The 461,373-nt window shown below is 72.4% G+C and carries 351 protein-coding genes, 1 tRNA gene, 12 pseudogenes and 3 riboswitches (2 of these 367 running past the window's edge); of the genes and pseudogenes, 175 read left to right on the top strand and 189 right to left on the bottom strand.

Annotated elements, in window-relative coordinates; all coding sequences use genetic code 11:
* From Sm713_RS35730 to Sm713_RS35720, 3 genes are all read left to right on the top strand, one after another.
* A protein-coding gene (locus Sm713_RS35730; protein ID WP_374196141.1) for an NHLP bacteriocin export ABC transporter permease/ATPase subunit crosses the window boundary here: on the top strand, positions 1–1,439 show its end. Its footprint begins 1,561 nt before the window's first position; only the last 1,439 of its 3,000 coding nucleotides appear in the window; its start codon lies off the left edge, out of view; the stop codon is at positions 1,437–1,439.
* A 542-nt stretch (positions 1,440–1,981) separates the two neighbouring features.
* Positions 1,982–3,013 (top strand): LacI family DNA-binding transcriptional regulator, encoded by a 1,032-nt coding sequence (locus tag Sm713_RS35725; RefSeq protein ID WP_249416908.1) that lies wholly within the window; start codon positions 1,982–1,984, stop codon positions 3,011–3,013.
* A gap of 332 nt (positions 3,014–3,345) precedes the next feature.
* Positions 3,346–3,921, top strand: a complete 576-nt coding sequence (locus Sm713_RS35720) for a cellulose binding domain-containing protein (RefSeq protein ID WP_249416907.1) — start codon at positions 3,346–3,348, stop codon at positions 3,919–3,921.
* Between the two features lie 175 nt (positions 3,922–4,096).
* On the opposite strand, the gene Sm713_RS35715 is transcribed toward Sm713_RS35720, so the two are convergent.
* The 4 genes from Sm713_RS35715 to Sm713_RS35700 form a co-directional block, all read right to left on the bottom strand.
* Positions 4,097–4,909 (bottom strand): hydrolase, encoded by an 813-nt coding sequence (locus Sm713_RS35715; RefSeq protein ID WP_212914092.1) that lies wholly within the window; start codon positions 4,907–4,909, stop codon positions 4,097–4,099.
* A 280-nt stretch (positions 4,910–5,189) separates the two neighbouring features.
* Positions 5,190–6,443, bottom strand: coding sequence for a glycoside hydrolase family 5 protein (locus tag Sm713_RS35710; RefSeq protein WP_212914091.1), 1,254 nt, complete (start codon positions 6,441–6,443; stop codon positions 5,190–5,192).
* Between the two features lie 31 nt (positions 6,444–6,474).
* Positions 6,475–9,096 (bottom strand): glycoside hydrolase family 48 protein, encoded by a 2,622-nt coding sequence (locus Sm713_RS35705; protein ID WP_249416906.1) that lies wholly within the window; start codon positions 9,094–9,096, stop codon positions 6,475–6,477.
* Positions 9,097–10,725: 1,629 nt separating this feature from the next.
* Positions 10,726–11,382, bottom strand: coding sequence for a TetR family transcriptional regulator (locus Sm713_RS35700; RefSeq protein WP_212914089.1), 657 nt, complete (start codon positions 11,380–11,382; stop codon positions 10,726–10,728).
* Positions 11,383–11,516: 134 nt separating this feature from the next.
* Between Sm713_RS35700 and Sm713_RS35695 the strand changes: the two genes are divergently transcribed.
* The 3 genes from Sm713_RS35695 (at position 11,517) to Sm713_RS35685 (ending at position 14,666) form a co-directional block, all read left to right on the top strand.
* On the top strand, positions 11,517–12,401 hold the full coding sequence (locus Sm713_RS35695) for an SDR family NAD(P)-dependent oxidoreductase (protein WP_212914088.1): 885 nt from the start codon (positions 11,517–11,519) through the stop codon (positions 12,399–12,401).
* A 153-nt stretch (positions 12,402–12,554) separates the two neighbouring features.
* Positions 12,555–12,869 carry an NIPSNAP family protein gene (locus Sm713_RS35690; RefSeq protein ID WP_212914087.1) on the top strand — a complete coding sequence of 105 codons (315 nt, stop codon included), beginning with the start codon at positions 12,555–12,557 and terminating at the stop codon, positions 12,867–12,869.
* A 426-nt stretch (positions 12,870–13,295) separates the two neighbouring features.
* Positions 13,296–14,666, top strand: a complete 1,371-nt coding sequence (locus Sm713_RS35685) for a glycoside hydrolase family 6 protein (protein ID WP_249416905.1) — start codon at positions 13,296–13,298, stop codon at positions 14,664–14,666.
* An 895-nt stretch (positions 14,667–15,561) separates the two neighbouring features.
* On the opposite strand, the gene Sm713_RS35680 is transcribed toward Sm713_RS35685, so the two are convergent.
* Positions 15,562–16,050, bottom strand: coding sequence for an ATP-binding protein (locus Sm713_RS35680; protein WP_249416904.1), 489 nt, complete (start codon positions 16,048–16,050; stop codon positions 15,562–15,564).
* 448 nt (positions 16,051–16,498) lie between these two features.
* Between Sm713_RS35680 and Sm713_RS35675 the strand changes: the two genes are divergently transcribed.
* The 3 genes from Sm713_RS35675 to Sm713_RS35665 all read left to right on the top strand — a co-directional run bounded on the left by Sm713_RS35675 (position 16,499) and on the right by Sm713_RS35665 (position 20,570).
* Positions 16,499–18,352 carry a glycoside hydrolase family 44 protein gene (locus tag Sm713_RS35675; protein WP_212914085.1) on the top strand — a complete coding sequence of 618 codons (1,854 nt, stop codon included), beginning with the start codon at positions 16,499–16,501 and terminating at the stop codon, positions 18,350–18,352.
* A 503-nt stretch (positions 18,353–18,855) separates the two neighbouring features.
* Positions 18,856–19,866, top strand: a complete 1,011-nt coding sequence (locus Sm713_RS35670) for a glycoside hydrolase family 6 protein (RefSeq protein WP_212914084.1) — start codon at positions 18,856–18,858, stop codon at positions 19,864–19,866.
* A gap of 266 nt (positions 19,867–20,132) precedes the next feature.
* Entirely contained in the window at positions 20,133–20,570 is a 438-nt protein-coding gene (locus Sm713_RS35665) for a DoxX family protein (RefSeq protein WP_212914083.1), read from the top strand.
* A gap of 79 nt (positions 20,571–20,649) precedes the next feature.
* Here Sm713_RS35665 and thrS read toward each other — a convergent pair whose 3' ends face one another.
* From thrS to Sm713_RS35650, 3 genes and pseudogenes are all read right to left on the bottom strand, one after another.
* Positions 20,650–21,906: a threonine--tRNA ligase gene (thrS, locus tag Sm713_RS35660; protein WP_308293210.1), complete on the bottom strand. Its 1,257-nt coding sequence runs from the start codon at positions 21,904–21,906 to the stop codon at positions 20,650–20,652.
* Between the two features lie 321 nt (positions 21,907–22,227).
* Positions 22,228–22,950: pseudogene (locus Sm713_RS35655) on the bottom strand (lytic polysaccharide monooxygenase); the annotation flags it as partial.
* A 384-nt stretch (positions 22,951–23,334) separates the two neighbouring features.
* Positions 23,335–24,381: a hypothetical protein gene (locus Sm713_RS35650; protein ID WP_212914080.1), complete on the bottom strand. Its 1,047-nt coding sequence runs from the start codon at positions 24,379–24,381 to the stop codon at positions 23,335–23,337.
* A 503-nt stretch (positions 24,382–24,884) separates the two neighbouring features.
* On the opposite strand from Sm713_RS35650, the gene Sm713_RS35645 reads away from it, so the two are divergent.
* Complete coding sequence (locus tag Sm713_RS35645; protein ID WP_212914079.1) at positions 24,885–26,033, top strand: glycoside hydrolase family 5 protein; 1,149 nt, start codon at positions 24,885–24,887, stop codon at positions 26,031–26,033.
* A 104-nt stretch (positions 26,034–26,137) separates the two neighbouring features.
* Here Sm713_RS35645 and Sm713_RS35640 read toward each other — a convergent pair whose 3' ends face one another.
* Both Sm713_RS35640 and Sm713_RS35635 read right to left on the bottom strand, forming a co-directional pair.
* Positions 26,138–27,976, bottom strand: a complete 1,839-nt coding sequence (locus Sm713_RS35640) for an IlvD/Edd family dehydratase (RefSeq protein WP_212914078.1) — start codon at positions 27,974–27,976, stop codon at positions 26,138–26,140.
* Positions 27,977–28,160: 184 nt separating this feature from the next.
* Positions 28,161–30,080 carry a serine/threonine-protein kinase gene (locus tag Sm713_RS35635; RefSeq protein ID WP_212914077.1) on the bottom strand — a complete coding sequence of 640 codons (1,920 nt, stop codon included), beginning with the start codon at positions 30,078–30,080 and terminating at the stop codon, positions 28,161–28,163.
* Positions 30,081–30,458: 378 nt separating this feature from the next.
* On the opposite strand from Sm713_RS35635, the pseudogene crcB (Sm713_RS35630) reads away from it, so the two are divergent.
* The 4 genes and pseudogenes from crcB (Sm713_RS35630) to Sm713_RS35615 form a co-directional block, all read left to right on the top strand.
* A pseudogene (gene crcB, locus Sm713_RS35630) lies at positions 30,459–30,926 on the top strand (fluoride efflux transporter CrcB); the annotation flags it as partial.
* A 137-nt stretch (positions 30,927–31,063) separates the two neighbouring features.
* Entirely contained in the window at positions 31,064–31,438 is a 375-nt protein-coding gene (gene crcB / locus Sm713_RS35625) for a fluoride efflux transporter CrcB (RefSeq protein ID WP_212914075.1), read from the top strand.
* Between the two features lie 251 nt (positions 31,439–31,689).
* Positions 31,690–32,541 (top strand): class I SAM-dependent methyltransferase, encoded by an 852-nt coding sequence (locus tag Sm713_RS35620; RefSeq protein ID WP_212914074.1) that lies wholly within the window; start codon positions 31,690–31,692, stop codon positions 32,539–32,541.
* A gap of 144 nt (positions 32,542–32,685) precedes the next feature.
* The gene (locus Sm713_RS35615) at positions 32,686–34,173 is read left to right on the top strand and encodes an MFS transporter (protein ID WP_212914073.1); all 1,488 of its coding nucleotides are present in this window, start codon (positions 32,686–32,688) and stop codon (positions 34,171–34,173) included.
* Positions 34,174–34,247: 74 nt separating this feature from the next.
* Here Sm713_RS35615 and Sm713_RS35610 read toward each other — a convergent pair whose 3' ends face one another.
* Entirely contained in the window at positions 34,248–35,102 is an 855-nt protein-coding gene (locus tag Sm713_RS35610; RefSeq protein ID WP_212914072.1) for an NAD(P)H-binding protein, read from the bottom strand.
* A 90-nt stretch (positions 35,103–35,192) separates the two neighbouring features.
* Here Sm713_RS35610 and Sm713_RS35605 point away from each other — a divergent pair, with 90 nt between their 5' ends.
* Both Sm713_RS35605 and Sm713_RS35600 read left to right on the top strand, forming a co-directional pair.
* Positions 35,193–35,621 (top strand): helix-turn-helix domain-containing protein, encoded by a 429-nt coding sequence (locus Sm713_RS35605; RefSeq protein WP_212914071.1) that lies wholly within the window; start codon positions 35,193–35,195, stop codon positions 35,619–35,621.
* A 95-nt stretch (positions 35,622–35,716) separates the two neighbouring features.
* Complete coding sequence (locus tag Sm713_RS35600; protein WP_212914070.1) at positions 35,717–35,890, top strand: hypothetical protein; 174 nt, start codon at positions 35,717–35,719, stop codon at positions 35,888–35,890.
* 195 nt (positions 35,891–36,085) lie between these two features.
* Here the strand turns inward: Sm713_RS35600 and Sm713_RS35595 are convergent, their stop codons facing one another.
* Positions 36,086–38,818, bottom strand: coding sequence for a glycoside hydrolase family 3 C-terminal domain-containing protein (locus Sm713_RS35595; protein ID WP_212914069.1), 2,733 nt, complete (start codon positions 38,816–38,818; stop codon positions 36,086–36,088).
* Between the two features lie 394 nt (positions 38,819–39,212).
* On the opposite strand from Sm713_RS35595, the gene Sm713_RS35590 reads away from it, so the two are divergent.
* From Sm713_RS35590 to Sm713_RS35580, 3 genes are all read left to right on the top strand, one after another.
* Positions 39,213–39,905: an SH3-like domain-containing protein gene (locus Sm713_RS35590; protein ID WP_212914068.1), complete on the top strand. Its 693-nt coding sequence runs from the start codon at positions 39,213–39,215 to the stop codon at positions 39,903–39,905.
* Entirely contained in the window at positions 39,902–40,510 is a 609-nt protein-coding gene (locus tag Sm713_RS35585; protein ID WP_212914067.1) for a nitrile hydratase subunit alpha, read from the top strand. The genes Sm713_RS35590 and Sm713_RS35585 overlap by 4 nt, the downstream gene beginning before the upstream one ends.
* A 329-nt stretch (positions 40,511–40,839) precedes the next feature.
* A complete protein-coding gene (locus tag Sm713_RS35580; RefSeq protein ID WP_212914066.1) occupies positions 40,840–41,214 on the top strand; it encodes a VOC family protein in 375 nt (124 codons plus the stop codon).
* A 59-nt stretch (positions 41,215–41,273) separates the two neighbouring features.
* On the opposite strand, the gene Sm713_RS35575 is transcribed toward Sm713_RS35580, so the two are convergent.
* Positions 41,274–42,869 (bottom strand): FAD-dependent oxidoreductase, encoded by a 1,596-nt coding sequence (locus tag Sm713_RS35575; protein ID WP_212914065.1) that lies wholly within the window; start codon positions 42,867–42,869, stop codon positions 41,274–41,276.
* A gap of 290 nt (positions 42,870–43,159) precedes the next feature.
* On the bottom strand, positions 43,160–44,179 hold the full coding sequence (locus tag Sm713_RS35570) for a LacI family DNA-binding transcriptional regulator (RefSeq protein ID WP_212914064.1): 1,020 nt from the start codon (positions 44,177–44,179) through the stop codon (positions 43,160–43,162).
* Between the two features lie 207 nt (positions 44,180–44,386).
* Between Sm713_RS35570 and Sm713_RS35565 the strand changes: the two genes are divergently transcribed.
* Both Sm713_RS35565 and Sm713_RS35560 read left to right on the top strand, forming a co-directional pair.
* A complete protein-coding gene (locus Sm713_RS35565) occupies positions 44,387–46,966 on the top strand; it encodes a PA14 domain-containing protein (protein ID WP_212915064.1) in 2,580 nt (859 codons plus the stop codon).
* Positions 46,967–47,355: 389 nt separating this feature from the next.
* The gene (locus Sm713_RS35560) at positions 47,356–48,555 is read left to right on the top strand and encodes a PP2C family protein-serine/threonine phosphatase (RefSeq protein ID WP_249416903.1); all 1,200 of its coding nucleotides are present in this window, start codon (positions 47,356–47,358) and stop codon (positions 48,553–48,555) included.
* Positions 48,556–48,917: 362 nt separating this feature from the next.
* On the opposite strand, the gene Sm713_RS35555 is transcribed toward Sm713_RS35560, so the two are convergent.
* From Sm713_RS35555 to Sm713_RS35545, 4 genes and pseudogenes are all read right to left on the bottom strand, one after another.
* On the bottom strand, positions 48,918–49,718 hold the full coding sequence (locus Sm713_RS35555) for a DUF427 domain-containing protein (RefSeq protein WP_212914063.1): 801 nt from the start codon (positions 49,716–49,718) through the stop codon (positions 48,918–48,920).
* Positions 49,719–49,961: 243 nt separating this feature from the next.
* Complete coding sequence (locus Sm713_RS41875) at positions 49,962–50,606, bottom strand: FG-GAP-like repeat-containing protein (protein WP_374196140.1); 645 nt, start codon at positions 50,604–50,606, stop codon at positions 49,962–49,964.
* Between the two features lie 1,109 nt (positions 50,607–51,715).
* Positions 51,716–52,612 (bottom strand): annotated as a pseudogene (locus tag Sm713_RS41870) (glycoside hydrolase family 172 protein); the annotation flags it as partial.
* 834 nt (positions 52,613–53,446) lie between these two features.
* Positions 53,447–55,177: a hypothetical protein gene (locus Sm713_RS35545; RefSeq protein ID WP_212914061.1), complete on the bottom strand. Its 1,731-nt coding sequence runs from the start codon at positions 55,175–55,177 to the stop codon at positions 53,447–53,449.
* A 481-nt stretch (positions 55,178–55,658) separates the two neighbouring features.
* On the opposite strand from Sm713_RS35545, the gene Sm713_RS35540 reads away from it, so the two are divergent.
* Together Sm713_RS35540 and Sm713_RS35535 are read left to right on the top strand one after the other, a co-directional pair.
* Positions 55,659–56,792 (top strand): glycoside hydrolase family 3 N-terminal domain-containing protein, encoded by a 1,134-nt coding sequence (locus tag Sm713_RS35540; RefSeq protein WP_212914060.1) that lies wholly within the window; start codon positions 55,659–55,661, stop codon positions 56,790–56,792.
* A gap of 153 nt (positions 56,793–56,945) precedes the next feature.
* Positions 56,946–58,724 carry a serine hydrolase domain-containing protein gene (locus Sm713_RS35535; RefSeq protein WP_212914059.1) on the top strand — a complete coding sequence of 593 codons (1,779 nt, stop codon included), beginning with the start codon at positions 56,946–56,948 and terminating at the stop codon, positions 58,722–58,724.
* Between the two features lie 84 nt (positions 58,725–58,808).
* Here the strand turns inward: Sm713_RS35535 and Sm713_RS35530 are convergent, their stop codons facing one another.
* Positions 58,809–59,735, bottom strand: a complete 927-nt coding sequence (locus Sm713_RS35530; protein WP_212914058.1) for a helix-turn-helix domain-containing protein — start codon at positions 59,733–59,735, stop codon at positions 58,809–58,811.
* Between the two features lie 569 nt (positions 59,736–60,304).
* Here Sm713_RS35530 and Sm713_RS35525 point away from each other — a divergent pair.
* A complete protein-coding gene (locus Sm713_RS35525) occupies positions 60,305–63,625 on the top strand; it encodes a lectin (protein WP_249416902.1) in 3,321 nt (1,106 codons plus the stop codon).
* Between the two features lie 110 nt (positions 63,626–63,735).
* On the opposite strand, the gene Sm713_RS35520 is transcribed toward Sm713_RS35525, so the two are convergent.
* Positions 63,736–64,137 (bottom strand): RidA family protein, encoded by a 402-nt coding sequence (locus Sm713_RS35520; RefSeq protein WP_212914056.1) that lies wholly within the window; start codon positions 64,135–64,137, stop codon positions 63,736–63,738.
* A gap of 257 nt (positions 64,138–64,394) precedes the next feature.
* Between Sm713_RS35520 and Sm713_RS35515 the strand changes: the two genes are divergently transcribed.
* On the top strand, positions 64,395–64,787 hold the full coding sequence (locus tag Sm713_RS35515; protein ID WP_212914055.1) for a DUF2255 family protein: 393 nt from the start codon (positions 64,395–64,397) through the stop codon (positions 64,785–64,787).
* 107 nt (positions 64,788–64,894) lie between these two features.
* On the opposite strand, the gene Sm713_RS35510 is transcribed toward Sm713_RS35515, so the two are convergent.
* Positions 64,895–65,278 carry a VOC family protein gene (locus tag Sm713_RS35510; RefSeq protein ID WP_212914054.1) on the bottom strand — a complete coding sequence of 128 codons (384 nt, stop codon included), beginning with the start codon at positions 65,276–65,278 and terminating at the stop codon, positions 64,895–64,897.
* 504 nt (positions 65,279–65,782) lie between these two features.
* Between Sm713_RS35510 and Sm713_RS35505 the strand changes: the two genes are divergently transcribed.
* Complete coding sequence (locus Sm713_RS35505) at positions 65,783–66,583, top strand: trypsin-like serine protease (protein WP_212914053.1); 801 nt, start codon at positions 65,783–65,785, stop codon at positions 66,581–66,583.
* A 223-nt stretch (positions 66,584–66,806) separates the two neighbouring features.
* Here Sm713_RS35505 and Sm713_RS35500 read toward each other — a convergent pair whose 3' ends face one another.
* The 3 genes from Sm713_RS35500 to Sm713_RS35490 all read right to left on the bottom strand — a co-directional run bounded on the left by Sm713_RS35500 (position 66,807) and on the right by Sm713_RS35490 (position 69,398).
* Entirely contained in the window at positions 66,807–67,565 is a 759-nt protein-coding gene (locus Sm713_RS35500) for an SDR family oxidoreductase (RefSeq protein ID WP_212914052.1), read from the bottom strand.
* A gap of 161 nt (positions 67,566–67,726) precedes the next feature.
* On the bottom strand, positions 67,727–68,368 hold the full coding sequence (locus Sm713_RS35495) for a DsbA family protein (protein ID WP_212914051.1): 642 nt from the start codon (positions 68,366–68,368) through the stop codon (positions 67,727–67,729).
* 115 nt (positions 68,369–68,483) lie between these two features.
* The gene (locus Sm713_RS35490; RefSeq protein WP_212914050.1) at positions 68,484–69,398 is read right to left on the bottom strand and encodes an alpha/beta hydrolase; all 915 of its coding nucleotides are present in this window, start codon (positions 69,396–69,398) and stop codon (positions 68,484–68,486) included.
* Positions 69,399–69,649: 251 nt separating this feature from the next.
* Here Sm713_RS35490 and Sm713_RS35485 point away from each other — a divergent pair, with 251 nt between their 5' ends.
* Entirely contained in the window at positions 69,650–70,330 is a 681-nt protein-coding gene (locus tag Sm713_RS35485) for a TetR/AcrR family transcriptional regulator (protein ID WP_212914049.1), read from the top strand.
* 57 nt (positions 70,331–70,387) lie between these two features.
* On the opposite strand, the gene Sm713_RS35480 is transcribed toward Sm713_RS35485, so the two are convergent.
* Positions 70,388–70,924, bottom strand: a complete 537-nt coding sequence (locus Sm713_RS35480; protein ID WP_212914048.1) for a cupin domain-containing protein — start codon at positions 70,922–70,924, stop codon at positions 70,388–70,390.
* Between the two features lie 435 nt (positions 70,925–71,359).
* Between Sm713_RS35480 and Sm713_RS35475 the strand changes: the two genes are divergently transcribed.
* Together Sm713_RS35475 and Sm713_RS35470 are read left to right on the top strand one after the other, a co-directional pair.
* Entirely contained in the window at positions 71,360–71,980 is a 621-nt protein-coding gene (locus Sm713_RS35475; RefSeq protein ID WP_212914047.1) for a GPP34 family phosphoprotein, read from the top strand.
* 338 nt (positions 71,981–72,318) lie between these two features.
* Entirely contained in the window at positions 72,319–74,844 is a 2,526-nt protein-coding gene (locus Sm713_RS35470; protein WP_212914046.1) for a CehA/McbA family metallohydrolase, read from the top strand.
* Between the two features lie 135 nt (positions 74,845–74,979).
* Here the strand turns inward: Sm713_RS35470 and Sm713_RS41040 are convergent, their stop codons facing one another.
* The 3 genes and pseudogenes from Sm713_RS41040 to Sm713_RS35460 all read right to left on the bottom strand — a co-directional run bounded on the left by Sm713_RS41040 (position 74,980) and on the right by Sm713_RS35460 (position 76,907).
* Positions 74,980–75,537 (bottom strand): hypothetical protein, encoded by a 558-nt coding sequence (locus Sm713_RS41040; protein ID WP_249416901.1) that lies wholly within the window; start codon positions 75,535–75,537, stop codon positions 74,980–74,982.
* A gap of 73 nt (positions 75,538–75,610) precedes the next feature.
* Positions 75,611–76,444, bottom strand: a pseudogene (locus tag Sm713_RS41035) (MFS transporter); the annotation flags it as partial.
* Complete coding sequence (locus tag Sm713_RS35460; protein ID WP_212914045.1) at positions 76,425–76,907, bottom strand: MarR family winged helix-turn-helix transcriptional regulator; 483 nt, start codon at positions 76,905–76,907, stop codon at positions 76,425–76,427. The gene Sm713_RS35460 and the pseudogene Sm713_RS41035, both read right to left, overlap by 20 nt.
* Positions 76,908–77,054: 147 nt before the next feature.
* On the opposite strand from Sm713_RS35460, the gene Sm713_RS35455 reads away from it, so the two are divergent.
* The 5 genes from Sm713_RS35455 (at position 77,055) to Sm713_RS35435 (ending at position 81,461) form a co-directional block, all read left to right on the top strand.
* Positions 77,055–78,086, top strand: coding sequence for an LLM class flavin-dependent oxidoreductase (locus Sm713_RS35455; RefSeq protein WP_212914044.1), 1,032 nt, complete (start codon positions 77,055–77,057; stop codon positions 78,084–78,086).
* Positions 78,087–78,090: 4 nt separating this feature from the next.
* Positions 78,091–78,975, top strand: coding sequence for an NADPH-dependent F420 reductase (locus tag Sm713_RS35450; RefSeq protein ID WP_249416900.1), 885 nt, complete (start codon positions 78,091–78,093; stop codon positions 78,973–78,975).
* 131 nt (positions 78,976–79,106) lie between these two features.
* Positions 79,107–80,108 carry a DUF1996 domain-containing protein gene (locus Sm713_RS35445; protein ID WP_249416899.1) on the top strand — a complete coding sequence of 334 codons (1,002 nt, stop codon included), beginning with the start codon at positions 79,107–79,109 and terminating at the stop codon, positions 80,106–80,108.
* Positions 80,109–80,175: 67 nt separating this feature from the next.
* Positions 80,176–80,736, top strand: a complete 561-nt coding sequence (locus Sm713_RS35440) for a sigma-70 family RNA polymerase sigma factor (protein ID WP_212914043.1) — start codon at positions 80,176–80,178, stop codon at positions 80,734–80,736.
* Positions 80,733–81,461, top strand: a complete 729-nt coding sequence (locus Sm713_RS35435; protein ID WP_212914042.1) for a zf-HC2 domain-containing protein — start codon at positions 80,733–80,735, stop codon at positions 81,459–81,461. The genes Sm713_RS35440 and Sm713_RS35435 overlap by 4 nt, the downstream gene beginning before the upstream one ends.
* A 171-nt stretch (positions 81,462–81,632) precedes the next feature.
* Here the strand turns inward: Sm713_RS35435 and Sm713_RS35430 are convergent, their stop codons facing one another.
* On the bottom strand, positions 81,633–82,376 hold the full coding sequence (locus tag Sm713_RS35430) for an N-acetylmuramoyl-L-alanine amidase (protein ID WP_212914041.1): 744 nt from the start codon (positions 82,374–82,376) through the stop codon (positions 81,633–81,635).
* Positions 82,377–83,156: 780 nt separating this feature from the next.
* Here Sm713_RS35430 and Sm713_RS35425 point away from each other — a divergent pair.
* The 11 genes from Sm713_RS35425 to Sm713_RS35375 all read left to right on the top strand — a co-directional run bounded on the left by Sm713_RS35425 (position 83,157) and on the right by Sm713_RS35375 (position 94,858).
* Positions 83,157–83,585 carry an organic hydroperoxide resistance protein gene (locus Sm713_RS35425; protein WP_212914040.1) on the top strand — a complete coding sequence of 143 codons (429 nt, stop codon included), beginning with the start codon at positions 83,157–83,159 and terminating at the stop codon, positions 83,583–83,585.
* A gap of 530 nt (positions 83,586–84,115) precedes the next feature.
* The gene (locus Sm713_RS35420; RefSeq protein WP_212914039.1) at positions 84,116–84,955 is read left to right on the top strand and encodes an ABC transporter ATP-binding protein; all 840 of its coding nucleotides are present in this window, start codon (positions 84,116–84,118) and stop codon (positions 84,953–84,955) included.
* The gene (locus Sm713_RS35415) at positions 84,927–85,760 is read left to right on the top strand and encodes an ABC transporter permease (protein WP_212914038.1); all 834 of its coding nucleotides are present in this window, start codon (positions 84,927–84,929) and stop codon (positions 85,758–85,760) included. Before Sm713_RS35420 ends, Sm713_RS35415 begins: the two co-directional genes overlap by 29 nt.
* 17 nt (positions 85,761–85,777) lie before the next feature.
* Complete coding sequence (locus Sm713_RS35410; RefSeq protein ID WP_212914037.1) at positions 85,778–86,788, top strand: ABC transporter substrate-binding protein; 1,011 nt, start codon at positions 85,778–85,780, stop codon at positions 86,786–86,788.
* Positions 86,789–86,902: 114 nt separating this feature from the next.
* Positions 86,903–88,360, top strand: a complete 1,458-nt coding sequence (locus Sm713_RS35405) for a UbiD family decarboxylase (protein WP_212914036.1) — start codon at positions 86,903–86,905, stop codon at positions 88,358–88,360.
* Positions 88,354–89,130 carry a GntR family transcriptional regulator gene (locus Sm713_RS35400; RefSeq protein ID WP_212914035.1) on the top strand — a complete coding sequence of 259 codons (777 nt, stop codon included), beginning with the start codon at positions 88,354–88,356 and terminating at the stop codon, positions 89,128–89,130. The genes Sm713_RS35405 and Sm713_RS35400 overlap by 7 nt, the downstream gene beginning before the upstream one ends.
* A gap of 5 nt (positions 89,131–89,135) precedes the next feature.
* A complete protein-coding gene (locus tag Sm713_RS35395) occupies positions 89,136–89,693 on the top strand; it encodes a (2Fe-2S)-binding protein (protein WP_212914034.1) in 558 nt (185 codons plus the stop codon).
* Positions 89,693–92,092 (top strand): xanthine dehydrogenase family protein molybdopterin-binding subunit, encoded by a 2,400-nt coding sequence (locus Sm713_RS35390; RefSeq protein WP_212914033.1) that lies wholly within the window; start codon positions 89,693–89,695, stop codon positions 92,090–92,092. The genes Sm713_RS35395 and Sm713_RS35390 overlap by 1 nt, the downstream gene beginning before the upstream one ends.
* Positions 92,089–93,009 (top strand): xanthine dehydrogenase family protein subunit M, encoded by a 921-nt coding sequence (locus Sm713_RS35385; RefSeq protein WP_212914032.1) that lies wholly within the window; start codon positions 92,089–92,091, stop codon positions 93,007–93,009. The genes Sm713_RS35390 and Sm713_RS35385 overlap by 4 nt, the downstream gene beginning before the upstream one ends.
* Positions 93,006–93,851: an alpha/beta fold hydrolase gene (locus Sm713_RS35380; RefSeq protein WP_212914031.1), complete on the top strand. Its 846-nt coding sequence runs from the start codon at positions 93,006–93,008 to the stop codon at positions 93,849–93,851. Before Sm713_RS35385 ends, Sm713_RS35380 begins: the two co-directional genes overlap by 4 nt.
* A complete protein-coding gene (locus tag Sm713_RS35375; protein WP_212914030.1) occupies positions 93,848–94,858 on the top strand; it encodes an amidohydrolase family protein in 1,011 nt (336 codons plus the stop codon). The genes Sm713_RS35380 and Sm713_RS35375 overlap by 4 nt, the downstream gene beginning before the upstream one ends.
* On the opposite strand, the gene Sm713_RS35370 is transcribed toward Sm713_RS35375, so the two are convergent.
* Complete coding sequence (locus Sm713_RS35370; RefSeq protein ID WP_212914029.1) at positions 94,848–95,597, bottom strand: GntR family transcriptional regulator; 750 nt, start codon at positions 95,595–95,597, stop codon at positions 94,848–94,850. The genes Sm713_RS35375 and Sm713_RS35370 overlap by 11 nt on opposite strands.
* 41 nt (positions 95,598–95,638) lie before the next feature.
* Between Sm713_RS35370 and Sm713_RS35365 the strand changes: the two genes are divergently transcribed.
* Complete coding sequence (locus tag Sm713_RS35365) at positions 95,639–96,316, top strand: UbiX family flavin prenyltransferase (protein ID WP_212914028.1); 678 nt, start codon at positions 95,639–95,641, stop codon at positions 96,314–96,316.
* A 128-nt stretch (positions 96,317–96,444) separates the two neighbouring features.
* Here Sm713_RS35365 and Sm713_RS35360 read toward each other — a convergent pair whose 3' ends face one another.
* From Sm713_RS35360 to Sm713_RS41535, 7 genes are all read right to left on the bottom strand, one after another.
* A complete protein-coding gene (locus tag Sm713_RS35360; protein ID WP_212914027.1) occupies positions 96,445–98,988 on the bottom strand; it encodes an ATP-binding protein in 2,544 nt (847 codons plus the stop codon).
* A gap of 2 nt (positions 98,989–98,990) precedes the next feature.
* Positions 98,991–99,674: a response regulator gene (locus Sm713_RS35355; RefSeq protein WP_212914026.1), complete on the bottom strand. Its 684-nt coding sequence runs from the start codon at positions 99,672–99,674 to the stop codon at positions 98,991–98,993.
* A gap of 127 nt (positions 99,675–99,801) precedes the next feature.
* Positions 99,802–100,509, bottom strand: a complete 708-nt coding sequence (locus tag Sm713_RS35350) for a potassium-transporting ATPase subunit C (protein ID WP_212914025.1) — start codon at positions 100,507–100,509, stop codon at positions 99,802–99,804.
* Positions 100,510–100,514: 5 nt separating this feature from the next.
* Positions 100,515–102,617 carry a potassium-transporting ATPase subunit KdpB gene (gene kdpB / locus Sm713_RS35345; RefSeq protein WP_212914024.1) on the bottom strand — a complete coding sequence of 701 codons (2,103 nt, stop codon included), beginning with the start codon at positions 102,615–102,617 and terminating at the stop codon, positions 100,515–100,517.
* 32 nt (positions 102,618–102,649) lie between these two features.
* Positions 102,650–104,314: a potassium-transporting ATPase subunit KdpA gene (kdpA, locus tag Sm713_RS35340; protein WP_212914023.1), complete on the bottom strand. Its 1,665-nt coding sequence runs from the start codon at positions 104,312–104,314 to the stop codon at positions 102,650–102,652.
* A 7-nt stretch (positions 104,315–104,321) separates the two neighbouring features.
* Positions 104,322–104,411, bottom strand: a complete 90-nt coding sequence (gene kdpF, locus Sm713_RS35335) for a K(+)-transporting ATPase subunit F (protein ID WP_212914022.1) — start codon at positions 104,409–104,411, stop codon at positions 104,322–104,324.
* A 167-nt stretch (positions 104,412–104,578) separates the two neighbouring features.
* Positions 104,579–104,797 (bottom strand): hypothetical protein, encoded by a 219-nt coding sequence (locus Sm713_RS41535; protein ID WP_212914021.1) that lies wholly within the window; start codon positions 104,795–104,797, stop codon positions 104,579–104,581.
* Between the two features lie 594 nt (positions 104,798–105,391).
* Here Sm713_RS41535 and Sm713_RS41025 point away from each other — a divergent pair.
* From Sm713_RS41025 to Sm713_RS35310, 3 genes are all read left to right on the top strand, one after another.
* Positions 105,392–106,036, top strand: a complete 645-nt coding sequence (locus Sm713_RS41025; RefSeq protein ID WP_249416898.1) for an SDR family NAD(P)-dependent oxidoreductase — start codon at positions 105,392–105,394, stop codon at positions 106,034–106,036.
* Between the two features lie 148 nt (positions 106,037–106,184).
* Positions 106,185–109,523 carry a GH92 family glycosyl hydrolase gene (locus tag Sm713_RS35315; RefSeq protein ID WP_212915059.1) on the top strand — a complete coding sequence of 1,113 codons (3,339 nt, stop codon included), beginning with the start codon at positions 106,185–106,187 and terminating at the stop codon, positions 109,521–109,523.
* Positions 109,524–109,748: 225 nt separating this feature from the next.
* Entirely contained in the window at positions 109,749–110,732 is a 984-nt protein-coding gene (locus Sm713_RS35310; RefSeq protein WP_212914020.1) for an LLM class flavin-dependent oxidoreductase, read from the top strand.
* Positions 110,733–110,893: 161 nt separating this feature from the next.
* On the opposite strand, the gene Sm713_RS35305 is transcribed toward Sm713_RS35310, so the two are convergent.
* Positions 110,894–112,156 carry an O-antigen ligase gene (locus tag Sm713_RS35305; RefSeq protein ID WP_212914019.1) on the bottom strand — a complete coding sequence of 421 codons (1,263 nt, stop codon included), beginning with the start codon at positions 112,154–112,156 and terminating at the stop codon, positions 110,894–110,896.
* Positions 112,157–112,486: 330 nt separating this feature from the next.
* Between Sm713_RS35305 and Sm713_RS35300 the strand changes: the two genes are divergently transcribed.
* Positions 112,487–113,131 carry an alpha/beta hydrolase gene (locus Sm713_RS35300; RefSeq protein ID WP_212914018.1) on the top strand — a complete coding sequence of 215 codons (645 nt, stop codon included), beginning with the start codon at positions 112,487–112,489 and terminating at the stop codon, positions 113,129–113,131.
* Positions 113,132–113,171: 40 nt separating this feature from the next.
* Here Sm713_RS35300 and Sm713_RS35295 read toward each other — a convergent pair whose 3' ends face one another.
* The 4 genes from Sm713_RS35295 to Sm713_RS35280 form a co-directional block, all read right to left on the bottom strand.
* Positions 113,172–114,332 carry a diaminopropionate ammonia-lyase gene (locus Sm713_RS35295; protein ID WP_249416897.1) on the bottom strand — a complete coding sequence of 387 codons (1,161 nt, stop codon included), beginning with the start codon at positions 114,330–114,332 and terminating at the stop codon, positions 113,172–113,174.
* 108 nt (positions 114,333–114,440) lie between these two features.
* Positions 114,441–115,391, bottom strand: a complete 951-nt coding sequence (locus Sm713_RS35290) for a hypothetical protein (protein WP_212914016.1) — start codon at positions 115,389–115,391, stop codon at positions 114,441–114,443.
* Between the two features lie 102 nt (positions 115,392–115,493).
* Positions 115,494–115,967: a hypothetical protein gene (locus Sm713_RS35285; protein ID WP_212914015.1), complete on the bottom strand. Its 474-nt coding sequence runs from the start codon at positions 115,965–115,967 to the stop codon at positions 115,494–115,496.
* A gap of 137 nt (positions 115,968–116,104) precedes the next feature.
* Positions 116,105–117,388: a glycoside hydrolase family 5 protein gene (locus tag Sm713_RS35280; RefSeq protein WP_212914014.1), complete on the bottom strand. Its 1,284-nt coding sequence runs from the start codon at positions 117,386–117,388 to the stop codon at positions 116,105–116,107.
* Positions 117,389–117,770: 382 nt separating this feature from the next.
* Here Sm713_RS35280 and Sm713_RS35275 point away from each other — a divergent pair, with 382 nt between their 5' ends.
* The 10 genes from Sm713_RS35275 (at position 117,771) to Sm713_RS35230 (ending at position 128,611) form a co-directional block, all read left to right on the top strand.
* Entirely contained in the window at positions 117,771–118,874 is a 1,104-nt protein-coding gene (locus Sm713_RS35275; protein ID WP_212914013.1) for a LacI family DNA-binding transcriptional regulator, read from the top strand.
* Between the two features lie 248 nt (positions 118,875–119,122).
* Positions 119,123–119,938, top strand: coding sequence for a GntR family transcriptional regulator (locus Sm713_RS35270; RefSeq protein ID WP_212914012.1), 816 nt, complete (start codon positions 119,123–119,125; stop codon positions 119,936–119,938).
* Positions 119,939–120,007: 69 nt separating this feature from the next.
* Positions 120,008–120,787 (top strand): sulfite exporter TauE/SafE family protein, encoded by a 780-nt coding sequence (locus tag Sm713_RS35265; RefSeq protein WP_212914011.1) that lies wholly within the window; start codon positions 120,008–120,010, stop codon positions 120,785–120,787.
* 241 nt (positions 120,788–121,028) lie between these two features.
* Positions 121,029–121,958: an MFS transporter gene (locus tag Sm713_RS35260; RefSeq protein WP_212915058.1), complete on the top strand. Its 930-nt coding sequence runs from the start codon at positions 121,029–121,031 to the stop codon at positions 121,956–121,958.
* A gap of 347 nt (positions 121,959–122,305) precedes the next feature.
* Complete coding sequence (locus Sm713_RS35255; RefSeq protein ID WP_212914010.1) at positions 122,306–123,397, top strand: substrate-binding domain-containing protein; 1,092 nt, start codon at positions 122,306–122,308, stop codon at positions 123,395–123,397.
* A 37-nt stretch (positions 123,398–123,434) separates the two neighbouring features.
* Complete coding sequence (locus Sm713_RS35250) at positions 123,435–124,523, top strand: mandelate racemase/muconate lactonizing enzyme family protein (protein WP_212914009.1); 1,089 nt, start codon at positions 123,435–123,437, stop codon at positions 124,521–124,523.
* An 86-nt stretch (positions 124,524–124,609) separates the two neighbouring features.
* Positions 124,610–125,614 (top strand): ABC transporter permease, encoded by a 1,005-nt coding sequence (locus Sm713_RS35245; protein ID WP_212915057.1) that lies wholly within the window; start codon positions 124,610–124,612, stop codon positions 125,612–125,614.
* Positions 125,611–126,678, top strand: a complete 1,068-nt coding sequence (locus Sm713_RS35240) for an ABC transporter permease (RefSeq protein WP_212914008.1) — start codon at positions 125,611–125,613, stop codon at positions 126,676–126,678. Before Sm713_RS35245 ends, Sm713_RS35240 begins: the two co-directional genes overlap by 4 nt.
* Positions 126,675–128,291, top strand: coding sequence for a sugar ABC transporter ATP-binding protein (locus tag Sm713_RS35235; RefSeq protein ID WP_212914007.1), 1,617 nt, complete (start codon positions 126,675–126,677; stop codon positions 128,289–128,291). The genes Sm713_RS35240 and Sm713_RS35235 overlap by 4 nt, the downstream gene beginning before the upstream one ends.
* Positions 128,288–128,611, top strand: coding sequence for an L-rhamnose mutarotase (locus Sm713_RS35230; RefSeq protein ID WP_212914006.1), 324 nt, complete (start codon positions 128,288–128,290; stop codon positions 128,609–128,611). The genes Sm713_RS35235 and Sm713_RS35230 overlap by 4 nt, the downstream gene beginning before the upstream one ends.
* 51 nt (positions 128,612–128,662) lie before the next feature.
* Here Sm713_RS35230 and Sm713_RS35225 read toward each other — a convergent pair whose 3' ends face one another.
* From Sm713_RS35225 to Sm713_RS35215, 3 genes are all read right to left on the bottom strand, one after another.
* Complete coding sequence (locus Sm713_RS35225) at positions 128,663–129,391, bottom strand: GntR family transcriptional regulator (protein WP_212914005.1); 729 nt, start codon at positions 129,389–129,391, stop codon at positions 128,663–128,665.
* Between the two features lie 119 nt (positions 129,392–129,510).
* A complete protein-coding gene (locus Sm713_RS35220; protein WP_212914004.1) occupies positions 129,511–130,173 on the bottom strand; it encodes a TetR/AcrR family transcriptional regulator in 663 nt (220 codons plus the stop codon).
* Between the two features lie 46 nt (positions 130,174–130,219).
* Positions 130,220–131,647, bottom strand: a complete 1,428-nt coding sequence (locus Sm713_RS35215) for an MmgE/PrpD family protein (protein ID WP_212914003.1) — start codon at positions 131,645–131,647, stop codon at positions 130,220–130,222.
* Positions 131,648–131,881: 234 nt separating this feature from the next.
* Between Sm713_RS35215 and Sm713_RS35210 the strand changes: the two genes are divergently transcribed.
* Both Sm713_RS35210 and Sm713_RS35205 read left to right on the top strand, forming a co-directional pair.
* Positions 131,882–132,271: a helix-turn-helix domain-containing protein gene (locus Sm713_RS35210; protein ID WP_212914002.1), complete on the top strand. Its 390-nt coding sequence runs from the start codon at positions 131,882–131,884 to the stop codon at positions 132,269–132,271.
* Between the two features lie 286 nt (positions 132,272–132,557).
* Positions 132,558–133,442 carry an SDR family oxidoreductase gene (locus tag Sm713_RS35205; RefSeq protein ID WP_212914001.1) on the top strand — a complete coding sequence of 295 codons (885 nt, stop codon included), beginning with the start codon at positions 132,558–132,560 and terminating at the stop codon, positions 133,440–133,442.
* A 16-nt stretch (positions 133,443–133,458) separates the two neighbouring features.
* Here the strand turns inward: Sm713_RS35205 and Sm713_RS35200 are convergent, their stop codons facing one another.
* A complete protein-coding gene (locus Sm713_RS35200) occupies positions 133,459–133,968 on the bottom strand; it encodes a nuclear transport factor 2 family protein (RefSeq protein ID WP_212914000.1) in 510 nt (169 codons plus the stop codon).
* Positions 133,969–134,204: 236 nt separating this feature from the next.
* Positions 134,205–134,633 (bottom strand): HIT family protein, encoded by a 429-nt coding sequence (locus tag Sm713_RS35195; RefSeq protein ID WP_212913999.1) that lies wholly within the window; start codon positions 134,631–134,633, stop codon positions 134,205–134,207.
* A 313-nt stretch (positions 134,634–134,946) separates the two neighbouring features.
* Here Sm713_RS35195 and Sm713_RS35190 point away from each other — a divergent pair, with 313 nt between their 5' ends.
* Complete coding sequence (locus Sm713_RS35190; RefSeq protein WP_212913998.1) at positions 134,947–137,271, top strand: WD40 repeat domain-containing serine/threonine protein kinase; 2,325 nt, start codon at positions 134,947–134,949, stop codon at positions 137,269–137,271.
* Positions 137,272–137,408: 137 nt separating this feature from the next.
* On the opposite strand, the gene Sm713_RS35185 is transcribed toward Sm713_RS35190, so the two are convergent.
* The 4 genes from Sm713_RS35185 to Sm713_RS41325 all read right to left on the bottom strand — a co-directional run bounded on the left by Sm713_RS35185 (position 137,409) and on the right by Sm713_RS41325 (position 140,286).
* Positions 137,409–138,320 carry an alpha/beta fold hydrolase gene (locus Sm713_RS35185; RefSeq protein ID WP_249416896.1) on the bottom strand — a complete coding sequence of 304 codons (912 nt, stop codon included), beginning with the start codon at positions 138,318–138,320 and terminating at the stop codon, positions 137,409–137,411.
* An 85-nt stretch (positions 138,321–138,405) separates the two neighbouring features.
* Positions 138,406–139,374, bottom strand: a complete 969-nt coding sequence (locus Sm713_RS35180; RefSeq protein WP_212913996.1) for an RNA polymerase sigma factor — start codon at positions 139,372–139,374, stop codon at positions 138,406–138,408.
* A gap of 166 nt (positions 139,375–139,540) precedes the next feature.
* Entirely contained in the window at positions 139,541–139,981 is a 441-nt protein-coding gene (locus Sm713_RS41330; RefSeq protein WP_212913995.1) for an SDR family NAD(P)-dependent oxidoreductase, read from the bottom strand.
* A complete protein-coding gene (locus Sm713_RS41325) occupies positions 139,918–140,286 on the bottom strand; it encodes an SDR family NAD(P)-dependent oxidoreductase (protein ID WP_212913994.1) in 369 nt (122 codons plus the stop codon). The genes Sm713_RS41330 and Sm713_RS41325 overlap by 64 nt, the downstream gene beginning before the upstream one ends.
* A gap of 260 nt (positions 140,287–140,546) precedes the next feature.
* On the opposite strand from Sm713_RS41325, the gene Sm713_RS35165 reads away from it, so the two are divergent.
* Entirely contained in the window at positions 140,547–141,356 is an 810-nt protein-coding gene (locus Sm713_RS35165; protein ID WP_249416895.1) for a GNAT family N-acetyltransferase, read from the top strand.
* Between the two features lie 40 nt (positions 141,357–141,396).
* On the opposite strand, the gene Sm713_RS41015 is transcribed toward Sm713_RS35165, so the two are convergent.
* A complete protein-coding gene (locus Sm713_RS41015) occupies positions 141,397–141,606 on the bottom strand; it encodes a helix-turn-helix domain-containing protein (protein WP_249417110.1) in 210 nt (69 codons plus the stop codon).
* Here Sm713_RS41015 and Sm713_RS41010 point away from each other — a divergent pair.
* Both Sm713_RS41010 and Sm713_RS35155 read left to right on the top strand, forming a co-directional pair.
* The gene (locus tag Sm713_RS41010; protein ID WP_249417109.1) at positions 141,512–141,760 is read left to right on the top strand and encodes a TetR-like C-terminal domain-containing protein; all 249 of its coding nucleotides are present in this window, start codon (positions 141,512–141,514) and stop codon (positions 141,758–141,760) included. The two genes, Sm713_RS41015 and Sm713_RS41010, sit on opposite strands and share 95 nt — an antisense overlap.
* A gap of 262 nt (positions 141,761–142,022) precedes the next feature.
* A complete protein-coding gene (locus Sm713_RS35155) occupies positions 142,023–142,553 on the top strand; it encodes a hypothetical protein (protein ID WP_212913991.1) in 531 nt (176 codons plus the stop codon).
* Positions 142,554–142,575: 22 nt separating this feature from the next.
* Here the strand turns inward: Sm713_RS35155 and Sm713_RS35150 are convergent, their stop codons facing one another.
* From Sm713_RS35150 to Sm713_RS35130, 5 genes are all read right to left on the bottom strand, one after another.
* A complete protein-coding gene (locus tag Sm713_RS35150) occupies positions 142,576–143,640 on the bottom strand; it encodes a Gfo/Idh/MocA family protein (RefSeq protein WP_212913990.1) in 1,065 nt (354 codons plus the stop codon).
* 80 nt (positions 143,641–143,720) lie between these two features.
* Positions 143,721–144,749: a Gfo/Idh/MocA family protein gene (locus Sm713_RS35145; RefSeq protein WP_212913989.1), complete on the bottom strand. Its 1,029-nt coding sequence runs from the start codon at positions 144,747–144,749 to the stop codon at positions 143,721–143,723.
* A 67-nt stretch (positions 144,750–144,816) separates the two neighbouring features.
* Positions 144,817–145,014, bottom strand: coding sequence for a hypothetical protein (locus tag Sm713_RS35140; RefSeq protein WP_212913988.1), 198 nt, complete (start codon positions 145,012–145,014; stop codon positions 144,817–144,819).
* 240 nt (positions 145,015–145,254) lie between these two features.
* Complete coding sequence (locus Sm713_RS35135) at positions 145,255–145,560, bottom strand: hypothetical protein (protein ID WP_212913987.1); 306 nt, start codon at positions 145,558–145,560, stop codon at positions 145,255–145,257.
* Positions 145,561–145,592: 32 nt separating this feature from the next.
* Positions 145,593–146,420 carry a phytanoyl-CoA dioxygenase family protein gene (locus Sm713_RS35130; RefSeq protein ID WP_212913986.1) on the bottom strand — a complete coding sequence of 276 codons (828 nt, stop codon included), beginning with the start codon at positions 146,418–146,420 and terminating at the stop codon, positions 145,593–145,595.
* A 94-nt stretch (positions 146,421–146,514) separates the two neighbouring features.
* Here Sm713_RS35130 and Sm713_RS35125 point away from each other — a divergent pair, with 94 nt between their 5' ends.
* The 3 genes from Sm713_RS35125 (at position 146,515) to Sm713_RS35115 (ending at position 152,817) form a co-directional block, all read left to right on the top strand.
* On the top strand, positions 146,515–147,309 hold the full coding sequence (locus Sm713_RS35125) for an AraC family transcriptional regulator (protein WP_212913985.1): 795 nt from the start codon (positions 146,515–146,517) through the stop codon (positions 147,307–147,309).
* A 322-nt stretch (positions 147,310–147,631) separates the two neighbouring features.
* Positions 147,632–150,955: a S8 family serine peptidase gene (locus Sm713_RS35120; protein WP_212913984.1), complete on the top strand. Its 3,324-nt coding sequence runs from the start codon at positions 147,632–147,634 to the stop codon at positions 150,953–150,955.
* A gap of 239 nt (positions 150,956–151,194) precedes the next feature.
* On the top strand, positions 151,195–152,817 hold the full coding sequence (locus Sm713_RS35115; RefSeq protein ID WP_212913983.1) for a substrate-binding domain-containing protein: 1,623 nt from the start codon (positions 151,195–151,197) through the stop codon (positions 152,815–152,817).
* Positions 152,818–152,949: 132 nt separating this feature from the next.
* Here the strand turns inward: Sm713_RS35115 and Sm713_RS35110 are convergent, their stop codons facing one another.
* From Sm713_RS35110 to Sm713_RS35100, 3 genes are all read right to left on the bottom strand, one after another.
* On the bottom strand, positions 152,950–153,429 hold the full coding sequence (locus Sm713_RS35110; protein ID WP_212913982.1) for a (2Fe-2S)-binding protein: 480 nt from the start codon (positions 153,427–153,429) through the stop codon (positions 152,950–152,952).
* 51 nt (positions 153,430–153,480) lie between these two features.
* The gene (locus tag Sm713_RS35105; protein ID WP_212913981.1) at positions 153,481–155,835 is read right to left on the bottom strand and encodes a xanthine dehydrogenase family protein molybdopterin-binding subunit; all 2,355 of its coding nucleotides are present in this window, start codon (positions 155,833–155,835) and stop codon (positions 153,481–153,483) included.
* A gap of 223 nt (positions 155,836–156,058) precedes the next feature.
* Positions 156,059–156,325 (bottom strand): peptidase inhibitor family I36 protein, encoded by a 267-nt coding sequence (locus tag Sm713_RS35100; RefSeq protein ID WP_249417108.1) that lies wholly within the window; start codon positions 156,323–156,325, stop codon positions 156,059–156,061.
* 39 nt (positions 156,326–156,364) lie between these two features.
* Here Sm713_RS35100 and Sm713_RS35095 point away from each other — a divergent pair.
* From Sm713_RS35095 to Sm713_RS35085, 4 genes and pseudogenes are all read left to right on the top strand, one after another.
* Positions 156,365–156,850: pseudogene (locus tag Sm713_RS35095) on the top strand (methyltransferase domain-containing protein); the annotation flags it as partial.
* A 155-nt stretch (positions 156,851–157,005) separates the two neighbouring features.
* Positions 157,006–157,137: a hypothetical protein gene (locus tag Sm713_RS41320; protein WP_283249842.1), complete on the top strand. Its 132-nt coding sequence runs from the start codon at positions 157,006–157,008 to the stop codon at positions 157,135–157,137.
* 96 nt (positions 157,138–157,233) lie between these two features.
* On the top strand, positions 157,234–158,370 hold the full coding sequence (locus Sm713_RS35090; RefSeq protein ID WP_249416894.1) for a DUF4185 domain-containing protein: 1,137 nt from the start codon (positions 157,234–157,236) through the stop codon (positions 158,368–158,370).
* Positions 158,371–158,527: 157 nt separating this feature from the next.
* The gene (locus tag Sm713_RS35085; protein ID WP_212913979.1) at positions 158,528–159,070 is read left to right on the top strand and encodes a hypothetical protein; all 543 of its coding nucleotides are present in this window, start codon (positions 158,528–158,530) and stop codon (positions 159,068–159,070) included.
* 120 nt (positions 159,071–159,190) lie between these two features.
* Here the strand turns inward: Sm713_RS35085 and Sm713_RS35080 are convergent, their stop codons facing one another.
* Positions 159,191–160,018 carry a hypothetical protein gene (locus Sm713_RS35080; protein ID WP_212913978.1) on the bottom strand — a complete coding sequence of 276 codons (828 nt, stop codon included), beginning with the start codon at positions 160,016–160,018 and terminating at the stop codon, positions 159,191–159,193.
* Between the two features lie 267 nt (positions 160,019–160,285).
* On the opposite strand from Sm713_RS35080, the gene Sm713_RS35075 reads away from it, so the two are divergent.
* From Sm713_RS35075 to Sm713_RS35065, 3 genes are all read left to right on the top strand, one after another.
* Complete coding sequence (locus Sm713_RS35075; RefSeq protein WP_212913977.1) at positions 160,286–162,484, top strand: S8 family peptidase; 2,199 nt, start codon at positions 160,286–160,288, stop codon at positions 162,482–162,484.
* 91 nt (positions 162,485–162,575) lie between these two features.
* A complete protein-coding gene (locus Sm713_RS35070; protein WP_212913976.1) occupies positions 162,576–163,247 on the top strand; it encodes a class I SAM-dependent methyltransferase in 672 nt (223 codons plus the stop codon).
* A gap of 18 nt (positions 163,248–163,265) precedes the next feature.
* Positions 163,266–163,472 carry a dihydrofolate reductase family protein gene (locus Sm713_RS35065; protein WP_308293222.1) on the top strand — a complete coding sequence of 69 codons (207 nt, stop codon included), beginning with the start codon at positions 163,266–163,268 and terminating at the stop codon, positions 163,470–163,472.
* A gap of 57 nt (positions 163,473–163,529) precedes the next feature.
* Here Sm713_RS35065 and Sm713_RS35060 read toward each other — a convergent pair whose 3' ends face one another.
* Positions 163,530–165,935, bottom strand: a complete 2,406-nt coding sequence (locus Sm713_RS35060; protein ID WP_212913975.1) for a GH92 family glycosyl hydrolase — start codon at positions 165,933–165,935, stop codon at positions 163,530–163,532.
* A 463-nt stretch (positions 165,936–166,398) separates the two neighbouring features.
* Here Sm713_RS35060 and Sm713_RS35055 point away from each other — a divergent pair, with 463 nt between their 5' ends.
* Entirely contained in the window at positions 166,399–166,635 is a 237-nt protein-coding gene (locus Sm713_RS35055; RefSeq protein WP_212913974.1) for a hypothetical protein, read from the top strand.
* 130 nt (positions 166,636–166,765) lie between these two features.
* On the opposite strand, the gene Sm713_RS35050 is transcribed toward Sm713_RS35055, so the two are convergent.
* On the bottom strand, positions 166,766–167,659 hold the full coding sequence (locus Sm713_RS35050) for a DUF6461 domain-containing protein (RefSeq protein WP_249416892.1): 894 nt from the start codon (positions 167,657–167,659) through the stop codon (positions 166,766–166,768).
* A 146-nt stretch (positions 167,660–167,805) separates the two neighbouring features.
* The gene (locus Sm713_RS35045; protein WP_212913973.1) at positions 167,806–168,789 is read right to left on the bottom strand and encodes a phosphotransferase family protein; all 984 of its coding nucleotides are present in this window, start codon (positions 168,787–168,789) and stop codon (positions 167,806–167,808) included.
* A gap of 260 nt (positions 168,790–169,049) precedes the next feature.
* Here Sm713_RS35045 and Sm713_RS35040 point away from each other — a divergent pair, with 260 nt between their 5' ends.
* Both Sm713_RS35040 and Sm713_RS35035 read left to right on the top strand, forming a co-directional pair.
* Positions 169,050–171,086 (top strand): ABC transporter ATP-binding protein, encoded by a 2,037-nt coding sequence (locus Sm713_RS35040; protein WP_249416891.1) that lies wholly within the window; start codon positions 169,050–169,052, stop codon positions 171,084–171,086.
* Positions 171,083–173,197 (top strand): ABC transporter ATP-binding protein, encoded by a 2,115-nt coding sequence (locus Sm713_RS35035; protein ID WP_212913972.1) that lies wholly within the window; start codon positions 171,083–171,085, stop codon positions 173,195–173,197. Before Sm713_RS35040 ends, Sm713_RS35035 begins: the two co-directional genes overlap by 4 nt.
* A gap of 61 nt (positions 173,198–173,258) precedes the next feature.
* Here Sm713_RS35035 and Sm713_RS35030 read toward each other — a convergent pair whose 3' ends face one another.
* Together Sm713_RS35030 and Sm713_RS35025 are read right to left on the bottom strand one after the other, a co-directional pair.
* Positions 173,259–173,864 (bottom strand): bifunctional 2-polyprenyl-6-hydroxyphenol methylase/3-demethylubiquinol 3-O-methyltransferase UbiG, encoded by a 606-nt coding sequence (locus Sm713_RS35030; protein WP_212913971.1) that lies wholly within the window; start codon positions 173,862–173,864, stop codon positions 173,259–173,261.
* A 41-nt stretch (positions 173,865–173,905) separates the two neighbouring features.
* The gene (locus Sm713_RS35025; protein ID WP_212913970.1) at positions 173,906–174,895 is read right to left on the bottom strand and encodes an NAD(P)-dependent oxidoreductase; all 990 of its coding nucleotides are present in this window, start codon (positions 174,893–174,895) and stop codon (positions 173,906–173,908) included.
* A gap of 126 nt (positions 174,896–175,021) precedes the next feature.
* Between Sm713_RS35025 and Sm713_RS35020 the strand changes: the two genes are divergently transcribed.
* From Sm713_RS35020 to Sm713_RS35005, 4 genes are all read left to right on the top strand, one after another.
* On the top strand, positions 175,022–175,777 hold the full coding sequence (locus Sm713_RS35020; protein ID WP_212913969.1) for a GntR family transcriptional regulator: 756 nt from the start codon (positions 175,022–175,024) through the stop codon (positions 175,775–175,777).
* Positions 175,774–177,066, top strand: a complete 1,293-nt coding sequence (locus Sm713_RS35015; RefSeq protein WP_212913968.1) for an MFS transporter — start codon at positions 175,774–175,776, stop codon at positions 177,064–177,066. Before Sm713_RS35020 ends, Sm713_RS35015 begins: the two co-directional genes overlap by 4 nt.
* A gap of 233 nt (positions 177,067–177,299) precedes the next feature.
* A complete protein-coding gene (locus Sm713_RS35010) occupies positions 177,300–177,797 on the top strand; it encodes a MarR family winged helix-turn-helix transcriptional regulator (RefSeq protein WP_212913967.1) in 498 nt (165 codons plus the stop codon).
* Positions 177,794–180,511: an FUSC family protein gene (locus Sm713_RS35005; RefSeq protein ID WP_249416890.1), complete on the top strand. Its 2,718-nt coding sequence runs from the start codon at positions 177,794–177,796 to the stop codon at positions 180,509–180,511. Before Sm713_RS35010 ends, Sm713_RS35005 begins: the two co-directional genes overlap by 4 nt.
* A 68-nt stretch (positions 180,512–180,579) precedes the next feature.
* On the opposite strand, the gene Sm713_RS35000 is transcribed toward Sm713_RS35005, so the two are convergent.
* The 4 genes from Sm713_RS35000 to Sm713_RS34985 all read right to left on the bottom strand — a co-directional run bounded on the left by Sm713_RS35000 (position 180,580) and on the right by Sm713_RS34985 (position 184,700).
* The gene (locus tag Sm713_RS35000) at positions 180,580–181,956 is read right to left on the bottom strand and encodes a chloride channel protein (RefSeq protein ID WP_212913966.1); all 1,377 of its coding nucleotides are present in this window, start codon (positions 181,954–181,956) and stop codon (positions 180,580–180,582) included.
* 360 nt (positions 181,957–182,316) lie between these two features.
* Positions 182,317–183,411: an esterase-like activity of phytase family protein gene (locus Sm713_RS34995; protein WP_212913965.1), complete on the bottom strand. Its 1,095-nt coding sequence runs from the start codon at positions 183,409–183,411 to the stop codon at positions 182,317–182,319.
* A 189-nt stretch (positions 183,412–183,600) separates the two neighbouring features.
* Positions 183,601–183,852, bottom strand: coding sequence for a phosphopantetheine-binding protein (locus tag Sm713_RS34990; RefSeq protein ID WP_212913964.1), 252 nt, complete (start codon positions 183,850–183,852; stop codon positions 183,601–183,603).
* Between the two features lie 74 nt (positions 183,853–183,926).
* Positions 183,927–184,700 carry a thioesterase II family protein gene (locus tag Sm713_RS34985; protein ID WP_212913963.1) on the bottom strand — a complete coding sequence of 258 codons (774 nt, stop codon included), beginning with the start codon at positions 184,698–184,700 and terminating at the stop codon, positions 183,927–183,929.
* 144 nt (positions 184,701–184,844) lie between these two features.
* Here Sm713_RS34985 and Sm713_RS34980 point away from each other — a divergent pair, with 144 nt between their 5' ends.
* Positions 184,845–190,670, top strand: coding sequence for a non-ribosomal peptide synthetase (locus Sm713_RS34980; protein ID WP_212913962.1), 5,826 nt, complete (start codon positions 184,845–184,847; stop codon positions 190,668–190,670).
* A 425-nt stretch (positions 190,671–191,095) separates the two neighbouring features.
* Here the strand turns inward: Sm713_RS34980 and Sm713_RS34975 are convergent, their stop codons facing one another.
* Positions 191,096–195,064, bottom strand: a complete 3,969-nt coding sequence (locus tag Sm713_RS34975; RefSeq protein WP_212913961.1) for an SDR family NAD(P)-dependent oxidoreductase — start codon at positions 195,062–195,064, stop codon at positions 191,096–191,098.
* On the bottom strand, positions 195,061–196,308 hold the full coding sequence (locus Sm713_RS34970) for an MFS transporter (protein WP_212913960.1): 1,248 nt from the start codon (positions 196,306–196,308) through the stop codon (positions 195,061–195,063). Before Sm713_RS34970 ends, Sm713_RS34975 begins: the two co-directional genes overlap by 4 nt.
* A gap of 60 nt (positions 196,309–196,368) precedes the next feature.
* Here Sm713_RS34970 and Sm713_RS34965 point away from each other — a divergent pair, with 60 nt between their 5' ends.
* Entirely contained in the window at positions 196,369–197,838 is a 1,470-nt protein-coding gene (locus Sm713_RS34965) for a class I adenylate-forming enzyme family protein (protein WP_212913959.1), read from the top strand.
* Positions 197,839–197,945: 107 nt separating this feature from the next.
* On the opposite strand, the gene Sm713_RS34960 is transcribed toward Sm713_RS34965, so the two are convergent.
* Positions 197,946–200,717, bottom strand: coding sequence for an L-tyrosine/L-tryptophan isonitrile synthase family protein (locus tag Sm713_RS34960; protein WP_212913958.1), 2,772 nt, complete (start codon positions 200,715–200,717; stop codon positions 197,946–197,948).
* A 574-nt stretch (positions 200,718–201,291) separates the two neighbouring features.
* The gene (locus Sm713_RS34955; RefSeq protein ID WP_212913957.1) at positions 201,292–202,806 is read right to left on the bottom strand and encodes a GMC family oxidoreductase; all 1,515 of its coding nucleotides are present in this window, start codon (positions 202,804–202,806) and stop codon (positions 201,292–201,294) included.
* Between the two features lie 255 nt (positions 202,807–203,061).
* Between Sm713_RS34955 and Sm713_RS34950 the strand changes: the two genes are divergently transcribed.
* From Sm713_RS34950 to Sm713_RS34940, 4 genes and pseudogenes are all read left to right on the top strand, one after another.
* A complete protein-coding gene (locus Sm713_RS34950) occupies positions 203,062–203,523 on the top strand; it encodes an Lrp/AsnC family transcriptional regulator (RefSeq protein WP_212913956.1) in 462 nt (153 codons plus the stop codon).
* A 30-nt stretch (positions 203,524–203,553) separates the two neighbouring features.
* Positions 203,554–203,787, top strand: a pseudogene (locus tag Sm713_RS41865) (alpha/beta fold hydrolase); the annotation flags it as partial.
* A 91-nt stretch (positions 203,788–203,878) separates the two neighbouring features.
* Entirely contained in the window at positions 203,879–204,313 is a 435-nt protein-coding gene (locus tag Sm713_RS41005) for an alpha/beta fold hydrolase (protein WP_249416889.1), read from the top strand.
* Positions 204,314–204,584: 271 nt separating this feature from the next.
* A complete protein-coding gene (locus Sm713_RS34940) occupies positions 204,585–205,094 on the top strand; it encodes a DUF2000 domain-containing protein (protein ID WP_212913954.1) in 510 nt (169 codons plus the stop codon).
* 42 nt (positions 205,095–205,136) lie between these two features.
* On the opposite strand, the gene Sm713_RS34935 is transcribed toward Sm713_RS34940, so the two are convergent.
* Positions 205,137–206,066: a dihydrodipicolinate synthase family protein gene (locus Sm713_RS34935; protein ID WP_212913953.1), complete on the bottom strand. Its 930-nt coding sequence runs from the start codon at positions 206,064–206,066 to the stop codon at positions 205,137–205,139.
* 150 nt (positions 206,067–206,216) lie between these two features.
* Between Sm713_RS34935 and Sm713_RS34930 the strand changes: the two genes are divergently transcribed.
* The 4 genes from Sm713_RS34930 (at position 206,217) to Sm713_RS34915 (ending at position 210,121) form a co-directional block, all read left to right on the top strand.
* Entirely contained in the window at positions 206,217–206,915 is a 699-nt protein-coding gene (locus Sm713_RS34930; protein WP_212913952.1) for a FadR/GntR family transcriptional regulator, read from the top strand.
* Positions 206,912–207,892, top strand: a complete 981-nt coding sequence (locus Sm713_RS34925; protein ID WP_212913951.1) for a formylglycine-generating enzyme family protein — start codon at positions 206,912–206,914, stop codon at positions 207,890–207,892. Before Sm713_RS34930 ends, Sm713_RS34925 begins: the two co-directional genes overlap by 4 nt.
* 416 nt (positions 207,893–208,308) lie before the next feature.
* Positions 208,309–209,631, top strand: a complete 1,323-nt coding sequence (locus Sm713_RS34920) for a PP2C family protein-serine/threonine phosphatase (RefSeq protein ID WP_212913950.1) — start codon at positions 208,309–208,311, stop codon at positions 209,629–209,631.
* Positions 209,632–209,794: 163 nt separating this feature from the next.
* Positions 209,795–210,121 carry a hypothetical protein gene (locus Sm713_RS34915; protein ID WP_212913949.1) on the top strand — a complete coding sequence of 109 codons (327 nt, stop codon included), beginning with the start codon at positions 209,795–209,797 and terminating at the stop codon, positions 210,119–210,121.
* 135 nt (positions 210,122–210,256) lie between these two features.
* On the opposite strand, the gene Sm713_RS34910 is transcribed toward Sm713_RS34915, so the two are convergent.
* Entirely contained in the window at positions 210,257–210,745 is a 489-nt protein-coding gene (locus Sm713_RS34910) for a nuclear transport factor 2 family protein (RefSeq protein ID WP_212913948.1), read from the bottom strand.
* Between the two features lie 162 nt (positions 210,746–210,907).
* Here Sm713_RS34910 and Sm713_RS34905 point away from each other — a divergent pair, with 162 nt between their 5' ends.
* Positions 210,908–211,735, top strand: a complete 828-nt coding sequence (locus tag Sm713_RS34905) for a LysR family transcriptional regulator (protein WP_212913947.1) — start codon at positions 210,908–210,910, stop codon at positions 211,733–211,735.
* Here the strand turns inward: Sm713_RS34905 and Sm713_RS34900 are convergent.
* Positions 211,715–212,437: a GNAT family N-acetyltransferase gene (locus tag Sm713_RS34900; protein ID WP_212913946.1), complete on the bottom strand. Its 723-nt coding sequence runs from the start codon at positions 212,435–212,437 to the stop codon at positions 211,715–211,717. The two genes, Sm713_RS34905 and Sm713_RS34900, sit on opposite strands and share 21 nt — an antisense overlap.
* Before the next feature lie 125 nt (positions 212,438–212,562).
* On the bottom strand, positions 212,563–213,117 hold the full coding sequence (locus tag Sm713_RS34895; RefSeq protein ID WP_212913945.1) for a winged helix-turn-helix transcriptional regulator: 555 nt from the start codon (positions 213,115–213,117) through the stop codon (positions 212,563–212,565).
* 240 nt (positions 213,118–213,357) lie between these two features.
* Between Sm713_RS34895 and Sm713_RS34890 the strand changes: the two genes are divergently transcribed.
* Complete coding sequence (locus tag Sm713_RS34890; protein WP_212913944.1) at positions 213,358–214,275, top strand: NmrA family NAD(P)-binding protein; 918 nt, start codon at positions 213,358–213,360, stop codon at positions 214,273–214,275.
* 85 nt (positions 214,276–214,360) lie between these two features.
* Here the strand turns inward: Sm713_RS34890 and Sm713_RS34885 are convergent, their stop codons facing one another.
* On the bottom strand, positions 214,361–215,248 hold the full coding sequence (locus Sm713_RS34885) for a helix-turn-helix transcriptional regulator (protein ID WP_212913943.1): 888 nt from the start codon (positions 215,246–215,248) through the stop codon (positions 214,361–214,363).
* A gap of 191 nt (positions 215,249–215,439) precedes the next feature.
* On the opposite strand from Sm713_RS34885, the gene Sm713_RS34880 reads away from it, so the two are divergent.
* Together Sm713_RS34880 and Sm713_RS34875 are read left to right on the top strand one after the other, a co-directional pair.
* Positions 215,440–216,267, top strand: a complete 828-nt coding sequence (locus Sm713_RS34880) for an SDR family NAD(P)-dependent oxidoreductase (RefSeq protein WP_212913942.1) — start codon at positions 215,440–215,442, stop codon at positions 216,265–216,267.
* Positions 216,268–216,322: 55 nt separating this feature from the next.
* Positions 216,323–217,006 carry an NAD(P)-dependent oxidoreductase gene (locus tag Sm713_RS34875; RefSeq protein ID WP_212913941.1) on the top strand — a complete coding sequence of 228 codons (684 nt, stop codon included), beginning with the start codon at positions 216,323–216,325 and terminating at the stop codon, positions 217,004–217,006.
* Between the two features lie 13 nt (positions 217,007–217,019).
* Here Sm713_RS34875 and Sm713_RS34870 read toward each other — a convergent pair whose 3' ends face one another.
* The 6 genes from Sm713_RS34870 to Sm713_RS34845 all read right to left on the bottom strand — a co-directional run bounded on the left by Sm713_RS34870 (position 217,020) and on the right by Sm713_RS34845 (position 223,956).
* Positions 217,020–217,433, bottom strand: coding sequence for a carboxymuconolactone decarboxylase family protein (locus Sm713_RS34870; RefSeq protein WP_212913940.1), 414 nt, complete (start codon positions 217,431–217,433; stop codon positions 217,020–217,022).
* A 132-nt stretch (positions 217,434–217,565) separates the two neighbouring features.
* On the bottom strand, positions 217,566–219,644 hold the full coding sequence (locus tag Sm713_RS34865; protein WP_212913939.1) for an alkaline phosphatase family protein: 2,079 nt from the start codon (positions 219,642–219,644) through the stop codon (positions 217,566–217,568).
* Between the two features lie 273 nt (positions 219,645–219,917).
* Positions 219,918–220,784: an EamA family transporter gene (locus tag Sm713_RS34860; RefSeq protein ID WP_212913938.1), complete on the bottom strand. Its 867-nt coding sequence runs from the start codon at positions 220,782–220,784 to the stop codon at positions 219,918–219,920.
* On the bottom strand, positions 220,774–221,508 hold the full coding sequence (locus Sm713_RS34855) for a MarR family winged helix-turn-helix transcriptional regulator (protein ID WP_212913937.1): 735 nt from the start codon (positions 221,506–221,508) through the stop codon (positions 220,774–220,776). Before Sm713_RS34855 ends, Sm713_RS34860 begins: the two co-directional genes overlap by 11 nt.
* Before the next feature lie 276 nt (positions 221,509–221,784).
* The gene (locus Sm713_RS34850) at positions 221,785–222,654 is read right to left on the bottom strand and encodes a class I SAM-dependent methyltransferase (RefSeq protein WP_212913936.1); all 870 of its coding nucleotides are present in this window, start codon (positions 222,652–222,654) and stop codon (positions 221,785–221,787) included.
* 114 nt (positions 222,655–222,768) lie between these two features.
* On the bottom strand, positions 222,769–223,956 hold the full coding sequence (locus tag Sm713_RS34845; RefSeq protein ID WP_249416888.1) for an arginine deiminase family protein: 1,188 nt from the start codon (positions 223,954–223,956) through the stop codon (positions 222,769–222,771).
* A 907-nt stretch (positions 223,957–224,863) separates the two neighbouring features.
* Between Sm713_RS34845 and Sm713_RS34840 the strand changes: the two genes are divergently transcribed.
* The 6 genes from Sm713_RS34840 (at position 224,864) to Sm713_RS34815 (ending at position 235,197) form a co-directional block, all read left to right on the top strand.
* Positions 224,864–226,258 carry an acyl-CoA dehydrogenase family protein gene (locus Sm713_RS34840; protein WP_212913934.1) on the top strand — a complete coding sequence of 465 codons (1,395 nt, stop codon included), beginning with the start codon at positions 224,864–224,866 and terminating at the stop codon, positions 226,256–226,258.
* 1 nt (position 226,259) lies between these two features.
* Complete coding sequence (locus Sm713_RS34835; protein ID WP_212913933.1) at positions 226,260–229,859, top strand: non-ribosomal peptide synthetase; 3,600 nt, start codon at positions 226,260–226,262, stop codon at positions 229,857–229,859.
* Entirely contained in the window at positions 229,856–230,653 is a 798-nt protein-coding gene (locus Sm713_RS34830) for a thioesterase II family protein (RefSeq protein WP_212913932.1), read from the top strand. Before Sm713_RS34835 ends, Sm713_RS34830 begins: the two co-directional genes overlap by 4 nt.
* A 70-nt stretch (positions 230,654–230,723) precedes the next feature.
* The gene (locus tag Sm713_RS34825) at positions 230,724–232,733 is read left to right on the top strand and encodes a primary-amine oxidase (RefSeq protein ID WP_212913931.1); all 2,010 of its coding nucleotides are present in this window, start codon (positions 230,724–230,726) and stop codon (positions 232,731–232,733) included.
* A 107-nt stretch (positions 232,734–232,840) separates the two neighbouring features.
* Positions 232,841–233,755, top strand: a complete 915-nt coding sequence (gene thpD, locus Sm713_RS34820) for an ectoine hydroxylase (protein ID WP_212913930.1) — start codon at positions 232,841–232,843, stop codon at positions 233,753–233,755.
* Positions 233,752–235,197, top strand: a complete 1,446-nt coding sequence (locus Sm713_RS34815) for a gamma-aminobutyraldehyde dehydrogenase (protein ID WP_212913929.1) — start codon at positions 233,752–233,754, stop codon at positions 235,195–235,197. The genes thpD and Sm713_RS34815 overlap by 4 nt, the downstream gene beginning before the upstream one ends.
* 91 nt (positions 235,198–235,288) lie before the next feature.
* Here Sm713_RS34815 and Sm713_RS34810 read toward each other — a convergent pair whose 3' ends face one another.
* Together Sm713_RS34810 and Sm713_RS34805 are read right to left on the bottom strand one after the other, a co-directional pair.
* Positions 235,289–235,747 carry a hypothetical protein gene (locus tag Sm713_RS34810; protein ID WP_212913928.1) on the bottom strand — a complete coding sequence of 153 codons (459 nt, stop codon included), beginning with the start codon at positions 235,745–235,747 and terminating at the stop codon, positions 235,289–235,291.
* Positions 235,748–235,821: 74 nt separating this feature from the next.
* Positions 235,822–236,658 carry a hypothetical protein gene (locus Sm713_RS34805; RefSeq protein ID WP_212913927.1) on the bottom strand — a complete coding sequence of 279 codons (837 nt, stop codon included), beginning with the start codon at positions 236,656–236,658 and terminating at the stop codon, positions 235,822–235,824.
* A 340-nt stretch (positions 236,659–236,998) separates the two neighbouring features.
* Between Sm713_RS34805 and Sm713_RS34800 the strand changes: the two genes are divergently transcribed.
* Entirely contained in the window at positions 236,999–237,994 is a 996-nt protein-coding gene (locus Sm713_RS34800) for a helix-turn-helix domain-containing protein (RefSeq protein ID WP_212913926.1), read from the top strand.
* Positions 237,995–238,134: 140 nt separating this feature from the next.
* The gene (gene paaI, locus Sm713_RS34795; RefSeq protein WP_249417106.1) at positions 238,135–238,524 is read left to right on the top strand and encodes a hydroxyphenylacetyl-CoA thioesterase PaaI; all 390 of its coding nucleotides are present in this window, start codon (positions 238,135–238,137) and stop codon (positions 238,522–238,524) included.
* A 69-nt stretch (positions 238,525–238,593) separates the two neighbouring features.
* Here the strand turns inward: paaI and Sm713_RS34790 are convergent, their stop codons facing one another.
* Positions 238,594–239,118: a gamma carbonic anhydrase family protein gene (locus Sm713_RS34790; protein WP_212913924.1), complete on the bottom strand. Its 525-nt coding sequence runs from the start codon at positions 239,116–239,118 to the stop codon at positions 238,594–238,596.
* 171 nt (positions 239,119–239,289) lie between these two features.
* Between Sm713_RS34790 and Sm713_RS34785 the strand changes: the two genes are divergently transcribed.
* On the top strand, positions 239,290–240,210 hold the full coding sequence (locus Sm713_RS34785) for a PaaX family transcriptional regulator C-terminal domain-containing protein (RefSeq protein WP_212913923.1): 921 nt from the start codon (positions 239,290–239,292) through the stop codon (positions 240,208–240,210).
* Positions 240,211–240,303: 93 nt separating this feature from the next.
* Here the strand turns inward: Sm713_RS34785 and Sm713_RS34780 are convergent, their stop codons facing one another.
* From Sm713_RS34780 to Sm713_RS34750, 7 genes are all read right to left on the bottom strand, one after another.
* Positions 240,304–241,161 (bottom strand): amidohydrolase family protein, encoded by an 858-nt coding sequence (locus Sm713_RS34780; protein WP_212913922.1) that lies wholly within the window; start codon positions 241,159–241,161, stop codon positions 240,304–240,306.
* Positions 241,158–242,771, bottom strand: coding sequence for a benzoate-CoA ligase family protein (locus Sm713_RS34775; RefSeq protein ID WP_212913921.1), 1,614 nt, complete (start codon positions 242,769–242,771; stop codon positions 241,158–241,160). The genes Sm713_RS34780 and Sm713_RS34775 overlap by 4 nt, the downstream gene beginning before the upstream one ends.
* 10 nt (positions 242,772–242,781) lie before the next feature.
* Complete coding sequence (gene boxB / locus Sm713_RS34770; protein WP_212913920.1) at positions 242,782–244,203, bottom strand: benzoyl-CoA 2,3-epoxidase subunit BoxB; 1,422 nt, start codon at positions 244,201–244,203, stop codon at positions 242,782–242,784.
* Between the two features lie 5 nt (positions 244,204–244,208).
* On the bottom strand, positions 244,209–245,960 hold the full coding sequence (boxC, locus tag Sm713_RS34765; protein ID WP_212913919.1) for a 2,3-epoxybenzoyl-CoA dihydrolase: 1,752 nt from the start codon (positions 245,958–245,960) through the stop codon (positions 244,209–244,211).
* 235 nt (positions 245,961–246,195) lie between these two features.
* Positions 246,196–248,394 carry a SpoIIE family protein phosphatase gene (locus Sm713_RS34760; protein ID WP_212913918.1) on the bottom strand — a complete coding sequence of 733 codons (2,199 nt, stop codon included), beginning with the start codon at positions 248,392–248,394 and terminating at the stop codon, positions 246,196–246,198.
* Between the two features lie 267 nt (positions 248,395–248,661).
* Entirely contained in the window at positions 248,662–249,960 is a 1,299-nt protein-coding gene (locus Sm713_RS34755; RefSeq protein ID WP_212913917.1) for an alpha-glucosidase/alpha-galactosidase, read from the bottom strand.
* A gap of 112 nt (positions 249,961–250,072) precedes the next feature.
* Positions 250,073–250,831 carry a DeoR/GlpR family DNA-binding transcription regulator gene (locus Sm713_RS34750; RefSeq protein WP_212913916.1) on the bottom strand — a complete coding sequence of 253 codons (759 nt, stop codon included), beginning with the start codon at positions 250,829–250,831 and terminating at the stop codon, positions 250,073–250,075.
* Positions 250,832–251,348: 517 nt separating this feature from the next.
* Here Sm713_RS34750 and Sm713_RS34745 point away from each other — a divergent pair.
* Genes Sm713_RS34745 through Sm713_RS34735 form a run of 3 tightly spaced genes read left to right on the top strand, consistent with a single transcriptional unit; the run spans position 251,349 to position 254,507 of the window.
* Complete coding sequence (locus tag Sm713_RS34745; RefSeq protein ID WP_212913915.1) at positions 251,349–252,677, top strand: ABC transporter substrate-binding protein; 1,329 nt, start codon at positions 251,349–251,351, stop codon at positions 252,675–252,677.
* A gap of 31 nt (positions 252,678–252,708) precedes the next feature.
* A complete protein-coding gene (locus tag Sm713_RS34740; protein ID WP_212913914.1) occupies positions 252,709–253,662 on the top strand; it encodes a carbohydrate ABC transporter permease in 954 nt (317 codons plus the stop codon).
* On the top strand, positions 253,662–254,507 hold the full coding sequence (locus Sm713_RS34735; RefSeq protein ID WP_212913913.1) for a carbohydrate ABC transporter permease: 846 nt from the start codon (positions 253,662–253,664) through the stop codon (positions 254,505–254,507). The genes Sm713_RS34740 and Sm713_RS34735 overlap by 1 nt, the downstream gene beginning before the upstream one ends.
* 34 nt (positions 254,508–254,541) lie before the next feature.
* Here the strand turns inward: Sm713_RS34735 and Sm713_RS34730 are convergent, their stop codons facing one another.
* Positions 254,542–255,342, bottom strand: a complete 801-nt coding sequence (locus tag Sm713_RS34730) for an SDR family NAD(P)-dependent oxidoreductase (protein WP_212913912.1) — start codon at positions 255,340–255,342, stop codon at positions 254,542–254,544.
* A gap of 440 nt (positions 255,343–255,782) precedes the next feature.
* Here Sm713_RS34730 and Sm713_RS34725 point away from each other — a divergent pair, with 440 nt between their 5' ends.
* The 3 genes from Sm713_RS34725 (at position 255,783) to Sm713_RS34715 (ending at position 259,577) form a co-directional block, all read left to right on the top strand.
* Complete coding sequence (locus Sm713_RS34725; protein ID WP_212915053.1) at positions 255,783–257,435, top strand: threonine/serine exporter ThrE family protein; 1,653 nt, start codon at positions 255,783–255,785, stop codon at positions 257,433–257,435.
* Positions 257,436–257,668: 233 nt separating this feature from the next.
* Positions 257,669–258,487, top strand: coding sequence for an enoyl-CoA hydratase/isomerase family protein (locus tag Sm713_RS34720; protein WP_249416887.1), 819 nt, complete (start codon positions 257,669–257,671; stop codon positions 258,485–258,487).
* A gap of 97 nt (positions 258,488–258,584) precedes the next feature.
* Positions 258,585–259,577, top strand: a complete 993-nt coding sequence (locus Sm713_RS34715; protein ID WP_212913910.1) for an LLM class flavin-dependent oxidoreductase — start codon at positions 258,585–258,587, stop codon at positions 259,575–259,577.
* Positions 259,578–259,696: 119 nt separating this feature from the next.
* Here Sm713_RS34715 and Sm713_RS34710 read toward each other — a convergent pair whose 3' ends face one another.
* The 17 genes from Sm713_RS34710 to Sm713_RS34630 all read right to left on the bottom strand — a co-directional run bounded on the left by Sm713_RS34710 (position 259,697) and on the right by Sm713_RS34630 (position 284,393).
* On the bottom strand, positions 259,697–260,440 hold the full coding sequence (locus tag Sm713_RS34710) for an FkbM family methyltransferase (RefSeq protein WP_212913909.1): 744 nt from the start codon (positions 260,438–260,440) through the stop codon (positions 259,697–259,699).
* Between the two features lie 140 nt (positions 260,441–260,580).
* Positions 260,581–261,978, bottom strand: a complete 1,398-nt coding sequence (locus Sm713_RS34705; RefSeq protein ID WP_212913908.1) for an MATE family efflux transporter — start codon at positions 261,976–261,978, stop codon at positions 260,581–260,583.
* 1 nt (position 261,979) lies between these two features.
* On the bottom strand, positions 261,980–265,663 hold the full coding sequence (locus Sm713_RS34700) for a type I polyketide synthase (RefSeq protein WP_212913907.1): 3,684 nt from the start codon (positions 265,661–265,663) through the stop codon (positions 261,980–261,982).
* Complete coding sequence (locus tag Sm713_RS34695; protein WP_212913906.1) at positions 265,660–266,514, bottom strand: ACP S-malonyltransferase; 855 nt, start codon at positions 266,512–266,514, stop codon at positions 265,660–265,662. The genes Sm713_RS34700 and Sm713_RS34695 overlap by 4 nt, the downstream gene beginning before the upstream one ends.
* Before the next feature lie 276 nt (positions 266,515–266,790).
* Positions 266,791–267,825, bottom strand: coding sequence for an ACP S-malonyltransferase (locus Sm713_RS34690; RefSeq protein ID WP_212913905.1), 1,035 nt, complete (start codon positions 267,823–267,825; stop codon positions 266,791–266,793).
* Between the two features lie 19 nt (positions 267,826–267,844).
* Positions 267,845–268,855: a hypothetical protein gene (locus tag Sm713_RS34685; protein WP_212913904.1), complete on the bottom strand. Its 1,011-nt coding sequence runs from the start codon at positions 268,853–268,855 to the stop codon at positions 267,845–267,847.
* 1,418 nt (positions 268,856–270,273) lie between these two features.
* The gene (locus Sm713_RS34680; protein WP_212913903.1) at positions 270,274–270,957 is read right to left on the bottom strand and encodes an SDR family NAD(P)-dependent oxidoreductase; all 684 of its coding nucleotides are present in this window, start codon (positions 270,955–270,957) and stop codon (positions 270,274–270,276) included.
* Positions 270,954–272,318: an MmgE/PrpD family protein gene (locus Sm713_RS34675; RefSeq protein ID WP_212913902.1), complete on the bottom strand. Its 1,365-nt coding sequence runs from the start codon at positions 272,316–272,318 to the stop codon at positions 270,954–270,956. The genes Sm713_RS34680 and Sm713_RS34675 overlap by 4 nt, the downstream gene beginning before the upstream one ends.
* Complete coding sequence (locus tag Sm713_RS34670) at positions 272,315–273,307, bottom strand: tripartite tricarboxylate transporter substrate binding protein (protein ID WP_212913901.1); 993 nt, start codon at positions 273,305–273,307, stop codon at positions 272,315–272,317. Before Sm713_RS34670 ends, Sm713_RS34675 begins: the two co-directional genes overlap by 4 nt.
* A 17-nt stretch (positions 273,308–273,324) precedes the next feature.
* Positions 273,325–274,866, bottom strand: a complete 1,542-nt coding sequence (locus Sm713_RS34665; RefSeq protein ID WP_212913900.1) for a tripartite tricarboxylate transporter permease — start codon at positions 274,864–274,866, stop codon at positions 273,325–273,327.
* Positions 274,867–274,948: 82 nt separating this feature from the next.
* Positions 274,949–275,431 (bottom strand): tripartite tricarboxylate transporter TctB family protein, encoded by a 483-nt coding sequence (locus Sm713_RS34660; RefSeq protein ID WP_212913899.1) that lies wholly within the window; start codon positions 275,429–275,431, stop codon positions 274,949–274,951.
* 85 nt (positions 275,432–275,516) lie between these two features.
* On the bottom strand, positions 275,517–276,218 hold the full coding sequence (locus Sm713_RS34655) for an MmgE/PrpD family protein (RefSeq protein ID WP_212913898.1): 702 nt from the start codon (positions 276,216–276,218) through the stop codon (positions 275,517–275,519).
* Entirely contained in the window at positions 276,215–277,645 is a 1,431-nt protein-coding gene (locus tag Sm713_RS34650; RefSeq protein ID WP_212913897.1) for an MmgE/PrpD family protein, read from the bottom strand. Before Sm713_RS34650 ends, Sm713_RS34655 begins: the two co-directional genes overlap by 4 nt.
* Positions 277,646–277,720: 75 nt before the next feature.
* Entirely contained in the window at positions 277,721–278,635 is a 915-nt protein-coding gene (locus Sm713_RS34645) for a LysR substrate-binding domain-containing protein (protein ID WP_212913896.1), read from the bottom strand.
* Between the two features lie 79 nt (positions 278,636–278,714).
* Positions 278,715–279,317 carry a sigma-70 family RNA polymerase sigma factor gene (locus Sm713_RS34640; protein ID WP_212913895.1) on the bottom strand — a complete coding sequence of 201 codons (603 nt, stop codon included), beginning with the start codon at positions 279,315–279,317 and terminating at the stop codon, positions 278,715–278,717.
* 326 nt (positions 279,318–279,643) lie between these two features.
* Complete coding sequence (locus Sm713_RS34635; RefSeq protein WP_249416886.1) at positions 279,644–282,553, bottom strand: BTAD domain-containing putative transcriptional regulator; 2,910 nt, start codon at positions 282,551–282,553, stop codon at positions 279,644–279,646.
* A 388-nt stretch (positions 282,554–282,941) separates the two neighbouring features.
* Positions 282,942–284,393 (bottom strand): aromatic amino acid ammonia-lyase, encoded by a 1,452-nt coding sequence (locus Sm713_RS34630; protein WP_212913893.1) that lies wholly within the window; start codon positions 284,391–284,393, stop codon positions 282,942–282,944.
* A gap of 316 nt (positions 284,394–284,709) precedes the next feature.
* Between Sm713_RS34630 and Sm713_RS34625 the strand changes: the two genes are divergently transcribed.
* A complete protein-coding gene (locus tag Sm713_RS34625) occupies positions 284,710–286,188 on the top strand; it encodes an MFS transporter (protein ID WP_212913892.1) in 1,479 nt (492 codons plus the stop codon).
* Between the two features lie 24 nt (positions 286,189–286,212).
* Here Sm713_RS34625 and Sm713_RS34620 read toward each other — a convergent pair whose 3' ends face one another.
* Entirely contained in the window at positions 286,213–286,926 is a 714-nt protein-coding gene (locus Sm713_RS34620; RefSeq protein ID WP_212913891.1) for an SDR family NAD(P)-dependent oxidoreductase, read from the bottom strand.
* Positions 286,927–287,118: 192 nt separating this feature from the next.
* Here Sm713_RS34620 and Sm713_RS34615 point away from each other — a divergent pair, with 192 nt between their 5' ends.
* Positions 287,119–287,727 (top strand): TetR/AcrR family transcriptional regulator, encoded by a 609-nt coding sequence (locus tag Sm713_RS34615; RefSeq protein WP_212913890.1) that lies wholly within the window; start codon positions 287,119–287,121, stop codon positions 287,725–287,727.
* Positions 287,728–287,916: 189 nt separating this feature from the next.
* On the top strand, positions 287,917–288,237 hold the full coding sequence (locus Sm713_RS34610; RefSeq protein WP_212913889.1) for an L-rhamnose mutarotase: 321 nt from the start codon (positions 287,917–287,919) through the stop codon (positions 288,235–288,237).
* A gap of 99 nt (positions 288,238–288,336) precedes the next feature.
* On the opposite strand, the gene Sm713_RS34605 is transcribed toward Sm713_RS34610, so the two are convergent.
* The 6 genes from Sm713_RS34605 to Sm713_RS34580 form a co-directional block, all read right to left on the bottom strand.
* A complete protein-coding gene (locus tag Sm713_RS34605) occupies positions 288,337–289,038 on the bottom strand; it encodes a DUF624 domain-containing protein (protein WP_212913888.1) in 702 nt (233 codons plus the stop codon).
* A gap of 7 nt (positions 289,039–289,045) precedes the next feature.
* The gene (locus Sm713_RS34600) at positions 289,046–289,939 is read right to left on the bottom strand and encodes a carbohydrate ABC transporter permease (RefSeq protein WP_212913887.1); all 894 of its coding nucleotides are present in this window, start codon (positions 289,937–289,939) and stop codon (positions 289,046–289,048) included.
* A complete protein-coding gene (locus Sm713_RS34595; RefSeq protein WP_249416885.1) occupies positions 289,936–290,907 on the bottom strand; it encodes a carbohydrate ABC transporter permease in 972 nt (323 codons plus the stop codon). Before Sm713_RS34595 ends, Sm713_RS34600 begins: the two co-directional genes overlap by 4 nt.
* Before the next feature lie 79 nt (positions 290,908–290,986).
* Positions 290,987–292,240, bottom strand: a complete 1,254-nt coding sequence (locus Sm713_RS34590; protein WP_212913886.1) for an ABC transporter substrate-binding protein — start codon at positions 292,238–292,240, stop codon at positions 290,987–290,989.
* Positions 292,241–292,486: 246 nt separating this feature from the next.
* A complete protein-coding gene (locus tag Sm713_RS34585) occupies positions 292,487–294,952 on the bottom strand; it encodes a polysaccharide lyase family protein (RefSeq protein ID WP_212913885.1) in 2,466 nt (821 codons plus the stop codon).
* A 346-nt stretch (positions 294,953–295,298) separates the two neighbouring features.
* A complete protein-coding gene (locus tag Sm713_RS34580; RefSeq protein ID WP_212913884.1) occupies positions 295,299–296,462 on the bottom strand; it encodes an enolase C-terminal domain-like protein in 1,164 nt (387 codons plus the stop codon).
* A 1,104-nt stretch (positions 296,463–297,566) separates the two neighbouring features.
* Between Sm713_RS34580 and Sm713_RS41315 the strand changes: the two genes are divergently transcribed.
* Positions 297,567–299,984: a polysaccharide lyase family protein gene (locus Sm713_RS41315; RefSeq protein ID WP_283249841.1), complete on the top strand. Its 2,418-nt coding sequence runs from the start codon at positions 297,567–297,569 to the stop codon at positions 299,982–299,984.
* A gap of 188 nt (positions 299,985–300,172) precedes the next feature.
* Here Sm713_RS41315 and Sm713_RS34570 read toward each other — a convergent pair whose 3' ends face one another.
* Both Sm713_RS34570 and Sm713_RS34565 read right to left on the bottom strand, forming a co-directional pair.
* A complete protein-coding gene (locus Sm713_RS34570; protein WP_212913883.1) occupies positions 300,173–301,939 on the bottom strand; it encodes an ABC transporter ATP-binding protein in 1,767 nt (588 codons plus the stop codon).
* Positions 301,936–302,691: pseudogene (locus Sm713_RS34565) on the bottom strand (ATP-binding cassette domain-containing protein); the annotation flags it as partial. The gene Sm713_RS34570 and the pseudogene Sm713_RS34565, both read right to left, overlap by 4 nt.
* A 294-nt stretch (positions 302,692–302,985) precedes the next feature.
* On the opposite strand from Sm713_RS34565, the gene Sm713_RS34560 reads away from it, so the two are divergent.
* Positions 302,986–306,378, top strand: coding sequence for a tetratricopeptide repeat protein (locus Sm713_RS34560; RefSeq protein ID WP_212913881.1), 3,393 nt, complete (start codon positions 302,986–302,988; stop codon positions 306,376–306,378).
* A 37-nt stretch (positions 306,379–306,415) separates the two neighbouring features.
* On the opposite strand, the gene Sm713_RS40995 is transcribed toward Sm713_RS34560, so the two are convergent.
* Both Sm713_RS40995 and Sm713_RS41860 read right to left on the bottom strand, forming a co-directional pair.
* Positions 306,416–306,835, bottom strand: coding sequence for a hypothetical protein (locus Sm713_RS40995; RefSeq protein ID WP_249416883.1), 420 nt, complete (start codon positions 306,833–306,835; stop codon positions 306,416–306,418).
* 133 nt (positions 306,836–306,968) lie between these two features.
* A pseudogene (locus tag Sm713_RS41860) lies at positions 306,969–307,415 on the bottom strand (enolase C-terminal domain-like protein); the annotation flags it as partial.
* 406 nt (positions 307,416–307,821) lie between these two features.
* Between Sm713_RS41860 and Sm713_RS34545 the strand changes: the two are divergent.
* Positions 307,822–310,725: a glycosyl hydrolase gene (locus tag Sm713_RS34545; RefSeq protein WP_212913878.1), complete on the top strand. Its 2,904-nt coding sequence runs from the start codon at positions 307,822–307,824 to the stop codon at positions 310,723–310,725.
* Between the two features lie 112 nt (positions 310,726–310,837).
* On the opposite strand, the gene Sm713_RS34540 is transcribed toward Sm713_RS34545, so the two are convergent.
* The gene (locus tag Sm713_RS34540) at positions 310,838–311,677 is read right to left on the bottom strand and encodes an alpha/beta fold hydrolase (protein WP_212913877.1); all 840 of its coding nucleotides are present in this window, start codon (positions 311,675–311,677) and stop codon (positions 310,838–310,840) included.
* Positions 311,678–312,175: 498 nt separating this feature from the next.
* On the opposite strand from Sm713_RS34540, the gene Sm713_RS34535 reads away from it, so the two are divergent.
* On the top strand, positions 312,176–313,390 hold the full coding sequence (locus tag Sm713_RS34535) for an ROK family transcriptional regulator (RefSeq protein ID WP_212913876.1): 1,215 nt from the start codon (positions 312,176–312,178) through the stop codon (positions 313,388–313,390).
* Between the two features lie 494 nt (positions 313,391–313,884).
* Positions 313,885–314,931: a methyltransferase gene (locus tag Sm713_RS34530; protein ID WP_212913875.1), complete on the top strand. Its 1,047-nt coding sequence runs from the start codon at positions 313,885–313,887 to the stop codon at positions 314,929–314,931.
* Positions 314,932–315,068: 137 nt separating this feature from the next.
* Here the strand turns inward: Sm713_RS34530 and Sm713_RS34525 are convergent, their stop codons facing one another.
* Positions 315,069–315,716 carry a Sua5/YciO/YrdC/YwlC family protein gene (locus Sm713_RS34525; protein WP_212913874.1) on the bottom strand — a complete coding sequence of 216 codons (648 nt, stop codon included), beginning with the start codon at positions 315,714–315,716 and terminating at the stop codon, positions 315,069–315,071.
* 387 nt (positions 315,717–316,103) lie between these two features.
* Here Sm713_RS34525 and Sm713_RS34520 point away from each other — a divergent pair.
* A pseudogene (locus tag Sm713_RS34520) lies at positions 316,104–316,721 on the top strand (trimeric intracellular cation channel family protein); the annotation flags it as partial.
* 302 nt (positions 316,722–317,023) lie between these two features.
* Here the strand turns inward: Sm713_RS34520 and Sm713_RS34515 are convergent.
* Positions 317,024–318,130: a hypothetical protein gene (locus tag Sm713_RS34515; protein WP_212913872.1), complete on the bottom strand. Its 1,107-nt coding sequence runs from the start codon at positions 318,128–318,130 to the stop codon at positions 317,024–317,026.
* Between the two features lie 240 nt (positions 318,131–318,370).
* On the opposite strand from Sm713_RS34515, the gene Sm713_RS34510 reads away from it, so the two are divergent.
* The gene (locus Sm713_RS34510) at positions 318,371–318,538 is read left to right on the top strand and encodes a hypothetical protein (RefSeq protein WP_212913871.1); all 168 of its coding nucleotides are present in this window, start codon (positions 318,371–318,373) and stop codon (positions 318,536–318,538) included.
* Here Sm713_RS34510 and Sm713_RS34505 read toward each other — a convergent pair.
* On the bottom strand, positions 318,522–320,096 hold the full coding sequence (locus tag Sm713_RS34505) for a serine/threonine-protein kinase (protein ID WP_212913870.1): 1,575 nt from the start codon (positions 320,094–320,096) through the stop codon (positions 318,522–318,524). The genes Sm713_RS34510 and Sm713_RS34505 overlap by 17 nt on opposite strands.
* A 466-nt stretch (positions 320,097–320,562) precedes the next feature.
* Positions 320,563–321,498, bottom strand: a complete 936-nt coding sequence (locus Sm713_RS34500; protein ID WP_212913869.1) for an aldo/keto reductase family oxidoreductase — start codon at positions 321,496–321,498, stop codon at positions 320,563–320,565.
* Positions 321,499–321,876: 378 nt separating this feature from the next.
* Here Sm713_RS34500 and Sm713_RS34495 point away from each other — a divergent pair, with 378 nt between their 5' ends.
* Both Sm713_RS34495 and Sm713_RS34485 read left to right on the top strand, forming a co-directional pair.
* Positions 321,877–322,428: a GNAT family N-acetyltransferase gene (locus tag Sm713_RS34495; protein WP_249416881.1), complete on the top strand. Its 552-nt coding sequence runs from the start codon at positions 321,877–321,879 to the stop codon at positions 322,426–322,428.
* A gap of 409 nt (positions 322,429–322,837) precedes the next feature.
* Positions 322,838–323,689, top strand: a complete 852-nt coding sequence (locus Sm713_RS34485; protein ID WP_212913868.1) for an AraC family transcriptional regulator — start codon at positions 322,838–322,840, stop codon at positions 323,687–323,689.
* Positions 323,690–323,719: 30 nt separating this feature from the next.
* Here the strand turns inward: Sm713_RS34485 and Sm713_RS34480 are convergent, their stop codons facing one another.
* The 5 genes from Sm713_RS34480 to Sm713_RS34460 form a co-directional block, all read right to left on the bottom strand.
* On the bottom strand, positions 323,720–325,753 hold the full coding sequence (locus Sm713_RS34480) for an ABC transporter ATP-binding protein (protein WP_212913867.1): 2,034 nt from the start codon (positions 325,751–325,753) through the stop codon (positions 323,720–323,722).
* 32 nt (positions 325,754–325,785) lie between these two features.
* Positions 325,786–326,655 (bottom strand): ABC transporter permease, encoded by an 870-nt coding sequence (locus Sm713_RS34475; RefSeq protein WP_212913866.1) that lies wholly within the window; start codon positions 326,653–326,655, stop codon positions 325,786–325,788.
* Positions 326,652–327,602: an ABC transporter permease gene (locus Sm713_RS34470; RefSeq protein ID WP_212913865.1), complete on the bottom strand. Its 951-nt coding sequence runs from the start codon at positions 327,600–327,602 to the stop codon at positions 326,652–326,654. Before Sm713_RS34470 ends, Sm713_RS34475 begins: the two co-directional genes overlap by 4 nt.
* 12 nt (positions 327,603–327,614) lie before the next feature.
* Complete coding sequence (locus Sm713_RS34465; protein ID WP_212913864.1) at positions 327,615–329,180, bottom strand: ABC transporter substrate-binding protein; 1,566 nt, start codon at positions 329,178–329,180, stop codon at positions 327,615–327,617.
* Positions 329,181–329,369: 189 nt separating this feature from the next.
* Entirely contained in the window at positions 329,370–330,635 is a 1,266-nt protein-coding gene (locus tag Sm713_RS34460; protein ID WP_212913863.1) for an ROK family protein, read from the bottom strand.
* 137 nt (positions 330,636–330,772) lie between these two features.
* Between Sm713_RS34460 and Sm713_RS34455 the strand changes: the two genes are divergently transcribed.
* Positions 330,773–332,119 (top strand): sulfatase-like hydrolase/transferase, encoded by a 1,347-nt coding sequence (locus Sm713_RS34455; RefSeq protein ID WP_249417104.1) that lies wholly within the window; start codon positions 330,773–330,775, stop codon positions 332,117–332,119.
* A gap of 77 nt (positions 332,120–332,196) precedes the next feature.
* On the opposite strand, the gene Sm713_RS34450 is transcribed toward Sm713_RS34455, so the two are convergent.
* From Sm713_RS34450 to Sm713_RS34440, 3 genes are read right to left on the bottom strand one after another with little or no spacing between them, the layout of a single operon-like run.
* Positions 332,197–336,243: an amino acid adenylation domain-containing protein gene (locus tag Sm713_RS34450; protein ID WP_212913861.1), complete on the bottom strand. Its 4,047-nt coding sequence runs from the start codon at positions 336,241–336,243 to the stop codon at positions 332,197–332,199.
* A gap of 33 nt (positions 336,244–336,276) precedes the next feature.
* Complete coding sequence (locus tag Sm713_RS34445; protein WP_212913860.1) at positions 336,277–337,101, bottom strand: SDR family NAD(P)-dependent oxidoreductase; 825 nt, start codon at positions 337,099–337,101, stop codon at positions 336,277–336,279.
* Positions 337,088–337,840, bottom strand: a complete 753-nt coding sequence (locus tag Sm713_RS34440) for a thioesterase II family protein (protein WP_212913859.1) — start codon at positions 337,838–337,840, stop codon at positions 337,088–337,090. The genes Sm713_RS34445 and Sm713_RS34440 overlap by 14 nt, the downstream gene beginning before the upstream one ends.
* Before the next feature lie 257 nt (positions 337,841–338,097).
* Here Sm713_RS34440 and Sm713_RS34435 point away from each other — a divergent pair, with 257 nt between their 5' ends.
* Positions 338,098–339,561, top strand: coding sequence for an MFS transporter (locus Sm713_RS34435; RefSeq protein ID WP_212913858.1), 1,464 nt, complete (start codon positions 338,098–338,100; stop codon positions 339,559–339,561).
* Positions 339,562–339,691: 130 nt separating this feature from the next.
* On the opposite strand, the gene Sm713_RS34430 is transcribed toward Sm713_RS34435, so the two are convergent.
* The gene (locus Sm713_RS34430) at positions 339,692–340,378 is read right to left on the bottom strand and encodes a cysteine hydrolase family protein (RefSeq protein ID WP_212913857.1); all 687 of its coding nucleotides are present in this window, start codon (positions 340,376–340,378) and stop codon (positions 339,692–339,694) included.
* A 372-nt stretch (positions 340,379–340,750) separates the two neighbouring features.
* Here Sm713_RS34430 and Sm713_RS34425 point away from each other — a divergent pair, with 372 nt between their 5' ends.
* The 6 genes from Sm713_RS34425 (at position 340,751) to Sm713_RS34400 (ending at position 345,749) form a co-directional block, all read left to right on the top strand.
* The gene (locus Sm713_RS34425; protein WP_212913856.1) at positions 340,751–341,626 is read left to right on the top strand and encodes an AraC family transcriptional regulator; all 876 of its coding nucleotides are present in this window, start codon (positions 340,751–340,753) and stop codon (positions 341,624–341,626) included.
* A 96-nt stretch (positions 341,627–341,722) separates the two neighbouring features.
* Positions 341,723–342,421, top strand: a complete 699-nt coding sequence (locus Sm713_RS34420) for a hemerythrin domain-containing protein (RefSeq protein ID WP_212913855.1) — start codon at positions 341,723–341,725, stop codon at positions 342,419–342,421.
* Positions 342,418–343,290, top strand: coding sequence for an LLM class flavin-dependent oxidoreductase (locus tag Sm713_RS34415; protein ID WP_212913854.1), 873 nt, complete (start codon positions 342,418–342,420; stop codon positions 343,288–343,290). Before Sm713_RS34420 ends, Sm713_RS34415 begins: the two co-directional genes overlap by 4 nt.
* A 114-nt stretch (positions 343,291–343,404) precedes the next feature.
* Positions 343,405–343,617 carry a hypothetical protein gene (locus Sm713_RS34410; RefSeq protein ID WP_212913853.1) on the top strand — a complete coding sequence of 71 codons (213 nt, stop codon included), beginning with the start codon at positions 343,405–343,407 and terminating at the stop codon, positions 343,615–343,617.
* Complete coding sequence (locus tag Sm713_RS34405) at positions 343,611–344,243, top strand: amidohydrolase family protein (protein ID WP_212913852.1); 633 nt, start codon at positions 343,611–343,613, stop codon at positions 344,241–344,243. The genes Sm713_RS34410 and Sm713_RS34405 overlap by 7 nt, the downstream gene beginning before the upstream one ends.
* Before the next feature lie 75 nt (positions 344,244–344,318).
* Positions 344,319–345,749 (top strand): amidase, encoded by a 1,431-nt coding sequence (locus tag Sm713_RS34400; RefSeq protein ID WP_308293221.1) that lies wholly within the window; start codon positions 344,319–344,321, stop codon positions 345,747–345,749.
* A gap of 59 nt (positions 345,750–345,808) precedes the next feature.
* Here Sm713_RS34400 and Sm713_RS34395 read toward each other — a convergent pair whose 3' ends face one another.
* Together Sm713_RS34395 and Sm713_RS34390 are read right to left on the bottom strand one after the other, a co-directional pair.
* On the bottom strand, positions 345,809–346,813 hold the full coding sequence (locus tag Sm713_RS34395) for a 1-aminocyclopropane-1-carboxylate deaminase (RefSeq protein WP_212913850.1): 1,005 nt from the start codon (positions 346,811–346,813) through the stop codon (positions 345,809–345,811).
* Between the two features lie 75 nt (positions 346,814–346,888).
* Entirely contained in the window at positions 346,889–347,560 is a 672-nt protein-coding gene (locus tag Sm713_RS34390) for a GntR family transcriptional regulator (RefSeq protein WP_212913849.1), read from the bottom strand.
* Between the two features lie 152 nt (positions 347,561–347,712).
* Here Sm713_RS34390 and Sm713_RS34385 point away from each other — a divergent pair, with 152 nt between their 5' ends.
* Positions 347,713–348,246 (top strand): hypothetical protein, encoded by a 534-nt coding sequence (locus Sm713_RS34385; protein WP_212913848.1) that lies wholly within the window; start codon positions 347,713–347,715, stop codon positions 348,244–348,246.
* A 215-nt stretch (positions 348,247–348,461) separates the two neighbouring features.
* Here the strand turns inward: Sm713_RS34385 and Sm713_RS34380 are convergent, their stop codons facing one another.
* Positions 348,462–348,995 carry a MarR family winged helix-turn-helix transcriptional regulator gene (locus tag Sm713_RS34380; protein WP_212915051.1) on the bottom strand — a complete coding sequence of 178 codons (534 nt, stop codon included), beginning with the start codon at positions 348,993–348,995 and terminating at the stop codon, positions 348,462–348,464.
* A 165-nt stretch (positions 348,996–349,160) separates the two neighbouring features.
* A pseudogene (locus tag Sm713_RS34375) lies at positions 349,161–350,841 on the bottom strand (chloride channel protein); the annotation flags it as partial.
* A gap of 512 nt (positions 350,842–351,353) precedes the next feature.
* A riboswitch (cobalamin riboswitch) is annotated at positions 351,354–351,431 on the top strand.
* A gap of 142 nt (positions 351,432–351,573) precedes the next feature.
* Between Sm713_RS34375 and Sm713_RS34370 the strand changes: the two are divergent.
* Together Sm713_RS34370 and Sm713_RS34365 are read left to right on the top strand one after the other, a co-directional pair.
* Entirely contained in the window at positions 351,574–353,967 is a 2,394-nt protein-coding gene (locus tag Sm713_RS34370; protein WP_212913847.1) for a ribonucleoside-diphosphate reductase subunit alpha, read from the top strand.
* The gene (locus Sm713_RS34365; RefSeq protein WP_212913846.1) at positions 353,958–354,980 is read left to right on the top strand and encodes a ribonucleotide-diphosphate reductase subunit beta; all 1,023 of its coding nucleotides are present in this window, start codon (positions 353,958–353,960) and stop codon (positions 354,978–354,980) included. Before Sm713_RS34370 ends, Sm713_RS34365 begins: the two co-directional genes overlap by 10 nt.
* A gap of 556 nt (positions 354,981–355,536) precedes the next feature.
* Here Sm713_RS34365 and Sm713_RS34360 read toward each other — a convergent pair.
* From Sm713_RS34360 to Sm713_RS34350, 3 genes are read right to left on the bottom strand one after another with little or no spacing between them, the layout of a single operon-like run.
* A complete protein-coding gene (locus Sm713_RS34360) occupies positions 355,537–356,268 on the bottom strand; it encodes a (2Fe-2S)-binding protein (protein ID WP_212913845.1) in 732 nt (243 codons plus the stop codon).
* A complete protein-coding gene (locus tag Sm713_RS34355) occupies positions 356,265–357,131 on the bottom strand; it encodes a CbtA family protein (protein ID WP_212913844.1) in 867 nt (288 codons plus the stop codon). The genes Sm713_RS34360 and Sm713_RS34355 overlap by 4 nt, the downstream gene beginning before the upstream one ends.
* A gap of 33 nt (positions 357,132–357,164) precedes the next feature.
* On the bottom strand, positions 357,165–357,380 hold the full coding sequence (locus Sm713_RS34350; RefSeq protein WP_249416880.1) for a CbtB-domain containing protein: 216 nt from the start codon (positions 357,378–357,380) through the stop codon (positions 357,165–357,167).
* Between the two features lie 58 nt (positions 357,381–357,438).
* A riboswitch (cobalamin riboswitch) is annotated at positions 357,439–357,512 on the bottom strand.
* Positions 357,513–357,732: 220 nt separating this feature from the next.
* Positions 357,733–357,920, top strand: a riboswitch (cobalamin riboswitch).
* A gap of 175 nt (positions 357,921–358,095) precedes the next feature.
* Here Sm713_RS34350 and metE point away from each other — a divergent pair.
* Together metE and Sm713_RS34340 are read left to right on the top strand one after the other, a co-directional pair.
* Positions 358,096–360,414 carry a 5-methyltetrahydropteroyltriglutamate--homocysteine S-methyltransferase gene (gene metE / locus Sm713_RS34345; protein WP_212913843.1) on the top strand — a complete coding sequence of 773 codons (2,319 nt, stop codon included), beginning with the start codon at positions 358,096–358,098 and terminating at the stop codon, positions 360,412–360,414.
* A 9-nt stretch (positions 360,415–360,423) separates the two neighbouring features.
* On the top strand, positions 360,424–360,588 hold the full coding sequence (locus tag Sm713_RS34340) for a hypothetical protein (protein ID WP_374196110.1): 165 nt from the start codon (positions 360,424–360,426) through the stop codon (positions 360,586–360,588).
* A gap of 178 nt (positions 360,589–360,766) precedes the next feature.
* Here Sm713_RS34340 and Sm713_RS34335 read toward each other — a convergent pair whose 3' ends face one another.
* The 3 genes from Sm713_RS34335 to Sm713_RS34325 all read right to left on the bottom strand — a co-directional run bounded on the left by Sm713_RS34335 (position 360,767) and on the right by Sm713_RS34325 (position 362,653).
* Positions 360,767–361,276 (bottom strand): GNAT family N-acetyltransferase, encoded by a 510-nt coding sequence (locus Sm713_RS34335; RefSeq protein ID WP_249416879.1) that lies wholly within the window; start codon positions 361,274–361,276, stop codon positions 360,767–360,769.
* A 425-nt stretch (positions 361,277–361,701) separates the two neighbouring features.
* On the bottom strand, positions 361,702–362,343 hold the full coding sequence (locus Sm713_RS34330; RefSeq protein ID WP_212915048.1) for a superoxide dismutase: 642 nt from the start codon (positions 362,341–362,343) through the stop codon (positions 361,702–361,704).
* 91 nt (positions 362,344–362,434) lie between these two features.
* Positions 362,435–362,653, bottom strand: coding sequence for a hypothetical protein (locus tag Sm713_RS34325; protein ID WP_212913842.1), 219 nt, complete (start codon positions 362,651–362,653; stop codon positions 362,435–362,437).
* Between the two features lie 340 nt (positions 362,654–362,993).
* Between Sm713_RS34325 and Sm713_RS34320 the strand changes: the two are divergent.
* The 11 genes and pseudogenes from Sm713_RS34320 to Sm713_RS34270 all read left to right on the top strand — a co-directional run bounded on the left by Sm713_RS34320 (position 362,994) and on the right by Sm713_RS34270 (position 376,970).
* Positions 362,994–364,080: pseudogene (locus Sm713_RS34320) on the top strand (IS110 family transposase).
* Positions 364,081–364,158: 78 nt separating this feature from the next.
* A complete protein-coding gene (locus tag Sm713_RS34315; protein ID WP_212913841.1) occupies positions 364,159–364,932 on the top strand; it encodes a class II aldolase/adducin family protein in 774 nt (257 codons plus the stop codon).
* Positions 364,933–365,130: 198 nt separating this feature from the next.
* Positions 365,131–365,757 (top strand): cupin domain-containing protein, encoded by a 627-nt coding sequence (locus tag Sm713_RS34310; RefSeq protein ID WP_212913840.1) that lies wholly within the window; start codon positions 365,131–365,133, stop codon positions 365,755–365,757.
* A 2-nt stretch (positions 365,758–365,759) separates the two neighbouring features.
* Positions 365,760–366,371: a cupin domain-containing protein gene (locus Sm713_RS34305; protein ID WP_212913839.1), complete on the top strand. Its 612-nt coding sequence runs from the start codon at positions 365,760–365,762 to the stop codon at positions 366,369–366,371.
* Between the two features lie 64 nt (positions 366,372–366,435).
* Positions 366,436–367,776 (top strand): MFS transporter, encoded by a 1,341-nt coding sequence (locus Sm713_RS34300; protein ID WP_212913838.1) that lies wholly within the window; start codon positions 366,436–366,438, stop codon positions 367,774–367,776.
* A 496-nt stretch (positions 367,777–368,272) separates the two neighbouring features.
* On the top strand, positions 368,273–369,112 hold the full coding sequence (locus Sm713_RS34295) for a FadR/GntR family transcriptional regulator (RefSeq protein ID WP_212913837.1): 840 nt from the start codon (positions 368,273–368,275) through the stop codon (positions 369,110–369,112).
* A gap of 380 nt (positions 369,113–369,492) precedes the next feature.
* Positions 369,493–370,590 carry an enolase C-terminal domain-like protein gene (locus tag Sm713_RS34290; protein WP_212913836.1) on the top strand — a complete coding sequence of 366 codons (1,098 nt, stop codon included), beginning with the start codon at positions 369,493–369,495 and terminating at the stop codon, positions 370,588–370,590.
* 88 nt (positions 370,591–370,678) lie between these two features.
* Positions 370,679–372,082: an ABC transporter substrate-binding protein gene (locus tag Sm713_RS34285; RefSeq protein ID WP_212913835.1), complete on the top strand. Its 1,404-nt coding sequence runs from the start codon at positions 370,679–370,681 to the stop codon at positions 372,080–372,082.
* Complete coding sequence (locus Sm713_RS34280; RefSeq protein WP_212913834.1) at positions 372,079–373,011, top strand: carbohydrate ABC transporter permease; 933 nt, start codon at positions 372,079–372,081, stop codon at positions 373,009–373,011. Before Sm713_RS34285 ends, Sm713_RS34280 begins: the two co-directional genes overlap by 4 nt.
* On the top strand, positions 373,008–373,919 hold the full coding sequence (locus Sm713_RS34275) for a carbohydrate ABC transporter permease (RefSeq protein WP_212913833.1): 912 nt from the start codon (positions 373,008–373,010) through the stop codon (positions 373,917–373,919). The genes Sm713_RS34280 and Sm713_RS34275 overlap by 4 nt, the downstream gene beginning before the upstream one ends.
* A 258-nt stretch (positions 373,920–374,177) precedes the next feature.
* Entirely contained in the window at positions 374,178–376,970 is a 2,793-nt protein-coding gene (locus tag Sm713_RS34270) for a discoidin domain-containing protein (protein WP_212913832.1), read from the top strand.
* 142 nt (positions 376,971–377,112) lie between these two features.
* On the opposite strand, the gene Sm713_RS34265 is transcribed toward Sm713_RS34270, so the two are convergent.
* Complete coding sequence (locus Sm713_RS34265; protein WP_212913831.1) at positions 377,113–378,318, bottom strand: acyl-CoA dehydrogenase family protein; 1,206 nt, start codon at positions 378,316–378,318, stop codon at positions 377,113–377,115.
* Between the two features lie 188 nt (positions 378,319–378,506).
* Positions 378,507–378,965 (bottom strand): nuclear transport factor 2 family protein, encoded by a 459-nt coding sequence (locus Sm713_RS34260; protein ID WP_212913830.1) that lies wholly within the window; start codon positions 378,963–378,965, stop codon positions 378,507–378,509.
* Between the two features lie 72 nt (positions 378,966–379,037).
* On the opposite strand from Sm713_RS34260, the gene Sm713_RS34255 reads away from it, so the two are divergent.
* Positions 379,038–379,658: a TetR/AcrR family transcriptional regulator gene (locus Sm713_RS34255; RefSeq protein ID WP_212913829.1), complete on the top strand. Its 621-nt coding sequence runs from the start codon at positions 379,038–379,040 to the stop codon at positions 379,656–379,658.
* 258 nt (positions 379,659–379,916) lie between these two features.
* Here the strand turns inward: Sm713_RS34255 and Sm713_RS34250 are convergent.
* The 4 genes from Sm713_RS34250 to sucC all read right to left on the bottom strand — a co-directional run bounded on the left by Sm713_RS34250 (position 379,917) and on the right by sucC (position 383,948).
* Positions 379,917–380,004 (bottom strand) — tRNA-Leu (locus Sm713_RS34250).
* Positions 380,005–380,179: 175 nt separating this feature from the next.
* Complete coding sequence (locus Sm713_RS34245) at positions 380,180–381,721, bottom strand: aldehyde dehydrogenase family protein (RefSeq protein WP_212913828.1); 1,542 nt, start codon at positions 381,719–381,721, stop codon at positions 380,180–380,182.
* Positions 381,722–381,884: 163 nt separating this feature from the next.
* Entirely contained in the window at positions 381,885–382,796 is a 912-nt protein-coding gene (gene sucD / locus Sm713_RS34240) for a succinate--CoA ligase subunit alpha (protein ID WP_212913827.1), read from the bottom strand.
* Between the two features lie 12 nt (positions 382,797–382,808).
* Positions 382,809–383,948: an ADP-forming succinate--CoA ligase subunit beta gene (sucC, locus tag Sm713_RS34235; RefSeq protein WP_212913826.1), complete on the bottom strand. Its 1,140-nt coding sequence runs from the start codon at positions 383,946–383,948 to the stop codon at positions 382,809–382,811.
* A gap of 246 nt (positions 383,949–384,194) precedes the next feature.
* Here sucC and Sm713_RS34230 point away from each other — a divergent pair, with 246 nt between their 5' ends.
* The 4 genes from Sm713_RS34230 (at position 384,195) to Sm713_RS34215 (ending at position 390,763) form a co-directional block, all read left to right on the top strand.
* On the top strand, positions 384,195–385,889 hold the full coding sequence (locus tag Sm713_RS34230; RefSeq protein WP_212913825.1) for a thiamine pyrophosphate-binding protein: 1,695 nt from the start codon (positions 384,195–384,197) through the stop codon (positions 385,887–385,889).
* A gap of 12 nt (positions 385,890–385,901) precedes the next feature.
* Positions 385,902–387,143 (top strand): formyl-CoA transferase, encoded by a 1,242-nt coding sequence (gene frc / locus Sm713_RS34225; RefSeq protein WP_212913824.1) that lies wholly within the window; start codon positions 385,902–385,904, stop codon positions 387,141–387,143.
* A gap of 3 nt (positions 387,144–387,146) precedes the next feature.
* Positions 387,147–389,294: an acetate--CoA ligase family protein gene (locus Sm713_RS34220; RefSeq protein WP_212913823.1), complete on the top strand. Its 2,148-nt coding sequence runs from the start codon at positions 387,147–387,149 to the stop codon at positions 389,292–389,294.
* Between the two features lie 68 nt (positions 389,295–389,362).
* The gene (locus Sm713_RS34215; protein WP_212913822.1) at positions 389,363–390,763 is read left to right on the top strand and encodes an OFA family MFS transporter; all 1,401 of its coding nucleotides are present in this window, start codon (positions 389,363–389,365) and stop codon (positions 390,761–390,763) included.
* A 22-nt stretch (positions 390,764–390,785) separates the two neighbouring features.
* On the opposite strand, the gene Sm713_RS34210 is transcribed toward Sm713_RS34215, so the two are convergent.
* From Sm713_RS34210 to Sm713_RS34140, 15 genes are all read right to left on the bottom strand, one after another.
* On the bottom strand, positions 390,786–391,850 hold the full coding sequence (locus tag Sm713_RS34210; RefSeq protein ID WP_212913821.1) for a sugar phosphate isomerase/epimerase: 1,065 nt from the start codon (positions 391,848–391,850) through the stop codon (positions 390,786–390,788).
* Between the two features lie 153 nt (positions 391,851–392,003).
* On the bottom strand, positions 392,004–393,467 hold the full coding sequence (locus Sm713_RS34205; protein ID WP_212913820.1) for a nucleotide pyrophosphatase/phosphodiesterase family protein: 1,464 nt from the start codon (positions 393,465–393,467) through the stop codon (positions 392,004–392,006).
* The gene (gene eboE / locus Sm713_RS34200) at positions 393,464–394,633 is read right to left on the bottom strand and encodes a metabolite traffic protein EboE (RefSeq protein ID WP_212913819.1); all 1,170 of its coding nucleotides are present in this window, start codon (positions 394,631–394,633) and stop codon (positions 393,464–393,466) included. The genes Sm713_RS34205 and eboE overlap by 4 nt, the downstream gene beginning before the upstream one ends.
* A 3-nt stretch (positions 394,634–394,636) precedes the next feature.
* Entirely contained in the window at positions 394,637–395,557 is a 921-nt protein-coding gene (locus Sm713_RS34195; protein ID WP_212913818.1) for a TatD family hydrolase, read from the bottom strand.
* Positions 395,557–396,438 carry an EboA domain-containing protein gene (locus tag Sm713_RS34190; protein ID WP_212913817.1) on the bottom strand — a complete coding sequence of 294 codons (882 nt, stop codon included), beginning with the start codon at positions 396,436–396,438 and terminating at the stop codon, positions 395,557–395,559. The genes Sm713_RS34195 and Sm713_RS34190 overlap by 1 nt, the downstream gene beginning before the upstream one ends.
* Positions 396,435–397,394 (bottom strand): sugar phosphate isomerase/epimerase, encoded by a 960-nt coding sequence (locus tag Sm713_RS34185; protein WP_212913816.1) that lies wholly within the window; start codon positions 397,392–397,394, stop codon positions 396,435–396,437. Before Sm713_RS34185 ends, Sm713_RS34190 begins: the two co-directional genes overlap by 4 nt.
* Entirely contained in the window at positions 397,391–398,473 is a 1,083-nt protein-coding gene (locus Sm713_RS34180) for an SCO3242 family prenyltransferase (RefSeq protein WP_374196109.1), read from the bottom strand. Before Sm713_RS34180 ends, Sm713_RS34185 begins: the two co-directional genes overlap by 4 nt.
* A gap of 722 nt (positions 398,474–399,195) precedes the next feature.
* Positions 399,196–400,395, bottom strand: a complete 1,200-nt coding sequence (locus Sm713_RS34175; protein WP_212913815.1) for an inositol-3-phosphate synthase — start codon at positions 400,393–400,395, stop codon at positions 399,196–399,198.
* 228 nt (positions 400,396–400,623) lie between these two features.
* Positions 400,624–404,334, bottom strand: coding sequence for a ThuA domain-containing protein (locus Sm713_RS34170; protein ID WP_212913814.1), 3,711 nt, complete (start codon positions 404,332–404,334; stop codon positions 400,624–400,626).
* Between the two features lie 491 nt (positions 404,335–404,825).
* On the bottom strand, positions 404,826–405,830 hold the full coding sequence (locus tag Sm713_RS34165) for a sugar phosphate isomerase/epimerase (RefSeq protein WP_212913813.1): 1,005 nt from the start codon (positions 405,828–405,830) through the stop codon (positions 404,826–404,828).
* A gap of 272 nt (positions 405,831–406,102) precedes the next feature.
* A complete protein-coding gene (locus Sm713_RS34160) occupies positions 406,103–407,329 on the bottom strand; it encodes a Gfo/Idh/MocA family protein (RefSeq protein ID WP_212913812.1) in 1,227 nt (408 codons plus the stop codon).
* A gap of 174 nt (positions 407,330–407,503) precedes the next feature.
* Entirely contained in the window at positions 407,504–408,547 is a 1,044-nt protein-coding gene (locus Sm713_RS34155) for a substrate-binding domain-containing protein (RefSeq protein ID WP_212913811.1), read from the bottom strand.
* Positions 408,548–408,590: 43 nt separating this feature from the next.
* A complete protein-coding gene (locus tag Sm713_RS34150; RefSeq protein ID WP_212913810.1) occupies positions 408,591–409,646 on the bottom strand; it encodes an ABC transporter permease in 1,056 nt (351 codons plus the stop codon).
* Positions 409,643–411,214: a sugar ABC transporter ATP-binding protein gene (locus Sm713_RS34145; RefSeq protein ID WP_212913809.1), complete on the bottom strand. Its 1,572-nt coding sequence runs from the start codon at positions 411,212–411,214 to the stop codon at positions 409,643–409,645. The genes Sm713_RS34150 and Sm713_RS34145 overlap by 4 nt, the downstream gene beginning before the upstream one ends.
* A 426-nt stretch (positions 411,215–411,640) precedes the next feature.
* Positions 411,641–412,822, bottom strand: coding sequence for an ROK family transcriptional regulator (locus tag Sm713_RS34140; RefSeq protein WP_212915046.1), 1,182 nt, complete (start codon positions 412,820–412,822; stop codon positions 411,641–411,643).
* 267 nt (positions 412,823–413,089) lie between these two features.
* Here Sm713_RS34140 and Sm713_RS34135 point away from each other — a divergent pair, with 267 nt between their 5' ends.
* Entirely contained in the window at positions 413,090–414,742 is a 1,653-nt protein-coding gene (locus Sm713_RS34135; RefSeq protein ID WP_212913808.1) for a PH domain-containing protein, read from the top strand.
* A gap of 82 nt (positions 414,743–414,824) precedes the next feature.
* On the opposite strand, the gene Sm713_RS34130 is transcribed toward Sm713_RS34135, so the two are convergent.
* From Sm713_RS34130 to Sm713_RS34120, 3 genes are all read right to left on the bottom strand, one after another.
* Complete coding sequence (locus Sm713_RS34130) at positions 414,825–415,505, bottom strand: GntR family transcriptional regulator (protein WP_212913807.1); 681 nt, start codon at positions 415,503–415,505, stop codon at positions 414,825–414,827.
* 194 nt (positions 415,506–415,699) lie between these two features.
* The gene (locus Sm713_RS34125; RefSeq protein WP_212915161.1) at positions 415,700–415,876 is read right to left on the bottom strand and encodes a hypothetical protein; all 177 of its coding nucleotides are present in this window, start codon (positions 415,874–415,876) and stop codon (positions 415,700–415,702) included.
* The gene (locus Sm713_RS34120; protein ID WP_212913806.1) at positions 415,857–417,287 is read right to left on the bottom strand and encodes an OFA family MFS transporter; all 1,431 of its coding nucleotides are present in this window, start codon (positions 417,285–417,287) and stop codon (positions 415,857–415,859) included. The genes Sm713_RS34125 and Sm713_RS34120 overlap by 20 nt, the downstream gene beginning before the upstream one ends.
* 254 nt (positions 417,288–417,541) lie before the next feature.
* On the opposite strand from Sm713_RS34120, the gene Sm713_RS34115 reads away from it, so the two are divergent.
* The 6 genes from Sm713_RS34115 to Sm713_RS34090 all read left to right on the top strand — a co-directional run bounded on the left by Sm713_RS34115 (position 417,542) and on the right by Sm713_RS34090 (position 426,596).
* A complete protein-coding gene (locus tag Sm713_RS34115; protein ID WP_212913805.1) occupies positions 417,542–418,519 on the top strand; it encodes a 2-dehydropantoate 2-reductase in 978 nt (325 codons plus the stop codon).
* The gene (locus Sm713_RS34110; RefSeq protein ID WP_212913804.1) at positions 418,516–420,477 is read left to right on the top strand and encodes a molybdopterin oxidoreductase family protein; all 1,962 of its coding nucleotides are present in this window, start codon (positions 418,516–418,518) and stop codon (positions 420,475–420,477) included. The genes Sm713_RS34115 and Sm713_RS34110 overlap by 4 nt, the downstream gene beginning before the upstream one ends.
* 19 nt (positions 420,478–420,496) lie before the next feature.
* Positions 420,497–422,335 (top strand): NAD(P)H-dependent oxidoreductase subunit E, encoded by a 1,839-nt coding sequence (locus Sm713_RS34105; protein ID WP_212913803.1) that lies wholly within the window; start codon positions 420,497–420,499, stop codon positions 422,333–422,335.
* Entirely contained in the window at positions 422,332–423,243 is a 912-nt protein-coding gene (locus Sm713_RS34100; RefSeq protein WP_249416878.1) for a 2Fe-2S iron-sulfur cluster-binding protein, read from the top strand. Before Sm713_RS34105 ends, Sm713_RS34100 begins: the two co-directional genes overlap by 4 nt.
* Before the next feature lie 7 nt (positions 423,244–423,250).
* Positions 423,251–424,111, top strand: coding sequence for a formate dehydrogenase accessory sulfurtransferase FdhD (gene fdhD / locus Sm713_RS34095; protein WP_212913802.1), 861 nt, complete (start codon positions 423,251–423,253; stop codon positions 424,109–424,111).
* Between the two features lie 514 nt (positions 424,112–424,625).
* On the top strand, positions 424,626–426,596 hold the full coding sequence (locus tag Sm713_RS34090) for an exo-alpha-sialidase (RefSeq protein ID WP_212913801.1): 1,971 nt from the start codon (positions 424,626–424,628) through the stop codon (positions 426,594–426,596).
* Here Sm713_RS34090 and Sm713_RS34085 read toward each other — a convergent pair.
* A complete protein-coding gene (locus Sm713_RS34085; protein WP_249416877.1) occupies positions 426,580–427,698 on the bottom strand; it encodes a bile acid:sodium symporter family protein in 1,119 nt (372 codons plus the stop codon). The genes Sm713_RS34090 and Sm713_RS34085 overlap by 17 nt on opposite strands.
* 289 nt (positions 427,699–427,987) lie before the next feature.
* On the opposite strand from Sm713_RS34085, the gene Sm713_RS34080 reads away from it, so the two are divergent.
* The 4 genes from Sm713_RS34080 (at position 427,988) to Sm713_RS34065 (ending at position 433,026) form a co-directional block, all read left to right on the top strand.
* On the top strand, positions 427,988–428,857 hold the full coding sequence (locus Sm713_RS34080; RefSeq protein ID WP_212913800.1) for a LysR substrate-binding domain-containing protein: 870 nt from the start codon (positions 427,988–427,990) through the stop codon (positions 428,855–428,857).
* A gap of 367 nt (positions 428,858–429,224) precedes the next feature.
* Positions 429,225–431,063, top strand: a complete 1,839-nt coding sequence (locus tag Sm713_RS34075; protein WP_212913799.1) for a long-chain fatty acid--CoA ligase — start codon at positions 429,225–429,227, stop codon at positions 431,061–431,063.
* A 229-nt stretch (positions 431,064–431,292) separates the two neighbouring features.
* Entirely contained in the window at positions 431,293–432,081 is a 789-nt protein-coding gene (locus tag Sm713_RS34070) for an aldo/keto reductase (protein WP_249417102.1), read from the top strand.
* Positions 432,082–432,312: 231 nt separating this feature from the next.
* A complete protein-coding gene (locus Sm713_RS34065) occupies positions 432,313–433,026 on the top strand; it encodes a glycoside hydrolase family 75 protein (protein WP_212913797.1) in 714 nt (237 codons plus the stop codon).
* 262 nt (positions 433,027–433,288) lie between these two features.
* Here the strand turns inward: Sm713_RS34065 and Sm713_RS34060 are convergent, their stop codons facing one another.
* Positions 433,289–433,594 (bottom strand): 4a-hydroxytetrahydrobiopterin dehydratase, encoded by a 306-nt coding sequence (locus tag Sm713_RS34060; RefSeq protein ID WP_212913796.1) that lies wholly within the window; start codon positions 433,592–433,594, stop codon positions 433,289–433,291.
* A 104-nt stretch (positions 433,595–433,698) separates the two neighbouring features.
* On the opposite strand from Sm713_RS34060, the gene Sm713_RS34055 reads away from it, so the two are divergent.
* The gene (locus Sm713_RS34055) at positions 433,699–434,538 is read left to right on the top strand and encodes a helix-turn-helix domain-containing protein (protein WP_212913795.1); all 840 of its coding nucleotides are present in this window, start codon (positions 433,699–433,701) and stop codon (positions 434,536–434,538) included.
* A 63-nt stretch (positions 434,539–434,601) separates the two neighbouring features.
* On the opposite strand, the gene dnaK is transcribed toward Sm713_RS34055, so the two are convergent.
* The 5 genes from dnaK to Sm713_RS34030 form a co-directional block, all read right to left on the bottom strand.
* A complete protein-coding gene (gene dnaK, locus Sm713_RS34050; protein ID WP_212913794.1) occupies positions 434,602–436,530 on the bottom strand; it encodes a molecular chaperone DnaK in 1,929 nt (642 codons plus the stop codon).
* 486 nt (positions 436,531–437,016) lie between these two features.
* Positions 437,017–437,442 carry an OsmC family peroxiredoxin gene (locus Sm713_RS34045; protein ID WP_212913793.1) on the bottom strand — a complete coding sequence of 142 codons (426 nt, stop codon included), beginning with the start codon at positions 437,440–437,442 and terminating at the stop codon, positions 437,017–437,019.
* 150 nt (positions 437,443–437,592) lie between these two features.
* Positions 437,593–439,773, bottom strand: coding sequence for a phage holin family protein (locus Sm713_RS34040; protein WP_212913792.1), 2,181 nt, complete (start codon positions 439,771–439,773; stop codon positions 437,593–437,595).
* A gap of 300 nt (positions 439,774–440,073) precedes the next feature.
* Positions 440,074–441,408 carry a hypothetical protein gene (locus tag Sm713_RS34035; RefSeq protein ID WP_212913791.1) on the bottom strand — a complete coding sequence of 445 codons (1,335 nt, stop codon included), beginning with the start codon at positions 441,406–441,408 and terminating at the stop codon, positions 440,074–440,076.
* 128 nt (positions 441,409–441,536) lie between these two features.
* Positions 441,537–441,971, bottom strand: coding sequence for a hypothetical protein (locus tag Sm713_RS34030; RefSeq protein WP_374196139.1), 435 nt, complete (start codon positions 441,969–441,971; stop codon positions 441,537–441,539).
* A 181-nt stretch (positions 441,972–442,152) separates the two neighbouring features.
* Here Sm713_RS34030 and Sm713_RS34025 point away from each other — a divergent pair, with 181 nt between their 5' ends.
* Together Sm713_RS34025 and Sm713_RS34020 are read left to right on the top strand one after the other, a co-directional pair.
* Complete coding sequence (locus Sm713_RS34025) at positions 442,153–442,926, top strand: MBL fold metallo-hydrolase (protein ID WP_212913790.1); 774 nt, start codon at positions 442,153–442,155, stop codon at positions 442,924–442,926.
* Positions 442,926–443,537 (top strand): DedA family protein, encoded by a 612-nt coding sequence (locus Sm713_RS34020; protein WP_212913789.1) that lies wholly within the window; start codon positions 442,926–442,928, stop codon positions 443,535–443,537. The genes Sm713_RS34025 and Sm713_RS34020 overlap by 1 nt, the downstream gene beginning before the upstream one ends.
* Before the next feature lie 51 nt (positions 443,538–443,588).
* Here Sm713_RS34020 and Sm713_RS34015 read toward each other — a convergent pair whose 3' ends face one another.
* Positions 443,589–445,013 carry an aminotransferase class I/II-fold pyridoxal phosphate-dependent enzyme gene (locus tag Sm713_RS34015; RefSeq protein WP_212913788.1) on the bottom strand — a complete coding sequence of 475 codons (1,425 nt, stop codon included), beginning with the start codon at positions 445,011–445,013 and terminating at the stop codon, positions 443,589–443,591.
* Between the two features lie 131 nt (positions 445,014–445,144).
* Positions 445,145–445,867, bottom strand: coding sequence for an ANTAR domain-containing response regulator (locus Sm713_RS34010; protein ID WP_212913787.1), 723 nt, complete (start codon positions 445,865–445,867; stop codon positions 445,145–445,147).
* A gap of 81 nt (positions 445,868–445,948) precedes the next feature.
* On the opposite strand from Sm713_RS34010, the gene Sm713_RS34005 reads away from it, so the two are divergent.
* Complete coding sequence (locus Sm713_RS34005; RefSeq protein ID WP_212913786.1) at positions 445,949–447,121, top strand: GAF domain-containing protein; 1,173 nt, start codon at positions 445,949–445,951, stop codon at positions 447,119–447,121.
* 194 nt (positions 447,122–447,315) lie between these two features.
* Here Sm713_RS34005 and Sm713_RS34000 read toward each other — a convergent pair whose 3' ends face one another.
* On the bottom strand, positions 447,316–448,125 hold the full coding sequence (locus Sm713_RS34000; RefSeq protein ID WP_212913785.1) for an RNA polymerase sigma factor SigF: 810 nt from the start codon (positions 448,123–448,125) through the stop codon (positions 447,316–447,318).
* A gap of 179 nt (positions 448,126–448,304) precedes the next feature.
* A complete protein-coding gene (locus tag Sm713_RS33995) occupies positions 448,305–448,493 on the bottom strand; it encodes a hypothetical protein (protein ID WP_212915160.1) in 189 nt (62 codons plus the stop codon).
* Positions 448,494–448,667: 174 nt separating this feature from the next.
* On the opposite strand from Sm713_RS33995, the gene Sm713_RS33990 reads away from it, so the two are divergent.
* From Sm713_RS33990 to Sm713_RS33980, 3 genes are all read left to right on the top strand, one after another.
* Complete coding sequence (locus tag Sm713_RS33990; RefSeq protein WP_212913784.1) at positions 448,668–449,054, top strand: DUF2795 domain-containing protein; 387 nt, start codon at positions 448,668–448,670, stop codon at positions 449,052–449,054.
* 83 nt (positions 449,055–449,137) lie between these two features.
* Complete coding sequence (locus Sm713_RS33985) at positions 449,138–449,620, top strand: CBS domain-containing protein (protein ID WP_212913783.1); 483 nt, start codon at positions 449,138–449,140, stop codon at positions 449,618–449,620.
* Between the two features lie 204 nt (positions 449,621–449,824).
* Complete coding sequence (locus Sm713_RS33980) at positions 449,825–450,367, top strand: type 1 glutamine amidotransferase domain-containing protein (RefSeq protein ID WP_212913782.1); 543 nt, start codon at positions 449,825–449,827, stop codon at positions 450,365–450,367.
* Positions 450,368–450,645: 278 nt separating this feature from the next.
* On the opposite strand, the gene Sm713_RS33975 is transcribed toward Sm713_RS33980, so the two are convergent.
* On the bottom strand, positions 450,646–450,903 hold the full coding sequence (locus Sm713_RS33975) for a DUF6158 family protein (RefSeq protein ID WP_212913781.1): 258 nt from the start codon (positions 450,901–450,903) through the stop codon (positions 450,646–450,648).
* A gap of 142 nt (positions 450,904–451,045) precedes the next feature.
* Between Sm713_RS33975 and Sm713_RS33970 the strand changes: the two genes are divergently transcribed.
* Positions 451,046–452,164: a Vms1/Ankzf1 family peptidyl-tRNA hydrolase gene (locus Sm713_RS33970; RefSeq protein WP_212913780.1), complete on the top strand. Its 1,119-nt coding sequence runs from the start codon at positions 451,046–451,048 to the stop codon at positions 452,162–452,164.
* Positions 452,165–452,256: 92 nt separating this feature from the next.
* Here Sm713_RS33970 and Sm713_RS33965 read toward each other — a convergent pair whose 3' ends face one another.
* Positions 452,257–453,876, bottom strand: coding sequence for an ABC-F family ATP-binding cassette domain-containing protein (locus Sm713_RS33965; protein ID WP_212913779.1), 1,620 nt, complete (start codon positions 453,874–453,876; stop codon positions 452,257–452,259).
* Between the two features lie 199 nt (positions 453,877–454,075).
* On the opposite strand from Sm713_RS33965, the pseudogene Sm713_RS33960 reads away from it, so the two are divergent.
* Together Sm713_RS33960 and Sm713_RS33955 are read left to right on the top strand one after the other, a co-directional pair.
* A pseudogene (locus tag Sm713_RS33960) lies at positions 454,076–454,574 on the top strand (phosphatase PAP2 family protein); the annotation flags it as partial.
* Between the two features lie 312 nt (positions 454,575–454,886).
* Positions 454,887–455,696: a methyltransferase domain-containing protein gene (locus Sm713_RS33955; protein ID WP_212913778.1), complete on the top strand. Its 810-nt coding sequence runs from the start codon at positions 454,887–454,889 to the stop codon at positions 455,694–455,696.
* 411 nt (positions 455,697–456,107) lie between these two features.
* Here Sm713_RS33955 and Sm713_RS33950 read toward each other — a convergent pair whose 3' ends face one another.
* The 4 genes from Sm713_RS33950 to Sm713_RS33935 all read right to left on the bottom strand — a co-directional run bounded on the left by Sm713_RS33950 (position 456,108) and on the right by Sm713_RS33935 (position 461,182).
* Positions 456,108–456,842, bottom strand: coding sequence for a GvpL/GvpF family gas vesicle protein (locus tag Sm713_RS33950; RefSeq protein WP_308293209.1), 735 nt, complete (start codon positions 456,840–456,842; stop codon positions 456,108–456,110).
* Between the two features lie 123 nt (positions 456,843–456,965).
* Positions 456,966–457,880 (bottom strand): non-homologous end-joining DNA ligase, encoded by a 915-nt coding sequence (gene ligD / locus Sm713_RS33945; protein WP_212913777.1) that lies wholly within the window; start codon positions 457,878–457,880, stop codon positions 456,966–456,968.
* Positions 457,881–457,976: 96 nt separating this feature from the next.
* Positions 457,977–459,821: a transketolase gene (locus Sm713_RS33940; RefSeq protein ID WP_212915041.1), complete on the bottom strand. Its 1,845-nt coding sequence runs from the start codon at positions 459,819–459,821 to the stop codon at positions 457,977–457,979.
* 29 nt (positions 459,822–459,850) lie between these two features.
* Positions 459,851–461,182, bottom strand: a complete 1,332-nt coding sequence (locus Sm713_RS33935; RefSeq protein ID WP_212913776.1) for an NAD(P)/FAD-dependent oxidoreductase — start codon at positions 461,180–461,182, stop codon at positions 459,851–459,853.
* A gap of 174 nt (positions 461,183–461,356) precedes the next feature.
* Between Sm713_RS33935 and Sm713_RS33930 the strand changes: the two genes are divergently transcribed.
* Positions 461,357–461,373, top strand: partial view of a VOC family protein gene (locus Sm713_RS33930; protein WP_212913775.1) — the beginning only. The gene runs 337 nt beyond the window's last position; the window shows 17 of its 354 coding nt (coding positions 1–17); it begins with the start codon at positions 461,357–461,359; the stop codon falls past the right edge of the window.

The raw sequence follows: 461,373 nt of genomic DNA, 5'->3' as shown, positions 1-461,373 counted from the left end.
AGGGCACGCTCCAGCCGGCCGTGTGGGACCGGCTGCTCAGGCTGCCCACCCGGTTCTTCACCCAGCGCTCGACGGGCGAGCTGGCCAGCGCGGCGATGGGCATCAGCGCCATCCGGCGGATGCTGGCGGGCGTCGCGCCGGTCGCGGTGCAGTCCACCACCATCGGCGCGATGAACTTCGTCCTGCTGCTCTGCTACAGCGTCCCGATGGCGCTGGCGGCGATCGGGATGCTGATACTGATCGCGGCGGTCTTCCTGGCCCTCGGGCTCTGGCAGGTGCGCTGGCAGCGCCGTCTCGTGGTGCTCACCAACAAGCTCAACAACCGCGCGTTCCAGACGCTGCGCGGCCTGCCGAAGCTGCGCATCGCGGCGGCCGAGAACTACGCGTACGCGGCTTGGGCCCGGGAGTTCGCGCGCAGCCGTGAGATGCAGCAGCGGGTCGGCCGGATCAAGAACATCACCACGGTCGCGGGCTCGCTCTACCTCCCGGTGTGCTCGCTGCTGATGTTCATGCTGCTGGCGGGTCCGGCGAAGGGCAGCATGTCGGCGGGCGCGTTCCTCACCTTCAACACCGCGATGACGATGATGCTCACCTCGGCCACCCAGCTCACCGGCGCGCTGGTCTCGGTGGTGGCGGTGCTGCCGATGTTCGAGGAGATCAGGCCGGTGCTCGACGAGACCCCCGAGGTGGGCGCGGCGAGCACCAGGCCCGGCGAGCTGAGCGGCGCCATTGAGGCCCGCAGGCTCTCCTTCCGGTACAGCGACGACGGCCCGCTGGTGCTGGACGACGTCTCCTTCGAGGTGCGGCCCGGCGAGTTCGTGGCGGTCGTGGGCCCGAGCGGCTGCGGCAAGTCGACGCTGCTGAGGCTGCTGATCGGCTTCGACCGGCCCGTGTCGGGCAGCGTGCTGTACGACGGCCAGGACCTGTCCGCGCTCGACCAGGCGGCGGTGCGCCGGCAGTGCGGCGTGGTGCTCCAGCACGCGCAGCCGTTCACCGGCTCCATCCTGGACTGCATATGCGGCGCGGAGCCGTTCACGCAGGAAGAGGCCTGGGAGGCCGCGGAGATGGCCGGCCTCGCCGAGGACATCCGGCGGATGCCGATGGGCATGCACACCATCGTCGCGGGCAGCGGGGCGGTCTCCGGCGGCCAGCGGCAGCGGCTGATGATCGCCCAGGCGCTGATACGCCGGCCGCGGATCCTCTTCTTCGACGAGGCGACGAGCGCCCTCGACAACGAGACCCAGCGCACCGTCATCGACAGCACCCGCGCACTCAAGGCCAGCCGGGTGGTGATCGCCCACCGGCTCTCCACGGTGATGGACGCCGACCGCGTGATCGTGATGACCGACGGCCGCGTCACGGAGGTCGGGCCACCGGCACAGCTCCTCGCCAATCCCCAGGGCCGGCTCACTGAGCTGGTGCGACGCCAGATGCAGTGACGCACCCGCCCGACCGGCGGCGGCTCCGGGGCTGTTCGTGATCGCAATCACCTCGTTCCGCGTTCGGTCCAATATGGTGGTCGGACCAGACCGGCAGGTAATCTGGAACGGCTTCCAGAGTCTGTAGGCAGGCGCGACACACCACTGGGTCTGGAGGCCGATCCCGCTGTCGGGGGAGGACGGCCGGGACCGCCGGATCGATCGTGCGGGCACTCGCTCTCGGGCGGAACGGCCCACGCATCGCCACCTGGGGTACTTCCCATGCCTTCCAGGCGGTGGGTCGGGCAGCGTCCCATGGCCCTCGGGGTGGTGGGGTGAGATGTCCTCCCCTGCCTCAAGGGGGTCCCATGCCCCCGAGGCGGTGGGAGAGGGCACCTCCCGCGCCCCGGGGGAAGTGGTGGAGGAAGGAAGCGTGTTCGCAGGTGAATACCATGGTCGGGCGTGGGAAGAGCCAGAGAATGCCGAGCGGACCCGGGTCATCCGACGCGGCCCCGCGCGGCATGCGTACGACGGCAGTTGCCCCTGTCACTAGTGGAGAACCGGTGAATGATCCTGCGAAGGCCCCCACGGCAGGGCGGCCGCCCACGCTCGACGAGGTGGCGAAGGCGGCGGGCGTCTCCCGTGCCACGGCCTCCAGGGCGATCAACGGCCTGCCCTACGTCAGCTCCTCCGCCCGTGCCGCGGTGGAGCGCGCCGTGGAGAGCCTCGGGTACCGGACGAACCAGGTGGCCAGGTCGCTGGCGACCAAGCGGACCGGTTCCATCGCACTGGTGGTGTCCGAGTCGGAGAAGTTCGTGGTCAGCGACCCCTTCTTCGCCCGGATCATGCGGGGCATCTCGGGCAGCCTCGGGGAGAGCGGCCTCCAGCTCTCGCTGATCATGGCCAAGGAGCAGCACGGCGACGACGGTTCGCTGCGCTCCCTGCGGGAGGGGCACGTCGACGGGGTGCTGCTGGTCAGCGTGCACGGCGGGGACACGGTGGCCGGGCAGCTCCTGGAGTCCGGGCTGCCGCTCGTGGTCTGCGGCCGGCCGCTGACCAGGGCGGACGTGCCCTATGTCGACGCGGACAACTTCAACGGCGCGAGTATGGCGGCACGTCACCTGATCGACGTGGGGCGGCACCGGGTGGCCACCATCGCCGGGCCGCGGGACATGGCCGTGGGCATCGACCGGCTCAGCGGCTTCCGCCGGGGGCTCGCCTCGGCGGGGCAGCCCACGGACGCCGTGGAGCACGGCGACTTCACGATGGCGAGCGGCGAGGCCGCGATGCGCCGGCTGCTGGAGTCGTACCCCGACCTGGACGCGGTGTTCGTGGCATCCGACCTGATGGCGGTGGGTGCCATGCGGTTCCTCCAGGCGATCGGCAAGCGGGTGCCCGAGGACGTCGCGGTGGTCGGCTTCGACGACTCGGACGTCGCCGCGACCGCGGCGCCGCCGCTGACGACCATCCGGCAGCCCGTGGAGGAGCTGGGCCGGACGATGGCGTGGCGGCTGCTCGCCCAGCTCGCGGGCGACCCCGACCTGCCTCCCTCGATCCTGCTGCCCACCGAGTTCGTGCGGCGCGCGACCACCTGAGCCGGGCCCCGGGCTCGCACTCCGGGTTCCGGGCTCCGGGCTCCGGGCTCCGGGCCACGGGCGGAAACCGACCGTCCGGCGTTGCCTCCGGACCATTCTGAGACCGCTTCCATCACCTCTCCCCTCCGCGCCGTCGGAGGCGTTTACACGTCATGGGGGCACCGGTATCGTGCTTCTGGAAGCGCTCCCAGCGGTGCTCACCGCCTCTGCCCTGCCTGCGGCTCATGGCGGTGTGCCTGCCCGGAGGGCCCCTCTCCCCCGTGCCCGAAGCGGTCCGCCGCACTCCGGCGGTGGCGGACCGTGCCCGCCGGGCCCCACCGAAGGGTGCACACGTGCGAAGACGAGGCAGATTCACGTTACCCGCGGCCGGCGCCGCCCTGCTCACCGCGGCGGGCCTGGTCCTGTGGGGCCCGGGTGCCGCCCAGGCGCAGAACGCGGCCGACGGTGCCGCGGTCGCCGCCCACCGGCACCACGCAGAGCACGGCCACCACGGCCACCACGGCCACGGGGACCGTCCGCACCACCACCATCACCACCACGGCCACCACCCGAAGCCGCCCACGGATCCGACGGACCCGCCCACCGACCCCGGCGAGCCGATGGCCTGCATGGCGCTGTACAACGTCACCGAGGAGCACACCGGTGGCTTCACGGGCCAGGTCGAGGTGATGAACCACGGCACCGAGCCCATGGAGGGCTGGACGGTGACCTGGCAGCCGGGTCTCGACACCACGGTCACGGCGGTGCAGGACGGCACCCTGACCCGCAACGGCGACGGCACGGTGACGGTCAGGAACGTCGCGTCCAACGCCACCGTCCCGCCGGACGACGAGGTCGTCTTCGGCTTCACCGCGGACTCGACCGGCAACAACTTCCCGATCGGCTCGATGGGGTGCACGAGCCCCTGACCCGATGGGCTGCACGAGCCACTGAACGGACCCGCTGAACGCCGCCGAGGCCCCGGGCGCGAACGCGCTCCGGGGCCTTCTCGTGCCCGTCACCGCCGGAGGCGGCCGGCGCACCGGTGCGGAGTGGGCAGGACCGCGCCGTGGTCGGGGCGGGCGCGGTCCTGCCCACGGCCCGTCAGGAGCAGCCGATCTGGGAGGTGCCCACCGCGACGTCGTCGAACCAGAGGGTGTCGTCGCCGTCGGCGTAGCTCTCCCAGCCGAGCCGGAGGTTCTTCAGGTTGGGGCTCCAGTTGCCCTTGGACCGCCACTGCTGGTCGACGTCCTGCGTGGGGCTGCCGTCGGCGATCAGGCCCTCGACGGTCCTGCCGTTGACCCAGGTCGTCAGGTTGCCGCCGGTGATGCCGTACTCGATGCAGGACCAGGTGTTCGTGGGCAGCGGGATGCTCTTGCTGACGCCGACGGGGCTCTGCGCGGGCAGGGTGGCGTCGTCGGACTCGCGGTTCCACTGCAGTGCCTGGTTCTGGCCGCCCATGCGCAGGTCCCGGCCGCCGTCGTTGGCGTCCTGCATGGCCGCGAACGCCACGTGCATGGTCGGCAGCGGCGTGCTGTGGTTGATCCAGAACCGCACGTAGAGCGAGCCGCCGGAGACACCGCTCAGGTCGGTGCCCACGAACGCGTGGTTGCAGTACCCCGTCTTGCCGTTCACGCGCACCGACTTGGTGCCGGTGTGCGCCTTGGTGGAGTCGACGGTGGCGGTGCCGGTTCCGGAGCAGTCCCGGACCGTCGTGTTCCACCGGCCGGAGGGTGTCGTGCCCGTCTGGTTCTCGAAGCCGTCGGTGAACACGGTGGCGGCGGGGCTTGCCGGTGCCGCAGCGGCCACGGGCTGGAGGGCGAGTTGCCCGGCCGCGGCGACGGCGGTGAGGGCCAGCGCGGTCAGGGCGGGCGCGGGTAGGCGCCGGCGGCCCGTGCGTGCGGGTGTTGAAGCCATGGGTTCCTCCGGGGGCAGGGGCGGGGCGGGGTGCCGAACGACGCCGGGGTGCCGAGGGGCGCCCGCGGCGGGGGCGCGCGGCCCGTCGTGGGAGGCACGGTCCTCCCACGGGCGGGAGCACGCGGTGGAGGGCTCCCACCGAGCCCTCCACCGCGTTCGGTGGTGGTCGCGGAACCACCACCGGGGGACGCGCGTCCCGCCGTTCCTCACGAGCGGCGGCGTGAGCGAGGAATCCGCCGCCACGGCGCGGACGCGCTCGGTGGTCTTCGGATGCCGGGCGTCAGCCGCCCGGGTGGGCTCCCGCGGCACCGGTGGGCGGCACGGGCGGGATCAGGTACGGGTCCAGGTAGGCCTGCTTCTTCGTGTCCACGCTGGTCCAGTCGCCCTGGAGGATGCCGCCGGTGTCACCGGAGTTGGGGTTCAGGGACCAGTACGTGAAGTCCATGCCGCCGGTGCCGGTGCCCATGTACCGCATGAGGGCCGCCAGCCACTGGCCGTCGCGGGGGTCCTGGAGGGTGCTGCCGAACTCCCCCACCAGCACGGGGGCGATGTCCTCCTCCTCCAGGTAGCCGAAGAAGTGGTCCCACAGGGCGGGCAGGTTGTCCGGGAAGGACGGGTCGTCGAACCAGGGCTGCCGGGAGACCGAGGTGGCGTACTCGTGCGCCGAGTAGACCAGCCTGTCCGGCACGTCGAGGCGGACCGGGTACTGGCGGGCGCCGGAGAGGTTGCCGCCCCACCAGCCGCACTGGGGATCGCCGGTGTCCGGCACGCAGTCGATGCCCTCGACGATGATCAGCAGGTCGGGGTTGGCGGAGAGGATGGCGTTGCCGGCCCGCTCGGCGGCCAGCCGCCAGTCGGTGGCCGTGCTGCCGCACCCCCAGCAGGAGCCGGTGCCGCCCTGCACGGCGTGCGGTTCGTTGTGCAGATCGGCGCCGATCACCGTGGTGTTGCCCGCGTAGTGCCGGGCGAGCGTCTTCCAGTCGTCGATCCAGACGCTCTCCGGGTAGGCCGGGGTGTACCAGAGCGGGGACTGCTGGGCGGAGTCGGGGCGGTGCCGGTCCAGGATCACCCGCATGCCCTTGGAGCCCGCGTAGCCGATGACCTTGTCCAGGATCTGGAGGCCGGTGAGGCCGGCCAGGTCGGGGTTCTTGTTGTAGTCGATGCCGTTGGGCGTGGAGCCGGCCTTGAGCATCTCGTTGGAGTAGGGCAGGCGCAGGGTGTTGTAGCCGAGGCCCGCCATCTGGTCCACCATGTCCCGGTAGTTGCGCGCCCACAGGCCGTGCGGGAGGTAGTTGCCGGTCTCCGCGCCGAACCAGTTGATGCCCGTCATCCGCACCGGCGCCCCGGTGGCGTCCACGAGCTGGGCGCCGTCGGTGTGCCAGTAGCCGGTGCCGGTGCCGGCGGCCGCCGCGGGCCGGGCCGCGGCCGGGTGTGCCCGTCCGGCCGGAGCCGCGAGGGACGGGCTCGCCGCCGTCGTGACGACGAGCCCGCACACCGCGGCGATCGCGTATCCGACGATACGCAGTCGCTTCATTGCCGTTCCTTCCGAGGCTGGCCTGGCCGGCTCAGCCGAACAGGTCCACGTGGATCGCGAACGCCGTGGCTATCTCGGACTGCGCCCAGAAGCGGTGGTACGTGAAGGTGGGCGCCTGGCCGCCGTTCAGGTAGGACTGCACCTTCGGCCAGTCGGGGTCGTCCTCGTAGAAGGAGCGGATCGACTCGAAGGTCGCGTTGGAGTCGATCGTGTCGCCGTTCGGCATGGTGCCGGTCCAGCCCTGCGGCACGTACGTGCCCTCACCGGTGGACGCGTTGTACTTGTCGTCGAACCGGTTGTAGTCCGCCCGGGTCTCCGGAAGGGCGATGCCGAGGCTGTCCTGGTTCGCGTTGAGCGCGTCCAGCAGGCCCTCCGCCGTGGTCCGGGCCTGGGTGTTCCCGGAACCGGAGGCGTAGTACATGAGGGTCTTGGCCAGCGAGGCCGCGACACCGACGTCATGGCCGGTGGAGACGACCTTCACGCTCAGGCCGCTGTTGCTGCCCGGCCTGCTGGCGTTCCAGGTGTCCGGCTTGCCGCTCCACTCCAGGCTGTCCGGGATGGTGAAGCTCCCGTTGCTGCCCACCGTGGTGTTGGCCAGCGCCCATGCCACCCACTTGTCGAGGATGGCCTTGGCCCGGCTGTCCTTCGTCACCTGGTAGTACTCGGCGACGCGCTCCATGCCCCAGGTCTGGAAGCCGAACCAGCGGTTGGACGGCGGGTCGTGCCAGACCGGCTGCGGGTCGTAGTACATCCCGTAGAAGGTGGGACTGCCGCTCGGCGGGGTGGCGTACCGGCCGTCCCAACTGTTGGTGGCGCCACCCGCGATGCCGCCCTGCGGCGTCTGGAGCCACTTCAGGAACTCCAGCTGCCTGGTGAGGCTGGTCGCCCAGTCCTGGGCACCGGTCGCCGACTTGGGCTTCATGTCGGAGTCGGTGGACAGGGCGTAGGCGGTCAGCGGGTCCTGGTAGCCCTGGTGCGCGGCGCCGTCGCCGATCCGCCAGGCCCAGCCCGCGTTGGTGTCGAGCGCACCGCCCCAGGCGTAGTACCAGGAGATCAGGTAGTGGTCGCTGTTCTTGCCGGAGCCGGCCGCGCAGCTCGGGCTGGTGCAGTTCCCGATCTTCTTGAAGTACTTGTCGAACATCGAGTACCGCAGGTAGTCGCCCATCTTGGTGGCCTTGGCGACGACGTCGGCGACGGCGGAGCTCTTGCCCTGCTGCGCCGCTACCTTCTTCGCCTGGTAGACGACCTGCACCGCACGCGCGTCGGCGTCCGGGGCGTCGGTGTACTTCCACTGCTTGGCGTACGACGAGTCGCCGGTGAACAGGTCCAGGTAGCCGTTCTTGCCGCCGTACTTGAAGTCGTCGCAGGACGGCTGGGTGACCGTCTCCCACACCGACTCGGACGAGCCGCGCTGGTAGCTGTTGATGTAGGAGGGGCCGTTGCCGTCACTGCAGCTGGAGTAGCCGTAGACGTCGTCGACGTCGAGCAGCCAGTGCATGCCGTAGACGTCACTGGTGCCGTATGCCGACTTCAGCTCGGCCGCGATCGGGTCCTGGCCCACCGCGACGCCGGAGTCCAGCCTGGCCGGGTAGTCCGACATCTTCGGCGACTCGGGCGCGTACGTCGCGGGCTTGCTCGCGTCGTACTTGTCGTTGGTCGGCTGGTCGGCGTGCGGCGGGACCGCGTAGGTCTCGATGGACTTCCACGCGTCGTTCAGCGGGCCCCAGTCCTCGGTGATCTTGCCGTACTCGGCCTCCAGCCACAGGTAGTAGCTGAACGCCTCCGAGGTGGTCTCGTGCCCCTGGTCGGGAGCCTCGACCATCAGGGTCTCGACGGAGTGGTAGGGCACCAGGATGCCGCCGAAGTCCCGGAAGTAGCCGTTCGCCGGGTCCTTGATCTTGTTGTACTGGTCGAGGAAGGCCTGCTCGTAGTCCGACGCGTCGGCCTTCAGCTCCTGCACCTTGGCCAGACCCGACTTGTAGCCGTCGGCGCTCGCCCGGAACGTGGCGTTCTTGAGGTCGCCGCCCCTCCCGGCCGAGGTGACCTCGACCTGCTGGGGCGTGTTCCAGTTCTCCGGAGTGAAGGTCAGCTTCTTCCGACCTGCCGCCAGGTTCGCGGTGCCGTCGGCGCGGGACACCGACACCGTGACGTCGTGCGCCGGCCTGGTGGCCAGGTGCACCCCGAAGGACGTCGAGCCGCCCTGCCGCACCTGCTCGGTGACGGGCGAGGCCAGGATGGTCGGTCCCGCGAGGACGGTGACGTCGGCCGGCTCCGTGGTCGTCGGTTTGCCGTCCTCGTTGAACACCTTGGCGGTGATCGAGTAGTGGCCCGCCGGGACGTCCTTCCAGTTGCCCGTGAAGGGCGCGGTGGTGTCCCTGGCCAGCAGGGTGTCGTCGGCGAAGTACTCGACCTTGGTGACGTCGCCCTTGGTCCTGGTCGCCAGGGGAACGGTCGCGTGCTTGCCGAGGAAGTAGTTGTCGCTCGGCTTCAGCGAGCTGATCGTCCCCGTGGACAGGGGGCTCGCGTGCGTCGCCGAGGCGCCGGCAGGCGAGGCCACCGAGACGGCGGGTAACGCACCCGCCACCAGGGCGGCCAGCGCGACCGCGCCGGTGACGGGGCCGGGCCGCAGCCGGCGTTTCCTGTGTGGTCTCATCGCGAGATGATGCCTCTCTTCTGTGGGGGTGGACGGTCCCCCGGGGGAACCGCTCGCAGGGCGTCCCGAGCGAACGGGACACGCGGCGAACGCACCCGGGGCGGGGCCGCCGCCGGGGCGTCGCACGTGAGAGCCGGCTCCGGAATGGGCTCGTGAGCGGCCACTCGGGAGCCGGAGATCAGGGGTGGGCGTGAGCCCGGAACAGCACCTCGGGTGAGCCTGTGGAACGGTGCCCGGCCGGTTCCCCGCCGACCCGGCGGGCGGTACCGCGCCGCCGCCCGAGGTCGCCGGCCGGCCGGGCATCGGGGGAACACCGGCACGGGCACGGGGGCACCGGCCCGTTCGCGGTGCCAGGGGGTGGCGCCGCACTCGGCAGGTGTGCCACTCGGTCTCGCACGGCGTTCCTCCTGTGGGGCGGAGAACGTGCTTGGCTGGGCGCCTTATGGAAGCGCTCCCAGTGGGGACTGTAGCGGGGCCATGACAAGCTGGAAACCCCGCTGTAGCAATCCGCTCCTCGCGTCCACCCGGGCGCGACACCCCGCCCGGACGTTCGCACCCGCCGTGAGCAGCGGAGATCGGCGATTCGGTGAACGGCTCGGGGGTGCCGAAGAGTTGGCCGCGCGGACTGGCCGGCCCGCCTCTCGCCCCGCTCCCACTCTTGACTCCGCCCAGCCGCCCCCGGACTCTAAGAGCGCTCCCAGAGCGGAGACCCACCGGCCGCCTGGGACCGACGTCACCCCGGACGGGCGCCACGGCGTCCCCGGAACCGCTCCGGAGCCGCATGCCCCGCCTGCGTCCACGGGTGACCGTCCCCGCCTGCGCCCGGCCCTGTCGGTGGCCGGGCCGGCGGTACCGGCCGCACCCCCGCCCTATGCCGGTGCCCTGTCCACACCGGTGGCTCCGGAGGCGGAGATGAGAAGTGACGGCGGCACGCAGGGACCACACCCGCACCGCACCCCGAGCGCGGGGAGGGACGGCGGCGCGGGCCCGGCCGCCCCGGTGGGGGGCGGCGCGCTCCGCGAACAGGCGCGCTCGCGCCGGCCGCCACGGCCACTCCGCTCGTGGCCGGTCAGGCGCCGGCCGCGGCCGGGCCGCGTCCGGTGAGCCCGCCATGGGCGGCCGCCTGGCAAGGTGCACCGGTGGTCGGGGCCGACATCCCGGGCAACACCTGCCCGGCCGGCCGGGGCCTGGCGGACCAGACCGTACGCAACACCGTGTTCGCCGGGGCCGGCGGCAGCTCGGTCCGCGTCCGCCTCACGAACGCGTTCGGCGCGGCACCGCTGCGGGTGGGCCGTGCCTCCGTCGCGGTGCGGGACAGCGGCCCGGTGCCGGTGGCCGGCCGCACGGTGCCGGTCACCTTCGGCGGAAGGACGTCGGTCACCGTTCCCGCCGGGCGCGAGCTGTTCAGCGATCCCGTGCCGTTGCGGGTGGCGGCCCCGTCCACCCTGCTGGTCAGCGTCTACGTGCCCGAGGCGACGGGTCCGCTGACCAACGATCCGTTCACCACGGACACCAGCTTCCTCGGCTCGGGCGACCTCACGGGGTCCGCGGACCCGGCCGCGTTCGGCACCACCCTGCTGGGGCGGGAGCCACGGCCCCGGCTCCGGTCACTGAGGCCCGGGCGCACCCTTACGCGGGAGTGCCGGCGGCGACGAGGCCGGTGGCGGTGGCCTGGAGCAGGCGGGTCAGGCGGGGCTCGAAGTCGAGCGCGGCGTGGCCCCATCTGGGGTTCTGGGCGTAGAGCTCGGCGAGGCTGGGGGTGGGGTGCGACAGCTGCCAGAAGTTGGCCGTCATCCCCAGCGCCGCGGCGATGAGGTCGTGCACCTGCGCGGTGGCCATGGTGCCCGTGGTGGTGAGGGTCTCGACGATGGTGTCGTACGCCTCGAACGAGTTGGTCTTGTAGCGCCGGGCGCGCTCGATGTCCACCTCGCCCTCCAGGCTGAGCGGCACGTGGGTGAGCAGGTCGCAGAAGAGCGGCTGCGCCGCGAGCGTGGCAGCCACGGCGGTGGCGGTTCCCACCGGGGTGAGGTCCCGGACGCCGTCGAGGTGCGCGGTGAGGAGGTCCCGCCACTGCCGCCAGCCGCGCTCGGCCAGTTCGAGCAGGAGCTCCTCCTTGCTGGCGAAGTAGCGCCGGACGGCGGAGGGGTGCAGGCCGGCGGCCTCGGTGACGGCCGCGAGCGTGATGTGGCGGACTCCGCCCCGGTCGGCGGCCAGGGTGCGGGCCGCGTCGAGCAGGTCCTCCGCACGGCGGAGCTTGGCCTCGGGGGAACGGGCGCGGCGATGCATCGTCCCAGAATAACGCACGACTGATGCGTTAATCCATGCGGCCGTGCTAGCGTCGAGATAACGCAATCAGATTGCGTTGAATACCGGGGCGTAAGCAGACCCGCCCGCAGACCCACCCCGTACGGAGTCATTGCATGCCGAAGACATTCCTGGTCACCGGTTCCTCCCGCGGCCTCGGCCGCGAGATCGTCAGCGCGGCGCTGGCCGCCGGGCACCGGGTGATGGCCACCGCCCGTGACCCGCGCGCGCTCGCCGGCATGGCCGCCGCGCACGGCGACCGGATGCGCACATCGCAGTTCGACGTGACCGACGCCGGCGCCGCGGAACGCGTCGTGCGCGAGACCATCGAGGCGTTCGGACGCCTGGACGTCGCGGTGAACAACGCCGGCCAGGGCGACCGCGCGGCCCTGGAGGACACCACCATGGAGGCCTTCCGCCGCCAGGTCGACACCAACTTCCACGGCCCGGTCCACCTCAGCCGGGCCGCCCTGCCGGTGATGCGGCAGCAGGGCGGCGGCCACATCATCCAGGTCTCCTCCCTGGGCGGCCGGATCGCCAGCCCCGGCATGACCGCCTACCAGTCGGCCAAGTGGGCCCTCGGCGGCTTCTCCGAGGTCCTGGCCACCGAGGTCGCCCCGCTGGGCATCAAGGTCACCGTCCTGGAACCCGGCGGCATGCGCACCGACTGGGCCGGGGCGTCCATGCACACCCCACCGGTCAGCGAGCCCTACCGGGCCACCGTCGGCGCCGCGGCGGAGTCGATGGCCACGTTCGCCCAGGAGGCCGTCGGCGACCCGGCCAGGGTGGCTCTCGCCGTCCTCGCCGTCGCCGATCTCGACGAGCCCCCGATGCGCCTGCTGCTCGGCTCGGACGCCTACGCCTACGGACGCGCCGCCTGGGCCCGGCGCCTCGACGAGGACGAGAAGTGGCAGCACCTCAGCGTCTCCACCGACCACGACCACACCGACGGCGACGGCTCGCGGTGGCTCGGCACGCTCTCCGGCGACCGGAGCGCATGAGACACGAGCACACCGTCGGGGCACACCGCACCACGGCCGCACCGCCGGCGACCCCGCCGGGACCGGACTCACGGACGCCGCCGCGGGTCCAGGCCACCGCGGATCGCGTTCGGGTCTCGGCGTCGTCCGGAGGACGGCACTAGCCTCGTGCGGATGATTACCTGCGTGGTCCAGTATGTGATCGACCCGGCGAAGATCGAGTCATTCGAGCGCTTCGGGCACCGCTGGATGGAGCTGGTCGACCGGCACGGCGGCACGCACCACGGGTACTTCCTGCCGTCCGAGGGCGCCAGCGACAGAGCGCTCGCGCTGTTCAGCTTCCCCAGCCTCGCCGCCTACGAGGAGTACCGGGCCCTGTTCGGCCGGGACCCCGAGTTCATCGAGGCGGACCGCATCAGGGACGAGAGCGGCTGCGTCCTGCGCTACGAGCGCACCTTCATGCGCCCGCTGCTGCCGGACCGCCCCTGACCGACACCGTGTCCTGTGCGGTGACCGATGCGGTCACCGCACAGGACGCCGCACCCCCCCAGCACTCCGCTGACCGGGGTATGGACGGCCGTCCATACGTCTGGAAGAGTCGTCCAGAAGCCTGGCCGGGAAGGGACGTCCCGCCGGGCGCACCCAGGCCGTCCACGGGCGTTGACCCCGCCCCGGACACGGCCTGGCGCACACATCCCGCACCGGCACCACCCCCTTGACCTGCCGCGCGCCACCCGAAGAGACACCAGATTGTTGCGGGCTCTTTTCAGAGTGTTACGGCGCTGGTACGGTCGGGCGAACTGGAAGCGCTTCCATGGGAGCGCTCCCAATCCCCCCGCCCGTTATGGAGCCATGTTTCTGACGTCATGTCATGATCACGACAACTCCGTCGCGGTCACAACGAAGGAGCTCAGCATGAGATCAGGCCCCCCACGTATCTCGCGCTACCGTCGCGGCAGCCTCGCCGCCCTGGCCGCCATGGCACTCGCCTCCGGGCTGATGGTGATGAGCGGTGGCTCCGCCAACGGCGCCGCCGCCGCGCGCGTTGACAACCCGTACGCGGGCGCCAAGGTGTACGTCAACCCGGACTGGTCCGCGAAGGCCGCCGCCGAATCCGGTGGTGCGGCCATCTCCAACCAGCCCACCGGTGTCTGGATGGACCGTATCGCCGCCATCCAGGGCACCAGCGGGGCCATGGGCCTCAAGGCGCACCTCGACAAGGCGAAGTCGCAGGGCGCCAACCTGATCCAGATCGTGATCTACGACCTGCCCGGCCGGGACTGTGCGGCCCTCGCCTCCAACGGCGAGCTGGGCCCGGACGAGATCGGCAAGTACGAGAGCGACTACATCGACCCGATCGCGGCGATCGAGTCGGACCCGGCCTACGCCGACCTCCGGATCGTGAACACGATCGAGATCGACTCGCTGCCGAACCTGGTGACGAACACGGGCAGCCGGGCGACCGCAACGCCGCAGTGCGACACCATGAAGGCCAACGGCAACTACGTGACCGGTGTCGGCTACGCGCTGGGCAAGCTCGGTGCCGCCCAGAACGTGTACAACTACATCGACGCGGGCCACCACGGCTGGATCGGGTGGGCGGACAACTTCGGCGCCACCGCCCAGCTGCTCCACCAGGCGGCCACCACGGCCGGTGCCTCGGTCGACGACGTGGCGGGCATCATCACCAACACCGCCAACTACTCGGCGACCCAGGAGCCGTACTTCAAGGTCGGCGACACGATCAACGGCCAGCCGGTGCGCTCGCAGGCCAAGTGGATCGACTGGAACGACTACGTCGACGAGCTGTCGTTCGCCCAGGCCTTCGTGGCCGAGATGAAGAAGGACGGCTTCAGGAGCGACATCGGCGCGCTCATCGACACCTCCCGCAACGGCTGGGGCGGATCCGCCCGTCCCACCGGGCCCGGCCCGAAGACCAGCGCCGACGCATACGTCAACGGCGGCCGCATCGATCGCCGCATCCAGCTCGGCAACTGGTGCAACCAGTCCGGCGCCGGTCTCGGCGAGCGTCCGAAGGCCTCTCCCGCCACGGGCATCGACGCGTACGTCTGGATGAAGCCCCCGGGCGAGTCCGACGGCGCCAGCCAGGAGATCCCGAACGACGAGGGCAAGGGCTTCGACCGGATGTGCGACCCGACGTACACCGGCAACCCGCGCAACAACAACAACATGTCCGGCGCCCTGGCCAACGCCCCGCTCTCCGGCGACTGGTTCTCCGCGCAGTTCCAGGAACTGCTGAAGAACGCCTACCCGCCGGTCAGGTAAGCGGCCACACAGCACAGCGCACTTGGTGACCCCGTGCGATCCCCAGGACCGCACGGGGTCCTTCGCCATGCACCCGGCCCGGCGCTCCGGCACCGTGCCCACGACGGGAGGTGCCCGTGCGGGCCCGGTGGCCATCCGAGGGTCAGGCCATGGCCGGCCGCTCCCCCAGCCCACCCCACAAGGGGCGCGGGGAACCGCGCGAACAACCACGACCAGGCGACTGCCAAACAACGACCGCAAGGGACTGGACCCCAAAAGGGGCGCGGGGAACTGCGCAATCAACCACGACCAACCAACCGCCAAACGACAACTGCAAGGGACTGGACCCAAAGGGGCGCGGGGAACCGCGCGAACGACCACCACGACGCGGTGGCCGAGCGATGACCGACCCCAACGGGCCGGAGCCCACTCGTGTCCCGCGACAGTGTGTCTTCGCATGCGTGGAGAACGCACCGTCGGTGGGCCCGCCCGCGACCGCGTCCGCCCACCACCGCGCGGCACCGTCAGGCGGTGTGTGCCGGCGCGTCGAACCCGCCGCTTCGCGCACCGGCCGCCGAATCCGACACCGATGGACGCAGTGAGCGCGGTGGACGCGGCCCCCTGACGCCGCCGCACGCAGATGCGTTGAGGATCTGCACGCAAGCCGGACGCGGCCATCCCGTCGACACGGGCCGGGACCGAAGCCGTACAGAGGAAGGGTGGGACGGCACGACGGACGGCGCCAGGGCGGTGCGGACCGGCAAACCGCACGCACGGCAAAGCGCCTGAGGCCATCGGCCACGAGCCACAAAGGGGCGCACACCGCGGGCACCGCGGCACGCACACCGCGGGCACCGCGGCGCAGCACACGGCCGCCGTGCCGCACACCCCGCGCACAGGGTGCCGTCAGCGACGGCTAGACACTCAGGGGAAGGCGCGCCGCCACCGTCTTGCCGGAACCGTCCCGGTCGGCGCGGACGGCCATCGCACCGCCCGTCTCCGCGGCGAGGTCCCTCACCAGGCGCAGCCCCCACCCTCCGCTGCCGTCGGCGCGGGGCCCCGGAAGGGGGAACGGGCGGAACGGGTGCCGGTCGTGGACGGCGACGGTCAGCTCGCTGCCCGTCAGGCTGAGGCCGACCTCGACATGGGGAGAGAGGGAGGCGGCGTGCCGCACGCTGTTGGTGACCAGCTCGCTCAGTACCAGCAGCGCCTTCTCACGGAGCTCGTCGCCGCGGGCGAAGCCCCAGGCGTCCAGGGTCTGGCCGGCGATGGCGCGCGAGGCGGGCACGGAGACGGGGTCGGTGGGCAGGGAGAAGTCGCACGACAGGACGAGTCCCTCCTCCGGATCGCCCATCCGCAGGTCCATCTCTTCTCCCACCTGCAAAGGCGCGTCAACTGGGGTCATCGGAACTTCCTCATGTCGTGTGCCTCTGCGTCGTGTGTCTCGGCGTTCCCTGGGTGGCGCGGTGGGGCTTGGAGGTTCACGGAAGCACCCTATGGAAGCGCTCCCATAAAATCTGACTGTATCGAGTGGCAAACCGCTGCGGAAGTGGTATGGCGCAAAGACTTGAAGGATCACGACACGGGAACAGCCGCCTGAGACCGCGTCGAAACAAGAGTTGAACATCCCCTTGACGCGGTCGGGTTGGGGGATGTTCTCTGGAAGCGCTCCCAGATCCTTGCGTCTTGAGCCTCCCCTCCTGCGGCGTGACATGCCCCGGTCAGGACGTACGAGATCGCGCACCACCAGTTCTCCCCGTCACCGCCCCCGCGGCCCGCCGGACCCGTGTGTCCGCCGGCCTCGATGGTCGCGGTCCACGCCGTTCTCGTGCTCTTTCAGGGAGGAGCCCCTCATGCACCCCAAGCGGTCGACGGTCCTGCCGCTGCTGGCCGCGGCGGTGGTCACCGCGGCGACCATGGTGGCCGGATCCCCGCTGGCCCATGCGGCCGGCGGCCCCGCGCTCACCGTGGACGCCAAGGCGGCCGGCCATCCGATCAGCCCGGACATCTACGGCATGAACTTCGCCGACGCGGGCCTCGCCAAGGAGCTGAAGCTGCCCGTGGACCGGTGGGGAGGCAACGCCACCACCCGCTACAACTACCTCACCAGCACCAGCAACCGGGCCAGCGACTGGTACTTCGAGAACATCCCGGACGACGTCGCCGACCCGGCCCGGCTGCCGGACGGCTCCAGCACCGACCAGTTCGTCGAGAAGGACGAGACCGCCGGCGCGGACACCATCCTGACGGTGCCGCTGATCGGCTGGGTGCCCAAGGACCGCGAGAAGGCCTGCGGGTTCGGCGTGGCGAAGTACGGTCCCCAGCAGAGCACCGACCAGTGGATGCCCGACTGCGGCAACGGCGTGGCCACGGACGGCAAGAACGTCACGGGCAACGACCCGGCGGACACCAGCGTCAGGGCCGGCGCCGCGTACGTCACGGACTGGCTGCGCCACCTCACCGGGAAGTACGGCACGGCCGCGAAGGGCGGTGTGAAGTACTACGACCTCGACAACGAGGCCGACATCTGGCACGCCACCCACCGCGACGTGCATCCCGAGGGCGCCGGCTACGACGAGATCAGGGACAGCACGTACACCATCGCGGGTGCGGTCAAGGCCGCCGACCCCGGCGCCCGGACGCTCGGCCCGGTCGGCTGGGGCTGGAACTCCATCCTGCTCTCCGGGCTCGACCAGAAGACGTGCAACGAGACGGGCGGCGACTGCTGGTCCAACCCGCCCGACCAGGCCGCACACGGCGGCGTCCCCTACGCCACCTGGTACCTGCGGCAGATGGCCGCCTACCAGCGGCAGCACCGCACCCGGATCCTCGACTACTACGACAACCACTGGTACCCGCAGGGCTCGGGCATCACCAGCGGCGGTGAGGACGCTGCCACCCAGGCCCTGCGGCTGCGCTCCACCCGGCAGCTCTGGGACCCCGGCTACACCGACGAGAGCTGGATCAACCAGCCGGTGGACCTCATCCCGCGGATGCGCCAGCTCGTGGACCAGAACTACCCCGGCACCAAGCTCGCCGTCAGCGAGTACAACTGGGGCGCGCTGGACCACATCGACGGCGCCCTGGCCGAGGCGGACGTGCTCGGCATCTACGGGCGCGAGGGCCTCGACCTGGCCACGCTCTGGTCGCCGCCGGCCCCCACCGACCCGGGTGCGTTCGCGTTCCGGATGTACCTCGACTACGACGGCAGGGGATCGGCGTTCGGCGACACCTCCCTGACGGCGGCGAGCGCCGACCCCGACAAGGTCTCCGTCTTCGCCTCGCGGCGCTCCTCGGACGGCGCGCTGACGCTGATGGTGATCAACAAGTTTACCGACGGGCTGACCACACCGCTGAACGTCACGGGGCTGGCGAGCAGGACACGGGCCCAGGTGTTCCAGTACAGCGGCGCGAACACGTCCGCCATCACCCGGCTCCCCGACCAGGTCGTGAGCGGCGGCAAGGCGTCGCTGACGCTGCCCGGCTACTCCGTCACCGAGCTGGTCGTGCCGGCCGCCGGCCAGGTGCACACCGGCCACCACCGCGACGCGAACGGGCAGCAGGCGTCCACCGCACCGGTGCACGACGCGCGTTCGGCCGGGGCGGACCAAGCCGTGCCGCCCGCCCGGCCGGTGTCCACCCGGGGCGTGCACACCGTCACCGGCAGCACGCTGCCGCGGGACACCTCCACGGCACACCACGGCTAGGTCGTGTCCGGCGGATCTTCGTGGGCCCGCGATGCCTGATACCGCACCTCGCCGCGTTGTCGGAGTCATCCGAGTACGGCCCCGTACGAGGATGATCCTCCGCCTTGCGATGCACGGCACCAGACGCCGCAGGCTGATCCACGAAGATCCGCCGGACACGACCCAGGCGCTCAGAGCACGACGGGCTCACCCCCACATGCAGCCCGAGCGCCGCCGGGCCCGGTCCTCCCCCTGCCGGGCCCGGCACCCGGGGCCGCGCGACCCCCCAGGGCACCACGCCCCGCGGCCCCGCCCCACGCCCGTCCGGCCCGAACACCCCGCCCCGCTCGGGCCGGACGCACCTCTCCCCCACCCGCCGCCCGACCGCGGGCCGGCACACCACCCCCACGCGCCGCCCCCACGCACCACCCGCACACCGCCCGGCCGCGCGCCGGGCGGTGTGCACCCCCCGCACCCGTACCCGGCAGGCCCCAAGGCTGCCTCCCCCACTCACAGGAGCCCCCATGGCCAGCAAGATCCCGACCACCCTCCCGCCCCGCCGCGAAGGCGCCCGGGTAGCCCGCAGGTCCGCCCTCGCCGCGGCCTGCGTGCTCGCTGCCACCGCCACCGCCGCCCTGGCGGTTCCGGCGTCGGCCGCCGGCTCGCCGTTCTACGTCGATCCCACCACCAACGCCGCCCGGTGGGTGGCGGCGCACCCCAGCGACTCACGCGCCCAGGTCATCAACGACCGGATCGCCACCGTGCCCCAGGCGCACTGGTTCACCGAGACCGACACCGACACCGTCCGGGCCGAGGTGGACGCCCTGGTGGGCGCCGCGGCGACCGCGGGGAAGATCCCGATCCTGGTCGTCTACGACATCCCCAACCGGGACTGCTCGGGCGCGAGCACCGGCGGCGCCCCGAACCACACCGCCTACCGCGCCTGGATCGACCAGCTGGCCGCCGGGCTGAACGGCCGGCCCGCGACCGTCATCCTGGAGCCCGACGTCCTGTCCATCATGACCCAGTGCCAGAGCAGCGCGCAGCAGGCCGAAACCGAGGCCTCGCTCGCGTACGCGGGCAAGGCGCTCAAGGCGGCCTCGGCGAAGGCCAAGGTGTACTTCGACGCCGGGCACTCCACCTGGCTGTCGCCCTCCGCGATCGCCTCACGGCTGGTCGCCGCCGACATCGCGCACAGCGCCGACGGCATCTCGACCAACGTCTCGAACTACAACCGCACCGCGGACGAGGTGAACTACGACAAGAAGGTGCTCGCCGCCATCGGCGACCCGGCCCTGCACGCCGTCGTGGACACCAGCCGCAACGGCAACGGGCCCGCGCCGGGCGCCGAGTGGTGCGACCCCGCCGGGCGCGCCCTAGGCACCCCGTCCACCGACGAGACCGGCGACTCGCAGATCGACGCGTTCCTCTGGGCCAAGCTGCCGGGCGAGGCGGACGGCTGCGCCGGTCCCGCCGGGCAGTTCGACCCCCAGCTCGCCTACAACCTCGCCACCGGCGCCGCCGCCCACCGCTGAACGGACAGTTCACGCACGCCAACGGACCTCCGCCGAACCGGCCCCGCCCGACGTGCCCCGGCTGCGCGGCAGCCCCCACCGACGACCACCGGCCCGGCCCCGTGCCGCACACGCCCGACCACGGCGGACGCGGGACGGGCCGGGGGGCGCACGCGGTCCCGTCCTCCCGCAGGACGGGGGATGCGCGCTCCGCACCCCCACGGAGACACCAGCGGTCGCCTCCGTGGTGCTTCCTGATCATCGCGCACGCGAGAAAGGGCCTCTCGATGGATCAGTTGGACAAGCACACACCGCACGTTCTCGGTCTCTTCCGCATCGTCGTGGCACTGCTCTTCGTCTGCCACGGCATCTCGACGCTCTTCGGTGTACTGGCCGCACCGCACGGCGGCGGCGCACCCGCCTTCGGACAGTGGCCCGGCTGGTGGGCCGCGCTCATCCAGTTGGTGGGCGGCATCCTCGTCCTGGCCGGCTTCGGCACCCGCACGGCCGCCATGGTCTGCTCCGGCTCCATGGCCTTCGCCTACTTCACCGAGCACCAGCCGCACGAGCTGCTGCCGATCCAGAACGGCGGGGAGCCCGCGGTGATGTTCTGCTGGGCCTTCCTGCTCATCATGTGCCTCGGCCCCGGCAGCTTCGCGCTCAGCTCGGCCGTCGAACGCCTCCGCGGCCAGGCGGCGGTGCCCGCACCGGCCGTGCGGGGGTGACGGGCGACCGGAGCGCCTGAGTAGACCGGCCGCCGGCGGGTTGAGGGTCCCGCCGGCGGCCTCCCGCTGCCCGGCGCCGTCACACCGCCTCCTCCTCCCACAGCTCGACGGAGCGGGCGGCGACGAGTTCGAGGACGCGGGCGAGGACGTCCGCGACGGCGGCGGGCGCGAGGCGGCGGCCGTCCCGCAGGCGCAGGGCGAGGGTGCCGTCGGCGGCCTCCCTGGACCCGAGAACGCCCTGGTACGGCACCAGCCGGGACTGGCGGACGCGCGCCGCCAGGCTGCCCACCTCCGGTCCGACCGCTTCGGCGCGCAGCCCGAGGTCGCGGCAGCGCCGCGCCAGCGCCTCGGCGCAGTCCGCCTCGGCCTCGGAGACGGGCAGAACGACGAGCTGGGTGGGGGCGAGCCAGGCCGGGAAGGCACCGCCGTGCTGCTCGATCAGATGGGCGACCGCCCGCTCCACGCTGCCGACGATGCTGCGGTGCACCATGACGGGGCGGTGCCTCGCGCCGTCCGCGCCGACGTACTGGAGGTCGAACCGCTCGGGCTGGTGGAAGTCGACCTGGACGGTGGACAGGGTGGTCTCCCGGCCGGCGCCGTCCGCGACCTGCACATCGATCTTGGGCCCGTAGAAGGCGGCCTCGCCCGGGACCGCCTCGTAGGGCAGGCCCGAGCTGTCGAGGACATCGGTGAGCAGGGCGGTGGCGCGCCGCCACAGTTCGGGGGCGGCCACGTACTTGCCGCCGGGCCCTGGCAGGGAGAGGCGGTAGCGGGCCGGGGCGATGCCGAGGGCCCGGTAGGCCCCGCGGATCATCTCCAGGGCGCCGCTCGCCTCGCCGGCGACCTGGTCGACGGAGCAGAAGATGTGCGCGTCGTTGAGCTGGATGGCGCGCACGCGGGTCAGCCCGCCGAGCACCCCCGACAGCTCCGAGCGGTACATGCCGCCCAGCTCGGCCATGCGCAGCGGAAGTTCGCGGTAGCTGTGGGCGCGGGAGCGGTAGATCACCGCGTGGTGCGGGCACAGGCTCGGCCGGAGCACGATCTGCTCGCCGCCCACGTCCATCGGCGGGAACATGTCGTCGCCGTAGTGCGACCAGTGCCCGGAGATCTCGTACAGCTCGCGCTTGCCGAGCACGGGCGAGCACACGTGCCGGTAGCCGGCGCGCCGCTCGGCGTCGCGGATGTACTCCTCCACGGTGTGCCGTACGACGGCACCGTCGGGCAGCCAGTACGGCAGTCCCGCGCCGATCAGCGGATCGGTGTCGAACAGGCCGAGTTCCCGGCCGAGTCTCTTGTGGTCGTGCACGGCGTTCTCCTCACGGTCTGTGCGGGGCACGCGTCCGGGCACACGGCGAAGCCCCGGGGCGTCGCCCCGGGGCTTCGGACTCAAGACATCGGTCAGCGCGCCGGGAGACTCTCCGGCGTCGTCGTCATCAAGGCGCGCTGCTGCATACGGGCAGGGTAGCAGAGGGCGCCGGAGCGGGCCCTGAGCGGGAAAACGCGTCCGGGCCTTGGAGCCGGCCCGGAACGCGGAAGGGCCCCGCGCCCCTGTGGCACGGGGCCCCGGTGCCGCCGTCCGCTCCCGCGGACGTGCCGCGGGAGCGGGTGGTGCCAGGCGGGTCGGGCGCCCGGCGCGGGCACCGCGGGTGTCTCAGAAGGTGACCTGGCCGCTGCCGCCGTCGAAGACGATGTCGGAGCAGGAGAAGAAGTTCTCCTGGCTGTCCGAGCGGACCCACTGGATGAACAGCAGGGCGTTACCGCTGCGGCCGGAGGGCAGGTTGAGGTTCCAGTAGTAGTGGCCGCCGTCCTGGCCCGCACCGCCCTGCGCCGGCGGGTTGGTGACGGTCTGGATCTGCGTCATGTCGCCCCAGGCCAGCGGAGTGGTCGGCGACCAGCCCTGCTTGGTGAGGTAGACCCGGAAGTCACCCGGGTGCGCCGCCCAGTTGCTGTACTGGACCTGGATGGTCGAACCGGACGTCAGGTGGGTCTTGGGCCAGTCGTTGCGGGCCGCGTTGTAGGCCGAGAAGTTGTAGGGCGACTTGTCGCCCGCGCTGCAGATCTTCCCGTCCGGGACGTAGCCCTGGCCCTTGCCGCCCGCGTTGGAGTCGAGCACGGCGAACCAGTTGTACAGCGGCGTGCCGCCCGACTGCGCGAACGCCGCCTTGCAGGCCGCGTTGGTCGGGTTGAGGGCGCCGGTCGACGTCTGGCCGTTCTTGTAACACAGGTACGTGCGGGAACCGGGCATCATGGCGACGCCGTGGGCAGACGCCGGCGTCGACACGGACACGAAGGCCAGAGCCAGCAGCGCCGCCCCTAAGACGCCGAGCAGGCGCTGGAGGCGGACCGGGACCTTCGCTCTTTCGAGAAGTCGGATGACCATGAAGGAGTCTCCTTGGGGGGTGATTGCCACCGCGGTACGTGCCGGCCCAGGGGCCGGACGGACCACGGTTCGCGGCGGGCCGCGCGTACGGGTGACCGTGCAGGTGCGCGCTTCCCACAGCGGCCCACGACACAGGGGAACGAGCCCACGCCAAATGGGAGCGCTCCCATAACCTAGCGCGGGCCGGATGACGCGTAAATGCCGTTGCAGGGACTCCTTGATGCTCCACCAGATGCCCTCGGCATTTTCACGAGATTTCCGCATGACTACGCGGGAACACTGCCGTGCGACGGGCATCTCGGACCACCGGCAGGCGAGTCGGGCCGGGAGTACACCCGGGGTGGAGGCCCCTGACTCCCCCGGCCCCACCCCGGCGATGCCCCGTCAGCCCGAGGTGTCCAGCAGGTCGGAGAGGTCCCCGGAGAGGAGCATCTCCAGCATCAGCTCGGGGCTCTTCTCGGACGTGGCGGTGACCCGGACGACGCGCCCGCCGCCGGTCACCGTGGCCCTGGCTCCGGAGAGCAGGTCGCTCCAGCGGAGCCCGCTCAGCCGCGTCCTGCCGTGCGCGAGCCTGTCCCGGATCGCGCGGGCCGCCTTCTCGGCCTCGTCCTCGGACGGCGCGGTACGGCAGGCGACCTGCGTGAGCGCGGTGGGGCTGCCGCCGACGACGCCGGCGCCGCTGACGAAGCCGGCGGGCTCCGGGGACGCCGCGCCCATGGCCATGTGCTGGTCGGTGAGGGTGGCGGCGAGCGGCCTGCCCAGGCAGTCGGCGACCGCCCGGAACTCCGGGTCCCGGGCCAGGGTGTCGCCCTTGCCGTCCGCGCTGAGCATCTCCGCGTCCGCCCGGCTGCCGGCGCGCACGAGGGTGTGCCCGCCGACGGCCAGGACGTTGAAGTCGGCGGTGCCCCGGGAGAGTTCCGCGAGCTTTCCGCTGCGCTGCGCCTTGCCGTCGTCCGCCAGCCGCCACAGTGCCAGCGGGCCGGCGCTGCCGTCCTTCCGGGCGCCCATCGCCTTCGCCGCGGACACCACCGCCGCCGTGTCCATGCCGCCCTCGAAGCGGCCGCTGCCGTGCGAGTCGCCGACCTCCAGCACCTGGCCGGCCGTGCTGCCGTCCAGGGAGAGGCCCGCCTTGGCCTGCGCGTCGCGGGCCTGGGTGGTGGCCCAGCCGTAGGACCACATCGCCGCCAGGGCGGCAGCCGGCTGACCACCGCCGAGGGCGCGCTGCGCCGCCAGGTCGCCGTAGGTGGTCCAGGCCCTGGAGGCGTCGGTGCTGCGGACCTGGTCGAGCTCCCTGACCAGCGGGGTGCTGCCCGGCCCCACGGGGGCGGCCCGCTCCGCGCCGGCACCGCCGCCCCCGCCGTCCGAGCACCCGGTGGCGGCCAGCACCGCCAGAACCATGGCCGCAGCCGCGGCGAGCCTCGCGCGTTGCATCCGAGCGTTCCCTTCCGTCTCGCGGGACAGGAGGCGGCCACCTCCGCGGCGGCGCCGCGGGCCGGCGCGCGGCGACCGGCCGTGCCACCGCCCGGCCCGCACAAGCGCCCTGACCACCCGTCTGGTCCCGGGCCGCCGCCCGGAACCGTCGTGCCGTTGCCTGAGGACGGCGACAGGACCTGGGTCTGGGTGCGCTTCCAGAAACGTCGCCGGGCGCGACTGTACGGTCCAGGGAGCGCCCGCGGGAGCCACTTGGGGAAACACCGGCCGTGCTCACAGGCGCGAACCCTGCATTTCCCGGCGAAATTCGGCCCTACCGCCCCGCTGCCCGGCCACGGCTCCGGCGACCTTCCCAAAGGCATACCGTGCCGCTACTGTGAGCCAGTCGTGGAAGCGCTTCCATCCATCGAAGCCTCCCGCAGCTCTTCGTGCACCACCCATGCGGTGCTTCTCACCCAGGAGCGCTTCTCCAGCAACTGTCGCGAGAACGAAGGGATCCCCCCATGAGACGTCATGTCTCGCTCCTTGCGTCCGCGCTGGCCCTGTTCGCCGCCGCCGCGTTCTCGATCGCCGTCCCCGCGGCCGAGGCGGGTGCCGCGCCGGCGGCCCCGGCCGCCGCGGCGGCGCCCGAGCTCAAGGTGTCCGGCAACCGGCTGGTGACCGCCTCCGGCACCCCGTACCGGCTGCTCGGCGTGAACCGCTCGGGTGGCGAGTTCGCCTGCATCCAGGGCAACGGGTTCTGGGACGGGCCGATGGACCGCGCGTCCGTCGACGCCATCCGGTCCTGGCACGTCACCGCGGTGCGCGTGCCCCTCAACGAGGAGTGCTGGCTGGGCACCGCGAACGTCCCCGCGGCCTACGGCGGCGCGGCCTACCAGAGCGCCGTGGCCGCCTATGTGAAGATGCTGCTGGCGGCCGGCATCACGCCGATCCTGGAGATGCACTGGAGCCACGGCGCCTACTCGGGCCCGTCCGCGGGCTGCGCCGACACCGCGGCCACCTGCCAGAAACCCATGCCCGACGCCCAGTACGCGCCGGCCTTCTGGTCGGGCGTGGCCAGTGCCTTCCAGGACCGGCGCGTGGTCCTCGACCTGTTCAACGAGCCCTACCCGGAGCGTGCCACGGGCAACGAGACCACCGGCTGGACCTGCTGGCGCGACGGCGGCAGCTGCCCGGGCATCGGCTACCAGGTGGCCGGATTCCAGAGCCTGGTGGACGCGGTGCGCAAGACCGGGAACACCGACGTCATCCTGCTGGGCGGCCTCGCCTACTCCAACGACCTGACGCAGTGGCTCGCCTACGCGCCGAAGGACCCGGCCGGCAACCTGGCCGCCTTCGCGCACCTGTACAACTTCAACACCTGCTCCAGCACGTCCTGCTTCGACAGCCAGCTCGCGCCCGTCGCCCGGCAGGTGCCGCTGACGCTCTCCGAGATCGGTGAGAACGACTGCGCGCACGGCTTCGTCGACCAGGTCATGAACTGGGCCGACCAGCACGGCGCCGGCTATCTGGGCTGGACCTGGAACACCTGGGACTGCTCCTCGGGTCCGTCCCTGATCAGCGACTACAACGGCACGCCCACCGCGTACGGCGAGGGCCTGCACACCCACCTCGCCACCCAGCACGCCGCCGCCCACGCCCTCGGCGGCTGACGGCCCACCGGGCACCCCATGCGAACGGGATCGGGCCGCGGTCACCGGAACGGCCGCCGGCCCGGTCCCGTTCCCTCATGCAAGGACGCGGTGGCGGGCCGGTGTCAGTGGGAGTCCCGGGGCACCGCGTGGCCCCGGGTGCCGGTGAGGAAGTCGAAGTCGGCGCCTTTGTGGGCCTGCTGGACGTGCTGGCGGTAGAGCCAGGCGTAGCCGCCGGGCCCCGCCGGGTCGGGGCTCTCCTCGGCGGCCGGGGCCGCGCCCGCCTCCGTACGGCGGCGCCCGAGCTCTGCGTCGTCGACGAGCAGGGACAGTTCGCGCGCGGGCACGTCGAGCCGGATCCGGTCGCCGTCGCGGACCAGGGAGAGCGGGCCGCCCACCGCGGCCTCCGGGCTGACGTGGAGCACCACGGTGCCGTAGCCGGTGCCGCTCATCCGGCCGTCGCTGATGCGGACCATGTCGCTGACGCCCTGCTTGAGGAGCTTGGTGGGCAGGGCGACGTTGGCGACCTCCGGCATGCCCGGGTAGCCCTTCGGTCCCGCGCCCCTGACCACGATGACGTCGTCGGCGGTGATGTCCAGGTCGGGGTCGTCGCTGACGGCGTGGTAGGCCTCCGGCGAGTCGAAGACCCGCGCCCTGCCCTCGTGGACGAGCAGTTCGGGGCTGGCCGCGGACTGCTTGAGCACCGCGCCGTCCGGGCAGAGGTTGCCGTGCAGCACGGCGGTGCCGGTGCCGGCCGGCTGGTAGGGGTCGGCCCAGGTGCGGATCACGTCGTCGTTGAAGCACTCGGCGCCGGAGACGTTCTCGCCGGTGCTGCGGCCCGTGACGGTCAGGCAGTCCGCGTGCATCACCCCGGCCTCGGCCAGCCGCCGCAGGACGACGGGCAGGCCCCCGGCATAGCAGAAGTCCTCCATGAGGTACTGCCCGGACGGCATCAGGTTGACGAGGGTGGGCACCTCGCGGCCGAGCGCGTCGAAGAGGTCCCAGTCGAGTTCGACGCCCTCCAGGCGGCCGGCGAGGGCCATCAGGTGGATGAACGCGTTGGTGGACCCGCCGATCGCGGCGTTGGCGCGGATGGCGTTCTCGAAGGCCTCGCGGGTGAGGATGTCGCTGGGCCTGATGTCCTTGTCGACCAGGTCGACGATCCTGCGGCCCGACTCCTGGGCCAGCTCCATGCGGCGCGCGTCCACCGCGGGGTAGGCGCCGCCGCCGGGAAGCTGCATGCCGAGCGCCTCGGCCATGCACGCCATCGTGGAGGCGGTGCCCATGGTCATGCAGTGGCCCTTGGAGCGGGCCATGCAGCCCTCGGCGGCGCGTGCCTGGCACTCGCTCATCCGCCCGGCCGCCATCTCGGCCTCGAACTTCCAGACGTGGGTGCCGGAGCCGACGTCCTGGCCGCGGAACTTGCCGTTGAGCATGGGCCCGCCGGTGACCATGATCGTGGGGATGTCCACGCTGGCCGCGCCCATCAGCAGGCCCGGCGTGGTCTTGTCGCAGCCGGACAGCAGCACCACGCCGTCCAGCGGGTTGTTCCGGATGAGCTCCTCCGCGTCCATCGCCATCAGGTTGCGGAAGAGCATGGCGGTGGGGCGGATGATGGTCTCCCCGGTGGAGAGCACCGGGAACACCAGCGGGAAGCCGCCGGCCTGCCACACGCCGCGCTTGACGGCCTCCGCGACCTCGTCCAGGTGGGCGTTGCAGGGCGCGAGCTGCGACCAGGTGGTGGCGATGCCGATCACCGGGCGGCCGTCGAAGACCTCGTCGCCGTAGCCCTGGTTGCGCATCCAGGAGCGGTGGATCATGCCGGCCCGGCCCGACGCGCCGAACCACGCCTGGCTGCGGCGGTCGGCGCGGGGCGCGCCCGCGCGGGGGCCCGGTGTGCCCTCGCCCTGCGTGCCGTCGATCGCGGAAGTGCCTGAACCGTGCGTGCCGTTGCTGCTGCTCATGCTGCCTGGGCCCTTGCCCTCTCGCCTGCGACGGAATCAGCCGCAACCGTAGAACGCGCTTTCCACGAGGGTCAACAGGCCATCGACGTGCGCAGGCCGCGCGGGGCGCCCCTGATTCAGCCGGGGCGCGTGCCGTCGCGGGCGCACGGCCGGCCCCGCGCGGCCCGGACACGGCCCGCGTCCCTCAGGGCTTCTGGATCTTCCTGACCACCGCGGTCGTCAGCGCCTTGGCCGTGTCGCAGAGCTTCTCGTCGGACTCCTGACCTGTGGTCTTCAGGTACAGGTGCTCGATGGTCTCCTCGCCGGCGGTGTCGGTGTAGGTGCGGTGGACCGACGACACCACGCAGGTGTGGTCACCCTCGCCCCCCGGATCCACGTAGGCCGGCTTGCCGCCCAGCGTCGCCCTGGTGCCGTTGTCCGTGAGGTCGTCGTCGCGGTTGAAGAGCAGGTACACCTCGGCCTTGCCGGAGGTGTCGCTCGACCAGGTGCACGCCCAGTCGGCGAACTCGGGGTCCATGGTGTCCGGGTCGATCGCCGGGAACGCCTTGAGGTCGGCGGCGTCCAGCAGGTCGCAGGCGTTCAGGCGGGCCAGCGAGTCGGCGGGGAAGGGGCCGGGGCGCCTGGGCACGGGGCCGTGGTTGAGGATGTCCGCCGCGTGGTCGGCGGCGAGCGAGGCGAGGGTGCAGGGGTCGGGCATCGGGTCCTTGAGCACCTCGCCGGTGATCAGGACCTCGTTGCCGTCCGGGAGCAGGATGTCCCGGTCGCACTCCCCGTCCTCGCTGGGCCCTTCGACCACCTTGACCGCGCCGGCCTTCCGCACGCGCGTCTGGGAGTCCGGCTCCGCGGGGTGGGAGGCGAAGTCGAGGGTGATGTCGCCGGCGTCGTCGTCGCCCTTGGTGATCAGGACGTCGCAGCGGTCCAGCTCGCCGTAGTCCGGATCGACGTGCGCGTCGCCGTACTTCCGGAAGGTCGTCGCGCTGAGCAGCCCGCAGGGGTCGGCGGACGTGACCTCGCCCATCCGGCCCGCGTCCTTCGCGGCGGCGGGCGCGCCCTTCGCGTCCTTCCCCGAGTCCCCGGGCGAACCGTCCCACGGCCTGGCCGCGAAGAGGCCCGCCAGCAGCGCCGCCACCACCGCGGCGGAGCCCGCGGCCAGTGCCCAGGGCCGCCGGGCCCCGCCGAGGGACGGGAAGCCGCGCGGCGACCGGCGCTGCTCCGGCGCGGGACGCAGCCGCATGGTGAGGGTGGCGTCGATCAGGGTGCGCTCCTCGTGCAGCCGCTCCTGGACCTGTGCGGGCAGCGGCGCGGCGTTGCCCAGCAGCCGCCTGGCGCCCGCCGCGTCGGGGCGCTCGTCGGGGTCCGCCGAGGTCAGCGCGAGCAGCGGCTCCCTGAGCCGGCCGGCCCGCCGCGGCTCCTCGATGACGGCGCCGGCTGCCAGCTCCACGTACTTCTGCGGCGTCCGGCCCTTCCCGTAGGGGGAGTGCCCCTCCACGGCGGCGTACAGGGTGGCCCCCAGCGCGAAGACGTCGGACGCCTTGACGAGGGGCCGGCCTTGCGCCACCTCCGGCGGGAGGTAGCTGGGCTTGCCGTGCACGCCGACGGCGCGGGTGCCGTCGTAGGTGGGCTCGGACCACAGGGCGCGGGAGATGCCGAAGTCGGTCAGCTTCGCCACGCCGTCGGGCCTGACGAGGATGTTCTCCGGGGTGACGTCGCCGTGCACCACGCTCTGGGCGTGCGAGGCCGCCAGCGCGTCGGCGATCTGGCATCCGATGGCGCCCGCCTCTTCGGGGCTCAGCGGCCCGCGTTCGGCCACGATCCGCGCGAGGCTGGGCGCGGCCACGTACTCCAGCACGATCATGCACGTGTCCCCCTCCTCGACGAAGTCGAAGACGGCGACGATGTTGGGGTGGTGCAGGCGGGCGGCGTTGACGGCTTCCGTTCTGAGCTTGCCGGTGTCCGTGAGGTTCGCCAGGTGCGCGAACTTGACGGCCACGGGCCGTTCGAGCAGCTCGTCGTGGGCGCGCCAGACCTCTCCCATGCCGCCTCTGCCCAGCGGCTCCTCCAAGCGATAGCGGTCGGCCAGCCGCTCGCCCCTTGCCCTTGCCACACGCCACCCCGTCGCTCTCGGACTCCGCGTCGGCACGGAGCGTACTCCAGCTTGGAGTTGGCCGGGCAGGCGTGGACAGAGGTGCGCCGCGGGTGGTAACCGGGCGGACACGGGCGGCACGGGGGCCGCCATGGCCGCGGGAGGATCATGTCGCCCACCCGGGCGGGAGGTGCCCACCTGGGCCTTCGGGCGGAGATCCGGCACCGGGGGCTTCGGGCAGAGGCCCGGCACCGGCAGCGGGTAGCATCGACCGGGTGGCGGCCGACGCCGCACGGCGGTGGGGCTCGCCGTACCCGAACCGCGGCGAGGGCGCCGCCAACAGTCCCTGCTTGCGACGCGCACCCGATGCGTTCCCGTGCCGGCGAGTAGGAGACGACCATGGCGAAGGCCCGCCGCCCCGTTGCGGGCGAGCCGATCGATTCGGATGTCGACCTGCATGTTCCCGCTCAACGCGGCGAGCTGCGGCGCGGCCGTGGCGCCGTGGTGGCCGTGGTCGCGCTCGGCGGCGCCATGGGCGCGGCGGCGCGCTACGGAGCGGGCCTGCTGTGGCCCACGGCCTCCGGCGCCTTCCCCTGGACGACCCTGCTCGTCAACGTCCTCGGGTGCGCGCTGATCGGCGTCCTCATGGTGGTGGTCTCCGACGTGCCGAACGTCCACCGGCTGGTCCGCCCGTTCCTGGGCACCGGCGTGCTCGGCGGCTTCACCACGTTCTCCACGTACACCGTGGACACCGTGCACCTGACGGACGACGGCCGCCCGGCCGCGGGACTGGCCTACCTGGCGCTGACGCTACTGGCGGCGATGGCCGCGGTGTGGGCCGCCGCCGCCGTGACACGGCGGGCGCTCGGGGTGCCGGGCGGGGCCGGTGGGGCTCGCGGGGCGGGTGGGTCCGATGAACCGGGTGGGCCGGGCGGATCAGGCGGCTCGGATGGATCGGGCAGGCCGGGCGAGTCCGGTGGGTCCGGTGGCGAGGGGAGGCGTCCGTGAACTGGCTGCTGGTGCTGGCCGGGGCCGTGGTCGGCGCCCCGCTGAGGTACCTCACCGACCGCGCCGTGCAGGCCCGGCACGAGTCGGTCTTCCCGTGGGGCACGTTCACCGTGAACGTCGCCGGGTCCCTGGTGCTCGGCCTGGTCACCGGCGCGGTCACCGCGGGCGCGGCCTCGTCCCAGGTACAGCTGCTCCTCGGCACCGGGCTGTGCGGCGCGCTCACCACCTACTCGACGTTCTCGTACGAGACGCTGCGCCTGGCGGAGGGCGGCGCGCGCCTGTACGCGGTGGCCAACGCCGTCGGCAGCGTGCTCGCGGGTCTGGGCGCCGCGTTCGCGGGTACGGCACTTGCCGGGGCCCTGTGGGGGTGAGGCGGCCCGGCTGACCGGCACCCGCGGTACGGTCACCTCCCCGGGCACCGGCACCGCTCGCGCCACTGGCCCCCCGCACGACTCGCACCACCGGCACCATCCGCACAACCCGCACGCCCGCACCGCCGCACCAATCGGCATTCCGCACCACCCGCACCACCCGCACCACAGCACCCCATACGGCCCCCGCGACGACCGGCAGGGGCTGTGTTTCGGCTTTCGGCTTTCGGCTTTCGGCTCGCGGAGGACGGATGAACGACGACGCCCGGGTGGCCGGGCAGTACGAGGAGATCGGCGGAGCGTACGAGCGCTTCAAGTCGCTCCCGGTGAGCAGATGCGTGGAGCAGCCCAGCATCCTCGGGCTGTTCGGGGACCTGCACGGCCGCAGCGTGCTCGACCTGGCCTGCGGCACCGGCTTCTACGCGCGCCACGCACGTGCGCTGGGCGCTTCCAGGGTGCTGGGCGTCGACGTGTCGGAGGCGATGCTCGGCTACGCCCGGAACGTGGAGGCCCGCCAGGCCGCGGGCATCGAGTACCTGGCCGCGGACGCCGCCGCGCTGCCGGCCTCGCTCGGGGCGTTCGACGTCGTCACCGCGGTGTTCCTGCTCAACTACGCGGCCGATCAGGAGCAGATGACCGCGTTCTTCCGCAGCGCGCGCCGGCACCTCGCCGCGGACGGGGTGTTCCTGGCCTACGTCATGAACCCGGACTTCGCGTTCGAGAGGCCGTGGCCCGCCAAGTACGGCCTGGAGATCGCGGTCGAGCGGCGCCTGCCGGACGGCGTCCAGGCCAGCGCCACGGCCGACTTCGATCCGCCGATGACCCTGCGCGGGTTCGTGCCGGCCCGGCGGGTGTACGAGGCGGCGGCAGCGGCGGCCGGGTTCGGCGCCCTTCAGTGGGTTCCGGTGCGGGCCGAGGGCGGCACCGACGGGGAGTTCCCGGCGGGCTTCTGGGACGACCTGCTCTCAAACCCGCCCTGGACGATGCTCCGCGCCCGCCCTGCGGCACCGGACGGCGAGGCGCTGCAGCAGGGTCCGCACGGCAGAGGACGCCGGGCGAGCGCGAGCGTGCCGTCCGTGCCGGCAGGGCCCTCCCCGGGCTGACCGGGCACGGAGTACCGTGCCCTGCACCGCTGTTGGAACCGTGTCCGCGACGGCACCCTGCTCCGGCACGGCGCGCAACTGCCGTACGCCCCCGGTCCACCGGCCGGGGTGGTGCCGCGCGCCCAGCCGAGCAGGAAGGCCGCCGTGTCCGCCGCATCCGACGCCTCCGGTGCATCCGCCGCGTCATCCCCCTCCCCCGCGCCGTCCCCGCCGTCGGGAACCCCCTCCGTCGCGGCCCGGCTCGACCGGCTGCCGCTCTCCGGCTGGCACCGCCGGCTGATCGTGATCGTCGGCCTCGGCGCGTTCTTCGACCTCTACGAGGTGTTCCTCGGCGGGGTGCTCGGGGCGGTGCTCACCGACGCCTGGTCGCTGAGCGGGACGCAGAAGTCGATGGTGATCGCCGCCGCCTTCCTCGGCATGTTCGCCGGCGCCAACATCCTGTCGGTGGCCGCCGACCGGCTGGGCCGGCGCCGGATGTTCCTGGTCAACCTGGCGCTGTACTCGTTCTTCTCGCTCGCCGCCGCGTTCGCGCCCAACCTGGGCGTGCTGCTCGCGCTGCGCTTCCTCGCGGGGCTCGGCCTGGGCGCGGAACTCGTGCTGGTCGACACCTACCTGGCGGAGTTCCTGCCGCGCCGGGTGCGGGGACGGTACATCTCCTGGGCGTACACCGTCGGTTTCGTCGGCGTGCCGATCGCCGCGCTGCTCGGAGCGCGTCTGGTGGCCTCGCGGGAGCTGCTGGGGCTGGCCGGCTGGCGGTGGCTGCTGATCTTCGGCGCCGTCGGCGCGTTCGTCATCTGGGCGGCGCGCAGCCGGCTGCCCGAGTCCCCGCGCTGGCTGGTGTCCCGGGGCCGCGGCGCGGAAGCGGCCCAGGTGGTCGCCGGGATCGAGGAGCGGGTCACGGCCGGCTCCGCGGCCGCCCTGCCGCCGGTGCCGGACGAGGAGCCGGCGCCGCCGGTACGGCGGAACGTCCCGCTGAGCGAGATGTTCGGCCCGGCCTACCGGCGCCGCACCGTGATGCTGTGGATCTTCCAGGTGCTCCAGACGGTGGCGTACTACGGCTTCGGCTCGCTGGCGCCCGTGGTGCTGGTCGCCAAGGGCTACGAGGTGACCGAGTCGCTGACGTTCGCGGCGCTGAGCTTCCTCGGCTACCCGATCGGCTCGGCGCTCGCGGTGCCGCTGATCGACCGGATCGAGCGCAAGCTGCTGATCATCGGCTCGGCCGCCGGCATCGGGGTCTTCGGCATCGTGTTCGCCGCGGCGCGCCTGCCCTGGCTCATCGTCACCGCCGGGTTCCTGCTGACGGTGTGCAGCAACGTGTTCTCCAACGCCTTCCACACCTACCAGACGGAGGTCTTCCCCACCGGGATGCGGAGCTCGGCGGTCGGCATCGCCTACTCGCTGTCCCGGCTCACCTCGGCCGTGCTGCCGTTCGTGGCCGTACGCGTGCTGGACTCCGCGGGCGCGACCGCCGTGTTCACCGGCTCGGCGGTGCTGATCGTCCTGCTCTGCCTCGACATCGCCCTGCTCGGCCCGCGCACCACCGGCCGGGGCCTGGAAGCGGTGGCCGAGCGCCCGGAAGGGGACCCGGGGGCCGGCACGGCCGCGGGCAAGCCGACGGAGACGACCACCTAGCCCGCGTCGTGGCGCCCCGCGGATGGGCCGTGCGAGCGCGCAGCCCATCCGCGGGGACCTGGACGACCCGGACGTCAGCCTTCGAGTGCCGCCCTGATCGCGTCGGCGATCGGCGTCGTCGGGCGGCCGATCAGGCGGGCCAGGTCCCCCTCGGTGCCCGCCAGTTCGCCCTTCTCGATGGACACGTCCACACCGGCGAAGATGGCGGCGATGAACTCCGGCAGTCCCGCGCCGACGAGGACGGCGGTGTACTCCTCCGTGCTCACCGGCCGGTAGACGATCTCCTTGCCGGTCTGCCGGCTCAGCTCGGCGGCGTACTCGGCGAAGCTCCAGGCGGTGTCGCCGCCCAGCTCGTACGTCCGCCTCTCGTGCCCCTCGCCGGTCAGCACCGCGACCGCGGCGGCCGCGTAGTCCGCCCGCGAGGCGGTGGCGACCCGGCCCGCTCCGGCGGCCTGGACGACGGCGCCGTGCTCCAGGACCGGCGCGAGCTGGGCCGTGTAGACCTCGTGGTACCAGTTGTTCCGCAGCAGCACGTACGGCAGGCCGGAGGCCAGGAGCACCTGCTCGGTGCCGCGGTGGTCGTCGGCGAGCGCGGCCGTCAGGCTGCCGGGTGCGCTGGTGTAGGCGAGGAGCGCCGCACCCGCGGCCGAGGCGGCGTCGATGACGACCCGGTGCTGGGCGACGCGGTCCTTGTCGGCCTCGCTGCCGGAGATGAGCAGCACCCGGTCGCCCGCGGCGAAGAGGCCGTCGAAGGTCTCGGGTGCGTTGTAGTCGGCGATGTGCAGCCCGACGCCCCTGGCGGCGAGCAGGGCGGCCTTCTGCCGGTCGCGGACGACGGCGACGATGCGGTCGGCCGGGACCTTGTCCAGCAGGCCCTCGACGACGAGGCGGCCGAGGTGCCCGGTGGCTCCGGTGACGACGATGCGCATGGTGGTGATCTCCTTGTGGACGGGTCGGAGACCGACCCTAGGCGCTGTGCTTACTCAACGTAAGTAGCCACCTTGAAGTAATGTACTTCCATGGCAGTGAGTACCAGCACAGCGGTAAGTACCCCGGCGGGCGCCACGACCGGTGAGTACGTCGTCGGCGACGAGGGCATGTGCCCGTACCGTCTCGTTCTTGAGCACGTCACCAGCCGCTGGGGCGTGCTGGTCCTGCTCCGCCTGCTGGAGCGCTCGTACCGCTTCAACGAGCTGCGCCGCAGCATCGGCCGCGTCAGCGAGAAGATGCTCGCCCAGACCCTGCAGACCCTGGAGCGCGACGGCCTGGTCCACCGGGACGCGAAGCCGCTGATCCCGCCCCGCGTCGACTACTCCCTGACGGACCTGGGCCGCGAGGCCGCCGGACTCGTCCACGCGCTGGCGGGGTGGACCGAGGGGCGGATGACCGACGTGCAGCAGGCCCGGCAGCGGTACGACGTCGCGAAGGGCGGGACCGAGCGGCCCTGAGAGGCGGGGGCGGCGCTGCTCGCCGAGCGCGCCGTACGCCGCCGGTCCAGAATGGGCAGAAAGCGTCGATCCGGCTGCCCGTCTCGGAGACCGTTGTGACCGCACTGGAAACCGTCGGCTACTCGCTGGGCGTCATCGCCTTCGTGGCCGCAGCCCTGCTGTTCATGATGGGGGGTCCCGCCTACCGGCGCCCCTCGCCTCCCAAGGAGAACACCCCGTCGGACGCATCCTCCGGCCCATCCCCCAGCCGGCCGGACGGCAACGAATGAACACGCCTTGCCGCTCAGGGTGGACGGGTGGATTCACGAGGTGAGCCATCCGCCGTCGCCGATCCCGCGAGCGCGGGACACAGTCCTGGCCTGCCCCCGCCCCCGGTGGGCCCCCGAGCCCATGGCGCGGGCACGGGACTGTGGCACCGTCGGCCACGCCCCGCGCCCACGCCCGCGCCCGGACCTGGCTGACGGCTAACCCCAGCTCGTGAGCCCGGCCCCGTACGGATAGAGCGGCTTGCCGTATGTCGTCGGCACCGGCCGGCCCGCGTCGATCCTGGCGCGGATCTCGGCGCGCTCGGCGTCGGTGGCTCCGAGGTCGTACGGCAGGTCCCAGTTCTCGTTGGCGTCGGTTTGGTTGTCGCCGCCGCCCGGCTTCAGGACCTGGTCGACGCCGGCGGGCAGCTGCCAGGGCAGGTGGCCGCGGGGTGTGTAGTCGCCGAAGAGGAGGCTCGCCGTGGCGGGGCCCACCTCCTCACCGCCGCGGTAGGTCACCACGACGGCGTCGGCGATGCCGTCCCAGTCGCTGATCACCATGGGTCTGGGCAGTGTCAGCACGACCACCACGGGGATCCCCTGGTCCTTGAACTTCTTGATCAGGGCGACCTGGTCGGCGGGCAGGTAGGGCTGGGTGTCCGGCCAGGCGGTGGCGTGGGTGTAGGAGGGCTCGCCGACGGCGACGACGGCCAGCTTCGGCGAGGGCCCGGTGTCCTGGTAGACGTTGACACCGTCCTCGGCGGCCCTGGCCTTGATGGCGTCCAGCATGTCGAGCGAGCCGTAGTTCGGATGGAAGTAGCTGGACCAGATGCAGCATGCGGCCCCGTCGGTGGCCCTGTCACCCGTCACCACGATGCTGTCGCCGGAGCCCAGCCGCACGGGCAGCGCGCCGTCGTTCTTCAGCAGCGTGTCGGACTCGCGCGCCGCCTTGTCCGCCAGCGCCACGTAGCTCGGCTGGTGGAACCGGTAGGGGCCGTTGACCGGGTCGCCGTAGGGGTGTTCGAAGATGCCCAGCTCGAACTTGAGGGTGAGGATCCTGCGCACCGCGTCGTCGATCCTGGCCGCCGGCACCCGCCCGAGGAAGTCGGCCATGCTGAAGTCGGCTGCGCCGGGGTCCGCGCCGCCCATGACGTCCGAACCCGCGTTGGCCGCGTTGATCCAGGAGGTGGAGGGCAGCCAGTCGGTGGTGATCAGGCCGGTGTAGCCGAGGTTGCCGCGCAGGTAGGCCAGGATCTTGGCGCTGTCGCCGGCGCCGGGGCCGCCCGGGTCCAGGTAGGAACTGCCCGCGTAGCCGGGCATGATGTTCACGGCCCCGGCCTCCATCGCCGCCCTGAACGGGATCATGTGGTACTTGATGGTGACGCCGTCGTAGACGATGCCGGCCTCGCCGCCCGCGCCCTCGCCGGGCCAGTGCTTGACGGTGGCCAGCACGGAGTGCGGGTTGAGCTCGGGCCCGCCCTGGAGCCCCGCGACCAGGGCCCGCAGTTGGGCCGCGGCCACGTCCGCGTTCTCGCCACCGCCCTCCTGGATCCTCGGGTAGAGGACCTTCGTGCCGACCTCCGCGAGCGGCGAGAGGGTGCCGCGCGCACCGACTTCCAGCTCCTCCTTGCGCTGCATATCACCGAGTTGGTAGTCGAGCGGGTAGTCCTTCCCTGCGGCCAGCGTGCTCTGCAGCGGATACGTGGTCTGGTAACCCGCGGTGGTGTCGCCCGCCGAGACCGGCGGGATGCCCAGCCGGGTGGCGGCCGTGGAGAGCAGCACATCGTGCAGGTCGGCGGGTTGCGCGGGGCCGAAGTGCCAGCCGGACATCGGGTACGACTGGACGTTGTAGAACATCTGGTAGGCCTTCTCCTCGGGCGTCATCCTGCCGAGGAGGTCGTCGACGCGGGTGGCGACGGGCAGCCTCCAGTTCTCGTAGGGCTCGATGCCCCCGTTCCTGTCCAGGTCCCGTGCGCCGTCGACGAGGGTGACGCCGTCGTCGACCTGCTCGATGTCCGGCAGGTAGACGCTGAACGCCCGGATGTCCGAGGTGGTGCGCTGCCCGGAACCGCCCACCGCCACCACGAACCATCGGTACGTCCAGCGGTCCGTGATGTCCCAGGTGGGGGTGTAGCCGGTGCCGGTGGGCTCGGCGACCTTGGTGTACAGGTCGAGCAGGTTGCCCGATGCGGTGAAGTCGTAGTCGGTGCGGCTGATGTTGAGCCACACCTCGTAGTGGTCGGTGCCCGCGACGGACGACCAGGAGAACGCGGGCCGCCGGGTGTCGGTGACCATCGCCTTGTCGGCCGGCGAGGTGAGCGCGAACTGGCCGGTGGTGCCCGGGGGCCGGGTCGGGCCGGAGAGCATCGGCGGGGTGCCGGTGGACCGGTCGACGGTGCCGTACACCTGGAACTCCCAGAGCGAGTAACCGTATCCGGTGGCACGCGCCGTGCCGGTGAAGCGGACGTAGCGGCCCTTGCCGGTGACGGCGAGCTCCTCCGTGCCGCCCTCTCCCGAGGCGGTCGTGTAGACGGGGGTCCAGTCGGAGCCGTTGTCCGAGACGTCGACGTGGTAGCCGGTGGCGTAGGCGTTCTCCCAGACCAGCACGAGCCCGCTGATGTTCGCGGCTCCGCCGAGGTCCACCTGGAGCCACTGGTCGTCTCCGGGCAGGCTGGACCAGCGGGTGTCGGTGCGGCCGTCCAGGGCCGCGGCCGGCGCGTTGGCGCCCTCCGTGGAGGAGGCCTTCACCTGCTGGTACGCGGAGATGACCGTGCCGGGAAGGTCGGCGTGGCGGCCGCTGTCCGCGGCCGTCGCGGACACCGCGCGGGCCGCCGCGAGTGGTGCCCCGCCGGGCGCGGTGACGGCGCCGGCTGTGAGCAGCGCCGTGACGCAGAGGACGAGGGCCGGTCTGCACCGCCTGACGGTGCGCACCAGCCGTGACAGCAGGCTCATGGACGACTCCATGGGTGCGGTGCCGCCGGCCTGCGCGTCCTGGACCGGCGCGGTCCGGGGGCGGTGACGGCACGGTGTGGGGGGCTCCGAACGGCTGAGGGGAAGCGGTCCGGAGAGCGCTCTCGGAGAGCGCTCTCCAGGAGCTTGTTGCATGGCCTGAGGCCCTGTCAATGCGGCGGAGGGGCGCGGGAGCCGGCTTGGGCGTACGCGGCCGGGGCCTCGCGGACGCCGCCATGGGCGGGGCATGCGCGGGGATCCGGCAGGCGGCCCCCGCGCGGGGCCTCTGGCGGCCCCGCCCCGATGCGTCGATCATGGCCCTTCGGAGGCGGGCGCGGGACCGTTCCGGCGCCCGCCTCCGCGGACCGCAGCCCTCACCGAAGGGAAGAGCACAGCCATGCAGAGTCCCCCACCCGGCCCGTCAGGCCCGCTGCCAGCCCACCAGCTGGGCGGGCGTACCGACATCGACGACCCGATCCCCGGCATCGACGACCCCGAGCGCTTCCACGAGGGCTGGGAGGCGCGGATCTTCGGACTCTGGCGCACCGTCTCCATCGAGGGCCTGTTCACCACCGACGAGTTCCGCCGCACCGTCGAGCGGATGCCGGCCGAGGACTACCACAGGATGGCGTACTTCGAACGCTGGGTGCACGCCGTCACCCAGCTCTGCCTGGAGAAGGGCCACATCAGCCCGGCCGGCCTGGCCGCCGGCCTCGACCGGGCGGCTGCGCACGCGCACACCCACCCCTCCCCCACCGTGGACTTCGCCCCGCCGGGCGGCACCGGTGTGTACGCGCCACCGGTGCGGGAGCGGTTCGCCGTCGGGACACGGGTGCGGCTGCACGACGGCCCCGGAGCCCACCACCGTATGCCCGTCTGGGCGCGGGGGCTGACCGGAGTCGTGGTCGCCGTCCGCGGGAACTTCCCGCTGCCCGACCTGATCGTCGACCGCGGCGGGGCCGAGGCAGCCGAGCACTACGCCCTGTACGCGGTGGAGATCCCCGCCACCGACGCCTTCCCGGACGCCGACCCCCGGGACGTGCTCGCCCTCGACGCCTACGACCCCTACCTGGAGGAGGCCGGCCGATGACGACCTCGGCGGAGAAACGGCAGGAGCTGACCACCCGCGTGGCCGCCCTGGAGAACGCCCTCGCCGACGCGGGCAAGGTGACGGCCGCCGCGGTGGACGACGCCGTGGACCTCTACACCAACCGCCTGGGCCCCCGCCGGGGCGCCGCCATGGTGGCCCGTGCCTGGAGCGACGACGCCTACCGGAGGCGGCTGCTCACCGACGCCCCGGGCCTGCTCCGCGAGGAGGGCTACGACGGCGAGGGCACCGGCAACGCCGCCCTGCCGTTCCTGCACCTTCTCGTCGTCGAGAACACCGCGGACCTGCACAACCTGACCGTGTGCACGCTCTGCTCCTGCTACCCGCTCGCGCTGCTCGGGCCCCCGCCGCGCTGGTACAAGAGCGACGCCTACCGGGCCCGTGCGGTGCGCGAGCCCCGGGCCGTGCTCGCCGAGTTCGGCGTCCGGCTCGCGGACGGTGTGTCGCTGCGGGTGTGGGACTCCACCGCGGACTGCCGGTACATGGTGCTGCCCGAACGGCCGCCCGGCACCGAGGGCCTCTCGGTGGCCGAGCTCGCCGAACGCGTCACGGTCAACTCCCTGATCGGGACGGAGCGGGACCTGTAGCGCCGGGGCGGGGCGCTCCGGCGGCGCACGCGAGCGCCCGGCCCGGCATCCGGTGGCCCGTCCCGGACCGCCGGCCGGAACGGGGCTGCGCTGCCTGACGGGCCCGTCCTCGGCCGGCGCCCACGGCGTTGTCGCGGCAGGCGAGGCCACGTAGACTCTCCCGCCGTGAACACCGGACCGGCGCTACGCCACGAAGAGATGGGCCAGCCGGTGGACGGCTGATCGCTCCGCGGGTGCCGAGAGAGCACCCCCGTTCGGCACGCGGACCTCCCGGCGCTCGCGCACCGCGAGTCCCCTTTCCCGTGTCGAGCGACAGCGAGGTCAGCCGCATGGCAGCCAGGTTCAACCACACCATCATCGCCGCCAGAGATCGCAACGAGTCGGCCCGGTTCTTCCGGGAACTGCTGGAAGTCCCGGAAGCACCGTCCTGGGGCCCGTTCACCAACATCCAGCTCAGCGACGGCGTGTTGCTCCAGTTCGCCGAGCCGCCGGTGGACATCCAGATGCAGCACTACGCGTTCCTGATCGACGACGAGCTCTTCGACCGGGCGTACCGCCGGCTCCGTGATCGCGGCATCGAGCACTGGGCCGATCCGCAGATGCGGCGCTCCGGCGAGATCAACGACGAGCACGGCGGTCGCGGGGTGTACTTCAAGGACCCCGCAGGCCACGCGATCGAGTTGATCACCCGCCCCTATCTCTAGCCGAGGGGCCTGGTCGGGTGGCCGGTGGGCGGCGCCCGACCAGGTCGGGGGCCGGGCCACTACCCCTGGCTGCTCAGCACCCGTTCGTGCAGCGCGGTGACCGCCTTGCGGGCGGACGCGAAGGCGCCGTGCTGCCAGGCGTCCAGGTGGCTGAGCCAGTCCCCGGCGAAGTAGACGTGGCCGGTGGGCTCGTTGAGGGGCTGGTAGCGGGGTGCGTCAGGGCCGTCGGGGGTGGTGTGCCAGGCGGCCTCCTGGTGCGGGAACTGCCGCCAGTGGTGCGAGAACGAGGAGGCCAGCTCCGTGCGGTACTTGTCGCCGTAGATCTTCACGCCCGCCGCGACGGCCCGCTTCTCCCGGGCGGCCGGGCCGAGCGCGGCGTAGGCGTCCGCCTTGGCACCGGTGTTGTAGTAGCCGACGATGACGCCCCGCCTGCCGTGGAAGCCGTACGACGGGTGCCAGATGTGGGTGACGTCGAGGTCCGTCTCGGTGATGCCGCCGTAGATGCCGTGGTCCGTCTCCCACCAGCGCGAGGCGTACTCGAGACCGATCTTGGCCGCGGAGGACGGTGTGATGGCCGCCAGGGCGGACTGCACGCCGTCCCCGAGGTTGTGCGGCACCTTGGCGAGGATGTTGGGCGGCATCGCGGCGACGCAGTAGTCGGCGTCGAGGGTGCGGGTGCGGCCGCCCTGGCTGTAGGCGACGGTGACCCCGCCGGCCCGGTCGGTGACCCTCGTGACGGCGCAACCGGTCCGTATCCGGTGGCTGCCGACGGCCTGGGTGAGCGCGTGGGGTATGCGGTCCATGCCGCCGACGGGCTGGAACATCAGCATGGCCTGGTCGAACTCGAACTCGAAGGAGAAGTAGCGGCCGACCCCGGTGGTGAAGACCTGCGAGGCGGTGGGCAGGTCGGTCAGCTCCACACCAGGGGTGCCGGCCGCGCCGGGCCAGACGGAGTAGCCGCGCCGCGTGCTGCCGGTGTAGTCGAGGGCGTCGCCGAGGTCGCCGTAGTCCTTCAGGAACTCCACGAGGCGGTCGCGGTCGTCCGACGTCAGCGTCCTGTCGAGGGCGCCGGAGTCGGTGGCCTTGGCGAGCAGTTCGGTGACGTAGCCGAACATGTCGGCCTTGGCGGTCCGGTACCGCATGGGCCGCGTCATGCCGGCGGACTCGTTGTAGAGGTAGGCGTCGGCGTTGACGTTGGTGAAGACCTCGACGGGCACGCCGAGTTCGCGGCAGTAGTCGAGGGTGAGCATCCACTGCGCGATCCTGGCCGGTCCCGCGTTCATGTACTGGCCCTCGGAGAACCGGGCCGTCTGGTGGTTGCCGTACAGGTCCACGGTGGTGTCGCCGCCGCGGACGGTGAAGTTGCGGCCGCCGGTGCGGTCCTGGGCCTCCAGGACCGTGCAGTCGTATCCGGCCTTGCCGAGTTCGTAGGCGGTGGTGAGGCCGGCGATGCCGCCGCCGAGCACCACGACCCGGGCGGGTGCTCTGCCGGTGAGGGTGAAGTCGCCGGCCCGCGGGGCCCGGTACCGCGCGTCCCTGGCGGCCGCCTCGGCGGTCGGCGCCAGGCCGAGGGCGCCCATGGTGGCGAAGAGGGTGCCCGCTCCGGCGGTGGTCCCGACGGCGCGCAGGAAGTCACGGCGCTTGAGCTGCGTCATTGCTCGATCCCCTTTCGTTGTCCAGCGCAGGGGACTGTCGCAGCGCGGTGTTACACGCGATCTTTCGAGGTGTGTCACGAGGGTTAGCGCCGGTGCCCGGTGTTACAACTCCGGGACCGTCGTCACCCGTTCAGGGGCGCGCGCCGCGCCCCGGGGGGGGCGCCGGGCGCCGGGTACCGGGTGCGTTACGTCCGGACGGTTATACATCGTTGAAACAAACGCCTGAATACCCGACACGGCCCCGGATCGCGCCCGGCAACTCCCCCACGGATCAGGGCCGTCCACGCAGCTCAACGGGCTCGGCGCCCCAGCGTGCTCTCCCGTTCGACCAGCGTGAATCCGGGCTGGAGCTCCCGGGACGAGCCGTCCTGGCCGCCGGCGAGCCTGCCGACCACGGACTCGACGGCCAGCCGGGCGATGGCCTGCTTGTCGGGGGCGACGGTGGTGAGGCTGACGGCGCCGTAGCGGGACTCGGTGATGTCGTCGAAGCCCACCACCGCGATGTCCTCGGGCACCCTGAGCCCCCGCTCGAACAGCACCCGCATCGCGCCGATGGCGATCAGGTCGTTGTAGGCGAAGACCGCGTCCGGCCGCTCGCCCGAGTCCAGCAGGTGCGCCATGGCGACCGAGCCGTCCTCGTGGTCCCAGCCCTGGGTGGTGGCCACCAGCGCCTCGTCCACGGGCACCCCCCAGGCCGCCAGCTCCGCCTGCCAGCCGACCAGCCGCAGGTGGGCGGGTTGGTGGGTGCGGTTCTGGCGGGCACCGAGGAAGGCGATGCGGCGCCTGCCGAGGGCCAGCAGATGGCGCACGGCGGCCCGCGCGGCGGCGATGTTGTCGATGGCGATGTGGTCGTAGGGCAGGTCGTAGCGGCGCTCGCCGAGCAGCACCAGCGGAGCCTGGTCGGTGCGGGCCGCGAGGTCCTCCGGCTCCAGCTCCAGGGGGCTGAGGATCAGGCCGTCCATGACCCGCGCGGAGAAGCCCTGGCAGACCTGGATCTCCTGCTCGCGGCGGCCCTGGGTGTGGTCGAGCAGGACGGTGTACTCGTGCCGGGCGGCGGCGTCGATCACGGCCGCGGCCAGCTCGGCGAAGTAGGCGTTGCCCAGCTCCGGGATGGCCAGCGCGATCAGGCCGGTACGCCCCTTGCGCAAATGACGGGCCGTCAGGTTCGGGCGGTAGCCCAGCTCGTCGATGGCGCGCTGCACACGCGCGCGCATGGCGGGCGTGACGTGCGGGAAGTCGTTGACGACGTTGGAGACGGTCTTCACGGAGACGCCCGCACGCTCCGCCACATCCCTGAGACTGACACTCATCTGCTGTCCTCCGGCGCTGTGTCAGGCATCTGGACAGAGCGCGGGAGGCGTGCTGTCATGCCAACGGCCCTTGTTTACAACGATATACATCAGGGTCAGGCAAGAGGCAGAGTCAGCACCCGCTTCTGATGTTCCGGAGGTACCGTGCACTCACCTTCCCCACCTCTCCGTCCGCGCCGCCGCCGCGTGCGCACCTGGGCGACCACGGTGTTCGCGGCACTCGCCCTGGCGGCCACCGCGCTCGGCGGCCCCGCCACCGGCCCTGCGGCCGCGGCCGAACCCGGCGCGGTCCATGGTCTCAAGGGCGAGTACTACACCCAGAGCGCCCCCGGTGCCTTCGACTTCGGGACCCTGAAGGCGACCGCGTTCGACCCGTCCCTCGCCTTCGACGACCTGGAGCCGCGCCTTCTGGCACGCACCGGGCAGAGCGACGACGACAGTGTCCGCTGGACCGGCAGGATCACCCCCGAGAAGACCGGCGACCACGTCTTCGCCGTCTCCGCCGACAACGGCTTCAGGCTGTGGATCGGCGGCTCCCTCGTCATCGACCACTGGGTGGACGACTGGGACACCGAGCAGACATCCGCTCCGATCGCGCTCCAGGCGGGCCAGGCGTACGACATCAGGCTGGAGTACTTCGAGCACACCGGCGGCTCCAACCTGCATGTGCGGTGGACGCCGCCGGGCGGCGAGAAGCAGCCGGTCCCGCAGTCCGCGTTCACCCTCCCCGACGGCTTCGGCTACGACGGCCCGACGGACGTGGCCGTGCAGCCGGACGGCAGGAACCTCGTCATGGACTTCGCCCAGGTGGTCGCCGAGCCCCCGGCCGGGCTCGACGACCACCTGGACATCGTGATCGGCGGCTCGCGGTGGCCCCGGGGCACCACCCACCGGGACCCGGCCGACCCCAGCCGGCTGATCGTGCCGCTGAGCGAGCCGGTCGTGGGCGGCCACGGCGGCCAGGCCGACATCCGCTACGACGGCGCGGGCGGCCTCGCAGGCGCCGGCGGCAAGCCGATCGACGGCTTCTGGACGAGCGGCGTCAACGACTCGACGTACGAGCTGCGCACCCGGTGGGCCGGCGACGTCACCCCGGCGAACGCCCACCCCGAGTACCCGCGCCCCCAGCTCACCCGTGACGCCTGGCAGAACCTCAACGGCACCTGGCAGTTCGCCGCGGCCGAGGCGGGCGACCAGCCGCCGTTCGGCAAGCGCCTGGGCGAGAGGATCCTCGTGCCGTACCCGGTGGAGTCGGGGCTCTCCGGGGTCGAGCGGCACGAGGACCGGATGTGGTACCGGCGCACCTTCACGGTGCCGACCGGCTGGCACGTGGGCGGCGGCAAGCGGCTCCAGCTCAACTTCGACGCCGTCGACTGGCAGGCCACCGTCTATGTCAACGGCCTCCGGGTGGCGGCCCACAAGGGCGGCTACGACCGGTTCAGCGCCGACGTCACCGACGCTCTCACGGGCAAGGGCCCGCAGGAGCTGCTGGTCGGCGTCTACGACCCGACGGACGCGGCGAACGGCGAGGATCCGCCGATCGGCAAGCAGCGCCTGGACCCCAGCGGCATCTGGTACACCCCCACCTCCGGCATCTGGCAGACGGTGTGGATGGAGCCGGTCGCACCGGACCACGCGCAGGACGTGAAGACCACGCCCGACCTGGCACACGGCAGGGTCGGCGTCTCGGTGCGCGGCGTCCGGGACGGCGTGCCGTACGCCGCGGTCGCCTACGACGGCTCCCGGGAGGTGGGCAGGGCGGCCGGCACGACCGGCGGCGCGCTCTCCGTGCCGGTGCCGAAGGCGCACCTGTGGACCCCGGACGACCCGCACCTGTACCGGCTCCAGGTCACGATCGGCCACGGCGCGGGGGCGGACCGGGTGGGCAGTTACTTCGGGATGCGGTCCATCGAGGTCAAAGCGGTGGACGGCACACCGCGCACCCTGCTGAACGGCAAGCCGCTTTTCATGATGGCCACGCTCGACCAGGGCTTCTGGCCGGACGGCCTGTACACCGCGCCCACCGACGAGGCCCTCGCGTTCGATCTGAGGACGCACAAGCAGCTCGGTTACAACGCGGTGCGCAAGCACATCAAGGTGGAGCCGGACCGCTGGTACTACTGGGCGGACAGGCTGGGCCTGCTGGTCTGGCAGGACATGCCCGCGATGAACACCATCAACCCGTCCCCCGCGGCGCGCACCGAGTACGAGCACGAGCTCGCCGCGATGATCCACCAGCACGACAGCCACCCGTCGGTGGCCATCTGGGTCACCTTCAACGAAGGCTGGGGCCAGTACGACCAGGCCCGGATCGCCGACTACGCGAAGCGGCTCGACCCGACCCGGCTCGTCGACAACATGAGCGGGCTCAACTGCTGCGGCGCGGTGGACGGCGGCAACGGCGACATCGCCGACGCGCACGGCTACCCCAGTCCGCAGCTACCCGCGCCGGACGGCGGCCGCGCCCTGGTCAGCGGGGAGTACGGGGGCCTCGGCCTCGCGGTGCCGGGGCACTCCTTCCCGGTGCAGCAGAGCTACGTGTCCGTGGACCCGGCGGTCTACACCGACACCTACCTCGACCGGCTGGAGGAGGTGGAGCAACTCGCGGCCTGCCACGGCAGCAACGGTGCCGTCTACACCCAGATCTCGGATGTGGAGGGCGAGCTCAACGGGTTGCTGACGTATGACAGGAGCGTCCTCAAGCCCGACGCGAAGCGGCTCGCGGCGGCGCATCGCGCCCTGATCGAGGGCGCGGAGGCGGGCACGCTCAGCTGTACGTCGTCCTGATCCTCGGTGCGGTCCCCTGCGGGGGGCCGCACCCCCTCTTCGCCCACGGGGCTCGTGGCGCTTGTTGCGAAGGTCCTCCGGCCGCTGGCCGCTGAGACGGCTCCGTCTGCCCCTTGAGGACGGTGGCGGGCCTCAGGTCCCGATCCGCCTGAGCACGCAGTTCCCCGCGCCCCTTTCTGGGGCGCCTGCCCACCGTCAACGGAAAGGTCACCTACGGCCATGGGGCCCAGGCGACTCGACGAACGCCCTTCGTAGGTGGCCGCCTCACCTACCTGACCGGAAACCGTTCCGCCGGGCGGAGGGGCGGGCCGGCGCTCCGCCCGGCCCCGCATCGAGAACCGCCGGTGCACACTGGATACTGACCTATTTACCACCTTATGGTATGTGTTGTGGTGAGGAATCCGGACGGCGGTACCGAGACGATGCTGGCGGGACTGCTGGACGTCATCGGTGACACCGCGATGGACGACCTCCCCGACGTGGTGAGCGCCCACGCGAAGAGCGCGGGCTTCTCCGAGGTGCGGATCTACCTCGGCGACGTGGAACGCCGTGCCGTGCACCTGCTCCCCGGCCAGAACACACCGGCGTCGGCCGATGTGGTCATCCCGATCCGGGGTACCACCGCCGGGCGCGCCTACCAGTACGGGGAGGTGGTGCCCGACCACACACCGTCGTCGCCGGGCTTTCCCCACTGGGTGCCGCTCTTCAACGGCATGGAACGCCTCGGGCTGATGCTCGTGGTGAGCACCGAACCGGGCGACTGGGTGAGCGCGGACGCACGGCTGCTGGCCACGCTGGTCGCCATGGCCATCGTCATCAAGCGCGGCCACAGCGACACCTACGCGCGGCTGAACCGCACCAGGACGATGAACGTGGCCGCGGAGGCGCTGTGGCACCTGATGCCGCCGCGCACCTACCGGGACTCGCGGGTCACCCTCACCGCGACGCTGGAGCCCGCTTACCAGATCAGCGGCGACGCCTACGACTACTCGCTCGACGGCCCGCTGATCCATCTGTCCATCTTCGACGCGATGGGCCACGACACCGCCGCCGGACAGGTAGCCGCCCTCGCCCTCGCGGCCGCGCGCAGCGCGCGGCACCGGGGGGCGGGGATCGCCGAGACGGGGTACGCCATCGAGCACGAGCTGGTGCGCCAGTTCGGCGGCTCCCGCTTCGTCACCGCGATCCTCGCCACGCTGGACACCCGCTCCGGCACGCTGGCCTGGGCCAGCTTCGGGCACCACCCGCTGCTGATGCTGCGCGGCCCGCGGGGGATCATCATGCCGTGCCCGCCCGCCTACCCGCTGGGCACCGGGCTGGAGGGCCTGCAGGCGACGGTCGCCCATATGCGGCTCGAACCGAACGACCGGCTGGCCCTGTACACCGACGGCATCACCGAGGCACGCCGGCCGGGCGCCCGGGAGTTCGGCATGCAGCGGCTGATCTACTCCCTCACTCGCCACCATGCCGAGGAACTGAGCGTTCCGGAGACCGTGCGGCGCTTCGTGCACGGCTTCCTCGACTACCACTACGGGCATCTCCAGGACGATTCCACGGTGCTGCTCTGCGAGTGGTTCGGGCCGGAGTAGCGGCCTGGCGGCCGGGGTTGCCGGGTTGTGGTGGGCGCCCCCTTGCTGGCCCGTTTCGCGCGACCCCGTGGGTCGCCTCCGTCCGACGGGGTGCATTCTGTGGTGTGTCGGCCACCGGCGAGTGGGTGGTTGTTCGCGCAGTTCCCCGCGCCCCTGACGGGGCACCAAACAGGCCCCTCGCGTCTCGTTCCCGGCCAGCCGCCGGTGGGACCTTCTTGCGCAGTTCCCCGCGCCCCTGACGGGGCGCCAAGCAACCCCATGCCGTCTCATTACCGGCCAGCCGCCGGCGCGACTTGCTCGCGCCGTTCCCCGCGCCCCTGGCGGGGGACCGAACAGCGGGCACGGGGAAACGTCTCCGGGGGTCAGGAAGCCGGCTTCGAGCTCGGTGGTGCGGCGATGGGTACCGGGCGGGGCTGGAGGCGGTCGTCTACGTAGAGGTCTACGTGCTCGTTGTAGAACGCCACCATGGTCGCGACCGGGGCGACGGCCCGGGTCGGGTAGTCGTAGACCCAGGCGAGGTCGGTGTAGGTGGCGCGGTCCGTGGTGACCGACCAGTAGCCGCTGGTGGTGCCCTTGTACGGGCAGCTCGTGACGGTGTCGGTGGGGGTCATGCGGGACCAGTCGACATGGACGCGGGGCAGGTAGTACCGGGTGGGCAGCCCCGTCTCGAAGACCATCACGCTGTACGGCGCGTCGGCCAGCACCGCGCCGTCCAGCTCGACGCGGACGTTGCGGCCGGAGTGCAGGGCGTCCACGCGGGTGTAGGGGCTCCTGGGGTGGACGAAGACCCTCTCGTCCTCCTCGAACCAGGCGTCCAGCGCGTCCCAGCGGAAGCTGGCGTGTCCCACCACGGGCGCGGGCGCGCCCTGCTCCCACACCCAGGCCCCGCCGTGCCGGGTGGCCTCGCCGAACATCAGGGTGTGCCGCCGGGCGGGACCGGGCGGCAGGGAGATGGTCTGGCCCTCGTCGGCGAGCGCCCCGTCGGCGACATCCTCGGGAGGCACCGCGTACTGCGGATAGCCCGGCCAGAGCCACACGTACCAGGCCCGCGTGGTGTCGAAGACCGGCTGGCCGTCGACGAACCCGCGCAGCCGGCGCGGCACGGGTTCCACATGCCCCGTCGGCACGATCATCTGCGGGTAGTCGGGTACGTACTCCGGCATGGGATCTCCCGTCGCCTCGCCAGCCCGTCGCGGCGGCGCTGCCACGGGTCCACGGGCCGCCGGCCGGGCACGAGGGCGGCCGTCCGGCGTCGCCACCGCGTCTGACTTCCTATCAGACACCAGGGCTCCCGGCCGGGCGGACACGCCCGCCGCGCACACGGCGGTGCGCCGGCCGTCCGAGAGGGGGAAGGACGGGCGGCCGGCGCACGGCCCGGCGCCGGGGCGGGCCCCCGGCGGGAAGGGTCAGGGCAGGGTCTGCACCTCGCTGGGCCGCGGCCACTCGTCGCCGGTGGCGAAGTGGCCGTGCCAGGTCCCGGCGGGCCCGAAGGCCGTGCCGCCGGAGAGCGACACCAGGGCGTCCGCTGTGGAGCCGCGGGTGAAGGCGACGATGTCGGCGCGCCCGTCGCCGTCGAAGTCGCCCATGCCGGGCACCTGGTCCCCGCCGGCGAAGGAGTCGTGCCACTTCCAGCCGTTCTGGACGAACCGGGTGCCATCGGAGAGGGAGACGAGGACGTCCGCCGTATCGCCGCGGGTGAAGGTGACGATGTCGTCGCGGCCGTCGCCGTCGACGTCGCCGACCGCTGGGATCTCGTCGCCGACCGCGAAGTGGCCGTGCCAGAGCCAGCCGTCCTGCCGGAACGCGCTGCCGCTGGACAGGGACACGTACACGTCGGCGGAGGAGCCGCGGGTGAAGGTGGCGATGTCGTCGCGGCCGTCCCCGTCGAAGTCCCCCACCTCGGGGATCTCGGTGCCCACCGCGAAGTGGCCGTGCCACTGGCGGGGCGCCCCGAAGGAGCCGCCGGTGGACAGGGCCACGTAGACGTCGGCGGCGTCGCCGCGGGTGAAGGCGGCGACGTCGTCCTTGCCGTCGCCGTCGAAGTCGCCCACCGCGGGCACTGCCGTGCCGGCCGCGAAGTCGTCGGCCCACTTGACCCCGTCGCCGCGGAAGGCGTGCCGTCGGACAGCGCCACGTACGCGTCGGCCGCCTCGCCCCGGGTGAACGTCACGGCGTCCTCACGGCCGTCGCCGTCGAAGTCGCCGGTGAGCGGGATCTCGCCGCCCTGCGCGAAGTGGTCGTGCCACTTCACGCCGTCGCCGACGAAGGCGGACCCGTCGGAGAGCGCCGCGAAGACGTCGGCCGCCTCGCCCCGGGTGAACGTCACGGCGTCGTCCCGGCCGTCGCCGTTCAGGTCGCTGCGGGTCGGCGTCCCGCTGCGCCCGGAGAGCACCCCGCCGAGCTGGGCCGTGCGGCCCGCCATGTCGACCGCGACCACCCGGTAGTGCCGCTCCGTGCCGCGCTTCAGCGGGCCGTCGGTGAAGCCCGGCGCGTGGGCGGTGCCGAGCAGGGTGGCGTCGCCCACGGGCACGTCCGGGGAGGCGGACCCGTACACCCGGTACTCCCGCACCCCGGTGTCGTCGGCGGGCTCCCGCCACGACAGGTGCAGGGCGTGGTCGGTGCCACTGGTCAGGGCGGCGGTGCCGGCGGTGGGCGGGCCGGAGTCCGGGTGGGCGGCGACGAGGCTGTCGGCCGCGTACCCGCTCGCGGTCCAGGCCGGTGCGCCGGCCGCGGGGCGCAGTTCCACGGTGACCCGGGTCCTGCCCGCGGTGGCGCTCGCCGGGAGCGGGAAGGTGTCCGTGAGCCAGCGCTGCGCGGCGTTGCCGAGCGGCTGCGTCCAGGTGCCCACGCCGGTGCCGTCGACGAGGACCGTCGCCGACTGGTAGGCGGCCGCCTGGTCACAGGTGCGGCGCAGCAGCACCCCCTGGTTCTGCGCGTCCAGGTCGAGCCGGAAGGAGACCGGTGCCGAGGTGGCCCGCACCGCGCCGCTCACCGGCGTGTCGTCCGCGTCGCCCTCGTACACGGAGTCCAGCGTGGTCTGCGTCGCGTTCCCGCTCTCCTGGTAGCCGGCCGCCGCGCGGCTCGCCGGGTCGCCGGTGTCGATGACGGTGGTGCGGTGCAGCCCGGCGCCGTCCGCGGCGTCCTTGGCGTACAGGAACGCGGTGGAGCCGTAGAGGGCGGGGGCGTCGTCCTGCGCGCCGTGCTCGATGCCGAAGCGCAGCGCGGAGGCGTAGGGGACGGCGTCGGCGAGCATCAGCCGGTAGGCGCCGTCGCACTCGTACTGGCAGCCGTCGGCCGCCTTCTCGTGCTTCGGGTTGCCGTTCATCGGGTTGGTGTAGGTGCCGCGGTTGAAGTACCAGCCGGACTCGTAGAAGTCCTCGGTGCCGGTGCCGTGCGTCTGGGGGCTGAGCCGGCCGTCGGTGTACACCCGCTCGTCGCCCTCCAGGTAGCCGCGGGTGTTCCCGGTGGGGATGCGGCCCTGCATGGTGTCGGAGACGCCGACGAACTTGCCCCGCCCCGTGCGGTCCGAGAACAGCCAGTCGTGGTCGGCGACAGTGTCACCGCGGTGGGACTCGGCGGAGAAGTAGCCGGCGCCGCCGGTCGCAGCCAGGGCGGCGGCCCACTGGCTGTCGGGCGCGGACGTCACCTCGACGTCGAGGCCGCTGAGCGCCTGCCCCGTCGAGTTGACCAGGCTGACCCGCGCGTCGCTCCGGTACGGCATCGGCCACCAGGTCGTGTACCAGCCGTCCGCGGCGGTGTCCATGGCGAACAGCAGCGAGCGCACCGGGCTCTCGCCGAGTCCGGAGCCGAAGAACTCGCCGATCGGGGCGTCCGCGGTCTGCCTGCCGTCGAAGCCGAGCCGCAGCCGGAGGCCGGACAGCACCGCGTCGGTGTCCTCGCCGTCCGGGATCCGCACCCTGAGGGCGCTGATGCTGCCGGGCCCGTCGAGCCGGGCCGCCTCTCCCTGCTGATGGGCGGCGAGGCCGAGCGTCCTGCGCACGGTGGTGGCACCGGCCGCGGCGGGCTTGGGGTCCTTGGCGCCGGCCGCCTTCAGCATGTCGATCACGTCGGTGGCGGGGTCGGACGGGTCGAAGCGCCGCACGCCGTCCGCGTCGGTGAAGTGCCGGTAGCCGACGTGGTAGAAGAGCGGGTTGTTCCGCACGGTGACCCGCATCGAGTCGCGGTACGGCATCGGGACCTTGATGTAGACGCCTCCGGAGGACTGGTCGGCGTCGGCCACGAGCGGATACACGAACGGTGCGCCCTGCTTGCCGTCCACCACGTCCTGGAGCGGCGCGTTGAGGACGGTGGCGCCGTCCAGCTCGATGGTGAGGGTGCCGGTGGCGGTGACGTCGCCGTTGTCGCGGGTGAACCAGATCGAGGAGATCTCCCCGGCGCCGTGGTCCTCGGCGAGGACGCAGCCGGACGCCGTCGTCTTCAGGCAGGAGTAGGTGCCGTCGAAACCGTCGCCGTTGCCGCCGGTCCTGTCGAAGCTGGAGAACTGCCGGGTCTGGGTGCCGGCGCTGAGGTACGGCAGCCGGTCGAGCCGCCGGTAGGTGTCCCAGCCGACGGGGCCCTTGTCCGCGGCGGCGGCCCTCGGCTGCCCGGCCGGCGCGGCCGCGGGTTGCCCGTGGTCGGCCGGGGCGGCGGCCCGGGCCCCGGGCGGGGTCGCCTGGGCGGGTACGGCGAGCGCGAGGCCCCCGAAGAGCAGTCCCGCGAGGAGGGCCACGAGGGGCGGCCATGCCCGCGGGCGTGTGGTCAGGCTTCTCATGGCTGCTGCCCGCTTTCTCGGTGCTGCGGAGGGGATGTCGCTGTGGTGCCATGTCTCGGTGTGCCCTGTGCGCTGGTGCCGTGTGTGTAGGGGCCCCATGAACCCGGGTCGAGAGAGTTCCTAGGTCCCGTAGTACACGGCGAGTTCGGCGATGGAGGTGAAGGTCCTGGTGCCGCCCGGCGTTCCGATGACGCGTACGCCGTCGCCGTCGACCGGGTCGAACGTCAGCGTGTAGGTACGGTTGGTCCCCGCGGTGGCGTCGTGGGGGTAGGCGGGCGACACCCGCAGCCCGCCGGCGTCGACCCAGGTGTGGTTCCGGCGCACCTGCACCCGGGGGCCGCCGGAGAACCAGCCGCCGTCGCCGAACATCGTGCCGGTGGTGTAGACGACCTTGTTCATGGTGACCGCCCGCGGCCAGGTGTAGCCCCACCAGCTCTCGGTCTTGTTCTCGTCGTTCCAGTCGTCCTCGTTCTCGGCGAGGTTGCCGTCGTTGTAGAACGCGGTGTTCCCGAAGTGGGTGGCGCGCTGGACGCCCACGGTGCCCGGGTCACGGGCGAGGTTGTGCGTGTCGTCGGGGGCGTTGGCGGGCGTGGTCGGCGTGAACGGCTCCAGGTGCATCCTGCGCAGCGAGAACGTGTACGCCCACTGGTCGGAGATGCCACCACCGCAGGGACAGACGTTCGACTGCACCCACATGGACCTGCCGTCGCCGCTGATGTACTTCGACGGGACGGTCACGGCGTAACCGCCGTGCTTGGCGTGGGTCCAGGGGTAGCCGCCGAAATCCTTGGAGTCGAACCGCTTCCAGGGACCCCAGGGCGTCGGGGACTCGTAGAACTCGAAGGTGTACTCGGTCCAGGAGGTGTAGACGTAGCGGTTCAGCGGCTTGTCGTAGACGATGCCGCCCTGGCTGAGCACGCTGAGGTTCTCGATCCGGCCGTCCGTGTACACGTTCGGGTAGACCCGGCGCTCGTCGTGCAGGACGGGGGCCTTCCTCGCGATGTCGGAGGACCAGGTGGGGGTGCCGTCCGCGGCGAAGCCGCTGGCGAACTGCCACGCCGACCGGTCCTGCACGGAGTCCTCGGGCACCCTGGCCAGGTAGAGGTCCTGGGGGTCCTTGACCCGGTCGTTGAACGAGTCCCGCCAGTTGCCGTCGAGCCCGTAGGCGTACACGTAGCCGTCGGGGGCGTTGCCGTAGGCCTTGCCGTAGTCGAGGAACATCACGGTGCTGAAGACGCCGCCGGAGAACATCGGCGCCGAGTGGTCCCAGGTCCAGGTCCTGCCGTGGTCGGAGGACTTCGCGACGGTGGCCGCCGGGGCGTCGTTGAAGTCGGACGCGAGGTCCTGGACGGCGAGGTAGAGGGTGCCGCCGACGCAGGCCATGCCGGTGGGCTTGCGGCTGTGGCCGGCCGTCCACACCTGGCCCACGCCGTCGCCCTTGGCGAGCTGGGTGCCCGTCAGGTTCCCGGGGGTGCCGGAGATCCGGGCGACGCCGATGTCGCTGCCGTTGTCGTCGCCGCCGAAGCCCACGCCGTCGCCGTAGGCGCCGTAGACGTTGTCGTCGTCGGACCAGCAGTTCGGCCAGAGGTCACCGTGGCTGCGGTTGTCGCCGGCGGCGGGGGCGCCGACGGTGGCTCCCGAGTCGATGTCGACGGTGGAGAAGAAGGAGCTCTCCGGCGGGGTGGGAGCGGCCGCCGCCCGCCGTACTCCCGCGGCACCGGAGGACGGGCCCGAGGGCGCCGCGGTGGCGGCCGGCAGCCCGGCCAGCAGCACGGCGAGGGCGATCAGCCAGGGGGGCAGGAACCGGCGCAGGAATCTCCGGGCGGGCGGGGGTCCGGCGAGCGTGTGCATGGCTGTCTCCGTGGGCGGGTGGGCGCGGCGGGGTCGGACGGGGCACGGCATGCGAGGAATCGATTTCACGCGGACCGTATAGTCGGTCCATGTTCACGTCAAGACAGCAAAGCGGCAGGGAGGAGACTCCTCGTCGAATTGCCCGTCGTTGGCGGCTTTTCCGGGCGGGAAGTGAGAGGCGAGGTTCCAGACGAACCGTCAGCCCGCTTCTGAAATCGATTACTCGCCTGGCATCCGCCGGTGGGATCCATCCGGCGACTCTTCCGCCCGGTGGACGCAGGCCGTCGCGCGCCGGTCGCGCGTGCGCGGCGCGCCCGGCCGCTCGGGGGTCCGACATGCATGGTGACGACTCTGCAAATAATTTTCTTCACCCTTGTGCATACGGGGAAGTTTCCTTCACCGTGGACGCCGCGCCCGCACGAGAGGGGCGCTCCTGCGTTGGCTCCGGCGAAGCATGGACGAGACGTTCGTGAGGAGAGAGATGAGCACAGCGAGGAACCCCATCAGCAGACGTGGCGCACTGATCGCCGGTACGGCGGCGGCCGGCATCGGTATCGGCATCGGCGGATCGGCCGAGGCGGCCGCACCCGCCGAGCATTCCCGGCGGCGTGCCCTGACCCCGCTCCAGCAGGCCGGACAGCGCGTGATCTTCTCCTATCCCGGCCTCACCCCGCCGCAGAGCCTGCTCGACGCGATCAGCGAGGGCCGCGCCGGCGGAGTGATCTTCTTCGGGGAGAACATCTCCAGCCTCAGCCAGATCGCCACCGTGGTCGACCAGCTCAGGCAGGCCCACCAAGCGAGCCCCGTCACGGCGCCGCTGGTGCTGACGACCGATCAGGAGGGCGGCCAGGTGCGCCGCCTGCCCGGCGCGCCGGTGCTCTCCGAGAAGGAGGTCGGCGCCTCCGCCAACCCGGAGGCCGCGGCGCGGGACGCGGGCACCGGCGCCGGCCAGAACCTCGCGGGCGTCGGCATGAACGTCAACCTCGCCCCGGTGCTGGACGTCTACCGCAAGGCCGGCGACTTCGCCGACCAGTTCAAGCGCTCCTACAGCACCGACCCCGCGGTCGTCGGCACCCTCGGCAAGGACTTCGTCACGGCGCAGCAGGCCACCGGCGTGGCGGCCACCGCCAAGCACTTCCCCGGCCTCGGCTCGGCCTCGTCGAGCCAGAACACCGACCTGCGCGCGGTCACCCTGAACGTCTCCCTCTCGCAGCTGCACAGCACCGACGAGCGGCCGTACACCTCCGCGATCGCCGCGGGCGTCAAGCTGGTGATGCTCTCCTGGGCGATCTACCCGGCGCTCGACTCCCACCTGCCCGCGGGCCTGTCCCCCACCGTGGTCCAGGAGCTGCGCGGCCGTCTCGGCTTCACGGGCGTGACGGTCACCGACGCGCTGGAGGCCGGGGCGCTGAGCGCGTTCGGAACCTCCGCGCAGCGGGGGGTCAAGGCCGCGGGAGCCGGGATGGACCTGCTGCTGTGCTCGGCGCGCGACGTCAGCCAGGGCGAGGACACCGTCACCGCGCTCGCCGCCGCCGTCCAGGACGGCACCCTCGACCGCGCCGCCTTCGACGCGGCCGTGCAGCGCGTCACGGCGCTCCGGAACCAGTTGGCCTGATCTGCCGGCGGAGCACGGCGTCGTGCTCCGCCACCTTCTCCCGTCTGTCGTCTCCCTGCCCCCGCCTGTCGTCTCCCGTCTTCCGTCTCCCGTCTCCCGTCTCCCGTCTTCCGTCTCCTGTCTCCCCTCTCCCGTCTCCGAACGAAGGCTTCTATGCGGATTCCTGCGTACACCGTGGCCACCGTCCTGCTGGCCGCACTCGCACTCCCGGCCGGCGCGGTCGCGGCGCCCGCCGCGGGCCACGGCGCGGCGGCGGGCACGGGCCACGGCCGGTTCGACCAGCCCTACCGCGGCTTCGCTCCCGCGAGCACGGTGCTGCACCCGGCCACGCCCGGCCAGGCGGGGCTCGACCCCGCCCCCATCACGGCGTTCGAGCACCAGGTCGCCACCTGGGAGGACCCGGCGAGCGGGGCGAACTACCTCTTCCCCGGAGCCACCAGCCTGATGGTCCACGACGGCAAGGTGGTGGAGCGCAGCGCGGCGGGCTACGCCCTCAAGTACGCCGACGCCACCACCGAGCTGCCCGAGGACCAGCGGGTCCCGGCCCGCACCGACACCATCTACGACCTGGCGTCGCTCTCCAAGCTGTTCACCTCGCTCCTTGCCGTTCAGCAGCTGGAGGCCGGCCACATCGACCTGGACACGCCGGTCGCGCACTACCTGCCCGAGTTCGCCGTGAACGGCAAGGGCGACATCACCATCCTGCAACTGCTCACGCACACCTCCGGGTTCGACGCCGACCCGGTCCCGTCGCTCTGGCAGGGCTACCCGGACGTCGCCGCCCGCAAGAAGGCCATCCTCGACACCAAGCCCATCAACCCGCCGGGCACCACCTACCTGTACTCCGACCTGAACATGCTCACCATGCAGCTGGTCCTGGAGAAGGTCACCGGCAGGCCGCTGGACGCCCTCGTGCGGGACGACATCACCGGGCCGCTGCACATGGCGGACACCGGCTACAACCCGCCGGCGTCGAAGCTGGGCAGGGTCGCCGCCACCGAGTACGAGGCGAGCCCGCCGCGCGGCATGGTGCGGGGTGTCGTGCACGACGAGAACGCCTGGTCGCTGGATGGTGTCGCGGGCCACGCCGGCGTCTTCTCGACCGTCGACGACCTGGCCGTCCTCGCCCAGGCGATCCTCAACGGCGGTGTGTACAAAGGCCACCGCATCCTCAGCGAGCACGGCGTGACGCTGATGGAGGAGAACTTCAACCAGAAGTTCCCGGACGACTCCCACGGGCTGGGCTTCGAGCTGGACCAGATCTGGTACATGGGCGGCCTGTCGGGGCCTGGGACGCTGGGCCACACCGGGTTCACCGGCACCTCCCTGGTGATCGACCCGGAGTCCCGGTCGTTCGCGATCCTGCTGACCAACCGGGTGCACCCGAGCCGCAACACCCCCTCCACCAACCCGGCCCGGCGGGCCGTGGCCCAGGCACTCGCGGAGGCGATGCCGGTCGCGGCCCCGGGTGGCGGCAGGTCGTGGTTCTCCGCCCAGGCCGGCGGCACCACCAGCACGCTGACCACGGGCCCGCTGAAGGCCACCGGACCCGTCGACGTCGGCTTCAGCGCGTTCGTCAACACCGAGTCCACGGACCTGGTCCAGCTGGAGTCCAGCACCGACGGCGGCGCCACCTGGCAGGCGGTGCCGCTGACGGTGTCCGGCACCGGTGCCCCGTCGGGCGAGGTCTCCGCACTGTCCGGACAGTCGGTCCGTGCCTGGTGGCGGGTGCACGCCAAGCTGCCGGGGGCGTCCGACGGCCTGCGGCTGCGCTGGCGGTACACCACGGACCCGTCGTACGAGGGCCGCGGCGTGAACCTCACCGGCCTCCGCGTCACCGACGGCTCCGGGGTCCTGCTCGACGGCGACAGGCCGGACGCGCCCCTGACGTCGAACGGCTGGCAGCAGCTCCCGGCCGCCGGCCACCACTGAGAACGCGTGCCCGCCCCGGAGCGTCGGCCCCGGGGCGGGCGCCCGCGTCGCCCTGGCAGCGGACCCGCTCGGCGGCAGGTCCCGTCACGACCCCCCGGACGATCCCCGGCGCGGACCGCCGCGGCCCGTGGCACCGTCGTGCTCGTCGCCGGGCGCCCGGGCCGCGGACCACTGGAGGAGGAAGCGGAGGGCCTCCTGGGACGGTGAGTCCGGCTCGGCGGTGTAGGCGACGAGCAACTGGTCGGGATGGGTGTCCACGGAGAAGCTCTGCACGTCCAGGACGAGGGTGCCCACCACCGGATGCCGGTAGGTCTTGGTGAGCTGCCGAGGTCCCCGCACCTGGTGGCTGGCCCACCAGGTGCGGAAGTCGGTGTCGCGCAGGTTCAGCTCGTCGACGAGCGCGCCCAGCGCGGGGTCGTCGGGGGTGCGGCCCGCCTCCATCCGCAGGACCGCGACGCACTCGCGCGCCGCCCGCGGCCAGTCCGCGTACAGCGCGCGGAAGGCGTCGTCGAGGAAGGTCAGCCGGATCAGGTTGCGCTCGGCCTCGGGCAGCGCGCCGAAGTCGGTGAGCAGGGCGGCGGCTCCGCGGTTCCAGGCCAGCACGTCCATGCCGCGGTGCAGCACCAGGACGGGCACGTCGTGCATCGTGTCGAGGAGCTGCCGCAGCCGCGGGGCGGTCGTCGGCCGGGCGGCACGCCGCGCGGGGGCGGCCGGGGCGACGTCGGCCACGGTGAACAGGTACTCGCGCTCGTCCGCGGCGAGCTGGAGGGCGTCGGCGAGCGCGTCGAGCACCGGGCGGGAGATTCGGCGGGTGCGGCCCTGCTCCAGCCGGACCACGTAGTCCACGCTCACATGGGCGATCTGGGCCAGTTCCTCACGGCGCAGGCCCGGGACCCGGCGCAGCCGCCCGTCGTCCGGGAAGCCCGCACGCTGCGGGTCGAGCGCCGCACGGCGGGAGCGGAGGAACTCCCCCAGCTCGTTGCCGCCGGAGGGGGTGCCGGAGTGTGCCATGCCTCCAGTGTCCGCGAGGAGAGCGCCGCGTGCCTGGTACCGGTGTGCATAGGCAGGGGGCTTCCCCGGCGCTCCCTTCCGGGGGGCGACGGCACGGATCCGGCCCCCGCCCAGGCTCTCCCTGTCGGACGGTGGCCGCGCTGATCCGGCCCTCACCTCGGCTCTCCCCGCGGGGGAACGACGGCACGGATCCGGCCCCCGCCTCGGCTCACCCCGCCGGGGAGCGACGGCACGGATCCGGCCCCACCTCGGCTCTCCCTGACGGAGGGTGACCGCGCTGATCCGGGCCCCCCACCTCGGCTCTCCCCGCAGGAGAGTCCGGACCCCGCACCCCCGGACACCGGGACTTGCGTCAAGGTCATTGACAGGCCCGGCCGAACGGAGCTGTACTCATCCGTCGTGCAGGTTGGCAACGTTGTCAAAAGCGGACTCGCGGACCGCGGCGCGGCGTTGCCGGCCGGGGACCTCACCCCCGCACGCCCTGAGCGAGGCAGGAAGCACGGAGGCAACGGATGGTCAGACGTCGACGTTCGAGTGCGCCACCCCTGAGAAGCCGGTTCCGCAGGCGCTTGGTCCTCATCTCCGTCCTGGGCCTGGCGGCGCTGCCGCTGCAGGCGGCCGGCAGCGCGTCGGCGGCAGCCGCCGCCACGCCGGTCCAGGACCCCGCAGCACTGGTCAACCCCATGATCGGCACCTCCGGGGCGGTCGACACCTTCCCCGGCCCCGACATGCCGTTCGGCATGCTCCAGTGGGGCCCCGACACCACTCCGGACCGGCCCTCCGGCGGCGGCTACGAGTACAAGGACAGCAAGATCTCCGGGTTCAGCCTGACGCACGTCTCGGGCCCGGGGTGCGGCGTCGCGGGCGATCTGCCGATCCTGCCCCGCACCGGGGAGCTGTCCGGTGACCTCTCCGGCATGTCCTCGGCGTTCAGCCACGACGACGAGAAGGCGGGGATCGGCTACTACGGCGTCACCGACGCGTCCGGGGTCAGGACCGAACTGACCGACACCACGCGCGCCGGGCTCGGCAGGTTCACGTTCCCGGCCGGTGCCCAGTCGAACCTGCTGCTCAAGCTGAGCGGCAGCGCCACCCCGGTGGACGGCACCCGTGCCCAGGTCGTCGGCGACCGCGAGGTCATCGGCTCGGTCGACAGCGGGCACTTCTGCGGCGCCGACAACCGGTACACCCTGCACTTCGACATCAAGTTCGACCAGCCGTTCAAGGACAGCGGCACCTGGGTCGGCAGCAGCATCCATCCGAACGCCACCTCGCTGAAGGCCGGCCCGGTCCGGCAGGAGCCCGCGAAGCGGGCCGCCGCGCCGCTGCACGAGCCGCACTTCACGGTGCCGAACACGCCGTCCCCGATCATCCACGGCGCCGTGGCCGGCGGCACCTCCGCCGGCGGCACCGCCGCGAAGGAGGCGCCGAAGAGCTCACCGCCGGTCACCGGCGCCAACGGCATGTACCTCACCTTCGACACCGCCAAGAACCCCACCGTGAGCGCCGCCGTCGGCATCTCGTACACCAGCGACGCGGGCGCCGCCTCGAACCTCTCGTCCGAGGTGAGGGGCTGGGACTTCGACGCGATGCACCGGGCGAACCACGACGCCTGGAACAAGGTGCTCGGCCGGGTGGCCGTCGGCGGCGGCAGCCAGGACCAGCAGGTGCAGTTCTACACGGCGCTCTACCACGCGCTGCTGCACCCGAACGTGTTCTCCGACGCCGACGGCCGGTACATGGGCATGGACAACCAGGTCCACCGGGTCGCGGGGGGCCAGCAGGCCCAGTACGCCAACTACTCGGGCTGGGACACCTACCGGTCCCAGACCCAGCTGATGGCCATGGTCGAGCCCAAGGTCACCAGTGACGTCGTCACGTCGATGCTGAACGGCTACGACCAGACCGGGCTGCTGCCCAAGTGGGCCTCGAACAACGGCGAGAGCTACGTCATGGTCGGCGACCCGGCGGCCGGCATCATCGCCGACGCCTACGCGTTCGGCGCCCGCGACTTCGACACGCGCCACGCGCTGGACGCCCTCCAGCACGAGGCCACCGCGTCGAACCGGGACCGGCCCGGCGAGTCGGTGCGCGACGCCAAGGGCTACCTGCCGGTCGACGAGAGCGACTACGGCTGCTGCAACTTCTACGGCCCGGTCTCCACGCAGCTGGAGTACGACAGCGCCGACTACGCCCTCGCGTCCTTCGCGAAGTCGCTGGGCAACGACGCGGTGTACCGGAAGTTCGCCACGCGCGCCCAGGACTGGATGAACGTCTTCAACCCGCAGTCGGGCTACCTCCAGGCCCGCACCAAGGACGGGCGGTTCGCCGGCGGCTTCACGCCGGGCACGTCCAACGGGTTCGTGGAGGGCACCTCGGCCCAGTACACGCCCATGGTGCCGTTCAACGTCCAGCAGCTGATCACGGCCCGCGGCGGGAAGGAGGCGTACTCCTCCTACCTGGACGGCCTGCTGCGCGACGTGGCGCACCCGTCCGGCACCAGCGCCGACCTGAGCAACGAGCCCAGCGTCGAGATCCCCTGGGAGTACAACTACCTGGCGGAGCCCTGGAAGACCCAGGACGCGGTCCGGCAGGCGCAGCAGAAGCTCTACTTCAACGCCCCGGTCGGCTCGTTCGGCAACGACGACCTGGGCGCGATGAGCTCCTGGTACGTCTGGTCGATGCTGGGCGCCTACCCGGAGACGCCGGGCACCGACACGCTGGTGCTGGGCAGCCCCGCCTTCCCGGTCGCCAAGATCACCCTCGGGAACGGCAAGCAGGTCACCGTCAACGCGCCGCAGGCGGCCCCTGACGCGCCGTACGTGCAGTCGCTCGCCGTCGGCGGGGCGCAGTGGCAGAAGTCCTGGCTGACGTTCGGGCAGTTCGAGAAGGCCGGGAAGCTGGACTTCACCCTGGGCACGCAGCCGAACACCTCCTGGGCCACGTCGGCGGGGAGCGTTCCGCCGTCGGACACCACCGGGGGCGACCGGCTGCTGGCCGCGACGGGTCCCGCCAGCGACGGCCTGATCGTCGCGCCGGGCGGCTCCGGCGAGGGCACGCTGACGCTCACGAACCTGGGCGGCAAGGCCGTCACGGCCGACTGGAAGGCCACCGCGCCGTCCGGCGTGGGCCTCGGCACCGGTTCCGGCTCCGTGACCGTCCCGCCGTCGGGCACCGCCCAGGCCAAGGTCACCGTCACGGCCGGGGACACCGAGGGCAGTTACCCGGTGGACTTCGCCGTCACCGACCACGCGAGCGGTGCGGACCTGAGCTCGGCGACGCTGCGCGTGGCCGTCGCCCAGCCGGGCGCCCTGTGGCCCTACGAGACGAACAAGGCGGAGTACCCGGACGGCGCCACCTTCTCCGGCGGCTTCGACGACGGTGGCTGGGCGTACTCGCAGAACGCGCTGGCGTCGGGCGGTGTGATCAGCGGCTCGGAGGTCACGGCGGACGGCATCACGTACACCTGGCCCGAGATCGCCGACGGGCAGAGCGACAACCTGGAGGTGGCGGGGCAGACGATCACCCAGCCCGCCGGCGCCTCCGGCTCGTCCCTCGGCCTGCTGGGCGCCGCGGCCAACGCCCCGACGGACGGCAGCGGCTCCACGGGCACGCTCACCGTCACCTACACCGACGGGACCACCGCGAAGGCGGACGTCACCTTCTCGGACTGGACCCTGAACGGCGGTTCCGCCCAGCCCGTCGGCAGCGACACCACGGCCGTCACGACGACCTACCGGAACACCGCGTCCGGAGGCAGGGACTCGGTGAAGGCCTACGTCTTCGCCACGAAGGTGCCCCTGGACCCGTCGAAGACGGTGGCCTCGCTCACCCTCCCGGAGACGGGCTCGGGCACGGTCCACCTGTTCGCGCTGGCGTACGGCAAGTGAGCCGCCGCGGCCGGTGAGGCCCTGAGAGCAGCCGGTGCCCCGCGTCCCGTGACGCGGGGCACCGGCGTCTCGTGCGGCGGGGGCGGTCGTCCTCTTCCCCGCGGCGCCCGCTACGGGAGGACGGCCAGCGCCTCCACCTCCAGCACCAGCTCGGGCCGGAACAGGGCGGCGACCTGGACCGCGGTGCTCGCGGGCGGGCGCCGGGTGTCGATGTGCTCGTCCCGTGCCACGCGCACGGCGGGCAGGTGGCCGACGTCGGTGACGAAGAAGGTGAGCTTGACGACGTCGTCGAACGTCGCCCCGGCCGCCGCCAGGCAGCGCCGCAGGTTCTCGAAGACCCGCCGCGCCTGCGCCGCGGGATCCCCGGCCCCCACCACCTCCCCGGCCTCGTCCAGGGCCACCTGTCCTGAGATGGCGACCAGGCGGCCGGTCCCGATCACCACCTGGGTGTACCCCGTGCCCGGGGCAACGCCGTCGGGGGCGGCGATGTGCGTGAGCCTCGATTCGTTCATGGCCGCATCCTGACCCACGCCGGGGAACTTCTTCCAACGGTATTCACGGCCGCTCCCGCGCCCGTCACGAGGTCGCGCCACCGCTCTCGTCACGAGGCCGCTCCCCGGCTCCGGACGGTCCGTGCGGCCGTGGTCCCTTCCGGTGAGAAACGCGGAGCGGCAGGCCCGCCTCGTTGCCACGGCCCGCCCCCGGCGCTTGAATCGGGCCGCGCCCCCGCGTCGGCCGGGCCGGCGCCGTCCGACCTGGGAGAGAGCACATGCGAGACGGGAACTGGGACGCCGAGGACCTGGCGGACTTCCGCGGCAGCGACGAGATCATGGTCCGGGTCCGGCGGCCCGAGGGCGACCTCGACGAGGCCCGCCCGATCTGGGTCGTGGAGAACGAGGGCAAGGTCTTCGTGCGCGGCTACCGGGGCCCGGACAGCGCCTGGTACCGCAGGGCCCGCACCAGCGGGGAGGGGGAGGTGCGCACGAACGGGCAGTGGCGGCCCGTGCAGTTCACCCCGGCCACGCCCGACCGCCAGGCCATCGACGAGGCCTACCGCACCAAGTACGCGAACTCCAGCTACGTGAGCGCCATCCTGGAGGACGGCCCGGCCGCCGCCACCCTGCGCGTCGACGCCGCGGAGCCGGGGCCGGAGGCCGCGTAGCGGGTCCCGGCCGGATCACCGGCGGGCTCGGAGCGTGCTTCGGGGTCCGGACCCGGCGAGGTGCCGCAGCGCCCGCGCGGAGGGGCGGCTCGCCGGAACGCGCGTGATCAGAGGGGCTGGAGCCGGGGGCGCAGGAGGCAGAACTCGTTGCCCTCCGGGTCGAGCAGGACGTGCCAGCTCTCGGTGCCCGTCTGGCCGATGTCGGCCGGCCTGGCGCCGAGCGCGAGCAGCCGTTCCAGCTCGGCGTCCTGGTCGCGGTCGGTGGCGTTGACGTCGATGTGCAGCCGGAGCTTCCCGGGCCGCGGGTCGCTGCTCGGGCTGAGGACGAGGGTGGGCTGCGGGCCGCCGAAGCCGGCGCCGGGGGGCCCGATCTCGATGCTTCCGTCGTCCTCCCGGCCGAGCTCGACGTAGCCGAGGACATCGCTCCAGAACGCGGCGAGCCGCTCGTGGTCGGCGGCGTCGATGACCAGCTCACTGATGCGGCATGCCATGCACGTCAGCGTACCCACGCGGCACGGGAGCCGGCAGTCGCCCGCCCGCCGCCGACCGGCGGGCGCGTGCCGGGGCCACCCCCAGTGCACCGGGCGTCCGCGCGGAGGCCGGCGGACCGGGGTGCCGGCACGGCGTCGGGCCGGGCGCCGGCGGCAACCGCCGCCGCCCGAGGGCCTCTTGTCAGACGGCTGCGTGCTCCACATACTCTCCTCATCGCGTACTCCCCAGGGGTACGCGACAGTCCCGAGGTTCGCCGTGGCACGGCGAATCGCGGCCTCGGTGACGGGTACGACCAGCTCCTGACACGCCACACCGGAGCGTGCGCCGCACCGCGCGCCCGAACGGCGGCTGCCCTGCCCCCCGAACGTGCCCGAGCGCCCGTGCACGGCGACGGCATCGCAGCACCGCACCGGATCAGCGCGCCGGCACCACCGCTCGACCGTCACCGCCTGTTTTGTCATGCCCCTGCCGATCTGGCGGGGCCGGACCGGAAGGAACCCCCCATGATGAAGTGGTTCACCTCGTGGCAGAGACCGATGGCCCTCGTGGCCATCCTCCTCGCCGTGTTCGCGGTGCAGGTGCCCGCCCACGCGCAGGACACCGGCCCCCAGCCCGGCCCCTCCGTGGTCGGCGGCACGCGGGCGGCACAGGGCGAGTTCCCGTTCGTGGTGCGCCTGTCGATGGGCTGCGGCGGCGCGCTGTACTCCCCCGACCTGGTGCTGACCGCCGCGCACTGCGTCAGCAGGACCGGCGCCAACACCAGCATCACCGCCACGCTGGGCCAGGTCGACCTGCAGAGCTCCAGCGCGATCAAGGTCAAGTCGAACTACGTGTACCAGGCGCCCGGTTACAACGGCGCCGGCAAGGACTGGGCGCTCATACGCCTGGCGCAGCGCGTCACCACTCTGCCGACCCTGCCGATAGCCCACAGCACCGCCTACGACAAGGGGACGTTCACCATCGTCGGCTGGGGCTCGGCCACCGAGAACGGACCCCAGCAGCGCTACCTCCTCAAGGCCACCGTGCCGTTCGTCGACGACACCACCTGCAACAACGCCTACTCCGGTGACCTGGTGCCCAGCGACGAGATCTGCGCCGGTTACCTGTCGACCGGCGGCGTGGACACCTGCCAGGGCGACTCGGGCGGCCCGATGTTCCGCGCCGACGCGGGCGGCGAGTGGGTCGAGGTCGGGATAGTGAGCTGGGGCAACGGCTGCGCGGAGCCGGGCTACCCCGGCGTCTACAGCCAGGTGAGCACCTTCGCGTCCGCCATCGACGCGGCCGCCCAGTCGCTGGGCGGCTGATCCCGGGCGACCCGGACGCCGGCGGGACCCCGGCACGGGCTCCGCCGGGGATTCCGGCGGGAATCCCCGGCGAGGACCCCGAACAGGGCAGCGTTCCCACGCACGAGGACCCGCGGCAGCCGCCGCGGGTCCTTCGCGTGCCGGCGGAACGGCTCCCGGGCCGAGCGGAACGGACGACCCGGCCCCGGTGCGCACCCCGCAACCGCCGCCGGCCCCGCCCGGCTCAGCGGGAGACGAGCTGCTGGCCACCGTCGATGTCGTAGGTCGCGCCGGTGATCGCGTCGTTGGACATCAGGTGCAGGGCCAGGGCGGCGACATCGGCGGGGGTGACGACCCGTCCGATCGGCAGCGTGTCGCGCAGCTCATCCCGGCGGGCCTCCAGCCGGTCCCCCAGGAGCGAGGCCGAGAGCGGCGTGTCGACGAACCCGGGGGCGATGAGGTTCACCCGGATCGGGGCGAGTTCGAGCGCCAGGTTGGCGGTGAGGGCGGGCAGGGTCGCGGTGAGGCTCGACATGATGGACATGCCCAGGCCGGGGCGCCGGCCGCCGGTGCTGCCGAGGAACAGCAGCGTGCCTCCCGCCCGGACCTTGGCCCGGCCGTGCAGCGCGACCCCGAGCGTCACGGCGAGGCGCTCGTCGAAGGCCCGGAGGGCGGAGGCGAGGTCCATGTCCGCCAGGGGCATGTAGGCGGGGCTGCCGGCCGTCACCATCACATGGTCGACCGGGCCGGGCAGCTCCGCGAAGAACCGCTTCATACGGTCGCCGTCGGTCGCGTCGAACGCCGCCGTGCCGGCGGGGTCGAGTTCGAGCGCCGCCTGCCGCAGCCGTTCGGGGTTGCGGCCGACCAGGAACACCTGGCCGCCCTCGGACCGCACCCTGCGGGCGGTCTCGAACCCGATGCCCGCGCTGGCGCCGATCACGACGACGGTCTGGCCGGCGAGGCCGGTCCCTCGGACGTCACCCGTGCCCGACGCGGAGGTCATGACGGGGTTCCGCGGCGGGCGGGCACGGCATGGACGTCGTCCGGTCCGGTGCGCGTCATCCGTACCTCCCAGCGTCGGCTCTGGTCGCATTCTCCCGCTTCGGGGCGGTGACCGCCCGCCGGCAGGGCCAGGTCGGGGACCGGGGCGAGACCCGGGCCGCGTCACGTCTCGACGACCACCCGGCGGGTGAGCGTGCCGGCCCAGTCCTCGAACCACTCCCGCGGGCGCAGCCCGAAGGCCCGCTGCCCGCCGGCGACCCAGGCGGGCGTGCCGGCGACGCCGTACTCGCCGGCAAGGTCCTCCGACCCGGCCAGCGCGGCCTCCGCCGCACCCGAGGCCAGGGCGGCGCGCAGGCCGTCCGCGTCTGCGCCCGCCCCGCGGGCCAGCGCGGCGAGGCGGTCGACGGGCTCGATGTCCTGGCCGTCGGCGAAGTAGGCCGCGAACACCGCCGTCGCGAACCGCTCGGCGGCCTCTGGGTCGGTGGTGCGCAGCCACTCGAAGGCGGACAGTGCCGGGCGCGAGTAGGGCATGCGGTCCGTCCACCGCAGCGGGAGCCCGGCGGCCTCCGCCTCGTGGGCGAGGTACTCGTAGGTCGGCCCAGAGCGCGGTCCCGCGGGCGAGCCGCCGGGCCCGATCTCGGGGTGGATCTGAAGACCGCGCCCGACCACGTGGACGCCGCGCTCGGCGAGGATCCGGTTGCGGTCCTGGGCGAGGTAGCAGAAGGGGCAGAGGAAGTCGAACCAGTGCTGGGCGGTCACGATGCGTGAGGGCGAGCCGGTGGCGGCCGCGGACACGAGGGGCATTCCGCTCTCTCCTCTCCGAATCGGCTATAGGGCCGATGGGACCGATGGGGCCCATGGGGCGCCCGATGGGGCGATTCGATACGTTCATCACACGTAACGTAAATGCCCTCCGCTTTTAGTCCCGCCCCGGTGAGGCGCCGGCCCTCAGTACCGCCCGCAGCCACGCGGCCGTATAGGCGAGGGTGGCGGGGCTGTCGAACTCCGCGTCCTCGTGCCCGGCACCGCCCAGCAGCTCGAAGCGGCTGCGCGCGCCCGTGCGGACGAGTGCGTCGTGCAGGGCGAGCCCCTGGGACGGGGGTACCAGCCGGTCCCGGTCGCCGTGGGCGATCAGGAACGGCGGAGCCCCCGGCGAGACCCGCGCCGGCAGGCCGAAGCCCCGGGCACGCTCGGCCAGCTCCGCCGGATCGGCGGTCCCCAGCAGGTCAGCCTCGAAGTGGAAGGGCAGCAGCCGCGCCTCCACCTCGCTGCGCGAAGCCGACGCCACCAGGTCCGTCTGGCCGAACCAGTGCACCACGGCCTGCACGGCGCTGGACTGCCCGAGGTTGCCCCCGACCGCGCCCTCCAGCGCGTCCTCCCCCGCGGACAGCGCCAGCAGCGAGCCCAGGTAGGCCCCCGCGGAGGCGCCCCAGACGCCGAGCCGCCCGGTGGCGAGCCCGAGCCGCGCCCCGTTCGCGCGCAGCCAGCGCACCGCTCCCTTGAGGTCGTACACCTGCTGCGGGAAGGCGGCCCCCGGCGCCAGGCGGTAGTCGGCCGAGACGACGGTGACGCCGTGCGCGGCGAGCGGCGCCAGCCGTGTGGCGCCGTCGGTGCCCCTGCCGCCTCTGGTCCAACCGCCACCGTGCGCGTACAGGACGACCGGCGAGCCCGGCTCGGCCGGACGGTAGACGTCGAGACGGAGCTCGGTCCCGTCCACGGTCGCGTAGGTGATGTCCCGCTCGACGGTGACGTCCAGCGTTCCGCTCTCGACGGTGGCGTCCTGCCCTCCGGCCTCGGCGCCGGTGGCGTGCCCCGGGCCCGTCATGCCGGTCATGCCCGATCCGCCCTGCCGGTCATGCCGTGCCCGCCCGCTGTGCCACGCCGGCATCGTAGAACGTGGTCATCGTCGACTCCCCTTTCCTTGGGGATGTGTGCAAGGTGCGTGGCATGGTCCGACACCGGGTCCCTAACCAGTTACAGTCAGCATATGTAATGTAATTCCGACCCATGGACCATATACGTAACAGCCACTCCCTGTAACGGGATCGGATATGATGGTGCCGATGTCGTCCACGAGGTGAACCCATGGCCCGAGCACCCGAAGCGACGGACGAGGCCGCGGAATCCCCCGCCCCGCGCCCCGGCGGACGGCCACGTGACGCCGCGCTCGACGAGGCGATCATCCTCGCCACCCGCGAGCGGCTGGTCCGGGACGGCTACTCCCGCATGACCATCGGGGACATCGCGGCCGACGCGAAGGTCAGCCGCCCGACGCTCTACCGGCGCTGGAGCACCAAGCTCGACCTGGTCGTCGACGCGCTGGACTACGGCTTCCGCAAGCAGCGCGACATGTACAGCCTCGACCTGAGCCGCATGGAGCCACGGGAAGCCCTGGTCGAGGCCGTCCGCCGGCTGGACCCCGCCTACTTCAACCCGAACGCCATGGTGCTGATGGGCAACTTCGCCGGCGAGGCCGACCGCACCCCGGAGCTCCTCGACATCCTCCGCAGGCACGCGGTCGAACCACGTGTGGCCCTCGTCGAGAACGTGCTGTCGCAGCTCCACGAGCACGGCGGCGTACGGGACGGGATCGACGGGCACACCGTCGCCACGATGTGCTTCGGCAGCTACTTCGCCGCCTTCTACCGCGGCGAGAGCAAGGAGGAGATACCCGAGGCCGTCGTCTCCGTGCTGTGGCCGGCGCTCGCGCGGCAGACGGGTGGCAGCGGACGGCGAGGCAGCGGCCCGGCCGGGCGCGGCGGCTGAACAGCCGCCGCCAGGAGAGTGGCCGGGTGCCGCGAGAGTGGTCACATGGCGGCGCCGTCAGTGCGAGGGCGGCTGGAGCCCGTACCTCTGCACCACGTCGTCCATCCACTCCGGCGATCCGTAGGTGATCCCGTACTTGTCGGCGAGTTCCGTGAACTCGGCCGACTCGTGCAGACTCCGGGTGCCCTCGCTGCCCTCGTGCGCGACGAGCAGCTCACCCAACTCCCGGAAGTAGGTCTCGAATCCGCCCGGGGTGATGATCTCGACGATGCGGCCCGGAGCGCTGCCGGCGTTCCACATGGCGTGCATCTGGCCCCGCGGCTTGGTGATGTAGCCGCCGGGCCCGAGCACCACTTCGCTGTCGTCGGAACGGAAGCCGATCTCGCCCTCCAGCACGAGCGAGTGCTCGTCCTCGCGGGTATGCCGGTGTGCCGCGGTGATCAGACCGACCTGGAAGGGATGCTCGACGATCGACACCTCGCCCCGGTTGTTCCGGCCGGACAGCTTGAACACGGCTCCGAACCCCGGCAGGTCCACGGTATCGCCCTCTCCCGGCTGCACCACCGAGACCTCGATGCTCTTCGTGTCGGCCACGCGCGTACCTCCTCGTGTGCCCTACGGATCGGCGGATGTCCCCGTGCCCGGGTGCCCGCGGATCCGGCGGGAAAGTTCAGTTACAGATGATGATCGTAACCATGCGGTGCCAGGCAGGTGCGCTTTCCCGGGGTGAGCCGCGCTCCTTCCGGAGCCTGGCTCCTTCCGGAGCCCGCGTGCACCGGGCCCACCGCGGCAGGCACGGACACCTGCCCGCCTGAGGGCGGCAACCCCGTGCCGCCTGCCCCTTCGACGCGCGGAGGCGGGGCGGGGTGGAGACACCGTAGGGGCGGTGGAGACACCCTATGGACGACCCCGGTGGACGGCCCCCGGCCCGCTACCCGGAACGGTAGGGTCCACGCGTCGGACGGCGGCCGCCCGTGCCGCGCTCCCGCCGGTCCGGCGAAGCGACCGAGCAAGCAGGAGAGAGCTGACGTGTCCCTGGCCACCCTCACCGTGCCCGAGCAGATGCTGCTCCTCCTCCTGGACCCGGCCTCGGGCAAGCCGCGGGCCCGGGAGCGCTTCGTCAACTACGCGGTGACGGGCGCTGCCCTGGCCGAGTTGGAGGCGGCCGGCCGCATCGTGGTCCACCGCGGCCGGATCGCCCCCGCGGGGTCGGGGCCGCTCGGGGATCCCCTGCTCGACATGGCCTTCGGCCGGTTCCGCAGCGGGAAGCGGCCGCGGACGGTGCGCTGGATACACCGGAACGCCGACGCCATAGGAGAGGCGTGCGCGCTCAGCCTGAGGGAGCGCGGTCTCGTCGGCATCGAGAAGCGCCGCGCCCTCGGCCTCTTCCCGAGGCACCGCTACCCGCTCCAGGGCCCGGACGTGATCACCCCCCTCGTGGAGGAGCTGCGGGCCGCGGCGGAGCACGGCTTCCCGGGCCCCCGGCACCAGGTGCTGGCGGCTCTGGTCTCCGCCCTCCGCATCACCCCCCGCGTCATGCCGGGCAGTTCACGCGGCGTCCGCAAGACCATGCGCTCGCTCGCCGGCAGCGTGTGGCCCGCCCACGTGGTCCGCCGCATGGTCAGGGCGGAGAGCAGCGGGGACGCCTGAGGCGGCCCGCGCGGGAACCCAGGCGCGCCCGGCCCTCAGGACGCGCGTCCGGGCCGCACCACCGTGGAGTGGGTGCACCCCGGCCCCCACGACCGTGGCGTGCGTGTGCCCCGGCCCGCACCACCGTGAAGTCCGTGCACCCGGCCCGCGCCCCGCTGGCGTCCGTACACCCCGGCCCCCCATAGAGCACGTATGCGCCGCCTCGCACCACCGTGGAGTTCGGACAGCCTGCACGGTCCATTCCCGGTGGGTTCACGCCACGGGGCAGGGGCGGTTTCTAGCCTCTCCGCCGGTTCGCACCGCTTTGGTGCGGTGCGGTGCACGAGAGGCGGACCCTGATGGGCACATCCAAGACGTCGCCGGATCCGGACAGATCGGCGGGTCCGAGCGAGCTGACGCGCCGGGGGTTCGTGGCGGCTGCCGGCGCGGCGGTCGCGGTGGCCGGAGTCGGCGCGGGGCAGGCGCAGGCGGCGAGCGACGGCGGCCCCGGCGCGCAGCCGGCGCACCCGGGTGGTCACGGAGCCGGGCACCAGGCGCCCCGGGGCCAGTGGCTGGCGGGCGACACGCACGTCCACGACGACCACTCCTCGGACGGCAGCGGGCCCCGGCAGACGTCGAAGCAGACGCTGCCGGGCAACCTCCCCGTCGGCGACCAGATCGCCCAGGGCGAGCGGACGGGTCTGGCCTTCATGCCGCTCACCGACCACCGCACGTACGACCAGCACTGGGACCCCCAGTGGAAGTCCTCGAAGCTGCTGCTCGTCCCGGGCGAGGAGGCGGGTGGCTCGCCCCACGCCGTCGTCCTCGGCAACGTCGACGTCATCGTCGACGGCGGCAACCCGCAGGGCTCCGCCGCCTACCGGCACGTCCAGCAGTCCGTCTGGGACGTGCACGCCCAGGACGCGGTCTGGTCGCAGGCCCACCCGGACGACGGCGAGTACACGCAGGCCGACGGCGTCAACGACAACGCCAGCGTCCAGGGCATGGACCTGGTCGAGGTGCTGAACGTGGCGGGCAACCCGGACGCACAGCTCGAGTACGCCGAGAACCGCTGGAACGCAGGCTTCCGTTTCGGGGTGGCCGCGGCCAGCGACTGCCACTTCCGCGAGCTCTGGGACATCGCGGGTCCGGGCGAGCCCACCACGCACGTCTTCGCCGCGGAACGCTCCGTGCGCAGCATCCTCGACGGGTTCCGGGCCGGCCGCACCTCGGTCGCGCAGAACATCCAGGGACCGTTCGTCACCATCGAGGCGGACGTGGACGGCGACGGGGTGTTCGAGGCGGTCGGCGGCGACGAGGTCGTGCTGCCCGCGCACGGACCGTCGAAGAAGGCCGCGCTGCGCGTCACGGTGGTGGGCGGCACCGGCACGACCGTCGAGGTGTACAAGGCGCCCGGCAGGTCGGCGGGGCCCGTCGCCACCTTCAGCCCGGCGAAGCAGACCGAGACGTACGAGCTGCCGCTCGCGCCGAGCGGCGCGGACCACACCTGGTACCGGGCCGAGGTACGCTCCCCCGGCGCCGCCTCCGGCCAGGACGCGGACCCGACCCTGCCCACCCAGCTGCGCGGCACCACCGCACCGGTCTTCCTCTCCGCCGGCGGGCCCGCCGCCCCCGAGCCCGGGATCGCCCTGCCGGCCGCCGACACCCGTCCCGACGCGGCGCGGCTCGTGGCCGGCGACGAGGGGCTGTTCACGGGCTTCCCGGACGTCGCCGTGGCCGACGGCGTCACGCATGTCGTCGCGGAGCTCCACGAGGACGGCGCGACGAAGGCCGTCTACCGGCGGGTCGACGGCAAGGGCCGGCTCACCCGCACCCTCACCCTGTCCGGCGACTCCGGCACCGCCCGCTTCCCCCGCGTCGCGGCCTCCGGCCGGAACGTCTGGGTGGTCTGGCAGGACGAGCTGGGCCACGAGCAGCCGCACCGCCCGGTGATCCGGCTGCGGCAGAGCACCGACGGCGGCGAGTCATTCCGGGACGCCCGGCAACTCGGCGGCGGCGAGGGCCGGTCGGTCCACCCGGCGCTGGCGCTCGTCGACGACAAGCACCCGCTCGTGGCGTGGTCGGACAACAGCTCCGGCGCGTTCGACGTGTACGCGCAGATCGTCGGCCTCGACACGGACGCGGTGAACATCTCCGCGGCGGGCAAGACGATCAGCGCCGGCACCCCGGACGACGCCCGGTCACCGCGCTACCCCGCCTCCCTCTTCCCGTCGATCGCGATCGGCGACCGCGGGCACGCCGTGATCACCTGGCAGGACGACCGCTTCGACCCGGACCCGCTGTGGACGGGCCACACCCCGCCCGCGGGCCAGCCGGCGAGCGGCGGCACGGACCCGGACAACTGGCAGGTCATGGCGGCGGTGCGCACCGCGCCGAGCCGCGACTGGAGCGCCCCGGTACAGGTCAGCCAGGTCACCGACCGGGCCGACCGGCACCCTGACGTGGCCGTCGACGCCGCGGGCGGCTACGTCGCCGTCTGGGAGAGCGGCGCGCTGCAGAGCTCGGGGGCCAACCTCCAGCTGCGCGCGAGCCGCTCCACCGACGGCGGTGCGACCTGGACGCCGTTCGAGCAGGTCGCCCTGGCCCCCGAGGCGATGAGCCAGCGGGCCAGGCTGAGCCGCGACCCCGGCGGTCCGCTGCGGGCGGTCTGGTACGACTCCCGCTCGGCCGACTGGCGGTGGAAGGTGTACACCGCGACGTTCGAGGCCGCGTCGGGCTGGTCCCCGGCGAAGCAGGTGACGACCCGGGGCAACAACACCTGGCCCGCGCTGGACCGCGGGACCCTGGTCTTCACCAGCGACCGCGGCGCACGGCGCGTCCAGCGCGACCGCACGCACCAGGTGCACCTGCTCGACCTGCGCTGACCGCCCCGGGAGCCGCGCGGAACCCCCGCGCGGCGCCCGGGTGGTGCGCGCGGCGGGCGTCACGGCGGGACGTGGACGTCACCGCGGGAAGTGAGGGAACACCCGTGAGCCGCGGGGCGGACGGGGCACCGGGGTTCACGGCGTCTCCCCTGCCGGGCGTTGCGCGGCGCCGCTCCGGACGATGCCGGTCAACGTCCCGGAGAGGGCGGTGGCCAGTGCTGTGACGCCGATGGCGACGCAGACGGCGAACGCCCCGAACCCGGCCGCGGCCGCGGTGGCGGCGGCCGCGCCGAACGGTCCGAGGGCCTTGTGGATGGTCCAGAACGAGGACGTGACGCGGCCCAGCAGATGGCCGGGGGTCACCTCCTGGCGGAGTGACATCGAGCAGATGCCCGCGATGCCCGTGCACGCCAGATGGACCGTCAGCAGCACGGCGATCACCGGCACGCTCCGGGACAGCCCCATCGCGGCGACGGCGATCCCGGCGATCGAGAACGCGCTGACCCAGACCGCCCCGAAGCCGAGGCGCCTGCGGACCCGGGCGACCACGGCCGAGGCGACGAACGTGCCGACGGTGCCGGCCGTGAGCACGTAGCCGACCGACGTGTCCGGCCGGCCGAGGTCGTGCTTGAGAAGGTAGATCACGAGGTCCGTCAGCCCGTAGGTGACGAAGGTCAGCACCGACAGCAGCACGGTTCAGCGGACGGAGCACGGGGTGCGCCCACAGGAACCGGGCGCCGGCCAGGAACTCCCGGCGTACCGCGCCGCGTCCGGCCTCGGCTGCCGGCGGCCGTGACGAGCCGCCGAACCTGACGAAGCCGACGCCGAGCGCGGAGACGGCGAAGGTGGCGGCGTCGATGCCGATGGCGGTGGCCGGCCCCGCGGCGGAGGCGACGAGGCCCGCGAGCGCGGGTCCGGCGACACTGGCGACGGCGTAGCTGGCGTAGAGGTGGCCGTTGGCCCTGGTGATCTGGCCCGGCTGGACGAGCGCCGGAACCACGGTGACATAGGTGACCTCGAAGAGCATGGAGAAGACACCGGCGACCGGCACCGCGGCGTAGATCAGCCAGGTCGGCGCCGAGAACATCCAGACCACCGGAATGAGCGCGTAGAGCAGGCAGCGCACACCGTCGGCGGCCATGAGGAGCCGCTTGCGGTCGAGGCGGTCCGCGACCACTCCGGCGAAGAGCCCGGTGACGATGGAGGCGACACCGGTGAGGCCCGTGACGAAGCCCATCTGGACGACCGAGCCCGTGCTGTGCAGCACCAGCAGCGGTACCGCCACGAGCGAGAAGGAGTCCCCGAGGGCGGACAGCGTCTGGACGGCCAGGAAGATCCGGTAGTTCGGGTCGCCCCACAGAGAGGGAGGAGAGCCGCCGTGCACGCCCGCCGGCTGCGTCCCGCTCCCGAACTGCTCCCCTGCCGACACGCCCGCCCTCCCCGCCCCGGCCGAAGCCGCGCCACACCGCCCCGCCCGGCGCCTGCCGCCCCGCACCTCTCGCGCCCGCGCCGCTCGCCACGTCAAGCAGTACACGGCACCCGGCCGCCGGTCGACCCCGCGCGTGATTCCCCGCGCCTGATCAGGAGCCCCGTGCCGCATCGACGCGACTCCGCAGGGCCCTGGCGATTCCCTCCGCCTCCGCCAGTTGCTCCGGGGTGAGGGCGTCCACGAACAGCCGGCGGACGTCACGCAGGTGGGGCAGGGACGCGCGGCGGAACGCCGCGGCGCCCTCGTCGGTCATGACGACCTCGGCACCGCGGCTGTCGGCGGCGCACTCCTCGCGCAGGATCAGTCCGCGGCGCTCCATCCGCCCCAGATGGTGGGAGAGGCGGCTGCGCTCCCAGCCGATGACCTCGGCCAGCCGGGAGGAGCGCAGCCGGTGGCCGTCCGTGTCGTGCAGGGCGAGGAGCACGGCGTAGTCCCCCGGTGACATCGCGGACTCGCTCTGCATGCGCGAGGTCAGCTCGGCGCGGAGCGCCTCCGCCGTCTCGATGAACAGCCGCCAGACCCGCAGTTCCTCCGCCGTGGGCATCACCCTCCGGCGCTCTCCGTCGTCCGCCATCGCCCCTCACAGTTGACGATTCAACTTCCTACTGCATAATGGTCTCATCTGATTGACACGTCAACCAAATCGGTTCGACCCGGCACCTCCCGAAGGGCCCGCGGGGCGGCCCGCCTGCGCGGGAACCGGTCGAGGAGGAGGCCTTCCATGTCTGACCTGGTCTTCGGACTGGATACGTTCGGCGACGTGCCGGAGGACGACTCCGGCGCGCCTCTCGGCTACGGGGCGGCGATCCGCCAGGTCCTCGACGAGGCCGTGCTCGCGGACGAGACCGGTATTGACGCCATCGCCCTGGGCGAGCACCATCGGCCCGAGTACGCGATCTCGTCCCCGGAGACGGTGCTCGCCGGCATCGCCACGCGCACCTCCCGCATCCGCCTGTCGTCCGGTGTGACCGTGCTGAGCTCGGACGATCCGGTCCGCGTGTTCCAGCGCTTCGCGACCGTGGACGCGCTGTCGAACGGCCGGGCCGAGGTCATCCTCGGGCGCGGCTCGTTCACCGAGTCGTTCCCCCTCTTCGGCTACGACCTGGCCGATTACGAGGTGCTGTTCGAGGAGAAGATCGCCCTCTTCGCCGAGCTGCTGAAGGAGAAGCCCGTCACCTGGAGCGGAACGGTACGGGCGGCGCTTCAGGACGCCGACGTCTTCCCCAAGACCGACTCCGGGCACCTGACCACGTGGGTCGGCGTGGGCGGCTCGCCGCAGTCGGTCGTGCGCACCGCCCGCTACGGCTTCCCGCTGATGCTCGCCATCATCGGCGGCTCCCCCGAGCGCTTCGCCCCCTACATCGACCTCTACCGCCGCGCCGCCGAGCAGTTCGGCACCGAGGCCCACCCCGTGGGGGTGCACTCGCCGGGCTTCGTGGCCGACACGGACGAGGAGGCCCGGGAGCTGTTCTGGCCGCGCTACCGCGTGCTGCGCGACCGCATCGGCGCGCTGCGGGGCTGGCCGCCGATCCGCCGCCAGGAGTTCGACGCCGAGATCGAGCACGGCTCCATGTACATCGGCTCGCCCGAGACGGTGGCCCGGAAGATCGCCCGCACCGTCGACGCGCTCGGAGTCGGCCGCTTCGACCTCATCTACACCTCGGGTTCGCTGCCCGCCAGTGCCCGCCTGCGGGCCGTCGAGCTCATCGGCACCAAGGTGCTGCCCATGGTCCGCGACATCCTCGCGGGGTGACGCCGTGACCGCGGAGACCACGCCCAAGAACACCGTGAACGAGGACACCATGCACGAGAACACCGTGCACGGGGACACCGTGCAGGAGGACACCACCCAAGAGGACACCACGACCGAGGACACCACGCAGGAGGACACCGCACACGACGCGGCCCTGCACACCGTAGGCATCCTCGGCGCCGGCAAGGTGGGCACCGTGCTCGCCCGGCTCGCCCTCGCGGGCGGGCACCGGGTGCTCATCGCCGGCTCCGGGGACCCCGCGGGCATCGCGCTCACCGTCGAGGTCCTCGCCCCCGGCGCCGTCCCGGTCACCGCGGCCGAGGCAGCCGCCGGGGCGGACATCGTGGTCCTCGCCCTCCCGCTCGGCAAGTACCGGAGCATCCCCGCCGGCGCGCTGCGCGGCCGGCTCGTCCTCGACGCCATGAACTACTGGTGGGAGGTCGACGGCAGGCGCGACGACCTCACCGACCCGCGCACCTCGTCCAGCGAGACCGTCCGGGCGTTCCTGCCCGGGGCGCGCGTGGTCAAGGCGTTCAACCACATGGGGTACCACGACCTGGAGGACGGGGCACGCCCTGCCGGGACGCCCGGCCGCAAGGCCATCGCCATCGCCGGTGACGACCCCGCCGACCTCGCCGCTGCGGGGCGCCTCGTCGACTCGTTCGGCTTCGACCCCGTCGTCGCCGGCCCGCTCGCCGAGGGAGTGCGCTTCGAACCGGCCACCGAGCCGTTCGGCGCCAACGTGGAAGCGGACGAGCTGCGCGCCATGCTCGGCCGCTTCCCGGACTCGGAGCGCGGGCGGCTGGTGGCCCGCGCCCGCGCCGGCGCCCCCGAGGCGGACGGAGCGAACCGCCCCGTTGCCCCGGCCCCGTTGGCACCCCGCACCTAACGGTGTCGAAATCAGAGGAAAAGGCACGTAACCAACGGCTCCGGCGGGGCCCTTCGCGGGCACCCGCGCATGTCCCGGAGAGCGGCCGGGTGCCTGTGGGGCGCTTGGGGACATATGGCACCCTGTGGTACGTGAAAAGACGGTTCCGGTTCGGGAACGCAGCGATCTCGTTGTCCGTCGTCGCCGTGGTGTCCGTAGTGGTGGCACTCTCCCTCGTCTGGACGGCCGGCGGCCGGCACGACGTGGGCAGCGCCGCCGACGTGGGGCCGTTCCCGAAGGACTTCGTCGACATCCGCGACGTGCCGCGCTCGGCGCCGCCGGCCGCCGGGCCCGACGCCTCCACCGGAACGTTCACCGAGGACTGCGGCCGCAACGAGGACCTGCACCGCAACTCCGACAACCTGGTGCAGTCCCCGGGCCTACACAACGGCGCCCACCACACCCACGACTACGTGGGAAACCTCTCGACCACCGCGTTCTCGACCGACGCGCAGCTGGCCGCCGCGCGGACCACCTGCCACGACGGTGACAGGTCCACGTACTACTGGCCCGTGCTGCGCCGCCAGGACCGCCCCACCTCCCCCATGGCAGGGGGCGGCGGGCACCACGGCAACATCGGGGAGATCCTGCTCCCGTCGTCGGTCACGGTGGAGTACCTCGGCAACCGGGCCAGTGACGTGGTGGCCATGCCCCGGTTCCTGCGGTTCATCACCGGGGACCCGGCCGCCGCCACCGCGGGGACGGCCCTCGCCCACGCGCAGTGGGGGTGCGCGGGGTTCCCGGACCGGGTCACCACGCAGTACCCCAGGTGCCCGGACGGCCGGGTCGTGCGCACCCTCGACTTCCCCAGCTGCTGGAACGGCCTCGACACCGACAGCGAGGACCACCGCGGCCACATCGCCTTCCCCCGCGCCGACGGCGCCTGCCCCCCGGGCACGTTCCCGGTGCCCCAGCTGCGGCTGGTGATCGCCTACCGCGTGCCCGAGGGCGCGCCGATCGCCCTCGACGCGTTCCCGGAGCAGAAGCACGCTCCGATCACCGACCACGCCGCGTTCGTCAACGTCATGACCGGCAAGCAGATGGCCGAGGTCGTGGCGTGCCTGAACGACGGCCGCCATTGCAAAGTGACGTGAGTCACATGAACGATCCCCTGTGCTGCCCCGTGTTGTGGTCAGAGCAACGGGAGTACGGAGTGGGTGGATGGCGATACGTCGGTCCCGCGCCCAGCAGAGCGCGAGTCACGAGACGCTCATCCGTGCGTTGTACGCGGAGCACGGCAAGGCCCTGCTCGCGTACACGACACGGTTGACCGGTGACCGTCCTGCGGCCGAGGACGTAGTACAGGAAACGCTGATCAGAGCATGGCGGCACCCGGAGGTCATCTCCAATCCGCGCGGATCGGTGCGCGGCTGGCTGATGACCGTGGCCCGCAACATCGTCACGGACCGGTACCGGGCCAAGGCGGCGCGCCCCACCGAGGTCGCGGAGTCCGAGTCCACGCCACCGGTGCAGCGCGACCACGCGGACTCGGTGGTGGAGTCCATGGTCCTCATGGACGCCCTCGACAAGCTCTCGCCCGAGCACCGCGACGTGCTCGTGGAGATCTACTACCTGGGCCGCACGGTCCCGGAGACCGCGGGGCGGCTCGGCATACCGGAGGGTACGGTCAAATCCCGGGCGCACTACGCGCTCAAGGCGCTGCGCAAGGTCTACACGAGCAAGTCCGGCGGCGCTGCCCGGCTCAAGGAGGTGGCGGCATGAGCACGCAGAACCAGCACGGTGAACTGCTCGGCGCATACGTCCTCGGCATCCTCGATCCCGAAGAACGGCGGGAGGTCGAGGAGCACACGGCCGTGTGCGACGCATGCCGAACGGAGCTGGAAGAGTTGCAGGAGACGGAGACGGTGCTCGGTTCCCTACCGCCCGAGGCGTTCCTCGAGGGTCCGGTCGAGGACGGGGACATGCTGCTTCAGCGCACGCTGCGGCAGGCGCGTGCCGAGTCATCGGCATCACAGCGACGACGCTCAATTGCCACGGGCCTGGCGGCCGCCGCGTCGGCCGTGGTGGTCTTCTTCGGCGGATACCTCGTCGCCGGCTCAGGCTCGTCCTCCGACCCGCAGGCCGGTGGGCCGCCGCCCGCGACCTCGTCCCCGCTGCCGTCCCCGGCGCCGACCGGCATCAAGGTGGGCTCGGCGACGGATGCCGCCACCAGCGCCGGCATGACGGTCCGCGTCACCCCGGCCGCCGGCTGGGTGCGGGTGAACGCCGCGGTCACCGGCGTCCCGGTGGGCGAGCACTGCAAGCTGGTGGTCGTCTCCAGCGACGGCGAGCGCCAGACGGCGGGCAACTGGGTGGTCTCCGAGGGGCCCGGCGGCAAGGGCAAGGGCGTCGACCTGGACGGCTCGGCCTCGGTCTCCCCCGACAAGGTGAAGTCCGTCGTCGTCGAGAACACCGCCGGGAAGCGGTTCGTCTCGGTCGATCTCTGACACCGCGGCGTCGGGACGCGGGGCCGGGTCGCGCAACACGGGGCCCGGTACGAGCGGAAGGCGCACGGCACGCGTGGCGCGCCCGGAGCACTCCGGGCGCGCAGGAGCCGTGCGGTGCGGCGGCGTGCCGGGCTCCGGGACGCCGCGTCCCGGGCGCGAGGCCGGGCCCGGTCACCGCGGGGGGCGGTCGATGTCCTGGCGGAGCTGGGCGGCGTAGGCGCGAATCTCGGGCAGGGCGTCGTAGAGCGCCTGTCCGGGGCAGTCGGTGCTGTCCCCGTCGCGGTGCCCCGATATGACGTTCAGGTCCACCGTGGCCCCCTTGGCGTACCGCCCGCCGTTGCTGCTGGCGACCAGCCGGACGGTGCCCAAGGGGCTCACGTTCTCGGGCAGCTTCCAGGCGGCGATCGCGGCGATGGCCTCGATCATCGGCCTGGGGACCGGCTGCCCGGCGCCGAACGTGCCGATGGCGGCGATGCCGACGCTGTGGGCGTTGAACCCCCTGGTGTGCGCGCCGCGCACCGGCTGGGTGGCACCTCCCGCACGCCCCTCGTAGATGGTGCCGCAGTGGTCGACGGCGAAGTTGTAGCCGATGTCGTCCCAGCCCTCGTCGTCGATGTGGTGGACCTCTATGGACCGCAGGATGGCGGGCACGTCGCGCACGCAGTCGTAGCCGTTGGGCTGGTTGGTGTGGTGGACGAAGACGATCTCGACCGGCCCGGTGTAGACGGGTGGCGTGCGGGCGTGCGTGTCGTCCGCGTGCCACGCCTGCCGTGACACGTAGGCCGGGGCGGGCAGCGCATGGGGCACCGGCGCGGGTATGTGGAAGGGCCGCGGTCGCGGGCGGGGGGCGTCGCAGGCAGCCAGCAAGCACAGGGACAGCACCAGGACGCCGTGCCGGCTCTTGCGTGGCAACATGTCCCCACCGTGCCCCGGCCCGTCACGGTCCGCATCCGGACGGCCCCGCTCGGGTGCTCCTTTCCCCACCACGGGTGCCTCTTCCCATCCCGCGGACGTGCTCCGGCCCGGATCATCACGGCAAGCGGACACATCCGTTCCGAACCGTGCGCAATCCGGTGTGAACGCTGACCGGGCACGGGGCCGTCCCAGTAGACGAGGGACGCTCAGGAACGGGCGGCCCTGGACTCCTGGGAACGTGATGACCAAGACAACCCAGCACACCCTGTTCTTCGGTGTGTCGGCCCTGACACTGCTCATGGTGTCGGTATGCGGCAGCGGTGCGGGCGCCCCGACGGCGAACGCGGGGCCCCGCCCCGTGATCAGCGCCTCGGGCGGCTCGCACGCCGCCTCCCCCACGGCCTCCTCCGCCACCGGCCGCTCCGGACGCCCTGCGCCGGCGACCCCCACCTCGGCGCGGGCATCGGATCCGTGCACCCCCTCGGGGCCCGCGCCCCGGACCCGCGCGACGGACCCGAAGAACCTCCTGACCGCGCGGGACCCGCGCTCTCTGTGCCGCCCGGCCGGGCCGGCGACACCGGGGTGAAGGGCCGCGGGTCCGTGCCGGGAATCCAGCACTCCGCTGGCACGTTGAAGGAGCGGCTGCAACGGGAGACGTCCGGACGAGGCATCCTTCCGGGAAGGCCGGGCACGGTCGCAGAGGCGGGGCCCGCGGGGCCCGGCTTCCGGCGTGCCCGGTTGCGGTCGCGGAGTAGTGCAACGGACCAGGAGGACTCGTTCATGACCATTCAGCCCGTAGACGTCCTGTACACCGCCGTCGCCACGGCGGAGAACGGCCGCGACGGCCGGGTCGCCAGCGACGACGGCAAGCTCGACGTCATCGTCAACCCGCCCAGGGAGATGGGCGGCAGCGGTGCGGGCACCAACCCCGAACAGCTCTTCGCGGCCGGCTACAGCGCCTGCTTCCAGAGCGCCCTGGGAGCCGTCGCACGTGCCGACAAGACGGATATATCCGGCTCCAGGGTGACCGCCAAGGTCGGCCTCGGCAAGCTCCCCTCCGGAGGCTACGGCCTCACCGTGGAACTCTCCGTCTCCCTGCCGAACGTGCCGGAGGCCACGGCCAAGGAGCTGGTGGAGAAGGCGCACGAGGTGTGCCCCTACTCCAACGCCACGCGCGGCAACATAGAGGTGCGCCTCTCGATCGCCTGACGCGCCGCGGCCAGAACGGGCCAGGGCCGGACCCCACAGGGGCCGCCCTGGCCCGTTGCGTTTTCCAGCCCCCGGACCGGCGAGGGTCGCCACCCATCCGGCTCCGGCAGCGGCGGGGTCGACACGCTCGCGGACCGGCATGAACCAGCCACCTGCCATCTTCCCTTCAAATCAAGTAAGTGTCGACACTTTGCGACGAGAGCGAGAGCTGACACTCCCCTGGCCAGCCGCTTCATCCCATCCGGAACACGACTGAACAGATCGCACCGAGCGGCTACCGTCCACGCCGAACCACACCATCGGCGCCACTAATCCACCCCGATCAGGTGTTATGCCCCCATCACGGGAGGCCGGGCAGCCGACCCCTCGGACGAGATCCGGGAAACAAGCCGCAGAAGCGGAGCCTCGCAAAAACATTGCGGACGATCGCGTGTAACCCCCTGGACACAAGCACATGCTGCTGCTTGAATCCGAGTGTCGACACTTCCTCCCGATGGGGGTGATCGGCTCCCCTCTCCGAGGAGGTATCCGTGCATCTTCCGCGACAGAAACTGGTCGTAGAAAACCTCCGGCTCGGGCACTGGTCGCGTCGGCCCCACTCCTTCTCGCTCGCCTGCGACGGGCTGAGCTTCGACGTCGCCGAGAACGAGTTCGTGGCCATCGTCGGGCCGAGCGGCTGCGGCAAGACCACGTTCCTCACGGCGCTCGCAGGGCTCACCCCGGTGGCCTCGGGCCGTCTGGAGCTGAACGGCGACCAGATCCAGGGACCCGCGCCGGACCGCTCGCTCGTGTTCCAGCAGGCCTCGCTGTTCCCCTGGCGCAACGTCCAGGCCAACGTCGAGTTCGGCCTCAAGGCCCAGAAGCGCCTCGACGACCGCGGCAGATCCCGTGTCGCGGAGCTCGTCGAACTGGTCGGGCTCGCCGGCAAGGAGGACAAGTACCCGCGCGAGCTGTCCGGCGGCATGAGCCAGCGGGTCAACCTGGCCCGCGCGCTGGCCACCGACCCCGATCTCCTGCTCCTGGACGAGCCGTTCTCCGCACTGGACGCCCAGACGCGCGAGCTGATGCAGGACGAGCTCACCCGCATCTGGCAGGCGGACGGAGCCGGCGCCGGCAAGACCGCCGTGTTCGTGACCCACGACGTCCCCGAGGCGGTCTTCCTCGCCGACCGGGTCGTCGTCTTCTCCAGCGGCCCGGCCCACCTCGTCGAGGTCGTCGACGTCGACCTGCCGCGGCCCCGCCGCTCCAAGGTCAAGCGGACACCCGAGTTCCAGGCCATCCACGACTACATCCTCGGTCTGGTGATGAACCAGACCCAACCAGGCCGAAGGGCGAGTGACCATGACAGCGACACAACTGTCGTCGGATAGCCTCCGCGCCCAGGACCCGCCGGCGGTGAGCCGCTGGCACGCCCTGGGAGACCGCCATCTGAACCTGATCCTCGGCGTCGTCGGCCTGGTGGTGGTCCTCGCCGCCTGGCAGATCTGCGCGGCCACCGGCATCGTCGACCCGAACTTCAGCAGCTCGCCCTCGGGCGCGTTCACCGCACTGATCAGGTCCATCGGCTCCGGAAGCGTCTGGGGCCCGCTGGGCTCGACCCTGTCCATCGTGGCCTGGGGCATGCTCATCTCGGTCGTCGTGGGCATCCCCGCCGGCCTGCTCATTGGGCGCAACAGAGTGCTCTTCGGCCTGACGGACCCGCTGATCAGCATCCTGTACTCGGTGCCCTACGTGGTCTTCCTGCCGATGCTCATCTTCTGGTTCGGCATCGAGATGAACGCCCGCATCGTCATCGTGGTGTGGAGCGCGCTGTTTCCGCTGCTCATCAATGTGATCGCGGGCGCCCGCAACCTGGAGGACAGCCATACGCAGGTGGCGAGGGTGTTCTGCGCCTCGCGGCTGACGACCCTGCGTTCCGTCGCCTTCCCGGCGACCCTCCCCTACATACTCGCCGGCATACGGCAGGCCGTGGGCCGCGCCCTGATCGGTGCGATCGTCGCCGAGCTGTTCATGGGCTCCGCCGGACTCGGCTACCAGGTCCAGCTCCAGACGTCGAACTTCGAGATGGACGACGCCATGGCCTCGATCGCGGTGATCGCCGTGGTCGCCATCGTGCTCACCCGCGGTGTCGGCTACCTGGAGCGCCGCTTCACGTTCTGGTCCGGCACGGACTGAGGGGAGCGAGCCGTCCCATGCGCATCGCCACACCGCTGACCGCGTCCCTGGGAGCCCTGCTCTGCCTGAGCGTCGCGGGCTGCGCCGTGACACCGACCGCCTCCGTCCGCTCGTCGAGCATGAAGATGACGGTGGGGTACACGGCGATCGGGGCCGCCTACTCGGACCTCTACATCTGCCAGGACAAGGGTGTCTTCAAGAAGAACGGCCTCGACGTCAAGATCACCCTGCTCAACAGCTCCTCGCAGCTCGTCGCCGCCCTGGTGAGCAACGGCGTCCAGGTCGGCGTGGGCGCCACGACGTCCACGGCGGCCGGGGCCATGAACCTCAAGGGCGTCGACCTGCGGTACATCGCCCTGCCCATCAACCGCTACTACCTGGAGATGTGGGGCCGGAAGTCGGTCAGGCCCGGCGACGGCATCAAGGGCCGCAAGATCGGGCTGAGCTCGCCGGGCTCCCTCGGGGACGCGGCGATCGACGCCCTCGTCAAGCACAACGGCTGGCGGCAGGACGACGTCCAGAAGGTCTTCCTCAAGAGCACCCCGGCCGAGGTCTCGGCGCTGGAGAACGGCGCGGTCGACGCCATCGTCACGCAGCCGCCCACCGGCACCAAGACCCGCGAGAAGGGCTTCAAGAAGGTCATGGACTTCACCGGGCTCCCCGCCGCGGCCAACGCCTACACGGTCAAGACCGACTACATGGCGGCCAACAGGAAGGCCGTGACCGCGTTCGTGAAGTCGGAGACCGAGTGCCTGGCCATGCTGCACAACGACAGGGCCGCCGCCGTGAAGAGCATCATGAAGCACAGCGGGGTGAGCAGCCGGGCCCTCGCCGAGTACTCCTACGACTTCTTCAACCCGCTCTGGGCCAGGACACCACGGGTGGACCCCCGCCTCGTCCACGACGCGTTCGCCGCGACCGTGGCCAAGGGGGTCGGCGAGATGCCGAAGGACACCTCCTCGTTCATCGACAACTCCTACGTGGACGCCGAGCAGCGGTCCGGCCTCATCCGGTCCCTCTACCCATGAGCCCACCGCGCTCTATCCATGAGCCCACCGCGCTCCGGCCGTCCGCCGGCCACCACCGCGTCCCGGCCGCCCGCCGGGGCGCGGTCACGACCAAGAACAAGGGAGGCGAGTGACGTGACGTCACTGGAGGACATCAACGACCTGCGCGGCTGGCTGGCCCTCGCGGACAAGCTCGGCGAGGTCAGAACCCTCTCGGGCGCCCACTGGGACAAGGAGATCGGTGCCGCGTCCGAGGTGAACTACAAGCGCCCCTCGCCACCGGCCCTGCTCTTCGACGACATCGTGGACTACCGCCCCGGCCAGCGCGTCCTCACGGCCTCCATGGCGGCCTCCCGCCGCCTCGGCATGACCCTGCGGCTCGGCACGGACCTCGACGACCGGGCCCTCGTGGAGGCGCTGCGCACCAAGCCGGGAGAGTGGGTGGCGAACGCGCCCGACTATCCCGTGCGCGAGGTGCCCACCGGGCCGGTCCGCGAGAACGTGCTGCGGGACGGCGACGTCGACCTGCTGGACTTCCCCGTGCCGCAGTGGCACGAGGCGGACGGCGGCCGCTACATCGGCACCGGCTGCGCGGTGTTCACCACCGACCCCGAGACCGGCGTCGTCAACGCGGGCGCCTACCGCATGCAGGTGCAGAACGAGGGCCGGGCCGCGAGCATCAACATCGAGGCGGGCAAGCACGGCGCCGCGCACGTGCGGGAGTGGTTCGCGCGTGAGGGGCGGGCGCCCGTCACCGCCTCCCTGGGACACGATCCGCTGCTGCTCGTCGTGGCCGGCACCGAGGTGCCGGGCGGCGTCAGCGAGCTGGAGTACGCGGGCGCCGTGCTCGGCCGGCCGGTGGACGTGATCCGCGGCGAGGTCACCGGGCTGCCGATCCCGGCCACCTCGGAGCTCGCCGTGGAGGGCTGGCTCCGTCCCGAGCGGCGGGAGCAGGAGGGCCCGTTCGGCGAGTGGACGGGCTACTACAGCGGCGGCATCGAGCCCGTCCTCACCCTCGACGTGGAGCGCGTCTACCACCGCAACGATCCGATCCTGCTCGGCGCCCCGCCCGGAAAGCCGCCGCACGACTACTCGTACATGCGCAGCGTGATGAAGTCGGCCATGATCCAGGACGCGCTGGTCAGGACCGGCCTGCCGGGAGTGGCGGGAGTGTGGGCCCACGAGGCGGGCGGCGGGCGCCAGCTGCTCGCCGTGGCCATCCGGCAGCAGTACGCGGGACACGCGCGGCAGGCCGGATACCTCGCCTCCCAGCTGCCGGCCGCCGCGTACATGAACAAGTTCGTGGTCGTCGTGGACGAGGACGTGGACCCGCGCAGCCTCAACGACGTGGTGTGGGCGATGTGCACGCGCACCGACCCGGCCGACGACATCGAGACGATGCGCCGCACCTGGGGCAGCCGGGTGGACCCGCTGAAGGAGCGGGACATGCCGCCGTTCAACACCCGTGCCGTGATCGACGCCTGCCGGCCGTGGACCCGCCTCGGCCAGTTCCCGGCGGTCGCGGAGGCGAGCAGGGAGCTGCTCGACAGGGTCACCCGGCGCTGGCCCGACGTGCTGGGCGGCGCATGGTGACGGATCGCACCACTGCGTCCGGACCGGACGGGCGCCACCCACCGCCACCCGCCGGCCGCCCGCTGATCGGCGAGAGCACCGGCAGGCTGGAACTCACCCGGACCTTCGGCCGGGGCCTGACCGTCCCCAGCATCGCCGACGAGATAGCGCTCGCGGTGGCCACCGAGATCATCGAGGGCCGCCTGTCCCCGGGCGACGACCTCAACTCCGTGGAGCTCGCCCGGTCGTTCAACAGCAGCAGGACCCCCGTGCGCGAGGCGCTGCTCGTGCTGGAGCGAGAGGGCTTCGTCGAGATCACCGCGCGGCGCCGCCCGCGCGTGGCCCGGCTGCTGCTGCGGGAGGTCAGGGAGCTGTACAACCTGCGGGCCGAGCTCTACTCGCTGGTCAGCCGGGCCGTCGTACGGATGGCGACCGAGGCCGACCTGGAGACGCTCCGCGGCCATCAGCGCGCCCTGGAGGACGCCGCGGCACAGGACGACGTGGACCGCTACTTCTGGGTCAACGTGCAGTTCCGCAACACCGAGGCGGACGTCGCCCGCGACGCCACCCTGCGCCGCGTCCTCGACTCCCTCGGACTGCGGGCCCTGCAACTGCGCCACCTGAGCCTCGCCCAGCCCGGCCGGCTCGACGTGTCCGTACGCGACCACGCGCGCCTGCTCCAGGCCTACGAGGACCGGGACGCCGAACTCGCCTCCGCCCTCACCCAGTCACTGGTCCGGGCCGGGTACGCGGCGATCGAGCGCTCCGGATGGACGGGAGAGGAACTGTGACCTCCATGAACGACTCCGTCAGCACCGCACCACCCGACACCACGGCAAGCCAGAGCGAAGCAAGGAAGTCCATGGCCGTCCCCCTGCGTTTCAGGCTCAACCACGACGACGTGGAGATCCACGTCCAGGACCCCACCACCCCGCTGCTGGACGTCCTGCGCCACGACCTCGGCCTCACCGGCACCAAGTCGGGCTGCGCGATCGGCTACTGCGGGGCCTGCACGGTCATCGTCGACGGTGCCGCGGTGCCGTCCTGCCTGAAGATGGTGGGCCTGCTCGAAGGCTCCGACGTACGCACCATCGAGGACCTCGAAGGGCCCGGCGGCCTCGACCCGGTCCAGGACGGCTTCGTGGCGCGGGCCGGGCTCCAGTGCGGCTTCTGCACGCCCGGCCACGTCATGGCGCTGCGCGCGCTGCTCGACGACGATCCCGACCCCGGCGAGGAGGACATCAAGCGCACGGTAGACGGCAACTACTGCCGCTGCACCGGCTACGTGAAGATCCTCGATTCCGCGCGCGAGGCCGTGGCCCTCCAGAAGGCCGCGGGCAAGGAGGAACGCTGATGTCGACCGCCGAACTCCCCGCCACCGGACTCGACCTGGGCCGCGCGGTGCTACCCCCGGTGATCGGCAGTCCCGTCGAACGCCTCGACGCCGTCGAGAAGGTCACCGGGCGCGCGGTGTACGCCGGGGACAGCCGGCTGCCGCGCATGCTGTACGGCGCCGTGGTCCGCTCCCCGCACGCCGCCGCCCGCATCGTGTCGGTGGACACCTCACGCGCCGAGCGGCTGCCCGGTGTGCACGCCGTCATCACCGGTGGCGACACGGCCGCGGTCAAGTGGGGTGCCTTCCGGCCCGACCTGTACCCGCTCGCGATCGGACGCGTCCGCTACGTCGGCGACGAGGTCGCGGCGGTGGCCGCCCTGGACCTGGAGACGGCCCGGCGGGCCGCGGAGCTGATCGAGGTCGAGTACGAGGTGCTGCCCGCCGTCCTCAGCCTCGACGAGGCGCTCGCCGAGGGCGCACCGCTGGTCCACGACGACGCGCCCGGCAACGTCGCCCACGAGTTCGGCTTCGACCGCGGCGGTGCCGACGCCTGGTTCGACCGCAGCGACGTCGTGGTGGAGGGCACCTGGCAGAGCGCCCGCCAGTGGCACGGCTCGATCGAGACCATCGGCTGCACGGCCGAGTGGACCCGCGACCGGGTCAGCCTCTGGGTCAACACGCAGACGCCGTTCCTCGCACGGCAGCGGTACGCGACCGCCCTCGGGCTGCCGCTGCGGGCCGTGCGGGTGGTGCAGACCGAGATCGGCGGCGGCTTCGGCGGCAAGTCGGGCGACGACAACACGTCCGTCATCTGCGCCATCCTCGCCCGCAAGGCCGGCCGTCCGGTGCAGCTCGTCAACACCCGCGAGGAGGAGTTCCTCGCGAGCCGACCGCGCATCCCGATGCGCTACACGGTCCGCCTCGGCTTCACCGCGGACGGCCTGGTCACCGCGAAGGACATCGAGGTCATCGCCGACAACGGCGCCTACACCGGCAAGGCCCAGGCCGTGCTCGGCGCCGCGACCGTGCGCCACGACGCGCTGTTCAACTACCGGGCCGTGCGGGCCCGTTCACGGCTCGTCTACACCAATCTGGAGCCCACCGGCGCGTTCCGCGGCTTCGGCAACCCCTCCGCGGACTGGGCGGTCGGCCAGGCGTGGGACCTGGCGGCCGAGAAGCTCGGCATCGACGTGCCGGACCTGTTCCTGCTCAACGCCGTCGAGACGGGCAGCGTCTCGCCGCACAACCACAAGATCAGCAGCTGCGAGCTGAAGCAGTGCATCAGCAGGGCGGCCGGGGCCATCGGCTGGAAGGCCAAGCGCGCCGAACGCAAACCGGGCCGGGGCCTCGCGATGGGCGTCAGCGTCCACGTCTCGGGCCGCCGCAGCTTCGGCGACTACGACGGAAGTTCCGCAATCGTGCGGCTCGCCGAGGACGGCCGCGCCACCGTCATCGTCGGCGAGGGCGAGATCGGCACCGGCGCCCGCACCACCCTCGCCCAGATCGCGGCGGCCGAGCTGGGCCTGCCCGTCGCCGACGTCTCCGTGACGCGCCCGGACACGGACCTGACCACGCACGCGCTCGGGGCGCTGGCGAGCCGGGTCACGTACGTGGCGGGCAACGCCGTCAAGCAGGCCGCCGAGCAGGCCTGCACCGGGCTGCTGGAGGCCGCCTCACGCCAGCTCGACCGGCCGGCGGCGCAGCTCTGGGTCGAGGACGGCGTCGTGCACGGCCCGGCCGGATCGAACGGCGAGGGCCCGGTGAGCGCCCCGGTCGGCGCGGTCGTCCGCGCGGAGCTGTACCGGCCGGGCGGCGAGCCGATCGTGGGTGTCGGCTCGTTCGACAACCCCTCGGAGTTCCCCGACCAGAGCCGGTACGGCAACGAGTCCGGCGCCTACAACTTCGTCGCCGAGGCCGCGGAGGTCGAGGTGGACGAGGCGACCGGCGCCGTGCGGGTCCTGGAGCTCGCCGCGGTCGTCGACTGCGGCACCGTCCTCAACCCGCCGCTCGCCGAGGGCCAGGTGGAGGGCGCCATCGCGCAGGGCCTCGGGATGGCCGTCACCGAACGCTTCGACTGGCAGCAGGGTGCGCCGACCCGGCCGAACTTCTCCGACTACAAGCTGCCCACGGCGGGCGTCATGCCGAAGCTGCACATCGAGTTCGCCGACTCCTACGAGCCGACGGGCCCGTTCGGCGCGAAGGGAGTGGGCGAGATCGCCCTGGACCCGGTGCCGTCGATCATCGCCAGTGCGGTGGCCGACGCGGTGGGCGTCCGCGTCCACGAGCTGCCGATCACCGCGGAGAAGATCTACTGGGGCATGCGGGACGGCGAGCGGCCGGCTGCCGAACCCGGCCAGGACCCCCCGGAGGAACGCACCCCAGGCCCTCTCGACGCGGAAGGAGGGGACCTGACGTGACCACCCTCGACTCCGGACCGCTGCCCGCCGGGGCGCCCGCGGCCCCCACGGCCCTGCTGACGCCCCGCACCCTCGACGAGGCCCTGCGGCTGATCGCCGGCGGTGACGCGGCCGTGCTCGGCGGAGGCGTCGGCCACGCCCTGCGCCGCCACCACCGGCTGCCCGCGAAGGCCCCGGCGCTGGTGTCGGTGGCGGCGCTGCCCGAGCTCACCGGCATCGCCGAGCACTCCGACCACATCGCCGTGGGCGCGGGCGTCCGGCTCGCCGCCTGCGCCGCCGACGGGCTGCTGTCGCGCACCTGGCCCGTCCTGACCGAGGCGGCCGGCTCCGTGGCGACCGGCCGGATCCGGGAGATGGTCACGCTCGGCGGCAACATCGCCGCCCGCGACGACAGCCACGACCCGCCGGTGGCGCTCACCGCCATCGGCGCGAGTCTCGCCGTGAGGAGCGCACGGGGCGGCAGGACCCTCGCCGTCACGGAGCTGGACCGGCTGCGCGCCGACGAGCTGGTCGAGCACGTGCGGCTCCCCCTGCCCGCCGCCACAACGGGCTCCGCGTACGAGAAGTTCCTCGTGCGCGGCGTGTGGGAGTACGCCTGCGTCAACGTCGCCGCCGTCGTCAGCCTCGACGCGGACGGCACCGTGGACCGGCTCTCCCTCGCGGTCGGATCGGTGGCCGGCGGCCCCGTCGCCGTCGACCTCGGCGGGCTGGCGGGGGGCCGCGCCGACCGGGCCCTCGTCGAGGAGGCCGCCGCCCGCGCCGCTGCCTCCACCACGCCGTACGGCGACGTCAAGGGCTCCGCCGCGTACAAGACCCGCATGATCGCCGAGTTCTCCCGGCGCGCCCTGACCACCGCGATCCGCCGCGCCGAGGCCGCCGCCGGCCGCCCGGCGTCCACCCCGGAAGGACAACGATGACCGCCACAGCCGTCCACGGACAGGCGAGGACACGCGACGGCGTGCCCCTGTCGTACACCCTGCACCCGGCGGGGACCGGGGCGCCGCGCATCGCCCTGGTGCACAGCCTCGCCCTCGACCGGTCCCTGTGGTCCGCGGTCACGGACCTGCTCGCGGGCCGGGCCGAGATGGTGGCGTACGACTGCCGGGGCCACGGCCGCTCGGGACGGCCCGCGGGCCCGTACACGACGGCCCAGTTCGGCGACGACCTCGCCGACCTGCTGGACCACCTCGGCTGGCGGGACACCGTGGTCGCCGGCTGCTCCATGGGCGGCTGTGTCGCCCAGGCCTTCGCCGCCGCCCACCCCGAGCGCACCCGCGCCGCGCTCTTCGTCGACACCACCGCCTGGTACGGGCCCACGGCGCCGGAGGACTGGGCGGCACGGGCCGCCACCGCCCGTGCGAAGGGACTCGACTCGCTGATCCCGTTCCAGCTCACCCGCTGGTTCGGCGACGGATTCCGCGCCGCGCGGCCGGAGCTGATGGCGCACCTGACCGAGGTGTTCACGGCGAACGACCTCGCCTGCTACGAGGCCACGTGCGCCATGCTCGGCGCCGCCGACCTGCGCGAGGGGGCGGGCCGGATCCCGCACCCCGCGGCCGTCCTCGTCGGCGAGGACGACGGGGCGACCCCGCCGGAGATGGCCAGGGCGCTCGCCGGGCTCATCGGCGACGGCCCCGCGGTCGTGGTGCCCGGCACGCGGCACCTGACCGCCCTGGAGAACCCGGAGGTGGTGGTGGACGCGCTCCTCACACTGCTCGAGCGCCCGGCGGCAGGCGACAAGGTGGGAGAACGGGCATGAGCACGCAGGTGATCGACGTCCACGCCCACCACGTGGGCACCCACGCCATCGAGCGGATCAGGGACGAGGGGGCCGACCACCAGGTCCGCCTGGTCACCCGTGAGGTAGCCGGCAAGCCGGTCACGCGCGTCGAAGTGGCCGGCCGGCCCAGCGGGCTGCCGCTGCTGCCCCAGCTGAGCGACGTGGCCGCCCGGCTGGCCTGGATGGACGCGGCCGGTGTGGACGTCCAGCTCGTCGCCCCCTGGATGGACCTCGCCGGATACGAGCTGCCCCCGGACGACGGCCTCTGGCTCGCCCGGGTGCAGAACGACTCCGCGGCGGCCCTCGCCGCGCAGGACCGGTTCCTCCCCGCCGCTGCCGTGCCCCTGCAGCACCCCGGCTACGCGGTGGCCGAGCTGCGCCGCGCGGTCACCGAACTCGGCCACGTGGCCGTGCAGATCGGTGCCCGGGTGAACGACCTCGGCCTCGACGACCCGTCGTTGGACCCCTTCTGGGACGCCGCGGACGAGCTGGGCGTCCCGGTGATCGTGCACCCGGCCGAACTCGACGTGCCCGAACGCAGCCGGCGGCTGTTCCTGCACATCCTGGTCGGCAACCCGTCGGAGACGACGTTCGCCGCGGCCGCACTGCTGCTCGGCGGTGTGCTGGAGCGCCGGCCGGGGCTGCGGGTGCTGCTGGTGCACGGCGGCGGGTTCGTCCCGTACCAGATCGGGCGGTTGGAGCGCGGCTTCACGGCGGCGCCCGTGCAGTTCCGCGCCAAGGGCGGCCGGAGCCCGCGCGACCTGCTCGGGCAGCTCTTCTTCGACACCGTGCTGCACGACGACGACGCGCTGCGCCACCTGCTGGACTTCGCCGGCGCCGAGCGCGTGCTGCTGGGCAGCGACTACCCGTTCCCGATGCGTACGGACCGGCCCGTCGAGGCGCTCGACGCGGTGAAGCCCGACGGCGTGGAACGGGAGGCGGTGCTCGGGGCGGCGAGCCTGCTCGCGGGCGGCGTCAGTCCGTGAACTCGGGCCGGCCCGAGCGCTCCACGGCCGCGAGGCCCCGGCGCACGATGGACCGGGTGAGGGCGGAGGCCAGCTCCGCCTCCCGGTCCCGGTACGCCTGCATCAGCCGCCGGTGGTCGGCGACGGACGTCTCCATGCGCCCGGGCAGCGACAGGCTCAGATGCCGCAGCTGGAGGGTCCTGATGCCCACCGAGTCGAGGACGCCGCGCACGGTCTCGTTCGCCGCGAGCCGTGCCTCGGTGTTGCGGAACTCCGAGTTGAGCCAGAAGTACCGGTCCAGGTCGCGGTCCGCGGCGGCCTCCTGCTGGGCCGCCAGGACCGTGGCCAGCTCGTCGAGCTGCGCGTCCGTGCAGTGCTGGACGATGCGCCGGCTCACCAGGCCGTACAGCTCGCCGCGGAGTTCGTATATCTCGCGGATCTCGGCCATGCCGAGGTGCCGCACCCGGGGCCGCTTGCGGGCGACGATCTCGACCAGGCCCTCGCGTTCGAGCGTCGCCAGCGCCTCGCGCACGGGCGTGCGGCTGCTGTGGAACCGGCGGGCGAGCTCAACGGAGTTGAGGTCGTCGCCCGGCTTGAGCCGGCCCTCGATGATCCCGGCGCCGACCGAGACGAGGATCGCGTTGCCGACGCTGTCCAGCGCCTGCGACCGGCCGAGCACCCGCAGGATCTCCCGCTCGCCCGCCGTCAGCTCGGGAAGGACGGCCTCCGCCACCGGATCGTCGGGTCCGCCTGCCGCCATGCCCGTGCACCACCTCGTCGCCATCCCGGAAAGGGCCTGCCATGGATCACCAGCCAACCACACCCAGGACGCCCTGGGTCGTCGGCATCACCGGGGCGAGCGGCACGCCGTACGCGGCGGCCGTCCTGCGGGGCCTGCTCGACGCCGGTGAGCCCGTCGACCTCGTGGTCAGCAGGGCGGCGCGGCTGACGATGCTCGACGAGACCGGCCTGGCCTTCCGCGAGGCGCGGTGGCAGGCGGACGTCAAGGCCTTCATCGGCCGCGACCCCGGGGACATGGCGGTGTGGAGGGAGAACGACTTCTCCGCGGGACCCGCCAGCGGCAGCTACCCCACCCGGGGCATGGTGGTCGTGCCCGCCACCACGGCCTGTGTCGCGGGCATCGCCACCGGGATGAGCAAGGACCTGATCCAGCGTGCGGCCGACGTGACCCTCAAGGAGCGCAGGACCCTCGTACTGGTGCCGCGGGAGGCGCCCCTGCGCCGTGTCACCCTCCAGCAGATGGCCGACCTGGCCGGCGAGGGGGCGGTGGTGCTGCCGGCCTCACCGGGCTTCTACGCCGGCGCCCGCGACGTCCAGCAGCTGGTCGACTTCGTCGCGGGCAAGGTCCTGGACGTCCTCGGTGTCCCGCACACCCTCTACACCCGGTGGCAGGGGCAGCTCGGCGCGGCGCGCGCCGGGTCCGGCACGCCGTGCGAGGGCGATGCACCTGGTGCGTGACGTCCGGTCGAAACACCGCGTGCCGGAGGCCGGCGCAGGCCCGGGGCCGCAAGCGTCAACCAGACGATCACCGCGCGCTTCCAACCGCTGCCCTCCGCACGCGTCAACCGGGCGACCGCCGCGCCCGGCTACCCGGCGACCGCCGCCGGCACTTCCGGTTCCGCCGGCGGGTGCTCCCCCACTCTGTGCAGGCTGAGCACCATGGTGAGGCCTCCGCCGGGCGTGTCCTCCGCGGTGAGGGTGCCGCCCATGGCCTCGGCGAAGCCGCGGGCGACCGCGAGGCCGAGGCCGACGCCCGCGCCGTGCGGGGAGTCGCCGTAGCGCTGGAAGGGTTCGAAGATGTGGTCCTTGGCCTCGTCGGGGACCCCGGGACCGCGGTCCGCCACGCGGACCTCGACACGGTCGGCGATGGCGCTCGCCGAGACCAGCACGGGCACCTGCGGGGGGCTGTACTTGACCGCGTTCTCGACGACGTTGGCCACGGACCGCTCCAGGAGTCCCCGGTCGACGGCGACCATGGGCATGGTCTCGGGGATGTCGAGTTCCACGCTGCCCTCGGGGACGCCGCCGAGCGCCATCGGGATCACCTCGTCGAGGTCGGTCTCGCTGATGATCGGGGTGACGGTGCCGGTCTGGAGGCGGGACATGTCGAGGAGGTTGCCGACGAGGTTGTCGAGGCGGTCGGCGCCCGCCTCGATGGCCTCCAGGAGCTCGGCCCGGTCCTGTTCGGACCACTCGACGTCGTCCGAGCGCAGCGAGGTGACCGAGGCCTTGATGCCGGCGAGCGGCGTGCGCAGGTCGTGGCTGACGGCGGCGAGCAGGGCGGTGCGGATGCGGTTGCCCTCGGCCAGGTGCTTGGCCTGGTCGGCCTCGTGCTTGAGGCGCTGGCGGTCCAGGACGACCGCGGCCTGGGCGGCGAAGGCGGCGAGCACCCTGCGGTCCTCGGCCGGCAGCACGCGCCCTGACAGCGCCAGTGCCATGTGGTCGCCGACCGGCACGTCGACGTCGGCGCTGTCGGGGGTCCGGCAGGGGTGCGGACCGACGCTGCCGGCGCAGGTCCAGGGCTCCGTGTCCTTGGCGCGTTCCAGCAGCGCGACCGACTCCATGCCGAAGGTCTCGCGCACCCGCTCCAGGAGCGCGGCCAGGCTGGTCTCGCCGCGCAGCACGCTGCCGGCCAGGAAGGAGAGGATCTCCGCCTCGGCGCGCAGCCGGGCCGCCTGGTGGGTGCGCCGGGAGGCGACGCCGACCACGGACGCCACGGAGACGGCGACCCCGACGAAGATCGCCATGGCGACGATGTTCCTCGGGTCGGCGATGGTCAGGTGCCGCACCGGCGGGGTGAAGAACCAGTTCAGCAGCAGGGAACCCGCGGCCGCCGAGGCCAGCGCGGGCAGCAGCCCGCCCAGCAGGGCCGCCGCCACCGTCGCGGCCAGGAACAGCAGCATCTCGTTGGCCAGGCCCACGTCCGGCAGGACGCCGCCGAGCAGCCAGGTCAGCAGCGCCGGGCCCGCGAGGCCCGTCGCCCAGCCCCAGATCAGGCGCGCGCGGCCGAGCCGCGCGCTCCGGGCGACGGGGAGCCCGCGGCCCTTGCCCACCTCGCCGTGCGTAATCAGGTGCACGTCAAGGTCGGGGCCGGACTCCCGGGCGACCGTGGCGCCGACGCCGGGGCCGAAGACGTACTGCCAGCCCTTGCGGCGGGAGACGCCGAGGACGATCTGCGTGGCGTTGGCGCCGCGCGCGAACTCCAGCAGGCCGTCCGGTATGTCGTCGCCGACGACGTGGTGGAACGTGCCGCCGAGGTCCTCCACCAGGGTGCGCTGGACGGCCAGCTCCTTCGGGGAGGCGGCGGTCAGGCCGTCGCTGCGCGAGATGTAGACGGCCATCACCTCGCCGCCCGCGCCCTTCTCGGCGAGCCGGGCCGCGCGCCGGATGAGCGTGCGCCCCTCGGGGCCGCCCGTGAGGCCGACCACGATCCGCTCGCGGGAGCCCCAGATGGTGGAGACGTGGTGCTCGCTGCGGTACTCCTGAAGGTAGGTGTCGACCCTGTCCGCCACCCACAGCAGCGCCAGCTCGCGCAGGGCGGTGAGGTTTCCCGGCCGGAAGTAGTTGGAGAGCGCCGCGTCGACCTTGTCCGGCTTGTAGATGTTGCCGTGCGCCATGCGCCGGCGCAGCGCTTCCGGGGCCATGTCGACGAGCTCTATCTCGTCGGCCTTGCGGACGACCTCGTCCGGTACGGTCTCCCGCTGCCGCACGCCGGTGATCGACTCCACGACGTCGCCCAGTGACTCCAGGTGCTGGATGTTCACCGTGGAGATGACCTTGATCCCGGCGGCCAGCAGCTCCTCCACGTCCTGCCAGCGCTTGGCGTTGCGCGAGCCGGGCACGTTGGTGTGGGCGAGCTCGTCCACGATGGTGACCTCGGGGCGGCGGGCCAGGATGGCGTCGACGTCCATCTCCGTGAAGGTGGTGCCCCGGTACTCCAGCTCCCTGCGGGGCACCTCCTCCAGCCCGTGCAGCATCACCTCGGTGCGGGCCCTTCCGTGGTGCTCGACGAAGCCGACCACGCAGTCGGTGCCCCGCTCGACGCGGCGGTGCGCCTCGGACAGCATGGCGTACGTCTTGCCGACGCCGGGTGCTGCGCCGAGGTAGATCCGAAGCTTGCCGCGAGCCATGTTCATCCTTCGAAGCGGTATCCCATACCGGGCTCGGTGATGAGATACCGGGGTCGGGAGGGGTTCGTCTCCAGTTTGCGCCGCAGCTGGGCCATATAGACCCTGAGGTAGTTCGTCTTGTTGTGCTGGGAGACGCCCCACACCTGCTGGAGCAGGTGTTTCTGGGTGACCAGCCGCCCTGGGTGGGTGACGAGGATCTCCAGCAGGTGCCACTCCGTGGGGGTGAGGCGCACGTCACGCCCGCCGCGTACGGCCTTCTTGGCGAGCAGGTCGATGGTGAAGTCCGCGGTCTCGACGAGCTGTGCCGCGCCGGCGGCGGGAAGCTCCCCGGTGCGGCGGACGGCGGCACGCAGCCGGGCCAGCAGCTTGTCCATGCTGAACGGCTTGGTGACGTAGTCGTCCGCACCTGCGTCGAGCGCGGCGACCTTGTCGTCGGAGCCCTGCCGTGCGGACAGCACCAGGATCGGCACCCGCGTCCAGCCGCGCAACGCGACGATCACCTGCGTGCCGTCCATGTCGGGCAGCCCCAGGTCGAGCAGGACCGCGTCGGGCTGCCTGGCGGCCGCGAGCCGCAGCGCGGTGGCGCCGTCAGGGGCGGCGTCGACCCCGTACCGGCGTGCCTGAAGATTGATGATGAGAGCCCGTACGAGCCGTGGGTCGTCCTCCACCACCAGCACCCGTGTCATGGGCCTGTGCCTCTCCTCTCATGCGTCGATCCTGGCGCCGGAAACGGCCGGCCCGCCGTCATGGCCGCGGGAGCCGGCGTCCGGGGCTGTGCCCGGGCCGCCGGCTCCCGCATGGGCCGGGGTGCCGTCAGCTCTTCGCCGCGAGTTCCCGGAGTGCCGTGTTGAGGGCGAGGACGTTCACCCGGGGCTCGCCCATGAAGCCGAGCTGCCGCCCCTTCGTGTTGTCCTCGACCAGCTTCCGCACCTGCGCGACGGACAGGCCGTTCTTCGCGGCGATCCGGTGCACCTGCAGGTCCGCGTACTGCGGCGAGATGTCCGGGTCCAGGCCGGAGCCGGACGACGTCACCGCGTCGGCGGGCACCTGGGACGGGCTGACCGTGTATCCGGGCACCGAGTTGTCCCTGACCACGGCGGCCTTGGCGGCGACGACCTGCGCGCAGAGCGTCCCGTCCGCGGACTTCACGGTGCAGGCACCGTTGATCGCGCCGTCGTCGCCGGAGCGGTTGGTGGCGCCGGACAGGATCAGCTTGTACTGGGTGTTGACGCTGTTCTCGCCGAGGCCGCCTGCGGGCCGCGGCTGGAACCACCTCAGGTCCGGGTCCGGGGTCTCCTGGCCCTTCTTCAGCGGCAGGTTGTACGACTGCCCGATGAGGGACGAGCCGACCACCTTGCCGTCCGCCTTCACCTCCGAGCCGTTGGCATTGCCGTGGAACAGCCCCTGCCCGATCCCGGTGACGGCGAGCGGGTAGACCACGCCGAGCACCACGGTGAGCACGATCAGGGCGCGCAGGCCCGCCCAGAGCAGCCGGGCCGAGTTCGATACCGAGTTGTTCATGGCGATCAGCCGATTCCGGGGATGAGGGAGATGAGCATGTCGATGATCTTGATGCCGACGAACGGGAGGACGAGGCCTCCCAGGCCGTAGATCCCGAGGTTGCGGCGGAGCATCCGGTCCGCGCTGACCGGCCGGTACTGCACGCCGCGCAGGGCGAGGGGCACCAGCGCGATGATGATCAGCGCGTTGAAGACGACCGCGGACAGGATCGCGGAGTCCGGCGAGGACAGCTGCATGACGTTCAGCTTGTCCAGGCCCGGGTACACCGCCGCGAACATCGCCGGGATGATCGCGAAGTACTTCGCGACGTCGTTGGCGATGGAGAACGTGGTCAGTGCACCGCGGGTGATCAGGAGCTGCTTGCCGATCTCGACGATCTCGATCAGCTTGGTCGGGTTGGAGTCGAGGTCGACCATGTTGCCGGCCTCCTTGGCTGCGGAGGTGCCGGTGTTCATCGCCACACCGACGTCCGCCTGGGCCAGCGCGGGGGCGTCGTTGGTGCCGTCACCGGTCATCGCGACCAGCTTCGCGCCCGCCTGCTCCCGCTTGATCAGGGCCATCTTGTCCTCGGGAGTGGCCTCCGCGAGGAAGTCGTCGACACCCGCCTCCTCGGCTATCGCCTTGGCGGTCAGCGGGTTGTCGCCGGTGATCATGATGGTCTTGATGCCCATGCGGCGCAGCTCGTCGAACCGCTCCCGCATGCCCTCCTTGACGACGTCCTTCAGGTGGATGACGCCGACCACGCGGGCCCCCTGGCCGTCTTCGACGGCGACCAGCAGCGGGGTGCCGCCGGCCTCGGATATGCGGTTGGCGATCGCGTCCGCGTCGTCGGCGACGGTGCCGCCCTGCTCGCGGACCCAGGCGATGATCGAGCCGGCCGCGCCCTTGCGGATCCTGCGCCCGTCGGCGTCCACACCCGACATCCGGGTCCCTGCCGTGAAGGCGATCCACTCGGCGCCGGCCAGCTCGCCCTGGTGCCGCTCGCGCAGCCCGTACCTCTCCTTCGCCAGGACGACGATGGAACGGCCCTCGGGCGTCTCGTCGGCCAGCGAGGACAGCTGCGCGGCGTCGGCGACCTCGGCCTGAGTGGTACCGCGCACCGGTACGAACTCGGCGGCCTGGCGGTTGCCGAGGGTGATGGTGCCGGTCTTGTCCAGCAGCAGCGTGGAGACGTCGCCGGCGGCCTCCACCGCACGGCCGGACATCGCCAGGACGTTGCGCTGCACCAGGCGGTCCATGCCCGCGATGCCGATCGCGGACAGCAGCGCGCCGATCGTCGTCGGGATCAGGCAGACCAGCAGGGCCACCAGCACGATGATCGTCAGGTGGCTGCCGGCGTAGTTCGCGAGCGGCGGCAGCGTGGCGCACGCCAGCAGGAACACGATGGTCAGCGACGCCAGCAGGATGTTCAGCGCGATCTCGTTCGGCGTCTTCTGCCGGGCAGCGCCCTCGACGAGGCTGATCATCCGGTCGATGAAGGTCTCGCCCGGCTTCGTCGTGATCTTGATGACGATGCGGTCGGAGAGCACCTTCGTACCGCCGGTGACGGCACTGCGGTCACCACCGGACTCGCGGATGACGGGCGCCGACTCGCCGGTGATCGCCGACTCGTCGACCGAGGCGACGCCCTCGACGACGTCGCCGTCACCGGGGATGATGTCGCCGGCCTCGCAGACGACCAGGTCGCCTATGCGGAGCTGGGTGCCCGCGACCTGCTCCTCCGTGCGGCCGTCCGCCAGCAGGCGGCGGGCGACGGTATCGGTCTTCGCCTTGCGCAGCGTGTCGGCCTGGGCCTTGCCGCGGCCCTCCGCGACGGCCTCCGCCAGGTTGGCGAAGATCACCGTCAGCCACATCCAGACGCTGATGGTCCAGCCGAACCAATCGCCGGGGTCCTTGAAGGAGAAGACGGTGGTCAGGATGGCGCCGACCCAGACCACGAACATCACGGGCGACTTGACCATCACCCGCGGGTCGAGCTTGCGGACGGCGTCCGGCAGGGATTCGACGAGTTGCTTGGGCTCGAAGAAGCCCGCGCCGACGCGGCCCTCGTCCTTGTGACCGCTCGGCACATCGCTGTGCGGGGCCCGGGTGGGAGTGGCTGTGGACATGGAGTCCTCTTGGGTTTCTGTACGGGTGGCCATCACGACGCCAGCCCCTCGGCCAGCGGACCCAGCGCCAGGGCCGGGAAGTACGTGAGACCGGTGACGATCAGGATCACGCCCACCATGAGTCCGGTGAACATCGGCTTCTCGGTGCGCAGGGTGCCGGCCGTGGCCGGGACCGGTTTCTGCTCGGCGAGCGAGCCGGCCAGCGCCAGGACGAACACCATCGGCAGGAACCGGCCGAGCAGCATGGCCAGGCCGATCGTGGTGTTGAACCACTGCGTGTCGGCGTTCAGGCCGGCGAAGGCGGAGCCGTTGTTGTTGGCACCGGACGTATAGGCGTACAGGATCTCGGAGAATCCGTGCGCGCCGCTGTTCGTCATCGAGTTCGCCGGGGTGGGCAGCGCCATGGCGAAGGCGGTGAAGACGAGCACCAGGGCGGGGGTGATGAGGATGTAGATGGCCGCCAGCTTCATCTCGCGGGAGCCGATCTTCTTACCCAGGTACTCGGGCGTGCGGCCGACCATCAGGCCGGCGATGAACACCGCGATGACCGCCAGGATCAGGATGCCGTAGAGGCCGGATCCGGTACCGCCGGGCGCGACCTCGCCGAGCATCATGCCGAGCATGGTGATGCCGCCGCCGAGGCCGGTGAACGAGGAGTGGAAGGAGTCCACCGCACCGGTCGAGGTCAGCGTGGTCGACACGGCGAAGATCGACGACGCTCCGACGCCGAAGCGCGTCTCCTTGCCCTCCAGGGCTCCGCCGGCGTACTGGAACGCCGGACCGTGGTGGGAGAACTCGGTCCACATCATCAGCGCGACGAAGCCGACCCAGATGGTGGCCATGGTCGCGAGGATCGCGTAGCCCTGCCGCACCGAGCCGACCATCACACCGAACGTGCGCGTCAGGGAGAACGGGATCACCAGGAGCAGGAAGATCTCGAACAGGTTGGTGAACGGTGTGGGGTTCTCGAAGGGGTGGGAGGAGTTGGCGTTGAAGTAGCCGCCGCCGTTGGTGCCCAGCTCCTTGATGGCCTCCTGGGAGGCCACCGCGCCGCCGTTCCACTGCTGCGAGCCGCCCATGAACTGGCCGACCTCGTGGATGCCGGAGAAGTTCTGGATCGCCCCTGCCGCCACCAGCACGATCGCGGCTATGAAGGCGCCGGGCAGCAGGATGCGGACCACACCTCGCACCATGTCGGACCAGAAGTTGCCCAGCTCACCCGTGCGGGAGCGGGCGAAGCCCCGGACCAGGGCGACCGCGACGGCGATGCCGACGGCCGCGGAGACGAAGTTCTGCACGGCCAGGCCGGCGGTCTGCACGACGTGGCCCATGGCCTGCTCGCCGTAGTACGACTGCCAGTTGGTGTTGGTCACGAAGGACGCGGCCGTGTTGAACGCCTGGTCGGGGTCGATGGCCTTGAAGCCCAGGGAGCCGGGCAGGATGCCCTGGATCCGCTGGAGCAGGTAGAGGAAGAGGACGCCGACCAGGGAGAAGGCGAGGACGCCGCGCAGATAGGCGGGCCAGCGCATCTCGGTGTCGGGGTTGGCGCCGATGCCCTTGTAGATCCACTTCTCGACGCGCCAGTGCTTGGCCGAGGTGAAGACCTTGGCCATGTAGGTGCCGAGGGGTATGTAGGCGAGGGCGAGGGCGCCCATCAGGGCGAGCATCTGGAGCACGCCTGCGGTTACGGGACCCATGTCTGTCTCAGAACCTCTCCGGGAGGATGAGGGCGAGGACGAGATAGCCCATCAGGGCGACGGCCACGATCAGGCCGACGATGTTCTCGGCGGTCACAGCTTCGTCACCCCCTTGGCGACGAGGGCCACCAGCGCGAAGACCGCGATCGTGGTGACGACGAAGGCCAGATCGGCCATCGCACACTCCTGGAGAGAGGTTCGGGAAGAATGGACGGGACGAGATAACCGCCTTTCCGGCCGGATCCGAACGGACGTTGACGTCTCTCATACGGCGGTGGCCACAGCTTTGACGGCGTCCTTACGGCACGGCTGCCGGCGGCGCTCCAGGACGGCGGCCAGGTCCACCTCCTCGAACCACCTGCCGCCGTAGGCGCACCTCGCCCGGGGGGCGACGTCCAGGCCGCCGAGCAGCGCCTCGGTGCCCGGTCTCGCGTGGCACTCGGCGAAGGCCCCCGTCAGCCGTCCGGGCCGTACGTCACTCACCGCCGCCGATGCGCTGCGCTCCGCTCGCCGGCTCGGTCCCGTCGGGGAGACGGACGCCCTGCCTCATCGAAGCCCTTCCGCCGGCCGGCGGAGGACCTGCTAGCGCTTCCTTGTCGGGGCTCATCGGAAACCCTTGACGCCGCCTTGACGCGGCAGCGGAGATCCCGGGCCCGGCGACGGCCACGGGGGGGCCGGGCGAACGGGCGAACGGGCGAACGGGCGAACGGGCGAACGGGCGAACGGGCGAACGGGCGAACGGGCGAACGGGCGAACGGGCGAACGGGCAGGTGTATCGAAAGCGTATGTGACCACGTCAGAGTGGCGTAAGAGAGGGCGAGAGCGGCTTGCCGCGGGCATTCGGGACGGCTTTCATGGACCCGTGAACAGCACCTGGCTCCACTTCGACCGGCCGCCGAGTCCCGCTCGGCCGCCCGGCCGTGCGCCACGTCGCGCGGGAGCACCCGCTTTCGCGGCACGCTGACACACGTTCTTCAGCCCAAGGCGCCGTGATCTCTCCGGCGCCTTCCCTTTGCATCCGCATGTCCGCTCCCGTCCGTCCGGCGCGCGGCGTGCCCCCCGCAACCCGGATGGACCATGTCTGAATCCGCATTCTCCTCCCGTACCGTGCTGGTCACCGGCGCCACCTCCGGGATCGGCCTGGAGACCGCCCGGCAGCTCGCCGAACGCGGCGCCACCGTGCTGCTGCACGGCCGCACCCCGGAAGAGACCCGCGCCGCGGCCGACCGGCTCACCGAGTGGAACGGCACGGCGTGGACCCTCCAGGCACGGCCCGGGTCCTGCCTCGTCCCGCAGGGGGTGACCGTGCGCCGCCTCGAACCCGCCGAGATGGACGCGTTGCTGGCCCTCGGTCCCGACGCGGCCCGGATCCACGCCAGTTGGGGCGGCCCGCTGGGCCTCGCCTCCTCGGGCCACGGCTGGGCGGCCGTGGACGGTGCCGGACGGCTGCGGGCCGTCGCCTGCACGTACTTCCGCGGCATCCGGTACGAGGACGTCGCGCTCTACCCCGCCTCGGGCCCCCGCCGCCACCGGCTGGGGCTCGCCTGCGTCGCCGCGTTGACCGCGGACATCACCGCACGGGGCCATGTCCCCAGCTGGAACTGCTCGGTCGGCGACCGCGACAGCCGCGTCCTGGCCTGGAACGCAGGCTTCCGGATGGTCCGCGAGTACGTGCACCACAAGGTGGGGAGCCCGGCGCGGCAGAGCCGCGCCACCGCCTGAGGCACCGCCGTTCCGGCCGGATGTGGCCCATGCCGCCCGCGTGAGCGGAACCTTGACACTCATCTCTCCCGGGAGGACGATCTCTGATCGTTGTTGACAACGTTGTCTAAACGATGTGAAGGCAGGAGAAACCGTGCCACACAGAGACATGCGCCGGCCGCGGTCCCGGCGCAGAGCCCTTGCCGGGGCCGCCCTGGCGGTCGTCACGGCGCTCGGCGCCGCACTCGCCGGGGCCGTGCCGGCCTCGGCAGCGCCGGGCGGCCCGGACCCCGTCAAGGACCCCGTCGCGTACGTCAATCCGCTGATCGGCTCCTCGAACGCCGGCAACACCTACCCGGGTGCCGTCCAGCCGTACGGCATGCTCGCCTGGAGCCCGCAGAACTCCAAGGGCAACCAGGCCTCGACGCCGGCCCCGGGCGGGTACCAGTACGACGCCACGAAGATCCGCGGCTTCAGCCTCACCCACCTCAACGGCGTGGGCTGCTCGGGCGCCAACGGCGACATCCCGATCATGCCGTACGTCGGTTCGGTCGACTCCTCGCCGACCGCGGACACCACCGACAAGACGTACGCCTCGACGTTCTCGCACAGCAACGAGACCGCCGCGCCCGGCTACTACAAGGTCGGACTCGACAGCGGCGCCACGGCCGAGCTGACGGCCACGCCCCGCACCGGCACCGGCCGGTTCGGCTTCCCCGCGGACAAGCCGGCCAGCATGCTCCTGAGGACGTCGAACTCGGAGAGCGGCTCCACCGATGCCACCGTGCACGTGGACGCGGCGGCCCGCACCGTGACCGGCTCGGTGACCGCCGGCAACTTCTGCGGTCCGCAGAGCGAGAACAACCGCAAGGACCTCTACACCCTCTACTTCACGGCCCACTTCGACACGCCGTTCGCGGCCTACGGCACGTGGCAGGACGGCTCCCTCACGGCCGGCTCCGCGTCGGCGTCCGGCGGCACCGGCTACAGCTCGTCCGGGAACCCCGTGGCGGGCAAGGGCTCCGGTGGGTACGTGACGTTCCCCTCGGGCACCCGCACCGTGCAGGCCAAGGTCGCGATCTCCTACGTCAGCGCGGCGAACGCGGAGGCGAACCTGGCGGCGGAGAACCCGCCCCGGCAGGCCTTCGCCGGCACCAAGGCCCGTGCGGCCAAGGCGTGGCGCGACCAGCTCGGCAAGATCGAGGTGGGCGGCGGCAGCGACGACCAGCGCAGCACGTTCTACACCGCGCTCTACCACTCCATGCTGGAGCCCACCCTCACCAGCGACGTCGACGGCCGCTACCTGGGCGCTGACCGCAAGCCGCACCGGATCGCCGCCGGCCAGAAGGCGCAGTACGGCACCTTCTCCGGCTGGGACCAGTACCGCGCACAGGTGCAGCTGATGACCCTGCTGTCGCCCGGCACCGGCAGCGACTACGCCCAGTCGCTGTACAACTACGCGCAGCAGCGCGGCGGGGAGTGGGACCGCTGGCTGCTGGAGAACGGCAAGACGAGCGTGATGTCCGGCGACCCGTCGGACGCCGCCCTCGCCGGCATCTACGCCTTCGGCGGCCATGGCTTCGACGTGGACGGCGCCCTCTCCTCGCTGGTGAAGGCCGCCACGGTGCCCACGGCCAACGACTCCGACAGCGCGGGCTGCAACGTGGAGTGCGTCGGCCAGCGGCCGGCCCTCGACCAGTACCTGAAGCTCGGTTACGTGCCCGCCGACGGCTGCCACTGCTGGGGCGGCGCGGCGGAGACCCTGGAGGACGCCGCGGCCGACTTCGGCATCTCCGAGCTCGCGGGCCAGCGCGGCGAGGCGAAGACGGCGCGCACGTTCCTGGAGCGCTCCAACAGCTGGATGAACGTCTTCGACCCGAACGCGACCGCCCAGGGCGGGTACATCCGCAACCGCAACGCCGACGGGAGCTGGGCCGGCACCTTCACCCCGGGCACCGGCAACGGCTTCGTCGAGGGCACCAGCGCCCGTTACACCTGGATGGTCTACTCGGACGTGGCGGGGCTCGCCAGCGCCATGGGCGGCGACGACGCGGCGGCCAAGCGGCTCGACGCGTTCTTCCGCGCGCCGGACGGCACCTTCGACTTCTCGGCGAAGGACGACACGCGCTACGACCCCACCAACGAGCCCGACATCAACGCCCCCTACCTCTACGACTACCTGGGCAAGCCGTACCGGACGCAGGAGACGGTCCGCGCCGAGATGGACCAGCTCTGGACGAACACGCCCGGCGGCATCCCCGGCAACGACGACGCCGGAACCATGTCGTCGTGGTACGTCTTCTCCGCCCTCGGCATGTACCCCCAGGTCCCGAGCCGCGCCGACCTCGTGCTCTCCGCGCCGCTGTTCCCGCACGCGGTGGTGCACACCGGGCACGGCAAGGACATCACCGTCGACGCACCCCAGGCGTCGGCGGACAACACGTACATCCAGTCGCTGCGGGTCGACGGCAGGGCCTCCGGCAAGCCCTGGGTGCCCGCGTCGTTCGTCACGCACGGCGGCAAGCTCGACTTCACGCTCGGCAGCAAGCCGAACACCTCGTGGGGCAGCGCGAAGGCCGACGTACCGCCGTCGTTCCAGCAGGGCGGCGTGCCGTTCTTCACGGGGACCTCTCCGAGCACGGTCAAGGCCGAGCCGGGCGGCGCCGCGGCGCAGACCACATTGAAGGTGCAGTCGCTTCAGCAGTCGCCGGCCACCGTCCACTGGACGGCGAACGCGCCGGACGGGATCACCCTGACACCGTCCGAGGGTGACATCGCGGTGCCCGCGGGCGGTTCGGCGACGGCCCAGGTGTCGGTCACCGCGCCCGCCGGGACGAAGCCCGGCTTCTTCACCGTCCCGCTGTCGCTGACCTCGGGCGGCACCACGCTGCCGAAGACGTCCCTCGCGGTGACGCTCGCGCCCCGCAACAGCATGGTGTGGAACCTCAACAGCAACGGGATCTCCGCCGACGACACCAGCCCGCGGGCCAACTTCGACGGCGAGGGCTGGAGCTACTCCTCGCCGGCACTCGCGGCGGCCGGCGCCGAGCCCGGTGGCACGGTGTCGTCGGGCGGCTTCGACTTCACCTGGCCCGGCGTCCACCCGGGCGACCCGGACAACGTCGAGGTGGTGGGCGGCGGACAGGTGCTGGACGTCCGGGCCGGCTCGGAGGGCGCCACGCAGCTGAGCTTCCTCGGCAGCGCGGCGGAGGGCAACGCGAGCGGCACCATCACGCTCACGTACACCGACGGCACCACCCAGCAGGCGACCCTCGGGTTCAGCGACTGGACGCTCGGCGGCGGCACGCAGCAGCCGGCGTTCGGCAACACGGTGGCCCTGCACACCGAGTACCGCGACGCGTCCGGAGGCGGCAAGGATCCGGTGGGCACGGAGATCTTCCGCACCGCGCCCATCTCCCTCAAGGCCGGCGCCCGGCTCGCCAGCGTGACACTGCCGGACACGACCGACGGAGGCGTGCTGCACGTCTTCTCCGTCGCGACGTCCTGACACACGCACGCACCGGCCCCCCCGGCACGCCCCCGTGGCGTGCCGGGGGGCCGCTCCCTGCGCCCCGCCACCGTCGTACCGCGGGCTTCTCGGACACCGCCGTCGTTCCGGGCCGCAGGTGTCCCGGACACCGGCGTCGTTGGAGGCACTAGGTGTCGTCGCCCCGCACGGGGCGGTGTGTGGGTTGCTCACTCAGCGTCCACACCGAGCCTTTAGTCTGGTCGCGTGATCGATCTACCGCTCTCCGCGCTTGAGGTCGCCATGGTCGAGGCCGGCAAGCCGGCCACGGAGACCCTGCGCGACAGTGCCGAATTCGCCCAGGAACTCGACCGGCTGGGCTACCACCGCCTCTGGTATGCCGAACACCACCACTCCCCCGCCATCGGCCCCTTCCCGCCCGTGGTACTCACCGCGCACACCGCCGCCACGACGTCCGCGATCCGGCTCGGCTCCGGCGGTGTCATGGCGCCGAACCACGCGCCGATCACCGTGGCCGAGCAGTTCTCGACGCTCGCCGCGCTGCACCCGGACCGCATCGACCTCGGCATCGGGCGCGGCCCCGGCACGTTCGACGAGGGCACCGCGCGTGCGCTGCGCCGCGGGGCCGATCCCGCCACCGACGACGAGTACCGCGCCGACGTGGCGGCGACGCTCGACTACCTGCTCTCCGAGGTCGACCTGGGCCACCTTCCGGAGCCGTGGCTGCTGGCGTCCAGCACCGCGGGTGCCGCGCTCGCGGGCTCCCTCGGCCTGCCGATCGCCTTCGCCCACCACATCCGCCCGGACAACACGTTGGAGGGGTTGGAGCGGTACCGGAAGGAGTTCACACCCTCGCGCTGGAGCGAGCGGCCGCGGGTGCTGGTGTGCGTGGAGACCTTCTGCGCCGAGACCGAGGAGGCCGCGGTGCGGCTCAGCGGTCCGATGGACGTGATCAAGGCGGGGCTCCTCCAGGGCCGCGGCGACAACGCGTTCCCGACTCCGGAGACCGCGGCACGGCACGAGTTCACCGACCAGGAGCGGGGCGCGCTCGCGGCGTTCCGGGCCCACCAGGCCCTGGGAACCCCCGAGACCGTCGTGCGGCAGCTCGGTCAGCTGGCGGAGGCGACGGGAGCGGACGAGCTGATGCTCGTCACCCCGGTCTACCTGCTGCGCGACCGGGTCCGCTCCTTCCGGCTCATCCGCGACCACATCGACCAGGCCAAGGGCTAGGTACGTCGACCTGAAGCGTCCGGCACAGTGAGGTCCGCGGGCGGCACGTGACGCCGGCCGGCGGGGCGGACGGCCCCGCCGGCACGGAGGTGGGTCGGTTCACAGGAACGTCGGGGCGCCGTACGGGCCTTGCGCGGGCCGGCTCCGGCGCGGGCCGGCACTCACCACTGTGAGGCGCTGTGCCGGGGGCGGCCGACCGCGAGTTGCGCGGTGGAGTCCTGCCGCTTGGGACGTTCGGCCATGACCAGGCCGAGCACCAGCCAGAACAGCATGTCGATCCGGTCCAGGTTGGCGGGGTGGTCCAGCGCGCTGGTCAGGTAGAAACCGGCCAGTGCGGCGAGCCCGGCGGCGCCGAGAACCGACTTGTCCCGGGCGATCCGGGCCGCGGCCACCAGGCTGACCACGGTGATGAGGACCATCGCGGCCAACCCGGCCACGCCTCCCTCGGCCAGCCAGTTCAGCCACAGGTTGTGCGCGTGCTGGAACTGCTTGGTGCCCGGCGCGAGGGCGGAGATGACCGGGCCGGCCCGGCCGAGGCCGACACCCAGCGGGTTGTTCAGACCCACGTGCACCGCCGCCGACCATGCCTGGTCGCGCACCCCCAGCGCGTGACCGGCCTGCGACACCTTCCAGATCAGCACACCCGCCGCGGCCAGCCCGAGCAGGGCCGCGCCGGCGATCAGCAGCCGCACGCGCCTGCCGAGCTTCGGCGCCAGCCAGTAGGCACCGCCGAGCAGCAGCACCTCGACCGCCGCGGCGACGTAGCCGGCCCGCGAGAACGTGGTGAGCATCGCCCCGTAGCCGAGGACGGTCACCACCCCGACCACGGCCCGCCCGGAGCGCTCGGCGACGGCCGCCGAGGCGAGCAGCCCGAACGGTGTGAGCAGGAGCAGGAAGGCGACCAGCAGGTTCGGGTTGGAGAACGTGCCGACGGCCCGGATCAGCGCTCCGGCGCCCGCCGAGCCGCAGGGGACGTCGGCCAGCAGCCCGCTGCGGCAGAAGCCCGTCGGCACCTTGTTGGTCACCTGGGTGAACGCCGAGGTGGCGGCGGCCGCCACGCAGATCAGCGAGAGCAGCGCCACCACCTGCGCGGAGTCGGGCTGGAGGCGGCGCAGCCCCACCATGAGGTAGAAGCCGGCGACCGCGGTGAGCAACTCCCGCAGCGGAGCGGTCGGGTGGCCGCCCAGGTAGGTGGTGGCCACGCCGTCCGCCACGAGGAGCGCGACGGGCAGGTCGAGCCACGTGTGGAAGGTGCCCAGGCGGGCACCGCCCGCCACCAGGGCGACCAGCCCCAGCACCACCACCAGACGTGTCGGCGTCAGAACATTTATCAACGGGTCATCGGGGAAGAAGTCGGTCGCCGAGTCCAGCATGAGCACGGCGACCGCAACGAGCGCGGTGTACCGGAGCACTGCTGACTTCATGCCGAGGGCCGCCCCTGCGGTCGGGCTCAAAGCCATGGTGCCCAAGAGTGGGGTGCCCAAGGGTCCGGCACCTGTCCATCAACCGAATACGGGAAGCCGTACAGCCGACGAGCGCACACTACGGCGAGGCACCGCCGCTCGGCTGGGCCGGACAGAGGAACGAGGCGGGGCGGCCGTCCTGTCGTTCCGTGGTCCGGGACCTCCCCCTGCCAGGAGTCGTGGGGTGAGGTGGAGTTTGTCGGGTGTCGCCGCCGGCACCACCGGGGTTCCCGCCGGGTGCTCGGCTCGCGCAGGGAGCCGTTCGGGACGTCGTCGAAGTGAGGGGCCGCGGTGGCAGGAACGTACGTGATCGTCCTGTCGGGCGGTGGGTACGCCGAGCATGCGCCGCACGAGGCCGAACCGGTCGTCGACTGGCTCGGCGGGCTCGGGATGGAGGTCGGTGTCTTCCGCTGTCCGGTCAACGTCGGGCACCCGGCGCCCCTCCATGCCCTGCGTGCCGAGATCCGGCGCCGCCGTGCGAGCGGGGCGGACCGGGTCGGTCTGCTGGGGTTCTCCGCCGGCGGTCACCTGGCCGGCCTCGCGGCCCTCTCGCCCGGCGCCGGGGCGGAGGAGACCGTGCGGTTCGCCGTCCTCGGATACGCGATCACGTCGATGGAGACCGAGACCTACCGCGCCGCCAGGCTGATCCTGCTCGGCGAGGACGCCGGCCCCGCGCTGCGGCGCTCGACGTCCCTGGACGCGCTGGTGACACCTCAGGCCCCGCCGTTCTTCGTGTGGCACACCGCGGAGGGCGCCTACGTTCCTCCCGAGCACACCTACCGCTTCGCGGCGGCGCTCGCGGCGAACGACGTCCCGCACGCCGTCCACGTGTTCGCGCACGGGCCGCACGGTCTCGGCCTGGCGGAAGGCGCCGGGGACACGGCGACCTGGAGGGCTCCGGCCGCCTCGTGGTTGCGCGAACGCGCTGAGGGCTGAGGCCCGGACCGAGGAGCGGCCGGTCCGACGCCCCGGTCCCTCAGACTCCGTGCGCTTGCTGTTCGGCGGCGGAGTGCGGGTTGGCGGCCGTGCCCTCGGTGCTCAGCAGCACGACCGCCGAGGTCGCGTCGAGCCCCAGTGCCGTTCGGCGCTCGTCGGCGCCCGCGCCGGTGAGCACGGCGCGCAGCCCGGCCAGCGCCGCGGCACCGCAGGGACCGGAGGACACGCCGAGGGCGGCGAGATCACCGGCCGCGCGGGTGCTGCTCGCGTCGGGGACGGCGACCGCGGCGTCCAGCCCGCGGCGCAGGTAGGGCCAGGCGATGCTGGACGGCGTACCGCAGTTCAGTCCCGCCATGGTGGTCGCTCCGGTGGTCACGCTGACGGGTTCGCCGCGGGTGAGGCTCGCGAGGACGCAGGCCGCGGCCTCGGGCTCCACCGACAACAGCGCCGGGGCCGGTCCGGAGGGGCGGCTGCGGTAGTGGGTGACCACGGCCTGGGCCAGCGAGCCCACGCCCACCGGAACGGACACGAGGTCGGGCCCCGATCCGATGCCCTCGGCCGCCAGTTGCTCGTCGGTCTCGGCGCAGAGGGTGGAGTAGCCCTCGACGATCCATCCCGGGATCCGCTCGTAGCCCGGCCAGGCGGTGTCCTGGACCAGGACCGCGTCAGGACCGTCAGCCGCCTCGGCCGCCAGGCGCACGGCCTCGTCGTACGGCCCCGCGACCTCCGTGACCTCGGCCCGCTCGGCCTTGATGGCCGCCACGGCCCGCGGGTGCACGCCCTGCGGGACGAAGACGTGGGCACGCTGCCCGAGCCGGTGCGCCATCCGGGCCACAGCCCGGCCGTGATTCCCGTCGGTGGCGGTCACCAGCAGGATCGGCCCCGGATCCGCGACGCCCTCGGACTGCCTGCCGTCCTCGGGCCGTTCGGCACGCTCGGCGAGAATGCGGTGCACCGCCCAGGACGCCCCCAGCGCCTTGAACGCCGGCAGTCCCAGACGGCACGACTCGTCCTTGACGAACACCCGGCCCACCCCCAACTCGGCTGCCAGCGAGGGGAGTTCGGTCAGTGGAGTGGGCGCGTGGCCGGGCAGCCCGGCGTGGAAGCCCCGCACGGCAGCGGGCGCGGGATCGCACCGCCAGGTACGGGCGCCGGGGCCGGCAAGCCACGGCCGGGCACGGGGGGAGGCGTTGTCAGACACACGATCATGGTCCGACGGTCCCCCGCGATCGGTCCAGCGAATGTCGGGAGACATCTCCTGCCGGCCGGCGTGCGGGGCGCCGCCGCGGAGGACGGCGCCCCGACCCGGTCAGGCCACGTGCAGCGTCAGAGCCGCGGTGTGCAGGGTGCGGCCGGTCTGGAACTGGAGGAACAGCCGCCAGTTCCCGGACGTGGACAGCTCGGCCTGGAATGCCAGGTCCGGGCCGCCGCCGTCGCCGCCATCGCCGGCCACCTTCGTGGTCGGGTGGAGATGGGCGAACGCGGCGTCACCTTCGTGGAAAGCGGTCAGGTGGGCGTAGGTGCCGAGGTAGGGCCGCAGGTCGGTGACGGGCTTGCCGCCTTTGGCGATGGAGACGGTCAGCGGGTGCGGCATCCCCGCCATGGGCTCGCCTTTGACGGTGACGGTGTACCCGTCGACGTGCGTGCTGCCGGCGGGGGCCGCCAGCCGGGTCCTCGTGGCGTGGCCGGGCACGGTGACGGTCCGCGAGAGCACGAGGTTCTCGCCCTCGCCGGCGCCTGCGGCGGGAGTGAAGGAGGCGAACATGCGCCAGGAGCCCGGGGCGAGGGAGGCCAGACGGGCACTCCACGTGCCGTCGCCGGTCATGGTCGGGTGGATGTGCTGGAAGCCGCTCAGGTCGGAGCGGATGGCGTAGAAGTGCATCCGCTCCTCCTGATCGAGCGCGAAGCGGGTGACCGGCTTGCCGCCCGGGCCGGTGACCGCGAACCGGTAGACGCTCTGCTTGCCCGACCGCAGCTTCGCGTCCTTGGAGGTGAGGCGGTAGCCGTCCCGCATGGCGGACAGGCCGTTGCCGGCCGCGTGGCCCATGCCGGGCATGTCGCCCATCGCATGCGACGCGCTCGGCGAAGGGGATGGGGATGGGGATGCGGACGACATGCCGTGCATGGACGGGGAGCCGGTGGAGGAGCCGCAGCCGGCCAGCGCCAGCGCGAGAGCGGCCGCGGCACCCGCCGCCGCGGGGCCCCGGCGGCGCGTGAGGGAGCGGGTGGAGGAGAACGTGGAAGGGAACGCAGAGGACATGAGCGTGGGTGTCTCCAGGTGGGCGCACCACACCGGTGGCGCGCGGAAACGGGCAGGGCGCGGTGCCGGTCCGGCCTTGGCCCGGATCCCGGCGCGTCCCTGTCACGTCCGCGCTATGCACACCTGGCGCAGAAGATCGCGTCCACCTGCCGGCCGTCTGCGCCGCCCCGCATCACCGGCCGCGGCCGCCGGCCGGGCCGGCGTCCACAGGGCGAGCCCTCCGGCCACCGCCACGGCCAGTTGGCCGGGGGCAGGCAGAGGGGCTCGCTCCTGCGCCGGGGTCGACAGGCACGGCGCCCCGGCCATCCCGGATGTGCCGGCGTGCCGGACGGCGGGAGCGGAGGCACCCGGTGCCCCCGCGTCGACGCCGGTCATCGCCGCACCGGTGTCGACCATCGCCGCGGCGTGATGACCGCCGGCCGCCGGCGGGGCCGCGATCACGGGCACGGCGCCGTGGCAGCCCTCCATGGCCGTGGCCGGGGCCCCGTGCATGAAGAACAGGCCGAACAGCACCGCACAGACCGCGATCAGTCGCGCGGCACCCCGCCTGCCCGCCCCCGCGCTCCCCACAGCCATGTCGCTTCCCGCTCGTCCGGTGCCGGCCATCACGCCATACCCGGGCAGGGTATCTGATGACCGGCCTCGGGGGGAGTCCTGCCCCATGGAACGGCCCGTACGGCGGCCGCCCGACGGGAACAGGAGGTCGGGCGCGATCAGGGCGTCACGTCGAGCTGCCACTTCGAGTAGACGGATTTCCTGTCCTGGTTGAGGGTGCCGTCGCTGTTGAGGGTTCCGAGTCCCTGGGTGTCCCAGACCCACCAGGTGACGCTGATGCCCTGCTCGGTGCCGCTGAAGGTGGGACCGCCGTTCGCGCCCTGCTGGCCGTTGACGTACGAGGTGAGCCAGGTGGCCCAGTTCTTGGAGTCGTCGGAGGCCATCCCGGCGCCGGCCTCGCCGATGTAGACGGGGGCGATGTCCTGGGAGACCAGGTAGCCCCAGACCGCGTTGTAGCGTGCCACGGCGGCGGCGCCGGCGTCCGGGTCTATGTGGGCGACCTCGTAGGGGTACTCGTGGACGGAGTACATGACCCGCGCGGCCCCGCCGTTGGCGCTGGAGAGCACGACGGGCTTGGTCTTGACGAGGGTGAGATCGCCCTCGAACGCTTTCACACCGGAGCCCCCGGCGAACGAGCCGCCGTAGTTCTGCGGTCCTTCGCAGATGATCAGCACACCCGGGTCGCGCGATTCCACGGCGTTGCCGACATCGGTGTACATCGCGCGGATGTCGGTCACCGAGCCGTCGCCCCAGGTGCTGTCGCCTGCGTAGGCGAGCGGCTCGTTGTCGAGGTCCATTCCGATCACGGTCGGATTCCCGGAGTAGCGGCTGGCGAGCGTCTCCCAGTCGGCCAGGAAGGACGCCTGCGTGACGGTGCCCTTGGTTCCGCAGCCGTCCGTGCCGTCGGTCCCCGGGCCGCTGTCGTACCAGAGCCCGTTCGACTGCTGGGATTCGCAGTTGTTGGTGCCGGCCACGCCCTCGTCGTTGTGGTGGACGAGGATGACCTTGAGCAGTTCGGCCTTGGCGGCGCTGACGACCGCGTCGAGGCCGGCGAGGTACTTCGAGGCATTGCTGCCGTGCAGACTGGCGTTGTTCCACGCGAGGGTCACCGTGTTGAACCCGGCGCCGCGGATCGCCTGCATGTTGGCGGCCAGGCCGTTGAGGGGCGCGTCCTGGTTCACGATCGCGAGCTGGTCGCGGTCGAGCAGGCCGTGCAGGGCCACGGCCGCGATGCGTACGGGCTTGCCCGTGCTGTCGACGATCTGGCTCCCTCTCGTGCCCAGGTAGCCGGACGGCAGGAGGGCACTGGCCGCCGCGGCACCCGCCGCCGCGGGCGCCGGCCGCCCGGCAGGCTGCGCCGCCGCGCCCTGACCGGCCAACGACACCAGCACCAGGCTCAGGGCGCACGCACCGCCGGCGATCTTCCTCATATCCATGCTCATGTGTCCCTTCTGACGCGGTGTCCGCCACGGAGCGGACCCCGACGGAATGCCGACTCACCGGCCCGGCGGGAGCCGTCGGGCCGCAAGGAGAGGTTGGTGTGGACACGCCAGCGTGTTGCCCGGCAACGTAGCGCTGGACCGGTTCGACGTCAACGGATCGCGTAGCGTGCGGCGATGAGCGGGCCAGGTGGCGTGCAGGGAGCAGGCAGGACGTGGACCGAAGGCCGATCCGCCGTGGGTGCCGAACCGCCCGAGCCGCCCAAGTCGTCCACGGGGACGCGCGTAGAGCCGTGATCGATGTCAAACCGGTCCATCGCTGCCCTATGATGCGGAACCACTCCCGAAGCCAGGTATGTCACCACAGCGAGGTCCCACCGAACCCATGGCCAAGTTGACGATCCGTGACATCGCCCGCCTGGCAGGCGTGTCGAAGTCGACGGTGTCGCTCGTCCTCAACGGGCGGCCCCGCGTCGACCCCGCGACCCGCGCCCGCGTGCTCCAGGTGATGAGCGAGCACAACTACGTTCCCAGCGTCGCGGCCACCGCCCTCGGCAAGGGCGGGGGCAGCCCGTTCATCGGCCTGATCGTGCCGGGTCTGACCTGGCGCCTGGTGGCGTCGATCAACTTCGGCATCGCGTCCGTGGTGGAGCGCACCGCGCACGAGATCATCCTCTACACGAGCACCAACGACCGTGACTACAGAGGGGTCGTGGACCGCATCCTCGGCGCCAACCTGGTGTCCGGCATGCTCGTGGTCAGCCACAACCAGCCGATGGAGCCGCTGGTCGAGCTGTACGGCACGGGCCTGCCCGTCGTGCTCGTCAACACGCTCGGCGTGCGCGCCGACCTGCCGTCGGTCGAGGCGGACAGCTACTCGGGCGCGCGCAGCGCCGTGGAACACCTGCTGGAACTCGGCCACCGGCGCATCGCGTGCGTCGAGGGGCCGCCGGACTATCCGTGCTGCGTCGACCGCAACAAGGGCTACGCGGACGCGCTGACGCAGGCCGGCATCGCGGTCGACGCCGACCTGATCAGGCCGGGCGGCTTCCGGCCCGAAGAGGCCCATCGGCACGCGATCGAGCTGCTGTGCCGGCCGGACCGGCCGACGGCGATCTTCGCGCACAACGATCCGACGGCCTACGCGGTGCTCGACGCCGTCGAGGAGTGCGGGCTCCGGGTGCCGGAGGACGTGTCGGTGGTCGGTTTCGACGACATCGTGTCCTCGGCGCACGTGCGGCCCCCGCTGACCACGGTCCGCCAGCCCTTCGAGGAGATGGGCCGGCAGGCCGCCGACATGCTGCTGAGCGCGCTCTCGTACGCGCCGGGGCCGCCCCGGCACGTGCGCATGCCCACGGAGCTCGTGGTCCGGGGCAGCACCGGACCGGCGCCCCGCCGCCGGCGGCGGGCGTCCGGGCGGCCCGCCGTTCCCCACCAGGCCCGAACCGGTCTGGAGGCCACCGACAAGGCACCCGCCCCGGACGCGTGACCGGCGTCGGACCGGGCGTGCGGCGGCGGGCCGTGCCGCCGCTTCACCCCCCCGCCCGGCGAAGCGCCCCGTCAGGCGAAGCACCTCACCCGGCGAAGCTCCCAGGATGCCTGGCGCGTCCGCAGCTCAGCGGTGTTCGCAGGTCAGGCGGGGTGGCGTAACGTCGGCGTAACACGGTGCGGGTCGACGCCGGGGTAGCCTGCGGGCCCCGAGACGACGGGCCCCGAGACGAGGTGACCAGCCAACCCATGCGAGACCACCAGCTCCCGCGCCCGGCCGGTCCGCCGCCGTCCCGCGCCGAACGCGCGCGGCGGGCAGCGGACACGTTGCGGCAGCGCATCACCTCCGGCGTCTACGGAGACGGCATGCTGCCCGACGAGCGCGACCTCGGCCATGCGCTCGGCGCCACCCGCAACGTCGTCAGGGAAGCCCTCGGGCTGCTGCGCGACGAGGGCCTGATCGTCCGCAGGCGCGGCATCGGCACGCGGATCGTGACGGCGAAGTACGGGCACGGCCTCGAACGCCTCACCGGGCTCGCGGAGACCCTCGTCGACCACGGCGCGGTGACGAACGCGGTGCGTGCGGCCCGGATCGTGCGGCACGCGCCGAAGGCGGTCACCGAACGGCTCCACCTCCCCGACGGCTCCGAGGCGGTCTACCTGGAACGGCTGCGCAGCCTGGGCGGCCGGCCGCTCTCCGTCGACTCGACCTGGCTCGCCCCCGACATCGGGCGGCCCCTCCTCGATCGCGACCTCGCGCACCGGGACGTCTTCGCCCTGATCGAGGAGACCACCGGAAGCCGGCTCGGCAGCGCCGAGGTCACCGTGCACGCGGTCACCGCCGAACCGGACACCGCCCGGCTCCTGGCCATCCCCACCGGGGCGGCGCTGTTCGCGATCGACCGGCTCACGCGCCTGGCCGACGGGCGCCCCGTGGACGCGGAGTCCCTGCGGGTGCGCGCCGACCAGTTCGCCTTTCACGCCCTCGTCCACCGCGACGCCGTACCGGCCGGCTCTGTACCGCCCGGCTCTGTACACGGCACCTCTGTGCCGACCGGCCCCTGACCGAAGCCCCCTCCCCGACCGCTTCCCTCTCCCCGACCACGTCCGGCTCCGTCCGCGAAAGGCACCGTCATGTCCCCGGCTCCCGACGCGCTCACCCTCGCCTCCCTCGCCCTGTTCGGCCTCGCGGGAGGCGTCGGGATCACGGCGGTCGGCCCCGGCGGAGTGCTGCCCACCATCGGCATGTTCCTGATGACACCGCTCTCCCCGGCCGGTGTCGCGGGCACCGCCATCGTCACCCATGTGGCGACCGGCGCCCTCGGCACCGCCGCGTACACCCGATCCGGGCAGCTCAGGGACCCGGTGACACGGCGCACCGCGGTGGTCCTCTCCGCGAGCGCGCTCGCCGGGACACCCGTCGGCGTGCTGCTCAACACCGTGGTGTCAGGGCGGGGGTTCGGCATCCTGCTCGCGTGCGCGGTCACGGTGACGGCCGGGCTGGTGTGGCTGCGGGAGCGCCGCACGGCCGCCGCGGGAACCGTCGAGGAGGCGGTGCACGTGCCGTTGGCCTGGACCGTCGTGGTGGGCGCCGGGGTGGCCGTCGCGGCCGGGCTCTTCGGCCTGGGCGGGCCCATGCTGAGCGTGCCCCTGCTGGTCGTCTGCGGTATCCCGGTGCTGTCGGCGCTGGCCGCCGCGCAGGCCCAGTCCGTGGTGATCGCGAGCGTCGGCACCGTCGGCTACGTGCTGCACGGCTCCGTCGACTGGACGCTGGCGGTGGTGGTGGGCGTGCCGGAGCTGGTGGGGGTGATCGTGGGGTGGCGCATCGCCCACGCGGTTCCGGCGCGCAAGCTCAAGTTCGCGCTCGTCGGAACGCTGCTGGCGCTGGCTCCGTACCTCGCGCTCCGTCCGTGAAAATCTTGCGCCTCATCCGCGGGCGCATCGAGCACCGATGCGGCGCTTTCTCCCGCGATCCGCTCCCTGAGTCGTTCAAGCGCCGGTGCCGCCCGTCCCCGCCTCGCGCCACACGCGGAGCGCACCCCGCGGCGGCTGCGGACGCCCCGCCCCACCCCCGACGCACCGGACTACCGCTACGGCAGCAGCCCCCGTCACCCGCCCGCAAGCGTGACGCCGAACACGCCCACCGAGGCGCTGGATCTTCCTGGTCAACGTCCCGGTCTGCCTGGCGATCATCGCCTTCGGCGCCCCGATCCTGCGCGAGTCCCGCGATCCGCAGGCCGGCGGGGTCCCCGACCCGCTCGCCGTGGTCCTGGTGGCCGCGGTCCCGGCAGGACTGAGCTACGCCATCATCGAGGGACCCAGGAGCGGCTGGGACTCGGCACGTGTCCTCGTCTGCTTCGCCGCCGCGGTACTGCTGACGCCCCTCCTGCTGCGGCGTTCGGCGACCGCGGCCCGGCCCGTGCTCGACCTCGCGCTCTTCCGCGTACGGCAGTTCCGCCTGGTGAACGCGTCCATCCTCAGCTTCGCCGTCGCGTTCTACGGCATCCTGCTGGGCAACATCGTCTTCCTCCAGACCGTCTGGGGCTACTCCGTCCTGCGCGCGGCACTGGCCAACGCCCCCGGTCCCCTCCTGGTGGCCCTGGTGGCCCGGTGGGCGAGCGGGCTTGCGTTCCGCATCGGCTTCCGCCAGGTGCTCCTCATCGGCGGGGCGTCCTGGGCCGCGGGGACCGCGCTCCTCGCCACGGGGGTCGGCGACTCCCCGCACTGGGTCACGCACTGGCTGCCGGCCACCCTGCTGACCGGGCTCGGCATCGGCCTGACCCTGCCGGTGCAGTCCGGCGCCGCGGTCCAGTCCCTGCCTCCGGGCCGGTACGGGATCGGTTCGGCCATCAGCCAGAGCTTCCGGCAACTGGGAGCCGTCCTCGGCATCAGCCTCTTCGTCGCCGTCGTCGGGGACGCACGCGGGAACGCGCTGCTCGCGTACCAGCACATCTGGTGGGCCTTCGGCGCGATCGGGCTGGGCAGCAGCCTCCTCCCCTTCCTCCCCCGCCTGCGCCGCGAGACCCACCCCGCCTCGACGACGTCGGCGACACCCCAGGCGGTCTCGCCGTCGCTGGACTCGTAGGGCGCGCCATCGTTCGTGGGCCCAGCCATCCTATCGATTTTCCTATACGATTCTGAGGGTTCATCGGATTAACCAGAGGGCGCGACACGACGCCCTCCCGCCTCACCCCGCAGCCGGCCCGGGTCGACCATCCGACCCGGGCCGCACCTCTCCCCCATGGCGCCTGCGGCCAATGGATGGTCATTTACCTGCCACTTCTCTCGACGCAGACCACCGCGCGCCCCCACCCCCCGAAGCGCACACCACCACCTCGCAGCGACTGCCCCTGCCGCAAGCCTTGACTCGCCACCGTTCGTGACCCACGATCGCCGCATCAATTTCCTATCTGATTCAGGCAGGGATGGCTTATGCGCTTCCCGACCAGATCTGTCCTGTCCGGGGTCGTCGCGGTGATGGTGCTGGCCGCGGGGACGGCAGGGTGCACGATCAAGAACTCGGGTGCCTCCTCGGGCGGTCAGGCTCCGGCCGCCGCGCGGTCGGGCGGCGGGGCCCAGCTCGTGGACGGTTCCAAGACCCGGGTCGCCCTCGTCCCCGGCGGCGCCCACCCGTACTTCCAGCCCTGGAAGGCGGCCGGTGCCACGGCACGCAAGACGTACCGCCTCGGGGCCGTCACCTACGACGAGACGGCCGAGTGGGACCAGCAGAAGCAGAACAACCTGCTCTCCACGCTCGCGGCGCGCGGCTACAACGCCTTCGGGGTGTTCGGCGTCTCGCCCACCGACATCAACACGACGTTCCAGGACCTCAAGTCGTCGGGCTTCGCCGTGGCGTCCCTGGGCTCGTGCCCGGCCGGCAGCAGAGACGAGGCCGACTTCTGCCTCTCCACGGACGTCGAACTCGCCGCGTACAAGGCCACGAAGACGGCCATCGACGCCATGGGCGGCCACGGCACCCTCGTCCACCTGACCGGCAACAACGTGGACGCCAACACCCAGTTGCGGATCAAGGGCGTCAAACGGGCCGTGAAGGAGTCCGGCGACAAGGTGAAGCTGCTCCAGACCATCACCGACATCGACACGGATCTGGGGACCGCGCAGAAGGCGGTGTCCGACCTGATGGCGGCCAAGGGCAACCAGGTCCAGGGCATCGTGGCCACCGCCTACAACCCCGCGGTCGCCGCCGCCGACGCGGTCAGGTCGTCCGGATCGCACGCGAAGGTCATCGCCATCGACGACGACGCCAAGATCCTCAGCGGCATCAGGCAGGGCACCGTCACGGCCACCGTCGTGCAGAACCCCGTCGGGCAGGCCGAGATCGGGACATGGGCGCTCGCCCTGCTCCAGACGAAGCAGTGCACCGTGCGCACGCCCGGGGTGGCGGTGGACTCCGGCTCGTTCGTCGTCGACAAGGCGAACGTGTCCGGCTACGACAAGGCACGTCAGGCCAAGACCGCGCAGCTGAAGAAGCAGTTCGCCGACGAGATCCTGTCGTGCGGCTGACCGGCGCCCAGGCACTACAGAAAACGGACACCGCTGGATGAGCATCATCACGACCGCCACCGCCCAACTGGCCGACATCGCGGTGGAGAAGGACCGCACCGACGCCGTGCAGTCCTTCGTCAAGCAGGAGACCGTGCTGGTCGACCTGCACACGTCGGACGGCGCCACGGGAACCGGCTACGCCTACACGATCGGCACCGGCGGCACCTCCGTGCTGGCCCTGCTCGAAGACCATCTGCTGCCGGCCCTCGTCGGGCAGGACTCCCGCAACGTCGAGGCGCTCTGGCAGCGGTCGTTCGCGCTGACTCGGGCGACCACCACCGGGGCCATCACCTCGCTGGCGCTCGCCGCCGTGGACACCGCGCTGTGGGACGTCCGGTGCAAGCGTGCGGGCGAACCGCTGTGGCGGCTCGCCGGCGGGCACCGCCAGGACGTTCCGGTATACGACACCGAGGGCGGCTGGCTCCATCTGGGCACCGAGGAGCTGGTGGACGGCGCCGTCAAGGCGCGGGAGGCCGGATGGGCCGGCGTGAAGATCAAGGTGGGCCGGCCGCACCCCGCCGAGGACGCGGAACGGCTGCGGGCCGTGCGCGAGGCGGTGGGCGACTCGCTGCACGTCATGACCGACGCGAACCAGTCCCAGACCGTGTCCTCCGCCCTCCGGCTCGCGGCCGCCCTGGAGCCGTACGACCCGTACTGGCTGGAGGAGCCCCTGCCCGCGGACGACGTCAGCGGGCACGCCCGGCTGGCGGGCGCCACACGGATCCCGGTCGCCGTCGGAGAGTCGATGTACTCGCTGATGCAGTTCCGGGGCTATCTGGAGGCCGGCGCCGCGTCCGTCGTGCAGGTCGACGCCGCCCGCATCGGCGGCATCACACCGTGGCTGAAGGTCGCCCACCTCGCCGAGAGCCACAACGTGATGGTGTGCCCGCACTTCCTGATGGAACTGCACGTGAGCCTCGCCGCCGCGGTGCCCAACGGCATGTTCGTCGAGTACATCCCGCAGCTGCGGGCCGTGACCCACACCGAGATGGCCATCCGCGACGGCAGGGCCCTGGCGCCGGATGTGCCGGGCATCGGCATCGACTGGGACCGTGACGCCCTCGACGACCGGAGGGTGGCGTGAAAGCGCCCCTCGTCCCGCCGGGCGGCACGCGAGGTGCCGGTGCCGTCGCGGACGAGAGGCCGCCTGCCGCCCGAGCCCGGCACCGGCTGCCGTTCTGGGTCAACCAGCGGCTCGGCCTGCTCGTGCTGGTCATCGCGCTGGCGGCGTTGTTCGGAGTACTGCGGCCGGCGTTCCTCGACGAGCGTCTCGTGCTCTTCCCGCTCCTGCGGGACGTCTCCACGCTGACCGTGGTGGCGCTCGCCCAGATGGTCGCCCTGTCCGTGGGGCACATGAACCTGGCGGTCGGGCGGATGGCCGCCTTCGGGGCGATGTTCGCCGGTCTCGGCTACGACAGGCTCGGCCTGCCGATGCAGGCCGGGCTGGTGGTGTGCCTGGCCGCCGGTGCCGCGATCGGCGCGCTGACCGGCTGGATCATCGCCCGCACGGGCGTGAGTTCCTTCGTCGTCACGCTCGCGATGGACTTCACCCTGCTGGGCGTGGTCTCCCTGCTGTACTCGACGCTGACCGAGGACGCCGCCTTCACCTCCCGGCCCCCCGGCATCGACGAGCTGCGGTCGTACTCCCTCGCCGACATCTGCGTGGGCCCCGTCTGCGGGTCGCCGGCCATACCGCAGCTCGCGCAGTTCACCGTGCTCGCGATGGCCGGCCTCGGGTTCCTCTACGGCTGCACCCGCATCGGCAGGGAGTTGCTGCTCACCGGCGCCAACCCGGCCGCCGCGGAGCTGTCCGGCGTTCCCACCGGGCGCCGCGTGCTCCTCGCGCACACGCTCTCGGGCCTGCTCGCCGCGCTCGCCGGGTTCATGGCCGCCGCCGGCACGGGAACGTTCCGCGCCTCCATCGGGGGCGACTTCATGCTCCCGTCCTTCCTCGGCGCGGTGCTCGGCGGCACCCTGCTCACCGGCGGCGTGGTGTCCGTGCTGGGCACCCTGCTGGGCACCTGTCTGGTGGGCGTCATCCGCAAGGGCCTCGACCTGCTCGGCGTCGGCCTGGAAAGCCTCAACATCTACCTCGGCTGCGTCCTGCTGCTGGCCCTGTCGGCCGACCGGGTGCGCGCCGTGGTGTCCTACCGCAAGGTGGTGCGCTCCACATGAGCACGGTCCACGACGAGTTGGCGCGGGCAGGCGCGGTGCTGCGCCGGTTCTCCCGTTCCACGACGGCGATGCTGGTGTGCGTCGTGCTGGCGGGATCCCTGGCGCTGGGCGTGGCGTCGTCCGGCTCCTTCTTCGAAGGCCCCTCGATACGCGTCTTCCTGCAGTACCTGGCCACGCCCGTCCTCATCGGTCTTGCGCAGATGGTGGCACTCTGCGTCGGCCAGCTCAACCTCGCCGTCGGTGCCCTGGGCGGCTGCACCGCGTGCCTGATGGGGACCCTGATGGCGGACCACGGCGTGCCCGCGGCGGTCGCCGTGCCGCTGGGGCTGCTGGCGGCGACGGCCACCGGCCTGGCGACCGGCGTGATCATCGTCGCCACGCGGATCAACGGATTCATCGTGACCCTCGCGACGATGACCGTTCTCGTCGGAGCGCAGTACCGGCTCGTCGGGACCCGCACGGTCGACGGCTACTCCCGCGGGTTGCGCGACCTCGGCAGGGCGGCGCCGCTGGACATCCCCCTGGTGTTCGTGACCGCGATCGTCGTGGCGGTCCTGCTGGCGGCCTTCATGTACCGGGCGGTCGCGGGGCGGCGGCTCCTCGCCGCGGGCGGCAACCCGCTGGCCGCGCGGTTGTCGGGCATCTCCACCGACCGGCAGATCGTGGCCGCGCACACGCTGTCCGGGCTGCTGATCGGCGTCGCCGCCGTGACGGCCACCGCGTCGCTGCCGGGCGTCAACCGCAGCGTCGGCGGCGACTGGCTGCTGCCGAGCTTCGCCGCGCCCATCATCGGCGGCGTCGCGCTGACCGGCGGCTCCATCGCCGTGTTCGGGACCGTGCTGGCGGCCTTCGTGACGCGGCTCATCGACGCCGCCCGGGCGGAGTTCTCGCTCGACCCGAGCTGGGTGAACCTCCTCATCGGCCTGGTGGTCCTCGGTACGGTCGCCGGAGGCCGCCTGCACCGAAGCCGCGTGGAGAGGGCCGGCGGCGCACGCGGCAGGCCGTCCCCACCGGGGCCGGGTGGCGCACGGCCGGCCGCGGCCGACGCGGGAGGTGCCCGTTGAGCACGGTCCTCCTCGAATGCCGCGACCTGGTCAAGGTCTTCCCCGGTGTGCGCGCGCTGGACGGCGTCGGGCTGCGGCTGACGGCCGGCACCGTGCACGCGCTCCTCGGTGAGAACGGCGCCGGCAAGTCCACCCTCATCAAGGTCCTGACCGGGGTGCACGCCCCCGACGGCGGGGCGCTCACCTGGTGCGGCGAGCCGGTCCGGCTGCGCTCGCCGCTGGAGGCGGCCCGCACGGGCATCGGCGTCGTCCACCAGGAACGCAACGTGATCCCCGGCTTCTCGGTCGCGGAGAACATCACGTTGCAGAACCCTCCGGCGCGCCGTGGACTCATCGATCCCGCGGCCATGACCGCCCCGGCCCTCGCGTGCCTCGCGGAGCTGGGCGTCGACCTCGATCCGGACCAGCCGGTCCGTGAACTGTCCGTCGCCCAGCAGCAGCTGGTGGAGATCGCCAAGGCCCTGCACACCGAGAGCCGGGTGCTGCTCCTCGACGAGCCCACCGCCTCGCTCTCGCCGCGGGAGGCGGAGCGGCTGTTCGAGGTGATCCGGCGGCTGACCGCGCGCGGCACCTGCGTGGTCTTCGTCAGCCACAAGCTGGAGGAGGTCTTCGCGGTCTGCGACACGGTGACGGTGCTGCGCGACGGCGCCTCGGTCCTGGAGTCCGCGCCGCTGGCCGAGCACACCCAGGACGACATCGTCGGGCTCATGGTGGGCCGCGCACACGCGAGCGCCGAGATGCGCCCGCGGAGCGTCGACCGGTCCGCCGCGCCCGCGCTCGTGCTCGACGGGGTGTCCACTGCCGGCGGGCACCGCGACATCAGCCTGGAGGTCCGCCCCGGGGAGATCGTCGGTCTGTACGGGCTGGTGGGCGCGGGCCGGAGCGAGCTGGTCAAGGCCGTGCTCGGTCTGGACCGCATCACCGGCGGAGAGGTACGGGTGGACGGCCGGCCGGCCCGGATCACCTCGCCGCGCCAGGCCCTGCACGAGTTCGGCATCGGATACGTCACCGAGAACCGCAAGGAGGAAGGCGTCTTCCTGGAGCAGCCGATCGTCCGCAACATCACCGTGACGGTCTGGAAGAGGCTGGCGAAGGCGCTGGGGTTCGTCTCGGCGGGCGAGGAGCGCGGCATCGCGCGGGACCTCGTGGACCGCCTCGGCGTCCGCGTCACCGGGCTCGAACAGAACGCGGGTGAACTCTCCGGCGGCAACCAGCAGAAGGTCAGCCTCGCCAAGTGGCTCGCCGCGGACACGCGGCTGCTCGTCGTCGACGAGCCGACGGTGGGCGTCGACGTCCGCACCAAGCACGCCTTCCACGAGCTGATCTGGGATCTGGCCCATGGCGGCCTGCCCATCCTGCTGATCAGCAGCGACCTGGCCGAAATGGTCACCCTCGCGGACCGGGTCGTCGTGATGGCGGACCACCGCGTCCGCGGGGAGCTCGCCAACGACCATGACTACGCTGGCATGAGCGGCAAGGTCATCCGGCTGATCCACGACCGCGGCGACCGGGCCGACGGGCTCAACGGGATCGAGGAGGCCGACGGAACCGATGCAGCCGGCGGAACCGACCAGGCAGGCTCCCCCGGCGACGGGAAGGCGGTGCGTGAATGAAGCGCGTGGTGCAGGTCATCGGCGCCCGTCCGGACATGCTCGACCACTACCGCGAGCTCCACCGCGAGGTACCCGAGCCGGTGCTCGACCGGATCCGGCGCTGCCACATCGCCAACTACTCCATCCACCTGCTCGGCGACCGGCTGATCGCCTACTTCGAGTACCACGGCGACGACCTCGACGCGGACCTGGCCCTGATGGCAGCGGACGAGGCCACGCAGGCCTGGTGGAGGGTCACCGACCCCTGCCAGACGCCCGTACCGGAGGCGGCGCCCGGCCAGTGGTGGGCCCCCGCGGAGCAGGTGTTCCTCATGGAGTAGGCGCGTGGCGGCTGGGGCGGGCGGCTGCCGTTGCGGCGCCGGAACCGGCCGTCAGGAGCCGTCGCCGTCCTCGACCTGCCGCTCCAGGCTGTGGGTGAGGTGTTCCGCCATCGCCTCCGCCGCACGCTCGGGCTTGCGGCGCAGGATCGCGCGCAGGATGCGCTCGTGCTCCGCGACGGTCGGCCCGCCGGCCCCCTCGACGTTGCTCAGCCGGAAGAGGTGCAGGTGCGCGTGGAGCCGCTCCACCGCGTCCGCGAGGAGCGGCCGGTGCGAGGCCTGTCCGATCGAGTCGTGGAAGCGCTGGTCGAGAGCGGCGAAGTCGCGGTAGGACGCGTACCGGCCGTTCGGACCTGGGTGGGCCTGCATCTCCTCGACGATGCGCTCCATGGCGTCCATCTGCGCCTCGACGGCGTTCAGCGCGGCCAGCGCGGCCGCCTTGGGCTCCAGCAGCAGGCGCATCTCGAAGAGTTCGTCGATGCCCTGACGGGTCAGCAGTTCCGTGGCCCGGTATCCCGAGAGCGGGCGCTTGACCACGAGCCCGTCGGCCTCCAGCCGGGCCAGCGCCTCCCGGACGGGGGTCGGCGAGACCTTGAGGGCGCGGGCCAGGGCCTCGATGCCGACGCGCGCGCCGGGGGCGATCTCGTGGTCCATGACCATCGCCTTGATGCTCTCGTACACGCTGTCCGACAGGGCCTGCCGCGCGCGGGGCAGGCTCCGCTCGTCGCCGTCGCCCTGGCCGTCGCCCGGGACCCCGGCCGCGGACGTGCTGTGCGGCTGCATCCCGGCTCCCTCCCGTTCGGGCTCTGCGTTGTCTCCCGCAGTTTACCCAGGTGAAGGCCGCCGGGCGGGCGGCTCCAGCATGCCGCGAAGGGGCGACCGGGGGCTGCGCGGGCCCCCCGTCACCCGGTGCGCCGCTGGCCGGCGACGGCCGCGGCGACCTGCTCGGAGGTGAGGCCGGCCGCGGTGTGCTCGATCGGCGCCCGGAAGCCCGCGAGGACGTGGGCGAGGTGCCGGCGCCAGCCGTCCGGTGCGGTCTCGCCCGCGGTCTGGGCGATGCCGCGCAGGGCCCAGATGGTGGCGGCGACGTCCCCGACCGTCACGTCCGCGGTGACGTCTCCGCCGCTCTGCGCCTTGGCCAGCAGTTCTCCGGTGAGGTCCTCCAGTTCTCGGACGAGTTCCGCCGGCGCGAGATCGCCCCACATGCCGTGCATGAAGCCGCGGTTCGCCGCCAGCTCCCAGCCCACGGTGTAGAGGTAGGTGTCCAGGCAGGTCTCCGCGGGCTCCGCGTAGGCGCGGCGGGCGAGTTCGATCAGCCGGCCGAAGAACACCGCCAGGACCTCGCGGACCAGGGCATCCTTGCTGCCGAACCGGCGGTAGAGGGTGGCCGGGCCGACGCCGGCGGCGCGCGCGATGTCGTCCAGCCCGGCGCCCGTACCCGATTCGGCGAAGACGCGTTCGGCGGCGGCGATCAGCCGTGCGCGGTTCTCGGCGGCGTCCCGGCGCAGTTCCCGTGCGGCGGGCCGCCCCTCGTCGGCCCTCGGCGTCGCCGGTCGGCGGGGCATGGCGTCCTCCTCGTCTCCGTGGTCCACGCGTCGTCGTCTGCGCGGTCTACGCGTCTTGGCGGCCGGTTCCATTGTCCCGGAGGCCGTCCACGCCGAGCAGTCCGGTCAGCGGGGCCACCGTCTCCAGGGTCTCCAGCCGGTCGACCGCGGCCGCCAGGGCGTCGGCGCGCTCGGGGGCGATCAGGCCGTCGACGTTCTCCCGGAACTTCTCCCTGATGTCGGCGTCGCCGGCCGGGCGGCTGGGGTGGCCGCGGAATCCCGCCTGGTAGGCGCCGTACGCGGTGCCGTCCTTCAACTCGATGTCGACCCTGGTGCTGAAGATGGGATCGCCCTCGGGGATCGGCATCGGGTAGGGCTCGACGAGGTCGCCGACGGCAAGGATCTCCGGGTCGGCCCTGCGGCCGGCATCGAAGTAGTCCGCCGGCGCGTTGCCGCCGGTGACGAACTGCAGGCCGACGCTGAAGGCGAGGCTGAACTGCGCCGAGATCGCGTCGGTGGGCCGGGTGATGGCGGCACCGTGGCCGACCGCGAAGTCGACCAGCCCCACCCGGATCCGCGCGAGGTCGCCGGCCGCTATGCCGTGCTCCGCGCGCAGGTGCCGGATGGCGTCCAGCGGGGCGTGGTTGGTGGCCACCGACGGGTAGAACCGCACGATGGTGTCCCGCACGAGCCAGCGGTCCCAGACGGCGTCCAGTGCCGCGGCGTCCCCGCCGCCGCCGAAGAGCCGCAGCAGCCCGCGGGGGCCCTCGAAGAGGGTCGCCGGGCCGGTGAACCCGAGCCCGGCCAGCTCCGCGGCCTCCACGCCGGAGCGCGACGCGGAGCCGGCGTGCAGGCGCTTGACCTCGCCACCGCTCCTGTCGTACTCCATCGTGCCGCCCGCGTCGCTGCCGGCGATGCCGAAGGCGTCGGCCAGTTGTGCCGGGGTCAGGCCGAGAACGGCGCCGGCGGCGGCCGCGGCGCCGAAGACGCCGAGCACCTTGGAGCCGTGCCAGCCCAACCCGAGCATCTTCGGCGTGGCGGCGCCGAGCAGACCCATCACCTGGATACCGGCCACCACGGCGGTGATGAGATCGCGTCCGGAGGCGCCCTCGCGCTCGGCGAGCGCGAGCGCGGCGGGGACGACGGCGGAGTTGGTGTGCCAGGCGAGCGGGTGGGCGTCGTCGTACTCGGCGCTGTGCCCGAGCGTGCCGTTGACCCACACGGCCTGCGAGACCGTGGTGGCCGCACCGGAGTGCGCCAGCGTGGCCGCCGCCTTGCCCGGCTGCGCGTCGGCGAGGCTCAGCACGGGCCGCACGTTCGGCAGGGTCGCCCCGCGCAGTTGCAGGCCGAGCTGGTCGAGGACGAGCAGCCTGGTCCGCTCGACGACGTCGCCCGGAAGGTCCTCGTAACGCAGCGCGGACACCCACGCGGCGATGCGCCCCGAGAGGGTCGACGGTGCCTCTTCGGCGGCGGAGACGGTGGTGGTGCCTGTCATGGACGTTCCCTCTGTGCCGGTGTGCCGGGGCCGCCATGGACGGCGACCGGCTGTAAGTGATGGTCCTTCTCTCAGTTACTGGAGACGGTCGCGGTGGGCCGGAGTCCAGGATTGCGTCCAGCGTAACCGATAGCAGAGCTATCACTCACGAGGGCCCGCTGCGGGGTTCCCCGGCCACACCCGGGGCTGACCAGGCCGAATCCCTACCGCACCCCGGGCGCGTAACATCTCCTTATGGCCAGTACAGGTGAAAAAGTAAGTGCTGACGGTGCCGCCGACGGCTCGGAGGCGGATTGCAGCATCGACCGGGTCGAGCACGCTCTGGGCATCCTGGAGGGGCGCTGGAAGCTGCTGATCGTCCACCACCTCCTGATCCGCCAGCCGCGCCGGTTCTCCGAGCTGGAGCGCGCGATCCCGCGGGTGACCCAGAAGATGCTGATCCAGCAGTTGCGGGCCCTGGAGGCGGACGGCGTGGTGCGGCGGATCGCCTACCCGAAGGTCCCGCCGCACGTCGAGTACGAGCTCACGCCGGCCGGAGCCGCCCTGACCCCGGCACTGGAGGCCCTGCACGACTGGGCGCTCAACACCTGCCCGACGGGCCCCTCGGGACAGCGGGGCGCCTGACGCCGGGCGGCCGGCAGCCCCGGCCGACGCCAGGTGGGCTGCGGCCAGGCCGACGCCGAGCGGACGGCAGCCGAGCCGTCGCCCCCCGACAGCGAGCGGACCTCGGCCCCGGCCCGGCAGCGAGCGGACCCGGACCGGGGCACCTCGGACCGGGGCACCTCGACGACCTATGACGTTCACGCATATCAGGTGTGCGGAACTTTCCTTTGCCTCATGGAGGCCCGGATCCTACGGTGACATGAGCGGCACGGCCTGGCCGGGTGCCGACACGCACCGAGGAGGAGACATGGCGAAGGCACCGCGGATCGCACTGGTCACCGGAGCCACCCAGGGACTCGGCCTGGCTCTGGTCAAGGGCCTGGCACAGCGGCTGGACGCCGGCGACGTCGTATACGCGACGGGCCGGAACGAGGCCCGGCTCAAGGAGATCACCACCGAGCTCTCCGGCAGCCGGGCACACGTGCGCGGCGAGCTGTTCGACGTGGCGGAGCCCGAGCGCGCCCAGCACCTCGCGGACCTGCTCGCCGAGCGGCACGGCGGGGTCGACATCGTCTTCAACAACGCCGTCATGGGAGTCGCGCCGGAGGACGACCAGCGCACCGTCGTCGGCGCGTTCGCCGAGGTCAACAACTTCGGCACGACGCGCGTACTGCGCGCCTTCGGACCCCGGCTGCGGGACGGCGGACGGATGATCGTCGTCGCGAGCGCGCTCGGCACGCTGTCGTACCTCGCTCCGGTCCTGCACGACAGGTTCGACGAGCTGTCGACGCTGGACGAGGTGGACGCGGCGGTCGGCGCCTGGCGCGACGCGGTGGAGGACGGCAGCGCGTTCGGAGGCCCATGGCCCGCGTTCGTCAACATCCCGTCCAAGATCGGCCAGGTCGCCGCCGTCCGTACCCTGGCCGCGCAGCGCCGTCAGGACGACCTGGCACGTGGTGTGCTCATCGCCTCCGTGTGCCCGGGAATGATGAACACCCGCCTCTCGCAGGCGTGGTGGGACGTGCGTGACGCCGCCACCCCCGACGAGGCGGCGGTGCCCCTGCTGGACCTGGTGTTCCGGCCGGTCGACCCCGGGCAGTACGGCGAGCTCGTGCGCCACGGCCAGGTGCTCCCCTGGCGCCCGGCCGGCGCTCCCGCGGAGCACCGGGCGCCGCCGAGGAAGGCCGGTTGACCGGCGCGGCGCCGGTTCAGGTGGTGGGGAAGGTGTCCATCCAGAGGATCTCCAGGGTGCGGTGCGCGATGCGCCACCCCTCGGGGCGGCGTTCGAGCCGGTCCACGAAGAAACCGGTCTCGATGAGGTTCCAGCCCTGACCGTCGGTGCTGCCCTTGTGGGTGTGCATGTGCTGGGTGCGGGCGGTGGCCGTGTCGCCGTCGATCTCGACGGCCGAGAAGCCCTCGAAGTGCTGCCACTTCAGCAGCCCGCTCATGGAGCCGTCAGACCCCCTCATGACCTCGACCAGGGCACGGTAGTCGAGGTCCTTCACAGAGGGGTCGCCGGCGACGGAGTAGTCGACGGTGGCGTCGGGCGCGAAGACGGCGTCCCACTGCTCAAGGATGTCGTTGTCACCGTCCTGGTGGAGGTCCTGGCCGAGGCCGTAGCGCACGACCACGTCCTGGATCTCGATGCGGTCCTCGACGTACTTCAGGCGCTCTTCGAGCGACTTGCCGGAAATGTTGGCAGTTGCGTTGTTCGTCATATGGATCACCGTAGGACGCAGCTGCGAGAACCGGAAGTACACACAAAAAAGTAAGTGTCCCGGGCCCTCAGAGCGCTTGTGGTCTGCGCATACCGAGATGAGAGACGGACGCGAGAGGGGGCCCGCGTCCGCCGCGTCCGCCGGTTCGGGCCGGCGGACGCGGGCAGGGGCACGGGTGAGACGAGTCGACCCGGACCCGGTCCGGGTCGTGGCACCGGGAGGTGTCCGCTGCCGTGTCAGGCCCCGGCCGGTACCTCGTCCCCGAATCCCAGCTCGCGCAGGGACGTGCGCAGCCGGTCCGCCGCCTCGTCGAGAGCTGCGTCCTCCACGGGACCGGCCTTCTTGAAGTCGATGTCGGCCATGCCCCACACGGGCGCGACGTGGATGTGCAGGTGCGGCACCTCGAAGCCGGCGACGAGCATGGCGGCCCGTGGTGCGTCCCAGGCCCGTTGCACCCCTCGGCCGATCGACTGGGCCACCCCTACGCAGTGGGCGAGCAGGTCGCCGTCCGCCCGCGTCCACTGGTCGACCTCCTGGCGCGGTACGACGAGGGTGTGTCCGGGTGTCAGGGGGGCGATGGACAGGAACGCCGTCGCCCGGGGGTCCTGCCAGACGAACCTGCCCGGCAGTTCTCCGGCCATGATGCGCGAGAAGACAGTGCTCACTCGGATGCCCTTCGGGTGCGGTGGCCGATCGGAGCGGCCGGCGCTGTGGTCGACGTGGAGGCGACGGCGAGGGGAGCGCGGGCGTCGGCGACCGCGCCGAGCCGTCGGTGCTGCTCGCACCGAACCTATCCCGTACGGCCGGGCCTGCCCGCGGGTGGTGGATTCGTTTACGCTGTCGCTCGCTCGGCACGTCTTGATACGTGAGAGTGCCTGGGTGGGGTGGTGAGCCGGGGATGGGTTGTGGCCGCCGGCCGGGAGGTGCCGGGCACCGGAAGTGATGTGGTCGGCAGACCAGCGAGGGGTGACGGGGAGCATGTCCGGACCGGATCAGGGCCGACCGGCGGTTCCGCCCGTCGGTGTGGGGCAGCGGCCGGGCTGGCCCGTATCTCCCCCACCGCACCGCCGGCTGGGGCCCGCCGATCCCGCCGAGGTGGGTCCGTACCGGCTGGAGGCCGTGCTCGGCGCGGGTGGGATGGGCCGCGTCTACCTGGCGCGTACGCCGGCGGGCAGCGCGGTGGCGGTCAAGGTCGTGCACCGCGAGTACGCGGGGGACGCGTCGTTCCGCAGGCGTTTCGAGCAGGAGGTGGCCGCGGCCCGCCGGGTCCAGGGCCTCTACACCGTGCCGGTCGTCGACGCGGATCTGCGGGCCGACGAGCCCTGGCTGGCCACGGCCTACGTTCCCGGGCCCTCGCTCCAGCACGCGGTGGGCGAGAGCGGGCCGTTGCCGGCGGAGGCGGCGCTGGGGCTGGTGGCCCGGGTGGCCGAGGCGTTGCAGTCCATCCACGCGGCCGACGTGATCCACCGCGACCTGAAGCCCTCCAACATCATCCTGACCGCGGAGGGCCCCAAGGTCATCGACTTCGGGATCGCCCGGGCCGCGGACGTCACCGCGGTGACCGCCACGGGGATGCGCACCGGAACGCCCGCCTACATGGCGCCCGAGTACATCAGGGGGCAGAGCGTCACCGAGGCCGGCGACGTGTTCGCGCTGGGAGTCGTCGCGCAGTTCGCCGCCACCGGGCGACTCGCCTTCGGCGGCGGCACCGACCACAGCGTGGTCTACCGCATCCTGGAACAGGCACCCGACCTCGACGGCTGCCCCGAGCCCCTGCGGACCGTCGCCGCCGGCTGCCTGGAGAAGGACCCCGAGCGGCGGCCGACCCCCGCCCAGGTCATCGAGCAGTGTGGCCGGATCTCCGCCAACGGGACGACCCATGCCGCGACCGTCGTCGACATGACCCCGCCGGAGCCCGGGCCCGCCGCACCCGGCCGGCCCCCGGCCCCTGGCACCCCCGGCGCGGGCACGCTCACCGCTCCGTCGCCGGCGGGATCGGTGCCCGCGCCCGCCGGGACCGAACCACCCGCGACGCCGGGCTCGCCCGACGCCGGGACGCCGACACGCACCGCGGCCGCGCACGACCCGGCACCGGGAGCCGCCTCCGCCGCCGCCTGCGACCCCGCGGCTCCACAGGGCGCCGGAACCCTGCCGCACCCCCCGGGCCCTGACTCCCCCTCCGGCCCCACCCGGGGGCAGCCCGTGCTGATCGGCGTGGCCGGGGTCGCCGTGATCGCCCTCGTCATCACCCTGATCGTCCTCTCCCTCCCCCCGTCCAAGCCGGACACTCCCGCCCTCCCGTATCCCTCGTTCGCACCCGAGGCCTCCCTCACCACCGCCGACAGGTTCCACAAGGCCCAGGGCACGGCGTTCAGCCCGGACGGCAAGCTCCTCGCCACCGGAAGCGACAACCTCTCCCCGGAAGGCGACAGCAAGTTCGATCTGCGGCTGTGGAACGTCGCCGGGCACAGGCCCACCGCCTCGCTCAACCAGCGGGACGAGGTCGGCAACGAGTTCGGGGTGCGCCAAGTGGCGTTCAGCCCGGACGGGAAACTGCTCGCCGCCGGCGACGAGACCGGCAAGGTGGGCCTGTGGGACGTGGACCGGCAGCGGATGATCCGCTACTTCGGAGGCATCGGTGACGTGAACGGCGTGCTGTTCAGCCCGGACGGCAAGACGATCATCAGTGGCGACCCCGCAGGCGAGGCGTACCTGTGGGATGTCCACAGCCCCAAGGGCGAGGAGGGGCAACGGGCTTACATCACCCAGGGACACGGGGTCACGGGGCTGGCCCTCAGCCCGGACGGCAAGCTGCTCGCCGCCGCGGGCGACGACCCCGACAGCGTCTACTACACCAGCAAGAGGGACGACATCGTGGTCCTGTGGGACATCACCCACGTGAAGGACTCGCACCCGCCCTACACCGCTATCCACGCCGGCTCCACGGTCACCGGCATGTCGTTCAGCCCGGACGGCGGGACGCTCGCCACCAGCCACCGGGATGGCAGGGTGCGGCTGTGGGACGTGGCCGACCACCGCCTCAAGGCCACCATCAGCGGCAGGTACGGCGAGCCGATCCAGGACGTGGCGTTCAGCCCGGACGGCAGGACGCTCGCCGCGAGCGTCGCCCCCGGGGTGTGGCTGTGGGACGTGGCCAGCCGCAAGCCACGCGCCATCCTGATGAGCGGTGCGAAGGATTCGAACGACGTGGCTGACGAGGTGGTCTTCAGCCAGGACGGCCGTTTCATCGCGGGCAACGACCACGAGCGCCGCACGGTACACCTGTGGCGGACCCCCAAGTAGAGGTTCGGGTGGGCGGACGGGCGAGGGGTCGGCATCCGTGGCGTCGCGGCCTTCCGAGGCCCTCGCGAAGGATCCGGCGCCACCCGCCCGCCGTGTGCCGAGCCCGGGGCCGACTCGGCGCACGGGCAGCGCACCGTCTAGCGCCGGGCTGTTTCCGCTGCCGTGCCGGTGACGAACCGCGTCACCGCGCCGGCGAACTCCTCCGGTTCCTCGATGTGGCCGAAGTGCCCGCTGTTCTCCAGGATCAGCAGTTCCGATCCGGGAATCAGGCGATCCAGTTCCCGGGCCCACCTGACGCCGCAGATGACGTCGTGGCGGCCCACGACGACCAGCGCCGGCACGGTCAGCGAGCCCAGGGACTCGCGGTCGTCGATGATGTGCGGGGCGCGGTCCTCGTCCAGCCCCGATATGTAGGTGGCGCTCACGGCGGCGTGGAACGGCGCGAGCTCCTCCTCGCGGCCCCAGTAGTCGGCGAAGTACGCGGGCAGTATCCCCTTGGCGACGGCCGTCGTCTGCGCGTCGTCGGAGATGCCGGGCATGGCCTGGAACGCCGCGAGGACTCCGGGGAGTCCGGGGTGGCCGGCGTGGCGCTCGGCGAACTGCTGCACCAGGCGGACGGCCTGGGCTCCGTGTTCGGGGCCGGTGAGTGGCGCGCTCTCGTAGAGGATCACCCCGGCGATCTTCTCGGGGTGGTGCAACGCGTGGTACTGCACCACGAAACCCCCGTGGGAGTGGCCCAGCAGATGCACCTCGGGGACGCCCAGGTGCTCGATCAGGGCGTTGAGGAAGTGGCTGTAGCGGGGCCGGGTGTACCCGTGGGGGTGGGAGGGCAGGCGGCCGGAGCCACCCGTGCCGATCGGCTCCGGGTAGACGACGGTGAGGTGCCGCTCCAGCGCGGGCATGCGCAGGTACTCCCAGAAGATGCCGGGGCCACCCGCATGTGCGATGCACACCGGTCCCGTGCCGTGGACGTGGTAGCGCTGCGTCACTCCGTCGATCTCGACATCGTGCGTACCGGCCGTCAGCGGGTCGGTCAGGGGGATGCTCACGGGTGCTCCGTATCCGGAAGGTGTCGATGACACCGACAGGACGTGGGGCGGGGAGCAGAGTTCGATCCCCGCCATGTGACGCCCATCACATTACGGGGAGCAGGTCGAGGGCCTGTACCGGCCGGGGGTGGAACAGGCGCAGCCGGTGCACCCGGCCGGCGTCGTCCAGGGTCATCAGCCAGGCCACGGAAGGTGGGCAGTGGTCGGGGGCCTCGGCCGGGTTGATGATGTCCATCTCCCACACGACCAGCGACTTTCCCGCGACGGCGTGCACGAGGCGCTGCCGCACGCCGGCTTCGATGTCGCCCTCCATACCGCGCACGAGGACGTCCCGGCCGCCCACCCGATCGCGCCCCCTGAAGAGAGCGGCGTCGGGAGACCAGCGTTCGGTGAGCAGCTTCCCGAAGTGCCCGGCCTCGGCGGAGGCAAGGGTCTCCCGGGCCTCTCTCCGACTGGCTCGCACGCGCCGCCCGGCGTCGGTGTGCGAAGCGTCGGCCGTGGCGGCGAGGACGGCCGCGAGCTTGGCCCGTCCCTGGCTGAGGCGGCTGCGGACCGTGCCGACGGGGACCCCGCAGACCTTGGCTATGTGCTCGTAGGAGGTCACACGGGTGGTGAAGTGGCGCAGCACCAGGGGCATGCGCAGCGCGGGGGTCAGTTCCTCCAGAGCCTCCCAGATCCAGTCCCGCAGCGCGTTCCGTTCGAGCCACTGCTCGGGGCCCGCGTCCGCGGCAGGCAGGTCCAGGTCGTCCAGCGGCCGGGAGGCGACGGTGTCCCGCAGCAGGGAACGGCCGGCATTGCGCACGATCATCCGCAGCCAGGCGCCCACGGCCCCGGGGTCGCGGACGTCGCCGATCCTGCGCAGTGCGGTCAGCGCCGCCTCCTGCATCACGTCGTCGGCGTCGGGACCCGGCCCCAGAATGCTCAGCGCCACGGCGCGCATGCCCGCACGGTGCCGCTCCAGTAGCAGCCCCAGGGCGGCGACCTCACCGCTCTGGGCGGCGCGCGTGAGCGCCGCGTCCTCGATGCGCGCGGCCTCGGCTGCCTCCCACCTCATAGGGTCCCTTTCCGACATCCGGCCCCGCGCCCCCGGCACGCAGGGCCCCACGGATGGCCGCTTCAACTCAAGGGTCCCACGGCCGGCCCTCCCGCCGCCGGGTTCCACGGCCGGCCTCCCGCCGGCACGCCCACCGGACCGGGCATCTCAGTCCTGCCCGGACCCGTCAGGCGTTCCAGCCTCCGTCGATGTTGATGTCGCCGCCCGTCGGGTAGGACGCCTCTGGACTGGCGAGAAACCCCACGGCCGCCGCGACTTCCTCCGGGTCCGCGCAACGGTGGGAGGGCGCGAGGGACAGCAGGGTCCTGCCGAGATCGGTGTCCTGCGGTATACCCATGTCGGTCACCGCGAAGGCCGACACCACGGTATTGACCGTGATCCCTCGCGGAGCGAGCTCGTGGGCCCAGGATCGGCCGTACCTGCTGACCGCGGCCTTGGTCGCCCCGTAGCCGCCCCCCGCGAACGCGGGCTGCCCCGTGATCGTACCGATGCTGATGATCCGGCCGCCGCCCGGCATGTGCCGGACGGCCTGTGCGGTGGTGGTCACGACACCGTGGAGGTTGGCAGCCCAGAGCCGCTCCGAGTCCTTGGGGGACAGCGACCCCATGGGCCGCCTCCGAGGAAGACGGCCGCGTTGTCCACGAGGACGTCGATCCGGCCGAAGCGCTCGGCGACCTGTCCCACCATCCGGACCACCTCCTCGCGCGCACCCTGGTCCGCCTGGAAGGCCGCCGCTTTCACTCCCGCCTGCTCCAGCTCCCGGACCACCGCCGCCGCCTTCTCGGCCGACTTCTCGTAGGTGAGGGCCACATGGGCACCCGCGGCGGCAAGCCGCCGGGCCGAGGCCGCCCCGATCCCGCGGCTGCCGCCGGTGACCAGCGCGACCTTTCCCTCCAGGTCCGTTCCCACCATGGTTGCCTCGCCTTTCGTCGGTGGTTTCCGTGCGCTGCCCACTCTTGGGAATGGTGTGCGTGGCGTCTTTCGCCGCGGCACGTGATCCTGGTGCCGGGGCGCACTCCGCGTCCTGTCCCGTTCCGCCGGCGCCGGCCGTATCAGGCGAGGACCGGGCGGCGACGTGCCGGTTCGAGGCTGGGAACCACCGGCGGTCCAGGCATGTGACACAGAGCACGCAGCTCGCGTCGAACTTCGGGCCCCGGCCCACGTCATGTCTGTTGACATCCCCTGCACACCGCAAGGACCGAGAGCACCGGGACGTGAACGTGGACAACGTCTGGGACGTCGAACCGCAGCTGGCCAACTGCCGGGACTACTGGCTCGGCTGGGGAGCGTCCGAGCGCGCCGACGGCGAGGTGACCTACTACCGCAGCGGCCTCGCCGACGCCCAGCTCAACGGGGTTCTGCGGCTGCGCGCCGGTGACCGGCCGGAGCAGGCGATCGGCCGGGCCGCCGGCCGGATGGCCGGTGTCCCGTGGCTGTGGTGGGTGGGGCCGGACAGCGCGCCGGACACGGCGGCGCGGCTCGCCGGTCACGGGGCCGTCGGGCGTGGCGCCATGCCGGTCATGGCCGTCCGGATCGACGAGGTGGCCTGTGCCGAAGGGCCGGCGGACCTGAAGATCGAGGCGGTCGAGGGCAGCGACGCACTGAGGGAGTGGGTGCAGGCGTACATGCTCTCGTTCGGCGTCGCACCGGAGCTTCTGGACGACGTGGTTCGCGCCGAGACGCGGCGTCCGGACTCGGCGAGTATCGTCCGCCTCGCCGGACGCCGCGACGGACGGGTCGTGGGCACCTCCCTCATGTTCGACGCGCACGGCGTGGCCGGCGTCTACGTCGTGACCACTTCCGCGGACCAGCGGCGTCAGGGGATCGGGACGGCGCTCACGGCGGCGGCCCTCGAAGCGGGCAGGGCGCGCGGACTGAGCGTCGGCACGCTCCAGGCCAGCGCGTCCGGCACTCCGGTGTACCTGCGCATGGGATTCGAGCAGGTGGCCGAGTACGGGCTCTTCGAGGTCCCGGCTCCCTGACGCGGCCCCTCGCGCCCTGCCCGGCTCGGCCCTCGTCCGTTCACCGGGCGGCAGGCCGGTGCGCGCCCTGCCTGGCGTCGCGGGGTGTCATGCCGAACTCCTTCCGGAACGCGGTGGCGAAGGAGGCATGGCTGCCGAACCCGCAGGAGTGGGCGATCTCCGCGATCGACGACGCACCCCACCTCGCGCTGACGAGCCGCATCCGGGCCAGGTCCAGCCTTGCCGACCGGCACTCCCAGCTCGGCGCCATCCTCGACCGCGAGCGGGCCCGCGGCTGGACGGTCCCGGAGGTGGGCCGAGCCGCGGACACCCTGCTCGGACCGCTGCTGTACCGGGCCGTCTTCGCCAACGATCCACCCGACCCCGCCTGGGCGAAGGACCTGGTGGACTCGTTCCTGTCATGACGGCCCCGAGAGCCGTGGTCACGAGCTCGCACACCCCCTGCCCACCGAACCGGGCTCGCCGTGGCACGGCCGGCGCCCCTCGATCCCGAGTTGCCGACCCGCGGGGACGCCAGGACACTCTTGTCACGAACGAGTGGATCCGGACGAGAACATCCGGACGAGCAGATCCGGACCAGATGATCCCGACGAGCACATTCAGACGAGCACATTCATGGGGCTTCCTGACATGAACGCCATCGGAATGCGGACTCGAAGAGCGCGGATGACACCCCTCGCGGCGGTCGGCGCAGGGGCCCTGGCGGGCGCCGTGGGGACCGCCGCCATGGACACCGTCCGGTATCTGAGGGACCGGCGCGCGGGCACCGCGGACAGTCCGCTCGAGTGGGAATTCCCTCCGGTCGAGGGCTGGAAGGACGCTCCCGACCCGGGCCAGGTCGCGAAGCGGGTGGTGGAGGGCTTCACGCAGCGCCCGATTCCGGACCGGTGGGCCTGGCTCACGAGCAACGCGGCCCACTGGTCCTACGGAGCCGCGATGGGGGCGCTCTACGGTGTCGTGGCGGGATCGCTCCGGGATCCCCGTCCCGTGTACGGGCTGCCCTTCGGCGCCGGGGTGTGGGGCAGCGGCTATCTCTTCCTGGCCCTGGGCGGGTTCTACGAGCCGATCTGGCGGTACGACGCGAAGACCCTCGCCAAGGACCTCAGCGCCCACCTCGCGTACGGGGCGGGCACGGGTGTCGTGTTCTGGCTGGTGGACCGAGTGGGTGTGCTCTCGCACCGTCCCGGCTGCTCCTGACACCCGCCCGTACCCGGGCCCCTCACCCCACCCGGACCACCTCACCGGCCCGAGCCGACTCGTACCCCGCCAGCGCGATCCGCAGCGACCGGAGCCCCGCCTCTCCGTCCGCCACCTGGACCGCGCCCTCGTCCGGGGCGCCGAACAGGAAGGCGCGCATCATCGCCTCGTCCAGGTTCGTGCCCCACGGCAGCAGCACGCCCGTGCGCCGGCGCTCGTCGAAGCCGGACACGAGCTGGCCGAAGGCGTCCATCTCCACCGTGGCGCGCTCCCCGACGAGTTGAAGTTCCAGGCCGCCCCAGGCGGGGTGGTGGGCCGGCTGGCTCCAGCTGCAGTCGATGGTGGCGACCGCGCCGTTGTCGTACCGGATGGTCACCAGTCCCGCGGTGTCCAGGTCGACGTCGCCGGGGTACATGAGGTTGTTCGTCTGCGCGTACACGTCGAGCGCGCGGGCGCCCTCGAAGAGGTCGTCCAGCAGGTCGGCTATGTGCACCGTGTGGTCCATGAGCGCGCCGCCGCCGGACAGCTCCGGGTCGACGAACCAGGCGCGGTCGCCGGCCGGCAGCCGGCCGTTGTTGGCGCCGGCCACGGTGAGTACCGCCCCGGTGCTGCCGTCGCGCACCGCCGAGCGCAGGGCCGCGTACGCGGGGCTGAACCTCACGGGGTAGGCCACGTGGAGGCGGACCCCGGCTTCGCGGCACGCCTTCACCATCGCCTCGCCGTCCGCCGCCGTGGTGGCGAGCGGCTTCTCGCAGAGCACGTCCACGCCGCGCGCCGCCGCCCTCTCCACCAGCGGGCGGTGGCGGGCGTTCTCGGAGGCGACGACCACCGCGTCGGGGCCCCAGTCGAAGAGTTCGTCGTACGTGTCCGCGTAGGCGACGCCCAGCTCCCCGGCGAGCGCCCGGCCCCGCACCTCCCCCGACGCCCCGTGCTCCCCGTCGGGGTCACTGGCCATGGCCTCGACGCCCGGCATGTCGCGCAGCAGCTCCGCGTATCCGGCCGCGTGCACGTGGGCGAACGACAGCACGCCCACCTTCGTCGGAGCCTGGGTCGCCGTCCCGGTGCCCCTCGTCCGTGCGTCCGCCATCGAACCCTCCCCCGCCGACGTGCTCTTCCCCGCATCCGGCTCCGCCGGATCGGGCTCGCTCCTCATCCGGCCGGGCGCCATCAGGATGCCTCCGCGGAGTGCTCGTCGCCGTCCGGTGCCAGGCGGACCGCGCTGCCCGTGCGGGCGGACTCGGCCGCGGCCGCCGCGATGCGGACGGCGGCCAGGCCGTCCTGGGCGGTCACCCGCGGGGCGGGGCCGCCGCGGACCGCGACCGCGAACTCCCGCAGCTCGGTCAGGAACGGGCTCTCGGTCAGGCCGGTGGCGGGAATGCCCTGCCCCGGGGCCCTGAATCCCTGCGAGACCACCCGGAACGCCGTGGTCCGCGCCGAGTCGTGGTGGAGGACGCCGCCCGGGCCCGCGATCCGGAACGTCGTGCGGAACTGCGTGTCCGGCAGCCCCCACACCCCGTGGACGTGGCTGATCGCCCCGGAGGCATGGGTGAGGACGGCGGTGCCGGCGGCCACGCAGCCCTCGGCCGCCGGTGCGCGCAGGTGGCCGCGGGACTGGGCGTGGACGGCGGTCACCTCGCCGGCCAGCAGCCTCGCGAAGTCGAAGTCGTGGATCATCTGGTCGACGAGCAGCCCGCCGGACAGCTCGGGGTCGGCGAACCACGGCGTCCACACCGGGTAGGTGCCCGTGCGCGTGAAGCGCAGCACCGCGGGCCGGCCTATGTCTCCGCGGGCCACCGCCTCGGCCATGGCGGCGTACTCGGGGAAGTACCGCACCACGTGGGCGGGGAAGAGGAGCACCCCGGCGCGCTCCGCCTCGGCGATCATCTCCTCGACGTCCCCCGGGGTCAGCGCGAGGGGTTTCTCGCAGGCGACGTGGACGCCCGCGCGGATGGCGGCGAGGGCGACCTCCCGGTGGGTGTGCGTGGGGGTGCAGACGTCGGCGGCCTCGCTGCGCTCCAGGAGCTCGCCGAGCGTGCGCGCCACCCGTACGCCGTGCGCGGCGTACTCCGCGGCGAGGTGCTCCGCGCTGTCGTCGGGGGCGTACACGGTGACGTCGGCTCCCAGGTCGAGCCAGGCGGGCAGGTGGGCCCGGGCGATGCCGCCGGCTCCGATCAGCCCTATGGCGAGTTCCGGCATGGGACGGTGACTGCCTTCCGGTGGGGCGGGGCCGGCTCGGGGCCGGCGCCCTGGTGGTCGGTCGGGGTCAGCCCTTCGGGCCGCTGAGCGCGATGCCCTGGACGAAGTGGCGTTGGGGCAGGAGGTAGAGGACGAGCATGGGCAGGCCGGCGATGAGCGAGCCGGCCATGAGCACGGGGTAGTCGGTCAGGAACTGGCCCTGGAGCGAGGCCAGTCCGACGCTGACCGGTGTGGACCCACCTTCGCTGGAGAGGGAACTGAACATACGCGAGGGCGGCGATCAGCGACATGGGGAGGAACGCGACGGCCGCCGCGGCGTCCTGGGAGTTGGCTGGGGATGGACGGCGTACGGCGGTGAGGGGCGCGGCGGGGCAGCTGATTCGCCGGCTGCCCCGCGTGGACTCGCAGGGGGCATCGCGCCCCGCTCACCGGGTCGGGCCGCGGGTCCGGGGCCGCTCGTGCGGGGCGCCCCGGGGGCCCGGTGGCCGCCTCGCGCACGGCGTCGTCAGCCGAGGGGTGGGCCCGGGACCAGCTTCTCGAACAGGAACTCGTGCTTGAGGAACGAGACGTCGTACTCGTGTCCCGGGTAGGGCGGGATGAGCGGGGACGCCTGGATGAGGCGCCAGCCGTCGCGCAGCGCCGCGACCCCGTCGGGGTAGGGCGGCTCGTCGCTGTCGCCGGTGCCGGGCTCGGTGGCGCCGGTGCCGTCGTAACGCGCCCAGCCGACGGTGCGGCTGTCGAGCGCGGACGTCGACAGGTACAGCACGAGCACCTGCTGCCGGACGGTGGCGGCGGATTCTGCGAGGGTCATGGGCGCATCTCCCGTGCGGGCCGATTCGGTGGTCATACGGCGGCGGGGACGCCGGGCCGGTTGCTGACCCGCGTGGCCCAGTGGTCGAGGTCGAAGCCGGGGTCGCCGGTGAGCGCGCGCCACATCCGGATCCGGTTGTGCAACTCCAGGCGGCCGGTGGCCTGCTCGTACCACGGGTACTGGACGCGCAGCGCGTCGGCCACCGCCGGGTCGTCCAGGTCGCCGGTGTCCCACAGCAGGGTCTGCCGCACGACCGGATTGAAGCGGATCTTGAACATGTAGCGGCGCTCGGTGCCGTCGTTGCGCCGGCCGCCGTGCCACACGCCGTGGTGCAGCAGGACGACCGTGCCGGCCTCGCACACCAGGCGTACCTGCCCGAGCAGGTTCTGGTACCGGCCGGTGTCGCTCTCGTTGGTGCGCCGCAGGTGGCTGCCCGGCACGATCAGCGTGCCGCCGGCCTCCAGGGTGACCGCACGCGGGTAGTACATGAGCTGGACGTCGAAGGCGTCGGGCCGCACGTCGATGATCGCGTCGCCGTGCAGCGGCTGCGCCTTCCCCTCGCCGGGCTCGCGGACGTGCACGGCGTGGTGGTCGACGTTCGGTTCGGGGCCGACCAGGCTCCGCAGCGCGCCCGCGACGGCCGGCACCTCCACCAGCTTCCGGGCGAACGATCCGGCTGGGAACGCCTCGGAGACCGGGGTGCCGTACGGGACCGCCGGGATGCCGTCGGTGAGCGCGTCCACCGCCTGATCGTTCAGCTCCTGGGGCACGACGGCGTCAAGGCGCAGGAAGCCGGACGCCGCGAACGTCGCCATCCGGACCGAGTCCAGCAGTTGTCCGGGACCGGGATGGGTGGTCATCTTTCCCTCCTCGTTGTTGCGCGCGCCCACAGTAGGCGACTTCAAAGCGGTGCAGCGTGGGTTCCACTCACCCAGCTACTGGTAATTTCTCACCATGCAGTGCTTCAGCTTGAGGCTCGGCCTGCCGCCTCGGGTGGAGGGCATCGGGGTGGGCGTGCACGGCACGGCGAGCGACCACGACACGTTCCTGCTGCCGGATCTGTGGCAGTTCCACCTGTACCGCTACACCGCCCGGCTGACGGTGGCGGACACCGCGCACACCATCCGGCCGGGCACCGTCAGCCTGGTGCCGCCCGGCACGCGGGTGCAGTACCACTACCGCGGACGGTCCGAGCACCTCTATGTCCACCTGGCGCTCTCCGACGGGGGCGAGCCGATCACCGTGCCCGCCGTGCAGGACGCCGGCGCCCAGGCCGCGGAGCTCGCGGACCGGCTCCTCACGGCGATCGCGGTACGGCCGCGCACCCCGGCCTGGACCGTCGCGGAGGTCTGGTCCGCGCTGTGGCGGGTGGCGCACCTGCCACGGCCCGCGGACGTGAGCGCACGTCACGCGGTGGCGGTGGCGATGGCGCACATCGACTCGCACCTGGCCGAACCCCTCCCCGTCCCTGGGGTGGCCGAGGTGGCGGGGGTGTCGCACAACCACCTCATCCGGCTGTTCCGCGCCGAGACGGGCGACACCGTCGTGGCGTACATCAGGCGCCGCCGCATGGAGCGCGCGGCCCACCTGCTGCGCGAGACCACGCTGCCCATCGCGACGGTGGCGGCCTCCGTCGGCATCGCCGATCTCCAGGCGTTCAACAAGATCTGCCGGCGCGAACTGGGCGCGTCTCCCCGCGCCATCCGGGACGGGACCGGGGTGCCGGGACAGAGACACGGTTCCGCGTAGCCGGGCCCCCGGCAGGGGCGCGGGGATGGGGAGGCTGAGCCCCAGGAGACTGGGACACCCCCAGGGAGGCCGAGACACCCAGGGAGACCGAGAGGCCCAGGGAGACCGGGACGCCCACAGGGAGACCGAGACGCCCTCAGATGGCCGGAACCATCACCTCCCAGCTCCCTCAAATCCGCCCGGATACAGGGCAGTTGCACCGATTCCGTGGTCCAGACCTCATGTCCCCGGCCGTCTTGACGGGGTGCCCCCGCTCCTCCAGCGTGTTCCGCGCCGCGGGCCGCGGGCCTGGCGGCATCCGAAGAGCAGAGGGGATTCCACCGTGCGAAGAACCCGCTTCACCTCCCGGACCGCCGTCGCCGCCGTCGCGGCGGCGGCCCTGGTCGCAGGCATGACCGCCGGCCTGGGCACCGCGAGCGCGGCGCCGCCGCCGGCACAGAGCCGGCCGGGCGGTGCCGCGGCGGCGCCCGGCGGCGCCGGGCCGGGCCGCGAGGTCACGCTGATCACCGGCGACCGGGTGGTGCTGAACGCCGGCGGCAGGGTCGCGGGAGTGCTGCCCGCCGAGGGCCGGTCCTCCGTGCCCGTGGATATCACCGAGATCAAGGGGCACACCTACGTGATCCCCGCCGACGCCGACGCGATGCTCGCCGCGCACACCCTGGACATGGGGCTGTTCGACGTCACCGAGCTGAGCCGGCCCGCGTACCGGGACCTGGCGGACGGCTCGGTGCCGCTCATCGTCACCTACGCGAAGGACCGCCCGGCCCCGCAGAAGCGGCTGTTCGCGGGGACGGACGCGACCGTCCACCGGCTCGCATCCGTGAACGGCGAGGCCATGACCGTGGCACCGGCACAGGCCCCGGCTGCCTGGGCCTCGCTCACCCGCACCGCGCCGCGGGGCCTCACGGCGGCGAGCGGGGTGGCGTCCATCAGCCTCGACCGGGTGATGACGGCCTCGCTGGACGAGAGCGTTCCGCAGATCGGCGCCCCGGAGGCATGGCAGGCGGGGTACGACGGCAAAGGCGTGCGGATCGCCGTCCTGGACACGGGCATCGACACCGGCCACCAGGACGTCGGCCCCAAGGTCGTCGCCGAGAAGAACTTCACGCCGGAGGCGGACGCCAAGGACCACAACGGCCACGGCACGCACGTCGCCTCGACCGCCGCCGGTACCGGTGCCGAATCCGCCGGCAGGTACCGGGGCGTGGCGCCCGGCGCCGAGCTGATCAACGGCAAGGTGCTCGACGACGGCGGCTCCGGCCTGGAGTCGGAGATCATCGAGGGCATGGAGTGGGCGGTCGAGCAGGGCGCCGACGTCGTGAACATGTCGCTCGGCTCGTCCGACACCCTCGGCCCCGACCCCGTCGAGGACGCCGTCAACCGGCTGTCCGACCAGGCGCTGTTCGTGATCGCCGCCGGCAACTGGGGCCCCGGCCCGACCACCGTCGGCACACCCGGCACCGCGCAGAGCGCGCTGACCGTGGGCGCCGTCGACAAGCAGGACGTCCTGGCCCCGTTCTCCTCCCGGGGCCCGCGCCTGGAGGACGGCGGCGTCAAGCCCGACCTGACGGCGCCCGGCGTGGACATCACCGCCGCGTCCGCGGAGGGAACGGAGCCCGACCAGCCGCACCCGGCCCCCGGCTACGTCACGCTGTCCGGCACGTCGATGGCCACGCCCCACGTCACGGGCGCGGCTGCGCTGCTCGCCCAGCAGCACCCAAACTGGAACGGCGCGCAGTTGAAGGCGGCCCTGATGGGCTCGGCCGAGCCGGGCGACTACACCGCGTACGAGCAGGGCAGCGGGCGCGTCGACGTGGCACGGGCGGTCCGGCAGACCGTCGTCTCCGAGCCGGGCTCCCTCAACTTCGGCCGGGTGCGCTGGCCCCACGAGGACGACGAACCGCTCACCAAGACGATCACCTACCGCAACACCGGCGACCAGCCGGTGGCGCTCGACCTCTCGGCCGCCACCACCGGGCCCGGCGGCAGCGCCCCGGAGGGCTTCTTCACGCTGAGCGCCCAGCAGGTCACCGTGCCCGCGCAGGGCACGGCCACCGTCGACGTGACCGCCGACACCCGGGTCGGCGGCGACACCACGGGCGAGTACGCGGTCACCGTCACCGCGTCCGGCGGCGGCCAGACCGTCCGGAGCCTGGGCGGTCTGGAACGCGAGGGCGAGGTCTACGACATCACCTTCGACGCCACCGACCGGAACGGCGAGCGGCCCGAGTCCAACTTCTGGTTCGGCTGGGTCGAGGGGCTGGACAGCGACACCTACGCCATCGTCACGGGTGAGGACGGCACCGCCCGGATCAGGGTGCCCAGGGGCGACTACACCATGGTCGGCAAGTTCTTCGTGGGCGGCGACGGGGGGACCGAGGGCTACGACCTGCTCTCCACGCCGAAGCTCACCATCGACAAGGACATGACCATCACGCTGGACGCCCGGCAGGCCCGACCACTCGACATCTCGGTCCCCGCCCCGGACGCCGGTCACTACTCGACGATCCTCTACACGGCGGTGAAGGAGAACGGGACCCTGCACACCAGCGGTCTCGGCCTGCTCCCGGACGCGCCGGCCGGCACCCGCACCGCGCAGACCGGCACCCCGCCTCCGGCCGGCGACGTGACGTCGTACCTGCTGTCGCGCTGGGCCGGCGGCGACACGGAGTTCCACCTCGCCGACACCCACAAGGGCGGCTTCTACACGGGCTTCACCCGGCACGAGACGTGGGCGGACCTGGCGAAGCTGACGGCACGCCTCGGCGGCTCGGTCGCGGGTGACGCGGGCGTCGACTGGACGATCACCCCGGACGTCCCCGGCGCGGCGGCCGTGGGCTTCTACTCCGACCTGCCGGGCACCCGCACCGTCTACCTCCAGGGCGGCTACCACTGGCAGCGCAGCTTCCAGCAGGTGAACGGCACCAACGGCCAGGTCAAGGCCGAGTACCGGGGACCGGTCTCGGTGTACCGCGCCGGGCGGGAGTACGCCGAGACGTTCAACACCGGCGTCTTCGGCCCGGCGCTGGGCGAGCAGCCGGGGCTGACGCGCGACGGTGACACCCTGACCGGCGCGATCACGCCCTTCGCCGACGGCGCCGGCCACACCGGGAGCAGCCTGGTGGACGCGGGCTCCGCCTCCACCACGCTCTACCGGAACGGCAAGGAGTACGCGACGTCCGCCGGCGTCCTCGACTCCGCCACGTTCCGGCTCCCGGCGGGCAAGGCCCGCTACCGCCTCGTCACCACCGCGGGCCGCGCCGGCTCCGGCGTCTCCACGACCAGCTCCACGGTGACGTGGGCGGCCGAGTTCACCTCCGGACACACCGGGCGGGCCACGGCCGTGCCGGCGAGCGTGGTGCGGTTCACCCCGGAACTCGCCCTGGACTCCACGGCCACCGCGGGCCGCACGCAGCCGGTTCCGGTCACCGTCCAGGGCTCGGCGGCGGGCCGGGGCCTCGCGGCGCTCACGGTGTCCGTCTCGTACGACGGCGGATCGGCGTGGCGGCGGCTGCCGGTGCGGGACGGCAGGGTGACGGTGCGCAATCCGGCCGCCGGAGGGTCGGTGTCGTTCCGGGCGGAGGTACGCGACCGCCAGGGTGCCACGTTCACCCAGACGATCATCGACGCCTACCGGACCGCCTGAGGCGGTGCCCGCGCGGTGGGTCGGGGCCCACCGCGCGGGGGCCGCGCGTCGTGCCGTTCGACCGCGGCCGGCGGCCGGGAAGTCAAGGTTCCGCCACGGAACGCCCCCGTGCCCGGAAACACCTGGGGAACATCACCTCCCAACCCTCCCGTCGCCACCCGCGCGGTGCGCACCTGCTCGTACCTTCGATCTCCTCAGTCGGCTGCTCACCAGCCGAGGACACGGGCACGGAGGCCACCATGAACGACTTCCCCTGGGAGATATGCCTGGCCGCGCTCGGTGTGCTCGTCCCGGTGGTGGCCGCGATCTACGAGTTCGTCCTGGTGGGCCGCAAGCGGCTCGGCTACCGCGTGCAGATGGACACGACCGCGGTCGACGAGGCGCACTCGCAGTACGCGGGGGCGCTTCAGGAGCTGCGGCACCGCCCGGAGCAGGGCGAGCCGCAGGGCGAGTTGAACGGGCGGGTGCTTGAGGATCCCTCGTTCGTGCTGCTGCGGATCGAGAACGTCGGCGCGGTCAACATCGACGAGGGCGACTACGCGGTGCTGAACCACGACCGCGTCGGAGTGCGCGTCGAGTTCCCCGGGCGCCGAGTGGCGGGCGTGGTCATCACCGAGCTCAGCGACAGGCACCTGCGCCCCAACTTCGGGCCCGGCTCCGGCCTGGGCTACGAGGGCAGCGAGATCCGGCTCCCCAAAGTGCCGTTGAACCGCTCGGCGCACTACAAGGTGCTCGCGGCGCTCGAACGCGATCCCGCCTCGCCGGCCGACCCGTCCGCACCCTTCAAGGAGCCGACGGTGTACGGCGGGATCAAGGGCGGTGTCGGCAGGGGAAGGTTGAAGGAGACCAAGAGCCGCAGCCGCACCTCGTGGCAGGCCGTCACCCTCATCGGCTTCCTCGTCGCCGTCGTCCTCGCCCAGTACCTGGTCTCCGGGCAGCGGTCGTCGTCGTTCGACTGCGCGGGCGGCGACCTGACCATCACCGGCTCCACCGCCCTGGAACCCGTGCTCCTGCAGGCCGCCCGGGCCTACGAGTCGACCTGCCCCGACTCCTCCGCCCAGGTGCTGCCCACCGGCAGCCGCACGGGGGTGACGGAGTTGCTCGGCGCCGGGAGCGCCGCGGCCGACCACACGGTGACCTTCACCGACGGCCCGGAGGGCGACGGCCACCCGGAGCTGCACGGCCGGCCGGTGTCGTTGTCGGTGTTCGGGCTCGTCACCAACGAGGACACCGGTGTCGACGGCGTCTCCCTCACCGACGCGCGGCGGCTCTTCTCCGGTGAGATCACCAACTGGTCCCAGCTGGGCGGGGCCTCACGCCGCGTCGTCCTGGTCACCCGGGCCAAGGGATCGGGCACCGCCGACGTCTTCCAGGACCACATCATGGACGACCGCAAGGTGCTCCCTCCCAACGTCGGGTACTGCGCGGTCGGCGTCACCACCGGCGACGCCGTCGCCTCCTGCAGCACGAGCACGACGGCGGAGCTGCTGAAGGAGGTGGCGCGCACCCCGGGAGCCGTGGGCTACGCCGAGGTGGAGGCCGCCGCCCAGTCCGACGGGGTGCGGACGCTGAAACTGGACGGCGTGGTGCCCGGCCTGGGCACCGCCGGCGACGGCACCTACCCGTTCTGGGCGACGGAGTACGGCTACACCTTCGGTGACGTCCCCGCCACGTCGATCGCGGCCGGGTTCCTGCGCTTCATGACCACCGGGCCCGGCATCGACATCCTGCGGGACAGCGGCCAGAGCCCCTGCTCGGAGGTGCGCTTCCCGTCGGCCTGCGCCTTCCCGCGCACCGACGGCACGGACCTCGGTGCGGGCGGCACGACGCCCAGGCCCGCCGTCTCACCGACCGGGCGCTGAGCCGCCGGCCGTCCGGACGCCCGACGACGTCACCCGGTGCGCGGCGCCGCAGACGAGGTCGACTGGATCAGGACGTACGCGCTCTCCTCCTGACACGGCCGGGCACGGCGCGGCGCGCCCCCGTGGCGGCCTTCACGCCATGCGCGCCGCGCCGTCCTGGATGGCCGCGCGGATGCGGTGGTAGGTGCCGCAGCGGCAGACGTTGCGGATGGCGCCGAGGTCGGCGTCGGCGATCTCGCGGCCTTCCTCGCGGGCCCGCCGCACCAGGTCCACCGCCGCCATGATCTGTCCGGGCTGGCAGTAGCCGCACTGGGCGACGTCGTTCTCCAGCCAGGCCTCCTGCATCGGGTGGAGGTCGGCGCCCGCGGTGTCGGCCAGGCCCTCGATGGTGGTGACCTCGTCGTCGGGGCCGATGTCCTTCACCGGGACGGAGCAGGGGTTGAACGCGGCGCCGTTCAGGTGGCTCGTGCAGGCACGGCAGACCCGCAGGCCGCAGCCGTACTTGGGCCCGGTGACGCCCAGCCGGTCGCGGAGCACCCACAGCAAGCGTACGTCGTCGGCGACGTCCACGGTGACGCGCCGGCCGTTCAGTATGAAGGTGTGGTCGGGCACGGCGGCTCCCCTTCGTCGGTGCTGGTGCGTCCCCGGGCCCGGCCCGTGGCGTCACCCACGGTTCGTGAGGCCGTCGGTGGGCGAGGCCGGGATGGATGGTGTGGTGGGCAGTGGCTCGAAGTACGGGCCGCCCGCGTGGTTGAGCGGGAAGTCCGTGGGGGTTTTCCCGGTGGCACGGGCGTAGGCGCAGGCGACGGCGGCGCAGGTGGCGGGCACGCCCAGTTCGCCGGCGCCGCCGGGGCCCTCGGCGGTGGGCGGCATCACGAACACCTGGACGTCCGGTGGGGTGTTCCACTGCCGGGTGTAGAAATAGTTGTCCCAGCTTCCTTCCAGGAAGTGGCCGTCCTGAAGGTGCAGGCTGGAGCTGAGGGCCAGGGCGATGCCGTCCATCGCGCCGCCCATCATCTGGGCTTGGAGCCCTCGCGGGTTGACGGGCAGCCCGACGTCCACGGCGACGACGGCCTTCGTCACCCGCGGTCCGGCGTACGCCTCGCCCTCCACCGGGCGGTTGACCGTCTCGGGGCGGCAGTCGATCTCCACGAGCGAGGCGGTCACGCTCCGGTACTCGGTGTGCAGGGCGATGCCCTGGGCGGTGCCCGCGGGCATCGCCCGACCCCAGTCGCCGGCCTCGGCGACCTTGTCGAGGACGGCGCGGTACCGGTCCTCCTTCAGCAGCCGGCGCCGGAAGGCCAGCGGATCCTGCCCGGTCTCGTGGGCGAGCCGGTCCATGACCAGTTCCTGGGCGCAGCGCACGTCCGGCGAGTAGATGTTGCGCATGCTGCCGGTGTTGAAGCCGGCGTCGGCCTCGCTGAGCAGCAGGGTGGTGACGCCGAGGTCGTACGGGATCTCCTGGGTGAGGAGGAAGACCGCCTGGGAGAAGGTCTGGTAGCCGACGGGCAGCCGGGCGGCCGAGGCGGTGATCATCTCGCCGAGGCCGTGGCCGAACTCGGTGACGACGCTGGTCTGCCGCTGCTCGTAGGTGAGGATCTCGCCGCCCAGGAGGGTGGCGCGGATCCGCGAGGTGCACATCGGGTGGGTGCGGCCCTGGCGGAAGTCGTCCGTGCGGTGCCACATCAGCTTCACCGGCTTGCCCATCGCCTTCGACACCTCGACGGCCTCCAGGGCCGCGTCGGAGAACAGCCGCCGGCCGAAGGAGCCGCCGCCCTCGGTGACGTGCACGGTCACGGCGTGCTGCGGCAGGCCGAGGCGTTTCGCGATGTCCTGCTGGGCGTCGATGGGCGACTTCATCGGGCCCCACACCTCGGCGGAGCCGTCGCGGACGTCGGCGACGGCGCAGTTGGGCTCCAGGGCGCTGTTGCTGCGGAAGTGGAACGTGAAGGAGGCGTCGACGGTCTTCGTGAGCAGCGGCACCTTCGGTACGGCGAGCGGGATCTCGGCGGCCTTCAGCTCCCGCAGCACGGAGGCGTCCGAGGCCGACTCCGCGGTGCCGGGGCCCCACTCGACGTCGAGCGCCCGCACCGCGTCGATGCACTGGCCGAAGGTCTCACCGCGCACCGCGACACCGGTGGAGACGGTCGCCACGTCGGTGATGCCGGGCAGCGCGGCGACCTCGGCGGCGTTGCGCACCGACCGCACCGTGCCGTTGATGGTGGGCGGGCGGCAGAGCATGGCGGGCAGCGCGCCGGGCACGTCGAGGTCCATGGCGTACTTCTTGGCGCCGGTGACGGCCTCGCGGGCGTCGACGCGGGAGCGGGGGGTGCCGATCACGGTGAAGTCGGCGCGTCCCTTGAGCGTGACGGCGACCTTCTTCGTGGTCCCCTGGGCGGCCTTGGCGGCGAGGGCGCCGTAGCCGACGGTGTGACCGGCGCGGTTGCTGACCACGCCCAGGTGGGTGGTCAGATCGGCGACCTCGTCGCCGAGTTCGGTCGCGGCGGCGTGCAGCAGCTGCCCCCGGGCGGTCGCGGCCGCCACCCGGATGGGGGTGTAGGTCGAGACGGTGGTGTTGGAGCCGCCCGTGAACTGGTTGAAGAGCAGTTCGGGGCGTGCGTCGGCGAGGGACACCCGCACCTTGTCCAGGGGCAGGTCGAGTTCCTCCGCGATGAGCATGGCCGTCGAGGTGGTCACGCCCTGGCCGACCTCGGCCCGCGGCAGGGCGAAGGAGGCGGTGCCGTCCTCGTGGACGGTGACCGTGATGAGGGACGCGGTGGGCAGCGTCGCGTCGGTCAGCAGATCGGTGAGGTCGACGAGGTCGGTGACGCCCGGTGGGGACGGCAGGGCGTGGGCGGCCGGGGCCAGTGCCGCCTGGCCGATCTCCGCCGCGGCGACGAGCGTGGGGGCGGCGAGGAGGAACCCGAGGAACGTCCTGCGTTCCACACCGCCTTCGTCCCCGCTCCCGTGCCCTCCCGCGTCCCCGTCCGAGCCCGCCGCTCTCCGGTCGTCCGCCATGCGTCCACCCTGTCCCGTCTCCCGGCACCCGTGTCGGTCCCTCAGGTGTGCCGTGGAACGCGGCCGTGGGGAAGGGGCCGGTGTCACGCATTCACGCACCGATCACAATAGATTCCCCGGCGAGTCACGGGACGGGCCTGCGCGCCCGCTGTCCGGCCGCGGAAAGCGGCGCACCGACCGCTCGGGCCCCGGCACATGGCCGGGGCCCGGGTGCGCGTCGGCGTCAGCAGTTGCCGCCGGTGTGCGCGATGTACACCGACTTGATGGCGGTGGAGGAGTTGCTGAGCTGGCTGTCGACGCAGGTCTTGCCGCCCCGGCCCCCGGTGCCCGGGGCGACGGCGGCGTCGTCGCCTCCGTTGTGGTTGTAGAAGGAGTGCGCCTGGGCCGGCAGGTCGTGCCAGTGTCCGGCGCCGCTGATCTCCATCTTCTCGCCCGTGAAGTTCTTTCCGGTCCAGGCGCAGAAGAACTGCCCGAGGCAGCCCTGGGGCACCGGATCGGCGGCGTGTGCGGTGCCCGGAAGCAGCGCGAGGGCGGCGGCTTCGACCTCGTGCACGCCCGGCTGGTGCTGGTGCACGTGGCGGACCGGGAGCAGGCCCTGCGCACGATGGCGGGCTCCCTGCGGCCCGGCGGATGGCTGCTGGTGGAGGACGCCGACCCCGCCCTCCAGCCGCTGATCTGCCTCGACGAGTACGGGCCCGAGCAGGAGCTGGCCAACAGGCTGCGGACCGGGTTCCGTTCACTGCTGGCGTCCCGGGGCGCCGACCTCGCCTACGGCCGCAGACTCCCCCGCCTGCTCCGGGAGGCGGGCCTGACCGGCGTCCACGCGGACGCGTACTTCCCGATCACCTCGGAAGCCTGCAGCGTCCTTGAGGCCGCGACGGTCCGCCACGTACGCGGCGGTCTGGTGGCCGCCGGGCTCGCGACCGACGAGGAGGTCGACCGCCACCTCGCGAACGTCGCCTCCGGCCGCCTCGACCTGGCGACCTCTCCCATGATCTCCGCGTGGGGGCGCAGGTCCTGGAGGAGCGAGCCACGCCGGCCGTTCGGTTCCGCTTCCCGTGCCGGAGGCGACAAGCAGGCGAAGGGAGTCCGGAGTTCTGTTCACGTGCGCGGACGTGCTGGTTAACAGCGCCGGACGCCGTCACCTTCACCCGCGGCGACACCGCCGACGTGTACGTGGCGCTGTCCGACGGATCCCGGCTCCCTGCTCGCTGCTCGCTGCTCCGGCTCCTCGGCGACGGCGTCCTGTGGCACGACCACTTCGCGGGCGGCGGCGCGGTGCCGCGCCCGAGCCTGTTCTGAACGCGTTCGACACCGGGCCGTGGTGGTATGTCCGCCAGAGGGCCTCCCACCGCGCCCCTGTTCCCCCTTCTCCCCACCGACCCATCAGGAGGACGCATGCACAGCGATGATCGGAACGCCCCCGCCACGCACCCGCGCAGGGACGGCATGAGCCGTTCGGCGTTCCTGAGAGCAACGGCGGGCGCGGCCCTGGCGGGCGGCCTGTCCCTGGTGTCCGCTCCGGCCGCGCGGGCGGCCGCGAACGGCGCCGAGCAGGCCCAGGCGCTGGACGTCCACAAGATGATGGACCTCACGGGCCCCGGTGTCACCACACGCTTCGCGATGGAGGCCACCGACCTCGGCATCCCGGCCCGCTGCCCCGACGGCTCGCTCCTGTTCGTCTTCGGCGACACCTTCCAGGACGCCCGGGTCGGCGGCAACTGGTGGCGCTCGCCCGTGGCACTGCGCGCAACCGCGGACTCCATGACCAACGCGGTGCGCTGGACCGGCTCGATCGGCGGCGAGCAGGCCCAGCAGCTGTGGTACTACGAGCACGACAACCCGGTGTTCTCCACCGTTCTGCCCTCCGACGTGATCACGATCGGCGGCAGCATGTTCCTGCACGTCATGGTGAACAGCGGCCTCGGGAACGTGGTCTGGACGGAGATCTGGCGGTCGGACGACTCCGGCGCGACCTGGTACCACACGGGCGCCAAGTTCCCGCCGGACCTGCACGGCGGCATGTTCCAGCTGTTCACCTGGGGCCTGGGAAACGACGGGTTCGTGTACGTGATGTCGACCGGGTTCCAGCGGGACAAGTCGCTGATCCTGCACCGGGTCCGCAGCGAGAGGATCACCGACCTGTCGGCGTACGAGCCGTGGGGCTGGCGCGACAACGCCTGGGCCTGGGGCAACCCGCCGACCCCGGTCCTGGAAGGCCGCTTCGGCGAGCTGTGCCTGCGCCCGCTGGACGGCAAGTGGATCCTGACGTTCTTCAACGCGGGCGACTACCGCATCGACGGCATCATCATGGACACCCCCACGTCCAACCTGTACACCGCCCACCGGGAGACGCTGCTGTGGGGCGGCGCGTGGGGCAGCGAGGACGACACCCACGTCGCCCAGCTCTACGGCGGCTACGTCATCCCCGGCTCGACCCTGAACGACCTGTCCCTGTCGGTGAGCCAGTGGAACACCAGCGCGGGCTGGCCGTACCGCGTCATGCAGTTCCGCATCCAGGGGTTCGGCGGCTGAACGGGGGCGGCGGCCCGCCTGGAACAGGCCGGCGTATGCCCGCTGGTGGGTGGCCACCTGGAGGAGATTTCATCACTCTTTCAGGAGTTACATCCCCCATATGGGGATTTCTATCCTGGCTGAGGCACACCACCTCGACCCGTGCCCAGGAGGAACCATGCCGACCATGCGTACCGGCCTCACCGCCATCGCAGTGGCCACGCTGCTCGTGGGGGCCACCACCGCCGTAGCCGCGCAGAGCGACGCCGGCACGGCTTCGCACGCATCATCAGCGTCCACAGGCATCGAGCATCTGCAGACCCAGGTCGACCTGCCGGCCGGCGTCTGGACCAACACCCCCCTGGAGGTCACCCTCCCGAGAACCGGCACCTACGAACTCGACGCGGACGTCCGCGGGCGTCTCGCCGGGACTCCCCCGATCAACACGTTCATCACCGCACGGCTGTGGAACGTCACGTCCGGCACCGCCGTGCCGTCGAGCGAGCGGCTCGTCAACCAGATCATCGACCTCAACCCGGGCAACGCCCAGGCGGGCAGCAACCAGACCGCGCCGATCAGCGAACTGATCCGAGTGAGGAAACGGACGACGATCCGGCTGCAGGCCCAGCGCATCGACGCCGTCGGGACGGCAGCCATCGCCCAGATCTACTCCGACGCGCAGGGCTTCACCTCCCTCCGCTTCGAGCGGGTCGGCTCCTGACGCAGTCGCACGTGGCCCCTGCTCCGCTCCCGGAAGCTCACCGTGCGGGGCACGGTCCACCATGCACGCCTGCCGGGTAGCCGGAGCCGGGGACGGGCTCCGGCTACCCGGCCACGGCCGTCAGGCCCGGGTGCCGAACTGCCGCACGAGGTCACGCACGGCCGCCTGGGCCTCCTTGGCCGCCGCGGTGGCCTCGGGCGCGTGCGAGGTGCTGATCTGGGCGACGCCGTCCCGGGCCGCTTCGAGCGCGCGGTCGAAGCCGGCCTGGTTCTCCGGCGTGGCAACGGACGCGCAGGACCCGTTCGTCAGCCGCGTCTGCGTGGCGTCCAGGGACGCCAGGAAGTCGTCGTAGTAGGTCCAGGTCCACTGGCCCGGAATCTTGAAGATGTCGGCGACGTCGAAGACGGCGTCGTTCGTGTACCCGTATGCCGCCCGCAGGGCCTCGGCGCAGCCGGCGCTGGTGGGGTCGGCCGCGTCGGCCGTCCTGATCGGGACGCTGGTGCCGACCTCGTCGCCCGCGTCGGGGAGCTGCGCGTAAAGGGCACGGGTAGAGCTCTCCAGCGACCTGGCAGCTGCCAGCGCGCTGCTCCAGTTCCGCTCGCCGGCCGCGGTCTTGGCGTCCTGGAGGGCGCCGAGGGCGGCGTCGAACGACGTCTGGATCACGGGTGTCACGAACGGTGCGCACATCCCGTCCGTCAGCGTCAGCTGGGATGCGTCGAGGAGCTTTCTGAAGGCGGCGGGATCCTTGCCTGCCTCGGCCTCTCCGCGGGCATCCGTGGCGTAGTTGGTCGCCTGGTACATGGAGCCTGAGCAGGCGTAGGTGTTGGTCGGCCTGCCGGTGTCGGCGGAGGCCGGGGCAGCGGCCGTGGCCGTGGCGACGAAGCCGCTGGCGGCACACGCCAGGACGGTGACCGTCCCGGCGATGCGACGGGACATCGTGCGGTGCATGGCTTCTCCCGTGGTGAGGGGGGTGGTGGGGGAATTGCTGGTGCCGAGTCATACGCCGCCCGCCCCCGGGTTGTTCAGCGATACAGGGTCGGCTTCTCGCCAAAGTCGCCGGCGGAATCCGACCCTCGTCACCAACCAGCGCCGCCATGCCACGGATCGCCCCGGCCTATGGTGCTTACTTCCACCATAGACAGATAATGTACATGCCATCCGGCGCAGTCGATCTTGGAAGGGGTCGGAGTGCCGAACACAAGACGTGCAAGACGCATGAAGCCGGCGCTGATCGCAGCACTCATACCGACGGTCATGCTCGGCGTCGCCGTGCAGCCGGCGGCGGGCCAGGTGTCCGGGCCACCGCCGATCATGACCTACGAGGGAGATCCCGGTCGCGCGGGCGACGCGGCGAGCTGGCGTACCCCTGAGTTCGACCGGGACGCCGGCCTGGTGTCGATGGGAGCCGAGTTCGCCTACGCCGCCGGCTACTCCGGAACCGGGATGAACATCGGCGTCGTCGACTCGGGCTTCTTCGCCGGGCACGTCCGGGAGCACGGGAGCCTGGACACGGACTACGCGGTCGGGGACCGCTACTACTCGGTGCGGGCCCAGGGCGGCCGGACGGGCCCCACGCCGGGGTTCTACGACCCGGCGTTCAACGACACCCACGGCACCCACGTCACCGGGACCATCGGTGCGAGTCGCGACGGCGTCGGCGAGACGCAACCGGGCGGGCCCGAGGCCAACATGCATGGCGTCGCCTTCAACAGCAACGTGTACCTGGGCAACACCGGCAAGACGGACGGCGTCCTCTACGGTCTGCTGCCGCCGGAGGCGACCGCCGCGCAGACGCCGGACGACGCCTACCTCAGCAACGTGTACCGGGCCGTCAACTCCGCCAGGACGGCGAACGGCAAGCCCGTCAGGATCATCACCAGCAGTTGGGGCAGCCAGCCCAAAACGGAGAACTACAACACGTATGACACGCCGCCCGGCAGCCCCGCGGGCTTCGGCCTGAACACGGCATGGCGCCTGTGGTCCACTCCGGACGGCGTCGTCGACGCGAACGGCAGCACCACCCGCTGGCTGAACGGTGCCATCAAGGCCGCGCGCACCGGCACGGTCATCCAGTTCACCGCCGGCAACAGCGGCTACGTGGACCCCTCGCCGCGAGGTGCCGCACCGTACTTCATGCCCGAGCTGGAGGGCAGCTGGTACACGACGTCCGGGATCAACCCCACCGTGGGGCGCACGTTCAACCCTGACGGCTCCGTCCTGGTCCCCGGCCAGCAGACGTTCAACCAGTGCGGCGTCGCGAAGTGGTCCTGCGTGACGGCGCCGGCCAACAACATCAACAGCACGACCGTGTCGGTCGTCGACGGCGTGCCCGAGCCCCGTTACGGCAGCGCGTCGGGGACGTCGATGGCCGGCCCCCACTCGGCTGCGGCACTTGCGTTGATCATGCAGCGCTTCCCGTACATGACCAACGAGCAGGCGCTCTACACGATGTTCACCACCGGCCGGCAGAACAACACGATCAGCGACGCGGCGGGCAACGCCGTGCCGAACCCCACCCGCGGCCAGATCGTGCAGGTGCCGGACAGCCGCAACGGTTGGGGCACGGTCAGCCTGCGGGAGGCCATGAACGGCCCGGCCCAGTTCCTGGGGCGGTTCGCCGTCGACACGCAGGGGCGCGACGACGTGTGGTCGAACGACATCTCGGACGTCGCGATCCGGGCCCGCCGGCAGGAGGACGCCGCCGAGGCGGCCGACTGGGCGGCGACCAAGGCCGCCAGGGGCTGGACCAGGGGCCTGCCGGCCGGCGCGAGCGACGCCGACAGGTCGGACTACGCCATCGGGGTCCGCCGCGAGCAGGCCCGCAAGGCCCGCGCCTACGAGGGCAGCCTCACGAAGCGCGGTGCCGGCACCCTGTTCCTCACCGGAAACGAGACCTGGCACGGGACGAGCACCGTCCTCGACGGCAAGCTCTCCGTCGTCGGCTCGCACGCGAGCGCCGTCGACGTGCGCGGCGGAACGCTCGGCGGCAGCGGCACCGTGGTGGGCAGCGTCAACGTCGGCCACGGCGTGCTGCGGCCCGGTCTCACGGCCGGCGAGGCCGCGCACCTCACCGGCGCTTCCGGCGCCGCCGGCAACGTCCTGAACATCGGCGGGAACGCGACCATCGGCAAGCAGGGGCGCGTGGCCGTCACGATCTCCGGTGACCGCGACTACACGAGCGTCCGGGCGGCGGGGAACCTGCGGCTGGACGGTGAGCTGGACCTGCACGTCCGCGGCAAGCTGACCCCGGGCACCGTGTTCACGATCATGAGGGGCAGCTCGATCAGGGGCGCCTTCCGCGCCCTGCCGGAGAACCGCGTTCTGAAGGTGGGCGGTTACCTGTTCCGGGCGTCCTACAAGAACGGCAGCATGACGTTGACCGTCATGCATGCGCTGGGGCACAACGGGACGTAAGCCGTGCCCCGTTGACTCGACTCGGCTCGGAGCCTCATAACCCGGAGGACAGGTGTCACCAGGGAGCCGTACGCCGGAGCCGGGGCCAGGCATGACAGCCCGGTACCCGCATGACGCGGCGTCCGCGGTGACACGCCGCAGCTACGACACGGTGGCCGAACGCTACGCCGCCGAGATCGGAGACGAACTCGGCGGCAAGCCCCTCGACCGCGCCCTGCTGGATGCCTTCGCCGAACTGGCCTCCGGTGGACCGGTCGTGGACGTCGGCTGCGGCCCGGGCCACGCGACAGCGCACCTGGCCCGCCGTGGAGCCCTCACCTTCGGTGTCGACCTGTCGCCTGCCATGTGCGCCATCGCACACCGCCCCACCTCCCTGCCGTTCGCCTCCGCGGACATGACGGCGCTTCCCATCCGCTCGCGGACGGTGAGCGGAATTGTCTGCTGGTACGCCGTGATCCTGCTGACGCAGGCCCAGCGAGCCGCCGCCTACGCGGAATTCGCCCGCGTGCTGCGCCCCGCCGGCCACGCACTCCTCGCCTTCCACACCAGCGACAGCGACACCCGCCCCGGACAGGCCACGCACCTCACGGAATGGTGGGACCGCCCCGTCGACCTCACCTTCCGCTTCCTCGACCCGGACGCCGAAACCGCGGCCCTCGCCCAAGCGGGCCTCACCCCCACCGCACGACTCGACCGATCGCCTCACCCCGAGCACGAGCACCCCAGCCGGCGGACCTACCTCCTGGTACGGCGGCTTCCCTAGGCACAACGGCGGACTGCGATCGAGTCGGGCGTCGTCGCCACGATCCTGGAGTACCTGAACGCCGGCCTGGTCGACGAGTTCTCGATCACGCTGTCACCGGTGCTCTTCGGCGCCGGCACCCGCCTGTTCGACGGCGTGGACGGGTCCAGGATCGCGCTGGAGCAGGTGCGTTCGCAGCCGTCGCCGCGGGTGACGCACCTGACCTGCACCGTGCACCGGCGGTAGCCGCGCCCTCGGCCCCGCCCCGGCGACCCGGGCACCGACGGCGCACACGCCCTCGTATCAGCCCCGATGCCCCCGCGGCGGGACGGGCGGGGTCTGCGACGGCGGCGCGTCCTTCGGATCGCTGCCCCAGCTCTTGTTCGGCTCGGACCCCATGGTCAGCGTCAGGCGTCCGCCCGACACGATCTCCTCGTGGGTGATCCAGGCGCGCGTGAGCGGGTGCCCGTTCAGCCGGGCGGACCGGACGTAGACGTTCGTGCCGGAGTTGTTCCTGGCCTCGACCGTGAACCTGGTGCCCCGGCTGGTCGTGAGGGCGATCTCGTCGAAGACGGGGCTGCCCAACTCGTAGACGCCGCTGGCGGGTGCCACCGGGTAGAGGCCGGACGCGGCGAGTACGTACCACGCCGACATCTGCCCGCAGTCGTCGTTGCCCGCCAGCCCGGCCGGGCCCGTCGCGTAGGCGTTCTCGCAGATGTACCGCGACCACTTCTGCGTGAGCCACGGTGCACCGGTGTGCACGAACATGAAGGCCATCTGGTGAACGGGCTCGTTGGAGTGGTTGTACTGGGCGTTCCACCGCATCATGTCCTCGGGCGGCGTCGCCTCGAACACGGCGTTCAGCTTGTCGTTGAAGGCGTCCCGCCCGCCGAGCAGTTCGACGATGCCCGGCACGTCGTGCGGCACGTACCAGCCCTGTTGCAGCGGTATCGACTCGACGCAGCCGTCCTGGTCGCCCATCCAGGAGCCGTCGGCGTTCCGTCCCCGGAACCAGCCGGCGTCCTTGTTGAACAGGTTGCGGTAGTTCCCCGCGGTCTTCTCCAGCGCGTCCGCGTCGTCCCCGTGTCCCGTCGCCCGAGCGAACCGGGCGAGCGCGAAGTCGGTGTAACAGTTCTCCAGGGTCTCCGACAGGCTGTTCTCGACGCAGTAGCCGAGCGCGGTCCAGTTCTGGAAGTCGTTGCGGTTCGACCGGTCGGCAGGGCCCAGGGCCACATCGCGGCAGTACCCGTAGGCCTTGTCCACGTCGAAGCCGCGGATCCCCTTCAGATACGCCTCGGCGATGATGTTGACCGCCGGGTCGCCGACCATCGTGTTCGTGTCCGTGCCCAGCAGCTCCCAGCGGGCGAGGCCCTTGACGGCGCCCGAGTCCGTCAGCGCCACCAGGGTGTTGATCTGGTCGCTGACCGTCTGCTCGTCGATGATCGACAGGAGCGGGAACTCGCCCCTGAAGACGTCCCACCCGCTGAAGACCGTGCGCTGGGTGAACGGGTCGTGCCGGAGCGGGCCCTCTCCGAAGCGGGACGTGCCGTCCGCGTCGCTGGAGATCCTCGGGTCGATCATCGTGTGGTACAGCGCCGAGTAGAAGATCTGGCGCTGCGTTTCGGTGCCGCCCTTCACGGCCACCCTGCCGAGCACCTCGGCCCACGCGTCGCGGGCTTCCTCCGCGACGGCGTCGAAGTCCCACCCGGGGATGGAGTCCTGGAGGTTGCCGCGTGCGCCGGCCACCCCCGTGAAGGAGATGCCCGACTTCAACAGGACCTGCTGCCCCGCCGTCACCGGGAACTCCACGAAGAAGCCGGCACTGTCGCTCGCGCTGCTCTGGCGAGTCGCATCACGTGAGACGCGGTCCCCGTCCCAGGTGCCGAACGAGGCGATCGGGTCCTTGAACCGCATCGAGAAGTACACCGTGTAGGACGGGCCGTTGCCGCAGATCCAGCCCCCGCCGGACCGGTCGGACTTCATCGAGCCCTCGATGGTGTGGCTGTCGACGAGCGTCAGTTCCTGGGCAACCGTGTGCGATCCGTCGAATCCGATGCGCCGAGCCAGGTCGACCTTGATCCGGCCGGTGCCGGCCTTGCTGAAGGTGAAGCGGAGCAAGCCCGCGCGTGGCGCCGCCGTCAGCTCAGCCCGTACGTCGTAGCGGTCGAGGTCGACCGCGTAGTAGCCGGCGCGCGCGATCTCGCTGTCCTTGCCGAAGGGGCTGTTCGCCTCGGCCCGGCCCGTGACCAGGTCGCCGGTCTGCGGCATCACCTGGAGGTTGCCGAGGTCGCCGTAGCAGCCGACGCCCCCCAGGTGCGTGAAGCTGAAGCCTTCGATCGTCATCATGTCGGCGGAGTAGCCGCTGCCGTTGTCGCCGCCGCTGACGGTGTCGGGGCTCAACTGCACCAGGCCGAACGGGGTGTCGGCGCCCGGGAACGTCTTGCCGCACGCCGTGTCCGGCGACGTCGTCAGCGCCCCGGTCAGCGGGTCGACGTAATCGACCAGCGCTCTCGCCTTGCGAGCCGCACCGCCGGCACCCGCCGTACCACCCCTGACCGGACCGCCTGCCGGCGCCTGGCCGCCGGCCGGGACCGCCGCGGCGGCCGTGCCGCCCGCGCCGAGGACGGCGAGCGCGCCGCCCCCCGCGCCGATGAGGAATCGGCGTCTGCCGACAGGTGTCCCGGAGTCCTGCGCAGATGTGTCACTCATGGTTCTCCTCCGACCGCGACGAGCAGACAACGTTATCGGACCCAAACTGACGGCCGTGCGTGGCGGCGTCAAGTGATCAGTCCGAGGCGGTGGATCCAGGCGAGCCTCGGGATTCCCGGACCGATCCCCGGGATTACCGGACGGACCCCCGGGGTTCTCGGACCGCCCCCCGGGGTTCCCGGACCGACCCCTTCCGTTCGCGGACGCGCCCAGGGAGTTGGTCCGGGGGATCCAGGGCGCGGGCAACGAGTGGCGTGCGTCACATCTCATAGGGCGGCGCCCCGCCCGGACTCGGTTGAACTGCGGGTTCGCGCCAGGGGGTCGCGGCATGCCGGGAGCAGCCCGAAGATCGATTCGGAAATGACGTCACACTTGGCCACTCTGATCGCACGACACCCCGTCAGTCTCCCGGTGACGCCCTCTTCCAGGGGAGGGCCCGAGTGGAAGGCCGATCATGCACGTCATGGCGGTGACCCCCCTGCTAGCAGGGATCGGCGTCTGTGCCGTACGTCTGCTCTACGCATGGCTACGCGCGCGGGCGGCACTCCGACTCGGGAAGGTGAGCGAGTCCCGTCCCGACAGCCGGGTCAGATCACTGCCGTCCGGAAGCCTCCTGCCCGAGCAGCGCGCCGACCGCGGCCAAGTCGTCGTACAGGTGGGCGGCACTTCGGCCACCGGACCCGGCGGGGTCGACGGCTGAAGCCGGCTCCGCACAGATGTCGCGACACGGCGACTACCGCTTGCCGTCATGAACTGGGTCCTTCAGGATCCCGCTTCCGTATGACGGGCCGGATCTTCAGGACCCCGCTTCCGTATGACGGCCCGGATCTTCAGGACCCCGCTTCCGTATCAAGGGCTGGATCTTCAGGACCCCGCTTCCGTATCAAGGGCTGGATCTTCAGGACCGCGCTGGGGTGCGACGTGCTGATGACGCCGCCCCGGCGGATACCTCCGCCGAGGCGGGGCGCCTGGCGTTCCCACCGCTGAGGGTCGGTGTCCCACTCGTATGCCCGGCGCAGGCCGGCCGGGATCAGGCGCAGGCGCTCGTCGGGGAGGGGCCTGCCGTGAGCTGCGGCCCACGCTGAGACCTCCTCGAAGTCCGGAGCCGGTGAGCCCATGATCGCGTACACGGGAAGGGGCTCTTCGGCGAGAACGGTGCGGGGCAGGGAGAGACCGAAGCGTTCCTCGAAGACGGCAAGGCTGAGGCGCTCGCGACCTTCGTAGCCATGGATGTCGGGATCGCTCCGGATCGCCCCGTCGCGGTGCAGGATTCCGCGGGCCACGAGGTCGGGCAGGAGCAGGTCGGGCTCCTGGCCGTAGCGGTTGCCCTCCTCAAGCAGCCCGAATCCGCAGACGGTGCGGCCGTCACGCCCGTAGAAGACGCTGGTGGGCGGGTGCTCCGCGTTGTGGAGGTAGTGGACGGCTTCCACGCCGTCGCGTGACACCTCCTCCAGCCGCTCCAGGTAGGGGCCGTACGTGATGGCGAACGCCCAGCCGGCGTGCTCGCCGACCCGGACCACCGCGCTGCCCGGCCCGCGGTCGGGGTAGGCGTCGACGTCGAGGGCGACCATCTCGGCGTCGGTCATCGACCCGGCCACTCCCCCGCGTTGCGCTCCCATGCGAACCGCCAGTTCCTCGGCGTCGATGCCGCGGGCGAAGTGCACGTCGAGCATCCATCCGGAGCTTGTCGTCGCACCGACCATCCACTGGATACCGTCGCTCACGCGCCCTCCCCCTCGAAAGACGAACCGGCCCCTGCCTGTTCGTGAGTACCCTAAGGAGGGCCACTGACATCTCAGCGGCGCCCCGGCGACTCGCGGCATGGCATGTGCGCTGCCCCGCTCCCTCCTCGGGGACCGCTGATCCGGCTTCAGGCGTAGCGCGCGAAAAGGGCCTGGAGGTATTCCTCCAGTCGCCTGGTCAGCAGGGCGGGGGTCAGATCGGCACGGCCCACCTCGCGCCACGGGACGGCGACCTTCTCGGCGCCGGGAGCGAAAGCCAAGGTGTCCAGCAGGCGCCAGTAGAGATGGGCCGCGCGATCCTCGGCCAGCGTCCCTCCCGCCGCAACGTAGCGGTCGGCGAAGCGCATGCCCGCCCGAACCCCGTGCAGCAGGGCCAGGGCCGTCGAGCAGTGGGCCACGTCCAGGTCGGCCGGTCCCCAGGAGGTCTCCATCCAGTCGACGACGCCGCTGATCCGCAGGCCGTTGCCGTCGCCCGTGAAGAGAACGTCGCCGGGGTGGAAGTCCCGGTGCAGGAAGCAGGCCTGGTGCTCCGGGGACTCGCGGCGGATCAGGTCCACGGCCCGTTGCCACAGGTCAGGCCGATCGGTGTCCTCGGGTGGCCTCACCGCCTCGGGCGAGGCCCACGCCTGATACGCGCGCGGCCGTGCCTGCGCGGACACCGGTAGCCGGTGGATGCGGAGCAACTGGCGCGCCAGCAGTTCCGCTCGACGGTCGGCCCCCTCATCTCCCAGGCGCACGGTCCCGGGCAGCAGCGACATCAGCAAGGACGGGTGATCGCAGTGCTGCGCGGTCGCGTCCACTGCCACCAACGTGGCCGCGGGCACATCCGTACTGGCGAGCAGGCGCAGAACGGTTGCCTCACGGGACAGCAGACCCTCCGCGTGCCGGACGAAGAAGGGCTCGACGAACGACCGCAGGACCAACGAGCGTCGACCGCCGGGCCCGTGGATGTTCAAACGGCGCATCTCCGACGTCCAGCCACCACGCAACCGCACAACATCCTCGATGCGTTCTGGCTCGGACAGCCCCTTCTCCACCCAGGCACGCGTCGCGCTCCAGCCCTGGTCCTCAAGATCGGCACCGGTGCGCCCGGCTCCCCCGCCCCCAACCATGGGGAGCAGGCTATCCGCCTCACCCGGCAGACGCGTTTGCCCACCGCCCCCCGCTGCCCTTGACGATTGGTCGTGCCCCCCGGCCGTCGGGACTCCTGCGAACACGCCGGCCAGACCGTCCACCCGCCACGCCGGCTCGGGCCGGGGTGTGAGGCCGGGTTGCGCCGCCGGGCCACCGGGGCCGGAGGAATCCGGTTGCCCGGTGGGGGCGGGGAGGGGGACAGTCGTGCCACTCGTGCCGTCCTCATCTGGGAGCCCCGTTGCCCGATTCCGCCACCGCCGGGACCCGGATCGCGGCGCTGCTTCTGCTGTGGCGTGCCTCGCGACCGCTGACGCTGACCGCGGGCGTGCTGCTGGTCGCCGACGCCGTGCTGCCCAGCCTGACCCTGATCGCCATGGGCAGGGCCACCGGCCGCATTCCGGCGGCGGTCACGGACGGGCTCGGTTCGCCGGCCGGGCACGGGCTGGTGCTGGCGCTCGGCCTGGCCGCCGGGTGCTTCGCGCTGTCCATGCTGCGCGGCCCGGTGCAGGACGTGGTGTCCGCCGCGGCACGGGCCCGGCTGACCGCCTCGCTGCAGGGGCGGCTCGTGCGCGCGGTCTCCGCGCCGCCCGGCATCGCGCACCTGGAGGACCCGCGGGTGCTGGACCAGCTGGCCGGTGCGCAGGGCGAGATCATGGGCGACCGGCCGTCCGACGCTCCGATGACGCTCTTCCAGCTGGCCGGCAGCCGGCTCGGCGGGCTGGTGGCCTGCGGGGTGCTGTCCGGCTACCGGTGGTGGCTGGGCCTGATGCTGCTCGCGGTCTGGCTGGTGGTGCGGGTGCCGCTGCGGGCCCTGGTGCGTGCCCGGGCCGCCACCTACCGCGCGGCCGGCCCGCCGCTGCGCCGGGCCTGGTACTTCCTCGGGGTGGCCTGGCGCCCGCAGTTCGGCAAGGAGGTGCGGGTCTTCGGGCTCGGCGACTGGGTGGTGGACTCCTGGCAGCGGCTCTACACCGACGCCATGAGCCCGTCCTGGCGCACCATCCGGCGGCTCAACGCCCGGGTCGCCGCCGCCGGGGTGCTGGTGCTGGGCGCCTACGGGCTGGGTGCCGGCACGCTGGCCTGGGACGCCTACCACCACACGGCGGGCCTGCGCACCCTGGCCACCCTGTTGCCCATGCTGCCGGCCACCATGCCGGTCGGCAGCGTGACCCTCCAGGACTTCCAGCTGGAGTCGATGCTGCGGACCCTGCCCGACCTCGCCGCGCTGGAGGCCGGTCTCGCCCCGTCGCCCGCCGGGGCCCCTCCGGGCGCGGCCGGCGGCGTGAACGCGGCCGGCACGGTGCCGGACGTGCCGGCGCCCGCTCCCGCAAGGGCCCGTGCCGTTGACCGGGCCGGCGCGCCGCCCGGAGACCGACCCGTGGCACAACCCGGAGACCTCTCCAAGTCGCCGCCCGATGACCGCCCGATGGCGCCGTCCGGAGACCGCCCCGTGCCCCCGCCCGCCCGTGACACCGCCGGGCTGCCGCGACAGGGCATCCGGTTCGAGTCGGTGGGCTTCCGCTACCCCGGCGGTGGGCACGACGTGCTGGCCGGTCTCGACCTGGAGTTGCCGGCCGGGTCGTCGCTGGCGCTGGTGGGGGTGAACGGGGCGGGCAAGACGACGCTGGTCACGCTGCTGGCCAGGCTGCGGGAGCCGACCGCCGGGCGGATCACGGTGGACGGCACCGACCTGGCGTCCCTGGACCCCGCCGACTGGCAGCGCCAACTTGCCGTGGTCTTCCAGGATTTCACCCGTTACCCCTTCACCGCGGCCGAGAACGTCTCGCTCGCGCTGCACGAGCCGCCGGACCGCCAGGCGCTGGAGCGGGCGGCGGAGCGCGCCGGGGCCGCCGAGCTGGTGGCGGCACTGCCGCACGGCTGGGAGACGGTGCTCTCGCCGCACTACACCGACGGTACCGACCTGTCCGGCGGCCAGTGGCAGCGCCTGGCGCTCACCCGGGCGCTGTACGCGGTGGAGCGCGGCGCTCGGGTGCTGGTGCTGGACGAACCGACCGCGCAGCTGGACGTGCGGGCGGAGGCGGCGTTCTACGACCGGTTCCTGGAGATCACCGGGGGCACCACCGCGATCGTCATCTCGCACCGGTTCTCCACCGTGCGGCGGGCGGACCGGATCGCGGTGCTGGACGGCGGGCTGATCACCGAACTCGGCTCGCACGAGGAGCTGTTGGACCGCGGGGGCCAGTACGCGGAGCTGTTCCGGGCGCAGGCGGCCCGGTTCACCGCGGGCGGCACCCGGCACACGGGGGGACGGGCATGAGCGGCGGGACGAAGCGCATCGAGGGCTGGGCCGCGGCGTGGCGGGAGCGGCCGGGCGGCAGAGTGCTGGGGCTGCTCGCCGGCTCCGGTTTCCGGGCCGCCCCGCTGCTGATGACCGCCTCGCTGGTGATGGGCGTGGTCGGCTCGGTGGCCTCCGTGAGCGGCACCCTGGGCTACCGGGTGATGATCGACGCGGCGACCCGGCACGACGGGCACGCGGCGGTGGTCGGCGTGGTGCTGGTGGCGGTGCTGTTCACCGTGGCGTGGGTGACCGGGGTCGTCGGCGCGATGCAGAGCTCGATCCTCACCGACCGGGTGTCGCTGCTGATCAGCAGCCGGCTGGCCCGGCTGACGAGTTCGGCCGACACCCTGGAACTGCTGGAGGCCCCGGCCCGGATGGGCGACCTCGACCAGATCCGCGAGCAGCGCCGGTCGATCGCGCTGGCCCCGCGCACCTTCCTGCGCGGCCTCCAGAACGTGGTGCGCGGCGGCGGCATCCTCGTGCTGCTGGCCACCGTCTACCCGCCGGTGCTGATCGTGCCCCTGCTGGGCGCGGTGCCGGCGCTCGCCGACCGGCGCGCCTCCCGGCTCCGGCAGCGGGCGGACGACGACACGGCGCAGGACCGGCTGATGCTGGGTGACCTGTTCACCCTGACCACCACCGCGGACACCGCCAAGGAGCTGCGGATCAGCGGCATCACCGGCGAGCTGGCCGCCCGGCACGCCCGGCTGGCCGAGCGTGTGCGGCGGCGTACGGTACGGGCCGCCGGACGCAGCGCGGCCTGGGAGGCGGCGGGCTGGCTGGTGTACGCGATCGGGTTCGCCTCGGCCGTCGTGGTCCTGGTGCTGCGCGCCGCGCACGGGCACGCCACGCCGGGCCAGGTGGTGATGACGGTCAGCCTGCTGCGCCGGGCGCAGGGCCAGGTGTCGGCGGCCGGCGACACGGCGGGAGCGGTCGGCGGGGCGCTGCGCACCGCGCGAAAGCTACTGGACCTGGAGGACGCCGTGGCCGCCGCCCGCCGCCGCGTGGGCCCGCTGCTGCCGGTGCCGCGGCGGCTGGCGGACGGGATCCGTCTGGAGGGCGTGACCTTCGCCTACCCGGGGGCGGCGCGGCCGGTGCTGCGCGACGTGGACCTGACGCTGCCGGCCGGGGCGACGGTCGCGGTGGTCGGCGAGAACGGCGCGGGCAAGACCTCGCTCGTGAAGCTGCTGACCGGCATGTACCGGCCGACCGCAGGGCGGATCACGGTGGACGGCACCGACCTGGCCGGCATCGATCCGGACGCGTGGCGGCGGCGGACGACCGCGGCGTTCCAGGATTTCGCCCGCTACCAGTGGACGGCCCGGCAGACGGTGGGCGCCGGCGACCTGCCCCGGATGGGCGAGGATGCGGCGGTGCGCGGCGCGGTGGAGCGGGCCGGGGCGGGCGCCGCGGTGGACGCGCTGCCGGACGGGCTGGACGCGCAGCTGGGCCGGTACTTCCCCGGGGGCACCGAACTCTCCGGAGGCCAGTGGCAGCGGCTGGCGCTGGCCCGGGCCCTGATGCGTCAGGCGCCGCTGCTGACGGTGCTGGACGAGCCGACGGCCGCGCTGGACGCGGCCACCGAGACCGCGCTGTACGCCCGGTGGGCCGAGGCGGCCAGGACGGGCGCGGCCGAGCGCGGGGCGATCACCGTGCTGGTGTCGCACCGGTTCTCCACCGTGCGCACCGCGGACGTGATCGTGGTGCTGGACGGCGGCCGGGTGACCGAGTACGGCTCGCACGAGGACCTGCTCGCCGCCGGCGGTCCCTACGCCCAGCTCTTCGAGCTCCAGGCCCGCGGCTACCTCGGCCCGACCCGCCTGCCGCGCCCACGCCGCGCGCGGACCGGAGCGGGCGCGAGCGGCCCGGACTCCGGCGCGAAGACGGCCCGGGACTCCGCTGCGGGGACGTCGGCGGACCCGGCCCCGGTCCCGGACGCACCCACGGGTTCCGGCACGGCTGAGAGTCCCGGTCCGACTGAGGGTTCCGGCACGGCTGGTGGGGGCTCCGGCACGGCTAGAGGTTCCGGCACGGATTCGGATCCGGACACCACCCCGCCCGCCGAGGCCGCCCCGGCGGCCGGGTCGTAGTCCGCTCGCAGCAGCCACCGGTCACCGGACGGCGCGGGCGATCGCGATGCCCCGCACGCCCCTACCGGCGGTGGACGCTGACCGCGTACCCGCCGCCCTCGTAGGGGTCGGCGTCCCAGGTGGCGAAGCGGTCGACGAGGGTCAGGCCGGCCTCGGCGCAGTGGCCGTCGTACTCCGGCAGCGTGATGCTGGGCGGTACCGGCAGGTGGGATGCGTCCAGGCCGAAGCCGGCGACCAGCAGGCCGTCCGGGCGCAGGGCGGCGGACAGGCGCTCGACCACCGTCGCCTCGGTGCCGGCGGCGAGCAACGGGAAGATGTTCCCGGCGGCGACCACGAGCTCGAAGCCGGGTGCGATGCCGAGGCGCTCCGGCTCGAAGCGTGCCAGGTCGGCCTGGAACCAGGGCAGTCCGGGCGCCTGCTCCCGCGCCACCGCCAGCATCGACGCGTCCATGTCCACGCCGACGCAGTCGTACCCGAGCTCCGCGAGCCGGATCATGACCCGTCCGGTGCCGCACCCCGCGTCCAGCACGCGCGCACCGGCGGGCACGAGCGCCGCGCAGAACCGCGCCTCGCCGTGCACGTCCTTTCCGCCACGGGCCAGGGCCGCGAACCGTTCGGCGTAGTCCTGTCCGGATCTGCCCCCGGTCAACTCGCTCCAACGGCTCATGCGGCCCACTATAGGTCGGCCGTCCGACCACCGGAGACGGGTCAGTATCCGCGTTCCCGCTGGACCGCAAGAAAGGGGCGTCGTGCGCCTCGCAGGTCCTCCCAGCACGCGAGGAAGTCAGTGACGACGTCCTCGTCGCTCGTGAGGCCCGCGCAGTGGCTCGTGATCGTGGTGCGCGGCAGGCTCCAGCACGCATCGTCAGGTGCCGGCGGCTCCTCCGGCAGGACGTCGAGCACCGCGGCGCGCACCTGCCCGCCGTGCAGTGCCCGGCCGAGGGATTCCACGTCCACCGTGGCGCCCCGGCCGACATTGACGAACGTCGCCCCGCCCAGCTGCCGGAACAGCGCCTCGTCGAAGAAGTCCGCCGTGTCCGCGGTGAGCGGCAGCGCGTTGATCACCCAGCGCGCCTGCGGCAGCACCTCGCCGGCCCGGCCCGCGGGCAGGACGTCGTCGAATCCGCCGGACCCCCGTCCCGTCCGGGAGACGCCGACCGTCCGGATGCCGTTGCATCGCAGGGCGTGGCCGATCCGCGCGCCGATGGCGCCCGTTCCGTACACCACGGCCAGCTGGCCCGCGGCGAGTTCTGAAGGCAGGCGTCGCCACTGCCGGGCGCGCTGCTGCGCCAGGTGATCGGGCACCTTCTGGCACTCGGAGAGGATCCAGCCCAGTACGAACTGAGCGATCCGCTCCCCCATCCTGCCGACCGTGCGCGTCAGCAGGACTCCGCTCGGCAGACCGCCTCGCAGCACGGCGTCCACTCCGGCGTAGCTGCTGTGGAACCAGACCAGGGAGCTGCCGTCCTGGAGCAGCGCCCGCGGTGGTGCGGGGCCTATGCAGACGACCGGGGGCCCTGCGTGCGCGGATTGCGCGGAGTAACGGTGGACCGGCGGGCCGCCCCGCGCGGCGAGCGCCCCGGACAGGGCGTCCTCCAACTCGCCGGAGAGCTCGGGGGCGAGCAGGATCCGGGCGCTGTCCACCTCCGCGGTCCACCCGCGGGACCACGCCAGGTCATCCGCGCACGGCTCGGCCATGTCCGACCTCTCACGACGACGTCACCGAGGGGTGTCCGCCGGCCCGCCGAGCGACCCGGGGACCTGGCGGAGGCAGCCCCCGGAGTCCTTGCATGCATGATTGCATGCAACACCTACGATGGCCGCATGGCAGAAGGAACCGCCCCGCCTGAAGCCCGGCCTGGAGCCCGGCTGCCTGGAGCCCCACCTGGAGCCGCCGAGCCGGCAACCGCCGGGGCCCAGGCCGCCGAGCCCCGCGCCGCGGCGCCCGGGGCCGCCGCCCTCGCGGCCGAGCGCGCGTACCTGTACACCAAGGACCTGATCCTCCGCGGGGAGCTCTCGGGAGGCCAGCTGATCAGCGAGGGACGGATCTGCGGGGAGCTGGGCCTCAGCCGGACGCCCGTGCACGAGGCCTTCCTGCGGCTCGGCACGGAGAGGCTGCTGGCGCTCTCGTCGCGCAAGGGGGCCGTGGTGCTGCCCGTGGCACCGCAGGAGGCCAGGAACGTGCTGGAGATGCGCGAGGCGATCGAGAGCACCGCCGCGCGGCGGCTCATCACGGACGGCGGGCCCGCGCAGGAGGTGCTGTCCCGGCTGCGGGCCAACCTCGAACAGCAGGAGGGGTACGCCGGGACCGCGGACGTCGAGGCGTTCGTGGAGGCGGACGAGGAGTTCCACAGCGGCGTGGTGGCCGCGTCCGGCAACCCCATCGCCGTGCACTTCTTCGGCCTGCTCCGGGACCGGCAGCAGCGCCTGCGCCACCAGCTGCTGGGCATCCGGCCGGGCCACCTCGCCGTCGTGCTCGACGACCACCGGCACCTGGTGGACCGTCTGGAGGCGCTGGACGCGGACGGCTACGCCGGCATGCTCGCGACGCACGTCGCGCGGCACCAGGGCGCGCTGTGACCGGGATACCGGCCGAGAGCGTGCCGGACGCCGCGGTGGCCCGTGAACGGGTCTCCGCCGGCACGGCGGCTCTCCAGCCGGATCCCGCCGGGGCCAGGGGCGAGCGTGCCGCGTGGCCTGTGGTGTTCGGGGCGATCTCCGTCTCCACCTGGTGCGGCAACCAGTTCAGCCCGCTGCTCCTCATGTACGAGCGGATCCAGCACTACCCGACGCTGATCGTCAACCTCTTCCTGGGGATCTACGTGCTCGGCCTGGCGCCCGCCCTGCTGCTCGCCGGAGCGCTGTCGGACAGGCACGGACGGCGACCGGTGATGCTGGCCGGGGTGGTGTCCTCGATCGCCGCGGGCACCATGCTGGCCTCCGGGCCGCTCGGCCCCGGACCGATCCTCGCCGGCCGGCTGCTGTCGGGGATCACCGTGGGCATCGCGATGGCGGTGGGCAACAGCTGGCTCAAGGAGGTCTCCCAGGCCCCGTACGACCCGGGGGCCGATGCCGGATCCGGGGCGCGCCGCGCCTCACTGGCCTTCACCCTCGGCTCGGCGTGCGGGGCGCTGGTGGCGGGGGCGATCGCGCAGTGGGGCCCCTGGAAGGAAGTGCTCCCCTTTCTCCTGCAGATCGCCCTCGCCGTGCCCTTCCTGTGGCTGGTTCCACGGGTGCCCGAGACCGTCCGCGGCGGTGCGGGCGGCCCGCTGCGGGCCCGCCTGCGCATCCCGGCCGCCGGGCACAAGCGCTTCCTGCGGGTCGTGGTGCCCACCGCGCCGTGGCTGTTCGCGGCGGCGGCCCTGGCGTACGGCTACCTGCCGGTGCTGCTGGCCCCCGCCACCGGGCGCTGGGGGCTGGCGTACGCCACCGCGCTGACCGTGGTCACGCTCGGCACCGCCGCGCTCGTCCAGCCGTGGGCCAAGCGGCTCGACACCGTCTCCAGCGCGCGGGCCCTCGTGGTCTGCCTGGTGTTCATCGTGGCGGGCCTGCTGGTCGCCGACGCCGCGCAGCAGGAGCAGTCGGTCCTGCTGGGGCTCGCGGCGAGCCTCGTCCTGGGCACCGGGATCGGCATCGGCCTGGTCAGCGGCCTGCTGGAAGTGCAGCGCATCGCCACCGGGCGCGACCTGGCGGGCCTGACCGGCGTCTTCTACGCCCTGGCGTACGGCGGCTTCCTCACCCCGACGGTGATGGCCGCGATCACGCCACCGTTCACGCCGCTGGTCCTCTTCCTCGTCCTCAGCGGCCTCGCCGCGCTGTGCTGCCTGGCCGTGCTGGCCTCGTACCGCCGGCACCTTCCGACGCGCTGAGACGGCCGGCGGCTGCTACGGCGCGATACCCGGGCACCCGGACCGGCCGGCCGGCCGGCGTGAGGCAAGGCCGTGGGGTGTCACGTGGGGTGAGGCCGGGGCCTCAGGGTGCCTCGGCCCGTGCACCAGAGGCCCTCGGCCCGTGCACCAGACGCCCTCGGCCCGTGCACCAGGTGCCCCGGTCCGTGCACCCGGCAGCGGACCCCCGGTCCGGGCGGATATATACTTTCCATATGCACGTACTTTCCGGAGTCGTCGACGGCGATCCCGCCGGCAGCGGCCCCCCGGACGGCGAAGGCCGCGTCGAAAGAGCGGCGCACGGCATGCTGCGCGACCTCGGACGGCTCAACCGGGCGCTGTTCCGGGCCGGGGAGTACGGGCTGACCCGCAGCGAGGTCTCCCTGCTCGACGCGCTGGAGGCCGCGCCGCTGCGCGTCACCGAGCTCGCCGCGCGCACCGGGATGGTCCAGCCCCGCGTCACGGTGCTGCTCCAGAAGCTGGCGGACCGGGAACTGGTCGCGCGCCGGCGCTGCACGACAGACCGGCGTGCGGTGGAGACCGCCCTCACCCCCGCCGGACGCCTCCTGCTCGAACGGGGGCGCCGGCGCATGGCCGCCGCCCTGCTCAACGCACTGCACACCACCACGGTCGACGACTGCGAGCGCGCCGTGCGCGACGCGCGGCGCGCCGTCGCCACGCTCGTCGACGCCATGGAACCGGAGGCCACTTGACCAGCCCAGGAACCGCCCGGCAGGAAGCCGACCCCACCACGGGCACGAGGGGCGCCAGAGCCGTGCCCGTCCTCCTGGCGCCCCGGCGGCTGGCCGGTTCGTACCGATGGTGGGACCGGGTGCTGGTCGCCGACCCCGGACTCGGGCAGTTGCAGGCGGGCTGGCGGACGCTCGTGGCCATGGTCACCTCCCTCGCGGTCGGCTACGGCATGGCCCGGTCCCTCGCCATCCCGCCGATGATCGGCATGGTGGCCGCGAGGATGATCGGCCTGATGAGCGCCTTCGCCGTGTCCGGCAACAGCTGGACGCAGCTGGCCAGGGCCATCCTGTGGATGCCGTTCCCCTTCGCCGCGGTGCTGTGGCTGGCCGCGGCCCTGCACGGCGACCGGACACTGGAGATCGGCCTCAACGGCGCCGCGCTCGCCCTGACCTTCCTGCTGGCCCGGTTCGGTCCGCTGGCGCTGCTCACGGGCATGATGTTCTTCAACGGCCTGCTGGTGGGCACCATGGCGGGAATCCCCACCGCCATGGTGGGCAAGGCGTTCGCGACCGCCCTGGTGTCCGCCGCCGCGGTGCTCGCCACCCGGCTGCTGCTGTGCTACCCGATGCCGCGCGAGGACCTGCTCCGTACGCAGCGGGCCTTCGTCCTGGAGGCCCGGCGCCTGACCGACACCGCCGTCGACGCGCTCGACCCCGACGCGGACCTCAGGCGCGTGGAGCGCCGCGCGAACCGGTCGCTGCGCCGCATGAACATCGTGACCGTCACGATCGACGGACGCCTCGCACAGCCCGAGGCCGCCACCGACCCCGCCGTCGCGGAGCTGCTGCACCGCCATCTGTTCGACGCGGAGCTGGCGCTGCGCGGCATCAGCCAGGCGGTCCAGGCGCTGGCCGCGCAGTCACCGCCCGAAGAGCTGCGGCGGTCGCTGGCGGTGGGCCTGCTGCTGGCCCGCGACACTCCTCCGGCGGCGGCCGGCGGGCCCCGGCCCGCCGTGGAGACGATCCGCGAGCAGGCCGAGGCGATCCTGCGGAACCCGGAGGCCGACCCGCGCGACGCCGAGTCCGCCGCGCTCGCCCGCCGGATCGCGGAACTCCTCGACTCCCTGGCCGACTCCCTGGTCAGCTGGCTGTCCCTGGGCCGGCAGACGCCGAACACCCCCGCCGCGGTGCCCTTCCAGCCCGCCGCCGCCCTGGAGAACAACCGGATCCCCGGCTCGGTCGCGCCGATGCGGCGCGTGCTCACCGCTCGTACCCGCAGCGGATGGCAGCGGATCGTGCCCTTCGTGCGCGCCCCGCTGCACGCGGGCGTGGCCGCCGCGATCGTCTGCCCGATCGCGGACGCCATCGACCCCCAGCGCTTCTACTGGGGCCTGGTCGGCGTGATGATCACGCTGTTCGGCACCAACACCACGCACGAGCGGCTGCGCAAGTTCGCGCACCGCATGGTCGGCACCGTCGCGGGCGCGGTGATCGGGGTGCTCGTGCTCCACTGGACCGGCCACCAGCACGTCTACTGGACGCTCACCGTCATCGTCCTCGGGCTCGCCCTCGGCTCCTGGGGCATGCAGCGCGCCTACGCGCTGTGGACCACCGGCCTCGTGGTCGCGCTGGTGCAGCTCTACGGGCTGACCACGCCGGACAGCGGAATGGGCCACCTGCTCGGCGAACGCCTCGTGGACAACGGGATCGGCATCCTGGTGGCGTCGGCGTGCGCCGCACTGATCTTCCCCCTGTCCACCCGGGCGATCGTCCGCGAGGCCGAACACGGGTACGTGCAGGCGGTGGAGAACCTCCTCACGCAGGTCTCGGCCCGCTGGGAGGATCCCGACAGCCCGGTGCGGCTGCGGGGCGCGGCGCGGGCCGTGGACGTCGCGCTGTTCCAGGTCGCCGAGGTGTCCCGCCCGCTGGTGCGCATGCCGCTCGGGGTGCGCGGACGCGGGCCCCAGCACCGTATGGCGCTGCTGGCCACGGCCGGGGGCCACGCACGGGCGCTGGCGGCCGCCGCCGATGTCGACATCGACCTCTCCCCGCGCGTGTCCGAACGCGTCCGGCTCGTCACCCGCACCTTCACCGACTCCCTGCGAGCGCTCGACCACCATCTCGCCAACGGCACCGCCCAGGGCGCCTGGCATGCCGTCAGCCCCTACGTCCGGGACCTGCAGGCGGACGTGCGGCCCGCCGCGCCCGGCCCCCGCGCCCAGCGGCTGGGCACCGCCCTGCACGAGCTGGAGGCGCTCGACGCGGCACTCGCCGCCTTCGCCGAGCAGTGCGGCCTGCCCCTGGCGTCCCTGCCCCCGGCATCCGGCACCGGCGCCGAACCCGGGCGCCCCGGCCCGGTGCAGCGGCCCGCTCCCGTCCCGGCGGCAGGCCGGGGCACGCCACGCGTCGCGCATCCCCCGGCCACCCGGGCCGCCGGCCCCGTGGCCACCACGGGGGCGGCAGGTCGGGCCCGGACGGACGGCACGACGGCGGTGCCCGTCAGCGGCTCGGTGTGCTGCACCGCCCACCCCGGCGGCTGCTCCGCCCGGATCACGGTCATCAACGCACGCGGCCAGCGGGCCGCCCAGGCGTACACCGACGCGGGCCGCTACCGGCTCCACCTCCGGCCGGGCTCCCACACCCTGGTCGCGTCGGCGGCCGGCCACGCCCCGCGCGCCCAGTCCCTCATGGTGTGGGCGTCGGGGGCCGATCTGCGGCTGGACATCCGCCTGTAGAGGCGGCGGGGCGGGTGACACGGCGGGTGCCCCGCGTGCCCGTGGGACGACGCGCCCGCACGACGTCGTCACCCTGCCGCCGGTGCGGGCGCCTCGGCCGAGCGGGCTCCGCGGGGCCGGGGCGGCGCGAGTCTGATCGAGGCGACGTGGGACACCACCACCGCCACGATCACCACGGGCATGACGGTCAGGCCGTCCTTGGCCATCAGCAGGGTCGCCAGGAGGACGGCGGTCATCGGCAGCCCCAGCATGGCGGCGGTCATGGCGCCCATGCCCATGGCCGCACCGGCGACGAGTTGGACGCCGGGCAGGTGCGAGAGCAGGACGCCGCCCGCGGCGCCCAGGAACAGCGCGGGGAAGACGGGTCCGCCGCGGAAGGCGGCCAGGCTCGCCACGTACGCCAGTGCCTTGCAGGCGAGCAGGAGCAGCAGCGCCCCGACCGTGTGGTCCGCGGCGTGGACGATCAGCGGACCGATGTCAGTCTGCCCCGAGAACAGCACCTCGGAGGAGGACCGGCCGCTGCCCTGGGCGTAGGCGATGGCCAGCGCCGCCACGGCGAGGCCGAGGAGCGGGCTGAGCAGCAGCCTTCGCGGGGCGACGCGCGCCCGCAGGGCCTTGGCGAGCCCCCGCACCCCCGCGCCGGCGCAGGCCGCCGCCAGTCCCACGACGATCGCCCAGCCGAGTTCCGCCAGCGAGGGGCTGCCGACCGGTGGCAGGTCCGGCAGGGACAGCGTGTCCGTTCCGAGGCCGGTCCAGGAGTCGAAGCCGACGAAGACCAGGGCGCCGACGCCGGCGGAGAGCAGACCGGGCAGCAGCACCACTGACAGTGCCGTACCGCCGATACCCACCACCTCCATCAGCAGGAACGCGCCGAGCAGCGGCGATCCCAGCAGGGCGCTGACCGCGGCGAAGCTCCCCGACGCGGCGACCAGCGCATGGGCCCTGGCGCCGGCACCGCGCACGAGCAGCCGTGCCGCCAGCATCGCCACGCCGCCGCCCAGCGCGATCAGCGGGGCCTCGGGCCCGATCACCGCCCCCAGGGCTAGCGAGACCAGCGCGGCCAGCAGGATCCCGGGCAGTTCACGGGCGCCGGGTGCCCCGGACACGGCCAGCCCCTGAGACGGCTCGTGTCCCCCGGTGCCGGGCAGGAAGCGGATGGCCGCCGCCACCAGGAGCCCGGCCACCGCGAGCAGCGGCAGCGGCCACCACGGCGGTTCGCCGTGGAAGCCGAGCGACCCGGGGAGCTCGGCGAAGCACAGGTGCTGCAACTCCTTGACCAGCGCCAGGAAACCGTAGGCCCCGGCCGCGAGCGGCACCCCGAGCAAGCCCGCGAAGACCAGCAGCACGAGATATCTCGTGCTGCGCAACGTCGCCAGGGGATCCGTCCCGCCCGGCCCGTCCGCCGCCCCGCCCGGGCCCGCGCCGTCCTGCTCCTGCTCTGACACCAGGCCCTCCTCGGTGCCGGCGGGTGGGCGGGGCCGAGCCGTGACACCGCCGTCCGGTGCGGGTGCGGTCCGGCGCCGGTTTCACGCGCCGGGGGCTCCCGCGGGCACCGGCCATCGGCCATCGGCCATCGGCCATCGGCCATCGACTATCGACCAGATCATGGCAGCCGGAGGCCGCGGCGTGCGGGATCGACCCGCCCGCCGGAGGCCGTCGGGGCCCCGCCGGAGCCCGTCGGAGCCCGCGGGATGAGGGCCGGACGCCGCATCAGGCGCCGAGCCTCGTCCGGTGGCCCCGGAGCGTTCGGCCCGGGGCCACCGGGGTGCGCCCGTCGCCGGCGCACGCGGGCCCGAGGCGCGGGCTCAGTGCCTCGGCAGGCGTGCGGTCAGGGCGTAGAGACGGGTGATCTGGGTCGTGCTCTGGTTGTCGTCGCTGACGAGCGTCAGCCGCAGCCGGCCGTCGAGGGTGTGACCGGTGACGGCCATGCCCTCGATGTTGTCCAGCAGCGGGTTGGGCTGCGGCTGGTTGTTGGGCGCGCCGAGGGACGGGCACGCCCCGATGTCGGCCAGCAGCTCCTTGTGCATGACGGTGACGTTCTTCTGGCCGGTCAGCTCGGTGACGCCGCTGACGTCGGTGGCGTGGGACGGGTCGGCCAGGTAGAGCCGTACGGTGTTGCCGACGCCGGTGGTGTAGCCGCGCTCCAGCACCAGCAGCCGGCCGTCACCGGCCGGCGCGATGTCGGACACGCCGAGGAGGCTGCCGTAGGCGTCGGTGTCGACGTGGTACGCGTACTGCCGGCCGAGCGTGAAGTCCCCGCCGAGCCCCTTGCGCTGCCAGGTCTGGAACCGCACGAGGCGCGTGTCGTCACCGGACAGCGCACCCTCCATGGACGCGACGAGGGTACGGCCGCCGGGCTGGAGCGCGAGTCCCTCGAACGTGAGGTTGGTGGTGGCGCGCCCGGCCGGAGCGACCCTCAGCATGTCGGGCACGGGCAGGCTGCCGAGGATCTTCGTGCCGTCGCGGCTGTAGCGGCGGATCGACGGCTCGGCCTCGGAGCTGATCAGCCGGGTGCCGTCCCGGTCGACGACGATGGCCTCGGAGTCGAGCGGCTGGCCCTTCTCGTCTGCGAGCGGGGCGACGTTCTCCGGCTTCAGGTCCAGCCCGTGCCCGCTCAGCGTGAACAGCGCCGAGCGGTCGGACAGCGCGTCCAGGGTGCCGTGCGCGTCCACCGCGAGCGCGGAGAGGTTGCCGACGAAGGTGCCGCCGAACGACGTCTCGTCGAGGGCGTCGGAGAAGCCGTCTATGCCGACGGCGGCGGAGCACCTGCCCGCGGACGCCGGGCCGGCGGGCGGATGTGCCGGGCCGCCGCCGTGGGCCTGGGCCCCTCCGGTGGTGGCGAGCGCGGCCACGGTGGTCAAGGCGACGGTCGAGGTGGACAGAAGACGTCTTATACGCACGGAGACACTCCATCTCGGGTGACGAGTAGCCGGTGGGCCAGGCGACCATCTCACGCCGGTCGTCCGCCCCGGAGGGTCAGGTCCCGCAAGCCGGCACGCGGGCGTTCGGGCCGTTCTCGGGTCCGGTGTCCGGCACACGGTGCGGCCGGCGCCGGCTCGGCGCGGAGCAGGCGGGTGCCGGCCGCGGTCTCAGGTCGCCGTGCCGCCCGCCGGCGCCGCCCGGCCGGCCACCGTCCTCGCGAAGGAGTCGATGTCGGGGGCGTCGAAGGCGTCCACCACGGAGAGTTCCACGCCGCACTCCTGCTGGGCCAGGCTCACGATCTGGAGGACGGCGAGCGAGGTGGCCGCGAGGGTGAAGAAGTCCTGGCGCACATCGAGGGCGTCGACGCGCAGCACCCGGCGCACGATGCCGAGTACCTGCTCGTAGGTACCGTCCTGCATCGGGATCCTCCGTCCCTTGGGGGCCGCCGCGGGGGGCCCGAGCGGTCAGGTGCGGCCGCGGGGCTGGCGAGCGGTCAGGTGCCGCCGGCGGGCCGCGGCGCCGACCGCAGCGTCCCCACGATCCGGGACACCACGTCCTGCTTCGCGTCCCGCACGAAGAAGTGGTCGCCGTCGACGACGTGCAGCTCGAAGGGCCCGGTGGTCCTGGCCGACCATCCGCGCACCCGGTCGGCGCCGACCACCCGGTCGTGCCGGCCCGCGAACGCCGTGAGGGGGCGGGCGAGCGGCGGTCCCGGCCGGTATTCGTAGCGCTCGCACCACGTGAAGTCCGCGCGCAGCACCGGAAGGAGCAGTTCCATCAGCTCGGCGTTCCCGGCGATCTCCGGCGGGGTGCCGCCGCGGTCCACGAGCCGGCGCAGGAACCCGGCGTCGTCGAGCGTGTGCAACCGCTCACCGTCACGCGGGGCGTCGGGTGGCGGCTCGGCGGAGACGAACAGCGCCTGGGCGACCGCTCCCCGCCGCTCCTGAAGGGCGCGGACGAGCTCGAAGGCGAGCAGCGCTCCAGCGCTGTGCCCGAAGACGGCGAACGGCAGGTCGGTGTACGGCGCGACGGCGCCGACGAGTTCGTCGAGCAGCGCGGTGAAGTCGGTCACCAGGGGTTCGTCGAAGCGGTCCTCGCGCCCGGGCAGCTGCGCGGCGCACAACTCCACATCGGGCGGCAGCAGCTCCGCCCAGGGCAGGAACGCCGAGGCGGCCGAGCCGGGGAACGGCATGCAGAAGAGCCGGTAGCCGGCGCCGGGGCGGCGTACCCGGCCGAGGCTGGGCGTGTCGAACGCGAACGTGGCCACCCGGTCAGCTAACCACACCGGCCCGTTACGGGGGAACGGCACAAGGACCCCTCAGGGCCCACCGGATACCGGCCTCGGGCCGCCGGCCCGCTGTCCGGATTCGTCCGGTACACCCCTCCGAGCCCCGCTCGTACGATGACGCCCATGGACCGGTGGCCACTGTCGTACAGCCAGGAAGCACTGTGGTTCCTCTGCCAACTCCAGCCCGACAGCCCCTTCTACAACATGTCGCGGGGCTACCGGCTGCGGGGCCCGCTGGACCGCGGGGCACTGGAGGAGGCGCTCGCCGACGTGGTGGGCAGGCATGCGGCCTTGCGGACCAGGGTCCTCGACCGCGGCGGGCGTCCGGAGGCCGTCGTCGACCCGCCGCAATCGCGGATGCCCTTGGAGACGGCGGACCTGTCGGGGCTGCCGGCACCGGAGCAGGACGCGGAGCTGCGGCGCCTGGGCGGGGAGCTGGCGCGGCGCCCGTTCGATCTGGCCCGTGCCGTCCCGGTGCGGGCCCGGCTGGTCGCGCTGGGCGCCGGCGAGCACGTGCTGCACGTGGTGTTCCACCACATCGCCATCGACCGCTGGTCCGCTGACCGGATCTTCGCGCCCGAGCTGGCCGAGCGGTACACGGCGCGCCTGGCCGGAGGCCCGCCGCCGGGCGAACCGGAGGAGCAGTTCTCGGACTTCGCCCGGTGGCAGCGTGAGCACCTGACGCAGGAGCGGCGCCGGGCACAGCTGGCCTACTGGCAGGAGGCGCTGACCGGCGCCCCCGCGGTGCTGGAGGTGCCGGGCGACCGCCCGCGACCGCCGGTGCCGTCCCACCGCGGCGGCAGCCAGGCCTTCGGGCTGCCCGAGGACGCGGCGGCGGGCGCCCGGGAGCTGTCGCGGCGGGCGCGCACCACGGCGTTCATGACCGTGCTGGCGGCGTTCGCCGTGGCCACGGCTCAGGCGAGTGGCGCGGAGGACCTCGTCGTCGGCGTCCCGGTGATGAGCCGGGGACGGTTCGAGCACCCGGACCTCATCGGGATGTTCGTGGGCACCCTGCCGCTGAGGATCGACCTGCGCGGCGCCCCGACGGGCCTGACGGCGCTGCACCGGGTGCGGTCGGCGGTGCTGGGCGGTCTTACGCACGGGGACGTGCCGTTCGAGGACATCGTGGCCGCGCTGGACATCGAGCGCGACCCGTCCAGGAACCCGCTCGTCCAGGTGCTCTTCCAGTTCGAGGACAGGCCCCCCGGGGGCCGGTTCACCGCCGGGGACCTGTCCGCGGAGCCGGCCCCGCTGTCCGGCCGGTCCATCCGGTTCGACCTCGAACTCCACCTCTGGACGGAGCCTGACGGCTCGATCCGCGGCAAGGCGTCCTACGCGCAGGACCTGTACGACCCGGAGACGGTCGAGGGCCTGGTACGACGGCTGGGCGCCGCCCTGTCCGGCATGGCCGCCGACCCCGACGCCCCGCTGCCCGGCCTCGGCGCACCGGGAACCGGAGTGCCCGGGACCGGGGCGCCCGCCGTTGCCGCGCGGATCCGCCCGGCCGAGGAGCCCCGGGCGGACCGGCCCGCGGCACCGGAGCCAAGTGCCCTGCCCCGCACCCCCGAGGAGCGGCTGGTCCTGGACGTCTGGCGGGATGTGCTCGGGGCCGGCGGTCTCACCCGCGACGACAACTTCTTCCATGTCGGGGGCAGTTCGCTGCGCGCCGCCCGGGTCGCCGCCCGGCTGCGGCAGAGCCTTGAACTCGACGTGCCGCTGCGCCTGCTGCTGGAGCACCGCACCGCGAAGGACCTCGCCGCGGCGCTGCCCGGCGCCCGGAAGGCCGCGGCCGACGGGCCGGACCCCGCCGTGCGGCCGGAGCGGCCGCCGCTGTCCTTCGGGCAGGAGCGCCTGTGGTTCCTCGACCAGCTGGTCCCCGGCAGCACTGCCTACGTCCTCGGCACCGGGCTCCGGCTGGAGGGCACCCTCGATCCGGCGGTGCTCCGCCGGGCGCTGACGGAGCTGGTCCGGCGCCACGAGGCTTTGCGCACCGCCTTCCCCGCGGACGCCTCCGGACGCCCCTGGCAGGCGGTGGCGCCGGCCGGTCCGGTGGACCTGCCGGTGGTCGAGGTCCCCGGAGTGCCGGACGAGGACGTCGGCGAAGCGTCCGTTCGGCTGGCCCGCGAGCGGATCACGGGCGGGTTCCCGCTGGCGACGGGACCGCTGCTGCGTACCACGCTCTTCCGCTTCGGGCCGGCCCTGCACACGCTGGTGCTGCACGTGCACCACTCCGTCTGCGACGCGGTCTCGCTGGGCGTGATGGCCCGTGAGATCGCGCTGTTCTACACGGCGTTCGCCGCCGGGCAGGTGCCGGAGCCGGACGAGCCGCCGTTGCAGTACGCGGACTACGCCGTCTGGCAGCGGCGCCGGGCCGAGACCGGCGAGGCCGCGGACGACCTCGCGTACTGGCGCGGCCGGCTGGCCGACCCGGTGCCGCTGGACCTGCCCACCGACCGGCCGCGCCCGGCGGTGCAGTCCCTCAGGGGCGGCCGGTACACCTTCGAGCTGCCCGCCGGGCTGACCGCCGCGGTGCTGCGCCCCGGCGAGGACGGCACGGGCACCCCGTACACCGTGCTGCTCGCCGCGTACGCGGCCCTGCTCGGCCGGTACGCGGACCAGGACGACGTCTGCGTCGCCACGCCCGTCGACGACCGGAGCCGGGCGGACCTCGAACGGGTCGTCGGGTTCTTCGCGGACACCACCGTCATGAGGATCGACCTGGGCGGCGCCCCCTCCTTCCGCGACCTGCTGCGGCGCGTCGGCGACACCTTCCTCTCGGCGCACGAGCACCGGGACGTGCCGTTCGAGCGGCTGGTGGCCGAGCTCGCCGGGGAGCAGGACGCCAGCCGCAACCCGCTGGCGCAGGCGGCGCTGGTCTTCCACGACGCGCCGGTGCCCGCGGTGCGCCTGGGCGAGGTGTCCGCCCGGCCGTTCGGCCTCGCCAATCCGGCCACCCGCTTCGACCTCGAACTGCACGTCCGCGTCTCGGGCGACCGCGCCCGCTGCCTGTTCACGTACGCGGCCGACCTGTTCGACGAGGCGACGGTCGCCCGCCTCGCGCGGCACTTCGTCCGGCTCCTCGGCGCGGCGCTCGCCGACCCGGACCCGCCGCTCTCCCGGCTCGACCTGCTCGCGCCCGAGGAACGGCACCAGGTGCTCACGGCGTTCAACGACACCGGCGCCGACCTCGGGCCGCCCGCCGCCCTGCACGAGCTGGTCGAGGCCCAGGCACGGCGAACGCCCCGCGCACCGGCCGTCGTCATGGGCGGGAGCCGGCTCGACTACGCGTCGCTCGACACCCGCGCCGACCTCCTCGCCGCGCGCCTCGCGGAGGCGGGCGCAGGACCGGACCGGATCGTCGCGGTCTGCCTGGAGCGGTCGTTCGAGCTGGTCGTGGCGGTGCTTGCGGCCCTGAAGTCCGGTGCCGCGTTCCTGCCGCTGAGCCCCGACGACCCGCCGGGCAGGCTCGCCGGCCTGCTCGCCGACGCCGAGCCGTGTGCCGTGGTCACCTCGGCGGAGCTGCGCGGCAGACTCCCCGAGGACCCGGCGTGCCCCGTCCTCGACGCGGCCCGCACCGGCGCCGTCCGGGAGCCGTCCGGAGGCGCGTCGGGCGTCCCGCCGACAGCCGGATGCGCACCGGCACCGGCGGAGGCCGGCCGCGTTCCGGACTCACCACGGGAGGGTGGGCGCGCGGAGGTCACACCAACGGAGGCCGGGCGCGGAGGAGTCGTGCCGGCGGCGACCGGGCGCGCGGAGGTCGCGCCTCACCACGCGGCCTACGTCCTGTACACCTCCGGGTCGACCGGGCGCCCCAACGGCGCGGTCAACACTCACGAGGGCATCGTCAACCGGCTGCGCTGGATGCAGGCCGAGATGCCGCTCGGCGCGGACGACGCCGTGCTGCACAAGACCCCGGTCACCTTCGACGTCTGCGTCTGGGAGCTCTTCTGGCCGCTGGTCGCCGGGGCGCGCCTGGTGCTGGCCGAGCCGGGCGCGCACCGCGACCCGGTCCGCCTCGCCGGGGTGATCCGGGAGCAGCGGGTGACCACGGTGCACTTCGTGCCGTCCCTGCTCCGCCTGTTCCTGGCCGAGCCCGGGGCCGCGGACGCCTGCGGGTCGCTGCGCCGGGTGCTGTGCAGCGGCGAGGCGCTGGATCCGGGCCTCCAGGAGCGCTGCCGGCGGGCGCTGCCCGGCGAGCTGTACAACCTGTACGGCCCGGCCGAGGCCGCGATCGACGTGACCTTCTGGCGGTGCCCGCCCGGCCCGCGCCCCGCGGTGGTGCCCATCGGGAGGCCGATCGCCAACACGCGGCTGTACGTGCTCGACCGGCACGGGCGGCCGGTGCCCCCGGGCGTCCCCGGGGAACTCCACATCGGCGGCGCGGGCGTCGCCCGCGGCTACCTCAACCGACCCGAACTGACCGAACAGCGCTTCGTGCCCGACCCGTTCGCCCCGGAGAGCGGCCGCCTGCTGTTCCGCACGGGCGACCGGGTGCGCCAACGCCCCGACGGCGTGCTGGAGTTCCTCGGCCGCCGCGACGACCGGGTGAAGGTGCACGGGGTGCGGGTGGAGCTGGGCGAGGTCGAGGCGGCGCTCGCGGCGCACCCGGCGGTGGCGGCGGCCGCCGTCGCCGTCCGCGAGGACTCCCCCGGTGAGCACCGCCTGGTGGGCTACGCCGTCCCGGCGCCGCGGGTGGCCGGGCCAGGCACCGCCGACGATGCCGGTGGCGAGCTCGCCTCGCCCGAGCAGTTCTCCCGCGACCTGCTGTGCTTCCTGCGGGGCCGCCTGCCGCTGTCGATGGTGCCGTCGGCCCTGGTGCTCCTCGACGAGCTCCCCCTGTCGCGGAACGGCAAGACGGACCGGCGCCGCCTGCCCGCCCCGCACGCGGCGGAACGGGTCGCCGTGCCTCCGCGGGACGCCACCGAGCACGCCCTCGCGGATCTGGCCGGGGAGCTGCTGAACACCTCCGCGGTCGGCGTCACGGACGACTTCTTCGCCCTCGGCGGGAACTCGATCCTCTCCGCCCGCCTCATGACACGCGTCGAGCGGGCCTTCGGCCGCCGCCCGCCGCTGGCGGCCTTCCTCCGGCAGCCGACGGTGGAGTGGCTCGCCACCGCCGTACGCGGGCGCGCGGACCCCGTACCGGCGGGCGACGGCGTGGTCCGGCTGCGCGCGGGCACCGGGGGCGCCCCGCCGCTGTTCCTCTGCGCACCGCTGGGCGGCGGCGTCTCCTGCTACCGGGACCTGGTCCTGAGCCTGCCGGACGGGCCACCGGTGTACGGGCTGCGGGCGCCCGGCCTGGACGAGGGCAGCAGCCCGGAACCCGACCTGTCCCGGCTCCTCGCACGGCACGCGGCCGCGGTGCGCGCGGTGCAGCCGGCCGGGCCCTACCGCCTGGCCGGCTGGTCGTTCGGCGGGGTCGTGGCGTTCGGCGTGGCCGGCGAACTCGCCCGCGCCGGCCTCCCCGTGGCACCCGTCGTCCTCATCGACAGCTATCCGGAGACACCGCACCCCACACGGGAGCGCGCCGCGGCCGACTTCGTGACGGCGTTCCTGCGGGAGCAGGGCCTGATGGCCACCCGCCCGGCGCCTCCCGCCGGTGCCGACGGCGATCCCCTCGCCTGGATCCTCGGCCGGCTGCGGTCGGCGGGCCTCTCACCGGCCACCGTGGACGACGACGCGGTCGCCCGCTACTGGCAGGTGTACGCCACCACGGCCGAGGCCGCCGCGCATTACCGTCCCACCCGCCACTCAGTCCCCGTCCTGCTCCTCCGCCCCGCCCGCCCGGGCCGCCCCGACGCGCCCGCCACCCACGGCTGGGACGCCCTGGCGGAGGGCCCCGTGGACGTACGCGGAATACCAGGCACCCACTTCACCGCCCTCACCAGTGAACCCGCGAGAACAATCGCCCGGTCCCTCACCCCATGGCCCCACCCGCCAACACCCTGAGGGGCAAAACCGGCGCAACGAGGAAGCACCCCCGCCGGGAGGGCGACGACCCGACGGCGTCGTCAAGGCCGCCCAAGCCCGCACGGGGGAACCGCACACCGCACACAACCCCACACCCCCGGATGGGCCGGGGCGCAGCCTTACAAGGGGCGCGGGGAACTGCGCGAGCAACCACCCACCCACCGACGGTCCGGACGCGACAAACCCAACCCTCCGGGACGGCGACAACCCACAGCCTCATCAAAGACCGCCCAAGCCCACACACGACGACGCCACACACCGCACACAACCCCACACCCCCGGATCGGCCGGGGCGCGGCCCTACAAGGGACGCGGGGAACTGCGCAAACACCACGGCCCACCCGCGGGCAACGAACCCCAAGCCCCACCACCCCGGTGGCAACCGGCCTCCCGGAGGCAACCGGTCACCCCTCCCCCAGCACACCCGCCAACCCCCGAACCGTCGGATACCGGTACAGCAGCCGCAACGGCAACTCCCTCCGCAGCCGCGAGGCGACCTCGCGCTGCGCCCGTACCGCGGACAACGAGTTCCCCCCGACCTCGAAGAAGCTCTCGTCGCGCCCGATGAACGCCCGCCCCAGCACCGCGCACAGCGCCTGAGCGATGTCGCTCTCCAGGCCGGCCGCGGGCGGCTGCGCCTGGTCCTGCCCACCCTCGCGCAGCGCGAGCCGCGCGAGGACCGCGGCGTCGGCCTCTCCGCCCGCGGTGCGCGGCAGCGGTGACGCGGCGGCGACGAGTACCGGCACGTCCCCGCCGCTCGCCGCCAGGGCCGCCCGCCGCACCCGGTCGGGCTCCTCGGCCCCGGTGTAGCCGACCAGCACGGCCGGCCTGGTGGCCGCGTCGACCAGGTGGGGGCTCACCTCGGGGTTGTGCGGGTCAAGGCCGATCAGCAGGTGCCGCTCGGCCATGGCGCGCACCGCGGTCAGCGAGCCCAGGCCCCGGGCCGGGGTGATCGGCCGGAAGCCGCGTGCGGCGGCCACGGCGGACGCCGGCCCTCCGGCGTTCATGCCGACCCCGCTCCACTGGCTCCAGGCGAGCGCCCGCACGTCCCGGCCCCGGGCGGCCGACCAGGCGGCCGCGAACGCGTCCTGGAAGCTGCTGGCCGCCGCGTACGCGCCGAAGCCCGTGCCGCCCATGCGGCCGTTCACCGACGAGAAGAGCAGCAGCCAGGCGTCGGGGCGGTCCTGGAGCAGCCGGGCCACCGCGAGCGTTCCGGCCACCTTCGGTGCGAACACCTCGCGGTACACGTCGAGGGATTCGCGTTCCACGGTGTGCGCGGCGATGTCGTCCCACTGGCCGTGCTGCGAGCGCCCCGCCAGATGCAGCACGCCCGCCAGCGGCCGGCCCCAGGCCCGCTCGCTCTCCGCCACCGCCGCGGCCAGCGCGCCGGCGTCGGTGACGTCGGCGCGGGCGTAGCGGACCTCGCCGGCCGCGCCCGCGGGGACCAGTGCCCCGATCCGGTCGCCGGTCGCGTCCGTGCGCCCGAGCAGCAGCACCCTGGCGCCGTGGTCGGCCACCAGGTGGCGGGTGATCTCCCTGCCGATGCCGCCGAGGCCGCCCGTGACGGCGTACATCCCGCCGGCGCGGAAGGCGGTGCCGGGGCCGGCGTCCTCGGGCACGGCGACGGGTACCAGCCGCGCTGCCAGCCGGTGCCCGCCGCGGTAGCGCACCACCGGCTCCCCGGGGGTGCCGAGTTCGGCGCGGAGCGCGCCGGCCAGCGCCTTGCGGGCCGCCTCGTCCGCGGCGTCGACCAGCCGGACCGTTCGGCCGGCCCGCTCGGTCGCCATGCTCCGCACCAGGCCGACCAGCGCCCCGTTGGCCAGGGAGCCCGGCGCGGCGCCGGAGGGTGCGGGCACGGTCCCGTCGGGGACGGCGGTCGCGACCAGGAGCGGCACCGCGGACCATCGGCCGTCCGCCAGAGCCCGGGCCAGCCGGGCCACGGAGAGCGGTCCGCGGCGCAGGCCCGCGTCGAGGTCCTCGGGGTCGCCGCCGGTGAGCGACCAGGCGTGCACGATCCCGCAGAGCCGGTCGTGGTCGCGGCCGATCTCGTCCAGCAGCGCCCGGTACGCAGCCTCGTCCTCCGGGTCGATCCGGTAGCCGTCAGGGTCCCGGCGCAGCCGCCCGCCGCGGTCGGCTGCCCTGACCACGATCAGCGGCCCTGCCGCCCCGTCCGCCCAGCTCCCGGTGGCCTCCTCGCCGGCGAGGAGCAGCAGCGGCCCGGCGCCCGCGGCCGCGGGCGCCGCGGGCAGCGGCGCGTCCTGCCAGGCCGGCGCGGAGAACCACGGCGGGAGCGTCCGCGGGCCCTCCTCGGCCACCTCCAGACGGCGCAGACGGTCGTCGAATCCGCCGGAGGTGTAGGACGCCAGGAGCCGGCCGCGCTGGATCTTCCCCGACACGGTGCGCGGGAACTCCTCCGCGGCCAGCGGCACGATCCGGTACGGGGCGAGTCCGGTGCGCCCGGCGACCGTGGCCCGGATCGCGCGTGCCGTCCCCGCCTGCCGCCGTGCCCGTTCCCGCGCCGTCTGTCGTCCCGGGTCGGCGTCCTGGTCGGCCACGAAGAAGACCAGCAGGCGGTCGGTGCCGATCTCGGGCGAGAACAGCCCGCAGACCGCCGCGGACGACGGTGCCACGCCGGGGACGGACGCCACCACGGCCTCGATCTCGTGGCAGAAGTGGTTGACGCCGTTGACGATGATGGTGTCCCGCTCCCGGCCCGCGATGACCAGTCCGCCGTCCCGCACGAAGGCCAGGTCCCCGGTCCTGAACCAGCCGTCCGCGGTGTAGGACTCGGCGTTCGCCTCCGGGTTGCCGAAGTACCCGCTCATCATGGTCGCGCCGGTCACCTCCAGCCGGCCGACCCGGCCCTCGGGCAGCGCCTCGCCGCGCGTGTCCACGATCCGCAGCCGCGCTCCCGGCACCGGGGAGCCGACCGAGGTGAAGGTGACGGTCCGGCGCGTGCCGGGTCCCGCCGGCCGCACCACCCCGCTCAGGGAGTCCTGGTCGAGGACCACCACGGCGCGGTCCGGGTGGTCGCGGTGCATCCGGGTGTGGGTCATCGCCGAGGCGGTCTCGGACATCCCCCAGGACGGCACCATGGCGTCCGCGGGCAGCCCGTGGCGGCCCAGCAGGGTGAGGAACTCGTGCGCGGTCCTGCTGACGATCGGCTCGCCGCCGTTGTAGACGTTGCGCAGCGCGCCGAGGTCCCACCGGCCGTGCTCCACCTCCTCGGCGTGCCGGTTGACCAGCGCGAAGGCGAAGTTCGGGGCGAGCGTGTTGGTGGCGCGGAAGCGGTCGAGCCAGTCCAGCCAGTCCAGCGGGCGTGCGGCGAACATGTCGGGGGTGGCGTTCACCTGGGCGCAGCACAGGAACACGTCCCGGGTGTGGGTCATCACCGAGCCCATCACGTGGTCCATCGCCAGCCAGTTGACGGTGACGTCGTCCTCGGTGAGGCCGTGCTCCACGCTGTCGCCCCAGCTGCGGGCCACCAGCGAGCGGTGGTCGTGGCGCACGCACTTGGGCAGCCCGGTGCTGCCCGAGGTGAGGAGGTTGAGGGCCGGGCTGTCGGGGCGTGCCGGGAACCAGTCGCCGTCCCGGGGCCCCGCCATGGTGTCGGCGAGGGCGGCCGCCCGGACCGGTTCGCCCCAGAGCGCGGTGAGCGTCTCGGCGGTGGCCGCGGCGTCGAGGTCGGTCAGCAGGAGCGGCCGGTCCAGCAGCGACCAGGTGTTGCGCAGCCTGCCCGCTCCGTACTCCTCCTCCGGAACGACGGCCAGCGGCGCGGGCAGGAAGCCGCCGAGCACGCACGCCCAGTAGGCGGTCACGAAGGCGCGGTTGGCGGCGAACTGGAAGAGGACCGAGTCGCCCGGGCGGGCGCCGAGGGCGCGCAGGCCGCCCAGCGCGCGTTCGGCGTCCGAGAGCAGCTGCCGGTAGCCGAGGTGCTCGCTGCCGCCTTCCGGGGACAGGAAGGTGATGCCGCGCTCCGGCGCACGCTCGGCGGCCCGCGCCAGCGCTGCCTGGAGCGTGGGCGGGTAGCCGGGCGGCAGGTCGAGGCGGTCGGTGCCCATGACCGCGGGCCGTCCCGCCCTGCCCTCTGGACCGGTCTCGGGGCCGGCCGCGGGACCGGCCGGGTCCCCGGCGAGCGGATCCGCGGTGGCCTGCCCGTCCCCCGCCGGTGCGGCGCCCGCCGTCCCCTCGTCCTCCACCGCGGGCGGTGCCGGGAGCAGCCCGTCGAGGTGACGGCCCGTCAGGGGCAGCGGGTCGCGCCAGGGCAGCACGGCGGCATCGGTCACCTGCGGCAGCGCGAGCACGGCCGACCTCACCTCGTCCAGCGCCTCGGCCGTGGGCCGGGCGTCAGAGGCACCCCGGGACTCGTTCATCGTTCCCTCCTGTTGCGTTGCGGCATGGGTGGCGTTGTCGTACGGACCGCGCTCAGGGACCTCCCGAACGGGCCGAGCCAGAAGAAGAGCGTGATCACGAGCATGAGCAGGGCGGAGGCCGCGTACACGGCGGCGATGTCCCCGGTCGCGTGGATGACGGTGGCGCCCACGGTCGCGCCCACCGGCTGCGCCGACCACGCGAGTACCTGCCCGGTGGTCTGCACGCGCCCCAGCAGGTGCTCGGGTACGGCGGTCTGACGGTAGGTCAGGGTCTGGACCGCGTAGACGGTGGGCAGCCCCGCTGCACAGGTCCACAACAAGGCGCCGAGCACGAAGTGCGTGCTGGCGGACATGCCGAGGACGAGGATGCTCCAGCAGGTCATCACGCCGAGCGTGGCCACCGGGAACGGCACCCGGTCGGCGATCCGGCTCGACGTCAGCAGCGCCACGGCGGTTCCGGCGGCACCGCCCGCGTAGAGCACCCCGACCCGGGCGTCGCCGGCGCCCAGCCGTTCGTGGGCGAAGAGCACCAGTTGGGCGGTGACGGTGGACCCGATCAGGTTGTACAGCGCGGCGTGCAGGGCGATCACGCACAGCGCCGGATCGGCGCGCACATGGCGCAGCCCGGTGGCGATGTCGGCGGCGACCGAGGTCCGTGCCGGGGCCCGCGGTGCGTTGAACGGCGTCCGGACGGCCCTGAGCATGGCCGCCGCGATCCAGAACGAGACGGCGTCGACGACGAAGACCCCGGTCACCGGCACCCCGCCGCCGATCAGCGCACCCGCGAGCAGCGGCCCGACCACCTTGGCCGCCGCATAACCCCCGCGCAGGGCGCCGTTGGCCCGCGCCAGGCCCCGTCCGGACACCAGGCCCGGCACCGCGGTGCCCTCGATCGCCGACGAGGCGATCCCCAGGCTGGTGTTCACGAACGCGACCGCGTAGACGTCCCAGACCACCAGCGTGCCGGACGCCGCGAGGACGGGCAGGACCGCGATGGTCAGCCCCCGGGCGACCACCGTGCCGATCATGACCCGCCTGCGGTCCACGCGGTCGATCCAGGCGCCGATCACCAGCCCGAACAAGAGGTACGGCAGGAACCCGGAGACCGTCGTGAGGGCCAGCTTGAGCGGCGATCCGGTGAGCCGGAACACCAGCAGGGGCAGCCCGAACGACGTGAAAGACGATCCGAGATTGGATATCGTCTGAGCGGTCAGGAAGAGCCGGTAGTCGCGTCGCCGCGCCATACAGCCAACCTCCGTGAGTCGGTTCCGGCGGGCGGGGCCCAGCGGAAGGTGGTGCCGCGCGTGACGTCCCCACAGGCCTCCTCCGTCTCCTACGGGGAGCGCATCGGGCAGCTCGCCGGCGAGCATCCGGACGTCACCGCCGTCCTGTCGGTACGGCCCGACGGCAGCGGATCGGGGCTCAGCTGGCGCGAGTTGGAGTCCCTGACCAATGTGGCCGCGCGGGGCCTCGCTGGCCTCGGTGCCACCGCGGACACCACCGTCGCGATCGCCCTCCCCGCGGGCCTGGACCATGTGGTGGCCACCATCGCCGCCTGGAAGCTCGGCGCCCTCGTGGTGCCCCTGGACCCGCACTCGACGCCCGCGGAGCGCGCCGCCCTGACCTCCGTGCTCGGCGAGCACCTGCTGGTCGGAACCAGTCCGGGTGCGGTACCGCCGGGCTGGTGGCGCGGCAGCGAACACGCCGGCACTCCCCTGCCCCCGGGGGCCGCACCGCGCTCCGCCACGCTCACCGGTGGCACCACGGGGCGGCAGCGCGCCATCCTGCGGCCGCGGCCGTGGACCTACCGGCCGGGAGCGTGGCTCGCCCCGCACGACCGCGCCCAGGGGATGCGCCTCGGGCAGACGCAGCTGGTGCTGCTGCCGCTCTACCACACCGCGTTCCAGGCGCTCTACCAGGGCCTGGCCCTGGATCACCGGATCATCCTCATGGAGCGGTTCGTCCCCTCCCTCTTCCCCCGGCTCGTCGAGGAGCACCGGGTGAGCTACGTGCGCATGGTGGCGACGACCATGCGCATGATCCTGGACGTGCCGGGCCTGCGGGACCACGACCTGTCGAGCATCGAGACCCTGCACCACGGCGCCGGGCCCTGCCCCGAGAAGGTCAAGCGTGCCTGGCTCGACCTGGTCGGCCCCGAGCACGTCTACGAGATCTACGCCAACCAGGAGCGCGCCGGCCGGACGGCGATCCGCGGCGACGAGTGGCTCAGGCGGCCGGGCAGCGTGGGCCGTCCGACCGGCTGCGAGGTGCGCGTCTACCACGAGAGCGGCCGCCTGCTGCCTGCGGGCGAGGTCGGCGAGGTCTATCTGCGCACGCCGGGTGTGGGGCAGCCGCGCTACCTGGGGGACGGCCCGCCGCTGCCGGAGCGGGACGGCTTCCTCAGCGTCGGCGACCTCGGGTACCTGGACACCGACGGCTACCTCTACCTCGTGGACCGCAAGAGCAACGTCATCAACGTCGGCGGGCAGAACGTGTACCCGGCCGAGGTCGAGGGCGTGCTGCTGGAGATGGACGGCGTCGCGGACGCCGTGGTGACCGGCCGGCCGCACGACTACCTCGGGCAGTCGGTGCATGCCCTGGTGGTGCCGGCCGACCCGGCACGGCCGGTGACGCCCGAGGCGGTCGACGCGTACTGCCGCGGGCGGCTGTCCCCGGCGAAGGTCCCGCTGACGTGCCAGATCGTGCCGAGCGTGCCGCGGAGCGGCACTGGCAAGGTCCCTCGCGCCCGGTTGCGGGAGTCCGGGCAGCACTGACGCGAGGTCGGCCGGTTCTGACGGGAAATCAGCGCGTTCCGGCGGGAGATCGGCCCGTTCCGGTGGGAGGTCGCCCCGTTCCGGCCGGCGGCGCGTCCGCACGCCGCTCACTTCCGCCGCAGCCGGACGGTGCGCAGGAACGCCGGATCGATCCGGTTCCCCGACCCGTCCGGCGCCGCCCCGGTGACGGTCACCGGGACCATCGCGAACGGCTGCCGGGTGCCGAGGAGGGGCGAGTAGAGCGGTACGAAGCCCTGGTCGAGGAGCGCCACCGCGAAGTCGTTGCAGACGATGCCGCGGGCGTCGATCGCGCCGGTGCCGTGCGAGCAGAACAGCGGTGCCCCGCCCAGCAGGTTCATCCCGGCCTTGCCGGGCACCGGCCGGGTGGTGGCCTGCACCGCCCCCAGCACCACCCGCTCGCGGTAGCCGATCTGCGCGTCGGCGTGCCGGGTGGCGACGTACTCGGCGGCGTCGTCCCAGGCCGCGCGGAGGATCCCCTTGCGGGCCGCGATCACGTCGGGGGCCGCCCGGTCCTCCGACAGGTCGTACAGGTCCACGTGGACGGCCTTCCACCAGGCCGCGCCCGGCGCGGTGCGGCCGGGGGCCGGAGTGTCGCAGGGGGCCCGGCCTGGCGTGGCTCCGGGAGCCGCGGGCTCGGGCATCGGCACGGAGAAGACCAGGGAGCGGAACACGTCGACGAAACCGCCCCGCCGGTCGCGGCGCCTCACCTCGCGCAGGGTGCGCAGCGGGCCCTCCGTGATGTCCAGGTCGCGCAGGGCGGCGTGGTACTCCGCCACGATCCGCGACCTCAGCGCGCGCTGCCGGGCCACGTACCGGGGGCCGTTGTGCCGCTCCGCGAGTTCGTCGTAGTCGGCTATCTCGATCGACGGGCCGGCGACGCCCACCTCCTCGGCGTACCGCCGCAGGGTCGCCATGCCCTCGGCTATCCGGCCCGCGTGGTGGCCGCGGTAGTGGTGGCCGTCCGTGGCAAGGAAGAGCCGCAGGCCGGGAGCGTGGACCCACCGGACGGCCGCGGCGAGTTCCAGGATGCGCACCAGCATGGCCAGTTCACCGAGGTCGGGCAGGTGGCCCACGGCCTTGAGACCGCTGTGCGCGAACTTGCCGGGGAAGAACGGCAGGCACACCTGGACGGGCTCTCCGCGCCGGACGAACGGCAGCATCTCCCGCAGCGCCTGCTCGACGGGGTAGTGGGAGCTCGGCCCGAGGCGGAACTGCTTGCGCTGGAGGATGTGGTGGACCAGCCAGGCGGCCCGCTCGCCGGCGGTCAGAAGGGCGGCCGTGCGCCGGCGCAGCATGTCCTCGGCGTGGCGCGCGGTGCGGTCGGCGGACGCCAGCGCGCCGGTGACCAGGTGGTCCACGAACTCCCGGGTCTGCTCGGCCGTCCACCGGACGGCGTGCCGCTCGATCACCGGATCGTGCCGGAGGGTGTCCAGGTGGAGTGCCGACAGCCGGGTGGCGGCGCACAGCGCCGGGCCGGGCTGCTCGGCCATGCGCAGCGCCGCCGCCGACCGCGTCTCCAGGCTCCGTACCGGGACGGCGCGGTCCGGACCGTGCGGTCTGTCTCCGGCGTCGCCGGCCCCGCCGGCGGCGGCTCGGGCGCCGTCCGCGTCGCCGGCGCCGGCCGGGCTGACCACGACGATCCTGGCGTCGGGGAACCGCCGTACGAGCGGGGCCCAGTCGACGTCCCCGGCCTGCCCCGGACCGCCCGCGACGACGCAGCCGACCGGGCGCGCCCGGTCGTCGAAGCGGGCCAGCGCGGCGAGCGCGTCGGGCTCCGCGCCCCCATCCGACTGCGGGACGAGCACGATCGGCTCGACGACCCCGTGCCGGGTGAGCGCGGACGCGTACCGCTCCGCCGTGACGCCCTTCGGGCTCAGGAACAGCACCTCACCGCCGGCGTGCCACACGTCCCTGCTCAGCCGCGCGAGGCCCGCCGGCAGCTGTCTCGCGCCGGTGGGCAGCGGGCCGACGAGGACCACGGGCTGGGGCCGGTCCGGCCGGGCCCGCAGCCCGCGCGCGCCGTGGCGGACCCTGTCCAGCAGGGCCGTGAGGGCGCGCTCCTGCCCGGCCGGCACGCTGTGCACGGCGTGGGCGTAGCGGGCGCCCGTCCTCAGCAGGCGTGCGGTGTCCGGGCGCAGGAACCGCAGTTCGGCGCTGAGCTCCGCGTCGAACAGGGCCCGCGCGTCCGGGCGTCCGTCCGGCCGCTCCCGGTGGAAGGCGAGTGCCAGCGCGTCGAGCGCGTCCATGCCCGCCCCGGGAGGGTGCCGTGCCGACCAGGCGGGCAGGGCGCCTGGGTCCGTCCCGGCCGCCCGTGCTGCCTCCAGCGTGGCGGGACGGGCGAGGGCGAGCGAGCCGGCTCGCAGCGCGTACGGGGCGAGCCCCGGCAGCAGCCGTCCGGTGGGGCTCAGGTCGGGCCGCAGCTCGAAGGCCACATCCGGGTCGTGCGGATCGGCGAGCACCAGGCCGTAGTGGTCGAGCGCGGTGCGGAAGACACGGACGAGCGGCCGGACGAAGTGCGCGAGCACGGCCTCTAGTTCGCCGTCGGCGGGGCCGCCCTGGCAGCCGTCGAGGGCCTTGCGGAGCAGGCCGGGGCGCCCCGCGAGGTCCCGGGCCGTCACCGCGAACGCCCCGTCCAGGTCGGCGGGGCGGCCCGGACCGGCACCGCCCGGCGCCGCGGCGGGGGTGCCGGGGCCCGCCGGCCGGCCACCCGCGTCGTCCGGGGGCGCCATGTGCAGGCGCAGCACCGGGTTGTCACGGATCAGGCGCCGGACCAGGGAGTCCGGCGCAGGCGGCGACGGAGGGCGGTCCGGCTCTCTCCGCGAGCCGTCGCTCCCGTCGCTGCGGACGTTCTCTCCCATCGGTCGAGCCCCTCCCGGCACATGGCGGCTCGCCCTCCCCGTGTCTCACCCGTGCGCGGGTACCCGGTCGGAGGGCTCCCCAGCAGCCTGCCCGTCTCCCACCCGCACCACTAGGTCGTGTCCGGCGGATCTTCGTGGGCCCGCGACTCCCTCACTGCCTGAAGGGCGTGGGTGGGGGTACCTCCCACGCCCGTTTTCAGGGCAGTGGGGGAGTGCCCCCAGCACCGCACCTCGCCGCGTTGTCGGAGTCAGCCGAGTACGCCCAGTACGAGGACGACCCTCCGCCTTGCGATGCACGGCACCAGACGCCGCAGGCTGATCCACGAAGATCCGCCGGACACGACCTAGCGGCACGCAGGCCCTCCTCCACCGCAGTCCACCACCCGGCGACGGTGGCCGCCGGCACGCCGTTCCTCCCCGTGCCGCCCGAGGACCGGCCCACCGCGCGCGGGTGCCGTTCCGGCAGAACCCTGCCGGGGACATTGTGCGGTGGGAGCGTTGTGTCCGCGTTGCAAGCGGGTTGCGGTGCAGGTGGACGGGGCCGGAGCGAACTCCGCGCTCCGCTCGGGGGGTGTCAGGCTGTCAGCAGACGCCCGGCCTGCTCCCCGATCATCACCGTCGTCGCGTGCGGGAACGCCCTGGTGATGGCCGGCATCACGGAGGCGTCCGCGATGCGCAGGCCGTCGACTCCGTGCACGCGCAGTTCCTCGTCCACCACCGGACCCATCGCGCAGGTGCCGGCCGCGTGGAAGTAGGGCAGCGCTGCGTCGCGGACGAACGCGGCGGTCTCCGCCCGGTCCAGCCTCCGGTCGGGGACGGCCCACCGCTCGGTGATGTCCGCGAAGGCCGGGTCCGAGGCCAGCTCGAACCCGATGTCCACGGCCTCGACGAGGGCGTCGACGTCGGCCTGTTCCGCCAGCAGGTTCGGCTGGATCTCCAGGCTGCCGTCCGCGTGCATCGTCAACCGTCCGCGGCTGCGCGGTGCGGCGAGTCCGGGGAAGATACAGAATCCGTTCTCGGGCGGTGCGTACTGCTCGCCGATCTCCGGCGAGACGAAGGGGATCTGCAGCGTCACGAACATCAGATCGGGCCTTGCCGACCCGCCGGTGCTGCGCAGGAAGGCGACGCTGCCCTCCAGGTTGTTCTTGAGCGGCCCGAGCGGCTCCGCCGCCTCCAGGCAGAGCCCGGCCGCGAGGACGTGCTCCTGGAGGTCGCGTCCGACGCCGGGCAGGTCGGCGACCGCCTCGATGCCGAGGTCCGCGAGGTCGTCCGCCGGGCCCACACCGGAGCGCATCAGCAGCCGCGGAGTGTCGATGGCGCCCGCGCAGAGCACCACCTCGCCGCGTGCGACCGCCCTGCTCAGGTGGCCGTCCACCGCGTACTCCACGCCGGTGCAGCGGCCGCGGGAGAAGGTCAGCCGCCGCGCGTCGGCGCCGGTCGCGACCGTGAGCCGGTCCTCGTCCGCCAGCGGGCCGACGAACGCCTGCCACGGGTTCTCTCGGCGGCCGTCGCGGACGTTCAGGGTGGACGGGCCGACGCCTTCCGCGGGGCTGGTCGCGTCGTCCAGGTAGGGCAGGCCCAGCGACCGCCCGGCCCGGATGAGGGCCGTCGCGACCGGATGGAGGCCGTGGGCGCGCTCGACGTGCACCGGCCCGCCGGCACCGTGCAGGGGGCCCGCGCCGTCCTCCCAGTCCTCGCTGCGCCTGAACAGCGGCAGGACGGAGTCGTAGTCCCAGCCGCGGTTTCCGGCCGCGGCCCACTCGTCGTAGTCGTCATGCTGACCGCGGGTCCACAACATGCCGTTGATGCCGCCGGATCCGCCCAGCAGCTTGCCGCGGGGAAGCGGGAGGACGCGGTCGTGGGTCGCCCGGTGGGGCTCGTAGTGGTAGCCGTAGTCGTACGCGGCGCCCATGTTCTCCATCCAGCGGGTGGGCTCAGCGAGGCTGCCGGTGTCCGCGCCCCGCTCACCGGCCTCCAGCACCAGCACCGTCGCGCCGGTCTGAGCCACCAGGCGCCCGGTGACCGCGCTTCCCGCGGATCCGGCGCCGATGACCACGTAATCGAATGCCCGGGTGTCTTCTACCGTCATGAGCCCGTCCAACGGTCGGGTCCCTCCGGGTGATGAGGCTCCGTACCGAGGAGGCGCCCGTCTCCCGAAGGCGGCTGCGGAGAAACGGAATATCACCTTCCAAGCTACCGCGGTCCGGCGTCCGCACCGCTCCCGGCCACTGACGGTCGCCATCCCTGCCGCGACGTGTCCGGCGGTGCCGCCCGTGCCGATGACCGTACGAGGACGGGGCCGGCCATCCGTATATGGTTCGGGTCAGGAGGTGTTCTCGGGGCCATGGACGAGCTCGACAAGGCGATCCTGCGGGAACTGCAGGCGGACGCACGCAAGACGAACCGCGACGTGGCCGCGACCGTCGGCGTCTCCCCCACCACGGCGCTCGACCGCACCCGGGCGCTGCGCAAGCGCGGTGTCATCCGCGGCGCCGTCCTCGACGTGGACCTCGCGGAGATCGGACGCCCCGTCCAGGCCCTCATCGCCGTCCGCGTCCGGCCACCGTCACGTGCCGTCATCGAGGGCTTCCGCAACTGGGTCACGGGACTGCCGGACATCCTCGGCGTCTACGTGACGACGGGCACCCAGGACTTCATCCTCAGCGTCGCCGTCCGCGACAACAACGCCCTCTACGCTTTCACCATCGACGAGCTGACCAAGCGCCGCGAAGTCGCAGACGTGCACACCTCGATCGTCTACGAGCACATCACCAACCCGCGCATCACGCCCCTGGAGGGCTCCTGACGCGGAGGGGCCGGGTATACGCTCCGGCGCATGCCGAACCCCACCGTGTCCTACTTCGCCGGCCGTGACGGTGCCCGCCTCGCCTACCGGGAAGTGGGCGGGGGCAGGCCTCTGGTCCTGCTGCACGGGATCGCGGGAGACGCCACGCTCTGGCTGGGCCACGGAAAGGCCGAGGCCATCGCGGCACGCGGTCACCGCGTGATCATGCCGGATCTCCGCGGGCACGGCATGAGCGCGAGGCCCCACGACGCCGCCGCCTACCCCCTCGACGTGCTGACCGACGACGGCCTCGCTCCTCGAACACCTGAAACTGGACGACTACGACCTCGGCGGATACTCGTTCGGTGCGCGCGTCGTGGTGACCATGCTGGTGCGGGGCGCAACGCCCAGCCGAGCGGTCGTCGCGGGCCAGGGGCTGCGCCAGGTGCTCGGCTTCGGGGGCGGGACGGCATCACTGCTCAGGCGGGTATTCGGCGGATCGGAGACGTTCGAGCCGGGCTCGCCGGAGGAGCGGACCGCCCGGTGGTTCCGGTCGAGCGGGGTGGACCCGGTCGCCGTGCTCCATGTGCTGGACTCGCTCCCCGGCACGCCCGAGGAGGACCTCGGCCGTATCCGAGTGCCGACGCTCGTGGCGATGGGAAGCGAGGACGAGCGCGCCGATTCGGCCGAGCAGCTGGTCGCGGCGCTGCCGCACGGCACGCTGGCCACGGTGCCCGCAGACCACTCGACGGCCGTCGCCGCGCCGGAGTTCGTCACGGCGGTCCTGGACCTCCTCGCCGGCGGGCGGTGACCGCACCGTCGTAGCCCTTACGGCCCCGGAGGGCGCCGGTCGGGCAGGACCGGTCAGGCTCGGCCGGCAAGGCACCGAACATCACGGCAGGTGACCGACCGGTTCTCCGTGCATCCGACTGGGATTTCCGCAGAATCGCCGTACCAAGTTCGCCCAGGTCCAGCAATTATCCTCACCTGCCGAATTAGATTCGGATTCTCTGCGCGTCCTCGTATCCATGCCTAGCATCGCCGCGTACTTCCGTACGTGGCATCAGAGAATGGAGGCGCAGATGACGCTGACGACCGAGGCCGGGCTGCCCGGCGGCGAGCCGGGCGCCGGCACCGTCGGGTTCGCGCCCGAGGAGGTGGACCTGAGCCTGTCGACCCGCGCGGCCCGGCTGAAGTGGGTGCTGGTGGTCGACGAGGCTCTTCCGCCGGGGCGGGCCGCCAACGCGGCCGTCTGCGCGGCTGCCCCCACGGCGACACAGGTGGCCCACCTGCTCGGGGTGGACGTCACGGACGCGGAGGGAGCCGTCCACCCGGCCCTGCCCTGGGTGGGCTGCACGATCCTGGCCGCGGACCAGGCCACGCTGCGCACGATCCGCACCAAGGCGGCCGCCGCCCCCGGCACCTTCGTCGCCGACATGCCCGCCCTCGCCCAGAGCACCAACGTCTACGACGACTACCGGGCCGCCATGGGCAAGGCCGGGGCGGACGACATCGACTACTGCGCGATCAGCATCGTCGGCCCGCGCAACCGCGTGAACCGGCTGGTGGGCAAGCTCCCGCTGATGTCCTGAACCGGTTGCGGCGAGCCCGGCCCGGTCGCAGGAGCCGCACGGTCACAGCAGTCCGGCGGTGACCAGGTGCGCCCGGACCCGGGCCACGGCCGCGTCGTCGAGCGGCACCTGCGGCGCCGCGGTGGCGGCGGAGTCGATGAGGCCCAGCAGCCGGGCCGCCGCCTTGAAGGCGCCGAGCGCGGACGAGCTGGGGCCCATCACGGCCGGGTCCCCCGCGTCGGTGAGGGAGAACAGCGCCACCAGCCGGTCCTGTTCGGCCTTGGCGGCGGCCCAGTCTCCGGCACGGGCGGCCTCGTAGAGGCGTACGTATCCATGCGCGTCGACGTTGCCGAGGCCGGGCACGGTGCCGTCGGCGCCCGCCAGCAGCGCGCTGTCGACGGTGAGTTCGGAGCCGGTGAACACCGAGAAGTCGCGCGTGCGCGCACGCAGGTCCACCAGCAGGCGGCGCAGCGAGCCCTCGTCTCCGCTGGAGTCCTTGAGCCCGGCGAGCGTGCCGTCGACCGCGAGGCCGAGCACCACGTCACGGGGCAGCTTGGTGTGGACGGCGACCGGGATGTCGTACGCGAGCAGCGGGAGGTCGGCGCCGGAGCGGATGCGCCGGAAGTGGTCGGCGATCTCGACGGGATGCGTGCGCGTGTAGAAGGGCGCCGTGGCGACGAGCGCGTCCGCGCCGGCCTTGACGGCGTCGGCCGCGCGGTCGAGCACACGGGCGGTGGTGGTGTCGATGATCCCCGCCAGCACGGGGACCCGGCCCGCTGCCGTGTCCACGGCCGCTTCGAGCGCGGTCAGCCGCTGCGCGTCCGTGAGATAGGCGGCCTCACCGGTCGACCCCAGCAGGAACAGGCCGTGCACCCCGGCCCCGACCAGGTGTTCCGTGAGCCGGCGCAGCGAGGGGACGTCGACCTCCCCTTCCCTGGTGAGCGGGGTGATGACCGGCGGGACGACTCCTCGCAGAGGCGCGGGACAGGACATGTGACACTCCTGATCATACTGTTGTGCGGCACCCGGGCCCCGACGCGGCTCGCCATGCCCTCTCACGGGACGTAGGACGTAGGATGTCCTACGTCACTTACAGTGAAACGGTGAGGCGTGAATGTCAAGGGCGGACGAGAGGGGACAGGTGTGAAATCGGTCGCCGCCGACACCGAGGAGCGGATCAAGGAGCTGATCGTGGAGCGCGGGCTGGCCCCCGGTGACCCGCTGCCCACCGAGACCGAGCTGACGGGGGCCTTCGGCGTCAGCCGGAACTCCCTGCGCGAGGCGCTCAAGTCGCTCCAGGCCGTGAACATCATCGAGATCCGGCACGGCTTCGGGACCTACGTCGGCACGATGTCCCTCGAACCGCTGATCGAGGCCATGGCGTTCCGCACGGTCGTCGGGCACCGGCTGGGCCAGGAGAGCCTGCTCGAACTGCTCCAGATGCGCGAGGCCCTGGAGGCGGGACTCATGTACGGGCTGGCGGGCAGGCTGCCCGAGGAAGACCTCGCGGAACTCGACACGCTGGTCGCGAGGATGCACGCCGAGGTGCGGGAGACAGGCGAGATCGCGTCCGCGACGGACCGGGCCTTCCACCGCGCGCTCCACCGCTCCCTCGGCAACGAGCTGCTGAGTGAACTCCTCGACGCGTTCTGGAGCGCCTTCCACCGGGTGCGCGCGCAGGGCCTGCGCACGGCCGCCGAAGGGCAGGAGCTGGCCCAGATGCACGGCAGGATCGTGGAGGCCGTCCGCACCGGAGACGCGGGGGCCTCGGAGTCGGCCGTGCACCGGCACTTCGACGACATCCGCAGCCGTCTGACGCAGGCTCACAAGGAGAGCATATGAGCACCGACACACCGGCTGCTTCGACCGCCGGGCACGCGTGCTGCGCACCGGCACGCGAGGGGGAGCCCGTGCCCGGCGGGAGCGCCGCCGGCCACCTGGGATCGGCACGCCGCGGCACCGCAGCCGCCGCCGAACCGGCCGGGGGGTGGCGGGCACTGCCCGGCGGCGCGTTCCTCATGGGGAGCGAGCGGAGCCCCTACCCGGGCGACGGGGAGGGCCCGGTGCGCGAGGTGGTCCTTGACCCGTTCGAGATCGCCGCCACCGCGGTGACGAACGCCGAGTTCGGGGCCTTCGCCGCGGCGACCGGCCACGTCACCGACGCGGAGCGGTTCGGCTGGTCCTACGTCTTCGCCGGTTTCCTCCCGGACGGCTTCCCGCCGACCCGCGCCCCCGCCCGGACGCCCTGGTGGCGGCAGGTGTACGGAGCGAGCTGGCGCACCCCCGAGGGGCCCGGGTCCGGCGTCAGGCGGCGCGCGGACCACCCGGTGGTGCACGTCTCGCACCACGACGCGCTGGCCTACTGCGCCTGGGCGGGCACCCGCCTGCCGACCGAGGCCCAGTGGGAGTACGCGGCGCGCGGCGGCCTCGTCGGCAAGCCGTATCCATGGGGCGACGAGCGTGAGCCCGGCGGGGAGCCCCGGATGAACGTGTGGCAGGGCACGTTCCCGCACCACAACACCGCCTCCGACGGCTACCCCGGCACCTGCCCCGTCGACGCCTTCCCGGCCAACGGCTACGGGCTGTTCAACATGACCGGCAACGTCTGGGAGTGGTGCGCCGACCGGTTCAGCCCCGGCTTCCACAAGCGCGGGCCCCGCGAGAACCCGGCCGGCCCGCCGGTGGGCGAGGGCAGGGTGCTGCGCGGCGGCTCCCACCTGTGCCACGAGTCCTACTGCTTCCGCTACCGCACCTCCGCCCGGATGGGCAACACTCCGGACAGCTCCAGCGGCAACACGGGTTTTCGCTGCGTGCGCTGACGTGCGGTGCCCGGGCGCTGGTGTCGTCCATTGCGGCACGCTCCGTCAAGGACCCTGGTCCGTCCAGGTGAGCGAGGGGCCGCGACTGCGGCATCCCGCGTCCGGGCCCCTCTAGCGTGCGGATATGGAACCCACTCCCCTGCCCGCGCCCCCTGGGCCGGGCGGTCCGCCACCTCGCCTTGGAGGCGGGCCCCCTCCTGCGTCGCGGCCTTGGCCGGGAGAGGCCACCGAGGCTCTTGAGGAGCCGCAGCCGGCCCCCGCGTGAGGTCCCGCTACGCACCACGGCGCCGGGGCCCCGCGGGTCGCTCCCCGTTCCTCCTCGCAGTGCACGGCCGCGGCCGAAGGCGCCGGGACGCGGCCCGCGGTGGCGGATTCCGGGCCACCGAGACCGAACGTCGGACGAACAGGCGCCTGTGATGACAAGCAACGAGAACGTCCCGGAACCGTCGGACGGGGTCCCGCGGCTGCGTCTGAGCGGTGAGCTGGAGGGGATCGCCGAGCAGCTCAGATCGCTCGCCCGGGCCCAGGACGGGTTGCACGCCCTGTACGAGGCGGTCCTCAGCCGGAACGTCGAGCTGACCGTGGTGCTGCAACTGATCGTCGAGACGGCGATGGAGCTGGTCGGCGCCCGCTACGGGGCACTCGGCGTGCTCGACGAGAACGGCGAACACCTCGCGCAGTTCATCCCGATGGGCCTGTCCGAGAAGGAGCGGGCCGACCTTCGCGGCGTGGAGCTCCCTCGCGGCCGCGGACTGCTGGGGCACCTGATCGCCGTTCCGGGCACGCTGCGCGTCGATGACATCTCCGCCCACCCGGAGTCGGCCGGCTTCCCGCCGGGCCATCCGCCGATGCGCACCCTGCTCGGGGCCGCGGTCAACACCCGTGGCCGCATCTACGGAGACCTCTACGTCTCCGACCGGCTCGACGGACGGCCCTTCGACGCCCACGACGAGGAGCTCATCGCCGCGCTCGCCAGCGCCGCGGGCCTGGCCATCGACGACGCCCGCCTCTACGAGCGGACCCGGCTCGACGCCGAGCAGTTCCAGCGGCACCTGCTCCCGCACCTGCCCGACCTGCGGCCCTTCGAAGCCGCGGCCGCCTACCGCCCCGCGAGCACACCCGCGTACATCGGCGGAGACTGGTACGACGCCCTGCTGGTCCCCGACCGGGCCTGCGCGGCCGTCGTCGGCGACGTCGTCGGCCACGACCTGCGCGCCGCGGCCGCCATGGCGCAGGTACGCAACATGCTGCGCGCCCTGCTCTACGACCAGCACGCCTCACCCAGCGCGGTCCTCTCCCACCTCGACCGGGCCCTCCAGGCGATCACCGACCAGCCCGTCACCACAGCGTGCCTCGCCCACCTCGAACCGGCCGGGCCGTGCGACTGGATCCTGCGCTGGAGCACCGCGGGACACCTGCCGCCCCTCCTGCTCACCCCCGACAACCGGGTCCACTACCTCCAGGTGGAGCCCGACCTGCCGCTCGGCGTCGAGACCGGGCAGCCGCGCGCCGACCACACCCACCCCGTGCCCGCGGGCTCCACGGTGATCCTCTACACCGACGGCCTCATCGAGGACCGGCGGCAGCCGGTCGAGACGGGACTGGAACGCCTGGCCGCCCTCGTCACCGAGCACACCGCCCTGCCCCTGAAGGACCTCGTCGAGGCGCTGGTCGACGAGCACCCCAGCGACGGCCACGACGACATGGCCGTGCTCGCCCTGCGGGCACCGCGCGCCTGACAGCGCATCGGCGCCGTGCTGCCGGGCCGTCACGGCCTGACGCGGTCCCCGATACGCTGACGCGCGCGACAGCAGAGAGGGATGCCGGCGAAGTGCAGTCCCAACCCCAGTTCCACGTCCACCAGCGGGTGACGACGTCACCGGCGCGGGGCAGCCCGTGGGCGTGTTCAGCAAGAAGTTCGGCAAGTCGCTGCTGCGCTCGACCTGGCAGCTCGACCAGCCGGGACTGCCCGCGGTCACCGTGCAGGAGCGCAGCGCCGCGCTGGCCGTCTTCCGCCGGGTGTGGGGGCTGCTGCCGTGGGTCGGGGACCTGCCCTTCATCTGGAAGTACCACTTCGACTTCGTCGACGCGGATGGCCGGAACGTGGGCTCCTTCGAGAAGACGACCCGCTTCCGCGACCACTACCACGTACGGATAGGGGACGACCGGCTCGACCGGCGGCTGGTGCTCGCGCAGGCGGTGGCGCTGGACGCGCTCCAGTCACGCTGAGCGCCATGGCGTGGACCCCACGCCACCGCCCGCACCGTGGACCGGGAGGTGTCGTCCGGCTTGGAGCCGAGGGCGTCCACCGCCGTACCGGCGGTGGACCAGGGCCCTCACGTCAGCGGGCCACAGCCCTCACCGTCACACCCCCGGAACCGCCATCGGCATGTCCAGCAGGACGTCGTGACGGACGATCTTCCACTCCCCGTCGATCCGGCGGAGCTCGGTGTCGTAGTAGCCCGACTCGTGGGGCTCCACGGTGCCCTGCGCGCCGAACGCACCCTCCGGCCAGCCGCCGTCGGGGCGGCGCGCGGCGCGCACCCGGAAGACGATGACCTGCGCGTTGAGGTGCGCACGGTCGCCGTCGACCTCGATGACGTGGTCGGAGGTGGTGTGGTGGCTGGAGCCGCCCTCGGGGTGCGGCTCCATGAAGTTCTCGACCGCGTACCGCACCGCCGCGCCCCCGATGAGGGGCTCACCGAACGGTTCGTAGCGGTCGGGGCCGGTCTTGGTGTGGATCTGCACGACCGCGTCGTCGGTGAACAGTGCACCCTGGGCCACGCCGTCCCGCCGGTCCGTCGCGCGCACGTAGCGGGCGAGCACCTCCTGGATCCTGCGCTCATCACTCATATCAAGGACTCCTCGAACTCCACGGGATCTCGCACCCTGCGACGGCTTCGGGCACGGGCCTCTCGGCAGCGACGGAGGTCGCCGGCGGCCCGTGCCACCAGTCGACCATCCGCCGTGGCGGGAAGCCATGACCCTTTGGACATGCGGCTATACCCTGAAGACATGGATCGTCTGGATACCCGGGAGCTCGCCTACTTCGCCGCCCTGGCCGAGGAGCTCCACTTCAGCCGGGCCGCGGAGGCACTGGGCATCACCCAGCCGGTGCTGTCGCGCGCCATCGCCCGCCTGGAGCGGCGTATGGGGGTCCGGCTGCTGCGCCGCACGAGCCGGCGCGTGGAACTCACCGACGCGGGCCGGGTCTTCCGCGACGAGTGCCATGACCTGCTCGACGAGCTGGACGCCGCGGTGCGGCGCACCCAGCGGGCCGCGCACGGCCACCGACTCGTGATCGCCGTGCGGCCCGGCGCCGGGAGCGGCCTGCTGCCACGGCTGCTGCGCCTGCACACCGGGGCGGAGCCGGAGCTCGTCTTCACCCGCGACGCGGGAGCCGCGATACGGGACGGCAAGGCCGACGCCGCGCTGTTGTGCCTCGGCACCGACGACCTCACCGGCCTGGAGGCGGTCGAGGTGGGCAGGGAGAGCCCGGTGGCACTGCTGCGAGCGGACCATGCGCTGGCCGTCCGCCCCGAGGTGACCGTGGCCGACCTGCGGGAAGAGCCCGGCTACCGTGCCCAGTGCCCCGCGGCGGGACTGGACGAGATCATGGACCGGGTCGCCCTGGGCCGTCTCGTCACGGTGGTCGGATCGGCCGTGGCGGACCGGCTGCCCGGCGAGGTGACCGCGGTGCCCGTCTCCGATCTTCCCCCCACGACCCTCGCCTTCTGCTGGGCACTCGGCGCCACCAACCCCGATCTCCTCTCCCTTGCCGAGACCGTCACCAAGGGATCCACCCCGGTGCTCGACGGCGGTTCACGCCTCCTGGGGATCTGACGTGAGCCCGTCCGCCGGCATGGCGGACGACGACGTGAGGACGTAGTTCGCGGTGCGCAGGCGGAGCCGGAATCCGAGGGCCTCGTAGAGGCGGATGGCGTTCGTGTTGGATTCGAGCACGTGCAGGAACGGCGTCTCGCCGCGTTCCCGGATGCCGGCCGCGATGGCCAGCAGGAGGCGTGTCCCGAGCCGCTGTCCCCGCCATCCCGGATCGGTGCAGACCCCGCTGATCTCCGTCCAGCCGGGAGCGTGCAGCCGTTCACCGGCCATGGCGACGAGACGGCCCTCGCGGCGGACACCGAGGTAGGCGCCCAGCTCTATCGTGCGCGGCAGGAACGGCCCCGGCCTGGTGCGTTCGGCCAGGGCGAGCATCTCCGGAACGTCCGCCCGGCGGAGGGGGACGGCCTCCTCGTCCGGCGCGGCGGCGATCCCGTCGTCGACGAACTGCAGCAGGGGGACCACCCGCACGGTCTCCCAGCCGTCCGGAGGCTCGGGACGGGGACCGCTCAGGGTGACCTGCGTGCCGGGACCGGCGAGTGCCGCGATGTCCGCCCAGTCGGCGGCCCGAGGGCGTTCGGGCAGCGCCATGAACGGTGACATGTCGGCCGGGTAGCGCAGTGCGTTGCCGCGCCGCTGCGCGAGGTGGGCGTGCGGCCCGCTCAGTGCGGAGTGGATCGAGTTGTCCAGGACGTGCGTGGGCAAGGCGGTGTCCTCACTGCTGGAGAAGGGGTGGACTGAACTGGTGCGGGGCTGCGGTCAGTGACTGCTTCGTCGCGGGTCGCGCCCCACCCGGTCGCGACGGCCGCCACCGGTGGCCGGCGTCCGCATCACGACTCGCCCTCGCCGGCCCGGCCCGTACGCGAGGCCGCGAGCGGTTCGAGGAGTCGCCGGGCACCGGTGAGCCTGGCGGACACGGGATCGAGGTCGGACGTCGCCGGCTCGTACCCCGGACCGGGTTCGATGCGGGTCTGCGGGACCGGCACGAGCGAGCCGCATTCCCGGCAGCGCCCCTGGTCGTCGAGCAGACCCCCGTCCCGGTCGTGCCGCAGGGCGCGCCTCGCCCCGGCCGGGGAGTAGAACTCGTCGCCCCAGGCCATCAGCGCGCGCAGGATCGGCCACAGCGCGATGCCCTTGGCGGTCAGCCGGTACTCGACGGTGCCCGCGCCGTCGTCGTCCCGGGAGAACACGCCCTCACGCACGAGGAGCTTCAGCCGGTCGTTCAGGACGGCGCGGGGGACGCCGAGCTGGGTGGCGAGGTCTCCGAACCGGCTGACCCCGTAGAACGCGTCGCGGACGATGAGCAGCGTCCACCGCTCTCCGAGGACCTCCAGTGATCGCGCCAGCGAGCAGTTGCGGTCCGCGTAGGTGCTGGGAAGGGTCATGCCGCCACCCTACCTCCACCGAGTTCAGTCACTGAACCCAGTGGTGCTACGGTGCAGTAGTTCAGTGACTGAACTGGCCTGGGGCGAGAACCGGCCGCGCACGCGGCGCGGATCGGCCCGCCTGCGGAGCTGCTGCGACAGCCCGCCGAGACGGTGCGGACCGGCGTCCGCGGACGTGCGGCGGATCGTCGAGGCCCCGGGCCGGTGATCGGCTACGAGCCGCCTACGAGAGGTGTTCGCATGACCAAGGACGACAGGCTGTTCCTGATCACCGGCGCGACCGGCAAGACCGGGGGCGGGGCGGCCAGGCTGCTGCTGGAGCGCGGTTACCGCGTCCGCGCGCTGGCGCACCGCGAGGACGAGCGCTCCCGGGGGCTGGCCGACGCCGGTGCCGAGATCGCCGTGTCGGACCTGCACGACCTCGACGGCCTGGCCGCGGCCATGCAGGGCGTCACCAGCGCCTACCTGTGCTACCCGATCCTGCCGGGCCTGATCGAGGCGACCACCTGCTTCGCCCAGGCGGCGACCGAGGCGGGCGTCCGGTCCGTGGTCAACATGTCGCAGATCTCCGCCCGCCGCGAAGCGGGCAGCGAGGCCGCCCGGCACCACTGGCTGTCCGAGCGCCTGCTGGATCGGACCGACCTGCTCACCGCGCACATCCGGCCGACCTTCTTCGCCGAGTGGCTGACCCTGTGGTGGGAGAAGCGGGACGGCGAGGGCTACCTCCGGCTTCCGTTCGGCGAGGGGCGCCACGCCCCGATCGCCTCGGTCGACCAGTCCCACGTGATCGCGGGCCTGCTGCTGGACCCCGAGCCGCACGACCGCGCCGTCCACACCCTGCACGGCCCGGTCGAGATGAACCACCACGACATCGCCCGGGCCATGTCCACCGTGCTCGGCATCCCGGTGCACTACGAGCCGATCAGCGTCACGGAGTTCACCTCGGCCATGGCCGAACGCGGGGTGCACCCGCACCGGATCCAGCACTTCAGCAACGTCGCCGTCGACTACCGCAACGGCGTGTTCGCCGGCACGAACGACAACATCGAGCGGATCGGCCATCATGCGCCGATGTCCGTCGAGCAGTTCGTCACCGACCGCAAGGCCGACTTCGACACCAGCGGCCCGAACTTCGCCCCCGCCCCCTCCACCAGGTGATCGCCACCGCCACCGCTCCCTGAGACGCCGTCGGAGGCCCGGCCGTCCGTTCCCCGCGGGGAGCCGGTACGAGCCGGCCGCCGGCTCAGTCCTGCGGAACGGTCCGGCCGGCTTTCCCGCCGCCCGCGCGACTGTGGTCGGCGGCCCAGGCGGCGAGCACCGTCAGGGCCTCGTCCGAGGGCGATCCGGGGTCGGGGAGGAACGTGAGCAGGGTCTGGTCCGGGTCGCCGGGCAGGGACAGTGCCTCGGTGTGGAGGGTGAGGTGGCCGACGAGCGGGTGGTGGAGCTCCTTGGTGTGGTGGGTGAACTGCACCACCTTCTGCCCGGCCCACCAGCGGCGGAAGCGGTCGCTCTTCATGGACAGCTCGCCGACCAGTTCGGCGGTGCGGGTGTCGTCGGGGTGGCGGGCGGCATCCATCCGCAGTGTCCCCACGAACTCCGAGGCGATCCTCTCCCAGTTGTCCCCGAAGAGTGACCGCGCGGCCTCGTCGAGCACGATCCAGCGCGCGGCGTTGCGGTCCCGGGCCGGCATCCCGTCGAAGTCGGCGAGCAGGACGCGGGCCATCCGGTTGGTCAGCAGGATGTCGGTGCGGCAGCCCAGCACGAGGGCCGGGGTGTCCCCCAGCCGGGCGAGGAGCGCGTGGACCCCGGGACGTACCTTCTGCACGGTACGGGGAGCGCGGCGGCGTCCACCGGATTGCGGGCGTGCCACCGCGCGGAGGTAGCTGCGTTCCGCCGGGTCGAGCTGGAGGGCGCTCGCCAGGGCGTCGAGGACGGAGTCCGAGGGAGTGATGGGCCTGCCCTGCTCCAGGCGCGTGTAGTAGTCCACGCTGACGCCGGCCAGCGCGGCGAGCTCCTCCCGGCGCAGCCCTGGGACCCGCCGCGGCGCCGTGTCGGGCAGACCGAGGCGCTCCGGATCCATCGCCGCGCGATGGGCGCGCAGGAACTCGCTGAGCCCTTCGTTCCGCTCCATACCTCCATGGTCCCTCCTGCCGGAGCGGCGTGTCGCGGCGAAGGTGGCCCTCCGGATCCGAGGAAGGGGCGGGCCGGTTCCGGGGCCTCCGGAGGCCTCTGCCGGCGGTTTCCTGGGCCCCGGGACGCCGGCCGGGGTCCCGCACCCGAATGCCGTGCCCACCGCACGGCCCTCTCCAGGGGGTTTCCGACATGACTTCAACCTGGCTCATCACAGGCGCGACCTCGGGCTTCGGCCGGCTGGTCGCCGAGCGCGCGCTCGCCGCCGGCGCCCACGTGATCGCCGTAGGCCGCCGCCGCGACCGGCTCGCCGAGCTCGCGGACCACGCCACGCAGGGCAAGCTCACCACGATCGAGGTGGACATCACGGCGGACGGTACGGAGCAGTTCCTCGCCGACGCCGTGCGGACGGCGGGCGGTCTTGACGTCCTGGTGAACAACGCCGGCTACGGGCTGTTCGGCTCCGTCGAGCAGATCGACGCCGGCAAGGCGCGGGCGATCTTCGAGACCAACGTGCTGGCCAACCTCGCCGTCCTGCGCGCCACGCTCCCGGCGCTGCGCGCGTCCCGCGGCCGGATCGTCCAGATGTCCTCGATGAACGGCCAGCTGGCGTGGGCCTCCTCTGGCCTGTACTCGGCCTCCAAGGCCGCCGTGGAACTGGCCAGCGAAGCCCTCGCCCTCGAACTCGCACCGACGGGCGCCAAGGTCACCATCGTCGAACCCGGCGTCTTCGCGACCGAGTTCGCCACCAGCCTCCACGTCGTCGCCCCGGACGACGCGTACGCGCCGACGGTCGGGAAGTTCCTCACGGACTTCTCCGCGCAGCCGCCTTCGGCGTTCGGCGACGCGGAGAGGGTGGCGGACGCGATCATGGCCGTCACAGCGATGGAAGAGCCGCCCCTGCGCCTGGCCGTCGGCGCGGACGCCGTCGAGGGCATCCGGCGGTCCCTGCGCTCCCGCCTGGCCGAACTCGACCGCTGGGAGTCCCTCCTGCACGCTCCGGTCGGGGAGAAGGTCTGAGTCTTCCGACGGGTCCGGAATCAGTCATCACCCAGTTCTCAGTGGGAGTCAGCTCATGGAGACAGGCATCCTCGGTGCGTCCGGGACCATCGGCGGCAAGGTCCTCGACGAGGCGGTGAGCCGCGGGCACCGCGTCACGGCCTTCACCCGCACGGAGGCGGGAATCCCGGCCGAATCCGGAACCGTGACCTGGAAGACCGTCGACATCCTCGATGCGGACGGCATCGGGGCAGGCGTGGCGGGGCTCGATGTCGTCGTCAATGCGATCAACGTGGGTCACGACCTCCCCTCGACGATCGCCAACGCCGGCACGTTTCCGCTGGTGGCGCGCGCTCTGCTGACCGCGCTTGAACAGCACCCGGCGACCCGGGTCATCGTGGTCGGCGGTGCGGGCAGCCTGGAACTGAGGCCCGGGCTCCAGGTGATGGACGTCGAGGGCTTCGCCGAGACACTGCCCGAGAGGCTGGGTGTCCCCCCGGAGTACGCGAAGGTCGTCGCCGCACACCGTGAGGCGCTGAACCTCCACCGGCTGTCCAACCGCAACTGGACCTACCTGAGCCCCTCAGCGGGACAGGTCGTGCCGGGCGGACGCACCGGCCGTTTCCGGGTGGGAGGAGACGCCCTGCTGGTACAGGCCGGCGGCACCACCGGGATCTCGGCCGAGGACCTGGCCGTGGCGATCCTCGACGAGATCGAGGTGCCCCGCCACATCCAACGCCGCTTCACCGTCGGCTACTGAGGGGGAACCCCGATCACCGCGTCCCCTCCACTGGCAGCAGGCCGCGCTCCGCGAAGACCTCCTTGGCGACGTTGGTCGCGTTGATCGCACGCGGAAAGCCGCAGTAGCCGGCGGACTGCAACAGCGCCTCGATGATCTCGACGGGCTCGACGCCGACGTTGAGCGCCGTGTTGATGTGCAGGCGCAGCTGGGGCTCGCAGCCGCCGAGGGCGGTGAGGATGCCGATGGTGACCAGCTGCCGGTCCCTCGGCACGAGCTGCGGCCGGGCGTAGATCTCACCGAAACCCCAGGCCACGATCTGCCGCGCCAGCTCGGGCGAGACGTCGGCGAGCGAGTCCATGACACCCTGGCCCTGTCCCCCGCTGACCTCGTCGAGCAGTGCCATTCCCCGCTCGAAGCGGGCCTGTCGATCGTCGTGCTCAGTCATGGTCCGCACCATACTCAAGGCGTCGAGCGGTGATGGCGCTCGACCGACCGTCAGGCCCGGATCGACGGGGTCGGCGAGCACGCCGGCGACGGCGGCCAGGACGGTCGCCGTCGCCAGGGATGTCCCGGCCGGTCAGGCCCGTTTGGCGGTGGCGATCCGGCCGGCGTAACGCTGCGTCCAGGCGGCGTCGGTGCCGGCGGTGAGGATCACGTCGTAGTGGCCCTGCTGGGCCGGCCACATGACGGCCTCCTTCTTGCCGGGGGCCACCGTGACCTTCTGGGTGCGAGTGAGGTGGTCGTTGGCGGTGAGCGTGTACTGCACCGGCTTGCTGCCGTCGTTGTGCAGCGTGAGCCTCACCTGGGCCTGCTTGGTGCCCTCGCCCTTCAGCAGGTCGGCCTCCACGCGCGGGAGGGCGCCGTCCTTCTGCCCGGCGGGCGCGATCCGGCCGGCGAAGGAGCGTACGAAGCCGTCGTTGGAGTAGATCGAGAACGCGTACTTGCCGTCGGTGGCCATGGCGTCCCAGGTGTACTCGCGCGCCTGGCGGGCGGTGACGGTGAACGGCGTGCTGGAGAACGCCTGGTAGTCGTCGGGGAAGACCTGGAAGCTCAGGGCCTTGTCCTTCGGGCCGCCGGCCATGGTCATCCGGGCGGTGACCGTCCCCGACGCGCGGTCCTCCGAGATCGTCGCGTGCGGGTGGAAGCTCAGCGGTCGCGCCTTCATGTGGTCGGTGGGGATCGACACCGGCCGCTCGGCGAGCGGGTCCGGGAGGACGGCCGGCCCCGTCTGCGGGTGGGCGAAGTCGAGCGCGCTGGTCAGGTCGCCCGCGATCGAGCGCCGCCAGTCGCTGATGTTGGGGCAGCGGAACGGCTTGCCGAGGTGGGCGGACCAGACCTCCAGGAACTTGATCGTCGACGTGTGGTCGAAGACCTCCGAGGCCACGTAGCCGCCGCGGGACCACGGCGAGACCAGCAGCATCGGCACCCGCGGACCGAAGCCGAGCGGGTAGTCGCCGGTGTACTCGCCCGCCGTGCCCGCCTCGGGGAACGGCGGCAGCACGTGGTCGAACTTCCCGTCGTTCTCGTCGTAGTTGAGGATGAAGAGGGTGTGGTCCCAGATCTCGGGGTTGCCCTGCAGGATGTCGAGCACCTTCTTGACGTAGCGCTCGCCGTGCAGGGTGTCCGCGCTCGGGTGCTCGGACCAGCCGTACGGCGCCACGATCCAGGAGACCGCCGGCAGCGGGTGCTCCGCGCCCGGCCGGCAGGCGTCGTGCAGGCTCTTGAGGACGGCGTCGAGGTTCGCCTCGGAGTCGTCGCTCGGCGAGGTCATGCCGGAGTAGTACGTGGCGTTGCCGCGCCAGATCAGGCCGGTACCGGGCTGCAGCTTGGGGTCGTCGGCGCTCAGCCCCTCCGGGTCGAAGCCCTTGAAGTACTTCAGCTCGTTGTCGCCGTAGTCGCCGACCCAGGTGCTGATGTAGCCCTGCCGCCCGTCTCCGCTGTTGTCGGAGTAGAGCCGCCAGTCGATGCCGGCCTGCTGGAGCTGCTCGGCCACCGTGGTCCAGGGCCGGGAGTAGTTGGACTCGTCCGTGTTGCCCGTCTCGCTGCCCGCCGTACCGCTCCACAGATACTTCCGGTTCGGGTCGGTCGGCCCGAACTCGGAGCAGAAGTTCTGGTCGGCGATGGTGTACTGGGCGGCGACCGCGTGGTAGAAGCTCATGTAGCCGTCGCTGTGGTAGTTCATGCAGCTGGCGCCGTTGTGCTGCACCCACAGGTCCCACTTGCGGTGGTCGAGGTCGCCCCACGCTCCGTGGTCGTTGCCCCAGGCCCCGTCGTCGACCTTCGGGGTGACGATGGCGCCCTTGCCGTCCTTCTGCTGGAAGACGGTGGTGCCGTCCTGGAAGCGCAGCGCCTGCTTGTCGTTGAAGCCGCGCACGCCGGGGAACGTGCCGAAATAGTGGTCAGTGGAACGATTCTCCTGCGTCAGGATGACGACATGCCTCAGGTCGGACATGTCACCCTTGAAGCCCCTGGGCAGGACGGGCTTCGGCTTCGGAGCGGCGTAGGCGCCGCCCACCCCGGCGGTCCCTGAGAGCACCAGCGCTCCGGTGGCGACCCCCGCGCCGTGGAGGAACCGGCGGCGGCTGGTGCCGTTCGCCATCTCAGGCCTGCCGGCGCGTTCGGACTCGGCCGTGGTGGTGATCGACTCGGGGGACATGGAGGCTCCTCGCATGGGCACACATGGGCGGGGGTGGGGGGCAACCCGCCCATGGAAGCGAGTGGAGACCAACGCCGTGTGAACATCCGCCGAGCGATGATCAGCAGGACATCGACCGCGAGGTTGTCCGCTTCTGCGGGCATGTGAGGGGTGTGCACCCCGCCACGCCCGGTAAACCGCGTCGCGACGAGCGGGGTGGGCCCGGGTACATGACGCACCCAGAGGGTGCCGCATCCACCGGGAGGTGCCGTACTCATCCGGAAGGCGCCGTGTTCACCCGAGGGAGATGAGGGCGAGCGCCCCGCCCGCGCACAGCAGGCCCACCAGCTGGGCCCTGGTCAGATGCTCGCGGAGCAGCGTCACCCCGAGCAGGACGGGGATGGCCGGGTAGAGGGCGGTGAGGACCACGGCGAGGGAGAGAAGCTGCTCGCGGGTGGCCAGCGTGTACAGGACGATCGCGATGGTGCCCAGCGACCCCGCGCCCGCGGACAGCCAGGCGAGCCGGCCCGGCAGGCGCAGCCGGCCGGGCCTGAACGACACCATCGGCAGGATGGCGATCAGCGAGGCGATCCTGCTGGCGACGAGCGGCCACATTCCGGCGTCCGGATCCGCCCGGCCCAGCGCGATGAACTGGAGCGCGAAGCCCGCGCCGGCGATCAGTCCCTCGCGGGCGCCCGAGGCCGTGCGTTCGGCGGCGGGGACGCCCGAGGAGCCGGCATCAGCGCTGCGGGAGCGCGAGACCAGCCACAGCGCGAACGGCGACAGCGCGATCCCGATCCACGCCACCGCGTTCGGCCGGTCGCCCAGGAGCGCCACTGAGACGAGGACGGGAAGGGCGACGGCGGCCACGTCGCTGAGCGGCACGACGACGCTGAACCGCCCGTGCCCGAGGCCCCGGTAGAGGAAGGCCACACCGACCCCGGTACCCAGCCCGGAGAGCACACCCCACCCGAGCGACGCCGGATCGCCGGGATGCGGGGCGGCGGCGAACAAGGCCAGCACCAGGACGAGTGCGGTGCCCCCGAGCTGCCCGAAGAAGGCCACCGACGCCCCGGGGGCGCGGCGGGCCAGCAGGCCGTTGCCGAAGTGGGCCAGGCCGAAGCAGAGCGCGGACAGCAGGGCCAGGGCGTCAGCCGGCATGGGGTGGCCCCTTGGGGCGCCCGGTGGAGTCCGGGCCCCGCGCCGCCGGCCGCCGGGCGCCGGAGCGCGCCGCGGGGCGCTGGCCGGAAGCCGCGCCGTCCGTGCCGGCCGTGCCGCCGTCGCGGCCCGTTGTCCCGCCGTCCGACGGCCCGTGCAGCCGGCGATCGGCCTCGCCGACCGGGCAGACGGCGTCCTGCGCGACGCAGGCGAGCCGGTCGCACAGGCGGCAGAGCCGGTCGGCGTCGCCCGGTTCGTGGCACAGCTCGGCAAGCAGCTTGCCCAGGAGCGTGTCGAGCTGGCGCTGCTCGTCCTCGTCGAGGGTGCTCACCGCGGTGGCGAGCGCCTGACGGCGGGCACCCAGCAGTTCCTGGGCCGCGCGCGTTCCGAGCTCGGTGAGGTGAAGGCCGACCCAGTTCGCCCACGAGCTCTTCCGGGAGACCAGACCCTGCTTTTCGAGGTTCTCGACCATGCGCGTGGCCGCGGACTGGCTGAGCTGGATACGGCGGCCGAGCTCGGTGACGCTCACGCCGGGTGCGCCGGCGAGGACGACGAGGGCGGCGGCACCGCTGCGGCTGGTCTGCGTCGCGGCGGTGACCCCGCTCAGCAGGAGGTCGCTCAGCGCCAGGGAGGCCGCACCCAGCAGGTTGGACGTTCTCAGCTCGGCAGGCGTGGCGGGCGTGGGGGGTGTGGCAGGCGTGGATGAACCGGTCGTCGAAGCACCCATGCACTCTGCATACCCCCGGACGGCGGGAACGAAAACCCCATAATCAGATCGCCGGTACGGGAGGGCGGCCCGATCGCCAGTACGAGACGGACCGTCCAATCGCCAGTACGAGACGGACGGTCCGATCGCTTCCGCTTGGAGGGCCCGATTGCCGGAACGGGACCCAGGGCCCGGACGAGCGTCCGCCGCGCCCGCACACGTGGGAGCCCCGGGGCGAGGGGCCGAACTCTCCCGGCCCCTGCCCCGGGGCTCCCGTCACGCGTGGGCGGCGTCGTCTCAGACGCGCGGTTTCACCGCCTCGACCAGCAGGTGGTACCCGAAGTGATTGAACGGCGGCACCGTGCCCAGCAGCCGCTCAGCGCGGGTGACCAGCGAGGCGATGCCCGGGTCGCGCAGCACCTCGTCGGCCAGCCACACGGCGATCGGCGAGTTGCCCCGCATCTGCGTCACCCGCATGCCCTCCCGGGCGAACAGGGTCTCCAGCTCGTGCGGGCTGAAGCTGTACCAGGGCGCGGTGTACTCCTCGCCGCTGCGGGTCCCGGTGAACCGCAGCTGCTTGTCCTCGACGTCGGTGACGTCCACCGAGGCGAACCGGTCGCCCTTGAAGAGCTGCTCGAAGAGGGAGTTCTTCACGCCCAGCAGCATCCTTCCGCCGGGCCGCAGCACCCGCTGGATCTCGGCGAACACCGCGGGGCGGTCCTCAAGCGGCAGGTGCATCAGCGCCAGCATGCTGCTGACCGTGTCGAACGACGCGTCGGGGAACGGCATCCTCGCCATGTCCCCCTCCCGCAGGTCGGCCGTGACGTTCTCGGCCTCCAGCTTGCGCCGCGCCACGTCCAGCATGGGGGCGGAGATGTCCAGCCCGCTCACCCGCGCTCCCGCGGCCGCCATCGGGACGGTGAACCGTCCGGTTCCGCATCCCACGTCGAGGACGTCCTCCCCCGGGCGGATCTGCTTCAGCAGGAAGTCACGCTCCGCCTCGGTGAACATGTCGTCCGAGGGTCCGGCGCCGGGAATCCGCTCGTCGTACTCCTCGGCGACGCGCTGGTAGACCGACCGGACGGTGTCCTTCTGCTCGTCGGGCGGCGGCGTGATCGTGGCCGTGGACCGGCCGTCGTGGGCGGCGCGTTGGGGTGAGAGTGTCATGATGCTCCTTTTTCTGTGTTTGCCTGCATTCCTTGTGATTCCTTGGGATTTCCTGTGATTCCTCGTGCTCGCCCGGTGGTCCGGTCCGGTGCCGTCCGCTGCCGTTACGCGCGTTCAGCGGTCTCGCAGCAGCGGGCAGGTCAGGCAGTGCGGGCCGCCCCTGCCGCGGATGAGCTCCGAGCTGGGAATGACGAGCACCTCGATGCCCGCCTCGTCGAGCCGCTGGTTGGCCACCGTGTTGCGGTCGTAGGCCACGACCGTTCCGGGGCGCAGGGCCAGGACGTTCGCCGAGTCGCTCCACTGCTCCCTGCGGGTCCCGAAGTCGTCGCCGCCGGTCTCCACCCGCCGCAGGGCGGGCAGGCCGAGGGCCCCGGCGAAGGAGGCGAACGGGTCGTCGAGCGGCACGGCCCTGACCTCGCCCTGCCGGGCCAGGGAGAGTTCGACGTAGTGGCAGCGCTGTTCGTGCACGTTGCTGACGAGGAAGGTCTCCCGGTCCACCATCGTCATGACGGTGTCGAGGTGCATGCTCTGCCGCTCCCGCGGCATGATCACCCCGAACACCCGGCGTGCCGCGCCGGTGGTGAGGAGCCGCTGCGCGAACGCCTCGGCGGCCGCCGGGGTGGTGCGTTCCCCGATGCCGATGAGGACGCAGCCCTCGCCGAGCAGCAGCAGGTCGCCGCCTTCCATGGCGACGGGCGGCGTGGCCCCGGCCCAGACATCGTCGGCGCCCGCGACCCGCATCACGGTCCTCAACTGCCGGCCCTCGAAGAAGCGGGCCGCCGACGACATGTGGTGGGTGCCGCAGACACCGTCGATCCAGCTGCTGCTGTCGCGCACGAAGAGGGAGTTGACCAGGGGCGGGAGGACGAACCACTCGGGTGGCCTGGTGGATGCCGCCAGCGCGTACCGGGTCCGGTGCGGGGCCCACTCCTGGAGTTCGCCGAGGGTGATACCCCGGAGCAGACGCCGCGCCAGAGGCCCCGCCTCGGCTTCCAGCAGGTGCTGCCGCACGGCCGCGGCCAGCGGCCGGCCGAGCCGCCCTCCGTCCGCTGCCGCGGTGGCCAGTTCCTCGCGGGCCCCGGGGTCGGCCAGCGCGGCGGCGAGCACGGTGGTCAGTTCGACCACCTCGGCGCCCTCGCCGCGCAGCAGGGAGGTGAAGGTGTCGTGCTCCGCCTGGGCGGCGTGGAGCCAGGGGATGTCGTCGAACAGCAGGTCCCGGTGGTTGTCCGGGAGCAGCCGCTCCAGTTCTTCGCCGGGCCGGTGCACGAGCACCCGGCGCAGCGAGCCGACCTCGCTGGTCACGCGGGCGCCGTGAAAAGCCGAGCACAGCGTCTGCTCGGCCTCCGTCGGCACAGGCGCCGGTTCCGCCGGTTCGGCTCCGGCCACCTGCCGCCGGGCTGGGGCGACTCCGCCCGCCTGACGGGGCACGGCGAGGCGCCCCGTAGGCGGTGGGGATGGCGCTTCGGTGTCCGTTCGCGGAGCGGAAAGGGAGGAACTGCCGGCTTGTAACGGCTGCATGAGGCGCCTTCCGGACGTGGACGGCATAGACAGATGTGGACGGCACGCAGAGGTGGGAAATCACGCGTGGCCGTGCCATGCGCAGCTTTGAGGAGGCGTCGGTGCTGGATTCCCGCGGCGGTCGTGACAATCGGCGCGTGGATCAGCACACCGAACAATTTCGATCAAGAGACTGCGACGACGTGCGAATACGCGGACCAGAACACCGTAACGGCGCAGATGACGGATCCGGGTGAGATCAAGAACTGCGCATCCAGCGCTCTGCCGCATTCGAGTAGCGATTTATGACGCTAGGTGTGCCGCATATCCATGTCAACTTGCGCATGTGCCCCTTACCCCGATCAAGCCGGCCTGTGACCGGCCACAGAGGCGTGAACTGGGGTGAGGCGGGAGCAGGCACATCCGTGACCGTACGGTGAAACCCGAATTCCAAGATTCTTTATTCAGGGATGTTTGCGGGAACCCCGAAGGGTAACTCGCCATTCTTTTTCGCCTCCTGGGTTACACGTACAGCGTTTTTGTCGCTTACCGCCCTGAGTTGACACGCCGTCGGGCCGGGCGTACATACTCGGATTGCATGCCTCCGCCACACAACGGGATATGTGGGCACTGAGGTACGGAATGCCCAGCCGTTCACAGGGTTGTTCACAAGGTTCGAGGTCACCACTCACGAGAGTTTGGGGGTTCTTCCGTGCAGGGTTCACCCGACACGCACGAAGGACTGCGCAAGGCCGTCAGGAGCCTGCTGTCCGAACCGCGGTTACGCGACGAGACGCGCCGCTGCTGGGCTGCGGCCGAGCACGGCATGCCCCACGCCGCTGCCGTCTACCGGGAGCTGGGCGCACGCAGGTGGCTGGCACCGCACTGGCCCGAACGGTACGGAGGGCTGGGAGCGGGTCCCTACGCCGCGGCCGTGGTCGCCGAGGAACTCGCACTCGCCGGCGTACCGGACAGCGCGCGGGTGAACACGATCGACAACGCCGGCGCTTCCCTCCTCACCGGCGGCACCGGGGAACAGCGAAGCCGCCACCTGCCGGCGATGGCCGAGGGCAGAAGCCTCTTCTCCGTCCTCTACACCGAGCCCGACGCCGGGAGCGACCTGGCGGCGCTCACCACCACGGCGGAGCCGGCCGGAGAAGGCTGGCGGCTGGACGGGGTCAAGGTCTGGAACGGGCGCACCGCGGAAGCGGAGTTCGCCGTCTGCGCCGCACGCGCCGTACCGCCGCCGGGCGGGAGCGAGACTCCGGCGGACCGGGCGGGGCTCGGAGGCCGGGCGGAACGCGGTGCGAAAGCGGCGCCGGGGGGCCACGCGGAATCCGGCGGCCGGGCCGGTGCACGCAGCGGTGGCAAGCACGCGGGGCTCAGCCTCTTCATCGTGCCGCTCGACACGCCCGGCGTACACGTCGACCCCCTCGACACCCTCAACCCCGAGCAGCTCTTCCGGGTACGCCTCGACGGTGTCGAGACCGGGCCGGACGCGCTGGTGGGAGCCCCCGGCGGTGGCTGGCCTCTGATCACGGAGGCGCTCGGCCTCGAACGTACGGGCATCTGCTTCGCCGGGCGGGCACGCAGGTGGTTCGACAACCTGGTCAGCGCGCTCGACGCGTCCGGCCGGCTGGAAGAGGAGACGAAACGGCACGCGCTCGACGAACTCGACGCCGAACTGCGCGCCGCACGCCTGCTGTCCTGGCGCGCCGTGCAGGACCTGGACACCGGACGGCAGAACGGCGCCGCGGCCGCGGGTGCCAAGTGGTGGGCCAGCGAACTCGCGCAACGCGTGGCCCTGTTGGCAGGACAGCTTCTCGGCGCCCCGGCCTGGGCTGACACGGCCGGCGCTGACCCGGCAGGTGCAGTGGGCGCGGCCGGCGCGGCGGGCGAGGCGAGCACGGCCGGCACCGTCACCGGTCCGGACGCCGTCGCTTCCGGCGCCCAGGAGGATCTTCCGTTCGCCGAGGCCTTCCCCGACCTCGCCGTCGCCCTGGCGGAGGCACCCGGTCTGACGCTCGCGGCCGGCACCTCCCCGATGCAACTCGACGCCGTCGCCACGGAACTGCTCGACGGCGGCGACCCCTGGGAGGGAGAGTGACATGCCCCTACTCGCGTCATGGCACCACCAGCTCCGGGAGGAGTTCCGTGACCTGCTGTCCGAGGCCGGCGACGGGCTTCGGCCGTACACGGGTGCGGGCCCACCGGATGAGGGGCGTCCGGCACCAAATGCGGACGCACTCGCGCCGCACACCCCGGCACCGCACACCCCGGCACCGCACACCCCGGCACCGTACGCGCCGGACGTCGCACGCGTCCGCCGGGCCATGGCGGACCGGGACTTCACCGGTGCACTGCTGCCGGTGTCGCGTCAGGGCCGGGGCCTAGCCCGCCGCGAGGCCCAGCTGCTCGCGGAAGAGGCCGGCAAGGCCCTGCTGCCCGGCGAGGTCCTGGACGACCTGCTGGCCGCCCCCCTCGTAGCCGCCCTGGACCCGGCGGGAGACACCACCGCCGCCCTGCTGTCCGGGCAGGTCACGGCACGCGTGTGTCCCCTCGCCATGACCGCCTCGGAGCCTCCGGCCGCCGGTGGGAGCACGGCGGAGACGTGCACGGACCCGTCCAACGGCACTCCGGGCTCGGGCGCGTACCGCGGCGCCGCCGCGGCGTCCCCGTTCCGTGTCGCCGTGGACGTTCCCGGTCCGCCACCGGACTTGCTGGTCCTGGTGGGCACCGACACGGCCCACCTCGGCATCGCGCCGCTACGGGACACCGGCACCGGGACGACCTGGCACAGCCGGCTGGGGGAAGAGCGCGTCACCGTGCGCTTCACGGTCCGGCGGGATGGCGGGACGCAGGACGGCGGTGCGCAGGATGGCGGTGCGCAGGACCACGTACCGGAGGAGCCGGCCGCCCCCGCCGAGGCCGGCGGAGAACCGGCCGCTCAGAACCCCTGCGCCCTGCACCCGGGTACGACGACCGTCCTGCTGCGGTCGGCGCACCTGCTGGGGGTCGGCCTCACCGCCGTGGCCGCGGCGGCGCGAAGGGCGCGCGCACGACGCCAGTTCGGCGCTCCCGTCGGTCACCACCAGGCGGTGAGCCAGCCGCTGGCCGCGGCGCGCAGCCGGCTCGAAGGGCTGCGGCTGTCGGTGGCCGAGCAACTGCTCGCCCTGGACGAGCGGGAGCCCGGCCCCGACGCCTTCGGGCGCGCCGCGGCCACGGCCGACGCCGTCGCCCGGACGGTTCGCGAGACGGCCCTGCACTGCCTCCAGACGCACGGCGCCTCCGGGCTCACCTCGGACAGCGTGCCGGCGGTGGCCTACCGCCGTGCACTGCTCCCTTCCGCGCCACACATCACACGCCAGGACCACCCGTCCGAGACCGGTGCCGGACTCGCGCCCGGAACCGGAGCACAGGAGACCAGCCCGGCGCGGGTCCGTCTCCCCCGCGTGACGGGCGAGGCAGGCGAGGACCCGCTCCGCGCCATCGGCCGCCCGCGTACGGCACAGGGACCGGCGCTGTCCCGCGCCCGCTCGCCCTGGCACCGGGCCCCCGCCGGAGACCCGGCGGCTACGGAGCTGACCACGCCCTCCGGGGAGGACCCGGCATCCGTGAGCGTGCACGGCATGGTGGAGAGCGCGGCCCGCCGGTGGCCGGATCGCGTCGCGGTGGAGTCCGGCGACACGCGGACGACCTATCGCGAGCTGGACGAGCGGGCGGACCGGCTGGCCCACGAGCTGCGAGCCCGCGGACTGTCGCCGCAGAGCCCGGTCGGGGTCTGGGGCGAGCGGAGCACCGCCACCGTCGTGGCCGTCCTCGCGGTACTCAAGGCGGGCGGCGCCTACTTGCCGCTCCACCCCGACCATCCGCCGGAGCGCATCGAGTTCATGCTGCGCGACAGCGGGGCGGAACTCGTCCTCGCACACGGCCGGCCCCCGGCCCTCACCTCGGCCGGCGTCACGGTCGTCCCCCTGGACGGGGGCGGCGAGGAGGCGCCCCCGGACGGACGCGTCGGTGAACCGCCGGGGACGGCACGGTCCCCGGGGCCGGTACCGGAACCGATGCCGACGCCGACGCCGATGCCGACGAGTACGGCACCGTCCGACCTGGCCTACCTGATCTACACGTCCGGCTCCACGGGCCTGCCCAAGGGCGTCGAGGTCGAACACCGCAACCTCACCAACCGGCTCGCCTGGGACGCCCGCGCCTTCCCCCTCACGGAACGCGACGCCGTCCTCCAGCACACCTCGCTCGGGTTCGACATCTCGGTGTGGGAGCTCTTCGCACCGCTGGTGTCCGGAGCGCGCCTCGTGCTGGCACGGGCCGGCGCCGACCAGGACCCGCGGCTGCTGGTCCGCGACCTCGTGGACCACCGGATCACCGTGCTCGCCTGCGTGCCGTCGCTCCTGGACCTGCTGCTCGAACAGAGGGGACCGGGGCTGCGCGACGTCGCCGGACTGCGGTATGTCTTCTGCGGTGGGGAGACCCTCTCACCGGAGCTCTGCCGGCGCTTCGCCGCCGCGGGGCTCGGGGCCGGCCTGCACAACTTCTACGGGCCGACGGAATGCACCATCGACGTCACCCACTGGGCCTGCGCCACGGATCCCGCCGGCCCGGACGACGGTGCCGGCCACGACAGTGCCGCCCACGACGGGTCGGTGCCCATCGGCAGGCCGCTGGCGAACGTGCGCGTCCACGTGGTCGACGAGTACGGCATGCCCGTGCCACCGGGCTTCCCGGGCGAGCTGTGGGTCGGCGGCGCGGGCATCGCCCGGGGCTATAGGGAGCGGCCGGAGCTGACGGCGGAGAACTTCGTCCCGGACCCGTTCTCGGACGCCACCGGCACCTCGGGTACTTCAGGTACCACAAGCGCCATGGGTGCCACGGGTGCCACGGACACCAGGGAGCTCACGAACACCACGCGCACCTCGGAGGCCACGCCCCCTCCGAACACCCCGACCCCCTCGGGCACCCCCGACACTCCTGCCGCCCCCGCCGGCGTCCTGTACCGCACGGGCGACATGGTTCGGCAGGACCCGAACGGCGTGCTGCTGTTCGGCGGGCGCACCGACGACCAGGTCAAGATCAACGGCTACCGGATCGAACTGGGCGAGATCAGGAACCAGCTGGAACGCCACCCGGCGGTGCGCACCGCGGTCGTACGCCCCGTGGACGAGCGGATCGCCGCGTACGTGGTACCCGCCGACGGCCGGACACCCGACGCCCCGGAACTGCTGCGGCACCTCGAAGAACGGCTCCCGCACTACATGGTGCCCGCCGCCGTCGCGTTCCTCGAAGCCGTGCCGAGCACGCCCAACGGCAAGGTGGACGTGGACGCCCTGCCACCGGTGTCCTGGCACCGTCCGGCCACCGGACCCACCGGACCCACCGGTCCGGACTGCCGCCGGGACGGGCAGGACGCCGGCGAAGGGGCCTCCGGCGGGCGGGCCGGCGGCGAGCGGGCGGCGAGGAACGTCGAGGCCGCGCTGCTCGACCTGGCCGCGCAGGTGCTCGGGTGCGAGGAGGTCCGGCCCGAGGACGACTTCTTCACGCTGGGCGGGAGCTCCCTTCAGGCCGCGCGCTTCCTCACCCGGGCCCGCCGGGAGACCGGGGGCGACGTGCCCCTGGAGGTCTTCCTCGCCTCCCCCTCGGTCCGGGCCCTGGCCACCGCCCTCGCGCCGGCGTCGGGAGGCGGAAGGCCATGACCGAGGACCCCGCGACCCGCTGGGTGGCCGTGCCTCCCGGCCGACTCGAACCGGACGGGCGGCCCCGCGTGTTCTGCCTGCCGCACGCGGGCGGCGACACCGGCACCTACCAGACGTGGGCCGATCCCCTGGCGGACACCGCCCAGGTGCTTCCCGTGGTGCTGCCGGGCCGCGGCAAGCGGTACGGCGAACCGCCGTTGACCGGCATGCCGGCACTGGCCGGCGCCCTCGCGCAGGGGCTGCTGCCGCTCGCGGACGTGCCGTACTGCCTCTTCGGGCACAGCCTCGGCGCCGTCGTGGCCTTCGAGGCCGCCCGGGAGCTGACCCTGCTCGGCCGGCCACCGTCCCTGCTGGTGGCCTCGGGCAGCCCGCCGCCCGCCGCCGCGGCCGCCGCGGGACGGGACCGGCACCTGCTGCCCGACGATCAGTTCCTCCAGGCCGTCCTCGCCATCGGGGGGACCACACCGGAGACCCTGGAGGAACCGGAGCTGCTGGAGCTCGTGCTGCCCCGGCTGCGCGCCGACTACGCCGTGGCGGAGACCTACCGCTTCGCCGGTACGGGCCCCGCGCTGCCGTGCGCCGTGCGCACCTACCACGGGGCGCGGGACGACAGCGTGCGGCCCGACGCCGCCGCGGCCGGATGGGGCGCCCTCAGCACCGCCGGGCCGATGCCCCCCAGGGTCTTCTCCGGTGGCCACTTCTACCTGGCGGGGAACCGGCAGGCGGTCACCGCGGCCCTCAGAGACGACCTCGCCCTCGCCCGCACCGCCGGCTCGGGGGCAGCGCGGCGCTGACCCTGCGGCGGTCCCATCCCTCCGCCTCCCACCACACCACCACGAACCGAGAGAAGGACGGTGCAGAGCGATGTCCGTACTGGCCGAGGAGCGGACCCACACGAAGCATCCGCTGGAACCCCTGTCACCGGAGGAGATCCGGACGGCGGTGGAGGTGCTGAAGCGGGCACGCGAGATCACTCCCGACGTGCGGTTCGTCATGATCTCCCTCAGGGAACCGGTGAAGAGCGCCCTCACCCGGTACGAGCAGGAGGGTGAGGTACCCGACCGCGAGGTCGCCATGGTCCTGCGGGACCGGGCGGTGCGGCGCACGTACGAGGCGGTCGTCTCCCTCAGCCGTATGGAGCTCGCCGAGTTCGCCCACCGTCCCGGCGCCCAGCCGGCGATCACCGAGGAGGAGTTCGGCCAGTGCGACGAGGCGGTGCGCCGGGACGGGCGCTGGCAGGAGGCCATGCGCCGGCGCGGCGTGCAGGACTTCTCGCTGGCGATGGTGGACGCCTGGCCCGCCGGTTTCGCCGGTGACCTCGACGACGCGACGGGCAGGCGGCTGTGCTGCCCGCTGACCTTCGTACGGGCCCACCCGGGGGACAACGGGTACGCCAGGCCGGTCGAGAACCTCGAAGTCCTGGTCGACCTGGACAGCATGGAGGTGCTCGACGTCACCGACCACGGCCCGGTACCGCTGCCCGAACTCAGCGGCAACTACGACCCGCAGCTGTGGGAGCCGGAGGGCAACTGGCCGGGTGTCACCAGGCAGCGGGAGGGCCTGCGCCCCATCGACATCACCCAGCCGCAGGGACCGAGCTTCACGGTGGACGGGTATGCGGTCAAGTGGCAGAAGTGGTCCTTCCGCATCGGCTTCACCGTCCGGGAGGGCCTGGTCCTGCACCAGGTCGGCTACCGGGACGGCGGGCGGGTGCGCCCCGTCGTCCACCGCGCCTCGCTCGCCGAGATGTACACCCCGTACGGCGATCCCGGCCTCACCCACCACCGCAAGAACGCGTTCGACGAGGGCGAGTACGGCGCCGGTTTCATGGTGAACGCGCTGGAGCTGGGCTGCGACTGCCTCGGCGAGATCCACTACCTCGACGCCGTGGTGCACGACCAGAGCGGCGAACCGGTCACCCTCCCGAACGCGATCTGCATGCACGAGGAGGACGTGGGGGTCGGCTGGAAGCACACCGACTTCCGCACCGGCAGCGTCGTCACGCGGCGGCAGCGGCGCCTGGTCGTCTCGTCGTTCGCCGTGCTCGGCAACTACCAGTACGGCTACTTCTGGTACCTCTACCTCGACGGCACCGTGCAGTTCGAGATCAAGCTCACCGGCATGATCTCCACCGGCGCCTACTCGGAGGTGCCCCCCGGCCACGGCGCCGTCGTGGCGCCCGGCCTCTACGGCCCGCACCACCAGCACTTCTTCAACATGCGGCTGGACATGAGCGTCGACGGCGAGAAGAACACGGTGTACGAGGTCGACTCCGAGCCGCTGCCGATGGACGAGCACAACCCGCGCGGGAACGCGTGGCGCACCCGGGCGACCCCCCTCGCCTCGGAGTCCACCGCGCAACAGCGCCTGGCCGACCCCGCCACCGGACGGTTCTGGAGCATCGTCAACTCCGGGAGCCGCAACGGCGTCGGGGAGCCCGTGTCGTACAAACTCGTCCCCGGATCGGGGCTGCTGCCCATGCAGCCGGAGGGCAGCGAGGCCTGGCACCGGGCCCGGTTCGTGTACGGGCACCTGTGGGTGACCGCCTACGACCCGGCCCAGATGTACGCGGCCGGCGACTATCCCAACCAGAGCAGGGGCGGCGACGGCCTGCCCGCCTACGCCGCCGCCGACCGCCCGCTCGCCGACGGCGACGTCGTGCTCTGGCACACCTTCGGGGAGCACCACGTCGTGCGCGCCGAGGACTGGCCCGCCATGCCGGTCGTCACCACCGGCTTCAGCCTCCGCCCGAACGGCTTCTTCGACGGCAACCCGGCGCTGGACGTGCCGCCCCCGGACGCCTGCGCATCGCACGCCGCCGGAGCCGGAGAAGGGGCCCGGGGCGGGGGACACACCGGCCACGCCGGCCACTGAGCGAACGGCACGGGCCACACAGCGACGTGCACCACACCGAACGGACCACACTGCAAACCGGACGCACCACATCGGAAGAGACGCACCACATCGGAAGAAGGGATCGCATGAACTCCGCCGTCCTGACAGACCCGTACCGCACCCGCGTTCCGGAGCGGACCGCCGCCGTGCCCCGCCACGATCCGGTGGTGTACGGCGCCCCGGCGGACGGGCCGCTGTCCGACCGGGCGCTGGCCGGGTTCGACGAGCGCGGATACCACAACGACGAGGCGCTGGTCAGCGCGGCCGACGTGTCGAGGCTGACCGAGGAGATCGGCGTCCTCGCGGCCGACGAGGAGATACGGGCCGGCGACCTCAGTGTCATCGAGGAGAACTCGCAGGAGGTGCGCTCGATCTTCGACGTGCACCTCATCAGCGGTGTCTTCCGGGATCTCGTACGGGATCCGCGGGTGCTCGGGCCGGTGCGGCAGATCCTCGGCTCGGAGGTCTACGTCCACCAGAGCCGCGTCAACTACAAGCCCGGCTTCGGCGGTGGGCCGTTCTACTGGCACTCCGACTTCGAGACCTGGCACGCCGAGGACGGGATGCCCACCCCGCGCGCGGTCAGCGTGTCCATCGCGCTCACGGAGAACTACCCGTACAACGGCAGCCTGATGATCATTCCGGGCTCGCACCGGACGTACGTGCCGTGCGTCGGCGAGACGCCGAAGGACCACCACCGCAACTCGCTGCGCACCCACAAGGTCGCCATCGGCATGCCGGACACGGAGTCCGTCACCGAACTCGCCGAGGGGCGGGGCATCGAGCAGTTCACCGGCCCCGCGGGCTCGGCGACCATCTTCGACTCCAACTGCATGCACGGGTCCAACGGGAACATCACCCCGTACTCGCGCTCGAACGTGTTCGTCGTCTTCAACAGCGTCGACAACACGCTGCGCGAGCCGTACGCGGCGCCCCAGCCCCGCCCGGAGCACATCGCCAAGCACGACTTCACCCCCGTCACCCCGAGGGGGACGGTGTGAACGACGACGAGAGCGTGCGCAACTTCATCGCGGGATCCCCGGCGGCCGCGGCGTCGGGCCGCACCACGGACCTTCTCGACCCGTCCGCCGGCAAGCCGTCGGGGACGGCCGCGCTGTCGGGCCCCGAGGACGTCGACCGTGCGGCGAAGGCCGCGCGCGCCGGGTTCGAACGGTGGCGGCGCACCACGCCGGGGGAACGCCAGCTCGCCCTGCACCGGATCGCCGACGCGCTGGAGGCCAGGGCGGAGGAGTTCGTCCGGCTGGAGGCGCGGCACACCGGCAAGCCGCTGCACATCACCTCCTCGGAGGAGATGGGCCCGATGATCGACCAGATCCGGTTCTTCGCGGGCGCCGCACGGCATCTGGAGGGCCGGGCGGCCGGGGAGTACTTCCCGGGCCACACGTCGATGCTGCGGCGGGAGCCGGTGGGTGTGTGCGCCCAGGTGACCCCCTGGAACTACCCGCTGATGATGGCGGTGTGGAAGTTCGCCCCGGCGGTCGCCGCGGGCAACAGCGTGATCCTCAAGCCCGCCGACTCGACGCCGGCCACCACGGCCGCCCTCGCGGAGCTCGCCTCCGAGTTCCTGCCGGACGGCGTCTTCAACGTGGTGTGCGGGGACCGGGACACCGGGCGCTCCCTGGTGGCCCACCCCGGTCCGGACATGGTCTCGATCACCGGGAGCGTCCGGGCCGGCAAGGAGGTCGCGGGCACGGCGGCCCAGGACGTCAAGCGCGTCCACCTCGAACTGGGCGGCAAGGCGCCGGTCATCGTGAGCGCCGACGCGGACATCGACGCCGCGGCGCGCGGCATCGCGGAGGCCGCCCTCTTCAACGCGGGCCAGGACTGCGCCTCGGCCTGCCGGGTCATCGTCGACTCCGAGGTGCACGACACCTTCGTCGAGGCCCTCACCCGGGAGGCCGCCAGGACCCGCACCGGTCCCCCGGACGATCCGTCCGCCGCCTACGGGCCGTTGAACAACCCCACGCAGCTCTCCCGGGTCAAGGGGTTCCTGACCCGGCTTCCCGACCACGCCACCATCACCACCGGCGGCTCCGCGGTGAGGGGAGAGGGCTACTTCCACGAGCCCACCGTCGTGACCGGCCTGCGGCAGGACGACGAGGCCGTACAGGAGGAGATCTTCGGCCCGGTGATCACCGTGCAGCCGTCCCGCGGCGACGAGGAGGCGGTGCGCTGGGCGAACGACGTACGCTACGGCCTCGCCTCCTCGGTGTGGACGCGGGCCCACGACAGGGCCATGCGGATGGCCGCGGAGATCGACGCGGGATGTGTCTGGATCAACTGCCACATCCCGGTGGCCGCGGAGATGCCGCACGGCGGCTTCAAGCAGTCCGGCTACGGGAAGGACCTGTCGTCCTACAGCCTGGAGGACTACACGCGCATCAAGCACGTCATGTCCCACACGGGGGCGATGGTCGCCTGATCCCCCGAGGGCCGGCGAACCGCCGGAAGGACCGGCGCCGGCGGAGCCCCGGGCCGTTGCCGGCGCCGGGGCTCCCTCATCGGCGATCAGGTCACGTCAGCCAGTGGCCGTAGCAGGCCGACTCGGACGCCCAGCGGTGTGAGCTGATGGCGTTGTCGACGCCGGCCCCGCTGGTGAACTTGTTGTCGCTGAGGTTGCTCGCGTAGTACTCGCTCTTGCGGAGGCAGGTGTAGCCGCCGCCCCAGTCGGTGCCGGTGCCGTTGTACACGGCCACGGCAAGGCCGGAGGTACCGCGGGTGAGGACCGAACTGGCGCTGTTGGTGTCGCTGCCCTGGAAGGAGCCGGAACCGTCGCCCCAGTTGGAGTCGTCCCCGGCGGCCTTGCCGAGGAATCCGCTGCAGTTGGCATTGGAGTAGGCGTAGAAGTCGCCGGAGGTGGCACCTGCCCAGGCGTTGTCACAGGCGGTGGAGGCCTGCGCGGTCCCGGCAGGGACGACGGCGCCTAGCCCGGCCAGAGCCAGAGCGGCCACGACGGCTGAGAGTTTGCGCATGCTGCGTCGTTTCCTTTCTTCGGTGGTGGTGAATCAGCGGCGGGATTGCCGTGGTGAGTGCTGCGGAGATGCGGTCAGGGGGCCGAGGGGACCCGGTTGAGAAGAGCGGTGGCCCGCGTCAACGCGGCATGGCTCATCCGCTGGTAGGTGGCGATGGCATCGCGGTATCGCCCCAGCCTCTTCGCCCGGTACTCGCGCTCCAGCGCACGCGCGGTGCGCTCCAGCGGCGTGGTGGTGGCACAGGTGGCTTCGGCGACGGCGAGTTCCACCTCAAGGGCCTGAGCCTCCGCGGCGCCCAGGCCGGCAGTGAGAGCAGGCCGTTCACGTCTGATCTCGGGCGGATCCGTGAAGGGGTGGCCTTTGGCACTCATGCAGGCCGACCACGCGCTCAGCGCTTTCCGAAGGCGCGGGTCCTTGACGATGGCGGGCGCGTAGAGGGCGGTGAGGTTGGTAGCGGTCTCCTCGGCGCGGAACCATGTCGGCAGATCGCCGTAGAGCCGCCGCGTCGTCTCCGCCTGACAGCCGTCCTGGGTCGTCCTGACGGTGCCGCCCGTCGGCAGGTCGACGGTGACCAGTCCATGGGAGGGGGTGCCGTAGAGCGCGGCGTTGTACCGGAGGACGTCACTTTTCGGAAGGCTCTTGGCGAACGCGACGTTCTTGTCGGCAAGCCGTTCCTTCCGGGCTTGCTCATCCAACTTCCTTCCGTACCCGTAGGTCTTGGCCCAGTGCACGTCGGTGAGCACGTAGCCGTGGCTGAGCAGGTCCGGGACGTCGTGGACGGGTTCGGCCCAGTAGGGAAAGCCCTTGGCCCGCATGCACTCCTTGGTGAGCCGCTCTTCCGCACGCCGCACAGTGGCGTGTTCGGCGAAGGTGAGGTCTCGACGGGAGTCGACGGTCGGCGTTCCGACCAACGAGGTCCTGTCAGGCGCCCGTGTGCAGCCTGGAAGTGCTCCGACACAGACCGCCAGTACAGCGCACAGGATGGCACCGCGCGTCGTGGACCTGCGGCGGTTGCGTTCAGACATGGGGTCCCTCTCGGGTCGACTGCCGACCGGGAGCCACCGGCTGCGGCACCCCGCCCTGTCGTCCTGACCAGGGCGCCCAGCTTTCCGTCACGGCGGCGTGCGGTCTTTAGCGGCGAGCGCACCCGGCTTGGCGCACAACGCACTTTCGGTGCCACTCCCGACAAAGGATGATCGGGGCTGCTGGACGGGCGCCTGTCGCATCGGTGCCGTTAATCGGGGGGACGTCATGGTGACAACCGTGTTGGACACTTCTCATCTGGCCGTCGGCGACCGGGCGCAGGCATGGACGGAGACGACACGACAGGCTCTGATGGCGACTCGATTACGCTTCCTCGACCCTGACCGGATCAATGCCTGGATCCGGACCGTGGCCCTTGGACCGGCCCAACTGACGGTGATGTCCTACACGCCGTTGGAGTCTCAGCGCACGCCCAGGCTGATCCGGCAGAGCGATCCCGAGATGTACCAAGTCGCGCTGACCCTCGCGGGGCAGCAGAGCATCGAGCAGGGCCGGACCCACGCAACCGTATGTCCCGGCGAGCTGCTCCTGTACGACAGCTCGCGGCCGTTCACCGCTGTCGCGGGCCCGCACCTTCCGGGAGCCCGGGCGGTGCTGCTGCAGTTTCCTCGATGTCTCCTGCCGCTGCCGGACAAGGTCGTGGCACCCATGTGCGCGACGGCGATTCCCGGGCGGGCAGGCGTCGGCCGGCTCCTGGGCCAGATGCTGACCGGCCTCGTCGACGTGCACTCCGATCTCGCGTCCGGGGACCGCGTTCGGCTGGGCACCACGGCCGTCAGTCTCACAGCGGACCTGCTGGCCCATTACACGGACCGCCAGTGCCTTCTTCCGCCTCAGTCACGACAGTACGCACTGTTCGAACGCGTCAGCGCCTACATCGCGACGCACCTGCACGATCCCTGTCTCACACCGGGCGCCATCGCCGCGGCGCACTTCATCTCCACGCGCTATCTGCACCGCATCTTCCAGCAACAGGGCAGCACGGTCGGCGACGCCATCCGGCAACAGCGTCTCGCCCGCTGCCGGCGGGATCTTGCCGACCCTTCCCAGCGCGGCGTCCCCATCTCCGCCATCGGAATGCGCTGGGGCTACCCGAGGCCGTCCGACCTCACCCGCGCATTCCGCGCGGCCATGGGCATGACTCCGAGCGAGTACCGTGCCGCCAGCCAGGATCAGCGGTCATGGCCGGCCGGGCCTCGGTAGGCGACGCCGGTGGGTGTCTTGACAGCCATGGACGATGCTGGATTACTAGGCCCCAAAGCCAGCCGAATGGTCGGTCGGGACACGGGACGGTGGATTCAGTGACGCACGCGGCCGGGGGCGCCGGCGGTCCGGCCGGGGCGATGTTCGCCGCGGACGAGGCATCCCGCCGGCTGGGGATCGAGCTCCTGGAGTACGGCGCGGGGGCCGCCGTGCTCCGCATGACCGTGACCCGTGCCATGGTCAACGGACACGGCATCGCCCATGGCGGCTACCTCTTCCTCTTCGCCGACACCGCCTTCGCCTGTGCGTGCAACAGCCACGGGCCCGCGACGGTGGCGGCCGGCGCCGACATCGACTTCGTGGCACCGGCCCGCGAGGGCGATGTTCTGGTGGCCACCGCCCAGGAGCGGACCCGGTTCGGACGCAGCGGCATCTACGACGTCACGGTGGTGCGCGGTGACGAGGTGGTGGCGGAGTTCCGGGGCCGCAGCCGCGTCCTCAGGGGCGGTGCGTCCACGCAGTCGCCGTAGGCGCGGAGGCCGGGAGCGGGAGCCGGGCACGGCGAAGGGCCCGAGCGCCTTCAACGGTCCCGGACGGCGTCAGGGACCGATCCGCCGCAGCTCGCTCCGGTACCGGGCGCCCGCCTCGACGTAGCTGCGCACGGCGTAGTCCATCCAGACCGGGTCGATGCTCGCTTCGCGCAGCCTCGCCGGCACGCCGAGGGCCATCACCCCGGGCGGCACCTCGAAGTCCTCGGGGACCAGCGCCGCGGCGCCGACCACCGCACCCTCGCGGACGGTGGCGCGGTTGAGGGTGACGGAACCGGAGCCGATGAGGCAGCGGCGTTCCACCGTGCAGCCTTCCAGGTGCGCGTTGTGGCCGACGACGCACTCGGGGCCTATCACCGTCGGCCAGTCACGGGTGGTGTGCAGCACCGTGCCGTCCTGTATGGACGTGCGGTCCCCCACGTCGATGTGGCCTCCGTGGTCCCCGCGCAACACCGCGCCCGGCCAGACGGTGGCCTCCTCGCCGATGGAGACACGCCCGATCACCACGGCGTCCGGGTGGACGAAGGCCGTGCGGTGGATCCGCGGCACATCGTCCCCGAGAGCGTAGACCGGCATGACGGACACCTCGCGTTCCTGGTCGGCTCCAACCCGGCCCGTCAGTCTACTTTAATTGAAAGATGCGATACCTTGTTGTGGAATGAAATGTCCCGATCGGGTGGCCGGTCCGCCGGCATCGGTCCCAGGGGCGTGCCACGGCGACCCGGACGAGTGCGGAGGAAGTGGAGCATGACGGCGGGCAAGGCGCCACGCGCGAGCGGCCGGAGCGGGGCCGGTGGCCGCGCGTCGTCCGGAGCCCGGCCGGTGGTCACCCGGCGCCGGGAGGTCAGCCACACCAGCGCCCGGTCGCTCCTGATGACCATGCTCGGCGAGTTCGTCCTGCCGAAGGGCCGCCCGGTGTGGACGGCGGTCCTGGTGGAGGCGCTGGCAATGTTCGACGTCGAGGAGAAGTCGGCCCGGCAGTCACTCGCGCGCACGGCCACCGAAGGCTGGCTCGTCTCCGAACGGATGGGCCGCCAGGTGCGCTGGGAGCTCACACCGCCCGGGCGGAGGCTGCTCACCGAGGGTGCGCAGCGGATCTACGGCTTCGGCACCGACGAGGACACCTGGGACGGCAGGTGGCTGGTGGTCCTGGTGTCCGTGCCGGAGGCCAAGCGCGATCTGCGGCCCCGGCTGCGCACCCGGCTGAGCTGGGCGGGCTTCGGCTCGCCCGAATCCGGCGTCTGGGTCACGCCGCACATGAACCGGGAGTCCGAGGCGCGCGCTGTCCTGGCGGAACTCGGCCTCGCCGACGAGGCGATGTCCTTCGCCGCCTCCTACGGTGCCGTGGGCAGCGAGGCGGCGATGGTGGGCCGCGCCTGGGACCTCACCGAGCTGGAAGAGCACTACGAGGCGTTCATCGACGAGTTCACCGGCCTCAACCCGGCGGGCGGCGACGATGTGCTGCGAGCCCAGACCCGGCTGGTCCACGAGTGGCGCCGCTTCCCCTTCCTCGACCCGCGGCTGCCGCGCGCGCTGCTTCCGGAGAACTGGAGCGGCTCCAAGGCCGCCGAGCTGTTCCACGAGAAGCACGTCGAGTGGCGCCCGGCGGCGCTGCAGCGATGGGACGAGCTGCAGGACGGTCACGAACCGGTCGGCGCGAAGAGGTAGCCGGTCCCACGGACCGCACCGCCGGACCGCACCGCGCCGATGGCGCCGTCGCGCCGTCGGCTCAGGCCCCTGCCATCGGCTGAGGCTCCTTCCTCACACCCCGAGGCCGGGGAAGACCTTGGCGGCGTTGCCGGACAGCACGCCCGCGAGCGTCTCGTCGGGCAGGCCGAGGCCGCGGAGCGCGGTGACGTTGCGGGCCGTGCCCGGCACGCCCGGCCAGTCCGTGCCGAAGATCCACTTCGTCGCCAGCCTGGCCAGGCCGAAGCGCCCGTAGTACTCGGGGAGCTTCTTCGGCGGCAGACCGGCCAGGTCCATCCATACGTTCGCCTTGTTGAGGGCGAGGAAGGCCGCGGTGTCGTACCACCAGCCGCGGCCTCCGTGCGCGAGGACGAACTGCACGTCGGGGAAGTCCTCGATGACGTCGATGAGCAGTTCCGGGTTGCCGAACGCCGACCGCGCACCGGCGAAACTCGACGTGCCGGAGTGCAGGATCACCGGCACCCCGCGTTCGGCGCACAGTGCGTAGAGGGGGTAGAGCTCCTTGTCGGCGGGCGAGAAGCAGCCGTGCACCGGGTGCAGTTTGACCGCCACCGCGCCCAGGTCGAGCTGGCGTTCGGCCTCCGAGCGGAGCGGGTGGTGCAGGTGCGGGTTGACGTTCGCCACCAACCGGAACCGCACCGGGTTGTGGGCGAGGACGGGCAGGAGGTCCTCGATCGGCTGGATGCCGGTGGCCCGCGGACTGTACTCGCAGAAGAGCAGCGCGCGGTCGACGCCCTCGGCGTCGAGGAGCGCGTCCAGCCGCTCCGGTACGGGATCGCCGTGCTCGTCGTAGGCGCTCCGCCAGGGGTGGGCCCCGGAGAAGGCGTCCGCCCAGTCCAGCCAGCCGTGCTTGAGGGTGGACAGTCGCGGGGCGTGGACGTGGGCGTCGACCACGGTCTCGCCGTCGATCACTGCGGCTCCTTCACTGGACGCTCGACCGTCACGGGCGGCGCCGGTGGATCGGCCGGGCTCCCGCTCCGCGCACTCTCGCGGAGGACGGTGCGGCGGACCTTGCCGGTGGCCGTGCGGGGAAGTTCGGCCAACTCGACGATGGCACGGGGGCGCTTGAAGGCGGCGAGCCCCTCGCGGCACCAGGCGATCAGGCCGTCCGGCTCGAACCTCCTGCCGGGCCTGAGCACCACGTAGGCGATGGCCCTGTCGAGGCCGTCGGCGTCCGGCACACCGATCACGGCGGCCTCGGCCACGTCCGGATGGGCCTGCAGCCGCTCCTCGACCTCGACCGGCGAGACCCAGATGCCGCCCGCCTTCAGGAGGTCGTTCGTGCGGCCCAGGTAGGTGTAGGTGCCGTCCTCGTTGCGGACGTAGGTGTCCCCGGTGCGTACCCAGTCGCCGAGGAACACCCGGCGGCTGGTCTCCGCCCGGCACCAGTAGCCGATGGCCGCGGAGTCCCCGCGGACGTAGAGCTCGCCCGGCGTGCCCCTCTCGTCGATCGGTGCGCCCGTCTCGTCGCGCAGCTCGACCTCGTAGCCGGGTACGGGCACGCCGGAGCAGCTGGGGCGGGATCCGCCGGGGCGGTTGGAGATGTAGATGTGCAGCATCTCGGTGGAACCGATGCCGTCCAGGACCTCGACCCCGAAGCGCTCCCGCATGCCGTGGTACATGCGCGGGGGCAGCGGCTCGCCCGCGGAGACACCTTGGCGCACCGAGGCGAAGGTGTCGTCGGGGATGCCGTCACTGGCGAGCAGCGGCCCCCAGAAGCTGGGCGTGCCGAAGAACAGCGTCGCCCCGTCGCCGGCCACCCGCTTGGCGAACACGGCCGGGGAGGGCCGCGAGGGCTCCAGCAGCGCCGCCGCGCCAGCGGCCAGGGGGAAGAACATCGAGTTGCCGATGCCGTAGGCGAAGAAGAGCTTGGCGACGGACAGGCAGCGGTCCTCCGGGCCGATGCGCAGCACTTGCAGTGCGTAGTCCTCGGCGACGGTCCTGATGTCGCGGTGCCGGTGCATCGCCGCCTTGGGCGTGCCCGTCGTGCCGGAGGTGTACAGCCACAGGGCGGGCGAGTCCGGCCAGGTGACGTACGGGACCGGGTCCGCGCGGTCGCCGGCTTGCAGCAACTGGCGCCAGGTGCGGCCGCTGCACGGCAGCTGTCCGGCGTCGTCGCCGGTCACCACCGTGTGCCTGACCTCGGGAGCGGCCTCGACGGCGGCGCCCACCATCGGCGCGAACTCCGCGGAGGCGAGCACCACGCGGCAGCGGGAGTCGGTGACCAGCTTGTGCAGTTCGGGGCCGGTCAGCATGGTCGAGGAGGGCACGGCGACCGCGCCGAGGTAGAGGGTGGCGAGGATGCCGGTGAACAGCTCGATGTCGTCCGTCATGCACATCAGCACCCGCTCCTCCGGGCGCACACCGAGCTCCAGCAGCCCGCCCGCCACCCGCCGTATGTCGGTGGCGAGTTGCGCGTAGGTCAGCGTCCGGCCGGGTGCGACGACGGCCGTGCGGGCGCCGTTCCCCTCCCGCAGGTGCCGGTCGACCAGGTAGTCCGTCGCGTTGAACACGTCGGTCATGGCCCTCACCTCACACGAGGCGAACGTACTCGTAGTCGAACGGGTGGCCGTTGATGCCGTGGCCCGGTGGCGCGATCCACCCGGCTATCTTCCCGCGCTCGTAGACCGGCTGCATGAGCGAGCGCACGAAGGCCAGGTCCTCGGCCGTGGGCAGCCAGTGGCGGCGGCTCGCTTCCCAGGTCTGCTCGTCGACGATGGTCCCGTCCGGGGTGATGTGCTGCCCCGAGGCCAGGCCGACGCGCCGGTTGAAGCCCGGGTGGGGCAGTTCGAAGCGGAAGTCGATGCCGTGGTCCTGGAGGATCCGGTTCCAGCGGGTCACGCCGTTGGAGCAGTCGGAGATGTACTCCCCGCGGAGGTCCAGGTTGAGGCCGAGGAGCGCGGGGATCTCCTCCAGTTCCCAGGTGCCGTGCTCGGTCGGCTTCTCCATGAACAGGCCGTCCCCGGTGAGCCGGTGGTCGTCCTTGCGGCGCCCCTCCTGCCAGCGGCCCTTGAGCCCGGCGGTGTAGTAGTTCGCCGCGTTGGTCGACGTCTCGCTGCCGAACAGGTCCAGGGAGACCGTGTAGTGGAAGTTGATGTACTTCTGGATGACGTCGAGCGGGATGCCGCCGCACGCGGCGATGTCCAGGGTGTCGTGCTCGTCGATCAGCTGCGCGCTGCGGGCCACCACGCGGTCGACGCCGGTGGTGCCGACGAACATGTGGTGGGCCTCCTCCTTCAGCATGAACTCGCAGGTGCGCGAGAGCGGGTCGAAGGCGCTCTCCTTCAACGTGCCGAGCTGGTACTTGCCGTCCCGGTCGGTGAAGTACGTGAACATGTAGAACGCCAGCCAGTCGGCCGTCTCCTCGTTGAACGCACCGAGGATGCGCGGCGAGTCCGGGCTGCCGGAGTTGCGGTAGAGGAGCCCCTCGGCCTCCTCGCGGCCCTCCCTGCCGAAGTAGGCGTGCAGGAGGTAGACCATCGCCCACAGGTGCCGCCCCTCCTCCACGTTGACCTGGAAGAGGTTGCGCAGGTCGTACAGGCTCGGCGCGGTCAGCCCGAGCAGGCGTTGCTGCTCGACGGAAGCGGGCTCGGTGTCGCCCTGGACGACGATCAGCCGCTGCAGATCGGCCCGGTACTCGCCGGGCACCTGCTGCCAGACGGGCTCGCCCATGTGCTCGCCGAAGGCGATCCGGCGGTCGGGGTCGTGCTCCGTCAGGAAGATGCCCCACCGGTAGTCGGGCACGTTGACGTGGTCGAAGTGCGCCCACCCCTCCCGGCCGACGGCGACGGCCGTGCGCAGGTAGACCCCGTGGTTCTCCACCTTGGGGCCCATCTCGCCCCACCAGTTGAGGAACTTCGGCTGCCAGCCCTCCAGCGCGCGCTGGAGCCTGCGGTCGGACGACAGGTCGACGTTGTTGGGGATCTTGGACTCGTAGTCGATCTTCGTGCTCACGAGGCTCACACTCGCTTCCGGTCGTGGACTGCCTTCTGGCCGGTGCCGTAGCGGCGCAGCGCGCCTTCGGGGCCCGAGGCGCTCGGGCGGATGAAGATCCAGTTCTGCCAGGCGGCGAGCCTGCCGAAGATCTTGGTCTCCATGGTCTCCGGGCCGACGAACCGGTGGTTCGCCTCCATGCCGGTCAGCGCGTCGGGGCTGAGAGCGGATCGGCTCTCCAGTACGAGGCGGACCTCGTCCTCCCAGTCGATGTCGTCGGGCGCGTCGGTGACCAGGCCGAACTCGCGCGCCTCGCCCGCGCTCAGGGGCCGGTCCACCTCGCGGCGCAGCGCTTCGATGTGGTCGTCCTCCCGGTAGAAGCGCGACTGGAGGCGCGACAGGCCGTTGCCCATGGGGAACGCGCCGAAGTTCGCCCGCGACAGGACGAGGTGCGCGCGGTGGCGGCTGTCGGGGTCGTCGAGGGGCGGCCCGTCCAGCATGTACTGGCGGTCGCAGGCCAGCGCCAGTTCCAGCAGGAGGCCGGCGAAGCAACTGCCCGGCTCGATCAGCGCGACGAGGCTGCGGCTGGTCACGTCCAGCCGCTTCACGGTCCGCTTGTAGTAGTGCAGGATCTCGTTGCCGAGCCAGTCGCCGCCGGCCGCGGCCGCGAGCACGGCCTTCTCGTGGGCCAGGACGGCTTCCAGGTTGCCTTCCGTGCGCAGCACCCAGGTGCCCAGTTCCGTCTCGTTCGTACGCAGCCGCAGGATCAGGTCGTCCAGCTCGCGGGTGACCGCGAGCAGCCAGTTGCCCGCGCCCTGGGCGTGGAGCGCGCCGGTGTCCGCCGGGGGCTCCGTCGCGGGGCCCCGCACGGTGATGGTGGCGAGGGACAGGCGGCGGTCGAACTCCGCGCGGACGTGGCGGTAGGTGATGCCGTCCTCGGTGACCTCGCGGTGCAGCGGCGTCAGCTCGATGCCTCTCGCGCCGGGTCCCGGCCGGCTGCTGCCCTGGGCCGCCTCCACGGCGCGCTGGCCGGCGACCTCGCGGAAGACGCGGCGTGGCACGAGCTCGTCGACCAGCCGCCACTCCACCGCCGTCTTGCCCCGGACGCCGTCGCTGCGGGTGGCGAAGACGTCCGCCAGGTCCTTGCGTACGCGGCGCTTGTCGGTGACGCGCGTCAGCCCGCCGGTGCCGGGCAGCACGCCGAGGAGCGGCACCTCGGGCAGGGCGACGCCGGAGGAGTTGTCGTCGATCAGCAGGATCCGGTCACAGGCCAGCGCGAGCTCGTAACCGCCGCCCGCACAGGTGCCGTTGACCGCGGCGATGAAGGTCATCCCCGAGTGGTCGGTCGCGTCCTCCATGCTGTTGCGGGTCTCGTTGGTGAACTTGCAGAAGTTGACCTTCCAGTGGTGTGGCGAGCCCGCGAGCATCCGGATGTTGGCGCCCGCGCAGAACACCTTCTCCTTGGCGCCGGTCAGCACGACCGACTGCACCTCGGGGTGCTCGAACCGCAGCCGCTGCAGCGCGTCGTGCAGCTCGATGTCCACGCCCAGGTCGTAGGAGTTGAGCTTCAGCTCGTAGCCGGGCACCAGGCCGCCCTGCTCGTCGACGTCCATCTCCAGCCAGGCGACCGGTGCGTCGATGCGGAGCTTCCAGTGGCGGTACGCGTCGGGGCTCCGGTCGAACGAGACCACCGGAGAGTCCGGGGGCAGGCCGTCGGATCCGGTGGCGGGTGCTTCGCCGGCGGCGCCGACGAGGTCCGGCTTGCTTGCGGCCACCATGACGAGCGCCTCCTCGCGCTGGGCGTGACTCCACTCATCAATCTTCTACATCACATAACACGTGCGTCAAGGTTAAGTAGAAGATCGCTGACGGTTCGCCACCAGGCAGCTCGGGGCTGGTTCGAGGCGCGCGCCGTTCTCGTCGGTGAGCAGGCGGTGGACCTCGACGTCGGCGTGCGCCGGCGTCGAGGTTGGCGCTGGCGTCGGCGTCGGCGTCGAGGGAGCCCCCGCAGGCTCAGCCGCCGGCCCCGCGGCCGCCCCCGGTCCGCCCCGGCCGGCCGCCGCCGGTGCGCCCGGTGCGCCCGGTGCGCCCGCTCGCCTCGCCGCACGCCACCAGCAGCAGGGCGATGTCGTCGTTGCTCCGCGGGGCCGCGGTCTCCTGGGCGCGTTCGACGATCATGTCGGCGAGCGCGTCGAGCGAATCCCCCTCCGCCGCGGCGAGCCGTTCCGCGAGGTCGTCGACGGCGAAGCCCAGGTCCGTGCCGCGCCGCTCCACCAGGCCGTCGGTGTAGAGGGCGAGCAGCGCACCCGGGGCCAGCGGCACCTCGGCCGTCTCGTAGCGGGTGTCCGCGTCGATGCCGAGCAGCAGCCCCGGCGGCGGGTCGAGCACCTCGGTGCGGCGGTCGGCGTGCCGGAGGATCGGCGGAGGGTGCCCGGCCGAGGCGAGCATGACGCGCCGCCCGGGCACGTCGATGCACGCGTAGAGGCAGCTGCAGAACAGGTCGATGTCCAGTTCCATGAGGAGCTGGTTGGTGCGCGCGAGGACGTCCTCGGGCGGCGCACCCATCCGGGCGTAGCTGTGCATGGCGGTGCGGATCTGGCCCATCAGGGCGGCGGCCTGGACGCTGTGCCCCTGTACGTCGCCGATCACCGCGGCCGCGCCGCCGGCGCCGAAGTCGATCAGGTCGTAGAAGTCGCCGCCCACCTCCAGGGCGTGCGTGGCGGGGCGGTAGCGGGCGGCGACCTCCAACCCGGGCGGCCGCGGCAGGTGGCGAGGCAGGAGCCCGTCCTGGAGGCCCCGCGCGACCTGCGCGTTGGCGTCGTACAGCCGGGCGCGGTCCAGCGCCTGCGCGATCACCCCGGCCAGCGAGGTGAGTTCCGCGCGCTCGTCCGCGGGGAAGGACCGCGGTTTGTCGTATCCCAGCACCAGGCATCCGAACGTTCCGCTGGGGACCGCCAGGGGCAGGAAGGCGAACGCGGTCATGGCCTCGTAGTACCGCCGGTGCCGGGGGTAGCCGCGCAACAGCTCGTCGTTGGTGGCGTGGAAGGCCGGGATGCCGGTCTCGATGGTCCGGATGCCTTCGGTAGGGGTCGCCAGGGGCACGTCGTCGAAGTACTCCCGCAGCTCCGACGGGAAGCCGCGGGCCGCCACCAGCCGCATCCGGCCCTCCTCGGCGACCACCAGGGCCAGTCCCTGCGCGTCGACGACAGGCCGTATCTGCCCCATGAGCGAGTCGGCCACCTCGCTGACGCCCGCGGCTTCCGTGAGCGCGGAGCCCAGGTGCAGGAGCTGGAAGAGGGTGCCCGCGCGGGCGGGCCTGGTCGGCAGGCCCTCCTCGGCCGGCTCCTGCTCGCCGTCGCGAGCGGTGCCGGGCCTGATGCGCACGCTGATGCCGGTGGCGTCCGGATAGAACATGAACGACAGCCAGGAGCCGTCCGGCCGGCGGGCGGCGAACCCGGTGGGCCGGCGGCTGAAGAGGGCGGCAACGAAGGCGTTCTCGTAGGCCGGGTCGTCCAGCCAGGGCAGCGCGTCCCACAGCTCGGCGTCCAGCAGCTCCGCGCGGTCGCAGCCGAGCAGCCGGGCGGCGCTGTCGGTGACGAAGGTCATCCGCCCGGCCAGGTCCAGCGAGGCGGAGCCCTCGGGGAAGCGCTCGGCGAGAGCGGCGGCGGGCTCGACCCGGCCGGCCGAGGACGGCTCCATGACCAGTGGCTCGTCCCTCGGGGCTATCGGCCGGCCCCCGGCGGCGGCATCCCTCAGCACCTCGGCCATCCGGCCGGCGGCCTCGTCGAGTCGCGCCCGCTCTGCGCCGGACAGCCCCTCCGGGCGGCTGCCCGGCCAGAGCAGGTTCAAGGCACCCCAGCAGACCCCGCCCGCCACCAGAGGGGCAGCGTAATGGGCGACGGCGTAGGGGAAGGCGAGCGCGGCGCGGGGAAAGCGGCGGGCCAGTTCCTGCTGGTCCGCAAGCCACACGGGGCGCCGCGTGCGGACGGCCTCCTGCACGGGCGCGGGCGCCGCGAGGGCCAGGCGCCGCCAGGGCCAGGCCAGCCTTCTGGGGGCGCCGACCACCGCGGCCATCTGGAGCACCTGGCGCTCGGGGACCGGCAGGTACGTGAGCCCGATGTGGGCGCCGAGGTCGTGCGTGACGCGCTCCAGCATCCGGTCGAGGCGCGCCGCCGCCTCCGCCGCTGCGGCGCCGTCCTCGCTCCCGCGCACGCCCTCACCTGCCTTACGCACACCCCGCTGCGCTATATGCACCTATTCACCCCTTAAGATACTAACGTTTCCCCGCTCCCGGGTCCCGTCCACTGCGGACCGCGCCGGCACGAGAGCGATCCGCTCCCCCGCGGCGCCACTCATGAACGGGCGAGCCGATGCCGGCGAACGGACGGGCCCGAGATCGTCCACTCCCTGTCACCGAGTGATTACTCCCTGACATGGGTGGGCTGCTCGACCTGGCGTAAAGCCCGTCGCAGGCCGCCCTCAGGCCTTGCGCAGCGCCTCCGGGATCAGGTCCCCGTGGGCGGCGAAGAGCTCGTCGCACATCTGCACCGTCTGGCGGGTGGTGAGCACGCTCGCGGTGTTGGGGTCGAGCAGGGCCGCCTGGTAGACGTGATCGCGGTTGCCGTCGAGGACGGCGCGCACGGTGAGCTCCACGACGTTCAGGAACGTGCGGTTCAGCGCGGCGAGTTGCGGGGGCAGGGCGCCGACCGGCCTCGGGTGCGGTCCGCTTGCGTCCACGAGGGTGGGCACCTCGACGCAGCACTCGTCGGGCAGGTTGCTGATCAGGCCGTCGTTGCGGACGTTGAGGTAGATCTCCCGTGCCCGGCCGGTCTGGTGGGCGTGGATGAACTCCGAGGCGAGCTCCGAGGTGGCGTCGACGGGCAGCGGCCCGCCACCCTTCAGTGCTTGCTGGGTCGCCGCGAACTCGTCGATGTTCCGCTCCGAGCGGCGCAGGTACTCGCCGATCGGCACCCGGAAGTGCTCGACCTCGCCGGGATGGTGCATGAACCACGGCACGTACTCGGCGCTGTGCTCGCTGGACTCGGTGGGAAAGTAGCCGAAGCGCCGGAAGATCTCGACGCGGACGCGGCGCTGGAGCTCGGGATCGGCGTCGATGGCGGCGCGCAGCGCCGGATACAGGTCCCGGCCCTGGTGCTCGAAGCGCAGCACGAACGCCTGGTGGTTGAAGCCCGCGGTGACGAAGTCGATCTCCTCGACGGGCAGGCCCACGAGTTCCGCGAGCGTCTTGTGCGTGTCGCGCACCGAGTGGCACATGCCGACGACCCGGTGGAAGGGCGAGCCGGCATGCACGGCCCACGGCAGCATCGCCATGGGGTTGCTGTAGTTCAGCAGGTAGGAGTCCGGCGCGACCTCGGCGAGGTCCGCGCCGATCCCGATCAGGACCGGGATCGTGCGCAGCCCCCGGAAGACACCGCCGATGCCGATGGTGTCCGAGATGGTCTGGTGGACGCCGTAGCGCTCGGGGATGTCGAAGTCCGCGCGGGTCGCCTGGTACCCGCCGACCTGGATCTCGTTGATGACGTAGTCGGCACCCTCGACGGCCGTGCGCCGGTCGACGCTCGACGAGACCCGGGCACCCGCTCCGGTCTCCTCGTCGATCCGGCGCACCAACGCCTCGGCGTGGGCCAGCCGGTCGGCGTCGATGTCGTGCAGGGACAGTTCGAGCTGCCCCTGCAGCTCCGGATAGGAGCACAGATCGCTGACGACATTCCGGGTGAACTCGACACTGCCGGCGCCGATGAACGCAACCTTGGTCATGGTCGGCACTATGACTCCCGTGCCGACGTGTGCACAATGACGAGCGAGAAACGCGCAGAAATAATGCGCGGACTTGCGCGATGGATCATCGGCCGGGTGATGGCGGCGGCGATCAGACCAGGACGACGTCGCAGCCCTGCTCCCGGATCCGCTCCACCTGGCCCTGCTCGGCCCGTTCGTCGGTGATCAGGACGTCGACGTCCGACAGTGCGCAGACCTGCGCGAGCGCCAGACGGCCGATCTTGGTCGCGTCGGCGAGCACGATCCGCCGCCGGGCCCGCCGCAGCAGCTCGCCGTTGGCCCGTGCGCCGGCCGGGTCGTAGTTGGTGCAGCCGGCGGAGGCGTCCACCCCGTCCACACCGAGGAACGCCACGTCGAGGTTGTACTGCGTGAAGAACGACTCCGTGTTGTGGCCCACCGTCTCCTGGCTGCTGCTGCGCAGCTCGCCGCCCCCGACGAAGACCCGCAGCCGCGGGTTGTCCAGCAGGTGCAGCGCGACGTTGAGGGCGTTGGTCACGACGGTGAGGCCCTCGTGGTCCAGCAGCAGGTGGGCGAACTCCGCCACCGTGGTGCCGCCGGTCATGCCGACCACCCGGGCGCCCTGCACCTGCCGCCGGGCCTCGTGCGCGATCCTGCGCTTCTCGTCCAGGTCCTGGGCCGTCTTGTAGTTCAGCGGCATGTCGGTGAACGCGGAGTGGGTGGTCGCACCTCCCCTGGTGCGGCTCACCAGGCGCTGCTGCTCCAGCAGTTCGAGATCGCGCCGGATGGTCGCGTGGGACACGTCGAACTGCCGGGCCAGGGCCTCCACGTCCATGGAGCCGTGCCCGACGATCACGGAGAGTATCTGGTTGAGGCGTTCTCTGCGTCGCATGATCGGAACCTAACGCACGGGTGAGCGGATTGGATGCGCGTTTCACCGGCCGACTGCACGCAAGCTGCGCACCGACTCGGAGATATGCACCGGAATGGGGTTGAATGCCGGCACTGTCTCGACGGACACACCGAGGGTGCCTCAGAGGGTAAGCGCCGGGGAAGTCCTGGGAAAGTTCTGTGCGGCGAACGGTTGACGCCCGACCCCTCCGCTGCAACAGTCCTACGCAAGCAAGCGTCGTGATCGAGAAACGCGCGTTTCACTGCTTGGATTCTGCGCGAAATGCTCACTCACGATGGCCGACTTGATTGCCCTAGCCCGTCGTCCACCGGGGCGTGCGCACACCGGTGCCGCCACGCCCGGGTGGGCATCCCGCCTGTCAGGCGTCCGCTCCTGCTTCCGGCACCGGACGGTGGCGGTGGGAGGTTCCACCGCCCCGACACGTCCGAGGGGTTCCACCTCCCCGCCGTGTCCTCCGCGCGGTGGGACGTCTTCCGAACGAGAGAGGTGTCGTCCAATGCTCTCCACACGACGAGGCGTCAGAGGCGGGGTGGCACTCTCCCTCCTGTCGTGTCTCGCCCTGGCCGCCACCGCATGCGGTGGCGGCGGCGACACGGCGTCGTCGGCGACCCGAGGCGTGACGATCAACGTCGCCCTGGCCATACCCTCGCCTCCCAAGGCCTCCCTCGACGCCTTCACCAAGTCCACGGGCATCACCGTCCACTGGACGAACATCGACTGGGACAGCCTCCAGACGAAGATCGCGGCCGCCGCCACCGCGCACACCTACTTCGCGGACGCCACGGACGTCGACTGGTCCCGGGTGGGCCAGCTGAGCAAGCTCAAGTGGTTCTATCCGATGCAGGACTACGTCGACACCAAGGCCCTGGCACCGGACATGCCCCAGCTCACCTCCTTCACCGTGGGCAAGGAGGTGGTCGGCGTCCCGTTCGACGCGTCCTTCCTGACGACCACCGTGAACAAGGAGATGTTCGCGAAGGCCGGCATCACCACCATGCCGAAGACGCTGGCGGAGTACACGGCCGATCTCAAGAAGGTCAAGGCCAAGGGCGTCGTCGACCACCCCCTGGACATCCCGTTCGCCGCGGCGGAGGGCCTGTCGACCTACTGGTACCAGGCCACGGCGGCGTTCGGCGGCACCGTGCTCGACGCGCACGGGAAACCGCAGTTCACCTCCCCCGGCTCGGCCGGCTACAAGGCCGCGCAGTGGATGACCGACGCGATCAAGCAGGGTCTCGTGGCACCGGGGAACATCAACACCACCGACAGCCAGGGCACCCAGACGGAGATGGCGAAGGGCAGGGTCGCGAGCGTCTTCAGCGACTACTCGGGCAACGTCGGAAGCCTCTACGACGTGCCGTCCGCCTCCACCGTCACCAAGCAGGTCGTCTACGTTCCCACCCCCGGCGCAACCGGGCCCGCACCCAATCTGAGCAACCCCGACGGCATCGGCATCCCGCGCACCGCCAAGTACCCGGCGGCGGCGGCCAAGTTCATCAAGTGGTTCACGTCGGCCGACCAACAGGCCGCGTTCGCGGGCATCGACGGTCCCGACAAGACGCTGCACACCTACAGCCTGCCGTCCCGGCTGAGCGCGGTGCACCGGCTCGGCGCCAAGGGCGACCTGGTCCAGGCCGGCGCCATGAGCAGCATGCTGGCGTCCAGCACCCGGCCGGTGTTCCCCCAGGGCGCGCCCTCGTGGTACCCGCAGTTCTCCAACTCCGTCTACACGAACCTGCACGCCGCCGCCACCGGGAGCCAGAGCGTCGGCGCGGCGATCAAGGCGATCGCCGCCACCGCCAACCGGCTCGCCGGCGGATCGTGACCGGGCACGCGCCGGCCATGAGGAACAGCCCATGACACGCCCCCGACTCGACACACCGCCGGCCACGGCGCCGGACAGCGGCGCGCCCACCGGCCGGCAGCCCGCGAGAGCGCGACGGCGCCGCTTCGATCCGCTGCCCTACGTACTCGTCGCCCCGCTCGTGCTGTTCATCGTGCTCCTGGCGGTGGTGCCCGCGCTCTTCACGATCGTCGAGTCGTTCTTCCGGGTCGACGCGCTCGATCCGCCGACGCGCTTCTTCGGGCTGGGCAACTTCCGGGGCCTGTTCCACTCCCCCGCGGTGCGCGCCGCAGCCGGCAACACCATGCTCTACGTGGTGATCGGCGTGGCCCTGTCGACCGTCCTCGGCATCGCCATGGCGATCACCCTGCAACGCCGGTTCACCGGCCGCTCCGTGCTGATCGCCGTCCTCATCCTGCCGTGGGCGCTGCCCGGCGTCGTCGAGGGCATCGTGTGGAGCGGCATCTGGGACGGGAACTCCGGACTGCTGAACAGCGTGCTCAGCTCGCTGCACCTGATCGACCAGTACCAGAACTTCCTGGGCCAGAACCGCCTGGAGACGATCGCGCTGATCGAGCTCGTGCAGGTCTGGCAGATCACCCCGCTGTCGGCCCTGCTGGTGCTCGCCTCGCTGCAGAACATCCCCGACGACCTGTACGAGGCGGCCACGCTCGACGGCTGCTCCTCCTGGGGCGCCTTCCGGCGGGTCACGCTGCCGCTGGCCAGGCCCGGTATCGCCGTGGCCATGGTGCAGGCGGTGATCGCGACGCTGAACGTCTTCGACCAGCCGTACGTGCTCAACGGCGCGGCCTCCACCGGGTCGTCGGTGATGGCGCAGACGTACTTCATCAGCTTCCAGAACCTCGACTTCGGCGCCGGTTACGCCCTGTCCCTGCTGGTCACCGCGGTCACCCTGATCCTGTCCTTCCTCGTCGTCAAGTTCGTGCACCGGACGGTGGAGTTCTGATGTCCTTCCGCGTGGCCCGCCGGATCCGCGCCCGCTGGCTCGGCATCGCGTTCATCCTGCTGTGGTCGCTGGTCCCCATCTACTGGACGATCAACACCAGCCTCCAGAACGAGGCGCAGGCCGGCAGCAAACCGGCGCACTACCTGCCGCCCACGCCGAGTCTGCGGAACTACTCGACCCTGCTGGGCGGCTCCGGAGAGGTCCCGGGGCAGATCCGGCAGTCCGCGGCCAACATCTTCATCGAGTGCGGGGCCGCCACGGTCATCACCGTCGTGCTGTCCACGCTGGCCGCCTACGCCTTCGCGCGGATGACGTTCCGCGGCAGGGGCGTCCTCTTCTACGGCGTGCTCGCCACCATGGCCTTCCCCGCCTACACGACGCTGATCCCGCTCTACCGGATCCTCGGAGAATTCCGCCTGGTCAACACCTACACCGGCATCGTCCTGGTCTACGTGTCCGGCTTCCTGCCGCTGGCGACCTGGATCATGTACAACTACCTGCGCACGCTGCCTCCCTCCATCGAGGAGGCCGGGCTCGTGGACGGGGCGAGCCGGCTGGAGGTCCTGCGGTACGTCCTTCTCCCGCTGGCCGTCCCGGGGCTCATCTCGACGACGGTCATCACCTTCCTGTTCTCGTGGACGCAGTTCCTCTTCCCGCTGGTGCTCTCCACCGACCAGTCCACCGAGCCGCTCACGGTGGTCATCGCCGCGTTGCAGGGCCAGCACGTGGTGCCGTCCACCCTGCTCAGCGCGGCGGGCGTGATCACCATCGCCGTGCCCGCCGTCATCGCGATCTCGCTCAACCGGTACATCGTCAGCGGCCTGGTGAGCGGAAGCGTGAAGTGAACACGCCCGCTCACGCCGGCTCACACCGGCCCGGTCAGAACGCGGAGCGGATGAGGCCGCCGTCCACGCGGATGGTCGCCCCGCTGACGTACTCGGCGTAGCCGCTGCAGAGGTAGGCGACCGCCGCCGCGATCTCGTCGGGCCTGCCGAAGCGGTTGTGGTCGTTCGGGATGAGGGCCTCGACGGCGTTGGGCTGGATCTCCTCCCAGGTCTCGCCCCAGCCGCGCTCAGGTCCGATCCCCGTGACCAGCTCCTTCGTCGCCTCGACGAGGATCGCGCCGGGAGATACGACGTTCGACGTGACCCCGGTGCCCCGCAGGTCGCGCGCCAGGGACACCGCCAGGTTGTGCCGGGCCGCCAGCGTGGCGTTGTACTGCGGGTGCGTGTTCATCGGCTGGCTGGCGAGGCCGCCGCCGATCGTGATGACCCGGCCCCAGCCGCGCTCGCGCATCGCCGGCACCAGGTGCCCGATCATGCGCACGCCGGAGACGACGTTGACGTTGTAGGTGTCGCTCCACTCCTGGGGGGTGGCGTCGCTCCAGGTCACGTGGCGGTAGAAGCCGGCGTTGTTGACGAGGACGTCCACCGGGCCGTCCGCGGTGGCCGCCCGGGCCACTGCTTCGGCGCCCTCGTCGGTGGAGAGGTCGCCCAGTGCGGTGGTGGCGGTGCCTCCGGCCCCCCGGACCGCCTCGGCGACGTCCTCGGTGCGCTTCCTGTCCCGTCCGTGGACGACGACCGCCGCGCCTTCGGCGGCCAGGAGCCTTGCGGTGGCCTCGCCGAGTCCCGTGCTCGAACCGGTGACGAGAGCACGTTTTCCGTTGAGATCGAGTTTCATCCATTCCTCCGTCGAGGTACTGATGCACCCCTGCGGTGCGGCGAAAGGCCACGTCACCGCGGGTATACAACTGTAGACTTCCCTAAAAGTATACAGTTGTAGATGTGCCCGTCAAAAGCCTCCACGGCCCCGCCCGCCGTGGGCGGAGCACGGCTCCGGCGCCGATATGATTGAGCGCACGACGCGGTGGCCGACGCCCGCGGCGGGCCCCGTACGAATCTCTCGCGGCGAGCCGCATGACCTGGTCACAGGTCGTGTGACCCGCCGCTTCCGTGCGCGCCTGGGAGCGCGCGTGCCCGGTGCCGGCGGCATCCACAAGCGGGTCGTAGGGGGTCCGGCGTGGGAATACTCAGCCGTGCGCGCTGGTACAGCAGGGGGACGTTCGGCGAACGGACGGAAATCACAGCAACGGACAGAACAGGAGTGGGGCGGAGCAGGTGATCGAGTCGGGTGACAGTGACGACCGCAAGCTGAAGTCGGACGAAGCGAGGAGCGCGTTCACGCAGCCGGTGGGCGTGGTCCCGGGTCACGCCGTAGCCGAGGACGAGTCGCACACGACGTCGGAGTTCGCGGTGCCGCAGGGGCTCGTGCCCGCGGGCTCGCTCCACGACCAGGAAGGCTCCGCGTTCAGCCCGCCGCGCACCTACCGCGCGCGGCACGCGCCACCGGCGTTCATCCCACGGGCCGACGCGCCGGTCGTCAACGGGCTGGCCAAGGAGGCGCCTTGGCAGGACCGTATGCGCACGATCCTGCGCCTGCCGGTGGCCGAGCGGCCCGCGCTGGAGCCGGTGGCCAAGCACGAGGACGACTCGGGGCCCGCGGTCCCGCGCGTACTCGACCTCACCCTGCGCATCGGGGAGCTGCTGCTGGCGGGCGGGGAGGGCGCCGAGGACGTGGAGGCGGCGATGTTCGCCGTCTGCCACAGCTACGGGCTCGACCGCTGCGAGCCGACGGCCACCTTCACCCTGCTGTCCATCTCCTACCAGCCGTCCCTGGTGCACGACCCGGTGACGGCCTCCCGGACCGTACGCCGCCGCGGCACCGACTACACGCGGCTCGCGGCCGTCTTCCGGCTGGTCGACGACCTCAGCGAGGACGAGAACGGGATCCCCCTGGAGGAGGCCTACCGGCGGCTCGCCGAGATCCGGCGCAACCGCCACCCCTTTCCCGGGTGGGCGCTGACCGCGGCGAACGGGCTGCTGGCGGGCTCGGCCTCGGTGCTCGTCGGCGGCAACCTGTTGGTCTTCATCGCGGCGGCGGTGGGCGCCATGCTGGGCGACCGGCTGGCCTGGCTCTGCTCGGGGCGGGGGCTGCCGGAGTTCTACCAGTTCACGGTGGCCGCGATGCCGCCCGCCGCGATCGGGGTGACGCTCACCGTCCTCCACGCGCAGGTGCCCGCCTCCGCGGTGATCACCGGTGGGCTGTTCGCGCTGCTGCCGGGTCGGGCGCTGGTGGCGGGCGTGCAGGACGGGCTCACCGGCTACTACATCACCGCCGCGGCCCGCCTGCTGGAGGTGGTGTACTTCGTCGTCGGCATCGTCATGGGCGTGCTGATCGTCCTCTACTTCGGCGTGCGCCTGAACGCCAAGCTCAACCCGGATGAGGCGCTGCCGAACGTGGACCGGCCGTACTGGCAGATACTCGCCGCGATGATGCTCTCCCTGGCCTTCGCCGTGCTGCTCCAGCAGGAACGTTCGACTGTCCTGATGGTGACGCTCAACGGAGGCGTGGCCTGGGTCGTCTACGGGGCGATGCACTTCACCGGCCACATCTCGCCCGTGGCGTCCACGGCCGCGGCCGCGGGAGTCGTCGGCCTCTTCGGCCAGTTCTTCTCGCGGTACCGGTTCGCGTCCGCGCTGCCGTACGTCACCGCGGCGATCGGGCCCCTGCTTCCCGGCTCCTCCACGTACTTCGGGTTGCTGGGGTTCGCCCAGAACGATGTGAACGCGGGGCTCGTGTCGTTGACGAAAGCCGTGGCACTGGCCATGGCCATCGCGATCGGGGTGAATCTGGGCGCGGAGGCCTCCCGGATGCTGATCCGCGTCCCCGGCGCCCAGGCACGCCGCGCGGCGAAGCGCACACGCGGCTTCTGACGCCGGCGCCTCGACGACCTCGTTCCGAGGGATCGAAGGACAGGCATCGAAGGCTCCGGAGCGAGCCGATCCACGGCCCCCGCCGGCGCCCAGGCCCGGCAAGCCCGGCTCGCCCGCCCGGAAGTCAACCCGCGAGAGGCGCTCGGCGGATACCCAGGCGTATCAGCGAGCTGCCTGAGCTGCCCGGATGTAGTGTCGGGACCCGGCGAGCCCCGACGCAACGGAGGAACGTGGTGACCTTCGACGGATACGAGCAACTGGCATTCTCCCGCCGCGACAACGGTGTTCTGCTCATCACCCTCGACCGGCCCGAGAAGTACAACGCGGCCGACGAGGGGATGCACACCGAGCTCGCCAGGGTCTGGAACGACGTCTCCGCCGACCCCGGGACCCGCGTCGCCGTCATCACCGGCGCGGGCAAGGCGTTCTCCGCCGGCGGGGACCTGGCCATGGTCGAGCGGATGGCAGGCGACTACGACCGGGTGTCGCACATGCTCAAGGAGATGAGCGACCTCGTCTACAACATCGTCAACTGCGAGAAGCCGATCGTCTCGGCGATCAACGGCGTCGCCGTGGGCGCCGGTACCGTCGCCGCGCTGCTCGCCGACGTCGCCATCGCCGCCGAGGACGCGAAGATCGGCGACGGCCATGTGAAGCTCGGCGTCGCCGCGGGCGACCACGCCGCCATCATCTGGCCCCTGCTCGCCGGCATGGCCAAGGCGCGCTACTACCTGCTCACCGGCGAGATGATCACCGGTGCCGAGGCCGAGCGCATCGGCATGGTCGCCAAGGCCCTGCCCCGTGACCAGGTACTCGACGAGGCACTGAGGATCGCCGACGCGCTGGCCACCGGTTCCCAGCCGGCGATCCGCCTCACCAAGCGGACGCTCAACAACTGGCTGCGCACCTTCGGCCCCACCTTCGACCAGTCGGCGGCGTACGAGATGCTGACCTTCCTCGGCCCGGACGTCGTCGAGGGCTACACCGCTCTCCGTGAGAAGCGCGCCCCCCGCTTCCCCTCCGCACCGCCCTCGGGGCCTGTGCCCGCATGACCCTCACAGCCCGCGTCCGCACATCCCTCACAGACCGTGACCGCATGGTCCTCAGGACCCGCGGCGCTCACGGTCGTGGACAAGGAAAGAGCCCCCGATGCCCCAGACAGACGCCACCGCCGCCCGCAACCGGGTCGGTGTCATGCTCCCCCGCGACCTGCCCGTGCGGGAGGTGCTGCCTTATGCCCGGCGTGCCGAGGAGCTGGGGTTCGACCAGGTGTGGGTGGTGGAGGACCTCGGTTTCCGCGGCGGGCTCGCGCAGGCCGCCTCCGTCCTCGCCAGCACCACCGGCATCACCGTGGGCATCGGCATCCTGCCCGCCGGCGCCCGCAACGTGTGCTTCGCCGCGATGGAACTGGCCACGCTCGCCCAGCTCCACCCCGGCCGGCTGATCGCCGGCATAGGACACGGCATGCCCGACTGGATGCGCCAGGCCGGAGCCTGGCCCGCCAGTCCCCTGACGCTGATCAAGGAGTACACGACCGCGCTGCGCCTGCTCGTGCGCGGCGAGCCCGGCCCGGCAGCCGGCCGCTACGTGCACTGCGAGGGCGTCCGCCTCACCGAGATCCCCGACGTCGTCCCTCCCGTCATCCTCGGCGTGCGCGGCCCCAGGTCGCAGGCGGCCGCGGGCGAGGTGGCGGACGGGCTCCTCCTGGCCGAGCCCGCGAACCCCGCCTACGTCACGTCCTCGCTCCGGAACCTGGGCGGTGCCGCCTACGGGGGCGACCTGGAAGTCGTCACCTACGACATCGCCGCCGTCGACGACGACGAGGCCGCCGCGCTCGACCGCGTCCGCGACGGCCTGTCGGTCGTCGGCGAGCCGGACTGGGCCCCGCACATCGGCCCCCTGCCCTTCGCGGCGCAGCTGCGCGAACACCGCGCCGCCTGCGCCGACGCCCGGCAGTTCGCCCGGACCATGCCCGCCGACTGGGTCCGCGAGCTCAGCATCTCCGGCACCCCCGACCAGGCACGGGAAGCGATCGAGGCCCGCCACGCGGCAGGCGCGACCAGCGTCGTCCTCGCCCCCGCGGGCCCCGACGTCCCGGCGTCCCTCGCATCACTCGCCCGCGCTCTCGGCCCTCGCCCCTGAGGGATCCGCGGACGTGACCCTGCGGCGGCCCGAAGACCGGTCGCCGCTCGGTCACGGGCGAGGCCGCCCACGAGAGTCACCCGTTCACGGGCGGGGCCGCGTGCTGGAGAGTCACCCGTTCACGGGCGGGCCGCGTGCACGACATAGGTCAGTATCTCGGGCGGAATCAGCGGGGAGAGCTCGACGGTGGACGGCAGGCCGTGGCGGTCCAGGAGGGCGCGGATCGCGTCGAGCCTGCCGTCGATGTCCTGGACCTCCAGGATGACCTGGTCGATCTTCGTCCAGTCCCCGGCGTCGATTCCGAGAAGCACATCGAGTTCCGCCCCTTCGACGTCCACCTCCACGAGGTCGACCCTGCTCCGGTCGCCGAGGAAGCTGGAAAGCCGCTCCACGGCGGCCCGGACCTGGCGGCCGGTGTGCTTCCGATCGACGACGGACGCTCCCTCGATGGGCACCAGCACCGACTTCTGCAGTTCCTTCTGGGCGGGGTAACGCGTCGAATTGCCGGGGATGACCGGATAGTAGGTGAACGGCACGTCGGAATCGCGTTCCGAGCCCAGCGCGCACGGCTGCACGGTGACGTCCTCAAGGCCGTGCATCTTCACGTTCAGCCGCAGCACGTCCAGCGTTTCCGGGATCGGTTCGAAGGCCAGTATCTCGGCTTTCGGCCACCGCTGCTTCACGTACAGCGAGAAGAGGCCGATGTTCGCTCCGACGTCGACGACGAAGGGCCGGGCGGGAAGGCTCACCTTGTCGTAGCAGCCCAGCTCGAATATCTCCCTGTACTGGAAGCGGGCCTCGTCCGGACTCTGCGCGTAGCACCGCAGTTCGCCGTCGAAGCTGACCAGCTCGTATCCCGACATGCTCTGAGACCCTTCTAGGAGATGAGAGGCACCTGATCCCTCGACGGAGGCATCTGGACCCTGGATGCCGAGCCCGGAGAAGGCATACGGCGGACGGGAGGCCGGCGGCGGCGGAAGGCATACGGCGGACGGCGGCCTCGTCACCGGTCGACCCTGTCGTCCGGTTTCACGGCGGGCCGGCTCCTGCGCGGTGGCCGGGGTGCGGTCGCCCTCGCCGTCTGCCAGGTGGCCAGCAGCGTGTAGCCCAGTCCCACGGCCCAGCCGATCACCGTCGCCCACATGACGCCGTCGACGCCCCATGCGTGTCCCAGCACGTACGACAACGGCAGCCTGACCACGCCCAGCGACGCCACCGTGCAGATCAGCGGCACGACGGCGCGGGTGATGCCGTTGAACCAGCCGTGCAGCACGATCGTCAGCGTGTAGCACAGGAAGAAGGGTGCCGTGATGAGGACGTACCGCTCGGTCACCAGCCGGGTCTCCGGGTTGCCGGAGAACAGCGCGGCGATCGGCCCGCGTTCGGCGAGCAGCAGCAGGGACACCACCACGGTGAGCGCGGCGCCCAACCAGGCGGTGCTGCGGACCCCTTCGCGGATGCGCGCGCTCTGGCCCGCGCCGGTGTTCTGTGCGGTGAACACCATCAGCGCACCGGAGAGGTTCAGGAACAGCACCGTGGTCAGCAGCTCCAGCCGGGAGACGACGGTCAGCGCCGCGAGGGCCGGCTCCCCGAACGGCGTGATGATCCACACCAGCACCAGGATGCCGACGCCGATCAGCAGGTACTGGGCGCCCATCGGGGCGCCGACCCGCAGGCCGCGCCGTACCTCGGCGCGCACCGTCGCGGCCGTGACCGCGGCGGCCGGGGACGGCCGCCGCCGCTCCTCGCGCACCAGGCGGACCAGCCCGGCCACCGCCGCCAGGGAGTTGGCGGCCAGCACCGCGAGCGCGGCGCCCGCGATCCCGAATCGCCAGGGGCCCACGAACAGCCACGCGAACGTCGCGTTCAACGCGCTCGCGGTGATCTGCAGGCCGGTGGCACCGCGGGCGTCGCCGCGGCCGGTCAGTACCGCGCACACCGCGCCGAGCGCGTAGATCGCGACCATGCCCGAGCACAGCGTCACCACGAAGGTGCGTGCCTCGGCGGCGACCTCGCCGGTCACGCCCGTCAGCGCCAGCAGCGGCCCCGCGGCCGGCACCGCGATCGCGGCGCAGAGCACCGACCACGCGCCCGTGCAGAGCGCGAGCGCCAGCAGCGCGCTCCGGTCGTCGTGCCGCCCGGGGCCGCTGAGCTTCCCGGCGCCGGTGAGCTGCCCGAGCCGTACGGCGAACGCGCCCGAGACACCGGTGAACAGCGAGCTGAGGATCGCGTAGAGCGGCTGCGCCGCGCCCATCGCGGCCAGGCCGGCGACGCCCACGTACCGGCCGACGACCGCGCTGTCGACCAGCAGGTAGCCCTGCTGGAGCAGATTGGCCAGGGCCAGCGGGGCCGCGATCCCGACGATCCCGGTCAGGATCGGGCCCCGCGTGAGGTCCGGCACGTCAGTCTCCGGGCAGGGTCAGCAGGTCGTCGAGCCACGCGTCGTCGTCGCCCGGCCCGCCTGCGGCGTACTTGTCCTCGATGAGCCGGCTGACGGCGACCACGGTCCGCTCGCTCATCAGGTCGATGGTGTCGAAGGGGCGGCCGAGGCAGGCGGAGATGTTGTTGCCGATGGTCATCGCCATGATCGAGTCGGCGCCCAGGTCCCGGAAGTCGGCCCGCACATCGATCGTCGGGTGGCCGAGGGCGTGCGCCAGGCAGCGGCCCACCATCAGTTCCCCGTCGGTGTACACGCCGTCGAGGCGTCCGGTGAGCCGCACCTCGGTGGACTCCACGGCCTCGCGCAGGCGGGTGTTGACCTGCTCGGTCCGCTCCGCGAGCGCCTCCATGCCCTTGTCGATCTTGCCCTGGACGTCCGCGGAGAGGGCCAGGTTGTACGAGGGCAGGACGCTCATCAGCTCGCTCGTGTAGTTGACCTCGCCGGCGAAGAACCCGGCCCGGTCCCCGCGCAGCGCCGCGTCGACCAGGTCGAGGCCCGCGCGGGTGCGCAGCGAGCGGAACGCCAGGTCTCCGCCCACGCCGGCGGCGACGGCCATCCCCACCTCCCGCCAGGCCACCCAGTCGATGCTGATCACGCGGTGCTCCGGCGTGTTCAGCGCCCGTGCCAGGTGGTCCAGGTAGAAGTTCGCGGCCGCGTAGTCGGCCTGGCCGAGTGCCGGGAACACCGCGGCCACCGAGGACATGTGCAGCACGAAGTCGGGGCGGTCGTCCCGCGTCAGGTGGTGCAGGAGGAACGCGCCGCGCAGCTTCGGCCGGAGCACGGACGCGAACGCGTCCGCGTCCCGGTACACGATGAGGTTGTCACCGGGCACGCCGGCGGCGTGCACGATGCCGTCCACCCGGCCGTGCGCGGCGCGGATCGACTCCAGCACGGCCGCCAGCGCGGCTTCGTCGGCGATATCGGCGGCCACCGGGTGCACGGTGGCGCCGAGGGAGGCGATCTCGCGTACCGCCGTGACGCGTCCGGCGGCAGGGTGCCGCGGGTCGGCGGCCACCGCGTCCCATTCGGCCTCCGGTGGCAGGCCGGTGCGGCCGAGCAGATACAGGTGGATGCCGGGGGTGCCGGCCGCGAAGTGCCGGGCCGCCTCCAGGCCGATGCCGCCGAGACCGCCGGTGATCAGGTACGCGCCACCCGGCCGCAGGTACGCGTCGCGGACCGCCGGAATCTGAGGCAACTCGGCGAAGGATTCCCGGTACTTGTCCGTGCCGCGCAGCACGTACACGCCGGCCTGCCGGGCGAGGATCTCGTCCCGCAGCAGCGTGGCCGGCACCGCGTCGTCGACGTCGAGGAACCGGACGGTCAGGTACGGGAACTCCCGGCCGATCGCCTTCGCCAGCCCGGCGAGCGCCGCGTGTTCCGCGACCACGCCGGACTCGCCCGGCCGGGCCGCCAGCGCCTGCCGGGTCAGTACCACGAGGTCGATGGCAGCGCCCGCCTCCATCAGCGCCTTCGCCAGATGGAAGAGGCCCATCAGGTGCTCGTCGACGCGGCGGTCGAGTTCCGCGGGATCGGCTGCCGGCCGGTCGTCGAAGGCCGGTGCGTACACCAGGTGGGTGAACCCCTCGTCGACGAGTTCCTCGGCGAGCAGGTCCGGTTCGGCGTCCTTGTCGCCCGGCGTGCGCAGCACCGCGTCCGGCAGGGCGGCGGCCACGGCGCCGGCGGAGGCCGGGCTGACCAGCGCCAGCACGCGGCCCGACGGGTCGCCGGCTTCCGCGAGCGGCGCCGGCGCGAACTCCACCTCGTGGGTGAGCGGGTGCCTGTCCTGCGGCGCCGCGAGCGTGAACCGGTCGCGCCAGGTCTCGGGGAAGTCGATCCAGGCCCGGGTCTCCTCGAACTCGTACGGTGGCAGGTGCACGATCCGCGGACGGTCGCCGGCGCGGTCCGCGGAGTACTCGGCGGACTCGGCGTACAGCGCGTGCAGGTCGAGTTCGGCGCCGCCCGTCCAGCCTCGGGCGGCGTCGGTGCCTGCGGCCTCGGGCACCTCGCCGGCCTCGGTGGCCGCCAGCGCCGCACGCAGAGCGGACAGGTCCGTGACCGTGTAGGCGAGCCGGTGCCGGTGTCCGGCGCGCGAGACGTTCGAGGTCCAGCACACGTCCCGGATGCTCCCGCCGATCCGGCCGTCGTCGATCGACTCGCGGTAGCGGGTGACCAGCCGGCCGAGCGACGCCGGGCTCTGCGCGCTGAGCGTGAACAGGTAGGAGGGTCTGCCTTCGCCGGACGCGGCGGGGGCCATGGGGGACCCGGATGCGGCGGGAGCCGCCTGGGACCGGGGCGCGGCGGGAGCCGCGGGGAGCCCGGAGGCGGCCGTCGCCGCGTCGAACTCCTCCAGTACCGCGTGCGCGTTGGTCCCGCCGAGGCCGAACGCGCTGACCCCGGCCCGGCGGGGGCCGTCCCCTGCCTGCCACTCGCGTGCTTCCAGCGGCACGTACACCGGGCCGTCGTTGAGGTCGATCGCGTTGTTCGGGCGCACGTAGTTGGCCAGCGGCGGGATCACGCGGTGCCGCAGCGCGAGGGCGGTCTTGATCACGCCCATCACACCCGAGCCCTCGAAGAGGTGGCCGATGTTGGCCTTCACCGTGCCCACCGCGCAGAACCGCCGGTCGTCGGTGCGGGCGGCGAAGGCCCGCCGCAGTCCCTCGAACTCGATCGGGTCCCCGACCCGGGTGGCGGTGCCGTGCACCTCCAGGTAGCCGATCGTGCGGGGGTCCACGCCCGCGTCCTGCCACGCGGCCTCAAGCAGGTCGGCCTGGGCCCGGGCGTCCGGCGCGGTCATCATCTCGGAGCGGCCGTCGTGGTTGACCGCGCTGCCCTTGATGACCGCGTACACCTGGTCGCCGTCCGCCAGCGCCCTGTCGAGGCGCTTGAGCACGACGGCCCCGGAGCCCTCGCCGAAGCCGGTGCCGTCCGCGCTCTCGTCGAACGTACGGGTCACACCGTCGGACGACTCGATGCCGATCCGGGTGTGCGGGTGCCGCACGGGTGCCAGCACGATCCGGGTGCCGGCCACCACCGCCATCTCGCAGTCGCCCAGCAGCAGCCCCGCCCTGGCCTGGTGCAGCGCCAGCAGCGACGCCGAGCAGGCACTGTCGACCACCATGCTGGGGCCGCGCAGGTCGAACAGGTACGAGAGCCGGTTGGCCAGCATCGTGACGATGTTGCCGGTGATGCCCAGCTGCCCCAGCGTCGGGTCGACGCGGGAGAAGTACTCCATGTACGACCAGCCGGGGTTGCCCGCGTAGCCGACGTACACGCCGGTGCGGCTGCCGGCCAACCGGTCGCCGACGTGGCCGGCGTCCTCCAGGGCGCGGTACATCGTCCGCAGGACCAGCCGCTGGTGCGGGTCGGTGACCGCGGCCTGCTTCGGGCTCATGCCGAAGAACTCGTGGTCGAACAGGTCGACCCGGTCCAGGAAGCTGCCGTCGTGGAAGGCGACACCGTCCTCGGTGTCCGGAACCAGCGCCGATTCCCAGTAGTAGTTCAGGTACTCCTCGACCTCCCGGCGCCGCCGCGCCGGGAAGGGCCGGGTGAGGCTCCGGCCGGTGCGGACGATGTCCCAGAAGGCGTGCTGGTCCGGTGCGTCCGGCACCTCGACCGAGAGGCCGATGACGGCGATGTCCGTGGTCACAAGCGTTCCTCCGTCGGCTGGGCCGCGATCCGGGTGATGAAGGCGGTGAGGGTCTTGCCGCCCACTTCGTCGAAGTGGGCGACGCCCTCGGCGCGGAGGGCCGTGACCGCCCGGACCCACTCCACGGGGCGGTGGATCTGCCTGCTGAGCAGCTCGACCGCCTGGTCGGTGATGAACCGTGTGCCGGTGACGCTCGACATCACCGGCGTGTGCCCGGCACGGAACTCGTACTCGCGCAGGACCTTCGCGAACGCCCGGCCGGCCGAGGCCATCAGGGGCGTGTGGAACGGACCGCTGACGGCGACCGGCAGGACCCGGACGCCCGGGCCGCGCAGTACCCTGACCGCGAGCGCCAGCTGCGACCGGTCTCCGGCCACCGTCACCTGCGTGTCGCTGTTGCGGTTGGCGACGTGCACGAGGTTGAGACCGGCTCCGTGCAGCGTCGCCTCGACCCGCGCGGAGCCCAGCCCGACGACCGCGACCATCGCGCCGCGGGTGACGCCGGCCATCAGCTCGGCGCGGCGCCGGACCAGTGCCAGGCCGTCCATCAGGTCGAGGACGCCGGCGGCCACCAGCGCGTTGAACTCGCCCAGGCTGTGGCCGGCCACGTAGTCGTACCGGCGGCCGCCGCGTTCGAGATCCAGCCAGGACAGCGCGTTGACGAGGAAGACGGCGGGTTGCGCGTAGCGGGTGTCGGCGAGCCGGTCGTCGGGGTCGTCGCGGCACAGGCGCGCCACGGAGTAACCGAGCAACTCGTCCGCCGCCGCGGTCTCCCGCGGGTACCGCTCGAACAGGTCCTCTCCCATGCCCTTGTGCTGTACGCCCTGGCCCGGAAAGACCAGACAGTGCATTCGTGCTCCTTCTCAGGCGAGGGGGCTTCTGGTGGATCTCCGGGGGAGAACGAGCGGCTCCCCCACTGCCCGAAGGCGTGGGAGGTGCCCCCAGTGCGTGCTCTGGACATCCCCCCGGCCGGAGGCTGGGGGAGTGCCGGGTGCAAGGCCCCGCCGGTGGACCGGACGTACTTGGGCTTGTGCCCGGTGCGGCGAGTGGGGGCACCTCCCACGCCCTTGAGGCAGTGGGGGAACCTGTCGGGCGTTCGCGACGCCACGGAGATCCATCAGAAGCCCCTAGGGTTCGGGGATGCGGCGGTAGCGCAGGTCGTCGTCGCTGCCGCGCAGGCTCTCCCGGGTGAACACCAGGGCCGACGCGCCCGGTCCGAAGTCGACCACCTGGTCGGGACGGCAGTCCTCGATCGCGGCGTGGACCGTGCCGGGCCAGTCCAGCGGGCGACTCACCGCGTGGGCGAGGACGTCGGGCAGCAGGTCACCGCGGTGCTGGAGGTTGACCGGCGCGTCGGCGACGTAAACAGGCACGGCCAGCCGGTCGCCGGTGAGCGGGAACGTCATGAAGTGCCGGTCCTCCAGCGCCGCACGCACCGCCGGTGCCAGCAGCGCGGTGTGGAACGGCGCGGTGCTGCGCAGGTAGGCCCACCGCACCCCGGGCGCGGCCAGCCGCTCGGCGTGCGTCCCCCGGAACTCCGCGAGTTCGGCCGGAACGCCGGCCAGTACATGCGAGCGGTCGGAGTTCGCGAGAGCCAGGTGAACCCGTGTGCCCCTCACCAGCTCGCGCAGCTCCTCGGCGGGCATGCCCAGGACCGCCGCCATCGGCGTGGCCGCGTCCGTCTGCGGCGGTGCCAGCTGGTGGCAGCGGATCAGGGTGAGCGCGGTCATCGCGATCAGGTCGTGGCAGAGCGCGGTGTACTCGCGGCGGCTGGTCATCCGCATCCCGGCGACCATCGCGCCGATCAGCCCCATGCTGTGGCCGATGGCGGCCACCGGCGGGGGCCGGTCGCCGTCCGCGCCGCCGACGGCGGGTTGCAGCATGCACAGGTGGTAGATGTGGGCGCACAGGCCGTCCACGATGGAGTGCTGCAGGACACCGGCGTCCGGCGCCTCTCCGCGCAGCCAGGCGGTCAGCGGGATGCCTTCGGGCAGCTCCCCGCGGTAGGCGTCCGCGCCGACGTGGTCGAGGACGCGCGCCACCGCCTCGGCCGCGGTGGTGAAGTACCGGGCGTTCTCCGGCCGCGCGTAGAGCGCTCGCAGCGCGGCAAGCGGCGGGCCGTGCATGCCCGCCATGCCGCTGAACAGGTATAACTGTCGCACTTGTCCCCCGGGGGTGGCGCTACCGGACACTGGCCGCGGCCGGCAGGATCTGCGGGAGGCCGGCCGCCTCGTCGACGAGCAGCCGCGCCGCCCGCTGCTCGCTCAGCCGCAGGTGCGCGAGGCCGCGGCGGATCTGGTCCGCCGACAGGGCGTGCAACCCGGCCTGGAAGGCGCCCACCCGGTCCGACAGCACGGTGGCGAGCTGCGCGATGCGTGCGTACGCGGTGCGCACCTGCTCGCCGTGGCCGGTGCGTGCGAGGAACCGGCGGAACAGGGCCCGTGAACCGGCCAGCAGCGCCATGCTGTTGACACCGGGCGAGCGGTACGTGGCATCGGCCGACGCACGCTCCATGACAAGGTTGTCGCCGACGACGTCGTAGAGTTCGAAGCCGTCGCGGAACCCGGCCAGGAACGCGCGGTACGCGGCCTCGAACCCCTCCCGGTCGGGGCCGGACGCCTGCCGGACGGTGCTGCAGCCGGTGAACCAGCGCTCGGGTTCCCGGGCGTAGCCGTCGCGCAGCACGTCCCAGCCCACCATCAACGGCGCGTACTCGTGGTCGTCTGCGGTGTTGTCCACCAGCAGCACGCCGTCGGGGCCCGCCCCGCAGACGAGGAACGAGTGCAGCAGGCCGTACTCCTCGCGAACCGTGCCGGTCCGGCCCATGAACTCGACCCAGTAGGGGAAGTGGTTCCGGGGCGCGTAGAAGAGCACCGGCTGACCCGCGGACAGGAACCCGGCCAGTCCGGACTCGAAGGTGTCCAGGTCGACGCGCTCGGCCGAGAGCACCTCGAACCCGAGCAGGCGCAGGTCGCCGTCGGTCACGTAAGGGGTGTCGAACGCCCAGCGGTCCCTGCCGTGCAGGTAGCAGTGGCGGTAGACGTCCGAAGTGGAGCCCAGCGCCCCGTACATCAGCAGGTCGGACCAGGCGGTGCGGCTGCCGGCGTACGCGAGGAGCTGGGCCTTCCGGCAGTGCAGGTGGTTGTTCGGGTCCTGGGTGCGGATCCGGTCCACGCCCGGCAGTTCGATCATCCGGTCGACGGGCAACTCGCGTAAGGCTCCGCTCGGGGGCGGCACAGGCGAGCGATCAGTTGTTCGCATGGTGCGCCACACGATGTCAGCGGCCTCAACACCGGTCAACAGAATCGAATTTCCTATCGAGCGATAATGCGCACCCGCAGAATTCGGCATGCCGCGCCGCCCCAAGGGGATGGAACGCGGGTTCTGAGCTGGGCAGAAACAGAGGGGATGGTCGACGGGTGCGCTCCTGCCGCGTGACGTCTTCGCCGGTCAGCACGGTGCAGCGGCAAGGAGTTTTTGGCTGGAGTGATCTGTTGAAATGGGAGCGCTCCCCCAGGAAGGGGACCCCGGTCGCGCCCGGTCACGAAGCGCTCCGGGGCGCCCGGAGCGCCGCCTACGACCGGCCTGCCGAGCCTGAGCCGGAGCCGAGCCCGCCTGGCGGAAGCGGTGCCGGCGGGCGCGGGCTCGTCCGGCGCTGCGCGGGTTGCCCTGGTGGATGAAGCCGGCCCAGGCGGGCACCGTGCCGAACAGATCCCGGGAGCGCTCGGCAAGCGCGAGCAGGTCGCCGGAGAGTCCCGGTACCGGGCTGCGCTCCGGGTCCAGCATCCACAGTTGCGCGGCTCGCAGCGCGTCCGGCGGTGCGAGGCCGGCCACCACCAAGTGGTGTCAGTGCCGCGGCGAGCAACGCCGTGGCACCGCGTCGCTCCTCGGCCGGAAGAGCGCCGGAGCGTGCCGCGCGCAGCAGTTCGAGAGCCCGGTCCCTGTCACCGTCGCTGTCGCCGGTCCCAGCCGTCGGCCTGCGCAGATAGCGCAGGGCGTACAGCTCTCCGAGCCGCGCTCCGACGAGCGCGCGCAGCGGATCGTCCGGCGGCACGAGGGGTGCCAGCTCTGCTTCGAGAGCGTCGAGTTCCTCCAGTGCCCGCTGCTCCGCGGCCGGATCCGGTGCCTGCGACGGCTGCGCTGCGGACTCGCCGAACCATCTGGCGGGCAGCAGCGCCGTCGCCGCGGCGACGGCACGCTCCGCGCGCTCCCGCAGTCCGGGACCACCGTCGCCGGCCCCCGTCCCGTCCCGCTCGTCCCGGCCATCGCGTCCCGTCTCCCCGCTGTACCCCCCGGAGCCCATCCGCCCCGCCCCCTCTCCCCGATTCCCCCGTCCGCGCACCCGGCACTCGGAGCGGGCCGCCGAGTGGCGACGCGGCCGCTGTACGAGACACGGGTACCACCCATCATCCGGAACGGGTACGGGCCAGGTGGATGTGAACGCCACGGAGACCGGGAGTCGACCGAAAGCCGACCGGCGTGTGACCGGTGCCCCGGGGGCGCGTTCCGCGCTACTCCCTACCGCCCGGAACGGGTCGTGACGCACCGCACCGCCCGCCCTGGCCGCCGGCCATGAACCCGGCGCCAGGGCCGGGGCAGCTGCAGGCCCCCTACCGGGGACCGCCCGCCTCGATGACCTGCCCGCTGATGCCGCCCGACGCCGGCAGGGCGAGGTGGGCGACGAGGTCCGCCACCTGCTCGCGGCGCCGGGCCCTCTCGGCGCCGGTGTCGGCGTGCATCCTCGCCGGCGAGACGGCGTTGACGGTGATGCCCTCGGACGCGCAGGCGTTCGCCAGGGCGAGCGTGAGGCCGACGAGGCCGTGCTTGGCCGCGGAGACGTGCACGCGCTCCGGGTCTCCGCGCAGCGCGTTCGCGCCGAGCAGGTTGACGATGCGGCCGCCGCCCGAGGCCCTGAGCGCGGGCAGCACGGCCTGCGCGCAGCGGAACGCCCCGTCCAGCGTCACGGTGTGGGCTCGCCGCCAGTCCTCGAAGGTCATCTCCGCGAGCGGCACGCGCTCGCGCAGGGCCGCGTTGTTGACCAGGACCCGCAGCGGACCGAGGGACGCGGCCCGCCGCATCATCTCCTCGACCGCGCCGCCGTCCGTGACGTCCGCGCGCACAGCCGCCGCGCGGACGCCCAGCGCCTCGGCCTCCCGTGCCACCTCCGCGGCCCGCTCCAGCGCGGTACGGGTGTTGACCACGACGTCGAACCCGGCACGGGCGAGGGCGAGGACCACGGCACGGCCGAGACCGCGGCCCGCGCCGGTGACGACGGCGACCCCGAGCCCCGTCATACGGCGGCCCTCTGCGCGGTGGCCCGTACCAGCGCCCCGAAGTCGGCGAGCTCCTCGGCGCGCCGGCAGAGGTCGAGCAGTGCCCGTGCGGCGCCTGCGCCGAGCCGGGGGCCCGCCACGTCGAGGAACTTCGCCTCTATGTCCGCGTCGGGCAGCGGGTTGCCGGGGGTGCCCTTGTTGTGGGCGACGGTCTCCCGCAGGACGCGGCCGTCATGCAGGGTGACGGCCACCTCGGCGCCCTGCTTGCCGATCGACGGATCCGCGACGACCGTGACGCGCTCGCGTGCCTCGCCGGTGGCCGGGTCGCACGCTCCCTCGTCGGTGAAGTGCGCGAGCCCGGGACGGGGCGCGAGGAGCGCGACGGCGGCTCCGTGGGTGAGGCTGAACTTGGCGTCGAGCCCCGTCCGCGGGCGCACCTTGCCGGTCACGGTCGCCGCGTAGGGGTGCACCCGCGCCTCGACCTCCGCGACGTCCTCCGCGGTGAACCCGTGGCGCTCGCGCAGTGCGAGGACCGCGTCGATGGTGGGGTGGGTCAGCGAACCGCTCGGGTAGGCCTTGTAGCCGTTCGCGGCGAGGTGCCACAGCGCCCCGAGCCGGTCCAGCAGGGGCTCGTGGGTGGGCGCGGGTGCCAGGACGGCGAGGAAGCCGCGGGCGCCCTCGATGATCGTCATGGCCGAGGTGAAGCCCTCGTCGGCGAGAACCGCGGAGAGCAGGCCGTCCATCGCCGCCTTGCCGGGGTGCAGCGCCTTGCCGTCCGTGCCGTACACCTCCTTCAGGCCCGCCGCCTGCGTGCCCGCGGTGCCGAGGGCGTGCGCGGTGCGCTCGGGGCCGAGGCCGAGCAGCCGGGCGCCCGCGGCGGCGGCTCCGAGGTGCCCGGTCGTGCCGGTGACGTGCCAGCCGGCCTCGTAGTGCCCGGGGCCGGCGGCGATGCCCACCCGCGCCTCGGTCTCGAACCCGGCGACGAACGCGGCGAGCGCCGCCGCCCCGCCGACGGGCCGCTGCTCGGCGAGGGCGAAGACCACCGGCCACACGGGGGCGCTGCCGTGCACCGTCGTGTCACCGGGGTTGAAGGTGTCGTCGTAGTCCTGGAGGTGGGAGGCGAAGCCGTTGAACAGCGCGGCGTGCGGGGCACTTGCGCGTTCGCCGCGGCCGATCAGGGTGGCCGCCTCGCCGGGGGCGAGCCGGTCCGAGGCGCGGTGCAGGGCGTCGGCCGAAGGCTGCCCGGCCCCGGCCAGCGCGGCGGCGAGCCAGTCGACGAGGGCCCGTTTCGCCTCGTGCACCACGCCCTCGGGGATGTCCTTCAGGTCGAGTCCGGCGGTGAACGCTGCCAGTTCGACGGTCGCTCCCCGGGCCGCCGTCACTGCTGCACCAGCCCGAGCCGGTCGACCAGGGTCTTCAGCTGCTCGTTCTGGGTGTCGAGGAACGCGGCGAACCGGTCCGCGTCCATGTACTGCGTGATGTCGCCGTTCTGCCGGGCGTAGCGCGCCCACTCGGGGGTCTTCACGAGCTTGCCGAACTCCTTCTGGTAGTACGTCAGCGCGGCGGCGGGCATGTCGGGCGGGCCGACGAAGCCGCGGAACTCCGTGGGCAGGTCGGACACGTCGAACCCCTGCTCCTTCAGGGTGCTGGCCTTCGGGAAGGCCGCGACCCGCCGGTCCCCCACGACGGCGACGATCCTGATGTGGCCAGCCTTGACCTGCTCCGAGAAGTCGCCGCTCGCACCGATCATCATCTGCGCGTCGCCCCTGAGCAGGGAGGCGATGCGCTGCCCGCTGTCGCTGAACGTCAGGTACTTCCACTTCGCGCCGGTCCCCGCCTGAAGGGCCTTGCCGGTCAGCGAGTCGGTCGCGGTGACGGAGCCGCCGACCTGCACCAGGCGGTCGGGGTGCGCCTTCGCGTCGGCCACGAGGTCCTTCGCGGAGCGGTACGGGGAGTCGGCGCGCACGGCGAGCAGTTGGGGTTCGAGGAGGACTCCGGCGACGGGTTGCACCTGGTCGACGGAGACGGAGGCGCCGCTGAGGGTCAGCGGGGTGACCAGCCAGGTCGGGGTGACGGCGGCGATGCTGTCGACGCGGCCCTTCCTGCCGATGAGGTAGGACATCGCGCCGATCCCGGAGCCCTCGGCCTGGTTGCGCACCGGCCAGTTGTCGGAGATCAGCCGGGTCTTCTGGAGCAGCTTCACGACCTGCCGGGCGAAGACGTCGCTGCCGCCGCCCGGTCCGGTGTGCACGACGATCTCGGTCCTGTTGGGCGTTCCCGAGGACGACATGCCGCCCCGCTGGAGCCCGCAGCCCGTGAGGGCCAGCGCCATGGCCGTCGTCGCCGTGGCCCAGCGCGTCACTGTGCGCATGGTTCGCCTTCCTTGGTTCACGGGGTGCCGGTGGTCTGGTGGGCGGGCTCCGGTGCCGCGGCCCGGGGCGCGGGCGGGCGGCGCCTGCGGCCGGTGAGGAGGATGACGAGCACGACCAGCAGCGCGATGCCGAGGACGGTCGCCGCGATCGGGCGCTCCACGAAGATCAGCGGGTCGTTGCCGGAGAGCACCAGGGACTGCCGTACGGCGTTCTCCGCCATGGGGCCGAGGACGAAGGCCATGAGCATCGGCGCGGCGGGTATGCCGAGCTTGCGGAAGACATAGCCGACCAGGCCGAACCCGGCGAGCATGTAGACGTCGAGCATCGAGCTGCGCACGCTGTAGACGCCCACCACGGCCAGCACCAGGATCGCGGGGTACAGCACCCAGTAGGGGATCTTGAGGATCTTCACCCAGACCGGGATCATCGGCAGGTTCAGGATGAGCAGGGCCATGTTGCCGATGTAGAGGCTGGCGATCACCGGCCAGCCGATCTCGGGGTGCTGGGTGAACAGCAGCGGCCCGGGCTGGAGCCCGTACAGCAGCAGTGCGGCGAGCATGACGGCCGTGCTGGCGGTGCCGGGCAGGCCGAGGCTGAGCAGCGGGATCATGGCGCCGCCCGACTCGGAGTTGTTGGCCGCCTCCGGCGCGGCCACGCCCTCGATGGCACCCTTGCCGAAGCGTTCCGGCGTCCGTGACGTGCGCTTGGCAAGGGTGTACGAGAGGAACGACGCGACCGTGGAGCCGCCGCCGGGCAGGGCGCCGACGACGAACCCGAGGACGGAGCCCTGCGCGATGGCCGAGCGGCTGCGCACCAGGTCGGCCCTGGAGGGCAGCAGCTCGCGCAGCTTGCTGGGGACGGTGAACAGCGGCCTGCCCATCGCCGTCTCGACGTTGACGAGCACCTCGCCGACGGCGAAGAGGCCGACGCTGAGGGTGATGAACTCGATGCCGTCGGACAGCCCCGTGCTGCCGAAGGTGAACCGCTGCTGCCCGGAGAAGATGTCGACGCCCACGGTCGACAGCAGCAGCCCGAGCCCCATCGAGATGAAGCCCCGCAGCGGCGACTCGCCGGCCATCATGATGACGAGGAGCAGGGCGAAGGCCATCAGCGCGGCGTACTCGGGCGGTCCGAAGTCCACGGCGAGTTCGGCCACCCAGGGCGCGGCGAAGGTCAGCGCGATCACGCCGAAGGTGCTGGCCGCGAAGCCGGAGATCGCGGACATGCCCATGGCCGGCCCCGCCCGGCCCTGCCGTGCGAGCGGGTGGCCGTCGATGCACAGCACCACGGACGACGGTTCGGTCGGGATGTTGAGCAGGATCGCCGTCGTCGACCCGGCGAACTTCGCCCCGTGGTAGATCCCGGCCATCAGGATCAGCCCGGTCGCCGGGGGCAGGCTGGTGGTGAGCGGCAGCAGGATCGCGAGCGTCGCGGGCGGCCCGAGACCGGGCAGGATCCCGATCAGGGTGCCGATCACCACTCCCACCGCCACCCAGAACAGGTTGAGCGGGGTGAACGCGGCCCCGAAGCCGTCCATCAGGTTGTGCAGTGCACCCATGTCTGTCCTTGTCTCTTGAGCCGCGCGCAAGCGTGCCGGGACCCGCCTCGGGGCCCCGGCGGTCCGCCGGGTGCCACGACGCTCAGGCCTGGCCGAGCAGGAGGCCGGTGGGGAGTTCGACGCCGAGCAGGTAGGCGAAGACGGCGTAGACGACGAGCGGGATCAACACGGCCGCGAGGATCGCCTTGAGGGGGCGGATCCGCTCCACGGCCAGCAGCAGGTACGCCACCAGCAGGGCCATGGCGGGCAGGAACCCGGCCACGAGGAGCAGCGGTGCGGCTGCGGCGAAGCCGATCCACACCCGGCCCGCGCGCAGGGCCCGCGCGGCGTCGAAGCCCTCCGCGGCCTCCTCGGTGCCGCTGTCCGCCGGTGCCTGGCGGCGTACGAGGGTGACCACGGCCATCAGGACGCCGAGCACCACCAGCGCCCCGGCGGCCAGGTCGGGGAAGAACCCCGGCCCCGGCACGCCGTGTTCGCCGAACATGTGCAGTCCGGCGCCCTCTACCAGCGCGAAGGCGCCGAGCGCCGCCACGAACAGACCTGTCCCGATGTGGGCCTTGCGCACAGCGACCTCCGTGTCCTGGTGTGACTGCTGCTCCTTCGACGGCCGCGGTGCAGGCCGGCCGGTGGCCGGGCGGTGGCCGGGCGGCTCAGTTCCAGTGGGCGCCGAGCCGGTCCCGTGGCGGGCGGGCGCCCGGGGACATCAGTGCGAACAGGCCGCGCCGCCCTTCGAGCGGCTCGGCCGAGGAGGTGAAGCCGTTCCCCGCGAGCAGCGCCGCCTCCACGGCGTTGGCCGCCGTCTTGCCCAGTTGCAGGGCCCAGGCGTCGGTGCCGCGGGCGCCGGCGAGACCCGCGGCCTGGGTCGCGGCGAGCCCGAGCAGATGGCGCGTGGGGAGTGCGCCGAGAGCGAGCAGCCGGCCCGCGGCGGCCGCCGCCCCGATCGCGCCCGCGGTGCACTGGGCGGCCCAGCCCGCGTCGGTGTGCGCGGTGCCCAGCGCCGTGGCGATGTGCTCGGCCACCGCGTAGCCGAGCGCCGTGGCCTCGGCCGCGCGGGCGGGATCGGCTTCCAGCGCGCCGGCGGCGGCGCAGACCGCGATCCACTCCGGTCCGCCGTCGCCGTCCGCCCCGGCCTCGGCGCCGGCGCCCGCGGCGGTGGCCGACACCCATGCCGTCCGCACGGGGCCGGCCTCCGCGGTGCCCAGCGCCGCGCGCAGGGCGCGCACCGCCGAACTCTCCGCGCCCGCGCGGCCGGCCTCGGCGAACCGTGCCAGCTCCGCCGTCGCCGACTCGCGTGCGGCGGGCGGCGGGGTCGTGCTCCGGACGAAGTCGACGACGTCTTCGGTGGCGGTCATCGGTGGTCCTCCTGGCTGGTGCCGGGCGTGCCGCTGCCCGGCACCAGCTGCGTGGCGTTTTCGGGGCGGATCACCGCGACCAGCGCGGCGATGCCGGGGGCGCCGTCCAGGCCGTCCACCGCGTCGCGGATCCGTGCGGGGGCCTCCGCTCCCAGTTCCGGCTCGATCAGCTTGCGCACCTTCTCGAACAGCTCGCCGTCGGTGAGCGGCCTGTCCAGGCTGCCGCGGGCGTGCCGGACGCGGGTGACGACCTCGGGCCCGTCCTCGCGGGCGGCCCGGAGGGTGGCCTCGTCGCGGGCGCAGGACTCTGAGGGTCGCAGGGTGATCAGCCCGCGGAGCCTGACGACGTCGGGGGCGAGCGCACGCTCGTCCCCGAACTGGGCGATGCCCGCCTCGCCGTCGATCAGCCCGACCGCTGCGGCGTGGTAGGCGCTGAACCTGGCCTGGAGGTGGTCCCCCGGCTGCCGGCGCCCCATCAACTCCGGTACGAGGGGGTGGCAGTCGATCTCCACGGCGGTGACGGCACCGGGGTCGCCGATCTCCGCGGAGGCGGCGATGGCCGCGTCGATGCACGGGTGGGCGACGATGCCGCACGGGTAGGGCTTGAAGGCGTTGTCCTCCAGCTCCCAGTCCCGGTCCCACGGCCCGCCGAGGCGCCCGCGGTCGACGCGGTCGCTGAGCACGTCCAGGACGCCCGACGGGCCGAGCGGGTCCGGGCCGCCGCCCGCGCCCGCGGCGGCCAGCCGCGCGGCCAGAACGCCGTTGGCGGCGGCCTTGCCGGGGTGGAAGGGCTTGGTCATCGAGCCGAACCCCTCGCGATGGCCGAGGACCATGGTGCCGGCCAGGGACAGTGCCCGTTCCAGGGTGGCGGCGTCCTGCCCCAGCAGCAGCGAGGCGGCGACGGCCGCGCCGAGGACGCCGCAGGTGCCGGTGATGTGCCAGCCCAGGTCGTAGTGGCGCGGCGAGATGGCGTTGCCGATGCGCAACTGCGCCTCGCAGCCCAGCGCGAACGCGGACAGGTAGCGAGATCCGGCCACGTCGAGTTCCGGTTCCAGCGCGAGCAGGGTGCCGAGGGTCGCGGCGCCGGGGTGGATCACCGTCGCCAGGTGGGTGTCGTCGAAGTCGTCGAGGTGAGCGGCGGTCCCGGCGATGAGCGCGCCCCAGTGGGCGTCCACCGTCTCCGCCCGTCCCGGCACCGCGACGGTGCCCCGGACGCGCTCGTCACGTGCCGTCGCCAGCAGCGCGTCCACGGCTGCGGTGCGGGCGCCGCCGATCGCGGTGCCGAGGACGTTGAGGAGGCTGCGCCGCGCGGCGCGCGCCACCTCGGGCGGCAGCGGGGCGGCGTACGCGTCCAGCAGGTGGCGGCAGAACGCCGCGGACACGGTCGACGGCGCGGGCGCCGCCGCGTGTGGGGTTCCCAGAGGCATGCACGGGACGGTAGAAGCCACGGGTGGCCGAAACAATGACAGCGCACGCCGCAATCATTGTGTCTGACGCAAAGATCATCCGAGGCGCCGGCCGTGCGTCCTGGCGATCCTGGCGAGGGAGCGGACGCTCTCGTGCGCGGCGTCGCCCCGTCCGTAGGCGAGGAAGATGGTGCGGCCGGCCGAGCCCGGGTCCTCGATGGGCAGCCGGGCCACCCGGGGATGCAGGTGGTTGTCCATGCCCTCCGGTACGACGGAGACGCCGATGCCCGCGCCCACCATCGACTCGACGACGAACAGGTCGCTTCCCTCGACCGTGATGCGGGGGATGAACCCGGCGCGTGCGCAGGCGTTGACCATGTGGGTGCGGCTGCTGGAGCCCGGCTCCATCGCTATGAACGAGCGGCCCTGCACCTCGGAGAGCCGCACGGTGCCGCTGCCGGCCAGCGGGTCGTCCGCGGGGACGGTCAGCAGCAGGGCCTGGGTGAACAGCGGCTCCACGACGATGTCCGACTCGGTGGGCGACAGCGACGTGAACGCGACGTCCGCCTCCCCGTGGAGCAGGGCCGAGACGACGTCGGTGGCTGGGCCCTGCCAGCAGCGGAAGCGGAGTTCCGGGTGGTCCTGGAGGAGTTCGGCGAGCACGCCGGGGACGAACCCGAGGCCGAGGGAGTAGGTGTGGGCGATCCGCAGCCTGCGGTGCGGCAGGCCGGACTCGGCGCGGACGGTGTCCACGGCGTCGTGGCGTGCGCGCAGCACGGTGTGCGCCTCGCGGACGAGGATGTGCCCGGTGTGCAGCATGCGCACGCGCCGGCCGGCCTGCTCCACGAGGCGCACGCCGAGCTTGCGCTCCAGGGCGCGGATGCCGCGCTGCACGGTGGCCACGCTGACGTCGAGTTCCGTGGCGGTGTGGCCGAAGTGCTCGGTCTTGCTGAAGACGAGGAACATCTCCAGGTCGCTGAAGGTGATCTCGGCGCCGTAGGTGTCGTCCATGGGCGATTATCAGCACTCCCGGCGCGCGGCCCGTAAGCCGTGCCCGCGCCGGGCCGCGCCTCCCCCGCCGCCGCGGCGGTCATCCGACGCGGGAAACCGTCCCGGTTCCCCTAGCCGTCGCCCTCTCCGCCGTCCTCCCCGGCGTCCTCCCCGTCTCGCTCGCCGTTCCGCTGGTCGCGCGGAGTTTGCGGAGCGCGTAGTGCTGCCGGGACTTGACCGTCCCGGCGGGTATCCCGATGATCCGGGCCGTCTCCTGCACGGTCCTGCCGCACAGGTAGATGTGCAGGAGCACCTCGCGGTGGTCGTGGGAGAGCTGGCGTAGCAGGGCCGTCGCCTCGATCGAGTGCAGCACGGACTCGTCGTGGTCGGGCTGGGGCACGTCCCGGTCGTCCGTGCCGACCGTCTCGCGGCGGACGGCGGCGCTGCGCAGCCGGTCGATGACGATGTTGCGGGCCACGGTGAACAGCCAGCCGCGGACCGAGGTGTCCATGCCGTGCAGCCGCTCTCTGTGGCGCCAGGCGCGGATGAGGGTTTCCTGGACGACGTCCTCGGCCAGGTGACGGTCGTGCAGCAGTCTCTCGGCATAGCCGAGGAGTGCCGTGGTGTGGTCGGTCATCAGCGTGTTCAGGAGGCCCTTGTGGCCTCCGGCCGTCGAGACGTCGGCGGCGGTGGTCGTGTTCATGCCCCAGTCCCCGAAGTGGAATGCCGTAAGAGTTCCGCACGTGCCACAGGGCCCTCCGTTCCCCTCGCGCATCCCCTGGCGCAGCCGCCGCGCGGACCGGTCCCCGTTCCGGTCCGCGCGGTGCAAGCCCTGGTCGAGCGGCACGCGCACCGAGCGTAGGCAGCGGCCACTGACGGAACAGTGCTGCTTCTGTGACGGCGGTCCCCCGGCGGGCGTCAGGCCGAAGGGCGGGCGTGGCGGCCGGGGCGGGCGTGGGAACGCGGTCGGGCGCGGGCTCCGGTCGGGCGCGGGCTCCGGTCAGGCGCGGGTCCCGTCCGGGCCCGGTGTCACGTGCCGGTGCGGCCGGCGCGGGCGGCGGGCTCCCTCAGGCGGCTCAGCCGCTCGCGGACCTGGGCGGCGTCCGGATGGCCGATCTCGTCGAGGATCCCGAGCGCCTGCCGCCAGGCGAGCTCCGCCCTGGCGTTCCGGTTCGCGGCGTGGTGGGTGTCGCCGATGTGCACGAGGGTGTCCGCCTCGTTGAAGCGGTCGCTGATCTCCCGGTAGACCGCCAGCGCGTGCTCGAAGCACGCCAGCGCCTCGGCGTACTCCCCGAGATGGTGATGGGCGTAGCCGATGCTGTCCCAGGCCGCCGCCTCGCCGGCGCTGTCGGCGATCTCCTGGTGCATCCCCAGGGCCCGCCGGCACTCGTCGAGGGCCTTGTCGTACTCGCCCATCAGGATGTACGTCCAGCCGACCTCGTTGTAGATGCTCGCGACCCCGCTGCGCCGGCCCGCCGACCGGTACAGCGCGCTCGCCCGCTCGTAGTGGTCGAGGGCCTCCTCGTGGCGCTGCCGCCTGTTGGCCAGGTAGGCGAGGTAGCGGTGGCCGCGCCCCTGACCGGCCGGGTCGGCGATCTCGCCGAAGAGCTCCAGCGACCGCGAGAGGTGCTCGCGCGCCTCGGCCCAGCGCTCCGTCCTGCCGTGGGCGAAGCCCAGCGACCGGTGGGCGTGCGCCTGGCCGCGCCGGTCGCCCAGCCGCTCCGCCGCCGCCACCGCCACCGCCTGGGCTTCCAGCTGCTCGTCCCAGCGGCCGACCCGGTCCAGGTACCACTCCAGTACCGTGGCGAGCCGCCAGCTGTGTTCTCCGGTGCCGTGCCGGGCGTCGTCCTCGATGACCGCGAGCAGGACCGGGCGGTTGACCTCCAGCCATTCCGCCGCGCCACGCTGGTCGTCGAACTTCATCACCGTCACGCCGGACGTGTGGGGCGGCGGCTCGACGCGGTCACGGCTGGGGGCGAGCGCGGTGTCCGCCGCGTGGGCGCTGTGCAGGTAGTGGTCCAGCAGGCGGCGCCTGGCGGCCTCCGACTCCGCGGCCGTCTCCTCGGACTTCAGCAGCTCCGTCGCGTAGGCGCGCAGGAGGTCGTGGCAGCCGTAGCGGTCGGGCGCCGTCGCGGTGACCAGGTGGGCCCGCACCAGCTCGGACAGGAGCGGACGCACGTGCTCGCGGTCCTGGCCCGCGAGGCTCGCGGCGGCGGGGAGGCAGTAGTCCGGTCCCGGGTGCAGCGCGAGCAGCCGGAACAGCCGCGCGGCTCCCGGGGTCAGTGCGCGGTACGACCAGGAGAAGACGCTTCGGGCGTCCGTGAGGGGCGCCTCGGCCGTGAACGCGTCGAGGTTGTCCCGGCCGTCCCGCAGTTCGGCGGCGATGGAGGCCAGGGTGAACGCCGGGCTCATCGCGGCACGGGCGCTCACGATGGCCAACGCCAGCGGCAGCCGGCCGCACCGGGCGATGATCTCGGCGGTGGCGCCGGGCTCGCTCCCGGTCCGGTCGGCGCCGAGCCGCCGGGTCAGGAACTCCCGCGCGTCGGCCTCGCTCAGCAGGTTCAGCGCCAGGACACGTGCGCCCTGCCGGGCCACGAGGCCGTAGAGCTGGTTGCGGCTGGTGACGATGACCAGGCTGCCGGGCGCCCCTGGCAGCAGCGGCCGGACCTGTTCGGTGTCCCGCGCGTTGTCCAGGACGACCAGCATCCGCCGGTCGGCGAGCAGGGTGCGGTAGAGCATGGCCTGCGCCTCAAGGCCCGCCGGGATGCGGTGCGAGGGCACGCCGAAGGCGTCGAGGAAGGACCGTATCGCCTCCGACGGGCTCATGATCGAGCCGTCCGGGTGGAACCCGCGCAGGTCGACGTAGAGCTGCCCGCCGGGGAAGCGGTGCGCGACCTGCTGCGCCCAGTGCACGGCGAGGGTGGTCTTGCCGACGCCCGCCATGCCGCCGATCAGGCCGATCACCACGCCCGGGGACGGGCGGTCGGCGGCGTCCAGCAGCTCCTGCAACCGGTCGAGTTCGTGGCCGCGGCCGGTGAAGGTCGCGGGGCTCACCGGCAGCTGCGCCGGCCGCACCGGGACGCCCGCGCTCTGTCCCGCGCCGGTGGTGGCGGGCGGCCCTTGAGGGGCGCTCTCGCGGCTCTCCGGCTCTGCCGGGGGCGCGGGCGGCGCGGTGTCGGCCTGGTGCAGTACCTGTTGCTGGGCGGCCCGCAGTTCGGGTCCGGGCTCCAGGCCCAGGTCCTCCGCGAGCCGGGTGCCCACGGTGCGGTAGACGTCCAGGGCCTCCACCTGGTGCCCCGTGGCCGCGAGCACCGCGACCAGCCTGGCCTGCAACGCCTCGTCCAGGGGGTGCTGCGCGGCGGCCTGCCTGAGGACCGCGAGCACCCGCGCGCCGAGCGCCGGTCCCGCGGCCAGCGCGTGGTCCGCGGCCGCGGTGACGGCGTCCGCGTACTCGCGGTCGACGGCCGTGAACGCCGGGTGCGACCGCACCTCGGGTGCGATGCCGGAGGCGGTGGATCCCCGCCACAGGTCCAGGGCCGCGATCAGCAGCTCGGCGGCGCCGGCCGGCTGCCCCGCCTCGGCCGACCGCTCCGCGTCCTGGCAGAGGGCGCGGAAGCGGAGCAGGTCCAGCGAGTCGGGTTCCACTTCCAGGCGGTATCCGCCCGAGCCGCGCACGAGCCACCGGGAGGCGCCCCGGGCCGGCAGGCCGGGTTCGAGCAGCCGGCGCAGGGCGCCGACGTGCCGCTGCACCACGTTGACGGCGCTGTCCGGCGGGTCCTGTCCCCACAGGGTGTCGACGATCTCGTGGACGGACACCGGGTGCCCCGCGTGGATCAGCAGCAGCGCCAGCAGGCTGCGCTGCTTGGGCGGGCCGAGTTCCAGTTCGATCTCACCATGCCAGGCCCGCAGCGGCCCCAGGACGGCGAAGCGCAGGCTCACGGCGCCCCCGGTACCGGTGGGGCAGGGCGTACCCGAGGTACATCCGGGCTCTGGGGCGGTGCCATGGCAACCGAGCATATGGGGTGGCTGGGCCGGTCGAAAATTCCGCGGGTGCGCCTTCGGCGCGTCAGCCCCGAGCGCCCCTCTACCGCCCTGGATGTGTGCAGGTCAGCCCTGGTTCGTTGCGCAGTTCCCCGCGCCCCTTATTGCGGCGCCTTCGGCGCATCACCTGCGGCTGCCCCCTTGTCGCCGTGTATGCGTGCGGGTCCGCTGTGGCTGGTCGCGCCCGCGCGGCGGAGCCGCACATCGACACAGCCCCGCGCCCCCTCGGGGGGCGGCTTCGGCGCATCCCCCTCTGAGACGCGCACCCCTGCGCGCCGGGCCCGTGTCAAAGCCTGGCGAACGTCTTGAGGACGTGTTCCGCGTGGGTGATCTCCTGGGTGAGGGGGTGGTCCTCCGGGATCATCGGCAGGGTCTCCGCCGCGGTGCGGAAGGCTTCGGACACGGGGGCGTCCGGGAGTTCCGCGGTGCCGAGCCGCAAGGCCCGTACGGCGCCGATGAGTTCGCAGGCGAGCACCGTGCGGTAGGCGGTAACGACGGCCGTCGCGCTGCGGGCCGCCTGGGTGGAGAAGCTGGCGTGGTCCTCCAGGCCGCGGGAGATGACGGCCGTGCCGAGGGTGACCGGTGCCGCGGCGTGGCGGAGCTGGCTGAGGGCGTCATGGGCCACGTATTCGAGGATCATGATGCCGGAGCTGCCGGACGGCCCCGCCGAGAGGAACGGGGTGAGGCCGGTGAGTTCGGGTTCGACCAGGTCGCTCAGGCGTGCCGCGGACAGCTCGGCCACGTGGTGGATCGCGGCCCGCAGGTGGTCCAGGGAGAGCGCCAGGTAGGCCGTGGAGAAGTGGCCGTGGTGGTAGGCGTCCTTGGTCTCGATGTCGATGAACGGGTTCTCGGCGGCGGCGTTGAGGTCGATGGTGAGGGTGCTCTCCAGGGCGTCCGCGGCGTCCAGTGCGGGCCCCTGGACCTGCGGGAAGGCCCGCAGCCCGAACGGGTCCTGGAGCCGGCTGCCCGGCTCCGGCTCGCCCTCCCCCCAGAGGATGCGGCGCATCTCGGCGGCGCAGTGCAGGGAGCCGGGGTGGGGCCGCTGGGCGTGGACGCGTTCGGAGAACGCTTCGGGAGAGCCGTGCAGCGCGCAGTAGGACAGCGCGGCCACGGCGTGGCTGGCGTGCAGGAGTTCGCGCAGGTCGTGCCAGGCGAGAACGGACTCCGCGAGGGTCGCGGCGTTGCTGGAGATGAACGCGAGGGCGTCTCCGGGGCTGATGGGCACGGGATCGAGCGAGCCGACGGCGAAGGGCCGGTGTCCCGCGAGGGTGAGCGCTATCTCGGCGAGTGCGCTCAGGTCGCCGGTCCCGATGGCGCCCAGGGAGTGGACGCGCGGGACGGCCCCGACGCGGAGGGCGGTTTCGAGGGCGCGCACCAGCCGGGGGTGGACGCCGCTGCCGGCCGCGGCGAGCTGGTTGAGCCTGATGAGGAGGGTGGAGCGCACCAGGCTGTCCGGTGCCGCCGGTCCGGTGCCCCCCGCGTGGCTCTTCAGCAGGCGGAGGCCGTGCTGGTCGGCGGTGTCGGGGTCGACGATGTGGTGCCGGTTGGCGCCGACGCCGCTGGTGCGCCCGTACACCGCGCGTTTGGCGCCGATGTCCTTGGCGACGAGATACGCCTCGTGGGCCCGCTTGAGTGCTGCCGGGTCCAGCTCCGCGGAGGCGCTCCAGCGTGCCACGCGCACCACGTCCGTGCAGCGCAACCGCCGGCCGTCCACGAGGACACGGCTGCTGTCGGTCATCTCCACCCCCTTGACAGGTTTCCATTCACAACTAAGGGTGAATGAAACACTTCATTCAGCCGAGAGGCAAGGAGTCGGAGGACCGGGATTCGTTCAGGCCCGTCCGGGCGCCTGGCTGGACGGACTCGGTGCAGTGATCGACCCAGGGCGCGCCTGGAACCGGGAGCACGCGCCGCGGGACGCGGGCCCTGGTTGCGTGCGCCCTGCGGCCTGCCCTCCCGGGCCCCGGGCCGTCCGCGGATCGGGCCGGGGCCCGGTTCGCGAGGACGACCGGTTCGCGACGACGGCCGGTACGCGACGACGAGGGGTTAGACCCATGGAAGACGTCCCCGACACGCAACGAGGCGTGGCGCAGGCAGCCAGGACAGGCCGGGCACCGGACGACCCCGACCCCTCCCCCGGCGGGACGCCCGGCGGGACCGGACCGGCGCAGAACGGGACCGCGCGGAACGGGACCGGCCCGACCCCGGCCCGGACGGCCCCAGCCCCGGACGAGCCCGCCCTCTCGCTGGACGACGCCCCTCTGAACCGCTTCCACATCAAGATCACCGCGCTGACGTTCGGCGCGAACTTCTCCGACGGCTACCACCTCGGCATCATCGGCATCGCGCTGACGCTGGTGGGCCCGCAGATGCGGCTGGGTGCGGCCTGGCAGGGGCTGCTGGGCGCCTCGGCGCTGATCGGGATCTTCGCCGGGAGCATCGTGCTCGGCTGGGCCGCCGATCGTTACGGGCGGCAGCGGCTCTACATGCTGGACTTCCTGCTCATCGCAGTGGCCTCCGCGGCCCAGTTCTTCGTCACCGGGCCCGCGGAGCTGTTCGTGCTGCGGCTACTGATCGGTTTCGGCATCGGCGCGGACTACGCGCTCGGGCCGACGCTGGTTGCCGAGTTCTGCCCCCGCCGCCACCGGGGCGGGCTGCTGGCGTCCCTGACCGCCATGTGGACGGTCGGGTACACGGCGGCGTACTTCTTCGGGAACTACGTGATCGGCTTCGGCGGCGACAGCTGGCGCTGGCTGCTGGCCTCCAGCGCGCTTCCGGCGGTGTTCGTGCTGGTGATGCGGGTCGGTACGCCCGAGTCGCCGCGCTGGCTGATCAGCAAGGGCCGCATCGACGAGGCCCGGAGGGTGGTGGCCCGGCACATCGGGCCCCGGGTCGACTTCCGGGAGCTGCTGCGACACCGGGAGCCGGCGGAGTCGTACGACTACCGGGAGCTGTTCCGCGCCCAGCACCGGACGAACACGGTCTTCGGCGTCCTCTACTACAACTGCCAGGTCATCCCGTACTTCGCCATCTACACGTTCCTCCCGGTGATCATGGCGCGGGTCGGCCTGGGCGGCGAGGACTACCTCGTGGGCGGCCTGCTCAACGTCTTCCTGCTGCTGGGCGGCGTGGTGGGGCTGTGGTTCGTGGCCCGGTTCTCCCGCCGCGGGTTCGTCATCTGGTCGTTCGTCGTCATGGCGGTCATGCTGGCGCCGATCGGGATCTGGCCGCACGCACCGACCCTGCTGCTCTTCACGCTGTTCCTGGTGTTCACGTTCACCATGTCGGCCTCGTCCAACCTGGACCAGGTGTATCCGCCGGAACTCTTCCCGACCGCCCTGCGCAGTTCCGGGGTCGGGCTGCTGAACGGGCTCAGCCGGATCGGTTCCGCGATCGGCACGTTCCTGCTGCCCATCAGCCTCTCCGCGTACGGCTTCTCCTTCTCCATCATCGCCCTCGCGGCGCTCCTGGTGATCGGCACGGCGGTCTCCGTCGCATGGGCACCGGAGACGAAGGGGCTGTCACTGCACTGAGGGCCGGCCGGGCAGAGCCGCTCGTCAGGCGCGGGCGTGGACGCCGATGCCTCCGGAGACGGTGAGGTTGTCGCCGGTGATGTAGCCGGCGGCGTCCGAGGCGAGGAAGGCCACGGCTTCGGCGATGTCGGCGGGAGCGCCGACACGGCCGAGCGGGACGTCCCGAGCCCAGGAGTCGATCATCTCCCTGGACACACCCATCCTGCTGTAGGCAGGGGTGTCGATCAGTCCTGGGCTCACGGCGTTGACGCGGATGCGGCGGGGGGCGAGTTCGAGCGCGAGGGACCGCATGAGGGGCACCAGAGCGCCCTTGGCCGCCGTCATGGCGGCGCCGAGCCCCTCGCCGGCACCCACGGTGAACACGACGGAGGCGCCCTCGTTGAGGAGCGGGAGCGCCTTCTGCAAGGTGAAGAAATGGCCCTTGACGTTGACGTCGAACAGGACGTCGAAGGCTTCTTCGTCGGTCGACTCGATCGAGCCGGGGCGGGAGACGCCCGCGTTGAGGAAGAGCACGTCGAGTGAGCCGAAGTGCCGGCGCGCCTGGCCGATCGCGTGGTCGATGTCCGGCAGGGACCGGGCGTCGGCCCGGACGGCGATGACGTCTTCGGGAAGTCCGGCACCGGCGGGATCGCCGGCACCGGTGACCATGACGCGGTAGCCGCGGGAGTGGAGCAGTTCGGCTGTCGCCTTGCCGATGCCGCTGGTTCCACCGGTGATCAGAGCTGCGGGTGCGGGCATGATGCGTTCCTTTGCGTGCCGCTGGGAGGCAGGGGTGGTCGGCGAGCGGCTCCGCTCCGCAGGAGCAGCGGGCCGTACCGCGACGATCACTGCATGACAGCGTACGCCTATTTGGCAGTTACTGCCAGAGTGCATATGAGAGTCACCCTGCATTCGGGCGCCACTCTGGCAGCACTGCGCTAACCTGGCCGTATGAAGCGGGAAGCCAGGACAGCGACGGGATCGCCCCCCACGCTCTGGGACCGGACGCGGCAGCTGGCCTCCCAGGAGATCCTCGACACGGCTCTGCGCCTGTTCACCGAGCAGGGCTACGACGAGACGACCATCGCCCAGATCGCCCGGGAGGCGGGCGTCTCCCAGCGCACCCTCTTCCGCTACTTCGGCACCAAGGAGGACCTCCTCGGCGGCGACCAGGACCGGTTCGGCCAGGTCCTGACGGGCACGATCAGCGAACTGCCGGCCGAAGCCGGCGTCTGGGAGGCCCTGCGCGCGGGGGTTGCCGCCGTGCTGGCCCTGCACGACAGCCGCGAGCAGGCCCTGGAGCGGTTCCGTCTCCTGCACAACACCGCGTCGCTGCGTGCCGGTTGGCTCGAAAAGCGGCTGCGGTTCCAGGAGCACCTGCTGCCGCTCATCGCGGCGCGTATGGACGCTGCTGAGGGCCGTGCGGATCCGAGGGCCCGAGCGGTGATCGCGACGGCGTTCGCGTGCCTGGACGCCGCATCGATGACGTGGGTCGACAACGCCGGCAAGGGCGACATCATGGACCTGTACGACGAGTGCCTGGCCGCCGTGCGCGCCTGACCCGCGGCGACCTGCCGACCGAAGGCCGCCGGCCGGCAGCGCCGAACCCATCGTCTCGTCTGCCGGGCGGGGGCAGGAGAGAATCCGGCCACCGCTTTCCTATGCTGGCGCCGGCACCGCGCCGCCGGGCGTTCGCCCCGGGCCGCCGCCCGTGTGCCGTGACGAACCGCCGTCCGAGGAGGACCGATCGTGGAACGTGTGTGCTTCCTGCTGCGGGTACGCAAGGAGCGGATCGAGGAGTACCGGCGGCGGCACACCGAGGTCTGGCCGGACATGCTCGACGCGCTCCGGTCGGCGGGCTGGCGCAACTACTCGCTCTTCCTGCACGACGACGGGCTGCTCGTCGGCTACCTGGAGACGGACGACTTCGCCGCGGCGGAGCGCGGCATGGCGTCGGCGGACGTCAACGCCCGCTGGCAGCGGGAGATGGCCCCCTTCTTCGAGGCCCCGGACGGCAGCACCGCCGACGACGCCAGGGTGCTGCTGACCGAGGTGTTCCACCTCGACTGACGGGACACCGCCCACGGTTGCCGGGGCGCCGCCACGGTTCGAGGGCCGCCGGGCCCCGGCGACGCGATGAGGGCCTGGGAGACACCCCCGGGCCCGCCCTCACCGCGCGCCGCCCCCACTGCCCTCGCCGCGGTTCCGCGCCGTCACCACCGACACCGCGTACGCCAGCGGACCCGCCATGAACCCGGCGAACGCCGGGATCACCGCGACGAGGGCGGCGACGCACGCGCATCCGGCGACCACGAGGACGAGGGTGGTGGGCGCGAGCCGTGCCTGCCGGACGGCCGTGCGCACCGCCGCGCCCCACGCGCCGGCCCCCGGCACCGGCCCCTGCGCGGCCCGGCAGGCGACCGTGAGCAGGACGAAAGCGACCGCGCACGCCCCGAGCAGCGCCAGGGCCGCGGCCTCCACCGGGTACCCCGGCAGGCGCGACGCCAGCACCAGGCGGACCTCGAACCAGGTGGCGGCCGCCAGCGCCAGCACGGTGGCCTCCAGCACGAGTCCGGCCAGCAGATCGCGGCGGACCGTCCGGGCGAACGTGCGCAGCAGGGCGGGCTCCCGCCCCTGGTGCCAGCCCGCGGTGACCTCGGCCGCCGCGCACCACGCCGCCCCGGCGGTGACCAGCGGCAGCGAGAAGAGCGCGAACAGCACCCCGACGGCCATCGCCTCCGCCGCCATGCGCACCTGCTCGGCCCGCTCGGGCCCCAGCGCCACCACTGCCCGGCGCCCCGTTCCGGAGGCCGCCGGGGTGTGCCCGCCGGTGGTCCCGGCCCGTGCGCCCGTTCCCGTCACCCGGCTCATGCCCGCGTCACCCCTTCAGCCCGCTCGACGTGGCCCCGCCCACCAGGAGCCGCTGGAACGCGAGGAAGAAGAGGAACACCGGCAGCAGCGCCAGGACCGACATCGCCATCATCGGCCCGTACGACGTCATGCCGGTCTGGTCCACGAACAGGGACAGGCCGATGGGCACGGTGAACTTGCTCGCGTTGTTGAAGTACACGAGTTGCGTGAAGAAGTCGTTCCACGTCCAGATGAACGCGAAGATGGCGCTGGTGATCAGGGCAGGCCGGGTGAGCGGCAGCAGCACCCACAGGAAGGTCCGGTAGGGCCCGCAGCCGTCCACGCGGGCCGCGTCGTCGATCTCCCTGGGGATGCCCCGCATGAACTGCACCATCAGGAAGATGAAGAACGCCTCCGTCGCGAGGAACTTCGGCACCACGACCGGCAGGTCGGTGTTGATCCACCCGAAGGTCTTGAAGATCGCGTACTGGGGGACGATCAGGACGTGGTACGGCATCAGGATCGTCACCACCATCACCCCGAACAGCGCCGAGCGGCCCGGGAACGAGAGCCTGCTGAAGGCGTAGGCGGCCAGCGAGCAGGACAGCAGGGTGCCGGCCACCGCGAGCACGGAGATGATCAGCGAGTTCATGAAGAAGTGCCCGAAGGTCACGCCCGGGTTGGCGCCCCAGCCCGCCGAGAAGTTCTTCAGGGTGCCGTGCAGCGGCCAGGGCCGGTTGGAGGTGACGATCTCGGTCGCGGGCTTGAAGGACGTGCCGATCATCCAGACGACCGGATACACCACGACGAGCACGGCGACGATCACCAGGACGTGCCACAGCAGCGACCGGCGCTGCGCGCCCGGGCGGCGCCCGGCGACCGCGGACGGCCCGCCGCCCCGCAGGGTGGTCTGCTCGCTCATCGGCTTCCTCCGTCCGAGTAGAAGACCCACACCCGGGAGATGCGGAACATCGCCGCGGTGAGCACCGCGACCGCCGCGAGCAGGATCCAGGCCATCGCCGAGGCGTAGCCGAACCGGAAGTCGGTGAAGCCCCGCTGGTACAGGTAGAGCGTGTAGAACAGCGTCGAGTCGGCCGGGCCGCCGCTGCCGTTGCTGATGATGAACGCCGGGGTGAACGCCTGGAAGGAGTTGATGGTCTCCAGCAGGACGTTGAAGAAGATGACGGGCGACAGCAGGGGCAGGGTGACGTTCCGGAACCTCCCCCACGTTCCGGCGCCGTCCACGGCCACGGCGTCGTACAGCTCCGCCGGGATCTGCTTGAGCCCGGCGAGGAAGATCACCATGGGCGCACCGAACTGCCAGCAGGCGAGCAGGATGATCGCCGGCAGCGACCAGGTGGTGCTGTTGATGAAGTCGGTCTTCGGCAGTCCCAGCGAGCCGAGGCCGTTGCTGACCGCGCCGCCCTGGGCGAACATCGAGCGCCACACCAGCGCGACCGCGACGCTCGTGCCCAGCAGCGACGGCAGGTAGAACAGCGAGCGGTACAGGCCCACACCGGCCCGCCTGCGGTTCAGCAGCAGGGCTACGGCCAGGGCGAGGGCGAGCTTCACCGGCGTCACCACGACCACGTAGATCAGGGTGACCCTCACCGCGTGGTAGAAGCGTGGGTCCGCCGAGAACATCTCCGTGAAGTTCGCGAAGCCCACCCAGCGCGGGGGCTGGAGAAGGTTGTAGTCGGTGAACGAGAGGTAGAGCGAGTACACCAGCGGGCCGATGGTGAAGACCGCGAGCCCCGCGAACCAGGGCAGCAGGAAGACATATCCGGCGGTGCGGTCGGCGAGGCCCCTGGCAGGCGTGGTGCGGTGGTGCGTTCTCTTCGGTGCCGCCGATGCGGGCACCGGGTTCTCGAGCCTGGCCGTCGAGCTCACCGGCTTCCTCCTTGCTCAGGCCCCTTGGCGGTCGGGAGCGGGCGCCTGCCCGGGCCATGGGGCGGGCGCCCGCCGGATGTCACTTGGAGAGCGCCTGCCGGGCCTGTGCCATGAAGTCCTTGGCACCGGCGGACACGCTCTGCTGGCCGAAGCTGACACCGCCGTAGATGCGCTGCATCAGGGTGATGAGCTGGCCGTCGCCCTTGGGGGGCGCGGAGGGTGTGGGGCTCAGCTTCGCCGCGCTCGCGGCCTCGAAGTCGGAGACGACCTTGTCGGGGCCGGTCGCCGACGACGCCTGGTCTCCCCGGACCTTCAGGTTCGGGAAGAGCCCGCGGCTGGTGCCGAGCGCCTTGGCGGCCGACGGGTCGTTGACGAGGAAGCTCAGCAGCTTGGCCGCCTCCGCCGGGTGCTTGGAGCCCGCGTAGACGGACAGCAGCATCGACGGCTTCGCGTACATGCCCGTCTTGCCGCCCACCGCCGGCAGCGGCAGCAGCACCAGCTTGTCCTTGGTGGCCGCCGAGTGGCTGGCGTAGATGCTGTCGTAGTCCCACTCGGCCGTGGTGGTGCCCTTGGCGAGCGGGTCCTCGGCGGGGCCGTTGGCGAGGGTGGCCGTCTGGTTGGCCGGGGTGGCGGCGCCTGACTTGCGCAGGCTGGTGCAGAGGTTCCAGAAGCCCTCCAGGTCGGCCTGGGTGAAGCCCAGCTTGCCGTCCTTCGTGTAGAGGTCCTTGCCCTGCTGGTACAGCCAGGACTGGAACGCCGCCCAGGTGGTGCCGGGGTCGGAGATGCCGGAGAGCTTGCCGCCCGACCTGTCGTGCACGGCCTTGCCGAAGTCCGCCAGGTCGTCCCAGGTCCAGTCGGGCTTCGGCACCGGCACGCCGAGCGACTTGAGCTTGGTCTCATCGACGACGAAGCTCTGCGCGGTCTGCCCGAAGGGCACCGCGACCTGCTTGTCACCGTCCTTGCCGCTGCTCGCGAACTTGGGGTCGAGGCCGGAGAAGTCGGCCTTCGCGGGGCCCGAGGCGAGGTCGAGCAGGGTGTTGCTTCGGGCGTACTGGCTCTGGTTGCCCCAGTCGATCTGGATGAGGTCGGGGGCCCCGCCGCCGGCCATCTGCGTGGCGAGCTTCTGGTTGTACGGGCCGAACTGCGCGTACTGGGTGCTCACCTCGATCTTCGGGTTGGCCTTCTCGAAGACCTTGATGGCGGCCTCGGTGGACTTGGCGCGCGAGCTGTCGCCCCACCAGGAGAAGCTGAGGTGGACCTTGCCGTCGGAGGACTCGCCGGAGTCCCCGCCGCACGCGGTGAGGGTGAGCGACGCGGCCACGGCGGTGGCCACGGTGATGGCGGTCAGCAGTCGGGGGCGGCGGCGCTCTGGTGCGACCCGGATTCTCGTGACTCCGCTCCCCCACCTGAAGGAGGGGGGCTTCCAACCCGAGGGTTGCGGTCCAGCCCGAACCGGCCCCTTTCGGGGCAGAACCAAATTACCACAAGCCAGGAAAGCGATTCCCCACCCCGCTGAAGCGGGGCGTCCCCTCGCCAGATCACAGATGGCACGACTTCTCATGGCACGACTCCTCTGGTGTCAGTTCTTCGCGGCCCACGGCCAGGTGGCCGTCCGGGCGGAGGCGGTGGTGGTGGCCCGGCCGCCGTCCGCGCTGAGCGCCAGGACGACCGAACGGGGGTCGGCGGTGGGCTCCCGCGGCGGCGCGGCGGTGACCCGGAAGGTGGTGGACGCACCGGGCGCCAGCGTCGCCGTCACGGGCACCGGGAAGAGCGCCGGGTCGCGATCGGCGACCGCGAGGGGCTCGCCGCCGCCCCACCGCGCCTGCCGCCGGACCCCCGTCAGCCGCACGTCGTGCGCGGTGCCGCGTCCCGTGTTGCGCAGGCGCACCGTCCAGGTGACCGCGTCCCGGCTCCCCGCGAGGCCCACCACCTCGGCCTTGAGCCTCGCCGCCGCGGGGGCGGCGGCCGGGTCGGCGGGTGCCACCTCCAGCAGCAGGGTGTCCCAGCCGAGACCGTCCCCGGCGGGGATGCTCGCGCCCCGGGTGAACTCAAGGGTGTTGGCGCCCTCGCGCAGCATCGAGGCGGGGAAGGTGAGCACGTTCACGCGCCGCCGGCCGCTGCGGTCCGCCTGGCGGCCGATGGTGCCGCCGAGGCCGTTGCCGTCGTGGCCGTCGCTGTCGGACAGGCTCCCGGTGATGCCGTCGGTGGACCCGTTCACGGCCACGGTGGGGGCGCTGCCGGCCTGCATCGACGAGGAGACGGTGAGCGCCGCCGTCCCGGCCGGCACGCGGTCGAGGCTGAAGCGCACGGTCCAGGTGCCCGGGCTGGTCTGCGCGTAGTACCAGTCGGCCGGTTCCCAGCTCTCGCCGACGGTGAACGTCAGGTCGCCCGGGATGCGGGACGGCTTGTCGTAGTCGCGCGGGTGGTCCCGTTCCACGGGGTGGGTGGCCAGGGCGTACTCGCCGCCGGTCCGGTCGGAGCGGCCTATCTGCCACAGGAACGTGCCGGTGGAGGCGGGTGCCCAGGTGAGCGTGCCGAGGTCGTGCGCCCGCCCTGCGGGCGTGATGCCGGTCCGCTTGTACTGCTCCGTGACGGATCCGTCGGCGGCGAAGACGTAGAGGGTGTACGTGCCGGGGTCGCTGGTGCCGGGCTTCCAGGCCGGGGGGATGCCGGGCAGGGTGAACGAGCCGTCCGCGCCGGTGCGCACGAAGTAGGTGGGCTCGTGGATGGTGTAGACGTCGTCCGCATCCTGCGTGGACAGCAGCACCCAGAAGCCGCCGGCGGGTCTGCCGTCCTTCAGCGCCAGCCGGCCGGTGACCGTGGTGCGCTGGGCGGCGCCCGGGTAGAGGGGGTGGTCGATCCAGTCCGCCGCCGCCCGGTTCTCGCGTATCTCGGCGCGGGCCGTGGCCGCCGCGTCGGATATCAGCGTCCCCGGGTCGTTCTCGTCCGCGGTGGTGAAGAACGTGTACCAGGGGCCGTAGAGCCGGGTGTATCCGGCGGGGAGATCGTATCCGGGCAGGTCGTAGTGGTTGGCGCCGAAGTAGTTGAGGATCGTGGCGTCCTGGTGGATCGCCAGGTCCTGGTGGGTGGGGCCCACGCCGTAGAACGCGCACAGGGTGTCGCCGGTGACACCGCCCAGTGGGGTGAACCACACCCCGAAGCCGTGGCCGTAGTGCCCGAACATCGGGTTCTCGTGGTGGTAGAGGCTCCACTCGTACTTGCTGTAGGCGGTGCCGGGCGGCAGGTTGCCGGAGTTGCTGTCGGGCGCGGCCAGGTCCTTGTTGTTGACGCCGTCCACGCGCCACGTCTCGTCCTGCAGTTTGACCTGGGTGTTCAGGTAGTCGTAGGTGGGCTGCTGGCCGCTGCCGCGCTCCCAGTTGAAGGAGTGGTCGAAGACGGTGCGGTCCCAGCGGCTGACGAGGCGCACCTCGCTGATCGTGGTGGCCTCGGCCGCCGTCATCACGTCGAAGCCGTAGACGCCCCGCCGGCCGCGCCGCATGATCAGGTGGTGCTCGTGGTGGAGCGGGGTGCTGGTGCTGTCGACGAACGCCACCTCCACCAGGTCGGGACCGACCCTCAGCACGCGCACCTCGGTGCACATCAGGCGTGTCTTGCCGCCCCGGTCGTCCACGTAGAAGGAGGGCGCCCTGCCGTCGTCCACGGGCTTGGACCCGTTGAGGTGGTGGCCCAGCTCGACGCCGTCCACCACCACCGAGACGGCGGCGACGGACACGCCCGTGTATCCCGAGTAGACACCGTTCAGGTCGTCCCGGCCGAAGGTGAACCGCACGAGGCCGTTGTCGAGGACGACGGTGTCCACCTCGTCGGGGAAGCCGTGGCTGCCGGTGGTGGCGGGCGCCCCGTTCAGCAGCAGCCTGACCGGGCCACCGGTGGTTTCGGCCGCCGGCTCGCCGGCCGCGGTGGTGGATACGGCCGGTGCGGCGAAGGCGCTGCCGCCGCCCGCCAGCAGCGCCGCGCCCGCGGCTGTCGCCCCCACCGCGCCGAGCGCGGTGCGCCGTGAGACGGCGTTGGTCTCAGTGTCCATGCGGGTTCTCCTGGCTGTGCGCCGGCGCGGAGCGCCGGAGGTCCGGATGATGGATGCAGGGGTCCGGAGGTGAGAAGGACGTCGGGAGGGGCGGGTGCGGGGCCCCGTCCGGAAGGGCCGGTGCGGGGCGGGAGCGGGGCTGCGTTCGGAGGTGTCAGGCAGGGGGGTTCGGGGGCCTGACGCTCGGGAAACGGGGTCGGAGGCTGTCGTGGGCCAGGGCGGACGGTGGGCAGGGGCGGACGGGGAGTGTCGGTGTGGAGCGCTGGGCTGCCGGGATCGCCGTCTCAGCGCCGGCAGGTCGCGCCCGCATGGCCGGGCCGAGCGCTCCCGGCCGGGGGCGGGCCGGTCACCACGACCGCACCGTCTCCGCCGTGATGTGGTCGAGGTCGAGGCTCTCGCCGAGCCCGGGTTCCGTGCTCAGGTGGACGTATCCCTCGGAGTCGATGGGGTCGGGCGCGCGCAGCAGGTGCGGGGGCACCTCGTCGAAGTCGTGGTGGGGATGGAGCAGGCCGCGCTCGTACCACCTGCTGTTGGCGACCGCGCCCAGCACGGCCAGCGTGCCCGCGCCGCCGCCGTGCATCTCGCAGTCCATGCCGAACGCCTCGGCCAGGTGCACGGTCTTGAGCGCCGGTGCGATCCCGCCGGCGGTGGGCACGCCCACCCGGAGGATGTCGCAGGCCCCGGCGGTGATCCACTCGGCCCGGGCCTGCAACCGGCCGCCGACGCTCTCCGGACCGATCACGAGGGTGTCGAGCTGGTCGGCCAGCCAGCGGTACGACTGCGTGGAGTGCTCCTCCATCGGCTCCTCGTACCAGTGGAAGCCCAAGCGGTCCAGCGCGCGGCCCAGTTCGAGGGCCTCGGCCCGGCTGTACCAGTGGTTGGCGTCCAGCATCAGGGGCACGTCGGGGCCCACCGCCTCCCGCACGGCGGCGCAGGCGCGGATGTCCATGGCGACGTCCGGAGCGAAGGAGACCGGGGGCATCCAGGTGTGCAGTTTGACGGCGTGGTAGCCGTCCGCCACCAGCTTCTCGGCGAACGCGGCGTAGTCCTCGGGGCTCGACAGGCCCCCGGGGATCTCGTCGCCGCACATCGTGCTGCCGTAGGCGGGCACCTTGTCCCGCATGCCGCCCAGTAGCTTCCACACCGGCTGCCCAAGGCGCCTGCCGACCAGGTCCCACAGGGCCTGCTCGACCACCGCGAGGGTCCGGTCGCCGAGTTGTCCCTCGCTGCCGCGCTGCCAGCGCGCCAGGGCCTCCCACAGGCGCGCCCGGTCGAACGGGTCCTGGCCGAGCAGCACGGGGCGCACGTAGGCACCCAGCAGTGCCTCGCTCACGTGCGCCTCCCGGGCCAGGCAGTGGCCCTGGTGGCCCTCGCTGTCCGTGAGCGTGAACAGGGCCCGGGTCACGGAGCGCGGTTCGCCGGGGTGGGCGTGGCCGTCGGAGTCGTGTGCCAGCTTCGTGGTGGTCCTGAAGACCCGTACCGAGACATCGCTGATCATCGCGCGATGCATGCGAAACCCCCTCCTGCCGAGGCCTGCTGCGCACCGACGACGTACGGGACGGTTCGCCGGGGCGGCCGGGACGCCGAACCCCGGCCACGCGTGCCGGACAGGGGCATGGCGCACATGCCCGGCGAGTGTGGTTCAACTACATGAATGCGGCTCACGGACTTATACCGCCTGGGAAGCTACGGCCGCGCGCCCCGGGTGTCAACGACCCCGGTTGAATCGATTTTTGCATTCTTGGAGCTGCCGATCGGGCGGCCACGGCCTCCGCGAGCCCGATCAGGACAGCGGCGGGGAGCCTTGTGCGCGACGCCGCGGATGGCGCGTCGGGACCGGCCGTCACAGGGTGTTGCCCAGGTGAGCCAAGGGTGACCGGCTGGTCCTCGGCCGCCTGCCACCCTCCTCCCGTGCGGGCCGGTGCAGTTGCGGACGAGGGCAGCTTTGTGCGCAACCGGCGAGAAGTCAACATCTGTCCTTGCACGCTTTTGAAACGATGCATACCCCACAGATCCCGCCGGGAGGCACGCGGAGGGGAGGTCTCGACCACGGGCCGCGCCGGGCACCGACCAGCAGGTGAGGCCCCGGGCCGATCCATATCGTTTCAAGGCGCCGCCGCCGGGCCTCCACCCTCCGCCCGCCCCCGGAGGCCGACACACGGTCACGCGCGTCCGCCTCCGCACTCCAGACGACGCAACTCCGCGACCACCGTCCGAACGACTCCCCAAGGTGGCGTCTGAGCTGCGGTGTTGGCGGGAGACTTGGCGGCGGCTCGGTGTCCGCGCAGCTCCGGGCCCGTTCCCGACCCGTTCGGCAAGGGCTTTCGGCATCCCCTGACGCACCCCTTCCCTTCCGGGCACCCACTCGCTAGCTTGTGGCTCGAAAGCGCTTGCTTCATACGTTTCAATCGCCACCTGCGGCCGCATCACACCGGCCGATCGTCCGCCTCGGACCCGTCGGCTCGCCTGCCGAACCCGCCGGCTCGCCTGGCGGACCTGCCGGCTCGCCCGCCGGACGGCACCGCGCTGGAACGCGCCCGCCGGCGAGACCCCCGGGCCCGCTCGGCCCGCTCGTCCGTCCTTCCTGATCGCCATCAGTACGAGGAGTTCCGTGATGTCCTGGGAGCCAAGTCATCTGAGTCGTCGTTCCACGCTCGGCCTGATCGGCGCCGGAGCCGCGGCCACGGTCTGGGGCACGGAGGGCGCCGCGTCCGCCGAGGCCGCGGGGGCGGCGGGCGGCACCGGTGCCGCCGTCGGCGGCGGGCAGGTACGGGTACTGCTCGACGGCAAGCCCGCCGAGGTGGGCACGTACTCCTTCCCGGCACAGGTCGGGGAGGTGGTGCTGGACAACGGCCTGGCGCGGTTCGCCTTCGGCCGCGACGACGCCCAGGGCGGGGTCGTCACCGGCTGGAACGACGTCTCGATCACCGCGACCTCGGTGGTCGTGAACGGCACGGAACTGGCCCGCAACCTCAACGGCGTCGAGCCCCGCGACCCCGACCGCCAGCACTCCTTCTACGTGGACGCGGCCGGCGGCAAGTCCCGCCTGGTGTGCACCGAGATACGGGTCGTCCGGCTGGCGCACGACCTGGCCGAGGTGGTGTTCGCGGACGTCACCAGCGACCCGCTGCGCCACGAGCACCACCTGATCATGCGCGCGGGCGTGCGGGGCCTGTACGGCTACAACATCCTCACCGCCACCGCCGCCACCTCCATCAGCGAGGTGCGGATGAACACGCGCTGGGACCGCGCCGTCTTCGACCACGCCTTCAACTGGGAGCGCGGCAAGGGCCAGCAGCCCACGTACGCCTACCTCGCCACGCAGAAATCGATCCAGGACGAGACGTGGGAGGTCGACGGTGTCAACAACCCCGATCTGCCCTCCCCGGAGAACAACGCCGGCGGCCTGAAGCCGGGTGAGGTGTACACCAAGTACAACTGGAGCCTGTACCACTACCAGAACCCGATGTTCGGGCACTTCGGAAACGGCTTCGGCGTCTGGTTCACACCGCTGAGCGGCGTGTCCGACGAGACGCTGGCCGGGTTCTACGGCGTCGGACCGCAGCGGCAGGACCTGGCCATCCACCAGGACGCGCTGATCCTCAACTACTTCGGCGTCAACCACTACGGCCTGCCGAGCTACGCCCTGCCCGCCGGATACCGGCGGCTGTACGGCCCCTGGCTCACGTACCTCACCGTCGGGGACCCGCAGGACCCCGACCGCATGATCGACGAGGCGGCGGACACCGCTCGGCGGGAGATCGCGGCCAACCGCTCGGGATCCGCCTGGGTGAGCGACGCGCTGTACCCGGCGCCCGCCGAGCGCACGGAGGTGTCCGGGCGGATCCGGATCGCCGACGGGCGGCCGGCCGGCAATCTGTGGGTGCTGCTGACCACCCAGTCCCTCGCGGACGGCGCCGACGTCTACACCATCCACGAGCCCACCTACTTCGTGCGCACCCGCGCCGACGGCTCCTTCACCCTGCCCGGCATCCCCCCGGCCTGGAAGCCCGGCACCAGCGACCCCGGCACCTACACCCTCTACGTCTTCGCCGCCGACGGCTCGATCACCGGCCAGTACAAGCAGACGGGGCTCACCTTCCACGGCTCCCACCATGTGCTCCCGCCCCTCACCTGGACACCGGAGGAGCGCGGCACGTTCCTGTGGCAGCTGGGCCGCGCCGACCGCACCGGCGGCGAGTACGCCCTCGCGACGAAGTCGCCGGCGCGCCCGATGCCCCGGTCGTACGAGAAGCCGTCGCTCATCCCAGGCGGCCTGGACTTCACCATCGGCAAGAGCTGGGAGCCCACCGACTGGTACTACGCCCAGGTGAACGCGGGGACCTGGACCATCCACTTCCCGCTGGCCGAAGCGCCACAGGGGACGGCATACCTGACGGTGTCGTCGTCCATGCAGCAGGGCAAACCGCCGACCGTGGCGGTCAACGGCACCGCCACCGGCATCACCGGCTCGCTGCCCGCCCACAACGACTCCACCATCGGCCGCCAGGCCGACCGCAGCGGCTTCCCCGGTCTCGGCGTCCTGACCTTCCCGGCGTCGCTCCTCAAAGCCGGCGACAACACGATCACCTTCACCAACGGAGGAGGCGTCGGGCCGGACGCCGTCGAGCCGGTCTCCGACGGGTTCGGCTGGGACACCGTCGTCCTGGAGCTGGACGGGCCGGCCCGGCCCGCACGCCTGAGCGGCCGCGTCACCAGCCACGGCACCAGCCACGGCAGGGGCACCTGGCAGGTGGAGGTCACCAACCGGGGCTCCGGCCCCGCGAACGACGTCCGGCTCGGCTCCCTGCTCTGGTCCGACGGTGCCCGGACGGCGGACGAGGCTCCCTCGGTCGACGGCCCCGACCCGAACGCGTTCCCCGTGCCGGTGGTCGCGTCACTGGCGCCGGGCGAGTCGGCGACCGTCACCGTCGCGGTCGGCGGTGCCCGCCCGAGCGGCCGATTCGACCGGTTGCAGGCGTCCTTCTTCGCGAACGGAGGCCGGGTCAGCGGGGTCGCGCGGAGCGCATGAGGCCCGGAGGCCGATCGCGGAGGTCGTCCGCCGTCTGCTGGAGGAGGGCCGGACAGGGCTCACCGCCATCGGATTCGGCCGGGCAGGACCCGACGTCATCGGATTCGGCCGGGCAGGACGCGACAGCATCGGATTCGGCCCGGCAGCCTGAACCGTCCGCGGTTCAGGCTGCCGGGGATCAAGGGGCCCTACGACGGCCGCTCGCCGTGCCATGACCGCCACAGCGCGGCGTAGGCGCCGTCGGAGGTCACGAGGTCGTCGTGGGTGCCGAGTTCGGTGATGCGGCCGCTGTCCATCACGGCGATCCGATCGGCGTCGTGCGCGGTGTGCAGGCGGTGCGCGACGGCGATGACGGTGCGTCCCTTGAGTACGGCGGCCAGCGCGCGTTCGGTGTGGCGTGCGGTGTGCGGGTCGAGGAGTGCGGTGGCCTCGTCGAGTATCAGCGTGTGCGGATCGGCCAGCACCAAGCGCGCCAGGGCGAGTTGCTGCGCCTGCGCGCCGTCGAGCCGATGTCCCGCGGCGCCCAGCTCGGTGTCCAGGCCGTCCGGCAGCTCGTCGGCCCACTCGGCACCGACGGCGGCCAGGGCGGCGTGGAGTTCGGTGTCGGTGGCGGTCTCCGCCGCGATCAGCAGGTTGTCGCGGACCGTGCCGAGGAAGACGTGGTGTTCCTGGGTGATCAGGACGACCTGCCGGCGCAGCAGGTCGGGGCCGAGGTCGCGGATCGGGACACCGCCGACCGTCACCGTTCCGGTGCGGGGTGCGTCGATGCCCGCGAGCAGCCTGCTCAGGGTGGACTTGCCCGCGCCGCAAGGGCCGACGATCGCCAGCCGTTCGCCCTCCCGCACGGTCAGGTCGATGCCGTGCAGCACGTCGCCGCCGCCGTCGTAGCCGTAGCGGGCGCCGGTCACCTCGATGCGGTCGTCGGCGGGGGCGCGGGAGGTGCCCGCGGGGGCCCGGGACACCTGCGCCAGCCCCTCGATCCGGGCGAAGGACGCGCTGCTGCTCTGCAACTGCTCCAGACGCTGGAGGATCGTGTCCAGCGGGGCGGACAGCTGCCGCAGATACACCGCGGAGGCGACGACCGCGCCCAGGCTCATGGCGCCGTGGTCGTGCAGCACGCCGCCGACGAGCAGCACGGCGACCACCGGAACGGCGTAGGAGACGTCCACGGACGGGAGGAGCACGCTGCGCAGGAACAGCGTTCTCATCCGGGTGCGCCGGCACCTCTCGATCGCCGCCCGGCACGCGGTGATGCGTTGCTGCTGGAGCCCGAAGGCCTCGACGGTGCGCGCGCCGGAGGCCGTGGTCGCCACGAGCTCCGCGAGCACAGAATTGGCGGCTCCCACGGCGAGATAGGCGCGGCGCGCCCGGCGCAGGTACCAGTGGCCGGCGAAGTGGATGCCGCTCAGGCCCACGACCGCGCAGGCGCCGAGCAGCGGGTCGAGGGCGAAGACCGCGCCGAGGACGAACAGTGCCTGCACCGCGGCGATGAGCATGTCCGGCCTGATGTCCCGCAGGGTGACGGCGACCGACGCGATGTCCGTGCTGCCGCGGGTGGTCACATCGCCCGTTCCGGCACGCTCGACGACGGATGCCGGCAGCGCGAGCACGCGGTCGACGAACCGCTCCCGCACCCGCGCCGAGGTCCGCTCACCGAACCGGTCCCCCACCAACCGGGCGTAGCGCGTGAGCACCAGCTGGGCCACCGCGCACACGACGATGGCGAGCGTGAACCGGTCCACGGCCGTCGCACCCCCGCCCGCCCTGACGGTGTCGATGATCCGGCCGAGCAGCCACGGGCCGGCGAGGCCGGCGCCGACCGCCAGCGCGTTGAGGGCGATCAGACCGGTGAAGGCGCGTGTGTCGAGGCGGATCAGTTCGAGCGCGGCACGGCGCAGGTGGGACGGCTCTGCGACGGGGAGCTGCCCGGCCGCCTGCCCCGAGCGGGCGGTCATCGGGCGGCCTGCCGGGGCGGTTGTCCGTCTCCGTCCGGGTCCGTCTCGCCCTCCGCGCCGCGCGAGACCAGCCTTCGGTAGCCGGACTGGCCTCGGAGGAGTTCCCGGTGGCTTCCGGCGGCGGCTGCCTGGCCGTCGACGAGGTAGTACACGACGTCCGCCCGGTCCAGCAGGAGCGGTGAGGTGCTGGCGACCACGGTGGTACGGCCGTCGCGCACGGCGCGCAGCCGGGCCGCGACGGCCGCTTCGGTGTGCGCGTCCAGCGCCGAGGTGGGCTCGGTCGCCAGCAGTACCTCGGGATCGGCCAGTAGTGCCCTTACCAGGCGGACGCGCTGGCGCTGGCCGCCGGAGAGGTTGCGGCCCCGCGCGTCGATGGGCGAGTCGAGCCCGTCGGGCAGGCCGAGCACGATGTCGTCCGCCATGGCCGCGCGGACGGCCCCGGCGAGGGCGTCCTCGCTCCGTTCCCGGCGACCCGCGACCACCTCGCGCAGCGTGCCGGCGAACAGGTCGGCCTCGCTGTCGGCGACCAGGATGCGGTCGCGGACCTGTTCGAGGGCGATGCCGTCGAGCCGTACCCCGCCCCAGGTCGCCGCGGTGCCGGTGAACCGGCCGAGGCGGTCGATCACGGCCGCGGCCTCCGACGGCCGGGCGCTGACCAGCGCGGTCAGCTTGCCGGGCGCGACCTCGACGCCGGAGGCCGGATCGCGCAGGACGGAGGGCGGTCCGGGTGCGTCCGCGCCCGCCGCGGGCGCATGGGAGAGCACGAGGGGAGGCAGCGTCAGACCAACCATCCACGCGCTGCCCAACGCCGCCCCGGCCGCGCACCGGCCACGCTGGCAGGCGATCAGCCACCACAGATACCGGCCTGGGCCGCGCCGATCGGGGTTCCCCGGAACGATGGATGCATCGGTCATCCACCGCACCCTACGGGGGACTCAGAAGGCGGCGCTCGAAGTCGGCCGCGGCGCCCCGCACTTCCCCGCACCCCCGCCATACTCTTGGGCGTGACGCGGCGCGCGGCAGGCAGGGCAGCAGGGGGCGATGGCATGTCGGGATCGGGTCGTGAGCGTCCATCGCGTGGCGAGCTGATTCGAAAGCGTGCGCTGACACAGTTCGTGGGCAGGCGTGCGCAGTTGTCACTGTTCGTGGAGAACCTGGCGAGGGATCCGCTGTCGGAGGGGGATCCGGCGGATTTCCTGTTCCATGTGCGCGGGGTCGGCGGGGTGGGGAAGTCCACGTTGCTGCGGCAGTGGCGGGAGGCAGCTGGGCGGGCGGGTGTGGTGACCGCGCTGGTGGACGAGAACGATGTCAACGGCGTACCACAGGCACTGTCGGAGGTGGTCCGGCAGCTGGCAGAGGAGGCGGGCCCTCTGAAGGGGTTCGACCGAGCGGCCGAACAGTTCCGCCGGGAGCAGGAGGCTGCCACCGAGTCGGCGTCAGCAGAGGAAGCCGGCGCGGCCGAAGCCGGCGCGTCGTTGTCGAGCCGGCTGGTGGCACAGGCCACGCTGGGGGCGGTGTCGTTGATTCCCGGAGCCTCGACGGTGGCCGCCATGGCGAATCCGGAGGCCGCGGCGCAGGGGCTGGATCGGCTGCGGGCAAGTGCCGGGGCCAGGGGGCGTCGGAAGCGCGGGGGTGACGTGGCCGCGCTCAGCGAGGCGTTCGTCGCCGAGTTGGACCGGCTGTGCGACCAGTACCGGTGGGTGGTGCTGTTCTTCGACACCTGGGAGCAGACCAACCGTTATCTGGACGGGTGGTTGCGCGATCTGCTCCAGGACGCCTTCGGGCTGCTGCCGGCCAACGTGATGGTGGTGCTCGCGGGGCGTGACGAGCTCACGGAGCGGGACTGGGCGCCGTTGCGGGCCGTGGTGGCGGATGTTCCGCTGGAGGTGTTCACGGAGGCCGAGACACGGGCGATGCTCGCCGCACGTGGGGTGACCGAGCCCGGGGCGGTGGAGGCGGTGCTCCAGCTCTCGATGGGGCTGCCACTGCTCGTGGAACTCTGCGCGCTGACACGGCCCACGACCGCCGAGGTCGTGGACCAGGGCGGAGACGCCGTGGACGCGGCCGTCGAGCGTTTCGTGCTGTGGATCGGCGATCCGCGGCAGCGGGACGCGGTGCTGGCGTGCGCGCTGGCGCCGCAGTTGAACGAGGACGTGTTCGCCGCCGCCGCACCTCCGGAGGCACAGGGCCTGTGGGGGTGGCTGTGCGGGCAGCCGTTCGTCAGCGGCCACGGCGACTTCAAGCAGTACCACGCAGTGGTACGGGCGAGCATGGTGCGCCGCGAGCGCACCCGTTCGCCCGAGCAGTGGGCCACGGCACACCTCCGCCTCGCCGACGCACACCTCGCCTGGCGAACCGACGCTGAGCAGGGCATCCCCGAAGCGAAGCGGTGGGGCGATCCCCGGTGGCGCCAGCACCGCCTGGCCGAGACCTTCCACCGGCTGTGTGCGCACCCCGCAGCCGAAATCGAGGCAGCCCTGGAGCAGACCGCTCATGCCGCCGGACAGGACGTGCCGGTACTGCGACGGTGGACCGACACCTGGGAACAAGCAGCTCGCGACACGGACGATCCCACTCTCCTCGCCTGGGCGCACCGCCTCCAGAACGCCGCGGCAGACGACGATCCCAGCCTCGCCTCTCTCACCGCCCTGCTGACCCACGCCCAGCTGACGCCCACCGCCCGGGCTTGGGTTCACACCTACCGCGGTCGGCGCCTCTACCTGGCGGGGCGCGGCGAGGAAGCTCTCGCCGATCTCGATCGCGCCGTCGCCGCCGCCCCGCACAACCATCAGGCCTCGGCCTACCGGGGCGACGTCCACCGCTCGCTCGGCCACCTCGACGAGGCCGTCGCCGACTTCACCACTGCCCTCGACCACGACCCCACCGACTCCCTGGCCCTCGTTCAGCGAGGGGAGACGCACCGGGTGGCGGGCTGCTTCGACGAGGCCATCGCCGACTTCACCACTGCCCTCGACCTCAACCCCACCGACGCCTGGGCCTTGGCCTGTCGGGGCTACACGCACCAGCTCGCAGGCCGCTTCGACGAGGCCGTCGCCGACTTCACCACTGCCTTCGGCCTCGACCCCGCCGACTCCCTGGCCCTCGTTCTGCGAGGGGAGGCACACCGGCTGGCGCGCCGCTTCGACGAGGCCATCGCCGACTTCACCACTGCCCTCGACCTCAACCCCACCGACGCCTGGGCCTTCGTCGGTCGGGGCCACGCCTACCGGGAAGCGGGTCGCCTCGACGAGGCCATCGCCGACTACACCGCCGCCCTCGACCACGATTCCACCCGCGCCTTGGCCCTCGTTCAGCGGGGCTACACGCACCGGGAGGCGCGCCGCCTGGACGAGGCCATCGCCGACTACACCGCCGCCCTCGACCACGACCCCACCCACGCCTCGGCCCTCGCCGAGCGGGGGGAGACGCACCGGATGGCGGGCCGCCTCGACGAAGCCATCGCCGACCTGACCGCCGCCCTCGACCTCGACCCCGCCTACGCCTTCGCCTTTGTCTGTCGGGGCCACGCGCACCGGATGGCGCGCCGCCTCGACGAAGCCATCGCCGACTTCACCGCCGCCCTCGCCCTCAGCCCCGCCTACGCCTTGGCCCTCGTTCACCGAGGGAGGGCGCACCGGCTGGCGGACCGCTTCGACGAGGCCATCGCCGACTTCACCGCCGCCCTCGCCCTCGACCCCGCCTACGCCTTGGCCCTCACCGAGCGGGGGGAGACGCACATGTGGGCGGACCGCCTCGACGAAGCCGTCGCCGACCTGACCGCTGCCCTCGACCTGGACCCCGCGGACGCCTTGGCCTTCGACGCCCGGGGTGACGCGCACTGGCAAGCGGGCCGCCTCGACGAGGCCATCGCCGACTTCACCGCCGCCCTCGCTCTCAACCCCACCAACACCTTTACTCTCGTTCAGCGAGGGAGGGCTCACCGGCATGCAGGCCGCCTGGACGAGGCCGTCGCCGACCAGACCGCTGCCCTCGCTCTCAACCCCACGGACGCTTCGGCCCACATCGAGCGAGCGAAGGCACACCAACAGGCAGGCCGCTACCCACGTGCGCGGGAGGACTTCGAACTGGCTGCCGCGACCAAACCCGACGATCCTCACCTGCTTTTCGCAGAACTGCTGCTGGACACGGTGACATCGGGACCCGAGGCATGTGCGGAACGGTGGACCGAGCTGCTCGGTTCCCCGGTGGTGACGGCCCAGGAGAATACGACCGGGTTCTTCGACCTGTTCCGGGTGCTGCTCCTCGAACCTGAGAACAACGTGGCGGAAGCAACCGAGGTGTTCCTGTCACGAGGCCGGTATCACGACACCATCACTGACGTGCGCCTGTACCTGGATGAGCTCTCCACCGTAGGTGGGGAACTGGCGGACCGCGCGCGGCAGTGCCGCCAGCTCATCGTGGAATACACCCCGGAATGAGCAAGAGATCGCGGGCAGCGCCGGCAGGTCCACCCGCTCAGAACGTGCCGGGCCTGCGCGGATCGCCCGTCATGGCGACCGGGTCGACCCAGACGGCGAACTGCTCGCTGCTGACACCGTGCCTGAGGGCCACCGTCTCGATCTCGTCACCGGACTCCAGCGCGTCGGCGGTGACGGCCGCGGCAGCGTGGTAGCCGATGTGCGGGGAGAGCGCCGTCGTCAGCATGACGCTCCGGCGGACGTCGGCTGGGCCCTTGCCGGTGGCCGAGAGGCCGTGCAGGCACTGCCGGGTGAGGTTCCGCACCGCGCTCGCGAGGAGTCCGATCGACTGGAGGGCCGCGTCGATCACGACCGGCATCATGACGTTGAGCTCCAGCACGCTGCCCGTCTGGGAGAACTTCACCGTCGCGTCGTTGCCCACCACACGGGCGACGACCATCGTGAGGGACTCGATCACCGACGGCGGTACCTTGCCGGGCAGCGGGGTGCCGATGCCGACCGGCTTCCTCGCCGCCCTGGTGCGGCTGAAGCGACGAGTGCGGGGTGCAGGGGATGCCCGCGGTGTCGGCCATCTCCGCCACCCGGCGGGCCCGGCTGAGGCCGCTGAGGTAGCAGACGTCCGGCTGGATCACGTCGACGAGGCGCTCCGCGATCATGCGGCGGACGATCTCCAGCGAGAACTCCTGCTCGGCCGCCGCGATCGGCAGGTCGAGCTGCTGGGCCACGTAGCCCATGTCGTCCAGCTCCCAGCTGGGGTTGGGCTCCTCCAGGTGGTAGAAGCCGTACTCCTCAAGGCGGCGGCCCACCGCGACCGCGCCGCCGGGCGAGTACGCGCCGTTGGCGTCGGCGTTGAGCAGGAACGCATCGCCGAAGGTCTTCCGCACGGCCGGTACGAGCTGTGCCGTGGGGCCGTTCCACAGCTCGGCGTCGCGGCCGTTGCGCACCCCGACCTTGATCTTCGCGGCGGTGAAGCCGTAGCCCTCCACGGCGTCGCCGATCCGCCGCAGCTCCTCACGAACGGGTGTCTGGCGGCTCATGCTGGACGCGTACACCGGCACCCTGCCGCGGAAGGCCCCGCCGAGCAGCCGGGACACGGGCTGGCCGGTGAGCCTGCCCCCGAGGCCCCCCAGGGCGGTGTCGATGCCGCTGATCACGCGCATCAGGAAACCGCCGGTTAACAAATTCCGTAAAACGATATCCATCCAGCGGGCCGAACCGTCCGCCACCGACCTTCGGACGGGCTCCCGCTCGCACCTGGAGCGGTGTATTGAAACGTTGCACGGGTCTTGTGACGGGGCGCGCGCTGTGCGACGGTCGAGCGGCGATCTTCTGGAGCGCGGTCCTGGCCGGTTCGTTGCGCTGCCGGTGGGCCGGCGGTGGCGTGCGCCTCCGCGCGGCCGGTGGCGACCGGGGCGGGGCCGCCCTGTCGATGAGGAGTGGACCGTGATCCGCCGCCGCGATGTCCTTCGAGGATCAGCCGTTCTGACCGCCGCCGCGCTGGCGCCGGGTGCCCTGGGCAGCGCCGCGGCCGAGGCGGCGGCGCCACCTGCCGCAGCAGGTCTTGACTGGGGCCCCTTCACCCACGAGATGCGCCCCTGGACCCGCTGGTGGTGGCTGGGCAGCACCGTGACCGAGGCCGGACTCCGGGCGCACCTGGGGCAGTTCGCCGACGCCGGCTTCGGCGGCGTCGAGATCCAGCCGATCTACGAGGCCCAGGGCTACGAGGACCGGATCCTGCCCTACCTGGACGCGAGATGGCTCGACGCCCTGGACGCCACCACCCGACACGCCCGGGACCTGGGGCTCGGCGTGGACCTGACCACCGGCTCCGGCTGGACCATGGGCGGACCCTGGATCACCCCGGAGATCAGCGCGGGCCGCGCGCTCACGGAGCAGTGGGAGCTGTCCGGCGGCGAGCGCCTCGGCGCTCCCGTGCGCGCCGTCCAGCCGCCCCACCCCGGCCTCGTCGACGAGGAGAAGCTCTCCCGCCCCGACCTGCGCCCGCCGATGCAGCCGCTGCCCGAGCCGCCGCTCGCCGCACTGGTGGCCCGCGAGAGCGGCACCGGCGAGACCCTCGACCTCACCGCGCACGTCACCGCCGACCGGACCCTCGACTGGACCGCGCCGGACGGGCACTGGCAGCTCACCGGGGTGTTCAGCGGGTGGGTGCTCAAGCGGGTGGAGCGGGCCGGGCCCGGCGGCAAGGGGCTGCTGGCCGACTACTTCGACGAGGCGTCGATCCGCCACCACCTCGACCACTTCGGCGACGCGGTCGGCAAGGGGCCGCGCGGCGTGCGGGCCCTCTTCCACGACTCGTTCGAGCTGGAGGCCACCGACTGGACGCCCGCCGCGGTATCGGAGTTCGCCCGGCTGCGCGGCTACGACCTCGTGCCGCACCTGCCGAAGCTCTTCGGCACGGTGGGGGACGCCGATGTCCGGGCCCGGGTCCTGTCGGACGTCAGGGAGACGTTTTCCGACCTGTTTTTGAAACGTTTCGCGGAGCCGTGGGCCAGCTGGAGCGCCGAGCGGGGCTGGCTGGTGCGCAATCAGGCGCACGGCTCGCCCGCCAACCTCCTGGACATCTACGGGGCCGCGGACATCCCCGAGACCGAGTACCTCGGCGCCGAAGCCCTCGACATCCCGGGGCTGCGGAAGGGCGCGGGCACGGTCACCCCGCCCAAGTCGCTGGTGTGGCGCTTCGCCTCGTCGCCGGCGCACCACCAGGGCGGGCACCTGGTGGGCGCGGAGACGTCCACCTGGCGCGACGAGCACTACCACGTGTCGCTGTCGCAGGTGAAGCCACTGGTGGACGTGTTGTTCTCGGCCGGGGTCAACCACGTCGTCTTCCACGGCACGGCGTACTCCCCCGAGGACGCGCCATGGCCCGGCTTCTCGTTCTACGCGTCGACCGAGCTGAAGCCCGCCAACACCCTCTGGCACGACCTGCCCGAGCTGACGGGGTACATCACGCGCTGCCAGTCCGTCCTGCAGAGCGGCACGCACGGCAACGACGTCCTCGTCCTGTGGCCGCAGCACGACCTGTGGGCGCTGCCCGACGCGGGCCTCGGGAAGGCCGCCGAGGACGTCGAGCTGACGCCCGACTACAAGTGGCAGGGCGACCCGTGGATGTACGGCCAGGTGACCGCCGCGGGCGGGATCGCGGCCGGCCTCGAAGCGCGCGGCTGGCAGTTCGACTGGGCGTCGGACCGGCAGCTCGCGCGGTTCCACGGCAGCGGCTCCGGAGTGGCGAACGCCCACACCCGGTACGCCGTGGTCGTGGTGCCCGGCGCGAAGCTGATGCCGCTGCCGACCCTGCAGAAGCTGCACGACCTGGCGGTGGCGGGCGCGACCGTCGTCTTCGCCGGCGACCTGCCCACCGACGTGCCGGGCCTCGCCGACCTCGCGGGGCGCCGGGCGGCGTTCGCCCGGCTGCGGGACGCGCTGCGGGCGCACCCCGCCGGAGGCCGGGACGGCACGTACCGGGTGGGCGCGGGCCGGGTGGTGGTGGCCGCGGGGGACACCGACCTGGACCGCGCCCTCGCCGGCGCGTCGGCGGCGCGCGAGCCGGTCGCGGACTCCGGGCTGCGCGTGCTGCGGCGGCGGCACGCGCGGGGCCGGCACTACTTCCTCGCCAACGTGACGGCGGAGCGGGTCGACGGCTGGTTCCCGCTGGGCACCGCGGCGGACGCCGTCGGGGTGCTCGATCCGCTGCGGGACGTCCACGGGGTCGCCGAGACCCGCCGCCACGGCGGGAGTGTCCAGGTGCGGCTGCGGCTGGATCCCGGGCAGTCGGTGATCCTGCGGACCTTCGACCGCGGGCGGCTGAACGGGCCCGGGTACCGGCCGTTGATCGCGGACGGCGACGGGCACCCGCTCTCCGGGGCGTGGACGCTCTCGTTCACCGACGGCGGGCCCGCGCTGCCGCCCTCGCACCGGCTCACCGAGCTGGTGTCATGGCCCGAACTGGGCGACGCCGAGGCGGCCTTCTCCGGCACGGCCCGCTACACCCTGGCCTTCACCGCCCCGGAGGCCGCGGGGAACGGGGCGGGCTGGGCCCTCGACCTGGGCGATGTCAGGGAGAGCGCGCGGGTGCGGCTGAACGGGCAGGACCTGGGCACGGCGTGGGCCCTGCCGTTCCTGCTGCCGGTGGCGGGGGCGCTGCGGGACGGTGAGAACGTCCTGGAGGTCGACGTCACCAACCTCGCGGCCAACCGCGTCAGGGACCTGGCCCGGCGGGGCGAGCTGCGCACCGACTTCTACATGAGCTGGCGCACGACAGCGCCGGACCAGTGGGATCCGATGCCCTCGGGTCTGCTCGGCCCGGTGCGGCTGGTGCCGCTGGCCTGAGCGGGGGGCCGGTGCCGCTGAGCCGACGACCGCCGGGGCGCTGCGGACCCCGGCGGCTCACTCGCGCATGGGTGAGGCACCCGGCAGATCGGCCGCGTCCCCCGCGACCGCCTCACGACTGGCTCAGAAGCACGTCGGTGACCGCGCGGGTGAACTGCGCCGGCTGTTCGACGTGGCCGAAGTGGCCGCTGTGTTCGAGCACGGTCAACCGTGCTCCGGGGATGCCGTCCCGCAGCATCACGGACCAGCGGGGGCCGCAGATGAAGTCGCGCCGGCCCGCGATCACCACGGTCGGTGCGGTGATCTCCCCCAGCCTGCCGCGGACGTCGAACGGCTCCGCGCCGGGTGCGGTGGCGGGCTCGGCGAAGATGCGCACGCTCGCGAGGAAGTCGGCGAACTCGGTTTGCCGGGCCCAGAAGTCGGCGAAGTACACCGGCAGCGCCTCGCGCAGCAGGGCCGTGACCTGCTCGTCGCCGGCCGCGCCGAGCGCGCTCTGGAACGCCGCCGGGACGCCGGCCGCCTCGGGCTGCTCCGGGTAGACGTCCGGGTAGGCGTTCAGCGCCGCCATCGCGGCGGCCCACCAGTCCGGGCCGGCGACCGGGGAGGTGTGCGAGAGGACCAGACCGGCCAGCCGGTCCGGGTGGTCCAGCGCGTACCGCTGGGCGACGAAGCCTCCGTGTGAGTGGCCCAGCAGATGCACCTTCGGCTCGCCGAGGTGGTCGATGAGGGCGGCCAGGCAGTGAACGTACGTGTCGAGGCTGTAGGCCGCCGGCCGGCCGGACGATCCCGTGCCCACCGGCTCGGGGTAGACGACGGTGAAGCGCTTCTCCAGCTCCGGAGAGCGGAGGTAGGCGTAGTCGAAGCCCGGGCCACCGGGATGGGCGACGAGCGTCGGCCCGTCCCCCGTCACGTGGTAGTTCATCCGGACGCCGTCGACGCTTATGGAACTCATGGGCGGTGCTTCCTGCTTGGGTGGGGCGGCTGATCGGGCCCCACGGTACATCCGCCGACGTCGCTGTCCGCCCATGAGGCAGCGGGTGCGGCCCGGCCCGTTTCCGCCTTCGTACTGGTCTTGTGACGTGGTGACGGGGGCCGGGCCGCGAAGAGCAATAAGTGTCCCTCCTGGAGCTGTTTTCACCCTCTGCCGCCGGCTCGCGGCCTCGTAGCTTTGCTGCTGAGCCGTGCTCAGGCACGCGCCCGTAAGGGGTCCTTGCACTATGCCCGCCCGGCTCGCGTGGTCTGGTGCCGCACCTCGCCGCGTTGCCGAAAAGTCCTGGTAGCTCCTCCCCCACTCTCGACTTCGCTCGAGCGGGGGGGACCCCCATCAAGGACTCTCCGGCGCCGTGCGATGCACGGCACCAGACCACGCGCCCTATCGGACGCTCATAGTGCAAGGACCCCTAAGGCACAGTGAGGGGGCTCCGTGAGTTACTCGACGGGAGCGAAGACCATGCAACGCGCTACGCGACGCGCACAACACGAGGAACGCGTCCTGGACCTGTTGCGCAGGTCAGGCCCGCTCACCCGAGCCGAACTCGGAGATCTGAGCGGTCTGTCGCGCACCACGCTCTACGACGTCGTGGCGTCGCTCGTGGACGGCGGTGTCCTCACCGTCTCCGTTCCCCAGGACGAGCGGCGCAAGCGGGGGCGCCCGGCGGAGAGGCTCCACCTCACGCCCGCGGCCGACCACGTGGTCGGCGTCGACTTCGGCCGGCACGAGGTCAGGGTGGCTGCCTACGACGTCGGGACCGAGGCGGCGCGGACGGCCGCAGAACCGCACGGCCCGGACCTGCCGTGGGAGCGACGCGTGGACATCGCGTGGGGACTGACCGTCGCTCTCACCGGCAGGGCGCCCTCGGCCGGTGCGTTCAAGGCAGTCGGCGTGGGACTGGCCGACCCCGGGGGCCGGCCGCCCGACGCGACCGACCGGAAGCTGGTCCTGTCCCTGGTACGGGAGCGCTTCGGGGCCGTGGCACGGGTCGAGGCCACCAGCCGGCTGACCGCACTCGCCGAGTCGGCCTGGGGAGCCGCCGCAGGGGAACGGAACATGCTGTACGTGCACCTGTCGCACGGGGTCGCGGGCGGACTGATCGTGAACGGTGCCCTGCACCGCGGTGCGCACGGCGTGTCGGGCGAGCTGGGCCACATCACCGTCGTGCCGGGCGGCGCGCCCTGTGCCTGTGGACGCACCGGGTGCCTGGAGACGGTCGCGGGCATCTCGGGCGTGCTCGGCGCCTACCGCGCGGCCGGTGGAGCGGCACACGACCTGAGCGGCTTCGTCGCGTCGCTCGGCGCGGGGGACGGTATCGCCCTTGCCGTTCTGGAGGAGGCAGGTGCCCAGGTCGGCCGGGTGCTCGCCGGGGTGTCCAATGTCATCGGCCCCCGGGTGATCGTGATCGGCGGCGAGCTCATCCGGACCGGCCCCACCCTGATGAACGCCATCAGGCGGGCTTTCGAGGAGCACGTCCTGTCGTGGCCGCGCTCCCGGATCAGCCTGCGCCCGGCGGCACTGGCGGAGACGGGCCCCGCCCTGGGTGCCGTCTGCCAGGCACTCCCCCAGCGCCCCACGGCACTCGGCCGTCTCGCACCGCGAGAAGGCGGGGCGGGTGCTCCTCCGTGCGTTCCGGCTCAGGCTCTCGGCCCGCGGACTCTCGCCACGGTGTGAGCGTGCGGCGCACGGCCCCCGGTTCCACGGGAACGTTGCCGGGGTGGGCGCTTGCCGGGGGCGGTGGCGTGCACGGGCCGGTCGGCGGCTACCGGCCACGCCGGGTTTTATCCGGGTGGCGCGCATTTCTTCCACCCCGGTGCGCCGCTCGTGCCTGTGTGATCCGACCGAAAATGGCATGGCGGGGTGCCTCACCGGGGCGTGGCATCTCGTGGCAACCCGCCCCTGAATTCCGACCTGAAATCCGAGAGGTCCCACCCCGGAGGCGTTCGGCGCGCCACCGGCCGGCTCCACCACGCGCATTCCCGGGATCCGGGCCTGTCCTCGGCTGCCGCGGGCCTCCGGATATCACGAGTGCCACGTCCGCCGTGGATCCGGTCCGGGCTGCCGGAGCGGCTGCGGATGGCGCCGGAGCAACGGGTCCCCGGCCGCACCCTCTCGGTTTCACATTCGAAGTTCCATATTCGAAGTTCCACATTCGAAAGAGACATGGCATGACCTTCTTCGAGCATCCCTTCGTCGCAGCCGGTTCCTCCGAGCCGCCCGTCGGCGACACGGGCCGGATGATGCAGATGATCACGGGATACTGGGTCACCCAGGTGGTCCGGACCGCGGCCGAGTTGCGCATCGCGGACCATCTCCACGACGGCGGAGCCACCGCCGCCCAGGTCGCCACCGCGGAGTCGCTGGAGCCCGGCTCGGCCTTCAGGTTCCTGCGGGCCTGCACGTCCCTCGGCCTGGCCACGTCCACCGACGGTGAACGGTTCGAGAGCACGTCCCTCCTGGAGACGCTGCGCACCGACGTCCCCGGGTCCCTGCGTGACCTGGCGCTGTGGAGCGCGGAGTCCCACTGGCTGCCGTGGGGGCACCTGGCCGACGCGGTACGCACCGGGGAGCCCAGCGCGCAGGCCACGCTCGGCGCCCCGTTCTTCGACTGGCTGGCGGGCGAGCCGGGGGAGGCCACCGTCTTCACCAACGCCATGACCGCCCTGACGCGGGGCCTGGCCCACCAGCTGGCCGACGTGATCGACCTGAACGGCGCCGAGACCGCCGTGGACGTCGGCGGCGCCGGCGGAAACCTCGTCCAGACGCTCATGCAGCGGCATCCGTCACTGACCGGGAAGGTCCTCGACCTCGCTCATGTGAGGGACGAGGCAGACGCCTCGGCCGACGCGCTGGGTGTCGCGGACCGCTTCACCTTCGTCGGCGGCGACTTCCTCGACAAGGTGCCGTCCGGGGACCTGCACCTGCTGAAGTTCGTCCTGCACGACTGGGACGACGACACCTGCGTCCGCATCCTCCGCAACTGCCGGACGTCCCTCAACCCCGCCGGCCGCGTCCTGGTGATGGAACTCCTGGTCGACGGGGTGGGCAAACCGGGCCTGGAGCCGCTGATGGACCTGAACATGCTGACGATGTCGACCGGGCGGGAGCGGAGCGTCGCCGAGTTCGAGGCCGTGTTCGAGGAGGCCGGTCTCAGGCTCGACCGCGTGACGCCCTCGGCCTCCCTGGTCTCCGTCCTGGAGGCGGTGCCCGCCTGAGGCACACCGCGGCGGGCTGAGCCCCGCTGCCCTCCCCCGGGCCGGGCGTGCCGTCGCGAACCGGCGGACGGCATGCCCGGCTCCGGGGTGCCCCGCGCCGAGGGGAGCGGGTTCGGGTCGAGCGGCTCCAGCCGGTCCTACGGCCGGCTCGCCGCGGGACGGCGCAGGGCCGCCAGGTACGCGGCCTCGTCGCCGTCGAACCCCTCGTCGTTGACGCCGTGTCGCACGAGGGTGAGATCGCCGTCACCGGACACGCGGACGATCGTCGCGGAACCGTGCTTCCGGGCGGGGTCGCGCAGGTGGTCGCCGTCGACGACCAGCAGCCGTCCGCCGAACACCCCGTCCGTCTCCGATGCCGTCACGGCCGTGGGTTTCCCCGTCGGGTTCGCACTGCTGACATACAGGCGGCCCGTCTCCAGGAGAACGTCCCGCAGTTCGGGCAGCCAGGAACCCATCAGGCCGACGTTCCCATCCGTGTGGGCACGGTTCTGGGCCAACCATGCGGGAGCGTCGTCGACCAGCGGCGCGAAGACGTTGAGCCGTTCCTCGGTGCACAGCCGCACCACCGTCGCGATGTGCTCGGGGCCCATGGCGAGGTGGGGTGCGATGTCCTCCATGCCACGCGTGACAAGGCCCAACGGCTGGTCCGCCGGCCGTCCCTTGGCGCGATTCACGGCCCCCACGTCCGCCGCGACGACCGCGTAGGGCAGCGGAGAGGGAAGCGGCACGGCCACCGCGTCGCCGGCGTGCAACGCCATCAGCACCCGCTCGGCGGCGCCGTGCATGGGGATTATCACTGTCCACTCCCATTCTCATCGACGTGCTTGCGCCACCCGGCCCCGATCCTGGCCGGTGACGACGACCGCGTCACCGCGATCCTCCTGCCCCCGCCTCGAATGATAGGTACGCCAATAGGGACGGACGCAGCCCATCCGATCGCCGCGCGATTTGTTCCGGGCCGTAGGGAATTCCTCCCGGTTTCCCTGCCTTGTGTCCGCCGGCCGGCGGCCCGCATGCTCGGTTGATCCGGCCTCAGCACGCGCTAGCCCATGGCCATGCCGCTTGTGCTCACCGATTTCGTGGCGGCGGCTCGTACGGGAACACCGGGTCCCGAGTCCGAAACGGTCGCCGCCGCCGGGCTCTTTCCGCACCATCGAAAAGGAACCTCATCGATGCCCATCGACGGGCTCGCCGGCACCGTCCAGTACGCGATGGACCTGATGGGCATCTGCGCCTTCGCCCTGTCCGGCGCCTACCTCGCGGTGCGCAAGGACTGCGACGTCTTCGGCACCATCGTCCTCGCGGAGGCGGCGGGGCTGGGCGGGGGCGTGTTCCGGGACCTGGTCATCGGCGTGACCCCGGCCGCCTTCACCGACCTCGGGTACTTCCTGACACCGCTGATCACCGCGCTGGCCGTCTTCTTCACCGCTCCGCTCAGGCACGAGGAGACCTGGTACGAGCTGTTCGACGCCGCCGCCCTCGGCCTCTTCAGCGTCACCGGAACGATCAAGACGCTCACCCATGGCTTCAACCTGCTGGCGGCCACCACTCTCGGCATCTCCAGCGCCGTGGGCGGCGGCGTGATCAGCAGCATCCTCGTCCTGGAGGTGCCGACGCTGCTGCTCTGGAACCGCGACCTGTACGCGCTGCCGGCCCTCGCGGGCGCGGGCACGGTCGCCGTGCTGCACCACACCGACAGGTTGAACACCGGCACCGCGGTCGCCGCTGTCCTGTCCGCCTTCGGCCTGCGGCTGCTGGCTCTGCGGTACGGCTGGCGCACGCCGCGCTCCCGCGTCTGGCGCAACCCGTTCGCGGGCATGCGGCAGGCGCCGGCTCCGCACCCCGCCGATGCAGCCCTCTCGGAGGACACGGTCACCGTGCGCAGGCCGGACTTGGACAGGCACGGGACCGTCCACCCGCACGCGGAGGACACGGACAGCCGCGACGCCGCGCATCCGCACCAGGAGGGCACGATCCGGCTCCGCAGGGAGGCGTCCTTCCGGACTCGCAAGCAGCCGGAGCAGCGGCGCGACGGCTGAACCCGATCCGGAGCGAACGGGGCGGGGCGCTGTGCGCGCAGGCGAGCTGCGTCCTACGGTGCGATCCACGAGGCCAGCTCGCGATCCGAGGCCTGTGCGACGGAGGTGTCATCCGAAATCCGCACGTGTACGGGCAGGAAGTAGGGCGCGCGGTGCGAGGCGGCGAAGGTCTGGTCGTCGCCCTGGGGCTTCTCCGACGGGTCGTAACCGGCGAAGAACAGATACCAGGTGTGGTCGTTCTCGATGAGTGAGCCGACACCCGGTGCCTGCACCTGGTCGCGCACGTAGTGCGGCCAGCTCGGCTTCTGCGCCTGCAGGAGGTAGTCGACCTCATCGGCTCCGGGCCTCCCCCACACTCCCTTCGCGTCGGTTCGGTGGATCTTGCGGTACGTGCCCCCGTCCCCGGGCAGGAACGTGTCCGAGTAGGCAACGCCGATCTTGTAGGTGGGCCGCTGGTACGAGCCGACCGAGTACACCATCACGTACTTGCCGTCGATCTTGAACACGTTGCCCGTCTCGACGAGGCGGAAGCCGTTCTTCTGCCCGACGCCGAAGTAGTTCTCGGACGCCAGTCCCGCCGCACCGCTCGGCGAGGGGTCCAGAAGCATGACCGGCTCGGAGTCCGCGGGCCGCGAGGGGGTGTCGAGGCGTTGGGCGCCGATCCCGAAGCGGGTCGGGTCCGTCGAGATGCTCTTGCTGTACAGCAGGTAGAGACGTCCGCCGTCCTCGAAGTACTTCCCGTCGTAGTTGGCTGGTTCACTGTGGTCGAGCGAACCGACCAGCACCGAGTCGGCGACCCAGTGCTCCGGTGCCGTGTCGGTCCCGGTCTGCTGCGCCGGGTGCGCGTGCATGATCAGGTTCCAGTGGTCGCTGCGCGGACGGCCGTGGGGAACGACCTCCGAACTGAGCACCATCTCCCAGTGCCCGTCGGACATCCGGGTGATGTGGTGGGCCTTCGTCGACCGCACATCGAGGCCGTGCTCCTTCACCCGCGCGGCGAGAGCCGCGTCGAACGCCACCGAGATCGGCGCCGGGCTGAAGCAGCCGGACGTGACGCCGCCCTTGCAGGTGATGATCTCTTTGAACGTGCCGGAGAATGCCACGGACGACGTCGACGACGTGTCGAGTGGATACGGGTCCGAGAAATAGCCGGAGTTCATGGCACGCTGAACTCGCGGCGGCTGGGGAACTGCGTGCGCCGTCTTGGGATCATGTGAAAGCGACGCCCCGGAGCAGCCTGTTCCGAGCAGCCCGAAAGCGGCAAGAATTCCACAGAGTGCAGCGAGACGTCGCCCGTACGTTGCGAACCAATGCATTCGCCGGATGCTACATCACATGACTATGACCCCAGAAGGCCCGGCACTTCCATCGAAGCGAACTCTCGTCCCACCCTCCGGGCAATGCAATTATTCCGGACGGCAATTGAATTAATCCGGCCGATCCTGCTTGCGCTCGCCGGCAACGCCAACGCCAACGCTGGTGTCGGCGCCAACGCCAACGCCAACGCCGGCGCCCCGGCTCAGGGAGCAGAGCGAAGCTCGGAATTGCCCGTCAACGTTGATGCGTGACGCTCACCTGCACGGTCATCGTGCCCCTGTTGTCGTCAGAACAGACGCCGGCGGCGTCGTTCATGCCCAGTTGCAGGGCGGCGTTGCCGCTCGCCCGGAAGACAAGCCTCCGCCCGACGACGTGGATCGGGAATTCCTGCTCGCCCACGAGCCGGGCCAGCAGGGTGGCGAACGGAGCGGTTCCCTTGATCTTGCAGGCCTTCGCCCCGCCCTGCGACTTGTCGGTGTTCGCGGCATAACCGGCCGGCCCCGTCATGGGCAGCTCTTGGTAGTCAGAGGTCCATTCCCCGGAGACGAACTCCACGGTGACCTGGTCTCCCCGCTGGATCGACACTCCGGTGACCGGCTGCCAACCGCCCGCCGACTGGACGACCTGGCGGGTCGTCCTCGCTTTCGGGTCCTCCTTGAGCGGCAGCGTCCCGGTGAGGAAGAGACCCCCCACGGCACCCGCCACCAGCACGGCCGTTCCGGCCAGCGCCCACCACAGCCGCTTCGGCCCCGCCCGGCGGGACGGCTGCGACTGCGACTGCGACTGCGACTGCGACTGCGACTGCGGAGAGTCGAACGACCCGGTGGTCCGCCCCGGCGGCACGGGTTCCCCGGCCGGGACGTGCCATCTCCGGATACTGGTCATCGTGTCCGATTCGGCCAGCGGGGCCGAAGGCCTGAGCTCCCGCACGGTTGCCGGCGGCAGCAGCAGCCCGGCGTCCGTCTCGCCGTTCACGACGGCCTGCAACGCGGACCGCGCGGCAGCCGCCGAAGGACGCTCGTCCGGGAACTTGCGCAGCAGCGCCTCGATGACGGGGCGCAGCGGGCCGAGCCGCTCCGGCAGGACGGGTTCCTCGTACGCCACCGCGTGCATGGTCGCGGGCGCTACCGGCCTGCGGAACGGGGACTGGCCACCGCACACCGTGGCAAGGGTCGCGCCCAGTGACCACAGGTCGGATGCCGGCCCGGCCTCCGTCCCCTTCACGCGCTCCGGTGCCATGAACTCGACGGAGCCGATCAGCTCACCGGTGGTCGTCAGGAACTCGCCGTCGTCGAGGGTCGCGATGCCGAAGTCGGTGAGGACGGCACTGCCGTCGCGACGCAGCAGCACGTTGGCGGGCTTGACGTCCCGGTGCAGGGTGCCGACGGCGTGGACGGCGTCGAGCGCGTCGATCAGTTGCAGGCCGACGGCGGCGGTCTGCTGCGGTGTGAGCGGCCCGGCCTCGGCGATTCGGTGGGCCAGCGAGGAGCCCTCGACGAGTTCCATGACGATCCACAGCCGGTCCTCGGACTCGACCAGGTCGTGGACTCCGACCACGTGGGGATGCGGCACCCGGGCGACCGCGCGGGCCTCGCGGATGGTGCGCCGTACCCGTACGCGGTGCTCCTCGTCGCCCGTGGTGAGGATGTGCAGTTCCTTGGCGGCGACCGGCCGGTCGAGCAGTTGGTCATGGGCGCGCCAGACGGTACCCATGCCGCCCCTGCCGAGGACGTCGTGCAGCAGGTACCGTCCGGCGATCAGCCGTTCCGAATGCGTGGCCGCCTCGTGACCGCCATCTCCGGATGTCACGGCCTCTCACGTCTCCTTCGTGAGCGGTGCTCGCCGGATATCTGAAGACGGTGCCGGTAGGGGCCACGGTCCTCCAGGTGCTGTCCCGCGACGATCGGGCCGTCAGCCAAGATGCCGATACTTCCCATGTCCCGAATATCTCGACCATCCCGAATCGGAGCTTCCTCTGCCGACTCTCAGGCGCCGAGGACTGGCTGTGGTTTCCCGCTGCTCGATTCGCACGTAACGCGTACCTGTTCAGATTCGCGCAGCACTCGTTCCGCTCTGCCGAGCGCCACAGCCAGACACTAGAGCCGTGAAGAATGCGACATCAAGGCCTGAAGGAGCGGATTAAATCCCTGTAGCCCGGACTGAATCCGCGTCCCGGTGCGAGTCTCATCCCGTCGAGACGCTGTTCCCAGCGATCGTCCGCGTGGACGCCGACAGGACATACAGCCCTCCCTGCCCGCGTGCCCCGCGTCCGGGTTCAGGGAACGAGGTGGCCAGCGGCGCGGAACAGCTCGTACCACTCGGCCCGGGTGAGCCGGAGTTCGGAGCCCTGGGCGGCGCCGGCGACGCGCTCCGGGTTGGTGGTGCCGAGCACGACCTGCATCTGAGCGGGGTGGCGGGTGATCCAGGCAGTCGCGATCGCGATGGCGGGGACGTCGTACTGGGCGGCGAGGCGGTCGATGACGGCGTTGAGCTCGGGGTACTCCGGCGAGCCGAGGAAGACACCCGTGAAGAAGCCGGCCTGGAAGGGAGACCACGCCTGGATGGTGATGTCGTTCAGACGGCAGTAGTCGACGATCCCTCCGCCGTCGAGGGTGACCGACTGCTGCTCCGCGAGCATGTTGGCGGCGACCCCTTGAGCGATGATCGGCTCGTGCGTGATCGAGAGCTGGAGCTGGTTGGCCACGATGGGCTGGCGCACGTACCTGCGCAGCAGGTCGATCTGGCGTGGGGTCTGGTTCGAGACACCGAAGGCGCGCACCTTGCCCGAGGACTCGAGGTCGTCGAAGGCGCGGGCCACCTCCTCGGGCTCGACGAGCGCGTCGGGGCGGTGCAGCAGCAGGATGTCGATGCGGTCGGTCCGCAGGGCCGCGAGTGAGCCCTCGACCGATTCGACGATGTGCTCGTAGGAGAAGTCGAAGTAGGGACCGTCCGTCACGATTCCGGCCTTGGTCTGGATCGTGATCTCGTCACGCTGCGACGGGGTCAGCGCCATCGCCTCGGCGAAGCGGCGTTCACAACCGTGCAGCTCGCCGCCGTAGACGTCGGCATGGTCGACGAAGTCGATGCCCGCATCGCGCGCGGTGCGCACGAGCTCGCGCACCTCGTCGTCGGTCTTGTCGGCGATGCGCATCAGGCCGAGCACGACGTTCGGGGCGAGGATGTCGGTGCCGGGCAGGGTGAAGGTCTTCACGGGGGTTTTCCTTTCAGATGTTCAGGTCTGCACAGTACAAGCGGGACCACTCTGCACTGGAGGAGGCGCAGGGTCCATCGACGGCGAGCCCCAGCTCAGCGGTGGAGCAGCGGGTCCCGGATGCTCGCGGGACGGGACGCACCGGAGATCGGGATCACGAATTCGGAGGGCACGGTGCGGACCCCGCCGGGCGTGTCGCCGCTCGCGGGACAGGTCCCATCCAGCAATACGCGTGGTGACACCACGTGGCGTCGAGGACTAATTCGCTTCCGTTGTGGATTAATCGACCGCCGAGTTGACTGGCTCCCGATGGCGGCGAGCGTGCTGCTGTTCCGGCGTAACAGGCCATGAGGAACGGGCCATGAGGAGCAGGGAAGTATGAGCAACGAAAACGGACTCGACATCGCGTACGTGTCTCCGTCCCGGGCCGGAGACCTCGACCTCATGTCATCGGTCACAGGACTGATCAACGAGGTTTACGAGGTGGCCGAGGAGGGGCTCTGGGTGGAGGGAACGACGAGGACCACCACGCAGGAGGTCGAGGCGCTCACCAGGTCGGCCGAGATCGTCACGGCGCACATGGACGGCGAGGTCGTCGGATGTGTCAGGGTCCAGCAACTCGACGGACCGGTGTGTGAGTTCGGCATGCTGGCAGCAGCGCCCAAGCGGCGCGGCATCGGAATCGGCCGTGAACTGGTCCGGTTCGCGGAGGAGGACAGCCGGCAGAAGGGTTGCGGGGTGATGCAATTGGAACTGCTCGTTCCCCGCGAGTGGTCACACCCGTCCAAGGTGTTTCTCGATGAGTGGTATACGCGCATCGGCTACAGGGTCAGCCGCATCGGATCGATCGAGGACTTCTATCCGGCACTCGCACCGCATCTCGCCACGGCGTGCGATTTCATCGTCTACCAGAAGAACCTGAGGGAATAGCCCGTACACGTCTCCGCCCGGTACGACCCGGCGGAACCGGCATCCCTGATGGTCTTCCACTACGACGCCTTCGACGACCCGTACGTCACGTTCCTCCTGAGCGAGATCATCCCGCGGCCCACCGAGCCCTACACCATCGCCCTTGCCCTGGGAGACGGGCGGGCACAGCCCCGACCACGGCGGTGTCCTTCTGCCGGACGCTCTGCGCCGGCTGCGACGGCCGGACTCGGAAGAAGCCCGCTGAGGAGCCCGCGCTCCTCGCACCGCATCGATCGGCGCGTCGTGCCGCGCCGATGTGACCTGGGGCGGTGCGCCTGGCACACTTAAATAAGCATCGCTGATTAAACATCACCGTGCGGGAACCGCGGCTTCGTGCCGGGAGATCCAGGTCCAGGCGACAGAGACGGCCATGGAGACAGTGAAAGAACCGATAGCAGCAGCCAACTACACATGGCGCTCCCTGTATGTGGAGAAGGTGACGCTCTCCGGGGGTCCCCAGGCCGTCTACCTGCCGCCCCCGCCCGGCGTCAGGGTCGGCATCGCCATGGGGGTGGTGAGCTTTCGCGACCATCGGCAGCCGCGGCACAAGGAGGTCATCGCCCTCCCTGACCACGCGTGCATCACTCCTCCGGGATGGGGGAAGACGCTCGTCTTCACGCCGAAGGCGGATGGAGGAGCCACCGTGGTCGGCATCACGATACCGACCGAGACGTTCAGCAGGGTCATGGAAGAAGAGGGCCATGGGGGCACCCCGGACGACCTCACGGATATACCTGCCGCGCATCGGGCCGATCCCGTTCTCGCCGCCGTGGCGAGGGCTGTCGTGACGGCGTACGAGGCGGGCGCGGACGACCTCTACGCGGAGTCGGCCGCCCAGTTTCTGGCAACGCACCTCGTGACCCCCCGTACGGTGGCGGACCGAGGCTCCCGGGGAACGCTGGGCCGCCGGCAGCTCGAAACGGTCACCTCCTACATGCGGGAGCACTTCGGGGACCCCATCACGCTCGACGACCTGTCGGCCCTGACGTCGTACAGCCGTTACCACTTCACACGCTGCTTCAAGGCGGCCACGGGGCGCACGCCGTATCGCTACCTCAACGAGATCCGCATCGAGATGGCCCGCACGTATCTGGAGAGCAGCGGCGACACCGTCCTCCACATCGGCAGGAAGTGCGGATTCGGGGACCCCCGGGGTTTTACGAGGAACTTCCGCCATATCGTCGGATGCACACCGTCGCAGTACCGCGCGATGCGCGGCTGAACCACCGCGGCCCGCCGCACCGGTCCGCGCTCACGGCCGGAGTTCGCCCGCGAAGTGGCAGGCGACGGGGTGACCGCCCGCCGTGGCCCCCAGGAGCGGGCGCTCGGTCCGGCAGACGGTGCGCTCGGGGTGCACCAGCGGACCGATGGGGCAGCGGGTGTGGAAGCGGCAGCCGGCGGGTGGCGCGGTCGGACTGGGAACGTCGCCGGTGAGGACGATCCGCTCGCGGGCCCGCTCGGTCCCCGGATCGGGTTCCGGCACGGCGGACAGCAGGCTGACGGTGTACGGGTGTCGTGGCGCCGCCGTGACCTGCTCGGCCTGGCCCGTCTCGACGATCTGTCCGAGGTACATGACGGCGATGCGGTCGCAGACGTGCCGCACGGTGGCCAGGTCGTGGCCGATGAACAGATAGCTCAGCCCGAGGCGTTGCCGCAGGTCGGCCAGGAGGTTGACGATCTGCGCCTGCAAGGACACGTCCAGCGCGCTGACCGCTTCGTCGCAGACGACCAGCTCGGGCCCGACGGCCAGCGCGCGGGCGATGGCGATGCGCTGGCGCTGCCCTCCGGAGATCTCGTGCGGATAGCGGCGGACGACCGCCGGATCGAGCCCCACCAGCTCCAGCAGGTCGCCGGTGGAGGACGGTACGGCGCTTCCGGCACCGTCCGGGCCGCGCAGCCGCAACGGCTCGGCCAGGGTCTGCCCGATCGTCATCCGCGGGTTGAACGAGCCGTAGGGATCCTGGAAGACGATCTGCACCTTGCGCCGCAGCGCGCGCACCCCTCGGGCGCCGAGCCCGGTGATGTCCTGTCCGGCGTAGCGCAGCGAGCCACCGGTGGGCCGCTCGATCCCGAGCACCACCCGGCCCAGCGTCGACTTCCCGCACCCGGACTCGCCGACCAGGCCCACGGCCTCGCCCCGCCCCACGGTGAGATCGACCCCGTCGAGCGCGCTGACCGCGGGTGCGCGCCGGCCGCGGCCCTTGAACCTCTTGGAGACGCCGGTCAGAGCGAGCAGCACCTGGCCCGCACCCTCCGGCTGAGTCCGGCCGCCGGTCCGGAGCGCGGCCGGACGGGCCCTCTCGACCGGGGGCAGCTGCCCGTCGAGCGAGCGCCAGCAGTCCCAGGAGCGGTCGCCGGAGCGGGTGCGCGGCGGCCGCTCCTGACGGCAGCGGTCGTCGGCGTGGGCGCACCGTGCCGCGAACGGGCAGCCGGCCGGCGGCGCCAGCAGGTCCGGCGGTCTGCCGGGGATGGGGACGAGCGGGAGGTCGCGGTCGGCACGCAGCCGGGGCGTGGCTGCCAGCAGGTCACGGGTGTAGGGGTGGCGCGGATCACCGAAGAGCTGCTCGACGGGGCCGTCCTCCACGATCCGGCCGCCGTACATGACCATCGCGCGGTCGCAGACCCTGGCCACCACGCCGAGGTTGTGGGTGATCAGCAGGATGGAGGTGCCGAGCTCCCGCCCCAGCCGGGTGAGGAGGTCGAGCACCTGCGCCTGGACGGTGACGTCGAGTGCGGTGGTCGGCTCGTCCGCGATCAGCACGTCCGGTTCGTTCGCGACGGCCATGGCGATCATGACGCGCTGGCGCATGCCGCCGGAGAACGCGTGCGGATAGTCGGCGAGCCGGGCGTCCGGGTCCGGGATCCCGACCAGTGCCATGAGGTCCCGTGCGCGGGCCCGTGCGGCCGCGCCGGTGAACTTGCCGTGCGAGAGCATGCCTTCGACGAGCTGGTCGCGGATCCTCATCACGGGGTTGAGGCCGGCGATCGGGTCCTGGAAGACCATGCCGATGCCGGTGCCGCGCACCGCGCGCATCTCGCCCTCGCTCAGGCTCAGCAGGTCGCGCCCGTGGTAGAGCACCTGCCCGCCCTCGATCCGGCCGGGCCGGCGGACCATGCGCATCAGGCTCTGGGCGGTGACGCTCTTGCCCGATCCGGACTCGCCGACCAGCGCGAGGGTCTCTCCGGCGCGGATGCTCAGGCTGACGTCCTCGACGGCGTGCGCCACACCGCGGTCCGTGGGGAAGCGCGTGACGAGGTTGCGCACTTCCAGTACGGGTGTGGTCATAAGGGCTCCTTCGGGGCGGGGAGGCCGGCGGGTCAGCGGCGCAGCAGGCGTGCGCCCAGGCCGTCGGCGACGAGCTGGAACCCGAGGACCAGCAGCGTCACGGCGGCCATGGGGCCGATGGCGTACCAGGGGTTGCGGGAGAGGAAGTTCACGCTGGACTGGAGCAGCGACCCCAGCGACGGGTCCGGCGGCCGGATGCCGATGCCGACGTAGCTCATGCCGCCTTCGATGAACACGGCCGTCGACATGGACAGGGCGAACTGGACGATCAGCGCGTCGAGGCTGTTGGGCAGGATGTGGCGCAGCAGCACCCGGACCGGTCCCGATCCCGAGACCTCGGCGGCTGTCACGTAGTCCCGCTGCCGCTCGCTGACGACGGACGTCCGCACGAGCCGGCCGAACAGCGGCACGTTGACCAGGGCGATGGTCAGCATGACCGCCTTGCCCCCGGATCCGATGATCGCCGCGACGGTGACGCCCGCGACCAGCGCGGTGAAGGACAGCATGACGTCGAAGAGCCGCTGGACGACCGTGTCGAGCCACGGGGACAGCCCGATCGCCAGGCCGATGACGACCCCGGCGAGGGCGCCGAGCGGCACGGCGACGACCGCCGCGACCACGTCCTGCCGCAGCCCGTACAGCACCCGCGAGAAAAGGTCGCGGCCGTACTCGTCGGTGCCCAGCAGATGCGCGGCCGAGGGGCCGGCGAAGGCGTCCGGGCCCTGCAGGGACGGCGGTGCGGGCGCCAGCAGCGGTGCCAGCACGGCCGCCAGGACCAGCACGGTCACCAGGCAGACGCCGATGCTCAGCGTCGGCCGGCGCAGCGGCCACGACCGGACCCGTTCGCGCACGGGCGCCCGGGACGGGGATGCGGGGGCCGGTGCCTCGCCGACGGTGGTCATGCTCGCTCCAGCCTGAGTCGGGGGTCGATGACGGCGTGCAGCAGCTCGGTGAGGGTCTGCAGGAGGACGAACACCGTGACCGAGATCAGCAGCAGGCTCTGCACGACGACGTAGTCGCTGGTCTTGAGGGAGTCGATGATGAGCTGGCCCACGCCCGGCCAGGCGAAGATGGCCTCCACCACGATCGCTCCCCCGAGCATCTGGCCGACCTGGATGCCGAGGACGGTCACCACCGGCGGCAGCGCGTTCGGCAGCGCGTGGCGCAGCACGATCCGCCGCGGCCGTAGGCCCTTCGCCGTCCCGGTGCGGATGAACTCCTCGTCGTACACGCGGCGGATCGAGGCGGACAGGAACCGGGCGAGGGTCGCGGCGGCGGGCAGAGCCAGCGCGAAGGCGGGCATGATCAGGTACTGGACGCCGATCTCCGGGTCCGCGAGCAGCGACGCATGGCCGCCGGCGGGCAGGATCCGGTTGGTGATGGCGAACACCATCACGAGCAGCACGCCGGTGACGTACGGCGGCATCGCGAACGCGAGCGCCGTGAGTGCGGCGGTCGCCGAGCGGACGATGCGGCCCCGGGCCGCGGAGAGGGTGAGCCCGGCCGTGCCGCCGAGGCCGATGGCCAGGACGATCGCCCCGAGGGTCAGCTCCAGCGTGTTGCCGAGGCCGTTGCCGATGAGGGTGGAGACGGGCAGGCCCCGGATGTAGGACTCTCCGAAGTCACCGGTCACGGCGCCGCGCAGCCAGCTCAGGTACTGGTGGGGCAGGGAGGTGTCCAGGCCCAGCTGGTGCCGGACGGCCTCGACGGTCCTGGGCGGGGCGTCCGGGCCGGCGGCGATCACCGCGGGGTCTCCGGGTGCCAGGTGCAGAACGCCGAAGATCACGACGGACGCGATGAGCAGGACCAGGAGGGCGGAGGGGACGCGCCGGAGCGCGTAGCGCAGCATGGGCTTCCTCTCTCAGGCCAGGTAGGCGTTGTCGAGGTCGAGGTAGTCGTACATCGTCCATGCCAGCCCTTCGAGCGATGCCTGGACGGCATAGGTGTGGGTGCTGTTGACCAGGTCGATGGCGAACTGCTCCTTGAGGAAGAGCCGGTTCAGGTCCCGGTACGCGGCTGCAAGCGCGTCACCCGTGCCGGTCCAGGCCTTCTCCGCCAGGCGGCTGTAGTCGCGGCTTGCGAAGTTGGAGGAGTTCTTCTGGGCGTTGAAGGGCCAGGCGCCCTTGACGAGAGTCGACGGGGTCAGCTGCCCGAACCCGTGGCCGTTGACGAAGAGTCCGGGGATCTTCCCGCTCACGAACAGCTTCTGGAACTCCGCGTCCTGCATCGGCTGGAGCCGGCACACGAGGCCGACGTCCGCCAGGTTGGCCTGCACGATCTGCGCGATGGCGGCGTTCGTGGCGAGGGTGTTGCTGTAGTAGAGACCGACCTTGGCGCCTCGCGCGCCGCCCTGGCGCAGCAGGCGCTTCGCCTCGGCCGGGTGGAGCGTGTAGGACGCCGCGGCGTCCGCGTCCCAGGCGGGCGAGCTGGGTGACCACGGCAGGCTGCTCGGCCGGCCGATGCCGCCGAGCGCCTGGTCGAGTATCCGCTCCCGGTCGACCGCCCAGGCGATGGCCTGCCGCACCTCGGTCCTGTCGAGCGGCGGGACCTCAACGTTGGCACCGATGTAGAAGGTGAGGTCGTCGGCGTCGGACTGCACCAGGCGGAACCCCGGCCGGTCGCGGATGCCGGCGGCGTCGAGGGGGGCCAGATCGAGCGCCAGATGGGCCTGCCCCGAACGGAGCGAGGCCACGGCGGACGAGGACTGCGTGATGATGGCGATCTCGACGGCGTCCAGGAACGGGCGGCCCGGTTTGAAGTAGCGGTGGTTGCGCTTCAGCGAGACGGAGGCGCCGGGCCTGTAGGACTCGACGGCGAAGGGGCCGGTGCCGATCATCCGGCTGCCCGAGGCCAGGTCGGACACCGACTCGCGGTCGATGAGGACCATCATCTCGAACATGTCCCAGACGTTGCTGACGGGCGCCCCGAAGCGGATGGTGACCTCGTGGTCCCCGGTCCGCCCGGCCGACGTGATCTGCTGGGCCACGTGCTTGACCTGCGAGCTGGTGGTGTCCCTGGTCAGGTAGTCGAGGACGAACACGACGTCGTCGGGTCCGAAGGGGCGGCCCGAGTGGAACGTGACGTCGTCGCGCAGCCGGAACACGTACGTCCGCCCGTCGCCCGACACCCTCCAGCTCGTGGCGAGCGAGGGCCTGGGGCGGAGGGTCCTGTGGTCGAGCTCGGTGAGCGTGTTGAAGACGGTGCGGCTCAGCGAGAAGTTCGGATTGATCTGCGAGAGCAGGAACGCGGGCAGGATGTCCGCTCCCTGGACCATGTGCAGGGTGCCGCCGCTCCGCGGTCCACCGCCCGTTCCCCGCTGCTCCGCGACGGCGCTGCGGCAGGCGGAGAGCGGGCCCGTACCGAGCGCGAGTCCCGCGCCCGCGGCCAGGACGGAACGCCGCGACGGTCGGTGAAGTGGTGCAGGCACGCTGCCTCCTGGGTGTGCTTGCTCCTTGGCAGCCATAAATTAACGACTCTTAGTAAATGCGTGACGACAGGTTTGCAGGGGGGCGGCGCGGGGGTCAAGGGGTGCGCGCGAGCGGTTGCGGTGTGCCCGGATCGTCCGGTGCGCGCGAGTCGGCCGATGTGCGCGGGTCACTCGTGTCGGTGCTCGAACTCATCCCGCGCGGTGGGCCGGCGCCGGCACGAGCCGGTCCAGGAAGTGCGACTGGGCGGCGTCCAGGGCCAGCCGTACGGCACCGGTGACCACGGCGCTCTCTCGCAGCGGGGAGGCCTCCAGACGCGGAGGGTTCGGCGCGAGGTCGTCGAGTCTGCGGCGCAGCGGCGGGAGCAGGACGTCGCCGGCGGCGGCGATGGCACCGGAGATCACGGCGAGTTCGGGGGCCATGAGCATGGACAGGGTGGCGAGCGCGCGGGCTGCGGCGGCCAGCCCGTCGTCGAGGATCCCGGCCATGGCGGGGTCACCGCGGCGAGCCGCCTCGAAGACCCCGCGCGCGGTCACCCGGCGCGGATCCCCATCGGAGAGCGCGTACAACTCCGAGCCCGGTGCGCCGGCACGCGGCTGCCTGCCGCGCGCCGACAGCTCCGCCACCAGCAGCACCCCCCTCTCGCGGACCTTCGCCGCGATGGCGTCCGCGTCGGAGTAACCGCCCATCAGCGAGAGGAACCCGAGGTCGCGGGCGCCGTTCCGGTGGCCGCGCACCAGGGTGCCGCCGGTGCACAGTCCGACGCCGAGCCGCTCCCCCGCCAGCAGGCAGACCACGTCCTTCGAGCCCCCGGCGCAGCCCCGCCAGCGCTCGCCGACGAGGGCGAGGTTGCAGTCGTTCTCCACGTAGACGTGGTCGCCGAAGTCCCGGGCCAGCTCGGCGCGGAGGTCGACGCCGAGAAAGCCCGGGATGCCGGTGCGCAGCCGCACCACGCCGGCCTCGTCGACCGTGCCGCTGGTGCCGACGCCGACGGCCAGCACCTGGCCGGGCTCCAGACCGGCCGCCCGCACCGTCTCGACCGCGAGCTCGCGCACCGACTCGATGCGCTGCTCGGCGCCGATGGAGGGATCGTCGAACGGCCGGCGCCCCTCCCTGGCGGGAACGCCGTGCAGATCCGCGAGTGCGACCCTGACGCTGTGCGCTCCGATGTCGATGCCCAGAACGTGCCCGGCGGCCGCGGCGAAGGAGAAGAACCGTGCGGGGCGGCCTCGTCCCGCCGAGCGGCCCTCGGTGCGATCGGAGCTCTCCCGGACCCAGCCGAGCCGCACGAGGTGCTGGGCCGCGGCGAGCACGGTGGGCCGCGACATCCCCGTCGCGTCCATCAGCTCGTTCGAGGACATGGCCACGCCCTGCGGGGACCTCTCGCGCAACTCCTCAAGGACATGGGCCGCGTTGACCCGCCGGGCGGAGGCCGACGTGGCGATGTCACCGGACATGACAGGGGACGCTCCTCTTGGCTGCGTGGCCCACGGCTGCGCGCGGAGGGCCCTTGACCTCCCGACACGCGCCTGGGAGTCTAACTCAGCGCTATTTAATTAACGTCGGTTATTTAACTAGGGAAGGGCCCGTGAACATGCCTGCCGCGTCCACCCCCTCGCCGTGCCGCCGCCCGAACGTCCTGGTCTTCTTCACCGACCAGCAACGGTGGGACACCACCGGACTGCACGGCAACCCCATGGGCCTCACGCCCACCCTCGACCGCCTCGCCCGCGAGGGGGTGAGCGTGGACAACTCCTTCGCGAACCAGCCGGTGTGCGCGCCCTCCCGGGCGAGCCTCCAGACCGGCCTGTACCCGACGAACACCGGCGCCTTCCGCAACGGCCTGACGATGCGCCGGGACGTCCCCACCCTCGCCCGTTCGTTCCGGGACGCCGGATACGACACCGGCTACATCGGCAAGTGGCACCTGGCGGGCGATCACACCCAGGGCCCGGTGCCCGAGGAGGATCGCGCGGGCTACGAGCACTGGCTCGCCGCGAACCTGCTGGAGTTCACCTCCGACGCCTACGAGACCACCCTGTACGACGAGGACGGCGCCCGGCACCACTTCGACGGCTACCGCGCCGACGCCCTGGGCACCGCCGCGATCGACTTCATCGACCGGGACCGCGACCGCCCGTTCTTCCTCTTCCTGTCCTTCCTGGAGCCCCACCACCAGAACTCCCGCGACGACTACCCGGCGCCCGCGGGCTACAGCGAGCGCTACGGCACCCCCTGGGTCCCCCCGGACCTCGCGGCCCTGGGCGGCGGCAACTGGAAAGAACACCTGCCGGGCTACTACGGAATGGTCCGCCGTCTCGACGAGGTGCTCGCGCGCATCGTGGAGACCCTGGAGCGGGGTGGCCGCCTGGACGACACCGTCATCCTGTTCACCTCCGATCACGGCTGCCATTTCAAGACCCGCAACGGCGAGTACAAACGCAGCCTGCACGACGCCTCCATCCGCGTACCGACCGTCCTGCGAGGACCCGGCATCGCCGGCGGCGTCCGGCTTGCGGACCTCGTCGGCCATGTGGACCTTCCGCCCACGCTGCTGGAGGCAGCGGGCATCCAGGTACCGCCCCGGATGCAGGGACGGTCGCTGCTGCCCCTCCTGCGCGGCGAGGGCTCCGCATGGCGGCAGGAGGTGCTCATCCAGATCAGCGAGTCCGAGGTGGGCCGGGCGCTGCGCACCCACCGGTGGAAGTACGGCGTCACCGCGCCCGGCCTCGACGCGTGGAACGACACGCACGCGGACGAGTACGAGGAGACCTACCTCTACGACCTCCGGGCCGACCCGGACGAGCTGGCCAACCTCGTCGGCGATCCGGCACTGGAGCAGGTCCGGGCGGAACTGCGCCGGCTGCTGACCGAGAGGATCGTCGAATCCGGCGAGCCGGGTCCGACGATCACGGCGAGGCCGGCCCGCACGGAGCCGTGACGGCCGGGCCCGGTGCGGGCGGGCGGGCGGGTTGGCTGGCTGGCTGGCTGGCTGGCTGGTCACCTCACCCCTGACGGTCACGCGGGCCGATGGCCGGTGGCGGGGCCGGCCGCGCCGGCCATCAGCCTCGCCACCTCGTCCGGGCGGGTGCGGGTGAAGTAGTGCCCGCCACCGTCGATCTCGTGCAGCTCGGGCCGCTCGACGAACGGCCGCCACGCGCGGTATGCGCTCTCGTAGCCGGCGGTCAGCGGGTCGTCCGAGGCCATCACCACCGTGCAGGGCGTGGTCAGCGGCTTCCGGGCGGTGGACTCCAGCCCGGCGAGCAGGAAGCCGTTGGCGCAGAGGGCGTCGTGGCGGAAGGCGCGGGTCACCAGGTCCCCGAGGTCACCGCCCAGCTCGTCGAGGTCGGTGTCACCGCTCCACTCGGCGACATACGTGCGGATGTCGGCGAAGGTGAGCGACTCGGTCCGGCGCAGCGTCTCCCGGATCTCCTCGGCCTGCGGGACCAGCATGGCGGCGAGGAACAGGTGCCGCACCATACGCCCGCGCTCGATGAGGAGTCGCGCGACCTCCACCGCCAGCGGCGAGCCGTTGCAGTGCCCCCACAGCACGACCGGCCCGGTGACCATGCGCTCGATCTCCTCCGTGATCAGCTCCGCGGTGTCCCCGATGCCGCGCAGGTCGCCCGCCGCGGATCCGGGCGCGTGGCCGGGCAGCTCCACCGCGGCCACCGACAGCGAGCCGTCCAGTCGCGCCACGGCATTGGCGACGGGCTTGAAGTGCAGGGCGCTGCCTCCCGCGTAGGGCAGGCATACCACGGTGGCCGTCGGATCGGGGATCTCGGCAGTGAGCCGGACCAGGACGCCGCCGGTGCCGGTGGACGTGACAGTGCTCCGCTCCGCCGCGGCCACCAGCTCGGCCAGCCGGGAGCACAGCATGACGTCCCCCGCCGTGACCAGGCCGTCCAGCTCTGCCACCACCTGCATAGCCCGCAGGGAGGTGCCTCCGATCTCGAAGAAGTCGGTGTCGGGCGCGATGTCCTCGGCCGGGACGCCGAGTGCCGTGGCCCAGGCCGCGCGCACGCGGATGCCGAGCCCGGACAGCGTGCCCGCGACCGGTTCGACCGCGGCCGGGCGCGGGTGGACACCGCCCGCACCGGCGGGGAAGCCGGCGGCCGGCTCGCCGACGGGCACCGGGTCGCCGCCGTCCCGTGCACGGGACATCGCGTGCTCGGCGTGGCCGGTGGCGGTGCGGCGCCCGGAGATGAGGGCGCTCACCTCCGCCGGAGTCGAGTGGACGTACAGGTCGCGCAACGTCACCGGGGGCAGCCCGGCCGCGCGCAGCGCACCGGACAGGCGCACCGCGAGGAGCGAGTTGCCGCCGGAGGAGAAGAAGTCGTCCTGCGGGCCGACGTGCCCACCGAGGACGTCCCGCCACACCCGCAGCACCGGGTCGCCCGCGGCCTGCCCGCCGGGCTGGGCTGCAGGGGCGGCCGGGGCGGGCCTCAGCCTGCTCGTGTCGACCTTGCCGTTGACGGTGAGCGGAAGCTCGGGCAGCAGCGTGAAGGTCGCGGGCACCATGTGGTCCGGCAGGTAGGTCGCCGCCCGTCTCCGGATGTCCTCCGCGGACGCGGTGCCGGCCGTCACCACGTACGCGTCCAACCTGGTGGCGGCCGGGTCCCGGGCGTCGTCGTTCAGCACGACCGCCGCCGCGGTCACGTTCTCGTCCTCCAGCAGGACCGAGCGGATCTCGCCGAGCTCGATGCGGAAGCCGCGCACCTTCACCTGGCCGTCGAGGCGGCCGAGGTGGTCCAGGCGCCCGTCCGGGCGCAGCCTGCCCAGGTCACCACTGCGGTAGACGCGCTCCCCGGTGACGGGGTCGGGCACGAACCGCGCGGCGGTCAGCTCCTTCTGGTTGAGGTAGTGGCTGGCCACGCCCGCGCCGCCGACGTAGATCTCACCGGGCACGCCGAGCGGCTGGATTCGGCCGGCGGTGTCCCGAACGGACACCGACCAGCCGGGCAGTGCCCGGCCGACGGAGCGGGATCCGGTGCCCGCGTCCTGGGGTGTGACCGTCTGGCTGGTCACGTGCACGGTGGTCTCGGTGATGCCGTACATGTTGACCACTCGGCATCGGGTGCCCGGGTGCCGGCGGAACCAGTCCCGCAGGATCCGGGCGTCCAACGGCTCACCGCCGAAGACCACCAGACGCACCTGGAGGCCGGCCGGGCTCCGCAGGTCGGCCTCGGCCAGCCCCGTGAACGCGGACGGGGTCTGGTTCAGGACGGTGACCCGGTGCCTCACCAGGAGGTCGTGGAACTCCTCCGGGCTCCGGGAGACGAAGTAGGGCACCACGACCAGGTGTCCTCCGGTCAGCAGCGCGCCCCAGGTCTCCCAGACGGAGAAGTCGAAGGCGCTGGAGTGGAACAGCGTCCAGGTGTCGGACGGCCCGAGGCCGAGGTCGGCGGTGGTGGCGGCGAGCAGCGCGCCGACGTTGCGGTGGGGCACCGCGACGCCCTTGGGCCGTCCGGTGGAGCCGGAGGTGTAGATGACGTAGGCGATGTCGTCGGCGCCGACGCCCACGTCCGGGACGTGCCCGCCGTCTGATGGGGACCATCGGGCGGGGAGCACCTCCGCGGGGTGCAGTACGGTCACCCCGTCCAGGACGGGGAAGCGCGCCGCGGACGAGAGCACGAGGCGGACGCCCGCGTCGCCCACCGTGTGGGCGAGCCGTTCCGCCGGATAGGAGACATCCATCGGAACGTAGGCGGCACCGGCCTTGAGCACGCCGAGCAGGGTGATCACCAGGTCGGCGTCACGGTCCAGGCACACGCCGACCCTGTCCCCCGGGGCCACTCCCCGGCCGATGAGGACACCCGCCACCGCGTCGGAGCGGGCCTCCAGTTCGGCATAGCTCAACGTGCGGTCGGGATCGGACAGTGCCGGGGCGTTCGGCTGCGCGCTCGCCATCGCCCGGAACAGCTCGTGGATCGGCGCTGCCACCGCGTCCTCCTCGGCCGGAGAACACCCGATGGCAGCGATGTCGGCCGCCTCGTCGGCGTCCACCAGCTCGATGTCCCCGAGGCGCCCCTCGTCCGGGGCGTGCACGAGCGCTTCCACCACGCGGTCGACGTGGCCGGCGAACTGCCTGGCGATCACCGGGTCAAGGACGCCCTCGTCATAGTGCAGGACACCGCTCAGGGTGCCGTCCGCACCGTGCTCCCACGCCAGTGTCAGCGGAAGGACCGGACCGAGGACGGACCGGTAGGTGTCCCCCGCGCGGCCCTCGGTCACGAGGACACCGACAGCGGGTGCGCTCGGCGGTGCTTCGCGCTCCGGGACACCGGCGCGTGCCGCGGTGTCGAGCAGGTCGGCCACCGGCATCGAGTCCTCGACCGGGAGCACCACCGACAGCACCGTGTCCGCCGCCTCAGGGCCCGCCGTGATCAGACGGAACTCTGCGCGCTGCGCCGCCTCGTAGCGGGCCAGCACGACGGCGGTCGCCGCCACCGGCAGCCACGGCGCATCCGCCGCGACGGTCGTGGTGGCCAGGGCGAGGCCCCGGGTTCGGCCCCCCAGGGCCGGATCTCCCAGGCCCCACGGCAGGACCGCCGGGTCGCCTCCCGGTCCCTCGCCGGGTCCCTCGCCGGCCGCCGCTTCGGATGCCGCGACCAGCACGGGCGGTGTGACGGGTTGGGCCGGATCGGTCAGCGCGGTGGCGAGCTGGTCCAGGGCGCGCCGGCCGATGATCCGGCGGTCCGCCACGACCACCAGGTCGGCGGCGCCGTCCGCGTAGCCGATCACGACGGCCCGCGCGACGGCCGGGGAACCGCCCAGCGGGCGGCAGGCCTCCCGGGTGCGGCGGGTGTGCGCGACAGGGGCACTCGCCTCGGCGCCCAGTGCCTCGCCGAACGTCCGCACCTTCCCGCGGAGGACCGGGTGACGCTCTGCCAGGGCGCCCAGGTTCGTGCGCACCGCTGCCGCGTCCGTACCGGTCGGCAGCCGCCTGATCAGGCTGTGGCAGGCTCGGGCCGGGCCCGTGGCGGGACCGGCGTGGGTGAGGAGGTGGCCAAGGGTGTGGTCGGCCCCGGAGATCTCCGTGGCCACTTCGTCCGAAACGGACAACACGTGCTCCTTCAGGTGAGGCTGGAGGGAGGCTCAGTGGGCGGAGAAGCCGGCGTCCACCGCGACGACCGTTCCGGTGACCTTGCGGGAGTCGTCGCCGGCCAGCCAGATCGCGGCGCCGGCCAAGTCGGCCGGGTCGACCAGCGAGCTCATCGCGACCGACGCCAGGTCGACGGCCTCCTGCTCCTCGGTGCTGATACCGAGTGACTCGGCGACGACGGCGGCCATCTGGCCGTCGACGGCCGGATCGTCTCGCACCGGGCCGGGACACAGCGCGTTGACCCGGACGTTCATCGGCGCGTAGTCCAACGCGGCTGCCCTGGTCAGGCCGACCAGCCCGTGCTTGGACGCGACGTATCCGGCGAAGTGGCGGTAGCCGACCAGGCCGGCGGTCGACGCGACGTTGACGATGCTGCCCGACCGCTGGGCGATCATGACGGGTGCGACCGCTGCGATCATGCGCCACGGCCCGGAGAGGTTCACGTCCAGCAGGACGCGCCACTCCTCCTCGGTGAACTCGTGGGCCGGCCGCCCCGACGGCGCCCCGATGCCCGCGTTGTTGATCAGGACGTCGATCCGCCCGAACCTGTCCACCGCGGCCGTGACGGCCGACCGCACGGCGGAACGCGAGCTGACGTCCGCGGTCTCGACGAGCACGGACGCACCGTTCTTGCGGCACAGACGTGCGGTGTTCTCCAACTGCTCGGCGGAAGCCAGAGGGTAGGGGACCGCGGGCAGGTCGCCGCAGATGTCGATGAGGACGACGTCCGCGCCCTCCTCGGCCGCACGCACCGCGCAGGCACGGCCGATTCCCCTGGCCGCCCCCGTGATCACCACGGTCCTGTCATGGAGTCCCATCGGCGGGCCTTTCGGATCGGAGGCGGCCGGCACCGACCGTCGCGGAGATCAGTTCGAGCAACGGCCCCGGGTCGTCCGCCAGGTACATGTGCTCGCCGGGCAGCTCGGCCATGGAGAAGCCGGCGGTGGTCATGTCCGCCCACCTGGCCACCTCGTCACGGGAGACGAACGAGTCGTCCGAGGCCGCCACCGCGGTCACCGGGACGTCGAGCGGGTCGGCACCGAGCGGCGTGTAGCCCTCGTCCATCGCGAAATCGGCGCGAAGGGCCGGCAGCAGCAGTTCCCGCAGTTCCGGGCTGTCGAACGCGGCGTGCCGGTAGCCGGTCGTCTTCTCGACGTGGGCGAGGAACGCGTCGTCCGTCAGCCCCGACACGTCGCTGACGGGGCCGGCGGTGGGCGGGCGCGCGGCGCTGACGAAAAGGTGCACCACGTCGTTGCGAGCGGTGTCGGTGAGGCGCCGGGCGAGCTCGTAGGCGAGCACGGCGCCGAGGAAGCAGTGTCCGAACAGGGCCACCGGACCGCCCGCCGCCGCCTCCAGCGTGGCCGGGAGCAACCCGTCCGCCGCGGCGTGCAGGTCCCGGTACGGTCTCTCGGCCAGCCGGCGCTCGCGGCCCGGCAGCTGGAGCGGTACCGCCACCACCCCGCTCAGGCCCATGCGGTTCCATGGGTGGAAGAAACTCGCTCCGCCCCCGGCGAACGGAAGGCAGACCAAGGGCAGTTCGTTATTCTCAAGGGGCATGTCCGCGATAACTCCTCGGCACTGTCCGGGACACTTCCACCCGGAAATGAGGTTCCGCAGCGGCGACAGCCGTCACCTTAGACGCCGGCCAGTAGATATAGCGATGCCCGAATGGCCGGACTATTTCCTCATGCTGACGGAATAATTGATGACGGCCGATCTTCCGACGCCTCACGCTCCCGGACCAGGGGTTTAATCCCGGTGGCGGGCATTTCTTCCACCTCGGCGCTGCTCGCTTGACCGCTAGCCTGCCGCGCATGAGAAAGTCGACGGTCGGCAGACCCGTGAGTCCGATACGCAAGATCGCCGTCATGGCCACGATATTCGTCGCGGTATTCGTGTCCAATGTGGACCTGTTCGTGGTGAACGTCGCGCTGCCCGATATCGGCCACGATCTCAGAGGCGTCTCGCTCGGCTCGCTTTCCTGGGTGCTCAACGCCTATGCCATCGTCTTCGCCGCATTGCTGGTGCCGGCCGGCCGGCTGGCCGACCGGTACGGGCAGCGCACCGGTTTCCTGTGGGGCCTCGCGCTGTTCATCACCGGGTCCGCGATCTGTGCCGCCGCCGGCGGAGTCGGATGGCTGGTGGCCGCCCGCTGCCTCCAGGCCGTCGGCGCAGCGGCCCTGCTGCCGACCTCGCTCGCCCTCATGCTCGCGGTCACCGAACCGCAGCGCAGGGCCGGCATGGTACGCGCGTGGAGCTCCGTCGCGGGCGTGGCGGCGGCGCTCGGGCCCGTGCTGGGCGGGCTGCTGGTGCAGGCCAGTTGGCGCTGGGTGTTCCTGATCAACCTGCCGGTCGGCGTGGCGGCACTGGTGTGCGGGGTCCGCCTGCTGCCGCGGGTGCCGGCGGACCGCTCCGGGTCCGGTCCCGACCTGCTCGGTGCCGGCCTGCTCACCCTCTCCGTCGGCGCCCTGTCGCTCGCCCTGGTCAAGGGGGACGACTGGGGGTGGAGCGACGGGCGCACGACCGGCGGATTCGCCGCGGCGGCCGTGCTGCTCGCCGCCTTCGTGCTCCGGTCGCGGCGCCATCCCTCGCCGGTCATCGAGGCGGCGATCCTGCGCAGCACGCCCTTCACACCTGCCGCCGTGTCGATCCTGCTCTTCACCCTGGCCTTCGCCGGCGAGACGCTGTCGTGCGTGCTGTGGTGCCAGGACGTGTGGGGCTACTCGGCGCTGCGCACCGGCCTCGCGCTCGCTCCCGGGCCGCTGATGGTGCCCGGCGTGGCGGCCGTCTCCGGCCTGCTGACCCGGCGGATCGGCCCGGGTCCGGTATCCGCCGCCGGCAATCTGCTGTTCGCCGCCGGCATCGGCTGGTGGCCGCTCGCGGCGGGACTCGCTCCGCACTACGCCACGGCCATGCTGCCGGGTTTCCTGATCGGCGGCGTCGGGGCCGGCCTGCTGCTGCCCACCCTCGCCGCGGCCGGTGCCGCCGCGCTGCCGCCCCACCGGTTCGCCACCGGGGCCGGCGTGATGACCATGGCACGGCAGGTGGGGTCGGTCCTCGGAGTCGCCGTCCTGATCGGGGTGCTCGGAACCCCGGGCACCCCGCACGAGGTGCTCGCCGCCTACCGGCGCGGCTGGTTCGTCCTGGCCGCGATCGCCCTGCTGGCGGCCGGGGCCGCGCTCGCGGTGCGCCGCCCGGCCGCCCGCTCCCTGGAACCGGCGGCGGCCGGCGTCGCGACCACGGCGCAGGCCGGTCCGCCGCGCGTGCCGGGAGCCTGACGGGCGGCAGCCCGCACGTGCCGCGCACCGGGCGGAGACAGCAGCCCGCACGTGCCGGGGGCCTGGCAGAAGCGGCAGCCCGCACGTGCCGGGAGCCTGGCAGAAGCGGCAGCCCCGCCCGTCGGCTTCCTCAGGCCGCCAGCTCGGCCAGGTCGGCGACGACGTCCTGTGAGCCGCGCACGTCGGCGTACTTCTGCGCCATGTCGAACAGGTTGATCGCGTGCGCGGCCTGGGTCCTGTCGAAGACGGCGTCCCGCACCACGGTCACGTCGTACCGGTACGAGCAGGCGTCCACCACCGTCGCGCGCACGCAGCCACTGGTGCTCTCGCCGACGACGATGACGTTGTCGACGTCGTACTGGCGCAGCAGCGCCACCAGCGGGGTGCCGAAGAACGCGCTGGGTGCCGCCTTGCGGAGGACCGGCTCTCCCGGCAGCGGCGCGGCCTCCTCCTTGATGCGGAAGCCGGCTTCGCGCGCTTCCCGGTCCTGCGACCGGCCGCCGCGCGGCACGCGCCGCCACGCCGGGAGGTCCGCGGCGCCCGTGACGTGGACGACGGGGATGCCGGCGTCCCGCGCCGCGCCGAGAACGGCCACGATGTGCGGGAGCGCGTCCCAACCGGCGGGTCCGCAACTGCTCGGCCAGCGTTCCAGGGCGTCCAGAAGCGGCTCGGGCCGATCACCGAACACCCGCTGGTAGATGTCGACGAGCACGAGCGCGGGACGCGGTCCGATGCCGCGTTCGGGGCGCTGCTGCCTGCCGAGATGCGCCCTGTCCTGCTCCGTCAGGAAGGGCTCCCATATGTCGCTGTTCCGCACTGCCGTCTCTCCCGTCCTCGGACCCGCTCGATCAGGGCGCGTGGCTCGTCCGCCCGTCGGACGCCGACCCCGTCCCCGCCGAGTAGAACACTGCCCGGTCGCTTTCCGGCCAGTGCTCTGCGTAGCCGCGCGGGCACGCCTTCCGGGCGATCGGCTCATGGCGGCCCGAGCCGCAGGGCCCATATCGCAGGCCCATATCGCGAGTCCGTCCCGCAGGTCCGTATCGCGGATCCGTACCGCAGACAGCGGGTCCATATCGCGGGTCCGAATCGCAGTATCCTCGAATTCCGGCGGGCCGGACCAAGCCCGCATGTCACACCGAACCCGCTTCGGAGGAATCGGATGCTCGTTGACTCCCCGACGATCGAGTCCGTGCCGCAGGACGAGGTCACGGTGTCGACATACCGATTCACCGATATCGGCCCTGTCCATATCGGCGAGGTGGTTTTCCAGGGCGAACTGCGCCTTGAATGCGAGGACATCGGTACCGGCTTCTACGTCCAACTGCCGATCTCGGGACGTTTCGAGTCACGGCACCGCGGCGTGGACATGCTGGTCAACCGCACGTCGCCGGCGGTGTACCAGCCGGGCGGCGGGTCGTTCTCCGCCCGCTGGCAGGCGGGCTACCGGGCGTTGTGCATCCGCATCGACGCGCCGGCGCTGGAGACCGCGATGGCCAGGCTCCTCGGGGACCGCATGGTGAAGCGAACCAGCTTCGACCCGGTCATGGACACGTCCGACGGCTACGGTCGCGGCTGGGCCGACCTGCTGTATTCGGTCAACCGCCAGCTCGCGACGGCCCCGGACAACCTGCTGTCCCAGCCGCTGGTCGCGGCCCCGCTGGCGGAGAGCCTGGTCAACGGCTTCCTGCTCGCGGCGCCCCATTCACACACCGAGGCGCTCACCACCTCTGTCGCTCCGGCCCGGCCTGCGGCGATACGCACCGCCATCGACGTCATCGAGGCGGACCCGGGGGCCCCGCTGACGCTGTCCGTGCTGGCCGAGCAGTGCGGCGTCGGCGCCCGCACGCTGCAGAAGGCGTTCCAGCACCACCTGGGCGTGTCGCCGATGCAGTACCTGCGCGATGTCCGGCTGCGCCGGGCGCACGAAGAGCTCCGCGCCGCCGATCCGTATGTCGACTCGGTCGCCTCGGTCGCCCGCCGCTGGGGCTTCACCCACCAGGGTCGATTCGCCGCCGCACACGAGGCGAAATTCGGGCAGAAGCCGCTGCGTACGCTTCGCGGATAACCGAATTCGTATACTGGACATTTCCTTTCCGCTGTGCCGGGCGGCCACTACGGTTCACATCGCAGAGGCCGTACGGAGAAACTCGGGAAAGCGACCATGACCAACGAACCCCTCGCCGACGTGCGCGACATGTACATGGCACACATCATGTTCCGGCGCGAGATCGGACTCGCCCCGGCGCTCGTCCGCGACGTGGCCGACGGCGACACGGAGCGCGCCGCGACCGTGGCCGACCACCTCCGGATCGTCGACAACAGCCTGCACCACCACCACGTCGCCGAGGACAAGCACCTGTGGCCGCGGATGGTCGAGCGCGCGGGCGCGGAGGCCGAGCCGGTGGTACGGGCGATGGAGGAGCAGCACGGGGCCATCGACACGCTGCTGGACGAGGTCCGTACCGGACTGGCACGGTGGCGCGGCACCGCCTACGCGGCGCAGGGCGAGGTCCTCGCCGACGCCCTGGCCCGCCTGCACGGGCGGCTCGTCGAGCACCTCGCCACCGAGGAGGACCTCGCGCTCCCCCTGATCCAGAAGCACGTCACCGCGGCCGAGTGGGGCCAGATGCTCGCCGACAGCGCCGGCGACGTCGTACCGGAGCAGATTCCGCTGATCTTCGGGATGATGGCGTACGAGGCCGATCCCGACACGGTGCGGGACATCATCGCCCAGATGCCGCCCGAGCTCGGCGGCGCGATCGGGGACGTGGCCGCGGGGGCCTACGCGGTGCACGCGCAGCAGGTGTACGGCACCGCCACCCCGGCGCGGATCGGCGCTCGCGACGAGGTGGCGCGGTGACCGAGGTGAGGTTCGGCGCGCTGCTGGAGCAGAGTGCGGAGCGCCCGCAGGACGTCGTCGACCTGGCCGTGCTCATGGAGGAGCTCGGCTACGACGTCGCCACGCTGTCCGACCACCCGTACTGGCCCGAGCGCCTGGACACCATCGCGCTGCTGTCCACGATGGTGGCCAGGACGCGGCGGATCACGGTCATGCCCAACCTGCTCAACCTGCCGCTCCGGCCGCCCGCCATGGTCGCCCGAACCGCCGCCACCCTGGACATCCTCAGCGGCGGCCGGTTCGAGCTCGGGCTCGGCACCGGGGCGCAGCAGATGTGGGAGTCCATCGTCGCGGAGGGCGGCCCCGCGCGCACCGCCGGGCAGTCCATCGAGGCGCTGGAGGAGGCCACGCAGGTCATCCGCGCGCTGTGGACGTCCGAGGAGGACGTCGAGTTCCAGGGCAGGCACTACCGGCTCGGCGGCGCTCGGCCCGGCCCCCGGCCGCTGCACGGGATCGGGATCTGGTTCGGCGCCTACCAGCCCCGAATGCTGCGTGTCGTGGGCACCATCGGCGACGGCTGGATCCCCAGCTCCCCCTTCTTTCCCCCCGAGGCGCTGCCCGGCGCCAACCGGCTGATCGACGAGGCCGCGCAGGCCGCCGGCCGGTCGCCGGAGGGCATCCGGCGCGGCTACAACATCGGGGGTGAGTTCGCTGCCGGCTCCGGCTTCCTCCAGGGGCCGCCGGCGCTCTGGGCCGAGCAGCTGGCCGAGCTCGTGCTGGCCGGGCAGATCGACACGTTCTTCCTGTACCGGGCGGGCTCGGCCGACTTCCTCCGCCGCTTCGCGGCCGAGGTCGCGCCCGCCGTCCGCGAGCTGGTCGCGAAGGGCTGACGTCCGGGGCCACCGGTGGCAGTCCGGCGGAACAACTTCGTCCGCCGGGCTGTCGAGGAGTGGTCGCATCATGTACAGCTTGCGTATCGATGAGATGGGGGCGGACGCCAACCCATGACCAGGACCAGCGATTCCCTGACGGTGGACGCGTGGGCGCAGGTGCCCAACGAGCGGTTCCTCGCCCAGCCCTGGATGGCCACCGTGCTGCGGTGGACCCGCCAGCCGGACCTCACCCCGTCGTCCGTCGAGGACATGCTCTCCGCGTACGACGCGTCGGGGGTGGACCGGGCGCTGATCTGCGGCTGGTGGGCCCGTCCGGCGTGCTGATCAGCAATGACGAGGTCGCCGCCACCGTCGCCGAGGCCCCTGACCGCTTCCACGGGGTGGCCGCGGTCGACCTGTCCCAACCGGTCGCCGCGGTCCGCGAACTCAGGCGGGCGGTGCTCGAACTCGGCTTCGTCGCACTCCGCGTCGCCCCATGGCTGTGGAACCTGCCGCCGGACGACCGGCGCTACTACCCGCTGTACGCCGCCTGCGTGGAACTCGGCGTACCGGTGTGCACCCAGATCGGCCACACCGGGCCGCTGTGCCCCTCCGAACCCGGCCGCCCCATCCCCTACCTGGACAACGTGCTTCTGGAGTTCCCGGACCTCGTCGTCGTGGGCGGGCACGTCGGCCACCCGTGGCTGGACGAGGTCGTCTCCCTTGCCACGAAGTACCCGAACTTCTACGTCGACACCTCCGCCTACGCCGTCCACCGCGTTCCCGCCACGCTGATCGACTACCTTCGCGGCCGGGGACGCGACCGGGTACTGTTCGGCACCAACTGGCCCATGCTCACTCCGCAACGCTGCCTGGAACGCCTGGACAGCCTTGAGCTGGACGCCGAGACCACCCGCCGGTACCTCGGTGGCAACGCGGTGAAGGTCTTCGGCCTGGAGACCACCCGATGACGGAGATCACCGCCGCCCCCCCCTCAACCGACCGGGTCAGGCCGGCGGGTGCAGGCGCGTGACCAGCACCGCACGATGTACTGGGAGCCGAGAATGACCCCGACGGACCTGTGTTTCGCCGGCGTGCGCGATCAGTTGACGGCGCTCCGGGAAGGACGGGTGACGTCCACCGAGCTCGTCGACTCCTATCTGGCACGGATCGAACGTCTCGACGGAACGCTGAACGCCTTCCGGCTGGTGTTCGCCGACGACGCGCGGCGCGCTGCCGAGGAGGCCGACGCGCGGCGCGCCGCCGGCGAGGACGCTCCCCTCCTCGGCATTCCGGTGGCGGTGAAGGAGGAGACGGACCTGGCCGGGTTGCCGACCACGAACGGCACCGACGGCGTCACGAGCCTCGCGGAGAAGGACGCCGAGATCGTCACGCGGCTGCGGCGGGCCGGGGCGGTCATCCTGGGCCGGACGCGGGCGTCCGAGCTCTGCCTGTGGCCGTTCACCCAGACCCACTTCGCCGGGCCGACGCGCAACCCGTGGTCACCGGCGCACTCCCCCGGCGGATCCAGCGGCGGTGCCGCCGCCGCGGTCGCGGGCGGCCTCGTCTCCGCGGCTCTCGGCAGCGACGGCGGCGGTTCCGTCCGGATGCCCGCCGCCGCGACGGGGCTGTTCGGTCTGAAGCCGCAACGCGGACGGATATCGCTGGCACCGCAGGACGAGGTCTGGACCGGGCTGTCCGTCGCCGGCCCGCTGACCAGGACCGTGTCCGATGCCGCGCTGCTGCTGGACGTGCTGCAGGGGCCGGCACCGGGCGACCGGCACATCGCGCGGCCACCGGAGCGCACGTTCGCCGAGGCCGCCGCGACCAGGCCGAGCCGGCTGCGGGTCGGCCTGTCGCTGCGCCCCTGGCCGGTCGGAGGCCGCCTCGACCCGCGCGTCGAGGAAGCGGTACGCGGCATGGCCGGCGCCATGGCCGAGTTGGGACACGAGGTCGTGCCGGTCGAGCCGCCGCTGACCGACTTCACCGGGATGCTCAGTTACGCACCGCGCTACCTGCACTCGGTCGCCTCGACCGCGGCGGTTGTCGACGAGCCGCGGCGGCTGTCCTCGTCGACCCGCACCCTCGCCGCTCTCGGCCGGCTCTACCCGCCCGCGATGATCGCCGCGGCCCGGCGCTACAGCGACCGGGTGGCCGCGCGGGCGAACCGCGTGTTCGACACGGTGGACGTACTCCTGACCCCGGCGACCCCGCGCCCCCCGCTCCGGGTCGGCGAACTGTTCGAGCGGAGCTGGCTCACCCTGATGCTGGGTGCGCAGCGCTACACCGCGTTCATGACGCTGTGGAACCTGACCGGCAACCCGGCGGCCGTCCTGCCGGCCGCCCGCACCGACGACAACCTCCCGCTCGGCGCGCAACTGGTCGGCAGGCCCCACGACGAGTCGACCCTCCTGTCCCTCGCGGCCCAGCTCGAGGCCGAGCGCCCCTGGGCTCAGCTGCGGCCGCCGCTGGACTGACGGGCGAGGCGCGTTGGCGGTGGAGGCACCGCGTGCCGCCCGGGACCGCCCGCGGTGGGTCAGAAGACGCCGCTGTAGGCGTTGAGGGCGGGCTGGCCTCCCAGGTGGGCGTACAGAACGTGGGAGTCGCGCGGGATCTCGCCACCGCGGACCAGGTCGACAAGCCCGGCCATGGACTTTCCCTCGTACACCGGGTCGAGGATCACGCCCTCAAGGCGGCCGGTGAGCCGGATGGCGTCCACAGTGGACCGGACAGGGATGCCGTAGACGTCCCCGGCCCACCCTTCCAGGAGGGTGATCTCGTCGTCACGCAGATCCCGCGGGAGTCCGAGGAGCTCGGCGGTCCGGCGGGCGATCCTGCCGACCTGGGCGCGGGTCTCCTCGGGCTTCGCGGAGGCGTCGATGCCCAGCACGCGACGTGGCCGCTGCCGGTCCGCGAAGCCGGCGATCATGCCCGCTTGCGTACTGCCCGTGACGCTGCACACGACGATGGTGTCGAAGAAGACCCCGAGTTCCCGCTCCTGTTGTTCGACCTCACGCGCCCAGCGGGCGAAGCCGAGGCCGCCCAGGCGGTGGTCGGAGGCCCCGGCAGGGATCGCGTAGGGGTTGCCTCCCGCGGCACGGACCTCCTCCAGGGCCCGCTGCCAGCTGTCCTTGGCGTCGATGCCGAAGCCCGCCTGGACCAGGCGCACGTCGGCACCCATGATCCGGGACAGCAGGATATTGCCGACCTTGTCGTTGACGGAGTCCGGCCAATCCACCCAGCTCTCCTGGACCAGTACGGCCTTGAGCCCCAACCTGGCGGCCACAGCGGCCACCTGGCGTGTGTGATTGGACTGCACCCCGCCGATGCTGACCAGCGTGTCCGCACCCTGCCGAAGCGCGTCGGGAACCAGGTACTCCATCTTCCTGGTCTTGTTGCCCCCGAACGCCAGCCCGCTGTTGCAGTCCTCGCGCTTCGCCCAGATGCGGGCCCCGCCGAGGTGGTCACTGAGCCGGTCCAGTGGATGGACCGGGCTCGGGCCGAACAGCAGGGGATGGCGTTCGAAATCTTCCAGGGGCACAGGTGACTCCTCACGGGCAGGTCCGCCGTAGCGGGACGTTCGGCGAATGAAGCGGTACCGTCCGGTCAGGGCTCGTTACTCGCCCCCGTCCGGCAGGTCGGTCAGGAAGGGCAGCAGTGTCTGCCAGTTGGCGCGGGTGGCGACCACAGCGCCTTCCGTGTCGCCCGCCTCGCACAACATGAGGATGCGGGCATGCTGGGCGACCGAGTCCCGCCCGCTCAGGGATGAGAAGCGCAGCCGTTCCACCCGTCGCAGCACCGGTGCGAACTGCTCCAGGACCGTGTGCACGGCCTGGTTGGCGCAGGCGGTGACGGCGACCCCGTGGAACTCGTCGTCGGCAGCGATCGCCCCCGCGACATCGTCTGCTCGCAGCGCGTCGGCGAAGCGTTGGTTCGCCGCCCGCATGGCATCGAACTCATGGGGGCCAAGATGGGGAATCGCCTCGCGCACGGCGAGTTCGTGCATGGCCGCGGTGACCGACTGGGCCGCACGAACAGCTCGTGCGTCGAGCGGGCTGACCATGGTGTAACGGCCGGGCCTGGTCAGCACCAGGCCCATCTGCTCCAGGCGCGAGAGCGCTTCACGAATGGGCGTCCGGCTCACCCCCAGCCACTCCACCAGGTCGCCGTCCGCAAGGCGCTCGCCCGGCGCGAGCGTGCCGTGGACGATCGCGTCCCGGATCGCACGGAAGGCGTTCTCCCGAAGGAGTTCACGTGAGGCCACTCCGCGGCCTGGAGGGATCGGCATGCAATATATTGCATGCCGCATGAGCCGTGTACGTCAAGACCGCGATGGGCGATCATCGCTCGACGGACGCACTCGCCACCACCGCGAGCGAGCCGGACGCCTGCGCGGGCCCGGGTTGCCGGCCGCGACAGGCAATGTTGCATCATGCAAAGATGGATCGAGACACCTTCTGCGGCCGTTCCGTACGCGGCAACCGCACCCGCAGGGCCATCACGGTCGCTGCCGCCCTGACCGCCCTGCTGGCCGGCTGCGGACACCCGACGACCGCCTCCGTCCCCGAGCCCTCCGGCACCGGCCCCGGGCCACGGGGCGGAACGCATGTCGCCGCCAACGGCGTCGACGTGCGGATCAGCGATGCCGAAGCGCACCTGGACCGTTCGGGCTCAGGCAGCCTGTCCATGACGGTCGAGAATTCCGGCAGCGTCACCGAGCACCTCGACATGGTCGGCACACCGGGAGGAGGCCGAGGCGTCCTGAGTGGCGGGAGCAGCAGCGGGAACGGGGCCCTGTCGACGGCCGGCATCCAGCTGCCGCCCGGAGGCCGCACCGGCTTCGGCGCCCGCAACGGACCGCGGATACGTCTCACGCGCAGTCACGGGGTCACGCGAGCCGGGACACTCCCGATCGTCCTGGAGTTCGCAGTCGTGGGCCTTGTCCGCATCCAGGCCCCGGTCACCCACGGCTAGGCTCCCGGCGCGCCATGCCTGCCAAGGCGCCCCGCCGCTGGATCCGCGGCCCCTCCCGGCACGGACCGGTGCGACCTCCCGTCGCGAGGCACGGGCGCACATGTGCGGCGTCGAGAGGGCGTACCGATGGGCTCCGCGGTACGCCCCCCGGCCGACGGCCGGGGATGCCGTGCAGGCGCCCGCCCCCACGCGGTCGCTGGGCCCTTGACGGGACTTCAGCTACGCGCCTCCTGGGGTGAGCCGTCGGTCCAGCCGAGGGGGTAGAGGACTCCCTCGGCCTCCGTCACGGCCGGCTCGCCACCCGCCCGGTTGAAGGCGTCGAGCGCCTCGACCATCGCGGTGCGCTGCTCGGGGAGCATCCGCGCGACGACGGCGGCGATCTCGGCACGGCGCCGGGCGGTGACCTCGTCGACCAGACGAGCACCGTCGTCCGTGACGCGCAGCACCGTCTCGCGGCGGTTGCCGGGGTTGACCTGCCGGTCGGCCAGCCCCGAGCCGATCAGCCGGTCCATCATGCGCATGGCGGTCGAGGGGTTCACCCCCAGCCGGTCGGCCAGGGCGACCAGTTTGGCCGGTCCGTGGGCCGACAGCACCACGAGCAGGCGGAACTGCGGGAGGGTGACCCGGTCCTCGGCAGCCGCCAGCGACCGCGCGGAGACCGCTACCAGGAGCCGGGAAGCGGTGAGCACCGCCTGCGTCACGGCGTCGACGTCGTCCACGGGCGACGGCGCCTGCTCGCGCTGAGTCATGACTCCTTTGTACCTGCACCCGTCAGAAACCAGTGAATCCCACCGGCTCCCCGGCCGTTCCCGTACGCCGTGTCGTCGCGGAGCGGTCCGGTGACGTGCCGTTGCAGGAACGCTCAGGTCAGCGGGCGGTCCCCGGGCCGTGGCGGACGACGGCCTGGCGGGTCGCGCGGCCGTCGTGCGGTGCAGGGCGTGCAGCACGGACTGGTGGGTGACCCACCCGACGAGCCGGGTGCGGGCGGCGTCCACGACGGGCAGTCCGGCGCCTTCGGCGGCGACCAGGGCCGTGAGCGCATCGTCGAGTGCGGTCTCGGCCGTGACCGGCCCCGGCAGGTGGACGACGTCGCCGACAAGGGGCACTCCGGCGTCGGTGCCGGCGAGGATCTCCGCCGCCGAGCGCGCCGTGACCGTGCCGAGGTAGGCGCCGTCCGCGCCGAGGACGGGCAGGACACCGTGCGGTGCACGTGCCAGGGCGTCGGCGGCGGTGGCCAGCGTCATGGTGCCGACGAGCGGTTCGGGACGGGCTCCATGATCGTCCGCACCGTGGCCCCCGCGAACGGCGAGCGGGGTGGCCCCTCGTCGAGTTCGACGCCCCGCCTGGTGAGCTTGAGGGTGTAGATCGCGTCCCGGGAGAGCACCTTGCTCACCGCCGTCGCCACGGCGATGGCCGCCATCAGCGGCAGGATGATCGAGTACTCGCCGGTGAGCTCGAACATGATGATCACAGCGGTGATGGGCGCGCGGGCCGCCCCCGCGAAGACCGCCCCCATGCCGATCAGCCCATAGGCCCCGACCGGGCCTGCCGTCCCGGGCAGCACCTGGTGGACGACGTTGCCGTACCCCGCGCCGAGCATGGCCCCCATGAACAGCGACGGGGCGAAGACACCGCCCGAACCCCCGATGCCGATGGTCAGACTGGTCGCCACGACCTTGCCCACCAGCAGCAGGGCCAGCAGTCCGGTGGCATACGCGCCGCCCACCGCGTCCTCCAGCACCGGGTAGCCGACGCCGTACATCTGGGGAAGCACCAGCAGGACTCCGCCCAGCAGGAGCCCGCCCACCGTCGGCCTCGCCCACTCCGGGCCCCGCCACACGGCGTCACAGGCGTCCTCGACCAGGTAGAGAACCCGCGTGAACAGCACGCCGGCCGCACCCGCGAGCACCCCCAGCAGGGTGAAGAGCAGGTACTCCGCCAGGTGGTGGACGGTGAAGGCGGGAAGGTGGAGGAAAGGGGTGTTGCCGAAGGCCGCCCGGCCGATGACGGACGAGGTCACGGACGCGAGGACCACCATGCCGAAGGACTCGGCGGCGAAGTCCCGCAGGATCAGTTCCATCGCGAAGAAGACCCCGGCCAGCGGGGCGTTGAAGGTCGCCGATATCCCCGCGGCGGCACCGCAGGCGACCAGGACGCGCATCCGGTCCTCCGCCACCCCGACCAGCCTCGCGGCCGTCGACCCCAGAGCCGAACCGATCTGCACGATCGGCCCCTCACGGCCCACCGAACCGCCGCCCCCGATACACAGCGCGGAGGCCAGCGACTTCACCACGGCCACCCGTCCCGCGATGTGGCCACCCCGCCGGGCCACCGCGAACATCACCTCCGGCACCCCGTGCCCCCGCGCCTCCCGGGCGAACCGGTACACCAACGGCCCGTACACCAGACCCGCGACCACGGGCGCCGCCAACACGAACCAGCGCCCCAGCCACGGCACATGCGGATTCGCCGCATGCCCGGCCGCCGCATAGTCGGCTGCCCGGACAGCAGGCGGGTGAAGGTCCCGATCAGCCACCGGAAGCCGATGGCGCCGGCACCGGCCCCCGCCCCCACGACGACGGCCAGCAACGGCAGCGCACTCTTGGCGCCCCGCAGGAAGGAGCGCAGCCAGGGCAGGCCGCGGCGTACGGGAGGTTCAGGAGAGGGGAGATCGACAGGCGACACCTTTGCCTTATGCAATAGAAACTATTGCACTGCGCAAGAGAAGGGTGTCGAACAGCTGCCACAGCGCTCCACGCGCTCATTCGGCGGACCGGACACCGTACTTGCCGTCATCTGCTGGACGTGGCGGGCGGATGGGGTCGAGGGCCCCGGGCGGCTTGACGACCGCTATGCGCGGGTCCCCCGCGGCGGCCGCGGTCTTCGCCGTGCTGCTCGGCGCGCCCGGTCGCACGCCGGCGGGCATGCACCTCCGTGCGGAAACACCCTTCCTGCCGGGTACCGGGTGGCTCATCTACGGCACGGCCGGCCCCGGCCAACGCCTGCCTTGGACCCGCGTCATTCCAGGCACCCTTCGGCTCGACACAACATCTGGTGCCGCATCCATCGGGCACCACTACATGTATGCTCGACTCGCTGTCGCCCAGGGGAATCCGGTGCGAATCCGGAACTGTCCCGCAACGGTGAGCGGCGCGCGCTGCGGCGCGCCCGCGAGTCCGATCACCTGCCGGCAGTGCACCCGGGGACACCTTCCCGGGTGCCGTGAAGTCGGGCCTCGTGGAGCGGGCCGGCGGACCTGTCACGGGAGTCGCCCGTGCGTGCTCGCCTCTCCTTCCCCGCGGCCGACGCAGGAGGGAGAGACCACCCGTGACCATCGCGCCCGCAGATCCCGTTTCCGCTGCCTCCGTCATGCCCGGAGACGGACCCGGCGGCGTCCTGTTGCGTGCCGTGACCGAGGCGGGCGCGGGCCTGGACGACACCGATCCGGATCGTGTCGTGTCCGCGGCCCTGCGCGGTCGCAGCGCCGCGGCGAACGAGGCCGAACTGCTCGGCCTGGCCACCGAGGCCGCCGCCGGGCTGATCGCCGAGGATCCGCAGTACTCGCGGCTGGCCGCCCGGCTGCTGGCCTGGACCATCGCGGACGAGGCAGCGCAGGAGGGCGCCGTCTCCTTCTCCGCGTCGATCGCGGTCGGCCACCGCGAGGGCCTGATCGCCGACGGCACGGCCTCGTTCGTGCAGGCTCACGCCGCCCGCCTCGACACCCTCGCCGACCCCGCCGCCGACGACCGGTTCGGCTACTTCGGGCTCCGCACCCTCTACAGCCGCTACCTGCTGCGGCACCCTGCCCGCCGCCGGATCATCGAGACGCCCCAGCACTTCCTGCTCCGTGTCGCCGCGGGTCTCGCCGAGGACCAGAGCCGTCGGGCCGTCGACGAGGTGGCCGCGCTGTACAGGCTGATGAGCCGTCTGGAGTACCTGCCGAGCTCACCGACGCTCTTCAACTCCGGGACCCGCCACCCGCAGATGTCGTCCTGCTACCTGCTGGACTCCCCGCTCGACGAACTCGACTCCATCTACGAGCGCTACCACCAGGTGGCCCGGCTCTCCAAGCACGCGGGCGGCATCGGGATCCCCTACAGCCGCATCCGCTCCCGCGGCTCGCTGATCCGCGGCACCAACGGCCACTCCAACGGCATCGTGCCCTTCCTGCGCACCCTCGACTCCTCGGTCGCCGCCGTCAACCAGGGCGGCCGGCGCAAGGGCGCCGCCTGCGTGTACCTGGAGACGTGGCACGCCGACATGGAGGAGTTCCTGGAACTGCGCGACAACACCGGCGAGGACGCCCGCCGCACGCACAACCTCAACCTCGCGCACTGGATCCCCGACGAGTTCATGCGCCGCGTCGAGGCCGACGCCGAGTGGTCGCTGTTCTCCCCCTCCGACGTCCCGGAGCTGACCGACCTGTGGGGCGAGGAGTTCGACGCCGCCTACCGGCGCGCCGAGCACGACGGACTCGCCGTCAAGCGGATCCCTGCCCGCACCCTGTACGCCCGCATGATGCGGACCCTCGCCCAGACCGGAAACGGCTGGATGACCTTCAAGGACGCAGCCAACCGCACCGCGAACCAGACCGCCGAGCCCGGCCGGGTGATCCACTCCTCCAACCTGTGCACGGAGATCCTGGAGGTCACCGACGACGGCGAGACCGCTGTCTGCAACCTCGGCTCGGTCAACCTCGCCGCGTTCGTGACCCCGGCGGGAACAGCGGAGGAAGCGATGGACTGGGAGGGGCTGGACGCCGCGGTGCGGACCGCGGTGACCTTCCTCGACCGCGTGGTGGACATCAACTACTACCCCACCCCCGAGGCGGCGGCCTCCAACGAACGCTGGCGCCCGGTCGGCCTGGGCGCCATGGGACTCCAGGACGTGTTCTTCAAGCTGCGCCTGCCCTTCGACTCCCCCGAGGCCCGGGAACTGTCCACCCGGATCGCCGAACGCATCATGCTGGCGGCCTACGGAACCTCCTGCGACCTCGCGGAACGCCGCGGCCCGCACCCCGCCTGGCCGGCCACCCGAGCGGCCCGCGGCGTCCTGCACCCCGACCACTACGACACGTCGCCCGCCTGGCCGGACCGGTGGACGGCCCTGCGCGCCCGCGTCGCCGCCGGCGGCCTGCGCAACTCGCTGCTCCTGGCCATCGCCCCGACCGCCACGATCGCCTCCATCGCCGGCGCGTACGAATGCATCGAGCCGCAGGTCTCCAACCTCTTCAAGCGCGAAACGCTCAGCGGCGAGTTCCTCCAGGTCAACCCCTACCTGGTCGAAGATCTGAAGCAGCGGGGCATGTGGGACGCACGCACCCGTGAGGCGCTGCGCGAGTCGAACGGCTCGGTCCAGGAGCTGGACCGGATCCCCGCGGACGTCCGGGCGCTGTACCGCACCGCATGGGAGCTGCCCCAGCGCGCCCTGATCGACATGGCCGCGGCCCGCACCCCGTACCTGGACCAGAGCCAGTCGCTCAACCTCTTCATGGCCTCGCCCACCATCGGCAAGCTCAGCTCGATGTACGCCTACGCCTGGAAGCGGGGCCTGAAGACGACCTACTACCTGCGCTCGCGGCCGGCGACCCGTATCGCCCAGTCCGCACGCGGCACCGCCCCGGCCCCCGCAACCCCTTCGGACCCCCCGGCGCCGGCGCCCGATGCCGAGGCGATCGCCTGCTCCCTGGAGAACCCCGAGTCCTGCGAGGCATGCCAGTAATGACCAGCACCACGAAGAACCTGCTCGACCCCGGGTTCGAACTCACCCTGCGCCCGATGCGCTATCCCGCCTTCTACGACCGCTACCGCGACGCCATCAAGAACACCTGGACCGTGGAGGAGGTCGACCTCCACTCCGACGTCGCCGACCTCGCCAAGCTCTCACCGGCAGAGCAGCACATGATCGGCCGCCTGGTCGCCTTCTTCGCGACGGGCGACTCGATCGTCGCCAACAACCTCGTCCTCACCCTCTACAAGCACATCAACTCCCCCGAGGCCCGGCTCTACCTCTCCCGCCAGCTCTTCGAGGAGGCCGTCCACGTCCAGTTCTACCTGACCCTGCTGGACACCTACCTGCCCGATCCGACCGAGCGTGCCGCCGCCTTCGCGGCCGTGGAGAACATCCCGTCCATCCGCGAGAAGGCACAGTTCTGCTTCCGCTGGATGGACTCGGTCGAGAACATCGACCGCCTGCACTCCAGGGAGGACCGCCGGCGCTTCCTGCTCAACCTGATCTGCTTCGCCGCCTGCATCGAGGGCCTGTTCTTCTACGGCGCCTTCGCCTACGTGTACTGGTTCCGCTCCCGCGGCCTGCTGCACGGCCTGGCCACCGGGACCAACTGGGTCTTCCGCGACGAGAGCTGCCACATGGACTTCGCGTTCCACGTGGTCGACACCGTCCGCCGCGAGGAGCCCGGCCTCTTCGACGACGCCATGGCCGAAGAGGTCACCGCCATGCTGGAGGAGGCCGTCGAGGCGGAGTTGCAGTTCGCCCGCGACCTCTGCGGCGACGGCCTGCCCGGCATGAACACCGACTCCATGCGCGCCTACCTCGAATGCGTCGCCGACCAGCGCCTGGTGCGCCTCGGCCTCCCGGCCCGCTACGGAGCCCAGAACCCGTTCTCCTTCATGGAACTCCAGAACGTCCAGGAACTCACCAACTTCTTCGAACGCCGCCCCTCCGCCTACCAGGTGGCGGTCGAAGGATCGGTCTCCTTCGACGACGACTTCTAGAAGGAGCCCGAGGTCGGCGGAGTCCGGATACCGGCCCAGCCGGCATCGTCACCAACTCGCGACACCGCCGACCTCGGGCGCTGGAACCACACCGTCCCCATGACGGGCACGGACAACCGTACGGAGCGTGCCTACGTTCGCCGGTGATCTGCTGCCTGCCGGCCGTCACCGGAACCCCGGGCCTTCGTCGGCTTCGCTGGACGACCGTCCAACCGGGCGAACCGTGGGGAGTCGAGCAGGGACCGGATCCGGCAGCAGAGGTGGTCGGGCTCCGTCCCCGATTGCTCAGCAGGGCAGTCGTCGGAGCATTCGGTGGTGGCGGAGAGTCCGGCTCGGGCCTCTTCCAGGAGGCGAACGGCCAGGGACAGGTCACGGTTCAGGGCGCTCATCCGGGCGCTCTGGCCGCCGAGTTGGCAACGGACCAGGTCAAAGCGGTCGAAGTCCTCGGGTGTGAGCACGACAGCGGGTACGCAATCCAGGATGATCTTGCGTGGCTCCGGGCTTCGGCTCACGGTGAATCCTCTTGAGGGGATGACGGCCGGGTGAACCTACCTGGTCAGCGCTTCAGTGCGCAGTCCCCGCACAGAGCCCCCCTGCCGCCGGGGGCCGCACGGTAGATCAAGCAGCAACTGCGGCGCCGGAAGGCTCCGTCGGGCGTCGTCTCGGTGGCGTCACCCAGCGGGGGCTGGTCCAGGAGGCGCGAGATGATCGTGCGGGTCCGTGCGGTGAGATCGGGCCGGGCTGCCGTGATCATGGTCGCCGCTCCGTTGACGGCGGAGGCGGTGTTGCCCCACAGGATGTGCCGCGAGACCGAGAACGCCTCCATCGCGTCGGCGAGTTCACGCAGCGGGCCGTCCAGCAGCCGGCGGCTCAGCTCGCCGGCGAGCTGGATGGGCGAGGCCGTGGAGCCGCCGGCGAAGGCGCCTTCGGGCAACGACAGGGGAACGGGGCCGCCGATCACCAACTGCCACCGGGAATCCGCGAGGCCGGGAGCGAGGACCAGGCCGTGCAGCACCGCGGCGGCCAGCGCGGGAGAGACCAACCGGGCGGCCAGCCCCTGGTGGCAGACGGAGGCCGCGACCCGCCTCTCGACCGCGCCGGGCGGCTGGCCACCGGCTGTGGCCAGCCACTCCTGTACGCCTGACACACGTTCTTCGAGCAGGGGGCGGGACATCTGCTGCCAGGGCCCGGACGGCTCCGTGCCGGGCGGATGGACCTGGACGGCGAAGAACGGACCGAGTTCGGCGACGTCCTCGATCAGCGCGCTCACCGCCGTGGGGCTGTTCATGCCGGGATGGGATCCGGTTCCTGCGAGGGGGAGCCGGCGTCTCGGCGCGCGGGCTGGAGCAGGCGCTCGGCCAGGGGAGCGAAGGCCAGGCCGATGACCGTCCAGAGGATGAGCTGGGCGCCGACCGAGTAGAAGCGGAAGGCGAACAGCACGTCGGCGGGGAAGCCCGGGTAGACGATGGTGCCCTTGGCATCGGTCAGCGGCAGCGGGGTCTCGGTGGCCTGGTTGCCGAAAGCCTCCTTGTTGTACGCGAGATGGCCGAGCGGGGGCAGGATCAGCATCACGATCCCGATCGCGACGACGAACGCGGCGACAGCAAGGAGCGTGGCGTTCCAGTTGCCGAAACGGGCCTGGAGCCGCCTGCCGAGCCAGACGGCGCCGACGAGGAAGGCGACGGAGCACACGACCATGATCAAATACAGGCCGCTGCGCTGCTGGATGGTCTCCTCGTGGCCGATGGCGGGCGGGTTGGCCGGGTACTTCAAGAACGGCACCAGGTACAACCCGAGGAACCCGCCGCCGGCGACCAGCAGGGACAGCGAGCGGGCCCGCAGACGGCCGGTACGGCCCAGGCACACGGTGTAGGCCACGGCGAACAGCGCCCCCATGGCCATACCGAAGAAGATCATGCCGACACCGATGCCGACGTTGGCCTGGATGGTGCGGCTGAACAGGTCCGGGCCCGCGGCATCCGGGGGCACACCGGCGGCCTTGCCCAGGGCGGCCTGGGCGGCGTCACGACCGCTCTCGTAGTCGATGGCCCTGTCGATCTGCGGCTCGGCGAAGATCCGCGCGAAGACGAACGCGAGCACACCGGCGACCGCGCCGACGAGTATGCCGCGCAGGATGAGCTTCTTTTCCATGTCGAGTTGTCCGTAGTCCGGGTGCCGGCGGGGTCAGTGGCAGGGGAAGCCCAGGAAATGGCGGGCGTCGTGGACGAACTCGTGGACGTGCATGTCGTTGCCGAACACCGAGACAGCGCCCTGGTCGACACCGATGAAGTAGTAGACCGCCAGCGCGATCAACGCGGTGCCGACGAGCCAGAAGGCGGACTTCGAGACCGGCAGGACCACCGGCAAGGACGCCGGACGGGATGGGGAAACGCTGCTCAAGGTGAGCCCTCCTCTGGGATCGTGCGTCCCTGGTGCGTGCGGGCGGAGTGAGGGCCCAGTGTCTGACTTGCCGACCACCTTCCGGCGGCGGGCTCACAGTGGCGCGACCGTGCTGGAATTCCACCAGCTTCCTCAAGCCATCACTTCACGCGGAGCGTACGGCCCGCCCCTCCAGCCGTCAATCAGGCCCCTGTGCGGACCTGCCGCCCGAAGGAGCGGCGAGCGGACCGTGATCGGCTCCCGACCCGTTCCACGTCCGTCCGCGGGCGCGTCTGTGTCTCTTTTCATGTCCCGTGTGTGGTGAGCCGTGCTGCCCTGGAGGGCACTCGCCGTCTAGGGTGGCGGGTGCAGCTGGTTCGCACTGCCCGCCAGGCAGAGGCGTCGCAAGAGGGAACCCGGTGGGAATCCGGGACTGCCCCGCAGCGGTGAGCGGGAACGACCGCCGTCATACGCACTGGGCCCGGAGCAACGGGCCCGGGAAGCGACGGCCAGTAGGTGTCCTCCCCGTGAGGACGTGCCCGCGAGTCCGAAGACCTGCCACCTGCCCGCGTGCGGCCTCGTACGCGGACATCCCGGTGACCTCGTGGGCGGGTCGGCGTACATACCAGGCAGCGCACCGCGCCGACAGCGCGCGTCACTCGTCCGGTCTGACATCCCTTCGCCTCCGTATCCCGTCGCCGGGATCCTCAGGAGACATCTCGCGAAGGAGATTTCCGTGACCAGCAAGCCCGCAGCCGCGGCAGCACGGGCCACCGTGTACGGCTACCCCCGCCAGGGACAGAACCGGGAACTGAAGAAGGCCATCGAGGGGTACTGGAAGGGCCGCGTCAGTGCCGATGCCCTTCGCTCCACCGCCGCCGAACTCCGCCGCGACAACTGGCGGGATCTGGCCGGTGCGGATGTCGACGAGGTTCCCACGGGTGACTTCTCCTACTACGACCATGTGCTGGACACCACGATCATGGTCGGCGCGATTCCCGACCGCCATCGGGACGCCGTCGCCGCCGACCCTCTCGACGGGTACTTCGCGATGGCCCGCGGAACCCAGGACGTCGCGCCACTGGAGATGACCAAGTGGTTCGACACCAACTACCACTACCTGGTCCCCGAGCTGGGCCCCGACACGGTGTTCACGGCCGACTCCGGCAAGCAGGCCGCCGAGCTGGGGGAAGCCCTCGCCCTCGGCCTGGCCGCCCGGCCCGTCCTGGTCGGCCCCGTCACCTACCTGCTCCTCGCCAAGCCCGCCCCGGGCGTGGCCGCGGGCTTCGACCCGCTCACCCTCCTCGACCGGCTGCTTCCGGTGTATGCCGAGATCATCTCCGACCTGCGGGCCGCCGGTGCCGAGTGGGTGCAGCTGGACGAGCCCGCGCTCGTCCAGGACCGCACCCCGGCCCAGCTGAGCGCCGCCGAGCGCGCCTACCGGTACCTCGGGGACCTCACCGACCGGCCGAGGCTGCTGGTGGCCTCCTACTTCGACCGTCTCGGCGAGGCCCTGCCCATACTGGCCAAGGCGCCCGTGGACGGGCTCGCGCTCGACTTCACCGAGGCCGCCGCGGCCAACCTGGAGGCCCTGGCCGCCGTCGGGGGCCTGCCCGGCAAGCGCCTGGTGGCCGGTGTCGTCAACGGCCGCAACATCTGGGCCAACGACCTGACGGCGTCACTCGCCACCCTCGGCACCCTGCTCGGCCTCGCCGACCGCGTCGACGTGGCGGCCTCGTGCTCGCTGCTGCACGTCCCGCTGGACACGGCGGCGGAACGGGACATCGAGCCGGGGATCCTGCGCTGGCTGGCCTTCGCCCGGCAGAAGACCGCGGAGATCGTCACCCTCGCCAAGGGCCTGGCCCACGGCACCGGCGCGATCACCGCCGAACTCAGCGCGAACCGCGCCCACCTCGCTTCCCGGGCCACATCCCGCATCACCCGGGACCCGGCCGTCCGCGCCCGCGCCGCGGCGGTGACCGAGGCCGACACCCGCCGCTCCCAGCCGTACACCGAGCGGGCGGCCGCCCAGCGTGCCCGCCTCGGCCTGCCCCTGCTGCCGACCACGACCATCGGCTCCTTCCCCCAGACCACACAGCTGCGCGGCGCCCGCGCCGACCTGCGGGCGGGCCTGATCGACGGTGCGGCCTACGAGGAGCGCATCAAGGCCGAGATCCAGGAAGTCGTCTCCTTCCAGGAGAAGACCGGACTGGACGTCCTGGTGCACGGCGAGCCCGAGCGCAACGACATGGTCCAGTACTTCGCCGAGCAGCTCACCGGCTACCTCGCCACGCAACACGGCTGGGTCCAGTCCTACGGCACCCGCTACGTGCGCCCGCCGATCCTGGCCGGCGACATCTCCCGCCCCGGGCCGATGACCGTGCGCTGGACGGCCTACGCCCAGTCGTTGACGGACCGGCCCGTCAAGGGCATGCTCACCGGCCCCGTCACCATGCTGGCCTGGTCCTTCGTCCGCGACGACCGGCCCCTCGGGGACACCGCCCGGCAGGTCGCCCTGGCCCTGCGCGACGAGGTGAACGACCTTCAGGCGGCGGGAACCCCCGTCATCCAGGTCGACGAACCCGCACTCCGGGAGACCCTCCCGCTGCGGATCGCGGGCCGCGCCGCTTACCTGGCCTGGGCCACGGAGGCGTTCCGGCTCACCACCGGCCAGAGCCGGCCGGGCACGCAGATCCACACCCACATGTGCTACGCCGAGTTCGGCGACATCGTGCAGGCCATCGACGACCTCGACGCGGACGTCATCAGCCTGGAGGCCGCACGCTCGCACATGCAGGTCGCCCGCGAACTCGCCGGCCACGGCTACCCGCGCGAGGCCGGACCCGGCGTGTACGACATCCACTCGCCGCGCGTGCCGAGCACGCAGGAGGCGGCCGACCTGCTCCGCACCGGCCTGAAGGCCATCCCCGCCGAACGGCTCTGGGTCAACCCCGACTGCGGTTTGAAGACCCGTGGCTGGCCCGAGACCCGCGCCTCCCTGGAGAACCTGGTCGCCGCGGCCCGGGCGGTCCGCGAGGAACTGCCCTCCTGCTGACCGGAACGGGTGACCCCCGCATCGGGCACCGGAACGATCACCACGCTCAACGGCAGGTCCAACAGCGGGAGCGGCACCCGGAAGGCCGGCATTGACGGGTCGACGTTCACCGGCGCCGGCCGCGGACAGGTGATCGACGTCGGTGACACGATCGCCCTGCACTGGGGTTCGTGAGCCACCTGCCGTTCCTCAGCCACACCACTGCGTCGCCGCACGGCGGGACGGACAGCACGTCCGGCCGTGCGGCGCGCCACGGTCAGATGGCCATGCCCGGCCCTGTCGGGTGCTGGGTGCGTCACTCGGCGCGAGCCGCGGCTGGGCTGGAGGTGACGGCGGCCGGAGCTGTGGATCCTCAGCCGAGGGTCCGCTCGTACTCGACCTGGGCCAGCGGGTTGCCGTCCCCGTAGTCGTGCTCGCGCACCACGCCCGACTCCGTGAAACCGCACTTTTCGTAGAAGCGACGCGACTGCGGCGTATCCCGGAGCGTCCAGAGGTGGACCTGTTCGAAGCCGCTCTCCCTGATCCGGTCCAGGGACGCCGTCATGAGGGCGGGGGCGATGCCGGACCCCCAGCCGTCCGGATGACCGTAGAAACCGAAGATCTCAGCCGATGCCCGCCGCGCCGCCGAAGGCCCGAAGTAGCAGAAGGCCAGCGGGCGTCCGTCGAGAGAGGCGAGCAGGGCGGTGCCCGAGCCTCCGGTCAGGACCTCGCGCCACTTGCCGCGACGCTGCGCCACCGCCCCGTCGAAGAACGCGCGGGGGAAGAAGCCGGCGTAGGCGGCCTTCCAGGACTCCGCGTGGATCTCACCCACGACGTCACCGTCGCCGGGAGAAGCCTCGGACAGCGCAAAGATTCCGTTCACCCGTTCACCCGTTCAGGCTGCCGAGGCACCGGCCACGGCGTGTTTTCGTGTCCGGCCCGGCTCAGGCCAGGAGATTCCCGCCCTGCCCGGTTGCCCCTTCCGAAGGCAAGCCGCTCCGGCGGCTGGAGAGCGGGGTGGACCCGAGCCCGCGCGCCCCGCGCGAGATCCCCGGCATCCCCGGCACCCTCGGTCATTGCGGTCCTCCCCTCCGGCTCCTGGGATACCACGTACCGTCCCGCGCCGTGCCCGGCGTGCGCCATCCGCGTGCACGCCCTCGGGACCGACACGGGAGACGGGTGCACGGACCACCCCGAACGCGAACAGGACGGCTCCCGCGAGTCCTGTCCTCGCGGGAGCCCTCCCTCATTCCGTCCGCACGTGAAAGGTGAGAAGACGATCACGAGGCGGACGATCCGGGGCCGTGATCAGGGCGCGAGCAGCAGCGCGTCGCCGCGCTCCTTGGCCGCGGCGTAGCGCTTGGCCACGTCCTGCCAGTTCACGACGTTCCACATGGCCTCGATGAAGTCGACCTTCTGGTTCTTGTACTGGAGGTAGAAGGCGTGCTCCCAGGCGTCGAAGACCAGGATCGGGGTGGAGCCCTGGCCGACGTTGCCCTGGTGGTCGTAGACCTGCTCGACGACCAGCCGGCCGCTCACCGGCTCGTGGGCGAGCACGCCCCAGCCGGAGCCCTGGGTGGTCGCGGCGGCCTTCGTCAGGTGCGCCTTGAAGCGCGCGAAGGAGCCGAAGGACTCGGTGATCGCGTCGGCGAGGTCGCCCACGCCGTCCTTGGCCAGGGGCTCGCCGCCACCGTCACCGGTCATGTTGTGCCAGTAGATGGAGTGCAGGATGTGGCCGGAGAGGTGGAAGGCGAGGCTCTTCTCCAGGCCGTTGATCGCGCCCCACTGGTCCTTGTCGCGTGCCTCGGCGAGCTGGTCGAGGGTGTCGTTCGCGCCCTTCACGTACGCGGCGTGGTGCTTGTCGTGGTGCAGCTCGACGATCTGCGGGTCGATCACGGGTTCGAGCGCGGTGTAGTCGTACGGGAGTTCAGGCAGCGAGTAGGTGGCCATGGTCAGCGAGCCCTCCATCATTCCCTTATTGCAAGGATTATGCAGGTGCACACTATCAGCGACACCGGCGTAGTCCGATGAGGCATCGGTCCTAGGACTCCCCTCGTGACGCGAGGAGGGCGAGCAGTGCCTCCAGGGCGGCGGTCGCACGGTCGGGCGTCATGCCCCCGCCCTGCGCCGTGTCGGCGCTGCCCCCGCCGCGGCCGTCGAGGATGCCTCTGACCAGGTCGGCCGCCGAGTGGCCTGCGCTGCGTGCCGCCTGCGGTGTCGACGGCGACGGCGGTGTGGGACGACTTGTGGGGATCGACACCGATCAGGATCACAGGCTGCTGCCCTCGCACTCGATGAGACAGGAAGGGGAGTGCGGCGGGCACCCTGACTTGAAGTCACCGTGTCACCTTCATGCCTCTGTCGAGCCACACCGCGCGGGTGTCGGCAAGCGGCGGCACGCTATCAGTGAGCCAGCCCGTGGGCGGCAAGGAGCACTGCGGGCCCGTGCCGACCGACACCCTGGACGCTACGGCTGCAGACCGAGCATCTGGGGTCGATTCAACAAGTCAGGAGCTTGGTCAGAAGCCCCCTCAATGTCCTGTCTGCGCCACCCGGCCGGCGCGTGCCGCCCTCGGCTCGGACAAGCGGCAAGGACGGACATGACCAGCATGACGCACGGCGGCCCGGAGATCACCGGCGGAGTCGACACCCACGGCCTGACCCACCACGCCGCTGTGATCGACCCGCTCGGCCGGCACCTGGCCGATCGGGAGTTCCCCGCCACCATCCGCGGATACCGGGACCTGCTGGACTGGATGCGCGGCCACGGCGCTCTCACCGCGGTCGGGGTCGAGGGCACCGGCGCTTATGGAGCCGAACTCGCCCGGGTCCTGACCGCCGCCGAGGTCACCGTCGTCGACGTGGACCGCCCGGACCGCAAGATGCGCCGGATGAAGGGCAAGTCCGACCCCATCGACGCTTACGCGGCCGCGACGGCAGTGGCCTCCGGACGGGCCACCGGCATTCCCAAGAGCCGCGACGGCGTGGTCGAGGCCGTACGTGTCCTGCGGGTCGCGCGCCGCAGCGCGGTCAAGGCCCGCACCCAGGCCATGAACCAGATCCGCAACCTGCTGGTCTCTGCCCCGGCGATGCTGCGTGAGCAGGTCGCGGGCCTGGACCGGACCGCTCTGATACGCACCCTGGCCCGGCTGCGGCCCGGCGACGACCTGTTCCGCCCGCTGGCGGCCACCCGGGCCTCACCGCGCCGCCTGGCCCGTCGCCACCAGGCCATGGACGCCGAGATCGGCGAACTCGACCCCGAGATCGGGCCACCGGTCAAGCAGGCGGCTCCAGCTTTGCTGGAACTCTTCGGCGTCGGACCCGAGACCGCCCGCCAACTGCTCGCCTCGGCCGGCGACAACCCCGAGCGCACGCGCTCGGAGGGTTGCGTTCGCGCACCTCGCCGGTGTCGCCCCGATCCCGGCATCCTCCGGCCGCACCAACCGCCACCGCCTCAACCGGGGCGGCGACCGGGCCGCGAACAACGCTCTGCACACCATCGTGCTGGTGCGCATGCGCTACGACGAACGCACCCGCGCCTACGTCGAGCGCCGCACCAAGGAAGGGCTGAACAAGAAGGACATCATGCGCTGCCTCAAACGATTCGTCGCCCGCGAGATCTACCGCGCTCTGACCAGCACACCAGCCGACCACATCACGCAAACCGACCTCGCTCCTGCGGCTTGACATCCATAGGAGCATCCGGCGGTCCGGCACCGGCCGCGCTCACCAACGTGACCGCAGTCCTGAAAGGCGAATCGGCCCATGGCAGCGCAAGACGCCCGGCTCAGGCGCGAGGTGGCCACCTGTTCCCGGATGCTGGTCGACAGCGGCATCCTCAACTACAGCGGCCACGTCAGCGCCCGCGTGCCCGGCACCGACCTGCTGATCATCCAGCGATCGCACGACGTGAGGGCAACGCTCGCACCCGAACGGCTGCTCCTCGTGGACCTGGACGGCACCCCGATCGCGCACGACGGGGAGCCGCCGTCCGAGGTGTTCATCCACACCGAGGTCTACCGGGCCCGCCCCGACGCCGGGGCCGTCGCGCACTTCCACCACGACCCCACCACGGTGTTCAGCGTCGTCGACGACGTCCCCCTGGTCCCCGTCAAGAACCACGCCGCACGCTGGGCGGACGGCATCCCCGTCCATCCGGACCCCTCGCATGTCGACAACCCGCGGAAGGGACAGGACGTGGCCCGCACCCTCGGCACGCGCCATGCCCTGCTGCTGCGCGGACACGGCGAGGTCATCGTCGCCGCGGACGTCCGCGCCCTGTACGCGGACGTCGTGCACTTCGTGGAGAACGCGGGCGCTCTGGCACTGGCGGCCCGGATGGGCACCGTCAAAGGCCTGTCCGGCGACGAGCTGGCGCGCTTCCTGGCCACGTTCAAGCGGGAGAAGCACGCCCGCAAGGTGTGGAAGTACGCCACCGCGCCGGCCGCGCACCGCGGACTCGTTCCCGCCGGCTGGGTGCTCGACCAGGAGGCCGGTGGGACAGCCACGAGCGGGGCCGCCCCCTTCGCGGCGAGTTGAACCCCGTGTCCCGCGCGCGGCGACGGGATCGGTGACTCAGTCGCCCTTCCGCGGTGACCCGGTCGCCTGTCGCCCTTCCGCACGAGGGACCCGATGGGCCGTGGTGGCGTTTGCCCAGCGGTCCCGCCGACCAGAATGAACAGAAAGGCCATACCATTCTTTCTATCGTCCAAACTGAGCCGAGAGCGAGGAGGCACGATGCCCGAACCCGAGGGCGACCACCGCGGGCAGGACCCGGAGCCGGCATCCCCGGCTGAGGACCCCGCGACGGCGGGGCTCTACCACAGCCAGAAGAACCGGATATTCGTCCGGGCCATCGAAGGGGACTACGGACTCTCCACCGAGCTGAAACGGCTCCGCTCGATGCCGCGCGTCCGCAAGGCGAGCGAGATCAAGTTCGTCGACGGACCGCAGGCGTACAGCCGCCACTACGTGGAACCGAAGGACGGCATCACCCAGACGTTCCACCTGCACCTGGAGGAGTACGGCCCGGGCGGCAGGTCGCAGAAGCACGGCCACGTCAACGAGGCCGCCTTCTACATCCTCGACGGTTCCGGCTACGAGATCCACGACGGCGTCCGCTACGACTGGACGGCCGGGGACGTGGCGATCGTGCACAACAACTGCGTGCACCAGCACTTCAACGCCAGCCCCGACAAACCGGCACGCGCGCTCGTCATCAAGACCAAGCCCATGTACCTGTTCATGAACATGCTCTTCCAGAAGCAGGTGGAACCGCGGCCGCCCGAACCGGAGCCGGGCGGCGTGGGCTTCGAGGCACGCGAGGGCGAGGACGACTTCAACCACCCTGAAGGGGGCTACTGACCGTGGCGTGGGACGAGACGGCCGCATGGCTCTCCGGGGACGACAACCAGCCCCTGTACGGGCAGCTGCTGCAGGAGGCGACCGAGGCCCCGCAGCGCAACGCGGGCCGCAAGAAGATCATCCGCCCGCAGGAGATGCCCTGGGAGATGTCCCGCCAGGGCATCCTCAAGCACCTCATCAACGAGGACATGAACACGCGCATGGAGACGGTCGACGCCTACATGCAGATCATCCCGGCAGGCAGCCGCTCCGGCCGGCACCGCCACCTCGCCGAGGAGTGCCTCTACGTCCTTCAGGGCCGCGGCTACGACGAGCACCAGGACTGCGACGTCGAGATCACCGACACCTACCACTGGAAGCCGCTGCCCGAGATCCAGCGGTTCGAATGGGAGGCCGGCGATGTCATCTACGTCCCGCCGAACACCATCCACCAGCACTTCAACGCCGACCCGCGGCGCCCCGTCCGGCTCATCTCGGCGATCAACCGCATCTACCGCCACTCGGGCCTCAACGACCTGGAGCAGTTGGACGACGCGCCCGAGTACGACCCGTCCGTGACGCTGGACGAGGAGACCGTCGGAAGGTACCTGGCAGGGCCCGGCACCCCTGCGTAAGAGGACACGCCTGAAGGACACGCCCGAAGGAACGCCACGGCACTGGAAAGGAGATGGCGATGGCATGCCGCGATCCGCGGTGAACCGAGGCCGGGAGGGCGGTGGTCGGGAGGGCGGTGGCCGCGACGGCGGCGGTCGGGAGGGCGGCGCCCTCTCCCGGGAGGCGGTCTTCTCCACCTACCTGCCCGCCTTCGTGCTCTCCCTCGGGGCAGGTGTCGCGGTGCCCGCGGTGCCGACCCTCGCCAAGTCCTTCGATGTCGGCTTCGGTTCGGCCAGCGGTGTCGTCACCTCCTTCGTCCTCGGCAATCTGGCGGGCACCGTGCCGTCCGGCTGGCTCATCGACCGCTTCGGGCGGCGCGCGGTGCTGCTCGGGGGGCCGGTGCTCACCGCGCTCATGGCCTTCGCCGTGGTGTTCACCCACTCCTTCACCACGCTGCTGGTGCTCCGGTTCTTCGACGGGGTGGCCGCGCAGATGTGGCTGATGGCACGGCTCGCGGCGATCTCGCACGGGACCGCCGCGGGCCGGCGGGGACGCGAGGTCAGCTGGCTGTTCGGGATGAACAACTCGGGCAAGCTGGCCGGCCCCCTGGTGGGCGGCTTCCTCGCGAGCGGCGGTGGCGCACGGGCCCCGTTCGTCGTCTACGGCGTGCTGGCGCTCGCCGCGCTCGTCCCCGCGTACCTGTACGCCGAGGACACCCCGCGCCGGAAGCGCGACCCGGGGCGCCGGCTGCGGCGCGAACGGCTCGCGGCGCTGCGCGGTCTCGTGCTGCCGAGGCTCGTGTACTTCGGCGTCGCCCTGTTCGCGGGCCTCACCCGCGGCCCCGTACAGGCCGACCTGCTCCACCTGTACGCGGCGTTCGCCTACCACCTCGGGCCCGCGGAGATCGGCTACCTGTCGACCGCCGCCGCCGCGATCACCCTGCCCGTCGGGTTCGTCAGCGGCTGGCTGATGGACCGCTACGGCCGCAAGCGCACCATGGTCCCGGGCTTCACCGGTGTCGCGCTCGCCATGTGCGCGCTGGCCGCCTCGGCGCTGTTCCGGTTCTCGGTGTTCTGGTACGTGGCGCTCTTCCTCGTCGGGGTGGCCGCGCAGGCGCTGACCGGCGGCTCCATCCAGACGATCGGGGCGGACGTCGCACCCGCCGAGGGGCGCGGGATGTTCCTGGGCCTGTGGCGGTTCACCGGCCAGGGCGGCCAGACGCTGAGCCCCTTCCTGTTCGCCGTGCTGGCGGCCCAGTTCGGCTACGCCTCCTCCTTCGCCTTCACGGCGGCATCCGCCGCGGTCGTGGCGTTCCTGCTGATCCGCTACGTACCCGAGACCAGGACCGCGGCGCCCCACCGGGGCGAAACCGGCACCCTGCGCTCCTCGGCGGAAACCGGGGGGAAGGCCTCCGAGGCAGGCTGAGCGCCGACATGGGCGTGCGGAGGACGACCGTCACGAGACCGTGGGCACCGACTCGCTCTCGGGCCGACGGGCACCGGTCGCGACCGCTCCCCATACCTGACCGCTCGTTTCGGCTTCGTCCAGCTCGCCAAGTTGTGTGCGGACAAGCGACGTGACTCCTCTGGACCAAGATCCAGAGGACACGGCCCAGCGCACTTCCGCCACGGCCGCCACAGCCGCCACGGCCGCCGGCCGATCCTCCGGCTCACCACATCTCCCGCGTCTCCCTTCTCTGCACGGATCCGATCGCGGGCAGCACATGAGTCCGCTTCATCGTGTCGCCAGAACCTTGGACGGGGTGGCCAGTGATACAAGGTGCCGCTCACGACTCGCTTTGCCCCACGCGCGCCGCAACAGGCAGACAAGATTGACCGGACTCTTCCCTCCGTGTAACGAGGGTGTCATAGTGAAGCAGCGCAAATGAATCCGACTCATCGAGCTTTGAGGAGCTCTCCTCATGCCTGGCGAACACGCAGTGCCATCCTGGGAAGCCGGGAAACCGGCCGCCCCCTACCGTCCGGGGTACGAGCTGGTCGCCGAGCAACTGCTCTCCTACATCGTCGAGCAGAACCTGATGCCCGGGGACCGGCTGCCCACCGAGCAGGGCCTCGCCCAGATCCTGGGTGCCACGCGCAACGTCACGCGGGAAGCGATCAAGATTCTGGCCGCGATCGGCCGGCTCACCGTGCGCAGGGGGGCCGGGATCTTCGTGGCCTCCTCGCCGGGAGCGCTGGACGACGACCGGCTCGCGCACTTCAAGCCGACCAGCATGGAACACGTGATGATGCTGATCGACTACCGGTATCTCATCGAATCCGACACCGCGGGCAAGGCCGCCACGCTCGCGACACCGGTGGAAGTGCAGGCCATCCGCGGGAGTGCCGCAGAGTCCTTGGCAGCCGGAGCGGCCGGCGACGTGCAGGAGTTCGCCGCGACGGACGAGTCGTTCCACGACCATGTGGGGGCGGCCGCGCACAACGTCTTCCTCCGCTCCAGCGTCACCAACATCCGCCGGCTGATGTCCCAGACCGATCTCCTCCTCTTCCACGGTGATGTGCCGGGATCGCTGGAGGCGGCGGGCAGGCAGCACGTCGCGATCGCCGAGGCCATCGCGTCGGGCAACGGCGAGAAGGCCACCGAACTGATGCAGGCGCATATCGACACCACGCGCCACCAGGTCGAACGCCGCATCCGTGACCGGCTCTTCAACCTGGCCACCCCGGGCGCCACGTCCACGGCTCCACACCGGGCGCGGGCGCACGGGCAAGAGCAGCCACCGGAGGTGTCGGCCTCATAGGCACTCCGTCGGCAAGCCCATCGACAAGCCGGTCCATGTCCGCCCGGGTTCGGGCCTGCCGTCCTTTCGGGGCGAAAACCCCTCTGCTCGGTACGCCGGCCACTCGCTGGTGGGTGTGCCGCAGCAGGCAGCAGCTCCCCTCAGTCGCGCTCTCTCGGTGAAGGATTTCCCCACCGTTCCGGCAGCCGACCGCGCGAGCACTCTCACCTCTGAGCCCACACGTCCCGCTGCCGCAGATCCTGCCCCCCTCCTGTGCCCACAGCCTCGTCGCGGCCTTCTCGATCCGCGCGGCAGCCTTCGCGAAATCCGGGTGCCCGCTCACACCTGGCCCCATCGGGCGTCGTCCGCCCGCCGGCCCGCTCACAGAGCAGAAAGCACAGATGAAGATCACTCATGTCGAAGTCCACCGCGTCGACGTTCCGCCGGCGGACCCGCCGTTCTCATGGCGACGGGGGCTGAGTGGCAGTGCGCCGACGGGCGACGGCGCCGTTCTGCGAATCGGCACGGACGAAGGAGCCGAGGGGGTTGCGGTGTTCGCCCGGCCAGGAGCCGGCGCAATGCTCCAGGACCTTGTGGACCGGGTCTTCCGCGATGAGCTCCTTGGTGCCGACCCGTTCCAGCGGGAGTGGCTCTGGCACCGTGCGTGGGAGCTCGACCGCATCCACGAGTTGCCGCTGCCCACTCTGGGCCTGATCGACGTCGCGCTGTGGGATCTCGCGGGACGCGTCCACGACGAGCCGGTGTGGCGTCTCCTCGGCGGATTCCGCGAGACGATCCCCGCGTACGCCTCCACCTCCACCTTCGCCACGACGGAGGAGTTCCTCGACGTCGCGGACCAGTGCCTGGCGCTCGGCTACCACGGCATCAAGCTCCACGCCTGGGGCGACGCACGACGCGACGCGGAACTCTGCCAGGCGCTGCGAGCGCACGTGGGCCCCGGCGTACCGCTGATGTACGACGGGTCAGCCGGCTTCGACCTGCCCGACGCCCTCTTCCTCGGGAGGGCGCTGGCCGAGGCGGACTACCTCTGGTACGAGGAGCCGATGCGCGAGTTCAGCGTCAGCGCGTACCAGCGGCTCGCGGAATCGGTGTCGGTGCCGCTCCTGGTCGCGGAGACCTCGGACGGCGCGCACATGAACTCGGCCGACTTCATCAAGGCGGGAGCGGCCACATTCGGCGTGCGCGCAGGCACGACCTTGCGCGGCGGTATCACCGGCGCCATGCGCACGGCCCACCTCGCGGACGCCTTCCGTGTCCGCGCCGAGGTGCACGGCTCCGACATCCCCAACCACCACCTGTGCATGGCCATTTCGAACACCACCTACTACGAGTCCCTGGTCACCTCGACGCGGGTCGTCCGTGAACGGCACGTCGACGACCAGGGCCTGGTCCGCGCCCCCACCGGACCGGGGATCGCCCTGCCGCTGGACTTCGGCTACGGCAGCGAGCTCCAGCGCTTCGTCGAGACATCCGACTGACCGCCGCAGCGATCACGCCTCGCCGGTCGGCTCTCCCCTGCGCCCGGCCGCGGCGCACGCCACGCACACGCAGCAGAAAGGCAAGAAGATGAGGTCTTCCGGATCTCCCACCGAGCAGCACCGCCGACGGCGTACGACCACGTTCGGGGCACTGGCCCTGTGCGCCGCCACCGCCTTGCTGGCGGGCTGCGCCAGTGCCGACCCGACCCCGGGGGGTTCGCACGGGGGCTCGGACACGCAGGCACCGTCCTTCGAACCCGTGCGGCAGAAGCCCGGTTCGGAGATCACCGTCTGGACCGACTCCACCCGCCTCCCCTCGGTGCAGAAGTACCAGAAGGCACATCCGGGGGTGAAGATGAACGTCGTCACCTATGACGGCGGAGCCGACGGTTCCACCTATCTCCAGACCAAGGTCCAGTTGTTCGACCGGGTGGGCAAGGGCTGGCCTGATGTCGTCTTCGGCACCCCGAACGACACCACCTGGGCCTCCCAGCCCACCAAACCGGGCGCCAACCCCTTCGCGGCGCCCGTCGACGAGGACGGCCTCGTCCCCCAGGCAACCCTGAACGGTTTCGCCAAGGGCTCGCTCACCCCGTGCCAGTACGGCGGGCACACCTACTGCCTGCGCAACGACATCGCGCAGGTGGTGCTCTGGTACAACAAGAAGCTGATGGACGAGTGGGGTTACCAGGTCCCCACCACCTGGCCGCAGTACGAGGCCCTCGGCAGGAAGGCCGCCAAGGAGCACCCCGGCTACCTCGTGGGTTCGGTCGGCGACACCAACTCCCAGGAGTCGTACTTCTGGTCCAGCCAGTGTCCGGCCTTCGACCAGACGAGGCCAGGCACGCTCCGCGTCGACCTCTCCGACTCCCGCTGCACCCGGATGTCATCCCTCCTCGATGGTCTGATATCCGCCAAGGCGGTCAGCAAGCAGGGCTTCTTCAGCCAGGGCTTCGCCAAGAACAGCGGCAACAAGGTCCTGGCGGCGGTCGGCCCGTCCTGGTACGGCCAGTACCTCTTCAAGACCGCCTTCGGAATCCCGGCCAAGCAGATGGCCGCAGCGGCTCCCCTCACCTGGCCCGGCGACAAGGCGCCGGCGACCGGAAACGTCGGCGGCGGTGTGTGGATGGTGTCCTCGCACAGCGCCAACCTGAAGGCATCCGCAGACCTCACCACCTGGCTGACGACCTCGAATGACAACCAGGCTTCGGCACCCACCTATCCGGCGTATGCGCCTGCCGCGAAGGCATGGCTGGGCAACCCGGCGAACAGCGAGTACTTCGCCGACGACGTAAGCGGCCCGTTCGAGAAGGCCGCACAGTCGGTGTGGACCGGCTGGGCCACCACGAAGTTCTCCGACGCCACCGCCTGGTCGGGCGTCGTCCTGCCTGCCCTCACGGCCGGCCACAGTCTCACCTCGACGCTGCCCGCGTGGCAGAAGAGCATCAGCGACGAGGCGAGAGCACATGGATACCGGGTGATCAACAAATGACGCTGCTGGAGACCCGGCGCGTCACCGTGCCCCTCCGCCGCCGCGACACCGCACTGCGGCGGCGGGTCGGGGGCCGGGCCGGCTACCTCTTCGTGGCGGGCTACACGCTGTTTCTGTTCGCCTTCGGCGTCTTTCCCACCGGCTACGCGTTCTACCTCGCCTTCACGAACGAACTGGGCCAGTTCACCGGGCTCAACCAGTTCGTCAGGGTGGCGAAGGACTACCGCTTCCTGCCCGCCTTCGAGCACATCCTGATCTACCTCGTCCTGTGGCTGGTGACACTGGTCGTGCTCACGGTTCTGTCGGCCGTGCTCCTGCGCAGCCGCGTCGGACCGCGCACCTCGGCACTGCTGCGCTTCCTGTACTACATACCGGGCGCGCTGGCAGGAGTGGCCAGTGTCCTGGTGTGGCTGTTCATGCTGGACCCCGATGTCAGCCCCGTCTCCTGGCTGCTGACAGCCCTGCACATGGACACCTTCGCGGCCGTGCTCCAGCCCGGTAACCTGCCGGTGATCTTCATGCTCATCGCCTTCTGGACCGGCGCGGGCGGGTGGATCGTGGTGATGTACGGCGCGCTCAACACCATCTCGGACGAGGTGATCGAGGCCGCCCGCATGGACGGCGCCGGGCCGTGGCGCACCGCTTGGTCGGTCCAGATCCCGATGGTCCGGCAGTGGATCGCCTACATGACGATCCTCGCGTTCGCCTCCGGTACCCAGCTGTTCGTCGAACCGCAACTTCTGCAGACTGCGAGTCTCGGGCGCATCGGCCTCACCTGGTCGCCCAACCAACTCGCGTACGTCTTCGCCTTCCAGCAGGGCGACTTCAACGGCGCTGCCGCCATCTCGGTGTTCCTGCTGGCCGTCGGTCTCATCGCCGCCGGCCTCCTCGTCTCCCGTTCCAGCATGTTCAGGTTGGATGAGAAATGACAGTGCACGTGGCCGCACGACGGCCCCGGACCGGCCGCTCCCCCGGGCACGTCGTGTCCGCCCTGGTCGTCGGCGCCCTGCTGGCCGCCCTCCTTGTCTTCTTCGTACTTCCGGTGGCCTGGGTGCTGATGGCGCCGTCCAAGACCGCCGGGCAGATCGTCCACGACTCGCCGCTGTCCTTCGGCTCCTTCAGCCAGATCGGCGCCGCCTGGCGGCACCTGTTCGCCTTCCAGAACCATGCGATGCTGACCTGGCTCGGCAACTCCGTGATCTACGCCGGTGCTTCGCTCGTACTGACCCTGATCACCAGCGTCACGGCCGGTTACGCCCTCGCACTCACTCGTTTCCGGGGCCGCAGAGCCCTTCTCGTGATCACTCTGGTCACCATGATCATGCCGTCTGCCACCCTCGTGTTGCCGGTGTTCCTGGAACTCAACCGGTTCCACCTGATCGGCACCGTGTGGTCGGTGATCCTGCCCTTCTCGTTCTTCCCGTTCGGCGTGTACCTGATGTACATCTACTTCGCCGGCAGCCTGCCTCGCGACCTGCTCTCCGCAGCGCGGATGGATGGCTGCACCGAGTGGCAACTCTTCAGCCGCATCGCGCTCCCACTGGCCAAGCCGGTGATCGGACTGGTCGCCTTCTTCAGCTTCGTCGGCAACTGGAACAACTTCTTCCTGCCGTACCTGGTGCTGCCCAACAGCGACGAGTTTCCGCTCCAGGTAGGTCTGAACCAGTTGCTGACCTCGACTCCCTCGTTCAATCCCGTAGCCGGCGCCGGCCTCGACATCACCATCCCCGAACTCGCACTCGCGGTCATCGTCGCCATCTGTCCCGTCCTGGCCCTCTTTCTGTTCTCCCAGCGAACCCTCGTCTCCGGAATGCTCGCCGGAGCCACCAAGGAGTGAATCCAGGGGCACCGGCCCCCAGCGGACGGGACCAGCCCACATCCCCGGCTCCCCCACCCGAGAACCCGTGCCCGCGAACACGAGGCCGAGCTCGGAGCTCCCCACCCCACACCGCCACCGCAGCAGACTCAAGGGCAGCCAGAACCCGGCCGCCACTCACGGGACGCGCCGAGGTCTGCACTTGTCCCGCAACACCTCCGGTACGCGGAATCCCCCATCACCACCTCTCACCCAACGACGTCTTGGGAGTGACCACACATGTCTCCACACCGACGATGGCGGCGCGGTGTCCGCGCGGCCATCGGTACGTCCGTCACACTGCTCTCGGGTCTTCTCATCGCCGGAGCGGCGGCTGCCGTCCCGGCAGCGCAGTCCGCCCCCGCTCCCCTCACGTACTCCGTGGCACCGGACGGAGACGGCGACACGTGCTCGCCCGGCGATCCGTGCACGCTTGCTCGTGCCCAGCAGAAGGTACGTGCCGCCACCCACGACCAGCACTCCGACATCCGTGTCGTGCTCGCGGGTGGCACCTACCGTCTCGACAGGACCCTCTCCTTCGACGCCGCGAACGGCGACAGCGCACGTAACGGCCACACCGTCACTTACGCGGCCGCACCCGGCGCGCACCCGGTCCTCAGCGGTGGCCAACGCATCCGGGACTGGCACGAAGGCGCGGACGGCGTCTGGTCGGCCACGGTCCCAGCGGGCACGGACACCCGCCAGCTGTACGTCGACGGGGTGCGCGGCATACGCGCCCGCGGAACGGCACCCACGCAGTTCACCCGCACGCCCACCGGCTACACCACTTCCGACACCGCCCTGGACGGTTGGAAGAACACATCCGACATCCAGTTCGTCTACGACGTGGGCTGGACCGAGATGTACTGCGGCGTGGCCTCGGTGTCAGGCACCACGGTCACCATGGACCAACCCTGCTTCGACAACTCCACGAAGAAGCCGTACGGCGTCAATGCCGACCGGCCCGACCGGGTCGAGAACGCCAGGGAACTGCTCGACGACCCCGGCGAGTGGTACCGCGACAAGGCCGCGCACACCGTCTACTACAAGCCCCGCGGGGGCCAGGACCTGAAGCGGGCCGATGTGGAGATCCCGCGGCTGCAGACGCTGGTCTCCGGCACGGCCACCGAGGCACACCCCCTGACGGGCCTCGCGTTCAGCGGCATCTCCTTCGAGTACGGCGGATGGACCGAGCCCAACGGCACGGAGGGCTTCTCCGAGGTCCAGGCCAACATGCGCCTGACCGAAGCCGACGGATGGGAGAAGCAGGGCTCCTGCGACCGCTACTCCAGCACCGACCCCGGCACCTGCCCCTACGGCAACTGGACGATGACGCCGGGCAACGTCGTGTTCGACCACACCGAGAACCTGTCGATCGCTGACAGTACCTTCCAGCACCTGGGGGCCGCCGGCCTGCAACTCGGCCGCGGCGTCCACGGCTCCACACTCCAGGGCAACGAGTTCACCGACATCTCCGGCAACGGCCTCGAAATCGGCAACGGCGCCGACGCGGCTCCCACCGACATCTCCCTGCTGCCTGCCCACAACACCGTCGCGGACAACTGGGTCCACCACGTCGCCGTCGACTACACCGGCGGCGTCGGAATCTTCCAGAGCTACGCCCGAGACGACCTGATCCAACACAACCAGGTCAACGATGTGCCCTACAGCGGCATCAGCTCCAACTGGGGCTGGGGCCACACCCCGACGAAGACCAGCGGCAACAAGATCCTCGACAACCTGGTCTTCGACGCCATGCAACTGCGCTACGACGGCGGTGGCATCTACGTCCTCGGACAGGAGGGCGACTCGCTCGCCGACGGCCTGCTCATCAGCGGAAACGTCGTACGCAACGGCGTCCAGGGCGGTCACGCCATCTACACCGACGGCGGCAGCACCAACGTCACCATGACGGGCAACGCCATCTTCGGCAACGGAAGCTACTCCATGGGCGGCTGCAAGGAGGACAAACTCCCCTACGGAAACTTCTCCTTCACCGGCAACTACGTCGAGAACCCCACCCCGGACTGGCCGTGCGGCGATCCTGACAACCTGACGCTGGACAACACCCGAGTCGCCTCCGACGGGACCGGCGTGCCGGCCTCGCTCCTCTCCAACGCGGGCCTCCAGGCTCCGTACGCGCACGTGGCATCGGCCCCCGCGGGCACGGCTCCGACGAACCTCGCGCTGGGCAGGACCGTGCACGCCCAGTACGTGGACGGCACCGCCGCCGACCTCCAGCCCGGAGACCGTGCGGCCAACGCCACCGACGGCGACCCGAACACCTCGGTACAGGCCAGTGGCCAGTTCCGCTGGCAGCTTGAAGTCGACCTGAAGACAGACCAACGGCTCGGAGCCGTGACCGTCGGCATGCCGAAGCAGCACTTCGCGACGGCCTTCCACGTCGACACCTCCACCAACGGCACCGACTGGACGACCGTCGGCACCGTCCGCGAGAGTGGCTGGGGCAGCACGCCGGTCTTCCTCTCCACACCGGTGAACGCCCGCTACCTCCGAGTCGTCGCGGACAAGCCCGACGGCCCGGGCCAGCGCGGTGACCAGATGGCGATCAGCGAGATCGGCGCCTACGCCCCCGGCGCGGGAAACCTCGCCCTGGGCGCAACCAGCGGCGCCCAGTTCATCGACGGCACCCAGGCGGACATGCAGCCCGGCTCACTGCCCTCGTACGCCACCGACGGCGACCCGGGCACTTGGTCGCAGGCCACCGGCCAGTACCGCTGGACCCAGCAGGTCGACCTCGGTCGTCCCCGGTCGGTCGACCTGATCACCCTCCAGCAGCCCGAGGGGAAGTTCGCCACCGACTTCCACATCGACGTGTCCGAGAACGGCTCGACCTGGTACAACGTGGCCCGACACTCCGATACCACCGCGGGCCTGACGGGCGTGCAGCTCGACAGGCCGGTCGCGGCACGCTATGTCCGTCTGATCGCGGACCGACCTGACCAGGGCGGCCAGACCGGCGGCCAGATGGCCATCAGCGAACTCGCTGTCCACGGCCTCCTCCCCGGGTAACAGAGAGCGGGCGGGGCAGGGACCGACCACAGGTCCCTGCCCCGCCCATCAGGTGACGGAGACAAGTCGGCGCAGGTGCCACGGCCCCGAGACGGGGCTCTGCCCGCGGCAGGGCCGCGAGCGGTCGATGGGCCCGACAAGGTCAGATCATGGGGCTTACCTGCTCGTCGACGCCCACGAGCGACTTGCCGTACACCTCGTAGCCGACGGCGGCGTTGAGCCCGGCGTGGTGGGCCGCGGTGTTGGCGTCCCGCCACCACTGCTGGAGGGGGTTGGACTCCGCGAAGGCGCCGGCGCCGTGCACGTTGATCAGGATCTGCAGGGCCTCGAGCACCTGCTGTGCGACATAGCCGTACTCCGCCCGGTACTCGGCACGGTCTGCGTATTCCACCTGTTCACCGCGGCTTGCGGCGGCGTCGATGGCGTCAGCGATGGCGTAGGTGTGCAGCTTCGCCGTCTTGAGCTTCAGGGCGGCTTCGGCGAGCTGGATCTGGACTCCGACCGAGTCGGCCTGCCGGGCGAAGAAGGTGTGGTGCATGCCCTTCCGCGGCGCCTGTGCGATGACGTAGTCGAGGGCAGCCCGGCCGAGACCGAGAATCGGACCGAGCAGGCCCAGCAGACCCAGGGGACCGGCGGGAAGGAGGTACATCGTCTCCTCGGTGGGCAGGGGCCACTTCCCCGCGACCACCTGCCCGATCGAGATCGTCCGGTGGTCGGGCACGAACACGTCGTCCGCGACCCACGTGTCGCTGCCGGTACCGCGCATGCCCACGGTCTGCCACGTGCGCTCAAGGGTGAGGTCCGAGGCCGGCGCCACGCACACGAGGGCATCGGACATCTGGCCGGACTCATCCGTGAGCACCGCCCCCATCGTCGCCCAGGATGAACCGTGGGCACCGGAGGCGTAGGGCCACCGGCCGCTGACCCGGTAACCGCCCTCCACGCGGCGGGCCGGGCCCGGTGAACTCCCGCCGGCCACTCGTGCGTCGGGGTCCTGTGCGAACAGGTCCTCCTGCGCCTGCTTCGAGGCCGTGCCCACCAGCCAGGCGGCGACGGCGCCCACGCCCACGAGCCAGGCCGCCGATCCGTCCCCCTCGCCGAGCGTCTCGGTCACCTCGACCAGCGTGCGCAGGCCCACCTCGTTGCCACCGAGCCGCCGAGGCTTCATCAGCCGAAAGAACCCGGCTTCCGTGAGGGCCTCGACCACCTCGGGCGCGGCCTGGCGACCGACTTCCGCGCGGCTGACGTACTCGCGCAGGAGCGGATGCAGTTCTCGCGCCTTGGCGATCAGCTCCTCCCGCTCGGGCTGCGCTGAGCCGTCGGTCGTCGCGTTAACAATGCCGTCCATTACGTAATCCTTCTGTCCGATCGCGGCCTGGCCTTCACCACCGCCTGATCAAGACCGGCTTCGTCCGCCCCCCCGGCAGCCGCGTGCCAGTGGCTCGTCGAGCCCGGCCGCATCCACGAGCGGGCCCGCATCATCCATCTCGACGTGCGCACCTGGCGCCCTGCTGAGTGCCTCGCACGTCAGGGCGTTCAGGGGCGTGTTTCGCTCCAGTCGACCATCAGGCGGCGTTCTGCGAAGTACCAGTCGCCGTTCTGCTTGATGAACTCGTCGAGGTAGCGGATCGACGCGATCATGAGGGTGCGCTGCCCGGAGTCGTCAACCGAGATGTGGTGGGCCAAGCAGTAGCTCTCGCCTGCTGCACGGTCGCCGTCCAGGGCGATAGTGCTCTGGCCGTTGAAGTGTGTGGTGGACTGGTAGGTGTTGAGGTTGTCGAACACAGGGGTGAGTGCCTCGCGGCCATGCAGGATCTGCGTCGGCTCGTCCGCGGTGGCGTCCATGAACACGACGAAGCGTGTGTCCGAGGTGAACAGGGCCTTCTGTCCGTTGGCATCCCGCCGGTCCGCGCAGTGCGCGTAGGCGTCGATCAGCTCGCGGATGGCCAACCGGTCGGCGGCTTCCTGAGGCGAGATCGAGGTATGGGAGGCCATGGTGATCCTTTCAAGACACTGTTTGACAGATGTATAAAAGCACTGCCTGTGACTGATTGCAATGCGACACATATGGAGGATGGAACCCTGAACGCCCGGATCGATCCGCGCATCACCCGCACGACCAAGGCCTTCGAGCAGGCCATCGTGGATCTCGCCGCGCAGCGGCCCATCTCCCAGATCACGGTGGCCGAACTGGCCGACCGGGCGGGGGTTACCCGTGCAACGTTCTACAACCGCTACAACACCCCGTTCGACCTCCTCATCCAGGTCCTCTGCGCCGACTTGGAGCGAGGCCACGCGCTGGAGGACGAGCAGCGCGACCAGGGCCTGTCCCCGGCCCGCCAGCTGCATCACCTGGCCACCAGGCAGGTGGCCGACCACGTCGAGCGGTTCATGGCGGTCTACCGGCTCGCTCTCGGGGATCCCGCGGACAGCGGGGTGTACGACGTGCTCGTACGCCACTTCAGCAACTACGCCTTGGCGCACATGGCCCGCCGCGCCCCTCAAGGACTCCCCGATGACAACCGTCAGGTGATGGCTCAGTTCCTGGCCCACGGCTTCGCCGGCGCCATCAGGGCATGGCTCAACGACCCGTCGGTCACCAAAGACGACATGGTCCACGCAGCCGTGGCCTGTGCCCCCGCCTGGTGGGCAGCCGACGACGATCCGGGCGAGTCCGCTTCTTCGTAGGGGCCTGCGCCGGGCATCACCAGGGCAGCTCAGTTGCCGGTGGGGATGTGCGGGGATCTGGGAGTGTGCCCGTGCTCGCCCCACACCGGATCCAGGAGACCACCGAGAGCCTCGGGAACATCGCGGAGCGTATCCAGACAGGCGATGCCGACGAGAAAGGCCCCCTCTACGAGGCCCTCGGCGTCACCATCAGCTACGCACACGCAACGAGGGCCGCGACCGTAAGGTCGAGGCCCCTCGCATGCGCATCGTCAGTGGTGGTGTCCGAGGGGGGACTTGAACCCCCACGCCCGATAAAGGGCACTAGCACCTCAAGCTAGCGCGTCTGCCATTCCGCCACCCGGACTCAGGTGCGCCGCCGGTGATCCCCGCGGCGACAGCACCACCATACCAAGGTTTGGGAGCGGCTTTCACCTGCGTATCCGTCCGCCTGGGCGGGGCCCTGCCGCCCACCCGGGCGGCGGGCCCGCTGCAACACTCCGCGGGCCCGGTGTCACGCACGGTGAGCGAAGTCCGCCGGCTCACGGGGTGAGCTGGTACTCGGGGAAGTTCCCCGGCAACCGCTCCTCCACCGACCCCTGCGTCACCGCCCGCACCAGCAGCTCGCCGCCGACGAAGGCGCCCCGCCAGGACGCGCCGAAGCCGCCGAAGAGCTCGGAGCGATCACCGCGGGAGCGTGCGGAGCCGTGGCCGACCTTGAAGGCGCGGACCTTGGGTGCGAGGCGCCGGTAGAGCGAGCGGTCGTCGGTGGCGAGGGTGGCGACCAGCGCGCCGTTCGAGGCGTTCATGGCGGCCAGCAGTTCCGCCTCCGTGTCGACCAGGACGATCGTGTCGACCGGGCCGAACGGCTCCGCGTGGTGCAGCGGCGAGGACGGCGGCGGGCCCAGGAGGGTGACGGGTGCCACGTACGCCGAGGTGTCCTGGCCGGGCAGGAAGCTGCCGTCGGCGAGCGTGCCGCGGTGCAGGGGTACGGCGCCGTGGTCGATCGCCTCCTCCACCTGGTCGGTGAGCTCCTTGGCCTTGGCGGCGCTGATCAGCGGGCCGTAGTCCAGGTCGGGGTACGGGTCGTCGCGCGTCTCGACCGCCAGCGGGTGGCCGATGCGGACGGTGCGCACGGCGGGCAGGTAGGCGTCCAGGAAGTCGTTGAACAGGCACCGCTGGACGACGAAGCGGGGGTAGGCCGTGCAGCGCTGCTTGCCGTAGCCGAAGAGTTTGGGGACGGTGGCCGAGAGCCGGTCCCAGTCGGAGAAGTTCCAGATGCCCCAGGTGTTCAGCCCCTCCTGTTCGAGGATGTGGCGTTTACCCAGGTCGGCGACGGCGGTGGCGACGGCCGCCCCGGCGTCCGGGCCGCCCATGAACGACACGCAGCCGATCTCCGGCGCCCGCACCAGCGCCTCGGAGAGCTGCCCGCCGCTGCCGCTGACCAGGGTCACCGGGACGCCTTCGCGGGCGGCGAGCGCGCAGGCCAGGGTGAGGCAGGAGACGCCGCCGTCGACGGGGGTCTTGGCGATCACGGCGTTGCCCGCGAGGGCCTGCACCAGCATGGCGTGCACGAGCACGGACATCGGGTAGCTCCAGCTCGCGATGTTGGAGACCGGGCCGTCCAGCGGGGCCCGGCCGTCGAGCATCGGCTCGATGGTGTCGACGTACCAGCGCACGCCGTCGATGGCGCGGTCGACGTCGGACTGGGCGAGCCGCCAGGGCTTGCCGATCTCCCAGACCAGCAGGAGGGCGAAAAGGTCGCGGTGCTGGGTGAGGGCGTCGAGGGTGGCCGCCACGCGTGCGCGGCGCTCGGCGACGGGGATGTGCCGCCAGGCGCGGTGCTGGTCGAGTGCGGCGCGCACGGCCTGCCGCGCGGTGCCCGCGTCGAGGCGGGGCGGGCCCGCGATGGGGCTCTGGTCGACGGGGCTCGCGGCGTCCGGTGCCCGGCCGTCCGCCCGCCAGGTGGCGCCCCAGAGGTTGAGGACCCGGTCTTCGCGGAACGCCTCGGGGGCCACGGCGAGGCAGCGCCGCCATGCGTCGGTCCACGACGTGCGGGGTTTCAGGGAGAGGGTGGGTCGCATGGGGGATTCTCCGCTCACGGTGCACGGTCGTCGGCGGGAACGGGGCCCATCGCCCGGCCGGCTCGCTCGTCGGCTCCGCGGAGCGGTCGGGCCGGTGGGTTGGGCGCCCGCGCGAGGCGGGCACCCTGCGGCGCCCGCACGGGGCGGGCGCCGCGGGGGCACGTCAGGTACGCAGTTGCTCCAGCACGAGCCGGGCGGCTGCGGTGGGGGTGGAGCCGACCCGGACTCCGGCGGCCTCCAGCGCCGCCTGCTTGGCGGCCGCCGTGCCCGAGGAGCCGGAGACGATCGCGCCGGCGTGGCCCATGGTCTTGCCCTCGGGGGCGGTGAAGCCGGCGATGTAGCCGACGACGGGCTTGGTGACGTGGTCCTGGATGAAGGCCGCGGCCCGCTCCTCGGCGTCGCCGCCGATCTCCCCGATGAGCACGATCAGGTCGGTCTCGGGGTCGTCCTGGAAGGCGGCGAGGCAGTCGATGTGGGTGGTGCCGATGACGGGGTCGCCGCCGATGCCCACACACGTGGAGAAGCCGACGTCGCGCAGCTCGTACATGAGCTGGTAGGTGAGCGTGCCGGACTTGGAGACCAGGCCGATCCGGCCGGGCTTGGTGATGTCGGCGGGGATGATGCCGGCGTTGGACTGGCCGGGCGTGATCAGGCCGGGGCAGTTGGGGCCGATGACCCGGGTGCCGCTCGCCCTGGCGTGTGCCTGGAAGACGACGGCGTCGTGGACGGGGATGCCCTCGGTGATGACGACGGCGAGGCCGATGCCGGCGTCCGCGGCCTCCATGACCGCCGCCTTGCAGAAGGCGGGCGGCACGAAGACCACGCTGACGTCGGCGCCGGTCTCGTCCATGGCCTCGCGCACGGAGCCGAAGACCGGGACGGCGGTGGGGGTACCTCCCAGACCCTTAAGGTCCTGGGGGACGTCGAAGTCGACGGACCGGCCGGCTTTGCGGGGGTTGACGCCGCCCACCACGTCGGTGCCCGCGGCGAGCATCCTGCGGGTGTGCTTCATGCCCTCGCCACCGGTCATGCCCTGGACGAGGACCTTGCTCTCCTTGGTGAGGTAGATGGCCATGTCCCGGCTCCTTCAGTGCGCGTTGGCGAGGTCGGCGGCGCGGCGCGCGGCGCCGTCCATGGAGGTGGCCTGCTCGACGAGCGGGTGGCGGTGCGTTTCGAGGATGGTGCGGCCCTGCACGGCGTTGTTGCCGTCGAGCCGTACGACGAGGGGTTTGGTGAGCCGTACGGTCTGAAGAGCCTGCACGATGCCGTCGGCGACCGCGTCGCAGGCGGTGATGCCGCCGAAGACGTTGACGAACACGGACCTGACGGCGGGGTCGGCCAGGATGACGCCGAGGCCGTCGGCCATCACCTGGGCGGACGCCCCGCCGCCGATGTCGAGGAAGTTGGCGGGCCGGGCGCCGCAGCCGGCGACCACGTCGAGGGTGGACATGACGAGTCCGGCGCCGTTGCCGATGATGCCGACCTCGCCGTCCAGCTTGACGTAGTTGAGGCCCTTCTCCGCGGCCGTCGCCTCCAGGGCGTCGCCCTCGTCGTCGAGCGCGGCGAGGCTCTCGCCCCAGCGGGTCTGCCGGAAGCGGGCGTTGTCGTCGAGGGTGACCTTCGCGTCCAGCGCGAGGATCTGCCCCTGGGCGGTGCGTACCAGCGGGTTGACCTCGACGAGCAGCGCGTCCTCGCGCACCAGGACCTCCCAGAGCCTGATGAGGACGTCGACCGTCTGCGGCGGCAGCTGGGCGGCTTCGGCGATCTCCGCGGCGCGGGCGGAGGTGACCCCCTCCGCGGGGTCGATGGGGATGCGCGCGACGGCCTCGGGCCGGGTGGCGGCCACCTGCTCGATGTCCATGCCGCCCTCGGCGGACGCGATGGCGAGGAACCGGCCGGAGGCGCGGTCGAGCACGTAGGAGACGTAGTACTCCTGCTCGATGTCGACCGGCGCGACCACCATCACCTTGTGGACCGTGTGGCCCTTGATGTCCATCCCGAGTATCTGACGTGCCGTCAGTTCGGCGGCGGCGGGGTCGGCGGCGATCTTGACTCCGCCGGCCTTGCCGCGTCCACCCGTCTTCACCTGCGCTTTGACGACGACGCGCCCTCCCAGCCGGCGGGCGATCTCCCGGGCCCCCTTGGGGGCGTCGGTGACCTCCGCCTTCGGTACCACGATTCCGTGCTCCTCGAAGAGTTCCCTTGCCTGGTGTTCGTACAGGTCCATCTCGGCTCCTGACTGCTGTGGACGCCGGGTGAAGATCCCTCGGCGCCTCGAAAAGTGGTGCACGCCCCCTGGACACCACCCACCGGATGCGGGATAACAAGCTTCATACAGTATTCGTCGACTGTATGCAATCTACTGAGTACCGCAGAGAACACCACCGCGAAACCACCGCAGCAACCCGGTGAGAGCGCCTGTGAGCAGCACGGGAGCTCTCACCCCTCCCCTACGAAGGGACAGGACTCCGCCATGTCCGACGAGAGCAGCGACAGCACCCCGGACCTCATCTCCGGAGGGCATCTGGTCGCCAAGGCGCTGAAAGCAGAGGGCGTCGAGGTCATCTACACCCTGTGCGGCGGCCACATCATCGACATCTATGACGGCTGCGTCGACGAAGGCATAGAGGTCGTCGATGTACGCCACGAGCAGGTGGCGGCACACGCGGCCGACGGGTACGCGCGCATCACCGGCAAGCCGGGCTGCGCCGTCGTCACAGCGGGACCCGGCACCACGGACGCCGTCACCGGTGTCGCCAACGCGTTCCGCGCCGAGTCGCCGATGCTGCTGATCGGCGGCCAGGGCGCGCACACGCAGCACAAGATGGGGTCCCTCCAGGACCTCCCGCACGTCGACATGATGACCCCGATCACCAAGTTCGCCGCGACGGTGCCGGACACGGCGCGCGCGGCGGACATGGTGTCGATGGCCTTCCGCGAGTGCTACCACGGTGCCCCGGGCCCGTCGTTCCTGGAGATCCCCCGCGATGTCCTCGACGCGAAGGTGCCGCTGGAGAAGGCCCGGATCCCCAAGGCGGGCCAGTACCGCGCCTCCACCCGCAGCGCCGGCGACCCCGAGGCCATCGAGAAGCTCGCCGACCTGCTGGTGCACGCCGAGAAGCCCGCGATCCTGCTGGGCAGCCAGGTGTGGACGACGCGCGGCACCGAGGCCGCGATCGAGCTGGTGCGCACCCTGAACGTCCCGGCGTACATGAACGGCGCCGGCCGCGGCACCCTGCCGCCCGGGGACCCGCACCACTTCCAGCTCTCCCGGCGCTACGCGTTCTCCAACGCGGACGTCATCGTGATCGTGGGCACGCCGTTCGACTTCCGCATGGGCTACGGCAAGCGGCTGTCGCAGGACGCCACGGTCGTGCAGATCGACCTGGACTACCGCACCGTCGGCAAGAACCGCGACATCGACCTCGGCATCGTGGGCGACGCGGGCCTGGTGCTGAAGTCGGTGACCGAGGCCGCGTCCGGCCGGGTCAACGGCGGTTCGTCCAAGCGCAAGGAGTGGATCGACGAGCTGCGAGCGGCCGAGGAGAAGGCGCTGGAGAAGCGGCTGCCGAACCTCCGCTCGGACGCCTCGCCCATCCACCCGTACCGCCTGGTGAGCGAGATCAACGACTTCCTCACCGAGGACTCGATCTACATCGGCGACGGCGGCGACATCGTCACCTTCTCCGGGCAGGTCGTGCAGCCGAAGTCGCCGGGCCACTGGATGGACCCGGGCCCGCTGGGCACCCTCGGCGTCGGCGTTCCGTTCGTGCTCGCCGCCAAGCAGGCCCGTCCCGACAAGGAGGTCGTCGCGCTCTTCGGCGACGGCGCCTTCAGCCTCACCGGCTGGGACTTCGAGACGCTGGTCCGCTACAACCTCCCGTTCGTCGGCATCGTCGGCAACAACTCCTCGATGAACCAGATCCGTTACGGCCAGAAGGTCAAGTACGGCGAGGAGCGCGAGCGGGTCGGCAACACCCTCGGCGACGTGCAGTACGACAAGTTCGCCCAGATGCTCGGCGGCTACGGCGAGGAGGTCCGCGACCCCGCGGACATCGGCCCCGCGCTGCAGCGCGCCCGCGAGTCCGGCAAGCCCTCGCTGATCAACGTGTGGGTCGACCCGGACGCGTACGCCCCCGGAACCATGAACCAGACCATGTACAAGTGAGGTGGACGCGCCATGACAAGTACCGGGACCAAGGCACTCGAGGGCATCCGAGTCCTCGACATGACGCACGTCCAGTCCGGCCCCTCGGCGACCCAGTTGCTCGCCTGGCTCGGCGCGGACGTCGTGAAGCTGGAGGCTCCGACCGGCGACATCACCCGCAAGCAGCTGCGGGACCTGCCGGACGTGGACTCGCTGTACTTCACCATGCTCAACTGCAACAAGCGCAGCATCACGCTCAACACCAAGACGGAGCGCGGCAAGGAGCTGCTGACCGAGCTGATCCGCCGCTCCGACGTGCTGGTCGAGAACTTCGGGCCGGGCGCCATCGACCGGATGGGCTTCACCTGGGACCGCATCCAGGAGATCAACCCGCGGCTCGTGTACGCCTCCATCAAGGGCTTCGGCGACGGGCCGTACACCAAGTTCAAGGCGTACGAGGTGGTGGCCCAGGCGATGGGCGGCTCGATGTCCACCACGGGCTTCGACGACGGTCCCCCGCTGGCGACCGGCGCGCAGATCGGTGACTCCGGCACGGGCGTGCACTGCGTGGCGGCCATCCTCGCGGCGCTCTTCCAGCGCGAGAACACCGGCCGCGGGCAGCGTGTGAACGTCGCGATGCAGCACGCCGTGCTCAACCTCTGCCGCGTGAAGCTGCGCGACCAGCAGCGCCTCGCGCACGGCGCGCTGCGGGAGTACCCGAACGACGACTTCGGCGACGAGGTGCCCCGCTCCGGGAACGCCTCCGGCGGCGGCCAGCCCGGCTGGGCCGTCAAGTGCGCGCCGGGCGGCCCGAACGACTACGTGTACGTCATCGTGCAGCCCGTCGGCTGGGCGCCCATCTGCGGGCTGATCGGCCGCACCGAGCTCGTCGACGACCCCGAGTGGGCGACGCCGGAGGCCCGGCTGCCCAAGCTGGGGAAGATGTTCCAGATGATCGAGGAGTGGTCCTCGACGCTCCCCAAGTGGGAGGTCCTGGAGAAGCTCAACGCCCACAACATCCCGTGCGGCCCGATCCTGTCGACCAAGGAGATCATCGAGGACTCCTCGCTGGTGGCCAACGAGATGGTCGTCGAGGTCGCACACCCCGAGCGTGGCACCTTCACCACGGTCGGCTCGCCCCTGAAGCTCTCCGACTCACCCGTCGAGATCACCAGCTCTCCCCTGCTGGGCGAGCACAACGCAGAGGTGTTCGTCGGCGAACTGGGCCTCCAGGACGAGGAACTGCGCCTGCTCAAGTCGAACGGAGTGATCTGATCCATGCCACCTCTTGATGGAGAAGCCCGCGTACGGAAGGTGCGGGGCCTCCTCGATGCCGTTCGGGCCGAGGGGCGCACCGCCCTCACCGCGCCCGAGGGCAAGGTGCTCGCGGATGCCTACGGCATCGCTGTTCCCGGTGAGGACCTGGCGAGGGACGTCGACGAGGCGGTGGCCGCGGCGGCCCGCTTCGGCGGCCCCGTCGTCATGAAGATCGTCTCGCCGGACATCCTGCACAAGACCGACGCCGGCGGCGTCGTCGTCGGAGTGGAGGGGGCCGACGATGTGAAGGCCACCTTCCACAAGATCGTCGAGAACGCCCGTGCGTACGCCCCCGAGGCCCGTATCGAGGGCATCCAGGTGCAGGAGCTGCTGCCGCAGGGGCAGGAGGTCATCATCGGGGCGGTGACCGACCCGACGTTCGGCAAGGTCGTCGCGTTCGGCCTCGGCGGCGTGCTCGTCGAGGTGCTCAAGGACGTCACGTTCCGCCTCGCGCCGGTGGACCCCGGCGAGGCCGCCTCGATGCTGGACTCCATCCGGGCCGCGGAGGTGCTGCGCGGCGTGCGCGGCCAGCAGCCGGTGCACCGCGAGGCGCTGGCCGAGCAGATCCGCCGGGTCTCCGAGCTGGTCACCGACTTCCCGGAGATCGCCGAGGTGGACCTCAACCCGGTGATCGCCACCGCGCAGAGCGCGGTCGCCGCGGACATCCGGGTGATCCTCGCGGAGAGCATCCCGAAGCCGCGCCGCACGTTCACCCGCGACGAGATCCTCACGTCGATGCGCCGGCTGATGGAGCCCCGCTCGATCGCGGTGATCGGCGCCTCCAACGAGCAGGGCAAGATCGGCAACTCGGTGATGCGCAACCTCATCGACGGCGGATTCGGCGGGGACATCCACCCGGTGAACCCCAAGTCCGACGACATCCTGGGCCGCAAGGCGTACAAGAGTGTCACGGACGTGCCCGGCGACGTGGACGTGGCGGTCTTCGCGATCCCCGCCAAGTTCGTCGCCTCGGCGCTGCGCGAGGTGGGCGCCAAGGGGATACCCAACGCGGTGCTGATCCCGTCCGGCTTCGCGGAGACCGGTGAGCACGCGCTCCAGGAGGAGATCGTCGCGATCGCCGAGGAGTTCGGCATCCGGATGCTCGGGCCGAACATCTACGGCTACTACGCCACCTGGCAGGACCTGTGCGCCACGTTCTGCACGCCCTACGACGTCAAGGGCGGTGTGGCGCTCACCTCGCAGTCCGGTGGCATCGGCATGGCCATCCTCGGCTTCGCCAGGACCACCAGGACGGGCGTGTCGGCCATCGTCGGCCTCGGCAACAAGTCGGACATCGACGAGGACGACCTGCTGACCTGGTTCGGCGAGGATCCGCACACCCAGTGCATCGCCATGCACCTGGAGGACCTCAAGGACGGCCGGGCGTTCGTGGCGGCCGCGCGCGAGACGGTGCCGAAGAAGCCCGTGGTGGTCCTCAAGGCCGGCCGCACGGCCGCGGGCGCCAAGGCCGCGGGCTCGCACACCGGCGCGCTCGCGGGCGACGACGCGGTGTACGACGACATCCTCCGGCAGGCCGGTGTGATCCGCGCACCGGGGCTGAACGACATGCTGGAGTACGCGCGGGCGCTGCCCGTGCTGCCCGCCCCCAAGGGCGACAACATCGTGATCATCACGGGCGCCGGCGGCAGCGGTGTGCTGCTCTCCGACGCGGTCACCGACAGCGGCCTCAAGCTGATGGAGATCCCGGCCGACCTCGACGCGTCGTTCCGGAAGTTCATCCCGCCGTTCGGCGCCGCGGGCAACCCCGTGGACATCACGGGCGGCGAGCCGCCGTCGACGTACGAGGCGACGATCAGGCTGGGCCTGGAGGATCCGCGGATCCACTCGCTGGTGCTCGGCTACTGGCACACCATCGTCACCCCGCCGATGGTGTTCGCCGAACTCACCGCCCGCGTGGTGGCGGAGTTCCGCGAGCGGGGCATCGAGAAGCCGGTGGTGGCTTCGCTGGCGGGCGACACCGAGGTCGAGGAGGCGTGTCAGTACCTCTTCGAACGCGGCGTCGTCGCCTACCCCTATACCACCGAGAGGCCGGTCCAGGTCCTCGGTGCGAAATACCGCTGGGCAAGGGCTGCCGGGCTGCTCACCTAGCCCTTCCCGGTGCGCGAAAGGTTTGGACAGGGGGCGCTGGCCAGTTCTTTCGAAGCCAAGGGGATCTCATGAGCACTACGGAACAACCGGACGCGGCAGGAATCGCGTACCGGGAAGTGACAGACAGCATGGGCCGCATGTATCGCGTCGGCGAGAGCGACCGGGAGATCCTCGGTTACTCCCGCAAGCTCATGGTGTACCTGCCGTGGGTCGCGATGATGGCCATCAGCGTGTTCGAGTACGCGTACGGTTCGGCGGAGGACGTGCTGTCCTCGGCGCACGGCTGGACGCAGAGCAACACCTTCTGGATCCTGAGCGTCTGGACGTTCTTCCAGGCGGGAGTCTCCTTCCCGACCGGATGGATGCGGGAGAAGGGCATCCTCACGGCGCGCCGAGCCATGCTCACCGGCTCCGTGCTGGCCCTGCTGGGATTCCTCGCGATATCCCACTTCCACAACGTCTGGCTCGCCATCGTGGGATTCGGCGTCCTGGGCGGAGCGGGTTCCGGGTTCGTCTACTCGACCTGCATCAACATGGTCGGCAAGTGGTTCCCGGAGAAGCGGGGCGGCAAGACGGGATTCGTCAACGGCGGATTCGCCTACGGCTCCCTGCCGTTCATCTTCATCTTCAACTTCGCCTTCGACACCAGCAACTACAAGACGGTCCTCGACCTCATCGGCGTGTTCGTGCTCGTCGTGGTCGCCCTCTGCGGCTGGTTCTTCAAGGACCCGCCGAAGAACTGGTGGCCTGCCGAGGTCGATCCGCTGAAGTACGCGCAGGCGAACAAGAAGACGGCGCGCAGCCTCGCCAAGAACCCGCCGGCGACCAAGCAGTACACGCCGATCGAGGCCCTCAAGACCGGTCAGCTGCCGCTCATCTGGGTGCTGCTGGTCATCACCGCGGGTGTGTCCATCTTCGGGATCTCCTTCCAGGTGCCGTTCGCGAAGGACGTGGGCTTCGGCCCGCTCGTCGCGGCGAACTCGGCGGGCATCCTCTCGGTGGTCAACGGCGTCGGGCGCGGTGTCGTCGGCTGGCTCTCCGACCTGTGGGGCCGCAAGACAGCCCTGATCTTCGTGATCCTGGTGCTGGGCTTCTCGCAGTGGGGGATCCTCTGGGCGGGCAACATGAACAACGAGGCGCTGTTCCTGATATTCGCCTTCTTCTCCGGGTTCGGCGGCGGTGCGTTCTATCCGATGTTCGCCTCGCTCACACCGGACTACTTCGGTGAGAACAACAACGCCACGAACTACGGCATCGCCTACAGCGGAAAGGTGGTCAGCGGCCTGTTCGGCGGTGGCATCGGATCGATGGTCATCGACCGCTGGGGCTACGACGGTGCGTACACCACCGCCGGAGTGATCTCCCTGGTGGCTGCGGGCCTGGCGCTCTTCCTACGGAACCCGGGCTATCCCCGGGGCAGCAGGAAGATCGAGCCGAACCCGCAGCCGATCAGCAGGGAAGTGGTGTGAGAACCGGCCGGCCGGCCCTCGGTTACCGCCCCTCGTTCAGCTCCAGCAGGTAGGCCGCGGAGCGGCGGGCGGTGCTGTAGGAGTCGGCCGGCTGGTCGTGTTCGACCTGCCAGTGGTGGTCGTGCCCCTTGCGGGTGTGGTTCACCGCGGTCAGGAAGGACTGGTAGTCGATGTCTCCGTCCCCGACGTCCACCATGTCGTAGCCGTCGGTGGCGGATTCGTCGTGTACGCCGTCCTTGACGTGGAAGAGCGGGTAGCGGCCCGGGTTCCTGAGCACGTAGTCGATGGGCTCGAACGGGGCGGGGGTGCCGTCGGGGCGCTTGGAGAACCGGAACTGCCCGCAGAACGCCCAGTAGATGTCCATCTCCAGGAAGACCAGGTCCGGATCGGTCTCCTCCACCAGCACGTCGTACAGGCGCACGTCGGGCCGGTCGCTCGCGAAGGCGAACTCGTCCGAGTGGTTGTGCTGGTAGAACTTCATGCCCCGCTTGCGGGCCGCGGCGCCGTAGGTGTTGAACTCCTCGGCGGCCCGCTTCCAGCCGTCCACCGTGGAGCCGTAGCGGCCCGGGTTGGAGGCCGTGCCGATGTGCGGCAGGCCGAGGGCCTGGGCGTCGTCGAGCACCTGGGTGAGGTTCTGCGCGAAGGTGTACGCGCCCGGGTTGTTGTCGTCGTAGTACCCGACGTGGCTGCCGATCGGCTTGAGCCCGTGGTCGCGCGCCAGGCGCCTGAGCTCGCCGGTCGTGATGTCGCCCGTGCCCTGCGTGTAGCCGGCGAACTCGATCTCGTCGTAGCCGTACAGCTCCAGCTCGTGGAAGACGGCCGCGAAGCCCGCGGAAGCCACCTTGTCGCGCAGCGTGTAGAGCTGGATGCCCAGGCGGCCCTTCGGAACGGCGGGACGGCCGTGCCCGTGGCCGCCGCCGTGCGCGCCCGCGGGAAGGGCCTCGGCCGCGGTCGTGGCGGTGCCGAGCAGCGCGGCGGCGGTGGCACCGGCGGCGACGCCGAGCATGCCGCGTCTGCTCAGCCGGCGGCCGATCTCCGGGTCGTACGCCTTGCTGGAGGGGGTGTTGCGGCTCGAACGGTGGGTCATGCGGAACTCCTCGTGATCCGGTGGCGTGGTGCGTGATCCGGTGGTGGTGCGAGGGGTGGCGGAGGGGGAGCCGCCCGGCCGCCGCCAGGCGTCCGATGGCGGCGGCAGGGGGCCGTGGTCAGGACGGGCGGTGCCGCGCCCCGGGCCGGTGCCTCACCCGGGGGACTCCGCCCGCGCTTCGGGCCGCGGGGAGAGGCCGGCCAGCGAGAGCAGCAGGGACTTCACCTCGGTGGCCTCGACACGGCCCTCGACGGCCCCGGGGACGGAGCACAGGATGAGCGGGCCGCTCTCGGCGTCCGCGGGAAGCCTGCCGTGGCTGCCGCGGATGGGCGACGGGTCGAGGGGCACCACGGCCATCCGGTAGCGCATGCCGAGCTTCTTGCGGGCGAGCGCGCCGGCCGCCTTGAGCTTCACGTACGGGTCCCGCGGGTCCATGAAGAGCTCGACCGGGTCGTAGCCGGGTTTGCGGTGGATCTCGACGAGCTGCGCGAAGTCGGGCGCACGGGCGTCGTCGAGCCAGTAGTAGTAGGTGAACCACGCGTCGGGTTCGGCCACGGCGACCAGCTCGCCGGAGCGCGGGTGGTCCAGGTGGTGGGCCTTCTTGCCCTCGTCGTCGAGCAGGTGCTCGATGCCGGGCAGCTCGCCCAGCACGGCCCTGACCGTCTCCAGGTCCTCGGGGCGCCGGACGTAGACGTGCGCGATCTGGTGGTCGGCGACCGCGAACGCCCGGGAGGCCATCGGGTCCAGGTACTCCATGCCGTCCTGGGTGTGCACCTCCAGCAGCCCGGCGCGGCGCAGGGCGCGGTTGATGTCGACGGGCCTGCTCACCCGCGTGATGCCGTACTCGGAGAGGGCGACCACCGTGCGGCCCTCGCGCCGCGCGTCGTCGAGCAGCGGGGCGAGCGCCGTGTCGAGTTCGGCGGCCGCGCGGTGCGAGCGGGGGTCGTCGGGTCCGAAGCGCTGGAGGTCGTAGTCCAGGTGGGGGACGTAAGCCAGCGCCAGGTCGGGGTGGCGGGTGCGCAGGAGGTGGCGGGTGGCGTCGATGATCCACTGGCTGGAGACCAGGTCGGCGGTGGGCCCCCAGAAGTTGAACAGGGGGAAGGTGCCGAGCCGCCCGGTCAGCTCGTCGTGCAGGGCCGGGGGCCTGGTGTAGCAGTCGGGCTCCTTGCGGCCGTCGGCGTAGTACACGGGCCGGGGTGTGACGGTCCAGTCGGTGTCCGCGCCCATGGCGTACCACCAGCAGATGTTGGCGACCGTGTAGCCGGGGTGCGCCCGGCGGGCCGCGTCCCACAGCCTGTCGCCGGCCACGAGGCCGTTGTGCTGGCGCCACAGCAGGACGTCGCCCAGCTCGCGGAAGTACCAGCCGTTGGCGACGATGCCGTGCTCGGCCGGGGTGGTGCCGGTGAGGAAGGTGGACTGCGCGCTGCACGTCACCGCGGGCAGCACGGTGCCCAGTTCGGCACGGCTGCCGGCGCGGGCGAACCGCGTCAGGCGCGGCATGTGCGCCAGCAGCTGCGGGGTGAGGCCGACCACGTCGACGACGAGCAGCGGGGTCGGGCCCCCGGCGGGGCGGTCCTGGCGAGCGGCGGTGGCCGGCGCGGGTTCGGGGGCGGTCATGGGAGTTCCTTGAGGCCGAGGTCCGTCAGGAGGTCGCGGGCGAGGGTGAGTTCCGCGGCGATGCCGTCGGCGAGCTGGGTCCGGGCGCGCGGGCGCAGCTCGGGGGGCAGGGCCTGCCAGGTGTAGGTCTCCACCTCCAGGTGGCGGGTGAGCGGCCTGGGGCCGCCGACCAGCCGCGTGAGCGTGTCGGTGAGCACGGCGAGCGTGGAGGTGAGGGGAGCTGCGGGGGCGGCGTGCAGGGGGACGTGGAAGTGGGCCCGCCAGGGTGTGCCGCCGGGCAGGGCGGTGCCGGCCAGCGCCTGGCCGAGGTCGTCGGTGCCGAGCAGCCCTTGCGGGGTGCGGGCGCGCGTCTGGTGCAGGAAGCGCGGCTCGTCGAAGACGGCGAGCGCGGTGCGCACCGCGGGCTCGTCGGGATGTTCGGCGTGCAGGGCGGCCGAGAGCTGCGACTTGACGACGGGGACGCCCGCGGCGGCGAGGGAGTCCAGGGCGCTGCCCGGCTCCTCGAAAGAGGTGGCGAGGTGGCAGGTGTCCACGCAGATGCCGATCCGGGGGTGGCCGATCCCGGTCAGCGGCGCGATGGCGTCACCGGTGGTCTCGACGACGCAGCCGGGCTCCGGTTCCAGGCCGATCCGGATCGAGCGGCCGGTCAGCTCGTCCAGCGCGTCCAGGCGCTCCCCGAGGGTGGTGAGGGCGGCCAGCGCCCGGTGGGCCCGGTCGGGGTCGTGGGCGGTGCGCCAGGCAAGCGGGAGGGTGGAGATGGTGCCCTCGGTGACGTCGTCGGGCAGCAGGCTGGCGAGCAGCCGGGCCAGGTCGGCTGTGTGGGTGAGCCGCTCGGGGTCGGCCCAGTCGGGCTTGTAGACGCGGTACTTGACCTCCTCGGCGCCGAAGCCCTCGTAGGGGAAGCCGTTGAGGGTGACCACTTCGAGGCCCCTGCGGTCGAGTTCGGCGCGCAGGCCGCGCAGCGCGGCGGGGTCGGTGACGAGCGTGCGTGCGGCGTCCCGGGCCAGCCACAGGCCGATGCCGAGCCGGTCGCGGCCCAGCCGCCTGCGCACCGGCTCGCAGTGGTCCCTGAGCTGGGCGAGGACGCCCGTCAGGGTCTCCGCGGGGTGGACGTTGGTGCAGTAGGCGAGGTGCACGGTGGAGCCGTCCGGGTGGCGGAAGCGCATGCCTCACTCCCCCGCCGGCGTGGGGCCGGCACCCTCGGTGCCCGGGGCCGGGGCCGGATCGGCCGGGCGGTCGTCCTTGGGGACGCCGCGCAGGATGGAGTTGCCCTCGTGGCTGGCCGCGGGCGCGGCGACGTCCAGGGAGAGCCGGCCGCTGAGGCCGTAGAAGGCCACGGGGTTGCGCCACAGCACGCGGTCGACGTCGTCCTCGGTGAAGCCCGCCGCCAGCATCGCCTCGGCGACCTTCCGGGTCTTCAGCGGGTCGCTCTTGCCCCAGTCGGCCGCGGAGTTCACCAGCACCCGCTCGGGCCCGTACTCCTGGAGCACGGCCACCATCCGCTCCTCGTCCATCTTGGTGTCCGGGTAGACGGAGAAGCCGAGCCAGCAGCCGCCGTCCTTGGCCTCCTTGACGGTGGTCTCGTTGAGGTGGTCGATGAGCACCCGCTCCGGCGGCAGGGCGGACTCGTGCACCACGTCGAGGGTGCGGCGCAGCCCCGCGAGCTTGTCGCGGTGGGGGGTGTGCACCAGCGCGGGCAGCTCGTGGTCCGCGGCGAGCTGGAGCTGCGCGGCGAGCGCGGAGTCCTCGGCCGGGGTCATGGAGTCGTAGCCGACCTCGCCGACCGCGACCACGTTGTCCTTGACGAGGTACCGGGGCAGCTCGTCGAGGACGGGGCGGCAGCGGGGGTCGTTCGCCTCCTTGGGGTTGAGCGCGAGGGTGCAGTGGTGGGCGATGCCGTACTGCGCGGCGCGGAAGGGCTCCCAGCCGAGCAGGGAGTCGAAGTAGTCCAGGAACGACTCCGGCGAGGTGCGCGGCTGGCCCAGCCAGAAGGACGGCTCGACGACCGCGCGGACGCCCGCGGCGTGCATGGCCTCGTAGTCGTCGGTGGTGCGGGACGTCATGTGGATGTGGGGATCGAAGATGCGCATCAGGACTCCTCGCCGGTCGAAGGGGCCTTGAGGGCCGTCGGGGTGCCCGGGGACGCCTGGTCCGCCGGAGGCGGGGCAGCCGGGGCCGCCTCCCGTGCCGGGGGCGGCCCGGGTGCGGCGGGGTGCTGGGCGGTCGCGGTGCCCGCCGGGCCGCCCGTGAGGCCGCCCGTCAGGCGCAGGACCTCGAACAGGTCGGCCGGCACGGCCCGGCCCGCCGCTCGCCGCTCCTCGGCGTAGTCCCCGAGCATCCGGGCGAGTTCGCCGTCGCCGCCGGCGCGCTCGGCGAGGGCTGCGACGGCGGCCACCGGCACACCCGTGAAGAGGCACTTCAGCACGGCGTGCCGCCAGGCGTGCGCATCGAGGTGGGCGGCGGCGTAGGGCCCGACCGCCGCGGCGACCAGGCGGGTGTCGTTCGTGCGCAGGGCATCCTCGACGAGCGGCAGCGCCTCGGGGCCCCCGGTCAGGTACGGCAGCGCCGCCAGCACGGCACGCCGCTCGGCCGCGCTGCCCTGGCCGTAGAGGCGGGCGACGGTGCCGGGGGCGGGGCGCGCCGCGCTCAGCAGCAGCACCCGGGCCGCGTCGGCGTGCTCGGGCCCGCAGCGGCGTCCGGCCTCCGCGAAACGGAGCTCCCAGGCGGGCATGCGGCGGGGGGCGGGTCCGGCTTCCCCGCCGCGGTGGGCGGTTGCCGCGGCTGCCGTGGCGTCCGCCTCCGGGGCGGGGCCGGCGGCATCCTCGGCCAGGGCGAGGGCCCGGTCGAGCCACTCCCTGGCCGGGGCCGCCAGCTCGGCGTCGAGCCGCGCGCGGAGGTCGGCGGCGGATTCGTCGGGCGCCGCGGGGGCCGGGGGCGGCGTGGTGCCTGCGGCGGGGTTCGAAGCGGTCACGCGGTGCCTCCTTCGGGGGTGGGCGCGCCGTGCGCGGGCGCCTGGGCGCGGGCGGCGGCGTCGGCCGCGGAGCGCAGGAAGCGCAGGGAGTCCTGGGCCAGTGACGGGCCCGCGTGGGAGTGGCGGGGCAGTTCGACGACGGTCAGCCCCCGGTAGCCGGTCTCCGCCAGGGCGGCCAGCACGGGCGGGAAGTCGATCTCCCCGTCCCCGAAGGGCAGGTGCTCGTGGACGCCGCGGCGCATGTCCTCGATCTGGACGTGCCGCAGCCACGGCGCCGCCTGGCGCACGCAGTCCTCGGGCGGCAGCGGCTCCAGGCACTGGCAGTGCCCGATGTCCAGGGTCAGGCCGAGCAGGTCCGGGTCGCCGAGTTCGGCGCGCAGCCGGTGGAAGCCGGCGAGCGAGCCGAGGAGGTGGCCGGGTTCCGGCTCGACCGCGAGCGGCATGCCCGCGGCGCCGGCGGCGTCCAGCACCGGGCCGAGGGCCTCGGTGAGACGCTTCCACGCGGTGCTCTCGTCCGTGCCCTCGGGGGTGATGCCGCTGAAGCAGTGCACCGCGTGCGCGCCGAGTTCGGCGGCCACCTCGATGGCGCGGGTCAGCAGCCGCACGCGGGCGGCCCGCGCGTCCGGGGCGGGATCGAGCAGGGACGGCCCGTGCTTGCGGCGCGGGTCGAGCACGTAACGGGCCCCGGTCTCGACGGTGGCGCCCAGGCCGAGCTGGTCCAGGCGCCGGGCCACCCGCCGGGTGCGGGCCGGCAGGTCCGGGGCGAGCGGGTCGAGGTGCATGTGGTCGAGGGTCAGGCCGACACCGCGGTAGCCGAGGTCCGCGAGCAGGCCCAGGGCGTCGTCGAGCCGGAGGTCGGTGAGGCCGTTGGTGCCGTAGCCGAAGCGGAGCGCGCGGGGGTCGCCGGGCCCGGTGGCACCCGGGGCCTTTGCGTGTGCCGAGCCGAGTGGGGTCATGTGACGCTCACCTTCCGTGCGAAGGCACGCGCGGCCGGGGCGAGGGCCGCCGTCAGCAGGGCCGTGCCCCCGTGCCCGGCGCGGGCGATCAGCGCGGCCTGAAGGGGGATGGTGGCCCGGATGCCGCCGCCCACGGCCCGCTGGGTCAGCTCCGGCGAGGGGTTGAGCGCGGCGTGCAGCAGCGGCTGGACGGCCGTGCCGGCGTAGGCCGCGGCGAGCAGCGCGCAGAGGGCGTCCGCGGGGCGGGCGAGGCGCAGGCCCACGAGGAGGGGTGCGCCGGATGGGGCGCCGGCGGACGGGCCCGCCATCCCGGTGGGCCCCGGCATCCCGCTGAGCCTTGGCATCCCGGTGAGCCCCGGCATCCCGCTCGGGCCCGGGGACGCGCTCCGGGCTGATGGGCCGTAGCGGCCGGGGGCGGCGTCCCGTGTGGGGCCCGGCAGGCCGGGGGCGGCTGCTGCCACCCGGCCTGCCGGGAGTGCGGGGAGGGGCGGCGCGCCGCTCTCCGTGTCGCGCCGGACGGTGGCGCGCCCGCCGACGACGGCGCGCGCCAGCGCGCCCGTGACGGCCAGCGCGCCCAGCGGCACGGCCGAGGAGCCGCCCTGCGCCTCGTGGCGCGAGACCGCGGTGACCGCGAGGGTGTGGGTGCCCAGTAAGGCCGCGGAGGGCAGGGCGGGACCGACCCGGCCGCTGGTCGCCGCGGCGCCGAGCAGCAGGTCGAGCCCGCGGGCCGCGGCCATCGCGGCGGGGCCCGCCGGGGTGTGCTTCAGGTGCAGATCGTAGGCCCAGACCGTGGCGGCGATCCCGGTGGCGACGGTCAGCGCGGGGCGGCCGGCGGCCGCGGCGAGGGCGAGCCCGGCCGCGGTCAGCGCGCCGGCGGTGGCCAGTGCGGCGGCCGGTCTGATCCGGCCGGACGGCAGCGGGCGGTGCGGGCGGTCCACGGCGTCCTCCGCCCGGTCCGCCCAGTCGTTGAGCGCCATGCCCGCCTCGTAGAGGCAGAGGGAGGAGCCGATGGCGAGCAGGGTGCCGCGGCCGTGTCGCGCGCCTGTCGCGGCGGCGCCGGCGAGGGCGTCGCCGGGCACCGTGAAGAGTGCGGGGAGGCGGAGCAGTTCGGCCCAGGCGTGGGGTGCGCTGTCGGGCGCGGGGGGCCGAGGCGGGGGTGCGGTCGGTGCGCCTTGTTCACCCGGTTCGCCCGGGGCGGCGGCGTCTGCCCCCTTGGCTCGGTCGCGATCCTTCGGCTCCGTCGTGGCGGGTTGCGCAGTTCCCCGCGCCCCTTCCGGGGCACCCGGAGCGACCCCAACCGACGCCACCCGTCCGCCGGGGGCGGCAGCATCTGCCCCCTTCGGACGGTCGCCATCCTCCCGTTTCGTCGTGGCCGGTCGCGCAGTTCCCCGCGCCCCTTCCGGGGCACCCGGAGCGACCCCAACCGACGCCCCCCGTCCGCCGGGGGCGGCAGCATCTGCCCCCTTCGGACGGTCGCCATCCTCCCGTTTCGTCGTGGCCGGTCGCGCAGTTCCCCGCGCCCCTTCCGGGGCACCCGGAGCGACCCCAACCGACGCCACCCGTCCGCCGGGGGCGGCAGCATCTGCCCCCTGCCGACCGTCGCCATCCTCCCGTTTCGTCGTGGCCGGTCGCGCAGTTCCCCGCGCCCCTTCCGGGGCACCCAGGGCAGCCCTACCCGACGCCTCCGGTCTCGGCGTGGCTGAGCCTGTACGTGCCCGTGCCCCTCGGGCCGCGCCCCTTCCCATCGCCGTGGCGAGGGCCAACGCCGTCGCGACGGCGAGCAGCGTGGGCAGGCGGGGGCTCATCGGGTGGGCTCCAGGGCGTGGGCGAAGGCCAGCAGTTCCTCGTACTGGGTCGCGAGTGCGGAGGACGCTCCGCCGTCCGGGTCCTTGAAGTAGAAGCCCAGCTCGGGCCGGGGCCCGCCGAGGCCCGCCTCGTGGGCGCGGGCCACCAGGCGGGCGAGGTCGATCACCAGGGGCGCGGCGAGGGCGGAGTCGCAGCCCTGCCAGGTGGTCTGCAACACCATGCGGGAGCCGAGGAAGCCGTCGAAGGCGATGTGGTCCCACGCGGTCTTCCAGTCGCCGAGGGCCGGCACGTCGTCGATGTGCACCTCGCCCTCCGGCGCGCTGCCGAGGGTGTCGGCGAGGACGCGCTCCTTGCCCGCGTTCTTCGCCGCGGCCGCGGCGGGGTCGGCGAGGGACGCGCCGTCACCGCCGCCCAGCAGGTTGGTGCCGGACCAGGCCCGGACGGTGAGCGCGCGCTGGGCGAACATCGGCCCGAGCACGGACCGCAGCAGCGTCTGCCCGGTCTTGCCGTCCCGGCCCGCGTAGGGCAGCCCGGAGGCGAGCGCGGCCTCCTGCACCCGGGGGTGGTGCATGCCGGTGGAGGGCGTGAAGTTGACGTACGGGCAGCCGGCGCGCAGGGCGGCGGCCGCGTAGAGGGAGCTGGGCGGCAGGGCCGTGCCGGTCGGTACGGGCTCGGTGGAGGAGACGTTCACGACGACCGCGCGGGCGAGGCCGCCCCGGCGCACGAAGTCCGCCATGTCCGCGGCGAAGGCGTCGACGAGTTGGTCCTCGGTGCGGGTGTCGCCGGGCAGCGGCCCGCCTGCGGCGATCTCGCGGTCGGCGGCGGCCAGTTCGGCAGCGAGGGCGGTGGGCAGCCCGTGCGGCAGCACTCCGCCGGCGGCCAGCTCCTCGGCTCGCTTGGGCAGGGGGCAGTCGACGGTGTCGTGGCCTCCGAAGACGAGCGAGGACAGCGGCGGCAGGCCGGCGCGGGCGAAGGGCGGGGTCTCGGTGAGCATCCCGGTCGGCGGGTGGAGCCCGGCGGCGACGGCGGCGCAGCCGGTGACGGCGGTGGTGGCGACGGAGCCGCGGGCGCCGATCAGCCAGATTCCCGTCCGGGCGGGTCCGGCGTCGGCGGCGGGCGCGGCGCTCTCGGCAGCCGCGTGCCACGCGGTGCCGGAGGCGGTCGTGGTGGCGGAGGGGACGGGTTCGGCGGACATGGGCAGCCTCCTTGTCGTACGCGAACCGGTGACCGGAAAGCGGGTAGCGGCCCCGTGGGGAGCCGGCCCCGCGGGCAGCGGGCTCTCGGGCGGCCCGCCCACGGGGACGGGCCGCACGGAGGGCCCGGCTGGAGCGGGCCGCGCGCGGCCGAGGAGCGAACCGCGGGGATCCGCCGGAGAGAGGGTGGACGGCGGGCGGGAGTCCGGCGTCTCCCGCCCGCCGCCGTCTCAGGCGCCCTCTGCGGGCAGTTCCTTCAGCTGGATGTTGCGGAAGGACACCTGGTCGTCGGCGCTGTGGTTCTGCAGCCCCACGTATCCGTCGGTGAGGCTGCGCGCCGGGTCCTCATTGGTGAAGTCGTTGATCTTGGCTCCGTTGAGGAAGACTTCCAGGTGCTCGCCCTGGACGCGGATCTCGTAGCTGTTCCACTCCCCCGGCGGCTTGAGGGCCGCGTCGCGGGCCTCGATGTCCGGTGCCTTGAAGGAGTAGATCGACCCGGTGGTCCGGTCCGGGGAGTCGGTGGCGTCGATCTGGATCTCGTAGCCGTTGTCCACGGCGGAGCCCGGGTCGTCGGAGGCGGGGAAGCCCACGAAGACGCCGGAGTTGTCGTCCCCGGCCATCTTCCAGTCCGCCTTCAGCGAGTACCCGTGCGTGAACTCCTTGGCGTGGTACCAGAGCAGCCCCATGCCGCCCTCGGAGTTCAGCGTTCCGTCCTGGATCGTGAACTGCCCGGGCCCCGCCTGCTGCCAGCCCTCCAGGGTCTGGCCGTTGAACAGGTCCCGGTATCCGGTGTTCGGCGCGCAGTCCGCGTCCACCTGGTGGGTGACGTACTCCAGGCCGCCGAGCAGGTGGGTGCGGAACTTCTCGTCCGCGTACGACTCCTTGGTGTGGCCGAGGCCGGTGTAGAACGAGCGCCCGCCCTGGTACTCCTGGCACCAGGCGATCGGGTGGTCGCCGTTCATGTTCCCGCCGTCGTACGTGGTCTCGTCGAGCGCCGCCAGCACGTGGACGTGGTCCCGCGGGTTGGTGCGGTAGTTGTACAGCTCGTCCGTGTGCTGCCAGGCGTCGCCGAGGTGCGCGGTGGCCGGGTTCTCGTGGTCCTCGATGCGGACGGTGGTGTCCTGGATCGCCGGGTGCGAGTCGAACCAGGCGCCGACCAGGCCGCCGTAGAAGGGCCAGTCGTACTCGGTGTCCGCGGCGGCGTGGACACCCATGTAGCCGCCGCCCGCGGCGATGTAGTCCTCGAACGCCTTCTGCTGGGTGTCGTCGAGAACGTCGCCCGTGGTGGACATGAACACCACGGCGTCGTAGCCCTTCAGGTTGTCCGGGGTGAAGGCCCCGGCGTCCTCGGTGGCGTCGACGCTGATGTCGTGCCCGGCGCCCAGGTCCTTGATTGCCGCGATGCCGTCGGGGATGGCGTCGTGGCGGTAGCCGGCGGTCTTGGAGAAGACCAGCACCTTCCTGGCGTCCGACACCGGCGGGTCGTCGCCGCCCGCGATCTGGAAGTCGTCCAGGTCGTAGAGGGCTCCGTCACCGCCCTTGAAGACCAGGTAGAGGTCCGTGGAGTCGGTCGGGACGTCGCTGAGCGGCACGGTGACGTCCTTGAAGGTCTCCCAGCCGCCGGTCACCGGGACGTCCGCGGAGCCGATCAGGGTGCCGTCGGCCGCTCCGGTGCGCACTTCGAGGGTTCCGCCCGCGCCCGCCGAGGAGACCCGGGCGGTGAGCTGGGTGGCGCCGGTGAGGTTGTAGGGGGTGAAGGAGATCCAGTCGCCGTTGCTGATGTCGCTGACGGTCCTGCCGCCGTTCGCGCCGGTCCGGTCGACGGCCGTCACGCCCTGCTGGGCGCTGAAGTGCTCGGCCTGCCGGTGCCGGGGCTGGAGCTTGACCTGGGCGTGCGTGGTCAGCGGGGTCTTCGCGGCGCCGCCGCCGTCGGTGTACTGGGCGTCCAGCACGCCGAAGATGTTGGCGTTCGGGTCGTGGTCGGAGCTGGAGGGCGCGCTGATGGTGCCCTCGCAGCCCTTGGCCGACGTGATCGGGTGGCCGTGGCTGTCGTGGCCGAGGATGTAGTTGACGGTGACCTTGGAGCAGTCGACCGTGCCGTCCTCGGCGTCGGTGACGGTGACCTTGTAGGGGATGCTGTCGCCGAAGTTGAAGAGCTTGCCGTCGGGAGGCGTCTCGAAGGTCACCTTGGGCGCGGTGTTGCCGACCACCACGTAGGCGCTGGCGGTGCCGGTGCGCCCGGTGCTGTCGGTGGCGGTGACGGTCGCCGCGTAGTTGCCTTCCTTGGTGTACGTGTGCTCGGCGGCGGCGCCCTCGGCGGTGGAGCCGTCCCCGAAGTCCCAGCTGTACGTCAGGGCGTCACCGTCGGCGTCGCTCCCGGTGGCCGTGAACGACGTCGTCAGCGGGGCGTTCCCCTCGGTCTTGTCGGCCTTGGCCGTGACGTCGGGGGTGTGGCCCTCGGTGGCGTTCTGGATCCGGTACAGGGCGGAGTTCTCGTCGCCGTTGAAGTAGCCGGTGCCGTAGTCGAGCACGTAGAGCGCGCCGTCCGGGCCGAAGGCCATGTCCATGATCTGGGTGCCGGACCACGGGAAGTCGTTGATCGACTGGACGTCGCCGCTGCCGTTCTCGACGATCCTCTTGATCCACTGGCGCCCGAACTCGCCGGCGAAGAAGTTCTTGTCGTATTCCTCGGGGAACTTCACGGCGGAGTCGAGCCCCGCGTCGTAGTGGTAGACCGGTCCGGCCATCGGGGACTCGGAGCCGTTGCCGAACTCGGGCACGGAGTCCTTGTCGTAGGGGATCCACGCGGGCTGCGCGGGCGGCAGGTCGGTGAGGCCCGTGTTGTTCGGCGAGTCGTTCTTCGGCGCCGCGCAGTCGAAGGCGTCGCCGGACTTGCCGGTGGCGAAGTCGTAGTCGATGTACGGCTCGTTGTCGCCGATGCAGTACGGCCAGCCGAAGTTGCCCGCCTTGGTGATGCGGTTGAACTCCACCTGCCCGCTGGGGCCGCGCGCCGGGTCCGCCGCGCCCGCGTCGGGGCCGTAGTCGCCGACATAGACGATGCCGGTCTGCTTGTCGACGCTCATCCGGTACGGGTTGCGGAAGCCCATGGCGTAGATCTCGGGCCTGGTCTTGGCCGTGCCCGGGGCGAAGAGGTTGCCCTCGGGGATGTCGTAGGAGCCGTCGGCGTTGACCTTGATGCGCAGGATCTTGCCGCGCAGGTCGTTGGTGTTGGCGGCGCTGCGCTGCTCGTCGAAGGCCGGGTTGCGGTCCGACCGCTCGTCGATCGGGGCGTAGCCGTCGGACTCGAACGGGTTGGTGTCGCCGCCCGTCGACAGGTACAGGTTGCCGTCGGCGTCGAAGTCGATGTCACCGCCGACGTGGCAGCAGATGCCGCGGTCGGCGGGGACCTCCAGGACGGTCTTCTCGCTGCCCATGTCGAGCGCCCCGTTCTCCCCCAGCACGAAGCGGGAGAGGCGGTTGACGCCCTTGAAGGGCTTGAAGTCGTCGGCGGTGCCGGTCTCGGGCGCGTCGGTCGACGGGGTGTCGAGCGGGGGCGCGTAGTACAGGTAGACGAAGCGGTTGTCCTTGAAGCCCGGGTCGATGCCTACGCCCTGGAGCCCTTCCTCGTCGTGGTTGTAGACGGCGAGGTGGCCCGCCACGCGGGTGGTGCCGCCGGCGTCGGTCAGCCGGACCGTGCCGTCGCGCGCGGTGTGCAGGACGCTGCGGTCCGGGAGGACCGCGAGGGACATGGGCTCCCCGGTCTCCTCGACCCCCTTGGCCAGGGTGACCTGCTGGAACTCGGTGGTGGCCGCGGGCTTGCCGGGGCGGGCGTCGGCGGCACCCGCCTCCCCCGGGGCCGCGATCGCGAGCGAGGCGCTCGCGAGCAGCGCGCCGGTCAGAAGGGCGAATGCCTTGCGCAGTCTCAGACGTTTCCTGTGCACGGATCCCTCCGGGAGGGCTCGTCGTACGCGGTGTGTGCGGGACGCCGGGGTGCGCCGTCACCCCGGAGTGGTTGTCCTGTACATATCAGCGACCGTAGCTGCCTTTGTCGTGACCGGAAAGACCTTGTGCATCAAGTAACTTCAACTTTTTCCATCTGCTGGACAAAGCAGACGGGCACCTTGCGGTGGGGGGCACCCCGGTGCCCTCAAGGGGCAGCGCCCCTTGAGGGGTGCGGGGCTGCATCCATGTGCGGCTCCGCCGCGTGGGCGCGCCCAGGCCCCCACCGGCCGGTGGGCAGGCATCAGACCGGAAGGGTCCGGGCCTGCTGGCCCCCCGACGCCTGGAAGGCGTGGGCTTCCCCCGCGGCCCCCGCGGCAGCGCCACGACAGCTGAGGCCCCGCCCGAGTGCGGGCACGTCCCCATTGCTCGCGCAGTTCCCCGCGCCCCTTTCGGGGCGCAGGCCTATCGGGGTGGAGAAACGAGAGGACCCCTACTCGTTGCCCCCGAACGCCGCGTCGAAGGACGCGCTCGACGGCTCGAAGTCGAACGCCTTCATCCGGGTCAGCGCCTCCGGCGCCCCCTGCAACCGGTCCATCCCCGCGTCCTCCCACTCCACGGAGATCGGGCCCGCGTAGTCGATCGAGCGGAGCATCCGGAAGACGTCCTCCCACGGCACGTCGCCGTGGCCGCCGGAGACGAAGTCCCAGCCGCGCCGCGGGTCGCCCCACGGCAGGTGGGAGCCGAGGCGGCCGTTGCGGCCGTCCAGGCGCTTGCGGGCCTCCTTGCAGTCGACGTGGTAGATCCGGTCGCGGAAGTCCCAGAGGAACCCGACCGGGTCCAGGTCCTGCCAGACGAAATGGCTGGGGTCGAAGTTCAGGCCGAACGCCGGACGGTGGTCCACCGCCTCCAGGGCGCGATGGGTGGTCCAGTAGTCGTACGCGATCTCGCTGGGGTGCACCTCGTGCGCGAACCGCACGCCCTCGGCGTCGAAGACGTCCAGGATCGGGTTCCAGCGTGCGGCGAAGTCCTCGTAACCGCGGTCGATCATGCCGTCGGGGACGGGCGGGAACATCGCCACCAGGTGCCAGATCGAGGAGCCCGTGAACCCGATGACCGTGTTCACGCCGAACGCCGCCGCGGCCCGCGCGGTGTCCTTGATCTCCGCCGCGGCGCGCTGCCGCACGCCCTCGGGCTCGCCGTCGCCCCAGATGCGGGACGGCAGGATGCCCTTGTGGCGCTCGTCGATGGGATGGTCGCAGACCGCCTGGCCGACCAGGTGGTTGGAGATGGCCCAGCACTTCAGGCCGTACTTGTCGAGCAGGGCGTGCCGGGAGGCCAGGTAGGACGGGTCGGCGAGGGCCTTGTCGACCTCGAAGTGGTCGCCCCAGCAGGCGAGTTCCAGGCCGTCGTAGCCGAAGTCGCGGGCGAGCCGGCAGACCTCTTCGAGGGGCAGGTCGGCCCACTGGCCGGTGAACAGGGTGAACGAACGTGGCATGACCGGATCTCCAAAGGTGCCGGATGCGGTGCGTGTGGTCTTGTCGGCCCCGTCGCCGGGCCCCAGGACCCGGACACGGAGGGAGGCCGGGGCCCTGGGCTCGGACACGCAGGGCCGAGGGAGTGGACAGGGAGAGGGTCCGCGGCGTGGACACGGGGCCCAGGGCTCGAACACGGGACCCAGGCTCGGATCCCCAGGCTCGGACATGAGACCCAGGCTCGGACACGGACACGGACACGGACACGGGGCTCGGGCAACGGCCCCTACGGGGCCTACGGCTTGGGGACGGGGGTGTAGGCGGAGTTCTTCGCTGCGCTCTCCTCCACCGCCGCCAGCACACGCTGCACCTGCAGCCCGGCGGCGAAGGACGGCTCCGGAGCGGTACCGGAGGCGATGGCCTCCACCAGGTCGCGGGCCTGGTGGACGAAGCTGTGCTCGTACCCGAGACCGTGGCCCGGCGGCCACCAGGCCGCCATGTAGGGGTGGTCGGGCTCGGTGACCAGGATGCGGCGGAAGCCGGCCGTGGCGGCGGGCTCGGTGTGGTCGTGGTAGGAGAGCTCGTTCAGCCGCTCCAGGTCGAAGGCGAGCGAGCCGCGCGAGCCGTTGAGCTCGATCCGCAGGGCGTTCTTGCGGCCGGTGGCGAACCGGGTGGCCTCGAAGGACGCCAGCGCTCCGGAGGCGAAGCGGCCGGTGAACAGCGCCGCGTCGTCCACGGTCACCGTACCCCGCTCGCTGCCGCCCGCCGCGCTGAGCCCCGCCGACGCGCCGTCCGGCCGCGGGCGCTCCCGTACGAAGGTCTCGGTGACCGCGGACACCCCGGCCAGCTCCTCACCGGCGAGGTGCTGGGCGAGGTCGACGATGTGCGCGCCGAGGTCGCCGAGGGCGCCGGAGCCGGCCTTCTGCTTGTCCAGCCGCCAGGTGAGCGGGAAGTCCGGATCGACCAGCCAGTCCTGGAGGTACACCACGCGGACGTGGCGCAGGGTGCCGATCCGGCCCTCCTCGACCATCCGCCGGGCCTGGGCCGTGGCGGGCAGCCTCCGGTAGTTGAAGCCGACCATCGAGATCCGGCCACCGGCCGTGCCCCGCTCGGCCGCCGCCGTCATCGCCTCGGCCTCGGCGACGGTGTTGGCGAGCGGTTTCTCGCAGAGCACGTGCTTGCCCGCCTCCAGCGCGGCGAGGGCGATCTCCGCATGGCTGTCGCCCGGAGTGCAGATGTCGACCAGGTCGACATCGTCGCGGGCGATCAGGGCACGCCAGTCCGTCTCGGCGGCCGCCCAGCCCAGCTGGTCGGCCGCGCTCCGCACGGCTGTGGCGTCCCGGCCGCAGACGGCCGCGAGCACGGGCCTCATCGGCAGATCGAACACCCGGCCGACGGTGCGCCAGCCCTGGGAGTGGGCGGCGCCCATGAAGGCGTACCCGACCATTCCCACTCCCAGGGTCGGCCGTTCCGCGTCCGCGGAGCCCCCCGCCCCGCTCCCCGGCTGCTGCGGCTGTCCCATAAGGAATTCCTCCTTCTGCTCGGCCTTCGCGGGCCCTGTCGGGCCGTCGTCGGCACTCTCGGCGCTGCCATCGGATCCACCCCGGTCAACCTGGTGATCGGCCCGGTCCGCGGCAGGCCGCGTGGTTCCTGCCGGCGACCGTATCCCCGTCGGCTGTGAGGGGGGTGTCACGCATCACTTGAAACCGGTGGGCATGTACTGGTCGACGTTCTTCTTGTCCACCACGGCGGAGTAGAGCGTGATGGACGTCGGGATCTCGGTCTCGGAGAGGCCGGAGACGCCCTTGCCCTGGCCGAGGGCGCGGGCCAGGTCGATGGCCGACGCCGCCATGGTCGGCGGGTAGAGCACGGTGGCCCGCAGCACGCCCTTGCCCTGCTTGATCTGCTGCATCGCGGCGAGCGAGCCGGCGCCGCCCACCATCAGGAACTCGTCGCGGCCCGCCTGGTCGATGGCGCGCAGCGCGCCGACGCCCTGGTCGTCGTCGTGGTTCCACAGCGCGTCGATGTGCGACTGGGCCTGGAGCAGCTGGGCCATCTTGGACTGGCCGGACTCCACGGTGAACTCAGCGGCCTGCCGGGCCACCTTCTTGATGTTCGGGTAGTTCTTCAGCGCATCGTCGAAGCCCTGGGTGCGCTCCCGGGTCAGCTCCAGGTTGTCGATGCCGGCCAGCTCGACGACGCGGGCGTTGCTCTTGCCCTTGAGCTGCTCGCCGATGTACTGCCCGGCGTTGAAGCCCATGCCGTAGTTGTCGCCGCCGACCCAGCAGCGGTAGGCCTGCGGGGTGTTGAAGATGCGGTCGAGGTTGACCACGGGGATGCCGGCGCGCATGGCCTTCAGGCCCACCTGGGTGAGCGCCTTGCCGTCGGCGGGCAGCACCACGATGACGTCGACCTTCTTGTTGATCAGCGTCTCGATCTGGCCGATCTGGGCCGCGGTGTCGTTGGAGCCCTCGGTCACCTCCATGGTGACGTCCGAGTAGCCCTTGGCGCGGTCCTTGGCGTTCTCGTTGATGGCGTTCAGCCAGCCGTGGTCGGCCTGCGGTCCCGCGAAGCCTATGGTGACGTGCTTGCCGGGCTTGTCGTCGGCGGCGGGCTTGGCGTCGCCGGCGGTCTTGTCGGACTCGGACGGCTCGTTGCTGGTACAGCCGGTGAGCAGCGCACCGGTGGACACGGCAGCGGCTCCGAAGAGCAGTCCTCTGCGGCTCGTGATGTCTGGCATGAGGTGTGACCTTTCGCCTCGGGGCGGCTGGTGGGCGGTGTTCTCAGGGGTTGGCGGCCGTGCGGCGCTGGACCAGGACGGCGGCGACGATGATCGCGCCCTTGGCGATCTGCTGGACGTCCGTCTGAAGGTTGTTCAGGGCGAAGATGTTGGTGATCGTGGTGAAGATCAGCACGCCCAGCACGGAGCCGATGATGGTGCCCCGGCCGCCGCTGAGCAGGGTGCCGCCGATGATGGCGGCGGCGATCGCGTCGAGCTCGTAGAGGTTGCCGTTGGTGTTCTGGCCCGACCCGGAGAGGACGATCAGCAGGAAGGCGGCGATGCCGCAGCACAGTCCGGAGAGCAGGTACAGGTACAGGCGCTGGCGCCGTACGTCGATACCGGCGAGCCTGGCCGCCTCGGAGTTGCCGCCGACCGCGACGGTGCGGCGGCCGAACGTGGTGCGGTTGAGCACCAGCCAGCCGACCACCGTGACGGCCGCGAACACCAGCACCAGCGGCGGTATGCCGAGGATGTAGGAGTCGCGCTCGCCCAGGTTGAGGATGCCGTCGATGCTGACGATCTGCGTCTTGCCGCCGGTGATCTGGAGGGCGAGGCCCCGGGCGGAGGCGAGCATGGCGAGGGTCGCGATGAACGGCACCATCCCGCCGTAGGCGATCAGCAGGCCGTTGACGAGACCGCAGCCGAGGCCGACCAGGAGCGCGGTGAACAGCACCCCCCAGAAGCCGTACTCCTGGGTGGCCACCGTGGTCGCCCACACCGAGGCGAGGGCGACGATCGCGCCCACCGACAGGTCGATGCCGCCGCTCATGATGACGAAGGTGACGCCGACGGTGACCACGCCGATCACCGACGACTGGGTGAGCACCAGTTGCAGGTTCCTGGTGTCCAGGAACTCGTCCGGTTTGGTGATGCCGCCGATCAGCACCAGGGCGGCGAGCACGCCGACCAGCGAGAGGGTGCGCACGTCGGTGTGGGCCTTGAGGGCGGGCCAGAATCCGGTGCCGGATGCGCTCTTGGCGGCCGGGGTGTCCGGGGCGGCGGTGCGCTCGGAGGCGTCGGGCCCGCCCTGCTGGGCCGGCGAGGCAGGCTGCGTCATGATGTCGGGCTCCCTTCCAGAACGAGGTCGAGTACGCGGGATTCGTCAAGCTCCCGGGCGGGTGCCGTGTGCACCACCCGCCCCTCGCGGAGCACCAGCACGCGGTCGGCGAGGCCGAGCACTTCGGGCACCTCGCTGGAGACCAGCAGCACGGCGAGACCGTCCGAGGCGAGCCGGCGGACGACCGCGTACAGCTCGGCGCGGGCGCCGACGTCGACGCCGCGGGTCGGCTCGTCCAGCAGCAGCACCCGGCAGCCGCGCAGCAGCCAGCGCGCCAGTACGGCCTTCTGCTGGTTGCCGCCGGACAGGGTGCGGATGCGGGCGTCGGGGTTGTCGGGGCGCAGGGACAGCTCGCGGGTGGCGCGCTGCGCGGCGGCGCGCTCCGCGCGGCGGTCCAGCCAGCCGCCGCGGGAGAAGCGGGACATCGTGGAGACGGACACGTTGCGGGTGACGGACTCCAGCATCAGCAGGGCCTGCGCCTTGCGTTCCTCGGGGGCGAGCCCGAGTCCGGCGCGGACGGCGGAGCGGACGCTGCCGGGCCGCAGGGGCGCCCCGTCGACCTCCACCCGCCCCGCCGTGGGTCGGCGGGCGCCGTAGACGGTCTCCAGGATCTCGGAGCGGCCCGAGCCGACCAGTCCGGCGAGGCCGACGATCTCCCCCGGGTACAGATCGAGGTCGAGCGGCGCGAACTCGCCCGCACGGGTGAGGCCGCGGACCCGCAGGACGGGAGCGGGGACACCGTCCGGGCCGGGCCCGGCGGTGGCCCCGGCTCCGGGAGCGCCCGTCTCGCCCACGGACTTCGCCGGGCGCTCCGGGAAGACGTACTCGACCGTGCGGCCCGTCATCAGCGCGACGACGTCGCCGGTCGGCGTGGACTTGGCGGGCAGGCCGCCGGCCACCGCGCGGCCGTCCTTGAGGACGGTGACGCGGTCGCCGATCCGTCGGATCTCCTCCAGTCGGTGGGAGATGTAGACGACGGCGACGCCGTCGGCGGTGAGGCCGCCGACGATGCGGAAGAGGTTGTCGACCTCGTCGGGGTCGAGCGCGGCGGACGGCTCGTCCATGACGATCAGCCGGACGTCGTGCGAGAGGGCGCGGGCCATCGACACGATCTGCTGCTGCGCGGCGGACAGGTCGCCCACGAGCCGGCCCGGTGGGATCTCCGGGTGGCCGAGGCGGCGCAGCAGTGCGGCGGCCCCCGCCCTGGCCTCGCGGCCGCGGACCACGAAGCCGGCGCTGGTGGGTTCGTGGCCGAGGAAGACGTTCTCGGCCACGGACAGGCCCTCGACGAGGTCGAGTTCCTGGTAGATGGTCGCGATGCCGAGCCGCATGGCCGCGATGGGCGACCGCAGCACGACGTTCTCGCCGCGCCAGGTGATCCGCCCGCCGTCGGGCTGGTGGGCGCCCGCGAGCACCTTGATGAGGGTGGACTTCCCGGCGCCGTTCTGCCCGAGCAGGCAGTGCACTTCCCCCGAACGGACGTCGAGGTCCACCCCGTCGAGGGCCCTCACGCCGGGGAACGTCTTGGTGATGCCGGTCATGCTGAGCAGTGGTGCGTCTGGTGCCATCGTGTTCCCCTCGGCGGATACGGCCAGTCGGGACGGGGGTGACGGGCGGTGCACGGGTGGGGGGCGGGCGTGCGGCGGTGCGGGCGGTGCCGGTGGCGCGGTGGTGCTTGTGTTGGCGGTGGTGTGCGTGTGGGCGGTGGTACCTGTGTGTGCGGAGGTGTCTCTGCCCGCAGTGGTGCGCGAGTGCGACTGGTGCGGGCCCGTACGGGTGGTGCGGGACCGCGCGCGTGGTGGGAAGCCACCGGGTGCTGCGGAACGGTGCGGGTGGTACGGGACCGTGCAGGTGGTACGGGACCGTGCAGGTGGAGCAGGACCGTGCAGGTGGAGCAGGACCGTGCAGGTGGTACGGAACCGTGCGGGTGGTGCTCGGCGGTGCGGGTGGTGCCGTGCGGTGCGGGTGGTGCGGTGCTGCCGGGGCCGGCCGGGTCAGGCCGGTGAGAAGAGGTGGTCGCTGATGAGCCGGGCCGCCCCGATCACACCGGAGGTGGGGCCCAACTCGCCCAGGACGATGGGGAGGTTGCCGGTCGCGAGCGGCAGCGACTGGCGGTAGACCTGGGTGCGGATGGCGGCGAGCAGGGTGTGGCCGAGGCCGGTCACACCGCCGCCGATCACCACCAGCCCGGGGTTGAAGAAGCTGACGAGGCCGGCGATGACCTGGCCGGTGCGGTTGCCGCCCGAGCGGATGAGGTCGAGCGCGGCGGCGTCCCCGGCGGCGGCCGCGGCGGCGACGTCCACGGAGCTGAGCTGCCCCGCCTCGGCGAGGCGGGACGCGAGCTCGGGTGAGCGCCCCTGCTGGGCGGCCTCCTCCGCGTCCCTGGCGAGCGCGGCCCCGCTGAAGTGGGCTTCAAGGCAGCCCTTGTTGCCGCAGGCGCACGGGCGCCCGTCGGGCTCGACCTGGATGTGGCCGATGTCGCCCGCGCTGCCCGTGGTGCCCCGGTACACCTCGCCGCCGACGACGATGCCGCAGCCGATGCCGGTACCGATCTTGACGCAGAGGAAGTCGCCGACGGAGCGCGCCACCCCGGCGTGCTGCTCGCCCATGGCCATCAGGTTCACGTCGTTGTCGACCATGACGGGGCAGCCCAGTTCCTGGCTGAGCGCCTCCCTGACCGGGAAGCCGTCCCAGCCGGGCATGATCGGCGGCGCCACGGGGACGCCCTCGGGGAACCGGACCGGGCCCGGTACCCCGATGCCCGCGCCGTCGAAGCCCTCGGCGAGGCCCGAGGCGCGCAGCTTGGCGGCCATCGACAGCACCTGCTCGAAGACCGCGACGGGTCCCACACGCACGTCCATCGGCTGGTTGATGTGCCCGAGCACCTCCAGCTCCGCGTTGGTGACGGCCACGTCGACGGAGGTGGCGCCGATGTCGACGCCGAGGAAGCGGAGCGCGGGTGCGAGACGGATGTTGTGCGAGCGACGGCCACCGCGCGAGGCGGCGAGGCCGTCGGCCACGACGAGCCCGGTGTCCAGCAGCCGGTCCACCTCGACGGCCAGCTTGGAGCGAGACAGGTCGATCTGGTCGCCGAGCTGGGCACGGGAGTTGGGGCCGGAGTCGCGCAGCAGCCTGAGCAGCCGCGCCTGATGTGCGTTAGCGGGCCGAGCCGTCATGCGTCTCACGTGCCCCTCCCCGCCTCATCGGGCTCTCTCCGTCGGGCTTTCGAGGGGAACGTAGCAGTGCTTGCCCACAGTGGGAAGAACTTGAGCACGAATTACCCCTCACTTTCTCCAGTCAGTGGACAAAGCGGAGGCCGGTGGACCGCTGCCGGGGTCCGGAATCGGTGCGCCACGCGCCGGCTACCGGGGCGGCCGGTCACGGTGGACAGCTCGCCGCCCACCGGTCTCGCACGGGAAGTCCGCTGGTGGCAAGCTTCGTTCATGACAGATGCTTCGGAAGTGACGTGCTCCCCCCGCAGACGGCAGCCCCTGTGGCTCCCGGTCGGACTCGGGACCGCAGGGGCGGTCATGGCCGCGCTGGGCGTGGCCTGCGGGATCGCGTTCGCGGGCGCCCGGGCGGGAGCGGGCCTGCTGGTCGCTCTGGCGGGTGTCGTGTGCTTCCTGGTGGGCGTCCTCGGGCTCTACGCAGGCAGGGCCCGAGTGAGCGCCGACGCGTACGGCGTGCACTCCCGGACGCTGCTGCGCCGCCGGAGCACGCCGTGGCGCGACATCGCCGACCTCGCGGTCCACCTCCAGCGCGGGCGCTTCGCGGACATCCACCGCGCCGTGGTGGTACTGCGTGACGGACGCAGGCGGCGCCTGCCGCTGCCGGTGAGCGGGTCCTCCGGCGACAAGCCGGGCTTCGACGCGAACTTGGAGGCGCTCCGCGCGCTGCACCGCCGCTACGGCGCCCCGGAGTCGGACCACCTCCCCGTCATCTCCCTGCGCTCCGCGGGGCGCGGCACGACCGGATGGCTTCTCGCGTGCGTGCTGCTGCTCGCAGCCGCGGGCCTCGCGGCGTGGTTCGTGCCGGTCGCCGGCGCCGAGCAGCGGGCGTGGCGCGCCGCCGCCCCGTGCACCGCGAAGACGCCCGCGGCGCAGCGGGCCGAGTGCCTGACCACCGTGCCGGCCGTGATCGCGCGGACCGAGGTCGGCACCGGCAAGCGGCCCAGCTATCTGTACTTCGCCGAGGGCAGCCCGATGCACCGGATGTCGGTCTCCTCGGACGGCGCGCAGGGGTTCCGGCCCGGTGACCACGTCGAACTGACCGTCTGGCGCCACCAGGTGGAGGTGGTCTCCTCGGAACGCTTCATGTATCGCGCGCACTTCGCCGGCGCCGGAAGCGTGGCTGCCGTCGCGGCCGTGTGCGTCCTGGCGGCCGGCTACCCCGGTGCCGTGGTGCTGATGCGCCGGCGAGGGCGCCGGCTGCCTGACGACGAGGTCCTCCCGTCGGCCCTGCCGTTCGCGGGCGCCCTCGCCGGCACGGCGCTGTGGCTGGTGCCGCTCTGCTACCTCCACCCCACGACCCTGGTCTCCTCCCCGGTGGCGATCGCGTGGGGGGCCGGGGGCGTGCTGGCCACGCTGTTCCTCTTCACCTGGGCCTGGCGCGCCACGCGCGTCCGTGCGCCGGGTGAGGCCCGAGGGGCCGGGCGGCCGGGAGGGTCCGCCGGGACGGGGAACGGCAAGGAACTCAGCGGCAAGGAGCTCAGCGGCGAGCAGCGCAACCGCGAGGGGACGAGCGGCGGGGACGTGTTCCTGCCCGCCCGCTTCCTGGACCCGACCGACTACAACCCGAACGCCTTCGGTACCCACATCGTCTTCGGCGACGAGCCGCCCGCGGTGGTACCCCACTGTGGCCCGGGCCGGTTCGCGGCGAGACGGATCCCGGTGGAGCGGCTCACCGTCACGGGCATGCGGCGCGTGCGGGGCGACGACGGCGACACGGTCCCCAGGGGCTGGCAGGTGGCCGAACTCGACGACGCGGGCGAGCCGGTCCGGCTGGCGGCGGCCCCGGACGACCTGCCCCGCGTCATCCGGAAGCTGGGCCTGCACACCTCGAAGACCCCCTACACCCCGTCGGAGGCAGGCGGGTGACGCGCCGCCGGCGGGGCGGGACGCGTCAGTGTCCGGACGCGTCAGGGTGACGTGGGCTCTGGAGGCGCTGTCGCGCCGGTGCTCAGGAAGCGGTGTTGCGCTGGTGGTAGGTCCGGCGCGTGTGCTCCGTGTGGGTGCGCATGACCTCGGTGGCGCGGGGCTCGTCATGGGCGGCGATCGCCGCGATCAGCTGGCGGTGCTCGATCCAGGACTGCTTGCCGCGCTGCCGGGCGACCGGTGTGTAGTACCAGCGGACCCGGCGGTCGACCTGCCCGGCCAGCTCGGCGAGGACGGGGTTGCCCGCCATCTCCATGACCTCGTGGTGGAAGGTGGCGTTGGTCGCCACGACCAGTTCGACGTCGCCGTCGGCCACGGCCTGCTCGCCGCGGGCGCACAGCTCCTCCAGGACGGCGATGCCCGCCGCGTCGGAGTTCACCGCGGCCAGCCGGGCGGCCTCGGCCTCCAGGAGCGTACGGACCGTCAGGAGCTGGTCGGCCTCGTCCTCCGTGGGCTCGTGCACGAACGCGCCCTGGGCGGGGCGCAGGTCGACCCAGCCCTCGGTGTTCAGCCGCTGGAGCGCCTCGCGGACCGGCTGGCGCGAGACGCCGAGGTGTCCGGCGAGCTCGCTCTCGACGAGGTGCTGGCCGGGCCGCAGGGAGCGGGTGGTGATGAGTTCGAGCAGAGCCTCGTAGACCCGTTCGCGCAACGGGCCGGGGCGCTCTAGCTTGGGTACCGCCCCTTGGGGCAGTCCTGTGGACAGCATCACGGTCCCCCTCCTGGGACGGAAAGCCAGACTGGATTGGCTATCGTCTACAGTCTACCGTTTCTTTGCCTTCCAATGTGGCCATTGATCGACCGAACAAGAGTTGGCCTCATCACACCGACGACCGGCGGGGCAGCCGCGCCCCGCCGGTCGAATCGGTGGTTACCGGGACGTTGTCGCCGGCGGATGGAGGCTCAGTCGGTGAAGAGCTGAGCTGCTTTCTGGACGAGTTCGTAGATCCCGTAGATGAGCGGCAGGCCCACCCAGAGCCAGGAGATCAGGATCAGCCAGCGCCGGTCGGGCGCCGCTGCGGCGTCGCCCGGCTGCTGCACCGCCGGGCTCGGCGCGGACTCAGGCTGCGGGGTCGGCATCGGCGGCGGCCTTTCGCTCGGCGGAATCATCGGAACCCTCAACGCCACCGGCATCGGTGGCCAGATGGTGGCGCGGATGCACGGGCCGGATCAGCTCGTTGGCCACGAAGCCCACGACCAGCAGCCCGATCATGATGACCAGGGAGACGCTGTAGAGGCCCGAGCCGTGCTTGCCGGCGTCCTTCTGGTCGTCGGCCACCCAGTTGACGATGAAGGGGCCGAGCACGCCCGCCAGGGACCACGCCGTCAGCAGCCGCCCGTGGATGGCGCCCACCTGGTAGGTGCCGAAGAGGTCCTTGAGGTAGGCGGGCAGCGTGGAGAAGCCGCCTCCGTAGAAGGAGAGGATCACCGCGGCGCAGAGCACGAACAGCGGCTTGGCCGAGTCGCCGAACTCCACGATCAGCAGGTACATCAGCGCGCCCACACCGAGGTAGAAGCGGTAGATGTTCTTGCGGCCGATGAGGTCGGAGACCGTGGACCAGACGAACCGGCCGGTCATGTTGGCGGCCGAGAGCAGGGCCACGAAGCCCGCGGCGGCGGAGGCCGAGACCGGTGCGCTGCTGTCCGCGAAGAAGTCCGTGATCATCGGGGCGGCCTTCTCCAGGATGCCGATCCCTGCCGTGACGTTCATGCACAGGACGACCCACAGGCACCAGAACTGCGGGGTGCGCAGCGCGCTCGCGGCGGAGACCTGAACGCCCGTCACGGACGCGGGGCCCGCCTTCGGGCCACCGTCCTCGGCGGACCGCGGCAGGCGGATCAGCAGCACGCCGAGCGTCATGAAGACGGCGTAGACGAGCCCGTGCACCAGGAAGGCCATCGCGATCCCGGAGTGGTCGCTGCCGAAGGACTCCAGCATCTGCGCGGACCAGGGCGAGGCGATCAGCGCGCCGCCGCCGAAGCCCATGATGGCGATGCCGGTGGCCATCCCGGGCCGGTCGGGGAACCACTTGATGAGCGTGGAGACCGGGGAGATGTAACCGATGCCCAGGCCGATGCCGCCCACGAAGCCGTAGCCGAACACGATCAGCCAGTACTGGCTCGTGGCGGCACCGAGCGCGGAGATCAGGAAGCCGGCGGAGAACGCGATGAGGGCGACGGTCATGGCCCAGCGCGGCCCCTTGCGCTCCACCAGGGTTCCGCCGAAGGCGGCGGAGAGCCCGAGCATCACGATGCCGAGCTGGAAGGGCAACGCGCTCTGGGTGCCGCTCAGATGGAGAGCCGACTCCAACGGGGGCTTGAAGACGCTCCAGGCGTAGGCCTGCCCGATGGAGAGGTGGACGGCCAGCGCGGCGGGGGGCACGAGCCAGCGGCTCCAGCCCACGGGGGCCACGGGCCCGCCCGGCCGGGTTTGCGCTGGGTCCTGCGCCGCCGCGGCGGGCGGAGAAGAGGGACGGGAGGGGGTGCTCATGATCGGAACGATAGGAAGGCGCGGAGAGCTTGGGAAGGCGTCACACAGAAACAGCGTGCTGTATGCACAGGAACTTCGACGCTAAGCAATGACTCTGTCAAGACCGGCCCCGTCCATGCGCGAACCCTTGATGAGGGTAGTTCCATACTGTAGACAATATTTCGTCGACACAGTGGAAGACCGGCTCGGACCGGCTTCATCTCCCTCGTCGGGACACATCCCCTCGGTCCCCTCAACCGAACGGAGCGCCCCACGTGAAAGTCGCAGTTCTCGGCGCCGGTGCGATCGGCGCCTACGTCGGAGCCGCCCTGCACAGAGCAGGCGCCGACGTGCACCTCGTCGCCCGTGGACCGCATCTGGCGGCCATGAGGCAGCACGGCGTGCGGGTACTCAGCCCTCGCGGCGACTTCTCCGCACGCGCCCACGCAACCGACGACCCGGCCGAGATCGGCCCGGTCGACTACGTCTTCCTCGGTCTGAAGGCCAACTCGTACGCGGCGTGCGGGCCGCTGATCGAGCCCCTTCTCAACGAGCGGACCGCGGTGATCGCCGCTCAGAACGGCATCCCCTGGTGGTACTTCCACCGGCACGGCGGTCCCCACGACGGCACACGCATCGAGAGCGTCGACCCGGGCGGTGCGGTCAGCGCCGTGCTCGCCCCGGAACGCGCCATCGGCTGCGTCGTGTACGCCGCAACGGAGCTCCAGGAGCCGGGCGTGGTCCGGCACCTGGAGGGCACCCGGTTCTCCGTCGGAGAACCGGACCGCTCGCTCTCGCCGCGCTGCACGGCCTTCAGTGAGGCCATGCGCGCGGGCGGGCTCAAGTGCCCGGTGGAAGAAGAGTTGCGCAGTGACATATGGATCAAGTTGCTGGGCAATATCTCCTTCAACCCGATCAGCGCGCTCTCCCGTGCGACGATGCGTCAGATGTGCCTGCACGGCGGCACGCGCCGTGTCATCGAAATAATGATGACCGAGACGCTCTCGGTGGCCGAGGCACTCGGCTGCCGTCCCGGCATCTCCGTCGAAAAGCGGCTGGCCGGCGCGGAGCGCGTCGGAGACCACCGCACCTCCACCCTCCAGGACCTGGAGCGCGGAAAACCGCTCGAACTCGACGTGCTGCTGGCGGCCGTCGTGGAACTTGCGGAGATCACCGGGGTTCCGGTGCCGACGCTCCGTACGGTCCACGCGATATCGGATCTGCTGGCAGACCGCATGAGGAGCGCGGCATGAACAGCACGAAGGGCCCCACGGGCCCGAGCAGCAGGGCGGCCAAGCGCGATGCCTCCCCGCGTACGTATCCCCGTCTCACCCACCCCCTGGTACGCGACTCGCGTGACGAGCCCTTCCGGCGCGCCACCTGGGAAGAGGCGCTGACCAGGGTCGCCGAGGGGCTGTCCGCGCACCGCGGCGCCTTCGGCATGTTCGCGTGCGCCCGCGCCACCAACGAGATGAACTACGTGGCGCAGAAGTTCGCCCGGGTGGTGATGGGCACGCACAACGTCGACTCGTGCAACCGCACCTGCCACGCCCCGAGCGTGGCCGGCCTCGCGGCGGCGTTCGGATCCGGCGGCGGCACCTCCTCGTACGAGGAGATCGAGCACACCGACCTGATCGTGACGTGGGGCTCCAACGCCCGCTTCGCCCACCCGATCTTCTTCCAGCACGTGCTGAAGGGCATCAGGAACGGCGCGCGGATGTACGCGGTGGACCCGCGGCGCACCTCCACGGCGCAGTGGGCGGAGCACTGGCTCGGCCTCAACGTGGGCACGGACATCGCGATGGCGCACGCCATCGGCCGTGAGATCATCCACGCCGGCCTCGCCAACACCGCCTTCATCGAGCGCGCCACCAGCGGCTTCGAGGACTACAAGAAGCTGGTGGAGCCCTGGACCCTCTCGCTCGCCGAGAAGGTCACCGGGGTGCCGGCCGAGGCGATCCGGGACCTGGCGCACGCCTACGCGCGCGCCGAGCGGGCCCAGCTCTGCTGGACCCTCGGCATCACCGAGCACCACAACGGCACCGACAACGTCCGCGCGCTGATCAACCTCTGCCTGCTCACCGGCCACGTCGGACGCTACGGCTCCGGTCTCCAGCCGCTGCGCGGGCAGAACAACGTGCAGGGCGGCGGCGACATGGGGGCGATCCCCGACCGGCTGCCCGGCTTCCAGGACGTCCTCGACCCTCAGACCCGGCAGCGCTTCGAGACGGCCTGGGGCACCACGCTGAAGCCGCACTACGGCCTGAACCTCACCAAGATGTTCGAGGCCATGGAGGACCGCTCGCTCAAGGCCGTCTACTGCATCGGCGAGAACCCGGCGCAGTCCGAGGCCGACACCGACCAGGCGATCCGGCGGCTGTCCGCGCTGGACTTCCTGGTGGTGCAGGACATCTTCCTCACCAAGACGGCCGAGCTCGCCCACGTGGTGCTGCCCGCCACCGCCGGCTGGGCGGAGACCGACGGCACCACCACCAACAGCGAGCGCAGGGTGCAGCGCGTGCGCAAGGCGGTCACGCCGCCCGGTGAGGCGCGCGAGGACATCGACATCATGTGCGACATCGCCGCCCGCCTCGGCCACGACTGGAAGTACGCGGACTCCCAGGCCGTCTGGGACGAGCTCAGGTCCGTCTCGCCGATGCACTACGGCATGACGTACGAGCGCCTGGAGGAGAACCAGGGCATCCAGTGGCCCTGTCCGGACATGGACGAGCTGGAGCCGTCGTACCTGCACGGCAGGCTCTGGGACCCCGACCCGGCGCGCCGCGGCCGCCTGGCGCCGTTCGGCCTCGTGCAGCACGACCCGCCGGTGGACCTCACCGACGAGGAGTTCCCGCTCCGGCTGACGACCGGGCGCCGGCTCGACTCGTACAACACCGGTGTGCAGAGCGGCTCGTTCGCCTCGCCGCTGCGCCGCGGCGAGTACGTCGAGCTCTGCCCGGAGGACGCCGAGCGGTTCGGGGTGGTGGCCGGCGAGGAGGTCCAGGTGAGCTCGCGGCGCGGCTCGGTGCGGGCACCCGTGTGGATCGACGCGGGCCTGCGGCCCGGTCTGGTCTTCATGACCATGCACTTCCCCGACGAGGTGGACACCAACACGCTCACGATCGAGGCGAACGACCCGATCGCGGGGACGGCCGAGTTCAAGGCCGCGGCCATCCGAATCGACAAGCTGCCCGTCGCGGCACTCAGGTAGGGGCAGGTGAGGCAGGGTCATGGATCTGCACTTCGGTGACAGCAAGCCGACCGACGAGGAGCGGGCCGCGGTCGACGCGCTGCTCGGCCCGCCCGAGTCGGCCTGGGAGGCGCCCGCCGGCGAGTGGGTGGACCGCTCGGCGGACGATCTGCGCTGGGCACGCGGGGGGCGCCCGGCACGGGACCGGCGCGATCTGCTGTTGCCGGGGCTGCACGCCATCAACGACCGCGTCGGGTGGATCAGCGACGGCGCGCTGGACTACCTCTGCCGGCGGCTGACGGTGCCGCCGGCGGAGGCGTACGGCGTGGCCACGTTCTACGCGATGTTCTCGGTGCGGCCGCGCCCCGCGACCGTGCTGCACGTCTGCACCGACCTGGCGTGCGCCGCACACGGCGCCGCCGAGGTGTGCGCCGGGATCGAGCAGCGGCTCGGTGCCGGCAGCGGCGTGCACATCGAGCGGAGCCCCTGCCTCGGGCTGTGCGAGCGGGCGCCGGCGGCGCTCGCCGTGCGCGCCGGGGACCCGGTGCGCACGGCGGTCGCCGCACCCGCGACCGTGGAGTCCGCCGTGCTCGCCGCCACCTCCCCCGACTCGGCGGACGAGGAGCCCCCGGCCTCGCTCGCCGTGCCGCAGGCCGGCGACCCCTCGCTCGTGCTGCTGTCCAGGGTCGGCGTGGTGGACCCTGCCTCGCTCGACGACTACCGGGCCGAGGGCGGCTACACGGCGCTGCGCCGGGCCTTCGACATCGGGCCCGCCCAGGTGATCCGCGAGGTGACCGACGCCGGCCTGGTCGGCAGGGGCGGCGCCGCCTTCCCCACCGGCCGCAAGTGGCAGGCGACGGCCTCCCAGCCGGACCACCCGCACTACGTGGTCTGCAACGCGGACGAGTCCGAGCCCGGCACCTTCAAGGACCGGGTGATCATGGAGGGAGACCCGTACTCCCTGATCGAGTCCATGACCATCGCCGGCTACGCGGTCGGCGCGCACCACGGCTACCTGTACCTGCGCGGCGAGTACCCGCGCGCGCTGGCCCGCCTGGAGCACGCCATCGCGCAGGCGCGCTCCCGGGGCCTGCTGGGCGACGACGTGATGGGGCAGGGCTACGCCTTCGACATCGAGATACGGCGCGGCGCCGGCGCCTACATCTGCGGCGAGGAGACGGCGCTGTTCAACTCGATCGAGGGCTTCCGCGGCGAGCCGCGCTCCAAGCCCCCGTTCCCCGTCGAGAAGGGCCTGTTCGGCAAGCCGACGGCGGAGAACAACGTCGAGACGCTGGTCAACGTCCTGCCCATCCTGACCATGGGCGCCCAGGCGTACGCGGCGATCGGCACTCAGAAGTCGACCGGGCCCAAGCTGTTCTGCGTCTCGGGCTCCGTGGCGCGCCCCGGCATCTACGAGCTGCCGTTCGGGGCGACGCTCGGCGAGCTGCTGGAGCTGGCCGGGCCGCCCGAGAAGCTGCGCGCGGTGCTGCTGGGCGGCGCGGCGGGCGGCTTCGTGCGGGCCGACGAGCTGGACATCCCGCTGACCTTCGAGGGCACCCGCGAGGCCGGCACCACCCTGGGCTCGGGAGTGGTGCTCGCGCTGGACGACACGGTGCCCCTGCCGCGCATCCTGCTGAGGATCGCGGAGTTCTTCCGGGACGAGTCGTGCGGCCAGTGCGTGCCGTGCCGGGTCGGCACGGTCCGCCAGGAGGAGGCCCTGACCCGCCTCCTGGAACGCGCCGGGGCCGAGGCCGAGGACGACATCGCCCTGCTTCGCGAGGTGGGCCGCGCCATGCGGGACGCCTCCATCTGCGGTCTCGGGCAGACCGCGTGGAACGCCGTCGAGTCAGCCATCGACCGTCTGGGAGCGTACGCATGACCACCGCAGAGAGCCCCGTACGGGGCGGCGCACCGGCCGCCCGCCACAGCACGGCGGTGCCGCTCGCCCCGCCGCGCCGGCTGCTTGAGTTCACCATCGACGACGAGCCGGTGCGGGTGCCGGAGGGGTCCACGATCCTGGACGCCTGCCGGGCCCAGGGCAAGGACATCCCGACCCTCTGCCAGGGCGACACGCTCACCCCGAAGAACGCCTGCCGGGTGTGCATGGTCGAGGTGGAGGGCTCCCGCACCCTCGTGCCGGCCTGCTCGCGGCGGGCCGAGGCCGGGATGACGGTGCACACGGACACCGAGCGGGCCCGGCACAGCAGGAAGATCGTCCTGGAGCTGCTGGCGTCCTCCGTCGACCTCTCGACCACCCCCAGGGCGGCCGAATGGCTCAAGGAGTACGACGCGAAACCGGACCGCTTCGGGCCTCAGGCGGCGCGCCTGAACGAGGAGCCCAAGGTCGACAACGACCTCTACGTCCGGGACTACGACAAGTGCATCCTGTGCTACAAGTGCGTGGACGCCTGCGGCGACCAGTGGCAGAACACCTTCGCCATCTCCGTCGCCGGCCGCGGCTTCGACGCCCGGATCGCGGTGGAGCACGACGCGCCGCTCACCGACTCGGCGTGCGTGTACTGCGGCAACTGCATCGAGGTCTGCCCGACCGGCGCGCTCAGCTTCAAGAGCGAGTTCGACATGCGCGCGGCGGGCACCTGGGACGAGTCGAAGCAGTCCGAGACGACCACGGTGTGCGCCTACTGCGGTGTGGGGTGCAACCTCACGCTTCATGTGCAGGACAATGAGATCGTGAAGGTCACCTCTCCGCACGACAACCCCGTGACCCACGGCAACCTCTGCATCAAGGGCCGCTTCGGCTACCAGCACGTACAGAACCGGGAATGAGCACACCATGGGACGAGTCACCGAACGACGCCGCGTCATCCGCGTCCGGGACGGGCAGATCGCAAGGCGCCCGGACACCCTCGTCGCCGAGGAGCCACTGGAGATCCGGCTGAACGGCAAACCCCTGGCCATCACCATGCGCACCCCGGGCGACGACTTCGCGCTCGCGGCGGGCTTCCTGGTGAGCGAGGGGGTGCTGGCCTCGGCGGACGACCTGATGAACATCGTCTACTGCGCCGGGGCGACCGTCGACGGCAGCAACACCTACAACGTCGTAGACGTGGTGACCACCCCCGGTGTGCAGCTCCCCGACATCACCCTGGAGCGCAACGTCTACACCACCTCGTCGTGCGGCCTGTGCGGGAAGGCCAGTCTCGACGCGGTGCGCACGACCGCCCGCTTCCCCATCGACGACACGGCCGGCGGCGCGCCGCCGGTCGTGCTCGAACCGGACCTGCTGGCGGACCTGCCCGACCGGCTCCGTGCCGCCCAGCGCGTCTTCGACCGGACCGGGGGGCTGCACGCCGCGGCGCTGTTCACGCCCGAGGGCGAGCTGCTCGACGTCCGCGAGGACGTCGGGCGGCACAACGCCGTCGACAAGCTGGTGGGCCGGGCCCTGACGAGCGGCCGGCTCCCGCTGGCGCGCACGGTCCTGCTCGTCTCCGGGCGAGCCTCCTTCGAACTCGCGCAGAAGGCCGTGATGGCGGGCATCCCGGTCCTGGCGGCGGTCTCCGCGCCGTCGTCACTCGCCGTCGACCTGGCCGAGGAGGCGGGCCTGACGCTGGTCGGCTTCCTGCGCGGGTCGTCCATGAACGTGTACGCGGGCGAGCACCGGATCGCCCTGCAGGCCGCGGCCGCCCAGGGCTGACCCCCCTTCCCGCGGACACGACGGCGGGATCCCGGCCGGCGGGGAGCGCCCCCTGCGCCGGCCGGGTCCCGCTCACCGCGGGGAGCGCCCCTGGGCCCGCCGGGCCGTTCCGCCCAGCGGCGAGGTCCGGTGAGGCGCTGAGTCCGGTGAGGCCGGGGAGTCCGGTGGGTCCCGTGGGACCGGTGAATCCGGTACGGAAGGACGCCGGGGCCCCCGAACGGCCGTTGGAAGGGTGAGCAATTTCGGCGCGGTGGCCCCCGTGCTGTCGGCGGTGTGCGCCCCGCCGGATCCGACGCGCTTTTAGGTACCGGTTGGCGGGCAGCCATCACCTGGGCGGCGGCATCCCTGTGGCGGCGTCACCAGGCGCCTCCCGCGCCAACACGGGTGCTGTACGGCGCACTTCGACGCCGCACGCTTCTTGTCGGCCGCGCGCAGACGCACGTAGCGTTTGAGACATTGAACGTCGGACGTGGGATGTCCAGATGTCCAGACGCCATGAAGGGCAGGTCTCGCCATGCCGTCACACCTTCGCGCCCGCTCCAGAGCCAAGGGCGGCAAGGGCGCACCCCGGGCCTCACGGGCCCGCGGAGCCGCCCGCCCCGTAAGAACGCTCGCACTTCTCGCGCTTGCGCTCGCCGCGGCCTTCGCGCTGGCCGCTCCCCCGGCCACCGGCAGGGCCGAGGCCGACACGCCCACCGCGGGCTTCTCACAGCAGGTTCTCTTCAAGGCTTCCCAGGATCCGGGCTACGCGTGCTTCCGGATCCCCGCCATCGTCCGCACCGCCGCAGGCACGCTCCTTGCCTTCGCCGAGGGCCGGGTGCACGACTGCGGCGACGCGGGCGACATAGACATCGTCGTCAAGCGCTCCAGCGACGACGGCCGTACCTGGAGCCCGCTGACCGTGGTCAACCACGGCGGGGGCGACACCCACGGCAACCCCGCGCCGATCGTGGACCGCGAGACCGGCCGCATCCTGCTGGCGGAGACGTACAACCCCGGCCGCACGGACGGCAAGAGCTGCGACGTCCCCTGCGACCGCACCCCGCACATGCAGTACAGCGACGACGACGGTGTCACCTGGTCGCAGCCGCGCGACCTCAGCGACGAGATCCTGCCGCCCACGTGGAACTCCTGGTACGCGACGGGTCCGGTGCACGGCATCCAGCTCACCCACGGCGACCACCGCGGGCGCCTGGTCTTCGCCGTCAACACCGAGACCTGGGACGGCACCCGGGTCGCCGCCAACAACGCCGCGCTCATCGTCAGCGACGACGGCGGGGACCACTGGAAGATCGGCGCTCACGACTCGTGGCCGATAGCACAAGATGGAACGTTCCGCCAGAAACCGTCGGAAATGACGGTCGCCGAGCGGAGCGACGGCCAGGTCTACGTCAACGGCCGCGAGCAGGACGGCATGGACCTCGGCCACCGCACGCAGGCGGTCAGCAAGGACGGCGGCAGCAGCTTCGAGGCGCCCTTCCACGCCCTGCCCGACCTGTACACCCCGATGGTGCAGGGCTCGATCCTGAACCTGGGCCATGACCACATGCTGATGTCGGCACCGGCCGACCCCGACCGGCGCAGGACGATGATGGTCCGCTCGTCCTGGGACGGCGGCCGCACCTGGGACGGTGTGGACCGCGGCACCGTCGTCACCACCGACTGGTCCGGCTACTCCGACCTCGTCCAGGCGCGGGACGGCACCGTCGGCCTGCTCTACGAGGGCGGCGCGGTGGACGCCCGGGACGAGATCCGGTTCGCCCGCTTCACGCAGGACTGGCTGGCCCCGCGCCAGGGTGCCTACCCGATCACCGCGGACAACGCGCCCGGCGAGCCGCCCGCGAACGTGCTGGGCGGCGCGCGGACGACGGACGGGGTGCTCGGCGGCGCGATGTCCTTCGACGGCAAGGACGACGCCGTACGGCTGCCGTTCCGTGAGAACCTGCGCCTCGGCACCGGGGACTTCACGGCGTCCCTGTGGTTCCGCTACACCGCCACCACCGGGGAGCAGCCGCTGCTGTGGATGGGCGGCATAGGGGATACCCAGCCGCAGGTGTGGCTGCGTGCGGAGCCCGCCTCGAACCGGATCACGGGGCTCATGACGACCCGTGACGGCGCGCACCCGCCGGCGTCGGCGTCCGTCCGCGTCACCGGCGCGTACAACGACGGGCACTGGCACCACCTGGCGCTGCGCCGCAGCGGCGGGAAGCTGACCATGGCGGTGGACCTCACCGTCTCCAGCGGGCCCGACGTGCCGGGCTCGGTGAGCCGCAACTCACCGTTCGGCGTGCACATCGGCCAGCGGATGGACAGCAGGGCCTTCTACACCGGCGCGATCGACGACGTGCGGGTGTGGTCGAAGGGCCTCACCGACACCCAGATGACGTCGCTCGACGGCAACCAGCCGGCGAGGGGCGCCCACGGACCGTGGGACCACAACCTGGTGCTGTCGCTTCCCATGGACCGCGTCAGCGGCCGGCACTGACGCTGCGCCGCCCGTCCGGTGTCCCGGGGCTCGAAGCCGAGCCCCGGGACACCTGGCGTTCGGGCACCGGTTCGCCGGCGTCCCGCGCCGCGTCCGCCGGGCGGCCGGAAACGGGGAGCCCCGTGTCCTGGGTGTCCTGGGCACGCCGCCGGGCGATGACGGCGCAGACCATGAGCTGCATCTGGTGGAAGAGCATCAGCGGCAGCACCGCCAGCGAGGCCTGGGCGCCGAACAGCACGCTGGCCATCGGCAGGCCGGACGCCAGGGACTTCTTCGAGCCGGCGAACTGGATCGCGATCCGGTCGGCCCGGTCGAAGCCGAGCCGCCGGCTGCCGTACCAGGTGGCGGCCAGCATCACGGCGAGCAGCACCGCCTCCACGCCCAGCAGCGCCAGCAGCCGCACGACGGTGACCTGGTGCCAGATGCCGCGCACCATGCCCTCGCTGAACGCCGAGTAGACGACGAGCAGGATGGAGCCGCGGTCCACCAGGCCGAGGAGGCGCTTGTGCCGCGCTATGAACCCGCCGGTCCAGCGGCGCAGCAGCTGACCCGCCACGAACGGCACCAGGAGCTGCACCACGATCTGCACCAGCGCCGATCCGGAGAACCCTGCGGAGCCGCCGCCGTGCAGCAGCATGGCGGCGAGCACCGGGGTGACGACGATGCCGGCCAGCGAGGAGAAGGAGCCGGCGCAGATCGCCGCAGGGACGTTTCCGCGGGCGATCGAGGTGAAGGCGATCGATGACTGGATCGTGGACGGAACCAGCGTCAGGAAGAGGAAACCGCTGTACAGGGCCGGGGTGAGGACGTACGGCACCAGCCCGCGGGCGGCCAGGCCGAGCACCGGGAAGAGCACGAACGTGCAGGCCAGCACGGTGACATGGAGCCGCCAGTGGGCCAGGCCGCGCAGCGCCTCCCGGGTGGACAGGCGCGCTCCGTAGAGGAAGAACAGCAGTCCCACCGCGGCCGTGGAGGCGAAGGAGGCGCCGTCCGCCGCGGCGCCGCGGGCCGGCAACAGCGCGGCGAGGCCGACGGTGGCGAGCAACAGCAGGATGTAGGGGTCGACCGGCATCCAGGAGGGCCAGGTCAGGCGCTTGGGCATGCGCTCCTCGTACTCGAAAGGTGGTGCACGGCCGTGTGGTGTTCCCGGCCGCTCGTACAGGGCACTGCCCCCGCCGTTCCGGCGCGGAAGTGCCCTCGCCATCGTCCTCCAGATCATGGTGATCGGGAATCCGGCATACAGAACTGACTGCGATCGCTGAACATGATATCCGTCCCTGCGGGTGCCCCGCGGGTCGCCTCCGGCCGGGAGGGGTGGCCCCCGTCACGGCAGCAGCCTGCCGAGCGGACCCCGATCACCCTGACCGGGGCGGACGCTCTAAGGTCGTCCCGTGTACGACCCCTCGCAGCTTCGTACCTTCCTGGCCGTGGCCCAGACCCTCAGCTTCACCCGCGCCGCCCGGCGGCTGGGGTTGCGGCAGTCCACCGTCAGCCAGCACGTGCGGCGCCTGGAGGCGGCCGCCGGACGGCAGCTCTTCCTCAGGGACACGCACGCGGTGGAACTGACCGAGGACGGCGAGGCGATGCTCGGCTTCGCCCGCCGCATCCTGGAGGTGCACGACCAGGCGGCGGCGTTCTTCACGGGCACCCGGCTGCGCGGCCGGCTGCGCTTCGGGGCGTCGGAGGACTTCGTGCTCACCCGGCTCACGGACATCCTCGAGGCGTTCCGGCACGACCACCCCGATGTCGACCTGGAGCTGACGGTGGAACTCTCGGGCACGCTGCACGAGCAGCTGGCGGCGGGCAAGCTGGACCTGGTGCTGGCCAAGCGGCGCCCGCACGGACCGCGCGGGGAGACCGTCTGGCACGACCGGCTGGTGTGGATCGGCGCCGAGCGGCTGCGCCTCGACCCGGACCGCCCGGTACCCCTCATCGTCTACCCGCCCCCCGGCATCACCCGGGCCCGGGCGCTCGAGGCGCTGGAGCGGGAGGGCCGGCCGTGGCGGATCGCGTGCACGAGCGGCAGCCTGAACGGGCTCATCGCCGCGGCCCGCGCCGGACTGGGCGTGATGGCACACTCCCGCGGGCTGGTCCCGCCCGGCCTCGCCCTGGTCCCTGACCGTGCGGGCCTGCCGGACCTCGGGGAGGTCGACTTCGTCCTGCTGCACGGCCGCAGGCCCGGCTCCGCCCAGGGCGCGGCGGACGCGCTGGCGGCGGCGATCCTGTCGGGTGGGGACCGGTTGCACAGGAGAGTGCGATAAGGAGGCTGTGCCCGCGGCAGGGGCCGGGTGTGCCGATTCTCCGGCGCAGGCGGCCACGGCTGGCCGCCGCACCCCGTACCCGCCCCGCGCCCGCCCCGCACGCGCTCCGCGCCTGGCCACCCGGCCGGCCAACGATCTTGAACCTGCATGGCCCGGCCGTGACAAGCCGGTACAGATTCAGTGGAGATTAGGGGCCCGAAACCTACGGTGTCGTAAGTATTTCTGCCCCGGCCTTACCCTTGTGATCGTATTTGACCGGGCTGACCTGTGCATACACCGCGGGTCCGGGGGGAAGGACACCCCTCCCGCACAGGGCCGCGTTGGGGTACCGTCACCCGCGCTGTGCGGAGCGCCACAAGGAGCACCATTGCGCGAGATCACCTCCCCTCCCCTGGACATTCTGTCGTCCCCGCCCAAGGGCGGCCTGGCCGATGTCATCTTCGAGCATGCCCAGAGCGACCCTCAGCGTGTCGCCCTGGGCCGCAAGGATGACGCCGGCAACTGGACGAACGTGACGGCCGCGGAATTCCGCGACGAGGTGCTGGCCCTCGCCAAGGGCCTGCTGGCCCAGGGCGTCCGGTTCGGCGACCGCGTGGCGATCATGTGCCGCACCCGCTACGAGTGGACGCTCTTCGACTTCGCCTTCTGGACGATCGGCGCCCAGGTGGTGCCCATCTACCCGACGTCGTCGGCCGAGCAGGCCTGCTGGATGCTGCACGACGCGCAGGTGTCCGCGGCGATGGTCGAGCACGAGGACCACGCGATGACGATCGGCTCCGTGATAGACCGGCTGCCGCAGCTGCGCCGGCTGTGGCAGCTGAACGCCGGCGCCGTGCAGGAGCTGTACGAGTCGGGGGCGCACCTGGACGACGACGTGGTGCACCGCCACCGTCAGGCGGTCACACCCGACACGATCGCGACCGTCATCTACACCTCGGGCACCACCGGCCGGCCCAAGGGCTGCGTGATCACCCACGGAAACCTGATGTTCCAGGCGGACGTGATGGGCAACCACTGGCAGCCGGTGTTCCACAACAAGCGGAACGGGAGCGACGAGGCGGCCACCCTGCTGTTCCTGCCGCTCTCGCACGTCTTCGGTCGCATGGTGGAGCTGGCGACGATGCGCACCGGGATCAAGCTCGCCCACCAGCCGAACATGAGCGCGGCGGCCCTGCTGCCCGACCTCCAGACGTTCCGGCCGACGTTCATCCTGGCCGTTCCGTACATCTTCGAGAAGGTCTTCAACGCGGCCCGCCGCAAGGCGGAGCGCGACGGCAAGGCCGGCCCGTTCGACAAGGCGGTCGAGGTCGCGGTGCGGTACGCGGACGCGGTGGAGGCCAGGGCCTTTCGGACGGGGCCCGGTCCGAGCGCGGCGCTGCGGATGCAGCACCAGGTCTTCGACAAGCTGGTCTACGCGAAGATGCGGGACGCGCTGGGCGGCCGGGTGCGGCACGCGATGTCCGGCGGCTCGGGCATGGACCGGCGCCTCGGGCTGTTCTTCGCCGGCGCGGGCGTCAGCATCTACGAGGGCTACGGCCTCAGCGAGTGCAGCGCGGCGGCCACCGCCAACCCGCCGGTGCAGACCCGTTTCGGCACGGTGGGCAAGCCGATCCCGGGCACCACGGTGCACATCGCCGACGACGGCGAGGTGTGGCTGCGCGGCCGGCACGTCTTCCAGGGCTACCTGAACGACCCCAAGTCGACCGACCAGACGCTGCACGAGGGCTGGCTGGCCACCGGCGACCTGGGCGCGCTCGACGAGGACGGCTACCTCACCATCACCGGCCGCAAGAAGGAGATCCTGGTCACCTCCGGCGGCAAGAGCGTGCAGCCCTCCTCTCTGGAGGAGCGCGTGCGGGAGCACCCGCTGGTCGCGCAGTGCATCGTGGTCGGCAACGACCGCCCGTACATCGCCGCCCTGGTGACCCTGGACACCGAGGCCGTGGAGCACTGGCTCAGCATGCGGGGCAAGGCGCTCCCCTCCCCGGCGGAGCTGGTGCGCGACCCGGATCTGGAGACCGAGGTCCGGCGCGCCGTGGTCGCGGCGAACACGCTGGTGTCCCAGGCGGAGTCGATCCGCACCTTCCGGATCCTGGCCCACCAGTTCACCGAGGAGCACGGCCTGCTCACGCCGTCCCTGAAGCTGAAGCGCAAGGCCATCGAGCAGGCGTACTCGGCCGAGGTCGAAGCGCTGTACCCGGGCTGACACGAGCCGATCGCGGTGTCCGGCCCGGCACGCGGGCCGGACGCCGTGAGGGTGCCCTGCCCGCGGCACCCCGCCGGGCGCCAGGACCCCTCCCCCGGCGCAGGTGCGCGGGCCTGAAGGAATGGGGGCCGCGGTGTGGCCGTTGAGGAGGGGAGTCCAACCGAACCCGACGAAGGATCGAGAGTCCGTGAGCAAGGTTCCCCCGATCATCCTGAACAACGGCGTCGAGATGCCCCAGCTCGGCTTCGGCGTCTGGCAGGTGCCCGACGACGAGGCCGTCAAGGCCGTGGCCACGGCCCTGGAGGCCGGGTACCGCAGCATCGACACCGCCGCCGCCTACGGCAACGAAAGGGGCACCGGGCGGGCCATCGCCGAGTCCGGCGTGCCGCGCGAGGAGCTCTTCGTCACCACGAAGCTGGCCAACCCCGATCACGGGTACGACTCCACGCTGCGCGCTTTCGACGCCTCGCTGGAGAGGCTCGGGCTCGACTACGTCGACCTGTACCTGATCCACTGGCCGCTGCCGTCGCGGGACAAGTACGTCGACACGTACAAGGCCTTCGAGAAGCTGCACGCGGAGGGCAGGGCGAAGTCGATCGGCGTCTCCAACTTCCTGCCGGAGCATCTCCAGCGGTTGCTCGACGAGACCTCGGTGATCCCCGTGGTGAACCAGATCGAGCTGCACCCGCAGTTCCAGCAGCAAGAGTCCCGTGAGTTCCACGCCGAGCAGGGCATCTCCACGGAGGCCTGGTCACCGCTGGGCCAGGGCAAGGGCCTGCTCGACCTGCCCGCGCTCGCCACGATAGGCCAGAAGCACGGCAGGACCCCGGCGCAGGTCGTGCTCCGCTGGCACGTCCAGGTCGGCAACATCGTCATCCCGAAGTCGGTGACGCCCTCCCGGATCAGGGAGAACATCGACGTCTTCAGCTTCGAGCTGGACACCGAGGACATGGCCGCCATCAGCGCGCTCAACGAGGGCCGCCGCATCGGCGGCAACCCCGCGACGTTCGGAGCCTGATCGCGGCCGCCCTCCGGCGCGAAAGGGCCGCGGGCCCCGCGCCGAGGAGCCGCCCCTGACGGTGAAGGGCCGCCGCTGCACCCCTGGTGCGGCGGCGGCCCTTTCCGTGCTCGCCCGCACCCGAGATTGGTACGGACAATGCCCGTCCCGAGTCTTGACGCGCTCATGCCCAACACGCCAGATTGGGCGAACCCGTAAGGAAACTTTCCTAACAGAAGGGTCCCCCCCACCATGCGTGCTCGGACTCTGACGCTCGCCGCCGCGGCGGGCGCCGCGCTGCTCTCCACCGCCGCCTTCCCGGCGCTCGCCGGCCCCGCTCCCACGCACTCCGCGGGCCACGCCTCCCCGAGCGTGAAGGAAGGCTCGGTCAGCGCCTCCGCACTGCTGGCGAAGGTGCAGAACTGCAGCCAGATCTCCAACGGCAAGTACCGCACCGACGAGGAGACGAGCGCCACCATCCCCGTCTGCGGCGCGAACGGCGCGGTCTTCTGGAAGGCCGACATGGACATCGACTGCGACGGCAAGGTGACCTCGCAGTGCAACGGCGACACAGACCCGTGGTTCCAGGACGACACCGCCTTCCACACCTCGAACGACCAGCCGCTGACCGCCTCCTCGCTGCCGTACGTGGTGGTGCCCAGCGTCAGCGGCACCTGGAACTACCAGAGCGCCGGCATCAAGGGCGGCGGCGTGGTCGCCGTGATCTACAACAACAAGGTCGAGTACGCGGTCGTCGGCGACACCGGCCCCACCGCCATCATCGGCGAGGCCTCCTACGCCACGGCGTCCGCGCTCGGCATCGACCCCGACCCCGAGACCGGCGGCGCCGAATCCGGCGTGACGTACATCCTCTTCAAGAACTCCCAGGTCTCCCCGATAGAGAACCACAGCGCGGCGGTCACCCTCGGCAACAAGCTCGCCCAGCAGTTCGTGAACGGCGGCTGAGACACCGCACCCGTCCGGCCGCCGGGTCCCCCTCGGCGGAACCCGGCGGCCGGCGGAAAACCGGGTGCGGCCCGGGCCACCGGGCCGCCACGAGGGCCGGATGGACGACGGCACGGTCGAGCGGTTCCTCGCGGACGCTTCGTGCGGATCGAGCCCCGGGGCAGGAGACAGGACGCCTGAGGCAGGCGGGCGGCACCTTGGGACGGGACGCGGCCAGGGGCGGCCGCGCAGCGCCCGTGCGGCGCTCAGCGGCGCTCAGCGCTCAGTGGGCGCCGTGCACGGCGGCCAGCTCCTCGACGCGGTGGGCGAGCCGGAAGTCCAGCTCCGTGACGGCGCCGCCCACGCTGTGCGTGTTCACCGTCATGCCGAGGGTGTTGTAGCCGAGCGTCAGCTCCGAGTGGTGGCCCAGCTCCTCCTGCACCTGGGCGATGTGCACCACCATCGCGGTGGCCGCGAAGTGCGAGCCGAGCCGGTAGGACCGGGCCAGCCGGTCCCCGTCCAGCGTCCAGCCGGGCAGCTCGTGCAGCCGGTCCGCGATGTCCTCCTGCGCCAGTGCTTCCACGGCCATGGCCGTATCCTCTCGACGACGGTCCTCCCAGCCTGTCACAGCGCTGCCGGACGCAACCGCCGGAAGGCCGCCGTCCAGCCCCGCGCGTCGTCTACCGTCACTGCATGACCACCGCGGCCCCCCGCTCCAGGACCGCCCCGCCCGCGGGGGCCTTCGGGCCGCTGCTGCGCGGCTGGCGTGCGCGCCGGCGGGTGAGCCAGCTCGAACTGGCGCTGCGCGCCGGTTCCTCGGCACGGCACATCAGCTTCGTCGAGACGGGCCGCTCCCGGCCCAGCGAGGAACTGGTCCTGCGGCTCGCCGAGCACCTGGACGTACCGGTGCGCGAGCGCAACGCGCTGCTTCTCGCGGCCGGATACGCGCCCCGCTTCCCCGAGACGCCTCTGGAGGCGCCCGCGCTGGCCGCCCTCAAGACGGGCATCGAGACGCTGCTGCGGGGCTACGAGCCGTACCCCGCGCTCGTCGTGGACGCCGGCTACGACGTGCTGGCCGCCAACGGCGGCGTCGCCATGCTGCTGGACGGCGTCGACGAGGAACTGCTCAGGCCGCCCGTGAACACCATGCGCCTGACCCTGCACCCCCGGGGCCTCGCCCCGCGCATCCGCAACCTGCCCGAGTGGCGCGGCCACCTGCTGGCCCAGATGGAGCGCCAGCTCGCCCTCGGCCGCTCGGCGGCCCTCCGCACGCTGTACGAGGAGGTGGCCGGCTACCCGGTGCCCGACGCGGCGAGCACCGCGACACCGGGCGGGGCAGAGGCCGGCGGGGGCGCGCCGGCGCTCTTCGCCCTGCCGATGCGCCTCGCGCACGACGGACGGGTGCTGTCGTTCGTGTCGACGATCGCGACGTTCAACACCCCCATGGACGTCACCGTCGCCGAACTGGCCATCGAGACGCTGCTGCCCGCCGATCCCGAGACGGCCGGCTACCTCCGCTCCCGCGTGGCCTGACGCGCCCCCCCCGCAGTCCGACGACCGGTGGGCCGCGGCGTCCGCGGCCCACCGGAGGCGGCCTCATGCGGCCCCGGCCCCGCCGCGCTCGTTCCGCTCGTCGTCCACGATCTCCGCGTCGACGACGTCCTCGGCGTTCTCCGCGTCCCCGCCGGCCCGCTCGCCCCGGCCGTCCGCACCGGCGTCCCCCGGCTGCCCGGTACCGGCGCCGCCCGCAGCGCCCTCCGCGCCGGAGCCGCCCGCGTACATGGCCTGGCCCATCTTCTGGCTGACCGCGGCCAGCCGCTCGGCGCTGGTGCGCAGCTGCTCGGTATTCGTGTCGGAGGGGTCACCGTCCAGCAGCCGCTTGACGTCCGCGATGGCCGACTCCACCTCGCTGCGGGTGTCGGCGGGCACCTTGTCGGGGTTGTCCGCGAGGAACCGCTCCGTCTGGTAGACGAGCTGCTCCGCCTGGTTGCGGGTCTCGGCGCTCTCCCGGCGCCTGCGGTCCTCCTCCGCGTACTCCTCGGCGTCGCGCACCATGCGGTCGATGTCGTCCTTCGGCAGCGCGGAGCCGCCCGTGACGGTCATCTTCTGCTCGCGCCCGGTGGCGAGGTCCTTGGCGTAGACGTGCATGATTCCGTTGGCGTCGATGTCGAACGTGACCTCGATCTGCGGCACTCCCCGGGGTGCGGGCGGCAGGCCGGTGAGGTCGAATACGCCGAGCTTCTTGTTGTAGGCGGCGATGTCCCGCTCGCCCTGGAAGACCTGGATGCCCACGGACGGCTGGTTGTCGGCGGCCGTGGTGAAGATCTCCGAGCGCTTGGTGGGGATGGTGGTGTTGCGCTCGATGAGCTTCGTCATGATGCCGCCCTTGGTCTCGATGCCCAGGGACAGCGGGGTGACGTCGAGCAGCAGCACGTCCTTCACGTCACCGCGGATCACCCCGGCCTGGAGGATCGCGCCCACGGCGACGACCTCGTCGGGGTTGACGCCCTTGTGCGGGTCCTTGCCTGTCAGCTCCTTGACGAGCTCTGTCACCGCGGGCATCCGGGTGGAGCCGCCGACGAGGATCACGTGGTCGACCTTCGACAGCTCGATCCCCGCGTCCTCAACGGCCTGGTGGAAGGGTTTCTTGGTGCGGTCGAGCAGGTCGGCGGTGAGCTCCTGGAACTGCGCGCGCGTGAGCCGCTCGTCCAGGTGCAGCGGGCCCTCGGCGGACGCCGTGATGTAGGGGAGGTTGATGGAGGTCTCGGTGGACGAGGAGAGCTCGATCTTCGCCTTCTCCGCGGCCTCGCGGAGCCGCTGGAGCGCCATCTTGTCCTGCGCCAGGTCGACGCCGTACCCGTTCTTGAACTGCTTCACCAGGTGGTCCACGACCCGCTGGTCCCAGTCGTCGCCGCCGAGGTGGGTGTCGCCGTTGGTGGCCTTGACCTCGATGACGCCCTCGCCGATCTCCAGCAGCGAGACGTCGAAGGTGCCGCCGCCGAGGTCGAAGACGAGCACGGTCTGCTCGTCGCCGCGGTCCAGGCCGTAGGCGAGCGCCGCAGCGGTCGGCTCGTTGATGATCCGCAGGACCTTCAGCCCGGCGATCTCCCCGGCCTCCTTGGTGGCCTGCCGCTGGGCGTCGTCGAAGTACGCCGGAACGGTGATCACCGCGTCCGTGACGTCCTCGCCGAGGTAGGACTCGGTGTCCCGCTTCAGCTTCTGGAGGACTCGCGCGGACAGCTCCTGCGCGGTGAACCGCGAGCCGTCGATGTCGCCCTGCCCGGGGAAGCGCCAGTCCGCCTCGCCCATGTGCCGCTTCACGGAGCGTGCCGTGCGGTCCACGTTGGTGACCGCCTGGCGCTTGGCCACCTCGCCCACCAGCACGTCACCGTTCTTGCCGAAGGCGATCACGGACGGCGTCGTCCGCGCACCCTCCGCGTTCGCCACCACCGTCGGCTCGCCGGCCTCCAGTACCGCGACCACCGAATTGGTCGTACCGAGGTCGATCCCCACCGCCCTTGCCATGTCCGTCCCCTTCCACCGACCCGGGACTCTTCCACCTCCAGCACAAAACTTGAGTGCCCTCTTGTCAAGTGAATGCCTGCGGCGCGCCGCGTGTACGGGGTGGCCGGCCTCGTCGTCCCTGCGCCCCCGCGGGGGCGCCCCCTGCTCCTGTGCGGATACCCCCTTCGACGGCGGAAAGTCCACGCCCCGGCCGCCCGGCGGCCACGGACGACAGCGTCTGCCCCTTCGGACGAGTGGCGACGTGCGGGTTTCGGGAAGACCGACACGAGAGGCGAACCCCACGCCTTCAAGAGGCGCGGGGAACTGCGCGAACGACCACAGCGGCGGGAAGAGTGACCCGAGAGGCGAACCCCCGGATAAAGGGGCGCGGGGAACTGCGCAAGAAACCACGACGACACCGTCAGATCGCCACCGGGCAAAAGGGGGCACCCCCTGCCGGGCGGACCCGGGCAGGGGGCGCAGGCCGACATCGCGGCCAAAGGCCGCTCAGGCGAGCTTCGCCGTGAGGGTGATGGTGGTACCCGCCAGAGCCTGGCTCACCGGGCAGTTGGCCTTGGCCTCCTCCGCCGCGGCCACGAACGCCGCCGTGTCCATACCGGGAACCTGCCCCTCCACGGTCAGGTGGATCCCGGTGATGCCAGTGCCCGGCTGGAACGTCACGTCGGCGGACGTGACCAGACGCTCCGGCGGCGTGCCGGCACCGGCCAGCGCGTGCGAGAGCGCCATCGAGAAGCAGCTCGAGTGAGCCGCCGCGATCAGCTCCTCGGGGCTGGTCTTGCCGTTCGCCTCCTCGGCACGGGACGCCCAGGTCACGGGCTGGTCGCCCATGTCGGAGGAGTCGAAGGTCACCAGACCCTTGCCCTCGATCAGGCTGCCTTCCCAGACGGTGTGTGCGGAGCGCGTGGTTGCCACGGCGATTCCCTTTCCAAGAGGTACAGAGCTTACGTCGGGCCCATCCGATCACATACCGACCGGAGTGGGCCCCCTACCCCCGGAACTGCACGACGACACCACTCCCCCGCCCATGGCGGGTGCCTCAGCCGATCGCCCACGGCGGGCGCCTCACCCGATCCGTGCCGCGCCGTCCCGCTGCACCGGCAGCCTCCGCCCCGCACCTGGATCCGTCGGCTCCGCCGTGCCCGCGGCCTCCGCGAGCCAGCGCCGCAGCACCCCGTGCACCTGCTCGGCGCCGACCAGCGTGGCACCGTCCGCGACGGGCGCCGAGAACGCGAGGGGCGACAGCAGGAACGGCCGCGACTGCGCACCGCCAAGACCGCCGTGCGAACCGATCTGCTCCTCGAAGGCGAGCACCTCACCGCCCACCGGGTCGTACGCGGAGTTGACCATGATGTCCGCGGCGTGCGGGAAGGCGTGCGTGCGGCGCACCGCCGCCGCGGCGCCCGGGCCGAAGCAGGCGAGCGGACCCGATCCCTCGTCCAGCGAGCCCAGCGCGTCCAGCGGCACGGCCGCCCCGCCCGCGCCCAGCACCACCCCGCCGTGCACCTCGTCCGCGACCAGCACGAACCCCACGCCCGGATGCCCCGCCAGCATCGGCAGCAGTGCCGGATGGCGCCGGTCGATCTCCTGCCGCGTCATCCGGTGCGGCACGTCCGGGAACGACACCAGACCCAGGTTCCCCGAGGCCAGCACCACCGGATCCGAGCGATGACCGTGCGGGTGCGGCGCCGCGGCCTCCTCCACCGGTCGGCGCAGGGCCGCACGCGCGGCGTTCCGCGCCTCCGCGCCACCCCGGGCGCCGCCCCGCCGCCCGGCGCCCCACAGCGCTCCGGCGGCCCGCCGCGGTACCGGCAGCCCGCAGCCCGCCCGCACCAGCTCCCCCAGCGTGAGCCCGTACCGCCCGAGGAACGTCTCGCCCGGGCTCTGCCCGTGGTCGGAGAGCACCACGATCCGGTACGGGCGCGGCGCGTGCCGGGCGACCCTGTCGAGCAGCGCCAGCGAGCGGTCGAGCCGCCGGAGCACCTTCGCGGCGTCCTCGCTGTGCGGCCCCGAGTGGTGCGCCACCTCGTCGTACGCGACCAGGTCCGCGTAGATCGCCGTGCGCCCCGCGAGCAGGTCGCCGATGACGGCGGCGACCACCACGTCGCGCTCCACGACGGTCGCGAACGCCCTGATCAGCGGGTACAGCCCGGCACGGCCCACCCGGGGCCGCTCGCCGCGCAGCCGCGCCCGGCCGGCCTGCGCCATCTCGCGGACGACCTCCGCGGCGAACGAGAGGGCCGTGCGCACCGCGTTGGCCGGGTCGCTGAAGTAGGCGAAGTAGCCGGCCCGCGAGCGGTTCCGCGGGCCGCGCCGCGCGGCCATCGACAGCACCAGCGCGAGCTGCCGGGCACCGCCGTCGAAGAGGTTGCCGCGGCTCGCCCCGTCCGTGCCGAGCAGCCCCGCGTCGCCGGTGCGCTCGACGGCGCGCCGCTGGAGCTCGTGGGCGCTGGCCGGACGGTTGCAGACCATCACCTCGCGGGTGTCCTTCTCGTACCAGCGGAAGGCGGGCACGTCGTGGTTGGTGCCGTGCAGGATGCCGAGCTGGCTCGCACCTGTCTGGCTGGACCAGTCGGTCCGCCAGGGCGTGAGGCGGTGGCTCGGCGCGCCGCCGCCCGCCTCGGACGCGCCGGTGCCCGCCGGCCGGCCCAGCCAGCCGCCCACGGTGGGCATCAGCCCCCGCCGCGCCGCGTCCACGAGGACGTCGTACCCCACGCCGTCGAGCTGGATGAAGACCGTGCCCGGGGTGCGCGGGCAGGCGTCGCCGCGGCGTCTGCGGCGGCGGTACGCGAGCCGGGCGAGCCTGCGGCGGTAGGCCTCGTCGTCGCGGACCGCGAGCGCCGCACCGGTGGCGGAGGCCACGGCCGACATCACGGCCGCCACCACGACCGCGGTCTGCCACGCGGCCCCGCCCCGCCCCGACGGGTTGAGCCGGAGCGCGAGCAGCAGCAGGGAGCCGTTGAGGAAGAACACCAGCAGCCCGAGGACGAGCGCCGGCACCAGCAGCAGGAGGCGCACCAGCAACGGCCACACGAGCGCGGAGAGCAGTCCGAAGCCGCCGGCGCCGCAGGCCGCGGTGACGGCGATCCGGGTCGCGCTGTCGCCGTGCGGGGACTGCAACCGGAAGTCCGGTAGGAGCCCCGCCAGCACCAGCATGGTGACGGTGGCGACGGCCCACACCACGACCACCCGCAGCACGGCACTGCCGACCCGCCGCCAGCGCACCCCCATCACGCCTGCCCTCATCCCCGGCCCTCGCCCATCCCGCCGCCGCACGGCCCGCTCTCCGCCCCCGCAGCGTCCCCCACAGCAGGGCATGCCCGCCCCAAACGGACGGACCCGACCCAGCGTAACCAGAGACCGCCCCGCGCCCGAGGGCGCGCAGAGCGCGAACGAGAGCGCCGGGGCGCGCTGGTCGCCGGTGTACCGGGCGTCGGGGGTCGGACGGCACGAGCACCGGGGGACGAGGGCGCATGGGGCCTGTTAACACAACTCCCTCTGCCCAGGGCCGTGGCGCCCGGAAGCGGCGCGCGCCGGAGCACGCGCTCAGAGCGGGGTGAAGTGTGCCGCGCGGTCCAGGGCGCGCAGGAGTTCGGGCTGCCAGCCGGCGCGTGTGGTGTCCAGGGCGGGCAGGCCCGCGGAGCCGAGGGAGGCGAGCTGCGCACGGTGGTCGGCGCCCAGCCGCCAGGCCTCCCGCAGGACTCGGCGTGCCTCGACGCGTGCGGCGCGGTCGGTGGCGCCGGCGTCGCGGGCGCCGGGCACGGCGGCGGCAACGGCCCGCGTGACGGTGCCCGGAGCAGGGGGGTCCGCCGAGTCGTCGGTGACGGCGGGGAGCGCGGCGAGGCGGCGGCCCGCCTGCTCCAGGCGGTGCCGGAGGGCGGCGGCGCGTTCGCCGTCGGGGGGCGGGGCGGTGCGGGAGCCGGGGAACGTCACGCCCCGGCGGAGCTGTTCCATGCGCTCCGGGAGCGGGTCCCAGTCGGGCTCGCCCGCCAGTTGGGCGTTCACGTGCGTGACGGCGGCGGTGTACGCCCGTGCCGCGCCGCGGGGTTGCAGCGGGGTGCCGGGCGGGCGGTACCGCGGGCGTTCCGCGTCGGGGACGGATCCGCCGTGGTTGCCCCGCACGGAGACCCAGACCCGGTCCGCGCCGCCCGTCACCTCGGTCATCAGCAGCCGCCGCACCAGGAGCCAGCGTTGCAGCGCGGTCCGGGTGGTCCGGCGCAGCGGGTGGATCTCGACGGCGGGCGGGGCGCCGGGTGTGCCGTTCTGCGGGCGCCGTACGATCCGGACCTCGTCCAGGGCGGGCGAGAGGTCGTCGAGGCGGATCGCGCACAGCTCGCCGACCCGGGCCCCGGTGTCGAGCACGATGCCGGCCAGGGCGAGCATCCGGACCCACCGGGGGTAGCCCCGCGTCATGAGCCCGCCGTCCAGGGTCCACTTCGTACGCCGCCCGATGTGGTCGGCCAGAGTCTGGAGACTGGCGCGCAGCCGTTCGCCGCGGGCGGTGTCGACCGGTTCCTTGCGGGGCAGTTCGGCCAGCCGCCGCAGGTGGTGGACTTCGAGGCCGAGCCGGCGCTGGAGGAGCACCATGACTCCCGAGCGCACCATCGCCGTCGCCTCGCTGGTGGGCCGCTTGGCGCCCCGGTCGCGCAGGTCGCCGACGAGCGCCAGCCGTTCGTACACCTGGAGGGAGGGCGCGGCGAACACCTCGGCCAGGGCGTCGGTCACGGTGAGCGGGTGCTCGGGGTGCTTGAGGGCGCGGACGAGTTCCCGGGCGTGGGCCTTGATCTGGCGGCGGCGGGCCTCGGACGGCGCCCGCCCGCACACCGCGTCGACGGCCCGCCTGAGCTCGGGCACCTCGTCCAGCACGTCTGCCGTCGTCACATCCGGCACGGTATCCGCTCGGCGGGGGATCGTGGGCGGTACCCGAAGGATGCCAGCCCACCGGGCGACACCCGTCCCCCGCGGACGCGACCGCCGTCCGGGGGCTCCGGGTTCCTGCCCGGCCCCGGTCAGCGGCCGTCGTAACCGGCCGTCGGCATGGAGAGCCTGCGGTGGACGCGGGCCTTCATCTGCGGGCTGTAGCGCGGCTCGGCGAGGCCCGCGGTCTCGACCCGCACGCCCCGGCGGGTGCACTCCGCGGTGAAGGCGTCCACCGAGCTGAGCGCGCGCTCCAGGACGCGCCGGCTCGGTGCGACGAACAGGTCGACGAGTCCGGCGTCGACGTCGGACCACAGCGCGCTGTGGTCGGCGCGCACGCCGTGCACGAGGAGCTCGCGGGTGACCACGTACCCCTGCTCGGCCGCCCAGCGCGCGCACATCGCGTGCTGGCTGCGGGAGTCGACGAGGAACGGGTCGGCGTCCAGCTCCTCCAGGGGCGTCAGGCTGGCGATGGCCGTGACGCGCAACGCCCGCGGCCCACCCCCGGAGGTGCCCGCGGCGGCCAAATCGCCGCCCGCGCTGTCGTCGTGTGGCACGTTCCCTCCCCATGCGCCCGAGCGGCCCCCTCACCCGGGCTGCGGGCCGACCCTATCGAAGCCCGTACGCTCGGGGGAGGCGCACGGACGGGGCGCACCCGGCCGGAACGGGCAGGCGCGGGCGTACGCGGGCGGAGTGGGAGGCGGCGGGGTGCCGGTGGAGATCACCTGGTGGGGGCATGCCACCTGCACGCTGCACGACTCGGGCGTCCGGGTGCTGACCGACCCGCTGTTCGCCCGCCGTCTCGGACATCTGCGCAGGCGCCGCGGGGCGCCGCCGCCGCCCGCGGCGGCCGTCGCCGACCTGGTGCTCGTCTCCCATCTGCACGCCGACCACCTGCACATGCCGTCGCTGGCCCGGCTGGCCGCGGACACCAGGGTCCTGGTACCGCGGGGCGCGCGGCGTGCGCTGCCCGCGCTGCGCCGGCTGGCGGGGCCCCGGATCACGGAGGTCGTGCCGGGTGACGAGCTGAGCGCCGGCCCGGTGCGGGTGCGTGCGGTGCCCGCGCTGCACGACGGGCGGCGGCTGCCGCTGGGCCCGCGGCGCTCGCCCGCGCTCGGGTACGTGGTCGTGGGCGAGGCGCGCACCTACTTCGCCGGGGACACCGGGCTCTTCGACTCCATGGCCGAGGAGGTCGGGGACATCGACGTCGCGCTGCTGCCGGTGGGCGGCTGGGGGCCGTACCTGGGGCCGGGGCATCTGGACCCGGGGCGCGCGGCCGAGGCCCTCGCGCGCCTTGCGCCGCGCAGCGCACTCCCGGTGCACTACGGCACGTACTGGCCGATCGGCATGGACGCCGTGCGGCCCCACGAGTTCCACTCCCCCGGTGAGGAGTTCGAGCGCCTCGCAGCGCTGCGGGCGCCGGAGGTGACCGTGCACCGCCCGGTGCACGGGGAGACCGTCCGTCTGGAGATGGCCCGTTGATGCTGTCCGTGGCGTCGGTACCGCCGGAGTCCACCCAGCAGGCGGTCGGCTATCCGTCGCTGTTCCTGCTGGTGCTGATAGGTGCCCTGGTGCCGGTGGTGCCGACGGGCGCGCTGGTGAGTTCCGCGGGGGTGGTGGCGCTCCATCAGACGGCGCCCTTCTCGCTGGTGGCCGTGTTCGTGGTGGCGGCCACGGCGGCGTTCCTCGGCGACGTCGGGCTCTACTGGCTGGGGCGGCGCGGCATGCTCTCCCGCAACGGCTCACGCTGGCTCGCGGCGATCCGGCGGCATGCCCCCGAGGAACGCCTCGCGCAGGCCCAGGACCGGCTGGCGGAGCACGAGGTGCCGGTGCTGGTGCTGTCGCGGCTGGTGCCCGCGGGCCGGGTCCCGGTGATGCTGGCCTGCCTGCTGGCGAGGATGCCGTTGCGCCGCTTCGCCCGCGGCGACATCAGCGCGTGCCTGGCGTGGGCGGTGACCTACCAGCTCATCGGGCTGCTCGGCGGTTCGGTGTTCGCGGAGCCGTGGCAGGGCGTGGTGCTCGCCGTCGCCCTCACCGTCCTCGTGGGCGCGGCGCCCGCGGTGTGGCGCCGGGTGCTGGGCGGGCGGAGGTAGCGCGCCCGCCGGCCGTTCCTGCCTGATCGTGCGCCGGCGGCCGGCCGTGCCTCACGGCCTCTGCGCGGGCGGTGCGCCGTGCGGGCCGCCCGTCGCGCCGGCCCCGTCGTCCGGATCGCCGGACGGCTCGTTCCGCAGGTCGCCGAAGGCCGAGGCGAACGCGGCGAGCGCCACCGCCACATGGGGCAGCGCCAGCGGATCCGGTGCGGCCAGCGCCGCCGCGCGCTGCTCGGGCGTGGTGCCGAGCAGCGGGCCCGTGGACAGCCGCACCCTGAGGGCCGCGAGGTCGTCGCCGAAGCGGTGCCCGCCGGGCGCCGGCACGCCCAGCCTTTCGGTGAGGAAGTCCTCCAGCTCCTGCGCGTCCCGCACTCCGCGTGCCGCCAGTGCGGGGCGCAGCGGTGCGAGGTCCGCGTACAGGTGCCGGCCCGCCTGCGGTGGGCGCGCCAGCACGCCGACGGCCTGGGCCATGCGGTGGGCGGCGCCCGCCACGCGCGCGTGCAGCCGGGCCGCGGTGGCGAGCCGGGCGCGCACCTCCTCCGGCTCCGCCAGTGCGAGGGTGGCGGCGGCGGCGATCGGCGCGGCGATCCGGCCGCCCGCCGCCGTGAGCACGTCGAGGGAGCGGGCCCGTAGCGCGCGCCCCGTGTCCGTGTCCGCGAACCGCGCGACCGCGGCGGGCCATCCGGCCGGCAGGAACGCGCCGGCGAGATCGGCGATCACGGTGACGCCGTCAGGAACCATCTCCGCGGGGCTCACCACCACCGAGGCCTGCTCCAGGCCGCCGGCGCCGGGCCCGCGTGACGCCGGCTGCCCGGTCCCGGTCCCGCCGCCGGCACCGCGCGAGTGCAGGGGCACGCGCTGCGTGGTCCGGGGCCGGGGGGCCACGGGGTCGGGGCGGGCCGGCTGGTGGAGGGTGTCGCGGAGGGTCTCGTCGCTGATGATGTGCAGGCCCTCCCCCATCGCGGCCTCCACGGCCTCGTGCAGCACCTCGGGCGGGGGGACGGTGGCCGTGGGGTCGTCGGCGACGGACAGCACGAGCACCCGGGGGCGCCCTCCCTCGGCGCGCACCCGGCGCACCGCCTCCAGCAGCGCGTACGGGTCGGGCACACCGCCGCACTCCGCGGGCGTGGCCACCGGGAACACCGCGCGGTCCAGGGCCCGGGCCCCCGGCGCCCACCAGGCGGAGCACGGCCGGGGCACCAGCACGTCGCCGCCGAGCGCCGCGCAGACGGCGAGCAGCAGGAGCGGCGCGCCGGGGGCCGCGGCGAGAAGGCGGGGCTCCGCGGGCAGCCCGCGGCGCGCCCAGTAGCCGGCGGCGGCGTCCAGCAGCTCGGGGCCGCCGCCGGTCGGCTCCGCCGCCGTCCGGGCCGCCGCGGTCGCCACCGCCGCGGTCAGCTCCGGCAGCACCGGCAGGGCCGGATCGGGCAGGTCCGGACCCTGCCGCACGCTGCCCCGGCCCTCGTGGACCGCCATCCGCATACGCACCTCCAGACCCCGCCGCACCGCCGGCCCGGACCGTCCCGCGCGTCGGCGGGCCGGCCGTCACCCGGCCGTGCCCTCCGGGGCGGGCGCGGTGGGGTCACCCGTGCCGCGCATCGGGGCGCCCGGCCTCAGTCCCCCTCCGGGGCGGGCGCCAGGGACGCCAGTTCCTTCTCCAGACCGTGCCCGCGCGTGTCCACCAGTCGCTGGGCGACATCGGTGAGCTTGCGGTTCGTACCCTGGGATATGCGGCGCAGGACCGCGAAGGCGGCCTCCGCGTCGCACGACAGGACGTACATGACGATGCCGCAGGCCTGGTCGACCAGCGGCCTGGACCGCAGGGCGGCGCCCATGTGATCGAGTTCGGCGAGTGCCGACTGGTAGGCGCGGTCCCGCGCCAGGCCGGCGGTGGCGAGCTCGCCGAGCGCCTGTGCGGTGCCGCGGCCGGCGGCGGCGAGCCCACCGGCGTGGAAGCTGTAGAGACTGAGGGTGATGGTGAGGCCGTTGCGGCGGAACGGAAGCGTCAGGCTGGAGCGGACCCCCGAGTCGAGGGCCACCGCTCGGTACAGCGGCCAGCGCTCCTCGCGGAGCAGGTCGACCGCGTCCACCGGCCGGCCCTCCTCGGCCGCCGTCGGAATCGGCCCGTTGCCCGAGCGGAGCTGCACCGCGACCAGGGCCGACAGGTCCGGATGGGTGACGGCGGCCGGGCGGTCGGTGCCCGCATCGGACACCAGCGCGCTCGCGCCGCAGCAGTCGGCGGTGCAGTCCACCGCCTTCTCGGCGAGATCCGAGAGCCTGCGGCCCGGAAGTGCGGAGTCCGGAGTCTCGGGGCCCACGCGATCCGCGTCCGACATGGCACGTCCTCCTGTCTTTACCTTCTCTTTTACCTTCCCTCGCGCCCCACGGAAAACTGATTCACCAGTTAAGTTCGAGCTATGGCACAAACCGACGAGTTCGGCGAAGAGCTCGCCGACTTCGTACACCGTATCGCCGAGCTGAAGACCGCCCGAAGCGTTCCCGAAGGGGATCTCCGGGCCGTGCTCGATGCAGCGCTCTTCGAGCTCGACCATGCGGCCGGTCACTTGTGGCCACTGTACGAGCGCCTGGTGACCGGCGGCGCGCCGGCGCCGTCCGCGCCCCCCGGAGACCGTGCGGAGCACCAGCTGCTCCGGGCGCTGTTCCAGCGCTTCCCGCTGGCGGTGACGCTGGTGGACCGCGAGGCGGTGGTCCGCAGGATGAACTTCGCGGCGACCGTGCTCACCGGTGTCCGCGCCGGCTACGCGACGGGCCGGCCCCTCACGGGCTTCCTGGCCCATGCCGACCGTGCCGCCTTCCGCTCCCAGGTGGCCGCGGTGGCGCGCGGTGAGGGCGACCGGAGCCTGGTGGTGCGCCAGCAGCACGATCCGGAGGCCCGGCTGCGCGCCACCCTCACGGCGCTGCGGCCCACCAACGAGCCGCGGATCGTGGTGCTGGTGGTGCTCCAGCCCGTGGACGCCGAGGGGGCCCGGCGGATGGTGGACACCGCTTCCGACGGCGGGGCCGCCGCCCCGGCCGACGCGGTGGCGCTGCCCGACCTCACGGAGGCGACCCGTCACGCCGTGCTCACGGATCTGCTGGACAGCATGACCACGACCCTGCTCGGCGCACCGGCGGGCGAGGGCCCCGACGAGCTTCTGAGCCGAGCCGCGCAGGTGCTGCACGGCCGGTTCACGGACTGGGTGGTGGTCGACTCGGGCGCGGCGCGGCTGCGCCGGGTCGCGGTGCTGGCGCCCGAGGACGCCGGCACGCTCGCCGAGTCGCTGGCGAAGCAGGACCCCGCCGGGTGCCCCCTGGTGGTGGAGGCCGCACGGGGCGGATCCATGGCGGTCAAGGTGCGGCCGGAGGACACCGAGGAGTTCGGGCGCGACTCGTCGGGCGATCCGGTGCTGGTGCGTGCGAACGTGAGCTCGCTGGTGTGCGTGCCGCTGACGGACGCCAGGGACGGCGCCGTCCGCGGCGTGCTCACGCTGTTCCGCACCGGCCCCCGGGCGGCCTTCTCGATGGCCGAGGCCCAGGCGGTCGACGTGATGGCGCGGCACGTCGCGCTGGCACTGCGCCAGCGCGCCTGACGCCGCCGGATACAAAGCCGAAGGCACCGCGCGCACCCGCCGCGGGACGCGCCCGGCGGACACGGCGCGCGGCGGGAGGCACCACACCGCGGGCGCCGCCACCGCGCTCCGTCGCAGGGCGCCCGCCACGGGGCGTCCTGCGACGGAGCGGCGCGCGGCGACGGCCCGGCCGGTGCGGCCGGGCCGTGCGCCCCTCACGCGGCCTGCGGCATCGCCCGGTCGTGCAGGATGTCCTCCCGCAGCCGGCCGCAGCTCCTGCTGATCAACCGCGAGACGTGCATCTGCGAGATGCCGAGCTGCTCGGCGATCCTGCTCTGCGTCATGTCGCCGAAGAACCGCATGTAGAGAATGGCGCGCTCGCGCTCCGGCAATGCCCGCAGCCGCGGCTTGACGGCCTCCCGGTCGACGACGACGTCCAGCGCAGGGTCGAGCGAGCCGAGGGCGTCACGCAGCGCGTAACCGTCCTCGCTGCCCGGCAGCTCGGCGTCCAGTGAGAGCGCGGTGAAGCTGTCCAGCGCCTCCAGGCCGATCCTGGCGTCCTCCTCGCTCATCCCGGCGCGCTCGGCGATCTCGGGCACGCTCGGCAGCCGTCCGGAGACGGACTGGGTCAGGTCCTGGCAGGCGAAGCGGACGCGGTTGCGCAGGTCCTGGACGCGGCGCGGCACGTGCAGGGTCCACATGTGGTCCCTGAAGTGCCGCTTGATCTCCCCGGTGATCGTCGGCACCGCGTAGCTCTCGAAGGCGCAGCCGCGTGCCGGGTCGTAGCGGTCCACGGCCTTCACCAGGCCGAGGGCGGCCACCTGGCGGAGGTCCTCGTAGGACTCGCCGCGGCCGCGGAAGCGGCCGGCGAGCCGGTCCGCCATGGGAAGCCAGGCCTCCACGACCTCGTCGCGCAGTTCGTCGCGCTCGGTGCCTTCGGGAAGCTTGGTGAGGCGTCGGAAGGCATCGGAGGTGTCAGGGGCATCGTCGTGCGGGTGGTGCTTCGCTCGGGTGTTGGTTCGCATAGCGCGTGGCCACTCCCCTCAGAAGACGGAAACGGTCTTCGTGGGAGTGCGTCTGCCGCCAGGGACACACCCGGGGTGCGGATCGCCGCTCCCACGGACGTGCCTCCTGTCCGAAGCACTTGTGTGCTGGTGCCCTGGCGCGACCGCCCCGAAACATCCCCCATGCGGCTTACGCGTTCTCAGGCCCCACGGCCGCCGTCACCCGTCCCCGGCGTCACTCGCGAGTGTGGTTCGCGTGCCGGCGCGGGAGAGCGCCTCCGGGGTGCGGCGTCGTTGCGCACCGTGGGCAGCATCAGCTCCTCGTAGCGCCCGAGCGCCACCATCACACCCAGCATGACCACCGGCACGAACACGGCGAAAAACGCCATGGTCCCGTCCTTCCGCGGTATCTCCTGCAAAGGGGGTGATCACCGGGTGTCCCGCATGACATCGGATAAACCGCTGAAATCAGCCAGACCGCAAGTCGTGGGCACCCGCCCGTGTCGCGCCGGGCCCTACCGGGTACGCGACGGTGGTCCGTTTCCGCCCCGATGGAGGCAGACATGCAACGAGGCAGTGACCGGCTCAGCGTCCACCGCGACGATGAGATGAAGGCCGAGCTCCGCGGACTGCTGATGTCCGGGCACCCGACCCGGACGGAGGAGTGGAACGACCCGGAGCCGGTGGCCGAGGACGACCCGGAGGTCGCGACCGGACCCGTGACCCCGCAGCGCTCACCCACGGCGGTGGACGCGCTCCACTACGAGCTGGCGCGGAACCTGGGCCGTTCGGTGTTCCCGGCCAAGGCGGGCCGGCTGCGGGCCGCCCTGCGCGACAGGCACGCCCCGGACGCGCTGGTGGACGCGCTCAGGGACCTCCCGGGCCAGGTCAAGTACGCCAACTCCCACCAGGTCGCCGAAGCGCTGGTCCGGGGCCGTTCGGAGGCATAGGCAGGCATTCTGCGGGTACTGCGGCCAGGGTTGGTGGGGCGAGACGCACCTGAAGCAGCCGAGGAAGCAGAAAGGCCGCTGGCATGGCTGATTTCGTAAGGGACGTCATGACTCCGGGAGCAGTCGTGATCCCGCCGGACGCCTCGCTCGTCGAGGCAGCACAGCTGATGCGCGCCCAGGGCATCGGCGACGTGCTGGTGGCCTCAGGGCAGCGCGTGCTGGGCGTGCTCACGGACCGTGACATCACCCTGCGCGCGGTCGCGGAAGGCGCGGACCCGCTGACGGTGAGCGCACGGGCCGTGTGCACGCCCAACCCCGTGGTGGTCGGCCCCGACGACTCGGTCCTGGTGGCCGCCGGGCTGATGCGCGAGCACGCGGTCAGGCGGCTGCCGGTCGTGCACGACGGCCGTGTGGTCGGCGTCGTCAGCATGGGCGATCTGGCCGTGGTCGACGAGCCCGAGTCGACCCTGGCGGAGATCAGGCGCGCCGACGGGCACGGCTGGCGCACGGACGTCGGCAGGCCCAGGGGCGGACCCGATCTCGCGGGTCCGGCTCTCGACCGGTGAACGGCACAGGCGCCCGGTGACCCTCGCGGGCTCCGGCGCGTGCCGCCGGTTTACGGCGCTCGGATCCGGTGACCCGCGGTGGGCGCCGGCCGCCCGGGCAGCGGATGTCGCCGGGCGGGGCGAGTGCGGCCGCGGAGCCGCCGGGGCCGCGGTGGGCGGGTGGGCCAAACGAACAGTTCCGATCGAGGAAAGGCGAGACTACCGATGCGTATTGCATTTCTGATGGCTCCCGCAGGCGTCGAGCAGGTCGAGCTCACCGAACCGTGGCAGGCCGTGCAGGACGCCGGTGACGAGCCCGTGCTGATCTCGACGAAGCCCGGACGCGTGCAGGCGTTCCAGGGTCTGGACAAGGGCGACACGTTCCCCGTGGACGAGATCGTCTCCGATGTGTCGGCCGGCTCCTTCGGCGGCCTGGTGCTGCCGGGCGGCGTGGCCAACCCGGACTTCCTGCGGATGGACCGGCAGGCGGTCTCCTTCGTGAGCGACTTCTTCTCCCAGGGGCGCCCGGTCGCCTCGATCTGCCACGGGCCCTGGACGCTGGTGGAGGCGGACGCCGTGCGTGGGCGGACGCTCACGTCGTGGCCGAGCCTGCGCACCGACATCAAGAACGCCGGCGGCACCTGGGTCGACGAAGAGGTGCACATCTGCGAGCAGGGCAACAACGTGCTGATCACCAGCCGGAAGCCGGCCGACCTGCCGGCGTTCTGCGAGGCGTTCCTGAGGGAGTTCGGCCGGGCGATGGTGTGAGCCGTCCGCCGATCGCGGGCAACCGAGCGTGCGGGCCGCCGGCACCGGTCACATGACCGGGCCGGACGGCCCGTTACGGCGGGTGGGTGCGGTCGCGCGGATCACGCCGCGCGGCCGCCCCACCCGCTCATCGTTCAACGCGGCTCTTGCGCGGCTCCTCGTTGATGCGCAGTTCGCCGTTCATAGCGGCTTGTCCCTCACCGGACGCCGTTCATCGCGGCTTGCCCTTCACCGGACGCGGCGGATCCGCGGGCCGTGCCGCCGTCGGGCAGAGGCGGTCACCAGACGCCGGCGGATCCGGGGCGCTCCACGGCGGCCTCGCGTTCGCGGGCGCCGGCGCGGGTGCGGCCGTGGGCGATCTGGCGGCGCGGGTGGCGGCGCAGGTACTCGCCCTCCAACTGGGCCATGCGTTCGTTGTGGACGCGCAGCGCGTCGTTCGAGCCGTACAGCAGCGTGTCGTGACGGGTGCGGTGGATCGCCTCCAGCTCCTTCATGAGCTGCTGGTCGTCCAGGCGCCCCGGGTCGACTCCTGTCATGTGGCACCCCCTGGTGCGGTGGTCGCTCGGTCGTGGTCGTCATGTGGTGATCGGCACGGTTCCCTCGCCGTGTCGCGGTGCGGTGTTCGGGTACCCGCGCGACGGCACAGGACCACATACGAACAGGCGCCAGGAGGCAGTCATGGACCTCGCCTTTCTCCAGCCGCTGTACGAACGTCCCGGGCCCTGGGCCTCGGTCTACGCGGACACCTCGCACCACACCGAGTCCACGGCCGAGGAGCGGGTGCTGATCGCCCAGGGCGTCGAGAGGCAGCTGGCGGAGCAGGGCACGGACGAGCGCACCGCGCGGGCGGTGCGCGGCGCGCTGGAGGAGCTGCGGCACTCGGCCGAGCCGCTGGGCCGGGCGGTGTTCGCCACCGGCGGGGAGGTGGTGCTCGACCCGCCGCTGGCCGCGGCGCCCGGCGCCACCACGGCGACCTGGGCGAGCCTGCCGCACACCGCCCCGCTGCTGGACCTGGCGGGCGAGGACCCGCTGTGCCTGGTGGCGTACGTGGACCGGCGCGGCGCCGAGTTCGAGCTGCGCGGAGCGCGCGGCAGCGAGCAGGCCGGCGAGGTGGCGGGCCGGCAGTGGCCGATCCACCTCACGCGCAGCGCCGACTGGTCGGAGCGGCACTTCCAGTTCCGGGTGGAGGACACCTGGGAGCACAACGCCGAGCAGACCGCGCAGGCGCTCGCGGCCCAGCAGGAGGAGGTCCGCGCGGACCTGGTCGTCCTCGTCGGCGACGACCGGGAACGGCGGTCCGTGCACGACAAGCTGCCCCTCCCGGTGCGTGAGATCGCGGTGGAGGCCGCGCACGGCGCCGGGAGCCGGCTGCTGCACGAGGAGCTGGAGCGGCTGCGCATCGACCACGTCCGGGACCGCGCGGCCCGGGACATGGAGCGCTTCCACGCCGCCCGCGCCCCCGACGAGCGGGGCCGGCTGGGCGCGGTGGAGGGCGTGCCCGCGCTGGTGGAGGTGGCCAGGGAGCACCGCATCGCGGAGCTGCTGGTGCGGCCCGGAGCGCCCGACGCGCACCGGCGGGTCTGGGTGGGCGAGGACCCGGACCAGGTGGCGGTGCGCCGTACGGAGAGCAAGCCCTTGGGCGAGCCGGAACCCTGGCCCGCGCGTGCCGACGACGCGCTGCTCAGGTCCGCCGCCGTCACGGGCGCGTCCGCCCTGTCGGTCGCCTCGGCAGGCCCGGACGACAGTCCGGTGGGCGGCCTCGGGGCTGTGCTGCGGTGGCGGGAGCCGGCCGCCTGAGCGCCGCCCGCGCGAGCGGCGCGCTCGGGGCGCGCCCCCGGCGTGCCGTTTGGGCGCGGTCCAGATGAGCCAGCCCCCAACGGGCCCCAGCTCTACCGGGCCCGGTCCACCCGCCGCTCGTCCCAGACCGGTTCCGGGGTCTCCCGGAGGCGGCCGTCGCTGCCGAAGACCAGGAAGCGGTCGAAGGAGCGGGCGAACCAGCGGTCGTGGGTGACCGCGACGACCGTGCCGTCGAAGGCCTCCAGGCCCTCCTGGAGCGCCTCGGCGGATTCCAGGTCGAGGTTGTCGGTGGGTTCGTCCAGCAGCAGGGCGGTCGCTCCGGCCAGCTCAAGCAGCAGGATCTGGAAGCGGGCCTGCTGCCCGCCGGAGAGCCGGTCGAACGGCTGTTCCGCCTGGCCGGTGAGCTCGTAGCGGCGCAGCCGGGACATGGCCGCCCCGCGGTCCTTGGCGTGCTCCCGCCAGAGGATGTCGAGGAGGGTTCGGCCGTCCAGCTCCGGGTGGGCGTGGGTCTGGGCGAAGTGGCCGGGCACCACGCGGGCACCCAGCCGCCAGGCTCCGGTGTGCGCCACGCCGTCCCCGGCGAGCAGCCGCAGGAAGTGCGACTTCCCCGAACCGTTGGATCCGAGCACGGCGACCCGTTCGCCGTAGTAGACCTCCAGGTCGAACGGCTGCATCAGCCCGGTCAGCTCCAGGCCCTCGCAGATGACCGCCCGCACGCCGGTGCGGCCGCCCTTGAGCCGCATCCGGATGTCCTGCTCGCGCGGCGGCTCGGGCGGGGGTCCCGCTTCCTCGAACTTGCGCAGCCGGGTCTGGGCGGCGTGGTAGCGGGAGGCCATGTCAGGGCTGTTCTCGGCGGCCTGGCGGAGCGTCAGCACCAGCTTCCTGAGCTGGGCGTGCCGCTCGTCCCAGCGGCGGCGCAGCTCCTCGAAGCGGGCGAACCGCTCCCGGCGCGCCTCGTGGTACGTCGCGAACCCGCCGCCGTGCACCCACGCCTCGGCGCCCCCCGCTCCCGGCTCGACGCTGACGATCCGCTGGGCGGCGCGGGCCAGCAGTTCCCGGTCGTGCGAGACGAACAGCACGGTCTTGCGGGTCTGGGCGAGCTGCTCCTCCAGCCAGCGCTTGCCGGGTACGTCGAGGTAGTTGTCCGGCTCGTCGAGGAGCAGGACCTCGTCGGGGCCGCGCAGCAGGGCCTCCAGGACGAGGCGTTTCTGCTCGCCGCCGCTGAGGGTGCGCACCTCGCGCCACTGGGCCTTCTCGTAGGGGACGCCGAGGGCGGCCGTGGTGCAGATGTCCCAGAGGGTCTCCGACTCGTAGCCCTGGGCCTCCGCCCAGTCGGAGAGCGCCTGGGCGTAGGCCATCTGGGCGGCCTCGTCGTCAACGGTCATGACGGCGTGCTCGGCGGCGTCGACGGCGGCGGCCGCCGTGCGGATGCGCGGCGGCGCGACGGACACCAGCAGGTCGCGGACGGTGCTGGTGTCCCGCACGGAGCCCACGAACTGGCGCATCACGCCGAGCCCGCCGCTGGAGGTGACGGTTCCGCCGTGTGGCTTCAGCTCGCCGGACAGCAGCCGCAGGAGGGTGGTCTTGCCCGCGCCGTTCGGCCCGACGAGTGCCACCACGGAGCCCTCGCCGACGCGGAAGGAGACATCACCGAGCAGCACCCTCCCGTCCGGGAGGTGGTATTCCAGGTGTCCGGCCTCCAGATGTCCCATGAGGTGGCATTCTCGCCGTCGGGGCCCCGTTCGACCAAGTCGTTTTCGGCGCGGGCGGGCCCGGTGGTGTGTCAGACATGTTTCGGGAGGTGCGCGGGTGGCGAAGCGTCGGGTCGGGTACCGGGTGGGGATGTACGTTGACGCGGAGGTTCCGGCCGAGGACGCCGAGTCCGCCCTGCTGGGGTGGCTCACGACCGTGGACGTGCGGCTCTTCGAAGCGGTGGCGGGCCGCCACTGGCCGGGCGGCGACCGCGTGCTGCCGCGGCTGAGCCGGGCGGCCAACCACGGGGTGCTCTGGTTCGGGGTGGCGACGGCGCTCGCCGCCACCGGCGCGCCCCGCGCGCGCCGCGCGGCCGTCCAGGGGGTGGCCTCGCTGGCGCTCGCCTCCACCACCATCAACACCCTGGCCAAGCGCTCGGTGCGCCGCCCGCGCCCGCTGCTGGACGCGGTGCCGCTGGTGCGGCGGCTGAAGCGGCAGCCCGTGACCACCTCGTTCCCGTCCGGCCATGCGGCCTCCGCCGCGGCCTTCGCGACCGGAGTGGCGCTGGAGTCGGGGCGCTGGGGCACGGCCGTGGTCCCGCTGGCCGCCGCGGTGGCGCTGTCCCGGGTCTACACCGGTGTGCACTACCCGAGCGACGTGCTGGTCGGCGCGGCTCTGGGCACCGGGGCGGCCTTCGCGGTACGCGGCGCGGTGGCGGTACGGGAGGCGGCCCGAAAGCAGGTGAACGGTGAGCGGGAGGGCCGGGGAACGGCCGCGGGAGACGGACGCCACGCGGTACCGGACATCCGTCCCTGAGCACTGCCGCTGCCCACCATATGAGACGCACTGTCTCAACATACGAAGACTCCCTTACCGTTCTGGAGGCAGCGGAACGCCGTCGCGCCGGCGCGCTCCGGCGTGCCCACGGGCGCCTGGCGCCGCCCTTCGGCGTGCCGGCACGGCCGGCGTTCCCGGTGCCCGAGCCTCCCCCCAGTCACCGCTGGGAGGTGCCCCCAGAAAGGAGACCCCCATGCCGGAGGAGACCGCCGTCTACACGCACGGCCACCACGAGTCGGTGCTGCGCTCCCACACCTGGCGCACCGCGGCCAACTCCGCCGCGTACCTGCTCGGCGCCCTCAAGCCGCACATGCGGATCCTGGACATCGGCTGCGGGCCGGGCACCATCACCGCGGACCTGGCGGCGCTGGTGCCCGAGGGGCACGTCACCGGCCTCGACCGCGCGCCCGGCGTGCTGGCCCAGGCACGCGAGACCGCCGAGGCGCGGGGCCTCGCCAATGTCGACTTCTCGACCGGCGACGTGCACGCCCTGGACTTCCCGGACGACACCTTCTGCGTGGTCCACGCGCACCAGGTGCTCCAGCACGTCGGCGACCCGGTCCAGGCGCTGCGCGAGATGCGGCGGGTCTGCAAGCCCACCGGGTACGTCGCCGTGCGCGACGTCGACTACGCCTCGATGACCTGGTACCCCCTGTCCGAGCCCATGGACGCCTGGCTGGACGTCTACCGCCGGGTGGCCCGCGCCAACGGCGGCGAGCCCGACGCCGGCCGCCGGCTGCGCTCCTGGGCGCTCCAGGCCGGGTTCACGGACGTCGTCTCCACGGCGGGCACGTGGTGCTACAGCACCCCGGAGGAGCGCACCTGGTGGAGCGAGCTGTGGGCGGACCGCACCCTGGTCTCCGAGTACGCGGACCGTGCGGTGGAGGGGGGCCACGCGACCCACGAGGAGCTCCGGGGGTTCTCCGAGGCGTGGCGGGAGTGGGGAGCGCGGGAGGATGGCTGGTTCGCCATGCTGCACGGGGAGATCCTCTGTCGCGCGTAAGCGCCCCTGGGGGCGCGGTCAGCCGGGATTCGCCTGCGGCGGGCTGTCGGCGCCCGCCCCTTGCGGTCCCTTCTTCGGCCACCAGCCCGTTGTGGCTCGTCGCGCGGTTCCCCGCGCCCCTTTCGGGGCGCTGCCGGCCCCTCACGATTCGCCTGCGGCGGGCCATGGGATCCAGCCCCTGGCGGTCTCTTCTTCGGCCACCGGCCCGTAGTGGCTTGTCGCGCAGTTCCCCGCGCCCCTCATCACGGGCGCTGCGCGCCCGGCTCGGGGCCGGCAGCGCCCCGGAAGGGGCGCGGGGAACTGCGCGCTCAGGCTCCACCGGCCGGTGGCCGAGAACGAGACCGGAAGGGGCCGATGCCGATGGCCCGCCGCAGGCGAATCGTGGTGGCGCCGACGGCCCCCGCGCCCCTTTTACGGGCGCTCCGTAAAGGAATACCCCGCCCACGGCCCCGTGAGTTCGACGTGCAGGCCGGCCACGGCCCCCTTCACCGCCTCCACCTCCGCGACGAACTCCCCCGCCACGCTCCGGTCGAGCAGGTACGCCGCGTTGAGGACCAGTACCCCGGCGGGCCCGACGAGTTCGGGCGGTGCGTCGTGCACGGACCACGGCCGGGCGGGCGGGTCGAGACGGGACTCGCGGGCCATGCCCGCGAGTCGCTCGTGCAGCCGCCGTCCCAGCTCGCCCGCCTCCTCGCGGGTGCCGTCCGGCTCCGCGCGCTCCGCGTACACGCGCACGCCCCACTCCACGCGGCCGTCCAGCCTGTCGAGCGCCTGCCGGAAGTAGTCGCCCCTGGCCTCCAGCAGGCCCCTCACGGCGCTGTCGTCGCGCAGCACGGTCACCGGGCGCACCGGCAGCGGGGTCGTGACGGTGCTGAGCGCGGCCACGACACGCTGGTGGGCGCGGACCGTCCCGGTGAGCCAGTCGGGGCTGGCGAGGTGCTCCGAGAGCGCTCGGGCGGAGAAGTCCGCGGCCGGGACCGCGCCCACCACGGCCACCAGTTCGCCGTGCCGCAGCGGCCTGGGCGGCGCGCCGGCCACGCCCACCAGCTCGGCCTGGAGGGCCGCGGTGAACGGACGGCACACGGCGTAGACGTACCGCATGGTCCCCGACTCGCCCACGGCCGTCCCGCTGCTCGCTCCGGTCACTGCGTGCTCCTCTCCCACCTCCGCGGTGGCAGCCGTCGGTCCCACTGGATCACCCCGTACCACGCTCGTACCTCGCCGGCGCGTCCCCCTCACCTGCTCCCGCCGCCGGATCCGGCCGGTTCCTCAGTCCCGCCGTGCGTGCAGCCTGCGCCGGGCCGGGCCGAGGGCGCGTCCCCTCAGCGGCAGGTCCGCCCAGGGCTTCGTGCGCGCGTGCTCGACGGCGTTCTCCAGGGTCCATCGCCGGGCCGTCACGGCCGGGTCGGCCACCTGGTCCCAGGAGAGCGGCGCGGCCACCGGCGCGCCGCGCTTGGCGCGCACGGTCCAGGGCGTGACGGAGGTCTGGGCGTAGGCGTTGCGCTGGACGTCGAGGTAGAGCCGTCCGTCGCGGTCCTTCTTGCGGATCGCGGTGGTCAGCGTCCGGGGGTGGGCGTCCGCCAGGGCCTGGGCCACCTCGTGGGCGAAGTCGCGCACCTCGTCGAAGCCGGCCCGGCCGTCCAGCGGCACGATGACGTGCAGGCCGCGCGAGCCCGTCGTCATCGCCGCGGACGGCAGCCGCAACTCGTCGAAGAAGTCGTGCAGGAGCAGGGCGGCCTCGCGCACCGGCTCGAACTCCGCGTCCGGCGGGTCGAGGTCGAAGACCAGCCGGTCCGGCCGGTCGACGTCCCGCTCCCGGGACTGCCAGCGGTGCAGCGTGACGCAGGCCTGGTCGGCGAGGAAGACGAGCGTGGCGGCGTTGTCGCACACGGTGTGGGTGACGGTGCCGCCCTCCTTGGCCACCGTCACCCGTTCGATCCAGCCGGGATAGTGGTCCGGGGTGTCCTTCTGCATGAAGCGGGGCCCGCTCACGCCGTCCGGGCAGCGCTCCAGCATCAGGGGACGGCCGCGCAGCTGGGGCAGCATGAACGGTGCGACGGCGCGGTGGTAGTCGACGAGGTCCGCCTTGGTCCACCCGTCCTCGGGGAAGAGGACCTTGTCCGGCCGCCGCACGGTGACGGCCCGCCCCCCGGCCCGCACCGTCCGGGCGTTCTCGCTGGCCACGCGGCCGTCTCCTCTCTCGATCGTCCGGGTCGCGGTGCGGGCCCCCGGGTGGCGCGACGCGGGCGCCACGGGAGCAGGGCGGGCGCGGGCGCCCGCTCAGCTCACGACCGCGTGCTCGACGAGCAGCCGTGCGCTCGCCGCGATCGCCTCGGCGTCGATGCCCGCGGCGTGCATCTGCTCGGCGGACGTGGCGGAGCCGGGCATCGTGCGGACCGCGAGCCGGATCAACCGGGGCACCGGGCGGCCGTCGGTGAAGGCGTCGAGAACGGCGTCGCCGATGCCGCCCTCCTCGTGGTGGTCCTCCACGGTGAGCAGGCAGCCGGTCTCGTCCGCGGCCGTGCGCAGGGTGTTCCGGTCGACGGGCTTCACGGAGTACAGGTCGATCACCCGGGCCGAGATGCCCTCGATGGCGAGGCTGTCGGCCGCTGACAGCGCCTCGGGCACGGTCACCCCGGCGGCGACGATCGTCAGCCGGTCGTCGGCGCCCGAGCGCAGCACCTTGCTGCCGCCGATCGGGAAGGTCTCCCCGGGCCCGTAGATGACGGGGGTCTCGCCGCGCGAGGTGCGCAGGTAGCCGATGCCGGGCCGGTCGGCGAGCTCCGCCACGAGGTGGGCGGTCTGGTTGGCGTCGCACGGGTACAGCACCGTGCTGCCGTGCACGGCCCGCATCATGGAGAGGTCCTCCAGGCCCATCTGCGAGGGACCGTCCTCGCCGATGGCCACGCCGGCGTGCGAGCCGACGAGGTTGATGTCGGCACCGCTGGCCGCGGCCATCCGGATGAAATCGTGGGCGCGGGTGAGGAACGCGGCGAACGTCCCCGCGTACGGCTTCCAGCCGCGCGCCGCCATGCCCACCGCCGCGGCCACGAGCTGCTGTTCCGCGATGTAGAGCTCGAAGTAGCGCTCGGGGTGCTCCTTGGCGAAGAACTGCGTACGGGTGGAGTCGCCGACCTCGCCGTCCAGGGCCACCACGTCGCCCCGCGCGGTACCCAGCGCCGTGAGCGCCTCGCCGTAGGCGTTGCGGGTGGCCACCTTGCCGCCCCTCTCGTAGGCGGGCAGATCCAGATGGCCCTCGCGCACCACGTGCAGCGCCCGTACCGCGGGCGGCGGCTGGACCGAGACGCGCAGGTCGCGCTCCCCGCCCAGCTCCTCGACGGCCTCGGCGGCGTTGCCCAGCGGCTTGCCGTGCCAGCCCTCCTGGTCCTCCACGGCGGCCACGCCCTTGCCCTTGAGGGTGCGGGCCAGGATGACGGTGGGCTGCCCGGCCGTCGAGGCGGCCTCGGTGAACGCGACGTCGATGGCGTCCACGTCATGGCCGTCGATCTCGATGGTGTGCCAGCCGAACGCGGCGAACCTGCGCGCGTAGGCGTCCAGGTCGTGGCCGTGCCGGGTGGGGCCGCGCTGGCCCAGCCGGTTGATGTCGGCGATCAGGGTGAGGTGGTCGAGGTTCTCGTGGCCGGCGGTCTCGGCGGCCTCCCAGACGGAGCCCTCGGCCAGCTCGCTGTCCCCGCACAGCACCCACACCCGGTAGTCGACGTGGTCGAGGCGCTTGCCCGCCAGCGCCTCCCCCACGCCGATCGGCAGGCCCTGGCCCAGCGACCCCGTGGCCACCTCCACCCACGGCAGCCGCGGCGTCGGGTGGCCCTCCAGGCGGCTGCCGGCCTTGCGGAACGTCAGCAGCTCGGGGTCGCTGATCGCGCCGGCCGCCTTGTACGCGGAGTACAGCAGCGGCGAGGCGTGGCCCTTGGAGAGGATGAAGCGGTCGTTGCCGGGGTGCTCGGGGCGGTCGAAGTCGTAGTGCAGATGGCGCGCGAGCAGGACGGCCATCAGGTCCGCCGCGGACATCGAGGACGTCGGGTGCCCGGAGCCCGCCGCGTCCGCGGCGCGCACGCTGTCCACCCGGAGCTGCTGCCCCAGGTCGGACAGCTCCTGCACGGTCATGTCATGGGTCAGGCCGAGGGTCGTCATGATCAGTGGTCCTCCGTGGAGTCGCTGGGGCCGCCGAGTACCCGGGCCAGCTCCGGCGACGCCGACTCCAGCGGTACGGAGCCGGACCGCACCAGGCCGAGCTGGACGCCCTGGCGCGGCAGGATCGCGTCCAGCAGCCAGTCGGCGGCGACCCGGACGCGGTTGCCGGGCATCGAGGCGAGGTGGTAGCCGCGGCCGAGCGCGCCGGCGACGGGTCCCGACAGCGGGATGCCGAACGGGTTGGCGGCGGCACGCGCCCCGCCGAGGTCGACGGTGAAGCCCATGTCGCGGTGGCGGTAGGGGGCCCGGGTGCCGTGGCCGAGGGAGGCGGCGACGTTGCGTGCGGCGGTCTTCCCCTGCCGCCACGCGTGCTGGGCCGTCATCGGGGCGGGGCTGCCCGGGTTGTTGGGGTCCGGCACGGCCGCCGCGTCGCCGCACGCGAACACCTCCGGATGGCCCGGCACGTTCAGGTACTCGTCGACCACCAGGCGGCCGCGGTCCAGCGGCCGGTCCAGGCCGTCCACCACCGGGTCGGGACGCACGCCGACACACCAGATCAGCGTCCTGGTGTCCACGTGCTCGCCGGTGTCCAGCAGGACGCCCCGGGAGGTCGCCTCCTTGACGGAGGTGTGGGTGTGCACCTCCACGCCCCGCTTGCGCAGCACCCGGTCCGCGGTGCGCGACAGGCGCTCGTCCATCTCGGGCAGCACCCGCGGCGCGATGTCCAGCAGCATCCAGCGCGGGCGGATGCCCTCGCGCAGCGGGTTGTCGCGGACCAGGGCGTCGGTGAACATCTTGCCCTGCGCGGCGACCTCGGTGCCGGTGTACCCGGCGCCGACCACGACGAAGGTGCACCGCGACTGGCAGGTGTCCGGGTGCTCGGCCGCGGACGCCAGCTCTATCTGCCGGGTCACGTGGTCGCGCAGGTAGAGCGCCTCGGGGATGCCCCGGAAACCGTGGGCGTGCCGGGCGACGCCGGGTATCGGCAGCAGCTTGTTGACGCTGCCCACCGACAGCACCAGACGGTCGTAGCCGAGCTCCCCGCGGCCGCCCTCGGGGTCGGCGTAGCGCACGGTGCGCCGCTCCAGGTCGATGTCGTCGGCCTCGCCGAGCACGTGCTTGACGTGCGGCAGGGTGCCGCCGAGCGAGACGGTGGTCCTGCGCGGCTCCAGCACCGCGGCGGCGACCTGCGGGAGCAGCGGCAGGTACAGGAAGTAGTCGGTGGGGTTCAGCAGGGTGATGTCCGCCCGGCCCCGGGAGAGCCGGCTCAGGGTACGGGCGGCGCGGTAGCCGGCGAAGCCGGCACCGACGATCACGATGCGGGATCGGCTCACGATTCGCCTCCAGCGGCGGGTAGGGCCACGGCGCCACCGGGCGGGGCCGACGGGGGGCCATGCGCCCGGCAGAACTTCCGCGTAACCGTGTCCGCGGGGTCCCAAACGTCGGCACGCGGGCCCTCCTCACCGGAAACGATCACTTCAGGCCGCGGCGGCAACTAGTCTCCCCGTATGGAAATCCTGGGAAC

Source organism: Streptomyces sp. TS71-3 (assembly GCF_018327685.1).
Lineage (GTDB): Bacteria > Actinomycetota > Actinomycetes > Streptomycetales > Streptomycetaceae > Streptomyces.
Note: the sequence above shows the minus strand (reverse complement) of the source record. Positions and strands in the feature narration are given on the sequence as shown.

Bases quoted from the DNA above. Each gene is read 5' to 3' on its own strand.
- Sm713_RS35395 (WP_212914034.1), top strand. From the start codon at position 89,136: ATGAACGACTCCGTCAGCACCGCACCACCCGACACCACGGCAAGCCAG.
- Sm713_RS35255 (WP_212914010.1), top strand. From the start codon at position 122,306: ATGCGCTTCCCGACCAGATCTGTCCTGTCCGGGGTCGTCGCGGTGATG.
- eboE (WP_212913819.1), bottom strand. From the start codon at position 394,633: ATGCGCTTCCGCCACCCGGACGGCTCCACCGTGCACCTCGCCTACTGC.
- Sm713_RS34455 (WP_249417104.1), top strand. From the start codon at position 330,773: ATGCCTGCCGCGTCCACCCCCTCGCCGTGCCGCCGCCCGAACGTCCTG.
- Sm713_RS35265 (WP_212914011.1), top strand. From the start codon at position 120,008: ATGTCCCCGGCTCCCGACGCGCTCACCCTCGCCTCCCTCGCCCTGTTC.
- Sm713_RS34265 (WP_212913831.1), bottom strand. From the start codon at position 378,318: ATGGACGGCATTGTTAACGCGACGACCGACGGCTCAGCGCAGCCCGAG.
- Sm713_RS35410 (WP_212914037.1), top strand. From the start codon at position 85,778: ATGCGCATCGCCACACCGCTGACCGCGTCCCTGGGAGCCCTGCTCTGC.
- Sm713_RS35575 (WP_212914065.1), bottom strand. From the start codon at position 42,869: ATGACGCAGCTCAAGCGCCGTGACTTCCTGCGCGCCGTCGGGACCACC.
- Sm713_RS35375 (WP_212914030.1), top strand. From the start codon at position 93,848: ATGAGCACGCAGGTGATCGACGTCCACGCCCACCACGTGGGCACCCAC.
- Sm713_RS34535 (WP_212913876.1), top strand. From the start codon at position 312,176: ATGCAACGCGCTACGCGACGCGCACAACACGAGGAACGCGTCCTGGAC.
- Sm713_RS34060 (WP_212913796.1), bottom strand. From the start codon at position 433,594: ATGGCCGTGGAAGCACTGGCGCAGGAGGACATCGCGGACCGGCTGCAC.
- Sm713_RS34485 (WP_212913868.1), top strand. From the start codon at position 322,838: ATGGAGACAGTGAAAGAACCGATAGCAGCAGCCAACTACACATGGCGC.
- Sm713_RS34835 (WP_212913933.1), top strand. From the start codon at position 226,260: ATGCCCCTACTCGCGTCATGGCACCACCAGCTCCGGGAGGAGTTCCGT.
- Sm713_RS34955 (WP_212913957.1), bottom strand. From the start codon at position 202,806: ATGACGGTAGAAGACACCCGGGCATTCGATTACGTGGTCATCGGCGCC.
- Sm713_RS34255 (WP_212913829.1), top strand. From the start codon at position 379,038: ATGGAGGATGGAACCCTGAACGCCCGGATCGATCCGCGCATCACCCGC.
- Sm713_RS35285 (WP_212914015.1), bottom strand. From the start codon at position 115,967: ATGGCTGTGGGGAGCGCGGGGGCGGGCAGGCGGGGTGCCGCGCGACTG.
- Sm713_RS35685 (WP_249416905.1), top strand. From the start codon at position 13,296: ATGAGATCAGGCCCCCCACGTATCTCGCGCTACCGTCGCGGCAGCCTC.
- Sm713_RS34645 (WP_212913896.1), bottom strand. From the start codon at position 278,635: ATGGACGACACCTACGGCGCCGAGATCACCTTCAGCGACCTGGAGATG.
- Sm713_RS34960 (WP_212913958.1), bottom strand. From the start codon at position 200,717: ATGGGAGAGAACGTCCGCAGCGACGGGAGCGACGGCTCGCGGAGAGAG.
- sucD (WP_212913827.1), bottom strand. From the start codon at position 382,796: ATGGCCATCTACCTCACCAAGGAGAGCAAGGTCCTCGTCCAGGGCATG.
- Sm713_RS35495 (WP_212914051.1), bottom strand. From the start codon at position 68,368: ATGCCCCTCGTGTCCGCGGCCGCCACCGGCTCGCCCTCACGCATCGTG.
- Sm713_RS34310 (WP_212913840.1), top strand. From the start codon at position 365,131: ATGCCCGAACCCGAGGGCGACCACCGCGGGCAGGACCCGGAGCCGGCA.
- Sm713_RS34365 (WP_212913846.1), top strand. From the start codon at position 353,958: ATGCCAGTAATGACCAGCACCACGAAGAACCTGCTCGACCCCGGGTTC.
- Sm713_RS34870 (WP_212913940.1), bottom strand. From the start codon at position 217,433: ATGACTGAGCACGACGATCGACAGGCCCGCTTCGAGCGGGGAATGGCA.
- Sm713_RS34220 (WP_212913823.1), top strand. From the start codon at position 387,147: ATGCCACCTCTTGATGGAGAAGCCCGCGTACGGAAGGTGCGGGGCCTC.
- Sm713_RS35455 (WP_212914044.1), top strand. From the start codon at position 77,055: ATGTCTGACCTGGTCTTCGGACTGGATACGTTCGGCGACGTGCCGGAG.
- Sm713_RS34810 (WP_212913928.1), bottom strand. From the start codon at position 235,747: ATGCGCAAACTCTCAGCCGTCGTGGCCGCTCTGGCTCTGGCCGGGCTA.
- Sm713_RS35530 (WP_212914058.1), bottom strand. From the start codon at position 59,735: ATGGCACACTCCGGCACCCCCTCCGGCGGCAACGAGCTGGGGGAGTTC.
- Sm713_RS34300 (WP_212913838.1), top strand. From the start codon at position 366,436: ATGCCGCGATCCGCGGTGAACCGAGGCCGGGAGGGCGGTGGTCGGGAG.
- Sm713_RS35570 (WP_212914064.1), bottom strand. From the start codon at position 44,179: ATGAGTGTCAGTCTCAGGGATGTGGCGGAGCGTGCGGGCGTCTCCGTG.
- Sm713_RS34670 (WP_212913901.1), bottom strand. From the start codon at position 273,307: ATGCGCACAGTGACGCGCTGGGCCACGGCGACGACGGCCATGGCGCTG.
- Sm713_RS35440 (WP_212914043.1), top strand. From the start codon at position 80,176: ATGGCGATACGTCGGTCCCGCGCCCAGCAGAGCGCGAGTCACGAGACG.
- Sm713_RS34980 (WP_212913962.1), top strand. From the start codon at position 184,845: ATGGACCGGTGGCCACTGTCGTACAGCCAGGAAGCACTGTGGTTCCTC.
- Sm713_RS35280 (WP_212914014.1), bottom strand. From the start codon at position 117,388: ATGAGCATGGATATGAGGAAGATCGCCGGCGGTGCGTGCGCCCTGAGC.
- Sm713_RS34825 (WP_212913931.1), top strand. From the start codon at position 230,724: ATGTCCGTACTGGCCGAGGAGCGGACCCACACGAAGCATCCGCTGGAA.
- Sm713_RS34175 (WP_212913815.1), bottom strand. From the start codon at position 400,395: ATGTCCGCCGAACCCGTCCCCTCCGCCACCACGACCGCCTCCGGCACC.
- Sm713_RS34065 (WP_212913797.1), top strand. From the start codon at position 432,313: ATGCGTGCTCGGACTCTGACGCTCGCCGCCGCGGCGGGCGCCGCGCTG.
- Sm713_RS35215 (WP_212914003.1), bottom strand. From the start codon at position 131,647: ATGACAGGCACCACCACCGTCTCCGCCGCCGAAGAGGCACCGTCGACC.
- Sm713_RS33985 (WP_212913783.1), top strand. From the start codon at position 449,138: ATGGCTGATTTCGTAAGGGACGTCATGACTCCGGGAGCAGTCGTGATC.
- Sm713_RS34120 (WP_212913806.1), bottom strand. From the start codon at position 417,287: ATGAGCACCCCCTCCCGTCCCTCTTCTCCGCCCGCCGCGGCGGCGCAG.
- Sm713_RS41015 (WP_249417110.1), bottom strand. From the start codon at position 141,606: ATGGCGCCGAGCTGGGAGTGCCGGTCGGCAAGGCTGGACCTGGCCCGG.
- Sm713_RS34875 (WP_212913941.1), top strand. From the start codon at position 216,323: ATGGAGACAGGCATCCTCGGTGCGTCCGGGACCATCGGCGGCAAGGTC.
- Sm713_RS35435 (WP_212914042.1), top strand. From the start codon at position 80,733: ATGAGCACGCAGAACCAGCACGGTGAACTGCTCGGCGCATACGTCCTC.
- Sm713_RS34865 (WP_212913939.1), bottom strand. From the start codon at position 219,644: ATGTCCCCCGAGTCGATCACCACCACGGCCGAGTCCGAACGCGCCGGC.
- frc (WP_212913824.1), top strand. From the start codon at position 385,902: ATGACAAGTACCGGGACCAAGGCACTCGAGGGCATCCGAGTCCTCGAC.
- Sm713_RS34715 (WP_212913910.1), top strand. From the start codon at position 258,585: ATGCCCCAGACAGACGCCACCGCCGCCCGCAACCGGGTCGGTGTCATG.
- Sm713_RS34470 (WP_212913865.1), bottom strand. From the start codon at position 327,602: ATGCTGCGCTACGCGCTCCGGCGCGTCCCCTCCGCCCTCCTGGTCCTG.
- Sm713_RS34420 (WP_212913855.1), top strand. From the start codon at position 341,723: ATGACCAACGAACCCCTCGCCGACGTGCGCGACATGTACATGGCACAC.
- Sm713_RS35305 (WP_212914019.1), bottom strand. From the start codon at position 112,156: ATGAAGTCAGCAGTGCTCCGGTACACCGCGCTCGTTGCGGTCGCCGTG.
- Sm713_RS35540 (WP_212914060.1), top strand. From the start codon at position 55,659: ATGAGCACAGCGAGGAACCCCATCAGCAGACGTGGCGCACTGATCGCC.
- Sm713_RS35360 (WP_212914027.1), bottom strand. From the start codon at position 98,988: ATGGCTCGCGGCAAGCTTCGGATCTACCTCGGCGCAGCACCCGGCGTC.
- Sm713_RS35430 (WP_212914041.1), bottom strand. From the start codon at position 82,376: ATGTTGCCACGCAAGAGCCGGCACGGCGTCCTGGTGCTGTCCCTGTGC.
- Sm713_RS35715 (WP_212914092.1), bottom strand. From the start codon at position 4,909: ATGGCTTCAACACCCGCACGCACGGGCCGCCGGCGCCTACCCGCGCCC.
- Sm713_RS34460 (WP_212913863.1), bottom strand. From the start codon at position 330,635: ATGTCCGGTGACATCGCCACGTCGGCCTCCGCCCGGCGGGTCAACGCG.
- Sm713_RS34185 (WP_212913816.1), bottom strand. From the start codon at position 397,394: ATGACCCCACTCGGCTCGGCACACGCAAAGGCCCCGGGTGCCACCGGG.
- Sm713_RS34855 (WP_212913937.1), bottom strand. From the start codon at position 221,508: ATGGGTGCTTCGACGACCGGTTCATCCACGCCTGCCACACCCCCCACG.
- Sm713_RS34475 (WP_212913866.1), bottom strand. From the start codon at position 326,655: ATGACCACCGTCGGCGAGGCACCGGCCCCCGCATCCCCGTCCCGGGCG.
- Sm713_RS33980 (WP_212913782.1), top strand. From the start codon at position 449,825: ATGCGTATTGCATTTCTGATGGCTCCCGCAGGCGTCGAGCAGGTCGAG.
- Sm713_RS35425 (WP_212914040.1), top strand. From the start codon at position 83,157: ATGACCATTCAGCCCGTAGACGTCCTGTACACCGCCGTCGCCACGGCG.
- Sm713_RS34000 (WP_212913785.1), bottom strand. From the start codon at position 448,125: ATGCGAACCAACACCCGAGCGAAGCACCACCCGCACGACGATGCCCCT.
- Sm713_RS35150 (WP_212913990.1), bottom strand. From the start codon at position 143,640: ATGGCGGACGCACGGACGAGGGGCACCGGGACGGCGACCCAGGCTCCG.
- Sm713_RS35690 (WP_212914087.1), top strand. From the start codon at position 12,555: ATGATTACCTGCGTGGTCCAGTATGTGATCGACCCGGCGAAGATCGAG.
- Sm713_RS35510 (WP_212914054.1), bottom strand. From the start codon at position 65,278: ATGGCATGCCGCATCAGTGAGCTGGTCATCGACGCCGCCGACCACGAG.
- Sm713_RS35415 (WP_212914038.1), top strand. From the start codon at position 84,927: ATGACAGCGACACAACTGTCGTCGGATAGCCTCCGCGCCCAGGACCCG.
- Sm713_RS35460 (WP_212914045.1), bottom strand. From the start codon at position 76,907: ATGGCGGACGACGGAGAGCGCCGGAGGGTGATGCCCACGGCGGAGGAA.
- Sm713_RS34750 (WP_212913916.1), bottom strand. From the start codon at position 250,831: ATGCGACGCAGAGAACGCCTCAACCAGATACTCTCCGTGATCGTCGGG.
- Sm713_RS34785 (WP_212913923.1), top strand. From the start codon at position 239,290: ATGACGGCGGGCAAGGCGCCACGCGCGAGCGGCCGGAGCGGGGCCGGT.
- Sm713_RS33965 (WP_212913779.1), bottom strand. From the start codon at position 453,876: ATGGGACATCTGGAGGCCGGACACCTGGAATACCACCTCCCGGACGGG.
- boxC (WP_212913919.1), bottom strand. From the start codon at position 245,960: ATGGTGGCCGCAAGCAAGCCGGACCTCGTCGGCGCCGCCGGCGAAGCA.
- Sm713_RS35220 (WP_212914004.1), bottom strand. From the start codon at position 130,173: ATGCCCCGCCGACCGGCGACGCCGAGGGCCGACGAGGGGCGGCCCGCC.
- Sm713_RS35130 (WP_212913986.1), bottom strand. From the start codon at position 146,420: ATGACCACCCATCCCGGTCCCGGACAACTGCTGGACTCGGTCCGGATG.
- Sm713_RS34935 (WP_212913953.1), bottom strand. From the start codon at position 206,066: ATGTCCTGTCCCGCGCCTCTGCGAGGAGTCGTCCCGCCGGTCATCACC.
- Sm713_RS34895 (WP_212913945.1), bottom strand. From the start codon at position 213,117: ATGACCCTTCCCAGCACCTACGCGGACCGCAACTGCTCGCTGGCGCGA.
- Sm713_RS41325 (WP_212913994.1), bottom strand. From the start codon at position 140,286: ATGGTGGGAACGGACCTGGAGGGAAAGGTCGCGCTGGTCACCGGCGGC.
- Sm713_RS35680 (WP_249416904.1), bottom strand. From the start codon at position 16,050: ATGACCCCAGTTGACGCGCCTTTGCAGGTGGGAGAAGAGATGGACCTG.
- Sm713_RS35010 (WP_212913967.1), top strand. From the start codon at position 177,300: ATGCACGTACTTTCCGGAGTCGTCGACGGCGATCCCGCCGGCAGCGGC.
- Sm713_RS34680 (WP_212913903.1), bottom strand. From the start codon at position 270,957: ATGACGGGGCTCGGGGTCGCCGTCGTCACCGGCGCGGGCCGCGGTCTC.
- Sm713_RS41025 (WP_249416898.1), top strand. From the start codon at position 105,392: ATGTCTGAATCCGCATTCTCCTCCCGTACCGTGCTGGTCACCGGCGCC.
- Sm713_RS34570 (WP_212913883.1), bottom strand. From the start codon at position 301,939: ATGACCGCCCGCTCGGGGCAGGCGGCCGGGCAGCTCCCCGTCGCAGAG.
- Sm713_RS35585 (WP_212914067.1), top strand. From the start codon at position 39,902: ATGACGACCTCGGCGGAGAAACGGCAGGAGCTGACCACCCGCGTGGCC.
- Sm713_RS34620 (WP_212913891.1), bottom strand. From the start codon at position 286,926: ATGCCCGCACCCGCAGCTCTGATCACCGGTGGAACCAGCGGCATCGGC.
- Sm713_RS34260 (WP_212913830.1), bottom strand. From the start codon at position 378,965: ATGGCCTCCCATACCTCGATCTCGCCTCAGGAAGCCGCCGACCGGTTG.
- Sm713_RS34940 (WP_212913954.1), top strand. From the start codon at position 204,585: ATGACGCTGACGACCGAGGCCGGGCTGCCCGGCGGCGAGCCGGGCGCC.
- Sm713_RS34145 (WP_212913809.1), bottom strand. From the start codon at position 411,214: ATGGCACCAGACGCACCACTGCTCAGCATGACCGGCATCACCAAGACG.
- Sm713_RS34070 (WP_249417102.1), top strand. From the start codon at position 431,293: ATGCCCCAGCTCGGCTTCGGCGTCTGGCAGGTGCCCGACGACGAGGCC.
- Sm713_RS35590 (WP_212914068.1), top strand. From the start codon at position 39,213: ATGCAGAGTCCCCCACCCGGCCCGTCAGGCCCGCTGCCAGCCCACCAG.
- Sm713_RS35230 (WP_212914006.1), top strand. From the start codon at position 128,288: ATGAAGCGCGTGGTGCAGGTCATCGGCGCCCGTCCGGACATGCTCGAC.
- Sm713_RS35700 (WP_212914089.1), bottom strand. From the start codon at position 11,382: ATGCATCGCCGCGCCCGTTCCCCCGAGGCCAAGCTCCGCCGTGCGGAG.
- Sm713_RS35355 (WP_212914026.1), bottom strand. From the start codon at position 99,674: ATGACACGGGTGCTGGTGGTGGAGGACGACCCACGGCTCGTACGGGCT.
- Sm713_RS34885 (WP_212913943.1), bottom strand. From the start codon at position 215,248: ATGGAGCGGAACGAAGGGCTCAGCGAGTTCCTGCGCGCCCATCGCGCG.
- Sm713_RS33940 (WP_212915041.1), bottom strand. From the start codon at position 459,821: ATGACCGTGCAGGAGCTGTCCGACCTGGGGCAGCAGCTCCGGGTGGAC.
- Sm713_RS35250 (WP_212914009.1), top strand. From the start codon at position 123,435: ATGAGCATCATCACGACCGCCACCGCCCAACTGGCCGACATCGCGGTG.
- Sm713_RS33995 (WP_212915160.1), bottom strand. From the start codon at position 448,493: ATGGCGTTTTTCGCCGTGTTCGTGCCGGTGGTCATGCTGGGTGTGATG.
- Sm713_RS35610 (WP_212914072.1), bottom strand. From the start codon at position 35,102: ATGCGCATCGTCGTCACCGGAGCCACCGGGCACCTCGGCCGCCTCGTC.
- Sm713_RS34625 (WP_212913892.1), top strand. From the start codon at position 284,710: ATGGAAGACGTCCCCGACACGCAACGAGGCGTGGCGCAGGCAGCCAGG.
- Sm713_RS34540 (WP_212913877.1), bottom strand. From the start codon at position 311,677: ATGAGTTCCATAAGCGTCGACGGCGTCCGGATGAACTACCACGTGACG.
- Sm713_RS34010 (WP_212913787.1), bottom strand. From the start codon at position 445,867: ATGTCGGACGCGGATCGCGTGGGCCCCGAGACTCCGGACTCCGCACTT.
- Sm713_RS34270 (WP_212913832.1), top strand. From the start codon at position 374,178: ATGTCTCCACACCGACGATGGCGGCGCGGTGTCCGCGCGGCCATCGGT.
- Sm713_RS34280 (WP_212913834.1), top strand. From the start codon at position 372,079: ATGACGCTGCTGGAGACCCGGCGCGTCACCGTGCCCCTCCGCCGCCGC.
- Sm713_RS34195 (WP_212913818.1), bottom strand. From the start codon at position 395,557: ATGCGCATCTTCGATCCCCACATCCACATGACGTCCCGCACCACCGAC.
- Sm713_RS34150 (WP_212913810.1), bottom strand. From the start codon at position 409,646: ATGACGCAGCCTGCCTCGCCGGCCCAGCAGGGCGGGCCCGACGCCTCC.
- Sm713_RS35270 (WP_212914012.1), top strand. From the start codon at position 119,123: ATGCGAGACCACCAGCTCCCGCGCCCGGCCGGTCCGCCGCCGTCCCGC.
- Sm713_RS34400 (WP_308293221.1), top strand. From the start codon at position 344,319: ATGTACTGGGAGCCGAGAATGACCCCGACGGACCTGTGTTTCGCCGGC.
- Sm713_RS34410 (WP_212913853.1), top strand. From the start codon at position 343,405: ATGACCAGGACCAGCGATTCCCTGACGGTGGACGCGTGGGCGCAGGTG.
- kdpA (WP_212914023.1), bottom strand. From the start codon at position 104,314: ATGGGTCCCGTAACCGCAGGCGTGCTCCAGATGCTCGCCCTGATGGGC.
- Sm713_RS35400 (WP_212914035.1), top strand. From the start codon at position 88,354: ATGGTGACGGATCGCACCACTGCGTCCGGACCGGACGGGCGCCACCCA.
- Sm713_RS35490 (WP_212914050.1), bottom strand. From the start codon at position 69,398: ATGACCGGCATGACGGGCCCGGGGCACGCCACCGGCGCCGAGGCCGGA.
- Sm713_RS34390 (WP_212913849.1), bottom strand. From the start codon at position 347,560: ATGCCGATCCCTCCAGGCCGCGGAGTGGCCTCACGTGAACTCCTTCGG.
- fdhD (WP_212913802.1), top strand. From the start codon at position 423,251: ATGGGACGAGTCACCGAACGACGCCGCGTCATCCGCGTCCGGGACGGG.
- Sm713_RS34665 (WP_212913900.1), bottom strand. From the start codon at position 274,866: ATGGGTGCACTGCACAACCTGATGGACGGCTTCGGGGCCGCGTTCACC.
- Sm713_RS34605 (WP_212913888.1), bottom strand. From the start codon at position 289,038: ATGAGCCGGGTGACGGGAACGGGCGCACGGGCCGGGACCACCGGCGGG.
- Sm713_RS34880 (WP_212913942.1), top strand. From the start codon at position 215,440: ATGACTTCAACCTGGCTCATCACAGGCGCGACCTCGGGCTTCGGCCGG.
- Sm713_RS35275 (WP_212914013.1), top strand. From the start codon at position 117,771: ATGGCCAAGTTGACGATCCGTGACATCGCCCGCCTGGCAGGCGTGTCG.
- Sm713_RS34160 (WP_212913812.1), bottom strand. From the start codon at position 407,329: ATGGGACAGCCGCAGCAGCCGGGGAGCGGGGCGGGGGGCTCCGCGGAC.
- Sm713_RS34890 (WP_212913944.1), top strand. From the start codon at position 213,358: ATGACCAAGGACGACAGGCTGTTCCTGATCACCGGCGCGACCGGCAAG.
- Sm713_RS35520 (WP_212914056.1), bottom strand. From the start codon at position 64,137: ATGAACGAATCGAGGCTCACGCACATCGCCGCCCCCGACGGCGTTGCC.
- Sm713_RS35210 (WP_212914002.1), top strand. From the start codon at position 131,882: ATGGCCAGTACAGGTGAAAAAGTAAGTGCTGACGGTGCCGCCGACGGC.
- Sm713_RS35140 (WP_212913988.1), bottom strand. From the start codon at position 145,014: ATGTTCAGTTCCCTCTCCAGCGAAGGTGGGTCCACACCGGTCAGCGTC.
- Sm713_RS34830 (WP_212913932.1), top strand. From the start codon at position 229,856: ATGACCGAGGACCCCGCGACCCGCTGGGTGGCCGTGCCTCCCGGCCGA.
- Sm713_RS35650 (WP_212914080.1), bottom strand. From the start codon at position 24,381: ATGCAACGCGCGAGGCTCGCCGCGGCTGCGGCCATGGTTCTGGCGGTG.
- Sm713_RS34215 (WP_212913822.1), top strand. From the start codon at position 389,363: ATGAGCACTACGGAACAACCGGACGCGGCAGGAATCGCGTACCGGGAA.
- Sm713_RS35505 (WP_212914053.1), top strand. From the start codon at position 65,783: ATGATGAAGTGGTTCACCTCGTGGCAGAGACCGATGGCCCTCGTGGCC.
- Sm713_RS34910 (WP_212913948.1), bottom strand. From the start codon at position 210,745: ATGAGTGATGAGCGCAGGATCCAGGAGGTGCTCGCCCGCTACGTGCGC.
- Sm713_RS34975 (WP_212913961.1), bottom strand. From the start codon at position 195,064: ATGAACGAGTCCCGGGGTGCCTCTGACGCCCGGCCCACGGCCGAGGCG.
- sucC (WP_212913826.1), bottom strand. From the start codon at position 383,948: ATGGACCTGTACGAACACCAGGCAAGGGAACTCTTCGAGGAGCACGGA.
- Sm713_RS35190 (WP_212913998.1), top strand. From the start codon at position 134,947: ATGTCCGGACCGGATCAGGGCCGACCGGCGGTTCCGCCCGTCGGTGTG.
- Sm713_RS34800 (WP_212913926.1), top strand. From the start codon at position 236,999: ATGGTGACAACCGTGTTGGACACTTCTCATCTGGCCGTCGGCGACCGG.
- Sm713_RS35705 (WP_249416906.1), bottom strand. From the start codon at position 9,096: ATGAGACCACACAGGAAACGCCGGCTGCGGCCCGGCCCCGTCACCGGC.
- thpD (WP_212913930.1), top strand. From the start codon at position 232,841: ATGAACTCCGCCGTCCTGACAGACCCGTACCGCACCCGCGTTCCGGAG.
- Sm713_RS35515 (WP_212914055.1), top strand. From the start codon at position 64,395: ATGCGAGACGGGAACTGGGACGCCGAGGACCTGGCGGACTTCCGCGGC.
- Sm713_RS33955 (WP_212913778.1), top strand. From the start codon at position 454,887: ATGCCGGAGGAGACCGCCGTCTACACGCACGGCCACCACGAGTCGGTG.
- Sm713_RS34990 (WP_212913964.1), bottom strand. From the start codon at position 183,852: ATGCAGGACGGTACCTACGAGCAGGTACTCGGCATCGTGCGCCGGGTG.
- Sm713_RS34740 (WP_212913914.1), top strand. From the start codon at position 252,709: ATGACACGCCCCCGACTCGACACACCGCCGGCCACGGCGCCGGACAGC.
- Sm713_RS35370 (WP_212914029.1), bottom strand. From the start codon at position 95,597: ATGGCGGCAGGCGGACCCGACGATCCGGTGGCGGAGGCCGTCCTTCCC.
- Sm713_RS35035 (WP_212913972.1), top strand. From the start codon at position 171,083: ATGAGCGGCGGGACGAAGCGCATCGAGGGCTGGGCCGCGGCGTGGCGG.
- Sm713_RS34640 (WP_212913895.1), bottom strand. From the start codon at position 279,317: ATGAACACGACCACCGCCGCCGACGTCTCGACGGCCGGAGGCCACAAG.
- Sm713_RS35640 (WP_212914078.1), bottom strand. From the start codon at position 27,976: ATGAGCAGCAGCAACGGCACGCACGGTTCAGGCACTTCCGCGATCGAC.
- Sm713_RS34290 (WP_212913836.1), top strand. From the start codon at position 369,493: ATGAAGATCACTCATGTCGAAGTCCACCGCGTCGACGTTCCGCCGGCG.
- Sm713_RS35390 (WP_212914033.1), top strand. From the start codon at position 89,693: ATGTCGACCGCCGAACTCCCCGCCACCGGACTCGACCTGGGCCGCGCG.
- Sm713_RS34435 (WP_212913858.1), top strand. From the start codon at position 338,098: ATGAGAAAGTCGACGGTCGGCAGACCCGTGAGTCCGATACGCAAGATC.
- Sm713_RS35350 (WP_212914025.1), bottom strand. From the start codon at position 100,509: ATGAACAACTCGGTATCGAACTCGGCCCGGCTGCTCTGGGCGGGCCTG.
- Sm713_RS41315 (WP_283249841.1), top strand. From the start codon at position 297,567: ATGTCCTGGGAGCCAAGTCATCTGAGTCGTCGTTCCACGCTCGGCCTG.
- Sm713_RS35315 (WP_212915059.1), top strand. From the start codon at position 106,185: ATGCGCCGGCCGCGGTCCCGGCGCAGAGCCCTTGCCGGGGCCGCCCTG.
- Sm713_RS34385 (WP_212913848.1), top strand. From the start codon at position 347,713: ATGGATCGAGACACCTTCTGCGGCCGTTCCGTACGCGGCAACCGCACC.
- Sm713_RS35545 (WP_212914061.1), bottom strand. From the start codon at position 55,177: ATGCACACGCTCGCCGGACCCCCGCCCGCCCGGAGATTCCTGCGCCGG.
- paaI (WP_249417106.1), top strand. From the start codon at position 238,135: ATGTTCGCCGCGGACGAGGCATCCCGCCGGCTGGGGATCGAGCTCCTG.
- Sm713_RS35290 (WP_212914016.1), bottom strand. From the start codon at position 115,391: ATGTCCTCTGCGTTCCCTTCCACGTTCTCCTCCACCCGCTCCCTCACG.
- Sm713_RS34020 (WP_212913789.1), top strand. From the start codon at position 442,926: ATGCTGTCCGTGGCGTCGGTACCGCCGGAGTCCACCCAGCAGGCGGTC.
- Sm713_RS34315 (WP_212913841.1), top strand. From the start codon at position 364,159: ATGGCAGCGCAAGACGCCCGGCTCAGGCGCGAGGTGGCCACCTGTTCC.
- Sm713_RS35380 (WP_212914031.1), top strand. From the start codon at position 93,006: ATGACCGCCACAGCCGTCCACGGACAGGCGAGGACACGCGACGGCGTG.
- Sm713_RS34600 (WP_212913887.1), bottom strand. From the start codon at position 289,939: ATGAGCGAGCAGACCACCCTGCGGGGCGGCGGGCCGTCCGCGGTCGCC.
- Sm713_RS35090 (WP_249416894.1), top strand. From the start codon at position 157,234: ATGCACAGCGATGATCGGAACGCCCCCGCCACGCACCCGCGCAGGGAC.
- dnaK (WP_212913794.1), bottom strand. From the start codon at position 436,530: ATGGCAAGGGCGGTGGGGATCGACCTCGGTACGACCAATTCGGTGGTC.
- Sm713_RS35225 (WP_212914005.1), bottom strand. From the start codon at position 129,391: ATGCAGCCGCACAGCACGTCCGCGGCCGGGGTCCCGGGCGACGGCCAG.
- Sm713_RS34560 (WP_212913881.1), top strand. From the start codon at position 302,986: ATGTCGGGATCGGGTCGTGAGCGTCCATCGCGTGGCGAGCTGATTCGA.
- Sm713_RS34735 (WP_212913913.1), top strand. From the start codon at position 253,662: ATGTCCTTCCGCGTGGCCCGCCGGATCCGCGCCCGCTGGCTCGGCATC.
- Sm713_RS34925 (WP_212913951.1), top strand. From the start codon at position 206,912: ATGAGCACCGACACACCGGCTGCTTCGACCGCCGGGCACGCGTGCTGC.
- Sm713_RS34440 (WP_212913859.1), bottom strand. From the start codon at position 337,840: ATGCCCCTTGAGAATAACGAACTGCCCTTGGTCTGCCTTCCGTTCGCC.
- Sm713_RS34040 (WP_212913792.1), bottom strand. From the start codon at position 439,773: ATGAGGGCAGGCGTGATGGGGGTGCGCTGGCGGCGGGTCGGCAGTGCC.
- Sm713_RS34135 (WP_212913808.1), top strand. From the start codon at position 413,090: ATGACAGATGCTTCGGAAGTGACGTGCTCCCCCCGCAGACGGCAGCCC.
- Sm713_RS35645 (WP_212914079.1), top strand. From the start codon at position 24,885: ATGAGACGTCATGTCTCGCTCCTTGCGTCCGCGCTGGCCCTGTTCGCC.
- Sm713_RS34710 (WP_212913909.1), bottom strand. From the start codon at position 260,440: ATGTCGGGATACGAGCTGGTCAGCTTCGACGGCGAACTGCGGTGCTAC.
- Sm713_RS35115 (WP_212913983.1), top strand. From the start codon at position 151,195: ATGAACGACTTCCCCTGGGAGATATGCCTGGCCGCGCTCGGTGTGCTC.
- Sm713_RS34685 (WP_212913904.1), bottom strand. From the start codon at position 268,855: ATGATCGAACTGCCGGGCGTGGACCGGATCCGCACCCAGGACCCGAAC.
- Sm713_RS34650 (WP_212913897.1), bottom strand. From the start codon at position 277,645: ATGCCTCTGGGAACCCCACACGCGGCGGCGCCCGCGCCGTCGACCGTG.
- Sm713_RS41330 (WP_212913995.1), bottom strand. From the start codon at position 139,981: ATGGGGTCGCTGTCCCCCAAGGACTCGGAGCGGCTCTGGGCTGCCAAC.
- Sm713_RS34730 (WP_212913912.1), bottom strand. From the start codon at position 255,342: ATGAAACTCGATCTCAACGGAAAACGTGCTCTCGTCACCGGTTCGAGC.
- Sm713_RS35020 (WP_212913969.1), top strand. From the start codon at position 175,022: ATGGCAGAAGGAACCGCCCCGCCTGAAGCCCGGCCTGGAGCCCGGCTG.
- Sm713_RS35200 (WP_212914000.1), bottom strand. From the start codon at position 133,968: ATGACGAACAACGCAACTGCCAACATTTCCGGCAAGTCGCTCGAAGAG.
- Sm713_RS34130 (WP_212913807.1), bottom strand. From the start codon at position 415,505: ATGCTGTCCACAGGACTGCCCCAAGGGGCGGTACCCAAGCTAGAGCGC.
- Sm713_RS35180 (WP_212913996.1), bottom strand. From the start codon at position 139,374: ATGAGGTGGGAGGCAGCCGAGGCCGCGCGCATCGAGGACGCGGCGCTC.
- Sm713_RS35055 (WP_212913974.1), top strand. From the start codon at position 166,399: ATGGCGGTGACCCCCCTGCTAGCAGGGATCGGCGTCTGTGCCGTACGT.
- Sm713_RS34790 (WP_212913924.1), bottom strand. From the start codon at position 239,118: ATGCCGGTCTACGCTCTCGGGGACGATGTGCCGCGGATCCACCGCACG.
- Sm713_RS35080 (WP_212913978.1), bottom strand. From the start codon at position 160,018: ATGCACCGCACGATGTCCCGTCGCATCGCCGGGACGGTCACCGTCCTG.
- Sm713_RS34510 (WP_212913871.1), top strand. From the start codon at position 318,371: ATGCAATTATTCCGGACGGCAATTGAATTAATCCGGCCGATCCTGCTT.
- Sm713_RS35075 (WP_212913977.1), top strand. From the start codon at position 160,286: ATGAAGCCGGCGCTGATCGCAGCACTCATACCGACGGTCATGCTCGGC.
- Sm713_RS35125 (WP_212913985.1), top strand. From the start codon at position 146,515: ATGCAGTGCTTCAGCTTGAGGCTCGGCCTGCCGCCTCGGGTGGAGGGC.
- Sm713_RS34005 (WP_212913786.1), top strand. From the start codon at position 445,949: ATGGCACAAACCGACGAGTTCGGCGAAGAGCTCGCCGACTTCGTACAC.
- Sm713_RS34140 (WP_212915046.1), bottom strand. From the start codon at position 412,822: ATGACGGCTCGGCCCGCTAACGCACATCAGGCGCGGCTGCTCAGGCTG.
- Sm713_RS34615 (WP_212913890.1), top strand. From the start codon at position 287,119: ATGAAGCGGGAAGCCAGGACAGCGACGGGATCGCCCCCCACGCTCTGG.
- Sm713_RS34515 (WP_212913872.1), bottom strand. From the start codon at position 318,130: ATGAACTCCGGCTATTTCTCGGACCCGTATCCACTCGACACGTCGTCG.
- Sm713_RS35105 (WP_212913981.1), bottom strand. From the start codon at position 155,835: ATGGCGGACGACCGGAGAGCGGCGGGCTCGGACGGGGACGCGGGAGGG.
- Sm713_RS33990 (WP_212913784.1), top strand. From the start codon at position 448,668: ATGCAACGAGGCAGTGACCGGCTCAGCGTCCACCGCGACGATGAGATG.
- Sm713_RS34015 (WP_212913788.1), bottom strand. From the start codon at position 445,013: ATGCGGATGGCGGTCCACGAGGGCCGGGGCAGCGTGCGGCAGGGTCCG.
- Sm713_RS34125 (WP_212915161.1), bottom strand. From the start codon at position 415,876: ATGCCGACCCCGCAGCCTGAGTCCGCGCCGAGCCCGGCGGTGCAGCAG.
- Sm713_RS35500 (WP_212914052.1), bottom strand. From the start codon at position 67,565: ATGACCTCCGCGTCGGGCACGGGTGACGTCCGAGGGACCGGCCTCGCC.
- Sm713_RS34525 (WP_212913874.1), bottom strand. From the start codon at position 315,716: ATGCACGGCGCCGCCGAGCGGGTGCTGATGGCGTTGCACGCCGGCGAC.
- Sm713_RS34755 (WP_212913917.1), bottom strand. From the start codon at position 249,960: ATGACCAAGGTTGCGTTCATCGGCGCCGGCAGTGTCGAGTTCACCCGG.
- Sm713_RS34100 (WP_249416878.1), top strand. From the start codon at position 422,332: ATGACCACCGCAGAGAGCCCCGTACGGGGCGGCGCACCGGCCGCCCGC.
- Sm713_RS35045 (WP_212913973.1), bottom strand. From the start codon at position 168,789: ATGGTTGGGGGCGGGGGAGCCGGGCGCACCGGTGCCGATCTTGAGGAC.
- Sm713_RS34585 (WP_212913885.1), bottom strand. From the start codon at position 294,952: ATGGACACTGAGACCAACGCCGTCTCACGGCGCACCGCGCTCGGCGCG.
- Sm713_RS35060 (WP_212913975.1), bottom strand. From the start codon at position 165,935: ATGAGTGACACATCTGCGCAGGACTCCGGGACACCTGTCGGCAGACGC.
- Sm713_RS35580 (WP_212914066.1), top strand. From the start codon at position 40,840: ATGGCAGCCAGGTTCAACCACACCATCATCGCCGCCAGAGATCGCAAC.
- Sm713_RS34295 (WP_212913837.1), top strand. From the start codon at position 368,273: ATGCCTGGCGAACACGCAGTGCCATCCTGGGAAGCCGGGAAACCGGCC.
- Sm713_RS34495 (WP_249416881.1), top strand. From the start codon at position 321,877: ATGAGCAACGAAAACGGACTCGACATCGCGTACGTGTCTCCGTCCCGG.
- Sm713_RS35710 (WP_212914091.1), bottom strand. From the start codon at position 6,443: ATGAAGCGACTGCGTATCGTCGGATACGCGATCGCCGCGGTGTGCGGG.
- Sm713_RS34205 (WP_212913820.1), bottom strand. From the start codon at position 393,467: ATGACCGCCCCCGAACCCGCGCCGGCCACCGCCGCTCGCCAGGACCGC.
- Sm713_RS34745 (WP_212913915.1), top strand. From the start codon at position 251,349: ATGCTCTCCACACGACGAGGCGTCAGAGGCGGGGTGGCACTCTCCCTC.
- Sm713_RS34580 (WP_212913884.1), bottom strand. From the start codon at position 296,462: ATGCATCGCGCGATGATCAGCGATGTCTCGGTACGGGTCTTCAGGACC.
- Sm713_RS34860 (WP_212913938.1), bottom strand. From the start codon at position 220,784: ATGCCGGCTGACGCCCTGGCCCTGCTGTCCGCGCTCTGCTTCGGCCTG.
- Sm713_RS34920 (WP_212913950.1), top strand. From the start codon at position 208,309: ATGACAAGCAACGAGAACGTCCCGGAACCGTCGGACGGGGTCCCGCGG.
- Sm713_RS34970 (WP_212913960.1), bottom strand. From the start codon at position 196,308: ATGGCGCGGCGACGCGACTACCGGCTCTTCCTGACCGCTCAGACGATA.
- Sm713_RS34055 (WP_212913795.1), top strand. From the start codon at position 433,699: ATGACCACCGCGGCCCCCCGCTCCAGGACCGCCCCGCCCGCGGGGGCC.
- Sm713_RS34165 (WP_212913813.1), bottom strand. From the start codon at position 405,830: ATGCCACGTTCGTTCACCCTGTTCACCGGCCAGTGGGCCGACCTGCCC.
- Sm713_RS34380 (WP_212915051.1), bottom strand. From the start codon at position 348,995: ATGACTCAGCGCGAGCAGGCGCCGTCGCCCGTGGACGACGTCGACGCC.
- Sm713_RS35605 (WP_212914071.1), top strand. From the start codon at position 35,193: ATGGCAGTGAGTACCAGCACAGCGGTAAGTACCCCGGCGGGCGCCACG.
- Sm713_RS34085 (WP_249416877.1), bottom strand. From the start codon at position 427,698: ATGCCCAAGCGCCTGACCTGGCCCTCCTGGATGCCGGTCGACCCCTAC.
- Sm713_RS35695 (WP_212914088.1), top strand. From the start codon at position 11,517: ATGCCGAAGACATTCCTGGTCACCGGTTCCTCCCGCGGCCTCGGCCGC.
- Sm713_RS34655 (WP_212913898.1), bottom strand. From the start codon at position 276,218: ATGACCGCCACCGAAGACGTCGTCGACTTCGTCCGGAGCACGACCCCG.
- Sm713_RS34155 (WP_212913811.1), bottom strand. From the start codon at position 408,547: ATGCCAGACATCACGAGCCGCAGAGGACTGCTCTTCGGAGCCGCTGCC.
- Sm713_RS34445 (WP_212913860.1), bottom strand. From the start codon at position 337,101: ATGGGACTCCATGACAGGACCGTGGTGATCACGGGGGCGGCCAGGGGA.
- Sm713_RS35665 (WP_212914083.1), top strand. From the start codon at position 20,133: ATGGATCAGTTGGACAAGCACACACCGCACGTTCTCGGTCTCTTCCGC.
- Sm713_RS34530 (WP_212913875.1), top strand. From the start codon at position 313,885: ATGACCTTCTTCGAGCATCCCTTCGTCGCAGCCGGTTCCTCCGAGCCG.
- Sm713_RS35485 (WP_212914049.1), top strand. From the start codon at position 69,650: ATGGCCCGAGCACCCGAAGCGACGGACGAGGCCGCGGAATCCCCCGCC.
- Sm713_RS34905 (WP_212913947.1), top strand. From the start codon at position 210,908: ATGGATCGTCTGGATACCCGGGAGCTCGCCTACTTCGCCGCCCTGGCC.
- Sm713_RS34950 (WP_212913956.1), top strand. From the start codon at position 203,062: ATGGACGAGCTCGACAAGGCGATCCTGCGGGAACTGCAGGCGGACGCA.
- Sm713_RS33970 (WP_212913780.1), top strand. From the start codon at position 451,046: ATGGACCTCGCCTTTCTCCAGCCGCTGTACGAACGTCCCGGGCCCTGG.
- Sm713_RS35670 (WP_212914084.1), top strand. From the start codon at position 18,856: ATGGCCAGCAAGATCCCGACCACCCTCCCGCCCCGCCGCGAAGGCGCC.
- Sm713_RS34230 (WP_212913825.1), top strand. From the start codon at position 384,195: ATGTCCGACGAGAGCAGCGACAGCACCCCGGACCTCATCTCCGGAGGG.
- Sm713_RS35595 (WP_212914069.1), bottom strand. From the start codon at position 38,818: ATGAGCCTGCTGTCACGGCTGGTGCGCACCGTCAGGCGGTGCAGACCG.
- Sm713_RS35675 (WP_212914085.1), top strand. From the start codon at position 16,499: ATGCACCCCAAGCGGTCGACGGTCCTGCCGCTGCTGGCCGCGGCGGTG.
- Sm713_RS34105 (WP_212913803.1), top strand. From the start codon at position 420,497: ATGGATCTGCACTTCGGTGACAGCAAGCCGACCGACGAGGAGCGGGCC.
- Sm713_RS35240 (WP_212914008.1), top strand. From the start codon at position 125,611: ATGAGCACGGTCCACGACGAGTTGGCGCGGGCAGGCGCGGTGCTGCGC.
- Sm713_RS34275 (WP_212913833.1), top strand. From the start codon at position 373,008: ATGACAGTGCACGTGGCCGCACGACGGCCCCGGACCGGCCGCTCCCCC.
- Sm713_RS34210 (WP_212913821.1), bottom strand. From the start codon at position 391,850: ATGACCCACCGTTCGAGCCGCAACACCCCCTCCAGCAAGGCGTACGAC.
- Sm713_RS34090 (WP_212913801.1), top strand. From the start codon at position 424,626: ATGCCGTCACACCTTCGCGCCCGCTCCAGAGCCAAGGGCGGCAAGGGC.
- kdpB (WP_212914024.1), bottom strand. From the start codon at position 102,617: ATGTCCACAGCCACTCCCACCCGGGCCCCGCACAGCGATGTGCCGAGC.
- Sm713_RS35025 (WP_212913970.1), bottom strand. From the start codon at position 174,895: ATGGCCGAGCCGTGCGCGGATGACCTGGCGTGGTCCCGCGGGTGGACC.
- Sm713_RS34630 (WP_212913893.1), bottom strand. From the start codon at position 284,393: ATGACCGACAGCAGCCGTGTCCTCGTGGACGGCCGGCGGTTGCGCTGC.
- Sm713_RS35085 (WP_212913979.1), top strand. From the start codon at position 158,528: ATGCCGACCATGCGTACCGGCCTCACCGCCATCGCAGTGGCCACGCTG.
- Sm713_RS35620 (WP_212914074.1), top strand. From the start codon at position 31,690: ATGAACGACGACGCCCGGGTGGCCGGGCAGTACGAGGAGATCGGCGGA.
- Sm713_RS34285 (WP_212913835.1), top strand. From the start codon at position 370,679: ATGAGGTCTTCCGGATCTCCCACCGAGCAGCACCGCCGACGGCGTACG.
- Sm713_RS35155 (WP_212913991.1), top strand. From the start codon at position 142,023: ATGACACCCCTCGCGGCGGTCGGCGCAGGGGCCCTGGCGGGCGCCGTG.
- Sm713_RS34480 (WP_212913867.1), bottom strand. From the start codon at position 325,753: ATGACCACACCCGTACTGGAAGTGCGCAACCTCGTCACGCGCTTCCCC.
- Sm713_RS35145 (WP_212913989.1), bottom strand. From the start codon at position 144,749: ATGCCGGAACTCGCCATAGGGCTGATCGGAGCCGGCGGCATCGCCCGG.
- Sm713_RS34330 (WP_212915048.1), bottom strand. From the start codon at position 362,343: ATGGCCACCTACTCGCTGCCTGAACTCCCGTACGACTACACCGCGCTC.
- Sm713_RS34695 (WP_212913906.1), bottom strand. From the start codon at position 266,514: ATGCACTGTCTGGTCTTTCCGGGCCAGGGCGTACAGCACAAGGGCATG.
- Sm713_RS35365 (WP_212914028.1), top strand. From the start codon at position 95,639: ATGGATCACCAGCCAACCACACCCAGGACGCCCTGGGTCGTCGGCATC.
- Sm713_RS33975 (WP_212913781.1), bottom strand. From the start codon at position 450,903: ATGACAGGAGTCGACCCGGGGCGCCTGGACGACCAGCAGCTCATGAAG.
- Sm713_RS35135 (WP_212913987.1), bottom strand. From the start codon at position 145,560: ATGACCCTCGCAGAATCCGCCGCCACCGTCCGGCAGCAGGTGCTCGTG.
- Sm713_RS34360 (WP_212913845.1), bottom strand. From the start codon at position 356,268: ATGAACAGCCCCACGGCGGTGAGCGCGCTGATCGAGGACGTCGCCGAA.
- Sm713_RS35470 (WP_212914046.1), top strand. From the start codon at position 72,319: ATGGGCACATCCAAGACGTCGCCGGATCCGGACAGATCGGCGGGTCCG.
- Sm713_RS34850 (WP_212913936.1), bottom strand. From the start codon at position 222,654: ATGACACTCTCACCCCAACGCGCCGCCCACGACGGCCGGTCCACGGCC.
- Sm713_RS34355 (WP_212913844.1), bottom strand. From the start codon at position 357,131: ATGGAAAAGAAGCTCATCCTGCGCGGCATACTCGTCGGCGCGGTCGCC.
- Sm713_RS34245 (WP_212913828.1), bottom strand. From the start codon at position 381,721: ATGCGACCCACCCTCTCCCTGAAACCCCGCACGTCGTGGACCGACGCA.
- Sm713_RS34775 (WP_212913921.1), bottom strand. From the start codon at position 242,771: ATGACCGACGTGTTCAACGCGACGGACTACCTGGTCGACCGGCACCTG.
- Sm713_RS35535 (WP_212914059.1), top strand. From the start codon at position 56,946: ATGCGGATTCCTGCGTACACCGTGGCCACCGTCCTGCTGGCCGCACTC.
- Sm713_RS35070 (WP_212913976.1), top strand. From the start codon at position 162,576: ATGACAGCCCGGTACCCGCATGACGCGGCGTCCGCGGTGACACGCCGC.
- Sm713_RS35030 (WP_212913971.1), bottom strand. From the start codon at position 173,864: ATGAGCCGTTGGAGCGAGTTGACCGGGGGCAGATCCGGACAGGACTAC.
- Sm713_RS34110 (WP_212913804.1), top strand. From the start codon at position 418,516: ATGAACAGCACGAAGGGCCCCACGGGCCCGAGCAGCAGGGCGGCCAAG.
- Sm713_RS35205 (WP_212914001.1), top strand. From the start codon at position 132,558: ATGGCGAAGGCACCGCGGATCGCACTGGTCACCGGAGCCACCCAGGGA.
- Sm713_RS35555 (WP_212914063.1), bottom strand. From the start codon at position 49,718: ATGCCGGAGTACGTACCCGACTACCCGCAGATGATCGTGCCGACGGGG.